This is a genomic window from Tenacibaculum sp. SM2510 (assembly GCF_057002845.1).
Genome location: NZ_CP192703.1, coordinates 2,550,515 through 2,904,982 on the forward strand (window position 1 = coordinate 2,550,515; position 354,468 = coordinate 2,904,982).

At 31.7% G+C, this 354,468-nt stretch carries 310 protein-coding genes and 2 pseudogenes (1 of these 312 running past the window's edge); 150 read left to right on the forward strand and 162 right to left on the reverse strand.

From position 1 onward, the window contains the following. Together rpoC and ACQ629_RS11580 are read left to right on the forward strand one after the other, a co-directional pair. On the forward strand, window positions 1-33 hold the end of the coding sequence (rpoC, locus tag ACQ629_RS11575) for a DNA-directed RNA polymerase subunit beta' (protein ID WP_483705101.1). It extends 4,239 nt beyond the left edge of the window; only the last 33 of its 4,272 coding nucleotides appear in the window; its start codon lies off the left edge, out of view; the stop codon is at window positions 31-33. Window positions 34-88: 55 nt separating this feature from the next. Then, window positions 89-397, forward strand: coding sequence for a DUF3467 domain-containing protein (locus ACQ629_RS11580; RefSeq protein ID WP_218773112.1), 309 nt, complete (start codon window positions 89-91; stop codon window positions 395-397). 49 nt (window positions 398-446) lie between these two features. On the opposite strand, the gene ACQ629_RS11585 is transcribed toward ACQ629_RS11580, so the two are convergent. Next, complete coding sequence (locus ACQ629_RS11585; RefSeq protein ID WP_483705103.1) at window positions 447-1,133, reverse strand: Crp/Fnr family transcriptional regulator; 687 nt, start codon at window positions 1,131-1,133, stop codon at window positions 447-449. Between the two features lie 104 nt (window positions 1,134-1,237). Here ACQ629_RS11585 and ACQ629_RS11590 point away from each other — a divergent pair, with 104 nt between their 5' ends. From ACQ629_RS11590 to hemN, 4 genes are read left to right on the forward strand one after another with little or no spacing between them, the layout of a single operon-like run. Further along, window positions 1,238-3,610 (forward strand): heavy metal translocating P-type ATPase, encoded by a 2,373-nt coding sequence (locus ACQ629_RS11590; RefSeq protein ID WP_483705105.1) that lies wholly within the window; start codon window positions 1,238-1,240, stop codon window positions 3,608-3,610. 40 nt (window positions 3,611-3,650) lie between these two features. Then, entirely contained in the window at window positions 3,651-3,983 is a 333-nt protein-coding gene (locus ACQ629_RS11595; RefSeq protein WP_483705107.1) for an AraC family ligand binding domain-containing protein, read from the forward strand. 4 nt (window positions 3,984-3,987) lie between these two features. After that, entirely contained in the window at window positions 3,988-4,647 is a 660-nt protein-coding gene (gene deoC / locus ACQ629_RS11600) for a deoxyribose-phosphate aldolase (protein ID WP_483705109.1), read from the forward strand. Then, window positions 4,647-6,008 (forward strand): oxygen-independent coproporphyrinogen III oxidase, encoded by a 1,362-nt coding sequence (gene hemN, locus ACQ629_RS11605; protein WP_483705111.1) that lies wholly within the window; start codon window positions 4,647-4,649, stop codon window positions 6,006-6,008. The genes deoC and hemN overlap by 1 nt, the downstream gene beginning before the upstream one ends. Window positions 6,009-6,221: 213 nt before the next feature. On the opposite strand, the gene ACQ629_RS11610 is transcribed toward hemN, so the two are convergent. The 3 genes from ACQ629_RS11610 to ACQ629_RS11620 form a co-directional block, all read right to left on the reverse strand. After that, a complete protein-coding gene (locus tag ACQ629_RS11610) occupies window positions 6,222-6,641 on the reverse strand; it encodes a hypothetical protein (RefSeq protein WP_483705113.1) in 420 nt (139 codons plus the stop codon). Window positions 6,642-6,753: 112 nt separating this feature from the next. After that, on the reverse strand, window positions 6,754-7,401 hold the full coding sequence (locus ACQ629_RS11615) for a response regulator (protein ID WP_483705115.1): 648 nt from the start codon (window positions 7,399-7,401) through the stop codon (window positions 6,754-6,756). Continuing rightward, the gene (locus ACQ629_RS11620; protein WP_483705117.1) at window positions 7,398-9,314 is read right to left on the reverse strand and encodes a tetratricopeptide repeat-containing sensor histidine kinase; all 1,917 of its coding nucleotides are present in this window, start codon (window positions 9,312-9,314) and stop codon (window positions 7,398-7,400) included. Before ACQ629_RS11620 ends, ACQ629_RS11615 begins: the two co-directional genes overlap by 4 nt. Window positions 9,315-9,539: 225 nt before the next feature. Here ACQ629_RS11620 and ccoS point away from each other — a divergent pair, with 225 nt between their 5' ends. The 9 genes from ccoS to ACQ629_RS11665 all read left to right on the forward strand — a co-directional run bounded on the left by ccoS (window position 9,540) and on the right by ACQ629_RS11665 (window position 19,102). Beyond that, window positions 9,540-9,707: a cbb3-type cytochrome oxidase assembly protein CcoS gene (gene ccoS / locus ACQ629_RS11625; RefSeq protein ID WP_218773106.1), complete on the forward strand. Its 168-nt coding sequence runs from the start codon at window positions 9,540-9,542 to the stop codon at window positions 9,705-9,707. Between the two features lie 61 nt (window positions 9,708-9,768). Next, entirely contained in the window at window positions 9,769-11,967 is a 2,199-nt protein-coding gene (gene ccoN, locus ACQ629_RS11630) for a cytochrome-c oxidase, cbb3-type subunit I (RefSeq protein ID WP_483705119.1), read from the forward strand. Between the two features lie 79 nt (window positions 11,968-12,046). After that, window positions 12,047-12,214, forward strand: a complete 168-nt coding sequence (locus ACQ629_RS11635) for a cytochrome C oxidase subunit IV (protein ID WP_081411167.1) — start codon at window positions 12,047-12,049, stop codon at window positions 12,212-12,214. An 11-nt stretch (window positions 12,215-12,225) separates the two neighbouring features. Continuing rightward, entirely contained in the window at window positions 12,226-13,356 is a 1,131-nt protein-coding gene (locus ACQ629_RS11640) for a cbb3-type cytochrome c oxidase N-terminal domain-containing protein (protein ID WP_483705121.1), read from the forward strand. A gap of 25 nt (window positions 13,357-13,381) precedes the next feature. After that, window positions 13,382-14,803 carry a cytochrome c oxidase accessory protein CcoG gene (gene ccoG / locus ACQ629_RS11645; RefSeq protein WP_483705123.1) on the forward strand — a complete coding sequence of 474 codons (1,422 nt, stop codon included), beginning with the start codon at window positions 13,382-13,384 and terminating at the stop codon, window positions 14,801-14,803. Window positions 14,804-15,161: 358 nt separating this feature from the next. Beyond that, a complete protein-coding gene (locus tag ACQ629_RS11650) occupies window positions 15,162-15,608 on the forward strand; it encodes a FixH family protein (RefSeq protein ID WP_483705125.1) in 447 nt (148 codons plus the stop codon). Next, window positions 15,608-16,306, forward strand: a complete 699-nt coding sequence (locus tag ACQ629_RS11655; protein ID WP_483705127.1) for a sulfite exporter TauE/SafE family protein — start codon at window positions 15,608-15,610, stop codon at window positions 16,304-16,306. The genes ACQ629_RS11650 and ACQ629_RS11655 overlap by 1 nt, the downstream gene beginning before the upstream one ends. Window positions 16,307-16,389: 83 nt before the next feature. Continuing rightward, entirely contained in the window at window positions 16,390-17,223 is an 834-nt protein-coding gene (locus ACQ629_RS11660) for a universal stress protein (RefSeq protein ID WP_483705129.1), read from the forward strand. 46 nt (window positions 17,224-17,269) lie between these two features. After that, window positions 17,270-19,102 (forward strand): DUF885 domain-containing protein, encoded by a 1,833-nt coding sequence (locus ACQ629_RS11665; protein WP_483705131.1) that lies wholly within the window; start codon window positions 17,270-17,272, stop codon window positions 19,100-19,102. Between the two features lie 84 nt (window positions 19,103-19,186). On the opposite strand, the gene ACQ629_RS11670 is transcribed toward ACQ629_RS11665, so the two are convergent. The 9 genes from ACQ629_RS11670 to ACQ629_RS11710 form a co-directional block, all read right to left on the reverse strand. Next, the gene (locus ACQ629_RS11670; protein ID WP_483705133.1) at window positions 19,187-19,894 is read right to left on the reverse strand and encodes a DUF4369 domain-containing protein; all 708 of its coding nucleotides are present in this window, start codon (window positions 19,892-19,894) and stop codon (window positions 19,187-19,189) included. Between the two features lie 39 nt (window positions 19,895-19,933). Further along, complete coding sequence (locus tag ACQ629_RS11675; protein WP_483705135.1) at window positions 19,934-21,241, reverse strand: DUF819 family protein; 1,308 nt, start codon at window positions 21,239-21,241, stop codon at window positions 19,934-19,936. A 30-nt stretch (window positions 21,242-21,271) separates the two neighbouring features. Continuing rightward, window positions 21,272-21,931: a DUF2490 domain-containing protein gene (locus tag ACQ629_RS11680; protein WP_483705138.1), complete on the reverse strand. Its 660-nt coding sequence runs from the start codon at window positions 21,929-21,931 to the stop codon at window positions 21,272-21,274. 73 nt (window positions 21,932-22,004) lie between these two features. Then, entirely contained in the window at window positions 22,005-25,208 is a 3,204-nt protein-coding gene (locus ACQ629_RS11685) for a WD40/YVTN/BNR-like repeat-containing protein (RefSeq protein ID WP_483705140.1), read from the reverse strand. Between the two features lie 286 nt (window positions 25,209-25,494). Further along, window positions 25,495-25,659, reverse strand: a complete 165-nt coding sequence (locus ACQ629_RS11690) for a type II toxin-antitoxin system antitoxin (protein WP_068364181.1) — start codon at window positions 25,657-25,659, stop codon at window positions 25,495-25,497. Between the two features lie 83 nt (window positions 25,660-25,742). Next, window positions 25,743-26,228, reverse strand: coding sequence for a hypothetical protein (locus tag ACQ629_RS11695; RefSeq protein ID WP_483705143.1), 486 nt, complete (start codon window positions 26,226-26,228; stop codon window positions 25,743-25,745). A gap of 2 nt (window positions 26,229-26,230) precedes the next feature. After that, window positions 26,231-26,398 (reverse strand): DUF4177 domain-containing protein, encoded by a 168-nt coding sequence (locus ACQ629_RS11700; RefSeq protein WP_483705145.1) that lies wholly within the window; start codon window positions 26,396-26,398, stop codon window positions 26,231-26,233. Between the two features lie 184 nt (window positions 26,399-26,582). Beyond that, on the reverse strand, window positions 26,583-26,756 hold the full coding sequence (locus ACQ629_RS11705; RefSeq protein ID WP_483705147.1) for a glycine zipper domain-containing protein: 174 nt from the start codon (window positions 26,754-26,756) through the stop codon (window positions 26,583-26,585). A gap of 1 nt (window position 26,757) precedes the next feature. After that, window positions 26,758-27,618: an SPFH domain-containing protein gene (locus ACQ629_RS11710; protein ID WP_483705149.1), complete on the reverse strand. Its 861-nt coding sequence runs from the start codon at window positions 27,616-27,618 to the stop codon at window positions 26,758-26,760. 120 nt (window positions 27,619-27,738) lie between these two features. Between ACQ629_RS11710 and ACQ629_RS11715 the strand changes: the two genes are divergently transcribed. The 5 genes from ACQ629_RS11715 to ctlX all read left to right on the forward strand — a co-directional run bounded on the left by ACQ629_RS11715 (window position 27,739) and on the right by ctlX (window position 31,912). After that, window positions 27,739-28,527 carry a S1/P1 nuclease gene (locus ACQ629_RS11715; protein ID WP_483705151.1) on the forward strand — a complete coding sequence of 263 codons (789 nt, stop codon included), beginning with the start codon at window positions 27,739-27,741 and terminating at the stop codon, window positions 28,525-28,527. Window positions 28,528-28,658: 131 nt separating this feature from the next. Then, entirely contained in the window at window positions 28,659-29,171 is a 513-nt protein-coding gene (locus ACQ629_RS11720) for a TlpA disulfide reductase family protein (protein WP_483705153.1), read from the forward strand. A gap of 2 nt (window positions 29,172-29,173) precedes the next feature. Beyond that, window positions 29,174-29,797: a thioredoxin family protein gene (locus ACQ629_RS11725; RefSeq protein ID WP_483705155.1), complete on the forward strand. Its 624-nt coding sequence runs from the start codon at window positions 29,174-29,176 to the stop codon at window positions 29,795-29,797. Window positions 29,798-29,920: 123 nt separating this feature from the next. Continuing rightward, a complete protein-coding gene (locus ACQ629_RS11730) occupies window positions 29,921-30,964 on the forward strand; it encodes a flavin-containing monooxygenase (RefSeq protein WP_483705157.1) in 1,044 nt (347 codons plus the stop codon). Between the two features lie 18 nt (window positions 30,965-30,982). Continuing rightward, the gene (ctlX, locus tag ACQ629_RS11735; RefSeq protein ID WP_483705159.1) at window positions 30,983-31,912 is read left to right on the forward strand and encodes a citrulline utilization hydrolase CtlX; all 930 of its coding nucleotides are present in this window, start codon (window positions 30,983-30,985) and stop codon (window positions 31,910-31,912) included. A 119-nt stretch (window positions 31,913-32,031) separates the two neighbouring features. On the opposite strand, the gene ACQ629_RS11740 is transcribed toward ctlX, so the two are convergent. From ACQ629_RS11740 to ACQ629_RS11765, 6 genes are all read right to left on the reverse strand, one after another. Beyond that, on the reverse strand, window positions 32,032-32,481 hold the full coding sequence (locus ACQ629_RS11740; RefSeq protein ID WP_483705161.1) for a hypothetical protein: 450 nt from the start codon (window positions 32,479-32,481) through the stop codon (window positions 32,032-32,034). Window positions 32,482-32,544: 63 nt separating this feature from the next. Then, complete coding sequence (locus ACQ629_RS11745; RefSeq protein ID WP_483705163.1) at window positions 32,545-35,460, reverse strand: FAD-binding and (Fe-S)-binding domain-containing protein; 2,916 nt, start codon at window positions 35,458-35,460, stop codon at window positions 32,545-32,547. A gap of 20 nt (window positions 35,461-35,480) precedes the next feature. Further along, window positions 35,481-35,729: a Dph6-related ATP pyrophosphatase gene (locus ACQ629_RS11750; RefSeq protein ID WP_483707223.1), complete on the reverse strand. Its 249-nt coding sequence runs from the start codon at window positions 35,727-35,729 to the stop codon at window positions 35,481-35,483. 65 nt (window positions 35,730-35,794) lie between these two features. Then, entirely contained in the window at window positions 35,795-36,253 is a 459-nt protein-coding gene (locus ACQ629_RS11755) for an Lrp/AsnC family transcriptional regulator (RefSeq protein WP_483705165.1), read from the reverse strand. Between the two features lie 110 nt (window positions 36,254-36,363). Continuing rightward, window positions 36,364-37,791: a 2-oxoadipate dioxygenase/decarboxylase HglS gene (gene hglS, locus ACQ629_RS11760; protein ID WP_483705167.1), complete on the reverse strand. Its 1,428-nt coding sequence runs from the start codon at window positions 37,789-37,791 to the stop codon at window positions 36,364-36,366. Window positions 37,792-38,540: 749 nt separating this feature from the next. Next, the gene (locus tag ACQ629_RS11765) at window positions 38,541-40,187 is read right to left on the reverse strand and encodes a M1 family metallopeptidase (protein ID WP_483705169.1); all 1,647 of its coding nucleotides are present in this window, start codon (window positions 40,185-40,187) and stop codon (window positions 38,541-38,543) included. A gap of 96 nt (window positions 40,188-40,283) precedes the next feature. Here ACQ629_RS11765 and ACQ629_RS11770 point away from each other — a divergent pair, with 96 nt between their 5' ends. The 4 genes from ACQ629_RS11770 (at window position 40,284) to ACQ629_RS11785 (ending at window position 43,982) form a co-directional block, all read left to right on the forward strand. Then, window positions 40,284-41,084: an SDR family oxidoreductase gene (locus tag ACQ629_RS11770; RefSeq protein WP_483705171.1), complete on the forward strand. Its 801-nt coding sequence runs from the start codon at window positions 40,284-40,286 to the stop codon at window positions 41,082-41,084. 65 nt (window positions 41,085-41,149) lie between these two features. Beyond that, on the forward strand, window positions 41,150-41,803 hold the full coding sequence (fsa, locus tag ACQ629_RS11775; RefSeq protein ID WP_218773078.1) for a fructose-6-phosphate aldolase: 654 nt from the start codon (window positions 41,150-41,152) through the stop codon (window positions 41,801-41,803). Window positions 41,804-41,878: 75 nt separating this feature from the next. Continuing rightward, window positions 41,879-43,531 (forward strand): 2-succinyl-5-enolpyruvyl-6-hydroxy-3-cyclohexene-1-carboxylic-acid synthase, encoded by a 1,653-nt coding sequence (gene menD, locus ACQ629_RS11780; protein ID WP_483705173.1) that lies wholly within the window; start codon window positions 41,879-41,881, stop codon window positions 43,529-43,531. 1 nt (window position 43,532) lies between these two features. After that, window positions 43,533-43,982 carry a S1 RNA-binding domain-containing protein gene (locus tag ACQ629_RS11785; protein WP_483705175.1) on the forward strand — a complete coding sequence of 150 codons (450 nt, stop codon included), beginning with the start codon at window positions 43,533-43,535 and terminating at the stop codon, window positions 43,980-43,982. A 69-nt stretch (window positions 43,983-44,051) separates the two neighbouring features. Here the strand turns inward: ACQ629_RS11785 and ACQ629_RS11790 are convergent, their stop codons facing one another. Continuing rightward, complete coding sequence (locus ACQ629_RS11790; protein ID WP_483705177.1) at window positions 44,052-45,293, reverse strand: alpha/beta hydrolase-fold protein; 1,242 nt, start codon at window positions 45,291-45,293, stop codon at window positions 44,052-44,054. Between the two features lie 92 nt (window positions 45,294-45,385). Between ACQ629_RS11790 and ACQ629_RS11795 the strand changes: the two genes are divergently transcribed. The 7 genes from ACQ629_RS11795 to ftsY all read left to right on the forward strand — a co-directional run bounded on the left by ACQ629_RS11795 (window position 45,386) and on the right by ftsY (window position 50,651). Continuing rightward, window positions 45,386-46,225 (forward strand): 1,4-dihydroxy-2-naphthoyl-CoA synthase, encoded by an 840-nt coding sequence (locus ACQ629_RS11795; protein ID WP_483705179.1) that lies wholly within the window; start codon window positions 45,386-45,388, stop codon window positions 46,223-46,225. A gap of 439 nt (window positions 46,226-46,664) precedes the next feature. Next, window positions 46,665-47,273: a fumarylacetoacetate hydrolase family protein gene (locus tag ACQ629_RS11800; RefSeq protein ID WP_483705181.1), complete on the forward strand. Its 609-nt coding sequence runs from the start codon at window positions 46,665-46,667 to the stop codon at window positions 47,271-47,273. Between the two features lie 41 nt (window positions 47,274-47,314). Beyond that, on the forward strand, window positions 47,315-48,565 hold the full coding sequence (locus ACQ629_RS11805) for a competence/damage-inducible protein A (RefSeq protein ID WP_483705183.1): 1,251 nt from the start codon (window positions 47,315-47,317) through the stop codon (window positions 48,563-48,565). Window positions 48,566-48,820: 255 nt separating this feature from the next. Then, window positions 48,821-49,060, forward strand: a complete 240-nt coding sequence (gene rpmB / locus ACQ629_RS11810) for a 50S ribosomal protein L28 (RefSeq protein WP_218773071.1) — start codon at window positions 48,821-48,823, stop codon at window positions 49,058-49,060. 27 nt (window positions 49,061-49,087) lie between these two features. After that, entirely contained in the window at window positions 49,088-49,270 is a 183-nt protein-coding gene (gene rpmG, locus ACQ629_RS11815; RefSeq protein WP_028887391.1) for a 50S ribosomal protein L33, read from the forward strand. A gap of 37 nt (window positions 49,271-49,307) precedes the next feature. Then, entirely contained in the window at window positions 49,308-49,460 is a 153-nt protein-coding gene (locus tag ACQ629_RS11820; protein ID WP_068704382.1) for a DUF4295 domain-containing protein, read from the forward strand. A gap of 237 nt (window positions 49,461-49,697) precedes the next feature. After that, window positions 49,698-50,651 carry a signal recognition particle-docking protein FtsY gene (gene ftsY, locus ACQ629_RS11825; RefSeq protein ID WP_483705186.1) on the forward strand — a complete coding sequence of 318 codons (954 nt, stop codon included), beginning with the start codon at window positions 49,698-49,700 and terminating at the stop codon, window positions 50,649-50,651. A 180-nt stretch (window positions 50,652-50,831) separates the two neighbouring features. On the opposite strand, the gene ACQ629_RS11830 is transcribed toward ftsY, so the two are convergent. Continuing rightward, window positions 50,832-51,359 (reverse strand): hypothetical protein, encoded by a 528-nt coding sequence (locus ACQ629_RS11830; RefSeq protein ID WP_483705188.1) that lies wholly within the window; start codon window positions 51,357-51,359, stop codon window positions 50,832-50,834. A 345-nt stretch (window positions 51,360-51,704) separates the two neighbouring features. Then, window positions 51,705-52,538 carry a zinc-dependent metalloprotease gene (locus tag ACQ629_RS11835; protein ID WP_483705190.1) on the reverse strand — a complete coding sequence of 278 codons (834 nt, stop codon included), beginning with the start codon at window positions 52,536-52,538 and terminating at the stop codon, window positions 51,705-51,707. A gap of 465 nt (window positions 52,539-53,003) precedes the next feature. Between ACQ629_RS11835 and rimO the strand changes: the two genes are divergently transcribed. Both rimO and ACQ629_RS11845 read left to right on the forward strand, forming a co-directional pair. Beyond that, window positions 53,004-54,356, forward strand: a complete 1,353-nt coding sequence (gene rimO / locus ACQ629_RS11840) for a 30S ribosomal protein S12 methylthiotransferase RimO (protein ID WP_483705192.1) — start codon at window positions 53,004-53,006, stop codon at window positions 54,354-54,356. 88 nt (window positions 54,357-54,444) lie between these two features. Next, window positions 54,445-55,182: a Dph6-related ATP pyrophosphatase gene (locus ACQ629_RS11845; RefSeq protein WP_483705194.1), complete on the forward strand. Its 738-nt coding sequence runs from the start codon at window positions 54,445-54,447 to the stop codon at window positions 55,180-55,182. 277 nt (window positions 55,183-55,459) lie between these two features. On the opposite strand, the gene ACQ629_RS11850 is transcribed toward ACQ629_RS11845, so the two are convergent. The 6 genes from ACQ629_RS11850 to ACQ629_RS11875 all read right to left on the reverse strand — a co-directional run bounded on the left by ACQ629_RS11850 (window position 55,460) and on the right by ACQ629_RS11875 (window position 61,030). Then, window positions 55,460-55,840, reverse strand: coding sequence for a DUF6122 family protein (locus tag ACQ629_RS11850; protein WP_483705196.1), 381 nt, complete (start codon window positions 55,838-55,840; stop codon window positions 55,460-55,462). Between the two features lie 10 nt (window positions 55,841-55,850). Continuing rightward, a complete protein-coding gene (locus ACQ629_RS11855; protein ID WP_483705198.1) occupies window positions 55,851-56,405 on the reverse strand; it encodes a PAS domain-containing protein in 555 nt (184 codons plus the stop codon). A gap of 49 nt (window positions 56,406-56,454) precedes the next feature. Beyond that, complete coding sequence (locus ACQ629_RS11860; protein ID WP_483705200.1) at window positions 56,455-57,216, reverse strand: TIGR02757 family protein; 762 nt, start codon at window positions 57,214-57,216, stop codon at window positions 56,455-56,457. 1 nt (window position 57,217) lies between these two features. Further along, window positions 57,218-57,769: a CPBP family intramembrane glutamic endopeptidase gene (locus tag ACQ629_RS11865; RefSeq protein WP_483705202.1), complete on the reverse strand. Its 552-nt coding sequence runs from the start codon at window positions 57,767-57,769 to the stop codon at window positions 57,218-57,220. Between the two features lie 48 nt (window positions 57,770-57,817). Beyond that, entirely contained in the window at window positions 57,818-58,480 is a 663-nt protein-coding gene (locus tag ACQ629_RS11870; protein WP_483705204.1) for an ABC transporter ATP-binding protein, read from the reverse strand. Window positions 58,481-58,567: 87 nt separating this feature from the next. Further along, window positions 58,568-61,030, reverse strand: coding sequence for a DUF5916 domain-containing protein (locus ACQ629_RS11875; RefSeq protein WP_483705206.1), 2,463 nt, complete (start codon window positions 61,028-61,030; stop codon window positions 58,568-58,570). 219 nt (window positions 61,031-61,249) lie between these two features. Here ACQ629_RS11875 and sucC point away from each other — a divergent pair, with 219 nt between their 5' ends. Then, entirely contained in the window at window positions 61,250-62,446 is a 1,197-nt protein-coding gene (sucC, locus tag ACQ629_RS11880) for an ADP-forming succinate--CoA ligase subunit beta (RefSeq protein WP_483705208.1), read from the forward strand. 90 nt (window positions 62,447-62,536) lie between these two features. Then, a complete protein-coding gene (locus tag ACQ629_RS11885) occupies window positions 62,537-63,100 on the forward strand; it encodes a hypothetical protein (RefSeq protein ID WP_483705210.1) in 564 nt (187 codons plus the stop codon). Window positions 63,101-63,278: 178 nt separating this feature from the next. Here ACQ629_RS11885 and ACQ629_RS11890 read toward each other — a convergent pair whose 3' ends face one another. The 14 genes from ACQ629_RS11890 to ACQ629_RS11955 form a co-directional block, all read right to left on the reverse strand. Next, a complete protein-coding gene (locus ACQ629_RS11890; protein ID WP_483705212.1) occupies window positions 63,279-64,532 on the reverse strand; it encodes a hypothetical protein in 1,254 nt (417 codons plus the stop codon). A gap of 47 nt (window positions 64,533-64,579) precedes the next feature. Beyond that, on the reverse strand, window positions 64,580-66,568 hold the full coding sequence (gene uvrB / locus ACQ629_RS11895) for an excinuclease ABC subunit UvrB (protein WP_483705214.1): 1,989 nt from the start codon (window positions 66,566-66,568) through the stop codon (window positions 64,580-64,582). Window positions 66,569-66,783: 215 nt separating this feature from the next. Next, the gene (locus tag ACQ629_RS11900; RefSeq protein ID WP_483705216.1) at window positions 66,784-69,522 is read right to left on the reverse strand and encodes a T9SS type B sorting domain-containing protein; all 2,739 of its coding nucleotides are present in this window, start codon (window positions 69,520-69,522) and stop codon (window positions 66,784-66,786) included. 62 nt (window positions 69,523-69,584) lie between these two features. Next, the gene (locus ACQ629_RS11905; protein WP_483705218.1) at window positions 69,585-74,108 is read right to left on the reverse strand and encodes a T9SS type B sorting domain-containing protein; all 4,524 of its coding nucleotides are present in this window, start codon (window positions 74,106-74,108) and stop codon (window positions 69,585-69,587) included. Between the two features lie 51 nt (window positions 74,109-74,159). Next, window positions 74,160-75,008, reverse strand: coding sequence for an ABC transporter permease (locus ACQ629_RS11910; protein WP_483705220.1), 849 nt, complete (start codon window positions 75,006-75,008; stop codon window positions 74,160-74,162). A gap of 10 nt (window positions 75,009-75,018) precedes the next feature. Beyond that, entirely contained in the window at window positions 75,019-75,915 is an 897-nt protein-coding gene (locus ACQ629_RS11915) for an ABC transporter ATP-binding protein (protein ID WP_483705222.1), read from the reverse strand. Between the two features lie 121 nt (window positions 75,916-76,036). Then, window positions 76,037-76,735: a response regulator transcription factor gene (locus tag ACQ629_RS11920; protein ID WP_483705224.1), complete on the reverse strand. Its 699-nt coding sequence runs from the start codon at window positions 76,733-76,735 to the stop codon at window positions 76,037-76,039. 10 nt (window positions 76,736-76,745) lie between these two features. Beyond that, on the reverse strand, window positions 76,746-78,311 hold the full coding sequence (locus ACQ629_RS11925; RefSeq protein ID WP_483705226.1) for a sensor histidine kinase: 1,566 nt from the start codon (window positions 78,309-78,311) through the stop codon (window positions 76,746-76,748). A 109-nt stretch (window positions 78,312-78,420) separates the two neighbouring features. Further along, entirely contained in the window at window positions 78,421-79,011 is a 591-nt protein-coding gene (gene coaE / locus ACQ629_RS11930; RefSeq protein ID WP_483705228.1) for a dephospho-CoA kinase, read from the reverse strand. Continuing rightward, a complete protein-coding gene (locus tag ACQ629_RS11935; protein ID WP_483705230.1) occupies window positions 79,011-79,934 on the reverse strand; it encodes a CdaR family protein in 924 nt (307 codons plus the stop codon). The genes coaE and ACQ629_RS11935 overlap by 1 nt, the downstream gene beginning before the upstream one ends. Window positions 79,935-80,015: 81 nt before the next feature. Then, on the reverse strand, window positions 80,016-80,336 hold the full coding sequence (gene yajC, locus ACQ629_RS11940) for a preprotein translocase subunit YajC (RefSeq protein ID WP_483705232.1): 321 nt from the start codon (window positions 80,334-80,336) through the stop codon (window positions 80,016-80,018). Then, complete coding sequence (locus ACQ629_RS11945; protein ID WP_483705234.1) at window positions 80,336-80,803, reverse strand: DUF1573 domain-containing protein; 468 nt, start codon at window positions 80,801-80,803, stop codon at window positions 80,336-80,338. Before ACQ629_RS11945 ends, yajC begins: the two co-directional genes overlap by 1 nt. 41 nt (window positions 80,804-80,844) lie before the next feature. Next, complete coding sequence (gene nusB, locus ACQ629_RS11950; RefSeq protein WP_483705236.1) at window positions 80,845-81,783, reverse strand: transcription antitermination factor NusB; 939 nt, start codon at window positions 81,781-81,783, stop codon at window positions 80,845-80,847. Window positions 81,784-81,860: 77 nt separating this feature from the next. Next, window positions 81,861-82,961 carry a Glu/Leu/Phe/Val family dehydrogenase gene (locus ACQ629_RS11955; RefSeq protein WP_483705238.1) on the reverse strand — a complete coding sequence of 367 codons (1,101 nt, stop codon included), beginning with the start codon at window positions 82,959-82,961 and terminating at the stop codon, window positions 81,861-81,863. 161 nt (window positions 82,962-83,122) lie between these two features. Here ACQ629_RS11955 and ACQ629_RS11960 point away from each other — a divergent pair, with 161 nt between their 5' ends. After that, window positions 83,123-84,877: an ABC transporter ATP-binding protein gene (locus ACQ629_RS11960; protein WP_483705240.1), complete on the forward strand. Its 1,755-nt coding sequence runs from the start codon at window positions 83,123-83,125 to the stop codon at window positions 84,875-84,877. 81 nt (window positions 84,878-84,958) lie between these two features. Beyond that, window positions 84,959-85,333: a PUR family DNA/RNA-binding protein gene (locus ACQ629_RS11965; protein ID WP_483705242.1), complete on the forward strand. Its 375-nt coding sequence runs from the start codon at window positions 84,959-84,961 to the stop codon at window positions 85,331-85,333. Between the two features lie 301 nt (window positions 85,334-85,634). Here the strand turns inward: ACQ629_RS11965 and ACQ629_RS11970 are convergent, their stop codons facing one another. From ACQ629_RS11970 to ACQ629_RS11980, 3 genes are read right to left on the reverse strand one after another with little or no spacing between them, the layout of a single operon-like run. Continuing rightward, the gene (locus ACQ629_RS11970; RefSeq protein ID WP_483705244.1) at window positions 85,635-86,681 is read right to left on the reverse strand and encodes an isochorismate synthase; all 1,047 of its coding nucleotides are present in this window, start codon (window positions 86,679-86,681) and stop codon (window positions 85,635-85,637) included. After that, on the reverse strand, window positions 86,678-87,529 hold the full coding sequence (locus tag ACQ629_RS11975) for an alpha/beta fold hydrolase (RefSeq protein WP_483705246.1): 852 nt from the start codon (window positions 87,527-87,529) through the stop codon (window positions 86,678-86,680). Before ACQ629_RS11975 ends, ACQ629_RS11970 begins: the two co-directional genes overlap by 4 nt. Continuing rightward, window positions 87,530-87,946, reverse strand: a complete 417-nt coding sequence (locus ACQ629_RS11980) for a PaaI family thioesterase (RefSeq protein ID WP_483705248.1) — start codon at window positions 87,944-87,946, stop codon at window positions 87,530-87,532. Window positions 87,947-88,002: 56 nt separating this feature from the next. Between ACQ629_RS11980 and ACQ629_RS11985 the strand changes: the two genes are divergently transcribed. Then, a complete protein-coding gene (locus ACQ629_RS11985; protein ID WP_483705250.1) occupies window positions 88,003-88,500 on the forward strand; it encodes an IS1096 element passenger TnpR family protein in 498 nt (165 codons plus the stop codon). Between the two features lie 3 nt (window positions 88,501-88,503). Further along, the gene (locus ACQ629_RS11990) at window positions 88,504-89,124 is read left to right on the forward strand and encodes an L-threonylcarbamoyladenylate synthase (RefSeq protein WP_483705252.1); all 621 of its coding nucleotides are present in this window, start codon (window positions 88,504-88,506) and stop codon (window positions 89,122-89,124) included. Between the two features lie 596 nt (window positions 89,125-89,720). Here ACQ629_RS11990 and ACQ629_RS11995 read toward each other — a convergent pair. Then, on the reverse strand, window positions 89,721-90,719 hold the full coding sequence (locus ACQ629_RS11995) for a glycosyltransferase family 2 protein (RefSeq protein ID WP_483705254.1): 999 nt from the start codon (window positions 90,717-90,719) through the stop codon (window positions 89,721-89,723). A 250-nt stretch (window positions 90,720-90,969) separates the two neighbouring features. After that, entirely contained in the window at window positions 90,970-91,413 is a 444-nt protein-coding gene (locus ACQ629_RS12000; RefSeq protein ID WP_483705256.1) for a type I restriction enzyme HsdR N-terminal domain-containing protein, read from the reverse strand. Window positions 91,414-91,516: 103 nt separating this feature from the next. Here ACQ629_RS12000 and holA point away from each other — a divergent pair, with 103 nt between their 5' ends. Together holA and ACQ629_RS12010 are read left to right on the forward strand one after the other, a co-directional pair. Further along, window positions 91,517-92,518 (forward strand): DNA polymerase III subunit delta, encoded by a 1,002-nt coding sequence (gene holA / locus ACQ629_RS12005; protein WP_483705259.1) that lies wholly within the window; start codon window positions 91,517-91,519, stop codon window positions 92,516-92,518. A 346-nt stretch (window positions 92,519-92,864) separates the two neighbouring features. Next, on the forward strand, window positions 92,865-93,317 hold the full coding sequence (locus ACQ629_RS12010) for a DUF1569 domain-containing protein (protein WP_483705261.1): 453 nt from the start codon (window positions 92,865-92,867) through the stop codon (window positions 93,315-93,317). On the opposite strand, the gene ACQ629_RS12015 is transcribed toward ACQ629_RS12010, so the two are convergent. The 9 genes and pseudogenes from ACQ629_RS12015 to ACQ629_RS12055 form a co-directional block, all read right to left on the reverse strand. After that, window positions 93,314-93,676 carry a hypothetical protein gene (locus ACQ629_RS12015; protein WP_483705263.1) on the reverse strand — a complete coding sequence of 121 codons (363 nt, stop codon included), beginning with the start codon at window positions 93,674-93,676 and terminating at the stop codon, window positions 93,314-93,316. The genes ACQ629_RS12010 and ACQ629_RS12015 overlap by 4 nt on opposite strands. A 52-nt stretch (window positions 93,677-93,728) precedes the next feature. Beyond that, window positions 93,729-94,316 (reverse strand): SRPBCC domain-containing protein, encoded by a 588-nt coding sequence (locus tag ACQ629_RS12020; protein WP_483705265.1) that lies wholly within the window; start codon window positions 94,314-94,316, stop codon window positions 93,729-93,731. A gap of 173 nt (window positions 94,317-94,489) precedes the next feature. Beyond that, window positions 94,490-95,095, reverse strand: coding sequence for a MarC family protein (locus ACQ629_RS12025; protein WP_483705267.1), 606 nt, complete (start codon window positions 95,093-95,095; stop codon window positions 94,490-94,492). Window positions 95,096-95,194: 99 nt separating this feature from the next. Beyond that, the gene (locus ACQ629_RS12030) at window positions 95,195-96,127 is read right to left on the reverse strand and encodes an NAD-dependent epimerase/dehydratase family protein (protein ID WP_483705269.1); all 933 of its coding nucleotides are present in this window, start codon (window positions 96,125-96,127) and stop codon (window positions 95,195-95,197) included. A 45-nt stretch (window positions 96,128-96,172) separates the two neighbouring features. Beyond that, window positions 96,173-96,946: a tRNA-uridine aminocarboxypropyltransferase gene (locus ACQ629_RS12035; protein ID WP_483705271.1), complete on the reverse strand. Its 774-nt coding sequence runs from the start codon at window positions 96,944-96,946 to the stop codon at window positions 96,173-96,175. 83 nt (window positions 96,947-97,029) lie between these two features. Beyond that, window positions 97,030-97,407 (reverse strand): DUF2200 domain-containing protein, encoded by a 378-nt coding sequence (locus ACQ629_RS12040; protein ID WP_483705273.1) that lies wholly within the window; start codon window positions 97,405-97,407, stop codon window positions 97,030-97,032. A gap of 2 nt (window positions 97,408-97,409) precedes the next feature. Continuing rightward, window positions 97,410-97,859: an SRPBCC family protein gene (locus ACQ629_RS12045; protein WP_483705275.1), complete on the reverse strand. Its 450-nt coding sequence runs from the start codon at window positions 97,857-97,859 to the stop codon at window positions 97,410-97,412. Between the two features lie 24 nt (window positions 97,860-97,883). After that, on the reverse strand, window positions 97,884-98,321 hold the full coding sequence (locus ACQ629_RS12050) for an SRPBCC domain-containing protein (protein ID WP_483705277.1): 438 nt from the start codon (window positions 98,319-98,321) through the stop codon (window positions 97,884-97,886). Window positions 98,322-98,643: 322 nt separating this feature from the next. Further along, window positions 98,644-99,189, reverse strand: a pseudogene (locus ACQ629_RS12055) (transposase); the annotation flags it as partial. Between the two features lie 416 nt (window positions 99,190-99,605). Here ACQ629_RS12055 and ACQ629_RS12060 point away from each other — a divergent pair. Then, on the forward strand, window positions 99,606-100,574 hold the full coding sequence (locus ACQ629_RS12060; protein ID WP_483705279.1) for an IS110 family RNA-guided transposase: 969 nt from the start codon (window positions 99,606-99,608) through the stop codon (window positions 100,572-100,574). Window positions 100,575-100,804: 230 nt separating this feature from the next. On the opposite strand, the gene ACQ629_RS12065 is transcribed toward ACQ629_RS12060, so the two are convergent. From ACQ629_RS12065 to ACQ629_RS12125, 13 genes are all read right to left on the reverse strand, one after another. Continuing rightward, entirely contained in the window at window positions 100,805-101,389 is a 585-nt protein-coding gene (locus ACQ629_RS12065) for a hypothetical protein (RefSeq protein WP_483705281.1), read from the reverse strand. A 62-nt stretch (window positions 101,390-101,451) separates the two neighbouring features. After that, window positions 101,452-102,147: a hypothetical protein gene (locus ACQ629_RS12070; RefSeq protein ID WP_483705283.1), complete on the reverse strand. Its 696-nt coding sequence runs from the start codon at window positions 102,145-102,147 to the stop codon at window positions 101,452-101,454. Then, window positions 102,144-104,756: a sensor histidine kinase gene (locus ACQ629_RS12075; RefSeq protein WP_483705285.1), complete on the reverse strand. Its 2,613-nt coding sequence runs from the start codon at window positions 104,754-104,756 to the stop codon at window positions 102,144-102,146. Before ACQ629_RS12075 ends, ACQ629_RS12070 begins: the two co-directional genes overlap by 4 nt. After that, window positions 104,749-105,957, reverse strand: coding sequence for a DNA cytosine methyltransferase (locus ACQ629_RS12080; RefSeq protein ID WP_483705287.1), 1,209 nt, complete (start codon window positions 105,955-105,957; stop codon window positions 104,749-104,751). The genes ACQ629_RS12075 and ACQ629_RS12080 overlap by 8 nt, the downstream gene beginning before the upstream one ends. Then, window positions 105,958-106,164: a helix-turn-helix transcriptional regulator gene (locus ACQ629_RS12085; RefSeq protein ID WP_483707225.1), complete on the reverse strand. Its 207-nt coding sequence runs from the start codon at window positions 106,162-106,164 to the stop codon at window positions 105,958-105,960. A 423-nt stretch (window positions 106,165-106,587) separates the two neighbouring features. Then, the gene (locus ACQ629_RS12090) at window positions 106,588-106,959 is read right to left on the reverse strand and encodes a hypothetical protein (RefSeq protein WP_483705289.1); all 372 of its coding nucleotides are present in this window, start codon (window positions 106,957-106,959) and stop codon (window positions 106,588-106,590) included. Window positions 106,960-106,971: 12 nt separating this feature from the next. Next, window positions 106,972-108,102 (reverse strand): hypothetical protein, encoded by a 1,131-nt coding sequence (locus ACQ629_RS12095; protein ID WP_483705291.1) that lies wholly within the window; start codon window positions 108,100-108,102, stop codon window positions 106,972-106,974. Between the two features lie 68 nt (window positions 108,103-108,170). Beyond that, complete coding sequence (locus ACQ629_RS12100; protein WP_483705293.1) at window positions 108,171-110,678, reverse strand: DNA cytosine methyltransferase; 2,508 nt, start codon at window positions 110,676-110,678, stop codon at window positions 108,171-108,173. Next, on the reverse strand, window positions 110,675-110,998 hold the full coding sequence (locus tag ACQ629_RS12105; RefSeq protein WP_483705295.1) for a helix-turn-helix domain-containing protein: 324 nt from the start codon (window positions 110,996-110,998) through the stop codon (window positions 110,675-110,677). Before ACQ629_RS12105 ends, ACQ629_RS12100 begins: the two co-directional genes overlap by 4 nt. A gap of 365 nt (window positions 110,999-111,363) precedes the next feature. Beyond that, window positions 111,364-112,332, reverse strand: coding sequence for an HTH domain-containing protein (locus ACQ629_RS12110; protein ID WP_483705297.1), 969 nt, complete (start codon window positions 112,330-112,332; stop codon window positions 111,364-111,366). A gap of 230 nt (window positions 112,333-112,562) precedes the next feature. Beyond that, window positions 112,563-113,189, reverse strand: a complete 627-nt coding sequence (locus ACQ629_RS12115) for a hypothetical protein (RefSeq protein WP_483705299.1) — start codon at window positions 113,187-113,189, stop codon at window positions 112,563-112,565. 144 nt (window positions 113,190-113,333) lie between these two features. After that, window positions 113,334-113,984, reverse strand: a complete 651-nt coding sequence (locus ACQ629_RS12120) for a porin family protein (protein WP_483705301.1) — start codon at window positions 113,982-113,984, stop codon at window positions 113,334-113,336. 164 nt (window positions 113,985-114,148) lie between these two features. After that, on the reverse strand, window positions 114,149-114,691 hold the full coding sequence (locus tag ACQ629_RS12125) for a hypothetical protein (RefSeq protein ID WP_483705303.1): 543 nt from the start codon (window positions 114,689-114,691) through the stop codon (window positions 114,149-114,151). Window positions 114,692-114,920: 229 nt separating this feature from the next. Here ACQ629_RS12125 and ACQ629_RS12130 point away from each other — a divergent pair, with 229 nt between their 5' ends. Continuing rightward, window positions 114,921-116,552, forward strand: coding sequence for an ABC-F family ATP-binding cassette domain-containing protein (locus ACQ629_RS12130; protein WP_483705305.1), 1,632 nt, complete (start codon window positions 114,921-114,923; stop codon window positions 116,550-116,552). A gap of 637 nt (window positions 116,553-117,189) precedes the next feature. On the opposite strand, the gene tsaD is transcribed toward ACQ629_RS12130, so the two are convergent. Continuing rightward, complete coding sequence (gene tsaD, locus ACQ629_RS12135) at window positions 117,190-118,218, reverse strand: tRNA (adenosine(37)-N6)-threonylcarbamoyltransferase complex transferase subunit TsaD (RefSeq protein ID WP_483705307.1); 1,029 nt, start codon at window positions 118,216-118,218, stop codon at window positions 117,190-117,192. 194 nt (window positions 118,219-118,412) lie between these two features. On the opposite strand from tsaD, the gene ACQ629_RS12140 reads away from it, so the two are divergent. From ACQ629_RS12140 to ACQ629_RS12170, 7 genes are all read left to right on the forward strand, one after another. Next, complete coding sequence (locus ACQ629_RS12140; protein ID WP_483705309.1) at window positions 118,413-122,792, forward strand: translocation/assembly module TamB domain-containing protein; 4,380 nt, start codon at window positions 118,413-118,415, stop codon at window positions 122,790-122,792. Between the two features lie 10 nt (window positions 122,793-122,802). Further along, the gene (locus ACQ629_RS12145) at window positions 122,803-123,726 is read left to right on the forward strand and encodes a polyprenyl-phosphate transporter (RefSeq protein WP_483705311.1); all 924 of its coding nucleotides are present in this window, start codon (window positions 122,803-122,805) and stop codon (window positions 123,724-123,726) included. 33 nt (window positions 123,727-123,759) lie between these two features. Continuing rightward, entirely contained in the window at window positions 123,760-124,767 is a 1,008-nt protein-coding gene (locus tag ACQ629_RS12150) for a DUF368 domain-containing protein (protein ID WP_483705313.1), read from the forward strand. After that, window positions 124,748-125,509, forward strand: coding sequence for a shikimate dehydrogenase family protein (locus ACQ629_RS12155; protein ID WP_483705315.1), 762 nt, complete (start codon window positions 124,748-124,750; stop codon window positions 125,507-125,509). The genes ACQ629_RS12150 and ACQ629_RS12155 overlap by 20 nt, the downstream gene beginning before the upstream one ends. A gap of 87 nt (window positions 125,510-125,596) precedes the next feature. Beyond that, window positions 125,597-127,441 (forward strand): DUF349 domain-containing protein, encoded by a 1,845-nt coding sequence (locus tag ACQ629_RS12160; RefSeq protein WP_483705317.1) that lies wholly within the window; start codon window positions 125,597-125,599, stop codon window positions 127,439-127,441. Between the two features lie 305 nt (window positions 127,442-127,746). Further along, a complete protein-coding gene (rimK, locus tag ACQ629_RS12165) occupies window positions 127,747-128,628 on the forward strand; it encodes a 30S ribosomal protein S6--L-glutamate ligase (protein WP_483705319.1) in 882 nt (293 codons plus the stop codon). Next, window positions 128,621-129,586, forward strand: coding sequence for a succinylglutamate desuccinylase/aspartoacylase family protein (locus ACQ629_RS12170; protein ID WP_483705321.1), 966 nt, complete (start codon window positions 128,621-128,623; stop codon window positions 129,584-129,586). Before rimK ends, ACQ629_RS12170 begins: the two co-directional genes overlap by 8 nt. A 77-nt stretch (window positions 129,587-129,663) precedes the next feature. Here ACQ629_RS12170 and ACQ629_RS12175 read toward each other — a convergent pair whose 3' ends face one another. Both ACQ629_RS12175 and ACQ629_RS12180 read right to left on the reverse strand, forming a co-directional pair. Further along, entirely contained in the window at window positions 129,664-130,434 is a 771-nt protein-coding gene (locus ACQ629_RS12175) for a zinc ribbon domain-containing protein (RefSeq protein ID WP_483705323.1), read from the reverse strand. Between the two features lie 3 nt (window positions 130,435-130,437). After that, window positions 130,438-131,532 (reverse strand): Nif3-like dinuclear metal center hexameric protein, encoded by a 1,095-nt coding sequence (locus tag ACQ629_RS12180; RefSeq protein WP_483705325.1) that lies wholly within the window; start codon window positions 131,530-131,532, stop codon window positions 130,438-130,440. Between the two features lie 135 nt (window positions 131,533-131,667). On the opposite strand from ACQ629_RS12180, the gene lpxK reads away from it, so the two are divergent. Then, a complete protein-coding gene (lpxK, locus tag ACQ629_RS12185) occupies window positions 131,668-132,708 on the forward strand; it encodes a tetraacyldisaccharide 4'-kinase (RefSeq protein ID WP_483705327.1) in 1,041 nt (346 codons plus the stop codon). Here lpxK and ACQ629_RS12190 read toward each other — a convergent pair. The 4 genes from ACQ629_RS12190 to ACQ629_RS12205 all read right to left on the reverse strand — a co-directional run bounded on the left by ACQ629_RS12190 (window position 132,701) and on the right by ACQ629_RS12205 (window position 137,168). After that, window positions 132,701-134,686 carry a GTP-binding protein gene (locus tag ACQ629_RS12190; RefSeq protein WP_483705329.1) on the reverse strand — a complete coding sequence of 662 codons (1,986 nt, stop codon included), beginning with the start codon at window positions 134,684-134,686 and terminating at the stop codon, window positions 132,701-132,703. The genes lpxK and ACQ629_RS12190 overlap by 8 nt on opposite strands. 26 nt (window positions 134,687-134,712) lie before the next feature. Continuing rightward, entirely contained in the window at window positions 134,713-135,774 is a 1,062-nt protein-coding gene (locus ACQ629_RS12195) for a mannose-1-phosphate guanylyltransferase (RefSeq protein WP_483705331.1), read from the reverse strand. 39 nt (window positions 135,775-135,813) lie between these two features. After that, window positions 135,814-136,413, reverse strand: a complete 600-nt coding sequence (locus ACQ629_RS12200; protein ID WP_483705333.1) for a SprT-like domain-containing protein — start codon at window positions 136,411-136,413, stop codon at window positions 135,814-135,816. A gap of 74 nt (window positions 136,414-136,487) precedes the next feature. Then, window positions 136,488-137,168, reverse strand: coding sequence for an SDR family NAD(P)-dependent oxidoreductase (locus tag ACQ629_RS12205; protein WP_483705335.1), 681 nt, complete (start codon window positions 137,166-137,168; stop codon window positions 136,488-136,490). A 72-nt stretch (window positions 137,169-137,240) separates the two neighbouring features. On the opposite strand from ACQ629_RS12205, the gene ACQ629_RS12210 reads away from it, so the two are divergent. Beyond that, window positions 137,241-138,524: a metal-dependent hydrolase family protein gene (locus tag ACQ629_RS12210; RefSeq protein WP_483705337.1), complete on the forward strand. Its 1,284-nt coding sequence runs from the start codon at window positions 137,241-137,243 to the stop codon at window positions 138,522-138,524. 72 nt (window positions 138,525-138,596) lie between these two features. Further along, window positions 138,597-139,625, forward strand: coding sequence for a hypothetical protein (locus ACQ629_RS12215; RefSeq protein ID WP_483705339.1), 1,029 nt, complete (start codon window positions 138,597-138,599; stop codon window positions 139,623-139,625). Here ACQ629_RS12215 and ACQ629_RS12220 read toward each other — a convergent pair. Both ACQ629_RS12220 and ACQ629_RS12225 read right to left on the reverse strand, forming a co-directional pair. Further along, complete coding sequence (locus tag ACQ629_RS12220; RefSeq protein WP_483705341.1) at window positions 139,612-141,114, reverse strand: hypothetical protein; 1,503 nt, start codon at window positions 141,112-141,114, stop codon at window positions 139,612-139,614. The two genes, ACQ629_RS12215 and ACQ629_RS12220, sit on opposite strands and share 14 nt — an antisense overlap. A gap of 46 nt (window positions 141,115-141,160) precedes the next feature. Further along, window positions 141,161-142,201, reverse strand: coding sequence for a glutaminyl-peptide cyclotransferase (locus ACQ629_RS12225; RefSeq protein ID WP_483705343.1), 1,041 nt, complete (start codon window positions 142,199-142,201; stop codon window positions 141,161-141,163). 184 nt (window positions 142,202-142,385) lie between these two features. Here ACQ629_RS12225 and ACQ629_RS12230 point away from each other — a divergent pair, with 184 nt between their 5' ends. The 4 genes from ACQ629_RS12230 (at window position 142,386) to ACQ629_RS12245 (ending at window position 145,883) form a co-directional block, all read left to right on the forward strand. After that, window positions 142,386-142,637 carry a type B 50S ribosomal protein L31 gene (locus ACQ629_RS12230; RefSeq protein WP_218772987.1) on the forward strand — a complete coding sequence of 84 codons (252 nt, stop codon included), beginning with the start codon at window positions 142,386-142,388 and terminating at the stop codon, window positions 142,635-142,637. Between the two features lie 93 nt (window positions 142,638-142,730). Then, on the forward strand, window positions 142,731-144,257 hold the full coding sequence (locus tag ACQ629_RS12235; RefSeq protein ID WP_483705345.1) for an FMN-binding glutamate synthase family protein: 1,527 nt from the start codon (window positions 142,731-142,733) through the stop codon (window positions 144,255-144,257). Between the two features lie 37 nt (window positions 144,258-144,294). Continuing rightward, window positions 144,295-145,386, forward strand: coding sequence for a class I SAM-dependent methyltransferase (locus ACQ629_RS12240; protein WP_483705347.1), 1,092 nt, complete (start codon window positions 144,295-144,297; stop codon window positions 145,384-145,386). A 212-nt stretch (window positions 145,387-145,598) separates the two neighbouring features. Further along, complete coding sequence (locus tag ACQ629_RS12245) at window positions 145,599-145,883, forward strand: hypothetical protein (RefSeq protein WP_483705349.1); 285 nt, start codon at window positions 145,599-145,601, stop codon at window positions 145,881-145,883. A 60-nt stretch (window positions 145,884-145,943) separates the two neighbouring features. Here ACQ629_RS12245 and gcvP read toward each other — a convergent pair whose 3' ends face one another. Then, window positions 145,944-148,790, reverse strand: coding sequence for an aminomethyl-transferring glycine dehydrogenase (gene gcvP, locus ACQ629_RS12250; protein WP_483705351.1), 2,847 nt, complete (start codon window positions 148,788-148,790; stop codon window positions 145,944-145,946). 130 nt (window positions 148,791-148,920) lie between these two features. Here gcvP and ACQ629_RS12255 point away from each other — a divergent pair, with 130 nt between their 5' ends. Together ACQ629_RS12255 and serA are read left to right on the forward strand one after the other, a co-directional pair. Next, window positions 148,921-149,733, forward strand: a complete 813-nt coding sequence (locus ACQ629_RS12255) for a UbiA prenyltransferase family protein (RefSeq protein ID WP_483705352.1) — start codon at window positions 148,921-148,923, stop codon at window positions 149,731-149,733. A 94-nt stretch (window positions 149,734-149,827) separates the two neighbouring features. After that, entirely contained in the window at window positions 149,828-151,717 is a 1,890-nt protein-coding gene (gene serA / locus ACQ629_RS12260) for a phosphoglycerate dehydrogenase (protein WP_483705354.1), read from the forward strand. A 58-nt stretch (window positions 151,718-151,775) separates the two neighbouring features. Here serA and ACQ629_RS12265 read toward each other — a convergent pair whose 3' ends face one another. Beyond that, complete coding sequence (locus tag ACQ629_RS12265; protein WP_483705356.1) at window positions 151,776-152,549, reverse strand: IclR family transcriptional regulator; 774 nt, start codon at window positions 152,547-152,549, stop codon at window positions 151,776-151,778. Between the two features lie 152 nt (window positions 152,550-152,701). Between ACQ629_RS12265 and kynU the strand changes: the two genes are divergently transcribed. The 12 genes from kynU (at window position 152,702) to ACQ629_RS12325 (ending at window position 163,130) form a co-directional block, all read left to right on the forward strand. Continuing rightward, window positions 152,702-153,961, forward strand: coding sequence for a kynureninase (gene kynU, locus ACQ629_RS12270; protein WP_483705358.1), 1,260 nt, complete (start codon window positions 152,702-152,704; stop codon window positions 153,959-153,961). 242 nt (window positions 153,962-154,203) lie between these two features. Beyond that, window positions 154,204-155,613, forward strand: coding sequence for an FAD-dependent oxidoreductase (locus ACQ629_RS12275; RefSeq protein ID WP_483705360.1), 1,410 nt, complete (start codon window positions 154,204-154,206; stop codon window positions 155,611-155,613). An 87-nt stretch (window positions 155,614-155,700) separates the two neighbouring features. Beyond that, entirely contained in the window at window positions 155,701-155,880 is a 180-nt protein-coding gene (locus ACQ629_RS12280) for a hypothetical protein (RefSeq protein WP_483705362.1), read from the forward strand. 83 nt (window positions 155,881-155,963) lie between these two features. Continuing rightward, complete coding sequence (locus tag ACQ629_RS12285; RefSeq protein ID WP_483705364.1) at window positions 155,964-156,485, forward strand: DUF1697 domain-containing protein; 522 nt, start codon at window positions 155,964-155,966, stop codon at window positions 156,483-156,485. Window positions 156,486-156,575: 90 nt separating this feature from the next. After that, window positions 156,576-156,977 carry a RidA family protein gene (locus ACQ629_RS12290; RefSeq protein WP_218772977.1) on the forward strand — a complete coding sequence of 134 codons (402 nt, stop codon included), beginning with the start codon at window positions 156,576-156,578 and terminating at the stop codon, window positions 156,975-156,977. After that, entirely contained in the window at window positions 156,978-157,370 is a 393-nt protein-coding gene (locus tag ACQ629_RS12295; protein WP_483705366.1) for a cupin domain-containing protein, read from the forward strand. It begins immediately after the preceding gene. Window positions 157,371-157,387: 17 nt separating this feature from the next. Beyond that, entirely contained in the window at window positions 157,388-158,830 is a 1,443-nt protein-coding gene (locus tag ACQ629_RS12300) for an aldehyde dehydrogenase (RefSeq protein WP_483705368.1), read from the forward strand. Then, on the forward strand, window positions 158,823-159,041 hold the full coding sequence (locus tag ACQ629_RS12305) for a DUF6500 family protein (RefSeq protein WP_483705370.1): 219 nt from the start codon (window positions 158,823-158,825) through the stop codon (window positions 159,039-159,041). The genes ACQ629_RS12300 and ACQ629_RS12305 overlap by 8 nt, the downstream gene beginning before the upstream one ends. Window positions 159,042-159,145: 104 nt before the next feature. Beyond that, complete coding sequence (locus tag ACQ629_RS12310) at window positions 159,146-159,922, forward strand: SDR family oxidoreductase (RefSeq protein ID WP_483705372.1); 777 nt, start codon at window positions 159,146-159,148, stop codon at window positions 159,920-159,922. A 404-nt stretch (window positions 159,923-160,326) separates the two neighbouring features. After that, entirely contained in the window at window positions 160,327-160,854 is a 528-nt protein-coding gene (locus ACQ629_RS12315; RefSeq protein WP_315944622.1) for a 3-hydroxyanthranilate 3,4-dioxygenase, read from the forward strand. An 88-nt stretch (window positions 160,855-160,942) separates the two neighbouring features. Further along, a complete protein-coding gene (locus ACQ629_RS12320) occupies window positions 160,943-162,028 on the forward strand; it encodes an amidohydrolase family protein (RefSeq protein ID WP_483705374.1) in 1,086 nt (361 codons plus the stop codon). 1 nt (window position 162,029) lies between these two features. Beyond that, complete coding sequence (locus ACQ629_RS12325; RefSeq protein ID WP_483705376.1) at window positions 162,030-163,130, forward strand: hypothetical protein; 1,101 nt, start codon at window positions 162,030-162,032, stop codon at window positions 163,128-163,130. Here the strand turns inward: ACQ629_RS12325 and ACQ629_RS12330 are convergent, their stop codons facing one another. Genes ACQ629_RS12330 through ACQ629_RS12345 form a run of 4 tightly spaced genes read right to left on the reverse strand, consistent with a single transcriptional unit; the run spans window position 163,131 to window position 168,228 of the window. Next, window positions 163,131-164,528, reverse strand: coding sequence for a TolC family protein (locus ACQ629_RS12330; RefSeq protein ID WP_483705378.1), 1,398 nt, complete (start codon window positions 164,526-164,528; stop codon window positions 163,131-163,133). Next, complete coding sequence (locus tag ACQ629_RS12335) at window positions 164,528-165,883, reverse strand: HlyD family secretion protein (RefSeq protein ID WP_483705380.1); 1,356 nt, start codon at window positions 165,881-165,883, stop codon at window positions 164,528-164,530. Before ACQ629_RS12335 ends, ACQ629_RS12330 begins: the two co-directional genes overlap by 1 nt. A gap of 10 nt (window positions 165,884-165,893) precedes the next feature. Further along, window positions 165,894-167,558 carry a peptidase domain-containing ABC transporter gene (locus tag ACQ629_RS12340; protein WP_483705382.1) on the reverse strand — a complete coding sequence of 555 codons (1,665 nt, stop codon included), beginning with the start codon at window positions 167,556-167,558 and terminating at the stop codon, window positions 165,894-165,896. Beyond that, window positions 167,548-168,228, reverse strand: coding sequence for a TetR/AcrR family transcriptional regulator (locus tag ACQ629_RS12345; protein WP_483705384.1), 681 nt, complete (start codon window positions 168,226-168,228; stop codon window positions 167,548-167,550). Before ACQ629_RS12345 ends, ACQ629_RS12340 begins: the two co-directional genes overlap by 11 nt. Window positions 168,229-168,418: 190 nt before the next feature. Here ACQ629_RS12345 and ACQ629_RS12350 point away from each other — a divergent pair, with 190 nt between their 5' ends. From ACQ629_RS12350 to ACQ629_RS12360, 3 genes are read left to right on the forward strand one after another with little or no spacing between them, the layout of a single operon-like run. Then, entirely contained in the window at window positions 168,419-169,966 is a 1,548-nt protein-coding gene (locus ACQ629_RS12350; RefSeq protein ID WP_483705386.1) for a peptide MFS transporter, read from the forward strand. A 23-nt stretch (window positions 169,967-169,989) separates the two neighbouring features. Continuing rightward, window positions 169,990-170,313 carry a hypothetical protein gene (locus tag ACQ629_RS12355; protein ID WP_483705388.1) on the forward strand — a complete coding sequence of 108 codons (324 nt, stop codon included), beginning with the start codon at window positions 169,990-169,992 and terminating at the stop codon, window positions 170,311-170,313. Then, window positions 170,298-170,495, forward strand: a complete 198-nt coding sequence (locus ACQ629_RS12360; RefSeq protein ID WP_483705390.1) for a Cif family virulence factor — start codon at window positions 170,298-170,300, stop codon at window positions 170,493-170,495. The genes ACQ629_RS12355 and ACQ629_RS12360 overlap by 16 nt, the downstream gene beginning before the upstream one ends. A gap of 497 nt (window positions 170,496-170,992) precedes the next feature. Here ACQ629_RS12360 and ACQ629_RS12365 read toward each other — a convergent pair whose 3' ends face one another. The 6 genes from ACQ629_RS12365 to rsfS are packed head-to-tail and all read right to left on the reverse strand — an operon-like array spanning window position 170,993 to window position 175,632. Further along, a complete protein-coding gene (locus ACQ629_RS12365; RefSeq protein WP_483705392.1) occupies window positions 170,993-171,622 on the reverse strand; it encodes a YceI family protein in 630 nt (209 codons plus the stop codon). A gap of 5 nt (window positions 171,623-171,627) precedes the next feature. Beyond that, complete coding sequence (locus ACQ629_RS12370) at window positions 171,628-171,885, reverse strand: acyl-CoA-binding protein (RefSeq protein ID WP_483705394.1); 258 nt, start codon at window positions 171,883-171,885, stop codon at window positions 171,628-171,630. A gap of 23 nt (window positions 171,886-171,908) precedes the next feature. Continuing rightward, window positions 171,909-172,703, reverse strand: coding sequence for a phosphatidate cytidylyltransferase (locus ACQ629_RS12375; RefSeq protein WP_483705396.1), 795 nt, complete (start codon window positions 172,701-172,703; stop codon window positions 171,909-171,911). Between the two features lie 3 nt (window positions 172,704-172,706). Further along, the gene (locus tag ACQ629_RS12380) at window positions 172,707-173,297 is read right to left on the reverse strand and encodes a hypothetical protein (protein ID WP_483705398.1); all 591 of its coding nucleotides are present in this window, start codon (window positions 173,295-173,297) and stop codon (window positions 172,707-172,709) included. Between the two features lie 12 nt (window positions 173,298-173,309). Further along, complete coding sequence (gene ftsH / locus ACQ629_RS12385; RefSeq protein WP_483705400.1) at window positions 173,310-175,238, reverse strand: ATP-dependent zinc metalloprotease FtsH; 1,929 nt, start codon at window positions 175,236-175,238, stop codon at window positions 173,310-173,312. Between the two features lie 25 nt (window positions 175,239-175,263). Beyond that, window positions 175,264-175,632: a ribosome silencing factor gene (gene rsfS, locus ACQ629_RS12390; RefSeq protein ID WP_483705402.1), complete on the reverse strand. Its 369-nt coding sequence runs from the start codon at window positions 175,630-175,632 to the stop codon at window positions 175,264-175,266. 87 nt (window positions 175,633-175,719) lie between these two features. Between rsfS and ACQ629_RS12395 the strand changes: the two genes are divergently transcribed. Then, entirely contained in the window at window positions 175,720-176,451 is a 732-nt protein-coding gene (locus ACQ629_RS12395) for a biotin--[acetyl-CoA-carboxylase] ligase (protein WP_483705404.1), read from the forward strand. Between the two features lies 1 nt (window position 176,452). Here the strand turns inward: ACQ629_RS12395 and ACQ629_RS12400 are convergent, their stop codons facing one another. Further along, window positions 176,453-176,842 (reverse strand): SRPBCC family protein, encoded by a 390-nt coding sequence (locus tag ACQ629_RS12400; RefSeq protein ID WP_483705406.1) that lies wholly within the window; start codon window positions 176,840-176,842, stop codon window positions 176,453-176,455. Then, on the reverse strand, window positions 176,842-177,498 hold the full coding sequence (gene pyrE / locus ACQ629_RS12405) for an orotate phosphoribosyltransferase (protein ID WP_483705408.1): 657 nt from the start codon (window positions 177,496-177,498) through the stop codon (window positions 176,842-176,844). The genes ACQ629_RS12400 and pyrE overlap by 1 nt, the downstream gene beginning before the upstream one ends. Window positions 177,499-177,505: 7 nt before the next feature. Here pyrE and ACQ629_RS12410 point away from each other — a divergent pair, with 7 nt between their 5' ends. The 3 genes from ACQ629_RS12410 to ACQ629_RS12420 all read left to right on the forward strand — a co-directional run bounded on the left by ACQ629_RS12410 (window position 177,506) and on the right by ACQ629_RS12420 (window position 180,763). Further along, a complete protein-coding gene (locus tag ACQ629_RS12410) occupies window positions 177,506-178,129 on the forward strand; it encodes an NUDIX hydrolase (protein ID WP_483705410.1) in 624 nt (207 codons plus the stop codon). Between the two features lie 116 nt (window positions 178,130-178,245). Then, window positions 178,246-180,132 carry a molecular chaperone DnaK gene (dnaK, locus tag ACQ629_RS12415; RefSeq protein ID WP_483705412.1) on the forward strand — a complete coding sequence of 629 codons (1,887 nt, stop codon included), beginning with the start codon at window positions 178,246-178,248 and terminating at the stop codon, window positions 180,130-180,132. 103 nt (window positions 180,133-180,235) lie between these two features. Beyond that, the gene (locus ACQ629_RS12420) at window positions 180,236-180,763 is read left to right on the forward strand and encodes a hypothetical protein (RefSeq protein ID WP_483705414.1); all 528 of its coding nucleotides are present in this window, start codon (window positions 180,236-180,238) and stop codon (window positions 180,761-180,763) included. Between the two features lie 2 nt (window positions 180,764-180,765). Here ACQ629_RS12420 and ACQ629_RS12425 read toward each other — a convergent pair whose 3' ends face one another. Next, the gene (locus tag ACQ629_RS12425) at window positions 180,766-181,200 is read right to left on the reverse strand and encodes a DUF7738 domain-containing protein (RefSeq protein WP_483705416.1); all 435 of its coding nucleotides are present in this window, start codon (window positions 181,198-181,200) and stop codon (window positions 180,766-180,768) included. Window positions 181,201-181,310: 110 nt separating this feature from the next. Here ACQ629_RS12425 and ACQ629_RS12430 point away from each other — a divergent pair, with 110 nt between their 5' ends. The 4 genes from ACQ629_RS12430 (at window position 181,311) to ACQ629_RS12445 (ending at window position 184,721) form a co-directional block, all read left to right on the forward strand. Then, on the forward strand, window positions 181,311-182,606 hold the full coding sequence (locus ACQ629_RS12430; RefSeq protein ID WP_483705418.1) for an NAD(P)/FAD-dependent oxidoreductase: 1,296 nt from the start codon (window positions 181,311-181,313) through the stop codon (window positions 182,604-182,606). A gap of 4 nt (window positions 182,607-182,610) precedes the next feature. Beyond that, on the forward strand, window positions 182,611-182,919 hold the full coding sequence (locus ACQ629_RS12435) for a hypothetical protein (RefSeq protein ID WP_483705420.1): 309 nt from the start codon (window positions 182,611-182,613) through the stop codon (window positions 182,917-182,919). A gap of 356 nt (window positions 182,920-183,275) precedes the next feature. After that, complete coding sequence (locus tag ACQ629_RS12440; protein ID WP_483705422.1) at window positions 183,276-183,797, forward strand: alpha/beta hydrolase; 522 nt, start codon at window positions 183,276-183,278, stop codon at window positions 183,795-183,797. Beyond that, window positions 183,798-184,721 (forward strand): AraC family transcriptional regulator, encoded by a 924-nt coding sequence (locus ACQ629_RS12445; protein ID WP_483705424.1) that lies wholly within the window; start codon window positions 183,798-183,800, stop codon window positions 184,719-184,721. It begins immediately after the preceding gene. 16 nt (window positions 184,722-184,737) lie between these two features. Here ACQ629_RS12445 and ACQ629_RS12450 read toward each other — a convergent pair whose 3' ends face one another. Further along, window positions 184,738-185,247, reverse strand: a complete 510-nt coding sequence (locus ACQ629_RS12450) for a flavodoxin family protein (protein WP_483705426.1) — start codon at window positions 185,245-185,247, stop codon at window positions 184,738-184,740. 147 nt (window positions 185,248-185,394) lie between these two features. Here ACQ629_RS12450 and ACQ629_RS12455 point away from each other — a divergent pair, with 147 nt between their 5' ends. The 4 genes from ACQ629_RS12455 to ACQ629_RS12470 all read left to right on the forward strand — a co-directional run bounded on the left by ACQ629_RS12455 (window position 185,395) and on the right by ACQ629_RS12470 (window position 190,598). Beyond that, window positions 185,395-186,249 (forward strand): PPK2 family polyphosphate kinase, encoded by an 855-nt coding sequence (locus ACQ629_RS12455; RefSeq protein ID WP_483705428.1) that lies wholly within the window; start codon window positions 185,395-185,397, stop codon window positions 186,247-186,249. An 11-nt stretch (window positions 186,250-186,260) separates the two neighbouring features. Further along, window positions 186,261-187,088, forward strand: coding sequence for an exonuclease domain-containing protein (locus ACQ629_RS12460; RefSeq protein ID WP_483705430.1), 828 nt, complete (start codon window positions 186,261-186,263; stop codon window positions 187,086-187,088). A 70-nt stretch (window positions 187,089-187,158) separates the two neighbouring features. Beyond that, window positions 187,159-187,644: an ABC transporter ATPase gene (locus tag ACQ629_RS12465; protein ID WP_483705432.1), complete on the forward strand. Its 486-nt coding sequence runs from the start codon at window positions 187,159-187,161 to the stop codon at window positions 187,642-187,644. Window positions 187,645-187,682: 38 nt separating this feature from the next. Then, entirely contained in the window at window positions 187,683-190,598 is a 2,916-nt protein-coding gene (locus ACQ629_RS12470) for a serine hydrolase domain-containing protein (RefSeq protein WP_483705434.1), read from the forward strand. On the opposite strand, the gene ACQ629_RS12475 is transcribed toward ACQ629_RS12470, so the two are convergent. The 7 genes from ACQ629_RS12475 to ACQ629_RS12505 all read right to left on the reverse strand — a co-directional run bounded on the left by ACQ629_RS12475 (window position 190,585) and on the right by ACQ629_RS12505 (window position 197,844). Further along, on the reverse strand, window positions 190,585-191,625 hold the full coding sequence (locus tag ACQ629_RS12475) for a lysophospholipid acyltransferase family protein (RefSeq protein WP_483705436.1): 1,041 nt from the start codon (window positions 191,623-191,625) through the stop codon (window positions 190,585-190,587). The two genes, ACQ629_RS12470 and ACQ629_RS12475, sit on opposite strands and share 14 nt — an antisense overlap. 3 nt (window positions 191,626-191,628) lie before the next feature. Then, on the reverse strand, window positions 191,629-192,543 hold the full coding sequence (locus tag ACQ629_RS12480) for a bile acid:sodium symporter family protein (RefSeq protein ID WP_483705438.1): 915 nt from the start codon (window positions 192,541-192,543) through the stop codon (window positions 191,629-191,631). Then, the gene (locus ACQ629_RS12485) at window positions 192,527-193,168 is read right to left on the reverse strand and encodes a DUF4159 domain-containing protein (RefSeq protein ID WP_483705440.1); all 642 of its coding nucleotides are present in this window, start codon (window positions 193,166-193,168) and stop codon (window positions 192,527-192,529) included. Before ACQ629_RS12485 ends, ACQ629_RS12480 begins: the two co-directional genes overlap by 17 nt. Before the next feature lie 251 nt (window positions 193,169-193,419). Then, window positions 193,420-194,577, reverse strand: a complete 1,158-nt coding sequence (locus ACQ629_RS12490) for a helix-turn-helix domain-containing protein (protein WP_483705442.1) — start codon at window positions 194,575-194,577, stop codon at window positions 193,420-193,422. 37 nt (window positions 194,578-194,614) lie between these two features. After that, a complete protein-coding gene (locus tag ACQ629_RS12495) occupies window positions 194,615-195,325 on the reverse strand; it encodes a 16S rRNA (uracil(1498)-N(3))-methyltransferase (protein ID WP_483705444.1) in 711 nt (236 codons plus the stop codon). Next, on the reverse strand, window positions 195,325-196,443 hold the full coding sequence (locus tag ACQ629_RS12500) for a GTP cyclohydrolase (protein WP_483705446.1): 1,119 nt from the start codon (window positions 196,441-196,443) through the stop codon (window positions 195,325-195,327). Before ACQ629_RS12500 ends, ACQ629_RS12495 begins: the two co-directional genes overlap by 1 nt. Window positions 196,444-196,461: 18 nt before the next feature. Next, window positions 196,462-197,844 carry a transporter gene (locus tag ACQ629_RS12505; protein WP_483705448.1) on the reverse strand — a complete coding sequence of 461 codons (1,383 nt, stop codon included), beginning with the start codon at window positions 197,842-197,844 and terminating at the stop codon, window positions 196,462-196,464. A gap of 137 nt (window positions 197,845-197,981) precedes the next feature. Between ACQ629_RS12505 and ACQ629_RS12510 the strand changes: the two genes are divergently transcribed. Genes ACQ629_RS12510 through ACQ629_RS12540 form a run of 7 tightly spaced genes read left to right on the forward strand, consistent with a single transcriptional unit; the run spans window position 197,982 to window position 206,276 of the window. Beyond that, window positions 197,982-198,260: a DUF4834 family protein gene (locus tag ACQ629_RS12510; RefSeq protein WP_483705450.1), complete on the forward strand. Its 279-nt coding sequence runs from the start codon at window positions 197,982-197,984 to the stop codon at window positions 198,258-198,260. Window positions 198,261-198,262: 2 nt separating this feature from the next. Then, the gene (locus tag ACQ629_RS12515; protein WP_483705452.1) at window positions 198,263-200,665 is read left to right on the forward strand and encodes a YfhO family protein; all 2,403 of its coding nucleotides are present in this window, start codon (window positions 198,263-198,265) and stop codon (window positions 200,663-200,665) included. 33 nt (window positions 200,666-200,698) lie between these two features. Beyond that, window positions 200,699-201,217: a class I SAM-dependent methyltransferase gene (locus ACQ629_RS12520; protein WP_483705454.1), complete on the forward strand. Its 519-nt coding sequence runs from the start codon at window positions 200,699-200,701 to the stop codon at window positions 201,215-201,217. A 6-nt stretch (window positions 201,218-201,223) separates the two neighbouring features. Continuing rightward, a complete protein-coding gene (locus ACQ629_RS12525; protein WP_483705456.1) occupies window positions 201,224-202,408 on the forward strand; it encodes a glycosyltransferase family 4 protein in 1,185 nt (394 codons plus the stop codon). Between the two features lies 1 nt (window position 202,409). Then, the gene (locus ACQ629_RS12530) at window positions 202,410-203,690 is read left to right on the forward strand and encodes a glycosyltransferase family 4 protein (RefSeq protein WP_483705458.1); all 1,281 of its coding nucleotides are present in this window, start codon (window positions 202,410-202,412) and stop codon (window positions 203,688-203,690) included. Beyond that, on the forward strand, window positions 203,687-204,772 hold the full coding sequence (wecB, locus tag ACQ629_RS12535; protein WP_483705460.1) for a non-hydrolyzing UDP-N-acetylglucosamine 2-epimerase: 1,086 nt from the start codon (window positions 203,687-203,689) through the stop codon (window positions 204,770-204,772). Before ACQ629_RS12530 ends, wecB begins: the two co-directional genes overlap by 4 nt. Window position 204,773: 1 nt before the next feature. Continuing rightward, on the forward strand, window positions 204,774-206,276 hold the full coding sequence (locus ACQ629_RS12540) for a lipopolysaccharide biosynthesis protein (RefSeq protein WP_483705462.1): 1,503 nt from the start codon (window positions 204,774-204,776) through the stop codon (window positions 206,274-206,276). Between the two features lie 33 nt (window positions 206,277-206,309). Here the strand turns inward: ACQ629_RS12540 and ACQ629_RS12545 are convergent, their stop codons facing one another. The 8 genes from ACQ629_RS12545 to ACQ629_RS12580 form a co-directional block, all read right to left on the reverse strand. Then, window positions 206,310-206,885: a Crp/Fnr family transcriptional regulator gene (locus tag ACQ629_RS12545; RefSeq protein WP_483705464.1), complete on the reverse strand. Its 576-nt coding sequence runs from the start codon at window positions 206,883-206,885 to the stop codon at window positions 206,310-206,312. A gap of 229 nt (window positions 206,886-207,114) precedes the next feature. Continuing rightward, a complete protein-coding gene (locus ACQ629_RS12550; RefSeq protein ID WP_483705466.1) occupies window positions 207,115-207,687 on the reverse strand; it encodes a Crp/Fnr family transcriptional regulator in 573 nt (190 codons plus the stop codon). Between the two features lie 156 nt (window positions 207,688-207,843). After that, window positions 207,844-208,461 (reverse strand): WbqC family protein, encoded by a 618-nt coding sequence (locus ACQ629_RS12555; protein WP_483705468.1) that lies wholly within the window; start codon window positions 208,459-208,461, stop codon window positions 207,844-207,846. After that, window positions 208,461-210,044 (reverse strand): signal peptidase I, encoded by a 1,584-nt coding sequence (gene lepB / locus ACQ629_RS12560; RefSeq protein WP_483705470.1) that lies wholly within the window; start codon window positions 210,042-210,044, stop codon window positions 208,461-208,463. Before lepB ends, ACQ629_RS12555 begins: the two co-directional genes overlap by 1 nt. 77 nt (window positions 210,045-210,121) lie before the next feature. Then, complete coding sequence (gene dapB, locus ACQ629_RS12565; protein WP_483705472.1) at window positions 210,122-210,823, reverse strand: 4-hydroxy-tetrahydrodipicolinate reductase; 702 nt, start codon at window positions 210,821-210,823, stop codon at window positions 210,122-210,124. Continuing rightward, complete coding sequence (locus tag ACQ629_RS12570; RefSeq protein WP_483705474.1) at window positions 210,824-211,360, reverse strand: DUF5683 domain-containing protein; 537 nt, start codon at window positions 211,358-211,360, stop codon at window positions 210,824-210,826. A gap of 43 nt (window positions 211,361-211,403) precedes the next feature. Then, complete coding sequence (locus tag ACQ629_RS12575) at window positions 211,404-212,291, reverse strand: ParB/RepB/Spo0J family partition protein (protein WP_483705476.1); 888 nt, start codon at window positions 212,289-212,291, stop codon at window positions 211,404-211,406. 9 nt (window positions 212,292-212,300) lie between these two features. Then, window positions 212,301-213,065, reverse strand: coding sequence for a ParA family protein (locus ACQ629_RS12580; protein ID WP_483705478.1), 765 nt, complete (start codon window positions 213,063-213,065; stop codon window positions 212,301-212,303). A 316-nt stretch (window positions 213,066-213,381) separates the two neighbouring features. On the opposite strand from ACQ629_RS12580, the gene ACQ629_RS12585 reads away from it, so the two are divergent. Continuing rightward, window positions 213,382-214,371: a hypothetical protein gene (locus ACQ629_RS12585; RefSeq protein ID WP_483705480.1), complete on the forward strand. Its 990-nt coding sequence runs from the start codon at window positions 213,382-213,384 to the stop codon at window positions 214,369-214,371. Window positions 214,372-214,469: 98 nt separating this feature from the next. Here the strand turns inward: ACQ629_RS12585 and dnaN are convergent, their stop codons facing one another. Both dnaN and ACQ629_RS12595 read right to left on the reverse strand, forming a co-directional pair. Beyond that, window positions 214,470-215,588 (reverse strand): DNA polymerase III subunit beta, encoded by a 1,119-nt coding sequence (gene dnaN, locus ACQ629_RS12590; protein WP_483705482.1) that lies wholly within the window; start codon window positions 215,586-215,588, stop codon window positions 214,470-214,472. Window positions 215,589-215,671: 83 nt separating this feature from the next. Continuing rightward, window positions 215,672-216,616: a lipid A deacylase LpxR family protein gene (locus ACQ629_RS12595; RefSeq protein WP_483705484.1), complete on the reverse strand. Its 945-nt coding sequence runs from the start codon at window positions 216,614-216,616 to the stop codon at window positions 215,672-215,674. Window positions 216,617-216,685: 69 nt separating this feature from the next. On the opposite strand from ACQ629_RS12595, the gene ppk2 (ACQ629_RS12600) reads away from it, so the two are divergent. Together ppk2 (ACQ629_RS12600) and ppk2 (ACQ629_RS12605) are read left to right on the forward strand one after the other, a co-directional pair. Beyond that, window positions 216,686-217,543 carry a polyphosphate kinase 2 gene (gene ppk2 / locus ACQ629_RS12600; RefSeq protein ID WP_483705486.1) on the forward strand — a complete coding sequence of 286 codons (858 nt, stop codon included), beginning with the start codon at window positions 216,686-216,688 and terminating at the stop codon, window positions 217,541-217,543. A 1-nt stretch (window position 217,544) separates the two neighbouring features. Continuing rightward, window positions 217,545-218,324, forward strand: a complete 780-nt coding sequence (gene ppk2 / locus ACQ629_RS12605; RefSeq protein WP_483705488.1) for a polyphosphate kinase 2 — start codon at window positions 217,545-217,547, stop codon at window positions 218,322-218,324. A gap of 98 nt (window positions 218,325-218,422) precedes the next feature. Here the strand turns inward: ppk2 (ACQ629_RS12605) and ACQ629_RS12610 are convergent, their stop codons facing one another. Beyond that, a complete protein-coding gene (locus ACQ629_RS12610) occupies window positions 218,423-219,079 on the reverse strand; it encodes a low molecular weight phosphatase family protein (protein WP_483705490.1) in 657 nt (218 codons plus the stop codon). An 82-nt stretch (window positions 219,080-219,161) separates the two neighbouring features. Here ACQ629_RS12610 and ACQ629_RS12615 point away from each other — a divergent pair, with 82 nt between their 5' ends. The 5 genes from ACQ629_RS12615 to ACQ629_RS12635 all read left to right on the forward strand — a co-directional run bounded on the left by ACQ629_RS12615 (window position 219,162) and on the right by ACQ629_RS12635 (window position 253,781). Then, a complete protein-coding gene (locus ACQ629_RS12615; protein WP_483705492.1) occupies window positions 219,162-219,710 on the forward strand; it encodes a Smr/MutS family protein in 549 nt (182 codons plus the stop codon). Between the two features lie 9 nt (window positions 219,711-219,719). Continuing rightward, window positions 219,720-220,853 (forward strand): cysteine desulfurase family protein, encoded by a 1,134-nt coding sequence (locus ACQ629_RS12620; protein WP_483705494.1) that lies wholly within the window; start codon window positions 219,720-219,722, stop codon window positions 220,851-220,853. Between the two features lie 482 nt (window positions 220,854-221,335). Then, window positions 221,336-250,831 carry a T9SS type B sorting domain-containing protein gene (locus ACQ629_RS12625; protein ID WP_483705496.1) on the forward strand — a complete coding sequence of 9,832 codons (29,496 nt, stop codon included), beginning with the start codon at window positions 221,336-221,338 and terminating at the stop codon, window positions 250,829-250,831. A gap of 43 nt (window positions 250,832-250,874) precedes the next feature. Continuing rightward, window positions 250,875-251,798, forward strand: coding sequence for a PorP/SprF family type IX secretion system membrane protein (locus ACQ629_RS12630; RefSeq protein ID WP_483705499.1), 924 nt, complete (start codon window positions 250,875-250,877; stop codon window positions 251,796-251,798). Window positions 251,799-251,810: 12 nt separating this feature from the next. Further along, window positions 251,811-253,781 carry an OmpA family protein gene (locus ACQ629_RS12635; RefSeq protein WP_483705501.1) on the forward strand — a complete coding sequence of 657 codons (1,971 nt, stop codon included), beginning with the start codon at window positions 251,811-251,813 and terminating at the stop codon, window positions 253,779-253,781. A gap of 715 nt (window positions 253,782-254,496) precedes the next feature. On the opposite strand, the gene ACQ629_RS12640 is transcribed toward ACQ629_RS12635, so the two are convergent. The 5 genes from ACQ629_RS12640 to ACQ629_RS12660 all read right to left on the reverse strand — a co-directional run bounded on the left by ACQ629_RS12640 (window position 254,497) and on the right by ACQ629_RS12660 (window position 261,056). Next, window positions 254,497-255,624: an energy transducer TonB gene (locus ACQ629_RS12640; protein WP_483705503.1), complete on the reverse strand. Its 1,128-nt coding sequence runs from the start codon at window positions 255,622-255,624 to the stop codon at window positions 254,497-254,499. 224 nt (window positions 255,625-255,848) lie between these two features. Continuing rightward, window positions 255,849-256,517, reverse strand: coding sequence for an energy transducer TonB (locus ACQ629_RS12645; RefSeq protein ID WP_483705505.1), 669 nt, complete (start codon window positions 256,515-256,517; stop codon window positions 255,849-255,851). 239 nt (window positions 256,518-256,756) lie between these two features. Then, complete coding sequence (locus ACQ629_RS12650) at window positions 256,757-257,686, reverse strand: peptidylprolyl isomerase (RefSeq protein WP_483705507.1); 930 nt, start codon at window positions 257,684-257,686, stop codon at window positions 256,757-256,759. Between the two features lie 121 nt (window positions 257,687-257,807). After that, window positions 257,808-259,250: a hypothetical protein gene (locus ACQ629_RS12655; protein WP_483705509.1), complete on the reverse strand. Its 1,443-nt coding sequence runs from the start codon at window positions 259,248-259,250 to the stop codon at window positions 257,808-257,810. Window positions 259,251-259,466: 216 nt separating this feature from the next. Then, entirely contained in the window at window positions 259,467-261,056 is a 1,590-nt protein-coding gene (locus ACQ629_RS12660; RefSeq protein WP_483705511.1) for a peptide chain release factor 3, read from the reverse strand. 107 nt (window positions 261,057-261,163) lie between these two features. On the opposite strand from ACQ629_RS12660, the gene idi reads away from it, so the two are divergent. From idi to ACQ629_RS12675, 3 genes are read left to right on the forward strand one after another with little or no spacing between them, the layout of a single operon-like run. After that, window positions 261,164-261,682, forward strand: coding sequence for an isopentenyl-diphosphate Delta-isomerase (idi, locus tag ACQ629_RS12665; protein ID WP_483705513.1), 519 nt, complete (start codon window positions 261,164-261,166; stop codon window positions 261,680-261,682). Beyond that, window positions 261,675-262,088, forward strand: coding sequence for a 6-pyruvoyl trahydropterin synthase family protein (locus ACQ629_RS12670; protein WP_483705515.1), 414 nt, complete (start codon window positions 261,675-261,677; stop codon window positions 262,086-262,088). Before idi ends, ACQ629_RS12670 begins: the two co-directional genes overlap by 8 nt. 2 nt (window positions 262,089-262,090) lie before the next feature. Then, window positions 262,091-263,062 carry a type I phosphomannose isomerase catalytic subunit gene (locus ACQ629_RS12675; protein ID WP_483705517.1) on the forward strand — a complete coding sequence of 324 codons (972 nt, stop codon included), beginning with the start codon at window positions 262,091-262,093 and terminating at the stop codon, window positions 263,060-263,062. Window positions 263,063-263,105: 43 nt separating this feature from the next. On the opposite strand, the gene ACQ629_RS12680 is transcribed toward ACQ629_RS12675, so the two are convergent. Then, a complete protein-coding gene (locus tag ACQ629_RS12680) occupies window positions 263,106-263,456 on the reverse strand; it encodes a hypothetical protein (RefSeq protein ID WP_483705519.1) in 351 nt (116 codons plus the stop codon). Window positions 263,457-264,009: 553 nt separating this feature from the next. Here ACQ629_RS12680 and ACQ629_RS12685 point away from each other — a divergent pair. The 4 genes from ACQ629_RS12685 (at window position 264,010) to ACQ629_RS12700 (ending at window position 265,948) form a co-directional block, all read left to right on the forward strand. Further along, complete coding sequence (locus ACQ629_RS12685; RefSeq protein ID WP_483705521.1) at window positions 264,010-264,696, forward strand: HAD family hydrolase; 687 nt, start codon at window positions 264,010-264,012, stop codon at window positions 264,694-264,696. After that, a complete protein-coding gene (locus tag ACQ629_RS12690; protein ID WP_483705523.1) occupies window positions 264,697-265,323 on the forward strand; it encodes a CatA-like O-acetyltransferase in 627 nt (208 codons plus the stop codon). It abuts the gene before it with no gap. Window positions 265,324-265,344: 21 nt separating this feature from the next. Then, window positions 265,345-265,611, forward strand: coding sequence for a hypothetical protein (locus tag ACQ629_RS12695; RefSeq protein WP_483705525.1), 267 nt, complete (start codon window positions 265,345-265,347; stop codon window positions 265,609-265,611). Window positions 265,612-265,750: 139 nt separating this feature from the next. Further along, window positions 265,751-265,948 carry a hypothetical protein gene (locus ACQ629_RS12700; protein WP_483705527.1) on the forward strand — a complete coding sequence of 66 codons (198 nt, stop codon included), beginning with the start codon at window positions 265,751-265,753 and terminating at the stop codon, window positions 265,946-265,948. Between the two features lie 14 nt (window positions 265,949-265,962). Here ACQ629_RS12700 and ACQ629_RS12705 read toward each other — a convergent pair whose 3' ends face one another. The 4 genes from ACQ629_RS12705 to ACQ629_RS12720 all read right to left on the reverse strand — a co-directional run bounded on the left by ACQ629_RS12705 (window position 265,963) and on the right by ACQ629_RS12720 (window position 269,060). After that, window positions 265,963-266,436: a Spy/CpxP family protein refolding chaperone gene (locus ACQ629_RS12705; RefSeq protein ID WP_483705529.1), complete on the reverse strand. Its 474-nt coding sequence runs from the start codon at window positions 266,434-266,436 to the stop codon at window positions 265,963-265,965. A gap of 3 nt (window positions 266,437-266,439) precedes the next feature. Continuing rightward, on the reverse strand, window positions 266,440-266,976 hold the full coding sequence (locus tag ACQ629_RS12710; RefSeq protein ID WP_483705531.1) for a hypothetical protein: 537 nt from the start codon (window positions 266,974-266,976) through the stop codon (window positions 266,440-266,442). A gap of 33 nt (window positions 266,977-267,009) precedes the next feature. Further along, the gene (locus ACQ629_RS12715) at window positions 267,010-267,555 is read right to left on the reverse strand and encodes an RNA polymerase sigma factor (RefSeq protein WP_483705533.1); all 546 of its coding nucleotides are present in this window, start codon (window positions 267,553-267,555) and stop codon (window positions 267,010-267,012) included. Between the two features lie 62 nt (window positions 267,556-267,617). Next, a complete protein-coding gene (locus ACQ629_RS12720) occupies window positions 267,618-269,060 on the reverse strand; it encodes a TonB-dependent receptor (protein WP_483705535.1) in 1,443 nt (480 codons plus the stop codon). 78 nt (window positions 269,061-269,138) lie between these two features. Here ACQ629_RS12720 and ACQ629_RS12725 point away from each other — a divergent pair, with 78 nt between their 5' ends. From ACQ629_RS12725 to ACQ629_RS12735, 3 genes are all read left to right on the forward strand, one after another. Continuing rightward, window positions 269,139-269,918, forward strand: coding sequence for an MBL fold metallo-hydrolase (locus ACQ629_RS12725; protein ID WP_483705537.1), 780 nt, complete (start codon window positions 269,139-269,141; stop codon window positions 269,916-269,918). Between the two features lie 99 nt (window positions 269,919-270,017). Continuing rightward, on the forward strand, window positions 270,018-270,776 hold the full coding sequence (gene yaaA / locus ACQ629_RS12730) for a peroxide stress protein YaaA (RefSeq protein WP_483705539.1): 759 nt from the start codon (window positions 270,018-270,020) through the stop codon (window positions 270,774-270,776). A gap of 1 nt (window position 270,777) precedes the next feature. After that, on the forward strand, window positions 270,778-271,422 hold the full coding sequence (locus ACQ629_RS12735; protein ID WP_483705541.1) for a SanA/YdcF family protein: 645 nt from the start codon (window positions 270,778-270,780) through the stop codon (window positions 271,420-271,422). 1 nt (window position 271,423) lies between these two features. Here ACQ629_RS12735 and ACQ629_RS12740 read toward each other — a convergent pair whose 3' ends face one another. Both ACQ629_RS12740 and ACQ629_RS12745 read right to left on the reverse strand, forming a co-directional pair. Continuing rightward, complete coding sequence (locus ACQ629_RS12740) at window positions 271,424-272,848, reverse strand: L-serine ammonia-lyase (protein ID WP_483705543.1); 1,425 nt, start codon at window positions 272,846-272,848, stop codon at window positions 271,424-271,426. An 87-nt stretch (window positions 272,849-272,935) separates the two neighbouring features. After that, a complete protein-coding gene (locus ACQ629_RS12745; RefSeq protein ID WP_483705545.1) occupies window positions 272,936-273,277 on the reverse strand; it encodes a DUF2853 family protein in 342 nt (113 codons plus the stop codon). 207 nt (window positions 273,278-273,484) lie between these two features. On the opposite strand from ACQ629_RS12745, the gene ACQ629_RS12750 reads away from it, so the two are divergent. After that, window positions 273,485-274,855, forward strand: a complete 1,371-nt coding sequence (locus tag ACQ629_RS12750; RefSeq protein ID WP_483705547.1) for a tetratricopeptide repeat protein — start codon at window positions 273,485-273,487, stop codon at window positions 274,853-274,855. 43 nt (window positions 274,856-274,898) lie between these two features. Here ACQ629_RS12750 and ACQ629_RS12755 read toward each other — a convergent pair whose 3' ends face one another. Next, window positions 274,899-276,626, reverse strand: coding sequence for a sodium:solute symporter family protein (locus ACQ629_RS12755; protein ID WP_483705549.1), 1,728 nt, complete (start codon window positions 276,624-276,626; stop codon window positions 274,899-274,901). Between the two features lie 133 nt (window positions 276,627-276,759). On the opposite strand from ACQ629_RS12755, the gene pfkA reads away from it, so the two are divergent. The 4 genes from pfkA to ACQ629_RS12775 all read left to right on the forward strand — a co-directional run bounded on the left by pfkA (window position 276,760) and on the right by ACQ629_RS12775 (window position 279,756). Further along, a complete protein-coding gene (gene pfkA, locus ACQ629_RS12760) occupies window positions 276,760-277,743 on the forward strand; it encodes a 6-phosphofructokinase (protein WP_483705551.1) in 984 nt (327 codons plus the stop codon). Between the two features lie 30 nt (window positions 277,744-277,773). Beyond that, window positions 277,774-278,766, forward strand: a complete 993-nt coding sequence (gap, locus tag ACQ629_RS12765; RefSeq protein WP_483705553.1) for a type I glyceraldehyde-3-phosphate dehydrogenase — start codon at window positions 277,774-277,776, stop codon at window positions 278,764-278,766. Window positions 278,767-278,833: 67 nt separating this feature from the next. Further along, complete coding sequence (locus tag ACQ629_RS12770) at window positions 278,834-279,196, forward strand: methylglyoxal synthase (protein WP_483705555.1); 363 nt, start codon at window positions 278,834-278,836, stop codon at window positions 279,194-279,196. A gap of 71 nt (window positions 279,197-279,267) precedes the next feature. Then, window positions 279,268-279,756, forward strand: a complete 489-nt coding sequence (locus ACQ629_RS12775; protein ID WP_483705557.1) for a P-loop nucleotide/nucleoside kinase family protein — start codon at window positions 279,268-279,270, stop codon at window positions 279,754-279,756. A 46-nt stretch (window positions 279,757-279,802) separates the two neighbouring features. Here ACQ629_RS12775 and ACQ629_RS12780 read toward each other — a convergent pair whose 3' ends face one another. Beyond that, on the reverse strand, window positions 279,803-280,183 hold the full coding sequence (locus tag ACQ629_RS12780) for a Rid family detoxifying hydrolase (RefSeq protein WP_483705559.1): 381 nt from the start codon (window positions 280,181-280,183) through the stop codon (window positions 279,803-279,805). A 41-nt stretch (window positions 280,184-280,224) separates the two neighbouring features. Further along, the gene (locus ACQ629_RS12785) at window positions 280,225-282,867 is read right to left on the reverse strand and encodes a putative LPS assembly protein LptD (RefSeq protein WP_483705561.1); all 2,643 of its coding nucleotides are present in this window, start codon (window positions 282,865-282,867) and stop codon (window positions 280,225-280,227) included. Window positions 282,868-283,089: 222 nt separating this feature from the next. Between ACQ629_RS12785 and ACQ629_RS12790 the strand changes: the two genes are divergently transcribed. The 9 genes from ACQ629_RS12790 to ACQ629_RS12830 all read left to right on the forward strand — a co-directional run bounded on the left by ACQ629_RS12790 (window position 283,090) and on the right by ACQ629_RS12830 (window position 292,493). After that, the gene (locus ACQ629_RS12790) at window positions 283,090-284,220 is read left to right on the forward strand and encodes an N-acetylmuramoyl-L-alanine amidase family protein (RefSeq protein WP_483707227.1); all 1,131 of its coding nucleotides are present in this window, start codon (window positions 283,090-283,092) and stop codon (window positions 284,218-284,220) included. A 64-nt stretch (window positions 284,221-284,284) separates the two neighbouring features. Further along, on the forward strand, window positions 284,285-285,250 hold the full coding sequence (locus ACQ629_RS12795) for an MlaD family protein (RefSeq protein WP_483705565.1): 966 nt from the start codon (window positions 284,285-284,287) through the stop codon (window positions 285,248-285,250). Window positions 285,251-285,294: 44 nt separating this feature from the next. Continuing rightward, complete coding sequence (locus ACQ629_RS12800; RefSeq protein ID WP_483705567.1) at window positions 285,295-286,614, forward strand: 4Fe-4S dicluster domain-containing protein; 1,320 nt, start codon at window positions 285,295-285,297, stop codon at window positions 286,612-286,614. Window positions 286,615-286,729: 115 nt separating this feature from the next. Then, the gene (locus ACQ629_RS12805) at window positions 286,730-287,509 is read left to right on the forward strand and encodes a (Fe-S)-binding protein (RefSeq protein ID WP_483705569.1); all 780 of its coding nucleotides are present in this window, start codon (window positions 286,730-286,732) and stop codon (window positions 287,507-287,509) included. A 95-nt stretch (window positions 287,510-287,604) separates the two neighbouring features. Continuing rightward, window positions 287,605-288,552: a 1,4-dihydroxy-2-naphthoate octaprenyltransferase gene (gene menA, locus ACQ629_RS12810; RefSeq protein WP_483705571.1), complete on the forward strand. Its 948-nt coding sequence runs from the start codon at window positions 287,605-287,607 to the stop codon at window positions 288,550-288,552. Between the two features lie 28 nt (window positions 288,553-288,580). Continuing rightward, window positions 288,581-289,093, forward strand: coding sequence for an SRPBCC family protein (locus ACQ629_RS12815; RefSeq protein ID WP_483705573.1), 513 nt, complete (start codon window positions 288,581-288,583; stop codon window positions 289,091-289,093). Window positions 289,094-289,194: 101 nt separating this feature from the next. Continuing rightward, the gene (locus tag ACQ629_RS12820) at window positions 289,195-290,235 is read left to right on the forward strand and encodes an o-succinylbenzoate synthase (RefSeq protein ID WP_483705575.1); all 1,041 of its coding nucleotides are present in this window, start codon (window positions 289,195-289,197) and stop codon (window positions 290,233-290,235) included. 44 nt (window positions 290,236-290,279) lie between these two features. Next, on the forward strand, window positions 290,280-291,227 hold the full coding sequence (locus ACQ629_RS12825; RefSeq protein WP_483705577.1) for a lysostaphin resistance A-like protein: 948 nt from the start codon (window positions 290,280-290,282) through the stop codon (window positions 291,225-291,227). Window positions 291,228-291,425: 198 nt separating this feature from the next. Further along, window positions 291,426-292,493, forward strand: coding sequence for an AMP-binding protein (locus ACQ629_RS12830; protein WP_483705579.1), 1,068 nt, complete (start codon window positions 291,426-291,428; stop codon window positions 292,491-292,493). A 3-nt stretch (window positions 292,494-292,496) separates the two neighbouring features. Here the strand turns inward: ACQ629_RS12830 and ACQ629_RS12835 are convergent, their stop codons facing one another. Then, window positions 292,497-293,102, reverse strand: coding sequence for a hypothetical protein (locus ACQ629_RS12835; RefSeq protein WP_483705581.1), 606 nt, complete (start codon window positions 293,100-293,102; stop codon window positions 292,497-292,499). Between the two features lie 172 nt (window positions 293,103-293,274). Here ACQ629_RS12835 and ACQ629_RS12840 point away from each other — a divergent pair, with 172 nt between their 5' ends. Beyond that, window positions 293,275-294,669 carry a vWA domain-containing protein gene (locus tag ACQ629_RS12840; protein ID WP_483705583.1) on the forward strand — a complete coding sequence of 465 codons (1,395 nt, stop codon included), beginning with the start codon at window positions 293,275-293,277 and terminating at the stop codon, window positions 294,667-294,669. Window positions 294,670-294,726: 57 nt separating this feature from the next. Here ACQ629_RS12840 and ACQ629_RS12845 read toward each other — a convergent pair whose 3' ends face one another. The 5 genes from ACQ629_RS12845 to ACQ629_RS12865 form a co-directional block, all read right to left on the reverse strand. After that, window positions 294,727-294,906, reverse strand: a complete 180-nt coding sequence (locus ACQ629_RS12845) for a hypothetical protein (RefSeq protein ID WP_483705585.1) — start codon at window positions 294,904-294,906, stop codon at window positions 294,727-294,729. A gap of 873 nt (window positions 294,907-295,779) precedes the next feature. After that, a complete protein-coding gene (locus ACQ629_RS12850) occupies window positions 295,780-296,496 on the reverse strand; it encodes a YebC/PmpR family DNA-binding transcriptional regulator (protein WP_483705587.1) in 717 nt (238 codons plus the stop codon). A 56-nt stretch (window positions 296,497-296,552) separates the two neighbouring features. Further along, window positions 296,553-298,550 (reverse strand): toxin-antitoxin system YwqK family antitoxin, encoded by a 1,998-nt coding sequence (locus ACQ629_RS12855; RefSeq protein WP_483705589.1) that lies wholly within the window; start codon window positions 298,548-298,550, stop codon window positions 296,553-296,555. Window positions 298,551-298,568: 18 nt separating this feature from the next. Next, window positions 298,569-300,197 (reverse strand): acyl-CoA carboxylase subunit beta, encoded by a 1,629-nt coding sequence (locus tag ACQ629_RS12860; RefSeq protein ID WP_483705591.1) that lies wholly within the window; start codon window positions 300,195-300,197, stop codon window positions 298,569-298,571. A 59-nt stretch (window positions 300,198-300,256) separates the two neighbouring features. Then, window positions 300,257-301,735, reverse strand: a complete 1,479-nt coding sequence (locus tag ACQ629_RS12865) for a helix-turn-helix domain-containing protein (protein ID WP_483705593.1) — start codon at window positions 301,733-301,735, stop codon at window positions 300,257-300,259. Window positions 301,736-301,885: 150 nt separating this feature from the next. Here ACQ629_RS12865 and aceB point away from each other — a divergent pair, with 150 nt between their 5' ends. Beyond that, window positions 301,886-303,481 (forward strand): malate synthase A, encoded by a 1,596-nt coding sequence (gene aceB, locus ACQ629_RS12870; RefSeq protein WP_483705595.1) that lies wholly within the window; start codon window positions 301,886-301,888, stop codon window positions 303,479-303,481. Window positions 303,482-303,565: 84 nt separating this feature from the next. After that, complete coding sequence (locus ACQ629_RS12875) at window positions 303,566-305,188, forward strand: isocitrate lyase (RefSeq protein ID WP_483705597.1); 1,623 nt, start codon at window positions 303,566-303,568, stop codon at window positions 305,186-305,188. 84 nt (window positions 305,189-305,272) lie between these two features. On the opposite strand, the gene ACQ629_RS12880 is transcribed toward ACQ629_RS12875, so the two are convergent. After that, window positions 305,273-305,743 carry a GNAT family N-acetyltransferase gene (locus ACQ629_RS12880; RefSeq protein ID WP_483705599.1) on the reverse strand — a complete coding sequence of 157 codons (471 nt, stop codon included), beginning with the start codon at window positions 305,741-305,743 and terminating at the stop codon, window positions 305,273-305,275. Between the two features lie 116 nt (window positions 305,744-305,859). Here ACQ629_RS12880 and ACQ629_RS12885 point away from each other — a divergent pair, with 116 nt between their 5' ends. From ACQ629_RS12885 to ettA, 11 genes are all read left to right on the forward strand, one after another. Continuing rightward, window positions 305,860-306,210: a DoxX family protein gene (locus ACQ629_RS12885; RefSeq protein WP_483705601.1), complete on the forward strand. Its 351-nt coding sequence runs from the start codon at window positions 305,860-305,862 to the stop codon at window positions 306,208-306,210. A 6-nt stretch (window positions 306,211-306,216) separates the two neighbouring features. Continuing rightward, entirely contained in the window at window positions 306,217-306,624 is a 408-nt protein-coding gene (locus ACQ629_RS12890; RefSeq protein WP_483705603.1) for an OsmC family protein, read from the forward strand. Between the two features lie 2 nt (window positions 306,625-306,626). Then, complete coding sequence (locus ACQ629_RS12895) at window positions 306,627-307,157, forward strand: NADPH-dependent FMN reductase (protein WP_483705605.1); 531 nt, start codon at window positions 306,627-306,629, stop codon at window positions 307,155-307,157. Between the two features lie 80 nt (window positions 307,158-307,237). After that, the gene (locus ACQ629_RS12900; RefSeq protein ID WP_483705607.1) at window positions 307,238-307,486 is read left to right on the forward strand and encodes a glutaredoxin family protein; all 249 of its coding nucleotides are present in this window, start codon (window positions 307,238-307,240) and stop codon (window positions 307,484-307,486) included. Window positions 307,487-307,517: 31 nt separating this feature from the next. Then, entirely contained in the window at window positions 307,518-307,955 is a 438-nt protein-coding gene (locus ACQ629_RS12905) for a MarR family winged helix-turn-helix transcriptional regulator (RefSeq protein WP_483705609.1), read from the forward strand. A gap of 85 nt (window positions 307,956-308,040) precedes the next feature. Then, window positions 308,041-308,910, forward strand: coding sequence for a pirin family protein (locus ACQ629_RS12910; RefSeq protein WP_483705611.1), 870 nt, complete (start codon window positions 308,041-308,043; stop codon window positions 308,908-308,910). Between the two features lie 76 nt (window positions 308,911-308,986). After that, complete coding sequence (locus ACQ629_RS12915; RefSeq protein WP_483705613.1) at window positions 308,987-309,697, forward strand: pirin family protein; 711 nt, start codon at window positions 308,987-308,989, stop codon at window positions 309,695-309,697. Window positions 309,698-310,032: 335 nt separating this feature from the next. Further along, window positions 310,033-312,057: an oxidoreductase gene (locus tag ACQ629_RS12920; protein ID WP_483705617.1), complete on the forward strand. Its 2,025-nt coding sequence runs from the start codon at window positions 310,033-310,035 to the stop codon at window positions 312,055-312,057. 99 nt (window positions 312,058-312,156) lie between these two features. After that, window positions 312,157-313,143: a UDP-3-O-(3-hydroxymyristoyl)glucosamine N-acyltransferase gene (gene lpxD, locus ACQ629_RS12925; RefSeq protein ID WP_483705619.1), complete on the forward strand. Its 987-nt coding sequence runs from the start codon at window positions 312,157-312,159 to the stop codon at window positions 313,141-313,143. A gap of 114 nt (window positions 313,144-313,257) precedes the next feature. After that, window positions 313,258-313,440: a CAL67264 family membrane protein gene (locus ACQ629_RS12930; protein ID WP_218772853.1), complete on the forward strand. Its 183-nt coding sequence runs from the start codon at window positions 313,258-313,260 to the stop codon at window positions 313,438-313,440. Window positions 313,441-313,461: 21 nt separating this feature from the next. Continuing rightward, window positions 313,462-315,153, forward strand: coding sequence for an energy-dependent translational throttle protein EttA (gene ettA / locus ACQ629_RS12935; protein ID WP_483705621.1), 1,692 nt, complete (start codon window positions 313,462-313,464; stop codon window positions 315,151-315,153). 364 nt (window positions 315,154-315,517) lie between these two features. On the opposite strand, the gene ACQ629_RS12940 is transcribed toward ettA, so the two are convergent. From ACQ629_RS12940 to argS, 4 genes are all read right to left on the reverse strand, one after another. Beyond that, window positions 315,518-315,892: a LysM peptidoglycan-binding domain-containing protein gene (locus ACQ629_RS12940; protein WP_483705623.1), complete on the reverse strand. Its 375-nt coding sequence runs from the start codon at window positions 315,890-315,892 to the stop codon at window positions 315,518-315,520. An 89-nt stretch (window positions 315,893-315,981) separates the two neighbouring features. Next, window positions 315,982-316,434 (reverse strand): heavy metal-binding domain-containing protein, encoded by a 453-nt coding sequence (locus ACQ629_RS12945; protein WP_483705625.1) that lies wholly within the window; start codon window positions 316,432-316,434, stop codon window positions 315,982-315,984. Window positions 316,435-316,503: 69 nt separating this feature from the next. Continuing rightward, a complete protein-coding gene (gene lpdA, locus ACQ629_RS12950) occupies window positions 316,504-317,892 on the reverse strand; it encodes a dihydrolipoyl dehydrogenase (RefSeq protein ID WP_483705628.1) in 1,389 nt (462 codons plus the stop codon). Between the two features lie 373 nt (window positions 317,893-318,265). Then, the gene (argS, locus tag ACQ629_RS12955) at window positions 318,266-320,050 is read right to left on the reverse strand and encodes an arginine--tRNA ligase (protein WP_483705630.1); all 1,785 of its coding nucleotides are present in this window, start codon (window positions 320,048-320,050) and stop codon (window positions 318,266-318,268) included. Window positions 320,051-320,227: 177 nt separating this feature from the next. Between argS and ACQ629_RS12960 the strand changes: the two genes are divergently transcribed. From ACQ629_RS12960 to ACQ629_RS12975, 4 genes are all read left to right on the forward strand, one after another. Next, on the forward strand, window positions 320,228-320,755 hold the full coding sequence (locus ACQ629_RS12960) for a YkgJ family cysteine cluster protein (RefSeq protein ID WP_483705632.1): 528 nt from the start codon (window positions 320,228-320,230) through the stop codon (window positions 320,753-320,755). 33 nt (window positions 320,756-320,788) lie between these two features. After that, window positions 320,789-321,616: a sterol desaturase family protein gene (locus ACQ629_RS12965; RefSeq protein ID WP_483705634.1), complete on the forward strand. Its 828-nt coding sequence runs from the start codon at window positions 320,789-320,791 to the stop codon at window positions 321,614-321,616. Window positions 321,617-321,798: 182 nt separating this feature from the next. Then, on the forward strand, window positions 321,799-322,329 hold the full coding sequence (locus tag ACQ629_RS12970; RefSeq protein ID WP_483705636.1) for a hypothetical protein: 531 nt from the start codon (window positions 321,799-321,801) through the stop codon (window positions 322,327-322,329). Between the two features lie 61 nt (window positions 322,330-322,390). After that, window positions 322,391-323,170: a hypothetical protein gene (locus tag ACQ629_RS12975; protein ID WP_483705638.1), complete on the forward strand. Its 780-nt coding sequence runs from the start codon at window positions 322,391-322,393 to the stop codon at window positions 323,168-323,170. Window positions 323,171-323,937: 767 nt separating this feature from the next. Here the strand turns inward: ACQ629_RS12975 and ACQ629_RS12980 are convergent. After that, window positions 323,938-324,516, reverse strand: a complete 579-nt coding sequence (locus ACQ629_RS12980; RefSeq protein ID WP_483705640.1) for an adenylosuccinate lyase — start codon at window positions 324,514-324,516, stop codon at window positions 323,938-323,940. Between the two features lie 63 nt (window positions 324,517-324,579). On the opposite strand from ACQ629_RS12980, the gene ACQ629_RS12985 reads away from it, so the two are divergent. From ACQ629_RS12985 to ACQ629_RS13000, 4 genes are all read left to right on the forward strand, one after another. Next, on the forward strand, window positions 324,580-325,278 hold the full coding sequence (locus ACQ629_RS12985) for a toxin-antitoxin system YwqK family antitoxin (protein WP_483705642.1): 699 nt from the start codon (window positions 324,580-324,582) through the stop codon (window positions 325,276-325,278). 90 nt (window positions 325,279-325,368) lie between these two features. Further along, the gene (gene mnmA / locus ACQ629_RS12990) at window positions 325,369-326,556 is read left to right on the forward strand and encodes a tRNA 2-thiouridine(34) synthase MnmA (RefSeq protein ID WP_483705644.1); all 1,188 of its coding nucleotides are present in this window, start codon (window positions 325,369-325,371) and stop codon (window positions 326,554-326,556) included. A gap of 28 nt (window positions 326,557-326,584) precedes the next feature. After that, a complete protein-coding gene (locus ACQ629_RS12995) occupies window positions 326,585-327,391 on the forward strand; it encodes a toxin-antitoxin system YwqK family antitoxin (protein ID WP_483705646.1) in 807 nt (268 codons plus the stop codon). Then, window positions 327,384-328,325 carry an NAD(P)H-dependent flavin oxidoreductase gene (locus ACQ629_RS13000; RefSeq protein ID WP_483705648.1) on the forward strand — a complete coding sequence of 314 codons (942 nt, stop codon included), beginning with the start codon at window positions 327,384-327,386 and terminating at the stop codon, window positions 328,323-328,325. Before ACQ629_RS12995 ends, ACQ629_RS13000 begins: the two co-directional genes overlap by 8 nt. 68 nt (window positions 328,326-328,393) lie before the next feature. Here ACQ629_RS13000 and ribB read toward each other — a convergent pair whose 3' ends face one another. From ribB to tpx, 6 genes are all read right to left on the reverse strand, one after another. Further along, on the reverse strand, window positions 328,394-329,536 hold the full coding sequence (ribB, locus tag ACQ629_RS13005) for a 3,4-dihydroxy-2-butanone-4-phosphate synthase (RefSeq protein WP_483705650.1): 1,143 nt from the start codon (window positions 329,534-329,536) through the stop codon (window positions 328,394-328,396). Then, the gene (locus ACQ629_RS13010; protein ID WP_483705652.1) at window positions 329,514-330,986 is read right to left on the reverse strand and encodes an LptF/LptG family permease; all 1,473 of its coding nucleotides are present in this window, start codon (window positions 330,984-330,986) and stop codon (window positions 329,514-329,516) included. The genes ribB and ACQ629_RS13010 overlap by 23 nt, the downstream gene beginning before the upstream one ends. A gap of 87 nt (window positions 330,987-331,073) precedes the next feature. After that, window positions 331,074-331,727, reverse strand: coding sequence for an outer membrane lipoprotein periplasmic chaperone LolA1 (gene lolA1, locus ACQ629_RS13015; protein ID WP_483705654.1), 654 nt, complete (start codon window positions 331,725-331,727; stop codon window positions 331,074-331,076). A 41-nt stretch (window positions 331,728-331,768) separates the two neighbouring features. Then, a complete protein-coding gene (locus ACQ629_RS13020) occupies window positions 331,769-334,192 on the reverse strand; it encodes a DNA translocase FtsK (RefSeq protein WP_483705656.1) in 2,424 nt (807 codons plus the stop codon). A gap of 27 nt (window positions 334,193-334,219) precedes the next feature. After that, window positions 334,220-334,600, reverse strand: coding sequence for a diacylglycerol kinase family protein (locus ACQ629_RS13025; RefSeq protein ID WP_483705658.1), 381 nt, complete (start codon window positions 334,598-334,600; stop codon window positions 334,220-334,222). A 6-nt stretch (window positions 334,601-334,606) separates the two neighbouring features. After that, the gene (tpx, locus tag ACQ629_RS13030; RefSeq protein ID WP_483705660.1) at window positions 334,607-335,104 is read right to left on the reverse strand and encodes a thiol peroxidase; all 498 of its coding nucleotides are present in this window, start codon (window positions 335,102-335,104) and stop codon (window positions 334,607-334,609) included. Between the two features lie 112 nt (window positions 335,105-335,216). Between tpx and ACQ629_RS13035 the strand changes: the two genes are divergently transcribed. Continuing rightward, a complete protein-coding gene (locus ACQ629_RS13035) occupies window positions 335,217-336,608 on the forward strand; it encodes an MATE family efflux transporter (RefSeq protein ID WP_483705662.1) in 1,392 nt (463 codons plus the stop codon). A 21-nt stretch (window positions 336,609-336,629) separates the two neighbouring features. After that, complete coding sequence (locus ACQ629_RS13040; protein WP_218772832.1) at window positions 336,630-336,854, forward strand: hypothetical protein; 225 nt, start codon at window positions 336,630-336,632, stop codon at window positions 336,852-336,854. 91 nt (window positions 336,855-336,945) lie between these two features. On the opposite strand, the gene ACQ629_RS13045 is transcribed toward ACQ629_RS13040, so the two are convergent. The 13 genes and pseudogenes from ACQ629_RS13045 to ACQ629_RS13105 all read right to left on the reverse strand — a co-directional run bounded on the left by ACQ629_RS13045 (window position 336,946) and on the right by ACQ629_RS13105 (window position 348,663). After that, window positions 336,946-338,595, reverse strand: a complete 1,650-nt coding sequence (locus tag ACQ629_RS13045) for an amidase family protein (protein ID WP_483705664.1) — start codon at window positions 338,593-338,595, stop codon at window positions 336,946-336,948. Window positions 338,596-338,820: 225 nt separating this feature from the next. After that, window positions 338,821-339,102 (reverse strand): hypothetical protein, encoded by a 282-nt coding sequence (locus ACQ629_RS13050; protein WP_483705666.1) that lies wholly within the window; start codon window positions 339,100-339,102, stop codon window positions 338,821-338,823. A 10-nt stretch (window positions 339,103-339,112) separates the two neighbouring features. Continuing rightward, window positions 339,113-339,355 carry a hypothetical protein gene (locus ACQ629_RS13055; RefSeq protein WP_483705668.1) on the reverse strand — a complete coding sequence of 81 codons (243 nt, stop codon included), beginning with the start codon at window positions 339,353-339,355 and terminating at the stop codon, window positions 339,113-339,115. Next, entirely contained in the window at window positions 339,321-339,515 is a 195-nt protein-coding gene (locus tag ACQ629_RS13060) for a leucine-rich repeat domain-containing protein (protein WP_483707229.1), read from the reverse strand. Before ACQ629_RS13060 ends, ACQ629_RS13055 begins: the two co-directional genes overlap by 35 nt. 108 nt (window positions 339,516-339,623) lie before the next feature. Further along, complete coding sequence (locus ACQ629_RS13065) at window positions 339,624-340,106, reverse strand: hypothetical protein (RefSeq protein WP_483705670.1); 483 nt, start codon at window positions 340,104-340,106, stop codon at window positions 339,624-339,626. Between the two features lie 12 nt (window positions 340,107-340,118). Next, entirely contained in the window at window positions 340,119-341,009 is an 891-nt protein-coding gene (locus ACQ629_RS13070; RefSeq protein ID WP_483705672.1) for an OmpA family protein, read from the reverse strand. A gap of 863 nt (window positions 341,010-341,872) precedes the next feature. Then, window positions 341,873-343,384: an amidohydrolase family protein gene (locus ACQ629_RS13075; protein WP_483707231.1), complete on the reverse strand. Its 1,512-nt coding sequence runs from the start codon at window positions 343,382-343,384 to the stop codon at window positions 341,873-341,875. Further along, a complete protein-coding gene (locus ACQ629_RS13080) occupies window positions 343,381-343,806 on the reverse strand; it encodes a MarR family winged helix-turn-helix transcriptional regulator (RefSeq protein WP_483705674.1) in 426 nt (141 codons plus the stop codon). The genes ACQ629_RS13075 and ACQ629_RS13080 overlap by 4 nt, the downstream gene beginning before the upstream one ends. A 269-nt stretch (window positions 343,807-344,075) precedes the next feature. Further along, window positions 344,076-344,471, reverse strand: coding sequence for a hypothetical protein (locus ACQ629_RS13085; RefSeq protein ID WP_483705676.1), 396 nt, complete (start codon window positions 344,469-344,471; stop codon window positions 344,076-344,078). Further along, on the reverse strand, window positions 344,455-345,237 hold the full coding sequence (locus ACQ629_RS13090; protein WP_483705678.1) for a methyltransferase domain-containing protein: 783 nt from the start codon (window positions 345,235-345,237) through the stop codon (window positions 344,455-344,457). Before ACQ629_RS13090 ends, ACQ629_RS13085 begins: the two co-directional genes overlap by 17 nt. After that, a pseudogene (locus tag ACQ629_RS13095) lies at window positions 345,225-345,964 on the reverse strand (DUF2071 domain-containing protein). The gene ACQ629_RS13090 and the pseudogene ACQ629_RS13095 overlap by 13 nt, the downstream one beginning before the upstream one ends. After that, entirely contained in the window at window positions 345,961-346,341 is a 381-nt protein-coding gene (locus ACQ629_RS13100) for a DoxX-like family protein (RefSeq protein WP_483705680.1), read from the reverse strand. Before ACQ629_RS13100 ends, ACQ629_RS13095 begins: the two are co-directional and overlap by 4 nt. A gap of 114 nt (window positions 346,342-346,455) precedes the next feature. After that, window positions 346,456-348,663: an endonuclease MutS2 gene (locus ACQ629_RS13105; protein ID WP_483705684.1), complete on the reverse strand. Its 2,208-nt coding sequence runs from the start codon at window positions 348,661-348,663 to the stop codon at window positions 346,456-346,458. A gap of 37 nt (window positions 348,664-348,700) precedes the next feature. On the opposite strand from ACQ629_RS13105, the gene ung reads away from it, so the two are divergent. Then, the gene (gene ung / locus ACQ629_RS13110; RefSeq protein ID WP_483705686.1) at window positions 348,701-349,363 is read left to right on the forward strand and encodes a uracil-DNA glycosylase; all 663 of its coding nucleotides are present in this window, start codon (window positions 348,701-348,703) and stop codon (window positions 349,361-349,363) included. A 143-nt stretch (window positions 349,364-349,506) separates the two neighbouring features. Here the strand turns inward: ung and secA are convergent, their stop codons facing one another. The 4 genes from secA to ACQ629_RS13130 form a co-directional block, all read right to left on the reverse strand. After that, the gene (secA, locus tag ACQ629_RS13115; RefSeq protein ID WP_483705688.1) at window positions 349,507-352,857 is read right to left on the reverse strand and encodes a preprotein translocase subunit SecA; all 3,351 of its coding nucleotides are present in this window, start codon (window positions 352,855-352,857) and stop codon (window positions 349,507-349,509) included. Between the two features lie 126 nt (window positions 352,858-352,983). Then, window positions 352,984-353,205, reverse strand: coding sequence for a DUF2795 domain-containing protein (locus tag ACQ629_RS13120; RefSeq protein ID WP_028889331.1), 222 nt, complete (start codon window positions 353,203-353,205; stop codon window positions 352,984-352,986). Window positions 353,206-353,305: 100 nt separating this feature from the next. Next, on the reverse strand, window positions 353,306-353,878 hold the full coding sequence (locus ACQ629_RS13125) for a cob(I)yrinic acid a,c-diamide adenosyltransferase (protein WP_483705691.1): 573 nt from the start codon (window positions 353,876-353,878) through the stop codon (window positions 353,306-353,308). Between the two features lie 9 nt (window positions 353,879-353,887). Next, window positions 353,888-354,295, reverse strand: coding sequence for an acyl-CoA thioesterase (locus ACQ629_RS13130; protein ID WP_483705693.1), 408 nt, complete (start codon window positions 354,293-354,295; stop codon window positions 353,888-353,890). Window positions 354,296-354,468: the final 173 nt, after the last annotated feature.

Sequence of the window (354,468 nt, forward strand, 5' to 3'; positions counted from 1 at the left end):
GGACCTAGAGATGAAATGGAGAAAAATTTATAATTTCTAATACAAAAGGCCTCTAAATTTTTAGAGGCCTTTTTTTTAAATTTTTATTATGGAAGAAAATAAAGATCCACAATTAAATATTGAATTAGATCAAGATGTTGCTGAAGGGACTTATAGTAACCTAGCAATTATTAATCATTCAGTATCTGAATTTATAGTAGATTTTATCAATATAATGCCAGGTGTACCTAAGGCAAAAGTAAAATCGAGAATTATTTTAACACCACAACATGCTAAAAGACTTACAAAGGCTTTAGCTGAAAATGTTCGAAAATTTGAACAAGCACATGGTGAAATAAAAGATTATGAGCAAGTGCCAATTCCAATGAATTTCGGAGGAACAACAGGTGAAGCTTAAAAATTTAAAACGTCTATTATTAGGCGTTTTTTTTGTTTTAAATCGGAATTTAAAAACCTGTAGAAATATCTTTTAAAGCTTGAGAATCAAGAATAAAAACCTCTTTACCTTTTAAATTAATTATTTTTTTCTTTTTAAATTCAGAAAGTAATCGAATTGCAGATTCGGTAGCTGTGCCAATAATATTAGCAATATCTTCTCGAGATAAAAGTATATCTAAAGCTCCATTTTCATTTTTAGCAAATCTATCATCAAGGCTTAATAAAGTTGCTGCTAAACGCTGTTTAACTGTTTTTTGAGCCATATCAACAATAAAATTATCAGCTGATTTAAGTGTTAAAGCCATATTTTTAAGAATATCCATTGTAAACTTAGGGTTGCCTTCTAAATCTCTAACGATTTCATCTTTAGGAATAAAGCAAACTTCCATATCATTTATAGCAATAGCTTTTAAGTTAGAAGCTTCATTGTTTATTAAACTTCGTTCACCAAGTATGTCTCCTTTTCTAACCAAATTTACAATTTGGTCTCTACCGTTATCACTCATTTTAGAGACTTTACAAACGCCGTCTTTAATACAAAAAACCCCATTTATATGTTCACCTTCTTGAAATAGAACAGCACCTTTTTTTATAGTTTTAGAAGTTTTACAACCAGCAATTCTAACCAATTCATCTTTTGTAAGAGATTTTAAAGAATTGAATTGACGAATAATGCATTGTTCACATTTGCTCATGGCGGTAGTCTGTTTTGGCTGATTCAAATATACTCAAAAGCTGATAAATATCATATTTTTATAAGTGATGATAGTAGATATTTGTACTAGGCAAAAGAGTAAATATGGAAAACACACTATGTTTTCATTGTGGTAACGAATGTGACACTAAAACGTTCTCTGTAAATGAGAAGTTTTTTTGTTGTAATGGATGTAAAACGGTTTTTGAAATTTTTTCAGAAAGCGATTTAACCTGTTATTATGATTTTCAAAACAATCCAGGAGCTATTCCTGAAGAAATTAAAGAAAAATACGATTTTCTAGATAACGTAGTTATTGTTGATAAACTGTTAGAGTTTAATGATGGTAACATACATGTTGTAAATTTATATATTCCTTATATACATTGTAGTTCGTGTATTTGGGTATTAGAAAACTTACATAAAATACAAAAAAATGTTAGTGCTTCACAAGTTGATTTTCCTAAAAAGACAGTACGGATTACGTATAATTCTGAGATCATCTCATTAAAAGAAATTGTAATATTATTAAGTTCCATAGGCTACGAACCTTATATAAGTTTAGAAGATTACGAAGTCGGTAAAAAGAAAGTAGATCGAAGCTTAATTTATAAATTAGGCATCGCTGGTTTTTCTTTCGGTAACGTAATGTTTTTATCATTTCCAGAATATTTTGAGGTATCAGGTTTTTGGCTAGAACATTATAAAGGAATATTCCGTTGGTTAATGTTTGTATTCTCATTGCCTGTAGTTTTTTATGCTGCGCAGGATTATTTTATTTCGGCTTATAAAGGGTGGCGTTCTAAAATATTAAATATAGATGTTCCGATTGCTTTAGGTGTTGCTGTTTTATTTATTAGAAGTTCAGTAGAGATTATTTTGGATATAGGAACGGGTTTTTTTGATTCTTTAACTGGTTTGGTTTTCTTTTTGTTACTAGGTAAGTTTTTTCAACAAAAAACCTACAATTTCTTGTCTTTCGAACGCGATTATAAATCGTATTTTCCGATTGCTGTAACAAGAATTTCATCGGAAGGAAAAGAAGAAAATGTACAAATCTATGATATCAAAAAAGGTGATAGACTGTTAATTAGAAATCAAGAATTAATTCCCGTAGACGGAATATTAATTAACGGGAATGCAAAAATAGATTATAGTTTTGTTACAGGAGAAGCGATTCCTGTATTAAAGAAATCAGGGGATAAATTATTCGCAGGTGGAAAGCAATTATCCGGAATTATAGAAATGGAAGTTTTAACGTCGGTTTCACAAAGTTATTTAACACAATTATGGAGTAACGATGTGTTTAAAAAAGATAAAAACTCGTCTTTTAAAACATTAACAGATCGTATTAGTCAGCATTTTACAATTACAATATTATTAGTCGCTTTTATTGCTACTGCATTTTGGTTGTATTATGATGCAAGTAAAGCGCTAAATGTATTTACGGCAGTGTTAATTATTGCGTGTCCGTGTGCCATTGCATTGGCTGCTCCGTTTACTTTAGGAAATATGTTACGTATTTTAGGTAAGAAGAAATTTTATTTAAAAAACGCTACTGTGGTAGAGCAATTAGCAGCGATTGATAGCGTAATTTTTGATAAAACAGGAACTTTAACAACTAGTAAAGAGAATCAAATTGATTATAAAGGTGTTGAGTTGTCATCCGAAGAAAAAGGGCTATTAAAAAGTACGTTGCGAGCGTCAAATCATCCGTTAAGTAGAATGCTATACGGTTCTTTAACAGAAAAAATGATTTCGGTGACCAATTTTAAAGAGTTTACAGGAAAAGGAATTGAAGCTATCTTAAAAAAAACTATAATAAGAGTAGGGTCTTCATCTTTTGTGAAAAACACGAAAGAGCAAATTAATTTAGATACGTCTGTTCATATTAGTATGAATGATGAATATAAAGGAAAGTATATTTTTAAAAATGCCTATCGAAATGGTGTAGAAGAATTGTTTTCTGAATTAAATTCCAACTATAATTTAGCTGTTGTTTCTGGTGATAATGAAGGAGAAAAAAAGTTTTTAGAAACATTGTTGCCAAAAAATACGTCATTTTTATTCAATCAAAAGCCAGAAGATAAATTGCACTATGTGGAAAAATTACAAAATAAAGGAGCGAATGTAATTATGATTGGTGATGGATTGAATGATGCAGGAGCATTGGCGCAGAGTAATGTTGGTATTTCGTTATCAGAAAATATTAATGTGTTTTCTCCTGCTTGCGATGCTATTTTAGATGCCTGTAAATTCGATCAAATAGGAAGTTATATTAAAGCTTCAAAAAAAGCAATCAAAATAATTAAGTATAGCTTTATACTTTCTTTATGTTATAATATAATTGGATTATATTTTGCAACAACAGGTCAGTTAAAACCTGTAATCGCAGCAGTTTTAATGCCTTTGAGCTCCATTAGTATTGTCGTATTTACAACTGTTGCAACAAATTTATTAGGAAGGAAAATAAAATAGTAATTACGAAGCCTGTAATAGACATTTAATAAAAACATATATGAAGATAGCCTCATTTTTAGAAGATATTAAGTTTAATGAGAATAAACCAGCAGTATCATTATTGTTAGATACCGATTTCTCGAAAGAAATACGTGTTGTATTTAAAAAAGGACAAGTGATGGAAGATCACCAAGCGCCATTTGCAATTATTGTTCAGGTACTAAAAGGTTGTATTGATTTTGGTGTAGAAGGAGAAATTAAACAATTAAATACAGGTGATTTAATTTCATTAGAACCAAAAATAATTCATAATCTTACAGCTATAGAAGAAAGTGTTGTGCGATTAACTTTATCGAAATTAGACACTATAAAGAGAGTTAAAAACGTATAAAATTATGGAAATTAATAAATATATAGATCATACACTACTAAAAGCAACAGCTAGAAGAAGTGAAATTATTCAATTGTGCCGTGAAGCAAAAGAATATGCTTTTTATGCTGTTTGTGTAAACGGATCGTATGTTAAATTAGCAAAAGAAGAGTTGCAAAATACGAATGTAAAAATTGCGGCTGTAATCGGGTTTCCGTTAGGAGCGATGACTACAGAAGTAAAAGTTTTTGAAGCACAAAACTGTATTGAAAACGGAGCATCAGAAATTGATATGGTTATTAATATAGGTAAATTACTAGATGGCGAAATTGCGTATATTGAAAATGAGATTAGATTGATAAAAGAAGCGATTGGTGAAAATGTTTTAAAAGTAATTTTTGAGAATTGCTATTTATCAAAAGAACAAATCAAAGAGGTATCGCAATTAGCGGTTAATGCAGGAGCAGATTTTATAAAAACATCTACAGGATTTGGAACAAGCGGAGCAATAACAGAAGATGTTCTAATCATGAAAGGAGTTACGAATGGTAACGTGCAAATTAAAGTAGCAGGCGGAGTGAGAGACAAAGAAACAGCTGAGAAATATATTACTATGGGTGTAACACGTTTAGGAACATCATCGGGGGTGTCTTTAATTACAAAAGGAGTTTCAGATAAATATTAATGAATTCACTTATACAAAAATATAATATTCCGGGACCAAGATATACCAGTTATCCAACGGTACCGTATTGGGATAACGATACGTTTTCGAAAGAAAATTGGATTAAAACATTTAAAAAGTCATTTATAGAAAGTAACTCCACAGAAGGAATTAGTATTTATATCCATTTACCATTTTGCGAAAGTTTATGTACTTTTTGTGCTTGTCATAAGCATATAACAAAACGTCATGAAGTAGAAGAAGATTATATAGATACTGTTTTAAAAGAATGGCATTTATATACCGACTTAGTAGATGAAACGCCTATTATAAAAGAGATTCATTTAGGAGGCGGAACACCTACTTTTTTTTCAAAAGAGCAATTAAAAAAACTTATAGACGGATTATTTTTAAACGCTAAAAAACATGTAAATCACGAATTTAGCTTTGAAGGACATCCTAATAATACAACAAAAGAACAACTGCAAACCTTGTTTGATGTTGGCTTTACACGTGTAAGTTTCGGCGTACAAGATTATAATGAAAAAGTGCAAGAAGCAATTCATAGAATACAGCCTTTTGAAAATGTAGTAAAAGCAACCCGTTGGGCAAGAGAGATAGGTTATACATCTATTAGTCACGATTTAATTTTCGGCTTACCATTTCAAACCAAAGAGAATGTAATTCATACGATTAATAAAACGAAAGAATTACAGCCCGATAGAATTTCTTTTTATAGTTATGCGCATGTGCCATGGGTTAAAGGAGTTGGTCAACGAGGTTTTAATGATAAAAATTTACCTAAAAATGAGGAGAAGCGTAAACTGTATGAAATAGGTAAAGAATTGTTTGCTGAAATGGGCTATGTTGAAATAGGAATGGATCATTTTTCCTTAAAAACAGATTCTTTATATAAAGCAACCCAAGAAAAAACATTGCACAGAAATTTTATGGGCTACACAGCAAATAAAACACAATTAATGATCGGTTTAGGAATGTCGTCAATTTCTGACTCTTGGTATGGATTCGCACAGAATGTAAAAACGGTAAAAGAATATCAAAAAATAGTAAATGAAGGAGAAATACCAGTTTTTAGAGGGCATATTTTATCTGAAGAAGATTTAATTATCCGAAAGCATATTTTAAATATTATGTGTCATTTTTCCACTTCGTGGGATGCTGAGCATTTACAGGTTAAGAATATTGAAATCGTTTTAGGAAAATTACAAGAAATGCAATCAGATGGCTTGGTTTCTATTGAAGAGAATAGCTTGTCAGTACCCGAAAAAGCAAGACCTTATGTACGTAATATATGTATGGCGTTTGATAAACGATTGTACAAGAATAAGCCAGAAACGAAGTTGTTTTCAATGACTATTTAAGAAATAAATAGAGAATTAAAACTAAGATATGAATACTCATATCTTAGTTTTTTTACTTAAAAGAATACTTCAAAATGACATAATATATTTAAATAAAACATATGATTTACATTTAAAACTAATACTTAGTGATATCCCCCCGGAAAACACATGTTTTAAATACTCTAAAAAGTAATTTATCTATATTTATTTTTTTAAATAAAGAAGTTAACCTTACATGAAAAGGAATGATGCAACAATCATCCAACCACCTACAGCAAGACCGAATACACCTAGTTTACCTAATTTTGGAGCTAATTTTTCTCTTAATACTGCTGCTTTTTGTTGGGCAGCTTCATTTTTACTTAATAATAACTTATTAATCATACCAAAACCTAGCATAAAACCTAAAACTGCCTGAACTAAGCTTCCTGCTAAAAGAGTAATCCACCAAATAGGAGATGAAGTTAACCAGCCAATGTTTAAAAATGCTGAAATGATACCCCAAACACCAGCTAAACAAAAAATTAAACCGATCCAACCTTGATAAGGTTCAATTTTATCTAATAATTCTTGTGCATTTGGTTTTTTTGCTAATATTAGAGATGGTACTGCGATAATGCTTAGAAGTATTAATGTAATTCCGTAAATCATTTTTTTTTTAAGATTAAATAATATGCTGCAAAGTTGCACGAATTTATACATCTAGTTTAGACTAGATGTAGTGAAATTCAATTACCTACTTTCAGGGATAAGGATGTTTAATTTAATCTAAAAGTCCTTCTTCCATTGCATAACGGGTTAATCCTGCTATATTACGTACACTTAATTTTGAAATTAAATTTTTACGGTACGTCTCTATGGTATGTGTACTTAAAAACAATTGAGATGCAATTTCTTTAGTCGTATACTCTTTGGCTATTAGTTTTAATACTTCTTTTTCTCTTTTAGTTAAAGAAATTTGAGATTTAGACTTTGCTTCAAATAGCGCTTCCATTAAGATATTTTTTATTCTTGGTGAAAAATAATTATCTCCTTTTAAGATGGTTTTAATAGCTTTTAAAAGTTCTGATTTTTCAGAATTTTTCGATAAATAACCATTCACTTCAGCTTCAATTAATTGCTGAATTTTTTTTGGTTCTTCTAACATGCTAACTACTAGTGTTTTTACAGCCGGAAACTGTTCTTTTATGGCCTTGTTCAAGGCAATGCCATCCATTTCTGGCATATTAATATCTGTTATTACTAAGTCTATTTTAGGAGTTGAATTAACCTGTAAATATTTAATAACTTGTGTTCCTTTTGTAGCAGCTAATACAATAGTTATATTGTTTTCTTCGGAAAGAATACTTCGCAGTCCGTCTAAAAAAATACTATGATCGTCTGCTATTATTATAGAATATTGTATTGTCATAATTTATTTTGTTGTGGAATATTTATAATTATTACGGTACCTCTATTTAATGCAGAATCAATTGAAAATGTTCCATTAAAAGTTTTAACTCTATGTTCTATATTTTGTATTCCTATTCCTTTACTAGTAATATTTAAATCAAAACCAATACCATCATCCTCATACAAAAGTTGAATACTGTTATCTTCTATATTTATACTTATTTGTAAATCTATTTCAGTTGCACTAGCATGTTTAAAAGCATTCGTAATAAGTTCTTTGATAATATTCAATAAATTAGACTGTAATGTATAATTAAAAGTATTAACAATATTTTCAGGATAAGCTTCAAAATTAATAGTTACGGTTTTATTTTGATTTAATGTAGCTATATAATTCTTAACTAAAATAGTAAAATGATTTTCTTTAAATTCACTAGGAATTAAACTGTGTGAAATATCTCTAACATGTTGATATGTTTTTTCTAATTGCTCAAGTAGCGAATTTGCTTTAGGATTATTAACTATTAAATTATTCATTTGAAGTTTTATACCTGCAATGTTTGCTCCAATACTGTCATGTAATTCCCTGGCAATACGATCACGTTCTTTATTCTGAACGATAATAGTATTTTTAGCAAGCTCTAATTCTTGAGTTTGTAATACCGAAGTCATCTCTTTTTGGTTTAATTTTTCTTGTTGTTTATTAAGTAAACTTTGTGTTTGAATCTTTTGGTAATAAACAATTAATAATAAAATTATTGGTATAAGAATAATAAAGAAACCTATAAGAAATACATATTTCATTGTTTTTTGATATTCTATTTCTGTTTGTTTATTTATTTGATCTTCTTGAAGCGTATTTATCTTTTTTTCTTTTTGTAATGTTTCATATTTAAACTCTAAATCTTTAATATAACGTTGATTTTGGTTCGTTATAATTTTACGGTTTATAGCCTCTAATTGTGTTTTTAAACTATAAGCATTTTTAAAATCTTTTTTCGAAACATAAACTTGCGTTAAAAGTCTAATTACTTTTTGCTGTAAATTTAATTGATTCCATTGTACAGCATTAACATATGCTGCGGATAGTATCATTTCTGCTACTTGATAATTTTTATTTATACTATAAATTCTGCCAAGATTTAAAATTGAAGATATATAAATATCGTAATAGCCTTTTTTTAATGATTGATTTTTAATTTCTGAAAAAATTGAAATAGCTTTATCAAATTTATTTTGTAATAATTTTAACCTGCCTAAAGCTATTCTTAATTTTAAATAAGATTTAAAGTTTTTCTCTTTATTTATTTTTTCTATCGTAATCTTAATTAATTCCTCAGCCTTATTAAATTGATTATTTAAGATGTAATAATTGGATGTTACTATTTCATAACGAAGTAACATTAATGGAGTAGTACAAATAGATGCTAATTCATCTAAAATAGATTTTACTTTTAAGGTATCCCGTTTTAAAATGTAGGTATCAGCTAAAGCTAATTGAAAACGCTGAAATATTAATTTATTATTCTCTGCTAACGTAATTCCTTCTATAAAATAACGAATAGACTCGTCTAAAAACCCCATGTTTTGTGAACCTAAACCTTTATATAACAAAGATTTTAATAAATATTTCTTTTTAAGTTTTTGTTTATCTTTTAAATAAACAATTTCATTTTTAAGAGCAGTTCCATAATGAAAAAGAGAATCAGCATTGTTTGAACGTAAAAATTGGGTTGCAATATTATCTAAAATAATAAGTCGATTACTAGGTTTTGTAGCATTTTGTAAAGATTTATATAATTGAAAATCTACTTTTTCAGGATTATTACCAAAGTATATAAAACCATCTCTATCTTGAGCGTATATTATAGATGATACAATAAAAAAGAAGAGCACTAAAGCTTTAGGTAAGGGATTGATAAATTGATTCATTTAAAACAAAAGTAGTACAAAATATACTCAAAAAAAATATGATTTTTAATTCTTATGATTACTCTATTTAATTAACATTGCGACCTATTAGAAAACAAGCATTTTTTAAGCTAGTAGCACCTCATTTTATTTAATCATTTTAAGAGTATTTTTTTAAACATGACAAATATCATATTTTAAGAAAAGCTTCACAATTACCTTTGACGTATAATTATCAGGCAAGATATGAGCGTTATTTACTTACTACTTACACTAAGTATTTTAGTGGCACTAATTTTTTTTATTGCATTTATTGTTTCAGTAAAAAATGGGCAGTACGATGATTCGTACACGCCATCTGTTCGTATGCTTTTTGATGACGAATTGGTCAAAGATGAAACAAAAAAGTCTTAGACTGTTTTTGTGAAAAATGAGATAACAAAAACTAACAATAAATATTAAATTCAATTAAATTATGGAAATGCAACAATTTTATTACGATAATAAGATCGTAAAAAAATTCATTTACGCCACACTACTATGGGGAATTGTAGGTTTCTCAGTAGGTTTACTATTGGCATTAATGTTTTTATTCCCAAATATTACAGACGGAATTTCGTGGTTAAGTTTTGGTCGTTTACGTCCGTTACACACCAATGCGGTAATTTTTGCATTTGTAGGAAATGCAATTTACGCAGGAGTTTATTATTCGTTACAACGGTTGCTAAAAGCACGTATGGCAAGTGATTTTTTAAGTAATTTTAATTTCTGGGGATGGCAATTAATTATTGTAGCAGCAGCCATAACGCTTCCTTTAGGGTATACAAGTTCTAAAGAATATGCAGAGTTAGAATGGCCTATAGATATTGCAATCGCATTAGTTTGGGTAGCTTTTGGTGTAAACATGATTTGGACAATCTTACAAAGAAGACAGCGCCATTTATATGTAGCCATTTGGTTTTACTTAGGAACTTTTGTAACCGTTGCAGTATTACATATCTTTAATAGTTTGGCATTACCTGTTAGTTTCTTCAAAAGTTATTCAGTGTATGCAGGTGTACAAGATGCCTTGGTGCAATGGTGGTACGGGCATAACGCCGTAGCATTTTTCTTAACAACACCGTTTTTAGGATTGATGTATTACTTCGTGCCGAAAGCAGCAAACCGTCCGGTATATTCGTATAGATTATCAATCGTACACTTTTGGTCGTTAATATTTATTTATATCTGGGCAGGGCCTCACCATTTATTATATACAGCATTACCAACGTGGGCGCAAAATTTAGGAGTGGCATTTTCAATCATGTTACTAGCACCTTCTTGGGGAGGAATGATAAACGGATTGTTAACACTTCGTGGTGCTTGGGATAAAGTGCGTACAGATCCTGTTTTAAAATTCTTTGTAGTTGCAATTACCGGTTATGGTATGGCAACTTTTGAAGGACCAATGTTATCGTTAAAAAATGTAAATGCAATAGCGCATTTTAGTGATTGGATTATTGCTCACGTGCACGTTGGCGCATTAGCATGGAACGGTTTTTTTACCTTCGGAATGATTTACTGGATGGTACCAAGATTATTTAAAACAAAATTATATTCTACAGCCCTAGCAAACTTCCATTTTTGGATAGGTACTTTAGGAATCATCATGTATACATTACCAATGTATGTGGCAGGTTTTGTACAAGCATCTATGTGGAAACAATTCAATCCAGACGGTACATTAGCGTATGGTAATTTTTTAGAAACGGTAGCTGAAATCATCCCAATGTATTGGATGCGTGCTATTGGAGGTAGTTTATTTATTGTTGGAGCATTTGTAATGTTGTACAACATGATAAGAACTGTAAAAGCAGGTAGCGATGTTACTGATGATTTAGCAGAAGCAGCTCCATTAACAAAAGTGTCTAAAAACAGAACTAAAGGGGAAGGATGGCACACTTGGTTAGAAAGAAAACCAATAAAATTAACGATTTACGCAACTATAGCAATTTTAATAGGAGGTGCTGTTCAGATTGTACCAACGTTGTTAGTGAAATCGAACATACCAACCATATCAAGTGTAAAACCATATTCACCTTTAGAATTAGAAGGACGTGATATTTATATTCGTGAAGGATGTGTAGGATGTCACTCTCAAATGGTACGCCCTTTTAGAAGTGAAGTAGAGCGATATGGAGAATATTCTAAAGCAGGTGAATTTGTATACGATCATCCATTTTTGTGGGGAAGTAAACGTACAGGACCAGATTTACATCGAATCGGAAGTAAATACTCAGATAGTTGGCATTTAAATCACATGTATGATCCGCAAAGCACCTCACCAGGTTCTATTATGCCTGCATATCAATGGTTGGTCAGAGATAAATTAGATAAGAGTAATACGGAAGGAAAGATGAAAGCAATGGTTTCTCTTGGGGTTCCTTATTCAGATGAAGAAATAGCAAATGCACAAGCCAATATGGATGCACAAGGAGCTAAAATTCAAGAAAACTTACATCAAGATCCTGATTTTGCTAAGAGTTATGCTTCAGATAAAAAGTATGCAGCCGAAAATGGCCAAGTTTTCATAGAAATGAAAGATCGTGAAATTGTCGCTTTAATTTCTTACCTACAAAGATTAGGTACTGATATAAAAGTAAAAGATGTTCAAAAACAATTGAGTAGACAATAGTTTAATAAATTATTAAATAACATTTAAGAACAAGTGTCAAAATATTAAAAATTCACTAAGCGAGTAAAAATTAGAAATTATGTTAAAATTCGTAAAAAACCATATGGAGAGCATTACAGGTATAGAAATATACCCGATGATCTCATTAACAATATTCTTTACCTTTTTTATGGTGTTATTTTGGTGGGTCTTTACTGCCAAAAAAGAATATATAAGTAAGGTAAGTGATTTGCCTTTAAATGACTAAAATAAAATAGTATGAAAAAATATATTCAATCAATAGTATCTTTTCTTTTTGTTTTTTCAATGCCATTTATTTTAGCAGCGGCATTTAAGGCATATGAAGAGCCTTTTAATTTTTTAGAAAATTCGTTAGTCTGGTTTATTGCAATTGGTTTTGGTTTGGTGGTGCTTTTAAAAGAGGTTTTATCGAACACCGTTGTAAATAAAGCAAATGAGTTAATGCCAAAGAATTACACAAGAGTACAATCTGTAACATCATTTTTATTTACATTTTTAACACCTTTTGTGTTAGCAAAGGCTATAAGTTCTTATGAAAATCCATATAACTTCATAGAAAACCCTTTAGTTTGGTTAGGCCTTATTGCTTTTGGTTTTGTTTGTCTCGCTAAAGAAATACTTACTATTACTGGAGTTAAGAAAATAGAGGAGGTTGCTATGATTAAAGCAGGAGTAAACTCTGATGAAGTAGATCATTGGGCTTGGGCTAGAAAGTTAATTGCTAAATGGACAGAAGCTAAAGCAGTAGAGCAAGAAGAAGAAATTATCTTAGATCATAATTATGACGGAATTAAAGAATTAGATAATAATTTACCGCCATGGTGGGTATATATGTTTTATGCAACGATAATTTTTGCAGTAGTGTATTTAGTAAGATTTGAAGTCTTAGATGGTTATACGCAAGAGATGGAATATGTAGAGTCTGTAGCAGTTGCTAAAAGAGAATTAGCAGCTTATAAGTCAACATCAAAAGATGCAATTATCGATGCTGAAACAGTAATAGTTTTAACATCAGAAAGTGATTTAAAAAGAGGTAAAGCTGTATATAACTTAAACTGTGCTGCTTGTCATATTGGCGATGGAGGTGGAGGAATTGGCCCTAATTTAACCGATGAATATTGGTTGTTGGGCGGCGGAATTAAAAACGTTTTTGCAACGATTACTAATGGTGGTAGAGACGGAAAAGGAATGGTTGCCTGGGGCAAAACATTAAAACCTGTAGATATTCAAAAAGTAGCAAGTTATATAATGTCCATGCAAGGTACAACATCGGCAAATCCTAAACCAGCACAAGGTGATTTGTATAAAGACGAGTCGCAACAAGTAACAGAAGAAGTTACAGCAATAGTAAAAGATAGTGTACAATAATAGTATTTGGTTTTAATAGTTAACAATGGAGACACCCAAGAACGAACAATTTAGAGATAGTATTGGTACCATCAATAATGAAGGTAAACGTGCTTGGGTATATCCTAAAAAACCAAGCGGACGTTTTTATAAGTACAGATCGTACGTTAGTTATTTTTTATTGCTGATTTTATTAGCTGCGCCATTCATCAAAATTAATGGAAACCAGTTTTTATTATTTAATGTAATAGAAAGAAAATTTAATATTTTCGGATTTCCTTTTTGGCCACAAGATTTTCACTTATTAGTAGTTTCAATGATTGTAGGTGTTGTTTTTGTAATACTATTTACGGTTGTTTTCGGACGTATTTTCTGCGGATGGATTTGTCCGCAAACCATATTTTTAGAGATGGTTTTTCGAAAAATAGAATATTGGATTGATGGAGATAGAGGAAAACAAATCCGTTTGGAAAAACAACCTTGGAATGCCGAAAAAATTAAGAAGCGACTACTAAAGTGGTTCCTGTTTTTTATCATTTCATTTTTAATAGCTAATGTGTTTTTAGCCTATTTAATAGGTGGAGATACGGTTATTGATTACGTAACCGGTAACCCGTTAGATAATACAAATACCTTAGTTTCTTTATTAATATTCACGGCAGTTTTCTACTTTATTTTCGCTTGGTTTAGAGAGCAAGTATGCATTATAGCTTGTCCGTATGGTCGGTTACAAGGTGTTTTATTAGATAATAAAACAATTAATGTTGCTTATGATCATGTTCGTGGAGAAGGAGAAACAGGAAGAGCAAAATTCAATAAAAAAGAAGATAGAGCAACAAGTGGTAAAGGAGATTGTATTGATTGCTTTCAATGTGTAAATGTATGTCCTACAGGAATTGATATTCGTAATGGTACGCAATTAGAATGTGTAAATTGTACTGCTTGTATTGATGAATGTGATCATATGATGGAAAATGTAGGTTTGCCAAAAGGATTAATTCGTTTTGCGAGCGAAGAAAATATTGAAAAGAAAACACCTTTTCAATTTACGGCTAGAATGAAAGGTTATACTGCCGTTTTAGGAATTTTAATAGCCGTTTTAATAGGGATGTTGTTTTTAAGAAATGATGTTGAAGCTACAATTTTGCGATTACCAGGGCAATTATATCAACATAAAGAAAACGGAATTATCAGTAATATTTATACCTATAAAGTAATTAACAAAACAACAAAACAGATTGATGATGTAACTTATAAACTGCTTTCTCATAAAGGAAAAATAGAAACAGTAACACATCAAAGTTTTGAGGTACCGAAACAAGGATTGGCTGAAGGAACGTTGTTTATAGAATTACATCAATCAGAAATGAAAAAAGAAAAAGTAAATCTTAAAATCGGAGTGTATAGTGGTAATAAGTTAATAGAAACGACTAAAACTAATTTTTTAGGACCAAGAAGTTATCGATAATAAATTGTCATTACGAGAAAGTATAACGAAGTAATCTTATAGTTGATAAACAGATTATTTTATTTGAATAGTATAAAAAACAACAAGCATGAAACTAAACTGGGGCACGGGTATCGTAATCGCAATTATTGCATTTATGAGTTTTATAATGTACTTCGTTATATCAATGACGGTAAAAATAAATAACAGTCATTACGAGGAAGGATGACGAAGTAATCTCATTATAAAGAACAGATTGCTTCATTTTATTTGCAATGACGGTAAAAATAAATAACTGTCATTACGAGAAAGTATAACGAAGTAATCTTATAGTTGATAAAAAGATTATTTTATTTGAATAGTATAAAAAACAACAAACATGAAACTAAACTGGGGCACGGGTATCGTAATCGCAATTATTGCATTTATGAGTTTTATAATGTACTTCGTTATATCAATGAGTACAGGTAAAAATTACAATCACGATTTGGTAACTGAAAAGTATTATCAAAAAGAATTAGAGTTTCAAAAAAATATAAACGCAACAAAAAATGCAAAATATTTAAAAGAAAACATTAAAATTAATAGAGTACCAGAAGGGTTAAAAATCTATTTTCCAACAGAATTTAATCCTATTGATATTAAAGGAAAAGTGTTCCTATATAGACCATCTAATAAGCAATTAGATTTTGAAATACCTATTTCAATTTCTAATACATATTTGCTCGTGCCTGAGAAACGCTTGTTAGGTGGTCGTTGGAACATTACAGTTTCTTGGAATTATAAAAACAAGGCATATTTATATCAAAAAGAATTAATTTATTAATGTTTATATCAGCACTCATATTTGGTTTGGTTGGTAGTTTTCATTGTATTGGTATGTGCGGACCGATTGCTTTTATGTTGCCCGTTGATAGAAATAATCAAGTAAAACAATTTTTCCAGATTATCAGTTATCATTTAGGTCGCTTATTTACTTATAGTTTAATTGGTTTATTGTTTGGTTTTTTAGGAAAAGGATTTTATTTCTTCGGGTTTCAACAACAACTCTCAATTATAGTTGGCGGTTTAATGATTTTGACTATTGTTTTACCAAAGACTTTTCAAAAATATAATTTTTCAAAACAGCTGAATAGATTTATCATGAAAGTTAAATCAGTTCTTGGAAAAGAATTAAAAAAGAAAGGGAATGACACCTTTTTTACAATCGGTTTTTTAAATGGATTTCTTCCTTGCGGATTGGTATATATGGCTGTTTTCGGCGCGCTAGCAACAACTAATGCTTTGTCGGGAAGTTTATATATGTTTATTTTCGGATTAGGAACAATTCCGTTAATGACCATTATTGTTTATGTAGGTAATTTTGCTAACAGATTGGTGCGAAAAAGAATTCAACAAATCATTCCGCTTGTAGTCGTTATTATAGGTGTTTTATTTGTGTTGAGAGGGCTAGGTTTAGGAATACCATATATTTCGCCATTGCCAGTAACCAATTTGGGGAATACTTTACAAGGTTGTCATTAAGGTAATTACATGATGTAAATCATTCTTTTTCTGATATAAATTTAGTAACTTTATACGAGTAGTTAAACTTAAAAAATCATATTATGAAAAAAATAATAGTCCCTGTCGATTTTTCGATTCATTCAGAAAACGCATTACAAACAGCCGCTTTTTTGGCAAAAGAGAATAATGCAGAAGTTGTAGTAGTTCATATGCTAGAACTTTCAAATTCATTAGTTAACCAATCAGATAAATCAACGAATCAAGAAACATTTTATTATTTAAAGTTAGCAGAAAAAAAGTTTAAAGAGTTTTTACAAAAAGAATATTTATCAGAGCTTAAAGTAACTCCGATAATTAAGCATTTTAAAATTTTTAGTGAGCTAGACCAATTAGCGAGAGAAGAAAATGTAGATTTAATTGTAATGGGGTCTAAAGGAGTCGATGGATTAAAGGAAATGTTTATTGGTTCTAATACAGAAAAAGTAATTCGTCATGCAGATATACCTGTAATGGTTATTAAAGAAAAACCAATTACTAAAAAAATAAAAAAAGTAGTTTTTGCATGTGATTTTACAAATGACGACGTGGCTCCTTACCTAGAAGCTAAAGCTTTTTTTAAAAAACAAGAATCTAGCTTGCAATTGGTATATATAAACACGCCTACAACTAAATTTAAAAGTAGTAAAGAAGTAGAAGAAGAAATGAAACTATTTTTCGAAAAGGTAAATGAAAATGAGAGTAGTATTAATGATGTTAAAATAATTTCTGATTATACCGTTGAAAAAGGAATTTTATATTTTGCAGACGCTAGCAATGCAGACATTATTGCGGTAGCAACTCACGGAAGAAAAGGTGTCTCTCATTTCTTTGAAGGTAGTATTTCTGAAGATATTGCTAATCATAGTAAATTACCAATAGTTTCATTTAAGATATAGTACCAATCTAATTTTGTATCTTTTCCTGTATTAAATTACTAAAAAGATGAAACTAAGATTAATTACAATTACAGCTTTAGTTTTTACTTCTTTTTTACAATCTTGTAAAGAGGAAGTAAAAACTAAAGTTATTTCTAAAGAAGAAATTACACAACATTCCAAAAAAGCAAACAGTTTTTTTGATGAACAATTTAAAGAGAATTTAGATCGTCACCCAATGTATCAAACCTATTTAGGTATTAAAAAAGATGCTGATAAATGGAATGATATTTCTGATGCGTTTGCTAAAGAAGAGTTAGCGCATACCAAAAATGCATTAACTTGGTTAAATGATTCTTTAAACGTAAAAAAATTAGATGCAAATACTAAATTAAGTTACGACTTATTTAAACAGCAATTAGAAAATAAAATAGCAGATTTTAAATACCGTTTTCATACATATCCAGTAAATCAAATGCACGGAATGCAATCTGAAATTCCTGCTTTTTTAATTAATATGCATCAGGTAGCATCAACTAAAGATGCTGAAAATTATATAGCCAGGTTGTATAATTTAAAACCTTTATTTAGTCAATTAGTTATCAGCTTAAAAGAGCGAGAAAGCAAGGGTATTATGCCCCCTAAATTTGTTTTTGCAAAAGTATTAGAAGACTCTAAAAACTTAATAAAAGGAAAGCCGTTTGATAGCTCAGGCAAAACAAGCACATTCTTAAACGACTTTACAAATAAAGTGAATAAATTAACTATTGATACCGAAGAAAAAAAAGCATTGATAGGAAAAGGAGTTGTAGCTTTAAAAGAAAGTGTTCTACCTGCATATAAAAACTTAATATCAACTTTAGAAGCTCAAGAAAAAACAGCAACTACAGATGCAGGTTCATGGAAGTTCCCCGAAGGAGAAGCTTTTTTTAACAATGCTTTAAAAAGAACTACAACAACTAACTTAACATCAGAAGAAATTCATGAAATAGGTTTAAAAGAAGTGACTCGTATTCATGATGAAATGCGTGTTATAATGAAGAGCACAGGTTTTGATGGATCTTTAAAAGAGTTTTTCGAATTTATGAAAAAGGATAAGCAATTTTATTATGCCGATTCTAAAGAAGGAAGACAGGTTTATATGAAAGAAGCAACTCATATTATTGATAGTATGAAAACTAGACTAGACGAGTTGTTTATAACAAAGCCAAAAGCTAAGTTAGTGGTAAAAGCGGTGGAGTCTTTCAGAGAAAAATCAGCAGGAAAAGCATTTTATCAGCAACCAGCATTAGATGGATCAAGACCTGGTACTTATTATGCTAATATGTATGATATGGAAAGCATGCCATCTTATCAAATGGAAGCTTTAGCTTATCATGAAGGAATTCCTGGTCATCATATGCAAATAGCAATTGCGCAAGAATTAAAAGAAGTACCTATGTTTAGAAAGTTTAGTAGCTATACTGCCTATATAGAAGGTTGGGGATTATATTCTGAATACATTCCGAAAGAAATGGGTTTTTATGCGGATCCATATTCTGATTTTGGGCGTTTAGCAATGGAGTTGTGGAGAGCTTGTCGATTAGTTGTTGACACAGGTATTCATGCTAAAAAATGGACACGCGAAGAGGGAATTAAATATTATACTGATAACACACCAAATGCTGAATTAGATGCCGTAAAAATGGTAGAACGTCATATTGTAATGCCAAGTCAGGCAACGGCTTATAAAATAGGAATGTTAAAAATACTAGAACTCCGTAAAAAGGCAAAAGAAGCTTTAGGAGATTTGTTTAACATTCGCGAATTTCATGACGTAGTTTTAACCAATGGTCCGTTACCTTTAAATGTTTTAGAGAACTTGGTTGATGTGTATATCAATAATAAAAAAAGTAAGTAAAGAGTGGTTGTAACATAATTATTAAACTAAAAAACTCGATACAATTTGTATCGAGTTTTTTAAGTTTATAAAAAGGAGCTTTTATTATTTAGCGCCTTCTTCAGCTTTTATGCGATTGATAAACTTGTTTAAGCGTTTACCATAATTAGAGTTCTTAACTTTATCGGTTAAATTATTATTAATAGTATCTAATAAAATAATATTAGCATCAAATAATTCAGTTAAAGCAATATAAGGAGCCGCTTCACTATCGGCATTGTTTTTAGCAAATTGAGTAGTAAATAAAAAACGCTTACGTACCATTTTTTTATAATCTAAGTCTAGTTTTTCAACCAACTCTTCATCATTAGCCTGACGAGCTTCTAGGTCTTTTTTGATAAAGTCTAAACGTTGATCTTTAAATCTACGGTCAAAATCACGATATTTATCCATTACATCTTGATTTTTAGATCCCTTTATTTCTGGATTAAAACCAAATTCTTCTAATTTATCATTGATGGTAATTTCTCCTTTTTCACCAAAAAACATCAATCTTTTTTCATTGGTATTTCCATCAAAAGTTAAGTAATACATTTCAGAAGATTCAACATTATCTGTTAAAATAAATTTATCATCACCTAATAATGTAACAGAATCTACAGAAAATAATGAAGTATCATTCATTTTTTGAAGATATAAAGTACCTTTTTTTAATCCTTTAATTTGACCTTTAACAATCATGTTTCCTTCTTTTTTAGAAGAACAAGCGAAAGCTAATATTGAAAACGCACAAATGGCGATAAGTTTTTTCATGTTATTTAAAATTTTGAGTTACAAATATGCAGATTTCTCTTATAAAGTTGCTGATAATTCCATTAAAATTGTACATATAATTGCACCTACTGTACCAATAGCATATCCAAACACAGCAAGTAATACTCCTACAGAAGCAAGAGACGGGTGAAATGCCTGAGCAACGATAGGAGCAGAGGCTGCACCACCAACATTTGCTTGACTACCTACAGCTAAGAAGAAATAGGGCGCTTTTATTAATTTGGCAACAAATATTAATAATCCGGCATGAATACCCATCCAAACTAAACCGATAACGATTAATCCTAAATTATCAAAAATCATGGCTAAATCCATTTTCATACCAATAGTTGCTACTAAAATGTAAATAAACACACTACCAATTTTACTAGCACCAGCACCTTCGTAATTTTTAGCTTTTGTAAATGATAAAGCAATAGCGATAATGGTTGAAATACTAATTAACCAGAAGAAACCAGAACCTAAAAAGGTAAAGATGTTTTTCCAGGTTTCAGATTCAATACCTGCAACTAAATCATTAAAAAATACACTTAAGTAAGAAGATGCGAAATGACCAAAACCAACGGTTCCGAAAGCGATGGCAAGCATAATCATTATATCCGTTAAAGAAGGATTTCTTTTTATGCCTTGTGTAAATTTAGATACTTTTTCTTTTAGTTCCTCAATTGCTGAGGTATCAGCCTTTAACCATTTATTAATTTTATCTTTTCTACCAATACCTATTAATAAAATAGCCATCCAAATATTGGCAACTACAATATCAACAAACACCATTCCTCCATATTTTTGAGGATTGTATTGATAAATTTCTAACATAGCGGTTTGGTTTGCTCCACCACCAATCCAACTTCCTGCAAGTGTAGAGAGTCCACGCCAAACTGCATCAAAATCTGCACCACCAACTGTTTCTGGAGAGAATAATGATATTAATAAAATAGCAATTGGTCCACCAATAATAATTCCAACTGTTCCTGTAAAAAACATAATTAATGCCTTAGAACCTAAGTTGAAAATTGCTTTTAAATCGATACTTAATGTCATTAAAACTAAAGCTGCAGGCAGTAAAAAACGACTAGCAACATAATATAATTCAGATTTTCCTTTTACAACTTCACCGTTTACAGTTACAGTTTCCCATTCGGGAGAAATCACGCCAAAAGTGGTGAAAATAGCAGGTATAAAATAAGCCATAAAAAGACCTGGTACTATTTTATAAAATTTAGGCCAAAAGCCATCAGTTTTAGATTCTGTATAAAATACAAACCCTAAAGAAATCATTAGGACTCCAAATACAATTGCATCGTTTGTAAAAGTTGGTGCGCTCATTTTTAATTAGTTTTTTGCTAAAGTAGCTTTTTATTTCTTTTTACGATGGTCTGTATTAATAGCAACACCTAAAAGAATTCTATTAAAATTACCGGCACCATTTACGTTTATTCTTTGGTAGCCAGCTTTAAATGTTGTTTTTTTAGATAAATAATATTTAAAACCTGCACCCAACCAATTTTGATTGTAAGCTTCATCATCAAAATCAAAAAACACTTCATTATATAAATAAGTACTCCACTTATCATTTAAAGGATGGCTTAACCCGATTTGATAACGTAAAAAATGTGAGGTTATTGAGTTGTAAAAACGTTGTTCAGCTCTTAAACGATGCGCAAAACCAAGTTTGTTTATTTTATGTTTGATATTAAAGTCTTCATAAATACGGTGTTCATTTACATTGCCTCCATCAACACCAAAAGTGCCATCCGTGTTTAAATACGAATACCCTAAAGTAGCGCTCATGTTTTTGTTGATTTTGTAGTTTCCTCCTAATCGGCCAATAAATTGTTGCATATCATCACCAATTTCAAAAAAACGAAAATGAGCCATCGTTTTTAAACTAAACTTATCAGAAATTTGATGAGAACCGTTATACATATACCAAGCTCCTAATTCATTTTGAGGATTGTTTTGAGCCGTATTTTTTAAGGAAAATAAAATAATAAAGATAAAAATTGCTTTTTTCATAATGTTTGTAATATTAAAATCTCCTACGCTAAATGGTAGGAGATTTTTAAATTTATTTAAGTTTCAAAAATAATTAATTTATAGAAAAAGTACTAGTTTTTTTGAAAGGAGAAATTTCAATTTTTTCAACAGTCTCTTTATACTTTTTCCAATCTTTAGAAAAGAAAGTATTTGTTTTTTCTATCCCTTTAACAAAAGATGTTTTAAACTGATTTATTAATTGTTTTTCCGTTGCCGTTTGTTTACCAAATCTACTACCAACATACCAACGAGCTGTACCAAAACGATTGTTTATTGTTACTTCAGGGTTGCGAGTAATTCCTTGTCTTTTATCAATTGTACCTATATATATAGCGATTAAAGTATCAATTTTTTTGATAATTTCTTTTGATGCTTTTATTTCTATCTTGTATTTCTTTTTATCTTCTTTTGTAAATTCCGATTTTAAAGAAGTTGCTGTGTTTTTACTTTCAACCAATTGTTTTACAGCAGTTGCAATTTTCTCTTGATAGGTTTCTAGCTCTTTGCTAGCATTGTATTTTTGATTAATAGCTTCTTCTGAAATTTGTAGTCTAGGATCAAATTCAACTTTAATATCTTGTTCAGAAACAGTATCGCCAAAAGTCATCTTTAACTTATAAACTCCTGGTTTAACAGAAACTCCTCCTGGCTCTCGAGTTTGTTTTCTGATACTTCTAGAAGCTCTAGCAACACCTTTTTCTCTTAAATACCAAGTAGTTTTGTGTAATCCGTTTTCTTTCGGAGTTTTAAACTTTAAGGTTCTTATTTTTCGAGTTCCGTCAAAAATTTCTAGTTTAATAGAATCGTGTTTAATTTTGTCTTCATCTTTTTTAGAGTTATCGACTGCGCTCGAACTGACATCTTTTTTATCTTCTTTTTTCTCAACTTTCGGTTTGTTGATATAATAAGAAATTTGTGCACCACGTTTTCTGTTTTCACCTTGATACATAGCATCGGCACCAAACCTACTTCCTGTTGGTTGTTGGCTAGCTGCCTGATAAGCTGTTGGTGGCGCAAACAAGGTTAATTTTTGATTGGCAATATTACTTTTTGCCATGGCACGTAACGGACGAATATCATCTAAAACCCATGCGGCTCTACCAAATGTACCAATTACTAAATCGTGCTCACGAGGGTGAATTACTAAATCTTTTACAGGAACAGTTGGAAAACCGTTTGTCCATTTAGTCCATTTTTCACCAGCATTTAAAGAAATGTATAATCCGTCATCAGTACCTAAAAACAATAAATTTGCATTTTTTGGATCTTCAATAATTGATAATGTATAGCTTTCTACATCATTCTTATCAACAATACGTTGCCATGTTTTTCCGTAATCTTTAGTTCTATATGCATACGGTTCGTAGTTAAAACGTCTGTAATCGTTGGCAACTAAAAGTGCTTCACCTTTATTTTTATTAGATGCTTTTATTTGTGTTATCCAAGAGTTTTTAGGTAAGTCCTTAATGTTGTTAGCAACGTTTGTCCAAGTTGCACCACCATTTTTTGTAATATGAACTTGTCCGTCGTCAGTGGCAGCCCATAGAACATTTTTCTGTAAAAGTGAAGGTTCAATAACTAAAACGGTACAGTGATTTTCGGCACCAGTAGCATCCATAGTTAAACCACCACTTTCGGCTTGTTTTAATTTTTCTGGATTATTTGTAGATAAATCGGGTGAAATTACTTCCCAAGTTAATCCTTTATCGGTTGATTTATGCACAAATTGACTTCCGAAGTAAATTGTTGAATTATCAAAAGGATCAATATTAATAGCTGAATTCCAGTTGAAACGTAATTTTACATTCGCATCCTTATGTGTTGGTTTTACGTTGTAATTATTTCCTGTTTTATAATCGTAACGAGAAACTGATCCTTGCTGACTCATTGTCCACCCATAACGAGCATCATCTTTATCAGGAACCACATCAAAACCGTCACCAAAACTAATTTCTTGCCAATAACTATTTCTAATTCCTTGTGCTTTCCAAACATAAGCGGGACCGCGCCAAGAACCGTTGTCTTGCATTCCGCCATATACATTATACGGGTATTCATTATCAACATTAATATGATAAAATTGTGCTACAGGAAGATTTCCTATAAAACGCCAAGATTTTCCGCCATCTTTGGTAATATTTAATCCACCATCATTACCATCAATCATAAATTTTCCGTTGTTCGGGTGAATCCACCACGCATGATGATCAGGATGCACTCCGTTATCTACACCGTAAGCAGGCATTAATTGGTTGAATGATTTTCCGCCATCTTGGGAAACATTGATGTAGGTAAAAACAGTGTATAATCTGTTTTCATTTTGTGGATCCACATAAATTTCAGAATAATAAAAAGGACGATTTCCAATACCAGGCTTATCGTTTATTTTTTTCCACTTAAATCCGCCATCTTCACTTTTATATAGTGCATTTTTTTTTGCTTCCACTAAAGCATAAATCACATCTGGATTGTTAGGGGCGATAGCAACACCAATTCTACCTAATTCTCCTTTCGGAAAACCTTCTTTTTCGGTAATTTGCTTCCAGTTTTCACCACCATCGTGTGTAATGTACATTCCACTTCCTTTTCCACCAGACTTAAAAAACCAAGGATCACGTTTGTGTTCCCACATAGAAGCGATTAATTTATTAGGATTAGACGGATCCATAATTAAATCGGCTGTACCCGTTTTTATATTGTTAAATAAAATTTGTTTCCAAGTTTTACCACCATCAGTAGTTTTGTAAACACCACGCTCTTTATGCTCACCCCAAGGCGAACCAATGGCACCAACATACACAATGTCAGGATTTGTAGGATGAATAATTACACGATGAATATGGCGTGTTTTTTCTAAGCCCATGGCTTTCCAAGTTTTACCAGCATCTAAAGATTTGTAAATTCCGAAACCACCATTTAAACTATTTCTAGGGTTTCCTTCACCGGTTCCTGCCCAAATAACACTTGGATTTGATTGCTGAATGGCAAGAGCACCAATAGAAGCAGTTAGTTCTTTTTCGAAAATAGGTTCCCATTTAATTCCCCCAGAAGTAGATTTCCATATTCCTCCCGACGCAGTACCAACGTACATTATTTCAGGATTCGATTCTACAACATCAATGGTTGTTACACGCCCTGACATTCCGCCGGGACCAATGTTTCTAGGTTTCATGTTTTTAACTAAATCCATCGAGAATTCTTGAGAAAACACTAGTGATGTAATAAGTAAAAATAAGATAGAAAATATTCTTTTCATTATAGTTAGTTTGATTTGGAGATCAATTTACAAAATAGAAAACCACTCAATAATTATTGAATAGTTTTTAACGTTTTATTAAGAAATATTTTTTTGTATTTTTTGATAAAAAAGCTTTTTGATAAGTTTTTATTGATGTGATATGAGTTGTAATAATTCACTTTACGTCAACCTGAACTTGTTTCAGGTTCTCATCACAATTTACGTTTTATTATAAAGGTGTGATTCTAAAATAAATTCAAAATGATGTTGCTTTATCTGGACATAAACAAAAGCGAATATTATTTTACTCTTCTTTCTTTTTAGGTTCGCGTTTAGCTTCCTTAAGCGCTTGCATCAGCATCCATTCTATTTGTCCGTTTGTAGAGCGGAATTCGTCAGCAGCCCATTTTTCAATAGCTTTAATCATATCTTCGTTTACGCGAAGCGCAAATGCTTTCTTTTTTGCCATACGTGTTTTTTATAAAAAAAATGATACTACCATTGGAATAAGGGAATTAAAAATATAAAGAACAATAAGCGAGATTATTCTAATCATGACAACTTGTTTTTATAGGTTTCTATAACACGAGTAGCCTCAATTTCTTTTTGAGAACCGATTAAGAATTTTTTGTCATTTTTAAACTCGAATATAATACCCGTATTCCCTTTTACAGTATATGATTTTAGTTTAATTCCCCATCCGCCGTAATCGATAATTGGTTTAAATTTAATCACTTTAACAGATTTAATAGTATCCCATTTAATTTTTTTGAATTTAGATTGAATAGGAGAAAATCGATAGTAAATCCCGGACTCATCTATTCTTTTTTTTAATTTTAAAGAGAAGAAAAACACCGTAACTAATAAAAAAAAACCACTAGTAATTATTAAAAAACTATTTGATGTAGGTTTGCTTCCAAAAGGAGTATCTAAAAATAATTGTTGGTAAATACCATAGAAGAAAAATAAGTTTAGGCTTAAAAATAAAAGCCAAATCCACCATTGTGTAAAACGTTGTTCTTCTTTAAATATTTTCATTATTACCTGTTTTTATCTTTCTCTAATAATGCCTGAACGTACGAATTATTTATAGTATATATGTTTACTACTCGCCAACCTTGTTTAGCATAATTGTTTATTTCGTCTTCAAATTTTTGTGTAGCGTTAGACCAACTAAAGGCTTGCTTTATAATTTTATATTCTTTCATTTTTATCTGTTATTTTTATGCTTTTTGGGTTGATTTAGCAAAGATAACCCAACATCTATAGCTGTTCCTGCTCCACACCCGATTGTAATTCCAATATTATCAATACAACGCCTTAAATAATACCTAAACTAGATCCTAATGTTGTTCCAATAGCTAAAGCAAGTAATTGTTTTTTATTCATTGGTTAAAATTTATCCTTACGATGTTTCTTCTTTATCTTAATTTGTTGTTGGTTTAGCATGAGTCCTAAAACATATCCAACAGCAGCACCAATTGGTAATCCTAATTCTGTACTATTAAAAATTATTCCGATACCTGCACCAAATATCATTCCTATTAAAGCATTTTTATTTTTCATTTTAATGACTTAAAGTTCCTGCGTTTACTACTGGAGACGCTTCTTTATCGCCACATAAAATAACTAATAAATTACTAACCATAGCAGCTTTACGTTCTTCATCTAATTCAACAATTTGTCTTTTATTTAACTCTTCTAAAGCCATTTCAACCATTTCTACAGCTCCTTGTACAATTTTATGACGCGCAGCAACAATCGCTGTTGCTTGCTGGCGTTTTAACATGGCACTTGCAATTTCTTGCGCATATGCTAAATAACCAATGCGGGCTTCTAAGACTTCAATTCCGGCGATAGATAAGCGCTCTTCTAATTCTTTTTCTAAAGCGTCGCTTACTTCATTTACACTAGAACGAAGTGTAATATCTTCATCATGTCCTTCATCAGCAAAATTATCGTAAGGATACATGCTTGCCAGTTTACGCACTGCTGCATCTGTTTGTACACGAACAAAATTTTCGTAATTATCAACATCAAAAGCAGCTCTATAAGTTTCGGTAACTCGCCAAACTAAAATAGTAGAGATCATTACTGGATTTCCTAATTTATCATTTACTTTTAAACGTTCGCTATCAAAATTACTAGCTCTTAAAGAGATTGTTTTCTTTCTGTATAAAGGGTTTGCCCAGTATAAACCATTGTTTTTTATAGTACCCACATATTTACCAAAAAGTAAAATAACTTTAGACGTGTTTGGGTTAACTAATATAAAACCAAACATTCCTATAAAACCAATGATTGCTATTGGTAGAAAAATAGGTGTTTCATTTATTATTGTTGTTATAATTCCGCCGAAGAATAACATTAATACTATTAGTACCATTAAATAACCGTTTGCTGGTTTTATTATTTTTTCTGCTTTCATTCTTTTTGATTTAAGTTGATATCATTATGATATCGTAAAGATATGTTTAATTTTTTGTTAAATCCAAATTTCTAAATGAATATTTTTATATTTTAGCAAAAAATTAAGATGGTTTTATTTATGAAAACGAAAATATTATTAGTGTTATGTGCTTTTTTTATAAGTGCTTCATCTATTGCCAATAATGATGATGTTTGGGGACAAACAGGACATAGAGCAACAGGTAAAATTGCTGAAAATAATTTAACAAAAAAAGCAAAAAGAAAAATAGCTAAGTTATTACAGGGTGAAAGCTTAGCTTTTGTATCTACGTATGCAGACGAAATAAAATCTGATAGAGAAACATATGGCAAGTTTTCTACTTGGCATTATGTAAATATGCCTTTTGATGTTAAATACGAAGCGTCTGAGAAAAACCCTAAAGGAGATTTAGTAACAGGTATAAAAGAATGTGTAAAGGTTCTAAAAGATGAGAATAGTGCGTTAGAAGACAAGCGTTTTTATTTGAAAATGTTAGTTCATTTAGTGGGAGATTTACATCAACCAATGCATATTGGTAGAAAGGAAGATAAAGGAGGTAATAGTTTACAGGTTCAATGGCATGGAAAAGGGTCAAACTTACATAGAGTTTGGGATGGAGATATGATTGAAGGTTGGAAAATGAGTTATGTTGAATTGGCTGATAATGCTAAAGACTTATCAAAAGAACAAATCAAACAGATTCAAAAAGGAAGTGTAGTTGATTGGGTACATGATACACATGGACTAACTAAAAAAGTATACGGATCAGTTAAATCGGGAGATAAATTACGTTACCGTTATTCGTATGACTATTTTCCTGTTGTTAGAGAACAGTTACAAAAAGGAGGTTTACGTTTAGCAAAATTATTGAACGATATTTTTTGCTAAAAAAACAATTTATTAAAACAAATACAAAAGCTCGGAAGTTAATCTTTCGAGCTTTTTAGTTGTTAATGTTTCGTTAATTAGCTTTGTTTAAAAATATAATCGATTAATTTTGAGATAAATAAAAATGAATCATGTATAAATTTCGCTTTTTAATACTTTTTGTTTTGATAATTTCTTCTTGTAAAAAAAATCAAGAAACAAAAGAAGAGTCACCAATTAAAAATAAAATAATCACATTAAATTATAGCGAGTTAAAGCCGTTTCTGCATAAAAATGATGATAAAACACATGTGATTAATTTTTGGGCTACATGGTGTTTGCCTTGCGTAAAAGAACTGCCAGCTTTCGAGAAATTAAACAAAGAATTTAAAGGTAAAAAAGTTGAAGTTATTTTAGTGAGTTTAGATTTCTCAAGACAAATAGAGAGCAACCTAATACCGTTTATAAAAAAGAAAGAAATAAAATCGAAAGTACTTCACTTTGAAGATAAAAACGAACAATTCTGGATTCAAGATATAGCAGATAGCTGGACGGGTTCCATACCTGCAACACTTATTTACAATAAAAATAAGAGAAAATTTTACGAGCAATCGTTTCATTACGAAACCTTGAAAAATGAATTACAAACCTTTTTAAATCAATAAATATGAAAATTTTTAAAATAGTATTAGTGTTTGTTGTAATTGCTGCAATTTCAGCATTTACAATAAATGAAACGAAAGGATATAAAGTAGGAGATATAGCGTCAGACTTTAACCTTAAAAACGTAGATGATAAGATGGTTTCTTTGGCTAGTTTTAAAGATGCTAAAGGATTTATTGTTGTATTTACCTGTAATATGTGTCCGTATTCTGTAGCAAACGAAGATCGTTTAAATGCTTTAGATAAAAAATATAGTAAAAAAGGATATCCAGTAATTGCTATCAACCCAAACGATCCGGAAGTATCTAAAGGAGATAGTTTTAACGATATGAAAATTCGTGCAAAAGAAAAAGGATTTACTTTTCCTTATTTATTTGATGAAGGTCAAAAAGTATACCCAATATACGGAGCAACAAAAACGCCACATGTATATATTTTAAATAAAACGGCAGGTAAACTAATTGTTGAATATATAGGCGCTATTGATGATAGTTCGAGAGACGAAAGCAGTGTGTCTGAACGTTTTGTAGAAGATGCTGTAGATGCGCTGTTAAAAGGTGATAAACCTGCTAAAAAATATACCAGAGCAATAGGTTGTTCAGTTAAAGATAAAAGATCTTTAAAGTAAGAAGAATAAATTTATAAATTCTTTAAGAAAACAAAATACTACCTAGATACTATAATTTAAATTATAGTATCTAGGTAGTATTTTGTTTTTACCTTTGGCGTGTAAAACGATAAAGAAGAACAAATGTTAGATTATGTAATAATTGGAGGAGCACAAGCAGGATTATCGATGGCTTACCATTTAAAAAAAATGGGAAAAAAGTTTGTAGTTATTGATGGTGAAAAAGAGATTGGTGCTTCTTGGTTAAATAGATGGGATTCTTTAAAGTTATTTACACCTACGGAGTACAATCACTTGCCAGGTATGAAATTCAATGCATCAAAAGGGCATTATCCCACTAAATTTGAAGTTAGTAATTACTTTAAATTATATGTAGAAAAATTTGAAATTCCTTTACAATTAGATACATTAATTACATCTGTGAGGAAAAATGAAAAAGGGTTTTACGTTTCTCATAAAGATGGTGAAATTCAAACTAAAAATGTAATTGTTGCCACAGGACCATTTCACATTCCTTATACACCTCCTTGTCACACGAAAATATCAGAAACTGTTTCTCAAATGCATAGTAACTACTATAAAAGAGTAGATCAATTACAAAAAGGAGATGCATTAGTAGTTGGAGCAGGAGATTCTGGATATCAGATTTTAGATGAGATTTCTAAAGATAAAAACAGAACCGTTTATTTTTCAGGAAACACCAACGTAAGGTCACTACCACAGCAATTTTTAGGTAAAACCCTTTGGTGGTGGTTTACTTTAATTGGTTTTTTAAGTTATAGTAAGTATAGTTGGATTGGAAAGCGTATAAATTCATCAATACAGCCAGTTATTGGTACAGATGTTAAAGAAATTTTATCTAGAGAAAATGTAATCGCTGTAGGAAGGACTAAAGATGCTTTAAATACAGAGATGGTGTTTGAAAAAGGTAAAATAACAACCATCAAAAATATTGTTTGGGCAACAGGATATCGTCCGAATTTTAAATGGATCGAAGGTTTGGAGTTAGATGAAGATGCATATCCCAAAAATTATAGAGGCGTAAGTAATATAGATGGCTTGTATTTTATAGGTTTACCTTGGATGTTTACTCGTGGGTCAGCAACTTTAGGAGGCGTTTCAAAAGACGCAAGTTATTTGGTAGATATTATTAGTAAGAAAAAATAAAAATGATACTTTAAGAGCATGCAACAAACCACCAACACTATTTTAATGGTTCGTCCGGCGAGTTTTAGAATGAACGAGCAAACAGCTATAAATAATTATTACCAGCAAGAATTAGCTGGTATGTTACCAACTACGATTAATGCAAAAGCGCAGCAAGAATTTGATGCTTTTGTAATTAAGTTAAGAGCGGTAGGTGTTAATGTTATCGTTATTGAAGATAGTAAAGAGCCCGATACTCCAGACGCCTTGTTTCCAAATAACTGGATATCTTTTCATGAAAATGGAGATGTAGCTATTTATCCAATGTTTGCTGAGAACAGGCGTTTAGAAAAAAGAGAAGACGTATTAGAAATTTTAGAAACAAAAGGTTTTGAAATTAAAAATGTAATTGATTATTCTGAAGCTGAAGAAGAAGGTGTTTTCTTAGAAGGAACTGGAAGTATGATTTTAGATCGTACAAACAACAAAGCATATTGTGCTTTATCGCCGAGGGCGGATGAGGAATTGTTCATTGAGTTTTGTGAAGATTTTGAATACACGCCTGTTATATTTACAGCAAATCAAACTATAAATGAAAAGCGAGAGGCTATTTATCACACAAATGTAATGATGTGTGTTGCAGAAAATTTTGCTGTAATTTGTTTAGAGGCAATTGATGATAAAAAAGAAAAGAAAAATGTTTTAAAACATTTCAAATCTGATAAAAAAGAAATTATAGCTATTACCGAAAAGCAAGTAAATCAATTTGCGGGGAATATGCTACAAGTAAAAGGCGCCAATAACGAACGTTTTTTAATAATGAGCTCATCGGCATATAAGTCATTAACAAAAGAACAGTTGCAAAAAATAGAAAAACACAACGCAATTATTCATTCATCATTAGAGACTATTGAATTTTGTGGAGGAGGTAGTGCACGTTGCATGATGGCAGAGATATTTTTAAAATAAAAAAGGATTCAGTTATAGTATAAGGTTTGTAAAAAAAAAGCCTTCGATTTAATCAGAGGCTTTTTTTTAAATAGATAAGAAAATTTTTAAAAGATTGTTTGTAGGTAAATTAAAGAAGGTTAAATGTTATTAACTACTGGCTTGTAGTTTTTGTAATACTGCATTAAAATAAAAGAACAAATAACCGAAGAAGCAATACCTTCAATAGCTAAAGCAAAAACAATTAAACCGAGGCTTAAATTTTGCCCCCAAAAAGCAGAGTCTTCTAATATGTTTATAAATGCAGGATTTATAAAGTCTACATAAATAATTAAACCAATAATTGTTAAACCAACAGCAACAATAGACGTTCCTATACCTATAGAAAAATTGTTAAAATACAAAGACTCTTTGTTTGTGTTGATATTCGTTTTTATAGCATTGTTTATCCCCCAAACAACAAAGGTAAAGTTTAATAAACGTAGTTCTGAAACCTCGTCTAATCCTAAAATTTTCATTAATAAAAAAAAACCTACAATTCCTGCAAAAATTAGTAAAGCATTGTTAATTATTATTTTAGTACTGCTCATAACATGGTGTTTTAAATTAACAGATGTTTAAAAATACAAAATAAATACATGAAAATCAATTAATTAAGACAATGCTTCTTTTAAAATAGTAATAGGGTGTTTCGCTGTGCGTTTGGTTCCGTCATAAATTTGATGGCGACAACTTGTTCCTGCTGCAGCTATTTCTGTTTCTATAGCACAGTTTCTAATTTTAGGAAATAGTGTGTCTTCGCCAACTTGCATACTTACTTTGTAATGCTCTTTTTCGTACCCAAAACTACCAGCCATACCACAACAACCGGTATTCATAATGGTAACTTTGTAGTTCTTCGGGATATTTAACATCGTAAAACTAGCGTGTGTTGATGATAATGCCTTTTGATGACAGTGCCCGTGAATTTTAAGCTCCTTGGTTTCAGAAGTAAATAAAGACTTGTTAATATTGCCTTTTTTAATTTCAGAAGCTAGAAACTCTTCAATAGTAAAAACATTTTCAGCTATTTTTTCTGCGGATGATTTATCGTCTGCTAAACGAATATATTCATCTCTAAAAGTTAAAATAGCAGAAGGTTCTATTCCTATTAACGGAGTCTCTTCAGAGATTGTATCTTTAAAAATAGCAATATTTTTATTAGCCAATTCTTTAGCTTCTTTTAAAAATCCTTTAGAAATATGACTACGACCGCTTTCTTCGTGGTTATTATATTTTACTTCGTAACCTAATTTTTCTAAGACGATTACAGCATCTTTACCAACTTCGGCATCATAAAAATTGGTAAATTCATCGTTGAATAAATAAACAGTTTTTTTAGAGGTCTTCTCGTCTGCGCTCGAAATGACAATTTGTTTCTTTAACCAGCTATCTAAAGGCTGTTTTCCTAATTTAGGAACCGAGCGTTGTGTGGCCACTCCCATTATTTTTTTAGCCAATAAAGTATTGGTAAAAAAGTTTGTTATTGTAGGAAGCTTGCTCCCTAATTTATTATATTTTGCATTGTTGGCAAATAATTTACTGCGAAAAGAATAGCCGTTAGTTTCTTGGTATTGATACAAAAACTCAGCTTTCATAGAAGCGATATCAACATTACTAGGGCATTCTGTGGCACAAGCTTTACAGCTTAAGCAAAGATCTAAAACCTCTTTTAGTTCTTTAGAATCGAATTTGTTTTTGGCAGTGTTATTAGTTAAAACTTCACGCAACATATTGGCTCTTGCTCGTGTAGTTTCTTTTTCGTTTTTGGTAGCTCTGTAACTCGGACATAATGTTCCGCCTGCTTCAGGAGATTTACGGCAATCACCAGAACCGTTACATTTTTCAGCCAATTTTAAAATGCCTTCGCTTTCAGAAAAATCTTGTAATGTTTTTATAACAGGTTCTTTTCTGTCGATTTCATAACGCAAACTTTTATCCATAGGAAAAGCATCTGTAATTTTTCCTTTGTTAAATACGTTATTCGGGTCGAATGCTTTTTTTATTCGTCTTAACAATTCGTAATTTTTAGTACCAATCATTAATGGAATAAATTCTGCACGTACAATTCCGTCTCCATGCTCACCACTAAAAGAACCTTTATATTTCTTTACAAGTTGAGCAGTTTCTGTCGTTATTTTTCTGAATAAAACAACATCCTCTTGCTTTTTTAAATTCAAAATGGGGCGTAAGTGTAATTCCCCAGCTCCAGCATGTGCATAATACACAGCGTTTTGCTTATATTTATCCATTATTTGGGTAAACTCTTCAATGTATTCAGGTAAGTCGTTTAAAGCAACCGCAGTGTCTTCAATACAAGCAACCGCTTTCATGTCTCCCACAATATTACCTAGTAAACCTAAACCAGCTTTACGCAAGTGATGGACTTTAGCAATGTCTTCTCCGTATACTTTCGGATAATGATATCCGAAGTTATTTATTTTTAAATCTTCTATTAATTTATCTGCTTGTATTTCTGCTTCTTCAAGGGTGTTTGCAGAAACTTCTAGCATTAAAACAGCTTCAGGATCGCCTTGTAAAAAGAAACGATTTTTAGTTTGCTCTCGGTTGTTTTTGGTGCAATCTAAAATTACTTTATCCATCAATTCACAGGCATATAACTTGTGATTCATAGCTGTTACCGTGGCTTTTAAACTCTCGTTTACGTTGGTAAAATGCGGACAAACCATAATGCTATAAGTAGGAGGTAAGTCGTTTAATTGGATTGTGATTTCGGTTGAGAATACTAACGTTCCTTCACTACCTGATAAAAATTTTGCGGTATTAATAGTAGGTTCTTTTCCGCCGAACAAATCAGAGGTTAAGAATTCATCTACTGCATAACCTGTATTTCGTCTGTGAATTTCTGGTTTCGGAAATTCATTTATTATTTCTTGTTGAATTGCTTCTTGAGAAAGTTCTGTATAAATGGTTCTATAAATAGTGCCTTCTAAAGAGTTTTCTATTTTTTTTTGATTGAATTCCTGTGAAGTAATTTCGGTAAAAAGAACATTACTTCCGTCAGATAATAACCCTTCGATAGCTAACACTTTATCGCGTGTAACTCCGTAACGAATAGAGGTGCTCCCTGATGAATTATTTCCTACCATTCCGCCAATCATACAGCGGTTAGAAGTTGAGGTGTTTGGGCCAAAAAATAATCCGAAAGGTTTTAAGAATCTATTTAAATCATCTCGTATAATTCCTGGTTGAACAGTTATGGTTTTTTGCTGCTCATCAAAAGCTAAAATATTAGTAAAATGTTTAGAAACGTCAACTACAATTCCGTCTCCAACACATTGACCTGCTAAAGAAGTTCCTGCGGCTCTCGGAATTAAAGTAGTGTTGTTTTCTGTAGCAAAAGTAATTAAGGTTTTAAGATCTTCACTATCCTTCGGATAAGCTACTGCTAATGGAATTTTACGATAAACAGATGCATCGGTAGCATATAAAGTTTTGTGTAAATTATCAAAAAATAATTCACCTTTTAAACTCTTTTCTAAATCTAGTAATTGTGTTGTTTTTGCCATTATCTAAGCACCTAAAAGGTTTATAGTATTGTTTTTAAATAGTAATATTGATCGTTTTCAGTAACCTTAATTTCATTTACTACTATTTTATGTTTAAAAAAGGGAGTATTTAAAATCGTAGTGTGATATTCTCCGTTTTCTCCACAAATATCAATATTTAATTTCTTTTTTAAATCATTAAAAGTAATTTTATCAAGAGTTCTACCAATCCAATCGCTACTTAAATTTTCTTTTTTCACTAATGAAAATACTATTGTAAAATCATTAATTCGTTTAGTAAATAGGTTCTTTCTTTTACCCCTTGTCTATAAAACTGCTGCTGTTTTAGTAGCCATTATTCTATAGGTATATTCCTTTTAAAACAAGTGTCAAAACAAATAAAAGTATCGGTTCCTGCCACGCCATTTATTAAATGAACTTTGTCGTACAATATTTTTTGTAAATGCTCATTATCTGTAGCGTATACCAATATAAAAATAGCATAAATACCTGACACAAAATTACATTCGGTAATTTCAGGTATTTTTTTTAGTTCATTCATTACGTCTTTTGCAAAACGAGCTTCACGTAAACGAATACCAGTATAAGATTTTGTTTTGTAGCCTAATTTGTTTTCTTCTAAAATAAATTCGGCATTCTTTATAACACCTTCGGCGGTAAGTTTTTTTATACGTTGGTGTACTAAAGAATTGGAAACTTTCAATTCTTTAGCTATCTGAGAATAGGCTTTACGAGCGTCTAACCGTAATTTTAATAATATTTGCTTGTCTATATAATCAAATTGATTTTTCAAAAGAATGATTTTGTTATGTTTTATTAGCGTGAATTCAAATTATAAAGACACCAACTCTTTTTATAAAAACAATGTAGTTGCATATTATTTATGAGACTACATTTTTAATATTACTCATTTATTTGTGTTAAACATTTTTGAATGGTTTCGTCTTGCATATTTTCATACCAGGTTATCAATTGGTAAACAGGTTCTCCTAAGTGTTTTTCAAACAATAATTGATTAGAGGTTTCTTCATATTCTCGTTTTGCATCATCTGTACCTAAGTTTGAAGCGAAAATTCCTGCTGCACTTACAGGTAAGAAATCTTCATAAACCATTGGCTCTATAGTTAAATAACCATCCTTTAATAATTGGTTTACGTCTGATTTTGAATGCGTTTTATCTTGTGATAAACTTTTTATTTTATCAGTAGTAAAGTAATGAAAATAAGCTAACTCTTCTGATTGCATTTCTTCATAGCTATCAGGGAAGTTTTTAAAATTTTCTTTTAATAATAGGTTATACTCTGAAGCATTTTCAGCATTCGGTGATCCGCCAATTGTTTTACGAGTTTTACCTAATAACTCATTATATAAGTCTTGTCCTTTTTTAGTTAATGCCACACCACGCTGCTCAATTTCTCCAAAACGAGCTTTATGTTCTCCTGTTTTTCCATTTCCAACCTTATCCTTAAAAGTTACTTTTTCGGTCAATGCTTTAAAGCTTGTTTGACGTAATAAAATTGGGCACTTTCTTGTAGGAGGTCCTTCTATAGTGTCTTTTGGAGGGATATTACGAACTTCCATATTAGCTTGCACCTTATCAATATCTAAAGTTCTTGGTGTTAGGTGATTGATATGAGGGCCTTTAAAAGCAACAACATCAGCAATTAATCTGTGCTGACCGACTAAGGCTTCGTACATTTCGTGCTCTACCGTAGCGGTTTCATGCCATCGAAAAGTTTCTAGTGCTTCTTGAACAAAAGTTTCGGCATCTTCTTTATTTAAACCGTTTTCTTTTTCAGATTTGTCAATTAATTCCAGCGCTTTTTTAGTGAAAATTTGACGATTTTCTAAAATAGTTTCAATATTGTTACGAAGCTTATCATCATGAATTAAATCTAAGCGTAATAAAGAGGTAAAAACTCTAAAAGGAGCTTGGTTAAGTGCAGTGTTTTCAATAGCTCTAAATGCTGTTGAATGAACAGGGACGCCAGCTGATGCTAAATCATAATATCCAAGCGGGAACATTCCCATAACTTTAAATAGACGTCTCATTGTAAATAACTCATATGGTTTACCTAAACGAATTGCTCCGTGACGCTCCATATTTAGTCGCGTAATTTCTCCAGTACGTTCTAATTGCTCTTTTATTTCTTTAGATTCTGAAATAACATTGTTGTTGATTTCCTGAACCAAATCAAGTAGTTCACCGTAAAGAGGTACTTCGTTCTTATACATGTCAGACATAATCGTAGAGAAGCGATTGCGAATGTATTCTGGAGAGACAAATGTCTTTTCAGAATTTAAACTTTGTACAGTGTTTTTTGATGACATAATTTATTTTTATTACAAAATAAACAAATTTAATCTTTAATTTATGTTTTAAAAGTGAATTTTACTTTAAAGTAATTAATTATATGTTGATTTGGTTTTAAAAATGTGTTTTTTAAAAAAGAAAAATAATTTTACTTAAAAAAGAGATTTTAAAAAATCAATTTGACTTTATTCTCAAGTAATAGCTGTTTATACTATAAATAAATATTTATTATTGAGGTAAATTGTGCTTTTGGCGGTGAATTAAAAAATTATTCTTCTGAATTGTTAGAGGTAACCAAAGAAATTATTTCTAGTTGTTATGAATTTGCTTTTCGTCACCCAATGAAAAATGATGAATTGTATTTTATAACAGGTTGTATAGATGAAATTTTCGAAAGTATAGATTTGAAGTTGTAGAGGTAGAAATTTTCGTAAAAATAAAAACATCCATTTTGTGTAAAATGGATGTTTTTTTATGGTTTATTCTTAATTAATTATTGATAGCATAACTTGCAGCTTTCCCTAATTCTGATAATTGACTCATTGTTGTTTTAAAAACACCTAGTCCCCACTTGTGTAATTGTTTAGCCATGATTTAATAGTTTGTGTTAATATTTCCCTTACACAAATTTACATGTTTAGTTTGTTATTACATGATGTAATTAGCTGTTTTGTATAGTTGGTAATAAATAATGTATAAATGACATTTATGTAATGTTTTTGTGAAATTAGATTGCCAATTAGCCAGTATTTGTAAGAATCAAACTTTAAATTACTTTTTTAATATTAATATAAAAATTGTCATCAACTTTAATTTTGATAGAATTAACGCTAATAGTTTGCCATTTTTCAGTTGGGTTTAACTGTTTGTTTTTATCATCAACTAAAATATTTAAAGGCATATTAAAATTAGTAACAACATTGTTCCATCGATAAGAAAGATTGTTGTTTTCTATTTTATATTCAAAAATCGGAATTTTAACGGTACGTAAATATTGATCAAAAATGGTACTTAAATCAATTCCTGATTGTTGCGAGATGTAGTTTTCAACTTGTTTAGTGTTTACGGTTTTGTGATAAAAAACAGTGTTTAATCCGCGTAAAATTTGGCGCCATTTTTCATCATCATTAATTAAGGTTCTAATATTGTGTAACATGTTAGCTCCTTTATAATACATGTCGCCAGAACCTTCACTGTTTACGTTGTATTGACCAATGATTGGAATATCGTTCTGAACACTTCTACGAGTTCCGATAACATATTCTTTTGATGCTTTTTTACCATAGTAATAATCTAAAAATAAATTTTCAGAATAGGCGGTAAAGCTTTCATGAATCCACATGTCAGCAATATCAATATTGGTAATATTATTAGCAAACCATTCATGACCAGATTCATGAATAATAATAAAATCGAATTTTAAACCCCAACCTGTTCCTGATAAATCTCTACCTAAATATCCGTTCATATATTTATTTCCGTAGGTAACAGAACTTTGGTGTTCCATTCCTAAATACGGAGCTTCTACGAGCTTAAATCCGTCTTCATAAAAAGGGTATTTTCCAAACCAATGCTCAAAAGCTTTCATCATTTTTGGAGCATCTTTAAATTGTTTTTTTGCTTTTTCTAAATTATCACGCAATACATAATAATCCATATCAAGTATTCCGTCTTCACCTTTATATTTTTCAGAAAAATGTACATAGTCACCAATGTTTACATTTACTCCGTAGTTATTAATAGGGTTATTTACAAACCAGTGGTAGGTTGTTGTATTGTCTTTGTGTTGTTCTATTTTACGTAGTTTTCCGTTAGAAACGTTCATTAAGTCTTTAGGAACGCGTACGCTAATTGCCATACTATCTACTTCGTCATACATGTGGTCTTTGTTTGGCCACCAAACACTAGCACCTAAACCTTGGCAAGAAGTAGCAGCAAAATGATTTCCGTTTCCATCTTTTTTCCATGAAAATCCGCCATCCCAAGGAGCGTTTTTTGCAACTTTCGGATGCCCTTCGTAATACACATCTAACGAATTTATACTTCCAATTTTCTGTATATCTTTTAATTGAATAAAATGTGCATTTCTGTTGGTAACTACTTTTAATTTTTTTCCGTTCTGAATTACTTTGGTAATTTTTAAAGGAGCTTGCAAATCAATTTGTAAAACATTGTGAGGTTTTAAAACTTTGTACTGCACCGTATTTTTTCCGTTGATAAATTTCTTGTCAGGATTTACGGTAATATCTAAGTGATAGTAAGTTAAATTCCACCAAGCTCTTTCTGGAGTTATAGATCCACGAAGTGTATCTTGTTTTGTAAATGTTTTAGTGTGTTCGAATAATGATGTTTGTGCTAATAAACTAAAACTAATTAGAAAAAATAAAATACTAAAAATTGATTTTTTACTCATAACGATTGTGTTCTTGCAGCGAGTTGCTAATATAAGTGTTTAAAGTCTTTTTTTATTATAGCTAACTTTAAGATATTTGTATAAAATTAAAAATGAATGTCGAAAGTAATATTAATAACAGGAGCTTCTTCTGGAATAGGAAAAGCAATTGCTACTTATTTACATGCTAAAAATTATACAGTTTACGGTACAAGTAGGAATCCTGCTAAAGTAAACGTACCTTTTAAGATGGTTGCTTTAGATGTTACGGCCCCTGAAACAATAGATTCCGCAGTAAGTACTGTAATTGAAAAAGAAGGCAGAATAGATGTGTTAATTAATAATGCAGGTAAAGGAATAACAGGGGCGATAGAAGACACTCCGACTGATGAAATGCGTGCTAATTTTAATACTAATTTTTTCGGCGTTATAGATGTAGCTAAATCAGTATTGCCACAAATGCGAAAGCAAAAATCGGGAACAATAATAAATGTTACCTCGATAGCGGGGTATATGGGATTGCCTTTTAGAGGGATTTATTCTGCAAGTAAAGGTGCTTTAGAACTGGTAACCGAAGCTTTAAGTATGGAGGTTAAAAGTTTCGGAATAAAGGTGATAAATGTGGCGCCAGGAGATTTTGCAACCAATATTGCATCAGGAAGATTTCATACACCGGTTTATGAAAATTCAGCATATAAAGAAACGTATACAGAGAATTTAGCTTTAATGGATGGTCATGTAAATTCAGGAATGGATCCAAAAATAATGGCAAAAGCAATTCATCAAATTATAGAGAAAAAAAATCCTAATATTCATTACAAAATAGGCGGATTTATGGAGAAATTCTCAGTTGTTTTAAAACGAGTTTTACCAGATAAATTTTATGAAAAGCTGTTAATGAACCATTATAAATTGTAAATTTGCAAGGCTTTAGAAAGCAGGATTTTAAATAAATTAGAACACAATCATATAATATATATAACATGAAATTTTTTATAGATACAGCTAACTTAGATCAGATTAAAGAAGCACAAGCTTTAGGTATTTTAGATGGTGTAACCACTAATCCGTCTTTAATGGCAAAAGAAGGAATTACAGGAGAAGTAAACATTATAAACCACTACAAAGCAATTTGCGAATTAGTAGAAGGTGATGTTTCTGCTGAGGTAATTTCAACAGATTTTGACGGAATGGTAAAAGAAGGTGAAGCTTTAGCTGCTTTAAATCCTCAAATCGTGGTAAAATTACCAATGATAAAAGACGGAATAAAAGCCTGTAAATATTTTTCATCAAAAGGAATTAAAACAAACGTAACGTTAGTGTTTTCTGCAGGGCAAGCTTTATTGGCGGCAAAAGCAGGAGCAACGTATGTTTCTCCGTTTATTGGGCGTTTAGATGATATTTCTACCGACGGATTAAATTTAATCTCAGAAATTCGTCAGATTTATGATAACTATATGTTCGAAACACAAATTTTAGCTGCATCGGTACGTCATACAATGCATATTATTGATTGCGCCAAATTAGGTTCTGATGTAATGACGGGGCCTTTAAGTGCTATTGAAGGTTTGTTAAAACACCCATTAACGGATATTGGTTTAGCAAAGTTTTTAGAAGATTATAAAAAAGGAAATTAATCAACATTGTTGATTTTATTATAAAATGTCATTTTAAAGTTTTTGCTTTAGAATGACATTTTTAAACTATAACAAATGTTCCCGAAAAAAGAACTTGCACAATTAGTTATTTCAGCCTGTCATCAATATAATATTGATACGGTTGTTATTTCGCCTGGCTCAAGAAACGCACCGTTAACTATAGGGTTTTCTAACCACCAAGCTATAGAAACGTTAAGTGTTGTTGATGAGCGAAGTGCTGCTTTTTTTGCTATGGGAATCGCGCAGCAAAAACGCAAACCGGTGGCGATTATTTGTTCATCAGGTTCGGCGTTGTTAAATTATTATCCCGCAATAGCGGAAGCTTTTTATAGTAATATTCCGTTAATAATAATATCGGCAGATAGGCCTAAGCATTTAATTGATATTGGCGACGGACAAACCATTCGTCAAGAAAATGTGTTTGAAAACCATATTTTGTTTTCCGCGAATTTAGTAGAGGAAGAAAATCAATTAGAAAATAATAGCGATTTATTAGCAGAGGCATTGCAAACGGCAATCACTAAAAAAGGGCCAGTGCATATTAATGTTCCTTTTAATGAGCCGTTGTATGAAACGGTTGCTGATTTAAAAGAATTTAATTTTTCGAACGTCATTGCGAACGAAGTAAAGCAATCTGTTAATTATCAAAAACTATCTGAAATTTGGAACGCATCCACTAAAAAAATGCTTTTGGTGGGAAGTAATTTTCCGGATACTGAATTACAAAATATACTTAATAGGTTTGTTGAAGATGAATCGGTATTAATTTTAACAGAAACAACTTCAAACTTATACCATCCAAAATTTATCAATGCGATTGATAAACTTATTTTTCCGCTAACTGAAACTGACTTTTTAGAATTACAGCCAGATCTTTTAGTAACTCTAGGAGGAATGGTAGTTTCTAAAAAAATAAAACAGTTTTTAAGAAAGCATCAACCAAAACAACATTGGCATATTGATGAGTTAACGACAATGGATACCTATCATTGTTTGTCTGAATTTATACAAGAAAAGCCTGTTTATTTTTTACAAAAAATAGAAAGTCGAACAAATATTATAAAGAGCAATTATCAAAAAGATTGGTTAATTATAAATAAAAATAGAAACTCTAAACACGATCATTATTTAGTTGATTGCGAATATTCTGATTTAAAATCTTTTGAAGCTATTTTAAAATTTATTCCTGATAATTACCAGGTGCAAATTAGTAATAGTTCGATAATTAGATATTCTCAATTGTTTAATTTGAATTCAACCTTGCGCGTGTTTTGTAACAGAGGTACAAGCGGAATTGATGGTAGTACAAGTACAGCTGTAGGAGCTGCATTTGCAGATAAAGAACCTACTGTTTTTATAACCGGAGATTTAAGTTTTTTTTACGATAGTAATGGTTTGTGGAATACAAATATTCCGAAAAACTTTAGAATCATTATATTAAACAATGATGGAGGTGGGATTTTTAGAGTAATTCCCGGTCCTTTGTCAACCAATGCGGCAAGGTATTTCGAAACTCCGCATAGCCTAACAGCTGAGCATTTGGCAAAAATGTATAGTTTTAATTATACGGCTGTTTCTAATTTAGAAGAATTAAATATTGGGTTGAAGGATTTTTATAAAACATCAAATCAGCCAAAAATAATGGAGATTTTTACTCCGAAAGAAATAAATGACGTAGTTTTAAAGAACTATTTTAAAAACTTATAAAATGGAATTAGAAGACGGATTACAAGAGGATTCACAAAATAGATTACAAGAAGGAGATCAGGTAAATTTAAAAATTATCGAACAAACTCCGTTAGGATATAATGTTTTAATTGATGATGAATTTGATGGTTTGTTATTTAATAGCGAGGTTTACCAGGATATCGAAGAAGGTATGGAAACTTACGGTTATGTTAAAAACATCAGAGAAGACGGAAAGATAGATGTTTCTTTACGACCTCAAGGTTTTAGAAATGTAATTGATACAGATGCAGATGTAATTCTTAGAAAGTTAGATGAAAAAGGTTTTTTAATGCTTACAGATAAAAGCTCTCCAGAATCAATTAAGTTTCGATTACAAATGAGTAAAAAAGCTTTTAAAAGGGCTATTGGGGGTTTGTATAAAGACAAGAAAATTGTTTTAAAAGAAGATAGAATTGAGTTGTTGAAGTAACAAACGAACACAAAATAAAAAACCGCGACTTAATTACTAAGTCGCGGTTTTTGTTTTAGATATAATACTTTATTTATCGTCTTCTTTTTCCTCTTCATTATCATCCTCTTCAGGAAGATCTTCAATAATTTCCTCTTTTGGTTGACTTTCTTTTAGGCCAGTTACACGCTTAATATTTTCGTAAAAAGCATTTGCATTAGGGTTAGAAGGTTCCATTTTTCCATAAGCAGATTTGTAGTAAAATTCCGCCTTGTCGTAATCTTTTCCTTTTTCGTAATATTTACCCACATAAAAATCACCGATATGAGAATCAGGATATTTTATCATGACAAAATCACCTAAAACACGTAAATAATCACCATCTAATTTATCAATAACGATCCCTTCAATAGCAAAAATGTCATCCAATCTAACGTTTAAATTAGAGCCATATAAATATTGAATATCTAAATATTTTTGTTCAACATATTTTATAGCTTCTAAAGGTCCTAGCTCTTTAATGTTTGTGTCAAATTCGTTTTTAGTTATCTTGGCATATAAGTAAAACATTTTTTCGAAAGCTCTTGGTATGGTCTCACCAATAACTGATAAGTAATTGGGAGCATTCACAAACTTATCAAAGGTAATATGCATGTTTTCAGCAGTGAAAGAAGATAAGTAAGTTTCTATTTCATTAAACCTGTCGTTTTGCTTCTGATTTATAAATTTTTGGTTATTACTGGCATATATAAAATAAGAGTTATCGATAGCTCCTAATCTATCTAAAGAATACGATTGAATTCTGTCAGCGCTAAAATCGGTAAGCTCAGGCGTAATACAAAGATATGAGTTAAAAATAGGTTGTGCATCTTTTAAAAAATAGGTAACAAAATCGGCTCCTTTTCCTTGTCCAACAATGGTCATAAAAGGGGAAGTTCTGTAGTTTAATTCCATATGCGGAATCAATTCATTTTTTATGAAACTCTGAAATTTTTCGGCAGTCGTAGTTAAGGCGTTGTTTGAAGGTATAATAGCAACATCTTCATTATAAGTTTCCTTCATGGTTATTCCAACAACTATTTGTCGCGGAGCTTTATCGGTATTTGCGTATAATTTAGCATTACCTACATACATGTCAAAAAGATATTGGTCACCTAAAACAATTGCTAGAGGATAGCTAACTGTTTCATCTTTATCATAGTTTTCAGGAATGTAAATCTTTACAGACCTTCCCTTGATAAATTCTTTAGAGTTAATTTTTTCGGTAATTATTTTTTGCGAAAAAAGGCTGGTACTTAGTAATAAAGTGACTAAAAAATATAGTTGTTTCATAAGATTCGTATTATATCATTCAAATATAGAAAAGAAAAACAAAGTTATTGTGTTATTTTTGCTCTACTTACTAACGATAATATTTTAAAAATATGATACAGCCTCAATGGAAAGTTGCCAAAGAGTATGAAGATATTACTTATAAAAAGTCGCACAATGTAGCGAGAATAGCATTTAACCGTCCAAATGTACGTAATGCATTTCGTCCACATACAACATCAGAATTGCTAGATGCTTTTCAGGATGCGCATGAAGATACGAATATCGGAGTGGTATTGTTATCTGCGGAAGGGCCTTCAACTAAAGATGGAATTTGGAGTTTCTGCTCTGGTGGAGATCAAAATGCACGTGGTGAAAAAGGATATGTAGGTAAAGACGGTTATCACCGTTTAAATATATTAGAAGTACAGCGATTAATTCGTTTTATGCCAAAAGCAGTAATTTGTGTTGTTCCGGGTTGGGCAGTTGGTGGCGGTCATAGTTTGCATGTTGTTTGTGATTTAACATTAGCAAGTAAAGAACATGCTATTTTTAAGCAAACCGATGCTGATGTAACTTCGTTTGATGCAGGATACGGATCGGCATATTTAGCAAAAATGGTAGGGCAAAAGAAAGCACGTGAAATTTTCTTTTTAGGAAGAAACTATTCAGCGCAAGAAGCTTATGACATGGGAATGGTAAATGCTGTGATACCTCATGATGAATTAGAGCAAACTGCTTTTGATTGGGCGCAAGAGATTTTAGAAAAATCGCCAACATCAATAAAAATGTTAAAGTTTGCAATGAACTTAACAGATGACGGAATGGTAGGGCAGCAAGTATTTGCCGGTGAAGTTACACGTTTAGCATATATGACAGAAGAAGCTAAAGAAGGTAGGGATGCTTTTCTTGAAAAAAGGAAGCCAAACTTTCCTAAAACATGGATTCCATAGATCTGAGTATTTAGTTTGTCATTAGGAGGAAGTATAACGAAGTAATCTCTTGGTTAGATTGCTTCATTTTATTCGCAATGACGTTCTAGTTATAAAATTAACCTTGTCATTACGAGGAAGTATGACGAAGTAATCTTTTAGTTGGGTTATTTTGTTTTATTTGCAATGATGTTATAGTTAAGAATTAACCTTGTCATTAGGGGAAGTATGATGAAGTAATCTCTTGGTTAGATTGCTTCATTTTATTCTCAATGACGTTCTAGTTTAAAAAAATCATTACGAGGAAGTATGACGAAGTGATCTTTTAGTTGGGTTATTTTGTTTTATTTGCAATGATGTTATAGTTATAAATTAACCTTGTCATTACGAGGAAGTATGACGAAGTAATCTTTTGGAAAGATTGCTGTCTTTTATTCGAAGTGACTCCTTTATTTTAAATATGAAAATAATTTGTATTGGGCGTAATTATGCCAAACATATTGAAGAGTTGGCAAATGAAAAGCCAGAAAGTCCTGTTGTTTTTTTAAAGCCAGATTCAGCAATTCTTCCAAAGAAAATGCCTTTTTTTATTCCGCCTTTTTCTAATGATGTACATTATGAAGTTGAGGTGTTGGTAAAGATTAATAAGGTTGGTAAGCATATATCGCCAAAATTCGCACATAAATATTACGATACTGTCGGTTTAGGAATCGATTTTACAGCTCGTGATGTGCAAGCAAAATGTAAAGAAAAAGGGTTGCCATGGGAAAAAGCAAAAGCTTTTGATGGTAGTGCTATTATTGGCGAGTTTTATCCAAAAGAAGATTTTGACTTAGAGAATCTGTCTTTTCAGTTACATAAAAATGATGAAGTTGTTCAAGACGGAAATACTTCTGGGATGTTGTGGAAGATTGATGAGTTAATCAGTTATGTGTCGCAGTATTTTACCTTAAAAAAAGGAGATGTCATTTTTACAGGAACACCTGCAGGAGTTGGTAAAGTAGAAGAAAACGACATTTTAGCAGGTGTTATTGAAGGTAAGCAAGCTTTTGAAATTAAAATAAAATAAATATAAATCCCGCTTTTGCGGGATTCTTTTTTAATGAGCATATGAACGCAGAAATAATTACAATTGGAGATGAAATTTTGATAGGTCAAATTGTGGATACAAATTCACAATGGATTGGTCAGGAATTAAATAAAATAGGCGTTTCAGTATATCAAATAACCTCTATTCAAGATGAAAAACAACATATCTTAAATGCTTTAAAAGAAGCAGAAAGTAGGGTAGATGTCGTAATTATAACAGGTGGGCTAGGTCCAACAAAAGATGATATTACTAAAAAAACAATTGCCGAATATTTTAATGATAAAGGAGTTGTTGAATATCCAGAAGTAATTGAACATATAAAGAGTTTGTTTAAAAAGATAAACCATCCCTTTAAGGAGGTTCAAAGATATCAGGCGCAATTACCATCTAAAGCAACTTTATTGATGAATCATTTCGGAACCGCACCTGGTATGTGGTTTTATGAAAACAATACTGTTTTTGTATCATTGCCAGGTGTACCTTATGAAATGAAAGGGTTAATTACGAATGCGGTATTACCTAAAATTCAAGATAAATTTAAACTACCTTTTATATCACACACAACAATAATGACAGTTGGTGTTGGTGAAAGTATTATTGCAGAAAGAATAGACGCATGGGAGGATAATTTGCCATCATACATTAAATTAGCGTATTTGCCATCTTTTGGTAAGGTAAGATTGCGAATTTCAGCAAAAGGAGCTGATAAAGAATTTATCGAAAAAGAAGTGGCTAAAAGAGTTGTGGAATTAAATGCCTTAATTTCTGATGTTATTGTAGGTTATGATGATGAAGCGTCTATTGAAAAGAGTGTTGGTAGTTTATTAAAAAGATTAAATAAAACAGTAAGTGTTGCAGAGAGTTTAACAGGTGGTAGAATAGGAGCCGATTTAGTTTCGGTAGCAGGATCTTCTGCTTATTTTAAAGGAGGTTTTATTACATATACGGCGGCATTAAAAGAGCAATTACTTGGTGTGCGAAAAGAAGTAATTGATGAATTTACAGTTGTAAGTAAAGAGGTTGCTAAAGAAATGGCAATTGGCTGTTTAGAGCGGTTAAAAACGGATTATGCGATTGCGGTAACAGGAAATGCTGGTCCTGCTACTGATAATAACAATAAGAATGTGGGATTGGTTTATATCGCTATTGCCGAAAAGAATAATGTAGAAGTACATGAGTTTAACTTTGGGCAACCGCGAGAAAAAGTGTTAAACAGAACAGTTACAAAAGCACTTGAGTTGTTGCGTGAAAATATATTAAAAAGTAACTAAAGTTTTGTGTTTAAGACTATTGTTGTTTGTGAAAAGTTCTTTGCTTATAAGTTATTAAATATTTAATAATATAAGTTATTTTTATTAAAATAATTTGTAAATTTGCAAACTGTTACGATTCCGATGGGCTAGATGCTTAGCTTCAGTTAGAATATATAAAAAAAATAAGAATTTAAATGAGTTTTTTTTGCGCAATCAATATAAATGCGTAAATTTGCACCTCGTTTAGAAATAATACTAAAAACTGTCAAGAAGATGTCTAGAGTTTGTGAACTTACAGGAAAAAAAGCTATGGTTGGGAACAATGTTTCTCACGCATTAAATAGAACTAAAAGAAAATTTAACGCTAATTTAATGACTAAGCGTTTTTATATTCCAGAAGAAGATAAATGGATTACTTTAAAAGTATCTGCTTCTGCATTAAAAAATATTAATAAAAAAGGAATCTCTGCAGTAATTAAAGATGCTAGAGTAAACGGTTTCTTAACTAAGTAATTCCTTACTAGATAAAATTTTACAGAGATGGCAAAAAAAGGAAACAGAGTTCAGGTTATTTTAGAATGTACTGAACACAAAGCAACTGGTAAACCAGGAACTTCACGTTATATTACTACAAAGAACAAAAAGAACACTCCAGATAGAATGGAATTAAAGAAATTTAATTCTATCTTGAAGAAGATGACAGTTCATAAAGAAATTAAATAATTAAAAGTTTTTTTAAACTTTAAATAACCCATATAACATGGCAAAGAAATCAGTAGCATCGTTACAAACAGGCGCAAAAAGGTTAACTAAAGCGATTAAAATGGTAAAATCTCCAAAAACAGGAGCTTACACATTTGTTGAAGCTATTATGGATCCTTCAAAAGTAAATGATTTTATCGCGAAAAATTAATACTTTTACTACAAAATAAACAAAAGCTACTTTCGTTAGAGAGTAGCTTTTTTTTTGTGCTAAAAAACTGTATTTTTGGGCATTACGCCTAAGGTCAGGCTTTTGGCAGTCGCTCTCTACGAGGAGCTCCAGCAATGCCGCTATCCTTAACGCGAGAGTAATCGTATAATGACAATTTGGCTATATAATAAATTTGGTATAGTTTTTAACCTATATAAACGACTATAAAATTTAACTATGAGTTTTTTAAAGAAAATCTTCTCAAAAGAGAAAAAAGAAACTTTAGATAAAGGATTAGAAAAAACAAAATCTAGTTTTTTGTCTAAACTATCTAAAGCTGTTGCCGGAAAAACAACAGTAGACGACGATGTTTTAGATAATTTAGAAGAAGTATTAGTATCTTCTGATGTTGGTGTAGATACTACGCTAAAAATTATAGAAAGAATTGAAGCAAGAGTTGCTAAAGATAAATATGTAGGGACAGAAGAATTAAATCAAATTTTAAGAGAAGAAATTGCAGGGTTACTTTCTGAGACAAATACAAAAGATGAGACTGAATTTACAATTCCAGCAAACACAAAGCCATACGTAATAATGGTTGTGGGAGTAAACGGAGCAGGTAAAACAACTACGATTGGTAAATTAGCATCTCAGTTTAAGAAAAAAGGATTAAAAGTTGTTCTTGGAGCAGCTGATACATTTAGGGCTGCTGCAATAGATCAATTACAGGTTTGGGCGGATAGAACAGATGTTCCTATAGTTCGTCAAGAAATGGGCTCTGATCCAGCTTCCGTAGCGTTTGATACTGTTAAATCAGGTGTTACTCAAGATGCCGATGTAATTATTATAGATACCGCAGGTCGCTTACATAATAAAGTTAACTTAATGAATGAGTTAACGAAAATTAAACGTGTAATGCAAAAAGTGATTCCTAATGCTCCACACGATGTGTTATTGGTGCTAGACGGTTCAACAGGTCAGAATGCTTTTGAACAAGCAAAACAATTTACCAAAGCAACAGAAGTAACTTCTTTAGCAGTTACCAAATTAGACGGAACAGCAAAAGGAGGCGTTGTAATTGGTATTTCAGATCAATTTAAAATACCCGTAAAATATATTGGAGTAGGAGAAGGAATAGACGACTTACAAGTATTTAATAAATACGAATTTGTAGATTCTTTTTTTAAATAGATTTTAGAAATATTATAAAAGCATAAAAAAACTCCTTTTAGGGGTTTTTTATGTTTTTATAATATTATATTTTATAGAAGACAGCAATTTTCATACTCACTATTGGTATCTGGATTTCTATTACTTATTATGTTCGAAAATATTATTGCGATTAAAATTTGAAATTACAGTCAACTATAATTAGTATTTAACTTCTGTTTTTTTTACTATTAAAGTTCGTATAAGAATAAATCCAAAGAAAGCCAAAAAAGCCAAGCTGATGTAAAAGAACTGGTTTTTTTTCTCCTGTATAATTTTAGCTGAATATTCATATGATATTAGAATATCCTTTTCATCTTTCAGCTGATAAATTGTATATCTTTCATTAGATAAAGTTTTATCTTTATAAATCATCAGCTCGTAGAATTCTGGACGCTCTTTAATTTGAATAAAAAACTCGTTAATATCATATGTTTTAAAGCCTTCTTTAAAAGTCATATTAATTGTTCTCAGTTTAGCGTTTTTATAGGTTCCAGTAAAGTAGCTAGTGTTTGCTTTTTTGTCATAAGCGAGATTAAGAGAATCTTGAGGAAGCTTTATGGTCTCTAAATCTGACCTGTTAGGAACAGATTTGGGTACAAAGAGTACAAAAAAAACAGATAACGCGAGGTATATTAAAGCTAATAGTAATCCTTTAATTTTGGAATAAGGTGAATTCCTTTTAAGCATATAATTCGTTTTAGTGATTTAAAATCAACGTTAGCTAAACTATTAAAAAAGAGGAAAGAATCAAGCTAACAATATTAGGGAGTAAAATATTTATGATGTATTTTTTATATTTTAAGTTTTTATAAAAAAATGTGGAAATCACCAAAGCGAAACAAAATTACAGTAGTGTACTAAGTTTTCTTTAGCTTTTATTCTATTAAGTTACTTTTATATACGTTATATAGTTTATAGAGAATATATTAGTTTGTGAAACTATATAATAGTGATAAAAAAAAGATGAATGATGTAAATAACATCATTCATCTTATAAAATTTATTCTTTAATAATTAGAATATAAACTATTTCTAGTATAGGTAATTTAATGCAGTTATATCGTTGTTGTTAAATTCTCCGTCTTCACCAGAAGAAAAACAAGCTACCATTATAGAAGAAGCATCATATCCACTAGGTGTTCCTGGTATAGGGTTTGCACCAACTCCAGCTGTACCTTCATTAGTGTTTTGTCCACAACTTTGTCTTGAGAACCAATCTGTATGTCTAAAACCAACTGAATGTCCTATTTCATGCGTAATTACATGTTCTATTACATTGGTGTTGTAGTTGCTTAAACCATAAATTTGTACGAACTTAAAAGGAGCTCCGTTTTCAGGAAAACCTGCAGATCCACCAGCTCCACCTTGGTTAGCAGAATTGTTATAAACAACCATATCCTTGCTGTTATACTCTGTTCCAAAGCTTAGTTTAAATGTAATAGATAAGTTTAATCTGTTGTAATTATTTACAGCCCATTGTAAAGCTGTTTTCTCATTTGAGGTTAAAGCAAAACCAGATCCAGTATAACCAACAATGTCTATTACTGTGTTTTGTGCTACTAAATTGTTAGTGTGGTAGTTTTTAGCAGATAAACCTTGTAAAGATTTTAATGTATTAATTTGTCTTTCAGACATGTGAATGTCTCCTTCCAACTTATACATTGGCATAGTTTCACCATTTGGAAGAACAAAATCTACTTTTTTAACATCATTAGTGTTAATGTCGTGTGCTGTAAGTTTAGCTGCAATTTCTTTAGAAATTTCACTATTTAAATCTTCACCTACCATATCTTTCTCGTTGTTACAAGAGATAAAGCTCATACCAGCTAGTAATACTGATAATTTAATAATTTGTAATTTTCTCATAATTGAAGGGTTTTGTTTGTGTTTAAGTTAATTTTCTTGCCAAATATATACATTTTTATCAATAAATAACTTTTTTTTTAGATAAATTCATTTTCGTGTTTTTATTTATAGCAGGTAAATAATTATAATAGATGTGTTGTCGTAGGAGTATTACTGATGAAAAAGAGATGTGCTGTTCTATAAAATTAGTAGAAAATATCTTGTAGGAAATCGTTAAATATATTTATCAGATTTTTTTTATGCTTTAAAAAAGATTGCCTTTTAATTAATTGTGTATTATTATCAAGAGATAGTTTTGTTTAAAACTGTTTTTGCTTATTACCTGATACTTATGAATAACTAATAATAAGCTTGTCAATATGATAAGAATATTTTTAATTGAATTTCGGTTTTTTTTAAGAGGTTAAAATAGAAGAAAGGTTTAATTAAAAGTGGTACTTTTGCAACCTAAATTTTTATAGTATAATGCGCACAAAATCACCAAAGCAAAATAAAATTAATGTAGTTACCTTAGGATGTTCTAAAAATATTTACGACAGTGAAATTTTAATGGGACAATTAAAAGCCAATGGTAAAAATGTGGTTCATGAAGATCCGGAAGATGATGGTAATATTGTTGTAATTAATACTTGTGGTTTTATAGGTAAGGCCAAAGAAGAAAGTATTGATACTATTTTACATTACGCACAGCGTAAAGAGGCAGGAGAAATAGATAAAGTTTTTGTTTCAGGTTGTTTAAGTGAGCGTTATAAGCCCGATTTAGAGGCTGAAATTAAAAATGTAGACCAGTATTTTGGTACGCACGAGTTACCAGAATTATTAAAAGTATTAGAAGCAGACTATAAACATGAATTGATAGGTGAGCGTTTAACAACGACACCAAAACATTATGCGTATTTAAAAATTGCTGAAGGTTGTGATCGCCCATGTTCTTTCTGTGCAATACCTCTAATGAGAGGAAAACATAAATCGACACCAATTGAAGAAATTATTATCGAAGCTACAAAGTTAGCTGAGAAAGGAATTAAAGAATTGATGTTAATTGCACAAGATTTAACCTATTACGGATTAGATATTTATAAAAAACGTGCTTTAGCAGATTTATTAAAAGAATTGGTGAAAGTAGACGGAATAGAATGGATTCGTTTGCATTATGCATTTCCTACAGGTTTTCCGATGGATGTATTAGACGTAATGAAAAACGAACCGAAGGTTTGTAACTATTTAGATATTCCGTTACAGCATATAAACACCGAGATTTTAAAATCGATGAAGCGTGGTACAACCCACGAAAAAACAACATCGTTGATTCATAAGTTTAGAGAAGCGGTACCGAATATGGCAATCCGTACTACTTTAATTGTTGGGTATCCGGGGGAAACTGAAGAGCAGTTTCAGGAATTAAAAGATTGGGTTGAAGAAATGCGTTTTGAGAGAATGGGAGCTTTTGAATATTCTCATGAAGAAAACACGGGTGCTTTTGTTTTAGAAGATGATGTTCCTGCGGATGTAAAGTTCCGTCGTGTAAACGAAATTATGGAAGTACAATCTCAAATTTCTTGGGAATTGAATCAAGCTAAAATAGGAAAAACGTTCCGTTGTTTATTTGATAGAAAAGACGGAGAATATTTTTACGGTCGTACAGAATTTGATTCGCCAGATGTAGATAACGATGTAATTGTAGATGCTACGAAACATTATATAAAACTAGGGGAATTTATTGATATTGAAATTGATGAAGCTGGTGATTTTGACTTGTACGGAACTCCGTTAGTGAAGCAAGAAAAACCAACGAGCTTAAATCAAAAGAGAAAATAAATCATTAAGAGTCTGTTTAAATTCTAAATAAACTTATTTTTAAAATATAAATCCTGCTTTTAGCGGGATTTTTTACATATTTACAGTTATGAAAAAAGCTTATTTTAATTGGAGTTCAGGAAAAGATTCGGCATTTGCATTGTATAAAGTATTACAGCAAAAAAAATATCATATCGAAAAGTTGATAACGAATGTAAATGAAGATTATCAACGTGTTTCTATGCACGGACTTCATGAAAATTTATTAGAAGCACAAGCAAAAAGCATTGGTATTACGTTAGAGAGAATATATTTTCCTGCGGATGTAACGATGGATTTGTATAATGAGAAAATGCTAGAAAAAACTGCTGAGTTAAAATCATTAGGACTAAATCATGCTGTTTTTGGAGATATATTTTTAGAAGATTTAAAAAAATACAGGGATACAAAATTACAAGAAGTAGGTATTACAGGCGTGTACCCGTTATGGAAAAAAGATACGAAAGAAATACTTAAAGAATTTTTAGCTTTAGGTTTTAAAACTATTACTGTTTGTGTTAATGCTAAGAAATTAGGAGAAGAATTTGTAGGTAGAATTATTGATGAAGATTTTATAAACGAATTGCCCGATGATGTTGATGTTTGTGGCGAAAATGGAGAGTTTCATACTTTTTGTTTTGACGGACCCATTTTTAGTAAACCAATTGAATTTGAAATAGGCGAGAAGTTGCTGAAATCATATACTTTAAATAAAGATGATTCTCAGAACAGTCATAAAGACACGTCAGAAAAAGTTAAAAATTACGATACTAGTTTTTGGTATTGCGATTTAATTTTAAAAGAATAAGCGCCTTTTTAAACTTTAAATAAAGTGTTTTTTTAGATATAAACGTCATGCTGAATTTATTCCAGCAACGCATAAAACTAAGAACTACGGCAAACCGAATCCCTCAAACTGAAATAAATTCAGTTTGAGGGATTCGGTCTTTTAGCGATAAAAGGTTTTTAGCCCCGATAGAAGCATTTGTTTGAGCTCTTTTTTTGTTTTTTCTTAAAAAAAAAGCGAGTGTGTAAAGCGGGAAATAGCTTCAAATAAATTATATAAATCTAACGCTGATTTTGTTTTAAAAGAGGCTTGTTATGAACTTTAAAATCGCTGTTGCTGGAGTGTTTTCGTAACACGTTTTGCAGTTGTTGTACATAAACAAGCAGTCTATTAAATCGGTGAGCATATGTAGTAAAAGACCAATGCCAATTATGCGGTATGGTTTTTTAAAGAATAATAAAATTACGTAGCCAATCATGGCGAAATAAGAATGGAAAAGATGAAAGCCGAAGCTGCATCTGTTCGGCTGAAATATTGGCGTAGATACTAAATGATCTAAATCTACCAACATGGTTGCTATTAAAATAAAGTAGACTTTTTTCCAATCACTTTTAAAAAAAAAATAGGCAATTATAAGCGGAAACCCGAAGTGTAAGAAGTAGTGAACAAATGTTTGCATCTTAATAAAGTTAAGCAACTTCTCTTTCTAAGGCTAAAAAATGAGTGGTTCCTGATTTAGAAAACAACGGGAAAACATTCAATTCACATTTATAAGTAGATTTGTCTTTTCTGTAATTAAGAATAATTTCTTTAAATGGTTTGTTGGCTAATATTTTTTTGCGAATGCTGTTTTTTGTAGCTTCGGATGTTTCTTTGCCTTGTAAAAAGTCAGCAGTTTTTTGCAAAGCATATTCCTTGTTATAGCCTGTCATTTTTTTAAAGCCATCGCTAACCCAAATTATTTTCTTGCTGGTGTTTGTTATTACAAGAGATTCGTATGAATTCTCATTTAAAATTTCAGCAATTTCATTTTTCCAGTTAAAATTATTGGCAAGTACCTGAAGGGTATTTATATCTTCTTTAGTTTTTTTATCGTAAAATAAATCGTGTATTCCCCAGCTTAATAAATTAATATTTTGGGTTAGCGATGGCTTTATTAGCTCCTTAGTTTCTGCATACTTCTCTTCGCTTAAAGAAGATAAATACACATCTAAGCACATCATATCTGTTAAATTATTTTTCATAGAAGTAAAAGTTAAATTGAAAGTTGATTTATATTGTAAAAGTAAGGAATTAAAATTTTTCAAAAACTCCTAACCCGAATAAAGCAAAATCATATTTTACAGGATCGTCTTTATCAAAACTACGTAAAGTTATGTCTAACTCTGTTAACGCTTTCCAATCGTTTTGTTTTCTGGTTAGTATATTCAATTTACGAGCAACATTACCAGAATGTACATCTAAAGGGCAATGCAAGTGGGCAGGAGAGTGGGTTTTCCAAATACCCAAATCTACACCAGTATTATCGTTTCGAACCATCCAACGTAAAAACATGTTTATACGTTTAGATGCAGAGCCTTTTAAAGGGTCAGAAACATGTTTTAATGTTCTTTGCTGATGTTGTATTTCAAAAAAAACTTGTTTGAAATTATGAATAGCTAATTGATAGTTATCTTGGTTTTTAGTAGTTAAAACAGCTTCTAATCCGTTATGGTTTTGGTAAATGTTTTTGAGCGATTTTATAAAAAATTTAAAATCCTCCCCATTAAAAGTACGGTGTACAAATCCGTCAAAATTGGCTAATTCATCGTCGGTATGGCTCATTACAAAGTCATAGGGTGAATAGCCTAGTAACTCAACCATTCTTAATGAATTTTTGATAATCATTTTTCGATTTCCCCAAGCTATTGTTGCCGCTAAAAACCCTGTAATTTCAATATCTTCTTTTAAAGAAAATTGATGTGGAATTTGAATAGGATCGCTCTCAATAAAATCAGGATTGTTATATTTTATAACTTTTTCATCTAGAAACTCTTTAAGTTCGTTTTTTTTCATTTTATACTAAATCAGTAGCAAAAGTAATTAAAACAAAAAAGGCATTGTAACTAGCATGTAAAAGAATACTCCAAATTAATCCGAATCGCACTCTAATAAAACCTAAATAACCACCTAGTATAATTTGCGGAGCTACTAAAATTGGCGCTAATAAAAGTACATTTGTTGTTGTTTCGAAATTAGATAAATGTATGAATCCAAAAATTAAAGCAAAAGCGTAAAAAACTATTTTAAAATATTTTTTGTTTCGGAATAAAGCAATTGGAGCTCTAAAAAGTAATTCTTCCAGTAAAGGGGCAGCAATTACAATAACCGCAAAAAGAGTTATTTTAGACATGCTTTTCATTAACTCCTCCATGGCATGCGTATTCATGTCAACTAAACCTAAGTGCTCTATTAAAGCAAATAAAGGTGTTAAAGCTGCACCTGTAAGTATGCTGATAATAAGTAAATGAAAGAATTTTTTAAATCGATAAGAATTATCTTGATTAGTATCTTTTTCTAAGACCGGATTTTTTAAATACTCAACTAATTCTTTAAACGTATCTTTCATAATAAATTTGATTTACTTGTTAGTAGTAAAAAAGATTAGTTTGTTACATTATCCAACAATTACCCCGTCTTTCATGGTTAAAGTACGATCGGCCATTTTAGCTAATTCTTTGTTGTGGGTAACCAACACAAAAGTTTGCCCGAATTTATCTCGTAATTCAAAAAATAAGTTGTGTAGGTTTTCAGCAGAAGTAGAGTCTAAGTTTCCAGAAGGCTCATCGGCAAAAATAACTGAAGGCTCATTAATTAAAGCTCTAGCAACCGCTACACGCTGTTGCTCACCGCCAGAAAGTTCGTTAGGTTTGTGATTTTCTCTATGTGATAAGCCTAAGAAAGATAATAATTCTTTGGCTTTTTTCTCGGTAGCTATTTTAGGTTTTCCGCCAATAAAAGCAGGAATACAAACGTTTTCTAAAGCAGTGAATTCAGGTAATAATTGATGAAATTGAAAAATAAAACCGATATGCTTGTTTCTAAAAGACGAAACCTCTTTGTCGCTTAAACCTTTTATAGCGCTATTGTTAACCAGCAGCTCATAGTTTTCATTTTCTTGCGGTTTATCTAGGGTTCCTAAAATTTGAAGTAACGTAGTTTTTCCTGCTCCAGAAGGACCAACAATAGCAACAATTTCTCCTTTTTTAATATGAAGATTAACACCTTTTAAAATTTCAACTTCTCCATAATTTTTATGGATGTTTTTAGCAATAATCATAGTTCTATATTCAATATAACGAATGTATAAAAAAGATATCAGATAACGTTTAAAGGCTATCTGATTTCAAGTTATATAAAAAAGAGGTTAAAAAATATTTTTCAAGTGGTTATAGTCGATAAAATATACAAAACGAACAGAGAATGTATGCCTATTAGATTCTTGAAGAAGAGAATTTAAATTTTCAGAGAAATTTTGATTAGCTTTGTCATTAAAGTTAGATATAGAATTTCTATAAAAAGCAATCAATTGGCTACCAGGAGCAAATTGCCATAAGTAGTTTACATCTAAATTCCAGCGATTAAAATTCTTGTCATTGTTATCGTTATAATTACTTTCTATTAGTTCGCCGTTGTTACCTAAAGTATAGTATTGGTTTTCATATGGCACCTTACTCCAGTTATGCCTAAAAGACATAGAAAGTGAGGATTTTGTATCAAAACTATATTTTCCTGTTAAAGAGTTATTGTAAGTGGTCCAATCTCTCTGACCAAATATAATTTCATTTTCAAAAGGGGCAAGAGTAGGATTTTCATCTATATCATTCTGGCTAACTTCAGTAGTATAACCTTGATCGTTATTAGTTTGATTGTATCTAAATGCATAAATTAAAGAAAACTTACTGTTAAAACGATATCTAGGTGATATTCTAAATCCGTAACCTTCTTTAGGATTGTCTTTAAAAAAGTTATAATACCAATCATAATCAATAGCAAATTTATTTCTGTAATCGGTAGATCCCCAGTGGTTAATGTTTATCCTTTGTGGTCTTTTAAAGAAAATACCGCTTGTATTACCTTGTCTTGGTTCATTAAAATCTTTTCTTTCACTATTGTAATTTAAGTTTCCACCAAAACCAAAACGTTTTTTGGTTTGTGCCTGAAAAGAAATATTACCATTAGTACCAGTATAGGTGCCTGGTTTATGTAAAAAATTAATATTATACGAGGTACTTATTCTGTAGCTATTAAATATTCCCTTTGGTTTTAATAGGTGATATGCAGCAAAACCATAAATAGCTTGTTCGTTATTGCTAAATAAAATTCCTAAATCGTTCGGGTTAAAATCTTTGTTTTCAAAATTATAACCTATTTCACCTCTCCAGTTACCAGATTGTTTACCTACACTTGTATCAAAAGTATACCCTGTATTAGGGTTGTCTTCATCGTCATAAATATTACTCATCTTAAAAGAACCATCAACATTATAGGTACTGTTTTTGTCTTCAACATGCCAAAGTAAACCAGAAACATTTGCATCTCTAAAGTTACCATCTCTAGTAACATTGGTGTTAATTAATGTTACTGATGAGTTTTGATTAAACTGTTGATCTAGTACTAAAATATTATAGTTAGAAAACGGATTTATAACTTCCGTTCTGGTTTCTTTTGTCGTGTTATTCTGAATTGTAGCTTCGGCCTTATCTGTAATAGCGTTAAAAAAACCAATCCCTAATCCTTTTTCTGTTCTTCCTGATATTTTTATAGCATTCAGCATTTGAACTTTTCCAGGAGAATCTATTAACGTTTCGGTGTCTTCATCTACAGAGGCTGATCTTATAGGAGAACTTCCAATTCGACGAGAGTAAAATAAACGACCTTTGGTAAACAGCTCAGTTCCTTCTGTAAAAAATTGTCTTTGTTCAGAAAATTGCTGCTCAAAAGGTCCTAAATTTAAGCTAACATCATCAAAACCAACTTGTCCAAAATCGGGAATTAAGGTAGCATCTAATGTAAAGTTTTCGGTAAGACCATATTTAACATCCATACCAACACTCCAGTCAAAATCAGTTTTTCCTTCAAAAGAAGTTGTTGTTGCCGAGGCATACGGATAAAAATTTAAACGAGTAGGTGGAGTAATATTTTTAAAATTTTCAACTAAACCATCATACTGTGTCCAGTTTCCTTGTGTATTATCAATATGATTCCACGTAAAACGGGCATTTAAATTTTTAACCTCTCTATGAAAATTTACTCCCCAAGATTGTATAGGTGTATTTGCAAAACGCAAAGCACGATATGGTATTTTCATTTCTACTGCCCAGTGGTCATCATTTACTTTAATGGCACTTCGCCAAACAGCATTCCAATTATAATCTTCATTACCAGTAGAAACTTTTGAATCTGCCTGAACACCAGATGCGGTTACAATAAACATGGTAGGGTTTTGTCCGTCATCATTAGGGTTGATCATCAGCATAAAAAAATCAGAATTACCAATACGATCTCTATTGTTAAACTCTGCAGGGATTATGGAAGTATCAGGAGTATACATTTTAGCACTCACATAAATAGCCTGATCATCATATACTAATTTAACTTCTGTTTTATGCGTATTTGGTTCTTTTTCGCCGTTAGTTGGGCGCATCATTATAAAATCTTTGGCAATAGGAATGTTAGCCCACAAAGCTTCATTTATAATTCCGTCAATCTTTGGGGAAGAAGATACGCGAGTAGCGTTCATTTTTTTTCTATTCTGATTAATTTCTTGAGCTGTAATTCCGTTAGAAAAAAACACAACAGCAATTAGTAGGGTGATACTTTTATACATAGTAAGTTTATAGCGTAAAATAATTTGCAAAAATATTTATGAATTATGCGTTTATATCACAAATTCATGTTAATTACTCTAAAGACATGTTAAATAAATAATCGTTACAAATAAAAATGTTAAAGAAATGTGAAAATAAAAGTTGTAATAATTATAATAAATAGTAATGTATTATAAATTGAATTTGTATTTTTGTTCGACTTTAAAAATTCATATCTAATGAACTTACACGAATATCAAGGTAAAGAAATATTAAACAGTTTTGGGGTTCGTATTCAACGAGGAATTGTTGCAAATACACCAGAAGGAGCTGTTGAAGCTGCAAAGAAATTAACTGAAGAAACAGGTACAGGTTGGCACGTAATTAAGGCACAGGTACACGCAGGTGGTCGTGGAAAAGGTGGTGGAGTTAAGTTGGCTAAAAACTTAGATGAGGTAAAAAGTATTTCTAATGATATTTTAGGAATGATGTTAATTACTCCTCAAACTTCGGCTGAAGGTAAATTAGTAAACCAAGTTTTAATCTGTGAAGATGTATATTACCCTGGTGCAAGTGAACCAGATGAATATTATATGTCAGTTTTATTAAACCGTGCAACTGGTAGAAACATGGTTATGTATTCTACAGAAGGTGGTATGGATATTGAAACTGTTGCTGAAGAAACGCCACACTTAATTTTTACAGAAGAAATTGATCCTGCTTTAGGATTAATGCCTTTTCAAGCACGTAAAATTGCTTTTAACTTAGGTTTAAGCGGTGCTGCATTAAAAGAAATGACAAAGTTTGTTACTGCTTTATATACTGCGTATGTAAAATCAGATTCGGCAATGTTCGAAATTAACCCAGTGTTAAAAACATCTGATGATAAAATAATGGCTGTTGATGCTAAAGTTACTTTAGATGAAAACGCTTTATATCGTCATAAAGATTATGCAGCAATGCGTGATATTCGTGAAGAAAATCCTATTGAAGTTGAAGCGAAAGCTGCAGGTTTAAACTATGTAGATTTAGATGGTAATGTTGGATGTATGGTAAACGGAGCTGGATTAGCAATGGGAACTATGGATTTAATTAAGCAAGCAGGTGGTGAACCAGCTAACTTTTTAGATGTTGGTGGTACTGCAGATGCTGAGCGTGTTGAAAAAGCTTTCGGAATTATCTTAAAAGATACCAACGTAAAAGCAATTTTAGTAAATATTTTTGGAGGAATCGTTCGTTGTGATCGTGTTGCTCAAGGTGTTGTAGATGCTTACAAAAGTATGGGAGACAAAATTAATGTGCCTATTATTTGTCGTTTACAAGGAACAAATGCTAAAGAAGCAAAAGAATTAATTGACAATAGTGGAATGGAAATTATTTCTGCTACTGAGTTTCAAGAAGCTGCAGATAAAGTTGCAGAAGTTTTAGGAGCTTAAGAATTAGTTTTTAGTTAAATATATAGGAAAACCCTCACTTTTAAAGTGAGGGTTTTTTGTTTTATCTTGTTGCACTATAAATACTACATAATGAGAAAATTATTATTCCTTATTTTACTTCCTTTTCAATTACTAGCACAAGAAAAAACAAATTCAGAATTATTTTGGAATACTTTACAAACTCATTGTGGAAAAGCATTTGAAGGTAAAATAATAGCAGGAGCAAAAGAAGGTGATGGATTTAAAGGAGAAAAATTAGTAATGCATGTTCGTTCTTGTGAAAATAATATAATTAGAATTCCTTTTTTTGTAGGTGATGATAAATCTCGTACTTGGGTTTTTACCATGAATACTGATAAGTTAATACAGTTAAAACACGATCATCGACACAAAGATGGCTCGGAAGATAAAATTACACAATATGGTGGTGTTAACCCGAATAGGGGATTGCCAAATATTCAATTCTTTCCTGCGGATAAACATACTGCGAGTTTGATTTCCTATGCTTCTAATAATGTTTGGTGGGTTACAATAGATGAAACTAGTTTTACCTATAACTTACGTAGAATAGGAACCGATAGGTTTTTCTCTGTAAAGTTTGATTTAACAAAAGAAATAGAGACTCCAAGTGCTCCTTGGGGAAGTGAAGATTAAAGTTTGTTTTTCAAATCAATAATTTTATCACTCAATTATTGCTGTTAATATAAATACAAGAATAGTCTCAGGAACTAATTAATTTTATGGCCTCATCTAAATTTAGATAAGGCCGTTAAATTAAAAGTGTGTTTTATATAGAGCTATCAAACTAATTATCATTTCAAAGTATTCTAATTTAAAAAATTGAATAACCCACTGAAATATTTAACATATTACTTCTCTCGAAGCTCCATGATCCGTTTGTAGAAGGAGAACTTAAAGTTTTTAAATCTCCACTTAAGTTTGGTACATAATTAATTTCTAAATTAAAATCATACAAATTATAACCTACCCCAAAGTTAAAAGCAGCATTGGTACCTTCATATTCAAGTCTAGCTATGTAAGCGTTAGTAGGCTCATAAAAATAATCAATTTTACCTTTTGAATTTTCAAGTGTAAAACCTCCGTTTAAATAAAAATAATGATTTTTTAAAAGCTTAAAATAATGTCTATAACTTGCCCCGTAAGTACTTCTTTGATATTCGTTTGTAATAGTAGAATTCTCAGGATTTCCCTGTCCAAAAGCAAATCTTGATTGAATTTTTGAATTTAAATGATAAGTATAAGAAAAAACTATAGAAGATCTTTTTTGAATTGAATTAATGAAGTATTCAAAATCAAGGCCGAAATTTAAATTTGATTTTTTAGAATCCGAATTATATGATTCATTTTCATTTTTTATTAAGTTGTTAACTTTTGAGTACCCTATTTTTGGTGTAATATCAAATGCGTTTTTAAATGACCTAGAAAAACTATCACTATAATTTTTAAAAGAATAGTTGTTGTTGTTTGCATACAAAGTGAAAAAGGTTATTAAGTTATCTTTACTATATTTTAATTTTCCAATTGTCTTTGATTTATTTATAATTTTCGACGAAAATTTTTTAAATAATTGCCTTCTAAACGCTTTAATTTTTACGCTCTTTTCAGCTTTAATTATTTTTTTAAATTTTAAAAGTTCGATTTTATCATTATGTTCTATAAAAAAATACTCATTTCCTTTTTCATGAAAAGAATAAAAAATGAAATTTTCAAATTTCAAATGAATTTTTAAAAGTAGATTCTTAGTTGTTAGGTTAAAAGTATTGTTATTGTTTTTTTTCTTGGCAAGCATATTTTTGCCTAAAGGCTCATAAGATACTTCTTTTCTAATAAAACTAACATTTCCTAAATTTAATTGATTAAAATCTTTAGTTTTTAATCTTTCAAAGCTTTCTGAATTAAAGTTTTTTTTAAAAATTATTTCTTCCGGAATTATTTCTCCAAAGGTTTTTATATACCCTTCTTTTTTTTGATTATCATTTGTTGTAATTGAAGCTTTTCTGAAGCTATTTTGGGCATTGATGCTTAATGTAAATAAAGCAATTAGTAAAAAAAATTTAATTTTCATAGTTTTTTATAATTTTTAAAAAAATTTTGGCGAAAATAAATAAAAAATTACAAATTCTTTCTTAAAACAGCAATTTCATCACGTAATTGTGCGGCTACCATAAAATCTAAACCTTTGGCAGCTTCTTCCATTTGTTTGCGTTTGGCGCGAATACGTTTTTCTATTTCTTCTTTAGGTAAATATTGTAAATCTTGTTCTGCAGCTTTTTGTATCGCGTTGTCATACTGATATGTCGCTGTGGTTTCTTTAGAAAGTGTATTATCTAATTTCTTATTAATTTGTGTTGGTGTAATTCCGTTTTTAGTATTGTAGTTTATTTGTTTTTCACGCCTGCGATCAGTTTCATCCATGGTACGTTGCATACTATTGGTAACTTTATCAGCATATAAAATTGCACGACCGTTTACATTTCTTGCAGCTCTACCAACAGTTTGCGTAATAGATCGGTGGCTACGTAAAAAACCTTCTTTATCAGCATCTAAAATAGCAACTAGCGATACTTCTGGTAAATCTAAACCTTCACGAAGTAAGTTTACACCAATTAACACATCAAATATACCTTTTCGTAAATCTTGCATTATTTGCACACGCTCTAAGGTATCAACATCCGAATGAATGTAACGACAACGAACTTGAATTCTGGTTAAGTATTTTGCCAATTCTTCAGCCATTCGCTTTGTTAAGGTAGTAACCAAAGTACGCTCATCTTTTTCTACACGAATCTGAATTTCTTCAATTAAATCATCAATCTGATTCAAACTTGGGCGCACTTCTATTATTGGATCTAATAATCCTGTTGGTCTAATTACTTGTTCAACAAATACACCTTCGGTTTTTTGTAATTCATAATCGGCAGGCGTTGCAGAAACATAAATTACTTGGTTTTGTAATAATTCAAATTCATCAAACTTTAACGGACGGTTATCCATTGCGGCGGGCAAACGAAAGCCGTATTCCACCAAATTTTCTTTTCTACTTCTATCGCCACCATACATGGCATGGGTTTGCGGAATGGTAACATGACTTTCGTCAATAACCATTAAATAATCTTCAGGAAAATAATCTAATAAACAGAACGGACGCGTACCAGGATTTCGACCATCTAAATAACGAGAATAGTTTTCGATACCAGAACAATATCCTAATTCACGCATCATTTCTAAGTCGAATTCGGTACGTTCTAATAATCGTTTTGCTTCTAAATGTTTCCCGATTTCTTTAAAATAATCTACTTGTTTTACCATATCATCCTGTATTGTATGAATAGCATTTTGCAACACATCAGGTGAGGTAACAAATAAGTTTGCAGGATAAATGGTTAGTTCGGTTAATTTTTCAATTACTTGATTGTTCTCTATATTAAAAGTTTCAATTTCTTCAATTTCATCACCAAAAAAATGCACACGATAACCGCTATCACCGTACGACGGATAAATAGTAACAACATCACCTTTTACTTTAAAAGTTCCGCTTTTTATCTCTATTTCAGTTCTAGAATACAAACTGGTAACCAATTGATGTAAGAATTTTGTGCGAGAAATTTGCTGATCTACTTCAATCGGAATTACATTTTTCTTAAACTCATTCGGATTTCCGATACCGTATAAACAAGAAACAGATGCAATTACAATAATATCTCTACGCCCCGAAAGTAGGGAAGAGGAAGTGCTAATTCGCAAGCGTTCTATTTCATCATTTATAGATAAATCTTTTTCGATAAAAGTACCTGTAACAGGAATATATGCTTCTGGTTGATAGTAATCATAATAAGAAACAAAATACTCTACAGCATTGTTTGGAAAAAATTGCTTAAACTCAGAATACAATTGGGCTGCTAATGTTTTGTTGTGCGCCAATACCAAGGTAGGTCGGTTTACCTCGGCAACAACATTGGCAACAGTAAAGGTTTTACCAGAACCAGTAACACCCAATAATGTTTGGTGTTTCTCGTTGGTATTTAATCCGTTTACTAATTGTTTTATTGCTGTAGGCTGATCGCCAGTAGGTTTAAAATCTGAGTATAATTCAAAGTCCATACAACAAAAATACGGATAGTTTGTGTGAAAAACTATTGATGATTTAGATGTATTTTACGTGTTAATTATTATTTTCTTAAGAGCAAAAGGTAACTTTTTTCTGTAAATTTTTCTACTCTTATGAAGAAGAACACCATCAGGTCAATAATTTATTGAAGGTAGTTTTTTAGATAAATATTAATGGTGTTTTATATTGTAATAAAAAATATTTTTAGTTAATTTTCACGAAGTGAGAAATGTCCATTTTCTTCGATTTTTTTATCATTCAGGTCGATTAGTTTTACATGGAACCAGTAATCGTTAGGGGGGAGTTTTTTACTATTAAAAGTACCGTCCCAGCCTTTATCAGCATTTTGATTATGGAAAGTATGTACTATTTTACCGAAACGATCAAAAATAATAATGTCAATTTTTTTAAAGAACTCTTGTGTGGCTCCTTTGACAATCCAAACATCATTTATATTGTCATTGTTAGGGGTGAAAAATTTTTGGAAACCAATAACACCAACATTCGTTTGTATAGAAGATTCACAATTATTAATATCTCTAACGTAAATTGTTCTTACACCAGGTTTAACATTCTTAAAAGTGTGGTTTAGCCCATTGTTAAAGAATGTTTCATTATCAAGAGAAAATTCATAGCTACTATTTCCTATAAGACTAACAAAAATAGTATTATTTTCAGTTTCTGTATCAACTATTACTTGGTTAAAAATAGGAGCGTCTAGGTTAGTGACAGAAAACTCTTTATAATTAGAGCACTCAATTTCATTTTCAGTTTTATAAACAGTAAGAGAGAAATTTCCAATTTCTGTAAGCGTAAATTCTCTTTGGCTAGCGATTATATCCCCCGATTGATTTCTCCATTCAAATCGATCGTTTGAAACATCACCATCTAATATTATAGGTGGCTGTGAATTTGGATTAAAGCACAAGTTATAAGTATCCTTTATCGTAATTATTGGTACTGAATTAACAATGAGTTCAACAGGTTTTATTCCACCACATCCCAAATCTGTATCTACTCTCACATAAATTGTTGTAGAAGAAGAGGTAAAAGGTGTTCTTATGTCAATTAGATTAGAAGTAGTTTGAGCTTCAATTATAGATGGGTAAAACCTAATTTCCTCTTTGTTAATTAAATTATATTGATTTTTAATTTCTTTTCTTATCTTTTTTAAATTAAAAGTTCCTTTAGAATCGTCATCTGTTTTATCACTACTATCACAAGTGTAATAATTAGGTATATCCTCAAGTTTAATATATTTAGATTCAATAAAAAAGTTAGTAATATTATAACAGCCCTTATCAGATATGACTTTAACAAAAAGTTCTTGAGGGTTACTTTCGTTTAGAAAACTTTTAGGATTTGAAATTTTATTTTCGTCGTTTTTTGCATCTAAGACGCTTTTATAAAAAAAAAATTCTTTTTTAGAGGTACTTGTAACCACTTTATTATTAATATCATTTAAGTCGAAATAATCTATACCGTCATTATTAACATCACATTGAAGTAGTTCTTGATTAGCAATAACTTCAGGTAGCGGATAAACAATAACTTCTTTATAGAAAGGGGTTGTCGTTCCATTTATTGTAACCTTAGAAGTCACAAGGTATTTTCCTGGTATTGCATATTTATGGTTGGTTGATAGACCAGATGAAGTATTTCCATCCCCAAAATCCCAAGTAGCAGAAGTGATAGTGTTGTATGCGTCCAGGCTAAAATCAAAAGTATCATTAATACATTTATTTTCAGTAACAATTCTATTTCTAAAATAAGATTGAATAAAATTAGGGAAACCTCTCAGGGAGGACCCGTCTCCTAAATTTATTACGTCATGTTTATAATTAGAATCTTCCCCTAGTTTATTAGGTTCGTTAATAACACTAATAGTTTTATTGGGTATTAACTCAAAACCAGTATAATATCCTTCGTCATCATATAAATTTATAGCGCTTGATTGAGCTACATATATCTTACCATTAGAAGCTAATTGTATTGAGTTAGAAATTCTTCTAGATTTACGAATAGGAAATAAAGGAGTACCAAAATAATTTTCATCCGGATGATTAAGTTCTAACTGCATAATATAATAAAAACCACTACTATGCTTAGATGGATAATACAGTAGTTTAGAATTTGGTGAAAAAGAAACACCGTAGCTAGAGAAACCTTCTGTAAAAGAAGTAAGTAAAGTTAAGTATTTGTATCTAGATAAAGAACCTGTTGTGTTATCAAAATTATATAAATATAAATTTAATCCAGTAGATAAAGCTATTTTACTACCATCAGGAGAGGCTTTCATTTCACCTATTAATTTTTTTTCTATTTCATTAAGTTGAGTTTTAATAGGAGCTCTTTCCACGCCATCTTTTGTTACTTTATAGGCGTGAAAAATATTGTTTATACCTTCATATGATTCGCTTCCATAGGTTATTACCCAAATATCATTCCCGTTTTTATGATGTACTGCTGTAATTTTATTAGCTGTTGAGTGTGTTAATCTCATGTTTTTATATTTTACCCTCCCTAAAGGGTATATAGTAGATATTTCTATTTCAGAGAAATAAATACCAGGGTATTGTAAAGGAGAATTTAATTCTGTAGTTCTAGTAGTAAAAATATAATATGTAGTATCGCTATTAGGTTTAGGAATTATTATAACAGGTTGTGTATTTTCTGGTTCGCCAATTAAGTTTTCACCATTAATCATTATTTGATGATTCTTATTCCAAACTGTTTGTCCGTTTGTATATAAAACTAAATTACCATTTTTGTCTGAAATAGATGAAGAGCCAGCATGGGTATCCATTTCACTATTGTTTAAAACATCTAATTTACCCTCGTTAAAATGCAAGCCAGCTTTATCTCCAAAATACCAATTATCAGCTTCTCTTTGAGAGAAGCAAAATAGGTAAGAAAACAATAACAAAATGGTAAAAAACTTATTCATAGCAAATGATAATTTTATACAATTAGCTAAATTACAAAAAAAAACATCTGTTTATTAGTTAATTATCTTCTTAATAAAGAAAAATGTCCTTGATGTTGGTGACTTTTTCCATTTCTATCTACAAGTTGAATTTTAAACCAATAATCGTTAGAGGGCAATAGTTTTCCGTTATAAGTTCCGTCCCAACCGTTGTCATCTATAGAAATAATAGCAACGATTTTACCGAGCCTATCAAAAATAGTAATATTACTTGAAGGATAAAAACTAGAATTAGCTCCTTTTATTTTCCAAGTATCATTTTGTCCGTCTCCGTTAGGGGTTAAGAATTTCGGGTATTCAATAACAGCTATTTCTAATTCAGCATCTGGTTGGCACCCATTTTTATCTTTAACAATAACATTATATAAACCTCCAGTAATATTTTCAAATAACGGTTCGTCTTGAAAACCAGTCATATTATTTTGTTCATCAACAATAGCAAACTCGTAATCACCGATACCTAAATTTTCATTCTCGGTAATTATTTTAATAGCATAATTATCTAATCCACTATTATTTGTATCGTCGATAATAACAACATCATTGCTTGTTAAAGTTGGGTTTATAGATTCGTTTACTATAATTTCTCTGTTTCTTTTACAGCTAGTACCATCTTGCATAGTGGCAGAAATAATATAAGTTCCGCCCACTGTTACATCATAAAAAGCATCAGTACTTAAAATAGCAGGATCTCCTTTCAACGTCCATTCATAATTATATGTTGCAGCAGGGTTAATTGGTTCTAGCCTTGTTTGTGGATTGTTTAAACAAACAATTACTGGCGTATCAACAGTAAATTCTGGTAATGGATTTATTATAATATTAAAAGTTAAATCATCATGAACACATGAAGTGTTGTTATTAACAACCCTAACATATATGGTTTGATTGTTTACTGTATTTTGATATTTGCTATCATTTAAAGCGTTTGTACCAGACTGTACATCTGCTAAGTTTTCGTGAAATGTTACCCTAAAATTACTGTATTCACTAGCTGTATAGTTTGTTAATATTTCGGGTATTTTATTTTTTAGCGTAATGTCTCCGTTAATTCCGTTTGTATCATCAGAATTTGTATCGGTTTCATTATCACAATCTATATAATTTGTAGCTGTATTTAAAGGAATATTAGGTTCAGGGTATATTACTAGCTGCAGAGTTGCAATACCATATCTACAATTTGTTGTAGTATTTAAAATACTAATATAAATAATTTCGGTAGCAGGATCATCGCTTAGTAAATCTGCAGGAAAATTGGTGAAAGCAGGATCATTCGTATAATTTGTTTTGTTAAGAGGTAATATGCCATTAATAGCATCGTCGCGAGTTCTATGGTATGTAATGTCGAATAAACTAGCATCTCTACCGTTAAGAATATCTACATCTCTTTCAGATAAATTAATGTCTTGCGCAAGCCTGTTTCTAGAATCACCATCGCTTGTAGTAGCGATATCACAAATTTCTAGATTAGGAATTGCGTTGGTAATAGTTGGTAGCGGATTTATAATAATATCAAGAGTAGTATGATGATTAAAACAACCCGTAGTATCGTTAACAACACGAATATAAATGGTTTCTTGATCTCTTGTTTGATTTGTGTAGTTTGTGTCGTTTATTATAGGTGCATTCCCTGAGTTAGCATCTGCCGCTGTGGTATGAAAAGTAACAGTGTAATCTGTTGCTGGTTGAGAAACTCCTAAAATATCATTAACGCGATCTCTTAAGTTTATATCAATATTTTGACCATCGTTAAAAGAACCACTATCAAAATCATCACAAAAATTAAAGTCTAAAACTTTATTGGCTGTTGGAGGTTGCTGAGCTAAGATGGTAAAGCTACCTAAACCCTGACAATCATTATTTGTTTTGTCTATTATTTTAACATATAAATATTGTGATGTTAATGCAGGTATATTTTTGTTGCGGTAGTTTGAGGTGTTTGTTATATTATTAATTACCGCATCTCTATCAGTAATTGATTCGAAAATTAACACCTCTAAATTTGGTCTGTTTACTGCTGGAAAAGTAGCTTTAATGTCAGATTCAACAGAACTCAGATCGAAATAAGTAATTCCATCAGTATCACTATTATTAATTGTATTGTTACCATCAGCATCTAAAAAGTCATCACAAACAGCAAATTCTTTAGTGTAAACAACATCAGAAGCAAAGCCAACAATAATATTTATTCTTGAAATTCTATAACAAGCTTTATTAGAAATTGTTCGTGCCCAAACAGTATCACCATTTGTAACAGGGTGTGCTGTTTGATTTGTTATTTCGGTAGTATTATTTATAGCATTATTCTCGGTAGGGTAATATTTAAAAGTTTCGTTTGTGTAGTTTGTTGAAATACTTTTTTCAGCTAAAGTTAGATTCACCGTAGTCATTAAATCTGCATCCGTATCACACTGTCTTAATGTTACACTATTGTTATCAATTACAGGAAGTGGATTCACAACTAAATTAAATGATTTAGAAGTGTCGTTACAAGCGGTGTTATTAATATTTTCAACTCGAACAAAAATTAGTTGAGTATTAGCCGAAGTATTTCTGTAAGGACTGTTTTTATCTATAGCATCAGTGTTTTTATCTATTTGAGCTCCAGCTAAAGTTGTGTGATATGATATTTGATAAACGGTAGAATCTAGAGAGCCTAAAATTTCAGTATCCTTTGTGTTTAAAAGAAAGTTGTTAAAAAAGCCATCAATATCTGTTCCGTTAAAATCATCATCACATTGTTCATAATCTGCAGGGGTTTGCGGAGTAGGATTTCCTGTAACGGCTAAAATGAAACTTTTTACATCATAACAAGCATTTGGTGCGGTTATGTTGTGCATTCTTGCAAACATCGTTTGGTTGCTAAATGCAGTTGGGTTTGTATACGGATTTGTTAACTCATTTATATTAGCGTCGGCATCAGCTTGAGATAAAAAATACTTTACTTCAAAAATAGTAGGATCCTGGCCACTTAAAACCTCGGGAGTTACTTCGTTTTGTAAATCGAAAGTATTAAAACCGTCATTATCAATATCACAAAAGAAAACATTGGTTGGCTGTGTTGCAGAAGTAGCTTCGTATACTTCTAGTTTAAAAACACCTTCTAATGTTGTTGTGTCACCACAAGTGTCTGTAAGTGATACTTTTAATTTATAATCACCTGCATTTGATACTGCTAAATTATTAAGAAGGAGATCTTTTGTTGTAGATATTGGAGTTGTATTAGTATTGTAAAACCACTCATATGTTATTACAGATCCGGCCTGGGCAAGAACATCTTCAGGGGAAACAATTAAGTTTTCTCCAACACAATTTTGCTCTGTTTGGTTATTAAGAACTTTACCTGTTGTAGCGTCTGTAATTTCGATAGGAAGTAATAAAGAAGATAAAAATGGAGGCAAGCCTTGTGTAGCAAAAGCTCCACCTAAATCAACCGATCGATGAGAGTAGTTACAAGCTGCTCCTAATTCTTCAGGATTGTTTACAACACTTATCTTTGTGCTTTTATCACTAGTCCAGTATACTTTACTATCAGGTCCTAATTGTAAAGCCCCTCTTGTATTAAAATATGTATGAACTGTATATCTAGAAGTGTTAACGTCAGCTAATGTTGGTTGCGTTATATCGTATTGAAAAAGATTTTCGTTAGCACCATTAAAATCACCTGTAGAAAGATATAGCCTTCTACTAGATGTTGAAAACTCAACTCCGTATGCATTTTCAAAGTTCGTGTTTAATGATTGTGGAGTTGCTTCATTATTGAAATTGCTAATTTTCCCTGTAACATCATCAAAGTCGAATAAGAAAGCTCCATTTGTCATATTAGCCAATACAAGTTTAGTTCCATCTGGAGATACTTTTAAATATCCTCTAGGATCATTAGTAAATAAACCGCTAATATTTGAAATAACAGGGTTGCTAATATCCACGCCATTTTCATCAACTTTGTATGCGAAAAAGGTACTGCCGGTAGCAAAAGAAATTACCCAATAAGTGTTACAAGCATCTGCCCTAACAGCAGTCACTTTTTCACTCCATTGATCTTTTAAAGCACTTGTATGAAGTTCCGTTGGTCCGTTCGTAATATCACCAAGACCTCCATCTTTTGTCATGTCAATAGTATAATACCAAAAACCATTTTCACCAACACTTCCTATTGTAGCTCCTAGAGTAAAAAGATAATAAACATCATCTTTTTTTGGAGCTGGAATAGTTAGAGCCGATTGCGAACTTGATGAATCTCCTTTTAATGTTTGTCCACCAGAAAGAGTGTTAGAAAAAGGCATCGGGTTATTATCTCTATTCCATATAGTTAAATTTCTTGCATCCGGATTTGGGGCACCAACATAAAATAATAATTCACCTTTTGAATTTGAAAAAGAAGAACATCCTTCTACTGTATTAAGTTGGCTATTTGCTACAGGCATTGGTGAGCCAGAATTAAAATCTAAAGCAGCATTGGTACCGAAATACCAAAAATTGGCTTCTTTTTGGCTAAAAGCAGAAATTGTTATTAAAAAAAATAAAGAGAATAGTAGTTTTTTCATTCTTAGATGTTTTCTTACTGAAAATAGAACAGCTAAACTACTGATTACCCTCTATAAATCTCGATTTTTTAATAATAAATATGAAGCATAGATAAAAATAAGCGTCCAAATTAAAACAATACTAATATTAATATAACTCACTGTATAGTCCTTAGTAAAGCTTTCGCCTATTTGATTGGCAACCGATTTAACAGCTCCTAATCTTGTAAATGGTTCTTTTATTAGGTTAGACATTGCTTCTAAAGGGAAAAATTGCATTACAGAATTAACCGCTTCTTCAGTGCTAGTTTTAAGATCTTTAAAAGTCCAATATAAATACCCTTTAAAAATGCTTTCTATAATTAACCATACCACCATTGCTGCAACAGCGAATGCAGATCGCTTAATTAATATACCTAAGAATAATCCAAAAGAAAAGAAACCTACAAGTTTAATAAAGAAAGCAATAAGGTAGTTTAAATCCGAGAAAATTATAGATAATTCGTTAAAATCAGAATAAATGGCACCTAGTATTAACGAGGTAACAAAAACAAAAATAGTTGATATAAAAGCAAATGCTATAACGGTATAAAACTTAGAAAGAATGAATTCTTTTTTACTTAAGCCATCAATTAAATTTTGCTTTAATGTTTTATAGCTATACTCATTGGCCATCATAGATACAATTACAAGAAGTAAAAAGAATTTAAAAGTGGCTGCCATGTACGTATTAAAATGCCATATGTAAGGAAAGTTAAAAATACCTTGATCCGCTAAATGGAATTTAATGGGACCAATATCAAACTTAATAGCAGCAATTAAAGCAACTGATGTTAATAAGGCAAAATATATAATTGATAGAACTTTACTGGCTCTACTGTATTTAAGTTTATGAAATTCTATATATAAAAGACGTAGCATATTTGTTGAATTAGTTGTTTGTTAAATCTAAAAATTGTTGTTCTAGGCTAAGTTTACGTTTAACTAAGTGGGAAACAATTACACCGTTTTCGTATAAGTATTTATTTAATTGCGAGGCAGGAATTTCGTTTTCTAAACGAGCAGTTACTAAATCACCTTCAACATCAACAGTTGCTATTTCGTAATAATTTTTTAAAACATTTACAAGTTTATCTATGTTATCATCTGTTTTAACCTCTATAACGCCGTTTGAAACAACCATGTTATCAACGCTACCGCTGTATAGTTTTATTCCGTTTCTTATAATAAGAACATGTGTGCAAACTTTTTCAACTTCATCGAGTAGATGAGAGGCGAGTAAAATTGTAGTTCCGTTATTGGCAATATCTTTAATTATTTTACGAATTTCATGGATTCCTTGCGGATCTAAACCGTTTGTAGGTTCATCTAAAATTAATATTTCAGGATCGTTTAACAATGCAGAAGCAATTGCTAAACGTTGTTTCATACCTAATGAATAGGTTTTGAATTTACTGTCTTTTCTTTCGAACAGATTAACTACTTTTAATTTTTCATCAATTTTATCAGCTGAAACTCCTTTTATCTTACAAATTAATTGTAAGTTTTGAACAGCGGTCATGTAAGGATAAAAATTAGGACGCTCAATAATAGCACCTACTTTTTTTAACGCTTCATGGGTAGATAGCTCTCCGTCAAACCAACTAAAACTGCCAGAATTTTTGTTAACTACATTTAAAATAATACCTAAAGTGGTTGATTTTCCACTTCCGTTGGGTCCTAAAATTCCGTAAACATTTCCTTTTTTTATATCGAAAGAGAGATTGTTTACTGCGTGGACTTTCCCGTATTTTTTATCGAGGTTTTTTATTGATAAAATTGTATCCAAGTTTTTCGGTTTTGTTGATTATGTGTATTCGACGACTTACTAAAATTATTGTTACAATTTATAAAAAAGAAAAGACTTCCTGGGAAAAGGAAGTCTTTATTAATTGTGTATAATTAAGTTGTTATATTTTTTCTAATAATCTAAATCCTTCACCATGAATGTTAAGTATTTCAACATTTTCATCACCTTTTAGGTATTTACGAAGTTTAGCAATATAAACATCCATACTACGAGATGTGAAATAATTATCATCTCTCCAAATTTTTGTTAATGCTAATTCACGTGGCATTAAATCATTTTTATGAACAGCTAACATTCTTAAAAGCTTGCTTTCTTTAGGTGAAAGTTTTTGAGCTTCGGCACCGTTAAGTGAAAGGTGACGTAGTTTAGAATTAAACTCAAATCCACCAATTTTGAACTCAAATTCATCTGTATCACTAGATTTTTCGTTTTCCTTACGCTGTAAAATAGCTTTTATTTTATGTAATAAAACTTCAGAATCGAAAGGTTTATTTAAATAATCGTCACCACCTACTTGGTAACCTCTTAAAACATCTTCTTTTAATGTTTTAGCTGTTAAAAAGATAATCGGAATTTCTTTATTTGTAACACGAATGTCTTGTGCTAATGAAAAGCCGTCTTTACGAGGCATCATAACATCTAAAATACATAAATCATATTCTCCGTTTTTAAACATGATTAATCCATCTATCCCATCTTTAGCATGTGTAACGTTGTAATCGTTTAACGCTAAATAATCTTTAAGAACTGTTCCGAAATTCGGATCGTCTTCTACTAATAATATTTTTTTGCTTCCCATTTTTTTGATTTTATATTAACGGTAATTTCACTGTAAATAAGCTTCCTTTACCTTTTTCACTTTCAACATGAACAGTACCTTGATGACTGTCTATAATTTCCTTAACATAAGCAAGCCCTAAGCCATGGCCTTTTACGTTATGTATATTTCCTTTATGCTCTCTATAAAATTTATCGAAAACATATTTCTGAGCATTTCTGCTCATTCCAATACCTTCGTCCTTTATCTTAAAGATAAAGTATTTATTTGTACTCTCTGTATAAACATCAATTTTAGGGCTTTCTTCAGAGTATTTTATCGCGTTTTCTAACATATTTACTATAATATTAGTTAGATGAAATTGATTACCAAGTACTTCTGTTGATATTGCTTTAAAATGTGATGTTACGCTTCCTTTTTTATCGTCTACTAGTAATTGAATGTGTTCAATAGCTTCTTCTATAGTGTCGTGCATATCGGTAGCATCCTTACTAATTTCTATCTGGTTTTTCTCTAGCCTAGAAATTCGCAATACATTTTCTACCTGACCGTGCATACGTTTATTTTCTTCACGTATCATTCGTACGTAGCGTCTTACCTTGATTTCATCAGATATTATTTTCGGATTTTTAATAGCATCTAAAGCTAAGTTTATGGTAGCAATAGGTGTTTTAAACTCGTGGGTCATATTGTTTATGAAGTCTGTTTTTATCTCAGAAATCTTTTTTTGACGAACTAATTGGTATAATGATGTGGAAAAAGCTGCAATAATTATACCGATAAATAATAAAGACAAGCCTAAAATTTTCATCATTCCAGATAATAGGTTTTTACGCTCGTCAGGAAATTTTACATATAATTTATATTTACTACTACCATTATCATCAGCAAATAAAGTGTGATTAGCATCGTTGGGTTGAATATTAAAATAACCAGATTTTAGTTGTGTAGCTAAACCATCTTCATATACACAGTATTTAAATTCTTGGTTAATATTCATTTTACCTAATTCTTCTCTTATCGTATTGTTTAATACTTGATTACTTACACGTTCATTAATAGGGTAAATTTTATTTCGTTGAAGAAGCATGTCTTCAGTTAGTTGCCTATTGAATTTAGGGTATGTTTTTATTGTTGAAAAACTATTTTCCTCAATAAAAGAGTTAAAATCTTTATTGGTCGATTTAATTACTTGCGAAGAATAAAAGTCTTGCTTGCTAGTATAGCGTTTAAAAATAATTGAATCGTTATTTACAAAATCGTTAGGCATTTTTATACTTTCTGCTAAAAGAGTTGTACCAAAGGTAAATTTCCTTTTATTCGTTGTGTCTATCTGTTGAAACAAATAAGTGTCTATTTCTGCTTTGGATACAAATTTTCTGTCGTTAAGAAATTCTTGGTTATTCTGAACAAAATCAGCGTACTCGCTATCCTTAATCCTTTCAGATGTTTTTGCCAATGCAATTTTAATATTATTGTCAAATTGTTGTTGTTTGCTCTTTATTGAATCCTTAATCCAATATACTTGAACAGCGATAATACCTATTAAAGATATACTCATTAACACAACAATAAGAATAAAGATTTTCTTACCCATTATTCAAAAATAAATCAATAAAATGAAGGAGTGTTTGCTTTTAACTTAGATTAACAAAGTTACTGAAAAATTAAGATAATTTTAACAAAAAACATTAAAAAACCGTAGGTTATTTGATGGTTTTTGTTAAAATATTATGAATACTTAATATTTGATCTTCGGTTTTTGTAAGGTTAAGGTTTTCAATTATATAATGCGATTGTAATGTTTTTTTAGATTGATCCCATTGGTTTTTAATTCTATTTTTCACAGCATCTATAGTTGTGTTATCTCTTTCTAAAACACGTTGGATTCTAATTTTTTCTGGGGCGGTAACGGTAATTATTTTATCACAAAAAGTATTGCTGCCATTTTCGAATAAAATAGCATTTTCATATAAAATATAATCCTTGTCGGCATTTTTAAGAATAAAATTTTGTAGGTGGTTATTTACAATAGGGTGTACAATTGTATTTAAAGTACTTAACTTATGCTTGTTTTTAAAAACAATATTAGCCAAATAAGGTCGGTTAAGTTTGTTGTTTAAATAAACTTCTTTTCCAAATTCAGCAATTAATAGTGTTTTAATTTCATCAGAAGAGTTCATTAGTTTTTTAGCTTCATCATCAGCAATATAAATAGCAATATTTTTAAACTTTGAAAACATCTTTACAACGGTCGATTTTCCGCTGCCAATACCACCCGTTATACCTACTACCATTATTTATGTATTAAAAAGTCTATTTTTTCAGGAACTATTCTAACAACAGTAACCGAATCAGGAACCTGTATTAATTTGGGGGTTAAATAGGGAGAGTTATTGTTTTTTACTTGATTGTAATTACATTCTATCTTAAATAAATTAGCATCTATTTTATTAAAGTTTTTCAAACCTACTTTATAAATTATTTTTACTTTTTTAGGGAAAATATTTATCTCTTTAGGTGCGTTTTTTATTGAAATAGGAATTTCTATTTCTCCTTCAGTAAATTTGTCAACAAATATATTTATTTCAGCAGAAGAAATAGCAGCTTTAAGATTTGTAGGGATATTTATTGATGCCTTAATTTTAGTATTTTCAGCAATGTTTTCTAAATTAATTGGTTCTAAATCTAAAAAAGATATTTTTTTTAATAATGACTGCTCCCCAGAGATTAAAACAGTATTTGGTTTTATGCTTATAGGCGAAGATAAATCATGACCCAGTTTAAATTTTATATCTAAATTGGTTCTTAAGGGAACTTCTTTAGAATGTAAAGTCCCTATTTTTAAAGGGATTGTATCTTTTTGAATGCTAACTAATTCGATGCCATTTCTTAACTGATCTTGCACTTCTGAATGTAGTTTTTTAGTGTAAAAATAGTAATCGGTATCTTTCTTTTTGCTTATTTTTTTTAAATCTAGCGCTATTTTATCATTAGAAAAACTCGTAGAAATTAACTTAAACCCGCTTCCTTTTATAAGTAAAGGAATTTTTTTTATAGGAGTATCAATAATTGTCTTTTCGATAGATAAATTAGTGTACACTGTGTCTATTGCTATTTCAACAGTATATTCCTTCGATAAGTTTATCAGTAGCCAAAAAAGTATAGAGGCTATTAAAAAACCAAAGAATGTTTTAGGTATGTTAAGAGTATTTTTCAAAGTTTACGAATATTATGCAATCTACATAAAAAACAAAAAAGAGCGCTAATTAGCGCTCTTTTTTATAATAAACACGTTAAATTATTTCTTAACGTCTGTATTGTATTTTTTACTTAATTCCATTGAAATAGCAGAGCGTTCAAATTTAATTTTTCCAGCACCGGTTTCAATAATAATAGTATTATCATTATCGTTTATTTCAACAATTTTACCATGAATACCACTACTTGTAATAACTTTACTCCCTTTTTGAACTGTCGTTTGAAATTTCTTTTCATTTTTTTGACGCTTCATCTGCGGACGAATAATCAAAAAATAAAAAACACCAATCATTGCAACAAAAGGAAGCATGTTCATAATACTTTCTTGAGTACTTGCTTGTAAAAAAATAGATGTAAACATTATATCGCTTTATTTTTAGGAGTTACCATACCTGAAATTTTTAAAACCTCTCTACCTTTTACCGTGTTGGTAGTTAATGTTATAGATTTAGATTGTTTGTTAGGTTTTCCGCTAGTATTAAAACTAACTTGTATTTCACCGGTTTTACCAGGAGCAATAGCTTCTTTAGGCCAAACAGGTACGGTACAACCACAACTAGCCTGTGCATTTGTAATCACTAAATCTCCTTTACCTGTATTAGTTACTGTAAAAGAAGTTTTAACAACCTCTCCTTCTGTAACAGTTCCGAAATTATATTCTTCTTTGTCAAAAGATATAGAAGCTGCACCTGCGTTAATAGAAATATCTCTTTTCTCAGCGTTTTCTACATTTTCTTTTTTTACTTTAGATGATGCATTTCCTTGTCCACAAGAAACTAACATTCCTGTTGAAAGAACAAATGCAATTGCTACTGCTATTTTCTTCATTTTAATATGTTTTAATTTATTTGTTGTAAAAATAATAATTTTTATAATAATCCCCTACCAATTTTAACCATCTTCTCAGAGGCAAGGTAATCTTTAGATAATTTATCTAAAACACCATTAATAAAATAGCCACTTTTGTTTGTAGAGTAATCTTTGGCAAGCTCTATATACTCATTGATACTAACTCTTGTAGGGATTGACGGGAAATGTAAAAATTCGGTAATCGACATTTTAATAATAATCATATCGATATCAGCAATTCTATCAGCTTCCCAATTCGGAGTTTTCTCAATAATATCTTCTTGATATTTATGTTGATGTAATACCGTTTTAGTAAATAGGTTAGATACAAATTGCTTGTCTTCACTATCTTTATATAAGCTTCCTAAAATAAAAGGGTTCTCTGCTTTTTGTTTGTTTAACGATTTTACAATCCAAGTATTTACAAAAGGAATATCATCTACCCATGAAATCATTTTATCTTCAAAATAATCTGCTAATTTTTCATTAGGCGCAATTATTTCTTTAAAAAATGTGATAATAAAGTTCTTGTCTATAGTATATGAATCATCAACAGTACTCATATACTTTTTATATAAATCACTTTCTAGTAATTCATCTAAAATAATACGTACATATTCATTGTCAAACTCCCAGTAGTTAAGGTTGTTAAGTTCAACGTAGCTCTCTAAACTCACACTTTCGTTAAGTAAGTTGATAACTTTATTGTCGATGAACTTAGTGTTTGGATTTAAGTCTTCTTTGGTAACAAGAATTTTCTTTTTAGAAAGTTCTATTCTTTTATGAGCTAATTTCTGAACTTCAACTAATAACTGAAGATTAAGAACATATAAATCATACATTTTTTGAATACTGTTTTGCAAGAATTTTTCTTCCTTTACAATATTATCACTTTGCGATTGCTGCATTGCATAAACCGACTGCATTACCTTAACTCGAATATGTCTTCTGTTAATCATTTTAAAGAACTTTAAAAAAAAGAGCGATAGAAACTATTTCTAACGCTCTGCAAAAGTAAAACTTTTTTGTTTTTTATCTAGCTATTTTGTTCTTTTTTACGAGCGTCAATTCTTGCTTGTGCAATATTAAAAGCAGCTTGGTGTGTTGTAATGCTTTCTTTATCGGCTAAGTTGAAAATATCTAAAGTAGTATTGTAAATGTTCTCAGTTCTTTTTAAGCTTTCAGCCTTGTCGTAACCTACAACTTCTGCATATACATTTATAATTCCCCCAGCGTTAATTAAGAAATCAGGTGCGTAAGCAATTCCTTTCTCTCTTAATAATTTACCGTGCTTTAATTCGTTTGCTAATTGATTATTTGCAGCACCTGCAATAACTTTCGCTTTTAATTGAGCAATACTTTCGTCGTTTATTGTAGCACCTAAGGCACAAGGAGCATAAATATCTACATCTAATCCGTAAATATCATTTCCTAAAACTACGTTTGCACCGTATTTTTTACTTAATTCCTCTAAACGAGCTTCGTTTATATCATTTAAGATAACCTTTGCGCCTTCATCAGTAATATGTTTTACTAAAGTTTCCCCAACATGACCAACACCTTGTACTAAAACTTTTTTACCTTCTAAATTGTCTGTTCCAAAACGGTATTTTGCAGCAGCTTTCATACCCATGTATACACCATAAGCAGTTACAGGAGATGGATTTCCAGATCCTCCGATCGCTTCAGAAACACCTGTTACATGTGGCGTTACTTCACGAATAACATCCATGTCACGAGTTTCCATACCAATATCTTCGGCAGTAATATATCGTCCGCTTAAAGAGTTTACGTACTCTCCGAATTTACGCATTAAAGCGTCATTCTTCTGAGTTTTTGCATCCCCAATAATTACAGCTTTACCTCCGCCAAGGTTTAATCCTGTAATGGCAGACTTGTAGGTCATACCACGAGACAAACGTAATACATCGTTAAGAGCCTCCCATTCATTATTATATTGCCACATTCTAGTACCACCTAAAGCAGGTCCTAAAGTTGTGTTATGAATACCAATTATTGCTTTTAAACCTGTATCTTCGTCATTACAAAAAACGATTTGTTCGTGATTGTCAAAAGATAACTGACCAAATACTGGGTCATTCTTAAGGTCTTTAGTATCAATGATTTCTGATGTCATTTTTGTGTTTTTTTAATTTGAGGTTGTTTTAATAATCTCTAAAATTCGAGGGCAAAAGTAAGAAATCGTTAAAACATAAGCAAAAAAAGAGACCTAAATTATGTTATCTTTAACGGAAAAGCATTTTGAGCCTTAATTTTTAACAAAAAAACATATTTAAATTGAAATCATTACAATATCTTAATAAGTACTTTATTAAATATAAATGGAGATTATTATTAGGAGTATTAATAACAGTATTAGCAAAAATTTTAACACTTAAAATCCCTGATTTTGTAGGAGACTCTTTAAATATTGTTGAAGATTATCAGTTAGGTAAGATATCAGATCTATCAGAAGTAAAAACCGTTTTACTTAACAATATATTACTTATAATAGGAGTGACTTTATTAGGAGGTTTTTTCACTTTTTTAATGCGACAAACAATTATTGTAATGTCTAGAATGATTGAATTTGACCTAAAAAATGAGATCTATCAACAATACCAACGTTTATCTAATAATTTTTATAAAAAGAATAGAACGGGCGATTTAATGAATCGTATTAGTGAAGATGTATCTAAAGTACGAATGTATTTTGGCCCTGCAATCATGTATTCTTTAAATATGTTGGTGTCTCTAGCAATTGGGTTTTCTCAGATGTATGCCATTTCACCAAAGCTTACATTATATACTATGATACCGTTTCCTATATTGTCGGTTTCTATTTTTGTGTTAAGTAGGCAAATTAATAAGCGTAGCACTGTTGTTCAACAATATTTATCAAAATTAACGACGTTTAATCAAGAGTTTTTCTCGGGAATTAATGTCGTAAAATCCTATGCGATAGAAGAAGAGGTAATTGCGTCGTTTGATGAAATTGCCGACCAGAGCAAGGAAAAAAACATAGAATTGTATAAAATTCAGGCTTTATTTTTTCCACTAATGATCTTATTAATAGGTCTTAGTAATATTATCGTACTGTATATCGGAGGTAAACAATATATTGCTGGCGAAATTCAGTTAGGAGCCATTGGGGCATTTGTAATGTATGTAAATATTCTTACTTGGCCTGTAGCAGTAGTTGGTTGGGTAACCTCTATGGTGCAACAAGCTGAAGCTTCGCAACAAAGAATTAATGAATTTTTAGAAGAAATACCTGAAATTGTAAACACAATAAATATTTCTACCGAGGTTGCAGGAGAAATTGAATTTAAAAATGTTTCGCTAACGTACGACGATACTAATATTACAGCTTTAAACAAAGTAAACCTGGTAATTAAAAAAGGAGAGACTTTAGCTATTTTAGGTAAAACAGGAAGCGGTAAAACAACAATAATTAACCTAATTTCTCGTTTATATGATGTAAGTGAGGGAGCGGTTTTAATTGACGGGATAAATATTAAGGAGTGTAATTTATATGATGTGAGAAGACAAATTGGTTTTGTGCCACAAGATCCGTTTTTGTTTTCTGATACGATTCAGAATAATATTAAGTTCGGAAAAGAAGACGCTACAGAAGAAGAAATTATAGCAGCTGCAAAAAATGCGGTGATTCATGATAATATAGTCGATTTTAAAGAGGGTTATAAAACTATTTTAGGTGAGAGAGGTGTTACTTTGTCGGGAGGACAAAAACAGCGAACATCAATTGCGAGAGCTATTATAAAAAATCCTAAAATTTTAATTTTCGACGATTGTTTATCTGCAGTCGATACAGAAACAGAAGAGCAAATTCTTTCTAATCTAGAAAAAGTATCAAGCGATAAAACTACTATTATTATTAGTCACAGAGTTTCATCAGCAAAAAATGCCGATAAAATTATTATTTTAGATGAAGGTACGATTATTCAGCAAGGTGTTCATAATCAATTAATAGAAACGGAAGGTTATTATAAAGAGCTTTACGAACAGCAACTTTTAGAAAAAGAAATGTAAGGTTTCGTATTGCCAAGTCAATTATTTTGTTAGATTTGTTGAGCAATTTTAAGTAAACAATTATTATTTAAGAAACGAATTATGAGTGAGAGAGAGAGAGTAGAGCAAGAAGAAATTTTTTCACAAGTTTTAAGAGCTGGAAGAAGAACCTATTTTTTTGATGTAAGATCTACAAAAGCAGATGACTATTACTTAACGGTAACAGAGAGTAAAAAATTCACCCATGATGATGGTTCTTTTCATTATCAAAAGCATAAAATTTACTTGTACAAAGAAGATTTTTCTGACTTTAAAGAGATGCTAAATAAAGCGACTGATTTTATTGTAAACGAAAAAGGGTCGGAAGTAATAAGTGAACGTCATCAAAAAGATTACAAAAAGGAAGAAGAAGTAGGAGTAGAGCAAGAATCGGCTTCTGCTGAAAGCTTTACAGATGTTTCTTTCGACGATATTTAAGCAGCGGTTACTGCGTGGTATTTATTTTACTACGAAACAAAATCAATTCAAATTCAATTTACACATAAGAGCACTAACTGTTAAAGGTTGGTGCTTTTTATTTTTATATGATAATATAAAATATAATTGAATATTCGTAATTTAGAATAAACTCACTTTACGTCAACCGGAACTTATTTAAAGTTCTCATTATTACATAGTGTTTATTATAAAAACGTGCTCCTGAAATAAATTCAGGAGCACGCTCGCATATTTAATTATGATTCAATACAGGTATTTGTTATGGGTATAAGTAGTATTGTTATAAAATTTTTTTCATTGTTTTTGTTTTGGCAACAGTTTCTTTCCATTCATTTTCAGGATTACTTTCTTTAGTAATACCGCCGCCTACAAAAATAAAAGCTGAGTTGTTTTTAATTTCCATACACCTAAGGTTTACAAAAAGCTCAGAAGTATTTTTGTTATCAATTTTTAAATTCAATTCGCCTAAAAAACCAGTATAGTAACTTCTGTTATAATTTTCGTTTTTTAAAATGAATTCTTTAGAGGTTTCTAAAGGTAATCCGCAAACAGCCGGAGTAGGATGTAGTTTTTTTATTAAAGTTGAATTTTCCGAATTCATTTCTCCAGAAATTAAAGTTCTTAAGTGTAATAAATTCCCTGCTTTTATGGTTTCTACAGTTCCTTTTGTTGTTTTATTACAAATACTTATAAGTTTATCTGTTATATAATCGGTTACAAATTGTTGTTCTTCAATTTCTTTTGTAGGCCAAGAAACATTAGTTGTGCCATTAAAAACTTGTGTTCCTGCTAAAGACATTGTTTTAAAATTATTGTCTTTAATTTGTACTAAAGTTTCTGGCGTTGCACCTAACCACATTCCAACTTTCGGATGAAACCATATATAAGTGAATGCATTTGGGTAGTTTGCAAGCAACCTTTTAAAGGTTTTAATAGCGTTAAAATCGGTAAGTTTTATTTCTTCTTTTCTTGATAAAACAACTTTTTTAAATTGATTTTTATCAATCGCTTTAACTCCTTTTTCAACTAAATGAATATGTGATTTTTCTGAAGAATAATCAGGGTCAAAATTATTTTCATCAATTAAATCAATCTTAAATAAGGCTTCTTCTTCCTGAAAAAGAGAATGTTCTTTGGGGAGTAAAACAGCAGCATTTTTATCATCAAAAGGCGCAAATATAAATCCGCTTTCGGTATATTCTTTCGAAGTATATAAATTATCGTTTTTTTGAAACCATGCTTTTAATACTATAGTATTTGGTTTTCGATAAACGACAAAAGGAAGCTTGCTTTCGAGAGCTTTTTCTATGCTTAAAAATATAGTCAATCTAATTGATTTAGTAATTGTTGTTTAATTTCTTTAAAGTTGCTCCATATTAATCCATGGCCAGCATTATCAAGAGTAGTTAATTCGAACTGCTCTTTAGGAAGTTGATTTTGTAAGGATAAAGAGTTTTCATAAGGAGCAATCCAATCATTGGTTCCGTGAATACTTAAAATCTTATTAGGAGATGATTTCCAGTTTTTTTCAAAGCGCTGTAAATCTTTTTTATGTGATATTTTCTCTTTAGAAGCCTCTTTCCAAATCGCAGGAATCAACCAACGTGTTAAATTCCATTTGTATAAGTTAATAGCCCAAGGCATCGGTTCTACTTTACTATAAACCGCAGGAGCTAGTAAAATAACTTTCTTTACCTCTTTTTTTACAGCTAAAGCAATTGGTCCGCCATAAGAATAGCCGACTAAAATCGTTTTTTTAAGGTTTAAGTTTTTAATAATATCGTGTAGCATATCACGCTCAAAAGCAATGCTTTCTTGTACTGAGTTTGCATCTTTATAATTGTAACCAATTCTGTCATAAGAAACCATATTCGTTTTAGTTAACAGCAAACTATCAGTCATATACTCAATGAAATCAGTAGATGAACCAATGGTTCCATGAACAAAAACCAATGTAGGCAATGTAGTATCTTTTTGTATGGTTAGTTTTCTGAATTTATAAGAAGCGAAGGTTTGGTGTATTATTGTAGGTTTTATACTACTATTAATAAACTTACTAATTACTTTCTTGTCAGATTTTGGCGCAGAGAGACTAGAGAATAAGAAATATATAATTACAAGCGCTAAAAATAAAAATAGCGCTATAATTTTAAAAATTTTCTTAAATAATCGCATTTATTTCTTGTCTAAAACAATGTTGGTTATTTTACATAAAGAAATTAAATTATCTTCTTCATCTACAATTTTAACTTCCCATAAATGTGTTGTTCTTCCTTGGTGAATTGCTTTCGCAGTGGCAAAAATTTCTCCTTCTCTTTTACTTTTTAGGTGATTAATACTCAGTTCAATCCCTTTTACGATTTTACTTTTATCATTTAAGAAAAAAGCAGAAGCAGAACTACCAACAGTTTCAGCTAAAGCAGCTGTAGCGCCGCCGTGTAAAATTCCATAAGGTTGGTGTACTTTTGAGTTTACAGGCATTTTTGCAGTTAAAAAATCAGCACCAACATTAACGAACTCAATTTTAAGAGTTTCCATTAAAGTATCTTTATTGTAGCCATTAAGTATATCGAGAGATTGTTGCTTATTCATTTTGCTATAATTTTTAGTCAAAAATACGTATTTTTGTAGCGACTAAAAATGATAGAATGTATAAAGTACGTGTAATATTAGATACCAAAAAAGATGTAATTAGAACATTAGTGGTTAATGAAGTAAAATCATTAGAAGATTTACATTTCGATATCGCTAAATCGTTTGGTTTTAACGGACAAGAAATGGCCTCTTTTTATCGTACCGATGAAGATTGGAATCAAGGAGAAGAAATTCCGTTATTCGACATGGCAGAAGCAGGTGAAGAAACATCAATGGCTACTTGTGTTTTAAAAGAAACATTGCCAAGTATGAATGATAAACTGATATATGTGTATGATTTTTTACAAATGTGGACGTTTTATGTGGAAGTTGTAGAGCAATCTGACGAAGTAGTTACCGAATCTAAAATAATCTTAACAGTAGGGGAAATTCCTGATGAGGCTCCAGAAAAAGAATTTAAAGCCGCTATTTCTGATGATTTAGATGATGATCTTGATGATGATTATCCTAGCTTCGAAAATATTGACGATTTCGATTTTGATAAATTTTAAGATATGGCACAATTCATAAAATTGTATAATGACAACCCGAACCCGAAAGAAATAGCTAAAATTGTAAAAGTGTTACAAAATGGCGGTTTGGTAATTTATCCAACAGATACTGTTTATGGATTAGGCTGTGATATCACCAATACAAAAGCATTAGAAAAAATAGCAAAGATAAAAGGCGTGAAGTTAGAGAAATCAAACTTCTCGTTTGTTTGCAATAACCTTAGTCATTTATCAGACTATGTAAAACAAATAGATACGGCTACTTATAAAATTTTAAAAAGAGCGCTACCAGGGCCTTATACCTTTATTTTACCCGGAAGTAACTCCTTGCCAAAAGTATTTAAAAAACGTAAAACCGTAGGTATTCGTGTGCCAGATAACGCAATTGCTATAGCAATTGTAGAAGCTTTAGGTAACCCAATAGTTTCAACATCTATTCACGATGAAGACGAAGTGGTAGAATATACTACTGATCCCGAATTGATTTTCGAGAAGTGGCAAAACATTGTTGATGTTGTGGTAGATGGTGGTTTCGGAGATAATTACGCATCTACAGTTATCGATTTAACAAACGATTTACCAGAAGTAATAAGAGAAGGAAAAGGAAGTTTAGATATTCTGTAAATAACTTTTCAACTATATATAGTAGGTAGTATTTGAAGCTGTTTCCCGTTTTTCGCACTCGCTCTCTACGAGGAGCTCAAACAAATGCTACAATCGTGGCTAAGTCTATTTATGAATTTCCGAGTATTGTCATCGTCATTCCGAATTTATTTAGAAACTAAACGTTCTTATTATGCGAACCTGAAACAAGTTCAGGTTGACGGATTCAAGAGTATAAGAATTGCTAAATAATAAGCAAAAGAATGTTGAGCATACTTTTTCAGTCAGGGTTTTATTTTTTTTACGTCATTCCGAATTTATTTCGGAATCGCATCCAGGAAATCACACCAGTTTATTATATAAGTCTAAAAAATATTCAGGTTGATGAATTGTAATTTTATACAGAAAGATATTTCAAAACTGAACTCTCTTATTATGCGAACCTGAAACAAGTTCAGGTTGACGGATTGTAATTATCTAAAAAGAGAAAATTTAACCTTACGTCATTCCGAATTTATTTTGGAATGACATCCAGTGAATCATAACAGTTTATTAAGTAAATATAAAAGATATTCAGCTTGATGAATTCAAAACTTAAAAATCATTAAAAAAAGCAGTTATTTCAATTCGCTAAACTTTTTTCTACCTAAAGCATAACATTGCCAAACAACAGAAGTGTGTTTGTTGTAATTCGCTTTTTTTTGTAGTTTTTTTCTTTTTCCTAAAAATTTAAAGAAGTTTGCATAAAAATTAATATGTGCTTTTAAAATAGCAAGTGTGTGTTTAGGTTTTAATTCTGCTAAAAATTTTACGCCAGCAATTCCGTCTAAAATCAAACGAGAAAAAATAACGAATAAAAACCATTTTCTAGGTACGTTTTTAACAACGTTTAGTAAGCTGTTTCTAAAGTTTAAGTATGTTTTTTTAGGGTTGATAGCTTCCAATGTTGCTCCACCAACATGATATACTGTTGAATCTCCCACATATTTTATATCAAAACCTTCGTTTTTTGCACGCCAACATAAATCGATTTCTTCTTGATGCGCAAAATAATCCTCGTCAAAACCATTTAGTTTATGATACACTTCAGATCGAATAAATAAACAAGCACCTGAAGCCCAAAAAACATCAGTTGTATCGTTAAACTGTCCGTTGTCGGTTTCCAAATGATTAAAAATACGTCCGCGACAATATGGGTAGCCATATAAATCTATAAATCCTCCACCAGCACCCGCATATTCAAATTTTGATTTGTCTTTAAAATCTAAAATCTTAGGCTGAATAATAGCTGTATTTAGCGCTGCTTTAAAAGTAGTTAAAATAGGTGTTAACCAGTTTTTAGTAACTTCAATATCCGAATTTACTAAGCAGTAAATATCAGCATCAATATCTTGTAAAGCATCGTTGTATCCTTTAGCATAACCGCCGTTAATACTGTTTTTTACAATTTTTACAGTAGGATAGTTTTGCTTGATAAATTCAATAGAAGCATCAGTAGAAGCATTATCGGCTACATAAACTTCGGCTTCTTGCGAGCTAAAATTTACGACCGATGGTAAAAACTGTTCTAACAATTTTTTACCATTCCAATTTAATATAACGATTGCTGTTTTCAAGAGAGCGAATTTAAAGTTTATGTTCTTGTTTTTGTAAGATCGAGTGAAATTATTTTTTATTGAGAATTAATAAATAAGACTTCTCGATACATTTTTCATTCTTCAAAATACTCGAAGTGACAGTTTGTTTATAATTGATGTGTTGTCAGTTCGAGTAAAACTCTTTTTTGAGAGTTTTGTATCGAGAACTAATCGGTGAGGCTTCTCGATACATTTTTTCCATTCTTCAAAAAAGATGTTAAATCACTGTTTATTTATAATCAGGAATATCTTCTAAAAATATATAGGTTTCATTTTCTTTATCAAGCTTGCAAAAATAATGCTGTAATCCGTTGGTAACGACTAAATAATTAGCATCTAACTTTAAGTTATAGCGTGCAATTTGATCGAAAGTATCTTGTGCTATTTTAATTTTCGGAGCCTTGCATTCTACAATAATATTTGGCGTTCCATCCGAAGAGAAAATAACAATATCAGTACGTTTTTTTAAGTTGTTTATAGTTAGTTGTTTTTCAAGAGCAATTAACGAAACAGGATATTTTTTTTCTTCAATTAAAAACTGCACAAAATGTTGACGTACCCATTCTTCTGGTGTTAATACCAAGTATTTTTTTCTCCATTTATCAAAAATAAGCGTCTTATTTTCGTTACTTTTGAGCTTGAATGTATAGTTGGGAAGATTCAATTTTTGCATGTTTCAAATATATGTAAAAATAGAAAGTCATTGCGAGCAAAGCGTGGCAATCTTAAGTTAAAGATTGTATTATTTTCTTCCAAGTAATACCTTACTTAAAGTTATGAACGAAATTAAAAATATTATATCTGATATAAAAGGAGGAAACATAAAGCCTGTTTATTTCTTAATGGGTGAGGAGCCTTATTATATCGATAAAATTTCTGATTATATTGAAAAAAATGTACTTGATGAGTCTGAGAAAGGATTCAATCAGGTAGTAATGTATGGTCGAGATGTTTCGATTGATGAAATTATTTCGTCAGCAAAACGATATCCGATGATGGCAGATCGCCAGGTGATTATTGTAAAAGAAGCACAAGATTTAAGTCGTACTATTGATAAGATTGAGGCGTATGCTGCGAATCCGCAGCCAACTACGGTATTGGTTTTTAATTACAAATACAAAAAGTTAGATAAGCGTAAAAAAGCCTATAAAGCGATTGCTAAAAACGGATTGATTTACGAGAGTAAGAAATTATATGAAAATCAGGTTACAGACTGGATTCGTATAGTTTTAGGTGAAAAAAAATACAATATTGAACCCAAAGCGTCTCAGATGTTAGTAGAGTTTTTGGGAGTTGATTTAAGTAAAATATCAAATGAACTAGATAAGCTAACCTCAGTTTTACCAAAAGACACCATTATAACCGATAAGCATATTGAAGAAAACATCGGTATTTCTAAAGATTTTAATAATTTCGAGCTTCGAAAAGCTATCGGTCAACGAGATGTGGTCAAGGCAAATAGGATTATCAATTATTTTGCGCAGAATCCGAAAAGTAATCCACTAGTAATGACTATTTCGTTGTTAAATAGTTTTTTTACACAGTTGTTAATGTATCACGGATTAAAAGATAAATCGAAAGGTTCGGTAGCTAAAAACTTAGGAGTGAATCCGTTTTTTGTAGACGATTATAGCTCGGCGGCAAAGAATTATCCAATGCGAAAAGTATCACAAGTAATTGCTTTATTACGTGAAGCTGATGTAAAAAGTAAAGGAGTAGGAGCTAACCAGACTCATGCAGATATTTTAAAAGAACTGTTGTTTAAAATTATGCATTAAACAGTGTATCTTAAAACCTCTTTAGGCATCTGAAATAAATTTGTAAGGGTGTTGAAAACTATAATTAATAGCATAACTAACATTTTTCATCGTATATTTAATTTATAATAAACTTTAGTAGAATAAATATATATGTTAAGGTACAGTTGTTAACAATGTGTTTTTTTAGTGTTCTAATAAGTTATAAGAAATTTATTATTCATAATAATAACCTTTTAAAGGTTATGTAAGGACTGCTAAATACAGAAAGCACCCATTTTAGGCATACTATTAGGTTGTTTAATTGTATGAGCTGTAATTTGTGTACATATTTTAGATAGTATTTTACTCGCCAAAAAACATAAAAATGAAGAATATTTTTAAGAAAGAAATAACGAACGAAATAATTAGTAGAATTGATAAATTAGCACCTGATACCCAACCAAATTGGGGAAAAATGTCTGTTGCAAAGATGTTAGCGCATTGTTGTGTTGCCTATGAGATGGTTTATACAGACAAACATCCAAGACCAAATGGTTTTGTAAGGATGATACTTAAAACGTTTGTGAAAAAGGCCGTTGTGAACGAAACTTTTTATGCCAAAAACGGAAGAACCGCTCCGCAATTTATAATTACTGATGAACGTAAATTTGAAACTGAAAAGAAACGTTTGATAGCTTTTATAATTAAAACGCAAGAATTAGGTGAAGGCTATTTTGATGGAAAAGAATCACACTCTTTCGGTAAATTAACAAAACAAGAATGGAATAATTCATTTTACAAACATTTAGAACACCATTTAAAGCAGTTTGGAGTTTAGAAAAGAGTGTTGAACTTAAACGTTAAGATGTAATAAAGCATTCCTGTTGTAACCAATAAATGAATTCCGAAACCAATATAATTCACCCCTCTTACAATGGTTTTAGTGTTAAAATTTTTAATGTAAAACAAAGCTGATATTATAATACAAGCCTCTAAACATATTAAGGCTAATTCTATAAACTCGATATTATATTGTTTTACATTAATACCCCAAAAAAATAAAAAACTAGTTGCAATAGCTAAATTTAAATAAGAAACTATTAAGGTTGTGTTTTGCTTTTTATACCCAATGATAATAGCAGTAATATGACAACTTAAAATAATAATCATTAAAATACTTACGATTATATCACTCATAGTTATTTAGCGATTTTTTTGAAATTGTAATTTGTCTGTCATAGTCAGTATTTTAATACTTTACAGAAGGTTTTCCTGTTTCGAGGTATGAAATAAGGTTAAGATAGGATTGTTCGTTACCTTTAACAAAAAACTGCATTAAGGATTTGTACTTTTCGTTGTTTTTATATCCAATTCCGAAAGATGTCACTTTTGTTTTTGAAACACTTAGTTCTTCAAAAAGAATAACATTATATAAATTTTTTTCATCCTCTTTCATAAATTTTGGAAAATTCTTTGAAATCTCTGCTTGAAGGGTAATCATTCGGTTTGGAACGTAATTTAAGATGTGTAAGGTAATTGTTGTATCGTCTCCTATTTTACCATTTTTATTGTAGTTTGTTTGAATAAGTCCGTTGATTTTAAAATCAATTTCAGCCATTGAAACGGCCCAATTCTCCCAGCCTTCTTTTGTAGAATATGCATTCCAAACAGAATCGATTGGTACGTTTACGATAAATTTCTGAATTAGAGCTAATTCGTTGTTGTAGGTCGAATCTATTTTAGATATTACACGTTTCTGTTCTGTTTTATTTTTCTTTTGGGCGAATGAGAAAGAGCTCAAAAAGATTGAAAAAAGTATAATTAGTATATTTTTCATGTCTGCTTATTTTTAATTGTTACGATATTTCTTCAAATCGTAGCCAACTGTTTGTGCGTTTTAAGCTTGAAAGTTAGCAAATAAAAACCGAATAGAGAATCTGCGAGGTTTTTGTGAGTAGGCTAGAACTGAGTAATTAATAATACACCCTATTACCACCTGCTTTTTATGTGTTATCCAAAATAACTACTTATTCCACTTAAAATACTTTGTACAGCATAAGAAGCTAAAATAAGTCCCATAATTTTACTTATCACCGTAATACCATAATCACCTATTCGTTTTTGTAAATGATTTGCTACTAAAAGAATAAGACAAGTAATTCCGATTACAAGTAAAACTATTACAGTTGTGATAGTTTGTTGTTGAATTGAGTAAATATGATTGTCTGTCATTAAAACAACAGCCATAATTGCTCCTGGTGATGCTATAGAAGGAATTGCAATTGGAAATATAGTAACGTGTTTATAGTCTGTGATTCTGTTTTTTTCTAGTTCAGGTTTTCCATCTCCGAATATCATTGTTAATGCAAATAAAAATAGAATTACACCACCTGAAATTTGAAAAGCATCAAGTGATACAGACATTCCTTCTAAAATTAGTTGTCCAATTATAATGAAAAATAAAAGAATCAAAAAAGCAATTACTGATGCTCTAATAGCAATTTTCTTTTTATGAACTAAATCAAACTCTTTTGTTGCTTCAAGATAAACAGGTATTGAACCAATTGGGTCAATTACGGCAAAAACAAAAAACATTGTGGTTAAAAATTCTACCATTTTATTTTATTTCGGGGTTAACAGAACAAATTTTAAGACACTTATTGCAAGGAGCAAATTTAATGACTAATATAATTGGTAAAGAATTAATTTACGTTTTTATTTGATCTGATAATCGTCAATTATTGTTTTGATTCCTTCCTGATAAGAAGTTACTTTAAATTCGGGAAACTTATTATTAAATTTAGAAGAGTCAAATATATTATCGATGGTGTAACGAGGTAGCAATTCTTGCGTTTCTTTACTATTGGTGTTAAAAAAGGAAGCTGTTTTTAAGATAAACGAATTTAATACATCGTATTTTATGGTACGACCTAATTGCTTGGAGATTTCTGCAATAATTTCTTTGTAAGTAAGTCGGTTATCATCGCAAGGTAGGTGCCAAGTTTGTGTATATGTTTCGGAATGGTTTGCTATTAAAGCCATTGCTTTACTTGCATCTGGTGCATAAATTAAAGTTCGTAACACATTGTCGTTTAATAATACTTTTGGCTTTTTATTGGCTTTTAATTTCTCGAAAACAAGTGTGTTTGTAATTCCTTTTGTTTTACCCGGGCCATAAAATTCAGGCGCTCGACATATAACAGCTTCAATTTCTTTTTCTTCCATCGCTTTCAATAAAAGTTCAGCAGTAATTTTTTTTGCAATCCCTTTTTTGCCTTTTGATTTTAATAAAGTGTCTTCTTTTTGAACTTTACTATTCTGTGCATACGCATAGGTATTGTCAAAATATACGAGTTTACAATTGTTTGCCTTACAGGCACGAATTACGTTCTGCATTATTTTAGGCCAATCGCTTAACCAAATTTCAGATTTATATGGAAGACCAACAGTTAAATACGCAATTTTAGCATTTACTAAAGCTTTATTTACATCTTTAGGGTTAAGTAAATTTCCTTTGAATAAAATATCGTCAGGATTTACTTTTTTAGGATTCCTTCCAACCAGTTTTATTTCATCGGTATAATTGGCTCTTAATTCTTTCGCTAACCCCTCTCCAATTATCCCGTTGGCTCCTAAAATTACTTGCATATTTTTTAATGATTTATACTTTCCTTATTAACTTAGTAATTACAGCTATTCTTGTTCAAAAATAATACTTCTTTCCGTTTTTTTCTTATACATATTCTTAGTTATCATCTCTTTGTTCGCTGTTGAGCAATAGTTTTTACTATTTGGATTTAGTGCATATTCGAGTTGATGTTCTATCATTTTTTCAAAAGGAAGTAGGAAATTCTTTGTGTCACATTTTTCTAAATTACCCTTGTTAAGTAAGTTTATTACTGTATAAACAGATTCAATAGTACTAAGGCAAAGAGATTCTGGTTGCTGTTTAATAATAAATTTAGATTTTATTTTATTATCAAAACTTACTCTTTTTAGTCTTTGTAAGTTCATACTTAGTTTAAGCATTTTACGAGCGCAAGGCCATGTGCCATCAAGAATGAAAATGTGTGGATTATTACCCATAAAAGAATTTATTTCTGAACTTTTTCTTGTAGAGAAGTTGAGATTATCTTTTCCTGGATACAATAAAAAAGAGTCGCTTTTTTCATTTGACAGTATTTCATTTACACGCTTATTATTGGTGAAATCAACACCAACTATAACTTCTGAATTTTCAAGTTGAAGATTCGTAATATGTCCCGTTCCGCTTTTTTCCTTTCGGTACTCTTTCGGGTGCATCAAAATGATAAAACGAGTCTTCGTATGAAAAGGACTAATATATTTACAAATACACGTACTTGAAGGTCTCATACATTTGTAGCACTTAATTCTTGTTTTTTTTATTTCTACCTGCAAGATGAATGTCTTTTTGTTTTTTAATTTGGCTACAATATGTTTAAACAATTACAAACCGAATATAAAATTCGCACTACTTTTGTAAGTAGTCTAAGGTTAGCAATAAATTAGCTATGATGTTAGGGCTAGTTTTATTTCTTTTCTTCTCGTAAAATTTTCTCTATTTTGCGACCTCTTGCCAATTCGTCAATAAGTTTTTCCATACGTCTACATTGTTTATACAACTCAAATTCATCTTCTATTTCTTCAATTCGGTAACCACAAACGACCCCTTTAATTAAGTGTGCGTTAGGATGTATTTTAGCTTTTTGAAAAAATGTTCTAAAAGTCACTTTCTTTTCAATGAGTACTTGTAATTCATCTTCATTAAAGCCAGTTAACCATTGTATTACTTGGTTAAGCTCTTCTTTTGTTCTACCATTCTTCTCTAACCTATTTAAATAAAGCGGATAAATGGATGCAAAGATCATATTAGCAACTTTCTCATTTTTTTCTGCTGTAACTTTCATGTTTATTTGTTTTCGACAGTAGTTTTTATGTCAATTAATTCTTTTTTAATAAGTTTTTTCATTGACTTGTTTAACATTTTTTCAAAAATAAAAGCCATAATTTTTCCTTTAAATGAAATAGCCTCCGAACTAAATTCCATTGTTAAAAAAGTACTGTTTTCTTTTTCAGAAAGTTTTAAAATAGTTTGATAAATAGCGCCGTTACTTTCGGCTCTTGTTTTGTAATAGTTGTTTTCTGTAGCCTCTGTTATCCACATTGTTTCCGTAGCAGATTTACCGAATATTGTTCTTGTTTCCTTCCATTTTAAACCGATTACTGTGTCTTTTGGTTTATTAAGAAGTTGAATTTTATCAATTCCAGATATTGTGTTCATAGAATTTTCAATATCTGTAATTACCTTCCAAACTTTTTCTTTAGATGCTTTTATTTCTATGTCAATAGTTATATTCATATCACTACTTTATAAGCGGATTTATTATTTTCGCATATAATCAAATGCACCTTTACGAAGATTTATTCCATACTCCAAATAGGCTTTTAAACAAGCAAGGAAGTTTGCCCATCCCCCCGAATTTTCTAAAGCCCATTTCAGGTTATTTTCATTAAGTTCCTTACCGCTTTCGTTAACTCTTATTAAGGTACTGTTGTCGGGTAATTTTTCTAATGTAATTTTTACAACAGTTTCTGGGTCCCAAACGAAGCAAATCGAAAGATTGGTTTCAATTTTGATTTCTTTGATAGGGAATTTATCACTAAATTCAGGAAATTCCCAAATTACTTCTTTCCCTGATTCAAGTCGTCCGCTACTTTCCGAAATGAAATATTTAGTCATTTTCGAAGGGTTTACAATTCCTTCAAAAACTTCTTCTATCGGTTTTTGAATCTGTATAGTCGCATTAGATTCTAGCTTCATATTGATTTTTTAGTTTTTGTAAATCTTTTTATAGTCGTTACTAATTGATGTTAGCCATTTTTGTATGGAAAATTACCTAATTAAGCAACTAAGTTAGCAAACAAATCACATATAGAAAATTTCAGCGAAATTTTTGTAAGTAGGCAGTGATCAAGAAATTAATTATACATCATGGTGTTGTTGCATGTTTTTGTTTCCATTTCGAACTAAAATTAGCTGCATTCAAGGTTCTAACGCAACAAACGTTGCAGTTTATTTAATGAGTCTAAGCTACAAATTTTAGTTCAGAATCTATAATTTCTTTAGGCGTTTTATACCCTATAATTTTTCGAGGTCTATTGTTTAATTTTTCTTGAATAATGATGAGTTGCTTTTTGTTAATTAGATTGAAGTCTGTTCCTCTTTTCTTTTTAGGAGATCTCCTTCGTGTTTTTTTACGTACAAGTAGATTGATTAGTTTTTTATTTAAACGAGCTTGAGGTTGCGTATAAATGCATCTATAAATAGATTCATGTGATATTGACATAATTGGGTCATTAGGAAAATTTAGTTTTAATTTTCCTGCAATTTGTTCAGGTATCCATTGTGATAAAAGTCCTTTAAAAACATAAACTCTAAGTTTTTTATGAATAGATATTTTATCAGTATTTCTTTTGTTTAGATAATCGTCTTTAGCATTCCAGTTAGCTAATTCAGTAGCGTATTTATCCTTATCAGTTTGTACCCATTTATTAACTTCTCTAGTGATAGTAGAACGAGATCTATTTAGAGTTTTGGCGATGTAAGATTTAGACTTATTTTCTTTTAAAAGTGTCTCAATTTGAATCCTTTCTTTAAGAGTAAGTCGACTAGTTTTTTTACGTATCATAATAACAAATCTAATAATTTAGATTTGTTGCGTTAAGTTCTTGAGTACGCAGAGTGATTTCTAAATTTTTTACTAACGTGTTTGTGTATGGTTATTTGCGTGTTTCAAGCACTAAAGTTAGCAAATAAAACACAGATAGAAAGTCCGCGAGGACTTTCGTAAATTGGCTAAAACCAGCAATTTTTTTTATACGGCTTAAGTTAGCAATTTAATAAAAAGGTTAAATTTAAGAGTTATAAATCAGAAAGAATAAAAGAGAGAATTAAGGTTAATATATACGGTGAAGCTTTAGACTTCGACAACATTGATAATCCTCTCTCTTTTCTACTAAAAATCACGTTCAGTTCTGTGAGACCTAGATCTCGTTTTCAAGTTGTTGTGAGTCAAGTAGATTATTCTTTCATAAAACAGTTCTTATGAATAAATATAAGGAAATTTTTGGAGTTGACATTAGCAAAGACGTATTTGATGTTTATGGAAGCAAAAAGGGGCATAATCAATTTAAAAATAATGCGTCAGGTTTTAGATCTTTTCTAAAAAGTCTACCTAAAGAATCATTAGTAATAATGGAAGCAACAGGTTATTATCATTACAGGTTAGCGCAGTTTTTATACAAAGAAAAGCAAGTAGTTTCGGTTGTAAATCCTTTATCAGTAAAGCGTTTTATACAGATGAAATTAGCGAAAGTAAAAACGGATAAGAGTGATGCGAAAGCGATTTGTGAGTATGGTAAAATTAATGAAGTTCCTTTATATACAGCTCTGACAGATGTTCAAAGTGAGTGTTTACAGCTTTTCAGATGGTTAGATGCTTTGATAAAGAAAAGAACAGCTACTAAGAATAAGATTCATGGAGAGCAAGTTTTAAGAGTTCCATCAAAGTTTGTTTATCGCTCTTTAAATAGGGTAAAAAAATACTTAGACAAAGAAATTTTGGGTATAGAAGACAAATTACTTTCTTTAGTAAAACAAGATGAACAGCATCAATTAACATTGTTGCAGAGTATTCCAGGAATAGGAATGAAAACAGCTTTGTTTTTAATTGTGGTTACCGATGGCTTTAAGAAATTCGAAAGCGCATCACAACTCTGTAGTTATGTTGGTATCACACCTACAATACGAGAGTCGGGGAGTAGTGTAAGAGGTCGAAGTAGGATTAGTAAAGTAGGTAATAGAAAGTTACGGAATCTTTTGTTTTTATGTTCCTTTAATGCATGCAAACATAATAAAGCATGTAGAGATATTTATGAGCGTATTGTAAACAAAGGAAAGAGTAAAAAACTAGCATTAATAGCAGTTTCTAATAAGTTAATAAAACAAAGTTTTGCAATAGCAAAATCGGGTTTACCTTACGATGAAAAGTACATTTCAGTATTACCTAAATAAGTAGTTATTATACAGGAAATAAAAACTCAAAATACCAAGTAGTAGCATTTTGAGTCTAGAATAATATTGCGTAAAATTAATGAAGAAAAGGTTTGTTTTTTACCTCAGTTCTTTGTTACCTGGCTGGCTTTTTTCCGCAAACTTGCTAGCGTTGGCAAAGACATACTCTTTTACAGTTTTGGTGAAGCTTGGATGGTGCGACTGGAAATGTTTATGGCTTTTAGCGTTGGCTAATATATTACCATATCATTTTTCATATTGAACAATAAATCGGCTAAATTTTTATTTCCTTCTTCAAGAATAGCTTTATTAATTCTTTTGTTCAAGTGTAAGTTTATATAATCTTTTAAAAAGATAAAGTCCTTAGATTCATCTTTAAAGTATTCTAGTAAACTTAATATTACAGTCTCATTTATTGCTTGTTTAAATAGTTCAATAGTATCGAGTGTAATACCTGCAGTAGCCAGCTTTTTATCATTTTTAACTTCTTCCATTTCTGTTGGTAATGGGCCAAAACCAATAGCTTTATTCGTTTTAGCGATTCGAAATGAGCTTTTTATTAAACTTGCAGAATCACACGCGAGTAAAAATAAATTTTGATTTTTGAAAATTCCCATTTCATTTCTTTTAACCAAAGGCTGTTTTGGAAAATCATCAAGTAATTCACCTCCATAAATTTGATTGTCTTGGCCGTGACCTAGGAATAATATTGTATTATTTTCTGGTAGATTCGAAATATTATCAAGACAACTTTTATAGGATTCTTCATTAGGATGAACTTCAATCAATTCAAATTCTATAGAATTAGATTTCATATTTTCTACAATAGAATATAAGAAATTAGTAGAAGGGTCGACAGAAATAATAACCGTTATCATCAATCTTTAAATTTATTTAAGTCAACTAAATGAGCTATTGTTAGTTCGACTAAATTTTTCTGAAAATCAATTCCATTTGGTAAATCCTTATCTATTTCGTGAGCAATTTCGGATAATGTTTTACCTTTAAATTTGGGGTAAACATTATTAAATATTAAGTCTGGGTATTTTTCTAAATAATCAATTAAGTGTTTAGAATAACTGTATTTTTCTTTGGGTTTAATAAATAACGAAAATAGGTCATTAGCTAAATTGTTTCTGTCAATAAAATCATCAATCTTTAGTTTTACTAGTTTTTTTATTTTATCAGGTGAATTTAATTGTTCAACAAGTTTGTCTTGCTCTGCTGAGTATAAGCAAAATTGGGCGAAACGTAATCTGTATTTTTGAGCTTTACTTTGATTCTTTATCCAGGAAAGTAGTTGATAACCATCTAAATTTTCATCTGAATAATCATAATCAGAAGCTACGATATCAAAATTTTCTTGTGAGTAATTTTCTATAATGTATTCTTTAATTTTTTTTAGATCTAGTATTACTTTTTGATTCTCATCTCTTTTTTTAAACTTTTCATCATTTAAATTCAAAAATGTTTCATCAAGGTCAAATCCGGAACGTTTTAGTTTCTTTCTTAGGTTCTCGATTTGCGAATCGATTCTATTGTCGTCTATGTATAATAGTCTAGCTACACTCATATTGTATTGAAAATGATTTTGAAAGATGCACCTTTTAACTTTAAATTATTACCCAGAAAAGATATATCACAATTCATATCATTTAATAGGCTTTTAGTATAAAAAAGACCAATTCCAGAACCACTCATATTAGTTGGCGCAACTTCACGAACTGAAAGTTCGAAAATTCTATTTGGGTCATTTAGAAATTTGTCTGCTAGCCCTTTTCCATCATCCGAAATGACCAAAGCCAATTGCTTTTCGTTAATGTTTTCAAAATCTAATAGAATATTCTTAGCGTTCCACTTTACAGCATTACTAATTATATTGTCCAGAATAATGGATAAATTTAATACACTTATATTTTTATTTAGATAGGATTTATTTGTTTCAAATTTGAATGAGATTTTATCAGAAAACGTTTCTCCATAGAGTGATATATATTCTTGTATATATGAAACTATATCAACATCTTTCTTTTCAATATCTTCTTTAAGGTCTGCTCTTGTTACAAATTCGGCCATTTTTAAAGATCTCTCTGCATTAATTTTTAAAAACCCTAATTTCTTAATCAAGTCCTCAATCTCAAAATCATCTTCAGTTAAATCGTCTATTATATTATCAAGACCATCTCTAATTTCTATATTATTTATTTTAATAGTATGTATTAAGCCATCAGCATCAGGACTTAAAGTCCTTCTCGTTGCAAGTAAGTATAGATTTTTTTCTTTTTCAATTTTGAAATTCTCCTCTGCTTTTTCCGCTTTTTCTTTATAAGTATTTGCTGTTTTGTCGGATTTTTCTTTTTCCCCTTTTAAGTTCTCGAGTTGAAATTGTAATTGTTGTATTAATATTGTTTGTTCTTCAATTGTAGTTTTATAATTCTGTAATTCTAAGACTGCTTTTGAAGTAATTTCATTGGTGTTGTATTTTCCAAATTCCTTTATTTGTTTTTCTAAATCTGCATTTTGCTCTGCTTTCCTTAGTAAAATTCTATTCAATGTTTCAGAGTCAATCTTTTTGTTATCAAAGTCTTCAATTAACTGTTGAAATTCTCTTTCTGATTTTTCTTTTTCTTCCTCTATTTTTTGAGTAATAAGTTTTTCATTAATATAGAGTTCAATTACATCATTTGTTTTAGCAGAAATTATGGAATGTATTGCACTATAGATTCGTCTTTGTTTTGTATTATAATCTTCTCTAAATTCTAAATCATCTTCAAAAATATCGCCAGATACTATTTTGGATTCTATATCTTTTAGAATTTTAGCATCTTCTTTGTCTTGACTGTCATAAATAGAACTATCCCAGTTAAGTCCTTCAACAACATATCTTTCTAGTCTTCTTAACGATTTATAAAAATAGCTATCATTTCTTTCAGAATTAGTTAGGTTTTTAAAGTTATCGTTTCTAACTATTCCTTCACGACTTGACACAATTTGAAAATCATTTTGTTCATCAAGAATTTCTATTTGACCAATAATATCTCGTAATCCAAGATACCTTCTTGTTCCTTGTGCTTTTCTTTGGTCTAATCCTAACCAATCATTACCAACTTCACCATATGGTGGAATTCTAAAACCATTTATAAATAGAAATACTGAGCCATAATTTACAGATTGGATACCAGTTTGTTTTGTGAAAAAAGCTTTTGCATAAGGGTTTAAGTAGTAAAGTGACGTTTTTACGTTTTTAATAAATGGATAGTAAGGATTCTTTTCCTTTATCCAAAAAACAGTTTCTCCTTTGTCTTTTAATTCAGTATAAATAACTTCACCATTTTCTATAGTTTTTGTTTCAATGCTTGTAGATTTAAAATCTAATTTATCAAATATTCTATTTTGAACTTTTCCTATAAATTTTTCGTGAGCTTCTCTATTGTTATTTTCTTTAATAAATTCGGGTGTATCTATAAAAATTCCGAAATCATCATTTTCAAAAGCTTGATTTGGGTTAATTAGTTTTTCAAGATATTTTTTTAAATCAACAAACTTTTCGGTATCCCATTTGATTATTGTTCCTTTTTTATCTCTTATAGGATAAGCCCAAGAGCTTCGTAATTTTATGACTTCTAACAATACACCTTGCTCAAATGGTTCAATTCCAAAATCAATTAACTCAGACTTTGTCAATGATTGATATTGTAAAGGGATAGATTGAATTTCTTTTTTTTCGTCTTCAATTTCAAATAGTTTCCAATCAATTGTCAATTTCACATATTCAGAATCGTTCTTTGTTTTAGCGTATAAATTTAGATATTCACCAAGCCTATCACAGGAAAATCGCCCAACACCTTTGGCACCTGCCATTCTTCTTTTGTGTTGGGTTTTGTTTGTTTTTTTCTCGGAATAAGCAATATTTAACCATTTATCTTGAATCCCATCTAAGTCCATTCCAAGCCCATTGTCTTGAATAATTAATCTTGATGTTTTATCAGAAAAGGTTTTATTTGTTTTGTCGTCATTATCTTTAAGATTAAGATAAGTTACAGTAACATTTTTAGCATCCGCATCAAACGAATTCTTAACTAATTCCAGAATAGCAATATTGTCATCATTGATTAAATCTTTACCAATTATGCTTTTTAATTGAACATTAGTTTTAAAATGTAGTTTTTGAATATCACCCATTAATTAGTTGTTTTAAAACTAAACCTGCTTGTTCTCCAAATAATGGTGGAATTGCATTTCCAATTTGTGAATATCTCGGAACCTCTTGTGTTCTTCTCTTTCCACCAGTAGTGTACTTACCCTTAAATTCATAAGTATCAGGAAAGGATTGGATTCTAGCGTACTCACGAACTGTCATAATTCTTGGTTCGCAGTAGTGAATGTAGTCATCAGGTAATGTCGTAATCGTTGGTGTCGGTTTATTTGCTTCAAGTATTTTAGTACTACTTTTTTTAAGTTGGAATCGTGCTCTATATGCTGAGCTTGTAAGGTTTTCATCCAATGCGATTTTAAACCTAGCTTTTATTGAATCTGTATGTTTTGCGAACCTATGACTATCAACTCTAGCATTTTTCCTTTTATACTTTCGGACAAATTTTTGATAATTTGATAAGGGTTCGCCATAAACTCCTTCTTTAAATTTAGGGGTTTCAGATTCAATTACTCCGTTAGATTGCAGTAAATCAGAAATTGCATTTTCTAAAGTAGGATTCAGAGTAAGATTTTTACTTATTAAAAAATTTTCTTTGTTATTTTGAATTCCATCAAAAAAGCTTTCTTTATTTATTGATGGATGTTCTTTGATAAAATCATTTTGAATACCAACTAAAATAAATCTTGTTCTTTTTTGAGGAATTCCATATTTGGAAAAATCTATCAACTGTCCTTTTACAGAATATCCTAGATTTTCTAGTTGTTCAACCACATATGTTGAATATGCTTTACCTTTTTTGTCATTATTTTTGAAACCAAGGGTGAAACCTTTGACATTTTCAAAGAAAATCAATTTTGGTTTTACATAGTCAATGAATTTTATGTAGGAATTAATTAAGTCATTTCTAGAGTCATTTTCGATTCTTCTTCCAGCCATTGAAAATCCTTGACAAGGCGGTCCACCTGCTACCAAATCGATTTTTCCTCTTAGCTTAATTAGGTCATTCGAATTGTTTTCTAGAATTTCATTTATATCGTGGTGTTTTTGTTCTAACCAATTTGGCCAATCAAAATGCTTTTTCTTTTTGATTAAATTGTGTTCAAGGGTTTTAAAAGCATCTTCGCTTTTTTCAATTGCAAAAGCGCCTTTCCATCCTGCATTATGTAAGCCAAGAGAAAGTCCTCCGCAACCCGAGAACAGGTCTATATATGTTTTAGAGTTGTTCATTTAAGCACTTTCTTTTGTTGAGTATAATAATTCTCTAATGTCAATATTTAAAGCATTAGCAATATTTAATAAATTCTCCAAAGATGGTTGTCTGGCATTAGTACACCATTGTGATATTGTAGATTCATCTTTTTCAAGTTTTTCTGCTAACCATTTATTTTTTCTTCTGGTTTCTGCTAATGCAACTTTGATTCTATTTATCTCCACTTTAGCCAATTTATTTGTGTTTTACGCAAATATATTAACTTATTCCTAATATTATTGACATTTTAGTAGATATTTTCTGTAAGAGTGAGTGGTGGGAAAAGGCAAGCTCTTTTTATTTTTGAGGCACGAAAAAAATAAAATGTGCTTGACTGCGCGTTGGCTTTTCAGCTTGCAGGTAACGTTGTTGTATATGGTTTGTTGCGTATTTTAAGTAGTGAATTTAGTAAATAAAACACAGATATAAAGACTGCGAGGATTTTCGTAAGTAAGCTAAAACTAGCAATAAATTATATACGGTGTTACCTGTCTGGCTTTTCTTTCCGCAAACTTGCTAGCGTTGGCAAAGACATACTCTTTTGCAATTTTTGGCGTAGCGTTGGCTTGAGCAAATTGTAAATGTGTATGGCTTTTAGCGTTGGCAATTTATAAAGCTAAACCTCTGTCAAAATCTACTTGATATTGTTGAGGAACTGTATTTCGAATAATTACTGCATTTTGATTTCCTCCCATAATAAATTGATGATTTGTAACAATGTTCTCTATAAATTCATTACAGTTAACTCGTGTTATAATTTTTCCAACACCAGCAGTATGGTTTAATGTTGCTGAAGTAGGAGGATTGTTTATATAAAACTTAATTCTACCTTCACTTCCCCAAGCACCTTGATTTTCATTATGCTCCCAAGTTAAAGAAGTTGTTCCATCAGATTTTGATAAATATCCAAGTAACTCATAATATTCACTTTCATTAGCAAATTGAATTTGGTTTTGCGTTCCAAAATTTTGTTGATACATAGTTTTATTTTTTTAGGCTACATTATATATCCTTGTTAATTCTCTTTTTATGGTTCTGAAATCAATATCATATTCTAAAGTTTCAGTTAATCCTGTGTTTATTACATATACAAGACTTTCTTTTCTGTAAATAAACTCTCCTTTTCTTAATGAACTTTCAACACTATCTGTTTTTGCTAACAAACAAATTAATTGATAATCTCTATCTATTTGTTGGGTTTTATTACTAGGATGTGCCTTTGTATAATGTTGTGTAGGTGTTAGTTTAATTAAGTTTTCAAGATAATGTGCAAGTAATGGAAATTCTGCTTTTGGGAAAATATGATGGATTTGCGTTGCTTCTCCATTAGCCCATTGGTCATTAATTTCACTTGAAGTGTACATCTTTCTAATCATATTCATTGCTTTTTGCACTTGATAATCTGAATATGCCTCATTTTGTTCAATCATCAAGTTTTCGTGTTCTGAAATGGCTTCATTTCTTGAAGTACTTTTACTTTTATCTACATCTCTCCAATTTGGTCTATTATACATTAAGTCAGTATAATATATTTGGTGTTTTGATAATCGTCCTCTAATTGTTCCTTCAATATTGTTTTGACACGAAAGAACATTTAGAATTTTTGGAAAGATTCTATTTACTTCTGTTGTTCCATTTATTGCTGTGTTACCAATAATAAACCTTTGAAAACGGGTTTTTAAATCTTGAAGTTCATTATTTGTAATTGAACCATTTAAACATTCGTCTTTGAATTTGTCAAAATGTCTTAACATATTACTGTCATCCAATACTTTAGTTAAGTATTGGTACAGAAAGATAAAAGCATTTCGTTCTTTTAGTCCAATAAATTCAAGTAATGCTCTATTCTCTATTTTATACATATTTTTTCTTCCATCTTTTCGCATAGATAGAATACCTGCATATGCTAATGTTCTTAAAGGTTGAGAAGTAAACTTGTCATATTCTAACTTTGTTGTTTCATTTTGTGCATCTGGTTTATTGAAAATACCTTTGACATTTGTATTAAAATAATTATCAGCCCAAATATCATCTTTTGTAAATTCAATATTTTGGTCTGCATCAAAATTCAGAACACAATCGGCAACTATACATAGAACATCAGGTGTTACTTTTTGGTCCATAAATCTTGCATCTTTACTTTTTCTTACGTCATAGTCAAACTTTTGCAAGTGATTGGCAATATTTTCTATCATTCAGTTAATTCTTTTAAAAGTCCGAAGAAAAACACAGAATTATTGTCAATGTTCAAAGAACGTGTTCCGTGATTTCTTGCTACTCGATAATAATTTTCAAATTCTTTTGTACTGTAAAATTCTAAATCTTTTTCAGTTGGTAATCTACTTCCGTTTTTTAAGGTCAGTAAGGCAACAGAACCATCAACAATTGTGTTTTTCGGTAAGAATGTTGCTCTTGGATAATAGGTTAAATTTGGAACCATTACAACATCATTTTCGTTGATGTATTTTGAAACTGCCAAGTTTTCCATATTATCGACATAACGGTCGTAGTTAACAAGGTCTTTAATTTCGTTATTCCCAATGTTTCTAGCTTTTAAAACCCTTATTTCACCATTGTTTTTAGTTAAAGATTTTGTTATTTGTCTATCTCTAAAACTCTGGAATATATCAAGTTTCATTTTTGAAGCAATTTCATCAAATTTATCGCTTCTATAAATTAACCAATAAGGAAAGTCATTAGATAAAATATATTTTTTACTTTTTAGAGAGTATTTTTTATCTATATAACTTTCAAGTTTAATAATATCGCTTTTTTCCTTTTCTATAGTATTTACTAAAAAGCTAATAGTTTCAATTTTTACACCTTTAAAAGCTTTTTCTCCATAATCGCAAATTTTTTCGAGATTATGACTGTTTATTAGTTCTCTAGTTTTATTAAACTCTGGAGAATTTAAAAGGCTTTTAGGAACGATTAAAGAAATATAATTCCCTAGTCTTATTGATTTTTCAATAAAAAAGGAAAATAAGTTATTAGTATCTGTGTTTTGTAAACCAAACTTATATCTTTCTAGCAGTTCTTTGTTTTTCGTTAGCTTTTTGTAAGGAGGGTTTCCAACTACTAAATCATATTTTAATCTAGTATTCCAGAGTAAGAAATCTATGTTTTTTAGATTGATTTTAAAGTTTTTTGGAACTTTAATCTTTTCTAAAATAGTTTTAAGTACTCTTAAAGAATTGTTGTCAATATCACAAACATCAATTACTACTTCTTCCTTTTCTCTATATTTTTCAATTAATTGTGGAATAAAATTACCAACTCCAACTGATGGTTCTAAAATACTAATTTTCTTTTTCTTTTTAAGTTCTGGTAAATCCTTAATTACTGTAAAAGCAATATCTTTTCTTGTGAAATAAGCAGATGTTTTTTGCCTTTCAGAATTCGAGAATTCTGAAATTAAAAAGATGTTTTCTAATGATATTTTGGTAAAATTTTCTTTGATAAAATTTATTAAATTATCTGTAATGTTTAAGTTGTTTTCTGCAACAAGACTGCATATTTCAGAACTTGATATTTTTTCCTTTTTGTAGAAATTTTTAATATTAGAAGCTATACTTTTAAAAACACCTGTTGGAACTGCTTCACCTAGACAATGTCTGATATTTAATTCTTCTTTTTTTAGAAAAAGTTTTTTTTCTAAATGGGTTCTTTCGTTTAAATCTTTCGTTTTTACATTAGACCACTCAAAACTTTCTGGAATTGACATCATTCGCATAAGTTCTCTTATCGAGAAAACTCGGTTGTCTCTTGGATGAACTGTATTTTGACTTGATAAAATATCATTTCTTGTATGAACGCAAGGACCTTCTTTATCCCAATACCATCTAGCGTATTTATCTCCGTTTTTGCTTTTGTTTGGAACTAATTTACCATCAATGACTCTATGAGGAATTCTTAATTCTTCAGTTTGTTCAAATGCAGATTGCCCTTCTGCTAAATTCTCAATCCAAGGGAGCATTCTTTGGTCAAATTCACGATAACCGTGAAAAATATCTTCGGAAATTTCACCCATTTCTTCTAATGCTGGTAAATCTCCAATAAGTTGTCGTAAAGATTTTGCTTTTTGTTTTTTAGGAAAAATATCAAAAGGAGAAACGTCTTGAATATCTTTTCTAATTCCAATTACCAATGTTCTTGTTCTGCTAGAATTTGAACCATATTCTTTAAAGTTTACTATTTTTGAAAGAATATTATATTGTCCACCAAGATTATATTTTATAGCTTCTTTAATTGGTTTATCAACTCCATCAATATCAGTACAAATAGTATTCAGAAACGCTCTTACGTTTTCGTAAATAAAAAATTTAGGAAGTATTTCTTGTGTTACTTTTATAGATTCAATTACTAATGAATTCCTTGATTTTTCATCATTTTTCTTGTGATTTGCAACTGACATTCCTTGGCAAGGTGGAGTTGAAATTAAAACGTCAGGTTCTTTTATTTTGTGTTTATCTTGCCAAAATTTTAGTTCTGTCAGAAGTTTTGCTTTAACATTTGGGTTAGAAATGTCTCCGCCAATATATCCAGTTTCGTATTTACATTTGTTATTGTAAGCTTGTATTTTAAGTCTTTTAGTTAAAAGTTCATTCGTTGCAATACATTCAAAACCATTTAATTTGAAACCATAGCAACCAACACCTGCACTACTGAAAAGACTAATATATGTTAATGGTTTTTTCATAGTTCGAGTTTTCCTTGTGTTGCGTTTATATTTTTCAAATAATTTGAAGTATCTTCTGCTACTGAAAAGACTAAATCAGAGCATTTGTATTTGTTGGCTTCTCTTGCGAATTTGTCTCCAAAAAATAAATCATTTACTTCTTGATTATCAAATTGAAAAATTTTAGCAAGTTTATTCAGCTTGGATATACTAAACTTTTGAGTTCCATTTTCCATTCGGCTAATTGCACTTGAATTGATTCCGATTTTCGCACCGAATTCAGTCTGTGTCCATTCTCTTTTTTCTCTTTCTGTTTTAATGAAATGTCCGAAACTTGCCATTATTATGATTTTACAAATTATGATTTGACTGTATTTCTGCAAATGTAATTATAATTTGTGGATTTAGGGTCAAGTTGATGGCTAAAAAACAGCTCTTTTATTTTTTCGAGCGTTGGCATTTAGCGTTTGAAAAAAAATAAATGTGCTGTTTGCGCGTTGGCTTTCAGCTTGCAGGTAACGTTCAGTATAAGAAATCGTAGGGCAGGTGATAAGCACTATCGTTTCGGTTTATTACTTAGCTAAATATAAATATTTTGCTTTTATCTTTTCTTCTATAAACGCCAAATTTTATATTTAGCGGACTTTATAAATAAACACAGACCTTTCGGTTTAGCACAAACGCCCTATGTTTTTTATACCGTGTTCTACACAGTTTTTTCTTCCTCGTCTATTGGTATATTCTTCTCTTTACAATACTTTTCAATTTCTGAATCTGTTTTGAAATAGTCGTCACAGAAGCTTTCAAATTCCTTTTTTGTTCCTTTCACATATTTTTCAGGAGCGATTAACATAGTTTCAGTCTGTCCGATAAATTTTTCAAATTCAGAATTTATTTCGCATAACTTGTCTATTGTCTTAAAATCGAGTTCTTTATAAGTTGGTTGGAATAAAATTTTACTTTCGTATGGATTTCCATTCAATTCTATAATTCCGATTCCAAAAGATTGATTTAGTCGTTCCATTTCATTCATTAGGTTTTTGCTTATCTCAAATGCAACCAAATAACCATAATTTGCCCAACTAGAATTAGAAACAGCTTGAAAGAAGCATTTTTTCAGTTCGTAATCAGATTTTATTTCTCTTTTTAATTCGTATGATATTAAGTTAAATGCGTCAGCTTTATTTATAACTTTTAATAAGGCATTACTTGATGAGTTTTTAAGGTTCAAAAAGTCAATTCCTAACATATCTGGATGAATCCATTTTTGATGGTCATCTTTACTATTCGCTGATTTTTCGTGAAATATCGTTTTCGAGTATATGTTTTGACTTTTTAAATATGAGCTTAAAAGTTTATGTAAATCTCGTTCTTGATACTTTTTTGAAGCTGGTTTTTTAATTAAAGATTCTTTTTCAACAACTTCAGAAAGGTTTAATTCATTCTCATATTTAGCTAAATAATATTCAAATCCTTTTTTTCCTTTCACACGTTTAACTCTTGAGTCATTTTGTCTAATAAAATGACCTAATTGAGCTCCAATAGTATCAGAAGGAGTTTTTGCATTTCCCCAATCAATATAATTCTTTTCGTCAATCATTTTCAGAACTTCCAAATATGTGAAAGAACCAATGTTGTCTTCTAATACTTTTAAAATAGCTTCTTTTATTGTCATTTATTCGTGTTGTTGGTCAAATTGTGTAGAACGTCTCGTATATGAAAAGTAGCGCTGAAAATAGGCGATAATTTTCGAATTAAACACAAGCCGAATTTTTAGATTTTACTATTTATTTTATTTTTGGTGAATCGTCAAATTTAAAAATTTGGCGACTTTCAAAAAATGCCCAAACCTTCGTGTTAGCAACGACTTGCGCTATTTTTTATATACATTGTTACCCACCGTTTTTATCCGTTCAGTAATTTAGTTTCGAGTAGTGATAATGATTGTTCAATTCCGTCATCAACTATTTTTCCACGTATTTTGACTTTATTCAATTCCTTAATTTTTTGCTCGTCCGATTTGTTAGTAAAATAAGCAATTAAATCTCGTTTCTGTCCGTTGTAATCAACTTTTGCCAATAAGTAATGGTGTCCGCCGTCAGCTCCAGTCGATTGAATTTTAAAGTCCGTTAATTCGACTTCAAAGTCTTCTGTCTTTTCAAATAAACTCCAATAATTTTCAAAACTATCGCGACTAATTTCTGAAGTCTCAAAGTGATTTTTAAAATCAGTCAATAATAAATTGTTATCAGTCCAATAGCCATAGTTATTCTTAAATGGCATTTTCATAATTATTCTCCCGTTTTTATCCATTCCGATTTCACGTTCTGGAATTCCAGTTTCGTTATCCAATTCAACAATCCACGTTTCTACGAGGTCAATTTTATTTTCGAAATCAGGATTTGCTTTTGGAATTATCGTGCTTAAAATTCCAATTATGGCTTTTTTTAAATTCCGTTTTACTATTCCGTCAGCTTGAGCTATTTGCTCGCTTTTCGATATTTTAAATTGTATGTACGTTGTTTTTTTCAAATGGTGGGTAACGTGTTTGTACAAGATTAGTTGCTTTGGTTAAGTAATAAAATTACTAAATAATAACTGACAAAGAAAATTTGGGAGGATTTTCGTAAGCAAGCTAAAAGCAAGCAATTAATTTTGTACGGTGTTACAAACAGTTTATATTTCATATTCAATTCCTAAACTAAAAATTGAAGATTTAATTGAATTATCTCTTTCTATAACTCCAAGAAAATATTTTGTATTAACACGTACATTTTCAAGTATTTTATATCCTAAACCTATATTAAATCCAAAATCAAATTTGTCATAATTTATATTGTTGTTTTCAAAGTTATTCTCTAAAAATTGTTCAAATGGGTTTTTAGTAGTTTCTTCATTACGGTCTATTATGTACCCTAATTGAATTCCTCCTTCTAAATTAAAATTATTATTAATAAAATATTGAAGAATAATAGGTAAAGTAATTACAGATTCATTTATTTTCCCTTCAATATCTCCAGGTCCTATTAGAACTCCATAAGAGTCACTCAATGTTTTGTTTTCATATATTCTTTTAGTTCCTTGGTTAGAAAAAAGTAATTCAGGTTGTATTTTGAACTTATCCGAGATTTCAATATTTGTATATCCACCTATATAAAAACCTATTTTCCCTTGATAATCTGCTGTTTTTGAACCCAGAAAATAAGTTTCAGGGGTATACTTAGACAAATTAACTCCCGATTTAATACCAAATTTTATTTTAGAACTTTGAGCGTTTACTGAAACCTTAAGTATTAAAATTAAAATAATCAAAATATTTTTCTTCAAATGTAATTTTTGTTTTTAATTGTTTGTAACGTGTTTGTATATGGTTTGTTGCGTGGTTAAGCACGTAATTTAGCAAATAAAAACCGAATAGAAAATCCGCGAGGATTTTCGTAAGTAGGCTAGAACTAGCAATAAATTATATACGGTGTTACCAACTGGCTTTATTATAGTTTAATCCAATTTAATTCGTTTTCCTTAATATTCTTTAAAAAATCAGCGTTAATATTTTCCGCTGAATTCGTTTTTCCGTTTTCTATTTTTATTCGTTCGTTTTGTAATTCGCCAGAAAATTGGTGATAAAAAATTCCGATTTCGTTTAGTTTGCTTTTCAATCGTTTGTCAGTCAGAAATTCGGTCCATTTTTTCGCTTCTTTGTTTTCCGCTTTTAATTCGCTTAAGTTTTTTTCTGTAAATTCTTTTCGATTCTGTTCCAGAAGCAATTCAATTCGGCGTTTTGAGAATCGTTTTCTTTCGAGTTTTTTCTGTTCTCTTTTCCAATCAGGTTTAGATGAATCGTCCGAATATTTTTTTCCTAAAACAGAACCACAATCGCAAGCTTTAGTTGTCGTTAAGAAAGTCTGAATTTCATTAGAATTTGGTATGTCTAATTTAAATTCTGCGTAATTCAGTCCGAATTCAGAAGCGATTTTTTTAATTTCTGAATTGTTAGATTTCTCTTTTATAACTAAAAAGTTGAATTGACACATAATTTTTTTTCAGCTTGTTGGTAACTCGTTATATAGAGAACAGAGTTCTCGTTTATCAGTTTTATTATCCGGATAAAAGGAACTTTTGTTCTTGTTTATCGGATTTTAAATACTGACATAACAAATAATTTTATCTCAAATATAACAAAATTAATAAGTAGTAAAGAATAAAGTTTTTAATAAGTTATGCACGGTTTTTGCTAATTTCGCCCTTCAAAAATATATACGCATGATTACTGTAGATCAATTAACGGTTGAGTTTAGTGGAAAATCCTTATTTAAAGATGTTTCGTTTGTTATAAACGAAAATGATAAAATAGCCTTAATGGGTAAAAACGGCGCCGGAAAATCAACCATGATGAAAATTATAGCAGGAGTTTCTAAAGCTAGTAAAGGCGGAGTTAGAAGTCCGAAAGACACAGTAATCGCTTACTTGCCACAGCATTTGTTAATGGAAGATAATTGCACGGTAAGAGTAGAAGCTTCTAAAGCTTTTGATGCTGTTTTTAAGATGAAATCTGAAATGGAATCATTAAATAAGCAGTTAGAAACGCGTACCGATTACGAATCGGAAGAATACATGAAAATTATAGAGCGCGTTACCGATTTAGGTGAAAGTTATTACGCTTTAGAAGAGGTGAATTACGAAGCTGAGGTAGAAAAGGCGCTGAAAGGATTGGGATTTAAGCAAGAAGATTTTGATCGTTTAACAAGTGAGTTTAGTGGTGGTTGGCGTATGCGTATTGAGTTGGCTAAAATTTTATTGCAAAAACCCGATTTAATTTTATTAGATGAACCTACAAATCACGTAGATATCGAATCGGTAATTTGGTTAGAGAATTTCTTATTAAACAAAGCCAAGGCAGTAGTGGTAATTTCGCACGATAAAGCATTTATCGATAATATTACCAACCGAACTATTGAGGTTACCATGGGAACGATTCATGATTATAAAGCCAATTATTCGCATTATTTAGAGCTTAGAAAAGAACGTCGTTCGCACCAAATAAAAGCCTACCAAGAACAACAAAAAACAATTGATGATATTAAAGGTTTTATAGAGCGTTTTAAAGGAACGTATTCTAAAACAAATCAGGTTGCATCGCGTGTGCGTATGTTAGAAAAAATTGTTCCTATAGAAATTGATGAAGTAGATACGACTTCGTTAAAATTACGTTTTTCGCCATCGCCACGTTCGGGAGATTATCCTGTAAAAGTAGAAAATTTAACCAAAAAATACGGTGATTTAACCGTTTTTGAAGAGGCTAGTTTTTCAATTTCTCGTGGTGAAAAAGTGTCGTTTGTTGGGCGTAACGGAGAAGGAAAATCAACCATGATTAAAGCAATTATGGGAGAAATAGATTTTGAAGGTGAATGCGGATTAGGGCACAATGCCAAGGTTGGATATTTTGCACAAAATCAAGCATCATTATTAGATCCTGAATTAACGGTTTTTCAAACGGTAGATGAGGTTGCTGAAGGAGATGTGCGAACGCAAATAAAAAATATTTTAGGTCGTTTTATGTTTGCTGGTGACGATATTGAAAAGAAAGTAAAAGTGCTTTCTGGTGGTGAAAAAACACGTTTGGCAATGGTTAAATTATTGCTAGAACCTGTAAATGTGTTGATTTTAGATGAGCCTACAAATCACTTAGATTTACGATCTAAAGATGTTATAAAAGAAGCGTTATTACATTTCGACGGAACCTTAATTTTAGTATCTCACGATCGTGATTTCTTGCAAGGTTTGTCTGAAAAAGTATTTGAATTTAAAGATCAACGTGTTATTGAGCATTTCGAAAATATCGATGCTTTTTTAGAGCGCAACAATATTAAAGCTTTAAAAGAAATCGATTTATAAGGTTCTTTTAAAACTCACTAAAACTTGTCAATTCGAGAGAATTGAGCTCATTTTTATGAGTGAAATTTGTATCAAGAATAAATTCTATTAATCAAGCTGTTCTCTATACAATTTTTGGTTGAAAATTACTCGAACTGACAGTTCGTTTTTTCTAATTTATCTATGTAAATAATCTTGTTTAATTATCATGTTTGGTATTCATTAAAACTTGTCAATTCGAGTGAATTGAGCTCATTTTTTGAGTGAAATTAGTATCGAGAATAGTAGTTTTTTTAGAGGAAGCTATTTCCCGCTTTCCGCACTCGCTCTTTTTTTGAAGAAGAATCAAAAAAAGGAGCTCAAACAAATCCTACAATCGGGGCTAGTAATTTTTACTACGTTTCGTGATTTTATTTTTTATTTATCAGAAAGCAGAAAAAATATATTTAGAATCTGTTTAAGTTTCATTTAAAAACAGTTTTATAGCATAAAAATAAGAAATCGAATCCGTCAAACTGAATCTATTTCAGTTTCGCATCCTGATTTACCACAATTCTTAACCTTATGTGATACTGAAATACGCTACTATTTTTTTAACAAAAAACACCGCTTAAAAATATCTTTAGCAGTGTTTTTGATGTGTAAATAGCTTATAATGTTATTCGGTAACTTTTAAACGCGCTTTGGCGGTAACAGAAATATCAGAAAAATCGTTGTTTAAATATTTTAAATAACCAGCAATGGCAATCATCGCAGCATTATCGGTAGTATATTCAAACTTGGGAATATAGGTTGTCCACCCCCAATGTTTTTCAGCAAGCTCTAAACGTTTTCTAATTTCTGAATTTGCAGAAACTCCACCAGCAATAGCAATGTGTTTAATATCGGTTTGTTTTACTGTGTTTTTTAATTTATCTATCAATATTTCAACAATTGTATGTTGTATTGATGCACAAATATCATGCAGATTTTCTTCAATAAAATTTGGATTCTCTTTTACGTTTTTTTGAATAAAGCGTAAAATACCTGTTTTTAATCCGCTAAAACTAAATTGTAAATCGCCCACTTTGGGTTTTGTAAATTGATATGCTTTCGGATTTCCTAACTGCGCATATTTATCAATTAATGGTCCGCCAGGATAAGGTAAACCTAATATTTTTGCTGATTTATCAAAAGCTTCCCCCACAGCATCATCAATAGTTTCACCTAAAATTTCCATCTCAAAATGATTGGTAACTTTTACAATTTGCGTATGTCCGCCACTTATGGTTAAACACACAAAAGGAAAAGGCGGTATTTTACAATCTTCTTCTTTAATAAAATGAGCCAAAATATGCGCCTGCATATGGTTTATATCTATTAAAGGGATATTTAAGCCTAGGGCAAAAGATTTTGCAAAAGAAGTACCCACTAACAACGATCCCATTAAGCCAGGGCCACGAGTAAAAGCAATAGCATTTAAATCGTGTTTAGTAATATTTGCTTGTTCAATAGCTTGCTGTACTACCGGAACAATATTTTGTTGATGTGCCCTTGATGCAAGTTCAGGAACAACACCGCCGTATTTAGCGTGTATTTCTTGATTAGCAACCACATTACTTATTACTTTTCCGTTATAAATTACCGAAGCACTTGTATCGTCACAAGAGCTTTCAATACCTAAGATATAGCTGTTTTTTGTACTCAATGTATTTTGTATTAAAAATGCAAAAATATCGATATATCGTTAGAATTTCGTTAAAATTAATATTTCTTTAAAATAAGGCAATGTTTTTGCAGTTAGCTGATTACATTTGTTAGTCATTTATAAAAAATATTCTAATTCAAAAAGCAGGTAAAATATTGTGGAGGTTTTTAAAGTACTGGCTGCTTTTTATAGTCTTGCTTATTATTTTATTATCACTACCTGTTGTTCAAAGTGAACTAGCAAAACAAGCAACTAATTGGCTTAACAAAGAGTATAATACTAACATTGTTGTTAAAAAAGTAGATTTATCATGGCTGGGAAGTATTCAGTTAAAAGGAATTGAAATTAGAGATCATCATAAAGACACGCTTATTTTTGTTGAAAATTTAAGTACCTCATTACAAAATGCTAAACGAATAATAGAAAATAATGTTGATTTAGGTGAAGCTTCTTTAAGTGGTGCTTATTTTAATATGAAAAAATACAAGGGAGAAGAGGACGATAACATGTCTATCTTTATTGAAAGTTTCAATAATGGTGTTCCTAAAGACAGTTTATCAAATCCTTTTGTATTAAAAAGTAAAAAAATTACTCTTGAAAACTTAACGTTTAAATTGCTAGATGAAAACGATAAAAAACCGCTTAAATTTGCTGCTTATAATGCTTACGGAAATATATTAGATTTTTCAATTATAGGGCCCGACGTTTCTTTGAATATGAGAGAAATGAGTTTTACGGAAAATAGAGATGTTAAAGTATCTAATCTATCTACAGATTTTATATATACTAGATCGTATATGTATTTAAGTAAGACGGTATTAGAAACTAATAATAACTCAAAAATACAAGGTGATATAAAATTTACTTACAACCGTAAAGATTTTGTTAATTTTAATGATAAAGTAAATATTAGCGCTAATTTCTCTAAAAGTGCGCTCGCTGTTAAAGATTTAAGTAAGTTATATAACGAGTTAAACGGTAATGATATTTTATATTTTAAAGGAAATATAAATGGTGTATTAAATAATTTTAGCGCTAATAATATTAGGCTTTATTCTAAAAACGGAATGAAGGTTGTTGGAGATATGGGGTTTGTTAATGCTATTAAAACAAGTAGGGGCTTTGTCTTTGATGCAGATTTAGAGAATGTTACTGCTAATTATTTTCAATTAAAAAATGTATTACCTAACTTATTGGGTAAATCATTACCACCAGAGTTTAAAAGACTGGGAAACTTTAAGTTAAAAGGACTTATTAGGGTTACGCCAGAACAAATGGATGCTACGCTTTCTGTAAATTCAGAAATAGGAGCGATAGTTTCTGATCTTCAATTAACAAATATTGATAAAATTAATGAAGCTACTTATATTGGTGAAGTAGAGTTTAGAAATTTAGATATAGGAATATTTGCAAATGATCCGCTATTAGGAAAAATCTCGTTAAAGGCAGATGTTAATGGAAGTGGCTTTAACGTAAATAACATAAATACTGTTATTATAGGAAAAGTAAGTAGCTTGGAGTTTAATGAGTATAAATACAAAGAGTTAAACGTTAACGGACAATTTCAAAATAAAAAATTTGACGGATTGTTAACTTCTAAGGACGATAATTTTAATTTGAGATTTGAAGGATTAGCAGATTTTTCATCAGCAATAAATAAATTTGATTTTATAGCCAATATCGAAAGAATTGATCTGAAAAGAACAAACCTTTTTACACGAGATAGTATTGCTGAGTTAAAAGGAAATATTAATTTAAATATTTCAGGAAATACTTTTGATGATATTATAGGTAAAGCAACTTTTGAAAACTTAGTTTATACAAATCAAAAACAGCAATATCCTTTTAAAATATTTGAGATAAACTCGTTGGTAAAAGACAGTATTAAAACAATAGAGGTAAACTCTGAAGATATTGTTAAAGGAGAATTAAAAGGGAAATTTTCTTTTGAAGAATTAATACCAATAACTCAAAACGCTTTAGGAAGTGTTTATACAAACTACCAACCTTATAAAGTAGCACCAAACCAGTTTTTAGATTTCGATTTTACTATTTATAATCAAATTATAGATATTTTTTTACCAAACATATCTATAGGTAAAAACACAAAATTAAAAGGAAGAATTAATTCAGATAAAAATGCATTAAAACTAACTTTTACTTCCCCTGAAATTGATGCGTATAAAAATGTTATAGAAAATATAGTGTTAAGAATGGATAATAAAAATCCGTTATATAATACCCATCTAACGGCAAGTAAAATTAATACAAAGCATTATAATATAGAGAAATTAAACCTGTTAAACAGAACAGAAAATGATACTTTGTATTTTAAATCTGTTTTTAAAGGGGGTAAAGATTATTCAGAAAGTTTTAGTTTAGATTTTTATTATACAATTAATGAACTGCAAAAATCGGTTGTTGGTATCCAAAAATCAAAACTTAATTATAAAGATTTCGATTGGGTTATAAATCAAAATGAGGATAAAAATCACAAAGTAACATTCGATTTAAAGAAAAATAATTTTAATATTAGCCCATTCATCCTTCAATCAGCAGTACAAAAAATTGAATTTAAAGGAGTTGTTCGCGATAGTACTTATAAAGATTTAAAAGTAACTTTTAATAAGGTTAAATTAAAAAGCTTTTTACCTTTGGTAGATAGTTTACGTTTAGGTGGTAATTTAAGCGGTGATTTAGATTATAAGCAAGAAGGAGATAAAATAGCCCCAAAAGGGAGTTTTTTAATAGATAATTTTAAAATTAATGAGTTTTTACAGGGCGATTTAGCACTAGATGTAAGTGGTGATAATTCTTATGAAAAATACAATGTAAACCTTTCTTTAATAAGTGAAAAAGCAAAGAACATTTCGGCAGTTGGTGAAGTTGATTTATCAAAAAATAGGTCAACAATTGATTTGGATGTGTCTTTAAAAGAATATGAGTTAGCGGCCTTTAGCCCTTTAGGAAAAGAAGTTTTAAGTAAATTAAGAGGAAATGTTACAGGAGATTTTACAGCTAAAGGGTTTTTAAATAATCCCGATTTTCAAGGGGTGTTAAATTTTGAAGATACGGGTTTAACTTTTCCGTATTTAAATATCGATTTCGATTTCAAGGGCAAAACAAGTATTACTTTAGATAAGCAACAGTTTACTTTAAATAATATTTTACTAGAAGATACCAAGCATAAAACACAGGGTGTTTTATCAGGATATATAGCACACCAAAATTTTAAAGATTGGTATTTAAAACTAGATTTAAAAACTAGAAATTTATTAATACTGGACACTAAAGAAACGGAAGAGTCTTCTTATTACGGAACAGGTTTTTTAGATGGAAGTGCAGAAATTAGAGGTCTTACCAGTAACTTAGATATTCTTGTAGAAGGTAAAACGAATAAAGGAACTGTGTTTGTTATTCCTTTAAATAATGTAAAAACAATAGATAATTATAGGCTTATCCGTTTTAAAACAAATAAGCCTGATGATAAAAATACGAGTCAAATAATAAAAGATATAAAAGGACTCGATTTAAAAATAAATCTAGCAGTAACTAAAGATGCTATTGCACAGGTGGTGATAGATAAAGTTTCGGGAAGTGAATTAAAAGGAAGTGGAGAAGGGAATTTACGAATTGATATAAATACGCTTGGTAAATTTAAAATGTATGGAGACTTTGAAATAGATAAAGGGCTATACAACTTTAAATATGCAGGAATAACAAAACCATTTACGGTTCAAAAAGGAGGAACCATTGCTTGGAATGGCAATCCCTATGATGCAGAGTTAGACTTAACAGCAATATATAAAACGAAAGCAAATCCGGCACAATTGTTAGATAATATCAATTCAAACCGAAAAATACCTATTGATTTATACACTAAAATTACAGGGGGGCTGTTTAATTCAAAGCAAGAGTTTGATATTAAAATTCCAAATGCAAACTCAACAGTTGCTTCTGAACTAGAGTTTGTTTTAAATGGAAATGATTTAAATACAAAGATGCAGCACTTCTCCTTTTTATTAGCTTTTGGTACTTTTTATAATGAAGAAACTATTGGTAATAGTGCAGCATCAGGATTAACAGGTACGGCTTCTCAAATAGCTTCAAGTATTTTAACAGATATGTTAAATAGTAAAGATGATAAATTTCAATTAGGTTTAGGATATACTCAAGGAGATAGAGGAGATGTTAATAGTTTACAGTCAGATGACCAGGTAGATGTGTCTATTTCCACTCAATTAAGTGATCGTGTTCTTGTTAATGGTAAGGTAGGTGTGCCAGTAGGTGCAAATACGCAAACAAGTGTTGTTGGTGAAGTAAAAGTAGAAGTTTTATTAAACGAAGAAGGTAATTTAAGAGGTACTGTTTTTAACAGGCAAAACGAAATACAATACTCAACTGAAGAGGAGGGCTATACACAGGGTATTGGTCTCTCGTATCAAGTAAATTTTAATAATCTATCAGACCTAGGTAAAAAATTAGGGCTAAAGAAAAAAATAACAAAAAAAGATAGTTTACAGCCTAAAAAGAAAAAGTTAGTAAGGTTTAAAACAAAAGAGAAAAAAGAATAACCAAATTTATATGAACAGAACTAAAAAAGATTACTTGGTAATCATGTTAAAAGGAATTGCTATGGGTGCAGCAGATGTTGTTCCAGGAGTTTCTGGAGGAACCATTGCCTTTATTTCAGGTATTTATGAAGAATTATTAAGTGCTATTAGTAATATCAATATAGGGTTGTTTAAAACATTAAAAAAAGACGGGTTAAAAGCTGCTTGGAAACAATTAAATGGTAACTTTTTAGCAAGCTTATTTGTTGGGATGTTTATAAGTGTAATTTCATTAGCAAAAGTAATTTCTTGGTTATTAACAAGTCACCCAATTTTATTGTGGTCTTTTTTCTTCGGACTGGTTTTAGCAAGTGTACTTTATATTGCAAAACAAATTACGAAGTGGAACGTTATAGCTGTTTTTTTGGTTGCTTTAGGAGCCGTTTTAGCATACTATATAACAACTTTAAACCCGGTTATTTCTGAAAATTCATCAACTGTTTTTATGTTTTTTGCGGGAGCAATAGCTATTTGTGCTATGATTTTACCTGGTATTTCAGGGTCGTTTATTTTAGTGCTTTTAGGAGCATATAAACCTGTGTTATCCGCGGTAAATAACCGTGATTTTACAACGATAGCAGCTATTGGTGCAGGAGCAATTATAGGGTTGTTATCCTTTTCTAGAGTTTTAAAATACTTGTTTGCAAACTACAAAAACTATACACTAGCTGTTTTAACAGGGTTTATACTAGGCTCATTAAATAAAATTTGGCCTTGGAAAAAAGTATTAACATTTAGAACAAATTCTCACGGAGAACAAGTGCCTTTTAATGAGTTATCAGTTTCGCCTTTTTCATATGATGGAAACCCGCAATTAATATACGCATCAATACTAATTATCATCGGTTTTGCATTAATTTTATTACTGGAAAAACTAGCTGTAAAAGAGCAATAGAAAATAAGTACCTTAGAGCTTTAATAGCATAAAATGTATATACAACGTACACTATTACAAAAAATAAATCTTTTTTTTAAAGGATTAACAATGGGAGGAGCTAATAAAGTTCCTGGTGTTTCGGGAGGTATGGTAGCTTTTGTAATGGGGTTTTATGAAGAGCTTATATTTTCTTTTCAAAGAATAAATGGTAAAGCGTTAAAATTACTTTTTAAAGGAAGGTTTAAAAGTTTTGCCGAATATACCAACTTACAATTCTTAGTATTAGTAATGCTGGGCAGTATGTTTAGCTACTTTAGTGTTTCTTTAATTTTAGATTATTTTTTAAAAAATTACGAGCTCTACGTCTGGGCTTGGTTTTTTGGAATGATTATAGGTTCTATTTATTACATATCAAAAGGTTTTAATGATTGGCGACCAAAAAATTTAATAGCTTTAGCAATAGGAATCTCAATAGGAGTATTTATTAGTTTTATGACACCAGCAAAAGAAAATGACAATCTTTGGTTTGTTTTTATATGCGGAATTATAGGTGTTTCTGGAATGACATTACCAGGGCTTTCGGGTTCATTTATTTTAATTTTATTGGGTAATTATGTGTTGTTATTAGTTGATAGCGTAAATGTTTTGGGAGCTGTAGTAACGAGTGTTTTGTCAGGTGATTTTGAAGTTTTAAAAGATCAAACGAAAATTAGATATTTAAAAATAATTAGTGTTTTTACAGCAGGTTCGGCTTTTGGATTAGTTTCTATGTCTCATATATTAGGCTATGTTTTAAAAAGATGGAATCAAATAGTAACAGCGGTTATTATCGGTTTTATTACAGGGTCTTTAGGGATTGTTTGGCCTTGGAAAAAAACAATATACAAAGTAAATAACGATACTTTTTTGTTGGATCAACAAGGAAGTAAAGTTGTTGAAAATTACGAGCGATTTATACCTGATTTTTCAATACAAGAAACATGGGTTTCAATAGGTTTTATCATTTTTGGTATCGCCTTAATTTTAATTATAGATTTTTATGGAAGGAAAAGAAAATAGAAGTATTTATGCCTTGGTAGGAAAAAATATTTCATATTCATTTTCGAAAGGGTATTTTACTAACAAGTTTAAAGAGTTAGAACTTCATAATAATGAATACATAAACTTTGATATTCAATCAATAAAAGAGCTTCCTTTAAAAATAGAAGACCATAAGCCGTATTTAAAAGGAATGAATGTAACGATTCCTTATAAATTAGATGTTTTTAATTATTTAGATAAAATAGATAGAAAAGCGCAAAAAGTAGGCGCAGTAAATACGATAAAGATATCTAAAAAAGGAAAATTGAAAGGTTTTAATACGGATGTTTATGGATTTAAAAAGTCATTGAAGCCATTATTGAAAAAGCATCATAAAAAAGCATTGATTTTGGGTACAGGTGGTGCCTCTAAAGCAGTTGCGTATGTGCTTAAAAAATTTAACATTAAATATAAGTTCGTTTCAAGAAATCCCGAAGGAAAGAAAGAAATTTCATACCAAGATGTAACTAAGAAAATTATTAAAACTCGTCACTTAATAATTAATTGCACACCTTTAGGAACGCATCCTAATGTTAATGACTGCCCAGATATTCCCTATCAATTTATATCAAAAGAGCATTTGTTATTCGATTTAATATACAATCCAACCGAAACGGCTTTTTTAAAAAAAGGAAAAGAGAAAGGAGCGGCAATAAAAAACGGATTAGAAATGTTAGAGCAACAAGCAGAAAAGGCTTGGGAAATATGGAATGATAACTAACGATAACTACTTGAAAATAAAATTTGGTATTCTATAAGAATCCGTATATTTATAAAATTAATTATTAGGAACTTAAACATTGTAGATATGTTAGAAAATAACGAGGAGAAATTACAACAACCAATTACTGAGGAAAACACTGTAGTGAAGGTAGAAACTGAAAATGCAGTAAACGAAGTAGAGAATGAAGTGGCTAACGATGCTGAAAAAGCAGATGAAAAGCATCAGATACCAATGTTAGAATACACTTCTATGGAGTTGGATATGTTGGTGGTGGAGTTAAGGAAGTTATTAGATAGCTATCAAGTACAGCAGTTAAAATCGAATATTGACTCGCTTAAAAACGCTTTTAACACTAAGTTTGGAGCTTTATTAGCAGAAAAGAAAGAAGCATTTTTAGCAGAAGGAGGAAATTCAATCGATTTTCAATTTTCAAGTCCAGTAAAAGCAGAATACAATAAGTTATTAGGAGCGTATAAAACAAAACGTGATGCTTATTATTCTCAATTAGAAAATCAATTAAAAGAAAACCTTAATAAAAGGAATGTTTTAATAGACGAATTAAAAACGTTGATTGCGAATGCAGATGCAAAAACAATGTACAACGATTTTCAAACAATTCAAAAAAAGTGGAGAACAATTGGACCTGTGCCAAAAACGAAATACAATGATACTTGGAAAATTTACCATCATCATGTAGAGCGCTTTTATGATTTACTTCACTTGAATAAAGATTTTAGAGAACTAGACTTTAAACATAATTTAGAAGAAAAGTTAAAATTAATTTCACGAGCAGAGGCTTTAAATGAAGTCGCAGATGTAAACGTAGCTTTTAAAGATTTACAAGATCTGCACCGTTTGTGGAAAGAAGAAATAGGGCCAGTAGGAAAAGAGCATAGAGAAGATGTTTGGAATAAGTTTAGTGAAGCTACTAAAAAAATACACGACAAACGTCACTTGTATTTTAAAGAATTAAAATCTAAGTATCAAGAAATGATTGATGCTAAATTAGAAGTAGTAGCAGAGATTGATGTATTTGATACCTCTAAGAATAAGTCACATAACGATTGGCAAAAAAGTATTGTAGAGTTAGAAAAATTAAGAAAAAAATATTTCGATATAGGTAAGCTCCCTTACAATAAAAGTGAAGCTGTTTGGCAACAGTTTAAAAATGCAACTAAAAAATTTAACAGTTCTAAAAACGTTTTTTATAAAGCAGAAAAAAGCACTCAAAATGACAATTTAAAAAACAAAATAGCATTAATTGAGCTTGCAGAAAGTATAAAAGATAGTGATGATTGGCAGGAAGCTACCAATACAATGAAACGTATTCAGTCTGATTGGAAGAAGATAGGACATGTACCAAGAAAATTCTCTGATGATATATGGAAACGTTTTAAAAATGCGTGTAATTTCTATTTTGATAGATTACATGCTCAAAAAGACGAACAAAACAAGGAGCAGTTAGCGGTTGTAGAAACTAAAAAAGAATTTTTAGATAAGCTTAAGGCATCAGAAAATTTAACGTTAGAAGCGATTGAAGAAAGTATTGTTAATTGGAGAGATTTAGGTTCTTTACCAAGAAACGCACGTCATTTAGATGAAAAGTTTAATAAAGCGATAGATGCTCATTTAGGAAACCTAAATATGAGTAAAGCTGATATCGAGATGATGAAATTTAAAAACGCTGTAGATACTTACCTATTACAAGAAGATTATAAGAAACTAGATAACGAGCAGTATTTTATTCGTAAAAAAATAGATGAATCTGTTCGCGACATGCAACAGTTAGAAAATAACTTAGGCTTCTTTTCTAATGCAAAGGACGATAACCCTTTAGTTTTAAATGTTCGTAAAGGAATTCAGGAATTTAAAGATCAATTAGATATTTGGAAAGCTAAATTATCATATGTGAAAAAGTTAGATTATTAATTTAATTTTTTTAATAAATACTAATAAAAACTCGAATCTTAAGATTCGAGTTTTTTTATATAACAGCATGATAATTTTTTAACAGTAATTAAATTTCTTATATTAAGAAAATATAAATAATTAATGAGTATTAGGGTTTTGTATATGAATTAATAGTTTATTTAAAGAGAGAAAAAATTAAAGATCTAATTTGTCAACTAGTTTTTTACAATGATTTAGTTTGAAAATTTATTTTTATTTTTTTTACTATTAAGATATAAAATGCTCTATGTTTGTTGTCTCAAAAATTAAATAATTTAATGAAAATGCAAAAATTAAGAATTGCAGTGTTATCAAGGAATCCAGAGTTATATTCAACAAAAAGATTGGTAGCTGCTGGAGAAGCACGTGGCCATGAAATGTTGGTGATAGATCATGGAAAATGTGATTTGTTAATTGAGAAAAAAAAGCCGCAAATATATTATAAAGGTAAACTTTTAGAAGGTATAGATGCAGTAATTCCAAGAATCGGAGCGTCAATTACTTTTTATGGTACTGCAGTTGTTCGTCAATTCGAGATGATGAATGTTTTTTCTACATTAAATTCTCAAGCTTTGGTGTGCTCTAGAGATAAGTTGCAAAGTATGCAAGTACTATCTAAAGCAGGTTTAAATATGCCTAAAACTACTTTTACAAATAATTCGAAAAATGTTAGTGCCGTAATTAATAAAGTAGGAGGAGCTCCTTGTATTATTAAATTGTTAGAAGGTACTCAGGGTGTAGGGGTTGTATTGGCAGAAACAAAAAGTGCAGCAGAATCGGTATTGGAGGCCTTTAATGGTTTACAAGCACGTGTTATTGTTCAGGAGTTTATTGCAGAAGCTAAAGGCGCTGATTTACGTGTTTTTGTTGTTGATGGAAATGTAGTTGGAGCAATGAAAAGACAAGGTAAAGAAGGAGAGTTTAGGTCTAATTTACATAGAGGTGGTACAGCCGAATTATTTGAGTTAACAGAAGAAGAAGAAAACGCTGCGTTAAAAGCTGCAAAAAAATTAGGTTTAAGTGTTTGTGGTGTAGATATGCTACAATCTAATTCAGGACCAATGATCATGGAAGTAAATTCTTCTCCAGGTTTAGAAGGGATAGAACAAGCAACTAAACTAGATATCGCTAAAAACATTATTCGCTATATAGAAAGAAATGTCTAAAGAAATTACCATACTAGGAGAGAAAATTTTACCTGGTAAGTCGTATCAAATAAAAATGGATATTGCACGACTGCATACAAGAACAAAGATAGAAGTAGCTGTTATTGTAAGTAGAGCCAAAAAAGATGGTCCTTGTGTATTAGTAAGTGCTGGTATTCATGGTAATGAGGTAAATGGGGTGGAAATTGTTAGGCAAATAGTTGCTAATAAGTACAATATGCCAGATGCAGGAATGATTATTTGCGTTCCTGTAGTAAATGTATTTGGATTTATCATTAAAACAAGAGAGTTTCCCGATGGTAAAGACCTGAATAGAAGTTTCCCAGGAACAAAAAAAGGCTCTTTAGCAAGTAATTTCGCTTATTCTTTTATGAATGAAATAGTTGAGCATGCAGATTATTGTATTGATTTTCATACAGGAGGTGATGATAGATTTAATTATCCGCAGGTAAGAATTTCAGAAGAAGATGAAGATACTTTTAATTTGGCTAAAATTTTTGGTGCTAAGTTTGTTAAGTATTCTTCTGAGCGCGATAAGTCTTTTAGAGCATCAGCAGTTTCAATAGGAAAAAAAGTGTTGTTGTATGAAGGAGGGAAGTCTTTAGATATAAATAATAAAGTAACACATGTTGGAGTTACGGGGATTTTAAATGTATTAGATTATTTGGGAGTTAAAAAATTTCCAACTTCATATACGCCTTTTGATAAAGATGAAGATCAGGTAGTTTTTAGTAATTCGAAATGGGTTAGAGCTAGTGCTTCTGGAATGTATAGGTCATTGTTGCGTAATGGAGATCCTGTAGAAAAAGGGGCTGTTATAGGGTTAATAACGGATCCTTATGGTTTTTTTGAAAGAAAAATAAAAGCACCAGTATCGGGTTATATTATTTGCTTAAATCATTCACCAATAGTAAACCAAGGCGATGCAATTGCGCATATAGCAATTCATAATAATTAAAATATTAAACACTTAATTATTACATATAAAAAAAGCTCTCGGAAACGAGAGCTTTTTTTATATTTAAAAGTAAAATATTAAACAAATAAGTTGTCAATTTTTTCTTTTTCTTCTTGAGCTAAAGCAGCATCTACTAAGATACGACCACTATGCTCATCGATTGTGATTTTCTTACGGTTCGCAATCTCTAACTGCACCTGAGGCGGTATTGTAAAGAAAGAACCACCAGCAGCACCACGCTCAATAGCAACAACAGCTAAGCCATTTCTTACTTTTGTACGGATTCTGTTATAAGCAGTTAATAAATGATCATCGATAGATTTTGCATATTCTATAGATTTCTCTTTTAGCAATTGCTCTTCTTTCTCTGTTTCCTTTAAAATAGTGTCCAATTCATCTTTCTTGTGAGTTAAATGATTTTCTTGCTTTTTTAATTTCTCTTTGGTAGCCTCAACAACTTCGTTTTTTTGAGCTATTTTAACTTTATATTCTTTAATTCTTTTTTCTGATAATTCAATTTCTAATTCTTGAAATTCAACTTCTTTAGATAAAGAATCAAACTCACGGTTGTTACGAACATTCTTTTGTTGTTCTGCGTATTTTTCAATTAAAGCTTTAGATTCAGTAATAGCCAATTTCTTATTGCTAACATCTGTATCTAAGCTAGTAGCTTCTTCTTTTAACTTAGAAAGTCTTGTGTTTAATCCGGCAACTTCATCTTCTAAATCTTCAACTTCTAAAGGTAATTCACCACGAACATTTCTGATTTCGTCAATTCTAGAATCGATTAACTGTAAATCATATAACGCTCTTAACTTTTCTTCTACCGTTACTTCTTTTTTTGCCATCTGTTATATATAGTGTATTGGATTTGTACTTTTTTCACTTAAAATAATCGCAAAAGTACTAAATTTTTTACGAAGATAATCACTCAAAAGGTTTTTTGTAAACTGTTCACTTTCATAATGTCCAACATCAGCGAGTAATATTCTTTTTTCAGCTTTAAAAAACTCATGATATTTAAAATCAGCACTAATATAAGCATCTGCATTCAATCTCATGGCATTTTTTATGGCAAAGCTTCCTGATCCGCCTAAAACAGCAACTTTTTTAATCGGTTTGTCTAATAATTCAGAATGCCTAACACAATCAGTTTTAAAAGTTTTCTTAACAAAAGTTAGAAATTCTTTTTCATTCATTGGGTTTGCTAATTCACCAAGCATTCCCATACCTATATGTGGATTACTGTTTTCTAAAGTAATTATTTCGTATGCTACTTCTTCATACGAATGAAAATCGAACAAAGTTTTTAATATTTTACCTTCTAAATAACTATCAAAAGTTACCGAAATACAGGTTTCTTCTTCAAACATGAATGTACCTTTTTCGCCAACAGTTGGGTTTGAGTCTTCTCCACCTTTATAACTTCCTTTACCCTCTACATTAAAAGAGCAATTCTCGTAATTACCAATACTTCCTGCACCGGCATTAAAAAGTTTGGTACGTAAGTTTTTAGCTTCAGCAATCGGAACATACGTAGTAAGTTTTTTTATAATTCCTTTTTTAGGAATTAATGTTTTGCAGTTTTGTAAGCCTAAAACTTCACACATTTTAGCTGAAACTCCATTGTTAACATTATCTAAAGCAGTATGTGTAGCATAAATAGCAATGTTGTTTTGAATAGCTTTTAAAACAACACGCTCTACATAATTAGTACCGTTTATTTTTTTCAATCCACTAAAAATAATAGGATGAAAGCTTACAATTAAATTACAGCCATTGGCAATGGCTTCATCAACGGTTTCCTCTAAAGTATCAAGTGTAACTATAACTCCAGTTACTTTTGTATTATAACTACCAATTAGTAAACCAACATTGTCAAAATCTTCAGCATACGAAAGTGGTGCTAGTTTTTCAATATGATCAGTAACGTTTTTTATTTGCATTTTCTTGATTTTAAAGGATGCTGCTAAGTTACTAAAACTTGTTATTACGAGGAAGAATGACGAAGTAATCTAATCTACTACGAAAGATTACTTCACTTTGTTCGTAATGACGAAATAATTTTTACTTTTGATGTAATGATATTACTTCGATTTTTATTATTTCCGTTTGCCGTTTTATACGACGTTGTTACAACGATTCGTAATTGGTTTTTTGAGATAGGTTTATTAAAATCTACCTCTTTTGATATCCCGGTTATTGTAGTCGGAAACTTAAGCGTTGGTGGAACAGGAAAAACACCACAGATAGAATATTTAATACGTTTACTAAAAGATGCCCATAAGGTTGCTGTTTTAAGCAGGGGGTATAAACGAAAAACAACAGGTTTTCAGATTGTAAATACAAAACATTCTGCAATTGATGTTGGAGATGAACCTTTACAGTTTTATAAAAAGTTTAAAAATGAAGTAACCATTGCTGTTGATGCTGATAGAACAAACGGAATTCAACAATTATTAAACTTAAAAACTTCGCCTGAAGTAGTTTTGTTAGATGATGCTTATCAACACCGAAAAGTAAAAGGAAGTAGTTATGTTTTGTTAACGAAATATGACGATTTGTATGTGGATGATTTTATGTTACCTACCGGAAATTTAAGAGAGAGTAGGAGCGGAGCAAAAAGAGCATCGGTAATTATTGTAACTAAATGTCCGCATGATTTAGATCAAAAAACTAAGGATAGTATTATTAAAAAGATAGCGCCTAAAAAAGAACAACAAGTTTTTTTTACAGCGATATCTTACGATGAAAATATTAAAGGAAGTGCAGTTCCGATAACAATATCTGATTTAAAAGAAAAAGAAGTATTGTTGGTAACCGGAATCGCAAACCCAGATTCGTTATTGAGTTTTTTATCAGAAGAGCATATAGAATACAAGCATTTAGCTTATCCTGATCATTATAATTTTACGGATAATGATATTATAAAGATTAAAAGTGAAAGCGAAATCATTTCTTCTGAAACCGTAATATTAACAACAGAAAAAGATTATATGCGCTTAAACGGAAAGATTGATAATCTGTGTTATATAACTATAAAAAGCACTTTTTTATCAGAAGAAGAAAAGTTTAAGCAGTTTGTAATTGATCATATAAAAGGTGGAGAAAACACTAAATAACGCGTTCATCAGCCTTGTAAGCACCACGACGATGTAAAATCCATTGCGCTTCATCTAACGGATTTACACCTTTAAACTTCTTTGTTTTTCCTTCTCCTTCAGGACAAACAGCATATTCATGAAAAACGGTTCTTAAACGAAGCCTACCGCTGCAAATACTATTTAGTTTTATGCTAAGGTCTAAAGATGTAGCAACAGGAATCGTGCCCGATAATACTACTAAATCTTGCTCAAAAGCAGGTGTGTTTATCGTTGCTCTTCTATGAGTAAGTTCAGAAATTAATTTACCTAATAACTCTTCATTGGTTTTTATTTCAAAGCGTAATAAAGGTTCTAATAAGTGCGTACCTCCGTTTTGTAAACCTTTCATTATTCCCATTGGAGTGGCTAAATTAAAATCACCAGGTCTAGAATGCACATTATGATCTTCTCCTTTAATTAACGTAATTTTTACATCGGTAACATTCCAGCCTAAAAGACCTTGCTCTAAAGCTTTTGGAATTGTTCTTGCTATTTCATTTTGATATTTATTATGAACATCATTTTTAGAAACAATTGATTGATATGTAACACCTGAGTTTAACGCTGCAGGTTCAATTAAAAAAGTCATAATTGCCCAACAAGGTTTTGGCATCCAATAACGAATATAACCTTCGGCGGCTTTAGTTATTGTTTCTTTATAAACTATTTGAGGATCTGTAAAATTTACAGCAATATTAAAACGTTCTTGCAGTAAGTGGGTGATTACTTCTATTTGCATGTCTCCCATTAATAAAAGAATCAATTCTTTTTCGGGTTTATGCCATTTAAATTGTAAACTCGGATCTTCTTTATCTATAAGCTGTAATGCCTGCGCAAGGGCATTATAATCTTTATCGTTAATAGCAATTACTTGTACACTTAAAACCGGAATATTTAATTCTGGCAAGGTTGGTATTTCTGAAGGATTACCAAGAATGTCTCCTGCTTTTGTACCTAAAACTCCAGTAATTATACCGATGTCTCCAGTTGTAATATTAGTATCTAAATGTTTTGTATGATGAAATACTTTAGTCTGATTTATTTTAGATTCTATTGCTTGTGTATGGTTGTAAATAGTTGTTTTGGAAGATAAGGTTCCTGAAAAAACTTTTACATGCGCCATGGCTCCGTGTACTGCATGATGCTCTAATTTATAAACATAAGCGGCAACTTCTTCAGAAACATTTCTTTTTTTAGGTTTGATAAAATCCACCAATCCGTTTAATAAAATTTCAACACCAATGTTATTTTTCGCAATTCCAGTAAATACAGGAACTATCATATTGTTAGAAGCACTTTTTGCAATTGTATTTAAGTAGACTTCATCAGAAAAATGAATTCCGTTTAAATATTGAGTAAGCAGCTTTTCATCAGTTTCTATGAGTTCTTCAGTAATCGTTTCTTTTTGCTCCTTACTAATTTTATTATTGTTAAAAATTTCGGTTATATAAGCAGAAGTTAAACCTTCGTCATGACTCGTAGAAATAGCTACCGTTTTATATTGTAGCTCTTTTTTTATTTGTAGTAAAACAGCTTCTGTGTCTGCACCTGGTCTGTCTATTTTATTGATAAAAATTAGCGTAGGTATTTTTAAATCATGCAAAGCGTCTACTATTGTTAAGGTATGTGCTTGCACTCCCTCAACAGCAGAAATTACTAAAATAACAGCATCAACAACACAAAGAGTTCTTGCAACCTCACTAGAAAAATCTACGTGACCAGGAGTATCAATTAAGTTAATTTTAGTGTTTTTCCAATTAAAAGAAGTAGTGGCAGCTTTAATCGAAATTCCGCGTTCTTTTTCTAAAGTTAAATTATCGGTAACCGCAGATCCTTTATCCACACTTCCTATTTCTCTAATAGCACCAGCATGATATAATAAATGTTCTGTTAATGTAGTTTTTCCGGCATCTACATGCGCCAGAATACCAATATTAAGAATGTTAGAATGCTTCATTAATTAGTGTGATACTTGTTGTAGAATTAAAATTTTTTAGTGGCGGCTGCACTTATTTGCTTGATGTCTTGCTCATCTTTTCGCGGACAAATTAAAAGTACCCCATCTTTTTCAACCACAATAAAATCATTTAAACCTTGAATAATTACCTTTTTACCACTTTCGGTGCGAATCATATTTCCGCTTGCATCTCTAAAAATGGTTTCAGCACCTACAACAGCATTTTTTTGATCGTCTTTTTCTAATTTATTATACAAAGAACCCCAAGTACCAAGGTCATTCCAACCAAAATCTACTGGTAAAATATGTACATTATTCGAGCGTTCCATAATTCCGTAATCAATAGAAATGTCTTCACATTTTTCGTAATTACTTTTAATAAAATCAGCTTCTAAATGAGTATTGTAAATAGTATTTGTGCCTTCTAAAATCGTTAACATATTTGGTAAGTGCTTTTTAAAAGAGGCTAAAATGCTTTTTGTAGACCAAATAAAAATTCCTGCATTCCATAAGTAATCACCACTAGCTATAAACTTTTTTGCAGTTGCTAAGTTTGGTTTTTCAGTAAAGTTTTTTACCTTTTTAATATCCGAAGAACTTTCTTCAAACTGAATATATCCATAACCAGTATTTGGTGCATCTGGTTGAATACCCAGCGTCATTAAAGTGTTGTTTTTTGCAGATGCTTCAAAAGAAGTTTTTATGTTATTTAAAAATTCAGTTTCATCCTCAATCCAATGATCAGAAGGTGCAACTAACATAACAGCATCTTTATTTTGAGTATGAATTTTTAAAGCAGCATATAAAATACAAGGAGCTGTGTTGCGCATTGCCGGCTCTAATAAAAGTTGCTTTTTGGTCGTTTTTGGTAATTGCTCTAAAACCAAACTTTCATAACGTTCGTTTGTCGCAATTAAAATATTTTCAGCCGGAATTAAAGCATTAATTCGGTTAAAAGTACGCTGAATTAACGATTCGCCAGTTCCTAACATATCATGAAACTGTTTCGGATATTCTTGCGTGCTTACAGGCCAAAAACGTGAGCCAACACCGCCAGCCATAATTACTGCGTAATAATTTTTATTCATAAAAACGTATTGTCATACCTAAAAAAATAGGTGTTTTGTTTATGTATCTGAAGCAACGAATGTCACTTCTGCATTTTGATTAAAAAGATATACTCTTTTATTCGTTAAATTTAAACATTCATAACGAGTTCTGCGTTTGTTTCCTCTTTTATATAAAGTGTTTTTAAACTGAAAAACACTATTAACAGGAATTTGAAAGATAAAATTCTTTCCGTTTTCAGCTTCTCCACCGCGCAAAGCTAATGACAAATTAACATCAGTATCGGTACTTGCTTTCGGATTTTTAAGATAGTTAGCTAAATAAGGTAATATTTCCTTCGGATAAATATCTGGTTGCAAAAAAGGCAACATTAAATGCTGAAAAACTGTTTTCCAATGTTTGCCATGAGGTTGTACTCGCCCAAACCTTTTATGCGTAACATGATGCGCAATTTCATGAATTAAAGTTAGTAAAAACTGAAATTCATTCAAGTTATTATTAACCGTAATCTGTGTTTGTCCGCTCGGGAAAGTCCTAAAATCACCATGTTTAGTTTGTCGTTGATTTACAATTTTAAGGTTGATTTTATGTTCGTTAATTAAATACTCAACTAACGGAATTGCTTTTTCAGGGATGTATTTTATAAGTGTTTTGTACAAATGATATTAATTCGAATGATTTTTATTCTAGAATATAACAGAGAAATAAAGTTTCTCGAAGAGATATTTCGCTTTTATGGTGTTGAACTAGATACTTCTAGTACTTTTCCGTTGTAAAACTTGTTTCCAGTTAAGGCGAAATCAAAAATATAACTTGCCATTTCTTTTGCTGATAATGGTGCAACATAACCAGGAAAAGCTTCTTCTAACATTTCAGTTTGTACGGCACCTAAAGCCAATACATTAAAAGCAATTTGTTGTTCTTTGTATTCTTCAGCTAATAATTCAGATAAAGTGATTACCGCTCCTTTTGCAGAGCTGTAAGCAGCTAAGCCTGGGAATTTCATACTTCCTTGTACACCGCCCATAGAACTAACTGTAACTACATGACTTCCTTTTTTGAAAAACGGAATCAATAGCTTTGTTAATTCGGCAACAGCAAATACATTTACTTTATAAACTTCCTGGAAATCAGCCGTAGTTAAATCTGTAAAAGGCTTATTCACTAGTTTTCCTGCGTTGTTAATTAAAATATCTACAGTTTTCCATTCTTTTTTAATGAATGATGTTGCTTTGTTTAAATCGTCATTATTAGATAAGTCGACAGCTATCGTAGTAATGTTTTTATGATTTATTTTTTCTAACGGACTTGTATTTCTTGATAAAGCCAACACTTTATGTCCTTCGTTAGCAAACTGTTGCGCGAGTTCAAAACCAATACCTCTACTAGTTCCTGTAATTACAATATTTTTCATTTAATAGGATAAGTTAAACAAGCAAGCTACTTAAAATTTTCATACATTTATAGTTCAAACTAAATTTTTATCATGAAAAAAAATAGCTTTTTACTTTTGTTTTTATTGATTGTAACTTATTCTTTTAGTCAGAACACTTATGTTTTATGTGGGAAGCTAATTGACACAGCTTCAGGAGAAATTCAAACAGAAAAAACAATTGTTGTTAATGGCAATAAAATTACACATGTTAAAAATGGCTATATAATGCCAAGAGATAAAACGTCTAAAACAATTGATTTAAGAGATAAAGTTGTAATGGCTGGTTTGATAGATATGCATGTGCATATTGAAATGGAGTTTGATGCTAAAACACGTTTGAATAAATATACTTTAAATGAAGCAGATGTAGCTTATAACTCTGTTGGTTTTGCAAAATCAACCTTGTTAAACGGATTTACAACGGTAAGAGATTTGGGCGGAACGGGTGTGAATATTTCAATAAAAAGAGCAATCGAAGCGGGGAAAATACCTGGGCCAAGAGTTTTTACAGCGGGTAAATCATTAGCAACTACTGGTGGTCATGCAGATCCTACAAACGGAAGTAGTCGAGTTTTAACCGGTAATCCGGGGCCAAAAGAAGGAGTTGTAAATTCGGTTGAAGATGCTAAAAAAGCGGTACGTCAGCGTTATAAAAATGGAGCAGATTGTATTAAAATTACTGCTACAGGTGGTGTTTTAAGTGTTGCAAAATCGGGAGATAATCCACAATTTACAATTGAAGAGGTAAAAGCAATTTGTGATATGGCTAGAGATTACGGAATGCATGTGGCGGCACATGCACATGGTGATGAAGGAATGCAGCGTGCAATAATTGGCGGTGTAAAAACTATTGAGCACGGAACTTATATGAGTGATGAAACCATGGAGTTGATGAAAAAGCACAATGCTTTTTTAGTGCCAACAATTACAGCAGGAAAAGAGGTAGAAGAGAAAGCTAAAATAAAAGGGTTTTATCCAGATATTGTAGTTCCTAAAGCATTAGCTGTTGGTCCAAAAATTCAAGGAACATTTACAAAAGCATATAAAAAAGGCGTTGGAATTGCATTTGGTACAGATGCAGGTGTTTTTAAACATGGTAACAATGGTAAAGAATTTGGTTATATGGTAGAAGCAGGTATGCCAGCGATAGAAACGATTCAGGCAGCAACTATTACGAATGCTAAAATATTAAAAATGGAGAACGAAATAGGGCAGGTTAAAAAAGGTTTTTTCGCTGATATTATAGCTGTAGACGAAGATCCAACTAAAAATATTAAAACAATGGAAAATGTTGTTTTTGTTATGAAAGGGGGAAAGGTGTATAAGAAAAAATAGTTGTAAGAAAAGTGTAACAAATTAAGATGTTAAACAACTAACTTATAGATGCTAATTGTAAAATTAAAGACTATGAAGCAATTGTTTATTTCTCGTAATTACCTGTTAGTTTTTGGAGTTCCATTACTATTAATGTCAACATTATTTTTAGTAGTAAACTCATCAGTGTTTGTGAAAAATCCAGATGAGCTATCATTAGGTATTACTTTGGATTTATTATTTACAATTCCCCTTGTTTACTTTTTAATTATAAGAAAAAAGGAAGTTTCTAAGATTACCATTGTCTCTTTATTTGTAATCGGAATTGTTATTGCTAGTTTTATTATTCCAAAAGAGCATCAATCGTTTTTATCTCAAATTAAAAATTTCATTTTACCAGTTGTTGAGCTAGGGGTTTTTGGTTTTCTGGTTTTCAAAGGAAGAAGAATCAGGCAAGAATTAAAAAGTAAATCAAGCAATAATTTAGGTTTTTATAACGCTATCCAATTAGCAACTAGTGCTGTTTTTCCAAATAAAATAGGAGAGTTGTTAGCTACCGAAATTTCTGTTATTTATTACGGATTTTTAGCTTGGAAAAAGAAAGAGTTAAAAGAAAATGAATTTTCTTATCATAAAAACAGTACTTCAGTTTCAATTCTTTTAGGTTTAATTTTAGTTATTTTAATTGAAACCATTCCTGTTCATGTATTAGTTGAGAAATGGAGTGTTATTGTAGCTTGGGCATTGACTGTTTTAAGTGCTTATACATGTTTGCAATTATTTTCTCTAATGCGTTCTTTATCTAAGATTCCTACAGAGATTGATAGAGTAAGCAAGGTATTGACTTTAAGATATGGTTTTTTCTGTAAAGCAATGATTCCTTTCGAAAACATAAAAGATGTTGAGTTGACTGAGAAGGATTTACCAACCGATAAAAGTATTGTTGCTTTCTCTGTTTTAGGTAATTTAGATGCTCACAATGTTATTCTTCATTTAAAAGAGAAAGCTGTCTTTAAAAGCTTTTATGGAATACAGAAAACGTATACTTCTTTGGCTTTTTATATAGATGATAAACATCAATTTAAAAATGTTTTAGAAGAAGGCTGTATTAATCAAAAGTAATATGCTGATACGCTCCAATATCGGGGTTTGTTGTTCTATCAATTCCTAAAATATCTTCAGAAATAGCGGATGCTTTTGCTTTGTTAATAGCTTCAGAATTTTCACCAATCATAAAATGATTCAAAGAGGTGTCTTTAAAGTCAGGTTCTCCGTTTAAAATAATATTTTGATAATGAGTAGCATCATCAAAATCCAACTCCGTATTGCTAGCAAATGAAGCATTAAAATCATTAAACTGAATCATCGAGTTTTCAATGTTATAATTAAAATCACTATCGTTATTTTTATCCAAAACAAATTCAATATTATTATTACCTGTAATAATACAGTTGGTGAAATTAGCCGCAATTAAATCTCTTGTAGCTGTTACTTCTTCATTATTTCTATTAAGGAAATTAGTGTAATTAGTTACTAAAACTGTTGGTAACTGGCGAAAGCTATTGCTCCAATAATTAGCAAAAGTTGCATGTGTAAAATTATAAGTCCCTCCAAAAGTACAAGCCAAAGAAGATTGCCCAGTATTACCTATAACGATGTTTTCTCCTTTTATATTTGTATTTCTTCCTAAGATTCCATAATTAGAATTGTTATAAATTTCAGTATTTTTTATAGATAAAGTAGGTGAGCCAACAGTGCTAATACTATCAACAAGTACACCGATAGTTCCGTTTTTAATTAAGGCATGATTAATTTCATTTTCAGCACTACCAGCACGTAACCAAATAGTTCCCCATTGCCCTGGTGTATTGTTAAAGCGTTGTTCTAGTCGGTCACTTTCAAAAATAACTTTATTGTCAAGAGTTCCGTTTACTTTTAAGCTACCTTTTGTATCTACTATTAAACCTGAGTTATTATGAAAGTAAATTTTTGCACCGGCGTTAATTGTTAATACTTTTTCTGATGGTACAGCTGCGTAGCCGTAAATTACATATGGTTTTTCATTAGTAAAGGTTAATTCAGCGTCTGTTAAAAAACGACCTTGAATTTCAGAATCTTTTCCGTCTATAGTTAAGGTTTCAATTCCCGTACTGTTTTTTGAAGGGAAAATAAAAGTAGCATCTTGCACTAAAGTAATTAAATCAACATCTTGTTGGTTATTTCCGTTATCAAATAGTAATTTATCTGTGTATAAAGGATCTGTTGTTGTGTTAAAATTAATTGTAGTTTCTACAAAAACATAGATACTGTCATTTGCTAAAATATCAATGTCATTAAAATTTTTACCAGATATTCCATCAACATTTAAACGGTAGTTAGAATTGTTTCCGTTCTCTAATTTAATTTCCGGAATGGTAATCGATTTACTACTTCGGTTGTATACTTTTAAATTGTAGGTAGCTGAGCCTATATTCGAAAAAACAGTGTCTAAAAATATGGTATCTTTAGAGAATTCAAGCTTACCGAAGTTAGGAACCGTATTAAAATCTTTTCTACACGAGCTTACAGCAATTAAAATAAAGGCAGCTAAAATTTGAAGGGAGTATCTCATATATAAAAGAAAGCAGGTATTTAATAACGGTTAAAAGGTAAAGATATTATTTCTTAATTAATTCGATTTCAAATAATTTACCCCAATGTTTTCCAGTAACAAACAAACGGTTGTTTTCTTTGTCGTACGCAATTCCGTTTAAAACATCATCACTTGGGTCAAGTTTTTGATCTTTAGCAACAATATCTCTTAAGCCGTTTAAATTAGCAACACCTTCAACAACACCTGTTTCTGGATTGATAATTACAATAGAATTTTGCTGCCATTTATTAGCGTAAATTTTGCCATTAATTAATTCTATTTCATTTAAGTTATCTACAGAATATTTGTTGGTATATACTTGAATACTTCTTTTTTCAGTTTGATTTTCGGTATTTAAAAACCAAATTTTATTCGTACCGTCAGATTTTATTAATTCAGTTTCGTTGTGCGTTAATCCCCAACCTTGGTTACTTTGGTTATAATCAAACTCACCAATTTGCTTAAAAGTATCTAGTTTATAAATAAAACCTTTACGAGCTTGCCATGTTAACCAGTACACTTTATTATTATAGATAGTCATTCCTTCACCAAAGTATTTTTTATCTAAATCAATTTTTTGAAGAACGTCACCGGTTTTTAAATCAACCTTCCTTAAAGTAGATTGCCCTTTGCGACCGGTAGTTTCATATAAAAAACCATTATTGTATTCTAGTCCTTGTGTATATGCTTCTTTATCATGAGGAAAAGTATTTATGATGTTATATGAATAAACAGTTGGAGCTTCTTTTGCTAAAATTTCAATAGAATTATTAACTTTTTTAGATTTATTAGGATAAAAAACCAATGCAGTAACAGCATGTTTACCAACACCAAAATCGGTAGTATTAATTGTTAAGCTTGTTTCGCTTTTATTTACACGTTTATTATTAACGAATAAGTGAACAGAATCAATCTTTTCACCTTTAAGTTGTTCGAATTTAATAGCAGCCTTTTGCCCTAAAATGGTTTTTTTAGAAGTGTTTAACTTAAATTTGTATCCAGAATTATTACAAGAAGTAATAAATAGTATTGATAAAGCTAAAGCAAAGTATGTATAAATACGCATATTTTATGGTTTGATTTCTAATTTATTCGATTACACTACAAATTAAAACAATTTATTTGTTTGAAAATTAAAAAATATGGTTAAATTTGCATCCTCAAACAGCTAAAAACATTTTTAGTGTAAAACTTTACCATTTTTACAACGTTTGATAAAAAAACAAAACAATATTTAAAAGTCATTTAAGATGCGTAAAGGAATACATCCAGAAAATTATAGAATGGTAGCTTTTAAAGATATGTCTAACGGAGATGTATTTTTAACACGTTCAACTGCTAACACTAAAGAAACTTTAGAAGTAGAAGGAGCTGAATACCCATTAATCAAATTAGAAATTTCAAGAACTTCTCACCCTTTTTACACAGGTAAGTCTAAATTAATTGATACTGCAGGACGTATTGATAAGTTCAAAAATAAATACTCGAAGTTTAAAAAATAATTTCAAGTATCTAAAATATTTAAAAGCTCTAACTACAGTTAGAGCTTTTTTTATGCTGAAAATCTTGTATTTTAGCTTATAAAATTTTTAACAATGAGAGATACTATTATAGCAATTGTTATTGTGGTTAATGTTTTATGTGGAGTATTGGTTTATTTTATTCAGGATGTAGGTAATTTTATTTTATTAACAATTGCCTCTGCATTAAGTATAGTTGCTTTGTATGATGCATTTATTCAGAAGAAACACTCGTTATTGCGCGCTTTTCCGGTAGTAGCTCGTTTACGATGGTTTTTTGAAGAAGAAAGAGAAAAAATTCAACAATATTTTATTGAAGATGATTTAAGCGGAACACCAATTAATCGTGAAAAAAGAAGTATTGTTTATCAGCGCTCAAAAAAAGAGATAGAAACAGTACCTTTTGGTACGCTGCATAACGTATATAAAAAAGGATACGAATTTGTAAAGCATTCCTTATTTCCAAAAAATCATCATCATATTAAAGGAGAAAGAGTATTGATTGGATCTGACAAGTGTACTCAAAAATACGATGCCTCTATTGTTAACATATCAGCAATGTCTTTTGGTTCGTTGAGTAAAAATGCGATTAAAGCTTTAAATCAAGGTGCTAAAATGGCGAATTTTGCACATAATACGGGTGAAGGCGGAATATCTCCTTATCATTTACAAGGAGGGGATTTAATTTTTCAGGTAGGAACAGGTTATTTCGGAGCAGGAAAAAGTGTAGCTGGTAAGCGCGTTTTTGATGCTGCTATTTTTAAGGAAAATGCAATTCGCCCGGAAGTAAAAATGATTGAAATTAAATTTTCACAAGGAGCAAAACCTGGTCATGGAGGTATTTTACCTGCTAAGAAAAATACCGAAGAAATTGCAAAAATTCGTTCAGTAAAACCTTTTACAGCAGTAAATTCTCCTCCAGGTCATTCTGCTTTCTCTAATTTTGAAGAAATGATTTCTTTTATTGAAGAAGTAAGGAGTTTATCGGAAGGAAAACCTGTTGGAATAAAGTTTTGTGTGGGCGATAATGAAGAAGTAGAGGCAATGATAAAGGCATTTTCAGTGGCTAATAATTATCCGGATTTTATAGCAGTCGATGGAGGAGAAGGAGGTACAGGAGCAGCACCTTTAGAGTTTTCTAATTACATTGGTACTCCGCTACTAGAAGGCTTAGTTTTTGTAAATAAAACATTACAAAAGTATCAGCTAAAAGAGCAAATAAAAATAATAGCGAGTGGTAAAGCAATTGATGCTTTTGATATTATTAAATACAAAGCTTTAGGTGCTGATGTTATTGGTATGGCGCGTAGTTTTATGTTGAGCTTAGGATGTATACAGGCGCGTGAGTGTAATTTAGATACTTGCCCTGTTGGTGTGGCTACACAAGATGAAGATTTAGTTGAAGCTTTGGTTGTTGAGGATAAAAATATACGTGTTAGAAATTACCATATTAAAACCATAGCAGCAGTAAAAGAAGTTGTTGCAGCAATGGGAAAAGAATCGATTTCTGATGTAAAAGCAAAACATATTTTTAGAAGAAATAAAGAAGAATCGATTGCTTCGTTAGATGTTATTTACGGTTTGCAGGAAATAGATAGTTAGAAATATCAGTTCAATAGAGCTAGGAAAAACAAATGTATTGGAAACAACATTAAAATTTAATTCAAAAGAATATCAGTTAGAACGTTATCCGGTGACAACAGATAAAGCTTTACGAGCTTGGAGTAATGCAGAGTTGTTAATGCTTGATTATATTAAGGAAAAAGAAAAAGCAAACATTCATATATATAATGATAGGTTTGGTGTTTTTAACACGCTATTAGGTGATGTAAGTCTAACAACAGTTTGGACATATGCGAGTCAGCAAAAAGCAATTACTCAGAATTTAAAATTAAATAACCTTCCATTAGATGTAAAGTACAAAGAGCCTTTAGATGATTTGGGTAAAGTAGAATTGGCACTTTTAAAAGTTCCGAAATCTCTTGAATTATTTGAGCTGTTTTTAAAGCAAATGCATAAAGCTTCTGATGATGAAACAGTGATTGTTTGCGGATTTATGACCAAGTATTTTTCTGTTTCTTTTCTTAAAATTGCTGAGCAGTATTTTGAAGAGGTTGAGCAGAGTAAAGCTTGGAAAAAAGCACGATTGTTGATTTTAAAAAAGCCTAAGAAATTAACTGAAGAGAAAGAACTGATAAATAAAATTGAATGGAATCAAGAGACACTTCAGCAATATTACGGAGTGTTTTCTGGAGGTAAAGTTGATGTTGGTACTCGTTTTTTATTAGAGAATTTAAAAGTACAGCCGAATGAATTGAAAGTTTTAGATGTGGCTTCTGGTAACGGAATTATAGCTTTTGACATAGCGAATCAAAATACAAAGTCTGAAATTACTTTAGTAGATGACTTCAATTTAGCGATTGCCTCTTCGCAACTTAATTTAAAAGATAAAGAAGCTAAGTTTGTATGCGCTGATGATTTAAGTGATTTAGATAAGGCAAGTTTTGATTTAATTGTGTCTAATCCTCCATTTCATTTTGAACATGAGAATAATATAGAGGTAACTTTATCGCTATTTAAGGATGTGAAAATTTGTTTAAAACCCGATGGACGTTTTGTTTTGGTGGCAAACAAACATTTGAATTATAAAACACATTTAGAAAAGCTTTTTAATGTGGTTGAAATAATGGCAGATAATAAGAAGTTTGTCGTTTATGAATGTATGATGTAGTAAAAATAAAGTTTTTAAAAAAGTAGGTTTAATGGAGTCACATTGTGCCTCGCTTTTTAAATTTAAGTAAAATTAATTAGGTTTGTTAATTGTTGTAACTACAAAATTAAAGTTATTAACAATTTGATCAAATAGTTATCAACATTTGTTGATAAAATACTTATATTTGCAAATTGTTAATAAAATGTGTATTGTTATAATCCCCAATTAATATGTTTTTAGAAGAAACAGCACTTGCAGATAATAAGAAAAATAGAATTTTAGAGTTCCCAAAAATTAATATTCTAGAACATCAAATAGAGCAGGTAAACGAATTTATAAGACAACGAAAAGTTTTCTTTTCAAGGAACTTAAATAGAGAGAAAATTGAAGTGTTTTTTAACGATGATACTGGTTTAAAGAAAGTAAAGACTTCAATTTGGACAGTTTCTGAAAAAGCAATTATTCTTAAGAATACAACAGTAGTTCCGTATAGTGATATTGTTGCCGTAGCTTAAAATAAAAAACCCACTCTTTTAAAGAGTGGGTTTTTTTTAATTATAAATATAGGTTTTCAATTAATCCATATAATCCTCAATAGGATTACAAGAACAAATTAAATTTCTATCTCCAAAAGCATCATCAACTCTGCGTACTGTAGGCCAAAATTTATTATCAGCAATATAATCTAAAGGAAACGCAGCTTGCTTACGAGTATATGGTAAAGTCCATTCGTCAGCAGTCAGCATAGTTTGTGTATGCGGTGCATTTTTTAAAGGATTGTTAGCATTGTCTTTAGTGGCGGTTGAAATTTCTTTTCTAATAGAAATCATTGCATCACAAAAACGATCTAACTCAGTAACACTTTCAGATTCTGTAGGTTCAATCATCATAGTTCCTCCTACAGGAAAAGAAACAGTTGGTGCATGAAAACCATAGTCCATTAAACGCTTAGCGATATCTACAACTTCAATTCCGTTTTGTTTAAAATCTCTACAGTCAATAATCATTTCATGTGCAGCTCTGTTCATTTCTCCAGAGTACAATGTTTCGTAATGACCACGTAAGCGTTCTTTAATATAGTTAGCGTTTAAGATGGCTGATTTTGTAGAATCTGTTAATCCGTCAGCTCCTAACATTGTTATGTATCCGTAAGAAATTAAACAAGCTAAAGCAGATCCCCATGGCGCAGCAGAAATAGCTGTAATTGCTTTTTCACCTCCTGTAGCTACTAAAGGATTTGTTGGTAAAAACGGTACTAATTGAGGGGCAACACAAATTGGGCCAACTCCTGGTCCACCACCACCGTGTGGAATGGCAAAAGTTTTATGTAGGTTTAAGTGACAAACATCCGCACCAATGGTTGCAGGATTTGTTAATCCTACTTGAGCGTTCATATTTGCGCCGTCCATATAAACTTGCCCGCCGTTGTCATGAATAATTTGCGTAATTTCTTTAATTTCTTTTTCGTAAACTCCGTGGGTTGAAGGGTACGTTACCATTAAAGCAGCTAAATTATCTTTGTGTAATACTGCTTTTTCGCGTAAATCATTTACATCAATATTTCCGTTTTCTGCAGTTTTTGTAACTACTACTTTCATGCCCGCCATAACTGCTGACGCAGGGTTTGTTCCGTGAGCAGAAGCAGGAATTAAACAAATGTTTCTGTGTGAGTCGTTATTAGATTTATGGTACGCACGAATAACCATTAATCCTGCAAATTCTCCTTGTGCACCAGAGTTTGGTTGTAAAGAGGTACCTGCAAAACCAGTAATTACATTTAATTGATGTTCAAGATTTTTTAAAACTGTTTGGTATCCTTCAGCTTGATTTAATGGTACAAAAGGGTGGATATTTCCCCATTGAGGATTGCTTAAAGGTAGCATTTCAGAAGCTGCATTTAGCTTCATAGTACATGATCCTAAAGAAATCATTGAGTGATTTAAAGCTAAATCTTTACGTTCTAACCTTTTAATATAACGCATCATTTCAGTTTCTGATTGATACGTGTTAAATACTTCATTATCTAAAAAGGATGTATTTCTTTTTATATTTTCTGTAATTACATCTGAAGAAGTAAATTCAGTTATTGTAATATCTTGAATATTGAAGGCTTGTTCAAAGCAATCAACAATGGCATTGATTTCTTTTAAACTAACTGTTTCGTTAACAGAAATTGAAACATGGTTGTTATCAACATAGTTAAAGTTAATTCCGTTTGCCTCAGCAACAGGACGTAATTTATTAGCTTCAACTTCAATTAAAATAGTATCAAAATACGATTTGTTTTTTTGTTTAAAACCTAAACTATCTAAGGCAGCAGCTACTGTATTTGCAGTAGTATGTACTTTGTTAGCAATATATTGTATTCCGCCTTTTCCGTGATATACAGCATACATACCAGCCATAACAGCTAGTAAAACTTGCGCGGTACAAATGTTTGAAGTTGCTTTTTCGCGCTTTATATGTTGCTCACGAGTTTGTAAAGCCATACGTAAAGCACGACCACCGTCAACATCTTTAGTAACACCAATTACACGACCTGGAAGACTACGTTTGTAAGCTTCTTTAGTAGCGAAATAACCAGCGTGAGGTCCACCATAACCTAAAGGAATTCCGAAACGTTGTGTGGTTCCTACAACAACTGCAGCACCAAATTCACCAGGAGCTTTTAATTTAGCTAATGATAAAATATCAGCAGCAACAGCTACTTTAATGTTCTTATTGTTACAGTTGGCAACAAATGTAGTATAATCAAATACTTCACCATGTTTTCCTGGGTATTGAATAATAGCACCGAAAAATTCATCAGAAAAATTAAACTCTTCATGGTTTCCAATTACTAACTCAATTCCGATAGGAATGGCACGTGTTTGTAAAACAGATAATGTTTGTGGTAAAATCTCTTCAGAAATAAAGAATTTGTTAACGGCAGCTTTTTTCTGAGCACGTTCACGCACATCAAATAATAAAGCCATTGCCTCAGCAGCAGCAGTCCCCTCATCTAATAAAGAAGCGTTTGCTAGTTCCATACCTGTTAAATCACAAACCATTGTTTGGTAATTTAATAACGCTTCTAAACGTCCTTGTGCAATTTCTGCTTGATATGGCGTGTATGCCGTATACCAACCCGGGTTTTCTAATATATTACGTTGAATAACACTGGGTACAATTGCTTCGTGGTATCCTAAACCGATGTAGCTTTTAAAAACTTTATTTTTAGCACCTAACTCATTAATATGATTTAAATATTCATATTCGCTCATTGCAGGCGCTAAATCTAATCCGCTTTGAAGACGAATATCATCAGGAATGGTTTCAAAAATTAATTGATCTAAGCTGTTAGCTTTGATTGTTTTTAACATTTGCTCTTGATCCGCTACGCGTGGACCAATATGTCTTAGTTGAAATGAATTAGTGTTCATTCTGTGTTGTTTGTGTTTAGTGGTTCAAAAATAATGAAATTGTATAATTTTTATAGTATGTTTTTATTTTTAAACAGATATTTTATTAACTAAATAGAAGGGTTATAAACATAAAAACTATTTTTGTGTAATGAGGGTTTTAAAACAAGTGCTTAATTTTTATATAAATGCTAGTATTCATGTAGCTTTAGCAGTGTTTGCTTTTGTTAAGGTTACTGAATTATATTTTGGATTTACCTGTAATGAATCACTAGGTTTTTTTCTTTTTTTCGGAACAATTACTGGGTATAACTTTGTTAAATATGCGGGGGTTGCCAAATTGCATCACAGAAGTTTAACTACGCATTTAAAAATAATTCAAATATTTTCTTTAATTTGTTTCTTGCTGATGTGTTTTTATGCCAGTAAATTAAATACAAAAACATTATTAATTTTTGCTCCTTTCGGATTCTTAACCTTTTTGTATGCAATTCCTTTTTTTAGTGGGTTTCAAAAAAATTTAAGAAGTATTGGATATTTAAAAATTATAATTGTTGCTTTTGTATGGGCAGGGATAACCGTTTTTTTGCCTATTTATGATGCGAATATTGAATTTTCAAATCAATTTTATATAACTATCATGCAGCGGTTTTTATTAGTGATGGTTTTAATTTTACCTTTTGATATTAGAGATGTAAAATATGATGCTGTTTCATTACAAACAATACCAAAAAAAATAGGAATAGAAAAAACAAAAAAACTAGGATATATATTATTAGTTTTTTGCCTGCTATTAGAGTTTATGATAGCACCAAACGCTAGTTTTAGAACTGTTTTTTTATTGGTTTTTATGACTGTTTTAATATTATTGATGAGGTCATCAGAAAAAAAATCTAAATATTACAGTTCCTTTATAGTGGAATCAATTCCGATAGTTTGGTGGTTGCTTTTATCAATCGTTTAAATTAATGTTGATAAAAAATAAAAATCTTCATTCATAATAAGCTTCTTTTTTAATATCATTTGTACTTTTGGTTGCTTACCAGTAATTCAATACAATGGCACCAAAAAGAAGTTTTGTTTTCGATTTCGATAGTACACTTACAAGAGTAGAGGCGTTAGATGTTTTAGCGGAAATCACTTTAATAGGTAATTCTAAAAAGGCAGATATTATTAAAGAGATAGTTAAAATCACGAACCAAGGTATTGACGGAGAGATTTCTTTTCCTGAGTCTTTAGGGAAAAGGATTAAACTACTTAACGCTAAAAAATCTGACTTACCGCTATTAATTAAAGAGTTAAAACAGAAAGTTTCTCGTTCTATTGAAAGCAATAAAGAATTTTTTGAAAAATTCTCAGAAGATATTTATGTGATATCAGCTGGTTTTAAGGAGTTTATAGATCCGATAGTAGCAGCGTATAATATCCCTTCTGAGAGAGTTTTTGCAAATACTTTTAAGTTTAATGAAAATGATTTAATTGTTGGGTTTGATACTGAAAACCCATTATCTAAACACGATGGAAAAATTGAATGCCTTCAAAACATGAATCTTGAAGGTGAGATTCAGGTAATTGGAGACGGATATAGTGATGCAGTTACTAAAAAAGCTGGTGTTGCCGATAAGTTCTTTGCATATACCGAAAATGTTTCCAGAGAAAAAACAATTGCTAATGCCGATTATATTACACCTAATTTAGATGAATTTTTATACCTAAACAATTTGCCAAGAAATATATCATATCCAAAGAATAGAATTAAGATTTTATTATTAGAAAACGTCCATCCAGATGCATTTACTAAGTTGTCAGGAGATGGGTTTTCTGTAGAAACAGTTTCTAAAAGTTTGTCAGAAGATGAATTGATTGAAAAAATTAAAGACGTACATGTTTTAGGTATTCGTTCTAAAACACAAGTAACCAAAAAAGTGATTGTAGCTTCCGAAAAATTAATGGTTGTTTCTGCTTTTTGTATTGGTACAAAACAAATAGATTTAGAAGCTTGTAAAGAAAACGGAGTCGTAGTTTTTAATGCGCCATATAGTAATACGCGTTCTGTAGTTGAATTGGCAATCGGAGAAATTATTATGTTAATGCGTAGTGTATTTCAACGAAGCACAGAGTTACATAATGGTCAATGGAATAAAACAGCAGAAGGGTCAAGAGAGGTTCGTGGTAAAAAATTAGGAATTGTTGGTTACGGAAACATCGGTAAACAATTGTCTGTTTTAGCAGAAGCTTTAGGAATGGATGTTTATTATTATGATGTTGAAGATAAGTTGGCTTTAGGAAATGCAACAAAAATTAGTACTTTAAAAGAGCTGTTAAATATTTCTGATGTTGTTACTTTACATATAGATGATAATGCAGCGAATAAAAATTATATAGGTAAAGAGGAGATAGCTCAAATGAAAGAAGGTGTTCATTTTGTAAATCTTTCTAGAGGGTTTGTGGTAGATGTAGATGCTTTAGTTGAAGCCTTAAAATCAGGTAAAATAGCAGGTTGTGCAGTAGATGTATATCCGGAAGAACCAGCTAAAAATGGTGATTTTTTAACGGAATTAAAAGGGTTAAGTAATGTTATTCTAACGCCACATGTTGGTGGAAGTACAGAGGAAGCACAAAGAGATATAGCTGATTTTGTACCAAGTAAAATTATGGCATATATTAATTCTGGTAATACTGTAGATGCAGTTAATTTTCCGAATATAAGATTGCCACGTCAAACAAATGCACATCGTTTCTTACATATTCATAAAAACGTACCTGGTGTAATGGCAAAAATTAATAAAGAATTGGCGAAGTACGAACTAAATATTACTGGTCAATATTTATCTACAGATTCTAAAGTAGGGTATGTAATTACCGATGTTGATAAAGAATATAATGAAGAAGTAATAGCTAAGCTTCGTGAAATAGACGGTACAATTAAGTTTAGAGTATTATATTAAAAAATAATAATATTCTCATATATAAAAGAGCCTTGTAAAAGATTACAAGGCTCTTTTTTTATAATGAATCGGAATCTTGTAATGATGTTTCAATTAAAGCGGCTCCTTTTTTTAAAATAGAAATGTAACGCTGTACGTTTTCTAATTTAAAGCGACTAGAAGGGCCAGAAGCACTTATACAAGCAATCGCATTTCCTTTTTTATTAAAAATTGGAATCGCTATACATATTAAGCCTAATTCAAACTCTTCTAAATCTAAAGAATAGCCTTGTTTTTTTATGTTTTTAAGTTTTGATTTTAACTCAGATGTTTTGGTAATTGTTTTTTGAGTGTATTTAGCTAAGGGATTGTTTTTAAAATAGGTTTCTTGTTTTTCAATAGAAGAAAAAGCTAATAATAATTTTCCTGAAGCAGTTGCATGAATAGGTTGATAAGAACCAATTGAAGTGCTTATTTTTAACCCTTGTAAGCTATCCGCTTTATTTACGTAAAAAACTCGCTCTTCTTTTAAAATACCAAGAAGTACTGTTTCTTGTATTTCTAAAGCTACGTTTTTTATAGGTTGATTGGTAACTGTAATTAAAGATTGGTATAAAGAAACACGATTTCCTAGTTCAAAAAGTTTACTACCTAAACAATATTTTTCATTCTCATTTTGATGTATAACATTTAAAGAAACCAAGGTGCTTAATAATCTATAGGTTGTACTTTTATTATAGCCTGTTTTATTAGCTAATTCACGAACACCCCATTCCTTTTTATCATTTGTAAAAGCATCTAAAACAGTAAACGCTTTTATAATTGATTGGTTTAAATTTTTGTTGTCAATCATTATTTTTGTTAATCATTTTTGCTAATATAATAAAAAAGTGTAAATTTATAAAACACCGTTTCATTTAGTGAAACACTTTTGTTTTTTGATTTGTTTTAAAATCAAGTATCTTTAGTGTTTAAAAAGAAAGGTTTTTTGAAATAAAAAGAAGCATGTATAAAGCAACTCTCGATTACGCACAACAACAAGATAAAGAAGATAAACTAGCGCATTTACGCAATCAATTTCATATACCTAAAGATAAAGAAGGTAATGAGTGGTTGTATTTTACAGGGAACTCGCTTGGGTTGCAACCTAAAAATACTCAAAAATATATTCAACAAGAATTAGATGACTGGGCTAATTACGGAGTTGAAGGTCATTTTGAAGGAAATACACCTTGGTTGCCTTATCATGAGTTTTTAACAGAGAATATGGCAAAAATAGTGGGAGCGAAACCACTAGAAGTTGTGGTGATGAATACTCTAACGACTAACTTACATTTGTTAATGGTATCTTTTTATCAACCAACAAAAAAGAAATATAAAATTGTAATTGAGTCTGATGCTTTTCCTTCGGATAGGTATGCTGTACAATCTCAATTGAAATTCCATGGTTTTGATGTAGTAGAAGGATTGATTGAGTGGAGACCAAGAGCAGGAGAAGAATTATTAAATATTGAAGATTTAGAAACGATTGTTTCTGAGCAAGGAGATGAAATTGCATTGTTGTTAATAGGAGGCGTTAATTATTACACGGGTCAATATTTAGATTTAAAACGTATTGCTGAAATAGGGCATTCAAAAGAATGTTTTGTTGGAATAGATTTAGCACACGGAGCGGGTAATATTTCTCCAGAATTACATGATTCGGGAGTAGATTTTGCAGCTTGGTGTACTTATAAATATTTAAATTCTGGTCCAGGAAGTTTAGGCGGATTATTTGTGCATGAAAAACATGCAGAGAATAAAGAGTTACCACGTTTTTCAGGATGGTGGAATCATAATAAAGAAACACGATTTAACATGCGCCAACCATTCGATGTAATGGCAGGAGCAGAAGGTTGGCAATTAAGTAACCCGCCAATATTATCTATGGCAGCGATTAAAGCTTCTTTAGATATGTTTGCTGAGGTTGGTATGGAAGCTTTACGAGAGAAATCAGAAAAGCTAACAGGATATTTTGAGTTTTTAATCAATCAAATAGGTTCTGATAGTATTAAGATAATTACACCATCTAATCCAAAAGAAAGAGGTTGTCAATTATCTATTCAAGTAAAAAATGCAGATAAAAGTTTGCATAAAAAGCTAACAGAAAATAATATTATTACCGATTGGAGAGAACCAGATGTTATTCGTTGTGCACCAGTGCCAATGTATAATTCTTTTGAAGATGTCTATAAGATGGTTTCAATATTAAAAGGATTGTTGTAAAACTAAAAAGATTTCCTCGATCGCAGTCGAGAGGTGTTTATTAATTGTAGACAGCGTTTTAATGAGGGAAAAATGGGAATTATTGAAATTCCAGCGTTAATAATTTTTGCTTTTTTAGGAATAAGATTGCTGTATAAAATGTTTAAATAATATATTTTACAATATACATATAATGTCCCCTCGAGCGCAGTCGAGAGGTTTTAACTAGTTCTCGACTGCGCTCGAACTGACACGAATATAAAATGAATAAAAAAGATAACATACTAATTATAGGAGCAGGTTTATGCGGAAGTTTATTGGCTTTGCGTTTAGCTCAAAGAGGCTTTAAAGTCACTGTTTATGAAAGCAGGCCAGATTTAAGAACTACAGATATTTCTGCAGGAAGATCCATAAACTTAGCATTGTCTGATCGGGGATTTAAAGCATTGCGCTTAGCGGGTGTTGAAGATAAAGCCAAAGAAATTTGCATTCCGATGTATGGTCGATTAATGCATGATATCAAAGGAAATACTTTTGCGTCTAATTACTCTGGAAGAGAAGGAGAGTATATCAATTCAATTTCACGTGGCGATTTAAACGGTATTTTATTAACTGAAGCTGAAAAACATGAGAATGTAACCATTCATTTTAATAAGAAATGTAGTTCAATAGACATAGAAAATACCATTGCACATTTTAAAGATTATAAAACAAAAGAAGAGTTTTCTATAAATGCGGATGTGATTTTCGGAACAGATGGAGCTGGTTCTATATTGAGAAAAAGTTATTATTTAGAAAGAAAATTTTTGTTCAGTTATTCTCAAAATTACCTGTCACACGGATATAAAGAATTGGAAATTCCTGCAGATGCGTTAGGAAAGCACAAAATAAGTAAAGAGCATTTACATATTTGGCCTCGAGGAGAGTATATGCTAATAGCATTACCAAATATGGATGGAAGCTTTACAGTAACCTTGTTTTTAAGTTATGATGAAGGGGAATACAATTTTAATAATTTAACTACTGAAGAAAAGATAACAAACTTCTTTGAAACACAGTTTCCGGATGCATTAAAGTTAATTCCGAGTATAAAAGATGAGTTTTTGAATAATCCAACGGGAGCGCTAGGTACAGTAAAGTGTTCGCCATGGCATTATCAAAATAAAACCATTTTATTAGGAGATGCAGCACATGCTATTGTTCCGTTTTACGGACAAGGAATGAATGCGTCTTTTGAAGATGTAACAGTTTTTGATGAAATATTAAATCAAGATTTAGGTGATTGGGAAACAGTTTTTAAAAGGTATGAAAAAGCAAGAAAACAAGACACCGATGCTATTGCAGATTTAGCAATTGATAATTTTCATGAGATGAAAGATCATGTTGCAAATCCGTTATTTAAAGAAAAACAAAAAATAGAAAAGGATTTAGAGAAAAATTTTCCGGATCAATATTTTTCTAAATATTCATTGGTAACTTTTAACGAAGAGATAAGCTATAATGAGGCCATGAAACGCGGAAGAGCGCAAGACAAAGCTTTATTAAATTTAATTGTAGATGATGAAGTTCACACGCATTTAAATATGACAAAAGAAGAGTTAAAGGTTATTTTAGAAAAGGTAAAAGAAGAAACAAACGATATTTTAGAAGAGGATAAAATAGCAGGATTGTAAATGAATTTAAATGTCTCCTCGAGCATTACTGAAATTAAAATATATTTTAGTTGAAAGTAGTAAACGAAGTTTAATGAGAGGTTAATTATGAAAACGTATTATGTTTATATTATTAAATGTGCTGATGGTTTATATTTCGAGAAAAAGATAAAAAAGTGGAGCAGTAAAAAGAAGTTGGCAGTAGCGAATGAAGATTTTGACATGTTAGGGATTCTATCAGAATGTAGAAATGCAACTCATCATAAATATAATCCAGATAATAAATAGTTCTCGACTGCGCTCGAACTGACATTACGGAAAAGGATAAAAATATCGCCTTAAGTGTAGTCGAGAGGTTAATAAAAATAAAAATGAAAAAGTACATTGTTTTACTACGCGGAATAAATGTATCGGGAAAAAATAAACTCCCGATGTTAGATTTACGTGAGTTGTTAAACGATTTACAATTTCAAAATGTACAAACCTATATTCAAAGTGGAAATGTTATTTTAGAATCTGATGAAAGTAAAACAGAAGTTTGTAAAAAAATAAAAGAAGCAATTTTTAATGAATTCGGTTACGATGTTCCTGTGATTATTAGAACAGTTTCTGAATGGAAAAAAGCGATTAAAAATTATCCTTTTTCAGTTGAAAATGAAAAAATAGTAGCCTTTACATTCTTAGATAAAAAAACAGAAATATCTAAAGTTGAAGTTAAGAATATAGGAGAAGATAAGTGCAGGATAGATAATGATGTTGTGTATTTATATTGTCCGACAGGTTTTGGTAAAACAAAATTGACAAATAACCTTATTGAGAAAAAGCTTAATGCAATTGCAACAACAAGGAATTTAAGAACAACACTTAAACTGTTGGAGTTAGCAGAAAAATAACTAAAATATTACCTCGAGCGCAGTCGAGAGGTTTTTAAAAATAAAGAATATAAAGAGGTCTCGACTGCGCTCGACCAGACAAAAGTAAGTATGGAAAAAAAAGTAACACCAAGAGGCGCATATCCACACGTAAAAGTTGTGGGAGATTTTATTTTTGTTTCAGGAACAAGTTCAAGGCGGTCAGACAATACGATAGCAGGTGTGGAGTTGATTGACGAAATGAATACTAAAAAGTTAGATGCAGAAATACAAACACGCGAAGTTTTAAAGAATATCGATAAGACATTACAAACCGTTGGGGCAAGTATTAAAGACGTGGTTGATGTAACTTCTTTTTTGGTAAACATGAATGATTTTGCAGGTTATAATAAAGCCTACGGAGAGTTCTTTGAGAAAGAAACAGGCCCAACGCGCACAACAGTTGCTGTACATCAATTACCACATCCAGATTTAGTGGTGGAGATTAAAGTAATGGCGTATAAAAAGCAATAGATGGCTATATTAAAAAGAAGTATCAATATAAAAAAGATAGTTTTTTGTTTTTTTATTATTGGTTTATCATCATGTAAGCCTAAAACGAAACTGCCAGATCCTTTAGAAGCTGGTTGGAAAGGAGAAAAGGTTTGTGAAGTATTAAAAGATAATGCTGAATTAAGAGTGTTAAAATGTACTTTTCCTCCAGGAGTTGGCCATGAGAAACATTATCATAACAAACATTTTGGTTATACGCTGGCTGGAAGCAGATTTAAAATTAAAGATGCTAAAGGAACTAGAGAGGTTAATGTGGCAACAGGTTCTAGTTTTTCAAAAGATGAGAGATCATCGCATGAAGTCGTAAATATTGGTGATGAAACTGCCGTTTTTTTAATTATTGAATATAAATAGATTAATAAAAAAATAAAGTGAATATACAAAACTACATAAACGGTAAACTCATTTCTCCTGTTGCTGACAGATGGATTGATAATTACAATCCATCAAAAGGAGAAGTATATTCTCAAATTCCGAATTCAACCAAAGAAGATGTTGAGTTAGCTTATAAAGCAGCAGCAGATGCTTTTCCTAGTTGGTCAAATACATCTTTAGACGAGAGAAGTAGCATCTTATCAAAGATTGCAACATTGATAAAAGAAAAGTTATCTTTTTTAGCAGCAGCAGAGTCTAAAGATAACGGAAAACCAGTGAGCTTAGCTACTCAGATAGACATTCCGAGAGCGTCAAGTAATTTTCAGTTTTTTGCAAATGCAATCACACAGTTTTCATCCGAAGCACATGAAAGTGTTGGTTTAAATGCCATGAATTTTACAATGCGTCAGCCAATCGGAGTAGTAGGTTGTATTTCTCCGTGGAATTTACCGTTGTATTTATTTACTTGGAAAATTGCTCCGGCAATTGCTGCAGGAAATTGCGTTGTTGCAAAACCAAGCGAAGTAACACCAATGACTGCTTATTTATTGAGTGAGATTTGTACAGAAGCTGGCCTCCCGAAAGGCGTATTAAATATTGTTCACGGATTGGGAACCACAACAGGACAAGCAATTGTAGAACATCCGAATATTAAAGCAATTTCTTTTACAGGCGGAACAACCACAGGGGCACATATTGCACGAGTGGCGGCACCAATGTTTAAGAAACTATCATTAGAGTTAGGAGGTAAGAATCCGAATTTAATTTTTGCAGATTGCGATTACGATAAAATGTTAGCAACTACTGTTCGTTCTTCATTTGCAAATCAGGGGCAGATTTGTTTATGCGGAAGTAGAATTTTTGTAGAAGAAAAAATATATGAACGATTTAAAAAAGATTTCGTTCAAAAAGTATCTGAATTAAAAGTAGGGAATCCAGCGAATAATGATACAAATATAGGAGCATTAGTTTCTAAACAACATTTAGAAAAAGTGAAATCGTATATTGATATTGCTGAGCAAGAAGGCGGAAAGATTCTTTTTGGAGGTGAAACTGTGACTGTCACAGACAGTGAAAACGGTTATTATCTACAGCCCACAATTATTGAAGTTTCTGATAATAAATGCAGGTTAAATCAAGAAGAAATTTTTGGACCTGTGGTTACCATAATGCCGTTTAAAACGGATACAGAAGCTTTGCAATTGGCAAATGATGTTAAATACGGACTGTCTGCAACGATATGGACAAATAACTTAAACAGAACCATGCAAATTTCTAAACAAGTTCATGCAGGAATTGTTTGGGTGAACACATGGTTGTTACGAGATTTAAGAACGCCTTTTGGCGGACAAAAAGAAAGCGGAGTAGGGCGAGAAGGCGGTTTTGAAGCCTTACGTTTTTTTACAGAACCTAAAAATATTTGTATTAGTTATGAATAAAGAAATGCAACAAAAAATTATTGATGTTTGTGATGAGAAGATTGCAAAAAAAGGAACCAATGTAGGTTTGTCTTTTTACGCGTTTTTTAAAAATAAAAATGACAATCCGAAATTATTGATGGAAGTCGCAAAATGGTGGATTGAAACTCATGAGTTAGATCACTTTGAAAAAGCGGTTAAAATTAAAACAATGATTCAGAATAATAATTAAAAGTTTGGCCGTCAGCTCGAGCGCAGTCGAGAGGTTATTAAAAAATCAACTATAAATGGTTCTCGACTGCGCTCGATCTGACATCTATAATACAATCTAAAAAAATGAATTTAAACATACAGAATAAAAATGCCTTGGTTTGCGGAAGCACGCAAGGAATAGGAAAAGCATCGGCAATTGGTTTGGCATCAGAAGGTGTAAACGTAACGTTGATTGCTCGTAACGAAGAGAAGTTGAAAGCTGTTTTGGCAGAATTACCAAATAACAATCAGCAACATAATTATATTGTTGCTGACTTTTCGAATCCATCAGAATTGAAAGAAAAGATTGAAGCAAGTGATTTAAATTTTCACATTTTGGTAAACAATACAGGTGGCCCAGCAGGAGGACCAGTATTTAATGCGCAATTAGATGAGTTTGAACGTGCATTTACACAACATTTAAAGTGCAATCATGTACTAGTACAAGCCTTGGTTCCGTTTATGAAAGAAGCAGGTTTTGGTAGGGTAATTAATGTGATTTCTACCTCAGTAAAACAACCTTTAGATGGCTTGGGAGTGTCGAATACTATTCGTGGTGCCGTTGCTAGCTGGTCTAAAACATTGGCAAACGAACTGGGGCAGTTTAATATTACAGTAAACAACGTGTTGCCAGGCGCAACAGGAACTGAACGTTTAAAAGAAATTATAAATAATAAAGCAGCTAAAACAGGAATGTCTGTTGAGGTGGTTTCAGAAAACATGATGAATGCTTCACCAGCAAAACGTTTTGCAAAGCCAGAAGAAATTGCCAATGCAATTGTGTTCTTAGCAAGTGAAAAAGCAAGTTTTATTAACGGAATTAACGTTCCGGTTGATGGAGGTAGAACAAAGAGTTTGTAATTTTTTTAGAAGCTATTTCCTGCTTTCGCTACTCGCTTTTTTGCTGCTGTTCCCGATACAAATTTGTTCATACTTTACAAATTTACTCGAACTGACAGCAAAAAAGAGCTCAAACAAACCACTCAATCAGGGCTAAACTTGTTTGTTGAGGTTTGTTATAAAAGCGAATTGGAGGATTATTTATAAAGAGATAAAAAGTTTGTAATTTAGAAACAAATTTCGCGTTAGGGATTGCAGCGGCATCCTTTTTATAAGTTAATAAAATGGCGTCATTACGAGTAAAACGAAGTAATCTCTTTGTAGATTAGGAGATGTCATAGAAAGATAAAAATTTTCTTTATAATGACATAAAAAGATATAGCGAAAAGTCCGACCTTTAGGGAACGCCAAAAAAAAATAGAGATATGAGTTTAGTACAGCCTTTAAATTTTAAAAAGTGGATTGATGAAAACCGTCATTTATTAAAACCGCCAGTTGGTAATAAACAGGTATGGGATAATGGTGAGTATATTGTTATGGTTGTTGGTGGGCCAAACAATAGAAAAGATTATCATTATAATGAAACACCTGAGTTTTTCTATCAGGTTGAAGGAGATATGATTTTAAAAATCATAGATGATAAAGGTACAATGATTGATGTTGAAATTAATGAAGGTGATATTTATTTATTGCCAGGAAAAGTGCCACATTCGCCACAGCGAAAAGAAAACACGGTTGGTTTAGTAATTGAATATCCGCGTTCGGAAGGAATGTTAGATGCTTTAGAATGGTATTGTGAAAACTGTGGAAATCAGTTATACAGAGAAGAGTTTGCATTAGATAATATTGAAACAGATATGCCTATTATTTTTGACACCTATTATTCTGATAAACAAAAATGTACCTGCTCTAATTGCGGAACAATAATGGAAGCGCCAAAGAAGATTAAATAAAAAAGTATCGTCATTACGAATGAGGAACGAATGAAGTAATTTGATTACAAGCATAAAAATTACTTTGTAAAATTGCAATAACAAAATCATGACAAAAAGAAAACTACGTATAAACGGACATTCACATTTATTACCTTACCCAGAGCAGATTCCTGCTTTTATGAGGGAGAAAGAAATTTTTTGGGTAGATGATGAGCGCAAACACATGTTACAAAAAGGTTGGAAACGACCGGTAACAGATTCTAGTTTTTTCTTAGATGAGAAATTACGATGGATGGAAAAAAACAAGCTAGATCATGCAGTAGTTTTAAATTTGTCTCAACTGTATGGAAATGGTTTGCGTTTAGAGGAAATGAAAAAGGCCTTGCGTTTTCAGAATGATTTTAATGCAAAAGTACAGCACGATCATCCGGGTAAATTTACTTGTGGTTTTGTGGTACACCCTGGTTTTATTCAAGGAGCTTTGTGGGAAATGGAGCGTTGTGTTGAAGAGTTGGGATTAAAAGTATTGTGTTTGCCAACGCATTTTATGGATTCTATTGGGCAATGGCGTTGTGTTTTCGATAAAGAAAATGATGCTATTTTCGAATTGGCAAATAAATATAAATTGGCCATTGAAATTCATCCGTATGACGGAGATAAAATGATAAAATTAGAAAATACCAACTGGCGCTTTCATTTAATTTGGATGCTAGCTCAATGTGGTGATGCATATCATTTTTATACATTAAACGGCATGCAAGAACGTTTTCCTAATATCAGAACATGTTTTGCACATGGTGGTCAGTTGGCGCAAATGAATTTAGGACGTCGTATTCAGGGATTTGACGGTAGACCTGATTTATTTGAAGGAAAAACGCATCCTAGAAAAGCAGTTGGGCATCCAAACATCTTTTTTGATACTTTGGTTCATGATACCGATTCGTTAAAATTAATGATCGAGCGCCAAGGATCTAATCAAGTAATAATGGGATTAGATGATCCGTATCCGTTAGGTGAAATGGAAAACGATGCACAATCTTCGTATCCAGGTAAATTATTAGATTTAGCGATAGAACGAAACTTAATTAACGAGAAACAATATGACGAAATTTGGGAAGATAATACGTTACGTTGGTTGTTTGGTGATGATGAAAAAGCGAAACAAGATTTGATTTCGAAAATTTTGAAGTAAGATGTCTGAAGTTACCCAGTTTCATAATATCTCACATATTTTTATCTCCTTTATAGGAGCTATTTTGCTGTTGGCAATTTATTATAATATTAGAAATAGATTTAAACAAGTATTAGAGGAAGGAAACACAATAAAGCGTGTAGATAAAGGCTTATTGTATTTAAGCTTTGGAATGTTGGTTTGGGTAGTTTCTGGTATTTGGGCGTACGTAGCGGGTTATTTTAGTTTTTCAGAAACAAGCAGCTATCAAATAGGAGTAAATATTTTATCTACCGTTAATAATTTATTTTGGTTATTGGCTTTATATTATGTGTACGATGCCCCAAAATTTATTTATCAGAATGAAAAGAATGTAAAAATTATAGGCGTTATAATCGTAGTGGTAGCTTCACTAACAATGTTATTGTCCTTTTTTGTTGGTAATGAGGTTTATTACGGAGTAAAAATTGCGGCAATTCCTGATGTTTTACTCACTACTTTTTTATGTTATTTAATGGGAGTTTCTTTTTTTAGAACTTTTATGCATCGAGATTTAAAGTTGGTGGCACTTATTTCAGTGGTTGTAATTTCATTATTGTTTTTATCACAATTATATGATGTGTTTGTTGGTTTAGATAACGATTTTGTAAACCTTATGATTCGTATTATCGCCAAAACCTCTTTGGTTTCTGTATTTTTAGTATTGGCAACAAGTTGGGTAATTCAATTAGCTCATACACCAAAGCCTAATGAGATTCGAATTAAATTTTTAGATTGGTCTTTAATTCAATTAAGTGTACCGTCTAAAGGTATTTATGAAGAAAAAATCGATTTTGGTTCGAAAACAACACAATATAAAAACTTATTAAATTTTGCCTATCGCAGAAAGTTTGCTGAACCTACAAGCCAATCGATTGTGGTAAATTCAGGAGGAGAAATTAAGAGTCAAACCTATTTAACGAGAATCGTTGATAATATAAATTCGATACTTCAGTTAGAAGAAAATGATCGATTAGAGCGCAAAGATTTAATTACATTTATAGGAGAAAGTAAATATCGTTTGCGAGTTTTACCAGAACATATTTTTATTGACGAAGCTTTGTTAGGGGAATATAAAGAATAACTATAAGGTGTTTAATTGCCCTAGTAACTGAATAAGTGCGCTTTTTGTTTTAGCATATTCATAGTTGTTTTTTACTTCTTTTAAATTACTTTCAATTAATTTTATTTCTCGGTAATTAATTAGAAAAAGCGAACTTTCTCCTAAAGAAAATTTTCTTTCTTCGCTTTTAACAATTTTCTTATAACCGTTAACTAAGTCTTCTAATATATTCTTTTGCTTTTCGTACGAAACTATTTGTTGCCTTGTAGCGTTGATTTTATTTTGTAAACTTGTTTTTGTAGATGATATTTCAAAATTTAAATCTTGTAATTTAAGTTTGGCTAACTTTAATTCTCCTCGAGATTTTCTTAAAAATAAAGGAACACTAACTTGTAGTGAGTTTTTGTAGTTAGACACATTAAAAGCATCTATATTATCCACTTTAGAGCTTAGTAAATTGTATTGAAAATCAATTTTAGGAAGCAAGTTATTTACTTTTAATTGTTTGTTAATTTCTAGGTTTCTTCTCTTTAATTCTAATAATTTTACCTTAGGATGATCGTTTAAATTATTAAGAACAATAGCATTTGCTGTCGATTTTAAAAGTACATCCATCTTGCTAAAAGTTGTAACATCAGGTATCATCTCATCTTTTAACTCCATCGGAATATTAGTATCAATCCATAAATAATTAGAAAACTCTAATTTCGATTTTATGTATTTGATATTGGCTTTTTCTAAATCTAATTTTCTGCTTTTTAAATTAATACTAGCTTCTAAAGTATCTACAGCAGCTTTATCACCAGCTTTAAAACTGGTAATTACGTTTTTTAGTCGAACCTGTGCATTGGTATAATAATCCTTATAAATGATATGTTGTTGGTAATACAAAGTCCAATTTAAATAGGAATCAATAGCGTTAAATAAAATGGTATTTATAAGTAGTTGTTGTTCTAATTCACCTTGTTTGGAGTACAGTTTAGCTTGCTTTAAGGTAGCCATTCTTTTATTAATAAATAAGTTTCTGGCTAACGGAATAGCGACTCCCACATTGTATAAACCATTTTTAGGGGTTTTAGATTGTGGATTTAAAAATTGACCTGAATTGTTTTCATAACTAGCTTTTAATTCAATTCCATACCAGGTTGGTATTTTAAAGGTTGAGGTTAATTTTTTGTAGTAATCCGTATCCTTAAACTCTTTTCTGTCATAGTCAATGGCTATTTTAGGGTCAAAAGCACCACGTGCTTTCATTAATTTAGCTTCGTTTGTATTTGTAATAAGTTTAGCCTGTTTTAAAACAGGGTGGTGTTTTTTTACATAGCCCAAACTCTCCTCTAAAGAAAGTATGTTGATTGGTTTATTTTGAGAAAAAGAAATAAAACTTATGAATAGATATAGAAAGGGTAATTTTTTCATTATTTCTTTTTGTTTGAACTGTTTTTAGTGTCTTCTGGTTGATAAAAATTAGGAGGAAAGCTGTTAATTTGCCTCCATAATTCATACCAAATCGGTACATTTTCTAATAAAGCTATTGTTTTTGCACCCGAACCAATTCTAATCGCTTCTGGCCAAGGTTCTAGTTCGTTATTTGGAGCTATTAAAACTCGATATTTACCATTATTACTAATAAAATTTTCGATAGCAATTATTTTTGCTTCATAAGTTCCGGTAGACATGTTAGGCCAACCACTAAAAACTAATGCAGGCCAACCATCGAACTGAACACGAACTTTTTCATTAACATGTATCAGTGGTAAGTCAATCGGTTTTATATACATTTCTACAGCCAAGTCGTATACGGCAGGCATAATATTTACCAATTGCTCGCCTTCTTTAAAGGTTTCTCCTATACCAGATTTTATAGCTTTGTTTATGTAGCCATCTTGTGGTGCCGTAACGTATAACAAAGAGTTTCTTTTGTTGTAATTCGCTAAACTTGTTTCTAGTTTAGAAACTTGTATAGCTGTTTCATATGCCCCAGACTCAGCTGAATACAAGCTGCTTTCAGCTTTTGAAATCTTATCTATATAAGAAGCTCCTATACTAGAAATAGTAAGGTTTGCATTAATAACATTATTTTTAGAGGTTAAAAATTTATTTTTTTGAGAAATAACCTTAGCAGAAAATTCTTGAAGCTTAGCTTTCTTTTCTTCTACATCTTTTACAGCTTTTAAACCTTCTTGTTGTAGTGTATATGTTCTATCGTATTGTATTTTAGCAATACCTTGTTTTATTATAATAGTCTCTAAATCAATACTATCGCTTTTAACCTTTAAATAAGCTTGTTGCAGTTTGTTTTTGGCTTGCAATAACTTTAATTTTCGTTCATTTTTTAAAGCTAAAGCTTGCCTTTTTAAAGCTTCAATTTTATTAATATAAGACTTACCTGAAAGGTTTTTTGAGTTTAATTGATTACCTGTTCTTTCAGCTAGTTTGATGTCGAAATAATCACTTTTTATTTCAGATATTCTTAAAATAGTATCGCCTTTTTTCACAAAATCACCTTCCTGAATAAACCATTCTTCTATACGGCCTGGTATTTGAGACTGTAAGGTTTGTGGTCTTTGGTTAGGTTTTAAAGTCGTTACGTTACCAGAACTAGTTACGTTTTGTGTCCAAGGTAAAAACATGGTAACAACTAGTATAAGTAAAAATAAAAGAAGAAATTTTCGAAATAATTTATGATGTTCTTTTCTAAATACTTTTTTACCTGATTTAAAATTAGATAAATCTATTTGATTAGAAACCGAATTGTTAGAGATGTTTAGCATTGTATCTTATTTAATTATTAACAATAACACCTTTTTTAAGGGTAATTAGCTTGTTGCATTTTTCTTTCCAATTATCATTACTGCTAACAATAATTAAGCTCCATGTTTGTGATGGTCTTGTTATGAAATCGATAATGTTTTTGGCTTCTTTTTTTTCTAATTGATCTAAAGGATCTTCTAATATTAAAAGTTGAGGTTTTTTAATAATAGCTCTTGCTAAAATTATTTTTTTAGAAATAGTGTATCCAATAAGTTTTCCTTCGGGTTTTAAATAAGTGTCTAAGCCATTAGGTTGATGTTTTAAAAAATCAGTTAAACCAACGATATTAAATATCGAGTAAATTTCATCATCAGTAATTGAAGTATCACCGAAAGTTACATTTTCTCTAATGGTTCCTTTAAAAGGTGTTTCTTCAGATAGCGATAAACCTAAGTTAGACCTGTAGTCATTAATTTGGATACTATCTAATGATAAATCATTCACAAATATATTTCCTGACGTAGGTTTTATAAGTCCGCAAATTAATTGTAATAAACTTGATTTTCCAGAGCCACTTTCACCTTGAATTAATATTCGATCTCTTGGATTAACATTAAATGAGATATCATTTAAAATAGCGAAATCTTTTTTATCAACATTATATGAAAGATTCTGAATTTCAACTTTAAAAGGTGTTGTTTTACTAATCTTACTTCCTTCTAGATTTTCAATTGGTTTATCTATTACCTGGCCTAATTTTTCAATAGAAGTAAGAACATCGTAAAAAGACTCTAAACCAAGAATTAGTTTTTCAACTGATGCAATTACTAATAGTATAATTATTTCTGCAGCAACAAACTGACCAATATTCATTTGTTGATTTAATACTAAAAACCCTCCCATAAGTAATAAGCCAGCTGTAATAATAACTTTAAAACTAATCATTTGAACATATTGAATGATTAATATTTTAAAATGACTTTCTCTTGAGTTTAAATAGTCATTAACCAATACATCACTTCTTTCTAAGGCATGTTTTGTTTTTCCTGATAACTTAAAACTAATAATAGTTCTTGCTATTTCTTGTAACCAATGTGCTACTTTATACTTGTCTTTAGATTCATTTAAACTTGTCTCTAAACCTATTTTTGCGGTATATTTAAATACAATATAGATTAATAACAATAATAGAAAACCAAATAATATAAAAAAAGCATGATAAAATGATAGCAAAAGTAGGGCGAAAATAATCTGTAAAAATGCTGAAGGAACATCAATCAATATCTTTGAAATTCCTTTTTGAATTGTAAGTGTATCAAAAAAACGATTGGCCAATTCAGGCGGGTAATAATTTCTTAACTCACTCATTTTAATTTTAGGAAATCGATAACTAAGTTCTATAGATGCTCTGGTGAAAATACGTTGCTGTATGGTTTCTATAATCCTAATTTGCATTAGTTTTAAAACGCCACTGAAAGCAACTCCTATTGTAACCAATATTACCAAAACAATCCATGAAGCAGAAACCTGAGCACCTTGTAATAAATTTATAATGGCTTGTATTCCTAATGGAAGAGATAAAGCAACGATACCTTCAAAAACAGCATAGTATGATATTTGTAAAACATCTTTTCTCTCTAGTTTTAAAAGGCCTAAAAAACGTTGCCAAGGAGTTAATGGGGTATTATCTGTCATTCGAAAGAGTATTTAATGTTAAATTAAGAAAAAAAGAAGTAGGGGAAATAGTATCATTACAATTTGTTAGTGACTTAAAATGTTGTTTAATAAATTGCTGATGTAAAGCGCCTTCAATAACAGTACTAGCCAATGTTAAAGGATGTTCATAAGAGTTTTTATAATTGATAATTATATTAGCTAAACGTTTAACTACTTCTTTGTAAAGTTTAAAAAAACCTTCTTTGTTTTCTGTATCTACTTCTTTTGTAGAATATGATTTAGAATTTTCGTTAATCACAATTAAATTTAACAAGACCTCATTAATATGCGAATAATTACTGTCTTGTTCAGTTGTCTTCGTTACTATTTCGATAGCCTTAGTTAATTTTTTTTTAGGATCATTTATGCTATATGTTTCTATTACTAATTGATATTGCACCCAACCCCAATACCATGAAGTTAAATAAACTAAAAGTTTATGTTTACTCTCAAAATACCTATATATAGAGCTTTCATTAGAACCAATTAATTTCCCCAACTTTTTAAAAGTAAAGTTCTCAAAACCAATCTCTTCTATTAACTTAATACTGTTCTCTACAATTCTTTTTCCTAAATCAGATGTTTCAGGGTCTTTGATATAAATTCCACAAGGAATTTCAATTTTAATATTAGCTAATAAACTTTTCATAAAATAATAATTACACTTGCAAATATAATAGTAATACTATTACAAAAGAAAGTATAGGTATTGTTTTATTTTGAAATTGATATTATTACCAATAACAAAAACTTACAAACACTTATTTTTTAGTACAATTAACTACAAAGCTTTTTAAATAGTTTGTGTAAAAATACATTTGTAAAAACATATTTATTTTATGAAAACTCACACATCTACATCCGGTTTTATAGGACATCCTAAGGGATTGTTATATTTATTTTTTGCTGAACTATGGGAACGATTTTCGTTTTACGGAATGAGAGCGCTACTTGTTTTGTACATGACAAAACATTTATTGTATTCCGATGAAATGTCATTCGGAGTATACGCGGCATACATGTCACTCGTATACGTAACACCAATGATCGGAGGTATTCTAGCTGATAAAATATTAGGCTTCCGAAAAGCTATTTTATTAGGGGGAGTATTAATGGCGTTGGGCCATTTCTTATTAACCTTCGAACAACCTGTTTTTTTCTATGGATCATTGGCTTTAATTATTGTAGGAAACGGATTCTTTAAGCCAAACATTTCTTCGTTTGTAGGTAATTTATATGAACAAGGAGATATGCGTAGAGATGCAGGATTCACGATTTTTTATATGGGGATAAATATTGGTGGCGCAATTGCTCCGTTAGCTTGTGCATGGTTTGCCGAAACTTATGGTTGGCATTATGGTTTTGTATTGGCAGGAATTGGTATGTTGTTAGGGTTGCTTGTGTTTCAAAGAGGTCTTAAAAACAATACTTTTGAAGATAAAGGTTTGGTTACGAATAAGGAGTTGTATAATGAACCGATCTTCGGAATAAAAAAGGGAAATGTAATTATTATAGCAGCGTTTTTGTCGGTGCCAATTTTTGCTTTAATTATACGATTTCATCAGTTTGAACATTATTTAGTTTGGGTAGTTTCAGTATTTTTAATAATATACATTGCTTATATTTTAAAAAAAGTAAGTAAAACAGAAAAGCATCGCTTATTGGTTGCTGTGTATTTTACAGTTTTATATACGTTATTCGCTGCCATTTTTGAGCAAGCAGGTAGTTCGTTAACGCTTTTTGCAGATAGAAATGTAAATTTAGTGGGTATGAGTGCAGCAGGAACCAATAGTATTAACTCGGGTTTTATAATTTTGTTAGCAATTCCGTTTTCTATTTTATGGACATTTTTGAGTAAAATAAATAAGAATCCTAATTCAGTAATTAAATTCGGCCTTGGATTATTATTTCTTGGACTTGGTTTTGTTATTTTTGGTATGTCGGCAAATCAAGTAGATGAGTTTGCTAAAACACCAATGCTTTATTTGGTTGTTGGCTATTTAGTGTTAACGATCGGTGAGTTATTTTTGTCACCAATAGGTTTGTCTAAAATGACAGAATTATCGCCAATTAAATATGTTTCTTTTATTATGGGGGTTTGGTTTTCGGCGAATTTTTATGGTCACTTCTTTGCAGGGAAAATAGCAAAGTTAACAACTGTTTCAGAAGGAGATTTAGGAGTGTTTTCTACTGGTATGTTTGGTGAAATTACTCAATTTGTTACTGGTTTATCAAATAGTGTAGTTTTAGAAAAAGGTGTTATTTATCAACAATTATACTCGTATGTTTCAGTGTATGCTAGTTTCGGAGTAATGGCATCTTTTGTAGGGGTTTTAGTCATCGTTTTTTCTTCGTCGATAAAAAGAAGAATGCATACTATTCATTAAATCTAAATATTAAACACTTTAACATGGGAAATATTAAATATTTTAACAAGATAGTTTTACTTTTTTTGGGAATATCATTGATTAGTTCTTGTTTTGAAGAGAAAAGAGATATACAATTAAATAGTAACGATAGAACACTAAATATAGAAGCTTTTACTTTATCACTACAAAAACACTTAAAGGCTGTTACAGATAAAGATTTACAAACATTAAAAGAAACTTTACCTCCTAAAGGAAATACCGAGCTAATTCAGCCAAATATGGAGGTTATTTATTCTGCAGAAGGTTTTTTGAAATTTCATGAAGCTTTTTTAAGATTGTTAATACTACTTTGGAATTTAAGATAACCAGTATAAATGTTGGTAATAATATTGGTGTTGCGACTACTGAAGTAATGTATAAAGAACTTGAACGAAACGGAAAACCTTATTTTAATAGATTAATAGTTACTTATGTTTTAGAGAAACTTAACGGTAAATGGTATGTGATTAAAGACCACGCAAGCTCGGTTGAAAAAACGAAAAATTAAAATTTAACTTAAATATATTGATTAAACAGTTTTTAATTTTCAGATTATACTAATATGAACACTAATACTATAAGGTAATCTATTCGAAAAATAATATTAGATATTAAAGGAACTCATATTGTTGATTTTTCTGTAAATTTATTAGGGTTGTAAAAAAGTCAAGTATAAAATACACCTATAGAGAGTTTTTAGAAAGAACACTTAATAGAGCCAAAAAGGATTGTCAGTTTTTTTGAAGAACTTTTTACGAAGTATTCGTTGTTAAATAAGATTCAACAGATTTCTCCTTTTATTTATAAAACAGAAAATTTCAAGAATATTTATAGTTTGAAAAAAACGAAACTCCGTTTGTATACAGAACCAAATGAAGGTTGGTGAAAAGAAGTTTGTAAAACCTCTTGTATGTGTTCACAATTTATTAGAATGGATATTAGCGTAAAAAAGAAAGCCTTAGATTTTATCTAAGGCTTTCTTTTTATAGGTATAAAAATTATTTTTTATTTAAAAGTAGATGTAATGTTAATAGCAACATCGTCCCAAGTTTTAGAAACACCATCAGCTCCTTTATGTAAATCTTTACAAGCTTCGTTTAAAGAGCTTAAGGCTTTATCAGCATTCCAATCCGTAATTTTAAGATTACCATTTAAGGTAAAAACATTACCATCAATACTGTATTTAAAAGCAAGTTTTTTAGTCACACCGTTCATTGTTAAATCAGAATAACCAATAGAATCATTTTCTAAAACTAATTTTCCCGAAAGTAATTCTGTTTTATCCATAATTCCAAAGAAGAACTTTTTTATTTTAAAGTCTCTACTAGAATCTTTAGTAAAAATACTACTTACTGGAATAGAAAATTCAGCGTTGTTAATTGCTTCTTTAGCCGTAGTCCCATCACCGTTAGAGGTTATTGTTACTTTTTTAAAAGAACCGCTTACAGGTATTTTCTCACTTGTTTTGTAGGCTGTAAAGTTTATTTGATTATCTGCATTTTGCAAAGAGAAAGCCGCATTGCTTTCTAGTTTAATTTCTTCTTTTTTTGATGTTTCTTTTTTTGCTTCTGATTTACAAGAAGTAAAGTTTGCTAAAGTAGCAAGTACGAATAAAGAATAAATGATTTTTTTCATGATAATTATTTTATAATTGAATTAACTAAGTTGATGTATTCTTGTTTAGCTTCATCTTCTGTCATGCCTTGTAATTGAATCCATGCATTAAATTTAAATGCGTTTCTTAGATCATGATTACTATTAAAAGTAAATTTATCTCCCTTTACAGCTTGTTTATAATATGCGTAGAATTTAAGCATAACATCTGGAGGTAACTTTTCTTTATAATTAGAAGCTTTTTTGTAAGCTTTATTGAATTCTATATCTAAATCACTTATCATAAACAATAATAAAGTAAGGGGAATTATATTATATAATGTATATACAAATATACGAAAGGAGCAAGGAAAAACAAGCTATCAAGCCTGTCTAACAATCCACCATGCCCAGGCATAATTGTACCACTATCTTTAATCTTTGCTTGTCTTTTAAATTTAGATTCAACTAAATCACCCAAAGATCCAAATACAGCAACAATAACAGCAATGATTATCCAATTAAAAATTGGAAAAGAATTAGAGTATTTACCAATTAAAAACCCTGCAATAACAGCAAATAGTAATCCGCCAATAAAACCTTCGATTGTTTTTTTAGGAGATACAGATTCAAATAATTTATGTTTACCAAAGTTTTTACCAACAATAAAAGCAAAACTGTCGTTTGTCCAAATCATTAAAATAATATAGATAATTATATTTGGATGATAATTATTTTCAATAAAAGGAAGTTTTATTAAGAAGTAAAAAGGTACTATCAAGTAAATTATTTGTAAAAATATTTTTTGAGCTAAGTTATCAGACCTTATCGGTTTTGTACTTATTAATAAATAGAGTAATATAAGTAAGCCTGAGAAAGAAAATCCTATCAAATAATTTGTGAAAATAGCAGGAATTTCAATCGTAGATAAATACATAAATCCTATTAAAAAAACATAGGGTATAACATTTTTAGACTTTAGTATTCTCGAAAATTCAAAAACACATAATGTTGAGAATACAGCCATTAATGCTATGTATGATTCTTTAGAAAAGAGGATAGCTGAAATAAAAATTATAGCATAAACAAGTCCAGAGATACTTCTTGTTATAAGGTTGCGCATAGTTTATAAGTCTTCAAAGAGCACCAAATATAAGTTTTTTGAATTACTATTACCGTAACTTAAAAAACTATCATCTTCAGCATCGATGTTGTAGTTAGTAGTTGAGCTTATGTTGGTAGGTATATTACCACTAAAATGTGTTTTTATACCTGTTAAACCTTCTCCCATATCCTTTACTAATTGACTAGTGGTAGCGTATACGATAAAATGTTCTGAATGAGAATTTAATTTGTTACTTGCTAGTTGGTTGGAAGAGAATAAAATGTTTCCGTTATTAGCAATTAAATGTTCGCACGAGGTAAAAAAGGGGATGGATTTAGAGGGGGTCTTTTGAATGTTGATATCTAATTTTTTAGCAATTTTTAGTAAGTCAAAATCAGAGCAAGTAATTTGGTTCCAATTGTTTTCTTGTAAAATATGTTTTAAATTATTAGATACTTCATCAATAGAGGTACAGTATAAAAATTTACCACCTTTATTTATGAAATTATGAACAAAAGAATCATCTAAAGATAAGTTAACTTCCTGCTCGTTAATTAACTTTTCTTCAGATGATTTTTTATATGATTTGTATAATTTTTTTAAAAAATTCATTAAAATAAAAAACTATTCTTCAATTATTGGATTAGTTTTATTTTCTTTTTTATCAAAAGGTCTTTCTCCAAATATTTTTACTAAATCATCCTTAAACATAACTTCTTTTTCAAGTAATAAGTCAGCAAGCAACTTAAGTTTGTCTTTATGTTCACTTAAAAGATCAATAGCTCTTTGGTACTGAAATTCAATCATTTTAGAAATCTCTTCATCAATAATTTTAGCAGTATCATCACTATATGGTTTTACGAAAGAATCGTTTCCTGATGAATCGTAATAGGTAATGTTACCTACCTTTTCGTTTAATCCATAAACAGTAACCATAGCGCGTGCTTGTTTAGTAACTTTTTCTAAATCACTTAAAGCACCAGTAGAAATTTTATTAAATATTAACTTTTCAGCAGCTCTACCACCCATTGTGGCACACATTTCGTCAAGCATTTGTTCTGTTTGAATAATTTTTCTTTCTTCTGGAAGATACCAAGCAGCTCCTAATGATTGACCACGAGGAACAATGGTTACCTTTACTAACGGAGCAGCATGCTCTAGCATCCAACTAACGGTAGCGTGACCAGCTTCGTGAAAAGCAATAACTTTCTTTTCTTTTGGCGTAATCACTTTATTCTTCTTTTCTAAACCACCAACTATTCTGTCAACAGCATCTAAGAAATCTTGGTGTTCAATAGCTTCCTTGTTGTTTCTTGCAGCTATTAAAGCAGCTTCGTTACATAAGTTAGCAATATCTGCTCCAGAAAACCCTGGGGTTTGTTGCGCTAACAATTCTAAATCAGCATTTTCGGCCAATTTTAAGGGTTTAATATGTACTTCAAAAATTTCTCTACGTTCATGTAAATCTGGTAAATCAACATAAATTTGACGGTCAAAACGACCCGCACGCATTAAAGCTTTGTCTAATACATCAGCACGGTTTGTAGCAGCTAATACAATAACATTTGTATCAGTACCAAAACCATCCATTTCTGTTAAAAGTTGATTTAACGTGTTTTCTCGTTCATCATTACCACCAGTCATACTGTTTTTACCTCTTGCACGACCAATAGCATCAATCTCATCAATAAAAATAATAGAAGGAGATTTCTGTTGTGCTTGTTTAAATAAATCTCTAACACGAGATGCACCAACACCAACAAACATCTCAACGAAATCAGACCCTGATAAAGAGAAAAAAGGAACTCCTGCTTCACCAGCAACAGCTTTAGCTAATAATGTTTTACCTGTTCCTGGAGGTCCTACTAATAAGGCTCCTTTAGGTATTTTACCTCCTAGTTTTGTGTATTTTTCAGGTGTTTTTAAAAAGTCTACAATTTCTTGAATCTCCTCTTTAGCTCCTTCTAAACCAGCAACATTTTTAAAGGTAGTTTTTACCTTAGTGTTTTCATCAAATAATTTAGCTTTTGATTTACCAATGTTAAATATTTGACCACCGCCACCAGCTCCAGATCCGCCACCAGACATTCTTTTCATAAAGAAAAGCCAGATACCGATTAATAAAATAAAAGGAAGAAAGTCGAACAATGTTTTCATCAAACTTGTAGGCTCTACATTAGTTCTGTCAAAATCAAGATTATTTTCTGCTTTCTCTTTTTTAATTTCATTTTCGAAATTTTGTAAATCTCCAAAATTGTAACTGTACAAAGGAGATCCTTTTCTGTAAAAAGGAGAGTCTGTTATTTTCTTGTGCTGTTCTTTTTTCTCAGCTTCGCTTTTTAAGAATATCTGAGCAACATTATTATTTTCAATAACGATTTTTTGAATATCGTTTTCTTGTAAAATTTTATGAAACTCGTTCTTAGAAATGCTTCTAGAACCCAAGTCGTTTGAGTTAAAGAAACTCAATCCTAACAGGACAACTAATATCGGAATGTATATCCAAAATGAATTAAAACTAAATTTTGGAGGATTTTTTTTCTTATCACTCATAAAAATATGTGTAAATTATTAGCAATTAAGCTGGGTTAATTTCAGTGATTTTAGCATCACCCCAAAGACTTTCAATATCGTAATAATCACGCACTTGTTTTTGAAAAATATGAACAACAACATTTACATAATCCATTAAAACCCATTCAGAGTTTCCTTGTCCTTCAATGTGCCAAGGTTTATCTTTAAGTTCTTTGCTCACCATTTTTTGTACAGAACCAGAAATGGCGTTTACTTGAGTGTTTGAATTTCCTGAGCAGATTATAAAATAATCACATACAGTATTTTCTATTTCTCTTAAATCTAGTAATTGGATGTTCTCTCCTTTTACCTCATCAATACCTTTTATAATCACAGCAATTAATTCGTCTGTGCTTGCTTGTTTTTTAGTCATCAAAAAAAATTAAGTTTTTAGCAAAGTTATTATTTTTTTGTGAGTAATTTGCTTAATATTAATACTTGTTTTACTCACGAAAATTATATGAAAATAATCAAACTTGATGCCATTGATTCAACGAATTCTTTTTTAAAGAATATGGCAACAAAAGTAAGTGTTGATAATTTTACTGTTGTTGTTGCTAAAAATCAAACTTCAGGTCGGGGGCAAATGAATGCAAACTGGATTGTTGATGCAGGTAAGAGTCTGACTTTTAGTGTTTTTTGTAAGTTTTCTAATCTTACTATTGCTAATTTTAAGTATTTAAATTATTGTGTTTCTTTAAGTGTTTATGAGGCGGTTAAATATTTGAAACTACCCCGATTAGCTATTAAATGGCCCAACGACATTATGTCAGAAAACAAAAAAGTAGCGGGTATTTTAATTGAAAACATCCTAAGTTTAACTAAAATTAGTTCGTCTGTTATTGGAATAGGTATTAATGTTAATCAAAATAGTTTTTCAAATGATTTACCAAATGCATCTTCAATCAAAATTATTACTGGTAAAGATACAGATTTAGATTTGTTATTTAATAAAGTTTTGTACTGTTTGAAGCAAAAAATTGAGTTGCTGCATAAAAAAGAATATGGTGTTTTAGAGGAGGAATATTTAAATGTGTTATATAAAAAAAATGTTCCAAGTATGTTTAAAACATCTAAAAACATTTTATTTATGGGTAAAATTGTTGGGGTTTCCAATATTGGCAATCTCCAAATCGAATTAGAAAACGAAACAGTTCAAGAATTTGGTATTAAAGAGGTTTCGTTTGCTTAACTTATATTTTAGCAATATTCTCAGTTAAAGTTTCAATAAACTTAGTTAAAGGTTTTTTAACCATCATTGCCATCATAGCGTTAAATTCACCTTCGAACTTTAAAGTAACTTCACTTTCGTTTTCAGAAATTTCATTAATGTCTGCTGATAAAGTAAAAGGTAATTTACTGCTAGCAGCACCTAATGTAATATTAGAGTACTCAGTTTTTTCTTTCATTACTAATCGTATTTCTGGCATTCCTTTTAAACCAAAAATAAAACTATCACCATCTACTTCAAATTTTTGAGTATTCTCTGGCATTAATTGCTCGAAGTTCTCTAATTTGATTAAGAAATCAAACACTTCTTTTGGCGATTTCTTTACAATTACTTTGTTTCCTTCAATATTCATTATTTCTTATTTTCGTTTTGTTTCCACTTACTAGGTTCTAATCTCCAGTCTTCTAATGTTCTTAATTCTTCGCTGGTAATATATTTACTATCTAAGGCTTGCTCAAGTAAATATTCGTAGTTACTCAATGTGGTAAGTTCTACTTGTTCGTTTTTAAAGTTTTCGGTAGCAATGTCAAATCCGTATGAAAAAATAGCAATCATACCTTTAACTGTTGCATTTGCTTCTTTTAAAGCTTTTACGGCATTTAAACTACTTTTTCCAGTGCTAATTAAATCTTCAATAACAACTATGTTTTGACCGCTTTCTAGATGTCCTTCTATTTGGTTTTTACGACCATGTTTTTTAGGTTCTGGTCGTACATATATAAAAGGGACTCCTAATTCTTGAGCAACTAACATACCAATGGCAATTGCACCAGTAGCAACACCTGCAATTACATCAGGTTTGCCGTGTTTTTCTTCAACTAATTTAGCAATTTTTTCTTTTAAGAAATTTCTAACAGATGGGTAAGAAAGTGTTACTCTGTTGTCGCAGTAAATTGGTGATTTCCAGCCAGAAGCCCATGTGAAAGGCTCTTGAGGGTTTAATTTAATAGCTTTTATTTGCAGAAGAAGTTCGGCCGTTTTTTTTCCTGTATCTTTGTTGAAATCCATAGCGCAAATGTATAAAGTTTTTGTGAATGACAAACCAATAATCTTTACAACTTCATTAAAAAATGAAGATGGTTATGTTGTTTATATTTACAAAAATACAATTATAGACGAACTTATATATAAGTTGAAACTAGGCAAGGTAAAAGGAGTTTATCTTTTTACCAGTAATTTAGAAGAAGATTGGGAACTTTTTAAAATGGGGTTTAAGGTTCTTGTTGCCGCAGGCGGACTTGTTTTGAACGAAAAAAAAGAAATTTTATTTATTTACAGAGGTAGTAAATGGGATTTGCCAAAGGGAAGACAAGAAAAAGGAGAAAAAGTAGAAGAAACAGCAATAAGAGAGGTTGAAGAAGAATGCGGTATTATTAATCTTAAAATTGATAAAAAACTAATTAAAACATATCACTTTTTTATCCAGAAAGGAAAACATCGATTAAAAGAAACACATTGGTACTTAATGTCTTCATCTTATAAAGGCATACTAACTCCGCAGTTAGAAGAGGGTATAACCAAAGTAATGTTTAAAGATAGTAGAGCAACTAAAGTTGCTTTGCAGAATACTTTTTACAACATCGTTATGGTCTTTGAATATTACGCGAAATCAATAAAAAATGACACTCTGTCAGAATAGGTAAATAACTTCAATATTTTTACTGCCAAAACAAAAGCAAAAACTAATTGGCATACAGTTTGACTATTACTACTCGTAAAATTGAATTAAAAATTTAAGATAAATAGTTATTAGTTATGAGTAAAATTATAGGAATTGATTTAGGAACCACAAATTCATGTGTTTCTGTAATGGAAGGGAATGAACCAGTTGTTATTCCTAACGCAGAAGGAAAAAGAACTACACCATCTATCGTAGCATTCGTAGAAGGAGGAGAGCGTAAAGTTGGTGATCCAGCAAAACGTCAAGCAGTTACTAACCCAACAAAAACAGTTTATTCTATTAAACGTTTTATGGGTAATAAATTTTCTGACTCTTCAAAAGAAGCAGGAAGAGTACCTTATAAAGTAGTAAAAGGAGATAATGATACACCACGTGTAGATATTGATGGTCGTTTATATACGCCACAGGAAATTTCTGCAATGGTATTACAGAAAATGAAGAAAACAGCTGAAGACTATTTAGGAACAGATGTTACTGAAGCTGTAATTACTGTGCCAGCATATTTTAACGATGCACAACGTCAGGCTACAAAAGAAGCTGGTGAAATTGCAGGTTTAAAAGTTAGAAGAATTATTAATGAACCAACTGCAGCTGCTTTAGCTTATGGTTTAGATAAATCTCATGACGATAAAAAAATAGTTGTTTTTGATTTTGGTGGTGGAACGCATGATGTATCTATCTTAGAATTAGGAGACGGAGTATTTGAGGTATTAGCTACTGATGGAGATACACATTTAGGTGGAGATGATGTTGACGAAAGAATCATTAACTGGTTAGCAGAAGAATTTATGGCTGAAGAAGCTATGGATTTACGTAAAGACCCAATGTCTTTACAACGTTTAAAAGAAGCTGCTGAAAAAGCGAAGATTGAATTATCTAGCACAACTTCATCAGAAATAAACTTACCATATATTACAGCTACTGCTTCAGGACCAAAGCACTTAGTTAGAACATTAACAAGAGCTAAATTTGAAGCTTTAATTGATGATTTAATTAAAAGAACTATTGAGCCTTGTGCAACTGCTTTAAAAAATGCTGATTTAACAATCGATGAAATCGATGAAATCGTATTAGTAGGTGGATCAACTCGTATTCCTGCAATTCAGGAAGCTGTTGAAAATTTCTTTAAAAAATCACCAAGTAAAGGAGTGAATCCTGATGAAGTAGTTTCTTTAGGAGCTGCAATTCAAGGAGGAGTTTTATCTGGAGATGTAAAAGACGTATTATTATTAGATGTTACGCCTTTATCTTTAGGAATTGAAACAATGGGTAACGTATTCACAAAGTTAATCGATGCGAATACTACTATTCCAACAAAAAAATCTCAAGTATTTTCTACTGCTGTAGATAATCAGCCATCTGTAGATATTCACGTGTTACAAGGTGAAAGAGCAATGGCGGCAGATAATAATACAATTGGTCGTTTCCAATTAACAGATATTCCACCAGCACAAAGAGGAGTTCCTCAAATTGAAGTAACTTTTGATATTGATGCAAACGGAATTATTAAAGTATCTGCATCTGATAAAGCTACAGGGAAAACTCAAGATATTAAGATTGAGGCTTCTTCAGGATTATCAGAAGAAGAAATTGAAAAAATGAAAGCTGATGCAGAAGCAAATGCTGATGCAGATGCAAAAGCAAAAGAAACTGCTGAGAAAATCAATGAAGCAGATTCTATGATTTTTCAAACAGAAAAGCAATTAAAAGAATTTGGTGAGAAATTATCTGACGATAAGAAAGCGCCAATTGAAGCTGCTTTAGTTGAATTAGTTGCTGCTCACGAATCTGCAGATACTGCTAGGATTGATAGTGCTTTAACTACTATTAATGATGCATGGAAAGCTGCTTCTGAAGAGATGTATGCTGATAAAGGTGCAGGAGCTCAACAAGCGCAACCAGAAGCAAATACTGCTCAGGAAGACAATGTTGAAGATGTAGATTTCGAAGAAGTGAAGTAATAACATATTACTCTTATATTAAAAACCCATTGCAAGAAATTGCAATGGGTTTTTTGATTAGAATAATTTATAAAACGAGGTTTTCTTTAATTACTTTTGAAAAATGAAATTTCATAAACATAATTTTTTTAGGTATACCTACTGTGAGTTTGAATCGCGGTCTATAACTTTTTTTAAAGGTAAATCGGCACATTATCAAAGTAAATCAGGTAGTTTGTATTTCTATGCAGACGAAGGAGTTTATCGTTACTCTAATCATTGGGGACGTGTAGCTAATTGTCGATGGAAAATAAAAGAAATAGAAGAATATAAAAGTCAAAACTATTACGTAGGTTTTGCTAGTTGGACAGATTTTTACCCATTAAATGATACTGATAAAGTGTTTTACTTAGAGGTGGATTTCTCGCTAAAACAAGTTAAAATTAAACGCTTAAAAGAAGAAGGAAATAAAACTGTTTTTTTAATGACTTCAGAATTTGCTCACCAACGTTTAAAACAAATTCAAACCTTGTTTAAAGAGTATAAATGGGCTGCCTATTATGAGGACGATATAGATGATTTAAGAGAGATATTAATAAATGATTTAATATCAACAACTAAAACCATTCAGCAGTTAAAAAGAGAGCTGTAAGTTTACAGATTTGTGTATATTTTATTAATACCTAAACTAAAACCAAAACGGACTTCATTTTCGCTTCCAAGCCTATGAATGGCAACTTTACCTAAAGCAATTTTACTGAATTCGTTATTTGTAATCTCTTCGTCATTTAATAGAAGTTTGCCCTTAAATTGTTTTTTACTATTATACTCACTTCTATCTTGCTTGTTCTGATATACATTAATAGATAAAATTTCATTCTTATCTGTGTAACCACAGAATATACCAAATTGGTCCCAAATCATATAGTGATTAGTTTTAGAAAGTTCTCTTTCAGGTTTGCCTAAAATAGCAATTAAAGTATCGTAATTAGTAGGGAAAATAATAGGTTTTTCGTTTATAAGAATAGTATCAGTATCACATTTAATAATTAAATCTTTTACTTTTTTCTTTTTTAAAAATTTAAACATGGTAGCTTGTTTTTAGAGGGGAAATAGTTATGTGAACATAAAGTACAAATTTAAAGAATAAATTTCAACTTTTAAGTAAATTTGCTATTGTGAAATAAAATCATTCTAAAATGAATATACCTCAAACAAGTTTTCCTAGAGTAATAATTATTGGAGGAGGTTTTGCCGGCTTAGCTGTAGCAAGAGGATTAGAAGAGCAAGAACTTCAGGTTGTTTTAATAGATAAACATAATTACCATACATTTCAACCATTACTTTATCAAGTTGCAACTGGTGGCTTAGAGCCCGATAGTATTGCTTTTCCGTTGCGAAAACGATTTAACGATGTAGAAAACTTCTTTTTTCGTTTAACAGAAGTCTTAAATATTAATGCAGATAAAAATATAATAGAAACAACTATTGGTAATTTAGAGTATGATGAGTTGATTATAGCCACAGGATCTAAAACTAATTTTTTTGGAAATACCAATATCGAAAAATATGCGATGGAAATGAAGTCTGTTCCACAGGCATTAAATATTCGTAGTTTGGTATTAGAAAATTTTGAAGAAGCACTGCTAGAAACTAATTTAGAGAAACGAAGAGCTTTAATGAATTTCGTAATTGTTGGAGGTGGACCAACCGGAGTTGAGTTAGCCGGAGCTTTAGCCGAAATGAAAAAAGGAATTTTACCTAAAGATTACCCTGATTTAGATATCCGTCAAATGAAAATTAACTTGATTCAAAGTTCAGGCGAGTTGTTAAAGGGAATGAGTAATAAGGCTTCAGAAAAAGCGGAGGATTTCTTAATAAAATTAGGTGTTGATGTTTGGAAAGATCTTCGAGTTTTAAATTATGACGGTACTACGGTAACAACTAACAGTGATGATCATTTTAAAGCAGAAACAGTAATTTGGGCAGCTGGAGTAAAAGGGAGATCTATTAACGGTTTACAGCAAGAGTGCTTGGTAGAAAGAGCTAACCGATTTAAGGTTGATGAATACAATAAAGTTATAGGTTATGACAATGTATATGCTATTGGAGATGTTGCGTGTATGCAAACTGAAAAATATAAATTTGGGCACCCGATGATGGCGCAACCCGCTATTCAACAAGGAACCTTATTGGCTAAAAATATATTAACCAAACTTAAAGGAAAAACATTAAAACCGTTTAAATATAACGATAAAGGATCTATGGCTACCATAGGAAGAAATAAGGCGGTAGTAGATTTGCAAAGATTAAAGTTTCAGGGAGTTTTCGCATGGTTTGTATGGATGTTTGTACACTTGTTTTCTTTAATAGGTTTTAGAAACAAGGTAATTGTATTTATGAATTGGATGTATAATTATATTCGATTTGATAGAGAAACAAGGCTTATTATAAGACCTTATAAGAATAAAAATAAATACAGTTTTAAAGAGTAATAAAATGAGTATTACAAGAAATATAAAATGCCCTAACTGCGGATTGTTTAATACAAACAAAGAGTATTGTGAAAATTGTAATACCTTAATATCTCATAGAAAAAAGAGAGCTTTAAAAGAAGAAGCTTATAAGCAAGTGGAAATAGAAAAGGCAAAGCATAAAATAGCCAACCCTAATTTAGCAGAGCGTTTAAAAAAACATCCTTTCTTTTTATATAAAATTATAGGGTGGATTTTGTACTCTGCTTTTTTATTGGTGAGTGTAATTGGAGGTGCTTTGGCTTGGTTTATAACAATGGTAGCCGCGGGATAAAATGAAAAAAGCACTATATATTTACTTTTTGCTTTCAGTTTTTGTAGGAACTAGTATTTATTTTGCTCAAAAACTTAATATTATACTTCCTAAAGTCGTTCAATTTTATTTAAATGATTTTTTAATTATTCCAATAGTACTTACAATTTGTTTATTTATTTTAAGAAGGAGTAAAAGTGATGGTAATTATCAAATACCTATTTGGGTTGTTTTATATATTTGTAGTATATACGCATTGTTATATGAGTATTTTCTGCCTAAGTATAATTCGAGATACACGGCAGACATAATAGATGTTTTTTTATATTTTATAAGCGGATTAATCTTCTTCTTTCTTCAAAAATCAACTAAAATTTATGAAACCTAGATTGTTAATTTTATCGGACTTATGGGGAAGTGAAAAAATAGAATGGCTTTCATTGTATGTAAACTTGTTATCTGTAAAATATGAAGTGAAAATTTATAGTAGTTGTTTGTTAGCGGGTATCCCAAAATTAAGCATATCAGAAGAAGAAAGACATTTGTTTTTTGTTGAAGGAGGAATTGATAACGCTGTAAATGAATTGTTAAAATTAGAAAAAGAAAAAGTTACGATACTGGCTTTTAGTATTGGTGGTGCCATAGGTTGGAAAGCTATTTTAAAAGGGTTAAGGGTGGTTGAGTTAGTTGCTGTATCTTCTACAAGATTACGTTATGAGGTAGAAAAAGTGCTTTGTAAAACGAAATTGGATTATGGAGAGCTAGATGAGTTTAAACCGAGTGAAATATGGTTTAAAAAGATGAGTGGTATTCGTGTTCAGGTAATACCTGGTAAAGCGCATGATGTGTATAAGGAAATAGAAACAATAAAAAACGTTTGTTTAACATTATTGAGCTAGATGGTAAATACAGAAAAAACAACATCAAAAACAATAATAAGAATAGCCAAAGCAATTACTTATGTTGAAGATAATTTAGATAAAAGATTGATGTTAGAAGAGGTTGCGACCAAAGCTTATTTTTCTAAATTTCATTTCCATCGACTTTTTTTAACAGTAACAGGAGAAACACTAAATAGTTTTATAATAAGAAAACGTATCGAAAAAGCAGCTTCATTTTTATTGCATCAAAAAGAAGTATCAGTAGCTTTAGTTGCAGAAAAAGTAGGGTTTACAAGTTTATCTTCTTTTTCAAGAGCATTTAAAAAATTTTATGGAATAAGTCCTGCGGGTTTTAAAAAGGAAAGTAAATACAACTTTAGCAAGATTTGTAAAACAGAAAGCAAGAACAGGCAAATAATAACGTCATTTGAAAAGTATATTTGTAACATAGATAACTCTTTAAATTGGTTAAAAATGAATGCAATTACCGAAGTTAAAATTGTACCTAAATTAGAACTAGCCTATATAAGTCATCAAGGGAAAATTGATTTAATTGGAGGTGTTTACAATCGATTAATACGCTGGGCTTTACCTAAAGGATTAATGCAGCAAAAAGATTTGCGAATGATAACTATTTACCATGATAGCCCTAAAATTACTGATGAAGATAAAATACGAATGAGTGCTTGTATGACATTAAATAAGTTAGTGAAAACTGAAGGGGAAGTAAATTTAAGAACGTTGCCTAAAACCAAATGTATTGTTTCTCGTTTAGAGATTCATCCTTCAGAATTTCAAAAAGCATGGGAAAACAACTTTGTGTGGATGAGTGAACATGGTTTTAAAAAAGCTGATCATGATCCATTTGGAATTTATTACAACAATCCAGAAGAGCATCCCGAAGGAAAATGTATTGTAGATATTTGTATTCCGATTCAATAAAACCCCCTTTTACTCTTTAAAACAAACATCTAAAGCTATCGATGTTTGTTAAAGCATCTGAATCAATTTCAGAACCATTTTTTGTAAACCAAGTATGTGCATCGCCAAGGTAATTCATGCCTAAATAATTGGCACTTTCTATAAAAGGCATTGTAAATCCGTTCTTTAAATCATTTTCTCCTGAGTTGCTAATCATTGCCATGTTTTTGCCTCTCATTTGTCTCCCTAACTCTTTTTTGTGGTGTAAAAGATCAGACATTCTATCAAAAAATGTTTTTAGAGTTCCACTCATGCTATACCAATAAACAGGTGTTGCAAATATAATAGTATCGTATTTTTTAATAATAGTTTCCATTAAAGGAATAAAATCGTCATTTGCATTGCTAAAATCATATTCAAAAGACCCAATGTTTTTAGTCTTTAAATCGATAATATCAAAATCATTATTTTTATTCAAATAATTAACAATTCTATTTGTATTTCCGTTGCTTTTTGAGCTTCCTTGAATAATAACTGTTGTATTCATGTGTGTTTTTATTTAGAGGCTAAATTTCTTAATTTTAATTTAAACCCTATTTAATCTTCAATCGTAAAAATTGATAATTCTCAAGGAAAAATCAATACTAAAAGAGTATATTTTTTGTATTTTTATGCTATTAATCTACCGTTGTAAATGAATACAGATAGCTACAAGTTTTCGAATGAAGTCATATTAAGCCATATTGCTACGAAAGAAGTAGATGAAAAGGCGAAGAAGAAACTTAAAAAAGTAAGAAAAGAACTCAGTGAGTTACAAGACACCATGTATGCAGAAGGTAAGTACAGTATGCTAATTTGCTTACAGGGAATGGACACTTCTGGTAAAGATAGCTTAATTCGTGAGGTATTTAAAGATGTGAATGCACGTGGAGTTGTGGTGCATAGTTTTAAAGTGCCAACGGAACTAGAGTTGAAGCACGATTTCTTATGGCGCCATTATATTGACTTGCCTGCAAAAGGAAAAATAGGTGTTTTTAATAGAACACATTATGAAAATGTGTTGGTAACAAGAGTGCATCCTGAGTATGTTTTTGGAGAAAATATTCCTACAGTTAAAAGTTTAGAAGATTTAAATGATGCTTTTTATCATGATAGAATGGAAAGAATCAATCAGTTTGAAAAACATATTTCAGCTAACGGAACGATTATTTTAAAATTCTTTTTAAATGTATCTAAAGAAGAACAAAGAAACAGATTGCTACGTCGTTTAAATATTCCTGAGAAAAATTGGAAGTTCTCTTCTGGCGATTTAAAAGAGCGTAAGTTGTGGAGTAAATATCAGGAGTGTTATGAGGATTTATTAAACAGAACAAATACAGATTATGCACCTTGGTATGTAGTGCCTGCAGATGATAAGCCAACGGCAAGATATATTGTAGGGAAAACAATTAGTGAAGAGCTTAAAAAATACGGTTTTAAAGAACCAGCGTTAGCTCAAAAAGATTTAGATAAAATAGACGAGTTTAAAACTCAGTTAAATAACGAATAATTGCAAAAAAAATGGAATTAAACTTAACAAAACCAATTATATTTTTCGATTTAGAAACAACAGGAATCAATATAGCGAAAGATAGAGTGGTAGAGATATCAATATTAAAAGTGTTTCCGAACGGAAATAAAGAAAGTAAAACCTGGTTGGTAAATCCTGAGGTAGCAATACCAAAAGAATCATCAGAAATTCACGGAATTACAGACGAAAAAGTATCCAACGAGCCAACTTTTAAAGAATTAGCTGTGAGTATAAACGAAATGATTGCTGGTTGCGATTTGGCAGGTTTTAATTCAAACAGATTCGACATTCCGGTTTTAGCAGAAGAGTTAATGCGAGCAGGAATCGACTTTGATATGAACGATCGTAAAGCGGTAGATGTTCAAGTAATTTTTCATAAAAAAGAACAACGTACTTTAAGTGCAGGATATCAGTTTTACTGTGGTAAAGAATTAGTTGGCGCGCATGGTGCAGAAGCCGATACCAATGCTACTTACGAAATTTTATTAGCGCAGTTAGATAAATATGAAGATATTGAGAACACTGTTGATGCTTTAAGTGAATATTCAACACATGGTAAAAGAGCAGATTTTGCTGGTTTTATTTTGATGAATGATAAAGATGAAGAAATTTTCTCTTTCGGGAAATACAAAGGAAGAACAGTTGAAGATGTCTTTAAAGAAAACCCAGGATATAACTCATGGATTCAGAATGCAGATTTTCCGTTGTACACCAAAAAAGTATTACGAGAAATTAAAGAGCGAATGGCAATACCTAAAAAGAAAATGACTGACGGAGAGAAGTTAGAAGCTTTACAACAGAAATTTAATTTAAGATAATCTTTAACATAGGTTTAAACGAAGTAACCATAATAATTTTTACTTTAGAGATTATAAAAAAGAATAAAAAATGTTTACAGAATATAACAATTTACCAAAAAACTCAAGAGTTTGGGTGTATCAAGCAGATAGAGAATTTAGCATAGAAGAAGTAGAATATATTTGTGCAAAAGCAATACTTTTTATTGATAGTTGGACGCGACATGGAGATGACTTAAAAGGCTCTTTTACCATAAAATACAATCAGTTTTTAGTGTTGGGTGTAGACGAAGGCTTTAACAATGTATCAGGTTGCTCTATAGATTCTTCGGTTCACTTTGTACAAGAATTAGAAAAAGAACTGAGAATCAATTTAATGAATAAAATGAACGTTTCATTTAAAGACGGTGACAATATTAATGTTGTTAAATTGTCTGATTTTCAGCAATTAGCAAAAGATAAAAAGATAACCTCAAAAACAATTGTGTTTAACAATATGATAGATACAAAAGAGGACTTTGAAACTAGTTGGGAAGTTACTGCCGATAAAAGTTGGCACAAACGATTTTTGGTATAACAATTGATTTCAATTAAGGTACAGATGATTAAGATATGATGAAAAAGAGACTAGTTTTTTTAGGAATTGTTTTTGTTCAGCTTATAAATGCGCAACAAATAGATCCGCTTTTGGCGAAAGATACAGAAGCTCAAAATATTTGGGTAGATAGTATTATGAACTCAATGTCGATTGATGAAAAAATCGGACAATTGTTTATGATACAAGCCTATTCGAATAAAGATAAAAAGCATGAACAATCAATAACCGAAATGATTACTAAATATCATGTAGGGAACTTAATCTTTATGCAAGGAACGCCAGAAAAACAAGTCATTTTAAATAACAAGTATCAAGGAGCATCTAAAGTGCCATTATTAATAGGTTTTGATGGGGAATGGGGTTTAGATATGCGTCTTAAAAATACGTATCGTTTTCCTTGGAATATGGCTTTAGGAGCGATTGAAGATGAAGAGTTGTTAAGAGAAACCGGTAAAAGAATAGGCGAGCATTGTAAAAGAGTTGGAATTCACATAAATTTTGCGCCTGTAGTAGATGTAAATACAAATCCGAATAATCCAATTATTGGAAATCGTTCTTTCGGAGAAAATAAAGAAAATGTTACTAGAAAAGCAATTGCTTTTAGCCAAGGAATGCAAAGTGTTAATGTTTTAGCAAATGCAAAACATTTTCCTGGTCATGGAGATACAGCGACAGATTCACATCATACATTACCAACTATTAATTTTAGCGAACAACGAATAGACTCGATTGAGTTATATCCGTTTAAAAAAATATTTAAAGCAGGTGTTGCAAGTGTTATGACGGCGCACTTAAGTATTCCATCTTTAGAAAAAAACGAAAAATTACCGACTTCATTGTCAAAAAGTGTAGTTACCGATTTGTTACAACAAAAATTAGGTTTTAAGGGCTTGGTTATTACAGATGGATTAAATATGAAAGGTGCTGCCAATTATTCTACTCCGGCAGAAATTGATTTAGCAGCAATTCTTGCAGGAAACGATTTACTGTTAATTCCGCAAGATGTTCCGGGCTCTATAAAATTATTAAAAGCAGCAATTGAAAAAGGCGATTTAACATTAGAACGATTAAATCACTCCGTAAAAAAAATATTAAAAGCAAAATACTTAGTTGGCCTAAATAATTATGGACCTCTTTTTTTAGACAATCTTCAAGAAGATTTAAACAATCCTTATGATGAGGTTTTACATAGAAAGTTGATTAAAAACTCTATAACTGTAGTAAAAAATCAAGCAACTATTTTACCTATTAGAAACTTAAAAGATAAGAAAGTAGCTTATGTTTCTTTGGGAGATTCTAAAGGAGATGATTTTTTAGGAATGCTAAAGAATTACGCAAAGATAGAAGCTGTTTCTGATAAGCACTTGAGTGTTTTGATGCAGAAATTAACAAAATACGATGTAGTTATTGTCGGTTTTCATAAATCGAATGATCATCCATGGAAGAGTTATAAGTTTTCAAATAAAGAGTTGGTTTGGCTACAAGAAATAGCGAGAACAAATAAAGTTATTTTAGATGTATTTGCAAGTCCATATAGTTTATTAAAACTAAAATCATTTACAAATATAGAAGCGATAGTTGTTTCTTATCAAAACAGTAAGTTAGCACAAGAACTTTCGGCACAAGCGTTGTTTGGTGCTTTTGATATAAAAGGGAAATTGCCAGTATCAATTAAAGATGAATTTAAAGCTGGAGACGGAATTCTATTGAATGATAATAATGTTCTAGAATATACGATTCCGGAAGAAGCAGGAATGTCTTCAGAAAAAATATCAATTATAAACAAAAGAATTGATACTATTTTAAATGAAAAAATGACCCCTGGAGGGCAAATTTTAGTAGCTCGAAACGGAAAGGTTTTTATCAATAAAAGTTTTGGATATCATACTTCTTTAAAAAATAGAGAAGTTAAAAATTCTGATATTTATGATTTAGCTTCTTTAACTAAAATATTAGCATCCTTACCTATGATAATGAAAGCTGAGGAAAATAAAAAAATTAGTTTATTTTCTAGTTTAGGAGATGTATTACCAAGGTTTAAGGAGTCTAATAAAGACACCTTATTGTTAAAAGAAATACTATCTCATTATGGTCGACTACCTTCTTGGATTCCTTTTTATAAGCATACAATAGATGAGGCTACGGGAAGAAATTCATTTAAGTATTATAGAAAAAAAAGAACAAGGAAGTATACTATAAAAGTTGCGCAAAAATTATTTTTAAGTAAGTCTTATAGAGATACAATATATAAACATATCGTTGATGCCGATCAAAGAGAAAGAGTAGGGTATAAGTACAGTGATTTAGGGTATTATATATTTAAAGAAATTCTAGAGAAAAATTATAGAATGCCTTTAAATAAACTTGTAGATGAAGAATTTTATAAATCCTTAGGAGCTGATAGAATGACGTATTTACCCCTTCAGAAATTTAGTAAAAAAGAAATAGTACCTACCGAGAAAGATGATTACTATAGAAACCAATTAGTACATGGTTATGTACATGATATGGGTGCGGCAATGTTGGGAGGCGTTGGAGGCCATGCAGGTTTGTTTTCGAATGCCAATGATGTTGCTAAAATAATGCAGATGTATTTGCAAAAAGGAACTTATGGAGGAAATCAATATTTAAAAACTGAAACTCTTGATAAATTTAATAAAAGGTATTATGCCGACAAAGAGGTTCGCAGAGGTTTAGGGTTTGATAAACCTCAATTAAACCCTAAAGTTAAAGCAACTTGTGGATGTGTTTCTGAAAAAAGCTTTGGTCATAGCGGCTTTACCGGAACGTATACTTGGGTCGATCCTGCTTCGGGTATATTATATGTTTTCTTATCAAACAGGGTGTACCCTAATATGAATAATAGAGGTTTAATTAAAAGCAATATGCGTACTAAAATTCAACAAGATATTCAAAATGCTATCCTGCAGTAGCGCGAGTTTTTTTTGTGTATAAGAGAACTATTAAAAACGAACATATAAAGTAAGCTAGGGCTATTTTATAGTTTAAAAATAGGTAAATAATGTAGCTGTTTAGTGCATAGGAAAACGGAAATAAAGTGATGCCTACTGCAAAGCGAAAAGTATCAGTAAATTCAATTTCTTGAATTTTTTTACTTAGTGATTTCCATATTAAATAAGGAATTAAGCTATTTATTATAATTAAGAGTAATAATATTTTTTTATTTTTTTTATGTTTCTCTTTTGTTGGATATTCACCTTTTTTTATAATACTATTGCTATTATTTACGTCTGTAAAATCTATCGTTGTTTTATTTAACGCAGTTGTTATATTGCTATAATTCTCATCATCATCAATATGTACAGTTAGTGTTTTTAATTGATCGCTAATTTGGTTTTTTAATTCTTTTATTAGGCTATTTTTATCTTCTGTAGTATAAAAATCATTAGCGAGAATAGGTTTTCCAAAAATAAGAGCAACTTTTAAAGGGAAGTTAGAGGAGTTTTGATAAGTAATGCCAACCGGAACAATATGAATTTTTAAATCAGGATACTTTTCTAGCGCTCCATATATTATTCGTGTAAAGCCTTTACTTAAAGGTCTAATTGTTCGTTTTCTGTTATGACTTCCTTCAGGAAATATTAACAAAGTTTTTTTGTTTTTTAAAAGCTCTTGGCATTCATTAAAAATGGCGTCGTTTTTAGATAATTGTTTAATACCGTCTCTTATGCGATAGATAGGCATTAAGCCAATTGAATTTAAAATTTTGGCAATCATTTTTTTTTTAAAAACCGCAGCTCTTACTAAAAAATAAATTTTTCTCTTTGTATTTGTGGCTATTAATAAGGGGTCTATTAATGCATTTGGGTGGTTGGCAACAAACAAAATTGCTCCTTTTTTAGGAATATTATTTTCTCCTAATACAGTTATCTTTTTAGCGTAAAAAAATAAACCGATTCTAATATAGATTTTTAAAAAATAGTATAATAAAAATTTCATTCGTTATTGTTTTTTTCTCCCCCAATATGTAGCTAATAGCATTCCAGAGAAAACATCCCAAATACCCCAAAAGGCAGCTAATAAGGCCATTCCACCTAAACCTTCAAAGAATCCAAATATTAATAATAAGCCTAATCCGCCATTCTGAATTCCAGTTTCTATCGCTATAGTTTTAGAGTCGGCTTTGTTTAGACCAAAAATTTTGGCAGTAGTGAAACCAAGTATATATGCTAAAATGTTATGAAAAACAACTAAAAATAATACATGATGAATATACTTCGTAAAAATGGTTAAATTCTGAGAGAAAGCAATTACAATTAAAAGAATAAATACCGTCATAGAAAGAGGTTTTAAGACTTTCTCCATCTTGCTTGCCATTTCATCATGATAGTGCTTTATAAGCATTCCTAATATTAAAGGGATACCCAAAATTAATAAAACAAGCTTAAATAATTCAAACGGATTTAATTCTACCGTTTTTAAAATAGAATGTGTAGGTTCATATAAACTTCCCCAAAAGTGTAAGTTTATAGGAGTCATTACAATACATATAATAGTTGCAAAAGCTGTTAAGCTTACAGATAAAGCAGCGTTACCACCAGCCATTTTACTAAAAAAATTTGAAACATTTCCTCCTGGACAAGCCGCTATCATCATCATTCCTAGAGCAAAACTAGGGTGTGGCTGTATTAAAATAATCGCTAAAAAAGTAGCAGCAGGTAATAGTATAAACTGAGAAAATACACCTACAAAAACAATTTTAGGCTTTTTTAAAAGACGTTTAAAATCTTTAATTTTTATACCTAAGGCAACACCAAACATAATTATGGCAATAGCAATATTTAAAAGCCATAACCCTTCAGTATCAAAGTTTATTTTTATGCTGTCTATTTGTATATCATTAATTTTTAAAAGCATATTCTATAATGTTAGACCCCATTCTTAAAGCTTTTAACCTCGTTTTTTCTGGGTTATTATGAATTTCAGCATCTTCCCAACCATCATTTAAATCACTTTCATAATCGTAAAAAACAATTAATCGACCTTTGTGAAAAAGACCAAAACCTTGAGGTGGTTTTTTATTATGTTCATGAATTTTAGGTAAACCCTTGGGGAAAGAAAATGTTTGATGGTAGATTGGGTGGTTATTGGGAATTTCTTGAAGCTCACTTTTTGGAAAAACTTTAGCCAATTCCCTTCTTATATATATATCTAAACCATAATTGTCTGATATATGTATAAAACCACCTGATGTTAAATAATTTTTAAGATTTATGACTTCATCATTGGTGAAAAAAATATTGCCATGACCTGTCATGAAAATGATAGGGTGGTTATTTAAAGCATCGTCATCTAATGTTACAGTTTTAACTTTGGTATTAATAAGTGTATTTGTGTTAGAATTCGTAAATTGAATTAAATTGGGTATCGAAGTAGGGTTGGCATACCAATCGCCACCACCTTTGTATTTTAAAACAGCAACTTGTTGTGAAAATATAATCGAACAATAAAAAATAGAAATAAAAGCGATTGTCTTTTTCATCTAACAATTTAGTATTTAAACAGCAATATAATAAAAAACACCAATATTGCTATTGGTGTTTCTTTTTCTTTTTCATGTATGAGAATTACCTCAATATGTTTTTGATATGATCATCGTGAAAATAAAACCCCTTCAAAAATTTTAAGTTCTAAAATCACATATCTAAAACAAATATAATTTAATATATAAAAAACGGAGTTCGAAATCATCCAAACTGGATGATTTCGAACTTATTTATATAGGTTTTTATGTTAAATTAATGTTATTTCAGACTCTTTAAACTTAACAGGGGTATAGCCTGTATGTTTTTTAAATACGGTGTAAAATGTTGATTTAGAGTTGAACCCAGATTCTAGTCCTATTGAGGTTATGGTGTATTTCGAATAGTCAGCATCCAATAAAAGTAATTTAGCTTGGTTAACTCTTTTTTTATTGAGATAATCAGTAAAAGACTTGCCAGTAATGTTGTTAATAATTAAAGAAAGAGTACTAGAGCTTAATTTGGTGTCTTTTGATAGGTTCTGTAACGTATATTTTGATAATAAATATTTCTTTTTCTTATCAATAAAAGCATCTATTTCTATAAATTGTTCTTTATGCTTTTCTGAAGATACATCTTCAGAATTTAAATTAATAATTTCAAGAACATCATTGTTCAAGTTAATTAATAATGATTTTCTAATATGTTTGCGTTCTTTTAATATTCTTATTTGTCTAAAACCCTGATATCCTAGCCAGTAAATAAGAATAGTAGTGTATGCTCTAAGCGGGTAGTATGAAAATATAAAACCTGTAAAATTCATATTTACCTTAACAATTAAAGCAAGTATCCATAAGATATAACCAATAGCAGTAAGCTGAAAAAATGTATGTATCCATTTTAAATTATCAAAAGATAATATTTTAGTAAAAAGTTTTTCTTTTTTATAAAGGGTATAAAATGAATATATGAAAATACTTAAAGAAGTAAACAAGCTAAACATTTCTTCAAAAGAAGTGTAACGTTCATAAATATAGTTTAACTTTTCTGGTGAAGGAGATTCGCTATAGTTGATAACAAAAGTAATTTGGGCTGCTATTATTATTAAAAATAATGGCAGCATAATCTTTAATATATTATAAAATTTTTTAGATAAACTTAAATAGTTTATTAAAAACATATATAAAAAAGGCATTGCTAAAAAATGCCAAGGTATTTGTAAGTAGTCTAATGAAAACTTATGTTGAAATAAATTTCTTTCTAAAGCCCAAGATTGAATATTATTTAAAGAAATAGCAAGTATCAATAGGTTTAAATAAAGCATGCTTTTATCTCTTCCGTTTTTTGAGCAGAAAAGAATGACACAAAAAGAAAATCCATGCAAGGCACTAACAATTAAAAAGAGGTTAAATAAATCTGTAATATTCAATAGTAGTAATTTTAAAATTTAAATATACAAAAAAGAATTATTGATTTATAAAAGCCATATTCTGTACTACATTTAAACCTGCTGTTTCGGTACGAAGACGATTTTTGCCTAATGAAATAGGAACAAATTTTAATGACAAGGCTTTTTCTATTTCTTTTGCAGAAAAATCACCTTCAGGGCCAATTAAAACGGTGTATTTAGCGTTTTTAGAAGCAATATCTTTTAATAAATTTTCTTCTTTTTTTTCTTCGCAATGTGCTATGAATAATTGTGCTGTAAAATCTTGTTGTATAAAAGTTGAAAATTTTACAGGGTCGTTAAGTTTTGGTAAAGTAAATTGTAGTGATTGTTTCATGGCTGATTGTACAATTTTAGATAATCGCTCAATCTTAACTATTTTTCTTTCAGAATTATCACAAATAATTGGCGTAATTTCATCAACACCAATTTCAGTAGCTTTTTCTAAAAACCATTCCAAACGGTCATTGTTTTTAGTAGGAGCAATGGCTACATGTAAATAGTAATCTCTATTATTTAGTTTTTCTTCTTTTTTGATAACCGTAGCAAGACACTTCTTGTCACTGGCAATTGTTATTTCTACAGAAAATAAAAAACCATTACCGTTTGTTATGTGTAGTATATCGCCTTCTTTTTTTCTTAATACACGAATAATATGTCTACTTTCTTCTTTTTCGAAAGTAATTTGTTCGGTATCTATAGTTATGTCTGGATTAAAAAATAATTGCATTATAAATCTAGCTTATAAGTTCTTCTTCTTTTATGTGTAGTTGGATTAAAGTCTTTCCATATTTGATGAATGGCAGTATTATCCTCTAACTCTGGAGTTCTAATACAATTTACGATTCCTTTTTTAGAAAAAGTATCACAATATTGTTTAAATATAATAGCAAAAACACCTTTGTTTTGATATTCGGGAGTTACACCTATTAAGTAAAAGGTAACGTCTTTTGAGTTTTTTCTAGCGTTTAATAAATGAAAAAGGCCGAAAGGAAAAAGTTTGCCTTTTGCTTTTTGCAATGCTGTAGAAAAAGAAGGCATTACAATGGCAAAAGCAACTAGTTTATCATCTTTATCTACCACAAATTTTATGTATTCAGGATTGATAAAGCTGATGTATTTTTCTTTAAAATGAGTTACTTGTGCATCAGAAATAGGTACATATGTTGATAGTTTTGAATAGGCTTTGCTAAACAATTCAAACATTTCATCAACATAAGGCATTATAGCTTTGGTTGAAGTAAAGTCTAACGGTTTTAAACCGTATCTTCTTTGAATGATGTTACTTGCTTTTCCGTACTTTACAGCATCTACATTTTTAAAAAGAAATTTATTTTCCAAATATTCCTTTTCTTTCTTTAATCCTAATTGCTCAAAATGTTTCGAATAATAAGGGTGATTATACCAAGTAATCATGGTACCAATATGGTCAAAGCCATCAACAAGTACTCCGGTTTTATCTAAATTGTTAAAACCAACAGGACCTTCCATGTATGTTAGGTTGTTCTCTCGGCCTATTTCTTTAACTTTATTTAGTAAAGCTTCCGTAACTTTTACATCATCAATAACATCAAACCAACCGAATCGTATTTTTTTAATGTGTTGTTTTTCTACTTCATAAGTGTTTATAATAGCAACAACTCTTCCTACAATTTGTTCATCTCTTAAAGCTATATAAAAATTAGCTTTTGCGTTTTCAAAAACAGGATTTTTGTTTGGGTCAAAATTGTCAATCTCATCACTAATAATAGGTGGAACCCAGTTTTTATTATTCTTATAAAGAGAAAAAGGAAATTTAACAAATTGTTTCATTTCCTTTTTTGATGTTATTTCTTTAATTTTAATCATACAGCAAATGTAAGATTTTTAATTGTCCTTCTTTTGCTCTTTTTCTTCTTCCTTCTTTATATCTTCTTCTAGTTTTTTTATTTCCTTTTCTAACTTTAAGCGTTCTTCTTCTTTGCGTTTCGTTTCTTTTATAGCTTCTTTTTCGAGCTTAAGACGCTCTTTCTCTTTATCCTTAGCTTCTTTTTCTTCTAGCTTTTTTATCTCTTTCTCGAGCTTTAAACGTTCTTTTTCTTTGTTTTTAACGTCTTTTTCCGCTTTTTTTACTGCTTTTTTTGCAGTTTTCTTTTCAGCTTTTGTTGTTTTTTTCTTTTGTTTAATATCTTCTTTAACAATAACATCAATTAAAGATTTAGATCGCTCTCTCTTTGGCTTCTCGATAGTTATTTTTTCCTCTTTATCTCCTTCTTTTAAGGTTATAGTCTGTTTGTCTTTCTTTTTAAAGACTCCTTTTATTTTATCAAATAAACGACCAAAGAAACCTTTGTTTTGAGTGTACCTGGTAGATTTTTGTTCTTCAATTTTATTTCCAAACTCATCTACTTCTAGGAAGTTATCACGATGCCTGTCTAACCTATAAGAAACACCTACACTTGTTGAAAAACCTATTTCATCTTGATTAAAATTACTTCTAACAGTCGCGTTAAATTGCATGTTTTTATTAAAAAGGTATGCAGCACCAGCACCAATATTGTTTTTTCGTTCGTATTTTTCGAAAGTATCTTGCCACTCAGCAAATCCAGACCAAAAATCATTAAAATTATAGGTACCCGTAATTATGTAAGACAACTCTGTGAAATCGGTTCCTATATTATCGTAGTAAATATTTGTAACTACATTTAATTTACTAGAAAATTCATTTTGAAGCAGTAATCCAACTTTCGGACTCATACCTCCTTCTTTATAAGGTTGATTTAGTATGCTACCGAAATTTAATCCAACATAAGCTCCGATGTGTGGAATCCATCTTTTGTAATCAAAAGAATGTCTTGCTCTCCAACTTCTAATTTCTTTTTTCTTGTCATTGTATTTTGGCGCATAAATTAAATATTTAGCACCTAATGTTAAGTTTCCGAATCCAACCTCGTTGTAAGAAGATTCAAATAGGTTCTTAAAAGCAATTTTATCTCTTTGCAGACTTGTATTTAAATTGAATTCTAATCTTTCAGTAAAAAAACTCGTTCTAAATAATAGGTTTAAACCAAAAGCATCTGGATTACTAAAAGTAGGAGTTGCGTTCGTTTTTCTAAAAAATAAATTAGTTTCAAACTGATATACGCCAGAACCTACACTGTACGGACTTTCAGAAAACCCAGGGCGGTTAGAGTTTATAACCGTTGTGTATTGGGCATTTACAACCAAGGTTGAAAAAAAAGCAATAAACAAAAGAAGTTTCTTAATCATGTTGTAAATTCAGTTAATACAATTAGTACAAACATACATAAAATACAAATTACTATATAATATAAGTTTTGTAAAGTCTTAACGCTTCGTTTTGCTTCAAATTGTTATTTTTGATTAATTTTTTATTAAAAGTTAAGATGACACATATAAATGAAGCTGGACCTATGAATTTTTTAAGAACCATATTAATAATTATTCTTGTTTATTACGTGCTAAAATTTCTTGTAAAGTTATTTGCCCCTTATTTATTAAAAAAAGCGGTAGATAAAGTTCAGAAAAAAGCAGCACAACAATATAATAATCAGCAAGAAAGTACTGTTGATGAAGGAAAAACTGTTGTAGATAAAAAACCACAAGACACAAAACAAAGCAATAACTCGGTAGGCGAGTATGTTGATTTTGAAGAAATAGACTAAGCATGAATTATAAAAAAATGATTCCGTATGCGATAACAATTGTTGTTTTTGCAATTATATCGCTGCTATATTTTAATCCTGTTTTAAGCGGAAAAAAAATAAAACAGAGTGACATTACGCAGTTTATAGGAATGTCGAAAGAGGTTAAAGACTATAGAATTGCCAATAGCGAAGAACCTTATTGGCTAGGGAATGCTTTTAGCGGTATGCCTGCGTACCAGGTTAGTGCGTATTATCCGAATGATTTTGTGCGTTATATTGATAAAGCGATTCGTTTTTTACCACGGCCAGCAGATTACTTATTTTTATATTTCTTAGGATTTTTCTTGTTACTAACAGCTTTAAAAGTGGATTGGAAACTTGCCATTTTAGGAAGTTTATCCTTTGGGTTTTCTACATATTTGATTATTATTTTCGGAGCAGGTCACAATGCAAAAGCACATGCGATTGGTTATATGCCAATGGTAATAGCCGGAGTTTTATATATTTTTAGAAAACGATATTTGGTCGGTTTTGTAATTACAGCCTTAGCAATGGCTTTAGAAGTATATACAAACCACCCACAGATGACTTATTATTTAGGTTTTTGTTTGTTGATATTGGCAATTGTAGAGTTTATTGAAGCTTTTAAAACCAAAACATTACCAGTATTCGCGAAACAAGCTGCGGTATTATTAGTTGCAATGTTTATTGGTTTGGGAGTAAATTCTACCCGATTATTATCAATGAAAGAATATAGTGATTTTAGTACGCGTGGAAAATCGGAATTAACGATTACTCCTGACGGATCACCAAAAGAAAAATCTAGAGGGTTAGATAAATCATATATTACCGAATATAGTTACGGAATTGCAGAAACATTCAACTTAATAATCCCTCGTTTTATGGGAGGAGGAACAGTTGAGAAGTTAGGGAAAGACTCTAATTTTTATCAAGTTTTAGAAAAAAACGCAGGTAAAAGTGTCGCCAAAGATTATTCAAGTCAGGTTTTAACGTATTGGGGAACGCAACCAATTGTTGAAGCACCCGCATATATTGGTGCTATTTTATTTTTCTTATTCTTTTTAGGAGTTTTCTTAGTAAAAGGACGTTTAAGAAATTGGTTAGTAGCCGCTACTATTTTTTCAATCATGTTAAGTTGGGGGAAAAATTTCTCAGTAATCACAAACTTTTTTATTGATTATGTGCCGTTGTATAATAAATTCAGAGCGGTTTCATCTATTCAGGTAATAGCAGAATTGTGTGTGCCTTTATTGGGAATGATAGCTTTACGAGATTTGTTTTCATCAGAAGTTACATCCGAAGAAAAAGAAAACGCCCTAAAAAAAGCATTTTATGTAATAGGAGGAATTACTTTAGGTTTTGCGGTATTCGGATCTGGTTTATTTGCTTTTGAAGGATTAAGAGATAGCCAATATCAAGAATTACCAACATTAATAGATGCCTTAATTGCTGATAGAAAAGCAATGTTATTTAACGATAGTGTTCGCTCATTTTTATTAGTTTTAGGTGCAGCTGCTTTGTTGTGGTTTTATGTAAAAGGCAAACTAAAACAAGTACCAGTTTTAATTATTTTAGGAAGTTTAATTCTTTTCGATTTAGTTTCGGTGGATATTAAATATGTAAATAAAGAAGATTTCACATCGGCAAGGAGAGTGTTAAAACCATTTACACCAACTCAAGCAGATAAAGATATTTTAAAAGATAAAAGTTATTATCGTGTAGCTAATTTTAGTGGAAACCCGATGCAAGATGGTAGAACATCGTATTTTCATAATTCGATTGGTGGTTATCACGCGGCGAAAATGAAGCGTTATCAAGAATTGTTTGATTATCAAATCGCAAAAAATAATATAAACGTATTAAATATGCTAAATGCAAAATACGTTATTGTTGGTGAAGATAAGTTTCAAGAAAATACCGATGCAAACGGAAATGCATGGTTTGTTAATTTTTTAAAAATAGTTAATTCAGCTAATGAAGAAATACAAGCTTTAGATAGTTTAAATACGAAATCAACGGCTGTAATTAATGCTAAAAGTATTGCAACTGATGCTATTTTAATATTTAAAAAAGACAGCACAGCAAGCATATCTTTAGTAGAGAATAAGATTACAGCATTGGTATATGAAACAAATACAGTAGAAGATCAATTTGCTGTATTTTCAGAAATCTATTATAAAGATGGATGGAATGCCTATGTAGACGGAATTAAAACAAACCATGTTCGTGTAAATTATGTACTTAGAGGTATGAATATACCCAAAGGAAAACACGAAGTTGTATTCAAGTACGAACCAACAGTAATACGAACAGGAAATATCATTACGTTATTTTCATATGCATTATTATTGCTAATCCCAATAGGTTGGTTTGTAATTCGTAAAAAGAAGCAGCAAAAATAAATTTAGAGTTCAATTTTTTTTAAATAAAAATTAATGAAAACATATTATCCTCAAAAGAGATATAACCACACGATAAAATTTTTAGAGAAGGTGTTACCTGCTCCAGCAACTATTTTAGATTTAGGGACTAGAAATAGGTTTACAGAAATTATGGAAAATCATGGGTATACTGTGATTAATACCAAAGGAGAGGATTTAGATTTTATTACGGATATTGTAAAAGAACACGAAGTAGATGCGGTAACATCGTTTGAAATTTTCGAACATATGTTAGCACCCTTAAATATTTTAAAAGCAATAAAAAGTACAAAGCTAATTACTACAATTCCGTTGAAATTATGGTTCGCAAACGCCTACAGAAGTAAAACGGATATATGGGACAGGCATTATCATGAATTTGAAGACTGGCAATTTGATTGGTTGCTAGAAAAATCGGACTGGAATATTGTTGAATCAGAAAAGTGGACAAGCCCTGTTAATAAAATTGGTTTCAGACCTATATTAAGGAAATTTATTCCGAGATATTATGCTGTTTACGCAGAAAGAAAGTAGTTGTAGATGAGAATAGGAATGATATTGGATAAGGTTTTTCCGCCTGATCCTCGTGTAGAAAATGAAGCAATTGAGTTGATAAAAAAAGGACATGAAGTGTTTTTATTTTGTTTGACTTATGAAGGAGAACAGCAGGAAGAAACGATCAACCAAATTAATGTTAAGCGATACCAATCTAATAAGTTGGAGTATAAATTATCTGCTTTAGCATACACCGTTCCTTTCTATTCATTAATTATGAAAAATAAGATTGCTGATTTTTTGTTTAAAAATAAGATTGAAGCCATACATATTCATGATATCCGAATCGCTGAAGCAGTTTTTTCAGCAAATAAAAAACAGCAATTACCTGTCGTTTTAGATTTGCATGACAACATGCCAGAGGTGATGAAGTTTTATCCGCACTTGCAAAATTTTCCAGGAAAATATATCATTTCTCCAAAAAAATGGCAGCAAAAGGAAGAAGTATTTATTAAAAAGGCTGATAAAGTAATTACGGTTTCTCAAGAGTTCGTTAGTGAAGTAATTGAGCGAACTAAAATTGCTGAAAACAAAGTAGTTCTAGTACCAAATACCATTCGTAAATCTTTTTACGAATCCTTTGAGCTGAATACAGAGATCATCAAAAAATATAAAGATAATTTTGTTATTCTTTATCTGGGAGATACACATGTTCGTAGAGGTTTATTAACCGCAATAAGAGCTGTTGTAAAATTAAAAGAACAAATTCCGACTATTAAATTGGTAATTGTAGGTAAAAACACGACCGATTACATTTTGAAAACTGAAGCCGAAAAATTAAATATTACAGCGTTTGTTGATTTTGAAGGTTGGCAAAATGTTTCCTTATTTCCTTCTTACATTCAGGCTAGCGATATTTGTATTTCACCTTTACGACGTAATATTCAACACGATGTGGCCTATGCAAATAAGTTATTTCAATACATGAGTTTGGGAAAACCGTTATTGGTAAGTAACGCTATTGCTCAAAAAAACTTAATTGAAAAAATAAACGGAGGTTTGGTACATGAAGCACAAAATGTAGCAGATTTCGAGGATAAAATTTTAACGTTATATAGCAATCCTACTTTAAGAGAAGAATTGGGTAAAAATGGAGAGAATTTTGTTAAAAATGAATTCACTTGGGATAAAACTTCTGAAGGTTTAATCGATTTATACAATAATTTATAATTTGAAAGTCTTAATTATCACATATTATTGGGTTCCTGCAGGTGGTTCTGGTGTGCAACGTTGGTTAAAATTTGTAAAATATTTACGTGATTTTAATGTAGAACCTGTGGTATATACGGTTGATGAAGCTAAGTATCCTATTATAGATACATCTTTAGCAAACGATGTCCCTGAAGGTATTGAAGTACTTAAAAAAACTATTTGGGAGCCGAATGATTTTTTATCAATCTTTAAAAAGAAAGAAACCAAAACAAGTGCCGGTTTTTTAAATCCGAATCCGACTTTTTTTGGGAAAATATTACAATATGTTCGTGCCAATTATTTTATTCCGGATGCAAGAAAATATTGGATAAAACCATCTGTAAAATACCTCGAAAAATACTTGTCAGAAAATAAGATTGATGCAATTATTACCACCGGTCCGCCACATAGTTTGCATTTAATCGGATTGCATTTAAAGAAAAAAACGAATGTAAAGTGGATTGCAGATTTTCGGGATCCTTGGACGGATATTGATTATTTTCATCAACTGCCATTAACTAAAAAAGCGATAAAAACACACCATCAGCTAGAAAAAGAAGTCCTTAAAAATGCCGATGCAAGTTTGGTGGTTGGTAAAACAATGAAGGCTAATTATGAAGCATTTTCAAAAAACGTACACGTGTTAACAAATGGGTATGATTCTGATGAAAACACCAATAATCAAACAGTTTTAGATTCTAAATTCTCCATTACGCATATCGGGTTGATGAATGCAGATAGAAATCCGAAAACGTTATGGAAAGCATTGGCCGAATTATCCGAAGAAAATACCGACTTTAAAAACGATTTAGAAATAAAACTGATTGGAAAGTTATCTGATGATGTTATAGAAGATTTAAAAAAGTACGATTTTAAAAATGTAACACGAATAAATTATGTGCCGCATAAAGAAGTACAACAGTATCAGCGAGCTTCACAGGTTTTATTATTAGCGGTAAATAAAGTGCCAAGTGCTAAAGGAATTATAACAGGAAAGATTTTTGAATATTTACAAGCAAAACGTCCTATCTTAGCAATTGGTCCAGAAGATGGTGATTTAGCGGAGATTTTAGCAAAAACAAACGCAGGCAGTATAGTCGATTTTAATGACAAAGAGCAATTAAAAAATGCAGTTAGTGATTTGTATAAAAAACACCAACAAAACTCATTGACAGTTTCATCTGTAAATATCGAGCAATACCATCGCAAAGAATTAACCAAACAATTGTCAGTAATACTTAAACAAGTAGTAAATTCTTGAAAAAAATAGTTACCATATTAGGCGCTCGTCCTCAGTTTGTAAAAGGAGCTGTGTTAAGCCGAGTGATACAAAAACATGGCGAAGTTGAAGAAATAATTGTACATACAGGTCAGCATTTTGATGCCAATATGAGTGCCGTTTTTTTTGATGAAATGCAAATACCGAAACCGAAGTATAATTTAAATATAAATGGTTTAAATCACGGTGCCATGACAGGGCAGATGCTAGAAAAAATCGAAGAAATTTTAGTAGTAGAAAAACCAGATGCTGTTGTGGTATATGGTGATACAAATTCTACACTTGCAGGTGCTTTGGCGGCCAAGAAACTACATATAAAAGTAGTGCATATTGAAGCTGGTTTGCGCTCTTTTAACATGCAGATGCCTGAAGAAGTGAATCGTATTGTAACAGATAGAATTGCAGATTTATTAAGTTGCCCTACGCAGGTTGCGGTGGATAATTTGCAAAAAGAAGGTTTTGATAGTTTAGCGATTAAAATTGAGCAGCATGGTGATATCATGAAAGATGCAGTAGAATTTTATGGTCAGTTTTCTGAAGAGAAATCGACTATTATAAGCGACTTAGGTCTAACAGAAAATGAATTTGTTCTGGCGACAATTCACCGTCAGGAAAATACCGATTTTAAAGAGAAATTAACCGAAGTGTTTTCAGCTTTAGAAACAATAAGCAAAACAAAAAAAGTAGTATTGCCATTACACCCTCGCACAAAAAAAATGTTAGCAAAGTATAATTTACAGCCTAGTATTACTTTTATAGATCCTGTTGGTTATTTTGATATGCTAGAGTTGTTAAAAAAATGTAGTTTGGTGGTTACCGATAGTGGCGGACTTCAAAAAGAGGCTTTTTTTAATAAAAAGCACTGCATTATAGCAAGAGAAGAAACAGAATGGACAGAATTGGTAGCCTATAAATACGCTATAATTACAGGAACAGATCCGAAGAAAATAACCAATACTTTTAACGAGTTTTTAAACTCAGAAAAGACATTTGAAGAAGCATTATATGGTAATAATGTTGGTGAAAAAATATATAAATCAATTATAAAATTAATTCAAGAATAAATTGGGAATCGTATTAAGACAGTCGCTAAAAAATACTATTATAATTTACTTAGGTTTTTTAATAGGGGGTATTAACACCATATATTTATATGCTCATTTTTTAAAAGATGAGTATTATGGTTTAGCGATGTATGTATTTGCAGCTTCAAATTTATTAATGCCTGTAATTGCTTTAGGTATTCAGTTTACAATTATTAAATTCTTTGTAGCCTACAAAACTAAAAAAGAAAAAGATAGTTTTTTAAGTTCCGTTTTATTTTTACCGCTTTTAATAGCGTTGCCTGTTGGTTTTGGTTGGGACTTTTTTCATGATTTAATTATGGGGTATGTTGCCCAAAGTAATGTTGAAGGGAATTTAATAATTGAAAATTATACTATTTATATATACGTTATTGCAGTAGCCTGCGCTTATTTTGAAGTTTTTTATTCTTGGGCAAAAGTGCAAATGCAATCAGTTTTTGGTAATGTTCTAAAAGAACTTTATAACAGAGCTGCTATTATGGTTTTATTATTTGCAGTAAGTTTTGAATTGATTACCAAGCAAGAGTTTTTATATTATATGACATTTGCTTACGTTGTAAGAACTTTATTGATGCTATTGTATGCATTTAAATTATACACACCTAAGTTAACATTATCATTACCATCTAATTTTAAAGAAGTCTTGCGCTATACTTTTTATATTGTTTTAGCAGGTAGTGCTGGCGCATTTGTATTGGATATAGATAAAGTAATGATTCCTGGTAAAGACGGACTTGCAACAGCTGCTTATTATGGTGTGGCTTTATTTATAGGTACTTTTATTGAAGCGCCAAGTAGGGCGATGGGACAAATATTGCAGCCACTTACTTCAAAGTCTATTAATGAGAATAACGATAAAGAAACCAAGAGTTTATATGAAAAAAGCTCTATAAATTTATTATTGGTTGGCGGGTTGTTCTTTGTATTGGTAAACTGTAATGTAGATGAGTTATTTAAGATAATGCCAAATAAAAATTATGCAGGTGGCGGATTGGTAGTTTTACTAATATCTATGGCTAAACTATTTTTAATGTCTTTAGGTAACAACGGAGCTATAATTCAAAATTCAAAATTTTATAAAATTACCATGCCTGTTGGAATTGGGATGGCATTTATGGTGTATTATTTAAATATTTTTTTCTATAACTATATAGGAATGGGTACTGAAGGTTTAGCACTAGCAACACTGCTAACTGTTTTATGTTTTAACGCTTTTAAGCTTTGGTTTGTGGATAATAAATTAAAAATGTTTCCTTATACAAAGAAGACTTTTCAAATGATCTTAATAATAATAATACTGTTTTTAGGATTTTATTATTGGAATTTCGCTACACCTGAGTTCTCTATTAATAAGACTCCAATCGATCCGATAATAAATATCATTTTAAAAAGTATTTTAATAATTGTTGTTTATGTATTCGTAGTAATTAAGTTATCTATTTCAGATCAAATGAATAATTTAGTAGCAAGGTTTATTAAATAAAAGTTTTTTATAATAGGAGTAAAGTGAAGTACTTTATTTGAGTAAACTCTTTTTAATTCTACTTAACTGTACTGGTGTAATATTGAGGTACGATGCAATATAACGTTGGGCTATTATATTATCGATGTTTGGAATCCTTTCTTTTAAAATTAAATACCTTTCGGTTGCAGAATGTGTTGAAATATCTAAAATTAAATTTTCTACTTTTAAATAGAAATCTTCCATTGTTTTTATATAGAAGAGGCTAAATTCGTGATTTTTTAGTGCTAAATCTTTAAGCTTTAAAAAACACCCCTTGTAACCTGTAACTTTCGTTAAAGCTTGATAATTTGAATCAAAAGGATTTTGTTTTATTAATGATGATAAGCTACCAGCAAAGCTAACAGGTGTAAAAATGTATTTAGTAACTTCTTTTCCATCCTCAGCCTCTAAATATGACCTCATTAACCCAGATTTCAATATAAAGAAATTAGTAGTATATTCATTTGTTTTAGCAAAGTATTCAAAAGGTTCTAGCTCACAATAGGTAAGAATGTCCTTGAAAATAGAAACGACATTTTTAGGTAAATCAGCATACTGACAAAGAAAATTTTCAATATCATTATTCATATAAAGGCGTAATTAACAGGTTGTCTCTTAAGAAGAGACCTAAATTTAATAAAAAATAATGACAAAAAAAAGATAAACACAAATAATCAAACTTACACAAGGGGAGTAAGTTTGATTATTTTTATAAGTCCATTTAAGGGGGACTTTTTTTTAAAAAATGTAACCTGTTAGTTACGTTACCAAATGTATAATTTTTTCATAACGTGTACATTAACATATGTTTATAAAGCTATGTGTGGTGGTTTTTTCTTATTCTACTTAACTGTACAGGAGTAATATTTAAAAAAGAGGCTATATGATATTGATTAATTAAATTATCAATACCAGGATGACTTTTTCTTAGGTTTTCGTAGCGCTGTGTGGCATTTAACATCGACAAATCTAGCACTTTAGCTTCTTCTCTTAGGTAAATAGCTTCAAGAACTTTATAATGAAAGATGGCTAAATCATGATTTTTTTTTGATAAACCATAAAAAGCTTCATAATTACACTCCAATATATCACATTCTGTAAGGCATTCGTAAATTAAATTTGATGGTTTTTTCTTTATCAAGGCACCTAAATTTCCTGAAGTACTTACTGGGGTGAATATAGTTTTTGTGCGTTCCTTACCTTTATCATCTATTATATAGGATCTAATAATACCTTTTTTTAAAATATAAAAGTTAACAGGTATTTGACCTAGCTTAACTATTTTATGGTTTTTTAAAAGTGTTTTGTTTTTGATTATTTTATAAAATTCTTGAAAAGAGTTTTCAGAAACATTATGAAAATTAAAAACAAAATCCCTGAAAAAATCCATGTTAAAAAGCGTTAATTTAGAGTATTACCCAAATCTACAGTTTTTATTAAAGCAAAAGAAATTTATTTTAAATTCTTTAAAGTCTTGTAAGTGTTAAAGTTAATTGCAATTTACGGGTATGTTTATTTTTAATTATGGGTAAAGAAATGGAAGTTATTATGGTTTTACAATAGTGCTCTCTAAAAAGCTAATCGTATTAGGTCCTTCCATAAAAAGTAAATCTAGTATAGAGAGGTTTGGTATGAAACCATGTTTGTTATCAAACATTTGAATATAAGATTCGGTTTTTACTTCAATTCCTTTTTTAGCAATAGCTAAGTCTCTGTAATCTGTAATAATCGGAGTTACCTCATAGTTTTCAGACTTGGAATATGAGGTGTCTATTTGCAAAGCATCAGTAATAAACAAATGAGTGTCGATATTTACATCGTGTAAGTATTTGTACTCTTTATTAAATATTTTAGCAATATCATCTTCAAAAAATTCAAAGAAAGGTGAAGAGCGATAAGCTGATTGTAACGATTTTAAATGCTGTTGTTGCCATTGAGAATCATTTTCTACTAAAGTGTCTTTTGTTTTTTTTCGGCTTGTTTTAAGCAAATGCTTTACAGGAATGTTTAAACTTAGCTTTCCGTTAGCACCAAAAATATAACACCTGTTTCGGTAGGTTTGTTTTTGATAATTATCATCAAGTTCAAAAACTACCGAATCAGATTTATAAATTACTGCATATTGCGAAATAGGAGCAAAGTATGTGGGAATGAAAAGTGACATTAGGCTTTCTTTTTACCTTTTCTAAAACTATAAACAGTATAACCTGCAATTAAGACAAGTACTAGCCATAAATAAGAGGTAGGTTCTCCGCTACCACCAACAGTGGTAAACATTCTGTCCCATCGAATAGATTTTATTTTTGACATAAAATCTGGAGAATTAGGATCCCAACTTAACCAAATCATAACAGGTTTACCAACTACATGATCAAAGGGTACATAGCCCCAATTCCTGGCATCTAAAGAGCGTTGACGGTTATCACCCATCATCCAATAATAATCTTGCTTAAACGTGTAGTTTTTAGCTTTTTTTCCGTTGATAAAAATATCGTTACCAAAAATTGTTAAATCATTACTTTCATATCTTCGGATGATTTGCTCGTAAAATGAAATTGTATTTTCGTTTAATTCAACAGTAGCTCCTTTTTTAGGAATGTAAAGTGGACCAAAATTATCTGAAGACCAAGCATATTTAGGATTATGAGGAAAAACAGTAGCGTCATAAGTACCTTTTGGGCTTAAATTTTTCTCGATACTTTTTACAAGAGGATTTTTCTTTAAAGAAGCAGCTTCATCGTCAGTAAGGTTTAAATAGTAAAGGCCATCGTTAGACATTCTACCTTCTCTGTTTTTGTTGTATTCTCTTATGACAGTTTGTGATAATTCTTTTCCGTCAGTATCAATTTTAAAGTACCATTGTGGTTTTGCTCTGTCTGGTAATACCGTTTTCTTTCCGTTTATAAACACATAGCCATCACGAACTTCTAAAGTGTCTCCAGCAATACCTGTGGCTCTTTTTACATAGTTAGTTCTTTTATCAATAGGCTTATAAGTGGCTTTGCCAGATTTGTCTCCCCACATTGTTTTTAGGGTGTCAGCTGGCCAGCTAAAAACAACAATATCGTTGCGCTTAATGTTTTGAAAACCAGGTAAACGCATATAGGGTAATGATAATTTATTTAAAAAGCCATCTTTATTTTTGTTGTCAGAAATAAATGATTTGCTTCCTAAAAGAGGAACGGTATCATGTGCCATTGGTGCAGCTATGGTTGTGCTAGGTATACGCGCACCGTAATGGAATTTACTTACAAATAAGTAATCACCTACTAATAAGGTTTTTTCTAAAGATGAAGTAGGAATGGTATACGGTTGCATAAAATAGGTATGTACCAAAGTAGCAGCGATAATAGCAAAAGCGATAGAACTTACCCATTCACCTAAGGCAGATCTTGGTTGTAAACTTCTGTTTTCTACATAAGGTGTTTCGGTAGCGTAGTTTATATGAAAAATATAAAAACCTAAAGTGAAAATCGATAATAACGTATCTTTTCTTTTATTAAAACCAAAACTTCTACACGTTTCTACCCAAATAATAGGAAACATTAATAGATTTACGATGGGTATAAATAATAAAATTACCCACCATTTTGGACGATTTATTATTTGCATTAAAATAACAGCATTGTAAACAGGTATTGCAGCTTCCCAAGCTTTTCTTCCAGCTTTAATGTATAATTTCCAAGTTCCTAAAAAGTGGATGACCTGAACTATTAAAAAGAATAAAAACCATTCGGTAAATGTCATAATATGTATATTTTGTTTTCCAAGAAGGAATGAAATTCAATGTTATTTGTAAGCTGTTTTAACTATTTGTTACGTAATTAACCTAAGTTTAACACGTCTCTCATGGTGTAAACACCGGTTTTATTAACGAGCCATTCGGCAGCTATAACTGCACCTAAAGCAAATCCGTGTCTATTGTGCGCAGTATGTTTAATATCAATAGTATCAATTTTTGATTGATAACTTACAGTATGAGTGCCTGCTACATCAGGTGTTCTAATAGCTGTAATTGGTATATTTTCTTCGGATGTTTTAGCATCTAATTCCCAACTTTTTTTCGATGAGTTTTCAATAATTCCATCAGCTAATGTAATTGCTGTTCCACTTGGAGCGTCTAGTTTTTTAGTGTGATGAATTTCTTCAATAGAAATATTATACTCGCTTAAAGTATTCATCATTTTAGCTAATTGTTTGTTTAGCTCAAAAAATACATTAACACCTAAGCTAAAGTTAGAGGCATAAATAAAAGCTCCTTTTTTCTGGCTGCATAAGTCGGTAATCGATTCGTATTTATCAAGCCAACCTGTGGTTCCTGAAATAACAGGGATTTGATTATTTATGCAATTGCTGATATTGTTAAAAGCTGAATCAGGTACGCTAAAATCTATAGCAATATTTGCTTTTGTAATGTCGTAAGTATCTTTTCCTGAGCTTTTAATAATTATTTCATGGCCTCTTTGTAAAGCAATTTTTTCAATTTCTTTACCCATTCTACCATAACCAAGTAAGGCTATTTTCATTTAAAAAGAGTATTTTAAAGTTAAACCAACTTTGGGAGCTTCTATAAAAAGTGGATCGGGATATACCATTGGTTTTAAAGATAAACTATCATCAGTGTCAAATTGTAGCAAGTGAGCGTTTACACTTGCTTCAACAATTTGTAAAACATATAGTAGTACACCTGTTAAAAGTGATAAATCTCTGTTTTTTCTAAGTACTTTTTGAGCATTCTCAAGTCCGTCAATAGAGATTATAGTATTTCCGTTTTCATCGGTAAATTCATCCTTTAATCCTTGTTTTCGAAGTTTAAAAGCTGTTCGGTAACGATCGTATTCATTACTATTATTAACATAATAATAGGCACTTGTACCCATTGCAGCCCAAACGATTGGCGCTTTCCAGTATTTTTTATTATAAATTTGCCCGCCACCAGGAAAAATAGCAGAATAAAAAGCTGCTTTAGATGGTGATAACGGGTTGTATTTGTCGCTGCCTAATTCTAACCGCTTTGCTCTAACAGCTGTAGAATCTCTTTGGGCAAATAATAGTTGACTCAAAAAAAAGCTAAAAAAAATAAATATGAGAGTACGAGTGTTCAACTTACTTTAACAGTTTTTTGATACGATTAAAATCTTCTTCAGAAGTAAATGGAATAGAAATTTTTCCTTTTCCTTTGTTATTTACACTTACATCTATTTTGTTTCCAAAATAAGCACTCATGTCTTTTACACTTTCAGAAATGAAACTAGGAACTACTTTTTTTGATACAGTTTTACTAAGTGTACCTGCTTTTATATTTTTAACCAGTTCTTCTGTTTGACGAACAGAAAGCTTGTCTCTAACGATTTTTTCATAAATAGTTAATTGATCAGAATTACTATCAATACTTATTAAAGCACGACCATGACCCATCGAAATAAAACCGTCACGCATACCTGTTTGAATGATCGGATCCAACTTTAATAAACGTAAATAATTGGTTACAGTCGATCTTTTTTTACCAACACGAACACTTAATTCTTCTTGAGTTAATTGAATTTCGTCAATTAAACGTTGGTAAGAAAGTGCTACCTCAATAGGATCAAGATTTTTACGTTGAATGTTTTCAACTAACGCCATTTCTAGCATTTCTTGATCGTTTGCTAAACGAATATAAGCAGGTACTGTTTTATTTCCTATTAGTTTAGAGGCTCTGAAACGACGTTCACCTGAAACTAATTGAAATTTATTACTTGATAATTTTCTTACAGTAATAGGTTGTATAACACCTAATTGTTCTATAGAATTAGCTAATTCTCGTAAAGCTTCTTCATCAAAATAGGTTCTAGGCTGAAAAGGATTCATTTCTATCGAGTTTAATTCGATTTCAATGATATTTCCGACTAATTTATCAGCGTTTTTATCTTCAGCAGAGCTTACTTCTGCAGTTTCTTTTAATAAGGCCGATAAACCTCTACCTAAAGCTTGTTTTCTAGTTGCTTTTGCCATTTAGAATAATTATACGTTTTTAGTTAAAATTTCGTTCGCCAAATTTAAGTAATTTACAGCACCTTTACTGGTTGCATCGTATGAAATTATGCTTTCACCATAACTTGGCGCTTCACTTAAACGAATATTTCGGTGAACAATTGTATCAAAAACCATTGAGCTAAAGTGTTTTTTAACTTCTTCAACAACTTGGTTTGAAAGTCGTAAACGAGAATCAAACATGGTTAGTAATAAACCTTCAATATCTAAATCGGGATTGTGAATTTTTTGAACACTTTTAATAGTGTTTAGTAGTTTTCCTAAACCTTCTAAGGCAAAATATTCACATTGTATAGGTATAATTACAGAATCTGCAGCAACTAAAGAATTCAAGGTAATTAAACCAAGAGAAGGTGCACAGTCTATTAAAATATAATCGTATTCGTCTTTTATTTCTGTTAATGCTTTTTTAAGCATGTATTCTCTTTCATGTTTGTCTACTAATTCTATTTCAATAGCAACAAGGTCTATATGAGCAGGGATTAAATCAACATTAGGAGAGCTAGTTTTTAAAATAGTGTCTTTAGCTGATGCAGTATGTTCTAAAACTTGATAAGTTCCTAATTCAACATCTTCAACGTTTAGTCCTAATCCAGAAGTAGCATTGGCTTGCGGATCGGCATCTATTAGTAATACTTTTTTTTCTAAAACACCTAATGATGAGGCTAAATTTATAGAGGTAGTAGTTTTACCTACACCTCCTTTTTGATTTGCAATTGCGATTATTTTACCCATTGTGATTTATAAAAAGTTTGAAAGAGGTAAATTTACAATTATTTATCATTTTTTAAAGCGAAAGATGTTAACAAAAACCATTATTTAATTAATCTAGTTTTCTATTTGTAAAATGCTATTATTTTTTTAGGGGTATTAAACCCTGTGAATAAGGGTTTTTTAAACCCCATTTTAATCTTATACCTGCTGTAATTTTGCTTCAATTCTTTGTAATACTAGTTAAGAGAATTTCTATACTTTATAAATATAGGGCTAATAAAATTACATCGCGGAAACCGAAAAGCGTAAGAGTAGGTAAAAGTTAAAACAAATTATTATGAAAAAGTATTTTTTAGTATTGATGTTAAGTATCATTGCTATAGCATGTCAAAATGAACAGGATCAAGATATTATAGAGAAAGAAAAACAGGAAACTCTAGTGACTAAGAATAATGAGTCTAAAATGTTGCGATTTGAAACCATTAAAGAGCTTAAAAATTTTATTAGTATTCGATTAGAATCAGATTCTGATTTGTTAGAAGAAGCAAAGGAAATGAGTACTTCGGGTAAGTATAACCCTTTGCTGTTAGTTTATAATTTAGAGTCAGATGAAGCAGAAAGCTTAGGGATAAACGAAAAAGAAGTAGCTAATGTTAGCTCTGACGATAATATGTTATTGTTTTTATTAAATCAAAACGGAGAAATAGCAATCCAAGGAAAGATTTTTAGAATTGATGGGGAGTTTGTATACACTTATACTGAGGGTTTTAGTAATAGAATAGGTGAGTTTTTAGAAGAGTTCAACGCAGGGGAAATTAAAATTGAAAAAGGAAAAAGAATAGATTATACGAAAGAGTTAAATGTTTATGCGCATACAAATACTAATAAAAATAGCAATGAAGCAGTAAAGGCAAGAGGAGCAACATCGCATAAGTATTTTGATAGTAATCATAGAATGAGAGCTAGGCAATTTAATGGTTTTTGGGGTTTTTATAGCTCTATAGGGGCAAATACATTGGTTCAAGAGAAAAAGAAGTTTTTATGGTGGTCTTGGTGGAAAACAGTAAGGACAGATAATAGGTTAGAGTATAATATGGCTTTTAGGTCAAGTGTAACTCCTGGTTATCCTGGTTATCCATCGTCACTTAATGTGGCTAAATCAGGACATAAATATTGCAATTGTAATCAAGCGCAAGCAGTTTATAGTTGGTCTGTAGGTTTTCCGTGGGCACCAGAAATTTACACACCTTTAGAGGGAGAGTCTAAACATTGGGCACATTGGTATAGTTCTAATCCTAATACAGTATCAATAACATTGCAATATTAAATTTTAGTAATATTCAGATGCTTATTTAATTATACTGTAAAATAAGAAAAGCCACATATTAAATTATGTGGCTTTTACATTTTTTTATTTTAACGATTCTATGCGTTTAACATTACAGGCATTACCAACATGGTAACTTGTTCTCCTTCGTCAGTTCCGTCAATCGGTGTTAAAATTCCTGCACGGTTAGGCAAAGACATTTCTATTAATACATCGTTAGCACTTAAGTTGTTTAACATCTCGCTTAAAAAACGTGAGTTAAAACCTATCTGCATGTCATCACCTTGATAGTCACAGTGTAAACGTTCATCTGCTTTGTTAGAGTAATCTAAATCTTCAGCAGAAATATTTAATTCTGTTCCAGCCATTTTTAAACGAATCTGATGTGTTGTTTTGCTAGAGAAAATAGAAACACGACGCACAGAGTTTAAAAAAGAAGCTCTATCTACCGTTAATTTATTCGGATTCTCTTTAGGTATTACCGCTTCGTAATTAGGGTACTTTCCATCAATTAAACGACAAACTAAAACAACGTTATCAAACGTAAATTTAGCATTTGTATCGTTGTATTCTATAGTAACATTGTTGTCCGATCCGCTTAAAATTCCTTTTAATAAATTTAAAGGTTTTTTAGGCATAATGAATTCTGCAGATTTATCGGCAGTAACATCGGTACGGGTATATTTTACTAGTTTGTGAGCATCGGTAGCAACAAAAGTTAATTCTTTTGAGTTGAACTGAAAAAACACACCACTCATTACAGGTCTTAAATCATCGTTTCCTGCAGCAAATATTGTTTTTGAAATTGCCGTTGCTAAAATATGAGACGGAATTTCAGTATTGCTAGGAGAAGGAAGTTCAACAGCTTTAGGAAATTCTTCACCGCTAAAATAAGCCATGTCGTATTTACCTTGCTCAGAAATAATTTCTATAGTGCTATCACTTTCTGCTTTAAAAGTAAGTGGTTGCTCAGGAAAAGTTTTTAAAGTGTCTAATAATAAACGCGCATTAATAGCTATTGACCCCGTATCGGTACTTTCTACTTCAACAACCGATGTCATTGTTGTTTCAAGATCTGATGATGAGATTTGAAGTTCATTGTTAGCTAGTTCGAACAAGAAATTGTCTAAAATAGGTAATGTGTTATTGCTGTTTATAACCCCTCCTAAAACTTGTAATTGTTTTAATAACTGAGAGCTAGATACGATAAATTTCATTTAGTATAGTTTCTGTATATTAGATTTACAAATATATCTTAATTTGATGGTTTTAAAAATTATTTTTTCAACCATCGAAAAAGTTAATTGAATTGATAGTTTAAAAGTATAGTTCCGTAAAAATTCCCCTTTGGTACGCGTACACTTTTTAGCTTTTTTGTGTGATAATTTACTGCGTACCCAAAATTAAAACGATTAGTAGTAAAGCGAATGCCTACTTCAGTTGTAAACTTAAAAGGTTCTACACCGAAAGTAATCGGACTGCTGTCATTTAAAAAGCTTCCCTCAATAGTAGCGTCGTAAGCAACATAGCTAAACATTGGTTTTAGGTATAAAAACGATTCAATTTCATTGTTAAAAGCAGTGTTTTTATTGTTTAAGTTTGCATTGAAAGCAATAGAATTTATGATTTTTTGAAGTGGTTTTAATCCGATACGGCCATAAAAACCTGTTGAAAAGTCAGTATAAACAGTTCCAACTCTAGCCTTATTAACCCAGTTAACATCAAGGTAATTGTCGTTTGCTAGTTTTTTTATATACTCTATTTTTAAGTTCACCGCGAAAGCATCAGAAATTTGATCTTCCCATCCTATTGCTTTTTTATAGCCATATATATCATGGATAAAATCCTGAAGAGGTTTACTAAAAGCAGAGGGTCCTAGTACACCAAGTTGTAAAGAAGTTTTTAGAATGGTTTCGTTTTTATAAAAATGTTGTATGCCAAAATTACCAAATAAATAACCTGCAAATGGGCGATCGTGATTACTGCTTTGTTGTACAACAGCCTTAAACGGCGTATACATGTGATGGCCAAGTTGAATCTCGAAAATCTTTTTTTCAATATTTTTAGTCGTTTTACCACTTAAATAGCGGTACGAAAAAAACAAGCCATTGGTGTAATACCTATCTTGATTAGGAGATATATATAAATCATTATCATTTAAAAAACTGAATTCTTTAGCATATTTTTGTTGAGAAAAAAGGCTAATAGAAAACAAGGTAAATAAAAAAAAGATTTTTTGTTTCATAGCAGCTAATATCGTCTTATTTTAGCAGTGTTAGGGTTAAATTAGTAGTAATTCAACGTATTATTTTAAATGGGAAATAAAGAAAAACTTACGATTGATGATTTTGAAAGCGTTTCAACAAACGACCAATTATTGTCTTTAATAAAAGAAAAAGGAGTCTCTGTAGGTAAAGTTAAAGAGAAAATAGCTTACGAAAAGGAGTTGAAAAAACTTCAGATAGAATTAGTGAAACTACAGCAATGGATCGCTAAAAACGACAAACGGGTAGCAGTTATTTTTGAAGGAAGAGATGCTGCAGGAAAAGGAGGGAATATTCGTCGTTTTATGGAGCATTTAAATCCGCGTTCTATGCGTTTGGTGGCTTTAAATAAGCCAACAGTTGTTGAAAAAGGACAATGGTATTTTCAACGATATATTAAAGAACTGCCCAATCCTGGTGAAATTGTTTTTTTTGACCGTAGTTGGTATAATAGAGCAGTTGTAGAACCAGTAATGGGGTTTTGTACAAAAGATGAATACAATAAGTTTTTGGTTCAGGTGCCTGAGTTTGAGCATATGTTGTATGAAGATGGTGTAACGATTATTAAATTTTGGTTATCGATATCTAAAGATGAGCAAATGCGCCGATTTGATGCGCGAAACGATGATCCACTAAAGAGATGGAAATTTAGCCCTGTAGATAAAAAAGGACAGGAATTGTGGAGCGATTATAGTTTTTATAAAGAAGAAATGTTTAGTAAAACTCATACCTCTTATAGCCCATGGATGGTGGTTAAAACAAATGATAAAAAGAAAGCAAGAATAGAGTGTATGAGGCATGTGTTATCTCAATTCGATTATCAAGAAAGAGAAGATGTTAAGATGGCAACAAATCCAGATCCGAATATAGTAATGCGTTATTACCGCTCAGTAAATCATTTAGATTAATATGGAAAAGTTAACACAAAAAGATGTAAATAAGTTGAATACTACTAAAGGGCTAAAAGCACTTTTATCTAAACCTTTTAATATAGAAAGGGCGGTTAGGTATGTAGATTACGAGCGTAGATTAAAAAAACTACAGGTAGAGTTAATTCGTTTGCAAACATGGGCAATTAATAATAACGAGCGTATAATTGTTATTTTTGAAGGTAGAGATGCTGCTGGTAAAGGTGGTGCGATACGTAGAATTACAGAAAGGATAAATCCGCGACACATGCGTATTGTAGCATTGCCAAAGCCAAATGAAGATGAAAAAACACAATGGTATTTTCAGCGATATGTGCGAAAGTTTCCGAAGGCAGGTGAAATTGTTTTTTTTGACCGTAGTTGGTATAATAGGGCAGTAGTTGAGCCTGTAAACGGATTTTGCACCCAAGAAGAATATCAAATATTTATGAATCAAGTAAATGATTTTGAAAGAATGATTTTAGAATCTGGTATTCGTTTGGTAAAGATATATATGTCTATCAATAAAAAAGAGCAAGCAAAGCGTTTTAGTGATATTAAAACAAATCCATTAAAACAATGGAAAATGACTTCGGTAGATAAAAAAGCACAAGATCTTTGGGATGATTATACCGAGTATAAACGGGCAATGTTTTCTAAAACAAACACAACAATATCTCCTTGGAAAGTTATTAGAGCAAACAGGAAAACCTTAGCACGTATTGATGTAATAAATCACGTTTTAAAAAGTATTCCTTATGATAAAGATACGATAGTTTAGAGATGCTTTTATTGAAAGGTGTTTTCTAACGTCATTCCGAATTTATTTAAGGAATCACATCAAATATAAAAGGGTTAATAGTGTTTTTGTAAATAGGTTTACAGGGCGTTAATTATAGTAGAATTAATTTTATTTTTCACACTTTCAAAAATATGAAATAACTCTCCAGCAATTTGTTTGCTAGTATTTAAATAGGTTTCAGAAACTAAATCGGTAGTATCTGCATTTTTAGGGTCTAAGTATGGTAAGTGAAATCTAGAAATAGCATCCGCAATAAAAGGGCAGTTTTCGTCTGCGCTATCGCAAGTTGTAATTGCGATGTACGGATAACAGTTGTGAGAATTATCAAAGGTTTTAGAAAAGCCAATAATTGATTTTTTGCTTTCATCAAAAGAAATTAAATACCTAGGGTTTTGATGAGAAAAATCTATAATATTAAAACTGAATCCTGTTTTTTGTAAGCTTTTTACGGTATTTCTATGAAAGGCCGTAGTTTCTGTTCCGCCAGAATATGTATAAATATTTTTTAAATTAAAATATTCAACAGCAAAAAAACTCCAAACTTGCGCAAATTGGCTTCTTCTTGAGTTATGTGTGCAAATAAAATTTAAATTTATCTTTTCTCTTTCTTGATATTCGCTACTAATTAATTGCGCAATATTGGTAAGTAGCTCTTTACGCTCATTACTAATTGTTATATCTTTGCTAGCTTCTTCAAAGAATGTTTTTGTGCAAATGTTTTTAGTGTTTATCATTTTTTTAAAGTTCTTTTGTATGGTATAGTTACAGCAAAAGTACACTGTAAAACTCTTTTAGTGAATTAAGTAAAGGTTAAGAATGTGTTTGGAAATAGGTAATAAAGTAGCGGTTTTAGATGCTGATATTAGAGGGTTCATAACAAAAAAAGAAAATAATATGTTTTTTGTTAAGGATTCTGATGGTATGGAGTATTCCTTTTTTGAGAATGAGTTGGTTAAAATTCATACAGATCAAAATGAGTTAAGTAGGCATATTGATGTAAATAATTCGTTTTTAAAAGAGAAGATTCAGCAAGTACCAAAAAAGAAAAAATCAATATTTGTAAAAGATAAAAATGAAGTTGTGATGGAGGTTGATTTGCATGCTAGTAAATTAGTGAAATCTACACGTGGTATGGATAATTATGATGTGCTTTCCTTGCAATTGCAAACAGCGAAGCATAAATTAGAATATTGTATTTCTAAAAGCATCTCTAAATTAGTGCTAATTCACGGAGTGGGTGAAGGGGTGTTAAAAAGCGAATTGTATTATTTACTAAATAATTATGAGGTAAAATATTACGATGCTTCTTATCAAAAATACGGTCAGGGAGCTACAGAAGTCTATATTTATCAAAATCCAAATTAATAATATTTTATGAAACCTGTTTATTTAGATAATGCAGCAACAACACCAATGTTACCCGAAGTTATAGAGGTAATGCAGCAGTCAATGTTGGATAATTTTGGGAATCCTTCGTCTACACATCAATTTGGTAGAAAGGCAAAAGCGGCTGTAGAAACGGCAAGGAAAAATATAGCAAAGCACTTTAATGTATCAGCAAGAGAAATTGTTTTCACAGCAGGTGGTACCGAAGCGGATAACTTAATCTTACAGAATGCCGTAGTAAATTTAGGAGTAACCAGAATTATTACTTCTAAAATAGAGCATCATGCAGTTTTGCGTACGGTTGCGTATTTGCAAAAGCAATATAATATAAAGGTAGATTTTGTTGAGCTTGATGAAAACGGAGCGGTTTTATTAAATAGTTTAGAGGGGCTTTTAAAAAAAACGGATGAAACAACATTAGTAAGTCTAATGTATATAAATAACGAAATTGGTAACATTTTACCGATTCATGTAGTTTCTGAAATGTGTAAAAATAACAAAGCTTATTTTCATTCAGATACCGTACAGGCAATTGGGCATTATCAAATAGATTTACAAAAAACACCCATAGATTTTATAGCAGCAAGCGCGCATAAATTTCACGGGCCAAAAGGAATCGGTTTTGTGTATATTAAAAAAGGAATTCCTGTACAGCCAATGTTATATGGCGGTGAGCAAGAAAAAGGAGTAAGGTCTAGCACCGAAAATGTGCATGCTATTTTAGGTATGGAGAAAGCAATAGAGCTTGCCTATGTAAATCTAGAGAAAGATAAGGAGTATATTTTAGGTTTAAAAGAATATTTAATTGCTGAAATAGAAAAAAATAGTAAAGGCATATATTTTAATGGTTTGTCTTCAGATATTAAAAAAAGTAGTTATTTAATAACAAGTTTACGATTACCTTTTAGTAAAAATATGCTACTGTTTGATTTAGATTTACAAGGTGTAGCAGTTTCTGGTGGTAGTGCTTGTCAAAGTGGAAGCAATAAAGGGTCTCATGTTTTGCAAAGTTTTTTAAATAAAGAAGACTCAAAAAAAACATCACTACGAGTTTCTTTAAGTAAGTTAAATACCAAAAAAGAAATAGTATATTTTATAGAGAAATTACTAAGCAGATTTTAGCATGTTAATTCAATGAAAATAAACATTTTAATACTTGTTTTAAGTGATTTTGTTTTTGAGAAATAATCATTAAAAAAATGTTTAAAAAAACACTTTTTTAATGATTATTTTTTTAAATTTGCCATTGTAAGAATTTTAAAACCAACTTGTTCATTATATTTAAATAATAGAATTATATATTGTAAGTGGTTGTTTATTTTACCCCCCGCCCTTTAATAAAACCGCTATCAAAATTTTTGGTAATAAAAAAAGCATGTATAGCTGTTTTATTAAAAAGAGGGTTCTTCTTTTTAAAATGAGAAATATTCTTTTCTCAAGCAATACGATAAGTTTAAAATAATTAATAAAAGTTAAAGCTAAGTTTTAACTTTTTAAACGTAGGTATTTGTTACAATGTTAAATCGTTGTAAAAGAACTGTTAAAGAAGACATTTTTTTATGAGTAAAGTTTACCCCTTATCCTCTCTGAAGATAGCATTTTCTATGCTTTTTTTCTGTTTTTCTGTTTTGTTTTCTTACGGACAAGTTTGTACAACACTTACAAATAATACAAATTATAATATACCTGACAATGCAGGTCCTTTTGATGCGTCAACTATTTCGATAACAAATTCATTCACGATAACAGATATAGATGTTATTGTTGATATCGACCACACCTGGAATGCTGATTTAGATATAAGTTTGGTTCATAGGGTAGGAGGATCAGATGTGCGAACAGTTAATTTATCATTTGATAAAGGAGGTAATGGTAATGGTTTTAATAATGTAACTTTTGATGAAAGTTCTACTAGACCTCTACCTACTGCGAACACAAACCTTGCAGGAACTTATAATCCTGATGGTAACTTAGATGCTTTTATTGGTGATAACTCGGTCGGTAATTGGGTTTTACGAATTCGTGATGATCAGGGAGCAGATACAGGTAGGCTTAATAGTTTTTCTATAAGAATTTGTAGAGCGAGTATATTGCAATGCGATAAAGTATACGCAAGTTCTTCCTCTACAGGAAGAAGAAATCTTTATGAATTAAGTGGTACTACAATGACAGCTGTGTATACCGCACCACAAAATATAGGAGGATTAGCAATCAGTGCTAATGGAAATGCTTATTACGATAATGCTACATTCGGTTCTCCTCCTTTATTACGTTCAAATGGGGGTACACAAATTAATACAGGTGCTACATTACCTGGTTTTTTTGTTGGTCAAGCAGCAGATGCTAGCGGTAACGTTTATTATATAGATAGTTCTTATCATTTAAGAAGGGTTAATAACGGAGCAACAGGAGCTGCAGCAGATTTAGGAGCTTTAGTTTTTGATGCCGGAGATACCATTGGATCAACATTGGCATACGGTGATATGACTTTTGATGGAAATGGAAGATTACATTGGTATGCATCAGTAGGAGGTTCAGGAGCTTCATATCTTTATGTTATAAATACAACAACCTTATCAGCTGATAATTTAGGTAATATTGGTCCAGATGGAGCAACAGGTGTAGCTTTTGATGCTTCAAGTAATTTAATTACAACAACAGATTCTGGAGCAACAGTCGTTTCTGTAGATTTTTCAGCAGCAACTTTAACAGGTACAATAGTGGGAACTGTTTCGCCAAGAGTTTATGATTTAGGTTCATGTTCTACACCTAATTTAAATCCAAACTTATCAGCAGTTAAATCTGTAAGGAATATAACAAGAGGAGAAAACCCTGCTATTACAGCTGTCACAGGAGATGTTTTAGAGTATAGTATTGTTGTTTCAAATTCTGGTAATTTCTTTTCAGAAGATGCAACTTTACAAGATGCAATACCTTCTTTTACAACATATATGGCTAACTCTACCGAGTTAAATAGTGTTTCTGTATCAGATGTGTCTGGCAATATGCCATATTCGGTAGCTTCCGAAATTAATTCACTTTCTAAACCATCAGGTGTTATTTCTGTAGGTGGGCAAGCTACAGTAACTTTTAGGGTTCAAGTTAATTCAGGGGTCTTACCTTCTTCAATTACTAACCAAGCTACAACAGAATATTCTACTTCAAGTGGAGGAGTATCAACAACTCAGGTAGAGAATTCAAATACAGTGTCTACAGCAACAGACCCATGTGTTAATGGCGCTGTATTAGGTACAGTAACAGCCAATGATCCAGATGCAGACGGAATTAATAATAGTTGCGATTTAGATGATGATAATGATGGTATTTTAGATGTGGATGAAGGATTCATAACTTGTTCAAATACTACTTTTGTATCTAATGTACTAGATAGTCGTGTTAATAATGGAGGAGGAGATAGTCGTACTCAAAACATAGATTTATCAAGTTTAGGTGTTAAGATAGGAGACCAAGTTAATGTTTCAAATCTTCTGGTAAGAGGAGATATTGATGGAGGAACTAATGAGTATTTTACATTAACTATAGATGGATCCACAAGTAGTCAAATGTCATTACCTGTTGCTTCAGCAACATGTGAAGCAAATTTATTGTCTCCAGCACCTGCTTTCAATCAGGTGGTAACAGTTAGTGATATTGGAAGTGGTGTTCCAGGTATATCAATACTAGCAATAACAGGTTCAGGTGTCGGATCTTTTTGTGATTTTAATTCATTTGCCTTGGAGTATACTGTAGATATAACATGTAACAGTATAGTTCAACAAGATACGGATAATGATGGTACACCAGATTATTTAGATACAGACTCCGATAATGATGGGTGTTTTGACGCAATAGAGGCAGATGAAAGTGTTGTGATATCTCAATTAAATGCTAACGGTAGTATAAATATAGCTACTGAAGGCGGTGTAAATACAAATGGAGTTCCTAATTTAGTTAATACATCAGGTGCCGCTGATGGTTCAAATAATGATGAAGGACAAGGAACAACTGCGAATGTAACTACAGCAAATAGTGCTAATGCAGGTACTTTAAGTGGAGGAACAGATGTTTGCGTGTCAAGCACTTTATCGTTAACAACTGATGGAAGTTTAGGTGGGTTTTGGAGCAGCTCTAACACATCATTCGCTACTGTAAACTCATCAGGTGTTGTTACAGGGGTTAGTTCAGGTTTAGCAACGATAACATATATAGTTACTTCTCCAGGAGGATGTGAGGATGAATCAACAATTGATATCACAGTAAATTCTTTACCAAATGGGGCAACAGTAAGTTCAAATGGTCCAATATGTCCAGGCTTAGATGCAGTGTTTACTATTAGTGGTGATGCTGGTAATGCTGTAAGTTATAATGTTGAAGGAGGAGCAACAAATTCTGTTATAATTCAACCAGGAGGAACAGTAGAAATAACAGTTCCAGGGGTAACAACAGATACAACAATTAATTTAACAAGTATAAACAATGGTACTTGTAATCGTGTATTAACGGAAAGTGAAACAATCACAGTTAATGACACAACGAATCCAACGGCAAGCAATGTAGCAGCGGTTAATGTTGAGTGTTCAAGTGATGTACCAGCGGTAAATATTGCAGCTGTAACAGACGAGGCAGATAACTGTGGTGTTCCAACAGTTGCGCACGTAAGTGATGTAAGTGATGGAAATACCAATCCAGAGCTAATCACCAGAACGTATAGTGTAACAGATGCGGCAGGAAACAGCATTAGTGTAACCCAAGAAATTACGGTAAATGACACAACGAATCCAACGGCAAGCAATGTAGCAGCGGTTAATGTTGAGTGTTCAAGTGATGTACCAGCGGTAAATATTGCAGCTGTAACAGACGAGGCAGATAACTGTGGTGTTCCAACAGTTGCGCACGTAAGTGATGTAAGTGATGGAAATACCAATCCAGAGCTAATCACCAGAACGTATAGTGTAACAGATGCGGCAGGAAACAGCATTAGTGTAACCCAAGAAATTACGGTAAATGACACAACGAATCCAACGGCAAGCAATGTAGCAGCGGTTAATGTTGAGTGTTCAAGTGATGTACCAGCGGTAAATATTGCAGATGTAACAGACGAGGCAGATAACTGTGGTGTTCCAACGGTTGCGCACGTAAGTGATGTAAGTGATGGAAATACCAATCCAGAGCTAATCACCAGAACGTATAGTGTAACAGATGCGGCAGGAAACAGCATTAGTGTAACCCAAGAAATTACGGTAAATGACACAACGAATCCAACGGCAAGCAATGTAGCGGCAGTGAATGTTGAGTGTTCAAGTGATGTACCAGCGGTAAATATTGCAGATGTAACAGACGAGGCAGATAACTGTGGTGTTCCAACAGTTGCGCACGTAAGTGATGTAAGTGATGGAAATACCAATCCAGAGCTAATCACCAGAACGTATAGTGTAACAGATGCGGCAGGAAACAGCATTAGTGTAGCCCAAGAAATTACGGTAAATGACACAACGAATCCAACGGCAAGCAATGTAGCAGCGGTTAATGTTGAGTGTTCAAGTGATGTACCAGCGGTAAATATTGCAGATGTAACAGACGAGGCAGATAACTGTGGTGTTCCAACAGTTGCGCACGTAAGTGATGTAAGTGATGGAAATACCAATCCAGAGCTAATCACCAGAACGTATAGTGTAACAGATGCGGCAGGAAACAGCATTAGTGTAACCCAAGAAATTACGGTAAATGACACAACGAATCCAACGGCAAGCAATGTAGCAGCGGTTAATGTTGAGTGTTCAAGTGATGTACCAGCGGTAAATATTGCAGCTGTAACAGACGAGGCAGATAACTGTGGCGTTCCAACAGTTGCGCACGTAAGTGATGTAAGTGATGGAAATACCAATCCAGAGCTAATCACCAGAACGTATAGTGTAACAGATGCGGCAGGAAACAGCATTAGTGTAGCCCAAGAAATTACGGTAAATGACACAACGAATCCAACGGCAAGCAATGTAGCAGCGGTTAATGTTGAGTGTTCAAGTGATGTACCAGCGGTAAATATTGCAGCTGTAACAGACGAGGCAGATAACTGTGGTGTTCCAACAGTTGCGCACGTAAGTGATGTAAGTGATGGAAATACCAATCCAGAGCTAATCACCAGAACGTATAGTGTAACAGATGCGGCAGGAAACAGCATTAGTGTAACCCAAGAAATTACGGTAAATGACACAACGAATCCAACGGCAAGCAATGTAGCAGCGGTTAATGTTGAGTGTTCAAGTGATGTACCAGCGGTAAATATTGCAGCTGTAACAGACGAGGCAGATAACTGTGGCGTTCCAACAGTTGCGCATGTAAGTGATGTAAGTGATGGAAATACCAATCCAGAGCTAATCACCAGAACGTATAGTGTAACAGATGCGGCAGGAAACAGCATTAGTGTAACCCAAGAAATTACGGTAAATGACACAACGAATCCAACGGCAAGCAATGTAGCAGCGGTTAATGTTGAGTGTTCAAGTGATGTACCAGCGGTAAATATTGCAGCTGTAACAGACGAGGCAGATAACTGTGGTGTTCCAACAGTTGCGCACGTAAGTGATGTAAGTGATGGAAATACCAATCCAGAGCTAATCACCAGAACGTATAGTGTAACAGATGCGGCAGGAAACAGCATTAGTGTAACCCAAGAAATTACGGTAAATGACACAACGAATCCAACGGCAAGCAATGTAGCAGCGGTTAATGTTGAGTGTTCAAGTGATGTACCAGCGGTAAATATTGCAGCTGTAACAGACGAGGCAGATAACTGTGGTGTTCCAACGGTTGCGCACGTAAGTGATGTAAGTGATGGAAATACCAATCCAGAGCTAATCACCAGAACGTATAGTGTAACAGATGCGGCAGGAAACAGCATTAGTGTAACCCAAGAAATTACGGTAAATGACACAACGAATCCAACGGCAAGCAATGTAGCGGCAGTGAATGTTGAGTGTTCAAGTGATGTACCAGCGGTAAATATTGCAGCTGTAACAGACGAGGCAGATAACTGTGGTGTTCCAACAGTTGCGCACGTAAGTGATGTAAGTGATGGAAATACCAATCCAGAGCTAATCACCAGAACGTATAGTGTAACAGATGCGGCAGGAAACAGCATTAGTGTAACCCAAGAAATTACGGTAAATGACACAACGAATCCAACGGCAAGCAATGTAGCGGCAGTGAATGTTGAGTGTTCAAGTGATGTACCAGCGGTAAATATTGCAGCTGTAACAGACGAGGCAGATAACTGTGGTGTTCCAACGGTTGCGCACGTAAGTGATGTAAGTGATGGAAATACCAATCCAGAGGTAATCACCAGAACGTATAGTGTAACAGATGCGGCAGGAAACAGCATTAGTGTAACCCAAGAAATTACGGTAAATGACACAACGAATCCAACGGCAAGCAATGTAGCAGCGGTTAATGTTGAGTGTTCAAGTGATGTACCAGCGGTAAATATTGCAGCTGTAACAGACGAGGCAGATAACTGTGGCGTTCCAACAGTTGCGCATGTAAGTGATGTAAGTGATGGAAATACCAATCCAGAGCTAATCACCAGAACGTATAGTGTAACAGATGCGGCAGGAAACAGCATTAGTGTAACCCAAGAAATTACGGTAAATGACACAACGAATCCAACGGCAAGCAATGTAGCAGCGGTTAATGTTGAGTGTTCAAGTGATGTACCAGCGGTAAATATTGCAGCTGTAACAGACGAGGCAGATAACTGTGGTGTTCCAACAGTTGCGCACGTAAGTGATGTAAGTGATGGAAATACCAATCCAGAGCTAATCACCAGAACGTATAGTGTAACAGATGCGGCAGGAAACAGCATTAGTGTAACCCAAGAAATTACGGTAAATGACACAACGAATCCAACGGCAAGCAATGTAGCAGCGGTTAATGTTGAGTGTTCAAGTGATGTACCAGCGGTAAATATTGCAGCTGTAACAGACGAGGCAGATAACTGTGGTGTTCCAACGGTTGCGCACGTAAGTGATGTAAGTGATGGAAATACCAATCCAGAGCTAATCACCAGAACGTATAGTGTAACAGATGCGGCAGGAAACAGCATTAGTGTAACCCAAGAAATTACGGTAAATGACACAACGAATCCAACGGCAAGCAATGTAGCGGCAGTGAATGTTGAGTGTTCAAGTGATGTACCAGCGGTAAATATTGCAGCTGTAACAGACGAGGCAGATAACTGTGGTGTTCCAACAGTTGCGCACGTAAGTGATGTAAGTGATGGAAATACCAATCCAGAGCTAATCACCAGAACGTATAGTGTAACAGATGCGGCAGGAAACAGCATTAGTGTAACCCAAGAAATTACGGTAAATGACACAACGAATCCAACGGCAAGCAATGTAGCGGCAGTGAATGTTGAGTGTTCAAGTGATGTACCAGCGGTAAATATTGCAGCTGTAACAGACGAGGCAGATAACTGTGGTGTTCCAACAGTTGCGCACGTAAGTGATGTAAGTGATGGAAATACCAATCCAGAGCTAATCACCAGAACGTATAGTGTAACAGATGCGGCAGGAAACAGCATTAGTGTAACCCAAGAAATTACGGTAAATGACACAACGAATCCAACGGCAAGCAATGTAGCGGCAGTGAATGTTGAGTGTTCAAGTGATGTACCAGCGGTAAATATTGCAGCTGTAACAGACGAGGCAGATAACTGTGGTGTTCCAACAGTTGCGCACGTAAGTGATGTAAGTGATGGAAATACCAATCCAGAGCTAATCACCAGAACGTATAGTGTAACAGATGCGGCAGGAAACAGCATTAGTGTAACCCAAGAAATTACGGTAAATGACACAACGAATCCAACGGCAAGCAATGTAGCAGCGGTTAATGTTGAGTGTTCAAGTGATGTACCAGCGGTAAATATTGCAGATGTAACAGACGAGGCAGATAACTGTGGTGTTCCAACAGTTGCGCACGTAAGTGATGTAAGTGATGGAAATACCAATCCAGAGCTAATCACCAGAACGTATAGTGTAACAGATGCGGCAGGAAACAGCATTAGTGTAACCCAAGAAATTACGGTAAATGACACAACGAATCCAACGGCAAGCAATGTAGCGGCAGTGAATGTTGAGTGTTCAAGTGATGTACCAGCGGTAAATATTGCAGCTGTAACAGACGAGGCAGATAACTGTGGTGTTCCAACAGTTGCGCACGTAAGTGATGTAAGTGATGGAAATACCAATCCAGAGCTAATCACCAGAACGTATAGTGTAACAGATGCGGCAGGAAACAGCATTAGTGTAACCCAAGAAATTACGGTAAATGACACAACGAATCCAACGGCAAGCAATGTAGCGGCAGTGAATGTTGAGTGTTCAAGTGATGTACCAGCGGTAAATATTGCAGATGTAACAGACGAGGCAGATAACTGTGGTGTTCCAACAGTTGCGCACGTAAGTGATGTAAGTGATGGAAATACCAATCCAGAGCTAATCACCAGAACGTATAGTGTAACAGATGCGGCAGGAAACAGCATTAGTGTAACCCAAGAAATTACGGTAAATGACACAACGAATCCAACGGCAAGCAATGTAGCAGCGGTTAATGTTGAGTGTTCAAGTGATGTACCAGCGGTAAATATTGCAGATGTAACAGACGAGGCAGATAACTGTGGTGTTCCAACAGTTGCGCACGTAAGTGATGTAAGTGATGGAAATACCAATCCAGAGCTAATCACCAGAACGTATAGTGTAACAGATGCGGCAGGAAACAGCATTAGTGTAACCCAAGAAATTACGGTAAATGACACAACGAATCCAACGGCAAGCAATGTAGCGGCAGTGAATGTTGAGTGTTCAAGTGATGTACCAGCGGTAAATATTGCAGCTGTAACAGACGAGGCAGATAACTGTGGTGTTCCAACAGTTGCGCACGTAAGTGATGTAAGTGATGGAAATACCAATCCAGAGCTAATCACCAGAACGTATAGTGTAACAGATGCGGCAGGAAACAGCATTAGTGTAGCCCAAGAAATTACGGTAAATGACACAACGAATCCAACGGCAAGCAATGTAGCGGCAGTGAATGTTGAGTGTTCAAGTGATGTACCAGCGGTAAATATTGCAGATGTAACAGACGAGGCAGATAACTGTGGTGTTCCAACAGTTGCGCACGTAAGTGATGTAAGTGATGGAAATACCAATCCAGAGCTAATCACCAGAACGTATAGTGTAACAGATGCGGCAGGAAACAGCATTAGTGTAGCCCAAGAAATTACGGTAAATGACACAACGAATCCAACGGCAAGCAATGTAGCGGCAGTGAATGTTGAGTGTTCAAGTGATGTACCAGCGGTAAATATTGCAGCTGTAACAGACGAGGCAGATAACTGTGGTGTTCCAACAGTTGCGCACGTAAGTGATGTAAGTGATGGAAATACCAATCCAGAGCTAATCACCAGAACGTATAGTGTAACAGATGCGGCAGGAAACAGCATTAGTGTAACCCAAGAAATTACGGTAAATGACACAACGAATCCAACGGCAAGCAATGTAGCAGCGGTTAATGTTGAGTGTTCAAGTGATGTACCAGCGGTAAATATTGCAGCTGTAACAGACGAGGCAGATAACTGTGGCGTTCCAACAGTTGCGCATGTAAGTGATGTAAGTGATGGAAATACCAATCCAGAGCTAATCACCAGAACGTATAGTGTAACAGATGCGGCAGGAAACAGCATTAGTGTAACCCAAGAAATTACGGTAAATGACACAACGAATCCAACGGCAAGCAATGTAGCAGCGGTTAATGTTGAGTGTTCAAGTGATGTACCAGCGGTAAATATTGCAGATGTAACAGACGAGGCAGATAACTGTGGTGTTCCAACAGTTGCGCACGTAAGTGATGTAAGTGATGGAAATACCAATCCAGAGCTAATCACCAGAACGTATAGTGTAACAGATGCGGCAGGAAACAGCATTAGTGTAACCCAAGAAATTACGGTAAATGACACAACGAATCCAACGGCAAGCAATGTAGCAGCGGTTAATGTTGAGTGTTCAAGTGATGTACCAGCGGTAAATATTGCAGATGTAACAGACGAGGCAGATAACTGTGGTGTTCCAACGGTTGCGCACGTAAGTGATGTAAGTGATGGAAATACCAATCCAGAGCTAATCACCAGAACGTATAGTGTAACAGATGCGGCAGGAAACAGCATTAGTGTAACCCAAGAAATTACGGTAAATGACACAACGAATCCAACGGCAAGCAATGTAGCGGCAGTGAATGTTGAGTGTTCAAGTGATGTACCAGCGGTAAATATTGCAGCTGTAACAGACGAGGCAGATAACTGTGGTGTTCCAACAGTTGCGCACGTAAGTGATGTAAGTGATGGAAATACCAATCCAGAGCTAATCACCAGAACGTATAGTGTAACAGATGCGGCAGGAAACAGCATTAGTGTAACCCAAGAAATTACGGTAAATGACACAACGAATCCAACGGCAAGCAATGTAGCGGCAGTGAATGTTGAGTGTTCAAGTGATGTACCAGCGGTAAATATTGCAGCTGTAACAGACGAGGCAGATAACTGTGGTGTTCCAACAGTTGCGCACGTAAGTGATGTAAGTGATGGAAATACCAATCCAGAGCTAATCACCAGAACGTATAGTGTAACAGATGCGGCAGGAAACAGCATTAGTGTAACCCAAGAAATTACGGTAAATGACACAACGAATCCAACGGCAAGCAATGTAGCGGCAGTGAATGTTGAGTGTTCAAGTGATGTACCAGCGGTAAATATTGCAGATGTAACAGACGAGGCAGATAACTGTGGTGTTCCAACAGTTGCGCACGTAAGTGATGTAAGTGATGGAAATACCAATCCAGAGCTAATCACCAGAACGTATAGTGTAACAGATGCGGCAGGAAACAGCATTAGTGTAACCCAAGAAATTACGGTAAATGACACAACGAATCCAACGGCAAGCAATGTAGCAGCGGTTAATGTTGAGTGTTCAAGTGATGTACCAGCGGTAAATATTGCAGATGTAACAGACGAGGCAGATAACTGTGGTGTTCCAACAGTTGCGCACGTAAGTGATGTAAGTGATGGAAATACCAATCCAGAGCTAATCACCAGAACGTATAGTGTAACAGATGCGGCAGGAAACAGCATTAGTGTAACCCAAGAAATTACGGTAAATGACACAACGAATCCAACGGCAAGCAATGTAGCAGCGGTTAATGTTGAGTGTTCAAGTGATGTACCAGCGGTAAATATTGCAGATGTAACAGACGAGGCAGATAACTGTGGTGTTCCAACGGTTGCGCACGTAAGTGATGTAAGTGATGGAAATACCAATCCAGAGCTAATCACCAGAACGTATAGTGTAACAGATGCGGCAGGAAACAGCATTAGTGTAACCCAAGAAATTACGGTAAATGACACAACGAATCCAACGGCAAGCAATGTAGCGGCAGTGAATGTTGAGTGTTCAAGTGATGTACCAGCGGTAAATATTGCAGCTGTAACAGACGAGGCAGATAACTGTGGCGTTCCAACAGTTGCGCATGTAAGTGATGTAAGTGATGGAAATACCAATCCAGAGCTAATCACCAGAACGTATAGTGTAACAGATGCGGCAGGAAACAGCATTAGTGTAACCCAAGAAATTACGGTAAATGACACAACGAATCCAACGGCAAGCAATGTAGCAGCGGTTAATGTTGAGTGTTCAAGTGATGTACCAGCGGTAAATATTGCAGCTGTAACAGACGAGGCAGATAACTGTGGTGTTCCAACAGTTGCGCACGTAAGTGATGTAAGTGATGGAAATACCAATCCAGAGCTAATCACCAGAACGTATAGTGTAACAGATGCGGCAGGAAACAGCATTAGTGTAACCCAAGAAATTACGGTAAATGACACAACGAATCCAACGGCAAGCAATGTAGCAGCGGTTAATGTTGAGTGTTCAAGTGATGTACCAGCGGTAAATATTGCAGCTGTAACAGACGAGGCAGATAACTGTGGTGTTCCAACAGTTGCGCACGTAAGTGATGTAAGTGATGGAAATACCAATCCAGAGGTAATCACCAGAACGTATAGTGTAACAGATGCGGCAGGAAACAGCATTAGTGTAACCCAAGAAATTACGGTAAATGACACAACGAATCCAACGGCAAGCAATGTAGCAGCGGTTAATGTTGAGTGTTCAAGTGATGTACCAGCGGTAAATATTGCAGCTGTAACAGACGAGGCAGATAACTGTGGCGTTCCAACAGTTGCGCATGTAAGTGATGTAAGTGATGGAAATACCAATCCAGAGCTAATCACCAGAACGTATAGTGTAACAGATGCGGCAGGAAACAGCATTAGTGTAACCCAAGAAATTACGGTAAATGACACAACGAATCCAACGGCAAGCAATGTAGCAGCGGTTAATGTTGAGTGTTCAAGTGATGTACCAGCGGTAAATATTGCAGCTGTAACAGACGAGGCAGATAACTGTGGTGTTCCAACAGTTGCGCACGTAAGTGATGTAAGTGATGGAAATACCAATCCAGAGCTAATCACCAGAACGTATAGTGTAACAGATGCGGCAGGAAACAGCATTAGTGTAACCCAAGAAATTACGGTAAATGACACAACGAATCCAACGGCAAGCAATGTAGCAGCGGTTAATGTTGAGTGTTCAAGTGATGTACCAGCGGTAAATATTGCAGCTGTAACAGACGAGGCAGATAACTGTGGTGTTCCAACGGTTGCGCACGTAAGTGATGTAAGTGATGGAAATACCAATCCAGAGCTAATCACCAGAACGTATAGTGTAACAGATGCGGCAGGAAACAGCATTAGTGTAACCCAAGAAATTACGGTAAATGACACAACGAATCCAACGGCAAGCAATGTAGCGGCAGTGAATGTTGAGTGTTCAAGTGATGTACCAGCGGTAAATATTGCAGCTGTAACAGACGAGGCAGATAACTGTGGTGTTCCAACAGTTGCGCACGTAAGTGATGTAAGTGATGGAAATACCAATCCAGAGCTAATCACCAGAACGTATAGTGTAACAGATGCGGCAGGAAACAGCATTAGTGTAACCCAAGAAATTACGGTAAATGACACAACGAATCCAACGGCAAGCAATGTAGCGGCAGTGAATGTTGAGTGTTCAAGTGATGTACCAGCGGTAAATATTGCAGCTGTAACAGACGAGGCAGATAACTGTGGTGTTCCAACAGTTGCGCACGTAAGTGATGTAAGTGATGGAAATACCAATCCAGAGCTAATCACCAGAACGTATAGTGTAACAGATGCGGCAGGAAACAGCATTAGTGTAACCCAAGAAATTACGGTAAATGACACAACGAATCCAACGGCAAGCAATGTAGCGGCAGTGAATGTTGAGTGTTCAAGTGATGTACCAGCGGTAAATATTGCAGCTGTAACAGACGAGGCAGATAACTGTGGTGTTCCAACAGTTGCGCACGTAAGTGATGTAAGTGATGGAAATACCAATCCAGAGCTAATCACCAGAACGTATAGTGTAACAGATGCGGCAGGAAACAGCATTAGTGTAACCCAAGAAATTACGGTAAATGACACAACGAATCCAACGGCAAGCAATGTAGCGGCAGTGAATGTTGAGTGTTCAAGTGATGTACCAGCGGTAAATATTGCAGCTGTAACAGACGAGGCAGATAACTGTGGTGTTCCAACAGTTGCGCACGTAAGTGATGTAAGTGATGGAAATACCAATCCAGAGCTAATCACCAGAACGTATAGTGTAACAGATGCGGCAGGAAACAGCATTAGTGTAACCCAAGAAATTACGGTAAATGACACAACGAATCCAACGGCAAGCAATGTAGCGGCAGTGAATGTTGAGTGTTCAAGTGATGTACCAGCGGTAAATATTGCAGCTGTAACAGACGAGGCAGATAACTGTGGTGTTCCAACAGTTGCGCACGTAAGTGATGTAAGTGATGGAAATACCAATCCAGAGCTAATCACCAGAACGTATAGTGTAACAGATGCGGCAGGAAACAGCATTAGTGTAACCCAAGAAATTACGGTAAATGACACAACGAATCCAACGGCAAGCAATGTAGCAGCGGTTAATGTTGAGTGTTCAAGTGATGTACCAGCGGTAAATATTGCAGATGTAACAGACGAGGCAGATAACTGTGGTGTTCCAACAGTTGCGCACGTAAGTGATGTAAGTGATGGAAATACCAATCCAGAGCTAATCACCAGAACGTATAGTGTAACAGATGCGGCAGGAAACAGCATTAGTGTAACCCAAGAAATTACGGTAAATGACACAACGAATCCAACGGCAAGCAATGTAGCAGCGGTTAATGTTGAGTGTTCAAGTGATGTACCAGCGGTAAATATTGCAGCTGTAACAGACGAGGCAGATAACTGTGGTGTTCCAACGGTTGCGCACGTAAGTGATGTAAGTGATGGAAATACCAATCCAGAGCTAATCACCAGAACGTATAGTGTAACAGATGCGGCAGGAAACAGCATTAGTGTAGCCCAAGAAATTACGGTAAATGACACAACGAATCCAACGGCAAGCAATGTAGCAGCGGTTAATGTTGAGTGTTCAAGTGATGTACCAGCGGTAAATATTGCAGCTGTAACAGACGAGGCAGATAACTGTGGTGTTCCAACAGTTGCGCACGTAAGTGATGTAAGTGATGGAAATACCAATCCAGAGCTAATCACCAGAACGTATAGTGTAACAGATGCGGCAGGAAACAGCATTAGTGTAACCCAAGAAATTACGGTAAATGACACAACGAATCCAACGGCAAGCAATGTAGCAGCGGTTAATGTTGAGTGTTCAAGTGATGTACCAGCGGTAAATATTGCAGCTGTAACAGACGAGGCAGATAACTGTGGTGTTCCAACAGTTGCGCATGTAAGTGATGTAAGTGATGGAAATACCAATCCAGAGCTAATCACCAGAACGTATAGTGTAACAGATGCGGCAGGAAACAGCATTAGTGTAGCCCAAGAAATTACGGTAAATGACACAACGAATCCAACGGCAAGCAATGTAGCGGCAGTGAATGTTGAGTGTTCAAGTGATGTACCAGCGGTAAATATTGCAGCTGTAACAGACGAGGCAGATAACTGTGGTGTTCCAACAGTTGCGCACGTAAGTGATGTAAGTGATGGAAATACCAATCCAGAGCTAATCACCAGAACGTATAGTGTAACAGATGCGGCAGGAAACAGCATTAGTGTAACCCAAGAAATTACGGTAAATGACACAACGAATCCAACGGCAAGCAATGTAGCAGCGGTTAATGTTGAGTGTTCAAGTGATGTACCAGCGGTAAATATTGCAGATGTAACAGACGAGGCAGATAACTGTGGTGTTCCAACAGTTGCGCACGTAAGTGATGTAAGTGATGGAAATACCAATCCAGAGCTAATCACCAGAACGTATAGTGTAACAGATGCGGCAGGAAACAGCATTAGTGTAACCCAAGAAATTACGGTAAATGACACAACGAATCCAACGGCAAGCAATGTAGCAGCGGTTAATGTTGAGTGTTCAAGTGATGTACCAGCGGTAAATATTGCAGCTGTAACAGACGAGGCAGATAACTGTGGTGTTCCAACGGTTGCGCACGTAAGTGATGTAAGTGATGGAAATACCAATCCAGAGCTAATCACCAGAACGTATAGTGTAACAGATGCGGCAGGAAACAGCATTAGTGTAACCCAAGAAATTACGGTAAATGACACAACGAATCCAACGGCAAGCAATGTAGCGGCAGTGAATGTTGAGTGTTCAAGTGATGTACCAGCGGTAAATATTGCAGCTGTAACAGACGAGGCAGATAACTGTGGTGTTCCAACAGTTGCGCACGTAAGTGATGTAAGTGATGGAAATACCAATCCAGAGCTAATCACCAGAACGTATAGTGTAACAGATGCGGCAGGAAACAGCATTAGTGTAGCCCAAGAAATTACGGTAAATGACACAACGAATCCAACGGCAAGCAATGTAGCAGCGGTTAATGTTGAGTGTTCAAGTGATGTACCAGCGGTAAATATTGCAGATGTAACAGACGAGGCAGATAACTGTGGTGTTCCAACAGTTGCGCACGTAAGTGATGTAAGTGATGGAAATACCAATCCAGAGCTAATCACCAGAACGTATAGTGTAACAGATGCGGCAGGAAACAGCATTAGTGTAACCCAAGAAATTACGGTAAATGACACAACGAATCCAACGGCAAGCAATGTAGCAGCGGTTAATGTTGAGTGTTCAAGTGATGTACCAGCGGTAAATATTGCAGCTGTAACAGACGAGGCAGATAACTGTGGTGTTCCAACGGTTGCGCACGTAAGTGATGTAAGTGATGGAAATACCAATCCAGAGGTAATCACCAGAACGTATAGTGTAACAGATGCGGCAGGAAACAGCATTAGTGTAACCCAAGAAATTACGGTAAATGACACAACGAATCCAACGGCAAGCAATGTAGCGGCAGTGAATGTTGAGTGTTCAAGTGATGTACCAGCGGTAAATATTGCAGCTGTAACAGACGAGGCAGATAACTGTGGTGTTCCAACAGTTGCGCACGTAAGTGATGTAAGTGATGGAAATACCAATCCAGAGCTAATCACCAGAACGTATAGTGTAACAGATGCGGCAGGAAACAGCATTAGTGTAACCCAAGAAATTACGGTAAATGACACAACGAATCCAACGGCAAGCAATGTAGCGGCAGTGAATGTTGAGTGTTCAAGTGATGTACCAGCGGTAAATATTGCAGCTGTAACAGACGAGGCAGATAACTGTGGTGTTCCAACAGTTGCGCACGTAAGTGATGTAAGTGATGGAAATACCAATCCAGAGCTAATCACCAGAACGTATAGTGTAACAGATGCGGCAGGAAACAGCATTAGTGTAACCCAAGAAATTACGGTAAATGACACAACGAATCCAACGGCAAGCAATGTAGCGGCAGTGAATGTTGAGTGTTCAAGTGATGTACCAGCGGTAAATATTGCAGCTGTAACAGACGAGGCAGATAACTGTGGTGTTCCAACAGTTGCGCACGTAAGTGATGTAAGTGATGGAAATACCAATCCAGAGCTAATCACCAGAACGTATAGTGTAACAGATGCGGCAGGAAACAGCATTAGTGTAACCCAAGAAATTACGGTAAATGACACAACGAATCCAACGGCAAGCAATGTAGCGGCAGTGAATGTTGAGTGTTCAAGTGATGTACCAGCGGTAAATATTGCAGCTGTAACAGACGAGGCAGATAACTGTGGTGTTCCAACAGTTGCGCACGTAAGTGATGTAAGTGATGGAAATACCAATCCAGAGCTAATCACCAGAACGTATAGTGTAACAGATGCGGCAGGAAACAGCATTAGTGTAACCCAAGAAATTACGGTAAATGACACAACGAATCCAACGGCAAGCAATGTAGCGGCAGTGAATGTTGAGTGTTCAAGTGATGTACCAGCGGTAAATATTGCAGCTGTAACAGACGAGGCAGATAACTGTGGTGTTCCAACAGTTGCGCACGTAAGTGATGTAAGTGATGGAAATACCAATCCAGAGCTAATCACCAGAACGTATAGTGTAACAGATGCGGCAGGAAACAGCATTAGTGTAACCCAAGAAATTACGGTAAATGACACAACGAATCCAACGGCAAGCAATGTAGCAGCGGTTAATGTTGAGTGTTCAAGTGATGTACCAGCGGTAAATATTGCAGCTGTAACAGACGAGGCAGATAACTGTGGTGTTCCAACAGTTGCGCACGTAAGTGATGTAAGTGATGGAAATACCAATCCAGAGCTAATCACCAGAACGTATAGTGTAACAGATGCGGCAGGAAACAGCATTAGTGTAACCCAAGAAATTACGGTAAATGACACAACGAATCCAACGGCAAGCAATGTAGCAGCGGTTAATGTTGAGTGTTCAAGTGATGTACCAGCGGTAAATATTGCAGATGTAACAGACGAGGCAGATAACTGTGGTGTTCCAACGGTTGCGCACGTAAGTGATGTAAGTGATGGAAATACCAATCCAGAGCTAATCACCAGAACGTATAGTGTAACAGATGCGGCAGGAAACAGCATTAGTGTAGCCCAAGAAATTACGGTAAATGACACAACGAATCCAACGGCAAGCAATGTAGCAGCGGTTAATGTTGAGTGTTCAAGTGATGTACCAGCGGTAAATATTGCAGCTGTAACAGACGAGGCAGATAACTGTGGTGTTCCAACAGTTGCGCACGTAAGTGATGTAAGTGATGGAAATACCAATCCAGAGCTAATCACCAGAACGTATAGTGTAACAGATGCGGCAGGAAACAGCATTAGTGTAACCCAAGAAATTACGGTAAATGACACAACGAATCCAACGGCAAGCAATGTAGCAGCGGTTAATGTTGAGTGTTCAAGTGATGTACCAGCGGTAAATATTGCAGCTGTAACAGACGAGGCAGATAACTGTGGTGTTCCAACAGTTGCGCATGTAAGTGATGTAAGTGATGGAAATACCAATCCAGAGCTAATCACCAGAACGTATAGTGTAACAGATGCGGCAGGAAACAGCATTAGTGTAGCCCAAGAAATTACGGTAAATGACACAACGAATCCAACGGCAAGCAATGTAGCGGCAGTGAATGTTGAGTGTTCAAGTGATGTACCAGCGGTAAATATTGCAGCTGTAACAGACGAGGCAGATAACTGTGGTGTTCCAACAGTTGCGCACGTAAGTGATGTAAGTGATGGAAATACCAATCCAGAGCTAATCACCAGAACGTATAGTGTAACAGATGCGGCAGGAAACAGCATTAGTGTAACCCAAGAAATTACGGTAAATGACACAACGAATCCAACGGCAAGCAATGTAGCAGCGGTTAATGTTGAGTGTTCAAGTGATGTACCAGCGGTAAATATTGCAGATGTAACAGACGAGGCAGATAACTGTGGTGTTCCAACAGTTGCGCACGTAAGTGATGTAAGTGATGGAAATACCAATCCAGAGCTAATCACCAGAACGTATAGTGTAACAGATGCGGCAGGAAACAGCATTAGTGTAACCCAAGAAATTACGGTAAATGACACAACGAATCCAACGGCAAGCAATGTAGCGGCAGTGAATGTTGAGTGTTCAAGTGATGTACCAGCGGTAAATATTGCAGCTGTAACAGACGAGGCAGATAACTGTGGTGTTCCAACAGTTGCGCACGTAAGTGATGTAAGTGATGGAAATACCAATCCAGAGCTAATCACCAGAACGTATAGTGTAACAGATGCGGCAGGAAACAGCATTAGTGTAACCCAAGAAATTACGGTAAATGACACAACGAATCCAACGGCAAGCAATGTAGCAGCGGTTAATGTTGAGTGTTCAAGTGATGTACCAGCGGTAAATATTGCAGATGTAACAGACGAGGCAGATAACTGTGGTGTTCCAACAGTTGCGCACGTAAGTGATGTAAGTGATGGAAATACCAATCCAGAGCTAATCACCAGAACGTATAGTGTAACAGATGCGGCAGGAAACAGCATTAGTGTAACCCAAGAAATTACGGTAAATGACACAACGAATCCAACGGCAAGCAATGTAGCAGCGGTTAATGTTGAGTGTTCAAGTGATGTACCAGCGGTAAATATTGCAGCTGTAACAGACGAGGCAGATAACTGTGGTGTTCCAACGGTTGCGCACGTAAGTGATGTAAGTGATGGAAATACCAATCCAGAGCTAATCACCAGAACGTATAGTGTAACAGATGCGGCAGGAAACAGCATTAGTGTAACCCAAGAAATTACGGTAAATGACACAACGAATCCAACGGCAAGCAATGTAGCGGCAGTGAATGTTGAGTGTTCAAGTGATGTACCAGCGGTAAATATTGCAGCTGTAACAGACGAGGCAGATAACTGTGGTGTTCCAACAGTTGCGCACGTAAGTGATGTAAGTGATGGAAATACCAATCCAGAGCTAATCACCAGAACGTATAGTGTAACAGATGCGGCAGGAAACAGCATTAGTGTAGCCCAAGAAATTACGGTAAATGACACAACGAATCCAACGGCAAGCAATGTAGCAGCGGTTAATGTTGAGTGTTCAAGTGATGTACCAGCGGTAAATATTGCAGATGTAACAGACGAGGCAGATAACTGTGGTGTTCCAACAGTTGCGCACGTAAGTGATGTAAGTGATGGAAATACCAATCCAGAGCTAATCACCAGAACGTATAGTGTAACAGATGCGGCAGGAAACAGCATTAGTGTAACCCAAGAAATTACGGTAAATGACACAACGAATCCAACGGCAAGCAATGTAGCAGCAGTGAATGTTGAGTGTTCAAGTGATGTACCAGCGGTAAATATTGCAGCTGTAACAGACGAGGCAGATAACTGTGGCGTTCCAACAGTTGCGCATGTAAGTGATGTAAGTGATGGAAATACCAATCCAGAGCTAATCACCAGAACGTATAGTGTAACAGATGCGGCAGGAAACAGCATTAGTGTAGCCCAAGAAATTACGGTAAATGACACAACGAATCCAACGGCAAGCAATGTAGCAGCGGTTAATGTTGAGTGTTCAAGTGATGTACCAGCGGTAAATATTGCAGATGTAACAGACGAGGCAGATAACTGTGGTGTTCCAACAGTTGCGCATGTAAGTGATGTAAGTGATGGAAATACCAATCCAGAGCTAATCACCAGAACGTATAGTGTAACAGATGCGGCAGGAAACAGCATTAGTGTAACCCAAGAAATTAAGGTAAATGACACAACGAATCCAACGGCAAGCAATGTAGCAGCGGTTAATGTTGAGTGTTCAAGTGATGTACCAGCGGTAAATATTGCAGCTGTAACAGACGAGGCAGATAACTGTGGCGTTCCAACAGTTGCGCATGTAAGTGATGTAAGTGATGGAAATACCAATCCAGAGCTAATCACCAGAACGTATAGTGTAACAGATGCGGCAGGAAACAGCATTAGTGTAACCCAAGAAATTACGGTAAATGACACAACGAATCCAACGGCAAGCAATGTAGCAGCGGTTAATGTTGAGTGTTCAAGTGATGTACCAGCGGTAAATATTGCAGATGTAACAGACGAGGCAGATAACTGTGGTGTTCCAACAGTTGCGCACGTAAGTGATGTAAGTGATGGAAATACCAATCCAGAGCTAATCACCAGAACGTATAGTGTAACAGATGCGGCAGGAAACAGCATTAGTGTAACCCAAGAAATTACGGTAAATGACACAACGAATCCAACGGCAAGCAATGTAGCAGCGGTTAATGTTGAGTGTTCAAGTGATGTACCAGCGGTAAATATTGCAGCTGTAACAGACGAGGCAGATAACTGTGGTGTTCCAACAGTTGCGCACGTAAGTGATGTAAGTGATGGAAATACCAATCCAGAGCTAATCACCAGAACGTATAGTGTAACAGATGCGGCAGGAAACAGCATTAGTGTAACCCAAGAAATTACGGTAAATGACACAACGAATCCAACGGCAAGCAATGTAGCAGCGGTTAATGTTGAGTGTTCAAGTGATGTACCAGCGGTAAATATTGCAGATGTAACAGACGAGGCAGATAACTGTGGTGTTCCAACGGTTGCGCACGTAAGTGATGTAAGTGATGGAAATACCAATCCAGAGCTAATCACCAGAACGTATAGTGTAACAGATGCGGCAGGAAACAGCATTAGTGTAGCCCAAGAAATTACGGTAAATGACACAACGAATCCAACGGCAAGCAATGTAGCGGCAGTGAATGTTGAGTGTTCAAGTGATGTACCAGCGGTAAATATTGCAGCTGTAACAGACGAGGCAGATAACTGTGGTGTTCCAACAGTTGCGCACGTAAGTGATGTAAGTGATGGAAATACCAATCCAGAGCTAATCACCAGAACGTATAGTGTAACAGATGCGGCAGGAAACAGCATTAGTGTAGCCCAAGAAATTACGGTAAATGACACAACGAATCCAACGGCAAGCAATGTAGCAGCAGTGAATGTTGAGTGTTCAAGTGATGTACCAGCGGTAAATATTGCAGCTGTAACAGACGAGGCAGATAACTGTGGTGTTCCAACAGTTGCGCACGTAAGTGATGTAAGTGATGGAAATACCAATCCAGAGCTAATCACCAGAACGTATAGTGTAACAGATGCGGCAGGAAACAGCATTAGTGTAACCCAAGAAATTACGGTAAATGACACAACGAATCCAACGGCAAGCAATGTAGCAGCGGTTAATGTTGAGTGTTCAAGTGATGTACCAGCGGTAAATATTGCAGCTGTAACAGACGAGGCAGATAACTGTGGCGTTCCAACAGTTGCGCATGTAAGTGATGTAAGTGATGGAAATACCAATCCAGAGCTAATCACCAGAACGTATAGTGTAACAGATGCGGCAGGAAACAGCATTAGTGTAGCCCAAGAAATTACGGTAAATGACACAACGAATCCAACGGCAAGCAATGTAGCAGCGGTTAATGTTGAGTGTTCAAGTGATGTACCAGCGGTAAATATTGCAGATGTAACAGACGAGGCAGATAACTGTGGTGTTCCAACAGTTGCGCACGTAAGTGATGTAAGTGATGGAAATACCAATCCAGAGCTAATCACCAGAACGTATAGTGTAACAGATGCGGCAGGAAACAGCATTAGTGTAACCCAAGAAATTACGGTAAATGACACAACGAATCCAACGGCAAGCAATGTAGCAGCGGTTAATGTTGAGTGTTCAAGTGATGTACCAGCGGTAAATATTGCAGCTGTAACAGACGAGGCAGATAACTGTGGCGTTCCAACAGTTGCGCATGTAAGTGATGTAAGTGATGGAAATACCAATCCAGAGCTAATCACCAGAACGTATAGTGTAACAGATGCGGCAGGAAACAGCATTAGTGTAACCCAAGAAATTACGGTAAATGACACAACGAATCCAACGGCAAGCAATGTAGCAGCGGTTAATGTTGAGTGTTCAAGTGATGTACCAGCGGTAAATATTGCAGCTGTAACAGACGAGGCAGATAACTGTGGTGTTCCAACAGTTGCGCACGTAAGTGATGTAAGTGATGGAAATACCAATCCAGAGCTAATCACCAGAACGTATAGTGTAACAGATGCGGCAGGAAACAGCATTAGTGTAACCCAAGAAATTACGGTAAATGACACAACGAATCCAACGGCAAGCAATGTAGCAGCGGTTAATGTTGAGTGTTCAAGTGATGTACCAGCGGTAAATATTGCAGCTGTAACAGACGAGGCAGATAACTGTGGTGTTCCAACGGTTGCGCACGTAAGTGATGTAAGTGATGGAAATACCAATCCAGAGCTAATCACCAGAACGTATAGTGTAACAGATGCGGCAGGAAACAGCATTAGTGTAACCCAAGAAATTACGGTAAATGACACAACGAATCCAACGGCAAGCAATGTAGCGGCAGTGAATGTTGAGTGTTCAAGTGATGTACCAGCGGTAAATATTGCAGCTGTAACAGACGAGGCAGATAACTGTGGTGTTCCAACAGTTGCGCACGTAAGTGATGTAAGTGATGGAAATACCAATCCAGAGGTAATCACCAGAACGTATAGTGTAACAGATGCGGCAGGAAACAGCATTAGTGTAACCCAAGAAATTACGGTAAATGACACAACGAATCCAACGGCAAGCAATGTAGCGGCAGTGAATGTTGAGTGTTCAAGTGATGTACCAGCGGTAAATATTGCAGCTGTAACAGACGAGGCAGATAACTGTGGTGTTCCAACAGTTGCGCACGTAAGTGATGTAAGTGATGGAAATACCAATCCAGAGGTAATCACCAGAACGTATAGTGTAACAGATGCGGCAGGAAACAGCATTAGTGTAACCCAAGAAATTACGGTAAATGACACAACGAATCCAACGGCAAGCAATGTAGCAGCGGTTAATGTTGAGTGTTCAAGTGATGTACCAGCGGTAAATATTGCAGCTGTAACAGACGAGGCAGATAACTGTGGTGTTCCAACAGTTGCGCATGTAAGTGATGTAAGTGATGGAAATACCAATCCAGAGCTAATCACCAGAACGTATAGTGTAACAGATGCGGCAGGAAACAGCATTAGTGTAACCCAAGAAATTACGGTAAATGACACAACGAATCCAACGGCAAGCAATGTAGCAGCGGTTAATGTTGAGTGTTCAAGTGATGTACCAGCGGTAAATATTGCAGCTGTAACAGACGAGGCAGATAACTGTGGTGTTCCAACAGTTGCGCACGTAAGTGATGTAAGTGATGGAAATACCAATCCAGAGCTAATCACCAGAACGTATAGTGTAACAGATGCGGCAGGAAACAGCATTAGTGTAACCCAAGAAATTACGGTAAATGACACAACGAATCCAACGGCAAGCAATGTAGCAGCGGTTAATGTTGAGTGTTCAAGTGATGTACCAGCGGTAAATATTGCAGCTGTAACAGACGAGGCAGATAACTGTGGTGTTCCAACGGTTGCGCACGTAAGTGATGTAAGTGATGGAAATACCAATCCAGAGCTAATCACCAGAACGTATAGTGTAACAGATGCGGCAGGAAACAGCATTAGTGTAACCCAAGAAATTACGGTAAATGACACAACGAATCCAACGGCAAGCAATGTAGCGGCAGTGAATGTTGAGTGTTCAAGTGATGTACCAGCGGTAAATATTGCAGCTGTAACAGACGAGGCAGATAACTGTGGTGTTCCAACAGTTGCGCACGTAAGTGATGTAAGTGATGGAAATACCAATCCAGAGCTAATCACCAGAACGTATAGTGTAACAGATGCGGCAGGAAACAGCATTAGTGTAACCCAAGAAATTACGGTAAATGACACAACGAATCCAACGGCAAGCAATGTAGCGGCAGTGAATGTTGAGTGTTCAAGTGATGTACCAGCGGTAAATATTGCAGCTGTAACAGACGAGGCAGATAACTGTGGTGTTCCAACAGTTGCGCACGTAAGTGATGTAAGTGATGGAAATACCAATCCAGAGCTAATCACCAGAACGTATAGTGTAACAGATGCGGCAGGAAACAGCATTAGTGTAACCCAAGAAATTACGGTAAATGACACAACGAATCCAACGGCAAGCAATGTAGCGGCAGTGAATGTTGAGTGTTCAAGTGATGTACCAGCGGTAAATATTGCAGCTGTAACAGACGAGGCAGATAACTGTGGTGTTCCAACAGTTGCGCACGTAAGTGATGTAAGTGATGGAAATACCAATCCAGAGCTAATCACCAGAACGTATAGTGTAACAGATGCGGCAGGAAACAGCATTAGTGTAACCCAAGAAATTACGGTAAATGACACAACGAATCCAACGGCAAGCAATGTAGCAGCGGTTAATGTTGAGTGTTCAAGTGATGTACCAGCGGTAAATATTGCAGATGTAACAGACGAGGCAGATAACTGTGGTGTTCCAACAGTTGCGCACGTAAGTGATGTAAGTGATGGAAATACCAATCCAGAGCTAATCACCAGAACGTATAGTGTAACAGATGCGGCAGGAAACAGCATTAGTGTAACCCAAGAAATTACGGTAAATGACACAACGAATCCAACGGCAAGCAATGTAGCGGCAGTGAATGTTGAGTGTTCAAGTGATGTACCAGCGGTAAATATTGCAGCTGTAACAGACGAGGCAGATAACTGTGGTGTTCCAACAGTTGCGCACGTAAGTGATGTAAGTGATGGAAATACCAATCCAGAGCTAATCACCAGAACGTATAGTGTAACAGATGCGGCAGGAAACAGCATTAGTGTAACCCAAGAAATTACGGTAAATGACACAACGAATCCAACGGCAAGCAATGTAGCGGCAGTGAATGTTGAGTGTTCAAGTGATGTACCAGCGGTAAATATTGCAGATGTAACAGACGAGGCAGATAACTGTGGTGTTCCAACAGTTGCGCACGTAAGTGATGTAAGTGATGGAAATACCAATCCAGAGCTAATCACCAGAACGTATAGTGTAACAGATGCGGCAGGAAACAGCATTAGTGTAACCCAAGAAATTACGGTAAATGACACAACGAATCCAACGGCAAGCAATGTAGCAGCGGTTAATGTTGAGTGTTCAAGTGATGTACCAGCGGTAAATATTGCAGATGTAACAGACGAGGCAGATAACTGTGGTGTTCCAACAGTTGCGCACGTAAGTGATGTAAGTGATGGAAATACCAATCCAGAGCTAATCACCAGAACGTATAGTGTAACAGATGCGGCAGGAAACAGCATTAGTGTAACCCAAGAAATTACGGTAAATGACACAACGAATCCAACGGCAAGCAATGTAGCGGCAGTGAATGTTGAGTGTTCAAGTGATGTACCAGCGGTAAATATTGCAGATGTAACAGACGAGGCAGATAACTGTGGTGTTCCAACAGTTGCGCACGTAAGTGATGTAAGTGATGGAAATACCAATCCAGAGCTAATCACCAGAACGTATAGTGTAACAGATGCGGCAGGAAACAGCATTAGTGTAGCCCAAGAAATTACGGTAAATGACACAACGAATCCAACGGCAAGCAATGTAGCAGCGGTTAATGTTGAGTGTTCAAGTGATGTACCAGCGGTAAATATTGCAGCTGTAACAGACGAGGCAGATAACTGTGGTGTTCCAACAGTTGCGCACGTAAGTGATGTAAGTGATGGAAATACCAATCCAGAGCTAATCACCAGAACGTATAGTGTAACAGATGCGGCAGGAAACAGCATTAGTGTAACCCAAGAAATTACGGTAAATGACACAACGAATCCAACGGCAAGCAATGTAGCAGCGGTTAATGTTGAGTGTTCAAGTGATGTACCAGCGGTAAATATTGCAGCTGTAACAGACGAGGCAGATAACTGTGGCGTTCCAACAGTTGCGCATGTAAGTGATGTAAGTGATGGAAATACCAATCCAGAGCTAATCACCAGAACGTATAGTGTAACAGATGCGGCAGGAAACAGCATTAGTGTAGCCCAAGAAATTACGGTAAATGACACAACGAATCCAACGGCAAGCAATGTAGCGGCAGTGAATGTTGAGTGTTCAAGTGATGTACCAGCGGTAAATATTGCAGCTGTAACAGACGAGGCAGATAACTGTGGTGTTCCAACAGTTGCGCACGTAAGTGATGTAAGTGATGGAAATACCAATCCAGAGCTAATCACCAGAACGTATAGTGTAACAGATGCGGCAGGAAACAGCATTAGTGTAACCCAAGAAATTACGGTAAATGACACAACGAATCCAACGGCAAGCAATGTAGCAGCGGTTAATGTTGAGTGTTCAAGTGATGTACCAGCGGTAAATATTGCAGCTGTAACAGACGAGGCAGATAACTGTGGCGTTCCAACAGTTGCGCATGTAAGTGATGTAAGTGATGGAAATACCAATCCAGAGCTAATCACCAGAACGTATAGTGTAACAGATGCGGCAGGAAACAGCATTAGTGTAACCCAAGAAATTACGGTAAATGACACAACGAATCCAACGGCAAGCAATGTAGCAGCGGTTAATGTTGAGTGTTCAAGTGATGTACCAGCGGTAAATATTGCAGATGTAACAGACGAGGCAGATAACTGTGGTGTTCCAACAGTTGCGCACGTAAGTGATGTAAGTGATGGAAATACCAATCCAGAGCTAATCACCAGAACGTATAGTGTAACAGATGCGGCAGGAAACAGCATTAGTGTAACCCAAGAAATTACGGTAAATGACACAACGAATCCAACGGCAAGCAATGTAGCAGCGGTTAATGTTGAGTGTTCAAGTGATGTACCAGCGGTAAATATTGCAGATGTAACAGACGAGGCAGATAACTGTGGTGTTCCAACGGTTGCGCACGTAAGTGATGTAAGTGATGGAAATACCAATCCAGAGCTAATCACCAGAACGTATAGTGTAACAGATGCGGCAGGAAACAGCATTAGTGTAACCCAAGAAATTACGGTAAATGACACAACGAATCCAACGGCAAGCAATGTAGCGGCAGTGAATGTTGAGTGTTCAAGTGATGTACCAGCGGTAAATATTGCAGCTGTAACAGACGAGGCAGATAACTGTGGTGTTCCAACAGTTGCGCACGTAAGTGATGTAAGTGATGGAAATACCAATCCAGAGCTAATCACCAGAACGTATAGTGTAACAGATGCGGCAGGAAACAGCATTAGTGTAACCCAAGAAATTACGGTAAATGACACAACGAATCCAACGGCAAGCAATGTAGCGGCAGTGAATGTTGAGTGTTCAAGTGATGTACCAGCGGTAAATATTGCAGCTGTAACAGACGAGGCAGATAACTGTGGTGTTCCAACAGTTGCGCACGTAAGTGATGTAAGTGATGGAAATACCAATCCAGAGCTAATCACCAGAACGTATAGTGTAACAGATGCGGCAGGAAACAGCATTAGTGTAACCCAAGAAATTACGGTAAATGACACAACGAATCCAACGGCAAGCAATGTAGCAGCGGTTAATGTTGAGTGTTCAAGTGATGTACCAGCGGTAAATATTGCAGCTGTAACAGACGAGGCAGATAACTGTGGCGTTCCAACAGTTGCGCATGTAAGTGATGTAAGTGATGGAAATACCAATCCAGAGCTAATCACCAGAACGTATAGTGTAACAGATGCGGCAGGAAACAGCATTAGTGTAACCCAAGAAATTACGGTAAATGACACAACGAATCCAACGGCAAGCAATGTAGCGGCAGTGAATGTTGAGTGTTCAAGTGATGTACCAGCGGTAAATATTGCAGATGTAACAGACGAGGCAGATAACTGTGGTGTTCCAACAGTTGCGCACGTAAGTGATGTAAGTGATGGAAATACCAATCCAGAGCTAATCACCAGAACGTATAGTGTAACAGATGCGGCAGGAAACAGCATTAGTGTAACCCAAGAAATTATTTTGAATTGTTTAGACACCGACGGCGATGGAATTTCAGATGCAGATGACATCGATGATGATAATGATGGTATTCCAGACACAGCAGAAGGAAACGGAGATACCGACGGTGATGGAATTATTGATAGTTTGGATTTAGACAGTGATAATGACGGAATCTTAGATGTTGATGAAGGAGGAAATGGTGATCTAGATACAAATAATGACGGAGTTATCGATGCTAACGATGGTGTATCAGGAGAAGATACGAATGGCGATGGGCAAGCAGATGCATCAGTAGATGCAGATGAAGAACCAGATACAGACGGCGATGGTGTACCAGATTATAAAGATTTAGATAGTGATAATGACGGAATCAACGATGTTATCGAAGATGAGAATATCGATGCAAATAATGATGGAATCGCAGATGGAGTAGATGCTGATGGCGATGGAATTGTAGACAGTGCAGATGCAGACGATGCTAACTTTGGAGAAGGTAATGGAGGAGAACCAGATAATACAGACAGTGATGGCGATGGCGTACCAGACTATCAAGATTTAGATAGTGATGACGACGGCATTAACGATGTTGTAGAAGGCGGAAACGAAGACACAGACGGTAATGGTCAAGTAGACGGGCCGGATACAGATGGTGACGGAATCTTAGATGTTGCAGATGGTTTAGATGGGCATGGAGATGGAAATGATCCAGCAAATGATTCAGATCCAACAGATCCTATTAGTGGGGGAGATGGAGTAGCAACAGATAGTGGAGACGATACAGACGGAGACGGTATACCAGACAGTGAAGATGGATTAGTTGGTTTTGGAGATGCAATCGGAGGTGTTCTAGGAATTGATGATACTTGTATCGTAGTTTACAACTTACTTTCGCCTAATGATGATAATATTAATGATCAATTAATAATTGATTGTATTGAAAATTTTCCTAATAATAGTTTAGAAATATTTAATAGATGGGGGAATACTGTTTACAAAACTAAAGGGTATAATAATAAAAATAATGTATTTAAGGGGGTCTCTAATGGTAGAGCTAACCTTAATGTAAATAGTAAATTACCTGTTGGAACTTATTTTTATGTATTAGACTTAGGAGAAGGATTGCCAATAAGAAAAGGTTGGATTTATATTAATAGATAATAATTAGTATTTTTACTAAGAAATAATTAAAAATTCACATAAAATGAAGTTATTTTTAAGTATAACAATTATATGTATTTGGAGCTTGTGTATGATATCAAATATACAAGCGCAGCAAGATCCTCAATATACTCAGTATATGTATAACACTGCAAGTGTTAACCCTGCTTATGCCGGGTCTAGAGGCCATGGTGTTATAACAGCTATCGGAAGAACTCAGTGGGTTGGATTTGAAGGGGCACCTAACACTCAGAATATAAGTTATGATACACCTATTGGTTATTCTGGATTAGGTTTAGCAATTAATTTAATGAATGATGAAATTGGCCCGTCGAGTGAGGTTTATTTAGATGCAAATTTATCATATACTATTGAAACCGGAGAGGAAGGAAATTTAGCTTTTGGTTTACGTTTAGGAGGAAGATTTTTAAATATAGATTGGACTAAAGGACGAATAAATGAAAATGAAGAAATTTTAGAAGAGAATATTAATAAATTTTTACCAACTATTGGAGCAGGAATTTATTATTATGAGCCAGATTGGTATGTTGGTTTATCGGTGCCAAATATTTTAAGAAAAGAACATTATGATGCAGAAAACCCAGTAGGTGAAACAGCTGTAGAAAGAATGCACTTTTTCTTTATTGCTGGTTATGTATATGATATAAATGAAGATTTAAAATTAAAGCCAGCGGTTTTATTAAAAGCTGTTTCGGGAGCTCCTTTATCTTTAGATGTCTCAGCGAATTTATTATTTAGTGAAAAATTTAGAATTGGTTTAGGTTGGAGATGGAATGATTCTCTAAGTGCTCTTTTAGGTTTTCAAGTTTCAGAAAAATTATTAATAGGATACTCTTACGATTTAACCACTTCAAATTATAATATAACAAATTCAGGTACTCATGAATTAATGTTACGTTATGAATTATTAAAAAACACAAAGTATAGATCTCCTAGGTTCTTTTAAAAACTATATTATATGAATTTAAAAAAAGTATTACTATTATTAATAGTAATGATAGTAGTAAATATTTCAGCGCAAAGTAAAAAAGTAGCAGATCGTTACTTTGATGAATTTTCTTATGTGCAATCAGCAGAATTATATAAAGCTTTAGTAGAGAAAAAAGGAGATACCTCTAAACATATTTTAAGTCGCTTAGCAGCTTCATATTATAATAATTCAGAAACTGAACAAGCTGAAATATGGTATAAAAAATTGGTGTCAACATACAAAGAAGAATTAGAGGATAAAATTTTATTTAAGTACGCTCAAGTATTGCGTAGTAACGGAAAATATAACGAATCAGATTCAATATTTTTAATATTAGCATCTTCAGAAGTAAATAATAGGGAAAAGGAATTAAAAAGGAAAAATTATTTATTAGATTATTCAAATAAGAATATAAGAATAGGAGTAAGAAACTTAGCTATTAATACAGAGCTATCTGATTTTGGAGGTTTCTTATTAAACGGTAAAGCATATTACACTTCAGCAGTGCCAAAAGGAGGTAAAAAAGAACGTATTTATAAATGGAATAATCAACCTTTTTTAAATATATATAAGGCAAATGAAGAAATAAAATCCCTTGATGAAAACGAAAAAGATACCATTTTAACGTTATTAAATCCTCGTTTAATGGAGGTTCCAATCACTTCTGATTTTCATGAATCTAATCCTGTTTTTACTAAAGATGGTAAAACTATTTATTTTACTCGTAATAATGTAAATGGGAAAAAAGTAAGAAGAGATAAGAAAAACACATCGAATTTAAAAATATATACGGCCAATCTTGTAAACGGTTATTGGATAAACGTAAAAGAATTACCTTTTAATGGCGAAGAGTTTTCTGTTGGCCATCCGGCTTTGAGCAAAGATGAAAAAACATTATATTTTGTGTCAACTATGCCAGGGGGGTATGGAGCTACCGATATATATAAAGTTGCTGTTTTAGGAGAAAACAAATATGGTACCCCAATAAATTTAGGTAAAAATATAAATACTTCAGATAAAGAAATGTTTCCTTATATAGGAGATGACAATACATTGTATTTTTCATCAAACGGGCATTTGGGTCTAGGTCTTTTGGATATATTTCAATCAAAAATAGAAAAAGATTCTATATATTCAATAGCTAAAAATTTAGGATATCCATTTAACAGTAAAAGAGATGACTTTTCTTTTTATATAGATAAACAAGGTAAGAAAGGTTTTTTCTCATCCAATAGAGAAGGAGGTAAAGGAGATGATGATATTTATAGTTTTTATATGTATAGTGACCCTGCAATTTGTAAGGATTTTATAGGGGGAATAGTAACTGAAAACAGGAATAATACACCTATTCAAGGAGCATTAATAAAGTTAATTGACAGCCAAGGAAAGGTTATAAAAGAAACATTTTCAAATAGTGAAGGAAAATATGTTTTAAAAGATATTTTATGTGACAATACATATACGGTATTTGCTGAAAAATTAGATCATAGATCAGATGATAAAAATAAAATTACCATTATTAAAGGAAATAATAATAAGGTTGACTTAGAATTGATGCCTTTAATAATAGGAAATCAAATTGTTATTAACCCTATATATTTTGATTACGGTAAATCTATTATTAGAGAAGATGCTGAATATGAATTAGAGAATATAGTGAAAGTAATGACAAATCATCCTGAGTTAATCATTAAGATAGAATCACACACTGATAGTAGAGGAACTAAAGAATATAACAGAAAACTATCAGATAGAAGAGCTAAATCGACAAGAGAATATATTTTGTCTAGAGGTATTGAAGACCGAAGAATTATAAGTGCAATTGGTTATGGAGAAGACCAACTGTTAAATAAATGTAACGATAATAATAAATGTTTAGAAGAACAACATCAAATTAATAGACGTTCTTATTTTTACATAATTAAAGGTATCAAAAGATTAAATAAAAATAATTCTTAAAAACGAATAAAAAATATTTTTATAGGTTTTATACTTTGTTAAAACATGTAATTATTTTACTGATTATAAAATGATTAATGGAGGGGTTGTTGTACTTGTAATCTATTTTAAAATATTATATTATTCTCTCCAATTAGTGTTTTAAAAACAGAGTAATACCTTCTATTTTAAATGTCGATTGTATTTTTGATGTAACATGCTCTATAATTGCATTGATAAGTTACCTATACATCACATTTTTTAATTTCTTATAAGTTCCTTGGTATTGCTAATGAATATATAAATATTTATGTATTCATTTATCATTTAATAATTAAAAAGACATTATTTCTCTTGGTATAAATGGACTCGATATGTTTCATTTTATATCTATTTGGAACTCTTTTAGAGTTTATAGATCCAAACTGCATAGTTTGTAATTGTTTAAAATAAATAGAGAAATACAATAGGAATATTAAGCTTAAACTTTAAAAGTTAAGTTTTATTTTATGGATATTATTTTTTCAATTGATTATAGTTCTGGTACTTTACATATTCACTTTTTTTTATTGACTTATTAAACTATTTATTAGTTAAGTTTATAAATAGTGAAAGCTTAAAAAATTTTAATTAAAAGAACATGATTAGTATTAAGAAATTATTCGCTAATAAAAAACCACTGCAATAATTATTGCAGTGGTTTTTTATATTAATTATATATGATTTCCTGTAAAGTTTATTCAGGAGCCTCTTCTAAAGTAAAGTTGATAGGGATTATATATTCAACATTAGTAGCTTTACCATTTTCTTCTCCAGGTATAAAAGTAGATAGTTTAGAAACCATTCTTTTAGCCTCTTGTTCTAATAATTCTCCTCCTTTAGGACCTCTCATTTTAATGTTACTTACTTTACCATCTTTACCTATTATAAAACCAACCCAAACTTTACCTTCAATTCCTTGTGCAGCCGCAGCAGCAGGGTAATTAAAATTCCTTTGAATATGACTAATCATTCTTTCATTAAAACAATTAATTTTTTGTGTATCTGCAACTTTTAAACACGCATTAAATTGAGGTATACTTTGAACTTTATCAAATTTAACAAAGTCAGTAATTACCTTTTCTTTAGTAACTTTAACGACTTGTTTTTTAATAACTCTTTTAACAACTGTTTTCTTTACAGCTCTAGGATTAGGATGTTTAAAGTAAATAGGTATACCATATTTAACCTTTACGGTTTTTCCGTTATGTTTACCAGGTATAAATGCAGGAAGTTTGTTTACAATTCTACTAGCTTCTTTTTCTAGAGATTCACCACCTTGTGGACCTCTCATTTGAATAGCAGCAACATTACCTTGTTCATTAATAGTGAATTGAACTAAAACTCTACCTTGAATACCAGCATCAAATGCATCTTGCGGGTATTTAAAGTTTTTCATTATATGTTTTGACATTTGAGTTTCAAAACATTTAGGCTGTTTCATTAAAGGCACATTATTACATTTAGAGAATAAAGGAATTTCTTCAACAAGGTTAAATGGAATTCTTTCTATAGTTTCAGAATTATCTTCTAATTCAAGTTTACCAACTAATAAAGTATTTTTTTTAATATTAGCAACTTTTTGAGAAGCACTAGTTCCTCCGATAGCAGAAACAGCTTCATTTTTTTTACGAACAACACGTCGCCTTGTAGAAACTTGAATAGAGAGTTGCTTCTTTTCACCATCTTTTGTTTCTTCAATAGCACATTTAGTAATACTGTTAGGGTCAGCTATAGATTCGTCTGCAGTATCACATACTTCTTGTTGGGCAACAGCCGCTAAAGAAAAAAGCATAGCTGTTACTAGTAGGGTAAATTTCTTCATAATCGCACTCTATTTAAGGGGTTAACAAAATACGTTAACGTGTTTGAATTGTAAAAGTATGTAAAATATAGCACATAATAAAAAAATAGAGCAAATTTAACGTTTATTTAAAGTGCTAGTAATTATGCTTTTACTTATTTTAATTGCAAAATTATTGCATTTGATTAATAATTGAAGTTCTTAAGAATGAGAAAAGATTATTATAAAAATGTATTATATTAATTTTATTTTTTAGGAGTTTTAAAAGTAATAGGTAATGCATATTTTACATTAACAAAGTTATTATTGTGTTTTCCTGGAATAAAATCGGGCAGTTTTTTTATTAATCGAACAGCCTCTTCTTCTAAAAGTTCACCACCCTTAGGTCCTCTTTTTTTAACGTTTACAACTTTACCATATTTATTAATAGTGAATTGTACCATAACTCTACCTTCAATATTTTTAGCTATAGCACTTTTTGGATAGTTAAAATGCTGAACAACATGTTTAATCATTTGTTTTTCAAAACACTTAGTCTGTTGAACTAAAGGAGTGTTTTTACATTTTGAAAATAAAGGTATTTGCTCTACTAAATGAAAAGGTATTCTTTTTAAGGAAGAAACAGCATCTGTTTTAATATTTAATTTTTCAACTAAAATAGTGTTCTTCTTTATTTTTTTAATCTTATTATTAGCTTCTATAGAGATGTTGTTTTTTGATATACGAACATGTTTTCTAACAGAAACTTGTTTGTCGTCAGATTCTAAAGCGTTTTTAACATCATCTATAGAGCATTTTGTAATACTTATAGTGTTAAGATCTTCTATTGTTTCGTTTGGGGTTTCACATTTCTCTTGTGAAATAGCCACAGCAGAAATAAATAAAGCTATAACTATATTGAGGGGGGATTTCATAGTTGTGTAATTAAGGGGTTATCTACAAGCTACTAAAATAGTAATATTTAGTTGGTTTAACAATTTTGAATACATTAAGATAATGTTAACTTAATGTTAAGTGATTGTTTTTTAGTTGTTTGTGATTTAGTCAATAATATATTATCATATCAATTTTATAATGAAGGTTTACTTTAAAAAAAAAAGCCTTCTATTTATGAATAGAAGGCTTTTAAATATTTTAATAAACACAAAACAAATTATTTCACGTGCATTAACTCTACATCAAAAATTAAAGTAGCATCTGGTGGAATTACGCCTCCTGCACCTGCTGAGCCATACGCTAAGTTTGATGGAATAACAAATCTCGCTTTGTCTCCAACTTTTAATAATTGAATACCTTCATCCCAGCCAGCAATAACTTGTCCCATACCGATAGCAAAATCGATTGGTTGCTTACGCTTATAAGAAGAATCAAATACAGTACCGTCTAATAACTGCCCTTTATAATGTACAGATACATTTGCGCCTTTAGTAGCTTGTTTTCCGTCTCCGTTTTGTAATATTTTGTAACGTAATCCAGACGAAGTTTCGTTATAACCTTTAGCAACAGAATCTAATAATTCTTTTTGCTTTGCTAATTCTTCAACCTCACGTTTTTCACGAGATCCTTCAAAAGACCTAAAAGCTTCAATAGCGTTAAATTTTTCAGCAGTTTCACCTACACGAATAATTTCAACATCCATCGTGTCGTTTTGCTGAATAGCATCAACAACATCTTGTCCTTCTACAACGTTTCCAAAAACAGTATGATTACCATCTAAATGAGGCGTTGCTACGTGTGTAATGAAAAACTGAGAACCGTTTGTTCCAGGTCCTGCATTTGCCATAGATAATTTACCAGGAGCATCGTGCTTTAAATCAGGATGAAATTCATCGTCAAATTTATAACCAGGGTTTCCTGTTCCAGTACCTTGTGGACAACCACCTTGTACCATGAAATCAGAAATCACACGGTGAAACTTTAAGCCATTGTAATATGGAGTTCCTTGTGGTTTAGCTTCGTTTTCTAAATTTCCTTCTGCTAAAGCAACAAAGTTACCTACAGTTCCAGGAGTTTTCTCGTATTCTAAATTCACTAAAATATCGCCTTTTGGCGTTGTGAACTTTGCGTAAATTCCGTTATTCATTCTACTATTATTTACTAATTAAACTTTAATTTATTTGGGCGCTCGAGCGGGCTTTCCGTTATATCTTTCATTCTTCATAAAAGGATGTCACTTCAATCCCTAGCGCAAGCATACTATATAATTACTTTTTTACGGATAAGGTGGCTAAGTTAAAACTTAAACCAATATTCATATTCGTCGATTTTACATTTCCGAAAGGCGAATAATATTTTCCAGCTGAAGCTAAAATAGCAACACTGTTTGTAATGTCGTAGCTTACACCTAGTGTTGGACGAACGATAATCCCTTCATCAGTATCTACACCTGCGCCGCCACCTGCGCCTGTCATAAATTCAATAAAACCACGCGCTTTATTATTAAAAAATTGAGGAGAATAAATTCCTCCACCAACTAATCCGTGAGCATAACCACCCGAACGACCATCATAGGCAAAACTCGCTTCACCAGCAATGTAAAGCCATTTGTTAAGGTCGAAATTCACTTTTAAACCAATCAATTGTAAATCGATTGTTGTAGCATCAAAAATATCATCTGTTTTTGCAACATCAAAATACGATTGGTTTTGAATTTCAACGCGCAAACCTTGTGTGTAAAAATAACTGAATTTTTTCTTTTCAGAAGTTGTTCCACCATTTAAGCCGAAGTATTTGAATCCAAAACCAACGGTATATGCCTCTAAATCACCTGCAATAGCGCGATAATAACCTCCGTGACCACTTAATGCTAATTTGTTAGAGAGTTTTAAATCGATTCCTGCAGATGGATAAATCATCAATCCACCTTCAGGAGCCACACGACCACCAGCAGCACCAATTGCTAATTTTGTAAAAATATTAATGTATTTCGATTGATATGGATGGTACCCTGCTCCAAAAAACAAATCCATAAATCCTGCACGTAGTCCTTTGTATATGGCATCTGTATGCGCGAATAAAAAGGTGTTTTCTGATAGGTATTTCTGATATTCAAATCCGATTACATATAATGACTCATCTAAAACGTCTCCATTGTCTTTTTTGGAATTTCCGATTGGTTTAAAGAAATCGAAACGTACTTGTTGTGCGTTTTTCACCACAGGCTTGCTCCAAAAATTATCCGAAGAAAGATTCATTGAAGCAAATTTTTGATGTGCTTTATCATAATCCGTAAAACGTAATACACTCGGAATTTCAACAAAAACCGAAACCGAATTACTTTTTATTTCACCTGAATAAAAATTTAGATGACTGTATTGTACCCCGAAAGAATAGTTGTTCTTTTTATATTGTAAACCAATATTCGGATTTATAAATCCGCCATCGTTTACCAAATTTCGGTATCCGCCACCACCACCAAAATGGAAGTTGGCATCCACATAAATATTTTTATATAGTTGTTTATTTACACCTATCTCTGCTCCTAAGGTAAATAAGCCGCCTTGGTCGCCAGTAATCGCAAAATGAAAACCCGCACCACCATACAACCAATCATTAATTGGTATTTGATAATGTAAACCCGCCAATCCCATAGTTGGTTTTAAATTTGGGAACTTATCAGTAGGCATTTGAACAGGAATAAAATTCAAACGTACTTTAGTGTGTAGTTCTTTTCCCTTTAAAGTTGATAGGTTTTCCTGACTATACAATGTGAAGAATAAAAGACAAAAGATAAAAGATAAAAAAACGTTATTACGAACATAGTGAAGTAATCTATTACTAACTAAGAAGATAGCTTCGTTCCTCGCAATGACATTGTAATTTTTATTATTCATGTTAAATAAATGCTTAAAACCAATTATTACCTATTCAAATTCACTTGTTAAGTGTAGTTTAACGGTTGGATATTTACTTTGTGTCATTTGTAATGTAAAAGAAGAATCTGCTAAGAATACCAATTTACCTTGTTTATCTTTTGCTAAATAACGCTGCTTAACACGTTTAAACTCTTTAAATTCGTCGTTTTTTTCGTCTTCAGCTTGTACCCAACATGCTTTGTGTACAGAAATATTTTCATACGTACACTTTGCACCATATTCATGCTCTAAACGGTACTGAATAACTTCGTATTGTAACGCACCAACAGTACCCACAATTTTACGTCCGTTCATATCCATTGTAAATAACTGTGCAACACCTTCATCCATTAATTGATCTAAACCTTTGTAGAGTTGTTTAGACTTCATAGGGTCGGCATTGTTTACATAACGGAAATGCTCTGGAGAAAAACTCGGAATTCCTTTAAAGTTTAATTCTTCTCCTTCGGTTAATGTGTCACCAATTTTAAAGTTACCGGTGTCATGTACACCAACAATATCACCAGGAAAAGATTCGTCTACAATTTGTTTCTTCTCTGCAAAAAATGCATTCGGACTCGAGAATTTCATTTTCTTACCGTTACGAACGTGTAAATACGGAGAATTTCTTTTAAATATTCCTGAAACAATTTTTATAAAAGCAAGCCTGTCTCTGTGTTTAGGATCCATGTTGGCATGAATTTTAAAAACGAATCCAGTTAATTTTTCTTCTTTAGAATCAACTAAACGCTCTTCAGCTTTTTTAGGTTGTGGTTGTGGTGCTATTTCAATAAAAGCATCTAATAATTCTTTTACTCCAAAATTATTTAAAGCCGAACCAAAGAAAACAGGTTGTAAATCACCCGCTAAATATTCTTGCTGATTAAACTCAGGATATACTTCGTATACTAATTCCGACTCTTCTCGTAAGGTTTCTGCAGCAGCTTTTCCTATAATTTCATCTAACTTAGGGTTTGAAAGATCATCAAACTGAACACCATCAGAAATTTTTGTTTTATTATCCCCCGAAAAAAGATTTAATTTCTTTTCCCAAATATTATAAATTCCTTTAAAATCATACCCCATTCCGATAGGGAAACTCATAGGAGTAACACGTAAACCTAGTTTTTGCTCAACTTCATCTAATAAATCGAAAGCATCTTTACCTTCTCTATCTAATTTATTTATAAATACAAGCATCGGTATTTTACGCATTCTACAAACTTCAACCAATTTTTCGGTTTGAGGCTCTACACCTTTGGCAACATCAATTACTACAATAACACTATCTACTGCAGTTAAAGTTCTAAAAGTATCTTCCGCAAAATCTTTGTGACCCGGGGTATCTAAAATGTTTATCTTTTTGTCTTTATAGATAAAAGCCAGTACCGAAGTAGCAACTGAAATTCCACGCTGACGCTCAATTTCCATAAAATCGGAAGTAGCTCCCTTCTTTATTTTATTGTTCTTAACAGCACCAGCCTCCTGAATTGCTCCACCAAATAATAATAACTTTTCAGTTAAAGTAGTTTTACCTGCATCGGGGTGTGATATAATTCCGAATGTACGTCGTTTTTGTATTTCTTTTAAAAAACTCATCTATAAATTTTAAGGCTGCAAAGATACGGTTTAATGCTTAACTGTTCAAAGGTTTAATTGTTGAACTGATATCATTTTTGTAAGTTTGTTTTTCGTAAATTAAATAGATGAAAGAACAAGTAATATTAGTAGACGAGCAAGACAATCAAATAGGGTTGATGGAGAAAATTGAAGCTCATGAAAAAGCATTATTACACAGGGCATTTTCGGTTTTTGTTTTTAACGAAAAAAAGGAATTGATGTTGCAACAACGTGCAGCAGAAAAATACCATTCCCCGTTATTATGGACAAATACTTGCTGTTCGCATCAAAGAGAAGGGGAAACAAATTTAGCGGCAGGAAAACGCCGTCTTCAGGAAGAAATGGGGTTTGTTTGTGAGTTAAAAGAAGTGTTTTCTTTTATTTACAAAGCGCCTTTTGATAACGGGTTAACAGAACATGAATTAGATCATGTAATGGTAGGAGACTTTAATGAGCAGCCAAACATCAATAAAGAAGAAGTGGAGTCTTATAAATGGATGACTTTAGAAGCTGTGAAAAAGGATATTGAAAGTAAACCAGAAATATATACAGCTTGGTTTAAAATTATATTTAAAAAATCTTACGATACCTTAAAAAATGCCTAGAGTAACCGTACATAGAAAAGCACATTTTAATGCAGCTCATAGATTGTTTAATCCGAAATGGTCTGATGAAAAAAACTTGGAGGTTTTCGGAAAATGTAGCAATCCAAATTACCATGGCCATAATTACGAGTTAATTGTTTCTTTAACAGGCGAAATAGATAAAGATACGGGCTATGTATATGATTTAGGTAAATTAAGTGAGTTGATTAAAAAGGAAGTAGAAGATGATTTTGATCACAAAAATTTGAATATAGAAGTAGAAGAGTTTAAAAACATGATTCCTACAGCCGAAAATATATCGGTAGTAATATTTAACAAATTACGTGTAAGTATTCCTGAAAAATTAGCCTTAGAAATAACGTTATACGAAACCCCAAGAAACTTTGTAACCTATAGCGGTAACTAATTATGATAAGTCAATTATTACGATTTGAACCTATTTTAAAATCTAAAATTTGGGGAGGAGAAAAACTACATACTGTACTCAATAAAAGAACAGATAGAAAAGATATTGGAGAGAGTTGGGAGATTTCTGATGTAGAAAACGATGTTTCTATTGTTAGTAATGGGAGCCTAAAAGGACGAAGTTTAAATGAGTTGATAAGAGAGTTTAAACAAGATGTTTTAGGAGATAAAGTGTATCGAATATTTCAAGATAAATTCCCATTACTTATTAAATTTATAGATGCTAAGAAAAAATTAAGTTTACAAGTGCACCCAAATGATATTTTAGCGCAAAAAAGGCATAACTCTTTGGGTAAAACTGAGATGTGGTATGTTGTGAATGCAGATAAAAAAGCAAAAATTATAGTGGGTTTCTCTGAAGAGTCTGATAAAAATTCTTTTGTAAAAACGATAGCATCAGGTAATGAAACAGCATTGCTAAATGTAGATTTTGTAAAAAAAGGGGATACTTTTTTAGTGCCTGCAGGAAGAATACATGCAATAGGTAAAGGTGTTTTGTTAGCTGAAATTCAAGAAACATCTGACGTTACGTATCGTATTTCTGACTGGAACAGAAAAGATGCAAAGGGTGAACAGCGAGATTTACACTTAGATTTAGCATTAGATGCTATAGATTATTCAGCCAAATCAAATTATAAAGCAGAGTATCTTAAGAAAAAAAATAAACCTTCAAATATTGTAGATTGCAAGTATTTTACAACAAATTTTTTGCATTTAACAAAAAAATATACCATAAATCACGAAGATAAAGACAGCTTTGTAATTTATATGTGTGTGGAAGGAACTGCTATTTTCGTATATGAAGAACAGCAAGAAAGGTTACAAATAGGAGAGACTATTTTAGTGCCTGCTTGTATTAAAAAAGTAAATATTTTAGCTAAAAACACAAAGCTCTTAGAGGTTTATATAAAATAAAACAGACTCAAAATTTACATTGAGTCTGTAACTAATCTCAAATTTAGGAGCCATTCAAAAAGTTGTAACCAAATACAGCTTTACAGATAATACTGCCATCTTTTGCTGCTTTTTTAGATACTGTAATGTGTAAAATAATTTCGGTGACACTCAGTTTTTTAATATAATTATGAATAATAAGTTTATCGTTTAAATAAGCGTTTTCTAGAATGTCAAACTCTATGCTTTTAAAACTTATACTAGAGGAGTGCTGATGAAGGTTAAGAGATGAAGTTACGTTAGATTCGATTTTATGGTATAAAATTGAATTTTTCAGTGTTTTGTTTTTGTTAACTTGTTTTTTGTTAACAGTAAATTGAAAAGAGTTGTCTTTGTGTAGGTTATAAGTATTCATGATGTAGCGGATTTATTGGTGGGAAATTCGGTTTTCTAAAAAAAATGTTTTTTACTGAACACATTATGCTGGTTAAATACATGCTAATTCGTTTGCTGTTTTTTGCTGTTTTCATGATGATTAAAGTTTAAATATTAGTAAATAAAAAAAGGTGCTTTTTATAAAAAAGCACCTTTTGTAGTTTGTATTAAATATCGGTTTTTAAAACCGTTGTTTAAAGCTGTTCTTTAAAGTACTTTTCTTAATAGACACATATTGTTTGCGCATACACATTTTACACATAATCATGCCGATTGTGTTTGAAATAAATATATATGTGTTTAAAAGTACTTTCATAAGAATCAAATGTAGCAAAAGTTTTTGCAACACAACGCCAAAGAGAAAATATTAATGTTAAATAATTAATAAGCTGGTGTAAGTAAAAGATAAAAGTTGTTTAAATATGTATCTTTGATTTGTGTAAATAAAGATGTTATAATGATTTTAAGTGGCATGATGCACTTGGCTATTTAAAGTAGTTAATATAAAATTTTTAAAGATATAAATATAGCAAATGAATAATATTAAGGTAATTGCTTTTGATGCTGATGATACTTTGTGGGTAAACGAAACCTACTTTAGAGATGCAGAAAATGAGTTTGCAAAGTTGTTATCTGGTTATGAAACAGAAAACAAGATTCATCAAGAGTTGTATAAAAAAGAAATCGACAATCTTAAAATCTATGGTTACGGTATAAAAGGTTTTGTACTGTCGATGTTAGAATGTGCGTTGGAATTATCAAATTATAAAATCAATCAAAAAACGATAGATAGAATTCTAGAGATTGGTAAAGAAATGCTCGAACAGCCAATTGACTTATTAGAAGGAGTAGAAGAGGTGTTGCAAAAAATACAAGGAAAGTATAAATTAATAGTAGCTACTAAAGGTGATTTATTAGATCAGGAACGTAAGCTTGAAAAATCAGGAATTTTAAAATATTTTCATCACACAGAGGTGATGAGTGATAAAAAAGAAACAGATTATTTAAGGTTGATAAAACATTTAGATATTAACCCTTCTGAGTTATTAATGATTGGTAATTCATTAAAATCTGATGTTTTACCATTAGTAGCACTAGGCGCTTCAGCGGTACATATTCCTTTTCATACGACTTGGGCGCATGAAGAGGTAAGAGATGAACAAAAATCTGATTGTTACAAAACAGTTTCTAAAATTACAGAAGTATTAACTTTTTTATAGATGAAATATTTAGATATTGAAAACTGGAATAGAAAGCAACATTTTAGTCATTTTAGAACTTTAGCTGACCCAACTTTTGGAATTGTAGCAGATGTTGATGTTTCTAAATGTTATGAATCAGCAAAACAAAAAAAACAATCTTTTTTTATACGTTATTTGCACGCATGTATGAAGGCTATAAATGCCGTTGAAAATTTTAAATATAGAATAGAAGAAGATAAAATAGCTATTTATGAGCATATAAATGCATCAGCAACCATAGCAAGACCCAATCATACTTTCGGATTTTCATACATAGATTTCTCAGTTGATTTTGAGGTGTTTAATATAAATTTCCAAAAAGAAAAAGAGCGTATTATCAACTCAGTCGATTTGTTTCCTCCAAGGTATTCTCTAGGCTGTATACATTGTTCGGCTTTACCATGGGTTTCTTTTACAGGTCATAAAGAACCAAGTTCGGGTAACAAAAATGATAGTGTTCCGCAAGTTGCTTTTGGTAAAATAAAGTTAGATAATAATAAAAAAATGATGCCTGTAGCAGTGAATGTAAATCATGCTTTAGTTGATGGATATCATGTTGGACAATTTTTTGATAAATTTCAGGCTGAATTAGATAAAATCGACTAATTTTGCAAAAAAATAATAATTATGGCAAGTATTAAAAACTTAAAAAAAGATATCGATTATACTTTAGGAGATATTATTGATATATGTAGATTATCTGCACAATTAAACCCAGAGGCAGATCAAGAAAAATCAGAAGCGCTTGTTGATGAGGTTTTTGAAACTTATGATGGTTTAATAGCAAAGATAAATGCTAAGAAAGTTGAAGATAAAAAAGCACATTTCAAAGCAATAAGTACTGAATTAGAAGAGAAAGCAAATGCTTTAATCGAAAAAGTAAATAACTTATAATAAACTATAAGTTAGTGGTTTAAATCCGATTCATTATAATGGGTCGGATTTTTTTTGCAAAAATTTAACATGTATAAAGAGAATTTTTTTCGTAAATTACGTTCAGTAATAATTAACAATTAATTCCCCCTTTAGCAACATGGCAAGAGCAATGTACGAATACACTAAGACTGTATTAAAGAAAGTAAGTTTTAACACTGATTTGTTTTGTAGAGAATTAGAAAAAGCATTAAGTAGGTTATTACCATATGAAGTAGATGAGTTAACAATATGGTTAAAACAATTTACAGCAAACAAACCAGATTTATATGTTTGTTTAGCTTTAGTAAAAAAATAAGAATAAAAAAGAAGCTAATTAGCTTCTTTTTTATTCTTATTTTTTTTGCCTCTATATTTTTGCATGAGTTTACGGTTAAATTCATGCTCAGATATTTGTAGTGTAAGTATTTTTTTAAAAGATAATACTTTTGAAACCTTATGGTAAAAAGATGTTTTTATTTCATATTCCTGCTTGTTTATTGCTTGAATTTTCTCTAAAATTTCTTTAGAATCATTTTCTGATAAACCATCAATCCCTCCATTTTTAAGAATTCTATTTTTAATATTATAGCGCTTCTCTATATGAAGTTTTATCTTCTTGTTATCGTATTTGTTATAAATAGGCCAAAATTTTTGAGCTTCTTCTTCTGTTAAGCTTAATTTTTCTGTTAAGTATGCAATTTTATAGGTACGAATTTTTTCTACACTTCCTTTTTTTGACTGAGCATGGCTAGATAAGATGCTTAAAAAAAATATGAATACTAGCGTGAATGTGTATTTTTTCATTTTTTATTGAATTTCATTTAAAATAGTAGTATTGTCAATTGTGTTTAAGTAGTCTTCTAAATTTTCATCATCCATAGAAGGTAAAATGTTTTCTTCAAAATCAGAAGGGTCTAAAATAATTGCTAATTCATTGTTGTCAGTATTTCCATATCCATTTTCATACCAAGATGTTATATCAGCTTGTGTTATATTATTAAAATTGTCTTTACTACCAGTATTAGAGTAATTTAAACCAATAAACAACAAAACAGAGGCTGCAGCGGCGATAGGAATAAATTCAAGTGCTTTTTTATATAAAGAAATGATTTTCATTTCTTTAGGTGTTTTTATTAGAAGCTTTGTTAAAATGTTTTCTTCAACAGTATCAAAATAATTAGCAGGAGTTTTAAAAGTGTTTTCTTTAGATATCTGTACAGTAGTTTCAGAAGAAAAGAAATTTCTTTCCATTTCTTTAAAATAATTTTTAGGTAAAGAAAATCCTGTTTCCTTAGCTACCTTATTATTTATAAAATCTATTGTATTTTTTAATTCTTTATCCATCTCTCTTCTAAGACTATATTTTTTATAAAAGGTTTAATTATGGTTTTTAATAAAGTGTTCTATTTTTTTAACAGCAATATGATAGGATGCTTTTAAAGCGCCAACAGATGTTTCTAATATTTCAGAAATTTGGTTGTACTTCATTTCATCAAAATACTTCATGTTAAATACTAATTGTTGTTTTTGCGGCAAAGTAGCAATAGCTTTTTGTAAAATAAGTTGAATTTCATTTCCCGTAAACCAATTATCACTATCCAAACTAGAAACTAATTGTTGCTGGTACTCAGTAATATCAATTTTGTTGTCTTTAGCTCTTTTATTGATAAAAGTAATTGATTCGTTAGTCGCAATTCGATACATCCAAGAGTAAAGTTTGCTATCATTTTTAAAAGTATCAATATTTTTAAAAACTTTGATAAAAGTATTTTGCAAAACATCATCAGTATCATCATGAGAAACAACAATCTTTCGTATATGCCAATACAATCGCTCTTTGTATAGCGATAATAGTTGTTTAAACGCTACTTCTTTTGTTTTGTTATTTTGTAGCTGTGTTATGAGTATGAGTTCGTCTGTCAACTAAAATTGTTTAGTTGTTAGACTTTAAAGATACTAAAAGGTTTAAAAGGAAATTAATTTATTTATGCTCGTTTTTTAGAACAGCCAAATAAGCGTTTTTCTTTAATGGTTTCTGAAACACCTTCAGGAAGCATTTCTTCCCAGCCTGCTTCATTATTTTTAATCATTTTTAATACTTTACGAGAGAAAATATGTAAGCTTTCTTCGTCAATATCTTTTATATCAATAAGTCTACCATTGTTTTTAAAGAACTTGTAAAGTTCTTTCATTCTAGGGTGCACCTTTAAATTATCACTGGTAATAAATTCATCAGTTTCTTCATCTTTATAAGGGTACATATATACTTTTAAATCCCGATAGAAAAGTTTTCCAAAGGCTTCTAAAATACCACCACTTAAATCACGATAATATTTTTCATCAAAAATTTGGATAAGATTATTAACGCCCATGGCTAATCCCATTCTTTCTTTTGTAAATTCACTAAAGTAATCAACTAATCTAAAATATTCTTGGTAATTAGTAATCATTACGTTCTGACCAAGTGCACAAAGTAATTCGGCTCTGTCTAAGAAATCACGTTCGTTAATTTCTCCTTCAGCACGTAGGTTACTTAAAGTAATTTCAAAAATAACTTGTGTTTTTTCTGGATTAACTTTCTTTTCTGCTAAAAACAATTCTTTCGAGCGCTCGAACATATCCATATTTACTTTCGTAACAGGGCGATAACTTCCACGAAGTGCTAAAATATTCTTCTTATAAAGTACTTGAGCAGGTAGTAAATTGTTTCCGTCTGGGCCAAACATAACTGCGTTTGTCATTCCGTTTTTAACTAGCTGTAAGCTCATTAAACGGTTATCTACATACATAAAGCGTGGTCCAGAGAAATTAATCATGTCAATTTCTAAACGATCGCTATCAATGTTGTCATAAAAAGATTTTAATAATTCTTTAGGACTGTCATTTAAATAATAGGCTCCGTAAACTAAATTAACACCTAAAATCCCTAAAGTTTCTTGTTGTTGTCGAGCATCAGTTTCTTTAAATCGAAGGTGTAAGATGATTTCGTTATAATCTTCAAGAGGATCTAGTTGAAAACGAATACCAATCCAACCATGACCTTTAAATTTTTTAGAAAAGTTAATGGTTGCAACAGTATTCGCGTAGCTAAAAAATAATTTCTCAGGATGTTTTTGACGATCAAGACGCTCTTCAATTAAGTCCATTTCATGTCTTAACATCTTTTTTAATCGTTTTTCGGTAACATAGCGATTGTCATTTTCTACTCCATAAATGGCATCAGAAAAATCTTTATCATAAGCACTCATTGCTTTTGCAATAGTACCAGAAGCACCACCAGCTCTAAAAAAATTACGAACGGTTTCTTGACCAGCTCCAATCTCAGCAAATGTCCCATAAATATGGGCATTTAAATTGATTTTTAAAGCTTTACTGTCAGTTGTTGGTACGGTGCTTATTTTTTGATCTCCTTTAAGCGTAATTGCCATTTTATTATTTTTTGTTACGTATAACAAATGTACTGAAAATAGGACTTATCAGATAATTTTTGTCGTATTTTTGTAGTAATGATAGATAAAAAGAAGCAATTAAAAGTAACTTTTTTAGGAACAGGAACCTCTACAGGTGTTCCAATGATTACAAGTAAACATCCTGTAGCGTTATCTAAAGATACTAGAGACAAACGATTACGTTCTTCAATTGTAATTTCTTGGGATGCGATTAAGTATGTTATTGATTGTGGACCTGATTTTCGTCAGCAAATGATACGTGAGAATGTGGAGTCGATAAACGGAATTTTATTTACACACGAACATGCCGATCATATTGCAGGCTTAGATGAAATAAGACCGTACTGTTTTCAAATGGGTGCAGTGCCTATTTATACTTCACAAAGGGTTTTAAATGTTCTTAAAAAAAGATACGATTATATTTTTGCCACTGAAAACAGGTATCCGAGTGCACCAAAAGTAGCTCCAAATATTATCTCCCATCACGCTAGTTTTATTTTAGAGGATGTAAAAGTAACTCCGGTTGAAGTATTACATGGTCGATTGCCAATTTTAGGATATCGCTTTAATGACATTGCTTATCTTACAGATATTAAAACAATATCAACAGCAGAAAAACAGAAGCTATCCCATTTAGATGTACTAATTGTAACAGGACTGCGTAAAGAGCCTCATGCAACACATTTTAATTTAGATGAAGCCTTGGCTTTTATAGCAGAATTAAATCCGAAGAAAGCATATTTAACGCATATTAGCGAGTTACTTGGTTTGCATGAAGAGGTTGAGAAAGAGCTGCCAGAAAATGTATTTTTAGCGTATGACGGATTAACGATATAAAAGCGTATTATATATTTTGATACTGTGATTGATTTAAATTACTATAATTAAGTAGCAATTTTAAAAGTGCTCCTTACTTTTACATAAAATACTAGTTGAATGAAAATTATTATATCTCCAGCAAAGTCCTTAGATTTTGAAACCAAAGCAAATACCAATTTATATACACAGCCGCGATTTTTAGAGCAATCAAAAAAACTAAATAACAAATTAAAAACACTTTCGCGAAAAAAGTTGAGTGATTTAATGAAGATTTCTGATGATTTGGCAAGTTTAAATTATGATAGAAATCAAGATTGGCAAACACCGTTTGAAATAGAAAATTCAAAACAAGCTATTTTTTCTTTTACTGGTGAAGTTTTTAGAGGGATAGATGTAACAACACTTTCTGAAGATAGATTACCGATTTTACAAGACAGACTTCGAATTTTATCTGGTTTATACGGATTGTTAAGGCCATTAGATTTAATTCAGCCTTATCGTTTAGAAATGGGCACCAAGTTAAAAGTAGGAAAAACAGAAAATTTATATCAATTTTGGAATACTGATTTAGCTGATTCTTTAAATGCCGAATTAGAAGATAATGAGTTATTAATTAATTTAGCAAGTACAGAGTATTTTAAAGCTTTGCCAAAAAAAGTTTTAAAAGTACCAATGATAACGCCTGTTTTTAAAGATCTTAAAAACGGAGAGTATAAAACGATTATGACCTATGCTAAAAAAGCACGTGGTTTAATGGTGCGTTATATTATTGAAAATGATGTAAAAACAATAGAAGCGTTAAAAGGTTTTAATGTTGATAATTATAGGTTTTCTGAAGAAATGTCTACTAAAACCGAATTATTTTTCACCAGATAAAATGAGAAGAGTAAAAATTAAGCTGATAAAACTATGTGGTGTGCTAACTTTTTTAGTATTGCTTGTTATTTACTTATGTAATTTTTTAGTTGAAAAAAAAGCAGCAGATAAAATATATACAAGCGTAAATGAAATACCCGAAAACAAAGTAGGTTTGGTTTTAGGGACGAGTAAATATTTAGTAAGCGGACAAGTAAATTTGTACTATAAGTACAGAATAGATGCGGCAGCAGAATTATACAAGTCTCGTAAAATAGAATATATAATCGTTAGTGGAGATAACGGTACTAAGGAATACAATGAGCCCTCTAGATTTAAAAAGGATTTAATAAAAGCAGGTATTCCTGAAGATAAAATATTTTTAGATTATGCAGGATTTAGAACTTTAGATTCTGTGGTACGTGTAAAAGAAATATTCGGGCAAACTTCTGTAACCATTGTATCGCAGCAATTCCATAATGAAAGAGCTATTTATTTAGCTAATTACTTTGGCATTAAAGCAATAGGTTTTAATGCCAAAGGTGTTTCTAGTAAATACGGACTAAAAGTTCAGTTAAGAGAGTACTTAGCAAGGGTTAAGGTATTTGTAGATATCGTACTAAATGTGCAACCTAAATTTTTAGGAAAACCTATTGAAGTAAAATAGCTTAACAAGCAGCTAACCCAACAGTAATAGCCAAACCACCTTCTGAAGTTTCTTTATAATTACGGTGCATGTCTTTTGCAGTTTCCCACATCGTATCAATCACTTTATCTAAAGGAACTAAAGACTCTTTTGGGTTTGTTTCTAGTGCTAGCTCAGCAGCATTAATCGCCTTAATCGCTCCCATAGCATTACGCTCTATACAGGGTATTTGAACCAAGCCACCAATAGGGTCGCAAGTTAAACCTAAATGATGTTCCATTGCTATTTCGGCAGCAACCAAACATTGCCCAGGTGTTCCTCCTAGAAGCTCTGTTAGTGCAGCAGCAGCCATTGCCGATGAAACACCAATTTCTGCCTGGCAACCACCCATTGCAGCCGATATTGTTGCGTTCTTCTTAAAGATGCTTCCAATTTCTCCAGCAACTAATAAGAATTTTTTAATATGGTCAAAATCAGCTTCGTGATTTTCGATAACTAAATAATACATTAAAACAGCGGGAATAACTCCTGCACTTCCGTTTGTTGGTGCTGTAACAACTCTACCTAAAGCGGCATTTACTTCATTAACGGATAAAGCTAAACAGCTTACCCATTTTAAAATTTCACGAAACTTTACTTCGGTGCTTCTAATGGCGGTAATCCATTCTTGCTCGTTCGTGTACTCAGCATCTTTAATTAATTTTGTATGTGTACCAAATGCTCTCCGTTTTACATTTAATCCACCAGGTAAAATTCCTTCTGTATGGCAACCAATGTACATGCATTCTAACATGGTTTCCCAGATACGTTTTAGTTCAGTATCTATTTCATCTGAAGTTTTTAAAACTAATTCATTTTGATAAACGATATCAGAGATGTTTTTTTGTTCCTTATCACAATACGCTTCTAATTCTGTTGCTCTATTTATTGGGAACGGAAAATTTTTCTTGTTTATTTCGGTCTCAGAAGGTGCATCTATTTCTTCTTGAATAACAAACCCCCCACCGATTGAATAATAAGTTTCACTAGAAATTTCTTTACCTTTAGAAAAAGCTTTAAAAGTTAACCCGTTGGAGTGAAATGGTAAAAAATCTTTATTAAAAACAATGTTTTCTATAGAAAAAACTATCTGCTTTTCAGCATTAAAATGTAAGCTAGTAGTTTCTTTTATTTTATGAATTATTGTATCGATATTTTCAACAGGTATATACTCCGGATCTGTACCGCTTAAGCCTAATAAAATAGCTAAATCAGTTGCGTGACCTTTTCCTGTTAGAGATAAAGAACCGTATAAATCTATTTTAATACCATCAACAGTATTAAAAAGATGTGCTTTTTTTAATTTTTCAATCCACTCTTGGGCGGCTCTCCAAGGCCCTAAAGTATGTGAGCTTGAGGGACCAACGCCAATTTTCAGCATGTCAAAAACACTAATAAACTGCGACATAAATATAGTTTGTTTGTTGATAGCTAAAATAGAAAAAGTCCTGTATTAAAATCAATACAGGACTTTTTTTTATAAAAAATGTATTTTTTACATTCCGTAAACAGATTCTTTGCCAAATTTTTTAGCTAGCATATAGTAAACTACAGCACGATATTTATTTCTTTCAGATCTTCCAATTTTTTCCATAACTTCGTCAATAGCTTTGTCTAATGCAGGGCTATCAGCTAAACCTAATTTTTTCATTAAGAAGTTTTTCTTAACAGTACCTAATTCTTTAGCGTCACTACCCGATACCGTTTCAGCATCTTTTTTATAAATAGAAGGTCCTAAACCTTTAGTAACTGCTTTTAATAAATCAAGATTAGAAGGAAGATTTCTATCATCCATAAATTTCTTATACAATACTACTTTTTCGTCAAATTTACTCATGATTTTTTTGTTTATAATTAGGTGTAAGTTTTGTTGTAAAACTTTAATACTCCCAAATATAGAAAAATAATTGGTTCTTTCAAATAAGAAAATAGAATAACTAAAAAGAGGGCAATATTGTTAATTAAATTGTTGAAAACAAAAACTGTAAAACGTAAATAGGCACTGTTCTTGTAGTAAATTTATATACATTCAAATATGTAGCTTATGTCGATATTGAAATTTGAATCTATGTTGAAAACCAACGATGTATATTTTTTTGACGCCGTTGAGTTTGAAACGATCATCGAACATTATTTAAATATAGCCAAACATTCTTTGGCTAAAAAAGCAGTACAACTTAGTTTAGAGCAACATCCTACTTCTATTCAATTAAAATTAATGAAAGTAGAGATTCTAATTTTCGAAAATAAATTAGAAGAAGCGGTTAAAATGTTAAGAGCTATAGAAGCTGTTGAACCTCATAATGATGAGGTTTTCATACAAAAAGCATTGATTTTATCAAAAAAGAAACAGCATGTTGAGGCTATAGCTGTTTTAAAAGAATCCTTAGAATTTATTGAAGATCCGGCTGATATTTGGTCAATGCTAGGGATGGAGTATTTGTATTTAGACGATTTTGAAAATGCGCGGTTAAATTTCGAGAAGTGTGTGGAAGATGATTATGAAGATTATTCATCGCTATACAATATTGTATATTGTTTTGATATGCAAGATAAACATGTAGAAGCAATACAGTTTTTAAAAAAATATGTAGATAAAAACCCTTATTGTGAGGTTGCTTGGCATCAATTAGGAAAACAATATTCAGAATTAGGGATGCATAAAGAAGCGCTGACTTCTTTTGATTACTCCGTGCTAATTGATGAAAGTTTTATTGGTGGGTATTTAGAAAAAGCAAAAACATTAGAAGAGTTAAATAACTATGAGGAGGCTATAAATAATTATTTAATTACGTTGGAGTTAGATGATCCTACCGCTTTTGCTTACATCAGAATAGGAAAGTGTTATGAGAAATTAGAAAACATGCATACTGCCATTCACTTTTATAAAAAAGCAGTGCATGAAGATCCTTTGCTGGATAAAGCATGGATGTTATTGGCAAATGCTTATTACAATGACGGTAATTTTCAAAAAGCGTTACATTATGTAAACAAGGCAATAGAAATTGATGAGATAAATGAACTGTATTGGAAAAGGTCAGGAGATATCAATTTAAAGCTTAATTTTTACGAAGAAGCTGTAAAATCTTTTTATACGAGTATTGAGTTAGGGGAGCAGGGATTAGAAGTTTACACAGCATTAGCAGATATATTATTATTTTTAGGTGATTTTGAAGACGCTTTAAAAATTATAATCAAAGCTAAAAAGATATACAAAGAATCTGCTGAGGTAGAATATCGATTATGTGGTTTATTTATGATCCTAGATAAAGAAGATTACAGTTTAACGCACTTAAAAAATGCATTAGCAATTGATTATAAATACCATACCATCATAAAAGAATTGTATCCTTCGGTTTATGATAATAAACACATTCAACAAATATTATTGAGTTATAAGAAGGCTCTTAAATAATAAAAAACCCTTAAAATAAATTTATTTTAAGGGTTTTTACTTTCTAAGAAATACGTCTCCAAATTCTGGTTAAAATATAAACACACATTAAGGTTAGTATAGATAAGCTAGTAGCTAATAATGTTTTACCATAAATCCAATTACCAGTGGCAAATAAGAAGCTATATACACCAATTGTACCTGTAATAAAACCAACTATTTTTATACCTACGTTCTTAAATTTGTCTTCTCCATCGAAAATTAAGGTTTCAAATTTGTTAATAGTATCCGCATCACTTGGTTGTGTTAAAAGGGTTACTAAAACCCACCCAATAGTTGTAATAACAACACCGATTATTAATTGCCAATACCCAGCAATTTCGATAAAAGGATTTTCCATTTTCCCATTGATAAAAAAGAATACTGCAATAACAAAAGAGATGGCCATCGCAGCAATTTCACTATACGGATTTATTCTACTCCAAAACCAACGTAAAATAAATAACAATCCTGTTCCGGCTCCGATTTGTAATAATAAATCAAAAACGTCTTTAGCAGATTGTAGGTAAAAAGAAAATAGCGCTGCAAATAACATTAGTAAAACTGTTGATATTCTCCCAACAACTACCTTTTGTTTTTCAGAAGCACTTTTGTTGATAAAACGGCTATAAAAATCGTTTACTAAGTACGAGCTTCCCCAGTTTAATTGGGTTGAAATGGTACTCATAAAAGCAGCAATTAAGGATGTTAATACGATTCCTAACAATCCTGCAGGTAAATAGGTCATCATAGCAGCATAACCAACATCGTGTCCTTGCATTTCAGTAGATAAGCTTGGAAATGCTTGATTCATACTCTCTAAACTCGGAAAAATTACCAAAGATGCTAAACCAACAATAATCCATGGCCAAGGGCGTAACGCATAATGTGCAAAATTGAAAAACAAAGTTGCCCAAGTTGCATTTTTTTCATCTTTAGCAGCAAGCATTCGTTGCGCAATATAACCACCACCACCAGGTTCTGCACCAGGATACCAAGTGCTCCACCATTGTACTGCAAAGGGAATTATAAATAAAGTGATTAAAGATTCTGTGTTCGAAAAATCAGGAAGCATGGCTAGTTTATCACTCACATTAGGGTGACTTAATAAATTAGATAAGCCATTTATTTCTGGTAAGTTTATGATGTATATGGTTGCCCAAACCGAACCAATCATAGCGATTATAAATTGAACAAAATCAGTAAGTAAAACCCCTTTTAATCCACCTAAAGAAGAATAAATAACGACAATAATAGACGAATACAATAGCATTTCACCTTGTGAGATGCCTAGTAAGATATTAGCGATTTTTGCTCCGGCCAAACAAACTCCAGCCATGGTAATAATATTAAAAATAACACCTAAATAAATGGCTCTAAATCCTCTTAAAAACCCAGCCATTTTACCAGAATATCGTAATTCGTAAAATTCTAAATCGGTACTAATTCCTGATTTTCGCCAAAGTTTTGCGTAAAAGAAAACAGTAAGCATACCGGTAAGTAGCATTGCCCACCAAACCCAGTTTCCTGAAACTCCGTTTTTACGAACCAATTCGGTTACCAATCCAGGAGTATCGGCAGCAAATGTAGTGGCAACCATCGAAACGCCTAATAGCCACCAAGGCATATTTCTACCCGATAAAAAGAATTCAGCACTGCTTTTTCCTGCGGATTTTGAAGCCCAGAGACCTATAAGTAAAGAGAGAATAAAAAATCCGACGATAATAGAATAATCAAGAAAGGTTAATGTCATTTAGTTATTATTTTTAAAAAAAGCTAAATGTAGTTAAATATTATGATACGTTAAACTTCAGTTGTAATGAGTAAATGATTTTGTGTTTTTAGATAAAAAGTGACTTAAAATGATTAAATTTGATGTTCGTCTTATGGGAAAAATAAAAAAAATAGCAGTTATGACTTCCGGAGGAGATTCTCCGGGAATGAACGCCGCAATTAGATCGGTTGTAAGAACTTGTGCGTATTATCGTACAGAGTGTATGGGGATCTATAGAGGTTACCAAGGTTTAATAGAAGGAGATTTGGTTCCGTTTACAGCTAGAAGTGTAAACAATATTATTAATAAAGGAGGTACCATACTTAAAACAGCACGGTCTAAGGAGTTTACCACAAAAGAAGGTCGAAAAAAAGCCTATGAGAGTTTAAAAGAAAATAACGTTGATGCGCTCGTGGTTATAGGAGGTGATGGTTCTTTTACAGGAGGTGTTGTTTTTAATAAAGAATTTAATTTTCCAATTATAGGTATTCCAGGAACTATAGACAATGATATCTATGGGACAACGCATACCATAGGCTACGATACTGCATTAAATACAGCAGTTGAAGCAATTGATAAAATTAGAGACACAGCATCGTCACATAACCGACTTTTCTTTGTGGAAGTGATGGGGAGAGATGCAGGTTTTATCGCTTTAAATGCGGGTGTTGGAGCAGGAGCAGAAGAAATTTTAATTCCAGAAGAAGATTTAGGGCTAGAAAGAATGCTTGAGTCTTTAAAGAAAAGTAGAAGGACAGGAAAGTCGTCGAGTATTGTTGTCGTTTCTGAAGGAGATAAAACAGGTAGAAATGTTTTTGAATTGGCTGATTATGTGGAAAAAAACTTGCCCGAATATGAAGTGAGGGTTTCCGTTTTAGGACACATGCAAAGAGGCGGTTCACCTACATGTTTCGATAGAGTTTTAGCAAGTAGGTTAGGTGTGAAAGCAGTTGAGTTATTACTTGATGGACAAACTAATTTAATGGTTGGTTTACAAAACAATATGGTGGTTGCTACCAATTTAGAAAAAGCAATAAAAGGTCATAATGACATAGATATGGAGCTGCTAAGAGTCTCTGATATTATGACAACATAATTTTAAATAAGAATATTAAATAGTTAAGTGATGATAAAAATAGGAATTAACGGATTTGGAAGAATAGGTAGATTAGCTTTCCGTTCTGCCATGAAAAGAAACAATGTGCAGGTAGTTGCCATTAATGATTTGTTAGATGTAGAGTATTTAGCCTATTTGTTAAAGTATGATTCGGTTCATGGTCGTTTTGATGGAGAAGTAACTGTAAAAGACGGTAACCTAGTTGTAAACGAGCAAATTATTAGAGTATCAGCAGAAAGAAATCCAGAGAATTTAAAATGGAACGAAGTCGGAGCTGAGTATATTATTGAATCAACAGGTTTTTTTACAGATCAGGATAAAGCAGCATTGCATATAAAAGGAGGTGCTAAGAAAGTAATTATTTCCGCACCATCAAAAGATGCTAAAATGTATGTTATGGGGGTAAATCATGCCGAAATGAAAGCCGACGAACTTATCGTTTCTAATGCATCTTGTACAACAAACTGTTTAGCGCCATTAGTAAAAGTTATTAATGATGCTTTTGGAATGGCAGAAGGATTAATGACGACTGTTCACGCGGCAACATCTACTCAGAATACTGTTGATGGGCCAAATAAAAATTGGAGAAGGGGTCGTTCTGTAATAAATAATATAATACCTACTTCTACAGGAGCAGCAAAAGCAGTAACAAAAGTAATTCCAGAGATGGAAGGTAAGTTAACCGGAATGGCAGTAAGAGTTCCTGTAGCAGACGTTTCATTAGTAGATTTAACTTTTAAAACTAAAAAAGCAACGTCATTAAAAGAAATTATGGCAACCTTTAAAGCTGCTTCAGAGAATGAATTTAAAGGCATTGTTGGTTATACGGAAGACGAAGTTGTTTCTCAAGATTTTGTATCAGAAACAAGAACATCTGTTGTTGATGCCAACGCAAGTTTAGAGTTAAATGAAAACTTTTTTAAAGTTATTTCTTGGTATGATAATGAGTTTGGTTATGCAACCAAGATTGTTGATTTACTTGAGTATTCAGCATCTTTATAATAAATAATAAGACAAAAACAATATCAATTCCCGCTTATAGCGGGAATTTTTAGTTAATTTTAGAACAATGGAAATAGCAATTATAGCACACGACGGAATGAAAGCAGAAATGGTTCAGTTTTTAAATGAACATAAAGCCATTTTACTTCAAAAAAATATATCATTAGTATCAACAGGAACCACAGGTTCTAAAGCTGAAAAAGCAGGTTTTAAAGTAACTAAGTTTTTATCAGGCCCTTTTGGTGGTGATGCCCAAATAGCAGCAAGAGTTGCTGAAGGTAAATGTAATATGGTGTTGTTTTTTAGAGATCCTAATGAAAAACATCCGCATGAGCCAGATATTACCATGTTATTGCGTTTGTGTGATGTACATGATGTTCCGTTAGCAACAAACCCTGCAACTGCAGAATTATTGATGAAGGCATTATGAAATAAAATAGTAGTTATTTAAATGCATGTTTTTCCTTTGAAAAAAGATGTAAAAAATTTAAAGCATAACAAATGATACATCTAATAGTAGGAAATACAGGTTCGGGAAAAACAACGTATTCGGCTGAATTAAAAAAAGAAACAAAAGGAGTTGTATTTTCAATTGATAAATGGAATAAAACGCTTTTTTTTGTGGATAAAAAATCAACAGATGGTTTAGATTGGTTTTTAGAGAGAATAGTTAGGGCAGAAAAGGTAATATTAGAATTAGTTGAGCAGTTAGAAAGTTCAGATACAGATAGTATTCTTGATTTAGGATTGTCGAAATTTGAGCATAGAGAAAAATTTAGACAATTTGCAGAAATTAATGGGTATGAAATTAAAATCCACTTTTTAGACATTTCAAAAGAAACGCGATTTAAAAGAGTTTTAAAAAGAAATAATGAAAAAGGAGCTACATTCGAGTTTGAAGTAAGTAAAGAAGATTTCGATTTTATGGAGAATTGGTTTGAAAAACCGAATAAACCGGAACTTAAAGGCGGCGTAACTATTACAGTCTAAAGGTTAGTGGGAGTTTAAAATTAAAATAAAGTAGCTATTTAAACTTCTATTTAATAGCAATCATGCTAATCTCTACATTTACAAATTTAGGTAAATTGGCAACTTCAACAGTTTCTCTAGCTGGCGCAGTTGCTTCATTAAAGTAGGTAGCATACACGTTGTTTATTTTAGAAAAGTTATGCATGTCAGAAATAAAAATAGATGATTTCACTACGTTTTCAAAAGTCATTTCAGCAGCAGCTAAAACCTCTTTCATATTTTCCATTACTTGTTTTGTTTCAGATTCAATAGAATCCATAACTAATTCACCTGTTTCAGGATTTAAAGCAATCTGACCAGAAGTATATAATGTGTTTCCACTTAAAACAGCTTGGTTATATGGCCCAATAGGAGCAGGAGCTTTACTTGTAGTTATAATTTTTTTCATCTTAATAAATAAATTTAAAATTGATTTAGTATTCTTAGCTGTTAGAACAAAGCCCTATCTGGCGGTTTGTTTTTATCCCATTTTAAATCACTTAAAACAGATGATTTTACTCCGATAAAGAAATTGTAAGAAGAGTTTATTCCGAAAGGAGTCCAATTAAAATTTAAGCGCCAACTATCTAAATCTCTAGAAAAAGAAAGTCTAGTGTAGGTAAAAGCATTTTCCTTAATGTCATAACCAGAAGAAAAACCAACGTTCCATTTTGGGGTCAGTTCTACATCTCCACTAAACATTAAAGAATTACTACCAACGCTACTTGTAAGTCCGTTATTGGAATAATTTATAGCATAGGCTAAGTTTAATGTCCATGGTATTTTAGCAGCATATAATTTTGTCTCTTTTGTCTTACTTTTGTTTTGTTTACTATTTGGGTTGTTAGGAAAACCATTTGTTGGAGACATATTTTCGCCAAACAAATCAGGTGTGTCTTGTGCGCCATTCCCCGTGTTTTTAGACTCATCTTTATCTCCTTCTTTTTTCTTTTCAAAATCTTTACTAGATAAAGAGTAATTAGCGGTAACACCAAAGTTAGTAAGTCTTAAAATATTAGCATTAAATTTATTTATTCTTTGACCTTCACTATTCACTTGATAAGGGTCGAATCGTGCATTGGCATTTAAAGCTAATTTGTCTTTAAAAAGACGCGTTCCAGCATTTGCACTAACAGCACTCCATCGTAAACTATCAGCAGCAATATTGTAGCTAGTACTAAAATTTAAGTTATTAAGAATTGTGATTTTTTTATCTTCCTCATCACTATCGGGATCTTTTGGAGCAACTTTAGCCTCTAAAACATTGTTAACAGAAATACCAATAGAGTTTGACACACCACTTCCTGGTCTACCATATATTCCTCCTTCAAAAGGAGAGTAAGTAAGTAAATCAGTAGGGTCTGAACTTTGCTGTACCTGTAAGTCGTGATTCTCAGCAAAATCAGGCCTGTATCCATAAGAAATAGAAGGTCTAATAGTATGTCTTATTGCTTTTAATCTTCCTTTTTTAAAGTTGAATGTTCCGTAGATATTTGTTGATAAAGAAACTCCTAAATTATATTCATTAAAACGGTTGAAACCACTTATTGTATCGTTTACGACAGCGCCTAAATTACCACTTGAGTTTGTAAGTGTAGGGTCATATTTTTTATTGATTTTATCAAAATACCAAATATCTTTATAATTAACACTTGGTGATAATGTGAAGTATTTAAGAGCTTTTAAGTTTGTGTTGGTGCTAAAACTGTGTTGAATCCCTTTTTTTGCAGTTTGAAACATTTTGTCAGTAAAAAACTCATCATCAGTAGTATTTATTTGATATTGACCTTGCATGCTGTAGTTTAAACCCATTTTCTGAATAGGATTGGTTTTAACTCCATTCTTACCTGCAAACGGGTAAATACGATCCATATTTAACTGTAAAGACGGAAGGGTCATCGTTATTTGTTCAGTATTGGTATTTTGAGAATGTGTTGCGGTTACATTTATATTAAAAGGAGTACCAACAAATTTTTTGTAATATGAAATAGATGAACTTAATGTGTTTGTTAAAAACTGAGAGTTGTTGAATTCATTTAAAGATTGTCTGTAATAAGTACTACTCCCTAAATTAACAGATGCCGAAAAACGAGAATTTGGACTCGATTTAGTATCTTGACTGTGGCTCCAACGAAGGTTAAAGTTAGAGGATTTACTGTAATTACTTAAACCTCTAATTCCTTGAATTATATTTTCATAACGAATACTAAAATTACCACTAAATTTATAGCGAACATAGTAGTTCGAATCCGCTCTTAAACCCCAACTCCCGTTTGTATAAAGGTCTCCTAAAACTGTTAAGTCAAAATAATCACTTAAAGCAAAATAATATCCTCCGTTTTGTAAAAAGAAACCTTGACTGTTACTATCACCATATGAAGGAATAATAAAACCAGAGGTTCTTTCATTAGTCATAGGAAAATAAGCGAAAGGTAAATATACAGGCGTAGGAACATCAGCTAAAACTAAATTACTACCACCTACAATTATTTTTTTACCAGGAACTAGTTTTGCTTTACTTGTTTGAATATAATAATCTGGATTTTTCTTTTTAGAGGTTGTAAATCGTAGTCTACGCATGTAAATAGTAGAATCATTTACACGTTTTGTTTTTTGAGCATAGGTTATAATTTCACCTTGCACCGTTTTTACACCGTAAACCAGTGCCTTTTTTGTTTTAAAGTTGAATAAAATGGAATCTTGCTCAGATTCTTGATCACCTTGTTTAAAAACAGGTCGTTGATGATACCCTAAGCTGTCTTTTATTCCTTTAGCATAAACAGTATTGTTCTTGTAATCTAATACAATTATTCCGGCCTTTAAATCAATATCTGTATAGGTTACTTGCGCCTCATTATATAAGGTTATGGTCTTGTTTTTTGCATTTTGTATGGTGTAATCCTCAGCATTGTGTGTAATAATCCCATCAATAACCTCTTTTGGTTTAATCGAATCATTTACTATCGAATCTTTTTTTAGGTTTAATAAGTCACCTTTTTTAAAATCAATTATAGTATCTTTTGAGATATTTAAAATTGGTTTTTTTTTAGACTTTTGATAAGGAATTCCTTTTTTATCAAAATCTTGAGCCACACTTAATTGAAAACAAAAAAGGTAGGAAATTAAAAGTATGTAAGTTAGATTTGTTCGCAATGTTATAAATACTATTTTTGTGTTATATTTAAAAACTTTGGCGTACTATTTGAATGCCTAAATATAAAATCCAAAAATAGTTAAATTTTATTGATGCAATTCTTAAAATTACGTAAATATAATCACTTGAAAAATTATTTTTTATTTTTAGTCACAATATCCATGTTATTGGGATTTACAACAGCGCTTTCTGCACAGAAAAAATATACAATTGTTTTAGATGCAGGTCACGGAGGAAAAGATCCTGGTAACATAGGAAATGGTTATAAAGAGGCCAAGGTTGCTTTAAGAATAGCTTTAGATGTTGGTAAAGAGTTATTAACAGCTAGAGATGTTGAGGTTTTATATACTAGAAAGAAAGATGTTTTTGTAGAATTGCATAATAGAGCAAAAATTGCAAATACTAAAAAGGCTGATTTATTTGTTTCTATTCACTGTGATGCTTTTCATAAATCTGAACCAAACGGCGCAGGAACATTTGTTTTAGGATTAAATGGTAATAAAGAAAATTTAGAAATATCAAAGCGAGAAAATGCTGTAATTTTATTAGAGGATAATTACAAACAGAATTATGATTATGATCCGAATTCACCTGAATCTGTTATAGGTTTATCAGTACTTCAAGAAGAAAATTTAGATAATAGTTTAGGTATAGCTAGCTTTATTCAAAGTAATTTTGTTTCCTTAAAAAGAGTTGATAGAAAAGTTAAACAAGCAAATTTTTTAGTATTAAGAGAAACCGTAATGCCTAGTGTTTTAATTGAGTTAGGTTTTTTAACAAATAAAAATGAAGGTAAATTCTTAAACACAAGATCGGGGCAGATAAAAATGGCAAAAGCAATTGCCGACGCTATAAAAAGGTATGTCAATAGATTAAAATTAAATAGAATTCAAGAAGAACAACCAATTAAAATAGCAGAAGAAAAAGAAAACGAAGCACTAGCTGTAAAAGTTAAGGAACCAAAAGTAAAAGTAATAGCTGAAGCAAAAGAGGTAACACCAGAAAAAAAAGCAGTAATTCAGCAGGGAGTTCCGGTGATAGAATTTAAAGTGCAAATAGCGGCTTCAAAAAGAAAACTAAGTAAAGGAGACTTTGATTTTAAAGGGTTAGAAAACGTAGAGGCGATTTTTATAGATGATTATTATAAGTACTATTATGGTAATTCTTCAGTTTTTTCAGAAACAAAAAAAAGTTTGACAGAAGTTAAGAGTATCGGATATAAAGATGCTTGGATTGTAGCTTTTAAAGATGGTCAAAAAATTTCTATAAAAGAAGCACTGAAAAACCTTTAATTTAGAGGTGTTCTACATTTATACTCTCAAAATTATTACTATTTTCGTGCTATAACTTTTATATATGTCAAAAGAATTTAAAACAGGTATTGTTGCTGTAATAATTATAGTAGTATTTATTTGGGGATACAACTTTTTAAAGGGTCAAGATTTATTCAGTGGAAGCAGTAGATATTTTTATGTTGAGTATAAAAATATTAATGGATTAAATAAAGCAAGTCTCGTAACTATTAACGGTTTAAAGGTTGGTAGTGTAGATGACATTTCATTTAATTCAACTCCAGAAAAACAAGGTGTCTTATTAGTGAAAATATCATTAGATACGGATTTTAGTTTTTCAAAAAATAGTATAGCGAAAATTTATTCAGCGAGTTTAATGGGGGGGCAAAATTTAGCTATCATTCCAAAATACAACGGAGAAACTGCTGTTTCAGGAGATTATCTTATAGGAGAAGTAGAATCTGATATTTTTTCTTCAGTAGGAGAAAAATTAAATCCTATTCAATCTAAACTACAAAATGTATTGGTAGGAGCCGATACTTTGTTAACAGGGTTGAATGTGATTTTAGATGAAAAATCAAGAAAAAGTTTAAATAGAAGTATTATAGGTTTAGAAGGTACGATTTCTGATGTTCGAAAAACATTAGCGTCCGTAAACACTTTGTTATCTAACAATAAAGAAAATTTAGATTCAACTTTAAAAAACACTAAAAAAATTACAGATGATTTTTCAAAGATATCAGACGAATTAGTAAAGTCTAATTTAGGAGGAACTGTAAAAAAGTTAGAATCAACATTAACAAACGTAAATGGTTTATTGGCTAATATGAAAGCTGGCAAAGGAACTTTAGGTAAGTTAATGACCGACGATAAAATGTACACAAACTTAACCAACGCATCTAAAGAAATGGAAGAGTTGTTACGTGAGATGAAATTAAATCCAAAGCGATTTGTTCATTTTTCATTATTTGGTAAAAAAGCAAAGCCATATAAAGAAGAAAATAATACCAAAAATGTAAGCACGAAGTAACTTATAACTATTAAAAACTAACAAAACTTAATACTTAAAGAACGATGGAGAAATACATGCCTAACATCTTTTTTGCAGCTATTTTAATTGCGGGAATAGGATTTTTTGTAATGAATGTTCGAAAACTTGTCCGAAATATAAAATTAGGAAAAGATATCAACAGAACAGACAGAAAACCTGAACGTTGGAAAAATATGGCTAAAATAGCCTTAGGACAATATAAAATGGTACGTCGCCCAGTTTCGGGAATTTTACACGTAGTAGTTTATGTAGGTTTTATTTTGATTAATATCGAAATGCTAGAAATCGTTATTGATGGTTTGTTTGGAACACATCGTGTTTTTCAACCAATTTTAGGAGATGCCGTTTACGGATTCTTAATCGCTAACTTCGAAATTTTAGCAGCCCTAGTTTTTGTAGCAGTTGTTATATTCTGGTTTAGAAGAAATATCGAAAAAGTAAAACGTTTTTGGAGCAAGGAAATGACAGGCTGGCCAAAAAATGATGGAAACATTATTTTATATTTCGAAATGGTTTTAATGTCGTTATTCTTAATAATGAATGCTACAGATACTGCTTTTCAAGAAGCAGGAGCAGGAAATGTAGTCTCTCAATTTATTGCGCCTTGGTTTTCTGGGGTTTCATCAGAAGCATTACACACCATAGAAAAATCTGCTTGGTGGATACATATTATCGGTATTTTAATTTTCTTAAATTATCTATATTATTCAAAACATTTACATATTTTATTGGCTTTTCCAAATACATTTTTTGCAAACTTAAAACCAAAAGGGCAGTTTAATAATTTAGAAGCAGTTACCAAAGAGGTAAAAATGATGATGGACCCTGATGCAGATCCGTATGCAATGCCAGAAGAAGGAGCAGAAGAGGAAATACCAGCAAAGTTTGGTGCGTCGGACGTTACCGATTTAAACTGGGTACAGTTAATGAATGCATATACGTGTACAGAATGTGGGCGATGTACATCTTCTTGTCCTGCAAGTTTAACAGGTAAAGAGTTATCGCCTCGTAAAATTATGATGGATACCCGAGACCGTTTAGAAGAAGTAGGGAAAAACATCGATGCAAACAACGGTATATTTAAAGATGACGGAAAGCAATTATTAAACGATTATATCTCTCCAGAAGAATTATGGGCGTGTACAAGTTGTAATGCATGTGTGCAAGAATGTCCTATAGGTATTGACCCTTTATCTATTATTATGGAAATGCGTCGTTATTTAGTAATGGAAGAATCTGCAGCTCCACAAGAGTTAAATGCAATGATGACCAATATCGAAAATAACGGAGCACCTTGGCAGTATAGCCAACAAGATAGGTTAAACTGGAAAGACGAAGATTAATAAATACATCAATATGGCAGTATAATTATTGTCAGTTCGAGTGATTTTTGACGATGGAATAAAATTATATCGAGAATAAAAAAATAAAAAGTTCAACGCTTAAAAATATAAAATTATGAACGTACCAACAATGGCAGATATGATGGCTCAAGGAAAACAACCAGAAGTGTTGTTTTGGGTAGGAGCAGCTGGAAGTTATGATGATAGAGCAAAGAAAATAACCAAATCGTTTGTAAAAATATTAAATACAGCAGGTGTAGATTTTGCTGTGTTAGGTACTGAGGAAAGTTCAACTGGTGATGCAGCTAAGCGTGCAGGAAACGAGTTTTTGTTTCAAATGCAAGCAATGATGAATATAGAAGTTTTAAACGGTTATGAAGTAAAAACAATAGTTACTTGTGATCCACATTCATTTAATACATTAAAAAATGAATATCCAGAATTGGGAGGTAAATACGAAGTATATCACCACACGCAATTTATTAGTAAATTAATAAGCGACGGTCGTTTATCTATAGACGATGCCAATTTAAAAGGAAAACGAGTAACCTACCACGATCCTTGTTATTTAGGTCGCGCAAACGATGTATATGAAAGTCCGCGTGCTTTAATTCGCAGTTTAGGTGTTAAAATGACAGAGATGAAGCGTAGTAAATCTACTGCTTTATGTTGTGGTGCTGGTGGAGCACAAATGTTTAAAGATGCAGAAAGAGGAGACAAGGAAATAAATATTTTAAGAACGGAAGATGCTTTAGAAACTAATCCGCAAATCATCGCAACCGGTTGTCCTTATTGTAACACAATGATGACTGATGGTGTAAAGTTTAAGATGAAAGAAGATCAAGTAGTTGTAAAAGATATTGCCGAGCTAATTGCAGAAGCTAATAATTTATAAAATAAAAATATAGCGAATAATTCTCGACTGCGCTCGAACAGACACCAAAACATGTCTTCTCGAGCGCAGTCGAGAGGTTTTAATCAAAATTTAAAATGATAAAAAACTATATAAAAGCAGCACGTTTACGAACCTTACCATTATCTATTTCAGGAATTGTAGTGGGTGCTTTTTTAGCTAACTTTTCAGTGCCTCTTATGCGAGGGATTAAATTTGACGGACTTTTAGATGTTGGTTTTTTGAATGAAAAAAACTATTTAATTTTTATTCTAGCTATGCTAACAACCATAGGTTTTCAGGTTTTATCAAACTTTGCGAATGATTACGGAGATGGTGTAAAAGGAACTGACGATAATAGAGAAGGGGAAGCTCGTATGGTTTCATCGGGCGCAATTTCTCCAAAACAAATGAAAACGGCCATGATCGTTACCGGAGCAATAACTTTGGTAATCGCACTTTTGCTTATTTATGTTTCTTTCGGAGAAGACAACTTTTTATATTCAGTGGTTTTCTTCTTGTTAGGAGTTACATCCATTGTTGCAGCAATTAAATACACCGTAGGTAAATCAGCCTATGGTTATAGCGGTTTTGGAGATGTTTTTGTCTTTGTTTTCTTCGGGTTATTAGCAGTTGTAGGAACTTATTTTTTATATACAAAACAGTTAAATCTTGTTGTTTTTTTACCCGCAATAACTGTAGGTTTATTAAGTACAGCGGTTTTAAATTTAAATAATATGCGAGATCGTGTAAACGACGCAAAGGTTAATAAAAACACGTTAGTGGTTAAAATAGGTGCAAAATCTGCTAAAAATTACCATTATACTTTAATTATTTTATCGCTTATAACAGCAGTATTATATGTGGTAATAAAGTACCAATCGCCATGGCAGTTTTTATTTTTAATAGCATATATACCAATACTAAAACACTTAATATTTGTGTATAAAAATAAAGAAGAAGTACTGTTAGATGGCGAATTAAAAAAAGTAGCACTAAGTACATTCTTGTTTGCAATATTATTCGGTTTAGGCAATATCTTGTAAGCAGAAAACAACAATTTTAAAAATAATTATGAAAACAATAAAAATAATTTTAGGAATCGTTTCTGCTTTAGTAGTCATGTTTTTACTAACAGGAGTGGTTATTACCGAGGTTACTTATACCGCCGAAATAGAAATAGATAAACCAATAAACGAAGTTTTCGAAAACGTAGCCAATGTTGATTTAATGAAAAATTGGTTACCAGATATTAAGTCTATCGAAGCAATTGAAGAAAAACCAGGAATAATAGGAAGTACTTATACTGTTATTGCAATAAATAACGGACAAGAAATGAAAATGATTCAGAAAATAACGGCTTATATTCCGAATCAAAAAATCACCTATCAGTTCGATTCAGCTCAAATGATAAAAACAGATGATTTTAACTTTATCGCCAACGGAAATAAAACAAAACTAGTCCAAAATTGCAGTGTAAATAGTAAGTCATATATGACGGCTTGTTTGTTTCCTTATTTTAAAGGAACCTTTAAAGAATTAAGTTTAGGCTATATGAATCAATTAAAAACAACGCTAGAAAAATAATTTTTTGGGCGTTCGAGCGGGCTTTACATTACAACCTTTTGCTCGTGCCTCACAAAAGGATTTTCATTGCAATCCCTAACGCAAACCAATAATCGGTTAAAATGATAACAGCAACCTATCATAAACACATTCTTAATTTTAAACATGCTAGCGGAACATCTCGTGGTGTTTTAAAAACCAAAGAAACTTGGTTTATAAAGTTATCAAAAGATAACAAACAAGGTTTTGGAGAATGCGGATTGTTTAGAGGATTAAGTATTGACGACACACCAAACTATGAAGAGAAATTAAATTGGGTTTGCCAAAATATTAATGTAGGTTTAACAGCTTTACTAGCAGAAACGATTCATTACCCGAGTATTAAATTCGGATTAGAACAAGCGTTTTTATCACTAAAAGCTGAAAATCCGTTTGAATTATTTCCATCAGATTTTACGAAAGGAAAACAAAATATATCTATCAACGGACTAATTTGGATGGGTGATAAATCTTTTATGCAACAGCAAATAAAAGATAAATTACAACAAGGTTTCTCAACAATAAAAATGAAAATTGGTGCAATCGATTTTGATACAGAAATCAATTTATTAAAATCGATACGAAAAGAATTTTCATCAAAAGAAATCACTTTGCGAGTAGATGCAAATGGCGGATTTACGCCAGAGAATGCTTTAGAGAAATTACACCGACTTGCTGAATTAGAGATTCATTCCATCGAACAGCCGATAAAACAAGGACAATGGCAAGAAATGGCTAGGTTGTGTGAAAAAACGCCACTACCAATTGCTTTAGACGAGGAGTTGATAGGTATTTTTACATCCGAAGAAAAAGAAAAATGCATCCAAACCATACAACCACAATACATTATTTTAAAACCGAGTTTAGTAGGCGGATTTAAAGGTAGTGAAGAGTGGATTTCTATAGCCAAAAAATACAATGCCGATAATTGGATTACGTCAGCATTAGAAAGTAATATTGGGTTAAACGCCATTGCACAATGGACATATGTTTTAAACACTAAATTGCCACAAGGTTTAGGAACCGGTAGTTTGTTTACCAATAATTTCGAGAGCCCGTTAGAGGTTTCTGAAGGTAGTTTAGGGTACAATAGTAAAAAACAGTGGAAATTTAATTTAGATTAACGTTATTCTGAACTTGTTTCAGAGTCTCATCATACTTTTAAAAGATGAATTTTATACAGCAAGCTTATAAAGGGCGAAACGATTGGATTTATTATTTAACGGGTATTTTGTTGGTTATATTTGGTTGGCAATTTATTGGTGTTATTCCTTTGTCAGTTGTAGCGGCATTGCATTCATCAGATTTAGGAGAGTTTTCTCGCGCTGCGAATGATAGCTTTATGAGCTTAGGTATCAATAAGAATTTGTTTTTATTTTTAATGATTACCATGTTTGCTATCGGTTTGCTTTTTTTATTCTTAACGATAAAATATATTCATAAAAGAGCTATAAAAACAGTAATAACAAGCAGAGAAACTATTGATTGGAATCGATTTTGGTTTGGATTTATAACTTGGGGAATTGTAGCTGTTAGTATTACATTATTGGGCATTTTTTTAGAACCTGAAAGTTATACATGGAATTTTAAACCCGTTCCGTTTTTTAGCTTAGTAGTTATTTCTTTTTTGTTTTTGCCCCTACAAACAAGTTTTGAAGAACTATTATTTCGTGGTTATTTTATGCAAGGTTTAGGAACTTGGTTTAAAAATAGATGGATGCCCTTGATTATAACGTCAGTTGCTTTTGGTTTGTTGCATGGTGCAAATCCTGAAGTTGAAAAATTAGGCTATATTTCTATGGTGTTTTACATAGGAACAGGCTTCTTTTTCGGAATTACAACTTTAATGGATGAGGGAACTGAATTAGCCTTGGGTTTACATGCTGTAAATAACATTATAGCAGCATTTTTAGTAACTACCGATTGGATGGTTTTTCAAACAGAAGCTTTATTTATTGATACTTCTGAGCCTTCGGTTGGTTCTGAAATGTTTTTATCTGTTTTTGTATTGTATCCGTTGCTTTTATTTTTATTTTCTAAAAAATATGGTTGGACAAACTTGAAGGATAAGTTGGTGGGTAAAATTGAAAAACCATTAGAAATAGAATCGTTATAGTTTAGTTATTATCGTTTATTGATGGTAAATGCAATTCGTCAACCTGAACTTGTTTTAGGTTCTCATAATAAGAAGCTGTTTTTTGATAGATGGGATTCCGAAATAAATTAGGAATGACGTGAAAGTATAATTATGAAAGGAAAATAAATCCTAACGTCATTACGAGGTTGAAGAATGAAGTAATCATTAACTATAGATATGAAAAATCAGTTTCATAAAAATTTTAAATTAAACGGAGCATCATTTTCATCCGAAGAAGAACTGCTTGTTTTTTCTGAAAATATTTCAAGTTCGGTAACTTCTTTTTTAACGGATTGGTTTAATGAAAAGGATTTTGTAATTGTACAAACGTCAGGATCTACTGGAAAACCAAAGCCTATAGCGTTAAAAAAAGAGTTTATGAAAAACTCCGCTTTAGCTACAGGAGCATTTTTTAATTTAAAAGAAAATACAATAGCATTGTTGTGCTTGTCTACTGATTATATTGCAGGTAAAATGATGTTGGTGCGCGCTTTAACTTTAGGCTGGCAGTTAGATATTGTAGAACCAGATTCGAATCCGTTAAAAAGCATAAAAAAACAATATGATTTCTCTGCAATGGTTCCGTTACAGCTAAGAAATTCGTTGAATGAATTACATAAAATAGATCAATTAATTGTTGGTGGTGGCGTAGTATCGAATGATTTAATTTCAGCGATTCAAAATATTTCTACAAAAGTATTCGCTACTTACGGAATGACAGAAACAATAACGCATATTGCGGTTAAAAAATTAAATAATTTGTCACTTCGAGCGGAGTCGAGAAGTCTTTATAAAACACTTCCAAATGTTTTAATAAGTCAGGATGACCGAAATTGCTTAATAATTGAAGCACCAAAAGTAACATCAGAAATAATCACGACGAATGATGTTGTAAAGCTTATTTCTAAAACCGAGTTTGAATGGTTAGGACGTTACGATAATGTTATAAATTCTGGAGGAATAAAATTACATCCAGAGAAAATAGAAGAGAAGTTGTCGGAAATTATCGAGCAACGTTTTTTTGTTGCAGGAATTAAAGATGAAGTTTTAGGAGAAAAGTTAATATTAATTATTGAAGATGTCACTTCGAGCAGAGGTGAGAATTTTTTGTTATCAAAAATTAAAAAAGAGGCATCACTTTCTAAATTCGAAATCCCTAAAGAAATTTATTTTCTACCTCAGTTTATAGAGACGGAAACAAAAAAAATCCAACGAAAAAAAACGCTGGATTTAGTTAAGTTTTAAACACTATCTGTTTATATCATAAAATAAGCCTTTATCAAAGAACCCTTGAATTTCATTTTTACCCAAACTATAAGGTGCTGTTGTATAATTTTTGCTTTTGTCGATACCAGAAATCCCTTTCTTTTTATCAGTTTCATAATTATTTTGAATTACAAAAATAGAATCATTGGTAACCGATTTAATTTTTAAAGTAGAGTAATATCCTGTTTCAGTAACTCTAAATTCAATTACATCACCAACAGCAGGTTCTTTAATATAATTAACTAAATCTTCTTTATGCTTGCCAGAAGAGTATGCACCAAAACTAATTAATAAAGCAATAATACCTAAACCAGACCAATACCAAATTGGTGTTTTTGTATTCCGCTTTACGTCAGCAGAAGCATCTCTAAGCTTTTCATTCATTTGTTTAAAATCATTGGTGATTTTACAGTTTGAACATTCAGAAAAAACTTTTTTACTCATTGGAAAAACAGGAATCCAATATAAGTATCCGTACTTTCCGTATACAGAAATGTTGTGATTTGTAATTTCATTACAATTATCACATTTTATTCCGCCTTTTCTTTCGTTGTTTAAGAGTGAACCTTTTGTTCCGTAAAAAATCATATCAATTTTATCTTTTTGATAAATATATTGAAAATTAATAGAAATAGGTCTTTTTAAAAAGTGAGACTAAGTAAGTGTACTCTTTTACCATCTGAAAAGGAGTGTTTACTCATTGGTCATTTTTTGTTTTAATAAGTAGCTGTAGGTTTATATCAAATTAAAAACTACAACTATGCTAAAGAAAATAATTTGTGCATTTCTAATACTTACCGTGTCTTTAATGCAAGCACAAGTAAAAACAATAACGGGAGCTGTTTCTGATGAATCAGGGTTTTTGCCAGGTGTAACTATTTTGGTAAAAGGAACAACAATTGGTGCAGAAACAGGTTTTGATGGAAAATATGCAATTGAAGCAAGTAAAGGAGATGTATTAGTTTTTTCATTTGTTGGAATGAAAACAATCGAAAGAATAGTAAAGGGTAAGATAACAATAAACGTTACAATGAATACTGATAGTCTTTTAGATGAAGTTGTAATTAGTGCTATGGGACTTAAAAAAGAAAGTAAAGCTCTAGGGTATTCATCTTCATCTATAAAAATAAAAGAAAGTTCCTCAAAAAAAAGAAATACTCCACAATCAGGTCAATTAACAGCAGGAGAAATTAACGATATAGAAAAATGGGATGAATGGAAGCTTTTAGCAAAAAACAAGAACTTTTTAAAAGTGAAAAATAATTGGGATTTCTCTTTAAGTAATAGAGTGGAGGTATTTGTAAATGATCTTGAAGAAAAACCAATTATTAACGCTACAGTATTCTTTATAAATGCAGAAAACCAGTTAGTACATAAAGCAAAGACAGATGTTTTTGGTAAAGCAATCGTTTATAAAGGAGATAGTAAATACTATACGCTTCAAGTAGTTTATAAAAATGAGATAAAAGGATTGAGAATAAACAAAGAAGTAACGGTCGCTAAGTTTACATACAATTCAAATGAAAATTTAAAGGACATAGATATTATGTTTACCATTGACGCAACAGGATCGATGGGAGATGAAATTAACTACTTACAATCGGAGGTAGAAAACATTATAACACGTATAGACACAAGTGTTCAGAAAAAAAGAATAGGGTTAACTTTTTATAGAGACAAAGGTGATGAATATGTTGTTAGAGATTTTGATTTTACAACAGATATTGCTAATATAAAAGAAAACCTGTCTAATCAAAGGGCTGGTGGCGGTGGTGATTATGAAGAGGCTGTAGAAGAAGCATTGCGAGTTTCTTTATCTAAGTCTTGGAACACCAATGCTAAAGCGAAAATTTTATTTTTATTATTAGATGCTCCACCACATTTAAATAATGAAAACGTTGCAGTTATTAAAGCAGAAATAAAAAAGGCTCAGGAAAAAGGGATAAAAATTATTCCGATTGTTGCTAGTGGAGCAGATAAAACTGTTGAGTATTTAATGCGTTATTTTAGCGTTTCTACAAACGGAACCTATGTTTTTTTAACAGATGATAGCGGAATAGGAAATAAACACTTAAAACCCACTACAAGTGATTTTAAAGTTGAAAAATTAAATGATTTAATTGTCAGATTAATAGAGAAGTATGTAGGAGTATAAAATATGAAAATAAATTACTGATAGTTTTTAAAAACTATCAGTAATTTATTCTACTAATTATAGTAAAATACAGCCTCCCCAAGAATAACATTGACAAGGTTCTCTCAATTCATAACCGCTTGGTAATGTAAGACAACAAGTTGAAGGTCCACATTGTTTCCAACGACCTCCTCCGTTAATAGATTTCTGCTCTTTTTTGTTTAGGGTAGTACCTAGTTTTGATATGTTTTTTAACATGGTTAAAGTTTTAAGTTGTTCAAAACTATGTAATTAAAAATAAAGGTGAAGATAAAAAACCATAATATATCTACGGTTTTACCATACTTTTTTAGTAAATCAAAACAAAAAAAGAAACCATTAGAGTTTCTTTTAATATTTAACCATGTATGCCCTTAAATTTTACATGAAAATAATATATAAATTAAGAGGTAGGTTTTAACGGTAAAACAGGAGTAATTAGTTGAGAGAATTTAGTAAATACTTGATGTAATTATGTGTCATGTCAGATTAAAACCATCGATTATTTTGTTTCGAATATGGAGATAATCAATGAAATTAAAAAGGTTAGAGGTTTAGAATAAAGGAGGGAAATAATAATACCCGCCAAAGTGAGCATTATTAAGGGGATGATAAATTTAATAAAAACTCTATTTATCATCCCGTTAAAAAAAAATTAATACCTAAATATAATTTAAATAAAATAAGGTAGATAAAAAAGACTCTTAATAAATGATAATATCAAAATAAATTAGATACAATTAAAACATAATCTTTTTTAAGTAAAAATAGATGGTGAAAAAGGAGATGTTAGTTGATATAGAGCTATTAACTTAAGTTGTGTAACCTATAAAATATTCGATTACATATTTATATTAATTAAAAAAATAAGGGCTTAAAGCAAAATAAAGGAGCAATTAATGCTCCTTTATTTATTAAAAATTAAGTCCCCCGACATAATCAATACTAAATGTGTTAAATCAAAACTTGTGCCATTTATAGTTTAAATGAAGTTAATTATTGGTCAAAGCTGTTTTTTATTTTTAGATATAAATAACAAAACCTTCTATATAATAGAAGGTTTTGTTTGAAACATATGATATTTGTTGATTATTACATAACCATACTGTGATATACATTTTGTACATCATCATCTTCTTCTAATTTCTCTAAAAGCTTTTCAACATCAGCTTGCTGTTCTTCAGAAAGCTTTGTAGTTGTGGTTGGAATTCTTTCAAATCCTGAAGATAAAATTTCTACGTTGTTTTCTTCAAAATAAGTTTGAATAGTCCCAAATTGTTCAAAAGGCGCATAAATAATAATTCCTTCATCATCATTAAAAACTTCTTCAACCTCAAAATCGATTAATTCTAGTTCTAACTCTTCTAAATCGACTTTAATATCTTCTTTTTTAACTGTAAAATTACAAACACGATCAAACATAAAAACTACGGATCCTGATGTACCTAAATTACCATCACATTTATTAAAAATAGCGCGTACATTAGCTACAGTTCTGTTATTATTGTCGGTTGCAGTTTCTACAACAATAGCAATACCGTGCGGAGCATAGCCTTCAAATAAAGCCTCTTTATAATCGCTAGTATCTTTATCAGCAGCCTTTTTAATAGCACGCTCTACATTGTCTTTAGGCATGTTTGCAGCCTTTGCATTTTGCATTACAGCTCTTAAACGCGAGTTTGTGTCAGGATTCGGACCTCCGTCTTTAATTGCCATTACAATATCTTTACCAATTCTGGTAAATGTTTTAGCCATTGCAGACCAACGCTTCATTTTACGTCCTTTTCTAAGTTCGAATGCTCTTCCCATTTTTTAAGTTTTGTTTATGCAACGGCAAATGTAACTATTGCATTATTTAATTACAATTAAAATCTTTTTTTGATAATCAGATTATTTTCTTTTTCATCATATGCTCTCCAGGTACCTGATTTTTTTCCGTTTTTGTAGCTTCCTTTTATTTTTATATTTCCGTTAGGATAATACATTTTATATCTTCCGTCTAGTAAACCATCATCTAGTTGTACTTCAAACTTTAGTTTTCCGTTACTATAATATTCTTTGTATTCATTAGCACTTAAATCAGAAGGATTAATTTCTTTAATATTAAAAACAGCATCAGCAGATTTTACAGAAAGAGTATCTTTTTTGGGATTTATCTTTAGCGCTAATTCTTTCTTTAATTTTTGATTAAAAGATACTTGCTCTTTTACATATTTTGGGTTGTTAAAAGTGGTTGTGATATTACTTTTAAAAATATTCCCTTCAGAAGTTAATTGGATACCAAGTTGAGAAAAGCAGATAAAATAATCTTTATTTTTCTTTATTTGAAGCTGTGTTTTTTTATCAACAAAACTTACTAAATCATTATAAATGTAAGGCGTATTTATATAGGTGAAAATGGTAGATTTATCATCAAATAAATAATTAAACTCTTCAAATTCTTTAGACGAAGTTAAAGTGTAATTGGTAATACTATTGTTTATAATTTCTTTTAAAGTATTCGGACTTGCACTAAAAACAACAAAATCATTAATAATAGTAAAATATGGTTTTTCCATTTTTTTAAACATATTACCAGCAACTATTTTAAAAAAACCTTTTAAGTCTAAATAGTTAATAGTGTGTTTTTTGTAGGTAATTTGTTTAAATTGTAAAGGTGTTTTTTCTTTGATTTTTGACAGAATAAAATTCAAGTTTTCAGAAGCGTCATCAATATCGGTAGTTTTAAAAATTGCCGCAACATCTTTTTTGTTTCTAGAAAGTGAAGAGTTAAAGTGTATTAAAGCAACTTCATTACCAATCCAACTGTACACATTGTCTTTTATATTGATGTCAAGTGTATTTTCTATTTCTTTAATTTGCTTATTATAGGTTTCGAACTCCTGAGGTTTCTCTTTTTTTAGTTCTTCGAAATTTTCATGAAAGGTTTCAAAACTATCAAAAGCAAAACTTACGTATAAGGCAGTGTTTTTTGGAGCGATACTAGCAATAGTTCTTTCTCCTTTTCCCGATTTCTGAATAGCAGTTAAATAGCTTTCTGAGTTTTCTTGCACATTGGTAAATCCTTCAGCCTGAATAATAGTTCCTTCAATTAAAGAAATATCAAAGCCAGAATAATAAAGTGAGTTTTGTATATTTTCAATAACGTCTTTATTTGCTTCGTTTGTAAAACAAGAAAGATATTTATGTAAATATTTGTATTGAAAAAACACTTTAAAAAATCCATCTTCAGGGGTTTCTTTAGTGATTTCTACAAAATTAACATCTCTACCAATTACGGGTTTTTGATATTGATTTATTGAGTTTTCTACTAAAATATGTGTGTACGAAGCTATTAACTGATTTTTGATAAAAGCAATATGCAATGTTTCTCTTTTGTTCTTGTCGTACAGTTCTGTTATTTCGTGGTTTTGATATATTCTTTTAGTAATTTTAAAACCGTCGCCTGTTAGTTGTGATATACTGCTTTTAAAAAAATCGAGTTTTGAGAGTTTTTCAAGGTCAATAATATATAAAAAGTCGTAATTTTTAGGTTTGTAAACATGCGCAGATATTAATACATCGCGCTCACCAATAAAATCAAGAATGCTTTTTTGCTCTTTTACAATATTGTCGAGTGTATTTGCACTTTTGCTAATGTCATTAAAATAAGCGTTCTTTTTAAGGTGTTGCCATATTTCACTAGCATTAATTTCTTCCCAAGTATCAATAGGTCTTTCGGTATCTAAAATAAAAACAGCATCACTAGGTACAAGGTAAATAGGTTTTATATTATCTTCTCCAGCAAGTGTAAAAACATAAGTTTGATACGCTAAAAACCCGAAAAAGGCTACTAGCACAGTCCATAAAATCTTTTTTCTCATAACTAATGATGTGTGAAATTATACTTGAATAATACCTAAATTAAACTTCTTTTCGATAGGAGCATGATCAGCAGCTTCAATACCCATAGAAATCCATGTTCTGGTATCTAACGGATTAATTACACCGTCTGTCCAGATTCTTGCAGCTGCATAATAAGGAGAAATCTGATTGTCGTAACGAGATTTTATTTTATCGAATAATTCAGCTTCTTTTTCAGGAGTAATTTCTTCTCCTTTTTTCTTTAGCGAAGCAGTTTCAATTTGGAGTAAAACTTTTGCAGCAGAGTTACCGCTCATAACTGCTAATTCAGCACTAGGCCAAGCAGCAATTAACCTTGGGTCGTAAGCTTTACCACACATAGCATAGTTTCCTGCTCCGTAAGAATTACCAATAACGATGGTGAATTTAGGAACAACTGAATTACTTACCGCATTTACCATTTTGGCACCGTCTTTTATAATTCCGCCATGTTCAGATTTAGAACCTACCATAAAACCAGTAACATCTTGTAAGAAAACTAAAGGTATTTTTTTCTGATTACAGTTGGCTATAAAACGAGTCGCTTTATCGGCAGAATCGTTATAGATCACACCTCCAAATTGCATTTCGCCTTTTTTAGTTTTTACTAATTTTCGTTGATTGGCAACAATTCCAACAGCCCAACCATCTATACGACCGTACCCTGTAATAATTGTTTTTCCGTAACCTTCTTTATATTGCTCAAACTCAGAATTATCAACCAAACGATTGATAATTTCTAACATGTCGTATTGTGCATTTCTTTCTTTCGGAAGAATTCCGAAAATATCTTGTTCGTTTTCTTTTGGAGGAAAAGCTTCTTTACGGCTGTAACCAGCTTTGTCGTAATCTCCGATTTTATCAACAACAAATTTTATTTTATCTAAAGCATCTTTATCGTCTTTTGCTTTATAATCGGTAACACCAGAAATTTCGCAATGTGTTGTTGCGCCACCTAATGTTTCGTTATCAATACTTTCGCCAATTGCAGCTTTTACTAAATAACTTCCTGCTAAGAAAATACTTCCTGTTTTGTCTACAATCATAGCTTCATCGCTCATAATTGGCAAATAAGCACCACCAGCAACACAGCTACCCATTATAGCAGAAATTTGAGTAATTCCCATACTACTCATAATCGCATTGTTTCTAAAAATTCTTCCGAAGTGCTCTTTGTCAGGAAAAATTTCATCTTGTAATGGTAAATAAACACCTGCAGAATCTACTAAATAGATAATTGGTAATTTATTCTCTATAGATATTTCTTGTGCTCTTAAATTCTTTTTTCCTGTAATAGGAAACCAAGCACCAGCTTTTACAGTGGCATCATTTGCAACAACAATACATTGCTTACCGCTAACATAACCTATTTTTACAACCACACCACCAGAAGGGCACCCGCCATGTTCTTTGTACATTTCTTCACCAGCAAAAGCACCGATTTCTATCGATTTAGTATTGTCATCTAAAAGATATTCAATACGCTCTCTTGCGGTTAATTTTCCTTTTTCGTGATGCTTATCAATACGTTTTTGTCCGCCTCCTAATTTTACTTTGGCGAAACGTGTGCGTAAATCTGATGCTAAAAGTTTATTGTGGTCTTCGTTTTTGTTGAAGTTAAGATCCATTTTTAAGTTATTTGTTTGCGATTGCTAAAGTAAGAAAAACCGTTTATACTACAAGGCGTTTAAGTGTATGATTGAATGATGTTTTCTATGGTTTTTGCAATTTCGTTGTTTCTAGATTGTTTGTTTAAAATACGTGGTTCGGCTACACGTTCTTCACAGTTTTTAATAGCGCAGGTTTCACAGGTAACACCTACTATTTTTTTTGTAAAAGTATCTTCTTTAAAAAACTGAATTTTTTTCTTTAAATGAGGTGAAAGTAACATGCCAATACTTACACTTCGGTTGTTTTTACCTTTAAAGGGGTCAGAAGTAGCAGCAGATAATACTAGGTATTCGTTTTTTGTGTTTTCGTAAGAGGAAATTTGTATTCCGTAAGATGAATTTTTATCTGTCGATTTTTCTAAATCTTTTATTGTTTCTATGGAGAGCCACCTTCTACAATAATGCTCGTTATTTCTATTAGCATGTGGTGCTTGTTGTTGTGTAATATGTAGCTCTTTTGATAGTTTAAAAAAGGCTGAGTTTTCTTTATGTGTAAAACGTAAAAAGAATAAATTTTTTATATTAAAATGCTTCGGTAAAATATTAGTTAATCGCTGATAAAATGTTTCATCAGAGCAATTATAATTTTTAGTTATTTTATGTAGTTGTAGCGGTTGCCATTCTTTTAATGAGAAAAAGTGAGTTAAGTTTTTAATTAAATTATCTTTAGGTATTATTAAAGCACCAGCAAAATAAGAGGCAATAAAATTATTTAAAACCTGATCAAAGCTCTCGAATTTTATCCAAGGAAAAGTATATAAACGGTTTTCTATTTTTAGATAATTATAGGCTATTTCTTTAGCGTATATAAAAGTTTTCTGGGCCTCATTTATATCATTATATATAAGTAATGTTTTGTTCTTTGGAATATAGATATTTCTTATTTCTGATAACTTTTGATGCTTAGAAAGTTCTTCATTATTAATGGTGTAACCATATTCTTCAGTTAATATTTCCTCTAAGTCTTTAGATTTTATTGGTTTGTTTAGGTCAATTTGATAAGCTTTTGCAAAAGAAATAACACTGGTTTCAATATCTTCAAAATAATTATTATGCGCTTCTTGGTAAGAACGTAATGAAGCTAAGAAAAAATTTTCCCGAGTTAAATTATAGTTCTGAGATATTTTTATAATAGTACTAATAAAGGCATTTACTTTAGCAGGAGCATTTGCTACAATGTCTATTAAATTGCTTTCTTTAATTCCGAATAAATCTAACGGAATTTCTTTTAAAATTTTAGATTGCAAAATTTCGCCAATAGGTGCAAGGTTTTTATCAAGTTTTAAAGAAACTAAGTAGTCGTAAGCAACTTCTAGTTTTTCTGAAAGAATAACAATTTTATCTGTCTTAGGATATTTCTTTCCCTTCTCAATCTCGTTTAAATAAGATTTTGATAAACCTGTAAGTTTAGCTAACCCAAAAAGAGATAGTTTTTTATCTGTACGTATTTGTTTTAGCTTTAATCCAAAAACAAGTCTAATATATTCTTCTTCCAAAATTTTTAATTAAAAGATTCGCAATTCAAAGGTATTAAAATTGGCGAATTAATAAAAATTAGAATATTTATTTAATTTAGCGAACGTTCGCTATTTGTTTTGATTTATTTTTTATATTATTGAACTATCAATTACTAAAATTAAGTTATTATGAATCAGGGTGTTTTGATTAAAGAAATAGAATGTATAGGTTTTAATGAAGCTAATTATAAAAGTATTTTAACAAATGAAGCGAAGCTATTTTTAAATCATCTTCATGAAAAATTCAACAAAAAGCGATTACAATTATTAGAGGAAAGAGAAATAGATCAAGCTTATTTTAATATGGGTAATTATCCTTCATTTCCTTTAGAGACAAAAGCTATTAGAGATGGTGATTGGGTGTGTGCAGAATTGCCTCACGATTTATTAGATAGAAGAGTTGAAATTACCGGGCCGGTAGATCGTAAAATGGTTATTAATGCTTTAAATTCTGGAGCTAAAACTTTTATGGCAGATTTTGAAGACAGTAATTCTCCTAATATCTCAAATAATTTAGAAGGTCAGATTAACTTAAGAGACGCAAACAATAAAACAATCTCATTTTATAACGAGAAAAAAAATAAAACATATTCGTTAAATAATCAAACAGCAACTTTGTTGGTAAGGCCAAGAGGGTTGCATTTAAATGAAAAACATTTTGTTGTAAGTGGAGAGGAAATGTCTGGCTCTTTGGTCGATTTCGGATTGTATTTTTTTCATAATATTAAAACCTTACAAGAGCAAAACTCGGCAACTTATTTCTATTTACCAAAATTAGAACATTATAAAGAAGCTCGTTGGTGGAATGATGTTTTTGTCTTTGCACAAGACTATTTAAATATTCCGCAGAAAACAATAAAAGCAACGGTGTTGGTTGAAACAATTACGGCTAGTTTTCAGTTAGATGAAATTATATATGAGTTAAAAGATCACATGGCTGGTTTAAATTGTGGTCGATGGGATTATATTTTCTCATATATCAAAAAGTTTAGAAATCATAGAGGTTTTATGGTTCCTAATAGAGATCAGGTAACAATGAAAACTCCGTTTATGGAAGCGTATTCATTGCGTGTAATTCAAACATGCCATAAACGAAAAGTACATGCAATGGGAGGTATGGCTGCCCAAATTCCGATTAAAAATGATGAAAAAGCTAATGATGCTGCTTTTGCGAAAGTATTTGCAGATAAGGAGCAAGAAGTAAAGAATGGGCATGATGGTACTTGGGTTGCACATCCCGGCTTGGTAAAAGTAGCAATGGATGTTTTTAATGAAAGTATGACAACTAAAAACCAAATATATGTTTCTAGAGATGATGTAAAAATTTCTGAAGCTGATTTAGTTGAAATGCCAAAAGGAACCATTACTGAAGAGGGAATTAGAAAAAATATAAATGTTGGTATCTTATATATGGAAAGTTGGTTGCGAGGAAACGGAGCGGCAGCTTTGTATAACTTAATGGAAGATGCTGCTACTGCAGAAATTTCAAGAACACAGGTTTGGTTGTGGTTGCATCGCAATGTAAAAATTGAAGACGGTAGAATATTTAATCTATCGATGTATCAATCATTAAAGAAAGAGGAGTTAGAAAAAATTAAAAATTTAGTAGGCGAAAGTAATTTTACAAATGGAAAATTTACACTAGCGATTGAGCTATTTGATGAATTAGTTGTATCAACAGAATACAAAGAGTTTTTAACGCTTTCGGCATACAAACACATATAAAAAAAGTGTCTCGCAACTACGGCAATAGTTTGCGAGACGGAATTATCAAAATCTAGAAAACTTTAATAATTAAAAAACAAACTTATGAAAAATTTAGCGCAAGGAAGTTATAATTCGGCATTAGAAACCGTAAAATCTCTCAAGAAAAAATACGGTAGTACTTGGGATGCTATTACTTCTGAAAATGCAGCTAGAATGATTACGCAAAATCGTTTTAAAACAGGTTTAGAAATTGCTAAATATACAGCAGGTATCATGAGAAAAGATATTGCTGAATATGATGCAGATTCATCAAAATATACGCAATCTTTAGGTTGTTGGCACGGATTTGTGGCGCAGCAAAAAATGATAGCAGTAAAAAAACATCATCAAACAACTAGTAAAAGATATTTGTATTTATCGGGTTGGATGGTAGCAGCGTTACGATCTGAATTTGGACCGCTTCCAGATCAATCAATGCACGAAAAAACAGTCGTTTCTTCATTAATTAGCGAGATTTATGATTTTCTACGTCAAGCAGATGCAATTGAGTTGAATGATTTATTTAGAAGATTAGAAAACGGTGAAGATGTACAAGATAAAATAGATAATTTTGAAACACATATTGTGCCTATTATAGCAGATATTGATGCCGGTTTTGGTAACGAAGAAGCAACGTATCTTTTGGCTAAAAAAATGATTGAAGCTGGAGCTTGTGCTATTCAAATTGAAAATCAGGTTTCTGATGCAAAACAATGTGGACATCAAGACGGAAAAGTAACGGTTCCTCACGAAGATTTTATTGCGAAGTTAAACGCAATTAGATATGCATTTTTAGAATTAGGTGTAGAAGACGGAGTTATAGTGGCGCGTACCGATTCTGAAGGCGCAGGTTTAACTCAAAAATTACCGGTAAGTCAAGAGCCAGGAGATTTAGCATCGCAATACTTAGCTTTTGTAGAAGCAGAAGAAATTGCAATTGATGAAGCTAAGGAGGATGATGTTTTATTGAAGAGAGACGGAAAATTAGTGCGTCCGGTAAGATTGGCAAACGGATTGTATAAATTTAAAGAAGGTTCTAATATCGATAGAGTTGTGTTAGATTGTGTTACGAGTTTGCAAAATGGGGCAGATTTATTATGGATCGAAACGCCAACTCCGCATGTAGGGCAAATTGCAAATATGGTTAATAGGGTAAAAGAAGTTGTGCCTAATGCCAAATTAGTATATAATAATTCGCCTTCTTTTAATTGGACATTAAATTTCCGTAATCAAGTATACGATACAATGTTTATTGAGGGAAAAGACATGTCCTTTTATGATAAAAATAATTTAATGGATGTTATATATGATGGTTCGGAATTATGCAGAATAGCGGATGAGAAAATTAGAACTTTTCAAGCAGATAGTGCACGTGAAGCTGGTATTTTTCATCATTTAATAACCTTGCCAACATATCATACAACAGCGCTTCATATGAATGATTTAACGGAAGGTTATTTTGGAGAAGACGGAATGTTAGCCTATGTAAAAGGAGTGCAAAGACAAGAAATCAGAAAAGGAGTTTCGTGTGTGAAGCATCAAAGAATGGCAGGGTCTAACCTGGGTGATGATCATAAAACCTTTTTTGCAGGTGATAATGCTTTAAAAGCAGGGGGTGAGAAAAACACGTCAAATCAGTTTGAATTAAATAAGCAAGAAATCAGAAAAATTGAAGTTGCGGTATAGATAATTTAATAAATTTAAAGTGTATAATTAGTTAATTGTATATTTTATTTTGAAGTGAAAACTCCAGCGAAAGCTGGAGTTTTTTTAATTATTTAGGTGTAATTCCATTTTAATATTACATCGTTCATAAGGACAATTTTCTTCAACAGGGATTTCTATAAATCCATATTTTTTATAGATGTAAATTGCGTTTTCTAAGGCAGTATTGGAATATAAAATTAAGTTGTTTAATTGTAACTCAGTTTTAGCAAAATTTATACAATGCTGCATTAATTTTTGTCCGATTTTAAAACCTCTGTGTTTTGGTGAAACTGCCATTTTCGTTAACTCGAAAGTAGTTCCTTTAGGCATTAAGGCAACTGTACCAACAATTTCATCATTTAATTTTGCGAAAAATATATGTCCGCCTTTATTAATGATATATTTAATAGGGTTACTTAAAACCTCTTCATCAAAAGGTTCAACATAAAAAAAGGTTTTCAGCCATTCTATATTCATATTATAAAAATGAGCAGAATATTCAGTTTTAAAATTTTCTATTTCTATTGTATTCATTTTACAAAAGTATAAAATACTATTGTTTTAAAATATTGAAACTTACCTTGAAATTAATATCCATGGAAAATAAAATATAATTTAGTACCTTTGCATAAGGTTTTAAACAGATAAAAATGAAAAAAAATAAAATTATATATTACGTAGCAACAGGTTTATTATCATTATTAATGTTGTTTTCTGCAGGAATGTATTTGTTTAATCATGAAGCAGTAATGCAGATGTTTACAAATTTTGGATACCCAATATATATTATTTATCCGTATGCAGTAGCAAAAATATTAGGGCTTATTGCTATATGGTTTGTAGCAAATAAAACAATTAAAGAATGGGTATATGCAGGTTTTTTCTTTGCTTTTATACTCGCTTTTTTTGCGCACGTTATGATTGATGATGGTGAGCAAACAGCAGCATTGGTTGCAATGATTTTATTAATAACTTCGTATGTGTATAGTAAAAAAATATAAAGATAAATGGCAAGTAAAGTATCTTCAGAAACCATATTAACAACTAATAATTATTTTGCAGAGGCAACTATGCGAAATTATAAGGCGGTAATTGATGTGCCAATAAATAAAGGAGGTAATAATAAAGGGCCAACACCTGTAGAGTATTTATTAACAGCAATTGGAAGTTGTGTTTCAATTACATTAAGAATGTATGCAGAACGTAAAAACTGGGATGTTGGTAAAATAACGGTGAACGTAACTCAGAATGAAGAGTTAACATCCGAAGGAATTAAAAAAACATTAACAGAAGAAATATCTTTTGAAAAAGAAACTACAGAGGAGCAAAGAATTAAGTTGTTAGAAATGGCTGCGAAATGTCCTGTTGCTAAAATGGTAAAAGGAGTAACTCCTATAACATCAAAAATAATATAAGAATGAAAAAAATAATAGCATTTGCAGGTAGTAATAGTAAAAAATCAATAAATAAGGAATTAGCAATTTATGCTTCTAGTTTAGTTGATGAGGCAGAAATAAATGTCTTAGATTTAAATGATTTTAGTTTACCTATTTATGGAATCGATGAAGAAACTGTAAATGGAATTCCAAAGAATGCTCAGAAGTTTTTTGATTTAATTCAAGATGCAGACGGAATTATTTTATCATTAGCAGAACATAATGGGAATTTTACTGTGGCATTTAAAAATATATATGATTGGATATCTCGTATTAATCAGAAATTATGGAATAATGTTCCGATGTTATTAATGGCAACTTCTCCTGGAGGAAGAGGTGGAGCATCTGCTTTATCAATAGCTAAAAACGGATTTCCACATATGGGCGGAAATGTAGTTGCAAGTTTTTCATTACCTAGTTTCTTTGATAATTATAAAGAGAATACTATTGTTGATGAAGCTTTAAAAAATCAATTAGAAAAGGCTGTTTTAATATTTAAAAGATCATTATAAAACATTGCATGAACTGACTTTATATTCCTTGGAATTTAAAAGTGTTTTTTGTAAATTTGGATTAATTAAAGAAATAAAAAATGAAGATTGTTATATACGGAAGAAAAGGACATGCACATACAGTAGCTTTTAAAAATTATTTACGAATGGCAGATATTCCATTTGAGTATAAAGATGTTGCAACTGATGAAAAAGCTAAAGAACATACAAAAGAGTTGTATGACGGAGTTTTAAAATACCCAACATTATTTATTAATGATGAGGTGTATTTAACACCAACTTCTGATGAGTTTAATAAAATATTAAAAGAAGCTAGCCTAAAGGGTTAAGCTGATTTTTACTAATTAGTATCAATTAAAAATGGGAGATATTTCTAAAGACATAAAATCTAAGTTTCCAAATAATAAAGTAAAGGCATTAATAAACATTAAGTACACTGCAAATTGGTTAAGTAGTAACGAGAACGAGTTTTTTAAACCTTATGGTATTTCACCACAGCAATTTAATATTCTAAGAATTTTACGAGGAGCGGGCGAAGCCATAAAGGTACAGGTTATTAAAGATAGAATGATAGAGCGTGCTCCTAACGCAACTCGTTTAATGGATAAATTATGCGACAAAAAATTCATAGAAAGAATTCGTTGTGAGCATGATAGAAGAGTCGTTTATATTAATATTTCTAAACAAGGATTAGAATTATTAACTACAATTGATACATCATTGAATTTAGGTTATTTAGGTAATTTAACCGAAAAAGAAGCCGCTCAACTGAGTGATTTATTAGATAAAATAAGATAATATATTTATTAGATAAAAGATTGAAATTGAATAATTATGTAAAGATATTTTCCATGGAGATTATTTAATGTTAAATCAATATAAAATGAAAAAACTAAAAACAATACAACATAAAGTAGCGAGTCCTTTAGTTAACATGGGGCCAATAAAACTACGTCAACCATTGCCAACAGAAGGCATCGAAAATGTAGATCCTTTTTTATTATTACACCATTACGGACCGTATGCAATTAGTGAATTTAACAATCCGTTTGATTTAGGACCGCATCCACATCGTGGTTTTGAACCAATTACATTATTATTTAAGGGAGAACAATTACATAGAGATTCCTTAGGAAATGAAATGTTAGTTAAGGCAGGAGATGTGCAATGGACAACGGCTGGAAGAGGAATAATTCATGCAGAAGGTCCGTCAAAAGAATTTATTAAAAAAGGAGGTGATTTAGAAGGAATTCAATTGTGGTTAAACCTGCCAGCTTCAAAAAAAATGATGCCAGCGAATTATCAACATTTAAAAAGTGAATATATCCCTGTAATTGAAAACGATGATGAAACTATTCAGTTAAAAGTTATTGCAGGAACACAAAATAATAAAGTTGGTTTGATAAAAACACAAACAGCAGTGAATGTTTTTACCTTAAAAGCTAAAGAATCAGGAAGTATAGAGATTAATATTCCTGAAGATCATCAGTCGTTAGTTTATTTGTTAGATGGTGAAATTCTGATAAATGAATCAACAGTATTAAAAAAAGGAGAAATACAAATGGTTGTTTTCAGTGAAGATGGAAATGCAATAAAAATTGAAGCAAAAGATACATCCAACTTGTTGGTGCTTTCAGGAGTGCCAATTAAAGAAAAAATAACGCAATACGGACCTTATGTAATGAACACGCAAACCGAAATTATGGAAGCTATGCGTGATTATCAAAAAGGAAAAATGGGTTATTTATATTAATCTTTTTTAAAAAACAGTTTAGGTTCTAACAGTCGCCATTATATATACTTTATGAACGCGATAAATATTTAAAACGATGAAAAAAATAATTCACAGAGCGGCCTCTAGAGGTTATGCAGATCATGGTTGGTTAAAGTCTAATCACACGTTTAGTTTTGGAAGTTATCAAAATTTTGAAAGAATGAGTTTCGGAATGCTCCGTGTTTTAAATGATGATATTGTACAGCCAAAAATGGGCTTTGGTACACATCCTCATAAGAACATGGAAATTATTTCTATTCCTATTTCAGGTGCATTGTCTCATAAAGACAGTATGAATAACAAACGTTCGATAGAAGTAGGAGAAGTGCAGGTGATGAGTTCCGGAACAGGTTTGACACATTCTGAATTTAATGATAGTAAAACAGATGAAGTTAATTTTTTACAACTTTGGATTATCCCAGAAATAGAAAATGTAACGCCACACTACAATCAAAAAATGTTTGATAAAGCGGGCAGGAAAAACAAATTTCAAACATTAGTTTCTCCCAGAAATAAACAAATAGCAGACTCTTTACCTATAAATCAACAAGGATATATAGCAATGATTGATTTAGATAAAGGTATAGAAGTTACATATGAATTAAAAAATTCCGCTTATTTTTTCTTAATAGATGGATCGATTGACATAGGAAATGAAACGCTAGAAACAAGAGACGCAATAGGTATTTATAATACAGAAACTGTAAATATTACAGGCAATAAACATAGTAAATTATTGGTTATTGATGTACCCATGAATACTTAACAACAAGCCTTGTTCTTTAAAAAAGAACAGGGCTTGTTTTGTTAGAATTTATTAATTGTTTATTTAACACTAAAACCACAGTGTTCTCTTCTAAAACCAGAATTTTTTACACCTTCGAAGAGCATCGATAGATTTTTGCAGTATCAAAATGATCTTCAGTTAATTTTGTTTCTTTTAACGTTTTTAGAAAAAATAGCTCCACCTAAACCAAATTTACTCTCATTTGCAATTCTCATTGCATCTTTTTCATTCTAACTCTTTTACTTTTTAAGTTCAAAAAATAAACATATCTTGCAAAGTATTATGCATGCATAATACTTTTAAATATTCAATTCATGAAATACAAACATATATTTGAACCATTAGATTTAGGTTTTACAACCTTAAAAAATCGTATTTTAATGGGCTCTATGCATACTGGTTTAGAGGAAGAAAAAAACGGAACAGAAAGAATTTCAGAATATTACGCAGAGCGTGCTAGAGGAGGAGTCGGATTAATTATTACAGGTGGAATATCACCAAATATTCAAGGTTGGACGGCACCTTTTTCTGCTCGAATGAGCACTAAAAAACATGCAAGAGAACATAAAGTAGTTACAGATGCAGTGCATAAAGAAGGAGGAAAGATCTGCATGCAAATTTTACACTCAGGTCGTTATGGGTATCACCCAGTAACGGTAGCACCATCAAAAATACAAGCACCAATTAATCCGTTTAAACCGTTTGCTTTAAAACAATCGGGAATTCGCAGAACTGTAAAAGACTTTGTGAACTGTGCAAAGCTAGCGCAAGAAGCTGGTTATGACGGAGTAGAAATTATGGGTTCAGAAGGGTATTTGATTAATGAGTTTATTGTCAAAAAAACAAATAAGAGAACCGATAATTATGGAGGAAGTTATGAAAATAGAATCCGTTTAGCAATTGAGTTAGTTCATAAAATCCGTAAAAGTGTAGGTGAAAATTTCATTATTATTTACCGATTATCAATGTTAGATTTAGTTGAACAAGGAAGCTCATGGCAAGAGGTTGTTCAGTTAGGTAAAGAGATTGAAAAGGCAGGAGCCACTATAATTAATACGGGTATCGGTTGGCACGAATCACGAATTCCTACTATTGCAACATCGGTACCAAGAGCAGCGTTTACTTGGGTAACACAAAAAATGAAAGAAGAATTATCAATTCCGTTGATAACTTCTAACCGAATAAACATGCCAGAAACGGCAGAGAAAGTATTAGCAGAAGGACATGCCGATATGGTTTCAATGGCACGTCCGTTTTTAGCAGATCCTGAATGGGTAAACAAAGCTAGAGAAGAAAAGGATGATGAAATAAACACCTGTATTGCTTGTAATCAGGCTTGTTTAGATCATGCTTTTCAGAAAAAAGTAGCAAGCTGTTTGGTAAACTCGAGAGCTTGCCATGAAACAGAATTTAATTATAATTTAGCAGAAAAAAAGAAAAGAATCGCAGTTGTAGGTGCAGGGCCCGCAGGTTTGGCGGCATCAACTATTGCAGCTCAAAGAGGGCATGAGGTTACACTTTTTGATGCTGATAAAGAAACTGGAGGTCAGTTTAATATAGCGAAACAAATTCCGGGGAAAGAAGAATTTTATGAAACAATTCGTTATTTTAATAAACAATTAGAATTGCATAATGTTACTGTAAAATTAAATACAAGAGTATCTGCTGATGATTTAGCGAAAGGTAATTTTGATGAGGTAATTATAGCAACAGGAATAAAGCCTAGAGAATTAAAAATTAATGGAATCGATCATGTGAAAGTATTAAGTTATATTGATGTTGTTAAATTAAAAAAACCGGTAGGTAAAAGAGTTGCCGTTATTGGTGCAGGAGGAATTGGGTTTGATGTGTCAGAATATTTAGCACATGAAGGAGAAAGCACTGCGTTAAATATTGATGCTTGGTTAAAAGAATGGGGAATTGATAAAACTCTTACCGCAAGAAGTGGAATAGAAGGTGTTAAAGCAGCAATACATCCATCCCCAAGAGAAATTTTTATGTTCAAACGAAGTAAAGGAAAGTTTGGGGCAAATCTTGGGAAAACAACAGGCTGGATTCATCGTGCAACTTTAAAAAAGAAAAAAGTACAATTCATTAATGAAGTACAATACACTAAAATTGATGATGAAGGATTGCATTATACCCAAAATGAAGAACAGAAAATATTAGCAGTTGATCATGTAATTATCTGTGCAGGTCAAGTTCCATTAAAAGAGTTGCTAGAACCTTTACAAGTTAAAGGAATAAAAACGCATGTAATAGGTGGAGCAGATTTTGCGTCAGAACTGGATGCAAAAAGAGCTATAAACCAAGGAAGTAGGTTGGCCGCGGAAATTTAAGAATAAGAAAAATTAAAATATTAAAATCCTACATCAAGTAGGATTTTTTTGTTGCATAATTAAACAGTATTTTTAGCAAATTAATCACAAACAGGCAACATGAAATCATTCACGATAAAAGAAATTAACTCATTGTTAAAAGGAGAGTTAATAGGAAATTGTTCCGAAGAAATTACCGCTCCAGAGCAAATTGAAAAAGCAAAAAAAGGTCAAATTACTTTTATAGGGAACAAGAAGTTCGCGCGTTTATGGGATAACTCTAACGCAAGTGCGGCAATTATTGATGCTAAAATTGAAATTGAACCGGGAGTTGATAAAGCGTTTATAAAAGTAACAAATGCAGATTTAGCAATGGCAACATTACTGGAAGCATTTCAAGAAGAAGGGCCTCATTTCGACACAGATATTCATCCTACTTCAGTAATTGATAAAACGGCAAAAATAGGTACAGGTTGTAAGATTGGTGCCAATACTTATGTTGGTAAAAATGTGGTTATAGCTGATGGCGTTATTTTGTATCCGAATGTTTCAGTTTTTGATGACACGACTATTGGAAGTAATACCATAGTTTGGTCAGGTACCGTAATTAGAGAAAGAAGTATAATAGGTAGTGATTGTATTTTTCATGCTAATGTGAGTATTGGAGCAGACGGATTTGGTTACAGGCCAAGTGAAAATGGGTTGACTAAAATTCCGCACATAGGAAATGTTATTATTGGAAATCAGGTAGAAATAGGTGCAAATTCATGTGTAGATAGAGGTAAGTTTAGTTCTACAATTTTAGGTGATGGGTGTAAGATAGATAATTTAGTGCAAATTGGTCATAACTCTGTATTGGGTAAATTTTGCATCATGGCTGGAAATAGCGGTTTAGCAGGATCTGTTACATTAGGTGATGGTGTTGTTATTGGCGGAAGTGCTTCAATAAAAGATCATACAACAATTCACTCGGGTGCAAAGGTAGGAGCAGGATCAGGAGTTATTGCAGATGTTGCCGCAGGAAAAACCGTAGTAGGTTATCCAGCAACAGATGCACGTGAAATGATGAAACAATGGGTAGCTTTACGTAAGTTAGCTAGAGGATAAAAATAAAGATACTTTTTAAAAATCTTACTTCCAGTAAGATTTTTTTATGCGGATTATTTAAAGAGAAAATAAATCCCGATATTTGCAGTTCACATTTTTTATAAAGAGTAAATTATGGCAATGAATAAAAATACTGTCCTAGCTTGGGCAACGTTTATAATGATTTTAATAGGTCTTTTACTAGTAGGTTTAGGGGCTTTTAGATATGATGAAGTAGCTGGCTATGGATTTGCAGCAGTGGGTTTAGGTTTCTTTGCAAATGCATGGGTTTTTAATGCATTAAAAGGAAGAGTTTAATTAATAAAAAAAAGCAATAAAATGTCAGACGATAAGAAGGTCATTTTTTCAATGAATAAGGTTTCAAAGACCTTTCAAAGTACTAATAAGCAAGTTTTAAAAGATATTTATTTAAGTTTCTTCTACGGAGCCAAAATAGGTATTTTAGGTTTGAACGGATCGGGTAAATCTACCTTATTAAAAATCATCGCAGGAGTAGAGAAAAATTTCCAAGGAGAGGTAACTTTTTCACCAGGATATAAAGTTGGTTATTTAGAACAAGAACCAAAATTAGATGATAGTAAAACGGTTATCGAAATCGTAAGAGAAGGGGTTGCAGAAACTGTAGCTATCTTAGAAGAATACAATAAAATCAACGATATGTTTGGTTTAGAAGAAGTGTATTCTGATGCAGATAAGATGGACAAGTTAATGGCACAACAAGCAGAGCTTCAAGATAAAATTGATGCTTCTAATGCTTGGGAGTTAGATACGAAATTAGAAATTGCTATGGATGCTTTACGTACTCCAGATGGTGATACACCAATTAAAAACTTATCAGGAGGGGAAAGAAGAAGAGTTGCTTTATGTAGACTTTTATTACAAGAGCCTGAAATTTTATTATTAGATGAGCCAACTAACCACTTAGATGCAGAATCTGTACACTGGTTAGAGCACCATTTAGCACAATATAAAGGAACTGTAATTGCAGTAACGCACGATAGGTATTTCTTAGATAATGTTGCAGGTTGGATTTTAGAATTAGACAGAGGTGAAGGAATTCCTTGGAAAGGGAATTACTCTTCTTGGTTAGATCAAAAATCTACAAGAATGGCACAAGAAAGCAAAACAGCTTCTAAGCGTCAAAAAACATTAGAACGAGAATTAGAATGGGTTCGTCAAGGAGCAAAAGGTCGTCAAACAAAGCAAAAAGCGCGTTTGAAGAACTATGATAAATTGATGAGTCAAGATCAGAAACAGACTGATGAAAAATTAGAAATCTATATTCCTAACGGACCACGTTTAGGAACTAATGTAATTGAAGCTAGTGGAGTTTCGAAAGCATTCGGTGATAAATTATTATATGATAATTTAGAGTTTAATCTTCCGCAAGCGGGAATTGTTGGAATTATTGGGCCAAACGGTGCTGGTAAAACTACCATTTTTAAAATGATTATGGGAGAGGAAACTCCTGACGGTGGAAATTTTAAAGTAGGTGAAACGGCAAAGATTGCTTATGTAGATCAGGCACACTCTAATATTGATCAAGATAAATCTATTTGGGAAAACTTTTCAGAAGGTCAAGATTTAGTAATGATGGGTGGTAAGCAAGTAAATTCTAGAGCTTATTTAAGTCGTTTTAATTTTGGTGGAAGTGAGCAAAATAAGAAGGTTTCAACACTATCTGGTGGTGAGCGTAACCGATTGCATTTAGCGATGACTTTAAAGGAAGAAGGAAACGTATTATTATTAGATGAGCCAACAAACGACTTAGATGTAAATACGTTAAGAGCCTTAGAAGAAGGTTTAGAAAACTTTGCAGGTTGTGCGGTTGTTATTAGTCACGATAGATGGTTTTTAGATAGAATTTGTACACATATCTTAGCTTTTGAAGGGAACAGTGAAGTATATTTTTTTGAAGGTGGTTTCTCTGAATATGAAGAAAATAAGAAAAAACGTTTAGGTGGAGATTTAATGCCAAAACGTATTAAATATAGAAAACTAATTAGATAATTAGTTACTACATATTAGTAAAAAATAACAAAAACTCGAAGCTAGCATACTTCGAGTTTTTTCTTTCTTTTTCATTTAACAAGTCTCCCACCAATAATTAAAACTGTTTAGTAGATAGCTTTTCATAGTTTGTGATTTACGTTAAAGCATTGTTAAATACAATAAGTGTGCCGAAAACACAATTAATTTTATTTTTTATTAATTAATTGATAGTTAACTATGTGTTTTTGTGTTTTATATTTAAGAAATTAATAAATAAACTTTAAAAAATGTAATTTATTGGAGAGGTAATCTAGTTAATTTTAAAAATAAAAAAACCGAAGTAATTTACTTCGGTTTTAACTTATGTATAAGTTAAGTTTTCTTACAAATTAGGGATAACTAATTCTTGCCCTGGATGAATAAGATCTGCAGATTTTAAGATATTTGTATTTGCTTCAAAAATAGCTTTATATTTTGCTGCGTTTCCATAATACTGTTTCGCAATTTTACCTAATGTTTCACCGCTTTTCACCGTATGATTTGCATATACTGAAGTATCTTCAACTGAAATATTAGCCATGATATCCGTAGGATTGTCACCTCCAGCTTTTTTTATTTCATCCCAAAGAAGATTTTTTTCATATTGGTTTTTTGCAGTACCTGTAACATGTAAAACGCCATTCTCTTCTTTTACATCTCCATTTTTAATCTCTAATTCCTGTCCTAAATTTAAAACACTTTCATACTTTGCTTTCATTTTATTCTTTTTTTTGATTATTGATTTTAAAGATACAAAAAACCTCACTAAATAAGTGAGGTTTCAATAGTATAAATTATGTGTTGTCTTTAGCTATGAAAGGCAGCATTATGTGCTAAATCTCCAGCACAACTACTACATTTTCCAGTTGCATCTCCACCTCCGGCACAACCGTTAGCACAAGTATAGTGATATTGACCAGCAGCGTTTGGTCCGGCAGCAGGTGGTGCTACAGGAGTAGACATTGGTGTTGTAATAGGTGTTTGTGGTGTATTATGAAAACCTTGGTTGTGTGCAAGCGCTGTATTACAAACTGGGCAAGCACCTTGAGCGCTTGAGGTTCCTCCTTTACATTTTTTAGGGCATATATAATGTGCACCACCTACAACACTAGTTGTGGCGTTATTCATGTTAGGAAGCATAGGAATTGGACGTTCGTTAAAAGGAACGTTTAAGGGATGTGTTGTAGCTTTTTTTTCTTCCGTTTTACAAGAATAAAAACATACTACTAACAATGCGAATATAGGAATCAATTTTTTCATGCTCAAAGATATAAAAAAAACCTCGCCCAATAAATAGGCGAGGTTTCAATTGTATAAACTTTAAGAGTTTTATAAGTGAATTACTTCATCATAAGCATCTGCAACAGCTTCCATCACCGCTTCACTCATCGTTGGGTGAGGGTGAATTGTTTTTAATACTTCATGACCTGTAGTTTCTAACTTACGACCTAAAACAGCTTCAGCAATCATATCGGTAACTCCGGCACCAATCATATGGCAACCTAACCATTCACCGTACTTGGCATCAAAAATTACTTTTACAAATCCGTCAGGAGTTCCAGCTGCGGTAGCTTTACCAGAGGCAGAGAAAGGAAATTTACCTACTTTTAATTCGTATCCTTTTTCTTTAGCTTGTTCTTCCGTTAAACCAACAGAAGCAATTTCTGGAGTAGCATAGGTACAACCAGGAATGTTTCCATAATCGATAGCTTCGGTATGTACACCCGCTAATTTTTCAACCAAAGTAATTCCTTCGGCAGAAGCAACGTGTGCCAATGCAGGTCCAGGAGTAACATCACCAATAGCGAAATATCCAGGAATGTTAGTCTGATACCAATCGTTTACTAAAATTTTATCTCTGTCAGTAATAATTCCAACATCTTCTAAACCGATGTTTTCAATATTTGTTTTAATTCCAACAGCCGATAATAAAATATCAGCTTCTAAAATTTCTTCTCCTTTTTTAGTTTTAACGGTGGCTTTTACTCCGTCACCAGAAGTGTCAACAGATTCTACAGAAGAGCTTGTCATTACTTTAATTCCGGCTTTTTTGAAAGAACGTTCCATTTGTTTAGAAACATCTTTATCTTCAACAGGTACGATATTTGGCATAAACTCAACAACAGTAACATCGGTTCCCATTGAGTTGTAAAAATGCGCAAACTCAACACCAATAGCACCAGAACCTACAACAATCATAGATTTTGGTTGGCTTGGTAAACTCATTGCTTCTCTGTATCCGATTACCTTTTTACCATCTTGAGGTAAATTTGGTAATACTCTAGAACGAGCACCAGTAGCGATAATAATATTGTCTGCACTATATTCAGTTACAGTTCCGTCTTCGGCAGTAACATCTACTTTTTTACCAGTTTTAATTTTACCAAAACCGTTAATGATATCAATTTTGTTTTTCTTCATTAAAAAAGAAACACCTTTGCTCATTCCTTCAGCAACACCACGACTACGTTTAATAACCGCTTCGAAATCTTTATCGATTGCTTCTGCTTTTAAACCATATTGGTCTACATGTTTTAGATAATCATAAACCTGGGCAGATTTTAACAATGCTTTTGTAGGAATACATCCCCAATTTAAGCAAATTCCACCTAAGTTTTCTTTTTCTACTACGGCAACTTTAAATCCTAATTGAGATGCTCTAATAGCTGTTACATAACCTCCAGGACCACTTCCGATTATTAATACGTCGTATTTCATGTCGTTTATTTTTACTTGTTGTTTGTTTATTCGTTTTTATTTATGTCACCTCGAGTGATTTTATTTTCAAAATCATATCGAAAATTTTAGCGTTCGAGCGGGCTTTCCGTTATATCTTTTTAAAAATGTCATTGCGAAGTTTACTTTTTTGTAAACTGTGGCAATCTCATTAACTTAATGAGATTACTTCGTCGTTCCTCCTCGTAATGACGTGTTTATTATAATTTTTTAAAAAGGATGCCACTTCAATCCCTAACGCGTGTACTTTACATTTCAGTGTCATTACGAAGTTTACTTTTTTGTAAACTGTGGTAATCTCTCAACTTAAAGAGGTTACTTCGTCATTCCTCATCGTAATGACGTTGTGTTTAATTTACATTTTCTCAGGAACCTGAATTCCTAATAAATTAAATGCTGATTTAATAGTATCGGCTACCTTTTTAGATAACTGAACTCTAAATACTTTTTTAGCTGTATTTTCTTCTCCTAAAATGTGTACGTTTTGGTAAAAAGAATTAAATTCTTTTACCAACTCATACGTGTAATTAGCAATTACTGCAGGTGAATAATTTTTTGCAGCTTGCTGAATTACTTCAGGATATAATTCTAATTGTTTTATTAATTCTTTTTCTTTAGGGTGTAATTCTATCTCGGCTGCGTTCGATATGACATTGTAGTCGAAATCTGCTTTTCTTAAAATAGACTGAATTCTAGCATACGTATATTGAATAAAAGGACCTGTATTTCCTTGAAAATCTACCGATGCTTTTGGGTCGAATAATATACGTTTTTTAGGATCTACTTTTAAAATGAAATATTTTAAAGCACCTAAACCGATAATTCTGTATAGTTCTTCTTTTTCTTCGTCAGAATACCCTTCTAACTTTCCTAATTCTTGCGAAATAGTTCTTGCTGTTCCAGTCATTTCATCCATCAAGTCATCAGCATCTACAACAGTTCCTTCACGAGATTTCATTTTTCCAGAAGGTAAATCTACCATTCCGTAACTTAAATGATGCAATTGCTCTGCCCAAGAATAACCTAACTTCTTTAAAATTAAAAACAATACTTTAAAGTGATAATCTTGCTCGTTACCAACTGTATATACCATTCCACCAACATCAGGCATATCTTTAGCACGTTGAATTGCAGTACCAATATCTTGGGTCATATAAACAGAAGTTCCGTCAGAACGCAATACCAGTTTTTCATCCAAACCATCTTCGGATAAATCACACCAAACAGAGCCATCTTCTTTTTTGAAGAAAACACCACTTTCTAACCCTTGTTCAACAACATCTTTTCCTAATAAATAAGTGTTGCTTTCGTAATATAATTTATCAAAGTCTACTCCAATACTTTTGTAAGTAACGTCAAAACCTTTGTAAACCCAACTGTTCATTTCTTTCCAAAGCGTAACAACTTGCTCATCTCCAGCTTCCCATTTACGAAGCATTACTTGCGCTTCTAAAAATAAAGGCGCTTGTTTTTTAGCGTCATCTTCAGAAATTCCTGAAGCAACTAAAGTTGCTATTTCTTTTTTATATTCTTGATCGAATTTTACGTAGTAATTACCAACTAATTTATCACCTTTTAAACCTGTTGATTCTGGCGTTTCTCCGTTACCAAAACGTTCCCAAGCTAACATCGATTTACATATATGAATTCCGCGATCGTTTATAATCTGCGTTTTGTATACTTTTTTACCTGATGCTTTTAATATTTCAGAAACCGAATATCCTAATAATACATTACGAACATGCCCTAAGTGTAAAGGTTTATTGGTGTTTGGTGATGAATATTCTACCATACGAGAAGAGTCATCCGCCGAAGGCGAAACAAGTCCGTAAGTAGTATCTGTAGCTATTTTATTAAAGAAATCAGTATAAAAACTATTTTCAATTACTAAGTTTAAGAAACCTTTTACCACATTAAAATTAGTGATTTCAGTAACGTTTTCAACTAAATAAGCACCTAAATCGTTTCCTATCTGAACAGGATTTCCTTTTTTATACCTTAAAAGAGGAAAAACTACTACGGTGATATCTCCTTCAAAATCTTTACGAGTTGCTTGAAATTCTACAGTCGGAATTTCAATATTATATAAGGCTAAAAATCCTTCTTTTACTTTGGTTTCTATTAAGGTTTGTATGCTCATTAGTTGTTGAAAATTGAAGTGCAAAATTACATAATTTATTTGGATGATATTTAAACTGATTCTAACAATTTATATGGTTAGTTTTGCAGTAAGTTTTGTCTTTAATATTTCTGAATATTATTTCAGGTAACTATGTGTTAATTAACAGCGTCGAAACTTCTTCTTAAAATAAAGATTATGGATAAAGATTTAGAGAATTTAGAAAAGTTAGCAGCAGACGTAGAAAAAGAAAATAAAAAGTATTTTGCAACCATAAAAAAGCGAGTACCTAAAAATTTCGATGTTGTAGTACATGATTTACATGAAAAAGAATTTGCAAAAACAGATTGTTTAGATTGTGGTAACTGTTGTAAAACAACAAGTCCGATTTTTACCGACAAAGATACTGAGCGTATTTCTAAGCATTTAAAAATGAAGGTTCGTGATTTTGAGGCGCAATATTTAGAGCGTGATTCTGATAATTTTATGGTGTTAAAAACGGCACCATGTTCATTTTTAGATGAAAGAGATAATTCATGTTTTATTTATGATGTGCGTCCGAAAGCATGTTCAGAATATCCACATACAAATCGTAAGAAATTTATTCAAATAGCCGATTTAACAGTAGCAAATACAGCTATTTGTCCTGCAACTTACAGAATTGTTGAAGAGCTTAAAAAGCGTTTACCAGTTAGATCTAACGAGAAAATAAAAAGATTAGGTTAATATTTTTTCTTATTTTTAGAAAAATATTTTACGTTGGAAACCCTTATTCATTATTTTGAGACGATACCGTCTAGTCACCGAAGTTTAATTTTAGTTGGTGGAATTACTTTTTTCTGGTTATTGGAAGGAGCGATTCCTTTATTTGGATTTAAATACAGAAAATGGAAGCATGCTTTTCCGAATTTGTTTTTTACGGCAACTACCATTGTAATTAATTTTGCGCTAGCTTTTTTGTTGTTAAAAACAGCAGACTGGGTGCAAGTAAATAATTTCGGATTGATTAATTGGCTTCCAGAAATGCCACTGTGGTTGTATGTGGTTTTAGGCGTTTTGTTTTTAGATTTCTTCGGAGCATATTTAGCACATTTTACCGAACATAAAACACCAAAACTTTGGATGGTTCACTTGGTGCATCATACCGATCATGAGGTAGATACAACCACGGCAAACCGTCATCATCCTTTAGAAAGTGTAATTCGTTTTACTTTTACACTTATAGGTGTTTTCTTGGTAGGAACGCCAATAGCAATTATAATGTTATATCAATCAATGTCTTTGATTTTCACACAATTAACACATGCAAATATAAAGATTCCTAAAAAATTCGATAAAATATTGAGTTATATTATTGTATCACCCGATATGCATAAAATTCATCATCATAATATGTTGCCATATACCGACTCTAATTACGGAAATATTTTTTCTATTTGGGATCGTTTATTCGGAACATACATGGAACTAGACAGAGAAAAAATAGTGTATGGTGTTGATACTTTTCCAGATGCGAAGAAGAACGCGAGTTTAAAAGAGTTACTAAAACAACCTTTTGTTGGTTATAGGAAGCCTAGTAATATTTAAAAATGTATACAAAAAAATAAAGAAGACTGCTTGTTAGGGCGGTCTTTTTTGGTTTAATCTACATATTTAACTCTTTTTTATAGGGGTGTTTACCTGTAGTATAAAGAACTTTTCTCCTGATATTTTATTTAAAAGAGGTTGTTACTTTTGTATAAGAAATTAACTTAGAAAACTATTTTCATATGAAAACACTACAAAAATTTGTAACTGTAACTGTCTTTTTAATGGCACTACAAGCATGTCAAAAAGATGAGGCTGCTACCGAACTATTAGATAGTAAAAACTTAGTAACACAAGAAGCTAGAATGTATAATCCGCCATGGGTATATGTAATGGATTGGCGTTTTAGTAGAGAAACATGTGCAACAGGCCCTGGTGTCTGTTTTAAAAATAATGATGGAGATATTTTTGTAAATGGTGACTCTAGCACTGATTCTTCAGCAGAAGTTAAAGAAGTTTTTTCAAAACTTTTGAAAGATAACACTGATGAGGATAATGGAGTTATTGCATTTAGAAATGAAAAAGACTCTATAAGACTTGCTTTTTCTAGAAGTTTAGAAGAGGATAGTTTTATCATTTCTAAAGATGTATATCTAAGAGAGGATATTACTTTAAAATTAAATAAAAAGAATATTATTTTACTGGCAGGTGAATACGTTTTAGATTATTCACGGTTTAAAAATGGAGAGGTTTTAATACCTGTAAAAAATTAGAAAAAAACTAAATAAACTATGAGTTTTAGCTAAAAGCTAACATTCAAAAAAACAAGAAAAAATGAAAAATCAAAATTTTTTATGGATAACAGTAATGTGTTTTACATTATTTTTTAGTTGTCAAAGTGAGGAGGTTATTGAAAATAAATCAAACAATGAAGAATTAACACAAGCTAAAGAAAGTTTAGTTAGTATTAATCATACCTACGACTACTATGGTAGGCAATTTAAAGTGTCGTATTTGTATAATAATGAACGAGATGAAGTACTAGATGTTAGTGGAGATGTTGAGCTTGCTCAAAAAATATTTGGAGATGAAGAAAGGGCTCCAAAGTCATTATTTTTCAATAACCCAAAAGAAGGAAACACTGATATTGAGGTGAAAGTTTTTGATAATGGAGAAGACTTAAAAGAGTATACTTCAAAAGTAGCAGAAGGGTTCCCTGGAGATCAAAAATCAGCTGAAAAAAGAGCCGCTAAATGTGATAGCTATGACTTATATGGTACTGGGAATTTTTATTTCTATAAGCATGCATACTATAGTACAGAGATGACAGGTATGAGAAGAACAGAACGTTATTATTACAGAGACCATTGGGTAGGTTCAGGAAATAACGACCAATTATCTTCTTTAAAAATTAGAAAACCAACAGGTAAACGACAAGTAGTATATTTATATCAGCACTCTTGTTATGGAGGAAAAGTTATTGGTTTTTATACACCAACAGGATATATAGGACTTAATGTGGGAAACCTTAAATGGTATACCATGTCTGGTTGGTGGTGGTGGAAGAAATCGTGGAATGATCAAGTTTCTTCTACATCAGGCTGGGCTTGGTAATAAATAATCTATAATTATTTAGTTGCTCGTAAAACAATTATTTAACCTCAGAAGAATTTTCTTCTGGGGTTTTAAAGTTGTTTTTAAATTTGTGTATTTTTTATATTAGTAAGTTGTTTTTTTTAATAGAAGATAACTTATTATATCAATTTTAGGATTTATAGACACTGGATAGCTTTTGTGAGGTTTTAAATTATATAATTTGTCAGTATCGCTTTAAATTCGATTAAGGAAGGAGTGTAATTTTTAAAATACTCATCGCTATTTACTAATTTTGGTAGTTGAAGGTTTGTTTTGTAATTGTAATATTTTTCTATTGGTGAATCTAAAAGTAGAAATTTATCTAAAAAGGCATGATAAAAAGTTGTTTTCGGGACATAGTCTGTTATCAAAATAGCAGCTCATTTTACCAATTGCTTCTTGTTCGAAATGGGTGTTAATAATATCTATAGTCTCAATACGTTGTTTTTTTTGAATTTTTTGTCCCGATCAAGCCATAATTAATTTATCGTTATAATTAAAGGAGGAAATCATAAACTAGAGTATTGCTATTAAAGTAATCATGCATTTTATTTTTAGATGTTTTAAATTTTTCTTTTAAGATGTAGAATTATTTTTGAAAAAATATTGTAGTTAAATCTGAAAAAGAATCATCTTTATCAGTATTAACCTAAACTCTTTTAAAATTTTAGGATTGAGTTTTTTTACATTAAATAAGAATTATAAATAGATTAACTTTCCTATAATGCTGTTTTTTTAATTTTAGCTTAAATTAGATTTTTTTCAATCAACTCCAATATTTTCTTCCCCCTAGCTTCACAGCCTTTACTCTCATGAATAATTTTAGTGCTAATTAAGTGTTGTAGTTCTGTGTGAACCCAATCTTTTTGTAATCCGAATAAGTACAAACTATTCATGGTATAAGCGCGTACCGCTATTTTTTGATCGGTAATTAACCAATCAAATCCAACTTCAATAATTGTATCTATATGCTTTTGTGTTACTATAATTTGTGTTTCGTTTTCTTTTTTAGAAGTATAAGCGTTTGCCAAAAGCTCACAAATTTTAGCACAAGGTCTTGTAGCGCTATGAAAATGGACTTTCGATATATTATCAACAAAAGTAGTGATGTAAGGGTGTATGTATTCAATTCCATGATGCGTACAAATCCATTCTAATACCCAAGCAGCCTTAATTGATAATTTATTATTTACATCAAAAGTTAAATAAACTAAATCATTTATTAAGTTTGGTTGTGCTAGTACAATATTTGCAGTATTATTTCTGTTTACTCTAGCAGGGTTTTTCATGTCGTTTAAAACAGAAATTAAAAAATCGATACTCATATTGGTACGGTTTGTGTATTTTTGATAACCTATTAAGTTATCAAACTAAGTAAAAAAATTATCATGCTAAATATAAAGAGGATATTTTCAACAGTACTTTTATTATCAGTTTTTTTAATGGTTTCTGTAGAAGCTCAACAACTAAATAAATTAGATGCGAACGGAAAAAGAACTGGAGTTTGGAAAAAGAATTATGATAATGGAAAAATCCGTTATTCAGGTGCTTTTAAAGATGGAAAAGAAATAGGCGTTTTTAAATTTTACAATATTAGATCGTCTACTATACCAACAATTGTAAAAACGTTTGTTAATGATACAGCAGATGTTAAGTTTTACAACGAATTAGGAAAGCTTAAAAGCGAAGGTAGAATGATTGGTAAAAGCCGTATTGGTAAATGGGTTTATTATTTTTCAAACGGGAATATTTTTTCTGAAGAAGAATATAAAAACGGTAAACTAAATGGAACTCTTAAGAATTATTATCCGAACGGAAATGTAACCCAAGAAACATCTTATAAAAAAGGTAAAAAAGACGGATTGTCTAAAACATTCACAGATTCAGGAGTTTTAATAGAAGAAGTATTATACGTAAAGGGTAAGCTAGATGGAGAAGGTAAATACTACGATTTAAAAGGAGGGATAAAAGAAAAAGGTATCTATAAAAACGGAAAAAGAGTAGGGAAGTGGGAGTTTTATATGGATGGTGAAATTGTTGATAAAAAGAAAAAAGAAAAACTATCTGACTTAAAAAATGAAAATTAATAACAATCAATTAAATTGATGATTCTATTAGTTTTATCCATTATAATAACAGAAACTTATTCGTAAATTTGCAGCTTACAAAAGTAAAGAATGAAAAGAGTAGTAGTAGGCCTTTCGGGAGGTGTAGACAGTAGTGTAACCGCATATTTATTAAAAGAACAAGGATATGAAGTAATCGGATTGTTTATGAAAAACTGGCATGATGATTCGGTAACCATATCTGATGAATGTCCTTGGTTAGAAGACAGCAACGATGCAATGATTGTTGCCGATAAATTAGGAATTCCTTTTCAAACAGTAGATTTAAGTGACCAATACAAAGAACGTATTGTAGATTATATGTTTAATGAGTACGAAAAAGGTCGCACACCAAATCCGGATGTTTTATGTAATCGAGAAATTAAGTTTGATGTTTTTATGGATATTGCATTAAGTCTTGGTGCCGATTATGTGGCAACTGGTCATTACTGCAGAAAAGATAAAGAAGTTATTGAAGGGAATGCTGTATATAAGTTGTTAGCAGGAAAAGATAATAATAAAGATCAGTCGTATTTTTTATGTCAATTATCGCAAAAACAATTATCTAAAGCAATGTTTCCTATTGGTGAATTAACGAAGCCAGAAGTTAGAGAAATTGCAAAAAAAGCAGATTTAATTACTGCGGATAAAAAGGATTCTCAAGGATTATGTTTTATCGGTAAAGTTCGTTTACCAGATTTTTTACAACAAAAATTAGAAACTAAAGAAGGTGTAATTATACAAATTCCTTCAGATTTTGAACAATATACACGTTCAATTCCGAAGTTTGAAAACAAAGAAGCAGAATTAAACTATTTTTCAACAAAATTCTCATACAAAAAAGAGGACGGAAAAACGGTAGGAAAGCATCAAGGTGCGCACTATTTTACAAAAGGACAACGTAAAGGTTTAAATGTAGGAGGTACCAAAGAAGCTTTGTATGTTATTGAAACTGATGTGAACGAAAATATAATTTATACAGGTGAAGGTAAAAATCATCAAGGTTTGTATCGCAATGTATTATTTGTATCTAATGAAGAATTGCATTGGGTTCGTGAAGATTTAGAATTAAAACCTGGTGAAACCATGGACGTTGAAGCAAGAATTCGTTACCGTCAGAAATTAGAAAAAGCAACGCTTCATAAAGTCGAAAACGGATTGTATGTTGAGTTTGAAAATTCACAATCTGCTATTCAAGAAGGACAATTTGTGGCTTGGTATATTAATGAAGAATTACTTGGCTCTGGAGTTATTTCTTAAAAGATATCATAAAAAAGAAAAGAAAAATATGAAAAAAGTATTGCTATTAATTATTTTATTTTATAGTTTTCAAGGATACTCGCAAAAAGATTCTATTGTTAATTATTTAGATATTGATAATAAAATAACTAAAATAAAAAATAGAACTTTATTTATAGAGACTAAGGTTAATAAAGGGGAGAAATGGATTGTTAAAAAGTTTAATAGATTAGGTAAGTTATTAAGCACTGGATATTATAAGGGAGTTGATAAGAAATATCCAATAGGAAATCATAAAACTTTTTTTAGAGGACAAAAATTAACATCTGATGTTAATTATAATTCATACGGAGATTATCACGGCTCAATACAAACATGGTTTTATAATGGTGCTAAAAACTTCATAGGAACATATCAGAATGGTTATAAAGTAGGTGTTTGGAAGTATTATTATTTGAATGGAAATATAGCACTGAGAGAGTATTATAGTCAAGGAAAATTAGTAAAAAAAATAGTGTATAATATTGAAGGCGTTAAAAGTTTAGAAAAACCAGCTATTTTAAATAAGAAACTTAGTTATGAGGGAGGTATGGCTTTGTTTAATAAAAGAATGTCTAAAATACATGATTTTATAAAATTTCAAGTAGTTGGATATATTTATTTGGATTTTATTGTTGATATTGATGGAACTATTTCAAATGTTAATATATTATCTGATATACCCAAAGCTCTTAATAGAGATATAGAGATTTATTTAAGTAACATAAAAGAGTTTTATCCCACTATTTCTAAAGGTAGAAAAATACCCACACATTATATTTATCCATTAAATTTTAGAGTCGTATTCAATGAATAATAAAATCACACAACTTTTTAATATTAAATATCCAATTATTCAAGGAGGAATGATTTGGGTTTCTGGATGGAAACTAGCATCAGCTGTTTCTAATGCAGGCGGATTAGGTTTAATCGGAGCAGGATCTATGTATCCTGATGTTTTACGAGAACATATTCAGAAATGTAAAAAAGCTACTGACAAACCATTTGGAGTAAACGTACCAATGTTATATCCTGATATTGAAAAAATCATGGATATTATTATTGAAGAAGGTATTAAAATAGTTTTTACATCTGCAGGAAATCCTAAAACGTGGACTTCTTATTTAAAAGAAAAAGGAATTACGGTTGTACATGTTGTAAGTTCTGTAAAGTTTGCTTTAAAAGCCGAAGCAGCAGGAGTAGATGCTGTAGTTTGTGAAGGTTTTGAAGCTGGTGGACATAACGGACGTGAAGAGACCACAACACTTACTTTAATACCAATGGTAAAGCAAGAGGTTAAAATCCCTGTAATTTCAGCAGGCGGAATAGGATCAGGGAGAGGAATGTTAGCAGCGATGGTTTTAGGTGCAGACGGAGTGCAAATTGGTAGTCGTTTTGCAGCAACTATAGAATCTTCTGCGCATGATAATTTTAAGAAAACGATTGTAGCTGTTAAAGATGGTGGAACACAATTAACTTTAAAAGAATTAGCACCCGTTCGTTTGGTAAAAAACAAATTCTATAATGAAGTACAAGAGTTGTATCAAAAAAATCCATCTATAGAACAAATTAAAGAATTGTTAGGTCGTGCAAGAGCTAAAAAAGGAATGTTTGAAGGTGATTTAGAAAATGGAGAGCTTGAAATTGGACAAATAGCAGGAATTATAAATGAAATAAAGTCAGCTAAAGAAGTTCTTGAAGAGATTGTAAAGGAATATCACGAAGTTAAATTAACAGTAGCTAATTTATAATTAGTGAGATTTATAGCATAAAAAAGGAAGCTATATCGCTTCCTTTTTTGTTTTGTAAAATGTATGTTTTAATAATTTACGTAGTCTACAATTTCTAATCCGTAACCAATCATACCAACACGTTTGGTTTGTTTTGTGTTTGAAACTAAACGTAATTTATGTAAGTGTAAATCATGTAATATTTGCGCACCGATACCAAAGTCTTTGTTGTCCATCACCACATTTGGAGCCTTCATTTCTCCCTTTGCTTGGTTGTCTTTTAAACCTCTTAAACGATTTAATAAGTTTAAAGCTTGATTTTCTTGATTGATAAAAACAATAGCACCTTTTCCTTCTTCATTAATGACACTAAACATTTGATCTAGTTTTTTGTCAGCATTGTTGGTTAAAGTACCAAGAATATCATTATTAATTAAAGTTGAATTAATTCTGGTTAACACAGCATCATCCTTTGTCCAATTACCTTTCGTTAAAGCTATATGGATTTGTTTATTGGTAGTTTGTTGATAAGCTCTTAAACGAAAATCACCAAAACGAGTTTGTATATTAAAATCTTCTTTCTTTTCAATTAAAGAATCATGCTCCATTCTGTAAGCAACCAAGTCTTCAATAGAAACAATTTTAAGGTCGAATTTTTTAGCTACTTTTAATAATTGAGGTAAACGAGCCATGGTACCATCTTCGTTCATGATCTCTACAATAACACCGGCTGGTTTTAAACCTGCTAAGCGCGCAAAATCTATAGCTGCTTCGGTATGACCAGTTCTTCTTAAAACACCTCCGTTTTTAGCCTTTAAAGGAAAAATATGTCCTGGGCGAGCAAGATCAAAAGGTTTTGTATCAGCATCAACTAGAGCTTTAATTGTTTTAGATCTATCGGCAGCAGAAATTCCAGTGGTAACACCTTTTCCCCTTAAGTCTACAGAAACAGTAAAAGCAGTTTCTAGAGGGTCTGTATTGTTGTTAACCATCATGTTTAACTCAAGTTCTTTACAGCGATCTTCGGTAAGTGGTGTACAAATTAACCCTCTACCGTGTGTTGCCATGAAGTTAACCATTTCTGGAGTTATTTTTTCTGCAGCGGCTAAAAAATCTCCTTCATTCTCACGGTCTTCATCATCTACTACAATTATAACTTTTCCGTCTCTAATGTCTTGTATAGCCTCTTCAATTGTATGCAATTGAATTTTAGTTGCTGTTTGTGTTGTCATTGTTATGTTGTTTACTCTCTTTAGAGAATATGTTTTTAAGTAAGTTGGCAAGTGGACTAATAAAGGTTTTAAAATCAAATAATCCCTTATCTTTACTTGCTCTAATAGTTAATGTTATAGCCAAAGGTAGCATTAATAATACACTTAGCCAAGAGCCTGTTATGGCTGTTATTGAGCTTTCTTCAGCTAAATTTCTTCCAAAAGTATTTGTAAAGAAATAAAGAACATATATACCAATAGCTAAAATCATAGGTAAGCCCATACCTCCTTTTCTTATGATAGATCCTAATGGTGCTCCTATAAAGAAAAGTAATAAACAAGAAAGTGAAAAAGCAACCCTATTATAAAACTCAATGTCATATAAGTTAATATATTTTCTTTTTCTTTTTAATGTTTCTTTATTTGATTTATAATTATTTAAGCTTCGTTTAATTTTTGAGTTGGCAGTGTTTAATATGTTTTGTTTTTCCCTGAGTTCAAAATTCTGTAGTATATCTGATGAAAGTTCTTTGTTAATTAAAGAGTCAGGATATGAATGTAAATCTTCTATATCAATACTTAAAAATATGTTTTTAGATCTGCTAGAAATAAAAGCATCATAGTTTTTTTTCAAGGCAGGCAAGGTATCCTTAAGTTGTGCTAGGCTTAACATGTTGTACTGCCTGGTGTATTTTTCTTCACCAATATCATCTTCACTAAAAGAAGAGATATCTATATTAATAGTATATTCATCAAAATAAGCATGAGAAGCAGGCATTTTTTGCTTTTCTTTAAATGTCATTCCGTTGCTTATATGATGTTCAAAATAATAACCATCTTCTAAAATTAAGGTCATATACCTACTGCCTTCTTCAGAAATTATTTTCCCTTTTTTCGCAGTAATAATTTTATTATTTCCTTTTTTCGCAGATAAATCATAAATCATTACTTGTTTTAAAAGATTATTTTCTTCACCATACTTTTCTTCAAATTTGATTTGAAAGTTTGGTAATTCAGTATTAAAGCTTCCTGCTACTAAAGCAATTGCAGGTTGTTTCTTTTTAATGTTCACCTTCATGTTTAGTTGCTTTAACATTGCATACGGATATACATTGTTTAAGAACACAAAGTTTACAGCACTTAAAAAAATGGTTAAGAATATTAAAGGTCTTACCATTCTTGGCAATGAAATACCAGCAGATTTTGTTGCAGCAAATTCGTAGTTTTCAGATAAGCCACCTAAAGTCATAATAGAAGAGAGTAGTACTCCTATAGGTAAAGCTTGTGGTGCCATGAGTAGCATGGTATACCAAAGAAACTTTAAGATAATTATTAGGCTAATTCCTTTACCAGCAAAATTATCAAAAGCAAGCCAAAGCGCTTGCATTACTAAAACGAATAGTATGATTAAGAATGTGGCGAAAAAAGGCTGTAAGAAGCTTTTTAAAATATATTTGTCTAATGTTTTCACAGTAGCAAAGGTAGTGGGTTAGATGGATAAAAGAATAAAAGTTTTGTTAATGATTTTAGTGTTATTAACAAAACATGTATTTTAAAATTAATCGATAAAGTATCCTTGTTTCAGGTACTTCTCTTTATCAAAAGAAAATAGGTTTTTAGAAATAGGTTGATTACTTTTAAATTTAGTTATTGTAAAAGTTGTTTCTGCTCCGTTAGATCCTATTTGAATTAATTTATATATATGCTTAGTTTTAGCATCAATTCCTAATTGAACTTTTATAATATCAGAGTTACTATCAATAGGTGTTAAGTTTACAAACTGTACTTTACGACCGTTACTGTTTTCTAATTTCCCCATAGAAAAATTATAGCCTTCTTTGTAAAAAGTTAGTAGTTTAGACGGATAAATAAATCCATCTTCTTCTTCTAAATCTCCATTAGAGATATTTACTTCTTTTTCTTCTTTGTTGATTACGACTAATTTTTTTCCATCAAAAACAAAATTATTACCTAAATAATCTAAATTATATTTTTCTCCAGCAAGTGTAATTACTCCGCGTATAGGAGGATCGTTCATTATACCCGCTTCTTTGTTAATTAAAGAAGAGTTAAATCCAATACGCATGTTATTGTAAGCTCCCATTTTATTTGAAACTTCATCTAATAACTGTTTAGCTTGCGTAGAAGTGTTTTGGCCTATGGTGTTTACACTAATAAATAATCCAATACATAATAATGCTAGTTTTCTCATTTTATATCTTTTCTTCCGATACCGGAATATTATTATAAATATTAATTTTTTTCGTTTTCTAATAATTGTTCTAAAGCAACAAAATCAGGAACTAGAACTTGTCTTGCTTTACTTCCTTCAAAAGGACCAACAATACCTGCAGCTTCTAATTGATCTATTATTCTACCAGCTCTATTATATCCTAACTTTAATTTACGTTGCAATAAAGAAGCCGAACCTTGTTGTGCTGTAATAATAACTTCAGCAGCGCTTTTAAACAACTTATCTCTATCTTCAATGTCTATATCAACATTTGTGCCACCTTCTTCACCAACATACTCTGGTAATAAGTAAGCATCAGGATACGCACGTTGAGAACCAATAAAATCTGTTATTTTTTCAACTTCAGGTGTATCCACAAAAGCACACTGAATTCTGTTTAAATCATTTCCTGCAGTGTATAGCATATCTCCACGACCAATTAATTGATCTGCTCCACCAGCATCTAAAATTGTTCTAGAATCTATTTTAGAGGTTACTCTAAATGCAATTCTTGCAGGGAAGTTTGCTTTAATAATCCCTGTAATTACATTTACAGAAGGCCTTTGTGTAGCTACAATTAAGTGAATTCCGATAGCACGTGCTAATTGTGCTAAACGAGCAATAGGTGTTTCTACCTCTTTACCAGCAGTCATAATTAAATCGGCAAATTCATCAATCACCAAAACAATATATGGCAAAAACTGATGTCCATCATTCGGATTCAGTTTACGAGCTTTAAATTTAGTATTGTATTCTTTAATATTACGAACCATGGCGTTTTTAAGCAAGTCGTAACGGTTGTCCATCTCTATACATAAAGAATTCAATGTATTTACAACTTTGGCAGTATCTGTAATAATAGCATCTTCACTATCGGGTAATTTTGCCAAATAATGACGTTCAATTTTATTGAACAATGTCAATTCTACTTTCTTCGGATCGACTAAAACAAACTTAACCTCTGCCGGGTGTTTTTTATATAGTAAAGAAGTTAAAACAGCATTCAGTCCAACAGATTTACCTTGTCCCGTTGCACCTGCCATTAATAAGTGAGGCATTTTAGCTAAATCGACCACAAAGGTTTCATTAGAAATGGTTTTACCCAAGGCAATAGGAAGCTCCATTTGAGATTCTTGAAATTTCTTTGATGCAATAACAGAATGCATAGAAACAATGGTAGATTTTTTATTAGGAACCTCAATACCAATCGTTCCTTTACCTGGAATAGGAGCAATAATACGAATACCTAAAGCAGAAAGCGATAAGGCAATATCATCTTCTAAATTTTTTATTTTTGAAATTCGAATACCGGCTTCAGGAACAATTTCATATAATGTAATTGTTGGCCCTACAGTGGCTTTAATTTGAGCAATACCAATTTTATAGTTCTTAAGCGTTTCTAAAATTCGGTTTTTATTAGCCTCAAGTTCTTCCGGATCTATAGAAATAGTTTCGTTGTATTCTTTTAACAAATTAAAAGTAGGGAATTTAAAATTACCTAAATCTAATGTAGGATCAAACTCACCAAAATCTTTAACTAATTTATCTGATAAGTTTTCAGTTACACTTTTTTCTTCAGAATTTTGTTCAATAGCAATTTCAATTTCTTTTCTTGTTTCGTCTGAAACTGTTACTAAAGGTTCACTTTTTAAATTTACATTTAAAGTGATTTCTTCTTCTTGTGTTGGGGCAGAATTTTTTACTTCAGAATGTTTTGAAATAGTAGGTTGTAAGTTTTCAACAGACAATTCAAATCCAGATTTAGGTGCCATATTCTTTTCTTCTACGACCGTTTCAGTAGTAGTGTTTTCGGAAACAGTTGTAGAATCTATTATCTTATTTTCTTTAGCCGTTTTTATCTTTTCGCTGATTTTTTCAGGAGTAATGCTAAAACGAATAATCAAATAAGCAACCAAAAAGAAAAACAATAAAATGATTAATCCTGTTTTACCTAAAAATGTTTGCAAGTATTCATTTAACTCAAAACCGATAACACCAGATAATAGTGCGTTCTTTTTTTCGACAAACCCTAATGAAATAGCTAACCAAAGCATTATTAGTAAGCCCCAGTTCCATGAAATTATAATTCTCTTTAAATTGGTTTGAAGTAAAATTCTTGCTCCTGTTAAAAATAGCGTAACAGGTATAATAAAAGCACCCAAACCAAAGCCTTTGTAAATAAAGAAATTACTTAATTTAGCACCAATTTTGCCTAATAAATTTTTAGTAGGAATTGTTTTATTTGAAAACTGTGATAAAGCACTTTGATCTTCTTGCCATGAGAAGAAAAAAGAAATAAAAGCAACAGTTAAAAATATTGAAAAAAGCACCAAAAAAGCTCCTAAAATAGTTTGATTGTGCTTGTACGAAAGAAAAGAAAAAATCTTTTTAGGCGAATTATCTTTAGGTTGTTTCTTTTGAGTCGTTGTCTTTTTTTTTGCCATGTATTTATGTTAGAAATAAATTGAACGTTACAATATAGCTATTATTTTAGGAAGATAAATTATACCTGCAATAATCAACGAGGCAAAGGCAGCAAAAGCAGGTGCACCTGCTGCAATATCTTTTATAAAACCTATTTTTTTATGATAATCAGGGTGAATAAAATCAGCTATTTTTTCAACAGCGGTATTTAAAGCTTCTGCTACTAAAACCATACCAATAACTAAAGTTTGAATCATCCATTCATTGATTGATATATTAAAATAGAAACCCAAAACAGTAGCAATAAAGCCAAAAAAAAGTTGCGCTTTAATACTGTCTTCAGTAGTAATTAATAACCACATTCCTCTTAAAGCAAAGGTCATACTACGTAACCTTCCTTTAATAAAACCATCATTCGGATTTTTCATAAAGAATTATAAAGCTTTTAAAGCAGCTTCGTAATTAGGTTCATCAACAACTTCACTTACTTGTTCAGTATATGTTACTACGCCTTCTTCATTAATTATAACAATACAACGAGAATGTAAGTTAGCTAATGGTCCGTTTTTAATTTCTAAGCCGTAATCTTTTCCGAATTTACCACTAGAAAAATCAGATAACATAATTACATTTTCAATCCCTTCGGCTCCACAAAAACGACCTTGTGCAAACGGTAAATCTCTAGAGATACATAAAACTTTTGTATTATCTAAATTCGCAACCTTTTTATTGAATTCTCTAACAGACGCTGCGCATGTTCCAGTATCTACACTAGGGAAAATATTTAAGATTAATCTGCTTCCTGAAAAGTCAGTTAATTTTTTAGTAGACAAATCGGTTGCAACCAAAGAAAAATCAATTGCTTTACTACCGTTTTCTGGTAAATTTCCTGTTGTGTTTATTGAATTCCCTTTAAGTGTTATTGTAGCCATTTTCTGTTTGTTTTATAAAGATCAAAGATAATTAAATTAATTAAAAAACGAAGAAGATAAAGAGAGCGGACTCTTAAAAAAGTTATCTTCGCGTTTCGAAATACGATACCTTTTGAATTTACAACAATACACATCAGAATTTAAATACAATTGGAAACTTGCAGCCCCAGTAATGTTAGGAATGTTAGGGCATACTTTTGTTAGTTTTGTAGATAATATTATGGTAGGGCAATTAGGAACTGCCGAATTAGCAGCGGTTTCTTTAGGAAATAGTTTTATGTTTATCGCCATGTCTTTAGGAATCGGTTTTTCAACCGCAATTACACCTTTAATAGCCGAGGCAGATTCTTCTAATAACTTTAAAGAGGCTAAATCTACTTTTAAACACGGATTATTTTTATGCACCGCTATAGGTATTTTAATGTTTCTATTGGTTTTCTTATCTAAACCTTTAATGTATTTGATGAAACAACCAGTGGAAGTTGTTGAATTGGCAATTCCGTATTTAGATTTGGTAGCGTTTTCTTTAATACCGATGATTGTTTTTCAGGCTTTTAAACAGTTTAGTGATGGTTTGTCGATGACACGTTACCCAATGTATGCTACAATTTTGGCCAATGTTTTAAATGTAATTTTAAATTATTTGTTGATTTTCGGAAAATTTGGTTTTCCAGAGATGGGAATTGTTGGTGCTGCATACGGAACATTGTTATCTAGATTCGTAATGGTATTTCACCTTTGGTGGATTTTAAAAAGAAAAGAACGTTCTAAGCTGTTGGTGTCAGATATAAAATTATTTGTACTCGATAAATTAATGCTTCGTAAAATAATAAACCTTGGAGCACCAAGTGCTATGCAAATGTTTTTTGAAGTAGCTATTTTTACGGCAGCCATTTGGCTAAGTGGTTTGTTGGGTAAAAATGCGCAAGCAGCAAATCAAATAGCCTTAAACTTATCTTCAATGACATTTATGGTCGCTATGGGGTTAGGGGTTGCATCTATGATTAGAGTAGGAAATCAAAAAGGCTTAAAAAATTTTAAAGAACTTAGAAGAATCGCTTTTTCTATCTTTTTATTAGGAATTATATTAGCAATTGGGTTTGCAACTATATTTTACCTATTTCATAAATCGCTACCTAATTTATATGTTGATTTAAGTGATGCTGAAAACTATGCGGATAATATGGAGGTAATGAAAATTGCAGCGAATTTATTAATTGCGGCAGCTATTTTTCAAATATCTGATAGTATTCAAGTAGTAATTTTAGGTGCGTTAAGAGGATTACAAGATGTTAAAATACCAACAATAATTACTTTTATATCTTATTGGATTGTGGGGTTTCCTATCAGTTATTTTTTAGGAACTGAAGAAACGTATGGTAGTTTTGGTATTTGGTTGGGTTTACTAGCAGGTTTAACAACAGCATCTATTTTACTTTTTATTAGATTTAATAGATTAACTTTAAAATTGATTGAAACAAACCCAGTTATTGGGGATAAATAATATATATATAATACGTTTTTTATGAATTTACCTAAATTTTTATTAGCAGATAATAGCAATCATCCAGAAGATATTTTTGTATTGCATACAGAGTTTCCACGTTTTTTAATCAACTTAAAAGACGATGAAGTTGAGTGGTTTGAAGATTTAACAGGAGAAACTGAAGAAGATATTACCACTGAACTAGCTGGTTTAATGGATAAGGCAGGAGAGTTTTACGATAAAGAAATGGAAGGTTTAGAGTAGTTAATTTTCTAAATATTTATTTTTAGACATAGATTGCTTGCTAAATATTCTGGAATAGGTTTTAGCAAGCAATTTTTGTTTTGCAGTTAGTTTATTTATATTCTTTAGGTAATTTTCTTGCTTTAGTTGCTTGTTCAAAAGCGTACCCAATTTTTAAAAGTTTGTCTTCTTCAAAGGGTCTTCCAATAAATGTAAGGCCTGTTGGTTGTCCTATTTTCGTGTACCCCATAGGAACAGTAAGACATGGGTATTTAGCAGCTGCTGCGTAACCTGCATTTCTGTTGTTGATAGTTAAAATTACATCTAGTTGATGCTTTATCATAGGTGTTTCGAAATAACGTACTCCTTCATTATGCAACCTAGTCCTTAATTCGATTAATTCTTCAGGGCTTAAATTTACTGTTGTTGCCCTATGGAAGCGCGCTTGTCCGTATGGAATTCTAACTAAAGAATCCTGCTTATTATATTCCACAATGTTTTTCATAGTGCGTATGGTTATATTATCAGCCATATATTTATTTAAATAATTTGGAAGATCTATTCTCATATCTGCACTTAGTAAATCACCGAAGCCATTAAAATCTACATTCTCTGGTTCAAATTCAATAGCGATACCACCCAATGATATGATTTTTTTTATGTTTAATTTATAGATAGAATCTTTTAAAAATCTTTTGTTAACACCAAATCGTAGCCCACTTAAAGTTCCTTTTTTCAGGTTTTCTAAATAATTTTTGTTTTTTGGATTGTTCTTGGTTGTAGAATCATCAGGATCTTCGCCACTCATAGCAGAAAGTAAAATAGCATTATCAGTTATGTTTCTGGTCATTGGGCCAGGTGTATCTAAAGTACTTGAAAGAGGAATAATACCACTGCGACTTAATAACCCAACAGTTGGTTTTAACCCCACGAGAGAGCTTATACTCGAAGGAGATAAAATTGAACCTGAAGTTTCTGTTCCTACTGCGGCGGCGGCATAATTTGCAGCCATTGCAACCCCACTACCAGAACTAGAGCCACCAGTATCAAATATTTTACGACCATAGGCATTAAGAGTTTGGCCTCCTATTGCGCTAAATCCATTTGGGCCTCCCATAAATAGAAAATTAGCCCATTCGCTAAGGTTTGTTTTTCCTAAAATGATAGCTCCTTTCTCTTTCATTTTTTTTATAATAAACGCATCGGATGCTCTATGATGTTTTAATAAATGAGTTCCGGCTGTTGTAGGCATACCTTCGGTATTCGTATTATCTTTTATAAGTATTGGCATGCCATAAATAGGATGCTCATTAACAGTTTTGTTTTTGTCTTTTTTCTTTGCTTGGTTAACAGCATCAGGGTTAATTGCAACTATTGCATTTAACATTTTGTCTTTGTCGTTTTCATGTTTAACGATTCTATAAAGATACCATTGCGTTAGTGTTTTATACGAAAGATTACCAGACTTAATATGGGATTGAATTGTTAGTATGTCTTGTTCAAAGATGAAAGGTTTAAGCGCTTGATAATTTTCTTCGGAGAAATCGTTAATTTGATCTGAAACGTTTCTCCAAATTTCGTTTTTGTCGAGAACTTGTGATTGAATAAGTTTGTAACGCATTCTTACCGATTCATGAGTTGCATTTTTAACCAACTCTTCAGCTTCATTATAAGGCTTCCATGGAGATATGGTAGTTTTAGGTTCTTGTTTACAGGCAACTGTAAGCACAATAAATAACAAAAGGAAAGCGAATTTTTTCATAAGAAGTGATTCTTTATAGTATTATATAGTTATTGACAGTGTTTATTTAATTAATAGCTAACCAATATCGTTATTTTTAAATAAAGAATCAAGAGGAGGAGATTAGCTACAATTTCTATAAATCAATTGCTTATTATATTAAGTATAAGTTAATAAGCAATTTTTGTTTTATAATTAGTATTTAAATTGAGTGTGGCTAAACTAAGTGAATTGTTATATTTTGTTTTATCTTTTTCTATATAAAACCAATTCAAAAGATTTGGTGAACTTGGCTTTAGACTCTAAATATAGGCAAGCACCAAGCCCTGTATTATTTATAGTTATAGTTTTGTTTATTTTTTCTAACTGTTGATGGCGTAAGATTTTTTTTAAACACTTATAAAACATATCAAAGGTTTCATAAACAACTTTAAAATTATTTTGAGAATCTAAGATTACAACTGGATAGTCAGGTAAGCTTGTGTCTACAAATAATACGAACTTAGCATACGAATCAAAATCATTCATGAGTTCAAAATCAGCAGAAGCTAAGGCGACATATTGCAGCCGTACCTTTTTTTACAATTGCTTTTGGGAGTGTTACTGTTTTGTAGAGATCCATAGCTTTTTCGATCGCTATATCAAGTTTCGCAACGCTTAGAGGAATCGTTGAAATGTTATTTCCGTTGAGTTCTAAATCACGTAATTCACAGCGGTTTTCAAGAGGTTTAATATCTACGATTTTGTTATTCTCTAGAGAGAGGATTTCTAGTTCTACCAATTTTTTTTAAAGTATCAACCGTTATAATTTTGTTTTTATCTAAGTATAGCGAAGTTAGATTTATTGATTGTTGAAGAAAGGAAATATACTTAATCTGATTATTACTTATATTTAAATCAAGTAAATGCGTTTTATCTTCTAATCCTGCACCATCTGAAATCTCATTAGAGGATAAATCTAATTTAGTTTGTTACGCCTTTAATTAGTGAATTTCTTTTTTTTAATTGAAAAGTCAAGAAAAAAAATAATTGTTTTATGCTGGTTTTTATTACTTTTTTAAAAGTTTGCTAGCTTGTTCTTTCCAATTATCTTTTTTAATTCTTCCAGGAAAAAACTGAATTAAGTATGTAATAGTTTCTAAATCATCTTCTGATAAATTAGAAAGTTGTTTGTAAGTGAAAATTCCTATTTTGTTTAGTTTTACTTCAATAACACTACCAATTCCTTTAATTTTACATAAGTCATCTTTATCATTTTTAGACGCAATACCTATGGCATTAAAATTTAATTTTTTATGCTGTTTTATTTCTATTCCGCCTCTTTCAACTGTTTTTACAGCTCTAATAACTAATTTTTCAGGCTCTTCTTGTATGTTGTTTTCTGTAATATTCTTTTCTGTAGCTGAATGATTTTCTTTAAACCTTTTTTTATTATAAAATTTCATAGAAAAAATATAGCCGATTAAAAAAGAGCCTAGCATCCATAGAAATAATTCAATAGAATATAATAAGGTTAAGTAGTTAAAAAACATGATTTCGGAATTTTAGTTAATTACTATTTCAATTTTCCTGTTATTAGCTTTCTCTTTTTTAGAGGCACTAGTATCAATAGGTTTAGCTATTTCTTTAGAAAGTGTATTAATTTTTGTTTTATCTATTCCTTGTTTAATCAGGTAATTAGAAATACTCTTGGCTCTTTGTAAACCTATCTTATCATTTATTTCTTTATCACCAATATGATTTATATATATTATAATATTAATTTTTGCAGTTTTATTTTTAGTTAGATAATTCTTAACTTCTAAAACGTAAGCATATAACATTCTATTGGGTTTAAAATTTTCAGAACCAAGGTAAGTAAGTACTTTTTTACTTGTTATTTCTTGTTGAATAGTTTGCAGTTTTTTTGGATGTATGTTTTGATGTTGAATTGAAATACCATCAGCATAATACCCTCTTGAATCGTACTTATAGTCAGCTAGTTTTTTTTTGGTAATAATTTTCATAGGATTTACACCATATTCTACAAGTTTTCTTTTTAAATAACTAGCACGTTCCATACCTAGATTAGAATTGTTTTTAACTATTTCATTATTAATATAATAGGCAGTAATAATGATTTCTTTTTGTTGGTTATTATTTAGAAAGTTGAAGATAGAATCTTTAAAATAATAAAATTGTCTAGGAAAAATGACTTTATTATTTTTTGAAGAAGTAATAAATTTATGTTTAAATTTTAAAGACGTTAATTCATTATTAAATTCAAAATTTAAGGCCTTTTTTTTAATAGAATCTCTTTTTATGGTAGGTGATTTCGTTTCTATAATCTGTATTTCGCTATTTTTTTTTGTTATTTCTTTATTTTTAAGATAAATAAATTGAGCGATGCTTGCGAATACTAAAAAAGCGAGAAAAGCTTGTAAAAAGTTTCTCATTATTTATAGGGGTGTATTTAATAAATTAATATTGTTAAATATAGATAATTTTCTGAAATAAAAAAAATTAAGGTATTGAATAACAGTGGGTTGTTTTTTTAATTCCTCATTATTTATTTAGGAGTACTCTTCTTGTGTATTTAGTATAGTATAATACTTTCATTCTTGTTTTAAAATAATACATAGCAAATAGTTATTAGAAAGAAGGTTATTTTATCTTTTAGTTAGACTTGCCAGTAGGTTTAACAACGGCCTCTATTTTATTTTTTATCAGCTATAAATGGACTTTAAAATTTATTAAAACAAACTCAATTATTGAGGATAAATAAAATATATATTATACGTTTTTTATGAATTTACTTACATTTTTATAAGCAGATAATAGCAATTACCCAGAAGATATTTTTGTATTGTATAGAGAATTTCACGTTTTTAATCAACTTAAAAGACGATTAAGTAACGTAGTTTAAAGATTAACAGGAGAAACAGAAGAGGATATTACCATCGAACTAGTTGTTTAATGAATAGGGCAGGAGAGTTTTACGATATAGAAATGGAAGCTTAAGAATAAGGTTGTTTTCAAGACTTATTTTTCGATATAAATTGCTTGTTAAATCTTATTTTAATAAGATTTAACAAGCAATTTTTTTACAATTAGTTTTAAATAGAGTATGGTAGAGCTAAGTAAATTTTTATATTTTAAAACAAATTGCTCAAGTAAGTGTTCACTATCGTTTGGTATATGGTTTGTTGCGTGTTTTAAGTACATAATTTAACAAATGAAAACGAATAAAAAATCTGGAAGTTTTTCCATAAGTAGGCTAGAACTTGCAATAAATTATATTTGGTGTTATGTGTTGCTTTTAATGTCTATTATCTTTCATTAGCCTAAAGAACATTTTTACGGAAATTGATAGTCCATCTATTCCAAAAGCATTGTCTTTAACATATTTTTTCATGCTATCTATATCTTCTTTATTGTAAAGATTTCCATTAAAAAAAAGATGCTCTATTGAAGTCGTATTTTTAATATCAATTAAAGGGTTTTTGTTTAAAATCAATATATCGGCTATTTTTCCTTCTTCTATAGTTCCATAATCTCTTGAAACTTGAAAATATTCTGAAGGGTTTATTGTGGCACATGCTAAAGCTTCTGCTGGAGATAAACCTGCTTTCACTAATTCTTCAAGTTCATTATGTAAACTAATTCCAGGGAATGAATATGGGTCATATGAATCTGTTCCCGCCAAAATTTTTACACCTTTTTTATGAGCTAACCCTGTTAATTCTAATCCTTTTGTATAAAAATTGTTTAAGTATTCTTTCTTTCCTTCTTGTTTTGCGTATTCTTTCATTCCGCTTACATCATCTTTCCATATTAAAGAAACTAGGTGCGGAATGTATTTTAGATTTTCATCATTTAAAAATAATTTATTATTAGTAAAGGCTTCATATTTTCGAGTTATATGTGTTGGGCAGAAATAAGTTTTGTTTTTTACCATTACATCTACTAACTCATAGAATTTTTTATAGTCGAAATTTTTCAACATTTCAATTGATGAAGGCTTGTTTTTTTCGTCGAATTCTTCATCGGCATACATAGCTCTATAATACTCACGATTTTTATCCGCCTCTAAATTGGCGTGTTTTAAGAATAAATGAGCGTGTTCAAAACTTCGTTGCCCAGCATTTGATGCATCTATTGGGTTTATTGCATTTGGATAATGTCCGGCAAAAACAACATCTTGCTTTCTTACTTCTTTTGCTAATTCGAAATATCTTTCAGATAGTATTCCTGAATAAATTTTTATAAAAGTCCGTTTATCATTTGCTGTTCTATTTATTACATCTAAGACGTTTTGCTCATCATAATTTGCCCCTACAATTTCATCAGCAAAACCTATTAATCTTGGGCCTAATAATTTTTCAGACTCTATTTCTTTTCTCCATTTAATTATCTCTTCATTTATATTAACAACTCCATGCATGTCTCTAATATTTGTAACTCCATTTGCAATATGTAAAGGCATTATAACTTGTGGCGCAATTTGAAATGCTAAGTGAGAATGCATATCCCATAAACCCGCTAAAGTATATTCGCCGGTACCATCAATAATTTTAGTATTATTGTCTTTTGAAATAGCATCACTAACTGCAATCTTAACTATTCTATTATTTTTAATAACAATAGATTGGTTTTTTATAATTGAATCATTTGCAACATCTATAATATTTATGTTTGAAATAATATAATTATTGGTATCTGCCTTTTGGCTTAACGGTTTTGCAATTGGATATAGATATAAAAAAAGTACAACTATTAATAGTAATCCAATTAATATTGATACGTATTTAAGTATTTTTTTTATTATTATTTTGTGTTACAGTTGTTTATTAGTTTGTTTAAAGTTTTGATTACTTGTGCTATTTCCTCTTTTGTAATTCCTGTTAAAGCGGCTTCTCTATTAGATAAAACTATTTCATTTATATCACTAAGTATCTTTTCTCCTTTTACGGTAATGGTTAGATTGTATTTTCTTCTATCTTCTTTATTTACTAATCTTTTTAAAAAGTCTTTCTTCGTTATTAATTCAATCATTCTTGTTATCGAAGCATTATCCTTAAACATTAGTTCGGCAAGTTCTTTTTGGGAAAGTTTAGGATGTTTATTATGGAATGTTAAAAGAAGCGCTTGGTCAATAGTGATTTTATCAATCGTCTTATTTAGATTTCGCTGGGCGAATCGACGATATTCTTTTCTCAGTGGTATAAAAAATAGTCTTTGATGGTAATTCAATCATTTTATTTGATACAGATATATTTGATATATCAAATGAATAAAAGAGAAATGTGTTTAAATTAAGGCTGAAGTATGTTTTTGATAACGTTTCGTGTGGTATTAAAAAGTAGTGAGCTTTCAATTAAGTACTTAGCTTTTTTTTCTACTATAAACGCCAGATTTTATATTTGGTAGACTTAGTTAATATTCACAGACCTTTGGTTCAGAGCAAACACCCTATGTTTTTTTACACATTGTTACCTGCTGGATTTTCTGTTTTCAGTACTTTAGGTTAAATAAACTGTTATAAAAATATAACTTAAATATGTCCATAAAAACGAAAATATTATATGAACTATAGTTTCCATTTTTTTTCCTTTCCACAGTTTAGAAGAATACCCAAAAAACTGAATAATTAATCTAAAACTCCAAAATATTCCGAAACCAAGTGATGCTTTTTTTCCTAATTCGGTATTAATTAAGTCATTTGATGACGTTAGACATAAAAGACCAATAAGAAACACAACCAAAGCAATAAAGAAAGTGTTAACTTTCATAATTTGTTGGTTTATTAGACTTAAAGATTTCAATTCCTCTTTCCATTTAAAATACTTTGGAAAAATGACATGAACAAATGCCAATGCAATTAATATAATTCCTATTATTTTATAATGTAATTCCATTTTTCTCGAGTGTAAAGGTTGATATAAAAGGCGTGTTTTTAATTTCAGATACTACTGTTAATTCCGATTCACAAAAAGTGTTCAACCAAGTTGGTTTTGAATGAAAATGAAATGAACCAATATTATATGCTATAAAATTTGTAATATCTCTTAGATGTTCAATGACAATTATTTGTCCTTTTGGTTTTAATATTCTTTTTAGTTCTAAGAAAAAAACAATTCTTTCTGTTTTTTTTCTTATTTCGTGTGCTGATAGAATTACAAATATTTTGTCAATTGAATTGCTTTCTAAATCAATTTTTGAGGTTTCTATTTCTTGTGTATTCGGATAAGGTGGATATTGTTTTCTTGCTCGTTTTATGGATACTTCTGTGTGTTTGTCAGGATTGTAAAAATCAAGTGCTATCAAATTTGAGTTTATAAATTTCTTTTTAAGTAATGCACTTGTTTCATCAAAACCTGCATTTATATTAATTATTGAAATGTTATTATCATTATTATTAATCCATTTTAATGTGTAAAAATCCGACAAATCATACACATAATATGAAATAGATAACGATACTAAAATTGTTATTAATATTAAAACACTAATTATTTTTAAGATTATTTTAATTGTTGGATTAACGTAGGCTGATAAAAGGATTGTTAGTATTACAAGAACAAGAACAAGAACAAGAACAAGAACAATAGCAATTACATAAAAATGCCAATTGAAACGGATAATATTTAATATTCCTTGAAACGGTTTTCTTACTTTTTCCATTTCTCAATTTTTCCTTTTTTCCAATAATATGGAATGTTCTCAATTACAAAAGCGTTTGCTAAAACAGAATTTTGGAAATTAAATTTGTTAATAAACGAAAAAATATAATAACCAATTTCTATCGGTTGTGGTTTCCAATTTTGTCTAACACCTTCAATTATTAAGACTTCCCTTTTTTCTTCATTGTAAGTGAATGTAAAAGGTAAAGGCCCCGCAAATCGTCTTGCTTCTTTCCAATTTTCAAATGGTGAATTTTCAGGCAAGTTTATTTCTTTTTCTGTAGTGTTTATTTTTAAAGTGAATTCAGATTTGATAGACTTAATAACTTTAAAATCAATTTTGTTTACTTCTGATATATCTGTTGTCGAGTAATTATAATGTGTGAAAATGTTACCCAAAAATTCCATTTTCTTTTTATTTGTTTCTGATTTTAGAATATATAAACCTCTTAATTTTTTTCCTGTGTTATTGGTATATCGTACAAATACTCGATAACCAATTTGGAAAAAACTGTTCCCAATAAATTTAGGAAAACCTTTAGGTCTTAATTCTTTTGTTTGAACCATTGCAACTGCATAAAAGCCCATTTGTCTTGAAATGTATCTAATTCTAAACATTCTGGAATAAACTCTTCTAATTCCTCTTTAGGTATTGCAAATGTCAAAACAGTCGAACTTTCAAAATGAGTTTCAACAGCAAAAGGATGATTTTTTAAAAATGAAATCATAAACCTTTTTTATTTAGATGAAAGTGATTGTAATAGACTGCAATTATAAAAACAAACGCAAACATTGAATTCAATTTACCCCAAAGTAATAAATCAGGCACAAGAATAAATTCGAGAATATTCATAGTTGCAACAATTCCAATTTGAGCAATTGTATTTAGACGTGACTTTATATCGCTTAAAAACCATATTGCCATTCCAATTTCAGAAATTCCGATTAAAATACTCAATGGTCTTGAATATTCATCTCCTAAAATGCGTGCTATAATTTGTTCGTGTCTTGGAACAAAATTTAAGACTTTACAAAGTAGCCCATTTGCAATCCAAACTAAAGCAATTGAATACTTGAAAATATTTTGAATTATATTTTTTTGCATTCAGTTTCTTTTTTTGCGCTTGCAGGTAACCTTAATAATATTAAGAGTTTCAATTCGTTATATCAACAGTTAGCGAAGTTCTTTTTTTTGAATAAAAACTAAAGAGGTGATTAACTATTTTTTAGCACGTTCTACCAACTCTAACTGTTCTAGTTTCGCTTTAGTGGTAAAAACACCATAGTTAATAAACACTGTTTTCTTTTCAATTTTATCAATGGTACCAACAGAATTACCATCAATTAAGCGAACACGATCATTTATTTTATATAGGTAAGCCGCTTTTTCAATGGCTATCTTTTTAGCTTCCTCTTTCTTTTCAGCTCTAACTTTTACTACTTTTTGAAGCACTTCTTTTTCTAACTTCTTTATAGCTTCTTGTTGCTTCTGAGTAGTAATTTTATCTTGCTTTTTTTCTAGCTTGGTTAGTTTTTTAAGTGGTGCTTTTTTTATACGTTTTGTGTTTTCTGCGGCAACCCATTTAAAAAACTCGGTAGATAACTCCTTTTTGTTATTGGTTTGAAAATATTTATTCAGTAATTCATTTGTTTTTCTACCTAAGGTAAGCATTCGTTGGTTGTTATCGTATAACTCCTGAAAACCAGAAAGTTTACTCTGCATTTTTTGCTCTTTCTCTTGTAAGCTTTCAATGTGTTCTTGACCTTTAGATTTCTGTTCAACCAAACTGTCGGACGTTTTTTGTAAACGATTACGTTCTTTTTGAAGCTTAGAAATGGTTTTGTCTAATCTAATTTTCTCCGTTTCTACTCTTTTCTTAGCTCTGTTAATTAAGCTGTACGGAATTCCGTTTTTCTGAGCAACTTCAAAAGTAAATGAGCTTCCTGCTTGTCCTATAAATAATTTATATAAAGGCTCTAAAGTACGTTCATCAAACTGCATGTTTGCATTGGTAACATTATCTAGTTCGTTTGCCAATACTTTTAAATTAGCATAATGCGTTGTAATAATTCCGAATGCTTTTCTTTCATAAAATTCTTCTAAGAAAATTTCAGCCAGAGCACCACCTAGTTCAGGATCAGAACCGGTACCAAATTCATCAATTAAAAACAAAGTGCTGTCGTCGCATTTTTTCAAAAAAGAACGCATATTCTTTAATCGATAACTATAAGTACTTAGTTGGTTTTCTATAGATTGATTATCTCCAATATCTGTTAATATGGTGTTGAATAACGTTGTTTCACTACGCTCGTGAACAGGAATTAATAATCCGCTTTGTAACATCAACTGTAATAAACCAATTGTTTTTAAAGTAATACTTTTTCCACCAGCATTGGGACCAGAAATAACAATAATTTGCTGTTTCTCGTCTAACTGAATCGTTTGAGGAAATGTTTTTTTATTCTGATCTTTATTCTTTTTCCATAACACAGGGTGATAAGCATCTTTAAAAAAAATCTTTTTTTCTTTGGTAATTTTAGGCAATAACCCGTTGATGCTTTTCGCGTACTTAGATTTAGCAGCAACTGCATCTAAATGCGTTAAAAAGAGCGTATATTCGTTTAATAAAGGCGTAAAAGGGTGAATTTTACTAGCCAAGGCTCTTAGTATTTTAACAACCTCTTGCTTTTCTTCATAAATCAGGTTTTGCAACTCTCTACTATACGCAAGGGTGGCTTGTGGCGCGATATAAACAATATTACCCGATTTAGAAGCGCCTAATAAACTTCCTTTAATCTTTCGGCGATGCATTGCTGTAACAGCCAAAACACGCTGATTATCTACAATAGTTTCTTTAATATCATCTAAATAACCGTTGGCAATATTTCTGCTTAACGCATGCGTGAAACTTTCAGATATTTTTCCGCGAACGTTATTAACATCTTTTCGTATTTGTTTTAAAACAGGCGAAGCGTTATCTGCAACTTTACCGTAAGAAGTAATTATTTCTTTTATACTATCAGAAACAAAAGTAGTAAGTTCTATCTGATCACTTAACGTAAATAAAGTAGGGTAGTAGGTTTGAAATTTTTTTAAAAACTTTTTCATTTCGTTTACAGTTTCTGTAACTGTAGCAACTCTTAAAAAAGCTTCGGTTTCTAAAAAACTATTTTCTATAGCTAATCGTTTAGTTTCTTCTGTAATATCTTCAAAAAAGTGATTCGGAAGTCTGTTTTCGTTTTCAAAAGAAGATAAGTATTCGTTTACTAAATTTAATTCGAAAAATAATTTTCTTTTATTTGATATAGGCTGAACAGCAAGTGTTCTTTCTTTACCTAAATTTGTAATACAATGTTCTGCAACTTGTTCTAAAACTGTTGTGAATTCTAAATCTTGAAGTGTCTTTTCTGAAATGTTTTTAGTCAAAATAGTATATTTGAAACCGAAGCAAAAATAACAAACAATGCAACTAAATATTAGTGATAGCTGGAAAAATATTTTACAAACTGAGTTTGAAAAGCCCTATTTTAAAAATTTAACCAGTTTTGTTGATAATCAATATGATAATCACACCTGTTTCCCGGATAAAGAAGCAGTTTTTGCAGCTTTTAATTATTGCTCTTTTAATGATTTAAAGGTGGTAATTATTGGGCAAGACCCATATCATGGAAAAGGACAGGCAAACGGATTGTGTTTTTCGGTTCATGATGGAGTTAAGCATCCGCCTTCTTTAAAAAATATTTTTAAAGAGGTAGAAACAGATGTTGGTATTCCGTATGCTGTTTCGGGAGATTTGTCTCGTTGGGCTACACAAGGAGTTTTGTTGCTAAATGCCACTTTAACGGTAAGAGAAGGAGAGGCGGGGAGTCATCAGCAAAAGGGTTGGGAAGAATTTACCGATGTTGTTATCAGAAAAATATCCGAAGAAAAAGAAAATGTTGTGTTTTTACTTTGGGGAAAATTTGCAGAAAAAAAAGGAGGTGTTATTGATTTAGAAAAGCACACCATTTTTAAAGCACCGCATCCGTCACCATTAGGAGCTTGGCGAGGTTGGTTTGGTAGCGGTCATTTTTCTAAAACTAATGCTTTTTTAAAAAGTATAAATTCAGGTGTTATTAATTGGTAAAATAAAATGGCTGCTTTAAAAATGAATTCAGAAAGACGAATTTTAATACTCTTAAATTTACATACTCTAAAAAAATAAAAAAAGGACAAAAAAAAGCTTGATAATTTAATTACCAAGCTTTTTACTATAAAATTAAGAATATTTTATTTGTTGTATAATACCCAAGTTCCTTTTTCTAATAAAGGTATTGCTTGTTTGTATTTAACTTCTTTCTCTTCGCCAGACATAATATTTTTGATGGTAACTTTTTCGTTACGACCAATTTTTGGTTGCTCACGAACTACCGTTTCAATAACTTGCTCTTCTTGAGTTTGCTGATTACGAGCTCTGTTCATTGCTTGTTGAGAAGAATTTTGAACCTCGTCTTTACGAGTATCTAATTGTTCTCTTTTTTGCTCAGTTGCTTCTGATACCTGTGAAGCATCTTGACTTGGCAATTGACCTTTAAATAAGAAAGATAAAACCTCTTTGTTAATCGTATCAACAGTTTCTTGGAATAACTCGAAAGCTTCAAACTTATAAACTAATAAAGGATCTTTTTGCTCATACGTAGCATTTTGAACGGTTTGTTTTAACTCATCCATTTTACGTAAGTGATCTTTCCAATTTTCATCAATAATAGATAACGTAATATTCTTTTCAAAATCGTTTACTAATGACTTTCCTTCAGATTCGTATGCTTCTTTTAAATTGGTAACAACTTGTAATGTTTTTACACCATCTGTAAAAGGAACCACAATACGTTCGTAACGATCACCTTCTGTTTCAAAAACATTTTTAATTACAGGAAAAGCACTGTCTGCATGTCTTTCTGTATCGTTTTTATAATGATCAGAAACAATAACATATAATTTATCTGTTAAATCTTCTTCTGTTAATTTATTGAATTCTTCTTCAGAGAAAGGAGAGGTCATTGATGAAAAACGAATTAATTCGAACTCGAAGTTCTTATAATCGCTATTCATTTTGTTCTGCTTAACAATAGAGCTACAAGTATCATAAATCATATTTGCAATATCAATTTGCAAACGCTGACCATCTAATGCATGACGACGACGTTTGTAAACAAACTCACGTTGTGCATTCATAATATCATCATACTCAAGTAAACGCTTACGAATACCAAAGTTATTTTCTTCTACTTTCTTTTGAGCTCTTTCAATAGATTTAGAAATCATAGAATGCTGAATTACTTCACCTTCTTTTAATCCCATTCTATCCATCATTTTAGCAATTCTGTCAGAACCAAATAAACGCATTAAGTTATCATCTAGTGCTACATAAAACTGCGTAGAACCAACATCTCCTTGACGACCTGCACGACCACGTAACTGACGGTCTACACGACGAGAATCATGACGTTCTGTACCAACAATAGCTAAACCACCAGATTTTTTTACTTCTTCTGATAATTTAATATCGGTACCACGACCTGCCATGTTTGTTGCGATGGTTACTACACCAGCATTACCTGCTTCGGCAACAACATCCGCTTCACGTTTGTGTAATTTTGCATTTAATATATTATGAGGAATTTTACGCATTTGTAACATTCTACCTAATAATTCTGATATTTCAACAGAAGTTGTTCCGATAAGAACTGGGCGACCTTGATTAGATAATTCTACAACATCATCAATAACAGCGTTGTATTTTTCGCGAGTAGTTTTGTAAACTAAATCTTCTTTATCATCTCTTTGAATAGGTCTGTTTGTTGGAATTTCAACAACATCTAATTTGTAGATTTCCCAAAATTCACCAGCTTCTGTAATTGCAGTACCTGTCATACCAGATAGCTTGCGATACATTCTAAAGTAGTTTTGTAAAGTAACGGTTGCAAATGTTTGTGTTGCATCTTCGATATTTACGTTTTCTTTAGCTTCTAATGCTTGGTGTAATCCGTCAGAGTAACGACGACCGTCCATAATACGACCGGTTTGTTCATCAACAATCATTACTTTATTATCCATTACCACATATTCAACATCTTTTTCAAAAACAGTATATGCTTTTAAAAGTTGATTCATAGTATGAATACGTTCGCTTTTTATACTAAAATCGCGGTATAATTCTTCTTTCTGATTTGCTTTTTCTTCAGGAGAATCATCACTATTATCAATTTTACCTACGATAACACTAATATCTGGTAAAACGAAAAAGGTGTCGTTTGTTGTTTTTTCTGATAAATGAGCAATTCCTCTGTCTGTTAAATCAATTTGATTATTTTTTTCTTCAACAGTAAACCATAATTCAGTATCAACCTCTGGCATCAACTTATTATTGTCTTGCATGTAAAAGTTTTCTGTTTTTTGAAGAATTTGCTTGATTCCTTCTTGAGATAAAAACTTAATTAACGCTTTGTTTTTAGGAAGACCACGGTAAACTCTTAATAATAAGAAACCACCATCTTTTGTGTTTCCTTCTTTTAGCAATGCTTTAGCTTCTGCTAAAACACCTACTAAATATTTATTTTGTAGTGAAACTAAATCGGCTACTAATGGTTTTAATTCGTTAAACTCATGACGGTCTCCTTGTGGTACAGGACCAGAAATAATTAAAGGCGTACGAGCATCATCAACTAAAACAGAATCTACTTCATCAATAATAGCGTAATTCGGCGCTCTTTGTACTAAATCGTCTTTAGCACTAGCCATATTATCACGTAAATAATCGAAACCAAACTCATTGTTGGTACCGTATGTAATATCGGCATTGTATGCTTTTCTACGAGCTTCAGAATTAGGTTGGTGAAAATCGATACAATCGGTACTTAAACCATGAAATTCAAAAATTGGTGCCATCCAAGCGCGGTCACGTTTTGCTAAGTAATCATTTACGGTTACTACATGCACACCGTTACCAGTTAAGGCATTTAAGAAAACAGGTAGGGTAGATACCAATGTTTTACCTTCACCTGTCATCATTTCTGCAATTTTACCATTGTGTAAAACAGATCCACCAATTAATTGTACGTCATAATGAATCATGTCCCAAGTAACTTCTTTACCTGCAGCATCCCATGAGCTTGCCCAATAAGCTTTGTCGTTTTCTAAGGTAATATGTTCTCTTGTTGCTGATAATTCTCTATCAAAAGCAGTTGCAGTTACTTCTATCTTATCGTTATTTGTAAAACGTTTAGCCGTTTCTTTAACTACAGCAAAAGCTTCAGCCATAATATCTAATAAAACAGCTTCCGATGTTTGGTAAGATTCGTCTTTTAATTTATCAACCTCAGTGTATATTTCTTCCTGACGATCAATATCAGCAGTTAAAGCTTCTTTTTCTAATGTTGTTATCGTTTCAGTAAAAGACTTAGTGGCATCTTCTATCTTCGATTTAAATTCGATTGTTTTTGCTCGTAGTTGATCGTTAGACAAATCATTTAATGAATTCTCAAAAGATCGTACTTTTTCAATAATCGGTTGTAGAGATTTTAGGTCTTTTTGTTGTTTGTCACCAACAAAAAGTTTTAGAATCGAATTTAAAACGCTCATTTGTAAAATATTGTTTTATAGCTAGTTAACTTTTGGTTAGTAGCGTTAATTATATAGTTGTGTTTTATGCTTAAAAGTAAGCAAAAAAAAAGCCTCTTAATTAGAGACTTTTTATGATTGTATTTTTTAGTATTCGTCTTCGTTCCAAAGATAATCTTCTTCAGTCGGATAGTCTGGCCAAATTTCAATTATCGAATCATATGAATCTCCTTCATCTTCAATATCTTGTAAATTTTCAACCACTTCTAAAGGCGCTCCTGTACGAATAGCGTAATCGATTAGTTCGTCTTTAGTTGCAGGCCAAGGCGCATCTGCTAAATATGATGCTAGTTCAAGTGTCCAATACATTTATTTATCTGTTTAGTAAGATTCTCGCAAAAATAATTTTTTTTTGGAGAAAGTCAAGTTTTTTTTAAAAAAATGTGAAATCAATAAAAAAAGAACTTAGTTATAGTTTTTCAGGAATCCATTTAACTTCCTCTGCGTTTAAATCTTGGGACAATTTTCGTGCCAGCACAAAAAGATAGTCAGAAAGTCGGTTTAAATACATTAAAACAGCACTGTTAATTTCTTCTTCTTCATTTAAAGCTACTGATAAGCGCTCTGCTCTTCGGCATACACAACGTGCTATGTGACAGAATGACACAGTTTCGTGTCCTCCTGGTAAAATAAAATGAGTCATTTGCGGTAAGTTCGTATTCATGAAATCCATCTGATCTTCTAAAAACTTAATAGAAGCATCTGTAATTTTATTTATATTTAAACGCTCTTTACCATTTTTTAAGGTTTCTTTTTCTGGTGGAGTTGCAAGCATTGCACCAACTGTAAATAATTCACTTTGAATTTTAGAAAGAGAATTCCTTAATAATTCATCTGTGTTTTTATCTCTTATTAAACCGATGTATGAATTTAATTCATCTACAGTACCATAGCTTTCAATTCGTAAATGGTGTTTAGGAACTCTAGTTCCGCCAAAAAGAGCAGTAGTTCCTTTATCACCAGTTTTAGTATATATTTTCATTATGCTTTTTTATTGTTTTTGTAAAATTAGTTTTTCTAAAATATATTTAGGGCAACGCATTGGTTTTTTTGTTTCCATATTTATAAAAGCTAAAATAGTGTTACCTGTACAAATTAATTGATTGTCTTGATTGGTGATTTTATAGTCAAATTCTATTTTAACAGTAGGTGTTTTTTTAATGATAGTAGTAATTGTTATTTCATCATCATATACGGCAGATTTTTTAAAATTACAGGATAATGAAATAACAGGTAGCATTACGCCAGTTTTTTCCATATATTTGTAGGTAACACCTGTAGAACGCAGCAGTTCTGTGCGGCCGACCTCAAAATATTGCGCATAATTACCGTGGTATACAACGCCCATTTGATCAGTTTCAGAATACCGGATACGTATTGTCGTTTTATTTTTTAACAAAATTATTTTGTTTTTAAGTTGCACTAACGATACGTAAAAAATAATTAAGAATCAATAGGAGATTGATTTTTTTATACTGAATTTTATTCACACTTTTGTTCGCTCAAACAGGTATACCTGTAGTCCCCAAAAATCGAATAAAAATTAACAAATAAAAATTGTTTTTAACCCAA

What these genes read in the sequence shown, in the direction of transcription:
- ACQ629_RS11580 (WP_218773112.1), top strand. Translation starts at nt 89, where the DNA reads ATGGAAGAAAATAAAGATCCACAATTAAATATTGAATTAGATCAAGAT.
- ACQ629_RS11585 (WP_483705103.1), bottom strand. Translation starts at nt 1,133, where the DNA reads ATGAGCAAATGTGAACAATGCATTATTCGTCAATTCAATTCTTTAAAA.
- ACQ629_RS11590 (WP_483705105.1), top strand. Translation starts at nt 1,238, where the DNA reads ATGGAAAACACACTATGTTTTCATTGTGGTAACGAATGTGACACTAAA.
- ACQ629_RS11595 (WP_483705107.1), top strand. Translation starts at nt 3,651, where the DNA reads ATGAAGATAGCCTCATTTTTAGAAGATATTAAGTTTAATGAGAATAAA.
- deoC (WP_483705109.1), top strand. Translation starts at nt 3,988, where the DNA reads ATGGAAATTAATAAATATATAGATCATACACTACTAAAAGCAACAGCT.
- hemN (WP_483705111.1), top strand. Translation starts at nt 4,647, where the DNA reads ATGAATTCACTTATACAAAAATATAATATTCCGGGACCAAGATATACC.
- ACQ629_RS11610 (WP_483705113.1), bottom strand. Translation starts at nt 6,641, where the DNA reads ATGATTTACGGAATTACATTAATACTTCTAAGCATTATCGCAGTACCA.
- ACQ629_RS11615 (WP_483705115.1), bottom strand. Translation starts at nt 7,401, where the DNA reads ATGACAATACAATATTCTATAATAATAGCAGACGATCATAGTATTTTT.
- ACQ629_RS11620 (WP_483705117.1), bottom strand. Translation starts at nt 9,314, where the DNA reads ATGAATCAATTTATCAATCCCTTACCTAAAGCTTTAGTGCTCTTCTTT.
- ccoS (WP_218773106.1), top strand. Translation starts at nt 9,540, where the DNA reads ATGAGCGTTATTTACTTACTACTTACACTAAGTATTTTAGTGGCACTA.
- ccoN (WP_483705119.1), top strand. Translation starts at nt 9,769, where the DNA reads ATGGAAATGCAACAATTTTATTACGATAATAAGATCGTAAAAAAATTC.
- ACQ629_RS11635 (WP_081411167.1), top strand. Translation starts at nt 12,047, where the DNA reads ATGTTAAAATTCGTAAAAAACCATATGGAGAGCATTACAGGTATAGAA.
- ACQ629_RS11640 (WP_483705121.1), top strand. Translation starts at nt 12,226, where the DNA reads ATGAAAAAATATATTCAATCAATAGTATCTTTTCTTTTTGTTTTTTCA.
- ccoG (WP_483705123.1), top strand. Translation starts at nt 13,382, where the DNA reads ATGGAGACACCCAAGAACGAACAATTTAGAGATAGTATTGGTACCATC.
- ACQ629_RS11650 (WP_483705125.1), top strand. Translation starts at nt 15,162, where the DNA reads ATGAAACTAAACTGGGGCACGGGTATCGTAATCGCAATTATTGCATTT.
- ACQ629_RS11655 (WP_483705127.1), top strand. Translation starts at nt 15,608, where the DNA reads ATGTTTATATCAGCACTCATATTTGGTTTGGTTGGTAGTTTTCATTGT.
- ACQ629_RS11660 (WP_483705129.1), top strand. Translation starts at nt 16,390, where the DNA reads ATGAAAAAAATAATAGTCCCTGTCGATTTTTCGATTCATTCAGAAAAC.
- ACQ629_RS11665 (WP_483705131.1), top strand. Translation starts at nt 17,270, where the DNA reads ATGAAACTAAGATTAATTACAATTACAGCTTTAGTTTTTACTTCTTTT.
- ACQ629_RS11670 (WP_483705133.1), bottom strand. Translation starts at nt 19,894, where the DNA reads ATGAAAAAACTTATCGCCATTTGTGCGTTTTCAATATTAGCTTTCGCT.
- ACQ629_RS11675 (WP_483705135.1), bottom strand. Translation starts at nt 21,241, where the DNA reads ATGAGCGCACCAACTTTTACAAACGATGCAATTGTATTTGGAGTCCTA.
- ACQ629_RS11680 (WP_483705138.1), bottom strand. Translation starts at nt 21,931, where the DNA reads ATGAAAAAAGCAATTTTTATCTTTATTATTTTATTTTCCTTAAAAAAT.
- ACQ629_RS11685 (WP_483705140.1), bottom strand. Translation starts at nt 25,208, where the DNA reads ATGAAAAGAATATTTTCTATCTTATTTTTACTTATTACATCACTAGTG.
- ACQ629_RS11690 (WP_068364181.1), bottom strand. Translation starts at nt 25,659, where the DNA reads ATGGCAAAAAAGAAAGCATTTGCGCTTCGCGTAAACGAAGATATGATT.
- ACQ629_RS11695 (WP_483705143.1), bottom strand. Translation starts at nt 26,228, where the DNA reads ATGAAAATATTTAAAGAAGAACAACGTTTTACACAATGGTGGATTTGG.
- ACQ629_RS11700 (WP_483705145.1), bottom strand. Translation starts at nt 26,398, where the DNA reads ATGAAAGAATATAAAATTATAAAGCAAGCCTTTAGTTGGTCTAACGCT.
- ACQ629_RS11705 (WP_483705147.1), bottom strand. Translation starts at nt 26,756, where the DNA reads ATGAAAAATAAAAATGCTTTAATAGGAATGATATTTGGTGCAGGTATC.
- ACQ629_RS11710 (WP_483705149.1), bottom strand. Translation starts at nt 27,618, where the DNA reads ATGAAAGCAGAAAAAATAATAAAACCAGCAAACGGTTATTTAATGGTA.
- ACQ629_RS11715 (WP_483705151.1), top strand. Translation starts at nt 27,739, where the DNA reads ATGAAAACGAAAATATTATTAGTGTTATGTGCTTTTTTTATAAGTGCT.
- ACQ629_RS11720 (WP_483705153.1), top strand. Translation starts at nt 28,659, where the DNA reads ATGTATAAATTTCGCTTTTTAATACTTTTTGTTTTGATAATTTCTTCT.
- ACQ629_RS11725 (WP_483705155.1), top strand. Translation starts at nt 29,174, where the DNA reads ATGAAAATTTTTAAAATAGTATTAGTGTTTGTTGTAATTGCTGCAATT.
- ACQ629_RS11730 (WP_483705157.1), top strand. Translation starts at nt 29,921, where the DNA reads ATGTTAGATTATGTAATAATTGGAGGAGCACAAGCAGGATTATCGATG.
- ctlX (WP_483705159.1), top strand. Translation starts at nt 30,983, where the DNA reads ATGCAACAAACCACCAACACTATTTTAATGGTTCGTCCGGCGAGTTTT.
- ACQ629_RS11740 (WP_483705161.1), bottom strand. Translation starts at nt 32,481, where the DNA reads ATGAGCAGTACTAAAATAATAATTAACAATGCTTTACTAATTTTTGCA.
- ACQ629_RS11745 (WP_483705163.1), bottom strand. Translation starts at nt 35,460, where the DNA reads ATGGCAAAAACAACACAATTACTAGATTTAGAAAAGAGTTTAAAAGGT.
- hglS (WP_483705167.1), bottom strand. Translation starts at nt 37,791, where the DNA reads ATGTCATCAAAAAACACTGTACAAAGTTTAAATTCTGAAAAGACATTT.
- ACQ629_RS11765 (WP_483705169.1), bottom strand. Translation starts at nt 40,187, where the DNA reads ATGAGTAAAAAATCAATTTTTAGTATTTTATTTTTTCTAATTAGTTTT.
- ACQ629_RS11770 (WP_483705171.1), top strand. Translation starts at nt 40,284, where the DNA reads ATGTCGAAAGTAATATTAATAACAGGAGCTTCTTCTGGAATAGGAAAA.
- fsa (WP_218773078.1), top strand. Translation starts at nt 41,150, where the DNA reads ATGAAATTTTTTATAGATACAGCTAACTTAGATCAGATTAAAGAAGCA.
- menD (WP_483705173.1), top strand. Translation starts at nt 41,879, where the DNA reads ATGTTCCCGAAAAAAGAACTTGCACAATTAGTTATTTCAGCCTGTCAT.
- ACQ629_RS11785 (WP_483705175.1), top strand. Translation starts at nt 43,533, where the DNA reads ATGGAATTAGAAGACGGATTACAAGAGGATTCACAAAATAGATTACAA.
- ACQ629_RS11790 (WP_483705177.1), bottom strand. Translation starts at nt 45,293, where the DNA reads ATGAAACAACTATATTTTTTAGTCACTTTATTACTAAGTACCAGCCTT.
- ACQ629_RS11795 (WP_483705179.1), top strand. Translation starts at nt 45,386, where the DNA reads ATGATACAGCCTCAATGGAAAGTTGCCAAAGAGTATGAAGATATTACT.
- ACQ629_RS11800 (WP_483705181.1), top strand. Translation starts at nt 46,665, where the DNA reads ATGAAAATAATTTGTATTGGGCGTAATTATGCCAAACATATTGAAGAG.
- ACQ629_RS11805 (WP_483705183.1), top strand. Translation starts at nt 47,315, where the DNA reads ATGAACGCAGAAATAATTACAATTGGAGATGAAATTTTGATAGGTCAA.
- rpmB (WP_218773071.1), top strand. Translation starts at nt 48,821, where the DNA reads ATGTCTAGAGTTTGTGAACTTACAGGAAAAAAAGCTATGGTTGGGAAC.
- rpmG (WP_028887391.1), top strand. Translation starts at nt 49,088, where the DNA reads ATGGCAAAAAAAGGAAACAGAGTTCAGGTTATTTTAGAATGTACTGAA.
- ACQ629_RS11820 (WP_068704382.1), top strand. Translation starts at nt 49,308, where the DNA reads ATGGCAAAGAAATCAGTAGCATCGTTACAAACAGGCGCAAAAAGGTTA.
- ftsY (WP_483705186.1), top strand. Translation starts at nt 49,698, where the DNA reads ATGAGTTTTTTAAAGAAAATCTTCTCAAAAGAGAAAAAAGAAACTTTA.
- ACQ629_RS11830 (WP_483705188.1), bottom strand. Translation starts at nt 51,359, where the DNA reads ATGCTTAAAAGGAATTCACCTTATTCCAAAATTAAAGGATTACTATTA.
- ACQ629_RS11835 (WP_483705190.1), bottom strand. Translation starts at nt 52,538, where the DNA reads ATGAGAAAATTACAAATTATTAAATTATCAGTATTACTAGCTGGTATG.
- rimO (WP_483705192.1), top strand. Translation starts at nt 53,004, where the DNA reads ATGCGCACAAAATCACCAAAGCAAAATAAAATTAATGTAGTTACCTTA.
- ACQ629_RS11845 (WP_483705194.1), top strand. Translation starts at nt 54,445, where the DNA reads ATGAAAAAAGCTTATTTTAATTGGAGTTCAGGAAAAGATTCGGCATTT.
- ACQ629_RS11850 (WP_483705196.1), bottom strand. Translation starts at nt 55,840, where the DNA reads ATGCAAACATTTGTTCACTACTTCTTACACTTCGGGTTTCCGCTTATA.
- ACQ629_RS11855 (WP_483705198.1), bottom strand. Translation starts at nt 56,405, where the DNA reads ATGAAAAATAATTTAACAGATATGATGTGCTTAGATGTGTATTTATCT.
- ACQ629_RS11860 (WP_483705200.1), bottom strand. Translation starts at nt 57,216, where the DNA reads ATGAAAAAAAACGAACTTAAAGAGTTTCTAGATGAAAAAGTTATAAAA.
- ACQ629_RS11865 (WP_483705202.1), bottom strand. Translation starts at nt 57,769, where the DNA reads ATGAAAGATACGTTTAAAGAATTAGTTGAGTATTTAAAAAATCCGGTC.
- ACQ629_RS11870 (WP_483705204.1), bottom strand. Translation starts at nt 58,480, where the DNA reads ATGATTATTGCTAAAAACATCCATAAAAATTATGGAGAAGTTGAAATT.
- ACQ629_RS11875 (WP_483705206.1), bottom strand. Translation starts at nt 61,030, where the DNA reads ATGTATAAAAGTATCACCCTACTAATTGCTGTTGTGTTTTTTTCTAAC.
- sucC (WP_483705208.1), top strand. Translation starts at nt 61,250, where the DNA reads ATGAACTTACACGAATATCAAGGTAAAGAAATATTAAACAGTTTTGGG.
- ACQ629_RS11885 (WP_483705210.1), top strand. Translation starts at nt 62,537, where the DNA reads ATGAGAAAATTATTATTCCTTATTTTACTTCCTTTTCAATTACTAGCA.
- ACQ629_RS11890 (WP_483705212.1), bottom strand. Translation starts at nt 64,532, where the DNA reads ATGAAAATTAAATTTTTTTTACTAATTGCTTTATTTACATTAAGCATC.
- uvrB (WP_483705214.1), bottom strand. Translation starts at nt 66,568, where the DNA reads ATGGACTTTGAATTATACTCAGATTTTAAACCTACTGGCGATCAGCCT.
- ACQ629_RS11900 (WP_483705216.1), bottom strand. Translation starts at nt 69,522, where the DNA reads ATGAATAAGTTTTTTACCATTTTGTTATTGTTTTCTTACCTATTTTGC.
- ACQ629_RS11905 (WP_483705218.1), bottom strand. Translation starts at nt 74,108, where the DNA reads ATGAAAAAACTACTATTCTCTTTATTTTTTTTAATAACAATTTCTGCT.
- ACQ629_RS11910 (WP_483705220.1), bottom strand. Translation starts at nt 75,008, where the DNA reads ATGCTACGTCTTTTATATATAGAATTTCATAAACTTAAATACAGTAGA.
- ACQ629_RS11920 (WP_483705224.1), bottom strand. Translation starts at nt 76,735, where the DNA reads ATGGGAAGCAAAAAAATATTATTAGTAGAAGACGATCCGAATTTCGGA.
- ACQ629_RS11925 (WP_483705226.1), bottom strand. Translation starts at nt 78,311, where the DNA reads ATGGGTAAGAAAATCTTTATTCTTATTGTTGTGTTAATGAGTATATCT.
- coaE (WP_483705228.1), bottom strand. Translation starts at nt 79,011, where the DNA reads ATGGTAGTAGGTATAACGGGTGGTATTGGCAGCGGAAAATCGACCGTT.
- yajC (WP_483705232.1), bottom strand. Translation starts at nt 80,336, where the DNA reads ATGTTTACATCTATTTTTTTACAAGCAAGTACTCAAGAAAGTATTATG.
- ACQ629_RS11945 (WP_483705234.1), bottom strand. Translation starts at nt 80,803, where the DNA reads ATGAAGAAAATAGCAGTAGCAATTGCATTTGTTCTTTCAACAGGAATG.
- nusB (WP_483705236.1), bottom strand. Translation starts at nt 81,783, where the DNA reads ATGATTAACAGAAGACATATTCGAGTTAAGGTAATGCAGTCGGTTTAT.
- ACQ629_RS11955 (WP_483705238.1), bottom strand. Translation starts at nt 82,961, where the DNA reads ATGACATCAGAAATCATTGATACTAAAGACCTTAAGAATGACCCAGTA.
- ACQ629_RS11965 (WP_483705242.1), top strand. Translation starts at nt 84,959, where the DNA reads ATGAGTGAGAGAGAGAGAGTAGAGCAAGAAGAAATTTTTTCACAAGTT.
- ACQ629_RS11975 (WP_483705246.1), bottom strand. Translation starts at nt 87,529, where the DNA reads ATGCGATTATTTAAGAAAATTTTTAAAATTATAGCGCTATTTTTATTT.
- ACQ629_RS11980 (WP_483705248.1), bottom strand. Translation starts at nt 87,946, where the DNA reads ATGAATAAGCAACAATCTCTCGATATACTTAATGGCTACAATAAAGAT.
- ACQ629_RS11985 (WP_483705250.1), top strand. Translation starts at nt 88,003, where the DNA reads ATGTATAAAGTACGTGTAATATTAGATACCAAAAAAGATGTAATTAGA.
- ACQ629_RS11990 (WP_483705252.1), top strand. Translation starts at nt 88,504, where the DNA reads ATGGCACAATTCATAAAATTGTATAATGACAACCCGAACCCGAAAGAA.
- ACQ629_RS12000 (WP_483705256.1), bottom strand. Translation starts at nt 91,413, where the DNA reads ATGCAAAAATTGAATCTTCCCAACTATACATTCAAGCTCAAAAGTAAC.
- holA (WP_483705259.1), top strand. Translation starts at nt 91,517, where the DNA reads ATGAACGAAATTAAAAATATTATATCTGATATAAAAGGAGGAAACATA.
- ACQ629_RS12010 (WP_483705261.1), top strand. Translation starts at nt 92,865, where the DNA reads ATGAAGAATATTTTTAAGAAAGAAATAACGAACGAAATAATTAGTAGA.
- ACQ629_RS12015 (WP_483705263.1), bottom strand. Translation starts at nt 93,676, where the DNA reads ATGAGTGATATAATCGTAAGTATTTTAATGATTATTATTTTAAGTTGT.
- ACQ629_RS12020 (WP_483705265.1), bottom strand. Translation starts at nt 94,316, where the DNA reads ATGAAAAATATACTAATTATACTTTTTTCAATCTTTTTGAGCTCTTTC.
- ACQ629_RS12025 (WP_483705267.1), bottom strand. Translation starts at nt 95,095, where the DNA reads ATGGTAGAATTTTTAACCACAATGTTTTTTGTTTTTGCCGTAATTGAC.
- ACQ629_RS12030 (WP_483705269.1), bottom strand. Translation starts at nt 96,127, where the DNA reads ATGCAAGTAATTTTAGGAGCCAACGGGATAATTGGAGAGGGGTTAGCG.
- ACQ629_RS12040 (WP_483705273.1), bottom strand. Translation starts at nt 97,407, where the DNA reads ATGAAAGTTACAGCAGAAAAAAATGAGAAAGTTGCTAATATGATCTTT.
- ACQ629_RS12045 (WP_483705275.1), bottom strand. Translation starts at nt 97,859, where the DNA reads ATGAATATAACTATTGACATAGAAATAAAAGCATCTAAAGAAAAAGTT.
- ACQ629_RS12050 (WP_483705277.1), bottom strand. Translation starts at nt 98,321, where the DNA reads ATGAAGCTAGAATCTAATGCGACTATACAGATTCAAAAACCGATAGAA.
- ACQ629_RS12060 (WP_483705279.1), top strand. Translation starts at nt 99,606, where the DNA reads ATGAATAAATATAAGGAAATTTTTGGAGTTGACATTAGCAAAGACGTA.
- ACQ629_RS12065 (WP_483705281.1), bottom strand. Translation starts at nt 101,389, where the DNA reads ATGAAATCTAATTCTATAGAATTTGAATTGATTGAAGTTCATCCTAAT.
- ACQ629_RS12070 (WP_483705283.1), bottom strand. Translation starts at nt 102,147, where the DNA reads ATGAGTGTAGCTAGACTATTATACATAGACGACAATAGAATCGATTCG.
- ACQ629_RS12075 (WP_483705285.1), bottom strand. Translation starts at nt 104,756, where the DNA reads ATGGGTGATATTCAAAAACTACATTTTAAAACTAATGTTCAATTAAAA.
- ACQ629_RS12080 (WP_483705287.1), bottom strand. Translation starts at nt 105,957, where the DNA reads ATGAACAACTCTAAAACATATATAGACCTGTTCTCGGGTTGCGGAGGA.
- ACQ629_RS12090 (WP_483705289.1), bottom strand. Translation starts at nt 106,959, where the DNA reads ATGTATCAACAAAATTTTGGAACGCAAAACCAAATTCAATTTGCTAAT.
- ACQ629_RS12095 (WP_483705291.1), bottom strand. Translation starts at nt 108,102, where the DNA reads ATGGACCAAAAAGTAACACCTGATGTTCTATGTATAGTTGCCGATTGT.
- ACQ629_RS12100 (WP_483705293.1), bottom strand. Translation starts at nt 110,678, where the DNA reads ATGAAAAAACCATTAACATATATTAGTCTTTTCAGTAGTGCAGGTGTT.
- ACQ629_RS12105 (WP_483705295.1), bottom strand. Translation starts at nt 110,998, where the DNA reads ATGGCAAGTTTCGGACATTTCATTAAAACAGAAAGAGAAAAAAGAGAA.
- ACQ629_RS12110 (WP_483705297.1), bottom strand. Translation starts at nt 112,332, where the DNA reads ATGACAATAAAAGAAGCTATTTTAAAAGTATTAGAAGACAACATTGGT.
- ACQ629_RS12125 (WP_483705303.1), bottom strand. Translation starts at nt 114,691, where the DNA reads ATGTGTCAATTCAACTTTTTAGTTATAAAAGAGAAATCTAACAATTCA.
- ACQ629_RS12130 (WP_483705305.1), top strand. Translation starts at nt 114,921, where the DNA reads ATGATTACTGTAGATCAATTAACGGTTGAGTTTAGTGGAAAATCCTTA.
- ACQ629_RS12145 (WP_483705311.1), top strand. Translation starts at nt 122,803, where the DNA reads ATGAACAGAACTAAAAAAGATTACTTGGTAATCATGTTAAAAGGAATT.
- ACQ629_RS12150 (WP_483705313.1), top strand. Translation starts at nt 123,760, where the DNA reads ATGTATATACAACGTACACTATTACAAAAAATAAATCTTTTTTTTAAA.
- ACQ629_RS12155 (WP_483705315.1), top strand. Translation starts at nt 124,748, where the DNA reads ATGGAAGGAAAAGAAAATAGAAGTATTTATGCCTTGGTAGGAAAAAAT.
- ACQ629_RS12160 (WP_483705317.1), top strand. Translation starts at nt 125,597, where the DNA reads ATGTTAGAAAATAACGAGGAGAAATTACAACAACCAATTACTGAGGAA.
- rimK (WP_483705319.1), top strand. Translation starts at nt 127,747, where the DNA reads ATGCAAAAATTAAGAATTGCAGTGTTATCAAGGAATCCAGAGTTATAT.
- ACQ629_RS12170 (WP_483705321.1), top strand. Translation starts at nt 128,621, where the DNA reads ATGTCTAAAGAAATTACCATACTAGGAGAGAAAATTTTACCTGGTAAG.
- ACQ629_RS12175 (WP_483705323.1), bottom strand. Translation starts at nt 130,434, where the DNA reads ATGGCAAAAAAAGAAGTAACGGTAGAAGAAAAGTTAAGAGCGTTATAT.
- ACQ629_RS12180 (WP_483705325.1), bottom strand. Translation starts at nt 131,532, where the DNA reads ATGCAAATAAAAAACGTTACTGATCATATTGAAAAACTAGCACCACTT.
- lpxK (WP_483705327.1), top strand. Translation starts at nt 131,668, where the DNA reads ATGATATTACTTCGATTTTTATTATTTCCGTTTGCCGTTTTATACGAC.
- ACQ629_RS12190 (WP_483705329.1), bottom strand. Translation starts at nt 134,686, where the DNA reads ATGAAGCATTCTAACATTCTTAATATTGGTATTCTGGCGCATGTAGAT.
- ACQ629_RS12195 (WP_483705331.1), bottom strand. Translation starts at nt 135,774, where the DNA reads ATGAATAAAAATTATTACGCAGTAATTATGGCTGGCGGTGTTGGCTCA.
- ACQ629_RS12205 (WP_483705335.1), bottom strand. Translation starts at nt 137,168, where the DNA reads ATGAAAAATATTGTAATTACAGGAACTAGTAGAGGTATTGGTTTTGAA.
- ACQ629_RS12210 (WP_483705337.1), top strand. Translation starts at nt 137,241, where the DNA reads ATGAAAAAAAATAGCTTTTTACTTTTGTTTTTATTGATTGTAACTTAT.
- ACQ629_RS12215 (WP_483705339.1), top strand. Translation starts at nt 138,597, where the DNA reads ATGAAGCAATTGTTTATTTCTCGTAATTACCTGTTAGTTTTTGGAGTT.
- ACQ629_RS12220 (WP_483705341.1), bottom strand. Translation starts at nt 141,114, where the DNA reads ATGAGATACTCCCTTCAAATTTTAGCTGCCTTTATTTTAATTGCTGTA.
- ACQ629_RS12225 (WP_483705343.1), bottom strand. Translation starts at nt 142,201, where the DNA reads ATGCGTATTTATACATACTTTGCTTTAGCTTTATCAATACTATTTATT.
- ACQ629_RS12230 (WP_218772987.1), top strand. Translation starts at nt 142,386, where the DNA reads ATGCGTAAAGGAATACATCCAGAAAATTATAGAATGGTAGCTTTTAAA.
- ACQ629_RS12235 (WP_483705345.1), top strand. Translation starts at nt 142,731, where the DNA reads ATGAGAGATACTATTATAGCAATTGTTATTGTGGTTAATGTTTTATGT.
- ACQ629_RS12245 (WP_483705349.1), top strand. Translation starts at nt 145,599, where the DNA reads ATGTTTTTAGAAGAAACAGCACTTGCAGATAATAAGAAAAATAGAATT.
- gcvP (WP_483705351.1), bottom strand. Translation starts at nt 148,790, where the DNA reads ATGAACACTAATTCATTTCAACTAAGACATATTGGTCCACGCGTAGCG.
- ACQ629_RS12255 (WP_483705352.1), top strand. Translation starts at nt 148,921, where the DNA reads ATGAGGGTTTTAAAACAAGTGCTTAATTTTTATATAAATGCTAGTATT.
- serA (WP_483705354.1), top strand. Translation starts at nt 149,828, where the DNA reads ATGGCACCAAAAAGAAGTTTTGTTTTCGATTTCGATAGTACACTTACA.
- ACQ629_RS12265 (WP_483705356.1), bottom strand. Translation starts at nt 152,549, where the DNA reads ATGATTGACAACAAAAATTTAAACCAATCAATTATAAAAGCGTTTACT.
- kynU (WP_483705358.1), top strand. Translation starts at nt 152,702, where the DNA reads ATGTATAAAGCAACTCTCGATTACGCACAACAACAAGATAAAGAAGAT.
- ACQ629_RS12275 (WP_483705360.1), top strand. Translation starts at nt 154,204, where the DNA reads ATGAATAAAAAAGATAACATACTAATTATAGGAGCAGGTTTATGCGGA.
- ACQ629_RS12280 (WP_483705362.1), top strand. Translation starts at nt 155,701, where the DNA reads ATGAAAACGTATTATGTTTATATTATTAAATGTGCTGATGGTTTATAT.
- ACQ629_RS12285 (WP_483705364.1), top strand. Translation starts at nt 155,964, where the DNA reads ATGAAAAAGTACATTGTTTTACTACGCGGAATAAATGTATCGGGAAAA.
- ACQ629_RS12290 (WP_218772977.1), top strand. Translation starts at nt 156,576, where the DNA reads ATGGAAAAAAAAGTAACACCAAGAGGCGCATATCCACACGTAAAAGTT.
- ACQ629_RS12295 (WP_483705366.1), top strand. Translation starts at nt 156,978, where the DNA reads ATGGCTATATTAAAAAGAAGTATCAATATAAAAAAGATAGTTTTTTGT.
- ACQ629_RS12305 (WP_483705370.1), top strand. Translation starts at nt 158,823, where the DNA reads ATGAATAAAGAAATGCAACAAAAAATTATTGATGTTTGTGATGAGAAG.
- ACQ629_RS12310 (WP_483705372.1), top strand. Translation starts at nt 159,146, where the DNA reads ATGAATTTAAACATACAGAATAAAAATGCCTTGGTTTGCGGAAGCACG.
- ACQ629_RS12315 (WP_315944622.1), top strand. Translation starts at nt 160,327, where the DNA reads ATGAGTTTAGTACAGCCTTTAAATTTTAAAAAGTGGATTGATGAAAAC.
- ACQ629_RS12320 (WP_483705374.1), top strand. Translation starts at nt 160,943, where the DNA reads ATGACAAAAAGAAAACTACGTATAAACGGACATTCACATTTATTACCT.
- ACQ629_RS12325 (WP_483705376.1), top strand. Translation starts at nt 162,030, where the DNA reads ATGTCTGAAGTTACCCAGTTTCATAATATCTCACATATTTTTATCTCC.
- ACQ629_RS12330 (WP_483705378.1), bottom strand. Translation starts at nt 164,528, where the DNA reads ATGAAAAAATTACCCTTTCTATATCTATTCATAAGTTTTATTTCTTTT.
- ACQ629_RS12335 (WP_483705380.1), bottom strand. Translation starts at nt 165,883, where the DNA reads ATGCTAAACATCTCTAACAATTCGGTTTCTAATCAAATAGATTTATCT.
- ACQ629_RS12340 (WP_483705382.1), bottom strand. Translation starts at nt 167,558, where the DNA reads ATGACAGATAATACCCCATTAACTCCTTGGCAACGTTTTTTAGGCCTT.
- ACQ629_RS12345 (WP_483705384.1), bottom strand. Translation starts at nt 168,228, where the DNA reads ATGAAAAGTTTATTAGCTAATATTAAAATTGAAATTCCTTGTGGAATT.
- ACQ629_RS12350 (WP_483705386.1), top strand. Translation starts at nt 168,419, where the DNA reads ATGAAAACTCACACATCTACATCCGGTTTTATAGGACATCCTAAGGGA.
- ACQ629_RS12355 (WP_483705388.1), top strand. Translation starts at nt 169,990, where the DNA reads ATGGGAAATATTAAATATTTTAACAAGATAGTTTTACTTTTTTTGGGA.
- ACQ629_RS12365 (WP_483705392.1), bottom strand. Translation starts at nt 171,622, where the DNA reads ATGAAAAAAATCATTTATTCTTTATTCGTACTTGCTACTTTAGCAAAC.
- ACQ629_RS12370 (WP_483705394.1), bottom strand. Translation starts at nt 171,885, where the DNA reads ATGATAAGTGATTTAGATATAGAATTCAATAAAGCTTACAAAAAAGCT.
- ACQ629_RS12375 (WP_483705396.1), bottom strand. Translation starts at nt 172,703, where the DNA reads ATGCGCAACCTTATAACAAGAAGTATCTCTGGACTTGTTTATGCTATA.
- ACQ629_RS12380 (WP_483705398.1), bottom strand. Translation starts at nt 173,297, where the DNA reads ATGAATTTTTTAAAAAAATTATACAAATCATATAAAAAATCATCTGAA.
- ftsH (WP_483705400.1), bottom strand. Translation starts at nt 175,238, where the DNA reads ATGAGTGATAAGAAAAAAAATCCTCCAAAATTTAGTTTTAATTCATTT.
- rsfS (WP_483705402.1), bottom strand. Translation starts at nt 175,632, where the DNA reads ATGACTAAAAAACAAGCAAGCACAGACGAATTAATTGCTGTGATTATA.
- ACQ629_RS12395 (WP_483705404.1), top strand. Translation starts at nt 175,720, where the DNA reads ATGAAAATAATCAAACTTGATGCCATTGATTCAACGAATTCTTTTTTA.
- ACQ629_RS12400 (WP_483705406.1), bottom strand. Translation starts at nt 176,842, where the DNA reads ATGAATATTGAAGGAAACAAAGTAATTGTAAAGAAATCGCCAAAAGAA.
- pyrE (WP_483705408.1), bottom strand. Translation starts at nt 177,498, where the DNA reads ATGGATTTCAACAAAGATACAGGAAAAAAAACGGCCGAACTTCTTCTG.
- ACQ629_RS12410 (WP_483705410.1), top strand. Translation starts at nt 177,506, where the DNA reads ATGTATAAAGTTTTTGTGAATGACAAACCAATAATCTTTACAACTTCA.
- dnaK (WP_483705412.1), top strand. Translation starts at nt 178,246, where the DNA reads ATGAGTAAAATTATAGGAATTGATTTAGGAACCACAAATTCATGTGTT.
- ACQ629_RS12420 (WP_483705414.1), top strand. Translation starts at nt 180,236, where the DNA reads ATGAAATTTCATAAACATAATTTTTTTAGGTATACCTACTGTGAGTTT.
- ACQ629_RS12425 (WP_483705416.1), bottom strand. Translation starts at nt 181,200, where the DNA reads ATGTTTAAATTTTTAAAAAAGAAAAAAGTAAAAGATTTAATTATTAAA.
- ACQ629_RS12430 (WP_483705418.1), top strand. Translation starts at nt 181,311, where the DNA reads ATGAATATACCTCAAACAAGTTTTCCTAGAGTAATAATTATTGGAGGA.
- ACQ629_RS12435 (WP_483705420.1), top strand. Translation starts at nt 182,611, where the DNA reads ATGAGTATTACAAGAAATATAAAATGCCCTAACTGCGGATTGTTTAAT.
- ACQ629_RS12440 (WP_483705422.1), top strand. Translation starts at nt 183,276, where the DNA reads ATGAAACCTAGATTGTTAATTTTATCGGACTTATGGGGAAGTGAAAAA.
- ACQ629_RS12445 (WP_483705424.1), top strand. Translation starts at nt 183,798, where the DNA reads ATGGTAAATACAGAAAAAACAACATCAAAAACAATAATAAGAATAGCC.
- ACQ629_RS12450 (WP_483705426.1), bottom strand. Translation starts at nt 185,247, where the DNA reads ATGAATACAACAGTTATTATTCAAGGAAGCTCAAAAAGCAACGGAAAT.
- ACQ629_RS12455 (WP_483705428.1), top strand. Translation starts at nt 185,395, where the DNA reads ATGAATACAGATAGCTACAAGTTTTCGAATGAAGTCATATTAAGCCAT.
- ACQ629_RS12460 (WP_483705430.1), top strand. Translation starts at nt 186,261, where the DNA reads ATGGAATTAAACTTAACAAAACCAATTATATTTTTCGATTTAGAAACA.
- ACQ629_RS12465 (WP_483705432.1), top strand. Translation starts at nt 187,159, where the DNA reads ATGTTTACAGAATATAACAATTTACCAAAAAACTCAAGAGTTTGGGTG.
- ACQ629_RS12470 (WP_483705434.1), top strand. Translation starts at nt 187,683, where the DNA reads ATGAAAAAGAGACTAGTTTTTTTAGGAATTGTTTTTGTTCAGCTTATA.
- ACQ629_RS12475 (WP_483705436.1), bottom strand. Translation starts at nt 191,625, where the DNA reads ATGAAATTTTTATTATACTATTTTTTAAAAATCTATATTAGAATCGGT.
- ACQ629_RS12480 (WP_483705438.1), bottom strand. Translation starts at nt 192,543, where the DNA reads ATGCTTTTAAAAATTAATGATATACAAATAGACAGCATAAAAATAAAC.
- ACQ629_RS12485 (WP_483705440.1), bottom strand. Translation starts at nt 193,168, where the DNA reads ATGAAAAAGACAATCGCTTTTATTTCTATTTTTTATTGTTCGATTATA.
- ACQ629_RS12495 (WP_483705444.1), bottom strand. Translation starts at nt 195,325, where the DNA reads ATGCAATTATTTTTTAATCCAGACATAACTATAGATACCGAACAAATT.
- ACQ629_RS12500 (WP_483705446.1), bottom strand. Translation starts at nt 196,443, where the DNA reads ATGATTAAAATTAAAGAAATAACATCAAAAAAGGAAATGAAACAATTT.
- ACQ629_RS12505 (WP_483705448.1), bottom strand. Translation starts at nt 197,844, where the DNA reads ATGATTAAGAAACTTCTTTTGTTTATTGCTTTTTTTTCAACCTTGGTT.
- ACQ629_RS12510 (WP_483705450.1), top strand. Translation starts at nt 197,982, where the DNA reads ATGACACATATAAATGAAGCTGGACCTATGAATTTTTTAAGAACCATA.
- ACQ629_RS12515 (WP_483705452.1), top strand. Translation starts at nt 198,263, where the DNA reads ATGAATTATAAAAAAATGATTCCGTATGCGATAACAATTGTTGTTTTT.
- ACQ629_RS12520 (WP_483705454.1), top strand. Translation starts at nt 200,699, where the DNA reads ATGAAAACATATTATCCTCAAAAGAGATATAACCACACGATAAAATTT.
- ACQ629_RS12525 (WP_483705456.1), top strand. Translation starts at nt 201,224, where the DNA reads ATGAGAATAGGAATGATATTGGATAAGGTTTTTCCGCCTGATCCTCGT.
- ACQ629_RS12545 (WP_483705464.1), bottom strand. Translation starts at nt 206,885, where the DNA reads ATGAATAATGATATTGAAAATTTTCTTTGTCAGTATGCTGATTTACCT.
- ACQ629_RS12550 (WP_483705466.1), bottom strand. Translation starts at nt 207,687, where the DNA reads ATGGATTTTTTCAGGGATTTTGTTTTTAATTTTCATAATGTTTCTGAA.
- ACQ629_RS12555 (WP_483705468.1), bottom strand. Translation starts at nt 208,461, where the DNA reads ATGTCACTTTTCATTCCCACATACTTTGCTCCTATTTCGCAATATGCA.
- lepB (WP_483705470.1), bottom strand. Translation starts at nt 210,044, where the DNA reads ATGACATTTACCGAATGGTTTTTATTCTTTTTAATAGTTCAGGTCATC.
- dapB (WP_483705472.1), bottom strand. Translation starts at nt 210,823, where the DNA reads ATGAAAATAGCCTTACTTGGTTATGGTAGAATGGGTAAAGAAATTGAA.
- ACQ629_RS12575 (WP_483705476.1), bottom strand. Translation starts at nt 212,291, where the DNA reads ATGGCAAAAGCAACTAGAAAACAAGCTTTAGGTAGAGGTTTATCGGCC.
- ACQ629_RS12580 (WP_483705478.1), bottom strand. Translation starts at nt 213,065, where the DNA reads ATGGGTAAAATAATCGCAATTGCAAATCAAAAAGGAGGTGTAGGTAAA.
- ACQ629_RS12585 (WP_483705480.1), top strand. Translation starts at nt 213,382, where the DNA reads ATGAAAAAGTATTTTTTAGTATTGATGTTAAGTATCATTGCTATAGCA.
- dnaN (WP_483705482.1), bottom strand. Translation starts at nt 215,588, where the DNA reads ATGAAATTTATCGTATCTAGCTCTCAGTTATTAAAACAATTACAAGTT.
- ACQ629_RS12595 (WP_483705484.1), bottom strand. Translation starts at nt 216,616, where the DNA reads ATGAAACAAAAAATCTTTTTTTTATTTACCTTGTTTTCTATTAGCCTT.
- ppk2 (WP_483705486.1), top strand. Translation starts at nt 216,686, where the DNA reads ATGGGAAATAAAGAAAAACTTACGATTGATGATTTTGAAAGCGTTTCA.
- ppk2 (WP_483705488.1), top strand. Translation starts at nt 217,545, where the DNA reads ATGGAAAAGTTAACACAAAAAGATGTAAATAAGTTGAATACTACTAAA.
- ACQ629_RS12610 (WP_483705490.1), bottom strand. Translation starts at nt 219,079, where the DNA reads ATGATAAACACTAAAAACATTTGCACAAAAACATTCTTTGAAGAAGCT.
- ACQ629_RS12615 (WP_483705492.1), top strand. Translation starts at nt 219,162, where the DNA reads ATGTGTTTGGAAATAGGTAATAAAGTAGCGGTTTTAGATGCTGATATT.
- ACQ629_RS12620 (WP_483705494.1), top strand. Translation starts at nt 219,720, where the DNA reads ATGAAACCTGTTTATTTAGATAATGCAGCAACAACACCAATGTTACCC.
- ACQ629_RS12625 (WP_483705496.1), top strand. Translation starts at nt 221,336, where the DNA reads ATGCTTTTTTTCTGTTTTTCTGTTTTGTTTTCTTACGGACAAGTTTGT.
- ACQ629_RS12630 (WP_483705499.1), top strand. Translation starts at nt 250,875, where the DNA reads ATGAAGTTATTTTTAAGTATAACAATTATATGTATTTGGAGCTTGTGT.
- ACQ629_RS12635 (WP_483705501.1), top strand. Translation starts at nt 251,811, where the DNA reads ATGAATTTAAAAAAAGTATTACTATTATTAATAGTAATGATAGTAGTA.
- ACQ629_RS12640 (WP_483705503.1), bottom strand. Translation starts at nt 255,624, where the DNA reads ATGAAGAAATTTACCCTACTAGTAACAGCTATGCTTTTTTCTTTAGCG.
- ACQ629_RS12645 (WP_483705505.1), bottom strand. Translation starts at nt 256,517, where the DNA reads ATGAAATCCCCCCTCAATATAGTTATAGCTTTATTTATTTCTGCTGTG.
- ACQ629_RS12650 (WP_483705507.1), bottom strand. Translation starts at nt 257,686, where the DNA reads ATGAATAACGGAATTTACGCAAAGTTCACAACGCCAAAAGGCGATATT.
- ACQ629_RS12660 (WP_483705511.1), bottom strand. Translation starts at nt 261,056, where the DNA reads ATGAGTTTTTTAAAAGAAATACAAAAACGACGTACATTCGGAATTATA.
- idi (WP_483705513.1), top strand. Translation starts at nt 261,164, where the DNA reads ATGAAAGAACAAGTAATATTAGTAGACGAGCAAGACAATCAAATAGGG.
- ACQ629_RS12670 (WP_483705515.1), top strand. Translation starts at nt 261,675, where the DNA reads ATGCCTAGAGTAACCGTACATAGAAAAGCACATTTTAATGCAGCTCAT.
- ACQ629_RS12675 (WP_483705517.1), top strand. Translation starts at nt 262,091, where the DNA reads ATGATAAGTCAATTATTACGATTTGAACCTATTTTAAAATCTAAAATT.
- ACQ629_RS12680 (WP_483705519.1), bottom strand. Translation starts at nt 263,456, where the DNA reads ATGAATACTTATAACCTACACAAAGACAACTCTTTTCAATTTACTGTT.
- ACQ629_RS12685 (WP_483705521.1), top strand. Translation starts at nt 264,010, where the DNA reads ATGAATAATATTAAGGTAATTGCTTTTGATGCTGATGATACTTTGTGG.
- ACQ629_RS12690 (WP_483705523.1), top strand. Translation starts at nt 264,697, where the DNA reads ATGAAATATTTAGATATTGAAAACTGGAATAGAAAGCAACATTTTAGT.
- ACQ629_RS12695 (WP_483705525.1), top strand. Translation starts at nt 265,345, where the DNA reads ATGGCAAGTATTAAAAACTTAAAAAAAGATATCGATTATACTTTAGGA.
- ACQ629_RS12700 (WP_483705527.1), top strand. Translation starts at nt 265,751, where the DNA reads ATGGCAAGAGCAATGTACGAATACACTAAGACTGTATTAAAGAAAGTA.
- ACQ629_RS12705 (WP_483705529.1), bottom strand. Translation starts at nt 266,436, where the DNA reads ATGAAAAAATACACATTCACGCTAGTATTCATATTTTTTTTAAGCATC.
- ACQ629_RS12710 (WP_483705531.1), bottom strand. Translation starts at nt 266,976, where the DNA reads ATGGATAAAGAATTAAAAAATACAATAGATTTTATAAATAATAAGGTA.
- ACQ629_RS12720 (WP_483705535.1), bottom strand. Translation starts at nt 269,060, where the DNA reads ATGGCAATTACGCTTAAAGGAGATCAAAAAATAAGCACCGTACCAACA.
- ACQ629_RS12725 (WP_483705537.1), top strand. Translation starts at nt 269,139, where the DNA reads ATGATAGATAAAAAGAAGCAATTAAAAGTAACTTTTTTAGGAACAGGA.
- yaaA (WP_483705539.1), top strand. Translation starts at nt 270,018, where the DNA reads ATGAAAATTATTATATCTCCAGCAAAGTCCTTAGATTTTGAAACCAAA.
- ACQ629_RS12735 (WP_483705541.1), top strand. Translation starts at nt 270,778, where the DNA reads ATGAGAAGAGTAAAAATTAAGCTGATAAAACTATGTGGTGTGCTAACT.
- ACQ629_RS12740 (WP_483705543.1), bottom strand. Translation starts at nt 272,848, where the DNA reads ATGTCGCAGTTTATTAGTGTTTTTGACATGCTGAAAATTGGCGTTGGT.
- ACQ629_RS12745 (WP_483705545.1), bottom strand. Translation starts at nt 273,277, where the DNA reads ATGAGTAAATTTGACGAAAAAGTAGTATTGTATAAGAAATTTATGGAT.
- ACQ629_RS12750 (WP_483705547.1), top strand. Translation starts at nt 273,485, where the DNA reads ATGTCGATATTGAAATTTGAATCTATGTTGAAAACCAACGATGTATAT.
- ACQ629_RS12755 (WP_483705549.1), bottom strand. Translation starts at nt 276,626, where the DNA reads ATGACATTAACCTTTCTTGATTATTCTATTATCGTCGGATTTTTTATT.
- pfkA (WP_483705551.1), top strand. Translation starts at nt 276,760, where the DNA reads ATGGGAAAAATAAAAAAAATAGCAGTTATGACTTCCGGAGGAGATTCT.
- gap (WP_483705553.1), top strand. Translation starts at nt 277,774, where the DNA reads ATGATAAAAATAGGAATTAACGGATTTGGAAGAATAGGTAGATTAGCT.
- ACQ629_RS12770 (WP_483705555.1), top strand. Translation starts at nt 278,834, where the DNA reads ATGGAAATAGCAATTATAGCACACGACGGAATGAAAGCAGAAATGGTT.
- ACQ629_RS12775 (WP_483705557.1), top strand. Translation starts at nt 279,268, where the DNA reads ATGATACATCTAATAGTAGGAAATACAGGTTCGGGAAAAACAACGTAT.
- ACQ629_RS12780 (WP_483705559.1), bottom strand. Translation starts at nt 280,183, where the DNA reads ATGAAAAAAATTATAACTACAAGTAAAGCTCCTGCTCCTATTGGGCCA.
- ACQ629_RS12790 (WP_483707227.1), top strand. Translation starts at nt 283,090, where the DNA reads ATGTTATTGGGATTTACAACAGCGCTTTCTGCACAGAAAAAATATACA.
- ACQ629_RS12795 (WP_483705565.1), top strand. Translation starts at nt 284,285, where the DNA reads ATGTCAAAAGAATTTAAAACAGGTATTGTTGCTGTAATAATTATAGTA.
- ACQ629_RS12800 (WP_483705567.1), top strand. Translation starts at nt 285,295, where the DNA reads ATGGAGAAATACATGCCTAACATCTTTTTTGCAGCTATTTTAATTGCG.
- ACQ629_RS12805 (WP_483705569.1), top strand. Translation starts at nt 286,730, where the DNA reads ATGAACGTACCAACAATGGCAGATATGATGGCTCAAGGAAAACAACCA.
- menA (WP_483705571.1), top strand. Translation starts at nt 287,605, where the DNA reads ATGATAAAAAACTATATAAAAGCAGCACGTTTACGAACCTTACCATTA.
- ACQ629_RS12815 (WP_483705573.1), top strand. Translation starts at nt 288,581, where the DNA reads ATGAAAACAATAAAAATAATTTTAGGAATCGTTTCTGCTTTAGTAGTC.
- ACQ629_RS12820 (WP_483705575.1), top strand. Translation starts at nt 289,195, where the DNA reads ATGATAACAGCAACCTATCATAAACACATTCTTAATTTTAAACATGCT.
- ACQ629_RS12825 (WP_483705577.1), top strand. Translation starts at nt 290,280, where the DNA reads ATGAATTTTATACAGCAAGCTTATAAAGGGCGAAACGATTGGATTTAT.
- ACQ629_RS12830 (WP_483705579.1), top strand. Translation starts at nt 291,426, where the DNA reads ATGAAAAATCAGTTTCATAAAAATTTTAAATTAAACGGAGCATCATTT.
- ACQ629_RS12835 (WP_483705581.1), bottom strand. Translation starts at nt 293,102, where the DNA reads ATGATTTTTTACGGAACAAAAGGTTCACTCTTAAACAACGAAAGAAAA.
- ACQ629_RS12840 (WP_483705583.1), top strand. Translation starts at nt 293,275, where the DNA reads ATGCTAAAGAAAATAATTTGTGCATTTCTAATACTTACCGTGTCTTTA.
- ACQ629_RS12845 (WP_483705585.1), bottom strand. Translation starts at nt 294,906, where the DNA reads ATGTTAAAAAACATATCAAAACTAGGTACTACCCTAAACAAAAAAGAG.
- ACQ629_RS12850 (WP_483705587.1), bottom strand. Translation starts at nt 296,496, where the DNA reads ATGGGAAGAGCATTCGAACTTAGAAAAGGACGTAAAATGAAGCGTTGG.
- ACQ629_RS12855 (WP_483705589.1), bottom strand. Translation starts at nt 298,550, where the DNA reads ATGAGAAAAAAGATTTTATGGACTGTGCTAGTAGCCTTTTTCGGGTTT.
- ACQ629_RS12860 (WP_483705591.1), bottom strand. Translation starts at nt 300,197, where the DNA reads ATGGATCTTAACTTCAACAAAAACGAAGACCACAATAAACTTTTAGCA.
- aceB (WP_483705595.1), top strand. Translation starts at nt 301,886, where the DNA reads ATGAATCAGGGTGTTTTGATTAAAGAAATAGAATGTATAGGTTTTAAT.
- ACQ629_RS12875 (WP_483705597.1), top strand. Translation starts at nt 303,566, where the DNA reads ATGAAAAATTTAGCGCAAGGAAGTTATAATTCGGCATTAGAAACCGTA.
- ACQ629_RS12880 (WP_483705599.1), bottom strand. Translation starts at nt 305,743, where the DNA reads ATGAATACAATAGAAATAGAAAATTTTAAAACTGAATATTCTGCTCAT.
- ACQ629_RS12885 (WP_483705601.1), top strand. Translation starts at nt 305,860, where the DNA reads ATGAAAAAAAATAAAATTATATATTACGTAGCAACAGGTTTATTATCA.
- ACQ629_RS12890 (WP_483705603.1), top strand. Translation starts at nt 306,217, where the DNA reads ATGGCAAGTAAAGTATCTTCAGAAACCATATTAACAACTAATAATTAT.
- ACQ629_RS12895 (WP_483705605.1), top strand. Translation starts at nt 306,627, where the DNA reads ATGAAAAAAATAATAGCATTTGCAGGTAGTAATAGTAAAAAATCAATA.
- ACQ629_RS12900 (WP_483705607.1), top strand. Translation starts at nt 307,238, where the DNA reads ATGAAGATTGTTATATACGGAAGAAAAGGACATGCACATACAGTAGCT.
- ACQ629_RS12905 (WP_483705609.1), top strand. Translation starts at nt 307,518, where the DNA reads ATGGGAGATATTTCTAAAGACATAAAATCTAAGTTTCCAAATAATAAA.
- ACQ629_RS12910 (WP_483705611.1), top strand. Translation starts at nt 308,041, where the DNA reads ATGAAAAAACTAAAAACAATACAACATAAAGTAGCGAGTCCTTTAGTT.
- ACQ629_RS12915 (WP_483705613.1), top strand. Translation starts at nt 308,987, where the DNA reads ATGAAAAAAATAATTCACAGAGCGGCCTCTAGAGGTTATGCAGATCAT.
- ACQ629_RS12920 (WP_483705617.1), top strand. Translation starts at nt 310,033, where the DNA reads ATGAAATACAAACATATATTTGAACCATTAGATTTAGGTTTTACAACC.
- lpxD (WP_483705619.1), top strand. Translation starts at nt 312,157, where the DNA reads ATGAAATCATTCACGATAAAAGAAATTAACTCATTGTTAAAAGGAGAG.
- ACQ629_RS12930 (WP_218772853.1), top strand. Translation starts at nt 313,258, where the DNA reads ATGGCAATGAATAAAAATACTGTCCTAGCTTGGGCAACGTTTATAATG.
- ettA (WP_483705621.1), top strand. Translation starts at nt 313,462, where the DNA reads ATGTCAGACGATAAGAAGGTCATTTTTTCAATGAATAAGGTTTCAAAG.
- ACQ629_RS12940 (WP_483705623.1), bottom strand. Translation starts at nt 315,892, where the DNA reads ATGAAAGCAAAGTATGAAAGTGTTTTAAATTTAGGACAGGAATTAGAG.
- ACQ629_RS12945 (WP_483705625.1), bottom strand. Translation starts at nt 316,434, where the DNA reads ATGAAAAAATTGATTCCTATATTCGCATTGTTAGTAGTATGTTTTTAT.
- lpdA (WP_483705628.1), bottom strand. Translation starts at nt 317,892, where the DNA reads ATGAAATACGACGTATTAATAATCGGAAGTGGTCCTGGAGGTTATGTA.
- argS (WP_483705630.1), bottom strand. Translation starts at nt 320,050, where the DNA reads ATGAGCATACAAACCTTAATAGAAACCAAAGTAAAAGAAGGATTTTTA.
- ACQ629_RS12960 (WP_483705632.1), top strand. Translation starts at nt 320,228, where the DNA reads ATGGATAAAGATTTAGAGAATTTAGAAAAGTTAGCAGCAGACGTAGAA.
- ACQ629_RS12970 (WP_483705636.1), top strand. Translation starts at nt 321,799, where the DNA reads ATGAAAACACTACAAAAATTTGTAACTGTAACTGTCTTTTTAATGGCA.
- ACQ629_RS12975 (WP_483705638.1), top strand. Translation starts at nt 322,391, where the DNA reads ATGAAAAATCAAAATTTTTTATGGATAACAGTAATGTGTTTTACATTA.
- ACQ629_RS12980 (WP_483705640.1), bottom strand. Translation starts at nt 324,516, where the DNA reads ATGAGTATCGATTTTTTAATTTCTGTTTTAAACGACATGAAAAACCCT.
- ACQ629_RS12985 (WP_483705642.1), top strand. Translation starts at nt 324,580, where the DNA reads ATGCTAAATATAAAGAGGATATTTTCAACAGTACTTTTATTATCAGTT.
- mnmA (WP_483705644.1), top strand. Translation starts at nt 325,369, where the DNA reads ATGAAAAGAGTAGTAGTAGGCCTTTCGGGAGGTGTAGACAGTAGTGTA.
- ACQ629_RS12995 (WP_483705646.1), top strand. Translation starts at nt 326,585, where the DNA reads ATGAAAAAAGTATTGCTATTAATTATTTTATTTTATAGTTTTCAAGGA.
- ACQ629_RS13000 (WP_483705648.1), top strand. Translation starts at nt 327,384, where the DNA reads ATGAATAATAAAATCACACAACTTTTTAATATTAAATATCCAATTATT.
- ribB (WP_483705650.1), bottom strand. Translation starts at nt 329,536, where the DNA reads ATGACAACACAAACAGCAACTAAAATTCAATTGCATACAATTGAAGAG.
- lolA1 (WP_483705654.1), bottom strand. Translation starts at nt 331,727, where the DNA reads ATGAGAAAACTAGCATTATTATGTATTGGATTATTTATTAGTGTAAAC.
- ACQ629_RS13020 (WP_483705656.1), bottom strand. Translation starts at nt 334,192, where the DNA reads ATGGCAAAAAAAAAGACAACGACTCAAAAGAAACAACCTAAAGATAAT.
- ACQ629_RS13025 (WP_483705658.1), bottom strand. Translation starts at nt 334,600, where the DNA reads ATGAAAAATCCGAATGATGGTTTTATTAAAGGAAGGTTACGTAGTATG.
- tpx (WP_483705660.1), bottom strand. Translation starts at nt 335,104, where the DNA reads ATGGCTACAATAACACTTAAAGGGAATTCAATAAACACAACAGGAAAT.
- ACQ629_RS13040 (WP_218772832.1), top strand. Translation starts at nt 336,630, where the DNA reads ATGAATTTACCTAAATTTTTATTAGCAGATAATAGCAATCATCCAGAA.
- ACQ629_RS13045 (WP_483705664.1), bottom strand. Translation starts at nt 338,595, where the DNA reads ATGAAAAAATTCGCTTTCCTTTTGTTATTTATTGTGCTTACAGTTGCC.
- ACQ629_RS13050 (WP_483705666.1), bottom strand. Translation starts at nt 339,102, where the DNA reads ATGAATGATTTTGATTCGTATGCTAAGTTCGTATTATTTGTAGACACA.
- ACQ629_RS13065 (WP_483705670.1), bottom strand. Translation starts at nt 340,106, where the DNA reads ATGTTTTTTAACTACTTAACCTTATTATATTCTATTGAATTATTTCTA.
- ACQ629_RS13070 (WP_483705672.1), bottom strand. Translation starts at nt 341,009, where the DNA reads ATGAGAAACTTTTTACAAGCTTTTCTCGCTTTTTTAGTATTCGCAAGC.
- ACQ629_RS13085 (WP_483705676.1), bottom strand. Translation starts at nt 344,471, where the DNA reads ATGGAATTACATTATAAAATAATAGGAATTATATTAATTGCATTGGCA.
- ACQ629_RS13090 (WP_483705678.1), bottom strand. Translation starts at nt 345,237, where the DNA reads ATGGAAAAAGTAAGAAAACCGTTTCAAGGAATATTAAATATTATCCGT.
- ACQ629_RS13100 (WP_483705680.1), bottom strand. Translation starts at nt 346,341, where the DNA reads ATGCAAAAAAATATAATTCAAAATATTTTCAAGTATTCAATTGCTTTA.
- ung (WP_483705686.1), top strand. Translation starts at nt 348,701, where the DNA reads ATGCAACTAAATATTAGTGATAGCTGGAAAAATATTTTACAAACTGAG.
- secA (WP_483705688.1), bottom strand. Translation starts at nt 352,857, where the DNA reads ATGAGCGTTTTAAATTCGATTCTAAAACTTTTTGTTGGTGACAAACAA.
- ACQ629_RS13120 (WP_028889331.1), bottom strand. Translation starts at nt 353,205, where the DNA reads ATGTATTGGACACTTGAACTAGCATCATATTTAGCAGATGCGCCTTGG.
- ACQ629_RS13125 (WP_483705691.1), bottom strand. Translation starts at nt 353,878, where the DNA reads ATGAAAATATATACTAAAACTGGTGATAAAGGAACTACTGCTCTTTTT.